The sequence below is a fragment of the Arthrobacter sp. zg-Y1110 genome, from assembly GCF_025244865.1.
GTDB lineage: Bacteria > Actinomycetota > Actinomycetes > Actinomycetales > Micrococcaceae > Arthrobacter_B.
The window spans coordinates 1,486,103-1,939,882 of sequence record NZ_CP104272.1 but is presented as its reverse complement, the minus strand read 5'-3'; the positions used below and the strand labels follow the sequence as shown (position 1 = coordinate 1,939,882).

The 453,780-nt window shown below is 66.4% G+C and carries 434 protein-coding genes, 9 tRNA genes and 2 riboswitches (1 of these 445 running past the window's edge); of the genes, 181 read left to right on the top strand and 262 right to left on the bottom strand.

The window, feature by feature from the left end:
- Positions 1-111: the 3' end of a DNA repair protein RecO gene (gene recO, locus N2K99_RS09015; RefSeq protein WP_227933554.1), read on the top strand. 639 nt of this gene lie to the left of the window's left edge; 111 of the gene's 750 nt are visible here — the last part of the coding sequence; its start codon lies off the left edge, out of view; its stop codon occupies positions 109-111.
- Between the two features lie 2 nt (positions 112-113).
- Complete coding sequence (locus N2K99_RS09010) at positions 114-932, top strand: isoprenyl transferase (protein ID WP_374200048.1); 819 nt, start codon at positions 114-116, stop codon at positions 930-932.
- Here the strand turns inward: N2K99_RS09010 and N2K99_RS09005 are convergent.
- Positions 916-1,914 (bottom strand): alpha/beta hydrolase, encoded by a 999-nt coding sequence (locus N2K99_RS09005; protein WP_227933553.1) that lies wholly within the window; start codon positions 1,912-1,914, stop codon positions 916-918. The two genes, N2K99_RS09010 and N2K99_RS09005, sit on opposite strands and share 17 nt — an antisense overlap.
- A 78-nt stretch (positions 1,915-1,992) precedes the next feature.
- Here N2K99_RS09005 and N2K99_RS09000 point away from each other — a divergent pair, with 78 nt between their 5' ends.
- Positions 1,993-3,063 (top strand): quinone-dependent dihydroorotate dehydrogenase, encoded by a 1,071-nt coding sequence (locus N2K99_RS09000; RefSeq protein WP_227921476.1) that lies wholly within the window; start codon positions 1,993-1,995, stop codon positions 3,061-3,063.
- Positions 3,064-3,127: 64 nt separating this feature from the next.
- On the opposite strand, the gene N2K99_RS08995 is transcribed toward N2K99_RS09000, so the two are convergent.
- Entirely contained in the window at positions 3,128-3,721 is a 594-nt protein-coding gene (locus N2K99_RS08995) for a DUF3043 domain-containing protein (protein ID WP_227921479.1), read from the bottom strand.
- A 38-nt stretch (positions 3,722-3,759) separates the two neighbouring features.
- On the opposite strand from N2K99_RS08995, the gene N2K99_RS08990 reads away from it, so the two are divergent.
- The 7 genes from N2K99_RS08990 to N2K99_RS08960 all read left to right on the top strand — a co-directional run bounded on the left by N2K99_RS08990 (position 3,760) and on the right by N2K99_RS08960 (position 10,518).
- On the top strand, positions 3,760-5,175 hold the full coding sequence (locus N2K99_RS08990) for a dipeptidase (RefSeq protein ID WP_227933552.1): 1,416 nt from the start codon (positions 3,760-3,762) through the stop codon (positions 5,173-5,175).
- A gap of 160 nt (positions 5,176-5,335) precedes the next feature.
- Entirely contained in the window at positions 5,336-5,716 is a 381-nt protein-coding gene (locus N2K99_RS08985; protein WP_227921490.1) for an iron-sulfur cluster assembly accessory protein, read from the top strand.
- A 182-nt stretch (positions 5,717-5,898) separates the two neighbouring features.
- Positions 5,899-6,756 (top strand): cytochrome c oxidase subunit II, encoded by an 858-nt coding sequence (gene coxB, locus N2K99_RS08980; RefSeq protein WP_227921493.1) that lies wholly within the window; start codon positions 5,899-5,901, stop codon positions 6,754-6,756.
- Between the two features lie 8 nt (positions 6,757-6,764).
- The gene (gene ctaD, locus N2K99_RS08975) at positions 6,765-8,489 is read left to right on the top strand and encodes a cytochrome c oxidase subunit I (protein ID WP_227921496.1); all 1,725 of its coding nucleotides are present in this window, start codon (positions 6,765-6,767) and stop codon (positions 8,487-8,489) included.
- Positions 8,489-8,890 (top strand): cytochrome c oxidase subunit 4, encoded by a 402-nt coding sequence (locus N2K99_RS08970; protein WP_227921498.1) that lies wholly within the window; start codon positions 8,489-8,491, stop codon positions 8,888-8,890. Before ctaD ends, N2K99_RS08970 begins: the two co-directional genes overlap by 1 nt.
- Before the next feature lie 211 nt (positions 8,891-9,101).
- Positions 9,102-9,899 carry a GntR family transcriptional regulator gene (locus N2K99_RS08965; RefSeq protein ID WP_374200047.1) on the top strand — a complete coding sequence of 266 codons (798 nt, stop codon included), beginning with the start codon at positions 9,102-9,104 and terminating at the stop codon, positions 9,897-9,899.
- A 61-nt stretch (positions 9,900-9,960) separates the two neighbouring features.
- Entirely contained in the window at positions 9,961-10,518 is a 558-nt protein-coding gene (locus N2K99_RS08960) for a hypothetical protein (RefSeq protein ID WP_227933551.1), read from the top strand.
- 102 nt (positions 10,519-10,620) lie between these two features.
- On the opposite strand, the gene N2K99_RS08955 is transcribed toward N2K99_RS08960, so the two are convergent.
- The 4 genes from N2K99_RS08955 to N2K99_RS08940 all read right to left on the bottom strand — a co-directional run bounded on the left by N2K99_RS08955 (position 10,621) and on the right by N2K99_RS08940 (position 14,946).
- The gene (locus N2K99_RS08955; RefSeq protein ID WP_227921502.1) at positions 10,621-12,306 is read right to left on the bottom strand and encodes a ubiquinol-cytochrome c reductase cytochrome b subunit; all 1,686 of its coding nucleotides are present in this window, start codon (positions 12,304-12,306) and stop codon (positions 10,621-10,623) included.
- Positions 12,307-12,308: 2 nt separating this feature from the next.
- Complete coding sequence (locus tag N2K99_RS08950) at positions 12,309-13,340, bottom strand: ubiquinol-cytochrome c reductase iron-sulfur subunit (protein ID WP_227921506.1); 1,032 nt, start codon at positions 13,338-13,340, stop codon at positions 12,309-12,311.
- A gap of 85 nt (positions 13,341-13,425) precedes the next feature.
- Positions 13,426-14,226, bottom strand: coding sequence for a c-type cytochrome (locus N2K99_RS08945; protein WP_227921507.1), 801 nt, complete (start codon positions 14,224-14,226; stop codon positions 13,426-13,428).
- A gap of 81 nt (positions 14,227-14,307) precedes the next feature.
- Positions 14,308-14,946: a heme-copper oxidase subunit III gene (locus N2K99_RS08940; RefSeq protein WP_227921508.1), complete on the bottom strand. Its 639-nt coding sequence runs from the start codon at positions 14,944-14,946 to the stop codon at positions 14,308-14,310.
- A gap of 160 nt (positions 14,947-15,106) precedes the next feature.
- Between N2K99_RS08940 and trpD the strand changes: the two genes are divergently transcribed.
- Positions 15,107-16,153 (top strand): anthranilate phosphoribosyltransferase, encoded by a 1,047-nt coding sequence (gene trpD / locus N2K99_RS08935; protein WP_227933550.1) that lies wholly within the window; start codon positions 15,107-15,109, stop codon positions 16,151-16,153.
- A 25-nt stretch (positions 16,154-16,178) separates the two neighbouring features.
- Here the strand turns inward: trpD and N2K99_RS08930 are convergent, their stop codons facing one another.
- From N2K99_RS08930 to N2K99_RS08910, 5 genes are read right to left on the bottom strand one after another with little or no spacing between them, the layout of a single operon-like run.
- Positions 16,179-16,460 carry an Lrp/AsnC family transcriptional regulator gene (locus N2K99_RS08930; RefSeq protein WP_227921514.1) on the bottom strand — a complete coding sequence of 94 codons (282 nt, stop codon included), beginning with the start codon at positions 16,458-16,460 and terminating at the stop codon, positions 16,179-16,181.
- A 45-nt stretch (positions 16,461-16,505) separates the two neighbouring features.
- Positions 16,506-16,910: a DUF3054 domain-containing protein gene (locus tag N2K99_RS08925; protein WP_227933549.1), complete on the bottom strand. Its 405-nt coding sequence runs from the start codon at positions 16,908-16,910 to the stop codon at positions 16,506-16,508.
- Complete coding sequence (locus tag N2K99_RS08920) at positions 16,907-17,512, bottom strand: TetR/AcrR family transcriptional regulator (RefSeq protein ID WP_227933548.1); 606 nt, start codon at positions 17,510-17,512, stop codon at positions 16,907-16,909. The genes N2K99_RS08925 and N2K99_RS08920 overlap by 4 nt, the downstream gene beginning before the upstream one ends.
- A gap of 25 nt (positions 17,513-17,537) precedes the next feature.
- Positions 17,538-18,239 (bottom strand): ABC transporter ATP-binding protein, encoded by a 702-nt coding sequence (locus tag N2K99_RS08915; RefSeq protein ID WP_227921528.1) that lies wholly within the window; start codon positions 18,237-18,239, stop codon positions 17,538-17,540.
- Positions 18,236-19,381 (bottom strand): ABC transporter permease, encoded by a 1,146-nt coding sequence (locus tag N2K99_RS08910; protein ID WP_227921530.1) that lies wholly within the window; start codon positions 19,379-19,381, stop codon positions 18,236-18,238. The genes N2K99_RS08915 and N2K99_RS08910 overlap by 4 nt, the downstream gene beginning before the upstream one ends.
- Positions 19,382-19,548: 167 nt before the next feature.
- Here N2K99_RS08910 and N2K99_RS08905 point away from each other — a divergent pair, with 167 nt between their 5' ends.
- Positions 19,549-20,643, top strand: a complete 1,095-nt coding sequence (locus N2K99_RS08905) for a YbhN family protein (RefSeq protein ID WP_227933547.1) — start codon at positions 19,549-19,551, stop codon at positions 20,641-20,643.
- Between the two features lie 6 nt (positions 20,644-20,649).
- Here N2K99_RS08905 and N2K99_RS08900 read toward each other — a convergent pair whose 3' ends face one another.
- From N2K99_RS08900 to N2K99_RS08880, 5 genes are all read right to left on the bottom strand, one after another.
- On the bottom strand, positions 20,650-21,435 hold the full coding sequence (locus N2K99_RS08900; protein WP_227921536.1) for an SDR family oxidoreductase: 786 nt from the start codon (positions 21,433-21,435) through the stop codon (positions 20,650-20,652).
- A gap of 37 nt (positions 21,436-21,472) precedes the next feature.
- On the bottom strand, positions 21,473-21,820 hold the full coding sequence (locus N2K99_RS08895; protein ID WP_227921538.1) for a UBP-type zinc finger domain-containing protein: 348 nt from the start codon (positions 21,818-21,820) through the stop codon (positions 21,473-21,475).
- 167 nt (positions 21,821-21,987) lie between these two features.
- Positions 21,988-23,619 carry a glycoside hydrolase family 13 protein gene (locus N2K99_RS08890; RefSeq protein WP_227933713.1) on the bottom strand — a complete coding sequence of 544 codons (1,632 nt, stop codon included), beginning with the start codon at positions 23,617-23,619 and terminating at the stop codon, positions 21,988-21,990.
- A 107-nt stretch (positions 23,620-23,726) separates the two neighbouring features.
- The gene (locus N2K99_RS08885) at positions 23,727-24,980 is read right to left on the bottom strand and encodes a DUF6596 domain-containing protein (protein WP_308036397.1); all 1,254 of its coding nucleotides are present in this window, start codon (positions 24,978-24,980) and stop codon (positions 23,727-23,729) included.
- Complete coding sequence (locus tag N2K99_RS08880; RefSeq protein WP_227921540.1) at positions 24,977-25,420, bottom strand: YciI family protein; 444 nt, start codon at positions 25,418-25,420, stop codon at positions 24,977-24,979. Before N2K99_RS08880 ends, N2K99_RS08885 begins: the two co-directional genes overlap by 4 nt.
- A gap of 277 nt (positions 25,421-25,697) precedes the next feature.
- Between N2K99_RS08880 and N2K99_RS08875 the strand changes: the two genes are divergently transcribed.
- The 5 genes from N2K99_RS08875 (at position 25,698) to N2K99_RS08855 (ending at position 30,518) form a co-directional block, all read left to right on the top strand.
- Complete coding sequence (locus tag N2K99_RS08875) at positions 25,698-27,512, top strand: SARP family transcriptional regulator (protein WP_227933546.1); 1,815 nt, start codon at positions 25,698-25,700, stop codon at positions 27,510-27,512.
- 62 nt (positions 27,513-27,574) lie between these two features.
- Positions 27,575-28,405 (top strand): class I SAM-dependent methyltransferase, encoded by an 831-nt coding sequence (locus N2K99_RS08870; RefSeq protein ID WP_227933545.1) that lies wholly within the window; start codon positions 27,575-27,577, stop codon positions 28,403-28,405.
- 1,113 nt (positions 28,406-29,518) lie between these two features.
- Entirely contained in the window at positions 29,519-29,821 is a 303-nt protein-coding gene (locus tag N2K99_RS08865; protein ID WP_227911407.1) for a DUF4193 domain-containing protein, read from the top strand.
- Positions 29,822-29,911: 90 nt separating this feature from the next.
- The gene (locus N2K99_RS08860) at positions 29,912-30,346 is read left to right on the top strand and encodes a cytidine deaminase (RefSeq protein WP_227921546.1); all 435 of its coding nucleotides are present in this window, start codon (positions 29,912-29,914) and stop codon (positions 30,344-30,346) included.
- Positions 30,347-30,353: 7 nt separating this feature from the next.
- Positions 30,354-30,518, top strand: a complete 165-nt coding sequence (locus N2K99_RS08855) for a hypothetical protein (RefSeq protein WP_227921548.1) — start codon at positions 30,354-30,356, stop codon at positions 30,516-30,518.
- On the opposite strand, the gene N2K99_RS08850 is transcribed toward N2K99_RS08855, so the two are convergent.
- Positions 30,491-31,051 (bottom strand): heme-binding protein, encoded by a 561-nt coding sequence (locus tag N2K99_RS08850; protein WP_227933544.1) that lies wholly within the window; start codon positions 31,049-31,051, stop codon positions 30,491-30,493. The genes N2K99_RS08855 and N2K99_RS08850 overlap by 28 nt on opposite strands.
- A gap of 65 nt (positions 31,052-31,116) precedes the next feature.
- Here N2K99_RS08850 and N2K99_RS08845 point away from each other — a divergent pair, with 65 nt between their 5' ends.
- A complete protein-coding gene (locus tag N2K99_RS08845) occupies positions 31,117-31,746 on the top strand; it encodes a peptide deformylase (protein ID WP_227921552.1) in 630 nt (209 codons plus the stop codon).
- A 12-nt stretch (positions 31,747-31,758) separates the two neighbouring features.
- Here N2K99_RS08845 and N2K99_RS08840 read toward each other — a convergent pair whose 3' ends face one another.
- On the bottom strand, positions 31,759-33,798 hold the full coding sequence (locus N2K99_RS08840; RefSeq protein WP_227933543.1) for a S9 family peptidase: 2,040 nt from the start codon (positions 33,796-33,798) through the stop codon (positions 31,759-31,761).
- A gap of 57 nt (positions 33,799-33,855) precedes the next feature.
- On the opposite strand from N2K99_RS08840, the gene N2K99_RS08835 reads away from it, so the two are divergent.
- From N2K99_RS08835 to N2K99_RS08820, 4 genes are all read left to right on the top strand, one after another.
- Complete coding sequence (locus N2K99_RS08835; RefSeq protein ID WP_227933542.1) at positions 33,856-34,692, top strand: putative RNA methyltransferase; 837 nt, start codon at positions 33,856-33,858, stop codon at positions 34,690-34,692.
- Between the two features lie 170 nt (positions 34,693-34,862).
- Positions 34,863-35,339, top strand: a complete 477-nt coding sequence (locus N2K99_RS08830) for an NfeD family protein (protein ID WP_227921558.1) — start codon at positions 34,863-34,865, stop codon at positions 35,337-35,339.
- Positions 35,340-35,443: 104 nt separating this feature from the next.
- Positions 35,444-36,409, top strand: a complete 966-nt coding sequence (locus tag N2K99_RS08825; protein ID WP_227921560.1) for an SPFH domain-containing protein — start codon at positions 35,444-35,446, stop codon at positions 36,407-36,409.
- A 244-nt stretch (positions 36,410-36,653) separates the two neighbouring features.
- Positions 36,654-37,001 (top strand): RNA polymerase-binding protein RbpA, encoded by a 348-nt coding sequence (locus tag N2K99_RS08820; protein WP_227921562.1) that lies wholly within the window; start codon positions 36,654-36,656, stop codon positions 36,999-37,001.
- 101 nt (positions 37,002-37,102) lie between these two features.
- On the opposite strand, the gene N2K99_RS08815 is transcribed toward N2K99_RS08820, so the two are convergent.
- The 18 genes from N2K99_RS08815 to N2K99_RS08730 form a co-directional block, all read right to left on the bottom strand.
- Positions 37,103-37,831 (bottom strand): polyprenol monophosphomannose synthase, encoded by a 729-nt coding sequence (locus tag N2K99_RS08815; protein WP_227921564.1) that lies wholly within the window; start codon positions 37,829-37,831, stop codon positions 37,103-37,105.
- Between the two features lie 495 nt (positions 37,832-38,326).
- Positions 38,327-39,973 (bottom strand): amidohydrolase, encoded by a 1,647-nt coding sequence (locus tag N2K99_RS08810; RefSeq protein ID WP_227933527.1) that lies wholly within the window; start codon positions 39,971-39,973, stop codon positions 38,327-38,329.
- Positions 39,974-40,016: 43 nt separating this feature from the next.
- Positions 40,017-42,866 carry an RNA helicase gene (locus N2K99_RS08805; RefSeq protein ID WP_227933526.1) on the bottom strand — a complete coding sequence of 950 codons (2,850 nt, stop codon included), beginning with the start codon at positions 42,864-42,866 and terminating at the stop codon, positions 40,017-40,019.
- Between the two features lie 69 nt (positions 42,867-42,935).
- The gene (gene tatC, locus N2K99_RS08800) at positions 42,936-43,763 is read right to left on the bottom strand and encodes a twin-arginine translocase subunit TatC (RefSeq protein WP_227921571.1); all 828 of its coding nucleotides are present in this window, start codon (positions 43,761-43,763) and stop codon (positions 42,936-42,938) included.
- 5 nt (positions 43,764-43,768) lie between these two features.
- Positions 43,769-44,077: a Sec-independent protein translocase subunit TatA gene (gene tatA, locus N2K99_RS08795; protein WP_227921573.1), complete on the bottom strand. Its 309-nt coding sequence runs from the start codon at positions 44,075-44,077 to the stop codon at positions 43,769-43,771.
- Positions 44,078-44,109: 32 nt separating this feature from the next.
- Positions 44,110-44,445 (bottom strand): hypothetical protein, encoded by a 336-nt coding sequence (locus N2K99_RS08790; protein WP_227921576.1) that lies wholly within the window; start codon positions 44,443-44,445, stop codon positions 44,110-44,112.
- 43 nt (positions 44,446-44,488) lie between these two features.
- A complete protein-coding gene (locus N2K99_RS08785; RefSeq protein ID WP_227933525.1) occupies positions 44,489-46,459 on the bottom strand; it encodes a YafY family protein in 1,971 nt (656 codons plus the stop codon).
- A gap of 96 nt (positions 46,460-46,555) precedes the next feature.
- Positions 46,556-46,951: an FKBP-type peptidyl-prolyl cis-trans isomerase gene (locus tag N2K99_RS08780; RefSeq protein ID WP_227921581.1), complete on the bottom strand. Its 396-nt coding sequence runs from the start codon at positions 46,949-46,951 to the stop codon at positions 46,556-46,558.
- Positions 46,952-46,987: 36 nt separating this feature from the next.
- Positions 46,988-47,941 (bottom strand): FKBP-type peptidyl-prolyl cis-trans isomerase, encoded by a 954-nt coding sequence (locus N2K99_RS08775; RefSeq protein WP_227933524.1) that lies wholly within the window; start codon positions 47,939-47,941, stop codon positions 46,988-46,990.
- A gap of 170 nt (positions 47,942-48,111) precedes the next feature.
- Entirely contained in the window at positions 48,112-49,473 is a 1,362-nt protein-coding gene (gene pafA, locus N2K99_RS08770; protein WP_227921585.1) for a Pup--protein ligase, read from the bottom strand.
- Complete coding sequence (gene prcA / locus N2K99_RS08765) at positions 49,473-50,213, bottom strand: proteasome subunit alpha (RefSeq protein WP_227921587.1); 741 nt, start codon at positions 50,211-50,213, stop codon at positions 49,473-49,475. Before prcA ends, pafA begins: the two co-directional genes overlap by 1 nt.
- Before the next feature lie 2 nt (positions 50,214-50,215).
- The gene (gene prcB, locus N2K99_RS08760) at positions 50,216-51,040 is read right to left on the bottom strand and encodes a proteasome subunit beta (protein ID WP_227921590.1); all 825 of its coding nucleotides are present in this window, start codon (positions 51,038-51,040) and stop codon (positions 50,216-50,218) included.
- A 3-nt stretch (positions 51,041-51,043) separates the two neighbouring features.
- The gene (locus N2K99_RS08755) at positions 51,044-51,244 is read right to left on the bottom strand and encodes a ubiquitin-like protein Pup (RefSeq protein WP_227921592.1); all 201 of its coding nucleotides are present in this window, start codon (positions 51,242-51,244) and stop codon (positions 51,044-51,046) included.
- Positions 51,245-51,284: 40 nt separating this feature from the next.
- A complete protein-coding gene (dop, locus tag N2K99_RS08750) occupies positions 51,285-52,880 on the bottom strand; it encodes a depupylase/deamidase Dop (protein WP_227922763.1) in 1,596 nt (531 codons plus the stop codon).
- A gap of 14 nt (positions 52,881-52,894) precedes the next feature.
- Positions 52,895-54,655, bottom strand: coding sequence for a proteasome ATPase (gene arc / locus N2K99_RS08745; protein WP_374200044.1), 1,761 nt, complete (start codon positions 54,653-54,655; stop codon positions 52,895-52,897).
- 102 nt (positions 54,656-54,757) lie between these two features.
- Positions 54,758-55,813, bottom strand: coding sequence for a tRNA (adenine-N1)-methyltransferase (locus tag N2K99_RS08740; RefSeq protein ID WP_227921594.1), 1,056 nt, complete (start codon positions 55,811-55,813; stop codon positions 54,758-54,760).
- Between the two features lie 72 nt (positions 55,814-55,885).
- Complete coding sequence (locus tag N2K99_RS08735) at positions 55,886-57,040, bottom strand: site-2 protease family protein (protein ID WP_227933523.1); 1,155 nt, start codon at positions 57,038-57,040, stop codon at positions 55,886-55,888.
- Entirely contained in the window at positions 57,037-57,765 is a 729-nt protein-coding gene (locus N2K99_RS08730) for an HAD family phosphatase (RefSeq protein ID WP_227933522.1), read from the bottom strand. Before N2K99_RS08730 ends, N2K99_RS08735 begins: the two co-directional genes overlap by 4 nt.
- Before the next feature lie 104 nt (positions 57,766-57,869).
- Here N2K99_RS08730 and N2K99_RS08725 point away from each other — a divergent pair, with 104 nt between their 5' ends.
- Positions 57,870-58,754: a PAC2 family protein gene (locus tag N2K99_RS08725; protein ID WP_227921601.1), complete on the top strand. Its 885-nt coding sequence runs from the start codon at positions 57,870-57,872 to the stop codon at positions 58,752-58,754.
- A 93-nt stretch (positions 58,755-58,847) separates the two neighbouring features.
- Here the strand turns inward: N2K99_RS08725 and mshC are convergent, their stop codons facing one another.
- The 3 genes from mshC to N2K99_RS08710 are packed head-to-tail and all read right to left on the bottom strand — an operon-like array spanning position 58,848 to position 61,342.
- Complete coding sequence (gene mshC, locus N2K99_RS08720; RefSeq protein ID WP_227921603.1) at positions 58,848-60,128, bottom strand: cysteine--1-D-myo-inosityl 2-amino-2-deoxy-alpha-D-glucopyranoside ligase; 1,281 nt, start codon at positions 60,126-60,128, stop codon at positions 58,848-58,850.
- Between the two features lie 22 nt (positions 60,129-60,150).
- Positions 60,151-60,975, bottom strand: coding sequence for an undecaprenyl-diphosphate phosphatase (locus N2K99_RS08715; RefSeq protein ID WP_227921605.1), 825 nt, complete (start codon positions 60,973-60,975; stop codon positions 60,151-60,153).
- Between the two features lie 52 nt (positions 60,976-61,027).
- A complete protein-coding gene (locus N2K99_RS08710) occupies positions 61,028-61,342 on the bottom strand; it encodes a hypothetical protein (RefSeq protein ID WP_227933521.1) in 315 nt (104 codons plus the stop codon).
- 41 nt (positions 61,343-61,383) lie between these two features.
- Between N2K99_RS08710 and N2K99_RS08705 the strand changes: the two genes are divergently transcribed.
- Positions 61,384-61,617, top strand: a complete 234-nt coding sequence (locus N2K99_RS08705; RefSeq protein WP_227921610.1) for a DUF5703 family protein — start codon at positions 61,384-61,386, stop codon at positions 61,615-61,617.
- A gap of 13 nt (positions 61,618-61,630) precedes the next feature.
- Here N2K99_RS08705 and N2K99_RS08700 read toward each other — a convergent pair whose 3' ends face one another.
- Both N2K99_RS08700 and N2K99_RS08695 read right to left on the bottom strand, forming a co-directional pair.
- Positions 61,631-62,782 (bottom strand): acyl-CoA dehydrogenase family protein, encoded by a 1,152-nt coding sequence (locus N2K99_RS08700; protein ID WP_227921612.1) that lies wholly within the window; start codon positions 62,780-62,782, stop codon positions 61,631-61,633.
- 30 nt (positions 62,783-62,812) lie between these two features.
- Positions 62,813-64,135: a M20/M25/M40 family metallo-hydrolase gene (locus N2K99_RS08695; RefSeq protein ID WP_227933520.1), complete on the bottom strand. Its 1,323-nt coding sequence runs from the start codon at positions 64,133-64,135 to the stop codon at positions 62,813-62,815.
- A 194-nt stretch (positions 64,136-64,329) separates the two neighbouring features.
- Between N2K99_RS08695 and N2K99_RS08690 the strand changes: the two genes are divergently transcribed.
- The 3 genes from N2K99_RS08690 to N2K99_RS08680 all read left to right on the top strand — a co-directional run bounded on the left by N2K99_RS08690 (position 64,330) and on the right by N2K99_RS08680 (position 66,464).
- Positions 64,330-64,412, top strand: a tRNA-Leu gene (locus N2K99_RS08690).
- Positions 64,413-64,586: 174 nt separating this feature from the next.
- A complete protein-coding gene (locus tag N2K99_RS08685) occupies positions 64,587-65,741 on the top strand; it encodes an AI-2E family transporter (RefSeq protein WP_227933519.1) in 1,155 nt (384 codons plus the stop codon).
- A 57-nt stretch (positions 65,742-65,798) separates the two neighbouring features.
- Positions 65,799-66,464, top strand: coding sequence for a GAP family protein (locus tag N2K99_RS08680; protein ID WP_227921619.1), 666 nt, complete (start codon positions 65,799-65,801; stop codon positions 66,462-66,464).
- A gap of 6 nt (positions 66,465-66,470) precedes the next feature.
- Here the strand turns inward: N2K99_RS08680 and N2K99_RS08675 are convergent, their stop codons facing one another.
- Positions 66,471-66,896 (bottom strand): hypothetical protein, encoded by a 426-nt coding sequence (locus tag N2K99_RS08675; RefSeq protein ID WP_227933518.1) that lies wholly within the window; start codon positions 66,894-66,896, stop codon positions 66,471-66,473.
- A gap of 143 nt (positions 66,897-67,039) precedes the next feature.
- Here N2K99_RS08675 and N2K99_RS08670 point away from each other — a divergent pair, with 143 nt between their 5' ends.
- From N2K99_RS08670 to N2K99_RS08660, 3 genes are all read left to right on the top strand, one after another.
- Positions 67,040-68,338, top strand: a complete 1,299-nt coding sequence (locus N2K99_RS08670; protein WP_227933517.1) for a hemolysin family protein — start codon at positions 67,040-67,042, stop codon at positions 68,336-68,338.
- An 88-nt stretch (positions 68,339-68,426) separates the two neighbouring features.
- Entirely contained in the window at positions 68,427-69,830 is a 1,404-nt protein-coding gene (locus tag N2K99_RS08665; protein WP_227921622.1) for an APC family permease, read from the top strand.
- Complete coding sequence (locus N2K99_RS08660) at positions 69,827-70,258, top strand: universal stress protein (protein WP_308036381.1); 432 nt, start codon at positions 69,827-69,829, stop codon at positions 70,256-70,258. The genes N2K99_RS08665 and N2K99_RS08660 overlap by 4 nt, the downstream gene beginning before the upstream one ends.
- Positions 70,259-70,265: 7 nt before the next feature.
- Here the strand turns inward: N2K99_RS08660 and N2K99_RS08655 are convergent, their stop codons facing one another.
- The 4 genes from N2K99_RS08655 to N2K99_RS08640 form a co-directional block, all read right to left on the bottom strand.
- Complete coding sequence (locus tag N2K99_RS08655; RefSeq protein ID WP_227933516.1) at positions 70,266-71,489, bottom strand: kynureninase; 1,224 nt, start codon at positions 71,487-71,489, stop codon at positions 70,266-70,268.
- Positions 71,490-71,573: 84 nt separating this feature from the next.
- Complete coding sequence (locus N2K99_RS08650) at positions 71,574-72,527, bottom strand: MaoC/PaaZ C-terminal domain-containing protein (protein ID WP_227933515.1); 954 nt, start codon at positions 72,525-72,527, stop codon at positions 71,574-71,576.
- Complete coding sequence (locus N2K99_RS08645; RefSeq protein WP_227933514.1) at positions 72,524-73,864, bottom strand: 3-oxoacyl-ACP reductase; 1,341 nt, start codon at positions 73,862-73,864, stop codon at positions 72,524-72,526. The genes N2K99_RS08650 and N2K99_RS08645 overlap by 4 nt, the downstream gene beginning before the upstream one ends.
- A 2-nt stretch (positions 73,865-73,866) precedes the next feature.
- Positions 73,867-75,204 (bottom strand): acetyl-CoA C-acetyltransferase, encoded by a 1,338-nt coding sequence (locus tag N2K99_RS08640; RefSeq protein ID WP_227933513.1) that lies wholly within the window; start codon positions 75,202-75,204, stop codon positions 73,867-73,869.
- An 80-nt stretch (positions 75,205-75,284) separates the two neighbouring features.
- Here N2K99_RS08640 and N2K99_RS08635 point away from each other — a divergent pair, with 80 nt between their 5' ends.
- On the top strand, positions 75,285-76,010 hold the full coding sequence (locus N2K99_RS08635) for a TetR/AcrR family transcriptional regulator (RefSeq protein WP_308036380.1): 726 nt from the start codon (positions 75,285-75,287) through the stop codon (positions 76,008-76,010).
- On the top strand, positions 76,007-78,109 hold the full coding sequence (locus N2K99_RS08630; protein WP_227921635.1) for an acyl-CoA dehydrogenase: 2,103 nt from the start codon (positions 76,007-76,009) through the stop codon (positions 78,107-78,109). Before N2K99_RS08635 ends, N2K99_RS08630 begins: the two co-directional genes overlap by 4 nt.
- Before the next feature lie 270 nt (positions 78,110-78,379).
- On the opposite strand, the gene glgA is transcribed toward N2K99_RS08630, so the two are convergent.
- Complete coding sequence (gene glgA, locus N2K99_RS08625; protein WP_227933512.1) at positions 78,380-79,576, bottom strand: glycogen synthase; 1,197 nt, start codon at positions 79,574-79,576, stop codon at positions 78,380-78,382.
- Between the two features lie 78 nt (positions 79,577-79,654).
- Between glgA and glgC the strand changes: the two genes are divergently transcribed.
- Positions 79,655-80,899, top strand: coding sequence for a glucose-1-phosphate adenylyltransferase (glgC, locus tag N2K99_RS08620; RefSeq protein WP_308036379.1), 1,245 nt, complete (start codon positions 79,655-79,657; stop codon positions 80,897-80,899).
- 148 nt (positions 80,900-81,047) lie between these two features.
- A complete protein-coding gene (locus N2K99_RS08615; RefSeq protein ID WP_227933511.1) occupies positions 81,048-82,484 on the top strand; it encodes an SDR family oxidoreductase in 1,437 nt (478 codons plus the stop codon).
- Here N2K99_RS08615 and N2K99_RS08610 read toward each other — a convergent pair.
- Positions 82,463-85,219 (bottom strand): cation-translocating P-type ATPase, encoded by a 2,757-nt coding sequence (locus N2K99_RS08610; protein WP_227933510.1) that lies wholly within the window; start codon positions 85,217-85,219, stop codon positions 82,463-82,465. The genes N2K99_RS08615 and N2K99_RS08610 overlap by 22 nt on opposite strands.
- A 190-nt stretch (positions 85,220-85,409) precedes the next feature.
- On the opposite strand from N2K99_RS08610, the gene N2K99_RS08605 reads away from it, so the two are divergent.
- The 3 genes from N2K99_RS08605 to pepN all read left to right on the top strand — a co-directional run bounded on the left by N2K99_RS08605 (position 85,410) and on the right by pepN (position 90,804).
- Positions 85,410-86,456 carry a YeiH family protein gene (locus N2K99_RS08605; protein ID WP_374200043.1) on the top strand — a complete coding sequence of 349 codons (1,047 nt, stop codon included), beginning with the start codon at positions 85,410-85,412 and terminating at the stop codon, positions 86,454-86,456.
- A gap of 138 nt (positions 86,457-86,594) precedes the next feature.
- Positions 86,595-88,190, top strand: a complete 1,596-nt coding sequence (locus N2K99_RS08600; protein WP_227933509.1) for a hypothetical protein — start codon at positions 86,595-86,597, stop codon at positions 88,188-88,190.
- Between the two features lie 4 nt (positions 88,191-88,194).
- On the top strand, positions 88,195-90,804 hold the full coding sequence (gene pepN / locus N2K99_RS08595) for an aminopeptidase N (protein ID WP_227933508.1): 2,610 nt from the start codon (positions 88,195-88,197) through the stop codon (positions 90,802-90,804).
- 37 nt (positions 90,805-90,841) lie between these two features.
- On the opposite strand, the gene N2K99_RS08590 is transcribed toward pepN, so the two are convergent.
- The 6 genes from N2K99_RS08590 to N2K99_RS08565 all read right to left on the bottom strand — a co-directional run bounded on the left by N2K99_RS08590 (position 90,842) and on the right by N2K99_RS08565 (position 95,472).
- Positions 90,842-91,180 (bottom strand): cupin domain-containing protein, encoded by a 339-nt coding sequence (locus N2K99_RS08590; protein ID WP_227921647.1) that lies wholly within the window; start codon positions 91,178-91,180, stop codon positions 90,842-90,844.
- A 61-nt stretch (positions 91,181-91,241) separates the two neighbouring features.
- Complete coding sequence (locus N2K99_RS08585) at positions 91,242-92,318, bottom strand: biotin/lipoate A/B protein ligase family protein (RefSeq protein ID WP_227933507.1); 1,077 nt, start codon at positions 92,316-92,318, stop codon at positions 91,242-91,244.
- 120 nt (positions 92,319-92,438) lie between these two features.
- Positions 92,439-92,696 (bottom strand): type B 50S ribosomal protein L31, encoded by a 258-nt coding sequence (locus N2K99_RS08580; RefSeq protein ID WP_146361982.1) that lies wholly within the window; start codon positions 92,694-92,696, stop codon positions 92,439-92,441.
- A gap of 131 nt (positions 92,697-92,827) precedes the next feature.
- Positions 92,828-93,814, bottom strand: a complete 987-nt coding sequence (locus N2K99_RS08575; RefSeq protein WP_227933506.1) for a hypothetical protein — start codon at positions 93,812-93,814, stop codon at positions 92,828-92,830.
- A gap of 52 nt (positions 93,815-93,866) precedes the next feature.
- Positions 93,867-94,670: an RNA methyltransferase gene (locus N2K99_RS08570; RefSeq protein ID WP_227921660.1), complete on the bottom strand. Its 804-nt coding sequence runs from the start codon at positions 94,668-94,670 to the stop codon at positions 93,867-93,869.
- 13 nt (positions 94,671-94,683) lie between these two features.
- Entirely contained in the window at positions 94,684-95,472 is a 789-nt protein-coding gene (locus N2K99_RS08565; protein ID WP_227933505.1) for an ABC transporter ATP-binding protein, read from the bottom strand.
- 127 nt (positions 95,473-95,599) lie between these two features.
- Between N2K99_RS08565 and serB the strand changes: the two genes are divergently transcribed.
- Positions 95,600-96,505, top strand: coding sequence for a phosphoserine phosphatase SerB (gene serB, locus N2K99_RS08560; RefSeq protein WP_227933504.1), 906 nt, complete (start codon positions 95,600-95,602; stop codon positions 96,503-96,505).
- Here serB and N2K99_RS08555 read toward each other — a convergent pair.
- Both N2K99_RS08555 and N2K99_RS08550 read right to left on the bottom strand, forming a co-directional pair.
- The gene (locus N2K99_RS08555; RefSeq protein ID WP_227921668.1) at positions 96,502-97,278 is read right to left on the bottom strand and encodes an SDR family oxidoreductase; all 777 of its coding nucleotides are present in this window, start codon (positions 97,276-97,278) and stop codon (positions 96,502-96,504) included. The two genes, serB and N2K99_RS08555, sit on opposite strands and share 4 nt — an antisense overlap.
- A 122-nt stretch (positions 97,279-97,400) precedes the next feature.
- A complete protein-coding gene (locus tag N2K99_RS08550) occupies positions 97,401-98,129 on the bottom strand; it encodes a beta-ketoacyl-ACP reductase (RefSeq protein ID WP_227921670.1) in 729 nt (242 codons plus the stop codon).
- Between the two features lie 127 nt (positions 98,130-98,256).
- Here N2K99_RS08550 and N2K99_RS08545 point away from each other — a divergent pair, with 127 nt between their 5' ends.
- From N2K99_RS08545 to N2K99_RS08535, 3 genes are read left to right on the top strand one after another with little or no spacing between them, the layout of a single operon-like run.
- Positions 98,257-98,652, top strand: a complete 396-nt coding sequence (locus N2K99_RS08545; RefSeq protein ID WP_227933503.1) for a DUF3099 domain-containing protein — start codon at positions 98,257-98,259, stop codon at positions 98,650-98,652.
- A 9-nt stretch (positions 98,653-98,661) separates the two neighbouring features.
- Positions 98,662-98,916, top strand: a complete 255-nt coding sequence (locus N2K99_RS08540; RefSeq protein ID WP_227921675.1) for a hypothetical protein — start codon at positions 98,662-98,664, stop codon at positions 98,914-98,916.
- Positions 98,917-99,792 carry an SURF1 family protein gene (locus tag N2K99_RS08535; protein WP_227933502.1) on the top strand — a complete coding sequence of 292 codons (876 nt, stop codon included), beginning with the start codon at positions 98,917-98,919 and terminating at the stop codon, positions 99,790-99,792.
- Between the two features lie 95 nt (positions 99,793-99,887).
- Here the strand turns inward: N2K99_RS08535 and N2K99_RS08530 are convergent, their stop codons facing one another.
- The gene (locus tag N2K99_RS08530; protein WP_227921679.1) at positions 99,888-101,486 is read right to left on the bottom strand and encodes an ABC-F family ATP-binding cassette domain-containing protein; all 1,599 of its coding nucleotides are present in this window, start codon (positions 101,484-101,486) and stop codon (positions 99,888-99,890) included.
- A gap of 254 nt (positions 101,487-101,740) precedes the next feature.
- On the opposite strand from N2K99_RS08530, the gene N2K99_RS08525 reads away from it, so the two are divergent.
- From N2K99_RS08525 to N2K99_RS08510, 4 genes are read left to right on the top strand one after another with little or no spacing between them, the layout of a single operon-like run.
- Positions 101,741-102,415, top strand: coding sequence for a biotin transporter BioY (locus N2K99_RS08525; RefSeq protein ID WP_227933501.1), 675 nt, complete (start codon positions 101,741-101,743; stop codon positions 102,413-102,415).
- On the top strand, positions 102,415-103,122 hold the full coding sequence (locus N2K99_RS08520; protein ID WP_227933500.1) for an energy-coupling factor ABC transporter ATP-binding protein: 708 nt from the start codon (positions 102,415-102,417) through the stop codon (positions 103,120-103,122). Before N2K99_RS08525 ends, N2K99_RS08520 begins: the two co-directional genes overlap by 1 nt.
- Positions 103,119-103,772 (top strand): energy-coupling factor transporter transmembrane protein EcfT, encoded by a 654-nt coding sequence (locus tag N2K99_RS08515; RefSeq protein ID WP_227921682.1) that lies wholly within the window; start codon positions 103,119-103,121, stop codon positions 103,770-103,772. The genes N2K99_RS08520 and N2K99_RS08515 overlap by 4 nt, the downstream gene beginning before the upstream one ends.
- A gap of 9 nt (positions 103,773-103,781) precedes the next feature.
- Positions 103,782-104,684 (top strand): neutral zinc metallopeptidase, encoded by a 903-nt coding sequence (locus N2K99_RS08510; RefSeq protein WP_227933499.1) that lies wholly within the window; start codon positions 103,782-103,784, stop codon positions 104,682-104,684.
- 71 nt (positions 104,685-104,755) lie between these two features.
- On the opposite strand, the gene N2K99_RS08505 is transcribed toward N2K99_RS08510, so the two are convergent.
- The 9 genes from N2K99_RS08505 to N2K99_RS08465 all read right to left on the bottom strand — a co-directional run bounded on the left by N2K99_RS08505 (position 104,756) and on the right by N2K99_RS08465 (position 112,935).
- On the bottom strand, positions 104,756-106,537 hold the full coding sequence (locus N2K99_RS08505; RefSeq protein WP_227933498.1) for an HNH endonuclease signature motif containing protein: 1,782 nt from the start codon (positions 106,535-106,537) through the stop codon (positions 104,756-104,758).
- A 206-nt stretch (positions 106,538-106,743) separates the two neighbouring features.
- Entirely contained in the window at positions 106,744-107,304 is a 561-nt protein-coding gene (locus N2K99_RS08500) for an RNA 2'-phosphotransferase (RefSeq protein ID WP_227921687.1), read from the bottom strand.
- 14 nt (positions 107,305-107,318) lie between these two features.
- A complete protein-coding gene (locus N2K99_RS08495) occupies positions 107,319-107,603 on the bottom strand; it encodes a hypothetical protein (protein WP_227933497.1) in 285 nt (94 codons plus the stop codon).
- Between the two features lie 52 nt (positions 107,604-107,655).
- On the bottom strand, positions 107,656-108,054 hold the full coding sequence (locus tag N2K99_RS08490; protein WP_227933496.1) for a nuclear transport factor 2 family protein: 399 nt from the start codon (positions 108,052-108,054) through the stop codon (positions 107,656-107,658).
- 91 nt (positions 108,055-108,145) lie between these two features.
- Complete coding sequence (locus N2K99_RS08485) at positions 108,146-108,475, bottom strand: metal-sulfur cluster assembly factor (protein ID WP_227921694.1); 330 nt, start codon at positions 108,473-108,475, stop codon at positions 108,146-108,148.
- A gap of 23 nt (positions 108,476-108,498) precedes the next feature.
- On the bottom strand, positions 108,499-109,269 hold the full coding sequence (sufC, locus tag N2K99_RS08480) for a Fe-S cluster assembly ATPase SufC (RefSeq protein ID WP_227921696.1): 771 nt from the start codon (positions 109,267-109,269) through the stop codon (positions 108,499-108,501).
- A 104-nt stretch (positions 109,270-109,373) separates the two neighbouring features.
- A complete protein-coding gene (sufD, locus tag N2K99_RS08475; protein WP_227921698.1) occupies positions 109,374-110,708 on the bottom strand; it encodes a Fe-S cluster assembly protein SufD in 1,335 nt (444 codons plus the stop codon).
- Entirely contained in the window at positions 110,708-112,183 is a 1,476-nt protein-coding gene (gene sufB, locus N2K99_RS08470) for a Fe-S cluster assembly protein SufB (protein WP_269436537.1), read from the bottom strand. The genes sufD and sufB overlap by 1 nt, the downstream gene beginning before the upstream one ends.
- Positions 112,183-112,935: a metalloregulator ArsR/SmtB family transcription factor gene (locus tag N2K99_RS08465; protein ID WP_227921701.1), complete on the bottom strand. Its 753-nt coding sequence runs from the start codon at positions 112,933-112,935 to the stop codon at positions 112,183-112,185. The genes sufB and N2K99_RS08465 overlap by 1 nt, the downstream gene beginning before the upstream one ends.
- Before the next feature lie 159 nt (positions 112,936-113,094).
- Between N2K99_RS08465 and N2K99_RS08460 the strand changes: the two genes are divergently transcribed.
- Genes N2K99_RS08460 through N2K99_RS08450 form a run of 3 tightly spaced genes read left to right on the top strand, consistent with a single transcriptional unit; the run spans position 113,095 to position 115,813 of the window.
- Positions 113,095-114,066: an ABC transporter ATP-binding protein gene (locus N2K99_RS08460; protein WP_374200042.1), complete on the top strand. Its 972-nt coding sequence runs from the start codon at positions 113,095-113,097 to the stop codon at positions 114,064-114,066.
- A complete protein-coding gene (locus tag N2K99_RS08455; protein WP_227933494.1) occupies positions 114,063-114,806 on the top strand; it encodes an ABC transporter permease in 744 nt (247 codons plus the stop codon). The genes N2K99_RS08460 and N2K99_RS08455 overlap by 4 nt, the downstream gene beginning before the upstream one ends.
- A 5-nt stretch (positions 114,807-114,811) precedes the next feature.
- Entirely contained in the window at positions 114,812-115,813 is a 1,002-nt protein-coding gene (locus N2K99_RS08450) for a heme A synthase (protein ID WP_227921707.1), read from the top strand.
- Between the two features lie 720 nt (positions 115,814-116,533).
- Here the strand turns inward: N2K99_RS08450 and N2K99_RS08445 are convergent.
- On the bottom strand, positions 116,534-117,430 hold the full coding sequence (locus N2K99_RS08445; RefSeq protein ID WP_231709393.1) for a heme o synthase: 897 nt from the start codon (positions 117,428-117,430) through the stop codon (positions 116,534-116,536).
- Between the two features lie 479 nt (positions 117,431-117,909).
- Between N2K99_RS08445 and tkt the strand changes: the two genes are divergently transcribed.
- From tkt to pgl, 6 genes are read left to right on the top strand one after another with little or no spacing between them, the layout of a single operon-like run.
- Positions 117,910-120,099, top strand: coding sequence for a transketolase (gene tkt / locus N2K99_RS08440; RefSeq protein ID WP_227921712.1), 2,190 nt, complete (start codon positions 117,910-117,912; stop codon positions 120,097-120,099).
- Positions 120,100-120,126: 27 nt separating this feature from the next.
- Positions 120,127-121,242: a transaldolase gene (gene tal, locus N2K99_RS08435; protein ID WP_227933493.1), complete on the top strand. Its 1,116-nt coding sequence runs from the start codon at positions 120,127-120,129 to the stop codon at positions 121,240-121,242.
- Positions 121,243-121,248: 6 nt separating this feature from the next.
- Positions 121,249-122,877, top strand: a complete 1,629-nt coding sequence (locus N2K99_RS08430) for a glucose-6-phosphate isomerase (protein WP_227933492.1) — start codon at positions 121,249-121,251, stop codon at positions 122,875-122,877.
- Between the two features lie 9 nt (positions 122,878-122,886).
- Entirely contained in the window at positions 122,887-124,422 is a 1,536-nt protein-coding gene (gene zwf, locus N2K99_RS08425; protein WP_227921715.1) for a glucose-6-phosphate dehydrogenase, read from the top strand.
- The gene (locus tag N2K99_RS08420; RefSeq protein WP_227921716.1) at positions 124,419-125,354 is read left to right on the top strand and encodes a glucose-6-phosphate dehydrogenase assembly protein OpcA; all 936 of its coding nucleotides are present in this window, start codon (positions 124,419-124,421) and stop codon (positions 125,352-125,354) included. The genes zwf and N2K99_RS08420 overlap by 4 nt, the downstream gene beginning before the upstream one ends.
- Positions 125,351-126,175, top strand: coding sequence for a 6-phosphogluconolactonase (gene pgl / locus N2K99_RS08415; RefSeq protein ID WP_227933491.1), 825 nt, complete (start codon positions 125,351-125,353; stop codon positions 126,173-126,175). Before N2K99_RS08420 ends, pgl begins: the two co-directional genes overlap by 4 nt.
- Positions 126,176-126,252: 77 nt before the next feature.
- Here the strand turns inward: pgl and secG are convergent, their stop codons facing one another.
- The 15 genes from secG to N2K99_RS08340 all read right to left on the bottom strand — a co-directional run bounded on the left by secG (position 126,253) and on the right by N2K99_RS08340 (position 144,614).
- Positions 126,253-126,504, bottom strand: a complete 252-nt coding sequence (gene secG / locus N2K99_RS08410; protein WP_227921719.1) for a preprotein translocase subunit SecG — start codon at positions 126,502-126,504, stop codon at positions 126,253-126,255.
- A gap of 61 nt (positions 126,505-126,565) precedes the next feature.
- Positions 126,566-127,381: a triose-phosphate isomerase gene (gene tpiA / locus N2K99_RS08405; RefSeq protein ID WP_227921721.1), complete on the bottom strand. Its 816-nt coding sequence runs from the start codon at positions 127,379-127,381 to the stop codon at positions 126,566-126,568.
- Positions 127,382-127,484: 103 nt separating this feature from the next.
- Positions 127,485-128,711 (bottom strand): phosphoglycerate kinase, encoded by a 1,227-nt coding sequence (locus tag N2K99_RS08400; RefSeq protein ID WP_227933490.1) that lies wholly within the window; start codon positions 128,709-128,711, stop codon positions 127,485-127,487.
- Positions 128,712-128,735: 24 nt separating this feature from the next.
- Positions 128,736-129,740, bottom strand: coding sequence for a type I glyceraldehyde-3-phosphate dehydrogenase (gap, locus tag N2K99_RS08395; RefSeq protein WP_227921725.1), 1,005 nt, complete (start codon positions 129,738-129,740; stop codon positions 128,736-128,738).
- Between the two features lie 239 nt (positions 129,741-129,979).
- Positions 129,980-130,606: a superoxide dismutase gene (locus N2K99_RS08390; RefSeq protein WP_227921726.1), complete on the bottom strand. Its 627-nt coding sequence runs from the start codon at positions 130,604-130,606 to the stop codon at positions 129,980-129,982.
- A 104-nt stretch (positions 130,607-130,710) separates the two neighbouring features.
- Positions 130,711-131,691: a DNA-binding protein WhiA gene (gene whiA / locus N2K99_RS08385; protein WP_227921727.1), complete on the bottom strand. Its 981-nt coding sequence runs from the start codon at positions 131,689-131,691 to the stop codon at positions 130,711-130,713.
- 10 nt (positions 131,692-131,701) lie between these two features.
- The gene (gene yvcK / locus N2K99_RS08380) at positions 131,702-132,721 is read right to left on the bottom strand and encodes a uridine diphosphate-N-acetylglucosamine-binding protein YvcK (RefSeq protein WP_227921729.1); all 1,020 of its coding nucleotides are present in this window, start codon (positions 132,719-132,721) and stop codon (positions 131,702-131,704) included.
- Positions 132,721-133,620 carry an RNase adapter RapZ gene (rapZ, locus tag N2K99_RS08375; RefSeq protein ID WP_227933489.1) on the bottom strand — a complete coding sequence of 300 codons (900 nt, stop codon included), beginning with the start codon at positions 133,618-133,620 and terminating at the stop codon, positions 132,721-132,723. The genes yvcK and rapZ overlap by 1 nt, the downstream gene beginning before the upstream one ends.
- A gap of 81 nt (positions 133,621-133,701) precedes the next feature.
- Positions 133,702-135,708, bottom strand: coding sequence for an excinuclease ABC subunit UvrC (gene uvrC / locus N2K99_RS08370; protein ID WP_227933488.1), 2,007 nt, complete (start codon positions 135,706-135,708; stop codon positions 133,702-133,704).
- A 116-nt stretch (positions 135,709-135,824) separates the two neighbouring features.
- Positions 135,825-136,493, bottom strand: a complete 669-nt coding sequence (locus tag N2K99_RS08365; RefSeq protein ID WP_227921743.1) for a 1-acyl-sn-glycerol-3-phosphate acyltransferase — start codon at positions 136,491-136,493, stop codon at positions 135,825-135,827.
- The gene (locus tag N2K99_RS08360; RefSeq protein WP_227933487.1) at positions 136,480-137,178 is read right to left on the bottom strand and encodes an HAD hydrolase-like protein; all 699 of its coding nucleotides are present in this window, start codon (positions 137,176-137,178) and stop codon (positions 136,480-136,482) included. The genes N2K99_RS08365 and N2K99_RS08360 overlap by 14 nt, the downstream gene beginning before the upstream one ends.
- A 150-nt stretch (positions 137,179-137,328) precedes the next feature.
- Complete coding sequence (gene uvrA, locus N2K99_RS08355) at positions 137,329-140,232, bottom strand: excinuclease ABC subunit UvrA (RefSeq protein WP_227933486.1); 2,904 nt, start codon at positions 140,230-140,232, stop codon at positions 137,329-137,331.
- 246 nt (positions 140,233-140,478) lie between these two features.
- Entirely contained in the window at positions 140,479-140,895 is a 417-nt protein-coding gene (locus N2K99_RS08350; protein ID WP_227933485.1) for a GntR family transcriptional regulator, read from the bottom strand.
- 9 nt (positions 140,896-140,904) lie between these two features.
- Positions 140,905-142,884, bottom strand: a complete 1,980-nt coding sequence (locus N2K99_RS08345) for an ABC transporter ATP-binding protein (RefSeq protein WP_227933484.1) — start codon at positions 142,882-142,884, stop codon at positions 140,905-140,907.
- On the bottom strand, positions 142,881-144,614 hold the full coding sequence (locus tag N2K99_RS08340; protein ID WP_227933483.1) for an ABC transporter ATP-binding protein: 1,734 nt from the start codon (positions 144,612-144,614) through the stop codon (positions 142,881-142,883). Before N2K99_RS08340 ends, N2K99_RS08345 begins: the two co-directional genes overlap by 4 nt.
- A gap of 94 nt (positions 144,615-144,708) precedes the next feature.
- On the opposite strand from N2K99_RS08340, the gene N2K99_RS08335 reads away from it, so the two are divergent.
- Positions 144,709-145,347, top strand: a complete 639-nt coding sequence (locus N2K99_RS08335) for an MBL fold metallo-hydrolase (RefSeq protein WP_227933482.1) — start codon at positions 144,709-144,711, stop codon at positions 145,345-145,347.
- A 21-nt stretch (positions 145,348-145,368) separates the two neighbouring features.
- Here the strand turns inward: N2K99_RS08335 and N2K99_RS08330 are convergent, their stop codons facing one another.
- Entirely contained in the window at positions 145,369-146,148 is a 780-nt protein-coding gene (locus N2K99_RS08330) for a trans-aconitate 2-methyltransferase (RefSeq protein ID WP_227921758.1), read from the bottom strand.
- A 69-nt stretch (positions 146,149-146,217) separates the two neighbouring features.
- On the opposite strand from N2K99_RS08330, the gene N2K99_RS08325 reads away from it, so the two are divergent.
- Genes N2K99_RS08325 through N2K99_RS08315 form a run of 3 tightly spaced genes read left to right on the top strand, consistent with a single transcriptional unit; the run spans position 146,218 to position 150,570 of the window.
- Positions 146,218-148,758: an RNA helicase gene (locus N2K99_RS08325; protein ID WP_227933537.1), complete on the top strand. Its 2,541-nt coding sequence runs from the start codon at positions 146,218-146,220 to the stop codon at positions 148,756-148,758.
- A 10-nt stretch (positions 148,759-148,768) separates the two neighbouring features.
- Entirely contained in the window at positions 148,769-149,257 is a 489-nt protein-coding gene (locus N2K99_RS08320) for a GNAT family N-acetyltransferase (RefSeq protein ID WP_227921759.1), read from the top strand.
- Between the two features lie 47 nt (positions 149,258-149,304).
- Positions 149,305-150,570: an alpha/beta fold hydrolase gene (locus N2K99_RS08315; RefSeq protein ID WP_227933536.1), complete on the top strand. Its 1,266-nt coding sequence runs from the start codon at positions 149,305-149,307 to the stop codon at positions 150,568-150,570.
- Positions 150,571-150,633: 63 nt separating this feature from the next.
- On the opposite strand, the gene N2K99_RS08310 is transcribed toward N2K99_RS08315, so the two are convergent.
- The 6 genes from N2K99_RS08310 to coaE all read right to left on the bottom strand — a co-directional run bounded on the left by N2K99_RS08310 (position 150,634) and on the right by coaE (position 156,113).
- Positions 150,634-150,813 (bottom strand): hypothetical protein, encoded by a 180-nt coding sequence (locus tag N2K99_RS08310; protein ID WP_227921760.1) that lies wholly within the window; start codon positions 150,811-150,813, stop codon positions 150,634-150,636.
- Positions 150,776-151,231 carry a hypothetical protein gene (locus N2K99_RS08305; RefSeq protein WP_227933481.1) on the bottom strand — a complete coding sequence of 152 codons (456 nt, stop codon included), beginning with the start codon at positions 151,229-151,231 and terminating at the stop codon, positions 150,776-150,778. Before N2K99_RS08305 ends, N2K99_RS08310 begins: the two co-directional genes overlap by 38 nt.
- 48 nt (positions 151,232-151,279) lie before the next feature.
- Positions 151,280-151,840: an NUDIX hydrolase gene (locus N2K99_RS08300; RefSeq protein WP_227933480.1), complete on the bottom strand. Its 561-nt coding sequence runs from the start codon at positions 151,838-151,840 to the stop codon at positions 151,280-151,282.
- A complete protein-coding gene (locus N2K99_RS08295; protein WP_227933479.1) occupies positions 151,840-153,180 on the bottom strand; it encodes a hypothetical protein in 1,341 nt (446 codons plus the stop codon). Before N2K99_RS08295 ends, N2K99_RS08300 begins: the two co-directional genes overlap by 1 nt.
- Before the next feature lie 176 nt (positions 153,181-153,356).
- Positions 153,357-155,435 (bottom strand): excinuclease ABC subunit UvrB, encoded by a 2,079-nt coding sequence (gene uvrB, locus N2K99_RS08290; protein WP_227921769.1) that lies wholly within the window; start codon positions 155,433-155,435, stop codon positions 153,357-153,359.
- 57 nt (positions 155,436-155,492) lie between these two features.
- Positions 155,493-156,113: a dephospho-CoA kinase gene (coaE, locus tag N2K99_RS08285; protein WP_227921771.1), complete on the bottom strand. Its 621-nt coding sequence runs from the start codon at positions 156,111-156,113 to the stop codon at positions 155,493-155,495.
- 51 nt (positions 156,114-156,164) lie between these two features.
- Here coaE and N2K99_RS08280 point away from each other — a divergent pair, with 51 nt between their 5' ends.
- From N2K99_RS08280 to N2K99_RS08250, 7 genes are all read left to right on the top strand, one after another.
- Entirely contained in the window at positions 156,165-156,842 is a 678-nt protein-coding gene (locus tag N2K99_RS08280) for a YigZ family protein (protein WP_227933478.1), read from the top strand.
- Positions 156,835-158,004, top strand: a complete 1,170-nt coding sequence (locus N2K99_RS08275; RefSeq protein ID WP_227933477.1) for a methyltransferase — start codon at positions 156,835-156,837, stop codon at positions 158,002-158,004. Before N2K99_RS08280 ends, N2K99_RS08275 begins: the two co-directional genes overlap by 8 nt.
- A 246-nt stretch (positions 158,005-158,250) precedes the next feature.
- Entirely contained in the window at positions 158,251-159,564 is a 1,314-nt protein-coding gene (locus N2K99_RS08270; RefSeq protein ID WP_227933476.1) for an ABC transporter substrate-binding protein, read from the top strand.
- Positions 159,565-159,620: 56 nt separating this feature from the next.
- Complete coding sequence (locus N2K99_RS08265) at positions 159,621-160,622, top strand: carbohydrate ABC transporter permease (RefSeq protein WP_227921781.1); 1,002 nt, start codon at positions 159,621-159,623, stop codon at positions 160,620-160,622.
- Complete coding sequence (locus tag N2K99_RS08260; protein WP_374200041.1) at positions 160,619-161,521, top strand: carbohydrate ABC transporter permease; 903 nt, start codon at positions 160,619-160,621, stop codon at positions 161,519-161,521. Before N2K99_RS08265 ends, N2K99_RS08260 begins: the two co-directional genes overlap by 4 nt.
- Positions 161,521-162,975 (top strand): GH1 family beta-glucosidase, encoded by a 1,455-nt coding sequence (locus N2K99_RS08255; RefSeq protein ID WP_227933475.1) that lies wholly within the window; start codon positions 161,521-161,523, stop codon positions 162,973-162,975. Before N2K99_RS08260 ends, N2K99_RS08255 begins: the two co-directional genes overlap by 1 nt.
- Positions 162,976-163,079: 104 nt before the next feature.
- The gene (locus N2K99_RS08250; RefSeq protein ID WP_231709403.1) at positions 163,080-164,054 is read left to right on the top strand and encodes a LacI family DNA-binding transcriptional regulator; all 975 of its coding nucleotides are present in this window, start codon (positions 163,080-163,082) and stop codon (positions 164,052-164,054) included.
- A 46-nt stretch (positions 164,055-164,100) separates the two neighbouring features.
- Here the strand turns inward: N2K99_RS08250 and ligA are convergent, their stop codons facing one another.
- From ligA to polA, 5 genes are all read right to left on the bottom strand, one after another.
- Positions 164,101-166,107, bottom strand: coding sequence for an NAD-dependent DNA ligase LigA (gene ligA / locus N2K99_RS08245; protein WP_227933474.1), 2,007 nt, complete (start codon positions 166,105-166,107; stop codon positions 164,101-164,103).
- On the bottom strand, positions 166,104-166,424 hold the full coding sequence (locus tag N2K99_RS08240) for a hypothetical protein (protein ID WP_227921790.1): 321 nt from the start codon (positions 166,422-166,424) through the stop codon (positions 166,104-166,106). The genes ligA and N2K99_RS08240 overlap by 4 nt, the downstream gene beginning before the upstream one ends.
- Before the next feature lie 329 nt (positions 166,425-166,753).
- Positions 166,754-168,226, bottom strand: coding sequence for a 30S ribosomal protein S1 (rpsA, locus tag N2K99_RS08235; protein ID WP_227921792.1), 1,473 nt, complete (start codon positions 168,224-168,226; stop codon positions 166,754-166,756).
- A gap of 277 nt (positions 168,227-168,503) precedes the next feature.
- Positions 168,504-169,835, bottom strand: a complete 1,332-nt coding sequence (locus tag N2K99_RS08230; RefSeq protein ID WP_227933473.1) for a GNAT family N-acetyltransferase — start codon at positions 169,833-169,835, stop codon at positions 168,504-168,506.
- Between the two features lie 28 nt (positions 169,836-169,863).
- The gene (polA, locus tag N2K99_RS08225; RefSeq protein ID WP_231711825.1) at positions 169,864-172,497 is read right to left on the bottom strand and encodes a DNA polymerase I; all 2,634 of its coding nucleotides are present in this window, start codon (positions 172,495-172,497) and stop codon (positions 169,864-169,866) included.
- A gap of 229 nt (positions 172,498-172,726) precedes the next feature.
- On the opposite strand from polA, the gene N2K99_RS08220 reads away from it, so the two are divergent.
- Complete coding sequence (locus N2K99_RS08220; protein ID WP_227921800.1) at positions 172,727-173,215, top strand: hotdog fold thioesterase; 489 nt, start codon at positions 172,727-172,729, stop codon at positions 173,213-173,215.
- On the opposite strand, the gene N2K99_RS08215 is transcribed toward N2K99_RS08220, so the two are convergent.
- Entirely contained in the window at positions 173,212-173,757 is a 546-nt protein-coding gene (locus N2K99_RS08215; RefSeq protein ID WP_227933471.1) for a dihydrofolate reductase family protein, read from the bottom strand. The genes N2K99_RS08220 and N2K99_RS08215 overlap by 4 nt on opposite strands.
- 129 nt (positions 173,758-173,886) lie before the next feature.
- On the opposite strand from N2K99_RS08215, the gene N2K99_RS08210 reads away from it, so the two are divergent.
- Positions 173,887-175,020: an alkene reductase gene (locus N2K99_RS08210; protein WP_374200039.1), complete on the top strand. Its 1,134-nt coding sequence runs from the start codon at positions 173,887-173,889 to the stop codon at positions 175,018-175,020.
- A gap of 64 nt (positions 175,021-175,084) precedes the next feature.
- Here N2K99_RS08210 and N2K99_RS08205 read toward each other — a convergent pair whose 3' ends face one another.
- From N2K99_RS08205 to N2K99_RS08190, 4 genes are all read right to left on the bottom strand, one after another.
- Entirely contained in the window at positions 175,085-175,327 is a 243-nt protein-coding gene (locus N2K99_RS08205; RefSeq protein ID WP_231709325.1) for a hypothetical protein, read from the bottom strand.
- Positions 175,324-176,592: an inorganic phosphate transporter gene (locus N2K99_RS08200; RefSeq protein WP_227921804.1), complete on the bottom strand. Its 1,269-nt coding sequence runs from the start codon at positions 176,590-176,592 to the stop codon at positions 175,324-175,326. The genes N2K99_RS08205 and N2K99_RS08200 overlap by 4 nt, the downstream gene beginning before the upstream one ends.
- A gap of 165 nt (positions 176,593-176,757) precedes the next feature.
- Positions 176,758-178,764, bottom strand: a complete 2,007-nt coding sequence (locus N2K99_RS08195; protein ID WP_227933470.1) for an MFS transporter — start codon at positions 178,762-178,764, stop codon at positions 176,758-176,760.
- A gap of 32 nt (positions 178,765-178,796) precedes the next feature.
- Positions 178,797-179,207 (bottom strand): Hsp20/alpha crystallin family protein, encoded by a 411-nt coding sequence (locus N2K99_RS08190; protein WP_227921809.1) that lies wholly within the window; start codon positions 179,205-179,207, stop codon positions 178,797-178,799.
- 312 nt (positions 179,208-179,519) lie between these two features.
- Here N2K99_RS08190 and N2K99_RS08185 point away from each other — a divergent pair, with 312 nt between their 5' ends.
- From N2K99_RS08185 to glsA, 3 genes are read left to right on the top strand one after another with little or no spacing between them, the layout of a single operon-like run.
- Positions 179,520-180,899 carry a glutamate decarboxylase gene (locus N2K99_RS08185; protein WP_227933469.1) on the top strand — a complete coding sequence of 460 codons (1,380 nt, stop codon included), beginning with the start codon at positions 179,520-179,522 and terminating at the stop codon, positions 180,897-180,899.
- Between the two features lie 17 nt (positions 180,900-180,916).
- Positions 180,917-182,545, top strand: a complete 1,629-nt coding sequence (gene gadC / locus N2K99_RS08180) for a putative glutamine/gamma-aminobutyrate antiporter GadC (RefSeq protein ID WP_227933468.1) — start codon at positions 180,917-180,919, stop codon at positions 182,543-182,545.
- The gene (gene glsA / locus N2K99_RS08175; protein WP_227921816.1) at positions 182,542-183,492 is read left to right on the top strand and encodes a glutaminase A; all 951 of its coding nucleotides are present in this window, start codon (positions 182,542-182,544) and stop codon (positions 183,490-183,492) included. The genes gadC and glsA overlap by 4 nt, the downstream gene beginning before the upstream one ends.
- On the opposite strand, the gene N2K99_RS08170 is transcribed toward glsA, so the two are convergent.
- Genes N2K99_RS08170 through N2K99_RS08160 form a run of 3 tightly spaced genes read right to left on the bottom strand, consistent with a single transcriptional unit; the run spans position 183,489 to position 187,017 of the window.
- Positions 183,489-184,244, bottom strand: a complete 756-nt coding sequence (locus tag N2K99_RS08170; protein WP_227933467.1) for an IclR family transcriptional regulator C-terminal domain-containing protein — start codon at positions 184,242-184,244, stop codon at positions 183,489-183,491. The genes glsA and N2K99_RS08170 overlap by 4 nt on opposite strands.
- Positions 184,245-186,125 carry a bifunctional sugar phosphate isomerase/epimerase/4-hydroxyphenylpyruvate dioxygenase family protein gene (locus N2K99_RS08165; RefSeq protein ID WP_227933466.1) on the bottom strand — a complete coding sequence of 627 codons (1,881 nt, stop codon included), beginning with the start codon at positions 186,123-186,125 and terminating at the stop codon, positions 184,245-184,247. It abuts the gene before it with no gap.
- Between the two features lie 19 nt (positions 186,126-186,144).
- Positions 186,145-187,017 carry a shikimate dehydrogenase gene (locus N2K99_RS08160; protein ID WP_227933465.1) on the bottom strand — a complete coding sequence of 291 codons (873 nt, stop codon included), beginning with the start codon at positions 187,015-187,017 and terminating at the stop codon, positions 186,145-186,147.
- A 250-nt stretch (positions 187,018-187,267) separates the two neighbouring features.
- On the opposite strand from N2K99_RS08160, the gene N2K99_RS08155 reads away from it, so the two are divergent.
- The gene (locus tag N2K99_RS08155) at positions 187,268-188,614 is read left to right on the top strand and encodes an MFS transporter (RefSeq protein ID WP_227921827.1); all 1,347 of its coding nucleotides are present in this window, start codon (positions 187,268-187,270) and stop codon (positions 188,612-188,614) included.
- 99 nt (positions 188,615-188,713) lie between these two features.
- On the opposite strand, the gene N2K99_RS08150 is transcribed toward N2K99_RS08155, so the two are convergent.
- A complete protein-coding gene (locus N2K99_RS08150; RefSeq protein ID WP_227921828.1) occupies positions 188,714-190,372 on the bottom strand; it encodes an AarF/ABC1/UbiB kinase family protein in 1,659 nt (552 codons plus the stop codon).
- Positions 190,373-190,529: 157 nt separating this feature from the next.
- Here N2K99_RS08150 and N2K99_RS08145 point away from each other — a divergent pair, with 157 nt between their 5' ends.
- Entirely contained in the window at positions 190,530-192,806 is a 2,277-nt protein-coding gene (locus N2K99_RS08145) for a glycoside hydrolase family 3 C-terminal domain-containing protein (RefSeq protein ID WP_227933464.1), read from the top strand.
- On the opposite strand, the gene N2K99_RS08140 is transcribed toward N2K99_RS08145, so the two are convergent.
- Positions 192,803-193,909 (bottom strand): glycosyltransferase family 1 protein, encoded by a 1,107-nt coding sequence (locus tag N2K99_RS08140; protein WP_227933463.1) that lies wholly within the window; start codon positions 193,907-193,909, stop codon positions 192,803-192,805. The two genes, N2K99_RS08145 and N2K99_RS08140, sit on opposite strands and share 4 nt — an antisense overlap.
- A gap of 89 nt (positions 193,910-193,998) precedes the next feature.
- On the opposite strand from N2K99_RS08140, the gene N2K99_RS08135 reads away from it, so the two are divergent.
- Complete coding sequence (locus tag N2K99_RS08135) at positions 193,999-194,904, top strand: glycosyltransferase family 2 protein (RefSeq protein ID WP_227933462.1); 906 nt, start codon at positions 193,999-194,001, stop codon at positions 194,902-194,904.
- Here the strand turns inward: N2K99_RS08135 and N2K99_RS08130 are convergent.
- The 8 genes from N2K99_RS08130 to N2K99_RS08095 form a co-directional block, all read right to left on the bottom strand.
- Entirely contained in the window at positions 194,888-195,991 is a 1,104-nt protein-coding gene (locus tag N2K99_RS08130) for a glycosyltransferase (RefSeq protein ID WP_227933461.1), read from the bottom strand. The two genes, N2K99_RS08135 and N2K99_RS08130, sit on opposite strands and share 17 nt — an antisense overlap.
- Positions 195,992-196,003: 12 nt before the next feature.
- Positions 196,004-197,152, bottom strand: a complete 1,149-nt coding sequence (locus N2K99_RS08125) for a glycosyltransferase (RefSeq protein ID WP_227933460.1) — start codon at positions 197,150-197,152, stop codon at positions 196,004-196,006.
- 83 nt (positions 197,153-197,235) lie between these two features.
- Complete coding sequence (locus N2K99_RS08120) at positions 197,236-197,685, bottom strand: acyl-CoA thioesterase (protein ID WP_227921835.1); 450 nt, start codon at positions 197,683-197,685, stop codon at positions 197,236-197,238.
- 120 nt (positions 197,686-197,805) lie between these two features.
- A complete protein-coding gene (locus N2K99_RS08115; protein ID WP_227933459.1) occupies positions 197,806-198,636 on the bottom strand; it encodes a hypothetical protein in 831 nt (276 codons plus the stop codon).
- A gap of 79 nt (positions 198,637-198,715) precedes the next feature.
- A complete protein-coding gene (locus tag N2K99_RS08110; protein ID WP_227933458.1) occupies positions 198,716-200,284 on the bottom strand; it encodes a DUF4389 domain-containing protein in 1,569 nt (522 codons plus the stop codon).
- 37 nt (positions 200,285-200,321) lie between these two features.
- A complete protein-coding gene (lpdA, locus tag N2K99_RS08105) occupies positions 200,322-201,722 on the bottom strand; it encodes a dihydrolipoyl dehydrogenase (RefSeq protein ID WP_227921839.1) in 1,401 nt (466 codons plus the stop codon).
- Positions 201,723-201,820: 98 nt separating this feature from the next.
- Positions 201,821-203,338 carry a carboxylesterase/lipase family protein gene (locus N2K99_RS08100; protein ID WP_227921841.1) on the bottom strand — a complete coding sequence of 506 codons (1,518 nt, stop codon included), beginning with the start codon at positions 203,336-203,338 and terminating at the stop codon, positions 201,821-201,823.
- Positions 203,339-204,017: 679 nt separating this feature from the next.
- Positions 204,018-205,655 carry an ABC-F family ATP-binding cassette domain-containing protein gene (locus tag N2K99_RS08095; RefSeq protein ID WP_227921844.1) on the bottom strand — a complete coding sequence of 546 codons (1,638 nt, stop codon included), beginning with the start codon at positions 205,653-205,655 and terminating at the stop codon, positions 204,018-204,020.
- Between the two features lie 86 nt (positions 205,656-205,741).
- On the opposite strand from N2K99_RS08095, the gene N2K99_RS08090 reads away from it, so the two are divergent.
- Entirely contained in the window at positions 205,742-206,635 is an 894-nt protein-coding gene (locus tag N2K99_RS08090; RefSeq protein WP_227921846.1) for an arginase family protein, read from the top strand.
- Between the two features lies 1 nt (position 206,636).
- Here the strand turns inward: N2K99_RS08090 and N2K99_RS08085 are convergent, their stop codons facing one another.
- On the bottom strand, positions 206,637-208,154 hold the full coding sequence (locus N2K99_RS08085) for a carboxylesterase/lipase family protein (RefSeq protein WP_227933457.1): 1,518 nt from the start codon (positions 208,152-208,154) through the stop codon (positions 206,637-206,639).
- Between the two features lie 185 nt (positions 208,155-208,339).
- Between N2K99_RS08085 and N2K99_RS08080 the strand changes: the two genes are divergently transcribed.
- Positions 208,340-208,993, top strand: coding sequence for an SDR family oxidoreductase (locus N2K99_RS08080; protein ID WP_227933456.1), 654 nt, complete (start codon positions 208,340-208,342; stop codon positions 208,991-208,993).
- 60 nt (positions 208,994-209,053) lie between these two features.
- Here N2K99_RS08080 and N2K99_RS08075 read toward each other — a convergent pair whose 3' ends face one another.
- Positions 209,054-209,866 carry a 1-acyl-sn-glycerol-3-phosphate acyltransferase gene (locus tag N2K99_RS08075; RefSeq protein ID WP_227933455.1) on the bottom strand — a complete coding sequence of 271 codons (813 nt, stop codon included), beginning with the start codon at positions 209,864-209,866 and terminating at the stop codon, positions 209,054-209,056.
- A gap of 166 nt (positions 209,867-210,032) precedes the next feature.
- On the opposite strand from N2K99_RS08075, the gene N2K99_RS08070 reads away from it, so the two are divergent.
- Positions 210,033-210,977, top strand: coding sequence for an alpha/beta fold hydrolase (locus tag N2K99_RS08070; protein ID WP_227933454.1), 945 nt, complete (start codon positions 210,033-210,035; stop codon positions 210,975-210,977).
- On the opposite strand, the gene N2K99_RS08065 is transcribed toward N2K99_RS08070, so the two are convergent.
- Positions 210,937-211,701: a glycosyltransferase family A protein gene (locus N2K99_RS08065; RefSeq protein WP_227933453.1), complete on the bottom strand. Its 765-nt coding sequence runs from the start codon at positions 211,699-211,701 to the stop codon at positions 210,937-210,939. The two genes, N2K99_RS08070 and N2K99_RS08065, sit on opposite strands and share 41 nt — an antisense overlap.
- Before the next feature lie 230 nt (positions 211,702-211,931).
- Here N2K99_RS08065 and N2K99_RS08060 point away from each other — a divergent pair, with 230 nt between their 5' ends.
- Positions 211,932-212,984 (top strand): YeeE/YedE family protein, encoded by a 1,053-nt coding sequence (locus N2K99_RS08060; protein ID WP_227933452.1) that lies wholly within the window; start codon positions 211,932-211,934, stop codon positions 212,982-212,984.
- A gap of 33 nt (positions 212,985-213,017) precedes the next feature.
- Positions 213,018-213,245 carry a sulfurtransferase TusA family protein gene (locus N2K99_RS08055; protein ID WP_227921859.1) on the top strand — a complete coding sequence of 76 codons (228 nt, stop codon included), beginning with the start codon at positions 213,018-213,020 and terminating at the stop codon, positions 213,243-213,245.
- Between the two features lie 51 nt (positions 213,246-213,296).
- Here N2K99_RS08055 and N2K99_RS08050 read toward each other — a convergent pair whose 3' ends face one another.
- Together N2K99_RS08050 and N2K99_RS08045 are read right to left on the bottom strand one after the other, a co-directional pair.
- Positions 213,297-213,938 (bottom strand): response regulator transcription factor, encoded by a 642-nt coding sequence (locus N2K99_RS08050; protein ID WP_231709327.1) that lies wholly within the window; start codon positions 213,936-213,938, stop codon positions 213,297-213,299.
- A complete protein-coding gene (locus N2K99_RS08045) occupies positions 213,935-215,278 on the bottom strand; it encodes a sensor histidine kinase (RefSeq protein ID WP_227933451.1) in 1,344 nt (447 codons plus the stop codon). Before N2K99_RS08045 ends, N2K99_RS08050 begins: the two co-directional genes overlap by 4 nt.
- A 176-nt stretch (positions 215,279-215,454) precedes the next feature.
- Between N2K99_RS08045 and N2K99_RS08040 the strand changes: the two genes are divergently transcribed.
- Together N2K99_RS08040 and N2K99_RS08035 are read left to right on the top strand one after the other, a co-directional pair.
- Positions 215,455-216,537: an ABC transporter permease gene (locus N2K99_RS08040; protein WP_227933450.1), complete on the top strand. Its 1,083-nt coding sequence runs from the start codon at positions 215,455-215,457 to the stop codon at positions 216,535-216,537.
- Positions 216,538-216,577: 40 nt separating this feature from the next.
- Entirely contained in the window at positions 216,578-217,318 is a 741-nt protein-coding gene (locus N2K99_RS08035; RefSeq protein WP_227921866.1) for an ABC transporter ATP-binding protein, read from the top strand.
- Here N2K99_RS08035 and ligD read toward each other — a convergent pair.
- Together ligD and N2K99_RS08025 are read right to left on the bottom strand one after the other, a co-directional pair.
- Positions 217,315-218,337 (bottom strand): non-homologous end-joining DNA ligase, encoded by a 1,023-nt coding sequence (gene ligD, locus N2K99_RS08030; protein WP_227933534.1) that lies wholly within the window; start codon positions 218,335-218,337, stop codon positions 217,315-217,317. The genes N2K99_RS08035 and ligD overlap by 4 nt on opposite strands.
- A 46-nt stretch (positions 218,338-218,383) precedes the next feature.
- Positions 218,384-219,565: an MFS transporter gene (locus N2K99_RS08025; protein ID WP_260554884.1), complete on the bottom strand. Its 1,182-nt coding sequence runs from the start codon at positions 219,563-219,565 to the stop codon at positions 218,384-218,386.
- Positions 219,566-220,118: 553 nt separating this feature from the next.
- A riboswitch (cyclic di-AMP (ydaO/yuaA leader) is annotated at positions 220,119-220,263 on the top strand.
- A gap of 3 nt (positions 220,264-220,266) precedes the next feature.
- Here N2K99_RS08025 and N2K99_RS08020 point away from each other — a divergent pair.
- Positions 220,267-221,136 carry a LysM peptidoglycan-binding domain-containing protein gene (locus tag N2K99_RS08020; RefSeq protein ID WP_227921876.1) on the top strand — a complete coding sequence of 290 codons (870 nt, stop codon included), beginning with the start codon at positions 220,267-220,269 and terminating at the stop codon, positions 221,134-221,136.
- 92 nt (positions 221,137-221,228) lie between these two features.
- Here the strand turns inward: N2K99_RS08020 and N2K99_RS08015 are convergent, their stop codons facing one another.
- The 7 genes from N2K99_RS08015 to N2K99_RS07985 are packed head-to-tail and all read right to left on the bottom strand — an operon-like array spanning position 221,229 to position 229,135.
- Positions 221,229-221,903, bottom strand: coding sequence for a response regulator (locus N2K99_RS08015; RefSeq protein WP_227933448.1), 675 nt, complete (start codon positions 221,901-221,903; stop codon positions 221,229-221,231).
- Complete coding sequence (locus tag N2K99_RS08010) at positions 221,900-224,434, bottom strand: ATP-binding protein (RefSeq protein WP_227921881.1); 2,535 nt, start codon at positions 224,432-224,434, stop codon at positions 221,900-221,902. Before N2K99_RS08010 ends, N2K99_RS08015 begins: the two co-directional genes overlap by 4 nt.
- 3 nt (positions 224,435-224,437) lie before the next feature.
- Complete coding sequence (gene kdpC, locus N2K99_RS08005) at positions 224,438-225,046, bottom strand: potassium-transporting ATPase subunit KdpC (RefSeq protein WP_227933447.1); 609 nt, start codon at positions 225,044-225,046, stop codon at positions 224,438-224,440.
- A gap of 54 nt (positions 225,047-225,100) precedes the next feature.
- On the bottom strand, positions 225,101-227,251 hold the full coding sequence (gene kdpB, locus N2K99_RS08000; protein ID WP_227933446.1) for a potassium-transporting ATPase subunit KdpB: 2,151 nt from the start codon (positions 227,249-227,251) through the stop codon (positions 225,101-225,103).
- 2 nt (positions 227,252-227,253) lie between these two features.
- Positions 227,254-228,915: a potassium-transporting ATPase subunit KdpA gene (gene kdpA, locus N2K99_RS07995; protein ID WP_227933444.1), complete on the bottom strand. Its 1,662-nt coding sequence runs from the start codon at positions 228,913-228,915 to the stop codon at positions 227,254-227,256.
- Complete coding sequence (locus tag N2K99_RS07990; RefSeq protein WP_227921892.1) at positions 228,915-229,004, bottom strand: potassium-transporting ATPase subunit F; 90 nt, start codon at positions 229,002-229,004, stop codon at positions 228,915-228,917. The genes kdpA and N2K99_RS07990 overlap by 1 nt, the downstream gene beginning before the upstream one ends.
- Complete coding sequence (locus tag N2K99_RS07985; RefSeq protein ID WP_257793655.1) at positions 229,001-229,135, bottom strand: hypothetical protein; 135 nt, start codon at positions 229,133-229,135, stop codon at positions 229,001-229,003. The genes N2K99_RS07990 and N2K99_RS07985 overlap by 4 nt, the downstream gene beginning before the upstream one ends.
- A 173-nt stretch (positions 229,136-229,308) precedes the next feature.
- Between N2K99_RS07985 and N2K99_RS07980 the strand changes: the two genes are divergently transcribed.
- On the top strand, positions 229,309-230,043 hold the full coding sequence (locus N2K99_RS07980) for a TetR/AcrR family transcriptional regulator (protein ID WP_227933443.1): 735 nt from the start codon (positions 229,309-229,311) through the stop codon (positions 230,041-230,043).
- Entirely contained in the window at positions 230,027-230,776 is a 750-nt protein-coding gene (locus N2K99_RS07975) for an SDR family NAD(P)-dependent oxidoreductase (protein ID WP_227921897.1), read from the top strand. Before N2K99_RS07980 ends, N2K99_RS07975 begins: the two co-directional genes overlap by 17 nt.
- Here the strand turns inward: N2K99_RS07975 and N2K99_RS07970 are convergent.
- From N2K99_RS07970 to N2K99_RS07955, 4 genes are all read right to left on the bottom strand, one after another.
- Positions 230,773-232,119, bottom strand: a complete 1,347-nt coding sequence (locus tag N2K99_RS07970) for an alpha-amylase family glycosyl hydrolase (RefSeq protein ID WP_227933442.1) — start codon at positions 232,117-232,119, stop codon at positions 230,773-230,775. The genes N2K99_RS07975 and N2K99_RS07970 overlap by 4 nt on opposite strands.
- Before the next feature lie 113 nt (positions 232,120-232,232).
- A complete protein-coding gene (locus N2K99_RS07965) occupies positions 232,233-234,284 on the bottom strand; it encodes a transglycosylase domain-containing protein (RefSeq protein WP_227921903.1) in 2,052 nt (683 codons plus the stop codon).
- Between the two features lie 350 nt (positions 234,285-234,634).
- Positions 234,635-236,272, bottom strand: coding sequence for a ribonuclease J (locus N2K99_RS07960; protein ID WP_227933533.1), 1,638 nt, complete (start codon positions 236,270-236,272; stop codon positions 234,635-234,637).
- 277 nt (positions 236,273-236,549) lie between these two features.
- Entirely contained in the window at positions 236,550-236,783 is a 234-nt protein-coding gene (locus tag N2K99_RS07955; protein ID WP_227921905.1) for a zinc-ribbon domain-containing protein, read from the bottom strand.
- Between the two features lie 76 nt (positions 236,784-236,859).
- On the opposite strand from N2K99_RS07955, the gene N2K99_RS07950 reads away from it, so the two are divergent.
- The 5 genes from N2K99_RS07950 to N2K99_RS07930 all read left to right on the top strand — a co-directional run bounded on the left by N2K99_RS07950 (position 236,860) and on the right by N2K99_RS07930 (position 242,868).
- Positions 236,860-237,144, top strand: coding sequence for a hypothetical protein (locus tag N2K99_RS07950; RefSeq protein WP_227933440.1), 285 nt, complete (start codon positions 236,860-236,862; stop codon positions 237,142-237,144).
- Positions 237,145-237,413: 269 nt separating this feature from the next.
- Complete coding sequence (locus N2K99_RS07945; RefSeq protein WP_227933439.1) at positions 237,414-239,003, top strand: HNH endonuclease signature motif containing protein; 1,590 nt, start codon at positions 237,414-237,416, stop codon at positions 239,001-239,003.
- Positions 239,004-239,106: 103 nt separating this feature from the next.
- Positions 239,107-239,727, top strand: a complete 621-nt coding sequence (locus tag N2K99_RS07940) for an L-threonylcarbamoyladenylate synthase (RefSeq protein WP_227921911.1) — start codon at positions 239,107-239,109, stop codon at positions 239,725-239,727.
- A gap of 112 nt (positions 239,728-239,839) precedes the next feature.
- Positions 239,840-242,158, top strand: coding sequence for an alkaline phosphatase (locus N2K99_RS07935; RefSeq protein ID WP_227933437.1), 2,319 nt, complete (start codon positions 239,840-239,842; stop codon positions 242,156-242,158).
- A 152-nt stretch (positions 242,159-242,310) separates the two neighbouring features.
- On the top strand, positions 242,311-242,868 hold the full coding sequence (locus tag N2K99_RS07930; RefSeq protein ID WP_227933436.1) for a hypothetical protein: 558 nt from the start codon (positions 242,311-242,313) through the stop codon (positions 242,866-242,868).
- Here N2K99_RS07930 and N2K99_RS07925 read toward each other — a convergent pair.
- From N2K99_RS07925 to N2K99_RS07905, 5 genes are all read right to left on the bottom strand, one after another.
- The gene (locus N2K99_RS07925; RefSeq protein WP_227933435.1) at positions 242,821-243,555 is read right to left on the bottom strand and encodes a YqjF family protein; all 735 of its coding nucleotides are present in this window, start codon (positions 243,553-243,555) and stop codon (positions 242,821-242,823) included. The genes N2K99_RS07930 and N2K99_RS07925 overlap by 48 nt on opposite strands.
- A gap of 48 nt (positions 243,556-243,603) precedes the next feature.
- A complete protein-coding gene (locus N2K99_RS07920) occupies positions 243,604-244,908 on the bottom strand; it encodes a sodium:proton antiporter (protein WP_227933434.1) in 1,305 nt (434 codons plus the stop codon).
- Between the two features lie 63 nt (positions 244,909-244,971).
- Entirely contained in the window at positions 244,972-246,561 is a 1,590-nt protein-coding gene (locus tag N2K99_RS07915; protein ID WP_227933432.1) for an ABC-F family ATP-binding cassette domain-containing protein, read from the bottom strand.
- 86 nt (positions 246,562-246,647) lie between these two features.
- On the bottom strand, positions 246,648-246,950 hold the full coding sequence (locus N2K99_RS07910; protein ID WP_227933431.1) for a hypothetical protein: 303 nt from the start codon (positions 246,948-246,950) through the stop codon (positions 246,648-246,650).
- 124 nt (positions 246,951-247,074) lie between these two features.
- Positions 247,075-247,527: a Fur family transcriptional regulator gene (locus N2K99_RS07905; protein ID WP_227921933.1), complete on the bottom strand. Its 453-nt coding sequence runs from the start codon at positions 247,525-247,527 to the stop codon at positions 247,075-247,077.
- A 160-nt stretch (positions 247,528-247,687) separates the two neighbouring features.
- Between N2K99_RS07905 and N2K99_RS07900 the strand changes: the two genes are divergently transcribed.
- From N2K99_RS07900 to N2K99_RS07885, 4 genes are all read left to right on the top strand, one after another.
- A complete protein-coding gene (locus N2K99_RS07900) occupies positions 247,688-248,290 on the top strand; it encodes a maleylpyruvate isomerase family mycothiol-dependent enzyme (protein WP_227921935.1) in 603 nt (200 codons plus the stop codon).
- Between the two features lie 47 nt (positions 248,291-248,337).
- Complete coding sequence (locus N2K99_RS07895; RefSeq protein ID WP_227921938.1) at positions 248,338-248,802, top strand: GatB/YqeY domain-containing protein; 465 nt, start codon at positions 248,338-248,340, stop codon at positions 248,800-248,802.
- Positions 248,803-248,868: 66 nt separating this feature from the next.
- A complete protein-coding gene (locus N2K99_RS07890) occupies positions 248,869-249,459 on the top strand; it encodes a TetR/AcrR family transcriptional regulator (RefSeq protein ID WP_227921941.1) in 591 nt (196 codons plus the stop codon).
- Between the two features lie 65 nt (positions 249,460-249,524).
- On the top strand, positions 249,525-250,346 hold the full coding sequence (locus tag N2K99_RS07885; RefSeq protein WP_227921943.1) for an SMP-30/gluconolactonase/LRE family protein: 822 nt from the start codon (positions 249,525-249,527) through the stop codon (positions 250,344-250,346).
- Positions 250,347-250,364: 18 nt separating this feature from the next.
- Here N2K99_RS07885 and N2K99_RS07880 read toward each other — a convergent pair whose 3' ends face one another.
- The 5 genes from N2K99_RS07880 to N2K99_RS07860 all read right to left on the bottom strand — a co-directional run bounded on the left by N2K99_RS07880 (position 250,365) and on the right by N2K99_RS07860 (position 256,646).
- Positions 250,365-251,594 (bottom strand): acyl-CoA dehydrogenase family protein, encoded by a 1,230-nt coding sequence (locus tag N2K99_RS07880; protein WP_227921947.1) that lies wholly within the window; start codon positions 251,592-251,594, stop codon positions 250,365-250,367.
- 64 nt (positions 251,595-251,658) lie between these two features.
- Positions 251,659-252,930, bottom strand: a complete 1,272-nt coding sequence (locus N2K99_RS07875; protein ID WP_227933430.1) for an ion channel protein — start codon at positions 252,928-252,930, stop codon at positions 251,659-251,661.
- 97 nt (positions 252,931-253,027) lie between these two features.
- Entirely contained in the window at positions 253,028-254,530 is a 1,503-nt protein-coding gene (locus tag N2K99_RS07870) for an MDR family MFS transporter (RefSeq protein ID WP_374200038.1), read from the bottom strand.
- Positions 254,531-254,727: 197 nt separating this feature from the next.
- Positions 254,728-255,054, bottom strand: a complete 327-nt coding sequence (locus N2K99_RS07865) for a hypothetical protein (RefSeq protein ID WP_227921958.1) — start codon at positions 255,052-255,054, stop codon at positions 254,728-254,730.
- An 11-nt stretch (positions 255,055-255,065) separates the two neighbouring features.
- Positions 255,066-256,646 carry a Na+/H+ antiporter gene (locus tag N2K99_RS07860; protein ID WP_227921961.1) on the bottom strand — a complete coding sequence of 527 codons (1,581 nt, stop codon included), beginning with the start codon at positions 256,644-256,646 and terminating at the stop codon, positions 255,066-255,068.
- Positions 256,647-257,021: 375 nt separating this feature from the next.
- On the opposite strand from N2K99_RS07860, the gene N2K99_RS07855 reads away from it, so the two are divergent.
- Positions 257,022-258,194, top strand: coding sequence for a type I phosphomannose isomerase catalytic subunit (locus N2K99_RS07855; RefSeq protein WP_227921964.1), 1,173 nt, complete (start codon positions 257,022-257,024; stop codon positions 258,192-258,194).
- Here N2K99_RS07855 and N2K99_RS07850 read toward each other — a convergent pair.
- On the bottom strand, positions 258,175-259,197 hold the full coding sequence (locus N2K99_RS07850; protein ID WP_227921966.1) for an FUSC family protein: 1,023 nt from the start codon (positions 259,195-259,197) through the stop codon (positions 258,175-258,177). The two genes, N2K99_RS07855 and N2K99_RS07850, sit on opposite strands and share 20 nt — an antisense overlap.
- A gap of 114 nt (positions 259,198-259,311) precedes the next feature.
- On the bottom strand, positions 259,312-261,945 hold the full coding sequence (gene hrpB / locus N2K99_RS07845; RefSeq protein WP_227933429.1) for an ATP-dependent helicase HrpB: 2,634 nt from the start codon (positions 261,943-261,945) through the stop codon (positions 259,312-259,314).
- Between the two features lie 87 nt (positions 261,946-262,032).
- On the opposite strand from hrpB, the gene N2K99_RS07840 reads away from it, so the two are divergent.
- Positions 262,033-262,524 (top strand): CarD family transcriptional regulator, encoded by a 492-nt coding sequence (locus tag N2K99_RS07840; protein ID WP_227921970.1) that lies wholly within the window; start codon positions 262,033-262,035, stop codon positions 262,522-262,524.
- Here the strand turns inward: N2K99_RS07840 and N2K99_RS07835 are convergent.
- Complete coding sequence (locus N2K99_RS07835) at positions 262,521-262,832, bottom strand: hypothetical protein (protein WP_227933428.1); 312 nt, start codon at positions 262,830-262,832, stop codon at positions 262,521-262,523. The two genes, N2K99_RS07840 and N2K99_RS07835, sit on opposite strands and share 4 nt — an antisense overlap.
- A 143-nt stretch (positions 262,833-262,975) precedes the next feature.
- A complete protein-coding gene (locus N2K99_RS07830) occupies positions 262,976-264,751 on the bottom strand; it encodes a glycerol-3-phosphate dehydrogenase/oxidase (RefSeq protein ID WP_374200046.1) in 1,776 nt (591 codons plus the stop codon).
- Between the two features lie 215 nt (positions 264,752-264,966).
- Here N2K99_RS07830 and N2K99_RS07825 point away from each other — a divergent pair, with 215 nt between their 5' ends.
- Positions 264,967-265,875: a sugar-binding transcriptional regulator gene (locus N2K99_RS07825; RefSeq protein WP_227922797.1), complete on the top strand. Its 909-nt coding sequence runs from the start codon at positions 264,967-264,969 to the stop codon at positions 265,873-265,875.
- 49 nt (positions 265,876-265,924) lie between these two features.
- Positions 265,925-266,467: a DUF4334 domain-containing protein gene (locus tag N2K99_RS07820; protein WP_227933426.1), complete on the top strand. Its 543-nt coding sequence runs from the start codon at positions 265,925-265,927 to the stop codon at positions 266,465-266,467.
- Between the two features lie 124 nt (positions 266,468-266,591).
- On the opposite strand, the gene N2K99_RS07815 is transcribed toward N2K99_RS07820, so the two are convergent.
- The 4 genes from N2K99_RS07815 to N2K99_RS07800 form a co-directional block, all read right to left on the bottom strand.
- Positions 266,592-266,981, bottom strand: a complete 390-nt coding sequence (locus tag N2K99_RS07815) for a hypothetical protein (protein WP_227933425.1) — start codon at positions 266,979-266,981, stop codon at positions 266,592-266,594.
- Between the two features lie 364 nt (positions 266,982-267,345).
- Positions 267,346-268,173: an SDR family NAD(P)-dependent oxidoreductase gene (locus N2K99_RS07810; protein WP_227933424.1), complete on the bottom strand. Its 828-nt coding sequence runs from the start codon at positions 268,171-268,173 to the stop codon at positions 267,346-267,348.
- A gap of 109 nt (positions 268,174-268,282) precedes the next feature.
- Positions 268,283-268,828 carry a hypothetical protein gene (locus tag N2K99_RS07805; protein WP_227921979.1) on the bottom strand — a complete coding sequence of 182 codons (546 nt, stop codon included), beginning with the start codon at positions 268,826-268,828 and terminating at the stop codon, positions 268,283-268,285.
- 39 nt (positions 268,829-268,867) lie between these two features.
- A complete protein-coding gene (locus tag N2K99_RS07800) occupies positions 268,868-269,278 on the bottom strand; it encodes a hypothetical protein (RefSeq protein ID WP_227933423.1) in 411 nt (136 codons plus the stop codon).
- Between the two features lie 152 nt (positions 269,279-269,430).
- Here N2K99_RS07800 and N2K99_RS07795 point away from each other — a divergent pair, with 152 nt between their 5' ends.
- Together N2K99_RS07795 and N2K99_RS07790 are read left to right on the top strand one after the other, a co-directional pair.
- The gene (locus tag N2K99_RS07795) at positions 269,431-270,609 is read left to right on the top strand and encodes a sensor histidine kinase (protein WP_227933422.1); all 1,179 of its coding nucleotides are present in this window, start codon (positions 269,431-269,433) and stop codon (positions 270,607-270,609) included.
- A complete protein-coding gene (locus N2K99_RS07790; protein WP_227921983.1) occupies positions 270,606-271,268 on the top strand; it encodes a response regulator transcription factor in 663 nt (220 codons plus the stop codon). The genes N2K99_RS07795 and N2K99_RS07790 overlap by 4 nt, the downstream gene beginning before the upstream one ends.
- Positions 271,269-271,289: 21 nt before the next feature.
- Here the strand turns inward: N2K99_RS07790 and sigJ are convergent, their stop codons facing one another.
- The 5 genes from sigJ to N2K99_RS07765 all read right to left on the bottom strand — a co-directional run bounded on the left by sigJ (position 271,290) and on the right by N2K99_RS07765 (position 274,992).
- On the bottom strand, positions 271,290-272,234 hold the full coding sequence (gene sigJ, locus N2K99_RS07785; RefSeq protein WP_227933421.1) for an RNA polymerase sigma factor SigJ: 945 nt from the start codon (positions 272,232-272,234) through the stop codon (positions 271,290-271,292).
- Positions 272,171-273,328 (bottom strand): NAD(P)/FAD-dependent oxidoreductase, encoded by a 1,158-nt coding sequence (locus N2K99_RS07780; RefSeq protein ID WP_227933420.1) that lies wholly within the window; start codon positions 273,326-273,328, stop codon positions 272,171-272,173. The genes sigJ and N2K99_RS07780 overlap by 64 nt, the downstream gene beginning before the upstream one ends.
- Positions 273,329-273,426: 98 nt before the next feature.
- A complete protein-coding gene (locus N2K99_RS07775; RefSeq protein ID WP_227921987.1) occupies positions 273,427-273,744 on the bottom strand; it encodes a transcriptional regulator in 318 nt (105 codons plus the stop codon).
- Complete coding sequence (locus N2K99_RS07770) at positions 273,737-274,207, bottom strand: hypothetical protein (RefSeq protein ID WP_227921988.1); 471 nt, start codon at positions 274,205-274,207, stop codon at positions 273,737-273,739. The genes N2K99_RS07775 and N2K99_RS07770 overlap by 8 nt, the downstream gene beginning before the upstream one ends.
- 50 nt (positions 274,208-274,257) lie before the next feature.
- Complete coding sequence (locus tag N2K99_RS07765; protein WP_227933419.1) at positions 274,258-274,992, bottom strand: D-alanyl-D-alanine carboxypeptidase family protein; 735 nt, start codon at positions 274,990-274,992, stop codon at positions 274,258-274,260.
- A gap of 235 nt (positions 274,993-275,227) precedes the next feature.
- Here N2K99_RS07765 and N2K99_RS07760 point away from each other — a divergent pair, with 235 nt between their 5' ends.
- On the top strand, positions 275,228-276,463 hold the full coding sequence (locus tag N2K99_RS07760) for an MFS transporter (protein ID WP_227933418.1): 1,236 nt from the start codon (positions 275,228-275,230) through the stop codon (positions 276,461-276,463).
- Positions 276,464-276,526: 63 nt separating this feature from the next.
- Here N2K99_RS07760 and N2K99_RS07755 read toward each other — a convergent pair whose 3' ends face one another.
- On the bottom strand, positions 276,527-278,680 hold the full coding sequence (locus N2K99_RS07755; protein ID WP_227933417.1) for an ABC transporter permease: 2,154 nt from the start codon (positions 278,678-278,680) through the stop codon (positions 276,527-276,529).
- 155 nt (positions 278,681-278,835) lie between these two features.
- Here N2K99_RS07755 and N2K99_RS07750 point away from each other — a divergent pair, with 155 nt between their 5' ends.
- On the top strand, positions 278,836-279,498 hold the full coding sequence (locus N2K99_RS07750) for a TetR/AcrR family transcriptional regulator (protein WP_227933416.1): 663 nt from the start codon (positions 278,836-278,838) through the stop codon (positions 279,496-279,498).
- Positions 279,499-279,515: 17 nt separating this feature from the next.
- Here the strand turns inward: N2K99_RS07750 and N2K99_RS07745 are convergent, their stop codons facing one another.
- From N2K99_RS07745 to N2K99_RS07735, 3 genes are all read right to left on the bottom strand, one after another.
- The gene (locus N2K99_RS07745; protein ID WP_227933415.1) at positions 279,516-280,490 is read right to left on the bottom strand and encodes an NAD(P)/FAD-dependent oxidoreductase; all 975 of its coding nucleotides are present in this window, start codon (positions 280,488-280,490) and stop codon (positions 279,516-279,518) included.
- A 24-nt stretch (positions 280,491-280,514) separates the two neighbouring features.
- Entirely contained in the window at positions 280,515-281,921 is a 1,407-nt protein-coding gene (locus N2K99_RS07740) for a YhgE/Pip domain-containing protein (RefSeq protein ID WP_227933414.1), read from the bottom strand.
- A gap of 101 nt (positions 281,922-282,022) precedes the next feature.
- Complete coding sequence (locus tag N2K99_RS07735) at positions 282,023-282,994, bottom strand: NAD(P)/FAD-dependent oxidoreductase (protein WP_227933413.1); 972 nt, start codon at positions 282,992-282,994, stop codon at positions 282,023-282,025.
- Positions 282,995-283,154: 160 nt separating this feature from the next.
- Here N2K99_RS07735 and N2K99_RS07730 point away from each other — a divergent pair, with 160 nt between their 5' ends.
- Both N2K99_RS07730 and N2K99_RS07725 read left to right on the top strand, forming a co-directional pair.
- A complete protein-coding gene (locus N2K99_RS07730) occupies positions 283,155-283,730 on the top strand; it encodes a helix-turn-helix domain-containing protein (RefSeq protein WP_227933412.1) in 576 nt (191 codons plus the stop codon).
- Between the two features lie 69 nt (positions 283,731-283,799).
- Positions 283,800-284,549 carry a MerR family transcriptional regulator gene (locus N2K99_RS07725; protein ID WP_227933411.1) on the top strand — a complete coding sequence of 250 codons (750 nt, stop codon included), beginning with the start codon at positions 283,800-283,802 and terminating at the stop codon, positions 284,547-284,549.
- 130 nt (positions 284,550-284,679) lie between these two features.
- Here N2K99_RS07725 and N2K99_RS07720 read toward each other — a convergent pair whose 3' ends face one another.
- From N2K99_RS07720 to N2K99_RS07695, 6 genes are read right to left on the bottom strand one after another with little or no spacing between them, the layout of a single operon-like run.
- Positions 284,680-285,141, bottom strand: coding sequence for an NUDIX domain-containing protein (locus N2K99_RS07720; RefSeq protein WP_227933410.1), 462 nt, complete (start codon positions 285,139-285,141; stop codon positions 284,680-284,682).
- Positions 285,098-285,622, bottom strand: a complete 525-nt coding sequence (locus tag N2K99_RS07715; RefSeq protein WP_227933409.1) for an NUDIX domain-containing protein — start codon at positions 285,620-285,622, stop codon at positions 285,098-285,100. Before N2K99_RS07715 ends, N2K99_RS07720 begins: the two co-directional genes overlap by 44 nt.
- 40 nt (positions 285,623-285,662) lie before the next feature.
- Positions 285,663-286,697, bottom strand: coding sequence for a Gfo/Idh/MocA family oxidoreductase (locus N2K99_RS07710; RefSeq protein WP_227933408.1), 1,035 nt, complete (start codon positions 286,695-286,697; stop codon positions 285,663-285,665).
- A 10-nt stretch (positions 286,698-286,707) separates the two neighbouring features.
- Entirely contained in the window at positions 286,708-287,604 is an 897-nt protein-coding gene (locus tag N2K99_RS07705; RefSeq protein WP_227933407.1) for an ATP-binding cassette domain-containing protein, read from the bottom strand.
- A 19-nt stretch (positions 287,605-287,623) separates the two neighbouring features.
- Positions 287,624-288,670: an ABC transporter permease gene (locus N2K99_RS07700; RefSeq protein WP_227933406.1), complete on the bottom strand. Its 1,047-nt coding sequence runs from the start codon at positions 288,668-288,670 to the stop codon at positions 287,624-287,626.
- A gap of 32 nt (positions 288,671-288,702) precedes the next feature.
- The gene (locus tag N2K99_RS07695) at positions 288,703-289,698 is read right to left on the bottom strand and encodes a substrate-binding domain-containing protein (RefSeq protein ID WP_227922017.1); all 996 of its coding nucleotides are present in this window, start codon (positions 289,696-289,698) and stop codon (positions 288,703-288,705) included.
- 297 nt (positions 289,699-289,995) lie between these two features.
- Here N2K99_RS07695 and N2K99_RS07690 point away from each other — a divergent pair, with 297 nt between their 5' ends.
- Both N2K99_RS07690 and iolB read left to right on the top strand, forming a co-directional pair.
- Positions 289,996-290,736 carry a GntR family transcriptional regulator gene (locus N2K99_RS07690; protein ID WP_227933405.1) on the top strand — a complete coding sequence of 247 codons (741 nt, stop codon included), beginning with the start codon at positions 289,996-289,998 and terminating at the stop codon, positions 290,734-290,736.
- Between the two features lie 48 nt (positions 290,737-290,784).
- A complete protein-coding gene (gene iolB / locus N2K99_RS07685) occupies positions 290,785-291,684 on the top strand; it encodes a 5-deoxy-glucuronate isomerase (protein ID WP_227933404.1) in 900 nt (299 codons plus the stop codon).
- Between the two features lie 44 nt (positions 291,685-291,728).
- Here iolB and N2K99_RS07680 read toward each other — a convergent pair whose 3' ends face one another.
- Genes N2K99_RS07680 through iolC form a run of 8 tightly spaced genes read right to left on the bottom strand, consistent with a single transcriptional unit; the run spans position 291,729 to position 301,501 of the window.
- On the bottom strand, positions 291,729-293,168 hold the full coding sequence (locus N2K99_RS07680; RefSeq protein WP_227933403.1) for a sugar porter family MFS transporter: 1,440 nt from the start codon (positions 293,166-293,168) through the stop codon (positions 291,729-291,731).
- Positions 293,169-293,193: 25 nt separating this feature from the next.
- Positions 293,194-294,066, bottom strand: a complete 873-nt coding sequence (locus N2K99_RS07675; RefSeq protein ID WP_227933402.1) for a sugar phosphate isomerase/epimerase — start codon at positions 294,064-294,066, stop codon at positions 293,194-293,196.
- Between the two features lie 45 nt (positions 294,067-294,111).
- Entirely contained in the window at positions 294,112-295,128 is a 1,017-nt protein-coding gene (locus N2K99_RS07670; protein ID WP_227933401.1) for a Gfo/Idh/MocA family protein, read from the bottom strand.
- A gap of 9 nt (positions 295,129-295,137) precedes the next feature.
- Positions 295,138-296,052, bottom strand: coding sequence for a sugar phosphate isomerase/epimerase (locus tag N2K99_RS07665; RefSeq protein ID WP_227933400.1), 915 nt, complete (start codon positions 296,050-296,052; stop codon positions 295,138-295,140).
- Positions 296,053-296,080: 28 nt separating this feature from the next.
- Positions 296,081-297,577: a CoA-acylating methylmalonate-semialdehyde dehydrogenase gene (locus N2K99_RS07660; protein ID WP_227933399.1), complete on the bottom strand. Its 1,497-nt coding sequence runs from the start codon at positions 297,575-297,577 to the stop codon at positions 296,081-296,083.
- Positions 297,578-297,618: 41 nt separating this feature from the next.
- On the bottom strand, positions 297,619-299,565 hold the full coding sequence (iolD, locus tag N2K99_RS07655) for a 3D-(3,5/4)-trihydroxycyclohexane-1,2-dione acylhydrolase (decyclizing) (protein ID WP_374200045.1): 1,947 nt from the start codon (positions 299,563-299,565) through the stop codon (positions 297,619-297,621).
- Positions 299,566-299,579: 14 nt separating this feature from the next.
- Positions 299,580-300,497 carry a deoxyribose-phosphate aldolase gene (locus tag N2K99_RS07650; RefSeq protein WP_227922034.1) on the bottom strand — a complete coding sequence of 306 codons (918 nt, stop codon included), beginning with the start codon at positions 300,495-300,497 and terminating at the stop codon, positions 299,580-299,582.
- Positions 300,494-301,501, bottom strand: a complete 1,008-nt coding sequence (iolC, locus tag N2K99_RS07645) for a 5-dehydro-2-deoxygluconokinase (protein ID WP_227933397.1) — start codon at positions 301,499-301,501, stop codon at positions 300,494-300,496. The genes N2K99_RS07650 and iolC overlap by 4 nt, the downstream gene beginning before the upstream one ends.
- Positions 301,502-301,802: 301 nt before the next feature.
- Here iolC and N2K99_RS07640 point away from each other — a divergent pair, with 301 nt between their 5' ends.
- Positions 301,803-302,741: a 5'-3' exonuclease gene (locus N2K99_RS07640; protein ID WP_227933396.1), complete on the top strand. Its 939-nt coding sequence runs from the start codon at positions 301,803-301,805 to the stop codon at positions 302,739-302,741.
- A gap of 63 nt (positions 302,742-302,804) precedes the next feature.
- On the opposite strand, the gene N2K99_RS07635 is transcribed toward N2K99_RS07640, so the two are convergent.
- Positions 302,805-302,889 (bottom strand) — tRNA-Leu (locus tag N2K99_RS07635).
- Positions 302,890-303,121: 232 nt separating this feature from the next.
- Here N2K99_RS07635 and N2K99_RS07630 point away from each other — a divergent pair.
- Positions 303,122-303,655, top strand: coding sequence for an ANTAR domain-containing response regulator (locus tag N2K99_RS07630; RefSeq protein ID WP_231709424.1), 534 nt, complete (start codon positions 303,122-303,124; stop codon positions 303,653-303,655).
- A 90-nt stretch (positions 303,656-303,745) separates the two neighbouring features.
- Here the strand turns inward: N2K99_RS07630 and pyk are convergent, their stop codons facing one another.
- From pyk to hisI, 16 genes are all read right to left on the bottom strand, one after another.
- A complete protein-coding gene (gene pyk, locus N2K99_RS07625) occupies positions 303,746-305,257 on the bottom strand; it encodes a pyruvate kinase (protein WP_227922045.1) in 1,512 nt (503 codons plus the stop codon).
- A gap of 221 nt (positions 305,258-305,478) precedes the next feature.
- Positions 305,479-306,243, bottom strand: coding sequence for an ABC transporter permease (locus tag N2K99_RS07620; RefSeq protein ID WP_227933395.1), 765 nt, complete (start codon positions 306,241-306,243; stop codon positions 305,479-305,481).
- Positions 306,240-307,067 carry an ABC transporter ATP-binding protein gene (locus N2K99_RS07615; RefSeq protein WP_227933394.1) on the bottom strand — a complete coding sequence of 276 codons (828 nt, stop codon included), beginning with the start codon at positions 307,065-307,067 and terminating at the stop codon, positions 306,240-306,242. The genes N2K99_RS07620 and N2K99_RS07615 overlap by 4 nt, the downstream gene beginning before the upstream one ends.
- A 23-nt stretch (positions 307,068-307,090) precedes the next feature.
- Entirely contained in the window at positions 307,091-307,453 is a 363-nt protein-coding gene (locus tag N2K99_RS07610; protein WP_227933393.1) for a DUF1048 domain-containing protein, read from the bottom strand.
- Positions 307,450-307,803 (bottom strand): PadR family transcriptional regulator, encoded by a 354-nt coding sequence (locus N2K99_RS07605; RefSeq protein WP_227922051.1) that lies wholly within the window; start codon positions 307,801-307,803, stop codon positions 307,450-307,452. The genes N2K99_RS07610 and N2K99_RS07605 overlap by 4 nt, the downstream gene beginning before the upstream one ends.
- 141 nt (positions 307,804-307,944) lie before the next feature.
- Positions 307,945-308,403 (bottom strand): hypothetical protein, encoded by a 459-nt coding sequence (locus N2K99_RS07600; protein ID WP_227933392.1) that lies wholly within the window; start codon positions 308,401-308,403, stop codon positions 307,945-307,947.
- 129 nt (positions 308,404-308,532) lie between these two features.
- Complete coding sequence (locus tag N2K99_RS07595; protein ID WP_227922055.1) at positions 308,533-309,990, bottom strand: glutamate synthase subunit beta; 1,458 nt, start codon at positions 309,988-309,990, stop codon at positions 308,533-308,535.
- Positions 309,983-314,572, bottom strand: a complete 4,590-nt coding sequence (gene gltB, locus N2K99_RS07590) for a glutamate synthase large subunit (RefSeq protein WP_227933391.1) — start codon at positions 314,570-314,572, stop codon at positions 309,983-309,985. Before gltB ends, N2K99_RS07595 begins: the two co-directional genes overlap by 8 nt.
- Before the next feature lie 261 nt (positions 314,573-314,833).
- Entirely contained in the window at positions 314,834-315,868 is a 1,035-nt protein-coding gene (lgt, locus tag N2K99_RS07585; protein ID WP_227922057.1) for a prolipoprotein diacylglyceryl transferase, read from the bottom strand.
- A complete protein-coding gene (gene trpA, locus N2K99_RS07580; RefSeq protein ID WP_227922798.1) occupies positions 315,865-316,659 on the bottom strand; it encodes a tryptophan synthase subunit alpha in 795 nt (264 codons plus the stop codon). The genes lgt and trpA overlap by 4 nt, the downstream gene beginning before the upstream one ends.
- Before the next feature lie 11 nt (positions 316,660-316,670).
- Positions 316,671-318,029 carry a tryptophan synthase subunit beta gene (trpB, locus tag N2K99_RS07575; protein WP_227933390.1) on the bottom strand — a complete coding sequence of 453 codons (1,359 nt, stop codon included), beginning with the start codon at positions 318,027-318,029 and terminating at the stop codon, positions 316,671-316,673.
- A 67-nt stretch (positions 318,030-318,096) separates the two neighbouring features.
- Positions 318,097-318,933, bottom strand: a complete 837-nt coding sequence (gene trpC / locus N2K99_RS07570; protein ID WP_227933389.1) for an indole-3-glycerol phosphate synthase TrpC — start codon at positions 318,931-318,933, stop codon at positions 318,097-318,099.
- Entirely contained in the window at positions 318,934-319,227 is a 294-nt protein-coding gene (locus tag N2K99_RS07565) for an HGxxPAAW family protein (RefSeq protein WP_227922063.1), read from the bottom strand. It lies immediately after the preceding gene.
- Positions 319,228-319,337: 110 nt separating this feature from the next.
- Complete coding sequence (locus N2K99_RS07560; RefSeq protein WP_227933388.1) at positions 319,338-319,997, bottom strand: Trp biosynthesis-associated membrane protein; 660 nt, start codon at positions 319,995-319,997, stop codon at positions 319,338-319,340.
- A complete protein-coding gene (locus N2K99_RS07555; RefSeq protein WP_227933387.1) occupies positions 319,994-321,580 on the bottom strand; it encodes an anthranilate synthase component I in 1,587 nt (528 codons plus the stop codon). Before N2K99_RS07555 ends, N2K99_RS07560 begins: the two co-directional genes overlap by 4 nt.
- Positions 321,581-321,623: 43 nt before the next feature.
- The gene (gene hisI / locus N2K99_RS07550; protein ID WP_227933386.1) at positions 321,624-322,010 is read right to left on the bottom strand and encodes a phosphoribosyl-AMP cyclohydrolase; all 387 of its coding nucleotides are present in this window, start codon (positions 322,008-322,010) and stop codon (positions 321,624-321,626) included.
- A gap of 100 nt (positions 322,011-322,110) precedes the next feature.
- On the opposite strand from hisI, the gene N2K99_RS07545 reads away from it, so the two are divergent.
- A complete protein-coding gene (locus N2K99_RS07545) occupies positions 322,111-322,755 on the top strand; it encodes a TIGR03085 family metal-binding protein (protein ID WP_227922799.1) in 645 nt (214 codons plus the stop codon).
- Between the two features lie 582 nt (positions 322,756-323,337).
- Positions 323,338-323,994: a dihydrofolate reductase family protein gene (locus N2K99_RS07540; RefSeq protein ID WP_227933385.1), complete on the top strand. Its 657-nt coding sequence runs from the start codon at positions 323,338-323,340 to the stop codon at positions 323,992-323,994.
- 100 nt (positions 323,995-324,094) lie between these two features.
- Here N2K99_RS07540 and N2K99_RS07535 read toward each other — a convergent pair whose 3' ends face one another.
- The 3 genes from N2K99_RS07535 to N2K99_RS07525 form a co-directional block, all read right to left on the bottom strand.
- Complete coding sequence (locus N2K99_RS07535; protein WP_227933384.1) at positions 324,095-325,114, bottom strand: DUF808 domain-containing protein; 1,020 nt, start codon at positions 325,112-325,114, stop codon at positions 324,095-324,097.
- Between the two features lie 245 nt (positions 325,115-325,359).
- The gene (locus N2K99_RS07530; RefSeq protein WP_227933383.1) at positions 325,360-326,400 is read right to left on the bottom strand and encodes an NAD(P)-dependent alcohol dehydrogenase; all 1,041 of its coding nucleotides are present in this window, start codon (positions 326,398-326,400) and stop codon (positions 325,360-325,362) included.
- A gap of 66 nt (positions 326,401-326,466) precedes the next feature.
- On the bottom strand, positions 326,467-327,678 hold the full coding sequence (locus N2K99_RS07525) for an MFS transporter (RefSeq protein ID WP_227933382.1): 1,212 nt from the start codon (positions 327,676-327,678) through the stop codon (positions 326,467-326,469).
- A gap of 131 nt (positions 327,679-327,809) precedes the next feature.
- Between N2K99_RS07525 and N2K99_RS07520 the strand changes: the two genes are divergently transcribed.
- A complete protein-coding gene (locus N2K99_RS07520; RefSeq protein ID WP_227933381.1) occupies positions 327,810-328,304 on the top strand; it encodes a hypothetical protein in 495 nt (164 codons plus the stop codon).
- Positions 328,305-328,337: 33 nt separating this feature from the next.
- On the opposite strand, the gene N2K99_RS07515 is transcribed toward N2K99_RS07520, so the two are convergent.
- The 9 genes from N2K99_RS07515 to N2K99_RS07475 all read right to left on the bottom strand — a co-directional run bounded on the left by N2K99_RS07515 (position 328,338) and on the right by N2K99_RS07475 (position 338,509).
- On the bottom strand, positions 328,338-328,823 hold the full coding sequence (locus N2K99_RS07515; protein ID WP_227933380.1) for an N-acetyltransferase: 486 nt from the start codon (positions 328,821-328,823) through the stop codon (positions 328,338-328,340).
- Between the two features lie 100 nt (positions 328,824-328,923).
- On the bottom strand, positions 328,924-329,694 hold the full coding sequence (gene hisF / locus N2K99_RS07510; RefSeq protein ID WP_227922083.1) for an imidazole glycerol phosphate synthase subunit HisF: 771 nt from the start codon (positions 329,692-329,694) through the stop codon (positions 328,924-328,926).
- A 17-nt stretch (positions 329,695-329,711) separates the two neighbouring features.
- Entirely contained in the window at positions 329,712-330,554 is an 843-nt protein-coding gene (gene hisG / locus N2K99_RS07505; RefSeq protein WP_227922084.1) for an ATP phosphoribosyltransferase, read from the bottom strand.
- An 85-nt stretch (positions 330,555-330,639) separates the two neighbouring features.
- Positions 330,640-330,903 carry a phosphoribosyl-ATP diphosphatase gene (locus tag N2K99_RS07500; RefSeq protein ID WP_227933379.1) on the bottom strand — a complete coding sequence of 88 codons (264 nt, stop codon included), beginning with the start codon at positions 330,901-330,903 and terminating at the stop codon, positions 330,640-330,642.
- Between the two features lie 82 nt (positions 330,904-330,985).
- On the bottom strand, positions 330,986-332,188 hold the full coding sequence (locus tag N2K99_RS07495) for an ROK family transcriptional regulator (RefSeq protein WP_227933378.1): 1,203 nt from the start codon (positions 332,186-332,188) through the stop codon (positions 330,986-330,988).
- A gap of 79 nt (positions 332,189-332,267) precedes the next feature.
- A complete protein-coding gene (locus tag N2K99_RS07490; RefSeq protein ID WP_227933377.1) occupies positions 332,268-335,300 on the bottom strand; it encodes a glycoside hydrolase family 38 C-terminal domain-containing protein in 3,033 nt (1,010 codons plus the stop codon).
- 49 nt (positions 335,301-335,349) lie between these two features.
- Entirely contained in the window at positions 335,350-336,192 is an 843-nt protein-coding gene (locus N2K99_RS07485; protein ID WP_227933376.1) for a carbohydrate ABC transporter permease, read from the bottom strand.
- On the bottom strand, positions 336,189-337,145 hold the full coding sequence (locus N2K99_RS07480) for a carbohydrate ABC transporter permease (RefSeq protein WP_227933375.1): 957 nt from the start codon (positions 337,143-337,145) through the stop codon (positions 336,189-336,191). The genes N2K99_RS07485 and N2K99_RS07480 overlap by 4 nt, the downstream gene beginning before the upstream one ends.
- Positions 337,142-338,509 (bottom strand): extracellular solute-binding protein, encoded by a 1,368-nt coding sequence (locus N2K99_RS07475; RefSeq protein WP_227922092.1) that lies wholly within the window; start codon positions 338,507-338,509, stop codon positions 337,142-337,144. Before N2K99_RS07475 ends, N2K99_RS07480 begins: the two co-directional genes overlap by 4 nt.
- Positions 338,510-338,709: 200 nt before the next feature.
- On the opposite strand from N2K99_RS07475, the gene N2K99_RS07470 reads away from it, so the two are divergent.
- Positions 338,710-339,504 (top strand): alpha/beta fold hydrolase, encoded by a 795-nt coding sequence (locus N2K99_RS07470; protein WP_227933374.1) that lies wholly within the window; start codon positions 338,710-338,712, stop codon positions 339,502-339,504.
- Positions 339,505-339,528: 24 nt separating this feature from the next.
- On the opposite strand, the gene N2K99_RS07465 is transcribed toward N2K99_RS07470, so the two are convergent.
- Entirely contained in the window at positions 339,529-340,071 is a 543-nt protein-coding gene (locus N2K99_RS07465; RefSeq protein ID WP_227933373.1) for a DUF2231 domain-containing protein, read from the bottom strand.
- Between the two features lie 184 nt (positions 340,072-340,255).
- On the opposite strand from N2K99_RS07465, the gene N2K99_RS07460 reads away from it, so the two are divergent.
- From N2K99_RS07460 to N2K99_RS07450, 3 genes are all read left to right on the top strand, one after another.
- On the top strand, positions 340,256-340,663 hold the full coding sequence (locus tag N2K99_RS07460; RefSeq protein WP_227933372.1) for a YciI family protein: 408 nt from the start codon (positions 340,256-340,258) through the stop codon (positions 340,661-340,663).
- A gap of 6 nt (positions 340,664-340,669) precedes the next feature.
- On the top strand, positions 340,670-341,824 hold the full coding sequence (locus N2K99_RS07455) for an RNA polymerase sigma factor (RefSeq protein ID WP_227933371.1): 1,155 nt from the start codon (positions 340,670-340,672) through the stop codon (positions 341,822-341,824).
- Between the two features lie 111 nt (positions 341,825-341,935).
- Positions 341,936-342,508, top strand: a complete 573-nt coding sequence (locus N2K99_RS07450; protein WP_227933370.1) for a hypothetical protein — start codon at positions 341,936-341,938, stop codon at positions 342,506-342,508.
- A 4-nt stretch (positions 342,509-342,512) separates the two neighbouring features.
- Here the strand turns inward: N2K99_RS07450 and N2K99_RS07445 are convergent, their stop codons facing one another.
- Complete coding sequence (locus N2K99_RS07445) at positions 342,513-343,514, bottom strand: Lrp/AsnC family transcriptional regulator (protein WP_227933369.1); 1,002 nt, start codon at positions 343,512-343,514, stop codon at positions 342,513-342,515.
- A gap of 111 nt (positions 343,515-343,625) precedes the next feature.
- Here N2K99_RS07445 and N2K99_RS07440 point away from each other — a divergent pair, with 111 nt between their 5' ends.
- Together N2K99_RS07440 and N2K99_RS07435 are read left to right on the top strand one after the other, a co-directional pair.
- Complete coding sequence (locus tag N2K99_RS07440) at positions 343,626-345,107, top strand: MFS transporter (protein WP_227933368.1); 1,482 nt, start codon at positions 343,626-343,628, stop codon at positions 345,105-345,107.
- Positions 345,104-346,291, top strand: a complete 1,188-nt coding sequence (locus N2K99_RS07435) for an amidohydrolase (RefSeq protein ID WP_227933367.1) — start codon at positions 345,104-345,106, stop codon at positions 346,289-346,291. The genes N2K99_RS07440 and N2K99_RS07435 overlap by 4 nt, the downstream gene beginning before the upstream one ends.
- Position 346,292: 1 nt before the next feature.
- Here N2K99_RS07435 and N2K99_RS07430 read toward each other — a convergent pair whose 3' ends face one another.
- The 3 genes from N2K99_RS07430 to N2K99_RS07420 form a co-directional block, all read right to left on the bottom strand.
- Entirely contained in the window at positions 346,293-346,799 is a 507-nt protein-coding gene (locus tag N2K99_RS07430; RefSeq protein ID WP_227933366.1) for a hypothetical protein, read from the bottom strand.
- A 101-nt stretch (positions 346,800-346,900) separates the two neighbouring features.
- A complete protein-coding gene (locus tag N2K99_RS07425; RefSeq protein WP_227933365.1) occupies positions 346,901-347,128 on the bottom strand; it encodes a helix-turn-helix transcriptional regulator in 228 nt (75 codons plus the stop codon).
- The gene (locus tag N2K99_RS07420) at positions 347,128-347,661 is read right to left on the bottom strand and encodes a hypothetical protein (protein WP_227922123.1); all 534 of its coding nucleotides are present in this window, start codon (positions 347,659-347,661) and stop codon (positions 347,128-347,130) included. The genes N2K99_RS07425 and N2K99_RS07420 overlap by 1 nt, the downstream gene beginning before the upstream one ends.
- Before the next feature lie 283 nt (positions 347,662-347,944).
- Here N2K99_RS07420 and N2K99_RS07415 point away from each other — a divergent pair, with 283 nt between their 5' ends.
- A complete protein-coding gene (locus N2K99_RS07415) occupies positions 347,945-348,250 on the top strand; it encodes a hypothetical protein (RefSeq protein ID WP_227922124.1) in 306 nt (101 codons plus the stop codon).
- 6 nt (positions 348,251-348,256) lie between these two features.
- Here the strand turns inward: N2K99_RS07415 and N2K99_RS07410 are convergent, their stop codons facing one another.
- The 6 genes from N2K99_RS07410 to N2K99_RS07385 form a co-directional block, all read right to left on the bottom strand.
- Complete coding sequence (locus tag N2K99_RS07410; RefSeq protein ID WP_227933364.1) at positions 348,257-348,763, bottom strand: LapA family protein; 507 nt, start codon at positions 348,761-348,763, stop codon at positions 348,257-348,259.
- Positions 348,764-349,000: 237 nt separating this feature from the next.
- Complete coding sequence (locus tag N2K99_RS07405) at positions 349,001-349,471, bottom strand: hypothetical protein (RefSeq protein ID WP_227933363.1); 471 nt, start codon at positions 349,469-349,471, stop codon at positions 349,001-349,003.
- A gap of 143 nt (positions 349,472-349,614) precedes the next feature.
- On the bottom strand, positions 349,615-349,920 hold the full coding sequence (locus N2K99_RS07400) for an EthD family reductase (protein WP_227933362.1): 306 nt from the start codon (positions 349,918-349,920) through the stop codon (positions 349,615-349,617).
- A gap of 59 nt (positions 349,921-349,979) precedes the next feature.
- Positions 349,980-351,419, bottom strand: a complete 1,440-nt coding sequence (locus N2K99_RS07395; protein WP_227933361.1) for an NAD(P)/FAD-dependent oxidoreductase — start codon at positions 351,417-351,419, stop codon at positions 349,980-349,982.
- Entirely contained in the window at positions 351,416-351,982 is a 567-nt protein-coding gene (locus N2K99_RS07390) for a hypothetical protein (protein ID WP_227933360.1), read from the bottom strand. The genes N2K99_RS07395 and N2K99_RS07390 overlap by 4 nt, the downstream gene beginning before the upstream one ends.
- A gap of 56 nt (positions 351,983-352,038) precedes the next feature.
- A complete protein-coding gene (locus N2K99_RS07385) occupies positions 352,039-352,806 on the bottom strand; it encodes an alpha/beta fold hydrolase (protein WP_227933359.1) in 768 nt (255 codons plus the stop codon).
- A gap of 143 nt (positions 352,807-352,949) precedes the next feature.
- Between N2K99_RS07385 and N2K99_RS07380 the strand changes: the two genes are divergently transcribed.
- The 3 genes from N2K99_RS07380 to N2K99_RS07370 all read left to right on the top strand — a co-directional run bounded on the left by N2K99_RS07380 (position 352,950) and on the right by N2K99_RS07370 (position 356,666).
- Positions 352,950-353,522, top strand: coding sequence for a TetR/AcrR family transcriptional regulator (locus tag N2K99_RS07380; protein WP_227933358.1), 573 nt, complete (start codon positions 352,950-352,952; stop codon positions 353,520-353,522).
- A gap of 132 nt (positions 353,523-353,654) precedes the next feature.
- Complete coding sequence (locus N2K99_RS07375) at positions 353,655-355,271, top strand: carboxylesterase/lipase family protein (RefSeq protein ID WP_227933357.1); 1,617 nt, start codon at positions 353,655-353,657, stop codon at positions 355,269-355,271.
- 9 nt (positions 355,272-355,280) lie between these two features.
- Entirely contained in the window at positions 355,281-356,666 is a 1,386-nt protein-coding gene (locus N2K99_RS07370; RefSeq protein ID WP_227933356.1) for an MFS transporter, read from the top strand.
- Between the two features lie 75 nt (positions 356,667-356,741).
- Here the strand turns inward: N2K99_RS07370 and N2K99_RS07365 are convergent, their stop codons facing one another.
- Entirely contained in the window at positions 356,742-358,331 is a 1,590-nt protein-coding gene (locus N2K99_RS07365; protein ID WP_227933355.1) for an ABC transporter permease, read from the bottom strand.
- The gene (locus N2K99_RS07360) at positions 358,328-359,239 is read right to left on the bottom strand and encodes an ABC transporter ATP-binding protein (protein WP_227933354.1); all 912 of its coding nucleotides are present in this window, start codon (positions 359,237-359,239) and stop codon (positions 358,328-358,330) included. The genes N2K99_RS07365 and N2K99_RS07360 overlap by 4 nt, the downstream gene beginning before the upstream one ends.
- 289 nt (positions 359,240-359,528) lie before the next feature.
- On the opposite strand from N2K99_RS07360, the gene N2K99_RS07355 reads away from it, so the two are divergent.
- Positions 359,529-360,296, top strand: coding sequence for an SDR family NAD(P)-dependent oxidoreductase (locus tag N2K99_RS07355; protein ID WP_227922138.1), 768 nt, complete (start codon positions 359,529-359,531; stop codon positions 360,294-360,296).
- 76 nt (positions 360,297-360,372) lie between these two features.
- Here the strand turns inward: N2K99_RS07355 and N2K99_RS07350 are convergent, their stop codons facing one another.
- A complete protein-coding gene (locus N2K99_RS07350) occupies positions 360,373-361,218 on the bottom strand; it encodes a class II glutamine amidotransferase (RefSeq protein ID WP_227922140.1) in 846 nt (281 codons plus the stop codon).
- Between the two features lie 504 nt (positions 361,219-361,722).
- On the opposite strand from N2K99_RS07350, the gene N2K99_RS07345 reads away from it, so the two are divergent.
- A complete protein-coding gene (locus N2K99_RS07345) occupies positions 361,723-362,262 on the top strand; it encodes a cupin domain-containing protein (RefSeq protein ID WP_227922143.1) in 540 nt (179 codons plus the stop codon).
- 146 nt (positions 362,263-362,408) lie between these two features.
- Here N2K99_RS07345 and N2K99_RS07340 read toward each other — a convergent pair whose 3' ends face one another.
- Positions 362,409-363,269 (bottom strand): alpha/beta fold hydrolase, encoded by an 861-nt coding sequence (locus tag N2K99_RS07340; RefSeq protein ID WP_227922145.1) that lies wholly within the window; start codon positions 363,267-363,269, stop codon positions 362,409-362,411.
- A gap of 111 nt (positions 363,270-363,380) precedes the next feature.
- Between N2K99_RS07340 and N2K99_RS07335 the strand changes: the two genes are divergently transcribed.
- The 3 genes from N2K99_RS07335 to N2K99_RS07325 all read left to right on the top strand — a co-directional run bounded on the left by N2K99_RS07335 (position 363,381) and on the right by N2K99_RS07325 (position 365,238).
- The gene (locus N2K99_RS07335; protein ID WP_227933353.1) at positions 363,381-363,956 is read left to right on the top strand and encodes a CGNR zinc finger domain-containing protein; all 576 of its coding nucleotides are present in this window, start codon (positions 363,381-363,383) and stop codon (positions 363,954-363,956) included.
- A 3-nt stretch (positions 363,957-363,959) separates the two neighbouring features.
- Positions 363,960-364,634 (top strand): hypothetical protein, encoded by a 675-nt coding sequence (locus N2K99_RS07330; protein WP_227922150.1) that lies wholly within the window; start codon positions 363,960-363,962, stop codon positions 364,632-364,634.
- Positions 364,635-364,710: 76 nt separating this feature from the next.
- On the top strand, positions 364,711-365,238 hold the full coding sequence (locus N2K99_RS07325; RefSeq protein ID WP_227933352.1) for a GNAT family N-acetyltransferase: 528 nt from the start codon (positions 364,711-364,713) through the stop codon (positions 365,236-365,238).
- Here N2K99_RS07325 and N2K99_RS07320 read toward each other — a convergent pair.
- Positions 365,222-365,932 (bottom strand): DUF1349 domain-containing protein, encoded by a 711-nt coding sequence (locus N2K99_RS07320; protein ID WP_227933351.1) that lies wholly within the window; start codon positions 365,930-365,932, stop codon positions 365,222-365,224. The two genes, N2K99_RS07325 and N2K99_RS07320, sit on opposite strands and share 17 nt — an antisense overlap.
- Positions 365,933-366,097: 165 nt before the next feature.
- Between N2K99_RS07320 and N2K99_RS07315 the strand changes: the two genes are divergently transcribed.
- The gene (locus N2K99_RS07315) at positions 366,098-366,451 is read left to right on the top strand and encodes a hypothetical protein (protein WP_227922156.1); all 354 of its coding nucleotides are present in this window, start codon (positions 366,098-366,100) and stop codon (positions 366,449-366,451) included.
- Position 366,452: 1 nt separating this feature from the next.
- Positions 366,453-366,653 carry a helix-turn-helix transcriptional regulator gene (locus tag N2K99_RS07310; protein WP_227922158.1) on the top strand — a complete coding sequence of 67 codons (201 nt, stop codon included), beginning with the start codon at positions 366,453-366,455 and terminating at the stop codon, positions 366,651-366,653.
- A gap of 38 nt (positions 366,654-366,691) precedes the next feature.
- On the opposite strand, the gene N2K99_RS07305 is transcribed toward N2K99_RS07310, so the two are convergent.
- The gene (locus N2K99_RS07305; protein ID WP_227922159.1) at positions 366,692-367,666 is read right to left on the bottom strand and encodes an alpha/beta fold hydrolase; all 975 of its coding nucleotides are present in this window, start codon (positions 367,664-367,666) and stop codon (positions 366,692-366,694) included.
- Between the two features lie 213 nt (positions 367,667-367,879).
- Positions 367,880-368,626 (bottom strand): SDR family NAD(P)-dependent oxidoreductase, encoded by a 747-nt coding sequence (locus tag N2K99_RS07300; protein WP_227922160.1) that lies wholly within the window; start codon positions 368,624-368,626, stop codon positions 367,880-367,882.
- Between the two features lie 84 nt (positions 368,627-368,710).
- Here N2K99_RS07300 and N2K99_RS07295 point away from each other — a divergent pair, with 84 nt between their 5' ends.
- Both N2K99_RS07295 and N2K99_RS07290 read left to right on the top strand, forming a co-directional pair.
- Positions 368,711-369,271, top strand: a complete 561-nt coding sequence (locus tag N2K99_RS07295; protein ID WP_227933350.1) for a TetR family transcriptional regulator — start codon at positions 368,711-368,713, stop codon at positions 369,269-369,271.
- A 72-nt stretch (positions 369,272-369,343) separates the two neighbouring features.
- Positions 369,344-370,000, top strand: a complete 657-nt coding sequence (locus tag N2K99_RS07290) for a GDSL-type esterase/lipase family protein (protein ID WP_227933349.1) — start codon at positions 369,344-369,346, stop codon at positions 369,998-370,000.
- On the opposite strand, the gene N2K99_RS07285 is transcribed toward N2K99_RS07290, so the two are convergent.
- From N2K99_RS07285 to arsB, 5 genes are read right to left on the bottom strand one after another with little or no spacing between them, the layout of a single operon-like run.
- Positions 369,969-370,292: a multidrug efflux SMR transporter gene (locus tag N2K99_RS07285; protein WP_227933348.1), complete on the bottom strand. Its 324-nt coding sequence runs from the start codon at positions 370,290-370,292 to the stop codon at positions 369,969-369,971. The genes N2K99_RS07290 and N2K99_RS07285 overlap by 32 nt on opposite strands.
- Positions 370,292-370,648: a multidrug efflux SMR transporter gene (locus N2K99_RS07280; RefSeq protein WP_227933347.1), complete on the bottom strand. Its 357-nt coding sequence runs from the start codon at positions 370,646-370,648 to the stop codon at positions 370,292-370,294. Before N2K99_RS07280 ends, N2K99_RS07285 begins: the two co-directional genes overlap by 1 nt.
- Positions 370,649-370,704: 56 nt before the next feature.
- Positions 370,705-372,210 carry an FAD-dependent oxidoreductase gene (locus tag N2K99_RS07275; protein ID WP_227933346.1) on the bottom strand — a complete coding sequence of 502 codons (1,506 nt, stop codon included), beginning with the start codon at positions 372,208-372,210 and terminating at the stop codon, positions 370,705-370,707.
- Between the two features lie 33 nt (positions 372,211-372,243).
- Entirely contained in the window at positions 372,244-372,660 is a 417-nt protein-coding gene (locus tag N2K99_RS07270; protein ID WP_227922172.1) for an arsenate reductase ArsC, read from the bottom strand.
- Positions 372,657-373,781, bottom strand: coding sequence for an ACR3 family arsenite efflux transporter (gene arsB / locus N2K99_RS07265; protein ID WP_227933345.1), 1,125 nt, complete (start codon positions 373,779-373,781; stop codon positions 372,657-372,659). Before arsB ends, N2K99_RS07270 begins: the two co-directional genes overlap by 4 nt.
- A 113-nt stretch (positions 373,782-373,894) precedes the next feature.
- Here arsB and N2K99_RS07260 point away from each other — a divergent pair, with 113 nt between their 5' ends.
- Entirely contained in the window at positions 373,895-374,245 is a 351-nt protein-coding gene (locus N2K99_RS07260) for a helix-turn-helix transcriptional regulator (RefSeq protein WP_227922176.1), read from the top strand.
- Complete coding sequence (locus tag N2K99_RS07255; protein ID WP_227933344.1) at positions 374,242-374,784, top strand: GNAT family N-acetyltransferase; 543 nt, start codon at positions 374,242-374,244, stop codon at positions 374,782-374,784. Before N2K99_RS07260 ends, N2K99_RS07255 begins: the two co-directional genes overlap by 4 nt.
- Before the next feature lie 64 nt (positions 374,785-374,848).
- On the opposite strand, the gene N2K99_RS07250 is transcribed toward N2K99_RS07255, so the two are convergent.
- Positions 374,849-376,102: an MFS transporter gene (locus N2K99_RS07250; protein WP_227933343.1), complete on the bottom strand. Its 1,254-nt coding sequence runs from the start codon at positions 376,100-376,102 to the stop codon at positions 374,849-374,851.
- Positions 376,103-376,202: 100 nt separating this feature from the next.
- Between N2K99_RS07250 and N2K99_RS07245 the strand changes: the two genes are divergently transcribed.
- Both N2K99_RS07245 and N2K99_RS07240 read left to right on the top strand, forming a co-directional pair.
- Positions 376,203-376,643 (top strand): hypothetical protein, encoded by a 441-nt coding sequence (locus N2K99_RS07245; RefSeq protein ID WP_227922190.1) that lies wholly within the window; start codon positions 376,203-376,205, stop codon positions 376,641-376,643.
- A gap of 2 nt (positions 376,644-376,645) precedes the next feature.
- Positions 376,646-377,020, top strand: a complete 375-nt coding sequence (locus N2K99_RS07240) for a PadR family transcriptional regulator (RefSeq protein ID WP_227933342.1) — start codon at positions 376,646-376,648, stop codon at positions 377,018-377,020.
- Here N2K99_RS07240 and N2K99_RS07235 read toward each other — a convergent pair.
- The 14 genes from N2K99_RS07235 to N2K99_RS07170 all read right to left on the bottom strand — a co-directional run bounded on the left by N2K99_RS07235 (position 377,017) and on the right by N2K99_RS07170 (position 388,036).
- Positions 377,017-378,102, bottom strand: a complete 1,086-nt coding sequence (locus N2K99_RS07235) for a DNA alkylation repair protein (RefSeq protein WP_227933341.1) — start codon at positions 378,100-378,102, stop codon at positions 377,017-377,019. The genes N2K99_RS07240 and N2K99_RS07235 overlap by 4 nt on opposite strands.
- Before the next feature lie 119 nt (positions 378,103-378,221).
- On the bottom strand, positions 378,222-378,635 hold the full coding sequence (locus tag N2K99_RS07230; RefSeq protein WP_227922197.1) for a DUF1801 domain-containing protein: 414 nt from the start codon (positions 378,633-378,635) through the stop codon (positions 378,222-378,224).
- Positions 378,636-378,662: 27 nt separating this feature from the next.
- Positions 378,663-379,145, bottom strand: coding sequence for a 6,7-dimethyl-8-ribityllumazine synthase (gene ribH / locus N2K99_RS07225; protein WP_227933340.1), 483 nt, complete (start codon positions 379,143-379,145; stop codon positions 378,663-378,665).
- Positions 379,146-379,172: 27 nt separating this feature from the next.
- Positions 379,173-379,832: a GTP cyclohydrolase II gene (gene ribA, locus N2K99_RS07220; RefSeq protein ID WP_227922202.1), complete on the bottom strand. Its 660-nt coding sequence runs from the start codon at positions 379,830-379,832 to the stop codon at positions 379,173-379,175.
- Positions 379,829-380,473 (bottom strand): 3,4-dihydroxy-2-butanone-4-phosphate synthase, encoded by a 645-nt coding sequence (gene ribB, locus N2K99_RS07215; RefSeq protein ID WP_227933339.1) that lies wholly within the window; start codon positions 380,471-380,473, stop codon positions 379,829-379,831. The genes ribA and ribB overlap by 4 nt, the downstream gene beginning before the upstream one ends.
- Positions 380,470-381,093: a riboflavin synthase gene (locus tag N2K99_RS07210; protein WP_227933338.1), complete on the bottom strand. Its 624-nt coding sequence runs from the start codon at positions 381,091-381,093 to the stop codon at positions 380,470-380,472. Before N2K99_RS07210 ends, ribB begins: the two co-directional genes overlap by 4 nt.
- Complete coding sequence (ribD, locus tag N2K99_RS07205; RefSeq protein ID WP_227933337.1) at positions 381,094-382,167, bottom strand: bifunctional diaminohydroxyphosphoribosylaminopyrimidine deaminase/5-amino-6-(5-phosphoribosylamino)uracil reductase RibD; 1,074 nt, start codon at positions 382,165-382,167, stop codon at positions 381,094-381,096.
- Positions 382,167-382,850: a nicotinamide riboside transporter PnuC gene (gene pnuC / locus N2K99_RS07200; RefSeq protein ID WP_227922216.1), complete on the bottom strand. Its 684-nt coding sequence runs from the start codon at positions 382,848-382,850 to the stop codon at positions 382,167-382,169. The genes ribD and pnuC overlap by 1 nt, the downstream gene beginning before the upstream one ends.
- Before the next feature lie 132 nt (positions 382,851-382,982).
- Positions 382,983-383,129: riboswitch (FMN riboswitch) on the bottom strand.
- 8 nt (positions 383,130-383,137) lie between these two features.
- Positions 383,138-383,806 (bottom strand): ribulose-phosphate 3-epimerase, encoded by a 669-nt coding sequence (gene rpe, locus N2K99_RS07195; RefSeq protein WP_227922218.1) that lies wholly within the window; start codon positions 383,804-383,806, stop codon positions 383,138-383,140.
- 10 nt (positions 383,807-383,816) lie between these two features.
- Positions 383,817-385,310: an RsmB/NOP family class I SAM-dependent RNA methyltransferase gene (locus tag N2K99_RS07190; RefSeq protein WP_227933336.1), complete on the bottom strand. Its 1,494-nt coding sequence runs from the start codon at positions 385,308-385,310 to the stop codon at positions 383,817-383,819.
- On the bottom strand, positions 385,307-386,248 hold the full coding sequence (gene fmt, locus N2K99_RS07185; RefSeq protein ID WP_227933335.1) for a methionyl-tRNA formyltransferase: 942 nt from the start codon (positions 386,246-386,248) through the stop codon (positions 385,307-385,309). The genes N2K99_RS07190 and fmt overlap by 4 nt, the downstream gene beginning before the upstream one ends.
- Entirely contained in the window at positions 386,249-386,845 is a 597-nt protein-coding gene (gene def / locus N2K99_RS07180; protein WP_227933334.1) for a peptide deformylase, read from the bottom strand.
- 74 nt (positions 386,846-386,919) lie between these two features.
- The gene (locus tag N2K99_RS07175) at positions 386,920-387,858 is read right to left on the bottom strand and encodes a PD-(D/E)XK nuclease family protein (RefSeq protein WP_227933333.1); all 939 of its coding nucleotides are present in this window, start codon (positions 387,856-387,858) and stop codon (positions 386,920-386,922) included.
- A 106-nt stretch (positions 387,859-387,964) separates the two neighbouring features.
- Positions 387,965-388,036, bottom strand: a tRNA-Val gene (locus N2K99_RS07170).
- 212 nt (positions 388,037-388,248) lie between these two features.
- Between N2K99_RS07170 and N2K99_RS07165 the strand changes: the two genes are divergently transcribed.
- The 8 genes from N2K99_RS07165 (at position 388,249) to N2K99_RS07130 (ending at position 390,541) form a co-directional block, all read left to right on the top strand.
- A tRNA-Gly gene (locus N2K99_RS07165) sits at positions 388,249-388,322 on the top strand.
- Positions 388,323-388,392: 70 nt separating this feature from the next.
- Positions 388,393-388,466 (top strand) — tRNA-Cys (locus N2K99_RS07160).
- A 28-nt stretch (positions 388,467-388,494) separates the two neighbouring features.
- Positions 388,495-388,566: transfer RNA gene (locus N2K99_RS07155), tRNA-Val, on the top strand.
- A 28-nt stretch (positions 388,567-388,594) separates the two neighbouring features.
- A tRNA-Gly gene (locus N2K99_RS07150) sits at positions 388,595-388,668 on the top strand.
- A 56-nt stretch (positions 388,669-388,724) separates the two neighbouring features.
- A tRNA-Val gene (locus tag N2K99_RS07145) sits at positions 388,725-388,796 on the top strand.
- Between the two features lie 25 nt (positions 388,797-388,821).
- Positions 388,822-388,895: transfer RNA gene (locus tag N2K99_RS07140), tRNA-Gly, on the top strand.
- Positions 388,896-389,127: 232 nt separating this feature from the next.
- Positions 389,128-389,412: a hypothetical protein gene (locus N2K99_RS07135; RefSeq protein ID WP_227933332.1), complete on the top strand. Its 285-nt coding sequence runs from the start codon at positions 389,128-389,130 to the stop codon at positions 389,410-389,412.
- Positions 389,413-389,563: 151 nt separating this feature from the next.
- Positions 389,564-390,541, top strand: coding sequence for a GNAT family N-acetyltransferase (locus N2K99_RS07130; protein WP_227933331.1), 978 nt, complete (start codon positions 389,564-389,566; stop codon positions 390,539-390,541).
- On the opposite strand, the gene N2K99_RS07125 is transcribed toward N2K99_RS07130, so the two are convergent.
- The 3 genes from N2K99_RS07125 to N2K99_RS07115 all read right to left on the bottom strand — a co-directional run bounded on the left by N2K99_RS07125 (position 390,531) and on the right by N2K99_RS07115 (position 392,833).
- Positions 390,531-391,028, bottom strand: a complete 498-nt coding sequence (locus N2K99_RS07125; protein ID WP_227933330.1) for an SRPBCC domain-containing protein — start codon at positions 391,026-391,028, stop codon at positions 390,531-390,533. The two genes, N2K99_RS07130 and N2K99_RS07125, sit on opposite strands and share 11 nt — an antisense overlap.
- Before the next feature lie 39 nt (positions 391,029-391,067).
- A complete protein-coding gene (locus N2K99_RS07120; RefSeq protein WP_227933329.1) occupies positions 391,068-391,514 on the bottom strand; it encodes a hypothetical protein in 447 nt (148 codons plus the stop codon).
- Positions 391,515-391,900: 386 nt separating this feature from the next.
- The gene (locus tag N2K99_RS07115) at positions 391,901-392,833 is read right to left on the bottom strand and encodes a CPBP family intramembrane metalloprotease (protein ID WP_227933328.1); all 933 of its coding nucleotides are present in this window, start codon (positions 392,831-392,833) and stop codon (positions 391,901-391,903) included.
- Between the two features lie 358 nt (positions 392,834-393,191).
- Between N2K99_RS07115 and N2K99_RS07110 the strand changes: the two genes are divergently transcribed.
- Together N2K99_RS07110 and N2K99_RS07105 are read left to right on the top strand one after the other, a co-directional pair.
- Positions 393,192-394,460, top strand: coding sequence for a ScyD/ScyE family protein (locus N2K99_RS07110; protein ID WP_227922242.1), 1,269 nt, complete (start codon positions 393,192-393,194; stop codon positions 394,458-394,460).
- Positions 394,461-394,566: 106 nt separating this feature from the next.
- Complete coding sequence (locus tag N2K99_RS07105) at positions 394,567-394,821, top strand: antitoxin (protein ID WP_227922244.1); 255 nt, start codon at positions 394,567-394,569, stop codon at positions 394,819-394,821.
- 78 nt (positions 394,822-394,899) lie between these two features.
- Here the strand turns inward: N2K99_RS07105 and zapE are convergent, their stop codons facing one another.
- Positions 394,900-395,937, bottom strand: a complete 1,038-nt coding sequence (zapE, locus tag N2K99_RS07100) for a cell division protein ZapE (RefSeq protein WP_227922246.1) — start codon at positions 395,935-395,937, stop codon at positions 394,900-394,902.
- A 154-nt stretch (positions 395,938-396,091) separates the two neighbouring features.
- On the opposite strand from zapE, the gene N2K99_RS07095 reads away from it, so the two are divergent.
- The gene (locus N2K99_RS07095; protein ID WP_227933327.1) at positions 396,092-396,538 is read left to right on the top strand and encodes a hypothetical protein; all 447 of its coding nucleotides are present in this window, start codon (positions 396,092-396,094) and stop codon (positions 396,536-396,538) included.
- A gap of 10 nt (positions 396,539-396,548) precedes the next feature.
- On the opposite strand, the gene N2K99_RS07090 is transcribed toward N2K99_RS07095, so the two are convergent.
- Positions 396,549-398,492 (bottom strand): HNH endonuclease signature motif containing protein, encoded by a 1,944-nt coding sequence (locus N2K99_RS07090; protein WP_227933326.1) that lies wholly within the window; start codon positions 398,490-398,492, stop codon positions 396,549-396,551.
- A 637-nt stretch (positions 398,493-399,129) separates the two neighbouring features.
- On the opposite strand from N2K99_RS07090, the gene N2K99_RS07085 reads away from it, so the two are divergent.
- From N2K99_RS07085 to ybaK, 3 genes are read left to right on the top strand one after another with little or no spacing between them, the layout of a single operon-like run.
- A complete protein-coding gene (locus N2K99_RS07085) occupies positions 399,130-400,029 on the top strand; it encodes a sulfurtransferase (protein ID WP_227922252.1) in 900 nt (299 codons plus the stop codon).
- 25 nt (positions 400,030-400,054) lie between these two features.
- Positions 400,055-400,525, top strand: coding sequence for a SufE family protein (locus N2K99_RS07080; protein ID WP_227922254.1), 471 nt, complete (start codon positions 400,055-400,057; stop codon positions 400,523-400,525).
- A gap of 51 nt (positions 400,526-400,576) precedes the next feature.
- A complete protein-coding gene (gene ybaK, locus N2K99_RS07075) occupies positions 400,577-401,086 on the top strand; it encodes a Cys-tRNA(Pro) deacylase (RefSeq protein ID WP_227933325.1) in 510 nt (169 codons plus the stop codon).
- Here ybaK and N2K99_RS07070 read toward each other — a convergent pair.
- Positions 401,083-401,826 (bottom strand): class I SAM-dependent methyltransferase, encoded by a 744-nt coding sequence (locus N2K99_RS07070; protein ID WP_227933324.1) that lies wholly within the window; start codon positions 401,824-401,826, stop codon positions 401,083-401,085. The two genes, ybaK and N2K99_RS07070, sit on opposite strands and share 4 nt — an antisense overlap.
- A gap of 265 nt (positions 401,827-402,091) precedes the next feature.
- Positions 402,092-403,354: an alpha/beta hydrolase gene (locus tag N2K99_RS07065; RefSeq protein ID WP_227922262.1), complete on the bottom strand. Its 1,263-nt coding sequence runs from the start codon at positions 403,352-403,354 to the stop codon at positions 402,092-402,094.
- A gap of 95 nt (positions 403,355-403,449) precedes the next feature.
- Between N2K99_RS07065 and N2K99_RS07060 the strand changes: the two genes are divergently transcribed.
- The 13 genes from N2K99_RS07060 (at position 403,450) to N2K99_RS07000 (ending at position 413,131) form a co-directional block, all read left to right on the top strand.
- On the top strand, positions 403,450-403,941 hold the full coding sequence (locus N2K99_RS07060; RefSeq protein WP_227922264.1) for a hypothetical protein: 492 nt from the start codon (positions 403,450-403,452) through the stop codon (positions 403,939-403,941).
- A gap of 14 nt (positions 403,942-403,955) precedes the next feature.
- Positions 403,956-404,393 (top strand): peptide-methionine (R)-S-oxide reductase MsrB, encoded by a 438-nt coding sequence (gene msrB, locus N2K99_RS07055; protein ID WP_227933323.1) that lies wholly within the window; start codon positions 403,956-403,958, stop codon positions 404,391-404,393.
- A gap of 6 nt (positions 404,394-404,399) precedes the next feature.
- Positions 404,400-404,948, top strand: coding sequence for a flavin reductase family protein (locus N2K99_RS07050; RefSeq protein WP_227933322.1), 549 nt, complete (start codon positions 404,400-404,402; stop codon positions 404,946-404,948).
- A 140-nt stretch (positions 404,949-405,088) separates the two neighbouring features.
- Positions 405,089-405,409 carry a hypothetical protein gene (locus tag N2K99_RS07045; RefSeq protein WP_227922271.1) on the top strand — a complete coding sequence of 107 codons (321 nt, stop codon included), beginning with the start codon at positions 405,089-405,091 and terminating at the stop codon, positions 405,407-405,409.
- Positions 405,410-405,453: 44 nt separating this feature from the next.
- Positions 405,454-405,897, top strand: a complete 444-nt coding sequence (locus tag N2K99_RS07040) for a hypothetical protein (RefSeq protein WP_227922273.1) — start codon at positions 405,454-405,456, stop codon at positions 405,895-405,897.
- Positions 405,897-406,850: a hypothetical protein gene (locus N2K99_RS07035; RefSeq protein ID WP_227933321.1), complete on the top strand. Its 954-nt coding sequence runs from the start codon at positions 405,897-405,899 to the stop codon at positions 406,848-406,850. Before N2K99_RS07040 ends, N2K99_RS07035 begins: the two co-directional genes overlap by 1 nt.
- A complete protein-coding gene (locus N2K99_RS07030; protein ID WP_227933320.1) occupies positions 406,837-408,135 on the top strand; it encodes a V-type ATPase 116kDa subunit family protein in 1,299 nt (432 codons plus the stop codon). The genes N2K99_RS07035 and N2K99_RS07030 overlap by 14 nt, the downstream gene beginning before the upstream one ends.
- Positions 408,132-408,587, top strand: a complete 456-nt coding sequence (locus tag N2K99_RS07025) for an ATP synthase subunit C (RefSeq protein WP_227933319.1) — start codon at positions 408,132-408,134, stop codon at positions 408,585-408,587. Before N2K99_RS07030 ends, N2K99_RS07025 begins: the two co-directional genes overlap by 4 nt.
- Before the next feature lie 26 nt (positions 408,588-408,613).
- Positions 408,614-408,817, top strand: coding sequence for a hypothetical protein (locus tag N2K99_RS07020; RefSeq protein ID WP_227933318.1), 204 nt, complete (start codon positions 408,614-408,616; stop codon positions 408,815-408,817).
- A complete protein-coding gene (locus N2K99_RS07015) occupies positions 408,814-409,341 on the top strand; it encodes a hypothetical protein (RefSeq protein ID WP_227933317.1) in 528 nt (175 codons plus the stop codon). The genes N2K99_RS07020 and N2K99_RS07015 overlap by 4 nt, the downstream gene beginning before the upstream one ends.
- Positions 409,338-411,122, top strand: a complete 1,785-nt coding sequence (locus N2K99_RS07010; protein WP_227933316.1) for a V-type ATP synthase subunit A — start codon at positions 409,338-409,340, stop codon at positions 411,120-411,122. The genes N2K99_RS07015 and N2K99_RS07010 overlap by 4 nt, the downstream gene beginning before the upstream one ends.
- Positions 411,115-412,518 (top strand): V-type ATP synthase subunit B, encoded by a 1,404-nt coding sequence (locus N2K99_RS07005; RefSeq protein ID WP_227922283.1) that lies wholly within the window; start codon positions 411,115-411,117, stop codon positions 412,516-412,518. Before N2K99_RS07010 ends, N2K99_RS07005 begins: the two co-directional genes overlap by 8 nt.
- 13 nt (positions 412,519-412,531) lie before the next feature.
- On the top strand, positions 412,532-413,131 hold the full coding sequence (locus tag N2K99_RS07000) for a V-type ATP synthase subunit D (RefSeq protein ID WP_227933315.1): 600 nt from the start codon (positions 412,532-412,534) through the stop codon (positions 413,129-413,131).
- Positions 413,132-413,161: 30 nt separating this feature from the next.
- On the opposite strand, the gene N2K99_RS06995 is transcribed toward N2K99_RS07000, so the two are convergent.
- A complete protein-coding gene (locus N2K99_RS06995) occupies positions 413,162-414,112 on the bottom strand; it encodes an aldo/keto reductase family oxidoreductase (RefSeq protein ID WP_227933314.1) in 951 nt (316 codons plus the stop codon).
- 141 nt (positions 414,113-414,253) lie between these two features.
- On the opposite strand from N2K99_RS06995, the gene N2K99_RS06990 reads away from it, so the two are divergent.
- Positions 414,254-414,685: a DUF2809 domain-containing protein gene (locus N2K99_RS06990; protein WP_227933313.1), complete on the top strand. Its 432-nt coding sequence runs from the start codon at positions 414,254-414,256 to the stop codon at positions 414,683-414,685.
- On the opposite strand, the gene N2K99_RS06985 is transcribed toward N2K99_RS06990, so the two are convergent.
- From N2K99_RS06985 to N2K99_RS06970, 4 genes are all read right to left on the bottom strand, one after another.
- Positions 414,675-415,343, bottom strand: a complete 669-nt coding sequence (locus N2K99_RS06985) for a cyclase family protein (RefSeq protein ID WP_227933312.1) — start codon at positions 415,341-415,343, stop codon at positions 414,675-414,677. The genes N2K99_RS06990 and N2K99_RS06985 overlap by 11 nt on opposite strands.
- A 3-nt stretch (positions 415,344-415,346) precedes the next feature.
- Complete coding sequence (locus N2K99_RS06980) at positions 415,347-416,756, bottom strand: cytosine permease (protein ID WP_227933311.1); 1,410 nt, start codon at positions 416,754-416,756, stop codon at positions 415,347-415,349.
- 10 nt (positions 416,757-416,766) lie between these two features.
- A complete protein-coding gene (locus tag N2K99_RS06975) occupies positions 416,767-417,258 on the bottom strand; it encodes a nuclear transport factor 2 family protein (protein ID WP_227933310.1) in 492 nt (163 codons plus the stop codon).
- A 189-nt stretch (positions 417,259-417,447) separates the two neighbouring features.
- Positions 417,448-418,614: an acetyl-CoA C-acetyltransferase gene (locus N2K99_RS06970; protein WP_227933531.1), complete on the bottom strand. Its 1,167-nt coding sequence runs from the start codon at positions 418,612-418,614 to the stop codon at positions 417,448-417,450.
- Positions 418,615-419,754: 1,140 nt separating this feature from the next.
- On the opposite strand from N2K99_RS06970, the gene N2K99_RS06965 reads away from it, so the two are divergent.
- From N2K99_RS06965 to N2K99_RS06925, 9 genes are all read left to right on the top strand, one after another.
- On the top strand, positions 419,755-420,381 hold the full coding sequence (locus tag N2K99_RS06965) for a helix-turn-helix domain-containing protein (RefSeq protein ID WP_227933309.1): 627 nt from the start codon (positions 419,755-419,757) through the stop codon (positions 420,379-420,381).
- The gene (locus N2K99_RS06960; protein ID WP_227933308.1) at positions 420,378-421,661 is read left to right on the top strand and encodes an MFS transporter; all 1,284 of its coding nucleotides are present in this window, start codon (positions 420,378-420,380) and stop codon (positions 421,659-421,661) included. The genes N2K99_RS06965 and N2K99_RS06960 overlap by 4 nt, the downstream gene beginning before the upstream one ends.
- A gap of 87 nt (positions 421,662-421,748) precedes the next feature.
- Positions 421,749-423,380: a peptide chain release factor 3 gene (locus tag N2K99_RS06955; protein ID WP_227933307.1), complete on the top strand. Its 1,632-nt coding sequence runs from the start codon at positions 421,749-421,751 to the stop codon at positions 423,378-423,380.
- A gap of 108 nt (positions 423,381-423,488) precedes the next feature.
- Positions 423,489-423,965 (top strand): hypothetical protein, encoded by a 477-nt coding sequence (locus N2K99_RS06950; RefSeq protein ID WP_227933306.1) that lies wholly within the window; start codon positions 423,489-423,491, stop codon positions 423,963-423,965.
- A gap of 128 nt (positions 423,966-424,093) precedes the next feature.
- Positions 424,094-425,503: a DUF6421 family protein gene (locus tag N2K99_RS06945; RefSeq protein WP_227933305.1), complete on the top strand. Its 1,410-nt coding sequence runs from the start codon at positions 424,094-424,096 to the stop codon at positions 425,501-425,503.
- Positions 425,500-426,264 carry an SDR family oxidoreductase gene (locus N2K99_RS06940; RefSeq protein ID WP_227933304.1) on the top strand — a complete coding sequence of 255 codons (765 nt, stop codon included), beginning with the start codon at positions 425,500-425,502 and terminating at the stop codon, positions 426,262-426,264. Before N2K99_RS06945 ends, N2K99_RS06940 begins: the two co-directional genes overlap by 4 nt.
- 35 nt (positions 426,265-426,299) lie before the next feature.
- Positions 426,300-427,382, top strand: a complete 1,083-nt coding sequence (locus N2K99_RS06935; protein WP_227933303.1) for a low specificity L-threonine aldolase — start codon at positions 426,300-426,302, stop codon at positions 427,380-427,382.
- Positions 427,383-427,505: 123 nt separating this feature from the next.
- Positions 427,506-428,129, top strand: coding sequence for a DUF3000 domain-containing protein (locus N2K99_RS06930; protein WP_227922807.1), 624 nt, complete (start codon positions 427,506-427,508; stop codon positions 428,127-428,129).
- 83 nt (positions 428,130-428,212) lie between these two features.
- Positions 428,213-429,535, top strand: coding sequence for an HRDC domain-containing protein (locus N2K99_RS06925; RefSeq protein ID WP_227933302.1), 1,323 nt, complete (start codon positions 428,213-428,215; stop codon positions 429,533-429,535).
- Positions 429,536-429,582: 47 nt separating this feature from the next.
- On the opposite strand, the gene N2K99_RS06920 is transcribed toward N2K99_RS06925, so the two are convergent.
- Together N2K99_RS06920 and N2K99_RS06915 are read right to left on the bottom strand one after the other, a co-directional pair.
- The gene (locus tag N2K99_RS06920) at positions 429,583-431,385 is read right to left on the bottom strand and encodes a hypothetical protein (RefSeq protein WP_227933301.1); all 1,803 of its coding nucleotides are present in this window, start codon (positions 431,383-431,385) and stop codon (positions 429,583-429,585) included.
- A 315-nt stretch (positions 431,386-431,700) separates the two neighbouring features.
- Entirely contained in the window at positions 431,701-432,183 is a 483-nt protein-coding gene (locus tag N2K99_RS06915; protein WP_227922353.1) for a GNAT family N-acetyltransferase, read from the bottom strand.
- A 64-nt stretch (positions 432,184-432,247) separates the two neighbouring features.
- On the opposite strand from N2K99_RS06915, the gene N2K99_RS06910 reads away from it, so the two are divergent.
- A complete protein-coding gene (locus N2K99_RS06910; RefSeq protein WP_227922356.1) occupies positions 432,248-432,691 on the top strand; it encodes an SRPBCC domain-containing protein in 444 nt (147 codons plus the stop codon).
- A gap of 39 nt (positions 432,692-432,730) precedes the next feature.
- A complete protein-coding gene (locus N2K99_RS06905) occupies positions 432,731-433,276 on the top strand; it encodes a GNAT family N-acetyltransferase (RefSeq protein WP_227933300.1) in 546 nt (181 codons plus the stop codon).
- Here the strand turns inward: N2K99_RS06905 and N2K99_RS06900 are convergent.
- Positions 433,273-433,773 (bottom strand): DinB family protein, encoded by a 501-nt coding sequence (locus N2K99_RS06900; RefSeq protein WP_227922363.1) that lies wholly within the window; start codon positions 433,771-433,773, stop codon positions 433,273-433,275. The genes N2K99_RS06905 and N2K99_RS06900 overlap by 4 nt on opposite strands.
- 119 nt (positions 433,774-433,892) lie before the next feature.
- On the opposite strand from N2K99_RS06900, the gene N2K99_RS06895 reads away from it, so the two are divergent.
- A complete protein-coding gene (locus N2K99_RS06895; RefSeq protein WP_227922365.1) occupies positions 433,893-434,135 on the top strand; it encodes a hypothetical protein in 243 nt (80 codons plus the stop codon).
- A 118-nt stretch (positions 434,136-434,253) separates the two neighbouring features.
- Here the strand turns inward: N2K99_RS06895 and N2K99_RS06890 are convergent, their stop codons facing one another.
- Entirely contained in the window at positions 434,254-434,523 is a 270-nt protein-coding gene (locus tag N2K99_RS06890; RefSeq protein WP_227922367.1) for a GlsB/YeaQ/YmgE family stress response membrane protein, read from the bottom strand.
- A 183-nt stretch (positions 434,524-434,706) separates the two neighbouring features.
- A complete protein-coding gene (locus N2K99_RS06885) occupies positions 434,707-436,428 on the bottom strand; it encodes a bifunctional UDP-sugar hydrolase/5'-nucleotidase (protein WP_227922369.1) in 1,722 nt (573 codons plus the stop codon).
- A 273-nt stretch (positions 436,429-436,701) separates the two neighbouring features.
- On the opposite strand from N2K99_RS06885, the gene N2K99_RS06880 reads away from it, so the two are divergent.
- Positions 436,702-438,522: an immune inhibitor A domain-containing protein gene (locus N2K99_RS06880; RefSeq protein WP_227922372.1), complete on the top strand. Its 1,821-nt coding sequence runs from the start codon at positions 436,702-436,704 to the stop codon at positions 438,520-438,522.
- A gap of 205 nt (positions 438,523-438,727) precedes the next feature.
- Here the strand turns inward: N2K99_RS06880 and N2K99_RS06875 are convergent, their stop codons facing one another.
- The 3 genes from N2K99_RS06875 to N2K99_RS06865 form a co-directional block, all read right to left on the bottom strand.
- Positions 438,728-439,249 (bottom strand): GNAT family N-acetyltransferase, encoded by a 522-nt coding sequence (locus N2K99_RS06875; protein ID WP_227933299.1) that lies wholly within the window; start codon positions 439,247-439,249, stop codon positions 438,728-438,730.
- 10 nt (positions 439,250-439,259) lie between these two features.
- On the bottom strand, positions 439,260-439,808 hold the full coding sequence (locus N2K99_RS06870) for a GNAT family N-acetyltransferase (RefSeq protein ID WP_227933298.1): 549 nt from the start codon (positions 439,806-439,808) through the stop codon (positions 439,260-439,262).
- Between the two features lie 79 nt (positions 439,809-439,887).
- A complete protein-coding gene (locus tag N2K99_RS06865; protein ID WP_227933297.1) occupies positions 439,888-440,796 on the bottom strand; it encodes an arginase family protein in 909 nt (302 codons plus the stop codon).
- A 110-nt stretch (positions 440,797-440,906) separates the two neighbouring features.
- Here N2K99_RS06865 and N2K99_RS06860 point away from each other — a divergent pair, with 110 nt between their 5' ends.
- Positions 440,907-441,362: a PGPGW domain-containing protein gene (locus tag N2K99_RS06860; RefSeq protein WP_227922381.1), complete on the top strand. Its 456-nt coding sequence runs from the start codon at positions 440,907-440,909 to the stop codon at positions 441,360-441,362.
- A 24-nt stretch (positions 441,363-441,386) separates the two neighbouring features.
- Here the strand turns inward: N2K99_RS06860 and N2K99_RS06855 are convergent, their stop codons facing one another.
- Positions 441,387-442,631 (bottom strand): MFS transporter, encoded by a 1,245-nt coding sequence (locus N2K99_RS06855; RefSeq protein ID WP_227933296.1) that lies wholly within the window; start codon positions 442,629-442,631, stop codon positions 441,387-441,389.
- A 102-nt stretch (positions 442,632-442,733) separates the two neighbouring features.
- On the opposite strand from N2K99_RS06855, the gene N2K99_RS06850 reads away from it, so the two are divergent.
- Complete coding sequence (locus N2K99_RS06850; RefSeq protein WP_227933295.1) at positions 442,734-443,129, top strand: ClpX C4-type zinc finger protein; 396 nt, start codon at positions 442,734-442,736, stop codon at positions 443,127-443,129.
- 1 nt (position 443,130) lies between these two features.
- Here the strand turns inward: N2K99_RS06850 and uvrA (N2K99_RS06845) are convergent, their stop codons facing one another.
- Both uvrA (N2K99_RS06845) and N2K99_RS06840 read right to left on the bottom strand, forming a co-directional pair.
- Positions 443,131-445,656 (bottom strand): excinuclease ABC subunit UvrA, encoded by a 2,526-nt coding sequence (gene uvrA, locus N2K99_RS06845; RefSeq protein WP_227933294.1) that lies wholly within the window; start codon positions 445,654-445,656, stop codon positions 443,131-443,133.
- Between the two features lie 87 nt (positions 445,657-445,743).
- The gene (locus N2K99_RS06840; protein ID WP_227922393.1) at positions 445,744-446,697 is read right to left on the bottom strand and encodes an alpha/beta hydrolase fold domain-containing protein; all 954 of its coding nucleotides are present in this window, start codon (positions 446,695-446,697) and stop codon (positions 445,744-445,746) included.
- 163 nt (positions 446,698-446,860) lie between these two features.
- Between N2K99_RS06840 and N2K99_RS06835 the strand changes: the two genes are divergently transcribed.
- From N2K99_RS06835 to N2K99_RS06810, 6 genes are all read left to right on the top strand, one after another.
- Positions 446,861-447,241, top strand: a complete 381-nt coding sequence (locus N2K99_RS06835; RefSeq protein WP_227922396.1) for a PLDc N-terminal domain-containing protein — start codon at positions 446,861-446,863, stop codon at positions 447,239-447,241.
- 25 nt (positions 447,242-447,266) lie between these two features.
- Positions 447,267-447,650 carry a phage holin family protein gene (locus tag N2K99_RS06830; RefSeq protein ID WP_227933293.1) on the top strand — a complete coding sequence of 128 codons (384 nt, stop codon included), beginning with the start codon at positions 447,267-447,269 and terminating at the stop codon, positions 447,648-447,650.
- A 232-nt stretch (positions 447,651-447,882) separates the two neighbouring features.
- Entirely contained in the window at positions 447,883-449,124 is a 1,242-nt protein-coding gene (locus N2K99_RS06825; RefSeq protein WP_227922401.1) for an acetyl-CoA C-acyltransferase, read from the top strand.
- Positions 449,124-451,253: a 3-hydroxyacyl-CoA dehydrogenase NAD-binding domain-containing protein gene (locus N2K99_RS06820; protein WP_227922403.1), complete on the top strand. Its 2,130-nt coding sequence runs from the start codon at positions 449,124-449,126 to the stop codon at positions 451,251-451,253. The genes N2K99_RS06825 and N2K99_RS06820 overlap by 1 nt, the downstream gene beginning before the upstream one ends.
- 469 nt (positions 451,254-451,722) lie before the next feature.
- Complete coding sequence (locus tag N2K99_RS06815) at positions 451,723-452,013, top strand: DUF4287 domain-containing protein (protein ID WP_227922405.1); 291 nt, start codon at positions 451,723-451,725, stop codon at positions 452,011-452,013.
- Between the two features lie 181 nt (positions 452,014-452,194).
- The gene (locus N2K99_RS06810; RefSeq protein WP_260554883.1) at positions 452,195-452,491 is read left to right on the top strand and encodes a hypothetical protein; all 297 of its coding nucleotides are present in this window, start codon (positions 452,195-452,197) and stop codon (positions 452,489-452,491) included.
- Positions 452,492-452,585: 94 nt separating this feature from the next.
- On the opposite strand, the gene N2K99_RS06805 is transcribed toward N2K99_RS06810, so the two are convergent.
- The gene (locus N2K99_RS06805) at positions 452,586-453,563 is read right to left on the bottom strand and encodes an aldo/keto reductase (protein WP_227922411.1); all 978 of its coding nucleotides are present in this window, start codon (positions 453,561-453,563) and stop codon (positions 452,586-452,588) included.
- Positions 453,564-453,780: the final 217 nt, after the last annotated feature.

The following is a 453,780-nucleotide window of genomic DNA, read 5'->3' as shown; positions in this document are numbered from 1 at the left end:
GACGCATCCGGCCCGCAGCCGCGCCACGAGTCCGCCGGCCTGGTGGCCGGATATCTTCAGTGGCACCTGGAACGGGTGCTGCGGTCCCTTCAACATGTGGAGCGTGTCTGACCTTGCGTTCAAAATCTTCCGCCGCCAAACCGGGACCCGCGAGCCGGCCTGCTCCGCACCCCTCCGGTGCGGTTCCGCCGCAGGTTCCGGCCGAACTGGTGCCCGCCCATGTGGCGATCGTGATGGACGGCAACGGCCGCTGGGCGAACCAGCGCGGCCTGCCCCGGACCGAGGGACACCGCGCCGGTGAGGCCGCGCTGCTGGACGTGATGGCCGGCGCCATCGAGATGGGCATCCGCCACGTTTCCGTGTACGCGTTCTCCACCGAGAACTGGAAGCGGTCCCCGGAGGAGGTCCGCTTCCTGATGGGCTTCAGCCGGGATGTGCTGCGCCGGCAGCGGGACCAGCTCAGCGAGTGGGGTGTGCGGATCCGCTGGTCGGGGCGCCGTCCGCGGCTGTGGCAAAGCGTGGTGCGGGAACTGGAGATTGCGGAAGAGGAAACCCGCAACAACACCGTGTGCACCTTGAACATGTGCGTGAACTACGGGGGCCGGGCCGAGATCGCCGACGCCGTCGCCGCCATTGCCGCCGACGTCCAGAAAGGCAAGCTGCGGCCGGGGTCCATTTCCGAGAAGACCATCCAGAAGTACCTGGACGAACCGGACCTGCCCGACGTCGACCTGTTCCTGCGCACCTCGGGGGAGCAGCGGTTCTCCAACTTCATGCTCTGGCAGTCCGCGTACGCCGAAATGGTCTTTATGGATACGCTCTGGCCGGACGTGGACCGGCGGACCCTCTGGGAAGCGGTGGAGATTTACGCCCGCCGGGACCGCAGGTACGGCGGTGCGGTCGACAAGGCCGGAGCTAGCGCGGGAGCATAAAGGCCCTGGACCACCGCTGGATTCCCTCGTAGACCCGGGTGCGGACGGGCAGCGCGGACAGCAGGGTGTCGTGCAGGGCGCCGTCGAACCGGTACACGGTGATCTCCGGGCCAAGCAGGACGCCGCGCTGAACCATCAGGAACACGTCCAGCACGCTGTCGGTACGCAGCATCAGCGGATTCCATGTGGGCGCGATGGTGGAGGCCGCGGAGGCCAGCAGCAGCACCGGCACCCGGATGTCCAGGCCCCGGGCAACCTGAGCGTGGCCCGCGAGCACAGCCCTGAGCCAGCCGGCGCGGACCGGGAAGCTGAACGGCGGCCGCCAGAGCGGATCCACGTCCCACTCTCCGTCCATTGCCGAACTGATGCTCCGGAAGTAGAAACCGAACTCCGGGATTTTCAGCCGGGTCCGGGGCCTGCGGCGGGCGAGCGGCTCCAGCAGGCCGTTGGTGGCGAAGCGCAGCATGGAACTGCCGCTGAGCTCCAGCCAGGGACTGTTCAGGATCAGTGCCTGCAGGCGCCCGGGGAATCGGTCCGCCCAGAGCGCGGCGACCAGCCCGCCGGTTGAGTGCGCCATCAGCGTGATGCGCATGCCGGCGCCGCAGCGGTCCTGGAGGTCCGCCTCCATTGCTTCGAGCGCCGCCTCGATATCGGCGTCGTACTCCGCCAGATCGCCTACATAGCCCTCCGACTGGCCCGGGCGCAGGCTCCTGCCGTACTTGCGCAGGTCAAGGGCATAGAAGGCCGCACCCTGTGCGGCCCAGAACCGCGCCAGATCCGCCTGGAAGAAATAATCACTCCATCCGTGCAGGTACAGGACGGCATCCACTTTGCCCCCGACCGGGACGGGCGGAACCGGCGGGCAGTGCGAGACCAGGGTGGCAACCACCGGGCCTTCGTCGTCTTCCCCCAGCTCGAGGGTCAGGCTGCGGAATCCGTCGCCGAGAACATCAGGTTTCCAGTCGGGGTGTTCACGGCGCATGCAACCGACATTAGCCGACCGGACGCCGGTTCGCCGTTGGGGTTTGGCACGCGGTGCCGGTTCTGGAATCTTTGAGGTATGCGCATCTATCCCACCTTCTTCCGGCTCGTTTTCTCCGGCATGGATCCCGAACTGGCCCACCGGATCGGTTTTGTCCTTATCCGCGCGGCCGCCCGCACCCCGGCCGGTCCGGTGCTCCGACGCCTGATGCGCCCTGCCCCGGTATTGCGGACCGAGGCACTGGGCCTGACCTTTCCCTCCCCGTTCGGCCTGGCTGCGGGATTCGACAAGGAAGGCTCGGGCATTGTTGCCCTCAGCAATCTGGGCTTCGGACACGTGGAGGTGGGTACCGTGACCGCTTCCGCCCAGCCGGGCAATCCGAAGCCGCGGCTGTTCCGCCTGGTCGAGGACCGGGCGGTGATCAACCGGATGGGATTCAACAACGACGGCGCCGCCGCCGTGGCGCCCCGCCTGGACAAAGCCCGGACGGCACTGGCAAAAGCCTTCGGGACGCCGCGCCCCGTCATCGGCGTCAATATCGGCAAGACCAAAACCGTCGAGCTCACGGACGCCGTTGAGGACTACCTCGCCAGTGCCCGGACCCTCGCCCCGCACGCGGACTACCTCGCCGTAAACGTCAGCTCACCCAACACGCCCGGGCTGCGGCTGCTGCAGGACATTTCCACGCTGCGCCCGCTGCTGGCCCAGGTGGGCAGCGCCGCAGACCAGGCCGCAGGACGGCACGTCCCGCTGCTGGTCAAGATCGCCCCGGACCTGAGCGACGCGGACATTGACGACGTCGCCGAGCTCGCCCTGGCCCTGAAGCTTGACGGCGTGATCGCCACTAACACCACGATCACCCGGGAAAACCTGGTGACGGACCCGGAGCGCGTCATTGCCTGCGGCGTCGGCGGGCTCAGCGGTGCACCGCTGAAGAAACGGTCCCTCGAGGTGCTGCGGCGGCTCCGCACCGCACTGGGGGAGGACGGCCCGGCCATCATTTCCGTCGGGGGAGTGGAAACGGCTGCCGATGTGCAGGAGCGCCTCGACGCCGGCGCTGTCCTGGTGCAGGGGTACACCGCGTTCCTGTACGAGGGTCCGTTCTGGGCGGCACGGATCAACCGGGGCCTGGCCCGGTCCCGCCGTTAAAGCAATGAAAGGGCCGCCCGCGGGCGCCCCTTTCATTTTCGTACGGAAGTTGTCCTGGAAAAACTCAGGAGGGGTACTGGCCGCGGCTGACCTGCGGCTTGGGCAGGCGGAAACGCCGCAGCTGCAGGGACCGGGAAACCCCGTACCAGACATCACCGGGGTTGGGCCCGCCGAACTTGGCCGTCAGGCGCTTCCGGATCTGCCGGCGCAGCATGAAGCTGTCCGCAATGACCAACAGGATGAGCACCCAGAACGCCGCCATCACAATGAGCTGGACATCGATGTTCTGGATGAAGCTGAACAGGACGAACACCAGCGCAGCGATCATGATGAATTCGCCGATGTTCCAGCGGGCATCAACAATGTCGCGGACAAACCGGCGGTTGGGGCCCTTGTCCCGAAGGGGAAGGTAACGCTCCTCGCCGGTGTCCAGCGCGCGGCGGGTCTTCAGCCGCTCCTCCCGGAGTGCCTCGCGGTTGGCAGCCTTGGCCGCCTTCCGGTCATCAGGCACCAGCGGCCGCCGGCGGGCGGCTACCTGGTCCTTTCGGCGGGGCGTCGGGGCACCCTTGCCCACCCGTACGTTGGCTGCCTGGTCAGCGGCAGCTGCCTGGTCCACAGTTTCCTGCGCGGTGGGCGCTTCTTTCTTTCGTCCGAACACATCCCAAGGATACCGTGAATGATTGTAGGGTTTTGGCTATGACTTCCAACCCCACTCCAGACGCAAATCCCTCATCCGCGGATGTCCACGAAGACGCCCTCCGTGCCAGCGTGGCCGCGGATTTCCCGCGGACCGTCGAGCAGCTCAAATCCCTGGTGAGCATCCCGGGCATCGCGTGGGACTCTTTTGATCCCGAGCACCTCAACCGCAGCGCCGCCGCCGTCGCCGAGCTGGTCCGCGAGGCCGGCATCGAAGACGTCCAGGTGCTGCGCGTGGACAACAACGGCACCCCCGGCGGCCCCGCCGTCGTCGCCCGCCGTCCCGCCCGGGCCGGCGCACCCACCGTCCTGCTGTACGCCCACCACGATGTCCAGCCGCCCGGGGACCCGGACCTCTGGGAGTCCGACCCCTTCACCGCCGAAGAGCGCAACGGACGGCTTTACGGCCGCGGCGCTGCGGATGACAAGGCCGGCATCATGGCCCATATCGGTGCGCTGCGTGCCTTGGAAGACGTCCTGGGGGAGGAGTCCGGCGTCGGCGTCACCCTGTTCATCGAAGGTGAGGAAGAAGCCGGATCCCCGACCTTCCGCACCTTCCTGGAGACCTACCAGGACCTGCTCCGCGCCGACGTCATTGTGGTAGCCGATTCGGGCAACTGGAAGGTAGGCGTACCGGCGCTCACCACGAGCCTGCGCGGGCTGGTGGACGGGACGGTCGAGGTCCAGGTGCTGGACCACGCCGTGCACTCCGGGATGTTCGGCGGTCCGGTACTGGACGCGCCCACCCTGCTGGCCCGGTTGATTGCGACCTTCCATGACGACGCCGGCGACGTCGCCATCGCCGGACTGGTGTCCGGCGACGACGCCGCAGTGGATTACCCCGAGGCGGACTTCCGTGCCGATTCGTCGCTGCTCGACGGCGTCCGGCTGGCCGGAACGGGCTCCATTGCGTCCCGGCTGTGGACCAAACCCGCCCTGTCGATCATCGGCATAGATGTGCCGACAGTGGCGATGTCCTCCAACACCATCCAGCCGAAGGCCCGCGCGAAGTTCAGCCTGCGCCTGGCCCCCGGGCAGAGCCCGGAGGAAGCCATGGCAGCCGTCGAGGCACACGTCCAGGCCCACGCTCCCTTCGGTGCCAAGGTCACCTTCACTCCGGGGGAGCAGGGCAATGCCTTCGCCACCGACACCAGCGCCAGCGCCGCACGCACCGCGCTGTGGGCCCTCGAACGGGCGTGGGGAGTGGAGCCGGTGGAATCGGGCATGGGCGGATCCATCCCGTTCATTTCGGACCTCGTGGAATTGTTCCCGGAGGCGCAGATCCTGATCACCGGCGTCGAAGATCCGGATTCACGCGCCCACAGCGCCAACGAATCACTGGACCTGGGCGACTTCCGGAACGCCATCCTGGCCGAAGCGCTGCTCCTTGCCCGCCTCGGGGCCGTTGCAGGCTAGGAAACAGGACCAAAGCAAGTGCCGGGCGGGAATTCCTTTCGGCCCGGCACTTGTTAGATCGTTGGGGGTCAGCAGACGTACCATTGAGACACTGGTCCGGCCCGCGGCAGGCGATTCAAGGTGTGCACGCGGAAAGACCAGCTGAGGAAAGAGAGAAACTATGAGCGTTTCCACCAGCGAAAACAAGACCGCCGCAGCAGAGGCCGAGCTGCCCGTACACGAAGTACTGCTGTCGGATGTAGCCGCACAGAAGGTCCGCAGCCTGCTGGAGCAGGAAGGCCGCACCGACCTCCGTCTCCGTGTGGCAGTCCAGCCCGGTGGCTGCTCGGGACTCATCTACCAGCTCTACTTCGACGAGCGTGTCCTCGACGGCGACGCCGTCCGTGACTTCGACGGCGTTGAGGTCATCGTGGACAAGATGAGCGTTCCCTACCTGTCCGGCGCATCGATCGACTTCGAGGACACCATTTCGAAGCAGGGGTTCACCATCGACAACCCCAATGCCGGCGGCTCATGCGCCTGTGGAGATTCCTTCCACTAGGAACCATGGCTGCGGCGGCCCGTAACAGGAGCATTAAACGCCCGGCGCGGCGGTGATCTGTCACTGGATCGCCGCGCGTACGGGTAAGCTCTACACGTAGTAGTAAAACTAATGTCCGTAACGGGGAACTTTTTTGTCTCCGTACGGACAGCACTTGCACGCAACAAGAGGAAGGGCCGTCTGTGAGTTCGCAGGACCGAACCAGCAGCCGACGCGCCAGGATCTTAAAGATCTCAGCCGTAACGTCGGCCGGCGCGTTGTTTTTATCGGGGTGTTCATCGGAGGCTCAAACGGGCTGGTTGCCGACGGACCGCGACACCACTAACCACACCGGCCGGATCATTGACCTTTGGGTCAACTCGTGGATCGCTGCCTTGGCTGTTGGTATCCTCACCTGGGCTTTGCTCCTGTGGTGCATGGTTGCCTACCGCCGTCGCAAGAACGAGACCGGGTACCCGCGCCAGCTCAGCTACAACCTGCCGCTGGAGATTTTCTACACGGCCGTGCCGCTGTTCATGGTTCTGGTGTTGTTCTACTTCACCAACCAGGACATCAAGGCGATCAATGCAACCAGCGATGACCCGGACCGGGTCATTATTGATGTGCGCGCCAAGCAGTGGTCCTGGGACTTCAACTATGTCAACGAAGACAAGTACTACCAGGGCGTTCAGGTCAACCTTGACGGCCAGGAAGTCGACCAGGATGAGTTCCCCACGTTGGTGCTCCCCGTCGACAAGACCATCGAGCTGCAGCTGAACACCCGCGACGTCCAGCACTCCTTCTGGGTGCCTGCGTTCCTGCAGAAGATGGACGTCTACCCCGGCCGCACCAACGTCATCACCCTCGAAACCGGTAAGACCGGCACCTTCGACGGTAAGTGCGCCGAGCTCTGCGGTGAGTACCACTCCGAAATGCTCTTCAACGTCGAGGTTGTCACCGAAGCCGAGTACGACGAGTACGTAGCCGGACTGCCCACCGGGCAGGTCGACGGGGACTACGACCGCCAGTACAACTCAGAATCTAGCGAAGTTAGGAAGTAGGTGACGTCATGACTACTCTCGAATACACTTCGGAAGATTCCGGCACCAGGGTTGCGCCTCGCGTAGTACCCGTCTCCAAGGGACGAATCGTTGTCAGCTGGATCACGTCCACTGACCACAAGACGATCGGGTACATGTACCTGATTTCCTCGTTTATCTTCTTCTGCCTCGCCGGCGTGATGGCACTGGTCATCCGCGCGGAGCTGTTTGAGCCCGGTATGCAGATCCTGCAGACCAAGGACCAGTACAACCAGCTGTTCACGATGCACGGCACCGTGATGCTCCTGATGTTCGCCACCCCGCTGTTCTCCGGTTTCGCGAATGTCATCATGCCCCTGCAGATCGGCGCACCGGATGTCGCCTTCCCGCGGCTGAACGCCCTGGCGTTCTGGTTCTTCCTCTTCGGCAGCACCATCGCCGTTGCCGGCTTCATTACGCCGCAGGGCGCTGCGTCCTTCGGCTGGTTCGCCTACACCCCGCTGTCCAGCACCACGTTCTCTCCGGGCGTGGGCGGAGACCTGTGGGTCTTCGGCCTGGCACTGTCGGGCTTCGGTACCATCCTCGGTGCCGTCAACTTCATCACCACCATCATCTGCATGCGTGCCCCGGGCATGACCATGTGGCGCATGCCGATCTTCACCTGGAACACGCTGGTCACGGCCATCCTGGTCCTGATGGCGTTCCCGCCCCTGGCGGCTGCACTGTTCGCCCTCGGCGCCGACCGGCGCTTCGGAGCGCACATCTTCGATCCGGAACGCGGCGGCGCCATCCTGTGGCAGCACCTGTTCTGGTTCTTCGGCCACCCCGAGGTCTACATCATCGCCCTGCCGTTCTTCGGCATCGTGTCCGAGATCTTCCCGGTCTTCAGCCGCAAGCCGATCTTCGGCTACAAGGGCCTGGTCTACGCAACCATCGCCATCGCCGCACTGTCGGTGACGGTCTGGGCGCACCACATGTACGTGACCGGTGCAGTCATGCTGCCGTTCTTCGCCTTCATGACGATGCTGATCGCGGTGCCTACGGGCGTGAAGTTCTTCAACTGGATCGGCACCATGTGGCGGGGGTCCATTACCTTTGAGACCCCCATGCTGTGGAGCATCGGCTTCCTCATTACGTTCCTCTTCGGTGGATTGACCGGCATCATCCTGTCCTCCCCGCCGCTGGACTTCCACGTCTCGGATACGTACTTCGTGGTTGCCCACTTCCACTACGTCATCTTCGGCACCGTGGTGTTTGCAATGTTCGCAGGCTTCTACTTCTGGTGGCCCAAGTGGACCGGCAAGATGCTCAACGAACGCCTGGGCAAGATCCACTTCTGGCTCCTGTTCATCGGCTTCCACGGCACCTTCCTCATCCAGCACTGGCTGGGTGTCCTGGGCATGCCGCGTCGCTACGCCGACTACCTGGTGGAAGACAACTTCACTGCGATGAACCAGTTCTCCACCATCGCCTCCTTCGTCCTGGGTGCCTCGATGATCCCGTTCTTCTGGAACGTGTACATCACCTGGCGCCACGGCAAGAAGGTTGAAGTGGATGACCCCTGGGGCTTCGGTGGCTCGCTCGAGTGGGCAACTTCCTGCCCGCCGCCGCGCCACAACTTCACCTCGCTGCCCCGGATCCGTTCGGAGCGTCCGGCGCTGGACCTGCACCACCCCGAACTGCAGCAGCACGTCACTGACGATTCCGCCGCTGCCAAGGTATTCGGCCCCGGCGACCGGAAGGAAAAAGTCTAATGAAGGTTGAGACTAAGCTCTTCGCTTACATGACGCCGTTCTTCATCGTCGTCGGTGTTGTCTACGGCTACATGGTCGATTGGATGGAGCCCGTCGGTTACCTGGCGCTCTTCCTCACCGGCGGCATGTCCGGCATGATCGCCTACTACATCGGCTTCACCGGTAAGCGCGTCGGCCCCCGGCCCGAGGACCGCCTGGATGCCGAGATCCACGAAGGATCCGGCGAACAGGGCTTCTTCAGCCCGTGGAGCTGGTGGCCGCTGCTGCTGGGTGCCTCTGCCGCTATCGGCTTCCTGGGCATGGCAGTCGGCTGGTGGATCCTTTACATCGGCGCCGGCCTGGCAGTCATCGCACTGGTTGGCTGGGTTTTCGAGTACAGCCGCGGAAACCACGCCCACTAGGGACTGCATAACAGCATAAAGAGGAAGGACCCGCAGGAGACTGCGGGTCCTTCCTTTTTGCCTTGGCCCGCCGCGGCAGGACAAGGAGCGCGGTAGGGGAGGGGTGGTGCGGGATGCCGGTATCCTTAGACGGCAGCAGTTTTTCCCAGCCGGAGGGGCGGAATAGAAAGATGCACGTTACGGATCCGTTCATTCGCTCGGAATACCGCGGGTGAGCAACCACCGCCTGCGCCTGATTACCGAGGGCATTGATCCCGGCACGGGCGTCGCCAAGCACGTGCAGCTCCAAGGCATCCTCCGCCGGTTCGTGGAAAGCCATGCCGGGGCAGGGGAGATCATCCCGTCGGAGCGCGAGCTCTCCGAGCACTTCTCCGTAGCCCGCATGACCATCCGCCAGGCCGTGGACGCCCTGGTGGCGGACGGCGTGCTGGAGCGCGTCGTCGGGCTCGGGACCTTCGTGGCACGGACGAAGATGGACCTGCAGGTTCAGCTGACCTCGTACTCCGAGGAAATGCACCGCCGCGGCATGGTCCCTGCCGCACACGTCCTGAGTTTCGAGCAGATCGGTGCCTCGCAGCTGGTAGCTCGTGAACTCCAGATTGAACCGGGCCAGCCGGTTATACGGTTCCGGCGGCAGCTGCTGGCGGACGGCGAACCGATGAGTGTGGATGAGAACTTTATCCCCGCACACTACGTCCCGGGCATTCTCGAGGAAGAGCCGCCGACGTCGCTCTACAACGTGCTGAGCGAACGGTACGGCCTGGTGATGGAGTGGGGCGAGGACACCATTGAGGCAACGGCTGCCTCGGCCTCCATCGCACGCCTGCTCAACGTTGAGCTGGGCGCACCGGTGCTGAAGATCCAGCGTCACGCCTACGTGTCACGGGCAATGGTCGACTACTCGGTGTCCTACTACCGGGCGGACCGCTACAAGCTCTGGGTGCCGCTGCAACGGCCCGGAGTACGCACCCCACGCTCTTACCACCCACGCCGGCGCCCGAACGCCTGAGCGCCACCCCAAGGGGCCGCAGCCCCCGTTCAGACCCCACAGCAGGAAGAGGAACACCACCATGGTCACCATTCGGATGTACAAGCGCGACGAGGCGGGGGTGCTCCACTTCCGTGAGGCCCTATATGACGAGGACGAGGGGCAGCTGATGCTTTCCTCCGGTCCCGTGGGCTACGAGGGCTCGGCCAAGGTCCAGGAGGTGGCACCGGAAGCCGCGGAGGGCCTTCTGCACGCCTTTGTCGTCACTTCGGAGGAAGAGGGGTACGCGGAGATAGATCCGGCAGACCAGCACTGGGTCATCGTCCAGTACGCGCTCAAGACCGCCGGCGGCACGGAGCGGGACCGCTACCTCGAGCACAAGGCCACCCAGGCCATTTCCTCGTACTTCCTGTGGCGGGGGCTGGGGGAGGTGGACCACACGGAGTTCGCACCGCGGAAGCTGAATATCTATTGCCTGGTCCCGGACGTGAACAAGGCAGTCGCAGGCCTGAAGGTAGTGCTCCGGGATCCGCTGCTCGACTTCACCAAGCTCACCATCGGATCGGCACCCGTGGCGGACCTGTCAGCCCTGAAGCAGCGGTACCCGCTTCCGGCCAGGCAACCCTTCACGCTGGCCTAACCGACTCAACCGGCTGACCGCCGGCGCATTGCCGATGGACAAACAAAAAAAGAGGGCCCGACCGGATGATCCGGTCGGGCCCTCTTCTGCACTGCCTTGCGGTTAGTGCTGTTCGATCGATGCCTGGTCGTCAGCCTTGGCTGCAACCTCGGACGGCGATTCGTGGTGATGCGCGTTCTCCAGTTCGGACGGCGTCACCGGAGCAACGCGGTCCTCGAAGAAGAAGCGGGACAGCTTGGCGCGTCGCTTCTCCTTCCGGGAGATCTTGCCGTTGGCGTCCGGCTGGGCCGGGAGTGCCTTGTAGGAGTCAAAGTCCACCAGGCGGTAGCGCTTGTACTCGTCCAGCGGCTCGTGCACCTCGATGTACTCACCGTGCGGGAGACGGACGATACGGCCGCTCTCAACACCGTGAAGGACAATCTCGCGGTCCTTGCGCTGCAGCGCCAGGGCGATGCGGCGGGCAATGATGAAGCCCAGGATCGGACCGACGAAGAACAGGACGCGGAGCCAGTACGTCACATCGTTCAGCGACACGTGGAAGTGCGTGGCGATGAGGTCGGAGCTGGCAGCAGCCCACATGACGCAGTAGAACGTGATGCCTGCAACGCCGACGGCGGTGCGGTACGGCGCGTTGCGCGGGCGGTCCAGCAGGTTGTGGACCCGCTTGTCCTTGGTCAGCCAGGCTTCGATCCACGGCCATGCGAAGAGCAGGGTGAAGACGAGGCCTGCCGGGCCCAGGGCCGGGAGCAGCACGTTCAGTGACAGGGTGTTATCGCCCCAAGGGAACGGGATGACCCATTCCAGCGGGAACGCGCCGAGGAAGCCGGGCATCAGGCGCAGGGCGCCGTCGACCCAACCGATGTACCAGTCGGGCTGGGTACCGGCGGACACGGGGGAGGGATCGTAGGGACCGTAGTTCCAGATCGGGTTGATGGTGAAGAAGCCCGCAATGATCGCAATCACGCCGAAGACGATGAAGAAGAAGCCGCCGGCCTTCGCTGCGTAGACCGGGCCGACCGGGTAGCCGACAACGTTGTTGTTGGTCCGGCCGGGGCCGCGGAACTGGGTGTGCTTGTGGATAACCACCATGAACAGGTGGATCGCAATCATCAGCAGGATCAGCGCCGGAACCAGGAGGATATGCAGCATGTAGAGACGGCCGATAATCGCGGTTCCGGGGAATTCACCTCCGAAGAGGAAGAAGCTGATGTAGGTGCCTACCACCGGGACCGACTTGATGACGCCGTCGATGATGCGCAGGCCGTTGCCGGAGAGCAGGTCATCGGGGAGGGAGTAGCCGGTGAAGCCCGCAGCCAGGGACAGGATCAGCAGGACGCCGCCCACCACCCAGTTGAGTTCGCGGGGCTTGCGGAAGGCGCCGGTGAAGAACACGCGGAGCATGTGCACCGAGACGGCTGCTACGAAGAGCAGGGCCGACCAGTGGTGTACCTGGCGCATGAAGAGGCCGCCGCGGACATCGAAGGAGATGTTCAGGGAGGACTCATAGGCCACGGACATTTCGACGCCGCGCAGCGGCACGTAGCTGCCTTCGTAATGCGTTTCCGCCATGGACGGATCGAAGAAGAACGTCAGGAACGTTCCGGTCAGCAGCAGGATGACGAAGCAGTACAGAGCAACTTCGCCGAACATGAACGACCAGTGGTCGGGGAAGACCTTGCGGCCCAGCCCCTTGACTATGCCGGAGCCGTTGACCCGGGAGTCAACGAAGTTGGTGACGCGTCCCAGACGGGTCTTGGCCTCGTAAGGGGTGGCAGAGGGAACACTCATGATCAGCCACGCTCCCAGTAGCTCGGTCCAACAGGTTCTTCGAAGTCGCGCTGGGCGACCAGGTAGCCTTCGCTGTCGACCTCGATCGGCAGCTGCGGCAGTGCGTGTCCGGCCGGTCCGAAGATGACTTTGCATTCCTGCGTGACATCGAAGGTCGACTGGTGGCACGGGCACAGCAGGTGGTGCGTCTGCTGCTCGTACAGGGCAACCGGGCATCCAACGTGCGTGCAGATCTTGGAGTAGGCGACAATGCCGTCCACTGCCCAGTCTTCGCGTCCGGGGGAGGGGTTCAGGTCCTCGGGGTTCAGGCGCATCAGCAGAACAACGGCCTTGGCCTTTTCCTCAAGCTTGTGCTCGGGGAGATCGTTCAGGCCGTCCGGGATGACGTGGAACGCCGAGCCCAGGGTGACATCCGAAGCCTTGATGGGGGTGCCGCTGGGGTCGCGCACCAGGCGGGTGCCCTCTTTCCACATGGTGTGGCGGAGGGTGTCGCCCGGAAGCGGGCCGAGGTCCCGGAAGACGGCGATGGCCGGCAGCGGTGCCAGGACCATGGCGCCGAGGAGCGTGTTGCGGATCAGGGGACGGCGCTTGATGCCCGTTTCCTCGATGATGTCCCCAACCATCTTCTCCGCGACCACGCGGTCCTCTTCAGGACGGATCTCGTGACGGTCTTCGGTGACCTCGTGGTCCGGCATAAGCGTCTTTGCCCAGTGGACAATACCGACGCCGATTCCGAGCATCGCGAACGCGGTGCCGAGTCCCAGGAGGATGTTCTGCAGCCGCAGTTCAGCGATGCTGGCATCATCCAGGTGGATGCTGAAGTACCCGATGAAAAATACGATGGTGCCGATGATCGACACGATGAACAGGCTCGCCACCTGCCGCTCTGCCCGCTTTTCGGCGCGGGGATTTGTGTCGGCTAGACGAGGGCGGTGTGGGGGAAGTCCCGGATTCTGGAACTTCTCCTCATCTCCCTGGCCAGCCGTAGCGACGGTGCCCGAGGTGTTCGGACTGCCGTGACTATGGTCGCCCATGATCCCCCTCATCCTTCTCTGAAAACTGCATTTATAGACCTATATGTAACTGTGATGTCACCCGTGGAGGTGAGCGCGGCTGTGGTTAGGAAGACCGGGAGGTCAACCAGATGGTGAAAGCGATGATGATTCCCAGACCGGCGGTCCAGATAAACAGACCCTCGGATACCGGACCGAGCGAGCCCAGCTGGGCCCCACCGGGGGAGCCGCTGGATTCGATGTCCTTGAGGAACGTGATGATGTCCTGCTTGTCCTCGGGCGTGATGTTGGTGTCGCTGAAGACGGGCATGTTCTGCGGGCCGGTGACCATGGCCTCGTAGATGTGCTTTTCGCTGACGCCGTCAAGGCTCGGAGCGAACTTGCCCCGGGTCAGTGCACCGCCGGCAGCTGCTGCGTTGTGGCACATGGCGCAGTTCACGCGGAACAGCTCACCGCCGTTGGCGGCTGCCTCTTCGTCGGTGGTGTCCGACTCAAGGTATTCCGAGTCCGGAACCGAAGGTCCGGCACCGAGGCTGGAAACGTAGGCAGCCAGGTCAGCGGTCTGGTCTTCGTCAAACTGGACCGGCTTCTCCTGGGCCTGCGGGCCCTGCATGGCCATCGGCATGCGGCCGGTGCCGACCTGGAAGTCGACCGATGCTGCGCCGACGCCTACCAGCGAAGGACCGTTTTCGGTGCCCGTGGCTTCAATGCCGTGGCACGTTGCACAGTTGGCGACGAAGAGCTTCTCGCCCTCGCTGACGTCTTCGGCAGTGTACGTGGTGGTAGCAGCCTGGGCCTGGTTGGCTCCGTTGGCTACGGCATAGAGACCACCCGTAACGAGGAGTCCCAGCAGCAGCAGCGCGACTGCTGCGAGGGGATGACGCCGCCTTTGCGATAGTGCCTTCACTTCGTAGTTCCTAACTTATGTGGTCTTTGGGAAACTTGTGCCACTTTGAAGTATTTCGTGGGGTGCGATCCTCAAGCAGTGTTACTTGAGGAAGTAAATGATGACGAACAGGGCAATCCAGACCACATCAACGAAGTGCCAGTAGTACGAGGTTACGATCGCCGAAGTTGCTTCGAAGTGTCCGAAGCGCTTGGCGGCGTAGGCACGGCCGATGATGAAGAGGAACGCGATCAGGCCGCCGGTCACGTGCAGGCCGTGGAAACCGGTGGTGAGGTAGAACGCGGAACCGTAAGAGTTCGACGAGAGGGAGACGCCTTCAGACACGAGCATGGCGTATTCGTAGGCCTGTACGGAGACGAAGATGGCTCCGAGTACGAAGGTCAGCAGGAACCACTCAGTCATGCCCCAACGGGAGAACTTCAGGAGCCCTCCGGTGCGGCGTGCCTGAAGTCGTTCTGCGGCGAAGACGCCGAACTGGCAGGTGAAGGAGCTGGAAACAAGGATCACCGTGTTCACGAAAGCGAACGGAACGTTCAGCTTCTCGGTCTCCATGGCCCACAGATCGCTCGAGACCGAGCGAAGGGTGAAATACATGGCGAAGAGAGCAGCAAAGAACATCAGTTCGCTGGAGAGCCACACCACGGTTCCTACGGAAACCATATTGGGGCGGTTCAGCGTGGGGTGAGCCGGGGTACTGGGGGCATGGGTCGCTGTTGTCACATAGACATTATGGCGGTAAAACTGCCCAGTTCTCCAACAGATCAGGGCCGACGGCGCGTCCAAAGTCGGCCGCGACGCCCCGGATCCCTGTATTGGCGCGGAAATAGGCCTCACAGAAAGAAATCAGCTTTTTCTACGAAACGTAGATAACCTAGGGTGTGTGACTACGATTCCGAGTTCCGGTGACACCTGGCCGAGCCTGATTAATGCCCTCATTGGAGGCGAAAACCTCTCCACCGAGCAGACCCGATGGGCGATGGCCACCATCATGGCCGGCAACGCCACGGACTCCCAGATTGCAGGGTTCCTGGTGGCGCTGCGGGCCAAGGGTGAAACCGTGGATGAGCTCACCGGGCTGGTCGAGGCCATGGTTGCCAGTGCCCGGCCGATCAACATCCCGGGGGAGACCCTCGACATCGTGGGCACCGGCGGGGACCGCCACAACACCGTCAACATTTCCTCCATGGCTGCCCTCGTGTGTGCCGGAGCGGGCGCGAAGGTGGTCAAGCACGGAAACCGTGCTGCGTCGTCGGCCTCCGGATCCGCGGACGTTATTGAAGCGTTGGGGGTCCGGCTGGATCTCTCCGTGGAGCGGGTGGCGCAGGCTGCTGTTGAAGCCGGCATTACGTTCTGCTTTGCCCAGGTCTTCCACCCGTCCATGCGCTTCGCCGCCGTACCGCGCCGCGAGATGGGGGTGGCCACGGCCTTCAACTTCATGGGGCCGCTGACGAATCCGTCCAACCCCAGCGCGTCGGCCATTGGTGTCGCAGACGCCCGGCTGGCACCGCTGATGGCCGGCGTGCTCGCCCGGCGCGGTGTGCGCGCCCTGGTGTTCCGCGGCGGCGACGGGCTGGACGAGATGACCACCACCGGTGTCTCTACCGTCTGGGAAGTCCGTAACGGTGCCGTAGAGGAGTCCGTAGTGGATCCCTTGGATCTCGGGATCAGCCGGGCCACGCTGGAGGATCTGCGGGGCGGTGACGCCGCCGTGAATGCGGCAGTGGTGCGAAGCGTGCTGGCGGGGGACAAGGGGCCGGTGCGGGACGCCGTCGTACTGAACGCGGCCGCGGCTCTGGTGGCCCTGGACAGCGAGGCGGACGGCCCGCTGATTGACCGGCTGTCCCGCGCCCTGGTCCGTGCCTGCGACTCGATCGACAGCGGTGCCGCGCAGGGGGCGCTGGACCGCTGGGTGGCCGTCACGCAGTAAGCGGGTCCGGCAGGGCGCTGGCTTGCTAGCTGTCGAAGCCCAGTGAGAACGCCGCGTCCAGGTCATGCTGCGAGTAGGCACGGAAGGCGATCTGCGTGGTGGTTCCGATCACGCCGTCGACCTTGGACAGGCGGTTGGCAATCGCATCGGCGAGGTCCTCGTGGCGCTGCACCCGTGCGATGGCAATCAGGTCGCATTCGCCGGTCACTGAGTAGACCTCGCTGATGCCGTCGATCTCGGAGATTTCCTCGGCGCATTCCGGGATCCTGGCTGAGTCGGTCTGGATGAGTACAAAAGCGGTGATCATGGAGGGCCTTCCCTGCGGGTGTATCGACTGATGCTTTCTTTGAGCCTAGTGGATGGAACGGTGCCGGCGGCGGGAAACCACTGTCCACGCCGCGCGCTGGCCGAGCAGGAACACCCCGAGCACGGCGAGGGTGACCACCTGGAAGCTGACGGCGGTGCCGCCGCCGGCCAGCGCACGGATACCCAGGCCGGCGGCTACGGTTCCGAGCCAGATGACGACGCCGTCGGGCCATAGCCGTGCCGGACGCCGCCAGGCGCGCATGGCCGTCCACGAGAGCAGGCAGGCCGCCAGGAACGGCAGTGCGGTGGTGAGGATGCCGAGTACGGCCAGGCCGTGTTCGTGGCTTTGCCGGCCGAGGGCGGCGAAAACGACGATGAGGACGAGGTCTGCGGCCAGGACCCAGGGCCAGGTCCGGACGGTCGGGGCAGGTCGGACGGTCGTGTCTGTCATGGGGTGCCCTCCCGGGCGGGGATAGTGCGGTTTTCGCGGACGTAGGGGCCGAGGAGTTCCCGGACGCGCTCCTCGACCGTCTCCGGCCCGGTGCCGGACTCCAGCAGCCTGGTGGACGAATGCACGATGGCGTTGATGAGCTCGGCCGTCACCGGGGGATCCGGAACCCCCATCGAGCTCAGCGTCTCCACCAGCGGAGTAAGCAGCTGGCGGTGCATCATGGCACTTTGGTTGTCCAGTTCCTCGCCCGGGGCGACGGCGGCCAGCGCGTTGCCGACCGCGTGCTCACCCTCCGCGACCAGGCGGATGTTCGTCAGCACGTAGGCCATGATGCGGTCCGCGGGTTCCGGCTCCGCATCCATGGCTTCCCGCACCCGGTGCGTCCAGCGAGGGAAAACGTCCAGCACCAGGGCATGGAGGAGATCCTGGCGGGACTTGTAATACTGGTAGGCGCTCGGACGGGCAAGGCCCGCCAGCGCGGCAACTTCGGCCATGCTGGGGGCCTCGCCGGTGCGGGCCAGGAGGGTACGTGCCGCGTCCAGCAGCGCCCGCTGCTGTGCCGCCCGGTGTTCGGCCACCGTGGGGGCAGTGATTCGGGGCACTTATGCCCTCCTGTTCGTGCTGTGGCTAGCTTGAGAGGCGTCCATCCACCATCTCGACGACGCGGTCGCAGTGGTGCAGGACGTCGTGATCGTGCGTCACCATAACTGTAGCAACGCCGCGCTCATGGGTTTCCCTGGCCAGCAGGGCAACCACGTCCTGGCTGCGGGCGCGGTCCAGTGCAGCGGTGGGCTCGTCCACGAGCAGCAGTGACGGCCGGTTCACGAGCGAACGCGCAATCCCGACCCGCTGGCGTTCACCACCGGACAGCTGGTCGGGCCGGCTCCGGGCCTTGTGGTCCATGCCCACTGCCGCCAGGAGCTCCAGCGGGTCGAGAGTGTCCCGGGTGCCGGCAAGCTTTTGCATCAGGCGCAGTTGTTCCGCCGAATTCAGCGCCGGAATCAGGTTTCCGGACTGGAACACGAAGCCGATCTCCTGCAGGCGGAACCGGGCCCGGGCCGCCTTGCCCAAGGTGGCCAGATCCACTCCGTTGACCCGGACGGTCCCGGAATCGGGGATGGTGAGGGCTCCGGCCACGGCCAGCAGGCTGGACTTTCCGGCGCCGGACGGGCCGACGACGGCGACCATCTCACCGGGCCGGACGGTCAGCGACACGTTAGCCAGGGCCTGCACCGTGCTGTCACCGTCGCCCAGGGCGAGGTTTGCGGAGTCGATCAACAGTCCGCCGGTACGCGTGCCGGGGGAACGTTCTTCAGTGGCGGTGCTCATCTCTGTCCTCCAAGGGCTGCAAGGGGATCTACGCGGGAAATCCGGACGATGGCCAGGGCAGCGCCCGCCAGGCCCAGGACGATCGTCAGCATCGTGGCCGTCAGGATGGGGGTGGCCTCAAGGGCGAACGGCATTGCCGTACCGCTCAGCCCGGCACCCATGGCGAGGCCGGCGAGAATGCCGACAACGGTGGAGGTCACCAGGATGATGGCTGCCTGGAGCAGTCCGTCACGCAGCAGGTATCCGGTGGAGGCGCCTACGGCGCGCAGCACCGCGAGCTCGTGCTTGCGCTGGATGGTCCAGACCGTGAAGAACGCGCCCACCACAAGGGCGCAGATGGCGTACAGGAAGATCTGGATCATTTCCAGGGTCATGGTTTCGGCGGAGTATCCGGGGGAGGCGTTGAAGGACTCCGCCAGGGTCGAGGTGACTGTTCCGGCGGCTTCGTCGCCGGCGGCGAAATCGAGGTCCGCGCCGTCGGCTGCCTTCAGGGCAACCGTGCTGGCGGTGTCGAAGTCAACGCCGGACACGGTGTCAGCGGTCGGCGCCCCGGGAGTACTCTGGCCGCTGGCCAGGTACTGCCAGGTGTCCAGCGGGAGGTAGCCCACGTTGACGTGACCGAAAGTCGCCTGCCCGTCGGTGTAGCCCACAACGGTCAGCTCGACGCCGATGCGCTCCAGGGTGACGACGTCACCGATGTGCAGGCCTTCTTCGGCTGCAGTGGCTGACACCACTATCTCGTTCGGGGCGGCAATGCTGCGTCCTTCGCCGACCTTCGGGGCCAGGAAGGAACCGGGCTCGATCCCGAACAGGGCCAGGTCAACCTGGGTGCCGGTGCCGGTGGTGCCGTTCATCATGGCGGTGCCCATCAGGGCGGCCTCTTCCACGCCGGGCTGCCCGGCCCAGACGGCGGCCTGGTGCTCGTCCACCACGCTGCGGGAAAAGGCGTTATCGGTCTTGGTGCCCTCGTTGAAGGCGAAGGCGGTGGCCGGCATGGCTTTCAGGCCGGACACGCCGTCGTTGACGAGTCCGGAGGACAAGCCTGATAGAAGGACCATAAGGACGGCGATGAGGGCGACGACGCCACCCATCAGTCCGAACCTGGCCCGGGCGAAACGCAACTCTCGAAGCGCTAGGAACATCGGAACCCCTTGGTGAATTGCTGGAACTGTTGCCAACACGATGTCGGTAACATACCAACATCATGTCAGAAAGGGCACGCCGAGGCGAAATGCGCGTGTTGCGCCTTGCCTGCCCGGACAAAGACCGGGGGCTGGCATGGATGCAGACTGTCTGCTGTGCTTGAACCATGCCTAGGCACTGCTTCTCGGCACGCGGTTCCCGGCATTCGTCCAGCCGCCGGCGGTATCTGCGCGCGATGGCGGTGGGCGTGGTGCTGGTGCTGGTCTTCGAATACGCGGTCCTGCCGCAGCTGGTCGGTATCGACAACGTCCTGCGGTCCTTGGCCGGATTGCCGCTGATAGTGCTGGTGGGTGCTTTGTGCCTGGAGGTCACCTCCTGGCTGAGCTACAGCGCCCTGACGCGGGTGGTACTACCCGGCTCCTCGCGGCCGTCCTATTTCACGCTGGTGCGGATCGACCTGTGTGACACCGCCATTAACCACGTGGTGCCGGGCGGGGGAACGACGTCGGCCGCTGCCCGGTTCCGGCTGCTCACCCTGTCCGGGACTCCGCCGCAGGATGCGCTCAGCGCGGCAACCATCCAGGTGCTGGGAGCGAACCTGGTTCTCGGTGCGCTGTTTGGTATCGGGTTGCTGTCCATGCTCGGGCAGGTGAACGTCAGCGGCTATTACGCGGCCGCCGGGTCCGTGGTGCTGGCACTGTTCGTGCTTGTCGTAGCTCTGCTCACCGTCCTGGACCGGCATCTCGCGGGAGCGGTGCGGGTGGTGCGGTCGGTGGCAGGAGCGGTTCCGCTGATGCATCCGGACAGTGCCGAAAAATTTGTCCGGACGGTGGCCGGCGAAACACAGATGTTCCGTGCACAGCCGCGCCGGCTTCTTGCCGGAGTGGCGCTTGCGGCGCTGCGCTGGCTTCTGGACGCAGCCTGCCTGTGGGTGCTGGTGGCCGCGTTTGGCCATGTGCTGGGGCCGGGGGAGCTGCTGGTCGCTTATTCCCTGGCCGGGCTGGTGTCGATGGTGCCGCTGACCCCCGGCGGGGTAGGGCTGGTGGAGGGGCTGCTGGTCCCCACTCTCACCGGATTCGGCGCACCGTCACACGTGGCGGTCCTGGGGGTCCTGTCCTGGCGGATCCTGCAGTTCTGGTTGCCGATCCCCGTAGGGGCGCTGGCCTATGTGTCAATGCGGCTGGGCGTGCTGCGCCGGGCGGGCCTCCGGCGCCGGGAGATAGTCCTCACCGGCGCCAACGGTTCCGCCGATGGGCGGTGAGGCAGGTTAGGACCAGATGTCGTCGCCGCGCAGCGTGGCGTCGGCGCCGCCGTCGGTGTAGATGGTCTGTCCCGTGGTGTGGGTGTTCTCTTCGGAAGTCAGCCAGATCAGGAGGCGGGCAATAACTTCCGGTTCCGAGTGGCCGTTCAGCGGCATGGGCACGTTGGCGTCCACCATGGCCCGGCCTTCAGGGGTGGACAGCAGGTCGCGCGTCATGGCGGAGAGCACGGTGCCCGGTGCAACCGCATTCAGCGGAATTCCGGCGCCGGCAAAGGCGGGGGTGATGCTCTCGCGGCGGACCCAGCGGCTCAGGGCCCGCTTGCTGGACGGGTAGTTCAGGTAGCCGGTCTGGGGGCCGTTGTCGGCAAGCGCCTGGCCGATCCGCAGGGCTTCCTCTTCGTTGCCGGCGAGCATGGCGTCGACAAGTTCGGGGGAGTTGGGCTGCAGGCTCGCCATGGAGCTGACGACGGCGGCGCGCGGGGCGCTGCTCTTGGCCAGGGTCGGGGCCAGTTCGGTCAGGAAATCCGTGACACCGAAGAAGTTCACGGCAACGGTGATGGGTGCCGGGGCGGAAATGCCGGCGCACGCGATGACCGCGTCGACGTTCCCGCCGGCAAGTTCCACGGCCTTCGCGACGGCGGCGGAGCGGCCCTCGGGCTTGCTCAGGTCAGCTTCGACGTCGGCGTTGCGCAGGTCGACGCCGATGACGGTGTTGCCGCGTTCCTTCAGGATGGCGGCGGTTGCTGCTCCGATGCCCGAGGCGGATCCGGTCACAATATAGGTTCTAGTCATGTTTACAGTGTAGACCTGTCAGCCTCGCCCCGGCATTTCAGTGCAGCAGCTCCTGCCAGCCCGGCGGCACCCGGCCGGCCGGTCCGGGAACAGACTGGCTGCTCGGATGGTGGGCCGGCGGGGCCAGCTCCGGTCCGGCGAAGACGGAGGACTCCGCATAGTTCCAGAACCAGTCCTCCCCGGGTTCGAAGCTGCGGATCACGGGATGCCCGGTCTGCTGTTCGTGAAGGGTGGCGTGCTGCCCGGGGGAGCTGTCGCAGCAGCCGATGTGCCCGCATTCGGCACACCGGCGCAGGTGGTACCACCACCCCTGCTGCTCGGCGCATTCCACGCAGCCCGGGCCGCTGGGCGGAACTGAAACGTTGATACCGGGGATCGGGTCCATGACGGACCTCCTTTTAGGTACGGGCGGATCATCAGTACCGGCCGGCATACGGGGATGCCGTCCCCACCACGGTAGCCACCCGGCCGTCCCCGTCAACAGGTGGCGGACGGAACAGGTCCCGGACGCAACAGGTGCCGGCGGAACAGGACCCGGGACCGGGGTCCGGGCTAGGCCAGCCAGACGGTGGTATCGGGCGGCAGCAGGCCGCCCTCGAGCGCCCCGCTGCTGAGCAGCACGGACCCCTCCGGCAGCTGGATGGCTTCGGCACCGAAGTTGGTGATGCTCTGCCAGCCGCCGGGCCGCCGGAAGTGCAGCACGGTGGCCGGACTGTCGAGCCAGTCGAGTTCCTCCGGACCCTGCTGCTTTCCGCGCAGTTCCAAGGCCCGGCGGTAGAAATTCAGGTTCGAGTCCCCGTCCTGCTCCTGGGCGGATACGGCAGCCCGCGCGAAGTCCCCGGGCTGGGGCAGATGGGCGGAGCCGGTGCCGAAGCCGAAGGACGGACCTTCCGCGGTCCAGGGCAGGGGCACCCGGCACCCGTCACGGCCCTTGTCCACACCCGCATTGCGGTGGAACGTGGGATCCTGCCGGTCCGCGTCCGGGATCTCCGCCACTTCGTGCAGGCCCAGTTCCTCCCCCTGGTACAGGTAGGCCGAGCCGGGCAGCGCGAGCATCAGCAGCGTGGCGGCCCGCGCCCGGCGCAGGCCCAGCTCACGGTCCAGCGCCGGCTCGGTGCCGCCCGAAAAGACCCACGCTTTTCCGTCCTGCCCTTTTTGGCTGCCCGCCGGAGCGGGCGGCAGGCCGTAACGCGTGGCGTGCCGGACGACGTCGTGGTTGGACAGCACCCAGGTGGAGGAGGCCCCGGTGGCGGCGGCCTGGCCCAGGTTGGCGGTGATGATCTCCCGGAACCTGGCGGCATCGAAGTCCGCCTGGAGCAGGTCGAAGTTGAACGCCTGGCCCAGGCCTTCGGGGTTGGCGTACCGCCCGCGGCGCGAGGCATGCACCCAGGCCTCGGCCACCGCCGTGCGCGGAGGATCGTACTCGTTGAACAGCTTCCGCCACTCGGCATAGATTTCGTGGACCTCGTCACGGTCCCAGAACGGGTGGCCGCCGTCGACGCCGTCACCTTCCGGCGTCAGCTCGGCGCTGGTTGCCAGGGGCTCAGTAAGGTCCTTGGCCAGTGCGTGGGCCACATCGATCCGGAAGCCGTCCACGCCGCGGTCGGCCCAGAAGCGCAGGGTGGTGAGGAACTCCGCGCGCACCTCGGGGTTCTCCCAGTTGAAATCGGGCTGTTCCGGGGCGAACAGGTGCAGGTACCACTGCCCGTCCGGCACCTGCTCCCAGGCGCTGCCGCCGAAGACGGACTGCCAGTCCGACGGCGGCAGGCTTCCGCCGGGTCCTGTTCCGTCCCGGAAGATGTACCGGTTGCGGGCGGGGGAGCCCTTGGGGGACGCCAGTGCTTCCCGGAACCAGGCGTGGCGGTTGGAGGAGTGGTTGGGGACGATGTCCACGATCAGTTTGATGCCGGCGGAGTGCAGGGCCGCAGCCAGGTCATCGAAGTCGTCCAGGCCGCCCAGGCGCGGATCGACGGCGCGGTAGTCGTCGACGTCGTACCCGCCGTCGGCGAGCGCCGAGGGGTAGAACGGGCTCAGCCAGACGGCGTCGACCCCCAGCTGCGCAAGGTACGGAACCTTGGCCGTGATGCCGGGCAGGTCACCGAGGCCGTCTGCGTTCGAGTCCGAGAAGCTGCGCGGATAGATCTGGTAGACGGCGGCCTGCCGCCACCAGTGCGGATCCTTCATCGGGTCGGCGTGGAATGGCTGCGCGGAAGCGGTCAAGGCGGTCCTTCGGGTATGCGGCGTATAAGCGTTCCCTGGACTCTACCAACGGGTGTGGCGCAGCTGACATCTCAGGGGGAGGCGGCCCGGCGTTCGAGCACCTCCCGTTCGCGGCGGTTCCGGGCCAGGGCTGCGGCAGCTGAAAACTCGGCCCGGGCCTCCTCCGTCCGGCCAAGCCTTGCCAGCAGCTCGGCCCGCACACTGGGTAACAGGTGGGATCCCTGCAGTGCACCTTCGGCCGCCAGGCGGTTCACGATGACCAGGGCGGCTTCCGGGCCGGTGGCCATGGACACTGCCACCGCCCGGTTCAGTTCAACCACCGGACCGGGGGCGAGCCGGCCCAGTGCTTCGTAGAGCAGCACGATGCGGGGCCAGTCCGTAAGCTCGGGCCGTGCGGCCGTGGCGTGACACTGCGCAATAGCGGCCTGCAGGGCATAACTCCCGCGTGCGCGGCCGAGCTCCTGTGACAACCCGTCGGCACGGGCAAGGCCTGCGATGCCGCGTTGGACCTGCGCCCGGTCCCAGCGGGTGCGGTCCTGGTCCGCCAGCAGGACGGGCGCACCGCCGGGACCGGTGCGGGCGGCGAAGCGGGAGGCGGAGAATTCCATCAGGGCCACCAGCGCGTGTGCCTCCGGTACCCGGGGGACCAGCCCGGCGAGGATCCTTCCGATCCGCAGCGCTTCGTTCGCCAGGTCCGGCCGGGTCCAGTTCTCGCCGCTGGTCGCCGCGTACCCTTCGGTGAACATCAGGTAGATGACATGCAGCACCCCGCGCAGCCGCGGGGTCCACTCATTGGGCTCCGGCGGTTCAAAGGGAACCCTCGCCGCCGCCAGGGTTTTCCGGGCCCGGACAATGCGCTGCTGCACGGTGGCGGTGGGGACCAGGAACAGCCGGGCAATTTCGTCGGTGCGCAGCGACCCCACGACCCGCAGAGTCAATGCAATCTGTGCCTCCGTGGAGAGCACCGGATGGCAGGCCGTGAACAGCAGCCGAAGCACATCGTCGGGCAGCGGGTCCCACTCCGGGGCTGCCTCGTCCTGCGCCCGGCGTGCCAGCATCTCGTAGCGGTCCTGGAGTTGCTCGGCCCGCCGCCACCTGTCGATGGCCCGGCGCTTGGCCACCGCGCTGATCCAGGCACCGGGGTTACGGGGAATGCCGGTTCCGCTCCATGAGACCAGGGCCTCGGCGACGGCGTCCTGCGCGGCGTCCTCGGCAAGGCCGACGTCGCCGGTGACCCGGGCCAGGGCGGCCACAATCCGGGCGCCTTCGATGCGCCACAGGGCATCGAGGCGTCCCCGGACTGCTGCCGCGGAATCCACGGCTATTTGTTCCCCGCGTTCAGGTTCTCCTCTTCCGAACGCCACAGTTCTTCCTTCCGGATGTACTCGTTGTCCGCAAAGTCGGCGAAATCGTTGGCTTCGTGCACGCGCCGGACCTCGAGTTTGGACCCGGGCCCAAGCGGTGCGCGGCTGGCCCACTCCGCGGCCTCCTCGCGGGAGCCCACCTGGACAATCCAGAACCCGTTGAACAGCTCGTGGGTTTCACCGTAGGGGCCGTCGGTGACCAGCGGCGGATCCTCGGAGAAATCCACCACCAACCCGCTGCCCTCCGAGACGTCTGCCAGGCCTTCGCCGCCGATCATCACTCCGGCATTGATCATCGACTCGTTGTACGCACCCATCTGGTTGATGATCTGCTCAAACGGGATGTCCTTGGATGCCTGCAGCGCCTCGTCCGTGGCCCGCATGATGAACATGTACTTCATGGCACTCTCCTTGCTGCTTGTTCCGTAGAAGGTGCTGATGCGCCTCCTACTATGACGTCGAACGGGCAGCGTGGATATCGACAGCGCAGAAGAATTTTCCTGGCGCAGAGCGGATCTATTGCGCGGGCTCCCAGTCCGTGCGGCACGCTAACCTCACCGGGGCCGGCACGCAACGGGCAGCGCCAGGCCCGTCGGTTCGTGCGGACGACGGCGTTGCCCGCAGCGTGGTTGCGTCCCGGCCTTTCGGCGTGCCGGGCCTGGTCCTACAGTGTGGTGCATGGCCGGGATTAAGGTGCGCCTCCTGGGGCCGCCGTCGATCGAGTGCCCAGCCGGTGACGGGAGGCAGCCCCGTGGCCGAAAGGGTTGGGGGCTGCTCACCTATCTGCTGCTGCACCGCATTCCCACACCGCGCGGCCAGCTGGCCGCGATGCTGTTCCCGGATGCCGGGGATCCGCTCGGGGCGCTGCGCTGGCACCTGTCGGACCTGCGCCGCGTGCTGGGCCCAGGGTCGGTGCTGCAGGGCGACCCGCTGATCCTGCGGCTGCCGCCGTCGTCGTCCTGCGACGCCGATACCGCCGTACCCTGGTCAGCGGACACCGCGTCCGCCGAACTGCTCGAACGGCTGGAGTTCGCTGACTGCCCCGGCTTCGATACCTGGCTAACCGTGGAACGCCACCGGCTGCGGCACTTCGTCGAAACAGCGGCCTACGAAAGGGGGTTGGCTGCCCTCGCCGACGGCGATACCGGGACTGCCGTGCAGTTCGCCGGGCAGGCCGTTCGCCTGGACCAGCTGAACGGTGACTTCCATGCGCTGCTTGTCCGCGCCCTCCTGGCCGGCGGGGACCGCAGCGGAGCCCGGGAGCAGGCCACCCGGTGCGCCCGCCTTTTTGCCGAACACCTTGGCCTGGGCATGCCCGCTGAAGTCCAGCAGGCACTGGCCGCCCCGGATGTCAGGATCACCGCTCTGCCAGCCACCGCCGTCGCGGTCAGGTCCTATCTGGAAGCGGCTGCGTCCTGCCTCGCCGCCGGTGCCGCCACACCCGCGTTGGCGCACCTGCGGGTGGCCGGCGGCCTGGCGGAACGGACCCGGAACCCCCAGCTGCAGGCCGAGGCACTCCTGGCCCTGGCCGGAGCCCTGATCCATGGCGCCGGCGGCCGCGGCGCCGAGGTCGCCGACCTGCTGCACCGCGTGGTGTCCCTCTCCGGGCCGGACGGCAGTCCTGCCGTGCAGGCTGCCGCGTACCGGGAACTGGGATTCCTCGCCGTACAGCGCGGCTTCCCGGCGAGCGGGCTGCGCTGGCTGGCCCGGGCGTTGGCGCTGGCGTCGGCAGCCGGACTGACGGACGAAACGGCCAGGGTACTGGGCGTCCGCGGAATGCTGGCCACCGATACCGCTGACTATCCCGCAGCCGCCGAAGCGCTGGCCGGATCGGCGGGTCTGAGCACCGCTGGCGGCAACCTCCGGCAGGAGGCGTTCGCCCGTGCCATGCTGGGCCGGCTATACCTGCTGACCGGCCAGCACCGCACCGCCGCTGAGCAACTCGACGCGTCCCTGATGCTCCTTGCAAGTGAGCACTGGGCGGCGTTCCGACCGCTGGTGGAGGCACTGAGAAGCGAGGCATATTTGTTTTCCGGCGATTCGTTGGAAGCGGCGGAGATGGCCGACCATGCGGTCGCGCTGGCCGAGGCGTTCGGGGACCGCTGTTATCTGGACTCGGCGTTCCAGGCCAAGGCCCGGGTCCTGCTGGCTGCCGGCGAACGGGCTGCTGCGGAAGAGTGGATCCGCCGCGGACTGCGCCCCGACCCCTGGTACCGCTGGTTCCGGGGACGGAACCTGGACTTCGCCTGCACGGTGTCGCTGCATTCGGATCCCCCGCTGGCACTCGTGTACGCACGGGAACTCACCGAGTTGTCCAGCCGCTACGGCCACGACGAGCTCACTGTCCGGGCCTACTCGTTCCGGGCGGCGCTGGGGGACTCGGCCGTGGAAACAGCTATTCCGCTGCTGGCCGCCCGGATCACCAATCCCCGGCTGCGGGCTGACCTGGCCGGCCTTGCACACGGCACCGCACACGCCGGGGTCGAACACTGACAGGGTCAGGCAGCACAAAGGGGCGGAATGCAAGCCCCCTCAAACGCAAGGACGTGAGGATCATGACGGACACACAAACCAGCCCCGACCGGGAACTGAAAGCGAGGCTCCGGGCGGTATGGGCGCTCGGGAACTATACGGCCGTGGCCACCGAAATCATTCCCGGCTTGGGCCCGGTGCTGGTGGAGGCCTGCGCTATTACGGACCGGGATGAGGTCCTGGACATCGCGGCGGGTACGGGCAACGCAGCAATTGTCGCTGCGGAGACCGGCGCCGACGTGACAGCCTCGGACCTGACACCGGAACTCCTCGAATCGGGCAAGCGGATAGCGCAGTCCCGGGGCGCGCACCTGAACTGGGTGGTGGCCGACGCCGAATCGCTTCCGTTCGCGGACGGCTCCTTCGACGCGGTGATGTCCTGCGTCGGAGTGATGTTCGCTCCGCACCACGGGCAGACGGCGTCTGAAATGGTGCGTGTGTGCCGGCCCGGCGGAAGGATCGGACTGATCAACTGGACCCCGGAAGGATTCATCGGGCGCATGTTCGCCACCATGAAGCCGTACGCGCCGCCTCCGCCTCCCGGAGCGCAGCCGCCGCCGTTGTGGGGAAACCCCGAGCATGTGGAGTCTCTCCTGGCCGGCAAGGTGCAGGATTTCACCGCCGAACGCCGGACCCTGCGTGTTGACCGGTTCGCGACCCCGGAGGACTTCCTGGGCTTCTTCAAAGCGAACTACGGTCCCACCATCGCCGTGTACAAATCGCTTGCGGACAGCCCGGAGCGCGCTGCTGCACTGGATGAGGCGCTGCTGGAGCTGGTGAGGGGGTTCAGCGCCGGCACCGGCAACACGGCCATGGACTGGGAGTACTTGCTGGTCACGGCGAAGCGCGCCTAGGGGAGTGGGCCTAGGGGAGTGGACACGGGAGCTGGCCCGGGAGCTGGCCTGGCCCGGCCCGGCAGTCCCGCCGGGCACAGCGTCCCACTCAGTGGGGCGCATGTGGCTGGAGGGTTCACATCTTTCCCATGCGTCACAGACCTCGGGATCCTGCGGGAATCAGCCGCACAAGTGGAACGGACCGGCGTCAGAGGAACGGGCCGGCGTCCGGTGTCCGTCCTGACCCTTCGCCTGACCCCGGACGGCCGTCCCGACCCGAAAAGCACGGCACCGGAGGGCATCCTGCCGACGGAACCTACGGCACAGGAGTCGTCGCCGCACGAAGCCTGCGTCCCGTGAACGCATCCAGAGCTTTCCGGGCGAGCGAGGTCCTCCGGACTGAGGGACCGGCCCCGGGGGATCCCCTTCTCAACGCTAGTTGACATAATGTAGATTATCGGCGTTATAAACGGGGTGCCGGAAGTGGCGTAAACCACAGATATTCCCCGATCGTCCATCCGGCCCCGATTGCCCGCTAATCCCCCGTTTTCGCTGCTTTTCGTAATCTTCAAGCGTCCGGGCTTTTCAGTGCTGGCTCCGCCCCGGATGCCGTCTGCAATGAAAGGCCGCCACGGCTGACGCCTCAAAAACGGCTGACCAGGTCCGACGCTTTCCGTCCCCTTGGAGCCCCATGCGCCGCTGCGTACTCAGTTGACATAACGTCCCCCGGGAACCCGGCTGGGTCATCTGCGCGGCTTTACATAACCGCCCGCCGGCTCCTGCCCTGCCCGGGAAACCGCCCGACCTGGTCGCGCGGATTTCAGCTGACGCCACCCTCGCAAGGCGTACCGTCGCGGGTTGACATAATGCCCGGGCTTGCTGCTCAGACGGGACTACGCGGCTTAACATAACCGGAGGCGTAACGCTGCCCTTCCCTGCTCTCCAGCGGGTCGTGGCCCGGGCAGCCGCGGGCATGAAAGCGGGAATACAAAGTTCCGACGGGACGTTGATCACTTTCCTGCCGTATTTTGTCATCCGTGGTCCGCCACGCCTGTACGGTTTGGTGCAGCGACTTTCGTTGCCCTATATGATCTACGCTTCACCCCCCCACAATCAGGAGATAAGCACAAGAAAATGGCTACCGATTACGATGCCCCGCGCGTCAAGGAAGAAGACCAGCACACAGACTCCCTCGAGGGTCTGAAAGCTCAGCAGCGTGGCGGAGCGATGACTGCAGTCATCGATGTCGAAGAGTCAGACGCCATTGACGGTTTTGACCTTCCGGGTGCGGATCTTTCCGGCGAGGAACTGCTCATCAAGGTGGTTCCCCCGCAGGCAGACGAGTTCACCTGCATGTCCTGCTTCCTCGTACGCCACCGTTCGCAGATTGCCCGCGAAAAAAACGGCGAGGCCTACTGCGTGGACTGCGAGGGCTAGTCACGCCCCGAGCCGCACAGCCGGGTTTCGCCAGACGGCGGGCCCGGCTGTTTGTCTTTAACGGCCGGACCCGCGCCGTAGACTCTGCGCATGCCTACTTCCCTTCCCCCGTCAGCCGTTCCGCTCACCCCGGCGGACCGGGAACTCGTGGACCTGGCCCGGTGCACCATTGACGCTGCCACCGACGCCGGCCCCGACGAAGACGGCATCCATACCATGGGCGCTGCGGTCCGCACGGCCGACGGCGGCATGCATGCGGGCGTGAACCTCTATCACTTCACGGGCGGTCCCTGCGCCGAACTTGTTGCCCTGGGTGCGGCACGGGCGGCCGGAGCGGCCGATCCCACCTGCATCGTCGCCGTCGGAAACCATGGCCGCGGCGTCCAAAGCCCATGCGGCCGGGACCGGCAGATCCTTGCCGACTACTACCCCGGGATCCGCGTGATCCTGCCGACGCCGGAGGGCCCGGTCAGCATTCCCGCGGAAGACCTGCTGCCCCTGGGATTCGTCCCGCCTGCGGCATAACTGCCCGATGCCTGCCTCTCCCCTGCTGCGTCCCTGGACGCACGCCGACGCTCCGTCCCTCCAGACGGCGTTCGCCGCCGAGCCTGCACTTGAGCACCAGTTCGGCTGCCGGCTCGACGACGTCGGACAGGCCGCCGGGTATCTTCAGTCCCCCGGACCCTCCACATCCTGAACCACTTCGTTGCGGCGCAGGAACCACGGCCGGAACGGCGGGTCGAACCGCGCGAACCGCGGACCGCCAAGGGGGGTGAACCCTTCGGCGGATATGGCAGCCAGGAGGTCTTGGAGATGGCTCTGGTAGTTGGCTTCGCTCCAGCGGCCGGAAAACGCCGCAGCAGCGGCCGTCTGGCCCGGCACCGAAACAATGCTGACGGCCGGGTCCTCGGGCACCGGGGCTGCGGCAGCGGTCAGCTCCGCGGGCAGGACGAAGGCCACGCAGAAGGCGCCCGGAATCGCGCTTGGTTCCAGGAGGACCGGAGCCGTCATCGCCAGGGCCTGTCCGTCGGTGCCGGAGGGAGGCTGTTCCGGCGGGGGCAGGAACGAGTTCCTCCCGCTGATGTACGCGTAGAGGTGCCGGAAGCCGGCATTGCCCGCCCCCTGGAAGCCTGCGTTCACGGTGACCTGTGCCACGATGTGCGCGGGGTAATGGCGCAATTCGAAACCCGGATACCGTCCCAGGACGTTGTACGGCTGCTGCTCGGTCATGGTGCCCACGACGTTACGCCGCCCCGGCTGCGCGAGAACACCGTAGCGGCTACTAGGATGAAGCGGTGCCCACAGATTCCACCGCCCTGCTGCGCGACTTGGTCCTGCCGATGCTAGAGCAGGAGCTCGTGCCGATAGTCCAACTGGGGCACCCCGCCCTCCGCCGTGAGGCGCTGCCCTTCGACGGCGAACTGGACGCCGCCGAACTGGACGCGCTCGTTGCGCTCATGCGCCGGGTCATGCACGCCGCCCCCGGCGTGGGGCTGGCTGCACCCCAGCTGGGTATTCCGCTGCAGATCGCGGTGCTGGAAGACACCTTCGACGCCGGTGCCGAGGCCTCCGCCCTCCGGGAGCGGGTTCCCCTGCCGTTCTTCACGATCATCAATCCCCGGTACGAAGCAGACGGTGACGAGACGGTCGAGTTCTTCGAGGGCTGCCTGTCCTTCGAGGGTTACCAAGGTGTGGTCCGCCGGCCGCGTTCCGTGGTGCTGGACTACACCGATCTGCAGTCCCGGCAGCGCATGGAGCGCTTCAGCGGCTGGCAGGCGCGGATAGTCCAGCATGAAACGGACCATCTCTTCGGAACCGTGTATGTGGACAGGATGCTTCCCCGATCCCTGTGCAGCAATGCCGAATACGCCCGCCGGTGGGCCTCGCCGGGGATCGGCGAGGCCCAGCGGATACTGGGTTTCTAGGTCCGGCGGGCTTTAGGCACGCGCAGGCTCCGGCGTGCGGGCCTGTTCCGGGGCCGGGTTCTGCGGCGTCGGCAGCCAGCGGGCCCACCAGGCGAGCAGGTGCTCGAAGCGCCGCCGCCGGTGCCACGGCGTGCCGCTGCGTGAGAGCTCGTGGTTTTCGCCCGGGAAGAGCAGCAGCTCCGTAGGCACCGACCGCAGCTTCAGGGCGGTGTAGTACCGCTGGGCCTGCTCCACCGGACAGCGCAGGTCCTCTTCGGAATGGATTACGAAGGTGGGGGTGCGGACGGAGTCCACGCACGCCATCGGGCTCTGCGCCTGCACGGCGGCCGGATCCGTGCCGGTGTAGCCGGCGCTGAAGAACCAGCCGATGTCCGCGGAGCCGACAAAGGACAGCGGATCGAGGAAGCCGCGTTCCACCACGGCGGCAGTGAACCGGTGGTCGTGTGCAATGGTCCACGCCGTGAGGTAGCCGCCGTAGGAGCCGCCCATGATGCCCAGCCGGTTTCCGTCCAGTTCCGGATGCGCGGCCAGCGCACCGTCCACGAACGCCAGCACATCGGCCAGGTCCAGGGTGCCCATGGCTTCCTTGATGCTTCGGCCGTGTGCCTGCCCGTAGCCGGCGGACCCCCGGGGGTTGCACATCAGCACCGCGTAACCGGCGTTGGTATAGACCTGTGTCTCGTCGAAATAGCCCCAGCCGTACTGGGCGAACGGCCCGCCGTGGATGTTCAGCAGCACCGGGTGCGGGCCGGGCCCCTCGGGCAGTGCCAGCCAGCCGTGCACGGGATAGCCGTCTCCGGAGGGGTGGGTTTCCTCCACCGGCAGCGCCACTGCGGTGTCCCGGCGCAGCGCGTCGGAGAAGTCCGTGATGGGGCGGAGCCGGCCGTCGTCGACGACGGCGAGGTCGCCGGCCGTCCGCGGGTCGGTGTAGCCGACCACCACTGTGCCGTCCGCGGACCCGGCAGTTTCCACGACCAGGTGCCCCGTCACCAGAACTTCCACGCGTCCGCGCGCATCCACGGCCAGGAGTTCGCCTGCCCCGCGGGACCGGCGAAAGACCAGCACCTCGGCGCCGAGGTGCGGCACCACGGTACCCTCTGCCAGATCAACGCTCTCCGGGTCCGTCAGTCGGCGCACTGCGGTCGGATCCGCTGCCGGGGCCGCATACAGTGCGGTGTTCCGGGCGACGAAATCGGTGCCGGTGACGGAAACCTCCTGGCCCAGATAGAACAGCCAGTGCCCGTTGGCGCTCTCCACCGGATCCGAAACCGTCAGCGGGTTGCCGGCGTCGTGGTTGGTAAGCCGGGTCAGGCCGGTGCCGTCGGGGTGGATGCTGAAGACATCGGACACCAGGGACGCATCCATATCCGGGGAGGACGTGAACAGGATCCTGCCGCCGTCCGCCGTGAACACCGGCTGCAGATGGTCCACTGCGTCGGAAGTCAGCTGCACGGCCTCGGGCAGGCCCTTTCCGGGCTCGCCGCCGTCCTTGGCCCGGCCCCGCGGTTCGACGTGCGGCTCGGCGTCGAGGTCCGGCAAGACCAAGTGGAAGATCTGCACGGGCTTGTCGCCGGTGTAGCCCACCCCGTTCATCCGGTATTTGAAGGTGGTGATGAGCCGGGGATCCTCAGCGGTGGAACCCACGCCGTCCGTGGTTCCGTACCGGCCTTCCTCCGGTACGCGGGCGGAAAACACCACGCTGCGTCCGTCCGGCGAGAAATTAAACCAGGACACGCCCAGCAATGCGTCAGTCAGCTGGACGGGCTCCCCGCTGCCGGCACCGAGGATGTACAGCTGAGCCGGCTCCCCCGGTGCCGCACGCAGGAAACCGAGGCTGGAACCATCGGGACTGTATTTCGGCGACGTGTCCCGGAAACCGCGGGTGAGCCGGCGCGGCCGGCCTCCCTGCGTCAAGGGAACCCGCCACAGCTGCCCGGTATAGGCATCGGCGGTGAAGTCCGGCCGGGTCACTGAGACCACGCAGTGCAGGGCATCGGGATGCACGGCCGGGGCGGACAGGGAATTCAGGAGAGGCAGGTCACATGGTTTCACGCTCCGAAGCCTAATGTCCTCAGCCGGCGGGGCCAACCGCCGCCTTAGGATGGACTCATGCCTTCCCTGCCGCTGCTGGTCTGTCCCGTCTGTGGCAGCAGCCTCGAACCCGATTCGGGCAACCGGTCCCTCAGCTGCGCTGCAGGTCATCGATATGATGCGGCCAAGCAGGGCTATTTCAATCTCCTCACAGGCGGCGGCACCAAGTTCCAGGCCGACACTGCCGCCATGGTGCAGGCCCGCACCGACTTTCTGGCGGCCGGGCACTACCAACCCATGGCGGCTGAGCTGGCACGCCTCGTATCGGCCGCAGCACCTCGCGCAGGAGCGGTCCTTGACGCCGGCGCCGGCACGGGCTACTACCTCGGCGAGGTGCTTCGGCCGCTGCCCGGGGCCGCCGCGGTGGCACTGGACATTTCCAAGTACGCGCTGCGCCGGGCAGCCCGCGCACTGCCGGGAACCTACGCACTGGTGTGGGACGTCTGGCGGCGGCTTCCGCTGCGGGATGCCTCCGTGGACGTGGTCCTGAACGTCTTCGCACCGAGGAACCCACCCGAATTCCGCCGTGTCCTGGCTCCCGGCGGCATCCTGGCAGTGGTGACTCCGAGGCCCGAGCATCTGCAGGAAATCCGGGCGGGGGCGGCGATGCTGGGTATCGCCGCCGAAAAGGAAGAACGGGTCAGCGCGTCCCTGTCGCCCGGTTTCTCTCCCCTGGACACCGCACAGTGCACGTACTCCATGCAGCTGGGCAAAGCGGACGTTCGAAACGTCGTGTTGATGGGCCCTTCCGCCCGGCACCTGGAACCGGCCGCCCTCGAGCAGACCCTGGCCGGCCTGCCCGATCCCGTCGAAGTGACTGCATCCTTCACCCTGCAGATCTTCCGCGCCGACTGAGCACGGACGCACAAAACGTTATCCTTCCGCCGCCCGTAGCCCTAGGTCTGGGGCACGGTCTCGGGCAGAATGTACTAAACGCCCGGTAACCGCCGCCGCGCGCGACCGTTGCCGCAGGCAGCGGGCCAAGCAGGATAAGCGGAACTGTCCGGAAGATAAGGGGAAAACGGATGCAGGAAGTCTTCGAATGGATGCTCAGCTACGGCTGGGCCCTCTGGTTGGTGCTTTTCCTTGGATTCGCCGCCGTCGAGGCCCTTACCCTTGACCTGTTCTTCGGCATGCTCGCCGTGGGCGCCCTGGCCGCTATGCTGGCCTCGTTCTTCGCCGCCCCGCTCTTCCTGCAGGTAGTGGTGTTCGCGGTGGTCTCCGTTCTTATGATCGGTGTAGTACGCCCGGTCGCCCTGAAGCACCTGCAGAAGGGCGACAAGGACCAGCTGTCCAACATTGACCGGATAATAGGCGCACCTGCGGTGACGCTGGAATCCGTAACGGGTTCCTCCGGAACGGTGAAGATCGGCGGAGACACGTGGACTGCCCGCAGCGTTGACGGATCCCCGCTGCCCGCGGGCGTCGAGGTCAGCGTCGCACGCATCGAGGGGGCCACCGCCCTGGTCCAGGCAACCGGAACGGGAACAACAGCGGCATAAACCCGGCGGCATGGCCGCCAAACCAAGTGCGGGAATTCCGGAAGGGATCCCGCTGAACCAATCCGCGGGATCCGGCCCGGCTCCCGCGGAACGCAAGGGGGAACATGAGTGGAACAGCAGTCCTAGTTATTCTCGCCGTCCTGGTGATCTTTGTACTGGTCATCCTGGTCAAGGCGGTCAAGATCGTCCCGCAGGCCCGGGCAGGCGTGGTGGAGCGGCTTGGCAAGTACCAGCGCACGTTGAATCCCGGCCTGACCATCCTGGTTCCTTTTGTGGACCGGATGCTGCCCCTGCTGGACCTGCGTGAACAGGTGGTGTCCTTCCCCCCGCAGCAGGTCATCACCGAGGACTCCCTCGTGGTATCCATCGATACCGTGGTCTATTTCCAGGTCACCGATGCCCGGGCAGCCACCTATGAGATCGCGAACTACATCCAGGCAGTGGAGCAGCTGACCACCACCACACTCCGCAACGTAGTCGGCGGGCTGAACCTGGAAGAGGCGCTGACCTCCCGTGACCAGATCAACGGCCAGCTGCGCGGCGTCCTGGATGACGCCACCGGCCGCTGGGGTATCCGGGTCTCCCGGGTGGAGCTCAAGGCCATTGAACCGCCCCTGTCGATCCAGGACTCCATGGAGAAGCAGATGCGGGCCGAGCGGGAACGGCGCGCAACCATCCTGACGGCCGAAGGCACCAAGCAGTCGCAGATCCTCACCGCCGAAGGCCGCCGGCAGGCCGCCATCCTCGCTGCCGAAGGTGACGCCAAGGCAGCGATCCTGCGGGCCGACGGCGAGGCCCAGGCCATCGCCAAGGTCTTCGATGCCATCCACAAGGGCAACCCGGACCAGAAGCTCCTGGCCTACCAGTACCTGCAGACCCTGCCGAAACTGGCCGAAGGCACGTCCAACAAGCTGTGGATCATTCCCAGCGAGCTCGGCGAAGCCCTCAAGGGTGTAGGCAGCGCACTGGGCGACTTTGTGCCGGACGCAGCCATGCACTCATCCAACGGGAGCACCCCGGCCCAGGCCACCGGTCCCGCAGCTGCATCCGGGCCTGCAGCCGGAGCCTAGCCCGTCCGCTCCCCCTGTTAGCCGATTCCCGTTCGGTGCCGGTATAATCGGTTGTTTGCCGGACAATAGCTGCGGCACCGAACGGGACCGCCGACGGGAACAGCTGCGGCGTCGTCGGCGTTGTATTGGCTGTGACGGCCAGCCTTAGGCACCCAGCCGGTCCGCCTCCGGGCGGCAGGCGGGTACGGCACCGGCATAACAAGGGATCCGCCAGCGGATCCAGCGGATTTAAGAGGGAGAAAAGATGAGCGATCGTAGCCTGCGGGGTATGCGCCTGGGCGCACAGAGCATGGAGACTGAATCCGGTGTGGAGCCGGCTCCCCGCCAGCGGGTGGAATACCGCTGTGAGGACGGCGAGCGTGTTTTCGTAACTTTCGCTGCCGAAGCGGACGTTCCTCCGGTCTGGATCTCCAAGACCGGCAAGGAAGCGCTTCTGGTGGACGGCGAGAAGCCTGACACCAGCAACGACAAGCCGGTGCGGACGCACTGGGACATGCTGCTGGAACGACGCAGCATCGAGGAACTTGAGACGATCCTCCAGGACCGCCTGACGATCCTGCGCGAACGCCGCGGAGAGCGCACCAGCGCCTAAATCCTTGCGGCGCCCTGTCCGGTGAACGGAGAAGGGCGCCTTAGAGACAAAAAAGCGGGGCGGCTGCCATCTGGCAGCCGCCCCGCTTTTTTCGTTTAAGCTCAGCCGCGTCCGGTGAGCTTCCGCCAGCGGGCGGTCAGACCCCAGCGGGTCACATTGGCCATTGCCTCAACGACAATGTTGCCGCTCATCTTGGAGTCGCCGAGTTCGCGCTCGACGAAGGTGATCGGCACCTCGGTGATCTTCAGGCCCAGGCGAGCCACGCGGAAGGTCATGTCCACCTGGAAGCCGTAGCCGACGGATTCGACGGCGCCCAGGTCCAGCTGCTCCAGGGTGCCGCGGCGGAAGGCACGGTAGCCGGCGGTGATGTCCCGGACAGGGATGCCCAACATGAACCGCGAGTAGGTGCTGCCGGCGCGGGAAAGCAGCTTTCGGTGGAACGGCCAGTTGACCACAGATCCTCCGGTGACCCAGCGGGAACCGATGACGAGGTCGGCACCCGCCTTGGAGGCTTCAAGCAGGCGGGGCAGCTCCTCCGGACGGTGCGAACCGTCGGCGTCCATTTCGACCAGGATGTCGTAGCCGCGTTCCAGGCCCCATCGGAAGCCGGCAATGTACGCAGCTCCGAGTCCTTCCTTGCCCTTGCGGTGCAGCACATGCACCTTCGGATCGTTGGCAGCGGCTTCGTCGGCGTAGCCGCCGGTGCCGTCCGGGCTGTTATCGTCCGCGATCAGTACATCCGAATCTGGAACTGCGTCCCGCAGCCGCTTCAGTGTGATGGGGAGCGACTCGATCTCGTTGTAAGTGGGGATGATAGTCAGGACACGCACTCAGTAAGCCTTTCAGCGGACGCACGCCGCGTTGTTCGCGGCAGGGACGGGGTTACTCCCCCGGCAGACTATCCAGTATATGGGAGTGTGCGGCCCCTCGGGTCAGCGCCTTGCGGCCCCCGACAGCGCAACCGGGCGGATCCAGCCGTCTTCGGGCCAGTTCCGGCTAACTGCCGGCCCTGTTTTCTACTGACGGTTGAATCCACCCGGTTGTGTGATGCTGGACCCGGTAACCGGCACCCGCGGAGCAGCTGCTCCGGTGCGCGTAGTACAGGCCATGGCAGTACGGGCCAGCCGAAGGCACCCGAAGCGCAGACCTGGAAAGAGTTCCAGAACAGCGCTCGGCATACCTCAAAAGGCCGGACCCGACTACGGTCCTCATAGCCTACGTGCTGGCTAGCCCCTGTCAATATGGCCCCTGACTAGGAGCTTTTCATGTCCATGCAGGTCAGACGCGGTGTGGAGGAGGCCGAAGCACGCAGGTAGTTTCGCTGTTCAGGCAAGATCCGGAGCGCGGTACAGCTCTTTGCCGTTGTGTACCGTCTGCAGGCAGCGCGGCTCGTCTCCGTTGTCCAGTGCGGGCAGCAGCGGCGTGCCGGCCCGCGGATCCGTGCTCCACGCGGATACGTTCGCATCCGGTGTCTGGACCATCAGTTCCTGCACTTCCCACAGCGCGAAGGACGCCGGTGCTCCGGCGGCCAGCTGGCCCCGCATGAAGTTGCTCTCCCCTGCCGCACGCCAGCCGGCACGGGTGTGACCGATAAACGCTGCCCGCGCCGAGACCCGCTCCTTGGGGTTGGAATGGGACACTGCGGCGCGCACACCGGACCAGGGGTCCAGCGGCAGGACGGGCGTGTCGGAGCCCAGGGCAACGGGCACACCGGCGGAGAGCAGCGAGGCCATCCGGTTCATGTTTTCCCGCCTGTCCCCGAGGCGCTGTTCGTATAGTCCGCCGGGATGGCCCCATGCAGCATCGAACCCGGGCTGCAGGCTGACAGTGACGCCAAAGCGCAGCAGTTCGGCAATGGCGGCGTCATCGGTCAGTTCCGCATGTTCCAGCCGGTGGTGGGCAGCCCGGACGGCGGCTTCCCCGACGGCCTCGGCAGCGAGGCGGAGCCCGGCCAGCGCCGTGTCCATCCCTGCGTCGCCAATGACGTGGAAGCCGCCCTGCAGTCCGGCCTTCGTCATGAGCTCCAAATGCCGCCCGGCCTGTTCCGGAGTCAGGTACATGGTGCCGCTGGTGCCGGGCCGGTCGGCGTACGGCTCGCGCAGTGCGGCCGTACGGGCACCGAAGGACCCGTCGATGTTCAGGTCGCCGGCGAGGCCCAGCAGCCGGCCCTCAAAGAAGTCCACCAGCCCGGCTACCTGAGCCTCGGTTTCCGCCAGCTGGCCCCAGTACGGGAGGATCTGCGGCAGCGCATCGTCGCTGAGGGGGCCGTCGAGGCCCAGCAACCGGCGCAGGTCCTCCGGCGGCGCAATGTGCGGTGCGGACATTTCTGCGACTGCCACTACCCCGCGGGAGGCCGCATGCTTCAGGGCAGCCAGCTGTAATACACCGCGCTGGTCCGGATCAGCGTCGCGCGCCACGGTGCGCGCGGCGTCGTGCGCGGCACGGACTACGAAGCCGTTGTCCCAGCCGTCGTACTCCTGCAGCCGAAGTTCGGCCGCCAGCGTGCCGGAGACGGCCGCACAGTGCACATCGGAGCGGGAGAGGTACACGGCGCGGTTGCCGGAGGCTGCGTCGAGTTCGGCCGCGGTGGGTGCGCGCCGTTCCGGCCAGCGCGACTCGTCCCAGTTGGACCCCAGGATCAGGCCAGTGGTCCCCGCCGCGTGCTCCCGGACCGTGTCCAGCAGATCGTCAAGGGAGGTGCAACCGCTCAGGTCCAGCGTCACCAGGGACATGCCCAGCTCGGTGGTGTGGACGTGGGAATCCACGAATCCGGGCGCCACCAGTGCGCCCTGCAGGTCCACCACGTCCATCTTGCTGTCCTGGATGGAGGTGGCGGCCTGTTCGGACCCCACCCAGGCGATGGTGTCGCCGTCGACCAGCATTGCGGTGGCAAAGGGATCGCCGGCGCTGTAGACCGAACCGTTGCGGTAGAGCGTCAGGGTGCGGGCGCTCGGGATGGGACTGCCGTTCAAGGACTCACCTGTTTTCTGTAGTGCGATGGAGGGTGGCGGCGGTTCAGTCGCCGACGTTGGAGTAGGCGACGACGCCGCGCCGCACCAGGGAAATGGCGTCCAGGAAGCGGCGGCGCATGCCGGCCGGCAGGTCCGGGACCTTGGCCAGCTGGTCCAGCAGGTCGATCACCTGCTTGGCCCACCGGACAAAGTCCCCCGCCGCCAGCTCCGTGCCGTTCAGGGCCACCTGGAGGTGCTTGCCCTTGACCCACTTGTACATGGGCCAGACCAGGCCCAGTTCCGGTTCGACGGTCTGCGGCAGCCGGGACGCCTCTTCGAGGTCCGTGAGCTCGGACCACTGGCGGATGACGACGTCCACCGCCGACTCCAGCGAAACACTCGGCATCTTCGGCCGCAGCCCGCGCTCTTCCCGCTTCGCCTGGTAGACCAGGGCAGAGGCCAGGCAGGCCAGCTCGGCGGCGTCGAGGTCAGTGAAGGCGCCCTGCTCCAGCGAGAGGGCCACGAGGAGGTCCTTTTCGCCGTAGATGCGCCGCAGTTTCTGTCCGGCCGGGGTCACGGCGTCGAGGCCGGACTCGTCCGGGGCAACGTAGCCGTACCGGGTAAGCACCTCGCAGACCCGGTCGAAGGTTTTGGCAATGGTGTTGGTGCGGCCCCGGATCTGTCCGACGAGGTTGTCGGTTTCCCGGCGCAGCTTCCACCAGCGCTCGGCCCAGCGGGCGTGGTCTTCACGTTCACTGCAGCCGTGGCAGGGATGCGCCCGCATTTTCCGGCGCAGCTCTGCGATTGCCTGCTCCTGCCGCTCCGTGCCCGCCGGGTGCATGGCGTTGGCGCGGGCCGACGCCGGCCGCGGCGGCCGATGGTCGTGCAGTGCGTTGCGCAGCGACGAGGACAGATCGCGCCGGTCCTTGGGTGAGCGGGCGTTGAAGGACTTGGGGATGCGGATGTGCGAGACCGGTTCAAGGACGTCATCGATGTCGGCAGCGCTGATACGCCGGATCTGCTTGTCTTCGGTCAGGATCGCCGGCCGCACCTCGCGGGCGGAGGCATCCACGTCCAGTACGACGGCGTGGCCGGAGTTCCGGCCTCCGGGAAGGAACACGATGTCCCCGGGGCGCAGGTTCTCCAGCGAGGCTGCGGCGGCACTCCGCCGATTCCGCGCCTTGGTTTTTGACGCGGTGTTTTCCAGGTCCGAGAGCTGCCGGCGCAGGGCAGCGTACTCGTTGAAGTCCCCCAGGTGGCAGGTCATCGCCTTTTCGTAGCCGGCGAGTGATTCTTCGCGCGAACGGACCTGCTTCGCCAGGCCCACCACGGACCGGTCCGCCTGGAACTGGGCGAAGGAGGACTCGAGGATCCCGCGCGCCCGTTCCCGCCCGAACTGCGCGATGAGGTTGATGCTCATGTTGTAGGTGGGCCGGAAACTGGAGTTCAGCGGGTACGTGCGCCGCGAGGCCAGGCCCGCCACGGCAGCGGGGTCGGTGCCCGGCTGCCACAGGACCACGGCGTGGCCCTCGACGTCGATCCCGCGGCGTCCTGCCCGGCCGGTCAGCTGGGTGTACTCGCCGGCGGTGATGTCCACGTGCGCTTCGCCGTTGAACTTGTCCAGTTTTTCCAGCACCACGGACCGTGCCGGCATGTTGATGCCCAGGGCCAGCGTTTCGGTGGCGAAAACCGCGCGGACCAGCCCGGCGGCGAACAGGCGTTCCACCACTTCCTTGAAGGTGGGCAGCATACCGGCGTGGTGGGCGGCGAAACCGCGCACCAGGCCCTCGCGCCACGTCCAGAACCCCAGCACCTCGAGGTCTTCTTCGGGGATGTCCTGGGTGGCTTCGTCCACCACCCGGGCAATCTCCCGGCGTTCGTCTTCGTCCGTCAGCCAAAGGCCCGACTCGACGCACTGGCGTACAGCGCCCTCGCAGCCGTTGCGGGAAAAGATGAAGGTGATGGCGGGCAGCAGGCCGTTGCGGTCCAGCTGGGCGATGACCTGCGGCCGCGATGCCCGCTGGATGCGTGTGATCGGCGGCCCGCCGTGGCCGCCGGGCCGCCCGCCGCGGGAGGAGTCACGGCGTCCGCCGCGGGAGGAACCGCGCGGACCGCCCCAGTGTCCCCGCTGGTTGACGCGGGACTCGGCCCGCGCCAGCTCCATCAGCTCGGGGTTGACCCGGTAGCGTTCCTTGGCGCCGGGCTGCTCATCGGCTGCCTCGTCGAAGGAAACATCGGATTCGAACAGGTCGAAGATGTCGCGGCCGACCATCACGTGCTGCCAGAGCGGAACCGGCCGGTGCTCCGAAACCACCACGTCGGTGTCGCCGCGGACGGTGTCCAGCCAGGCGCCGAATTCCTCGGCATTGGACACGGTGGCGCTGAGCGAAACCACCCGGACGTCGGAAGGCAGGTGGATGATGACCTCTTCCCAGACCGCCCCGCGGAACCGGTCCGCCAGGTAATGCACCTCGTCCATGACCACGTAGCCCAGGTCGATGAGGGTGTCCGAGTTGGAGTAGAGCATGTTCCGCAGCACTTCGGTGGTCATCACCACGACGTCGGCGTCCGGGTTGATGCTGGTGTCTCCCGTCAGCAGGCCCACCCGGTCACTGCCGTAAGCGGCGGCCAGCTCGCTGTATTTCTGGTTGCTCAGGGCCTTGATGGGGGTGGTGTAGAAGGCCTTCAGGCCGTTTTGCAGGGCCAGATAGACGGCGAACTCCCCCACCACGGTCTTGCCGGCCCCCGTGGGGGCTGCGACGAGGACGCCGCGGCCGGCTTCGAGGGACTGGCAGGCTTCCGACTGGAAAGCGTCCAGTTCGAAGCCCAGCGACTGCTCGAAGACCCCCAGCTGCGTCTTGGCATGTTCGGAACGTTGTTTTGCGGCAAGGTACCGCTCCGAAGGAGAAGTCATGAACCAAGCCTATGCGCTGCGCCCGCCGCGGAACGCCAATATCATCGGTGGGCGAACGCGTCCATGGCCTTACAGCTTGTCGATGGGGGTGGCCGTGTCGGCTTCGGCTTCCACTGCTGCTTCCCGCTCCGCCTGCTTCCGGACCCGGCGCCGGTCATTGAGCAGGCAGATGCCCACCGCCACGGCGAAAAGCAGCAGCAGCGGCGCGGCGAGGTAGAACATGCTCAGGGCGTCGGCGCCGGGAGCAGCCATGGCGGCAAAAAGGCAGATCAGGAAGACGGTGATCCGCCAGTATTTAATGATGGTCCGCCCGCTCAACAGGCCGGCCAGGTTCAGGCCCACCAGGAATACCGGAATCAGGAAGGCGATGCCGAAGGCCAGGAGCAACCGCAGCACGAAGGCCAGGTAGACCGAAGCCGTAATGACGTTGGACCCGCCCTCGGGCGTGAAATCGGTAAGCACCCGCACTGCCTGTGGCAGGATCAGCCACGCCAGGACAATACCGCCGATGAACAGCGGGACGGCGGCGGCCAGGAAGCCCAGGGCCGCGCGGCGTTCCTTGCGCTTGAGTCCGGGCGTGATGAACGCCCAGGCCTGATAGAGCCACACCGGGCTGGAGGCCACAAGTCCCACGAACACCGAGACCTGGACCATCTGGTCGAACGGAGTGGCGACGCCTTCGAAGTTGATGGTGGTGAATCGGCCGCCGCTGTTGCCTGCTTCCAGGAGCGGCCGGGTCAGCGCCTCAAAAACGGGCAGGTAGACGAAGAACCCGCCCACGGTGCCCAGCACCACGGCGATGGCCGACTTGAAGAGCCTGTTGCGGAATTCCCGCAGATGCTCCTTGAGGGCCATCCGCCCTTCGGGGTTGGATTTGCGCCCTTTGTTCAGCGCCACGGCTGCTAGCGGCTGGTTGGCGGGTTACCCGCAGAATCCGGGGACCCGCCCGGGGTTCCGGAGGGCGGAGTCTGTCCGGGGAAGAACGTTTGTTCGGACGCCTTCGGCTGCGGTGCGGGGTGCACTACCTTCCCCTCCACCGGATCGGTGGGCGCCGTGGTCGAAGGATTGTCGTCCTTCATCTGTCGGACTTCGGATTTGAAGATGCGAAGGGACTGCCCCAAGCTCCTTGCCAGCCCCGGAAGCTTCGGAGCGCCGAAGAGCAGAATGGCCAGTACAACAATGACGATGATTTGCCAGCCTTCAAGCCTCATGGCGGTGTCCTTTCGTTGGAGAATATTCTATGTCAGAGTTCCGGGAAATCCCGCCACGCGCGGGGCTGTCCCTTGGCGGTGCGCCGCTCGATGCGGCGCAGGCGCCGGGCCTCCCGGCGGGCCGCCTTGCCGGCGTCGTAGGCCTTCCGCGCTTCGCCCGGCTCCGTGAAGATGCCGGCAGGCTCTTCTTCGAGGACGGTGGACGGAACGGTATCCGGAGTGCGTAGGGACAGCTTCGCAGATGCGGCTTCGAATTCCCGGAGAATACCGAGGAACCTTTGGAAGAGCCGGTAGCCGATCAGGGCGTAGAAAGCCGCAGCGCCTGCCGCGAGGGCAAGCCAAATGAGTATCCAGGACCACCAAGGCATATCCCCAGCATAGTGGAGACTGCCCGCCCGGCCGGACCGGCGGCTACGCAGGCCGGTAGTTCGCGGCAGCCTCCTCCAGCCAGGCCAGGGTGGCGGAACGCAGTTCCTCCGGCGCCGCGACCGCGGCAGCTCCGCCCAACCGGGCAGTGAAAGCCGGAATCCAGGCGGTATCCGCCGTGCGCAGTTCCACCGCGGTTCGTCCGTCCGCCAGCGGCGCCTGCCGTTCGGCGTCGTAGGCCTCGGCCACCCAGAGGGCGGCGGGCTCCAGGACCAGCGTCACCCGGTGATCCAGGGGTCCCGGCGTGAACAGGCTGGCAGGGAATGCGGCCCCGGGCTCCGGGGCGTGGGTCAGGGCCGGGCCGGTGTCCCGCACGCCGTGGATCCGGTCCACCCGGAAATTCCGCGGCGCTTCCGCCCGGTGGCACCACGCTTCCAGGTACCAGGTGTTGTCCACGGAGAAGAGCCGCCTCGGGTCAACGGTGCGGAGAGTGACTTCGTCACGGCGCGGAACCAGATAGCGCAGTTCAAGCTGGCGCGTGCCGCTGATCGCCTGCTGGAGTTCGGCCAGTACGGTGCCGTCGGATTCGTCGTCCAGACGGGCCGCGACAGCGGTGCCGACGCCGCCGGCCTCCCCTGCCGCCTCGGTCAGCTTCTCCAGGGCGCTGGCAACCGCTGCGGAGGAACCGATGCCCGGCAGGGCCGACAGTGTGTCCAACCCCACGATCAGGGCCGCGGCTTCGTCCATGCCGAAACGCACCGGCTCGGAGAGGTTCTCGGCGTTCTCGATGTAGATCCGGTCGTCGTCGAAACTGACGTCCATCAGCCCGTTGGGGTAATGCCGCGGGCCGCTCACGAACAGCAGGTTCAGGTCCTTGCCCAGCTGTTCCTTGCTGACACCGAAGGCATCGGCGGTTTCGTTCATGTCCGCACCCTGGTTCGCCAGGACATAGGGCACCAGGTCCAGCAGGCGGGTGAGGTGGTCCTGCGCGCCCGACGCCGGACGGCGGGCCGGAGCGGCGGAGGCGGCCAGTTCGAATCCCGGCAGCGGCCGGCGCTGGGTTTCCAGGGCGCGGGCGAGGGCGGTACGGACGGCGTCGGCAAATTCGGCCGGTTCGACGGCGACGGCGGCCGCGCCGAGGGCGGCGGTGTCCGCGGCCAGCGCATCCAGATCGCGGACCCGCAGCTGGAGCCGGTCCCGGCCTGCGTTTCCGGGCTCGATGGATTCTGCCTGCAGCCGCAGGGCCGCCCCGGCGCCGGGATCGACTTCCACTGCTGCCGGCCGCGGCGCATAGACGTCGTCCAGGGAAGCGAGCGAGGCGTCGATGTCGAAGTCCGCGGGCACGGTGTAGGCGCCTGGCCGCAGCCGTACCGGCCCCTCCATGCGGGAAAGCCGGAAGATCCGTTCCGCGCCGCGGTCCAGGTCGTAGCCCACCAGGTACCAGTGGCCGAAGCGGCTGCCCATGCCCCAGGGCTGGACCTGCCGGACGGACTTCTCCGTGCTGCCGACCGGCCGGTAGCCGAAGGTTACCGGCATGCGGGTGGTGGCGGCACGCCAGATCTCGTCGAAATGCGCGTCATTGGTGCGGATGCTGGGCTGGAGGGGAATGGCCGCGGCGTCGTCGGGAAGCACTCCCCGGGCGTGGAGCTTGCGCAGGGCGCGGGCGGCGGCCGAGCCCAGCGATGCCTGGTCCCACATACGGGCGGCCAGGGTCAGGACGGCGGATTCCTCCGGCGTGAACCGGACACCGGGAAGCCGGTACGCGTCCTGCCGGATGCGGTAGCGCTGGGTGGTGTTGTCCTCGAACAGAGTCTCTTCGCTGTAGGACTCCACCGGGATGCCCTGTTCGCGCAGGAAGGCCTTGTCCCGGTCAAAGAGCTTTTCCCGGGCATCTGCCGTGGAGGCTTCTGAATACAGTTCAATCTCTTCGAACAACTCGTGCTTGGTGAAGCCCCTGCGCGTGGACAGCAGCGCAATGACCAGATTCAGCAGGCGTTCGGTTCTCTTGGCGGACACGGGAGCTAATCTACCTTCCTTCCGGGCCGGGACATGCGAAAGGGCGGAACCGCCGTCGCAGGTGACAGCGGTTCCGCCCTTGGCAGGAGGGACGGATCAGCGGACGCCGAGCAGGTCCACTACGAAGATCAGCGACTCGCCCGGAGCCACGGCGGATCCGGCGCCCCGGTCGCCGTAGGCCATCGAGGAAGGGATTTCGAGCCGGCGGCGGCCGCCGACCTTCATGCCCAGCAGGCCCTGGTCCCAGCCCTGGATAACCTGGCCTACGCCCACACGGAAGTCCAGGGGTGTGCCCCGGTTCCAGGACGCGTCGAACTCCTCGCCGGTGGAGAAGGCAACGCCCACGTAGTGGGTGGAAACCGTGTCTCCGGCCTTTACTTCCCGGCCGTCGCCGACCACGAGGTCCTCAATAATGAGATCCGTGGGGGCATCGTGGGCCGGGAAATCGATCTCCGGCTTCTGGCGGTCGTATTCACGCTTTCCGAATGACATTGGTGCTCCTTATGTCTGGTGGGTCAGGAGTTAAGGCTACTTGACTTCCTTGATGTCCACGACGAAGACCAGCGGTCCCGAGGGGCTGCTGCCGCCGGCGGGATCACCGTAGGCCAGTTCGGACGGCAGGACCAGCAGGACCTTGGAGCCGGCCTTCTGATCGGCCAGGCCGTAGGTCCAGCCCGGAATCACGTTCGCCAGGGGGAACTCGGCAGGTTCGCCGCGCTCGTAGCTGGAGTCGAACGGCTCGCCGTCCCGCAGGCTGACACCGAGGTAATCGGCTACCACGGTCCCGGTGGATTCGAGCACCGGACCGTCGCCTTCTTCCAGGACCTTTACCACCAGGCGCTCCGGTTCCTCGGCGCCTTCCGGGATGGTGATGGACGGGGTGCCGTCTTCGGCGAAGGAAACCTCGGGAAGCTTTCCTTCGGCTTCAAGGGCGCTAACGTCTTCGCCGCTCATCAGCAGGGTGCCGTCGCTGTTCCGGGCAGCAGCTTCGTCCGGGCTCAGCGTCGGGACCGTGTCCATTGCATCAGTGATGGTGAAGACGATGAAGTTCGGTTCGGTTCCGGCTTCTTCATTGGCCGGAATGTAATACGCGAAGTCGGAGCCCACGGGAGCGCCGAGCAGTGCGTCGTACATCTGCGAGTTGCCGGACTTCAGGCTCTCGTCCACGGCGATGCCTTCGGCGTTTTCGCCGCTGTAGGTCTCCTGGCCGACCGTGCCGTCTTCCGGGTTGACCATCGCGAGGCGGATCATGGCCGTCTGGCCTTCGGCTACTTCGTCGCCGTCGCCGTCGTTGATCCGGGCCAGGGTGGGCTCGTCGACGCTCAGCGGCTTATCGAAGTCGACGCTCGGGACGGAGGTTTCGTCGTCGCCCCGCTCGATCTTCACGGAGGACAACGGCCCGCTGCTCTTGGCTTCATCGCCGCCGGAGCAGGCAGTGAGGAACAGCAGGAAGGGCAGGAGGATTGCTAGTACTTTACGCACAGTACTTCTTTCAGTGGTGGACAGTGAGCAGGGCGGCCTTACCGTAGTTGCCGGTACGCCGGGCAGACAGACGCCGCGCGGCCGCAATACGCCCCAGACTAGCCGGTCCAGCTGGATGAAGCCTAGGTAAGGTGCGGAGGCGGTGCCTTACGGACGGTGGCGAAGAGCGGTCAGAGAGTGGAAAGCAGCGCCTCGACCCGTTCATCGACGGACGCGAAAGGGTCCTTGCACAGCACCGTCTGCTGGGCCCGGTCATTGAGCTTGAGGTGCACCCAGTCCACCGTGAAGTCGCGGTTGGCATTCTTGGCACGGCGGACGAAGTCGCCGCGCAGCTTGGCACGGGTGGTCTGCGGCGGCTGGTCCACGGCTTCCTTGATATCGCTGTCCTCCACCACGCGGGCCGTTTCGCCGCGGGACTGCAGCAGGTAGAACAATCCGCGGCGCCGCGATATGTCGTGATAGGTCAGGTCGACCTGGGCCAGGCGCGGGGAAGACATCTCGAGTCCGTGCCGCTCTGCCACCCGGTCCACCAGTTTTTTCTTGATGGCCCAGTCGATTTCCGTGTCGATCCCGGAGTGGTCGCCGGACTCGACGGCGTCCAGCGTGCGTGTCCACAGATCGATGATCCGTCCGACATGCCGGTTGTGCTCACCGTTGGCTGCGACGAAGTCCTGGACGCGCTGGAGGTAGATGCGCTGCAGGTCCAGCGGCGACATCGTGGAACCGTTGGCCAGTTTCAGCGGCTGACGGCCGGAGAGGTCATGCGACGTTTCCCGGATGCTGCGGATCGGGTTCTCCAGGCGCAGGTCCCGCATCAGTACGCCGGCCTCGATCATCCGCAGCATCAGGTCGACAGACCCGGCCTTGAGGAGCATGGTCGTCTCGGACATGTTCGAATCTCCGGCTATCACGTGCAGCCGGCGGTAGTGTTCGGCGTCGGCGTGCGGCTCATCCCGTGTGTTGATGATGGGCCGGGACCGGGTGGTCGCAGAGGAGACGCCTTCCCAGATGTGGTCTGCCCGCTGGGAAAATGCGAAGAGGGAACCGGACTGGGTCTTGAGCACCTTGCCGGCACCGACCAGCAGCTGGCGGGTGACCAGGAACGGAATGAGGACATCCGCCAGCCGGGAAAATTCGAGCCGGCGCGGAATGAGGTAGTTTTCGTGGCTGCCGTAGGAGTTGCCGGCGGAGTCGGTGTTGTTTTTGAAGAGGTAGACGCTGCCGTTGAAGCCTTCGGCTTTCAGCCGGTCCTCCGCCTCCTCCACCAGGTCTTCCAGGATCAGCTCGCCGGCACGGTCATGGGCCACCAGCTGCGCCAGGTCGTCGCACTCCGCGGTGGCGTACTCCGGGTGCGAGCCGACGTCGAGGTAGAGGCGTGAGCCGTTGGTCAGGAAAACATTTGATGAGCGGCCCCAGCTGACGACCTTGCGGAAGAGGTAGCGGGCCACTTCCTCCGGGGAAAGGGGACGCGAATCGGGGCCGGAATAGGCGATGCCGAATTCCGTTTCCACTCCATAGATCCTGCGGTCCATCAGTCTCCTTCCGCGCTGGACAACAGACGGTCCAGCTCAACGGTGTTTATCCTGCGGAACGCCCTGACGGTGCCGCGGGTGGAAAGCGGGTCCCGGTCCAGGACGGCGACCTCCAGCAGGCCGGCGCCCAGCGGTTCGGGTGCCTGCCCGTTGCCCGGACCATTGGCTGTGCGGGTGGCGGAAAGCGCCTGAACGGCCGTCCGGATGGCGGAGCCGAAATCCGCGTCCTGGTTCCATGACCGGCTGAGGGCTTCATTGACGATCTCGGCCTGTCCGCCCATCACCGTGTAATTGCTTTCATCCGCGATAGAGCCGTCGAAGTTCAGGCGGTACAGGCGGTCCGAATACGGATCCTCCCCTACCTCGGCGACGGCCAGCTCCACTTCGAACGGCTTTCCCTCAGTGGTGAAAACCGAGCCGAGGCTCTGCGCGTAGACACTGGCCAACCCGCGCGCGGAGACGTCGTCGCGGGAATAGGAGTAGCCGCGCACATCCGCGAACCGGATGCCCGCTTGGCGCAGGGACTCGAATTCGTTGTACTTGCCGACGGCGGCGAAGCCGATCCGGTCATAGATTTCGCTGAGCTTATGGAGGGACGGTGAAGGGTTCTCCGCCACCAGGGCAATACCTTCCCTGCAGGTCAGGACCACTACCGAGCGTCCCCGGGCAATGCCTTTCCGGGCGAAGTCCGCCCGGTCCTTCATCAGTTGTTCGGGCGAGACGTAGAACTGCTGGGTCACGGCTACGCCTCCAGTCCGGCAGCGGTGCGCCTTGCGATGAGTTCACGGGAGAGTTCCTGCAGTTCCCGTTCGGGGATCTCCCGGTTGCCGGCACTGTTGACGACGTAGACCACCGGCCACAGGCGCCGGACCATGTCCGGGCCGCCGGTGGCCGAATCGTCGTCGGCGGCGTCGTAGAGGGACTCCACGGCCACCCGGACCGCATCCTCCTCGTCGAGGTTCGGCTGCCAGAGTTTCTTCAGGGCGCCGCGTGCGAACACCGACCCGGAGCCGACGCTGTGGTGCTCGTATTCCTCGTACCGGCCGCCGGTGACGTCATAGGAAAAGAGCCGGCCGGTCCGCCGCTGGGTGTCGAACCCGGCAAAGAGCGGGACAACGGCCAGTCCCTGCAGCGCCAGCGGAAGGTTGGAGCGCACCATGGCCGCGAGCCGGTTGGACTTGCCGTCCAGGCTCATGGGTGTTCCCTCGATCTTCTCGTAGTGCTCCAGTTCCACCTGGAACAGCCGGATCATGTCCAGGGCGAGCCCTGCCGTACCGGCGATCCCCAGCACGGAGTAGGTGTCCGCCGGGAAGACTTTCTTGATGTGCCGGCTGGCGATCATGTTGCCCATCGTGGCCCGCCGGTCCCCTGCCATCAGGACTCCCCCTGCGTAGGTGAGGGAAACGATGGTGGTGGCCTGCGGGGCCAGCTCCCCCGCGGAACCGTGCGACGCCGGTCCCAGGGACCGGGAGGACGGCAGCAGCTCGGGGCGGTGGAGGGCAAGATGGTCGGTAAAGGAAGAGGACGGGGCTTGATGGATGGAGGCGGCGGGGTCCCGGGGGGCCATCCGCTACTGACCGCCCTTCTGGATGAAGCCGCGGACGAACTCTTCGGCGTTGCTCTCCAGCACGCCGTCGATCTCGTCCAGCAGGTCGTCCACGCCTTCAGTCTCGGTGGAAGCTTCCGCTTCGGCTGCGGGGGGCGGGACGGCCTCGGTCTCTTCTTCTTCGACGGGATGCGTTCCGGTGTTTTTGCGGTCCTGGGTTGCCATGATGCCTAGCCCTTTCTTGCCCGGGGGTTGAATCCTAGTCCTATGGTGCCACGGCGGCGTCGGAACCGGTCAGGAGTCTGGTGACAAAATCCTCCGCATCGGCTGATGCGTTGAAGAGTTCCTCGGTCAGGGCCCTGGTGCCGCGGAGCGGCTCGCGGGTGGGGATCCGCTGGAGCCGCCGGCGGGAGGGCAGTTCGAAGATGATCGAATCCCAGCTTGCTCCGATCACTTCCTTGGGGAACCGGGTGAGGCAGTTCCCGCGGAAGTAGGCACGGGTGTCGTCCGGCGGGGAGGTGACGGCACGGGCAATCTGCTCGTCGGTAAGCACCCGTTCCATCTGGCCCCGGGCCGCCAGTCGGTAATACAGCCCCTTCTCCGGGCGCATATCCGAGTACTGCAGATCCACCAGGTGCAGCCGGGCATCCGACCAGGCCAACCCGTCGCGCTCGCGGTAGGCCTGCAGCAGCTTCAGCTTCGCCACCCAGTCCACGGAAGCGGCTGCCTCCAGGGGGTCGCGCTTCAGGGTGCCGAGCAACGCGGACCAGCGGGCGAGTACGTCTTCAGTGTCTGCGTCCGTTCCGCCACCTGCGCGGGAGTGCGCCGCTGCTGCTTCGAAGTAGATTTCCTGCAGGTCCAGGCCGGTGACCATCCTGCCGTCCGCCAGTTCCACCAGCTGTTCCAGTGACGGGTCGTGGCTGATGGCCTGCAGTGCGCCCACCGGGTCCCGCAGCTCGACGGCGGGGGCACTGCCGGCTTCGATCATGGACAGGACAAGCGAGGTGGTGCCGATCTTCAGCAGGGCGGATACCTCGCTGAGGTTCGCGTCCCCGATGATGACGTGCAGGCGCCGGTACTTTTCCGCCACCGCGTGCGGCTCGTCCCGGGTATTGATGATCGGGCGGCGGATGGTGGTTTCCAGCCCCACTTCCGTTTCGAAGAAGTCCGCCCGCTGGCTCAGCTGGAATCCCTGGCGCTGGTTGTTGGTGCCGATGCCCACCCGGCCGGAACCGGCGATGACCTGGCGGGAAACGAAGAACGGCACCAGCCCGCTCACGAGGGCTCCGAAAGGAACGCTGCGGGGCACAAGGTAGTTTTCATGCGACCCGTAGGAGGCGCCCTTGTTGTCGGTGTTGTTCTTGTACAGGTTGACGGGTGCGAATCCCGGCATCCTGGCTATATGCCGCATGGCGGACAGCACCACGGCGTCCCCGGCCTTGTCCCACAGCACGGCGTCGCGGGGCCGGGTGACTTCGGGCGAGGAGTACTCCGGGTGGGCGTGGTCCACGTACAGCCGCGCCCCGTTGCCCAGGACCATGTTCATCAGCACCGGGTTGTCCTGCGTCTGTTCCCCGTAAAGGGCTGCGGGTCCGCCGCCCTCCATGGCGATCTGTTCGGCGTCCAGCACCGGCGGTTCGTCGGTGAGCTGGGTGGGATCCGCAGCGGCACGGGGCACTGCGAATCCACGCGCATCGTTCAGCGGCGCCTCGTCGGTGTAGTCCCAGCGGGTGCCCGACAGGTTGCCCGCCCCGGTCCGCAGCGTGGCCGCGTACGCGTTGACGATCTGGCTGGACAGGACGGTGGCATTGGCGGACGGCAGGGACGGTGCGAGCACGCCGTACTCGGTTTCCGTCCCCATGACACGGCGGACGGTCACAGATACTGTCCCGGGTTGGCCGCCGTTTCGATGGTCCGGCCCGGTTCCTGGCCGGCCTTGCCCTGGACGATGGTGCGGATGTAGGTGATCCGCTCGCCCTTCTTTCCCGAGATCCGTGCCCAGTCATCCGGATTGGTGGTGTTGGGCATGTCCTCATGCTCGCGGAATTCATCCACCACGGCCCGCATCAGGTGTTCGATGCGCAGGCCGCGCTGGTGCAGCTGCAGCAGGTCCTTGATGGCGTACTTCTTGGCCCGGTCCACCACGTTCTGGATGACGGCGCCGGAGTTGAAATCCTTGAAGTACAGCATCTCGGTGTCGCCGTTGGCGTAGGTGACCTCCAGGTATTCGTTGGCCTTGTCCTCGGCGTACATCTTCTCCACCGTGCGGCGGACCATGTCGTTGACCGTTTCCACCGGATCGTAACCGTGCTCGGCAAGGTCGTCGCGGTGCAGCGGCAGGTCCGGGGTCAGGTACTTCGCGAAGATCTCCGCTGCGCCTTCGGCATCGGGGCGCTGGATCTTGATCTTCACGTCCAGGCGGCCGGGACGCAGGATGGCCGGATCGATCATGTCCTCCCGGTTGGAGGCTCCGATCACAATCACGTTCTCCAGCTTCTCGACGCCGTCGATTTCGCTGAGCAGCTGCGGAACAATGGTGGTTTCGACGTCGGAGGACACCCCGGTGCCGCGGGTGCGGAACAGCGAATCCATTTCGTCGAAGAACACCACCACGGGGCTGCCGTCGGAGGCCTTCTCCCGGGCGCGGCCGAAGATCAGGCGGATGTGGCGCTCCGTCTCCCCCACGTACTTGTCCAGCAGCTCGGGTCCCTTGATGTTCAGGAAGTAGCTGCGGGCACCAAGCGTGCCGGTCTGCTCCATCACCCGTGCCGCGAGGGCGTGTGCCACGGCCTTGGCAATGAGCGTCTTGCCGCAGCCGGGAGGGCCGTAGAGCAGGATGCCCTTGGGCGGCTTCAATCCGTGTTCGCGGTAGAGGTCGGGATGCATGAACGGCAGTTCGACGGCGTCGCGGATCTGCTCGATCTGCGGGCCGAGGCCGCCGATGTCCGCGTAGGAGATGTCCGGAACCTCTTCGAGGACCAGGTTCTCCACTTCGCTGCGCGGGATCTTCTCCAGCGCGTAGCCGATGCGGGTGTCCACCGTCAGGGCATCCCCCACCCGGACCTTTTCCCGGCCCAGGGGCCCGTTGAGGCGCACCACGCGCTCGTCGTCGGCCCGCCCGATCACCAGCACCCGGTCCGGTTCCAGGAGCTCCTTCACCGTAAACAGTTCCCCCGCGCGTTCGAAGCCGAGGGCGGCAATCACGGTAAGGGATTCGTTCAACAGCACCTCCTGGCCCGGGACGATCTGTCCCAGGTCCAGGAGGGGCGAAACGGCAACCCGGAGTTTGCGGCCGGACTGGATGATGTCCAGGCTTTCCTGGACTGCCGCGATGGTCGTCACGCCGGGTTCGGCTTCGCGGCGCTGGTTCACGCCGATGACGGTGCCGAAGCTGAAGGGTGTTGCTCCCTCGTTTTCCAGGGCATCCTTCAACCGGATGATTTCGGCTTTCGCGGTCTCCAGCATCGCCACGAGCCGGGCGTTGTTGTGCGTAAGGGCAGCGAGCTGCCGGTCCAGATTCCGGAGTTTGTCCCGAAGGACATTCAGTTGGCGTGCTTCGGTGCCTGCTACAGCCGCTGCGGACACCGGGCGGGAGCCCCCGGTCGCGGGTCCGACGTTTTCGGGTTCAGCCATCATACCGACCGCCTTCACGTAGCTCTGGGTCTGTCCAATGACAGTAACCCAGCGCTGCGGAAGATACACGGGGTCCGGCGTCTTGTGTTTAGCCGGTTACCCCCGCTATGGAGTGTCGGTCTCCTGCTGGAATTTTTCGGCGTTTTCGAGGGCTCCGCGCTGCACGGTGGAACTGGCATCCTTGGCCGCACGGCGCAGCTTGTGTGCGGAGACTTCCCGTTCCCCCACGGCCGCGGGCGTCCAGGCGTTGAGGTCCTCTTCGCTGAAGTTTGTTTTCGAAGCGCGGCGCTTGGCCACGAGTCCGGTGGCACCCTCGGCGAGCCGGCGCGCGGTGAGCAGGAAGCCGGTGTGGGCCACCATTCGGTGGTCCGGGCGTACGGCCAGGCCCTCGAGATGCCAGCCGCGGACCATGGATTCCCAGCCATCCGGCTCGGTGAAGCGGCCGTCGGCCCGGATGGCTTCCGCGGTGCGGGAGAGCTGGGTGACGGTGGCCACGTAGGAGATCCACACGCCGCCCGGAGCGAGCACGGTGGCTACGGCGTCAGTGCATTCCCAGGGGGCGAGCATGTCCAGGACCACGCGGTCCACGCTGCCGGGCTCTTCGGTTTTCACGACTTCGTCCTGGAAATCCCCGAGGGTGATGTCCCAGGCCGGATGCGGTCCGCCGAAGAAGGTCTCCACGTTGCCGCGGGCGATCTGCGCGAATTCCTCGCGCCGTTCAAAGGAGTGCAGGGTGCCGTGGTCACCGACTGCACGCAGCAGCGAGATGCTCAGGGCGCCGGAGCCGACGCCGGCTTCCACGACGCGGGCGCCGGGGTAGATGTCCGCCATGGTGACAATCTGGGCCGCGTCCTTGGGATAGACGACGGCGGCACCGCGCGGCATGGACAGGACGAAGTCCGAGAGCAGCGGACGCAGGATCTGGTACTGGTGTCCGGCGGTGTTGGACACCACGGACCCTTCGGGCAGTCCGATGACGGAGTCGTGCTGCAGGTAGCCGCGGTGCGTGTGGAAGGCGCCGCCCTCGGTGAGGGTGATGGTGTTGCGGCGGCCCTTCTCATCGGTGAGCTGGACCCGTTCCCCGGGGCGGAGCGGTCCCCTGCGGATCTCGGCCCCGTGGGGTGCAGCAGTGGCGGCCTGCGCCTGGTTATCGGAGTTCATGGTATTCCTTTGGTTCTCTTGCTGGATTATGGGTGCCGGCGCGCGTGTGCCGGCAGGTAAAAGCTGGAGGTGTCAGCGCTGCGGGCGGGCGGCTTTCCCGGTGACGGCGGCGACGACGGCGGATTGGCGCAGCAGGCCGGTAACCGTTCCGTCCCGGTCAATGACCGCGTATTCGCTGCCCTGCAGTTTGGCCAGGTACTGGACGAGTTCCTGTCCGGCCGCGGCTTCGGGGACATAGGCGCCGGCAGCCAGCGGGCGGGCGACGGCGCTCACCGGCACCTGGGCGGCCTGCTCGTGGGGAACCGATGCGAGGGCGCCGCGGTCCACGACGGCTTCCGGCTGGCCGGTTGCGGCAGTGACCACCACGGCGGCGTCCGGATACTCGCGTGCCAGCCGGAGCGCCTCGCCGACGGTTGCCCGGCCGGGCAGGGACACCGCCGGTTCCATCAGGGCACCGGCACTGACCTGCGGCAGCCGCAGGCGCACCCGGGCGTTGGAGATGGCGGAGCCTGCGCCCATCCAGAGGAAGCCGCACAGCAGGGCGGCCAGCAGGACAAGGCTCAGGGAGGGCGTCTCTCCCCGGAGGTAGGGCGGAACGAAAACGGCAGCCAGGAGCAGGACGGAGATGATGCGTCCGGCCCAGCCGGCCGCGATGGTGCCGCGTTCCTGCGACCCGGTGATCTTCCAGACCGCGCTTTCCACAATGCGTCCGCCGTCCAGGGGCAGCCCGGGCAGGACGTTGAAAACGCCTATCAGCACATTGGCGGAGACAAAGATGAAGGTGACCAGCTCAGCCACGCTTCCTTCGGAAAGGAGCTGCAGGATCCCGAATCCGGCTGCCGCCAGCAGGAAATTGGCTGCCGGGCCGGCCAGGGCAACGAGCAGGGAGCGTCCCGGGGTGGAGCGCAGGTCCCCGAACTGGGTGTGCCCGCCCCACAGTGTGAGGACGATCTTGGAGGTAGGCCAGTGGTAGGCGCGGGCGGTCAAGGCGTGCGCTGCCTCGTGCGCCAGGATCGAGAGCAGCAGCAGGACCGCGTACCCCAGGGCCACGGCAAAGGCACCGGCGCCAAGGCCCGGGAAGGCGTCCCGCACCTGCGGCCCGAACACCGCCACGATGAACGCGGCGATGAGGAACCACGAATACGCCAGGGTCACCGGTACTCCGGCAATGCTGCCCAGCGGGATACCTTCCCGGCGTTCCGTTCCGGCGGGCCCGTTGCTGCTCACCTAGCGGTCTCCAGGACGAAACCGGGAAGCAGCTCGCGCAGCTGGTCTATTCCGCGGCCGGCCAGGGACTGCCATTCGTGCTCAAAGGCACCCGGCGGCAACGGAACGAAGTTCGGGACCGTCAGGGTCACCAGGCCGGCCGCCTGCGCCGAAGTTGCCCCGGGCAGGGAGTCCTCGACGGCGACCACGCCGGCCTTGGCCAGGCCCGGAACGGAGCCGGCGAGCGTGTCGAAGGCCAGCTGATACGGCTCGGGATCCGGTTTGCCGCGGCTGACCATGTCACCGGTCACCACGACGTCGAACGTCCCGGCGGGAAGCGCGCGGATGATTTCCCGGGCGAGCACCGGCTCTGACATGGTGACCAGGGCGCAGGGAACACCCGCTGCCCGCAGCTCGGCCAGCAGTTCTCGGGCGCCCGGGCGCCAGGGCACCTCGCGGCGGACCTGTGCCGCAACCTGTCCGATCAGCCGGTCGATGATTTCACGGTTTTCCAAGGGGACACCGGCTCGTTGCAGCATGCCGGCGCTCACCTCCAGGGCCTGGCCGACCATTGCCTCGGCCTGGGCGTCCGTCCAGTCGACGTTGAAATCCGAGGTCAGTTCCTTTTCGGCGGCGATCCAATACGGCTCGGTATCCACGAGGGTGCCGTCCATATCCCAGAAAACTGCCTGCAGTGCTGCGTCGGCGTGGCTGTGGGGGGAATCTTCTGCGGGAAGGAGGGGCATGCCCTAAGTCTACGGGGCGGCGGAAGCCGGTGTTTCTTTTGCTCTCCGCGAAGCGCCGTTGCCCGGTCCTGACATGCGGGGCGGACGGGGCATAGTGTGAAGTGGTGAGCAATACCGAAGGCTTTGAAGCCACAGGCCTCCAGGACTTTTTTGGCGACGGGACGTCCTCAGAACGCGTCACGGTGATGCTGGCCGCGTTCGAAGGTTGGAATGATGCAGGTGAAGCGGCCTCCGATGCCCTGAAATTCCTGAGCCGGCACTGGGACAGCGAAAAAATAGCGAGTATCGACGCGGACGAATACTACGACTTCCAGTTCACCAGACCGTCGCTGAAACGGACGGCGTCCGGCGGGCACCGGATCAAGTGGCCGACCACGAGAATCTCCCGTGCCGAAGTGCCGGACAGCAACCTGGACATCATCTTCGTCACCGGCGTCGAACCCTCCTACAAGTGGCGGGCCTACACCGCCGAGCTCATCGCCCTGGCCAAGGAACTGGACGTGGACTGCATTGTCCTGGCCGGTGCCCTGCTTGCCGACGTTCCGCATTCCCGTCCCATCCCGGTGAGCGCGTCCTGCGAGGAACCGGACCTGCAGGAAAGCCTGAGCCTGGAGCCTTCCTCCTACGAGGGGCCCATCGGCATTGTGGGCGTGGTGTCCGAAATGGCCGGCCTGGCGGACATTCCCTCCATCTCGCTCTGGGCGGCCGTACCGCACTATGTGGGGCAGGCACCGTCACCCAAGGCGCAGCTGGCGTTGCTCAACCGGATCGAGGAGCTGCTGCAGGCGCCCCTGGACACGCATCTGTTGACCGAAGAGGCCGAAGCCTGGGAACGCGGCGTGGACGAGCTCGCAACCGAGGACCCGGAGGTGGCGGCGTACGTCCGCCAGCTGGAAGAGGCCAAGGACACGGCCGATCTCCCCGAAGCCAGCGGCGAATCCATTGCCCGTGAATTCGAGCGGTACCTGAAGCGCCGACGTCGGGACTGAGCAGGGGAAGCTTCGGAACCGGACACGAAAACGCCGGCCGTACCCGATGGGTGCGGCCGGCGTTCCCGTGCCGGATGCGGTTCGGCGTTCCGCCTAGAGCTGGAGTCCGAGCAGGGCATTCAGTGAGGCGCAGACGAGTTCGGCGCCGGCCTGGCTTCCCGCCGATTCGCTGCGGACTGCTGCACCGGCCCAGGCATCGACGGCCTGCAATGCGGCCGGAGCATCCAGGTCATCAGCCAGCGCGCCGCGGATCTGGGCCAGGAGTGCGGCGGCGTCGTCGTCATTGGTGAACTGGAGGGCCTTCCGCCACGCCACCAGGCGTTCCTCGGCCCCGCGCAGCTGGTCGGAGGTCCAGAACCAATCCGTGCGGTAGTGGTGGGACAGCAGCACCAGGCGGATGGCCGACGGCTCCACTCCCTCGGCGCGCAGCCGGGAAACCAGGACCAGGTTGCCCAGGGACTTGCTCATTTTCTCGCCGTCCAGTCCCACCATGCCGGCATGGGCGTAGTGCGAGGCCAGAGGTGTGCCCTCGCAGGCAAAGGCGTGTCCGGCACTCATTTCGTGGTGCGGGAAGACCAGGTCCGAACCGCCGGCCTGCACCGTGAAAGGGCGGGGCAGGAAGCGCTGGGCGATGACGGAGCACTCAATGTGCCAGCCCGGACGTCCGGTGCCGAGCCGGCCGCCGTCCCAGGACGGTTCGCCGGTACGGGCCATGCGCCACAGCAGCGGGTCCAGGGCGTTCCGCTTGCCGGGACGCTCCGGGTCTCCCCCGCGCTCTGCGAAGACCGGGAGCATCTGTTCCCGGGTCAGGTGCGAAACCTGTCCCAGCCACCAGGCATCCGGATCATCTTCGGCCAGGCGGGAAGCGGCCTCGACGTCGAAATAGAGGTCGCCGTCGGGCTCTGCGCCGGTGCCAGCAACCCGGTAGGCCAGGCCGCGGTCCATCAGGTCCTCCACCACCGGCACGATCCACTCCACTGCCTCTACGGCACCGATGTAGTGGTCCGGGGCCAGGACGTTCAAGGCCTCCATGTCGTCACGGAAAAGCTGGGTCTGTTCCTGTGCGAGTTCCCGCCAGTCCGCACCGGTGGCGTTGGCGCGCTCGAGCAGCGGATCATCGACGTCGGTGACGTTCTGGACGTACCGGACGGTGTGCCCGGCGTCGCGCCACTGGCGGTTGAGCAGGTCGAACGCCACGTAGGTGGAGGCGTGGCCCATGTGCGTGGCGTCGTACGGAGTGATTCCGCAGACGTACATGCTCGCTTCGCCGCCGGGACGCACGGTCACCCGGGCCTGTGCGGCCGTGTCATAGAGCCGGACGTCGTCCGACTTTCCGGGCAGGGAGGGCAGGGAGGAAGATTTCCAGGCAATCACCCCTCCACTCTAACGGGCACGGCTAGGCGGTAAGGACGCCGAAGCCCAGCAGGAGGTAGATGCAGATGCCGAGGAGGATGCGGTACCAGACGAAGAGGCGGTAGCTGCGGGTGGAGACGTAACGCAGGAACCAGCCGATGATGATGAAGCCCACAACGAAGGCGACCACCGTAGCGGCGCCGGTCTGCAGGGCGGTGTAGGGCATGGGCTCGTCCAGCGACTTGACCAGCTGGAACAGCCCGCTGCCGAACACCGCGGGAATGGCCAGCAGGAAGGCATACCGGGCGGCCGCCTCTCGGGTGTAGCCCATGAGCAGGCCCGCGGTAATGGTGCCGCCTGACCGGGAAACGCCGGGAATCAGTGCCAGGGCCTGGGCAAAGCCGTACAGGATGCCGTGCCGATAGGTGAGCTGGTCCAGTTTGCGCTGCTGGCGGCCGACCGTGTCAGCCACCGCCAGGATGATGCCGAAGACAATCAGCATGGTGGCGACAATCCAGAGACTGCGGAAGGTGCTTTCGATCTGGTCCTGGAAGAGCAGGCCCAGGACCACGATGGGGATGGTGCCGATGATGATCAGCCAGCCCATGCGGGCATCCGGATCATTGCGCGGTACCCGGCCGAACAGGGAGCCGAACCAGGACTTGATGATCCGGACAATGTCCTTCCAGAAATACACCGCGACGGCGGTTTCCGTGCCGAGCTGGGTAATGGCGGTAAAGGCCGCTCCCGGGTCCTGGGCTCCGGGCAGCAACTCCCCCACGATGCGCAGGTGTGCGCTGGAGGAGATGGGGAGGAACTCTGTCAGGCCCTGGATCAGGCCAAGGAAGATCGCTTCAAACCAATTCACACCTAAGACTCTAATTGACTCCTGCGACGCAGCCGTTCACCCTGGGTGACCGCTACCGGTTGGCTGAGCGTCCCAGCGGGTTGCCGTTGCCCTGGTCTCCGGAGCCCGGATCCTCCAGGACTTCGTCCACCTCGTCCACCTCGTCGTAGTCGCCTTCGTCCTCATCGTCTTCGTAGATCTCCAGCGGTGTCACTTCGCCGTAGGCGTCGTAAAGCACTTCCTCATAGACTTCGAAGGCATCGGCAATGGCCAGGTACGCGCTTTCGACCATCGGATCCTTTTCACCGCGCCGTGCGGCCGCAGCCGCGAGGTGTTCCTCGAACGCAGTGACAAGGGACTGGAGCGCGACGCGCGGATCTATGCTCATGACCTAGACGTTATCGGTAAAGTAGGGAAAATTGGAGGGAAATGCGCGAACAAATTCTTGCACCTGATGTCTCCCGCCGGCGCGAAAATTCCCGGGACTACGAGTACCTAGTGGTGTCGGTGGACCCGAACGAATCGCTGCCCGACGCCAGGCGCCGCCTCGTCGAGCACGCAGAATACGGCAAGTGGGAACTGCACCGCAGCCGCATTTACAGCGGCGGCGGACGGCGGTTCTGGCTGCGCCGAAGAGTCCTCCGCGTCCAGCGGACCGCCTAGCCTCCGGCCTTCCTTACTCCACCGGACCCAGGACCGCGTTGGCCACGCTGCCGTGCACCGAATCCTCGCTTGAGGGGTGGAACATCCCGGCGAGGACGTCCCTGTAGAGCCGTTCCAGCTCGGAGCCCCGGAAATAGCTGCGCCCGCCCGCAACCCGGACCGCGGTCTCCACCACGCCGCGCGCCGTTTCGGTGGTCCGGTACTTCAAGCCGGAAAGCAGCGGGAACCAGTAGTCGCCGTGGTCGGTACCGTCCTCGAGATCCCGTGCCACAGCCCCGAGCTGCAGATGGACGCCGTCCATCCGGAGCGCGGCGTCGGCAATCTTCCAACGGGTAGCGGGGTCCGACGACGCCGGAGCGCCCTCGCGCCAGACACGGCCGGAGGCGGCCTCGACGGCCAACTCCACGGCGCGGTCCCCGATGCCCGTATAGACGGCGGACAGCAGGGTCTCGAACAAGGCGAAAATTCCGAAGACAAAGGCATCGCGGTGCGGCCCCACCGGCGTCGAGCGGACCATCCGTGCCGCCGGCACCACTGCGTTGTCCAGGCGGGTGGTGCAGGATTGGCTGGCCCGCATGCCCATGGTGTCCCAGTCATCCGCGATGGTGATGCCCCCGGTTCCGCGGTCGGCAAATCCGAAGACCAGCCGCGGCTCCTCCGGGTCCGACGAGTCCTTCCCGAAGATTCCCAGCCGGGTCCATGCCGGGGACAGGCTGGTGAAGATCTTGGTGCCGGTGAAGGCGTAGCCGCCGTCGCCCGTCGGACGGGCCGCGGTGTGCGAATCGAAGAGCACGGCGGGGTTCCCGGGCTCGGACACCCCGAAGGCAAACAGCTCGCCCGCCGCCGCCTCTCGAAGGACGAAGTCCAGCGAGTGGTCTCCCGCCAGCTTGAGCAGATGCGCGACGCCGCACCAGACCAGGTGCATGTTCACTGCCAGTGCCGTCGCCGGGGCGGCGGCTGCCAGGAGCCGCTGGCAGGAGACGACGTCGGGAATTCCCAATCCGGCCCCGCCCTCATCCTTGGAGGTGAACAGGGCGAGGTAGCCCGCGGCGCGCAGGTCTTCCAGGTCCTGGGTGAAGAAGCTGTTGGTTTCGTCATAGCCTGCGGCACGGGAGCGCAGGCGCTCCAGCAGTTCCGGGGTGAGGATATCGGCGGGGGCCGGCAAGGTGTTCTCCTTCGAAAGGCGGGGAAGGGATCAGTAATCGGTCAGCAGTCGGGACAGGACCCGGGTGCCGAACTTCAGGGAGTCCACCGGAACCCGTTCATCGACGCCGTGGAACATGCCGGTGAAGTCCAGGTCCTCAGGCAGGCGCAGCGGGGCGAAGCCGTACCCGGTGATGCCCAGCCGGCTGAGGGACTTGTTGTCCGTGCCGCCCGAAAGCGTGTAGGGCAGCACCGGAGCCCCCGGATCCTCTGCCTGCAGGGCGGAGATCATCGAGTCGACCAGGTTGCCCTTGAACGGCACTTCGAGGGACACGTCCTGGTGCTCGTAGCTGATGTCGATGCCTTCGCCGGCAAGTTCCCGGATAGTGGCCAGCACCTGTTCCTCCTGCCCGGGCAGGGTCCGGGCATCGATCAGGGCCTCGGCGGTGCCGGGGATGACGTTGTGTTTGTACCCGGCCTTCAACACGGTCGGGTTGGAGGTGTTCTGCAGGGTGGCGCCTACAAACCGGGCAACGGTGCCCAGTTCGGCGAGGATCCGGTCCGGGTTCTCCGGATCGAACTCGACGCCGGTGAGTTCGGTGACGCCGTCCAGGAAGGCACGGGTAGTGTCCGTCAGTTCGATGGGCCAGGGATGGCTGCCGATATTGGCGACGGCGCGGGCCAGCCGGGTGACCGCGTTGTCGGTGTTGATCTGGGAACCGTGCCCGGCACGGCCGTGGGCGACCAGCCGCAGCCAGGAGATGCCCTTTTCCGCTGTCTGCAGCAGATACGTCCGCTTCCCGCCGATGGTGGCCGAGAATCCGCCCACCTCGGAGATGGCCTCCGTGGCGCCGTCGAACAGTTCCGGGCGGTGTTCCACGGCCCAGCGTGCGCCGTAGTCGCCTCCGGCTTCTTCGTCGGCGAAGAACGCGAAGACAATGTCCCGCCGCGGACGTGTTCCGGTGCGGGCCATGGAACGCATCACGGACAGGATCATGGCATCCATGTCCTTCATGTCCACGGCCCCGCGGCCCCAGATCAGGCCGTCGCGTTCCTCGCCGCTGAACGGGTCCACGGTCCAGTCCTCTTTCTGCGCCGGAACCACGTCAAGGTGGCCGTGGACCACGAGGGCGGGCAGGGAGGAATCGGTGCCCTCCATCCGCGTGACCACGGAGGCGCGTCCGGGGGCAGACTCGAAGAGATCCGCGGACAACCCGGCTTCTTCGATCAGTCCGGCGGTGTACTCCGCGGCGGCACGCTCCCCCGGGCCGGAGTTGTCGCCGAAGTTGGAGGTGTCGAAACGGATGAGCTCCTGGCAGATCCGGGCCACCTCGTCTTCGGCGCGGGGCTGCTCGGCTCGGACGTCTGTAGGCATGGGGCTTCTCCTTCGATGAACTGTGCAGCCAGCTTAGCCAGAGCAACGGGAGGATGGGCCGTATTTCCGGGCAACGGAACGCCAACGGGCCCCCGGCTTGGGCCGATTCGTGGTTCACGCCTAAACCGTGTTAGAGTTTTTCCCGTTGCTTCCACAGCTTTTGAACAACTGAAGAGCCTGTGGAGATCACCCAAGCGCGGGTGGCGGAATGGCAGACGCGCTAGCTTGAGGTGCTAGTCCTCTAACGAGGGTGGGGGTTCAAGTCCCCCTCCGCGCACAGTGAAGTCCTCCTGGAATCTACGGATTCCGGGAGGACTTTTTTGTTTGTCCGGATCCCGCCGCCGAGTGTGACAATAACCACCTCTGTGCGGCGTGGCCGGAAAACCGCCGCGTCCCTTCTGGCCGGCCCTCAGCGCTGCCTAGACTGTGTCAAGGCAAAAGGAGGACCGCTATGTCAGCAGGCACAGCGGAAACCGGTCCGGCCGCTGCGGTTCCAGCTTTTCCACGCAGCGCCGTCATCCTGCTCACCCTGGCCGGGGCGGCGATTGCCGCTTTCGGCCTTGCCGCCGTCAGCGGGATTTTCACCCCCGCCTTTCTTGCCCTGGTGCTGACCCTCTGCGTACATCCGCTGCGGCAGTGGCTGCAGCGGCGCGGCATTCCCCGGGGCCTTGCCACCGGAAGCGCAATCGCTGCCGTTTTCGCCCTGCTGGCGGGTTTCGCCGCCGTCCTGGTAGCTGCACTGGCGCAGTTCTCCGCGCTGCTGCCCCAGTTCGCTCCGCAGATCGCCCAGGCCGGGGCCTCCATCTCCAGCCTGCTGACAGCGGCAGGATTCGGCGCGGAACAGGTGCAGGCCGTCGAGGACAGCTTCAACCCCGGCCGCCTGATCGGCTTCGTCAGCGGACTGCTGGGAAATGTTACGAACCTGGTCACCGCCCTGGTCATTATCCTGACCCTGCTGATCCTGATGGCCGTCGACGGATCCAGGACCCCGGCACTGCTGATCCATTTGAGGGCCCACCGGCCTGCACTGGTTTCAGCGCTGGAAGACTTCGCATCCGGTGTCCGCCGCTACATGGTCGCCACCACCGTCCTGGGGGTGGCCCAGGGGCTGTTCAACTGGCTGGTCCTCGTGATCCTCGATGTGCCGGGGGCGCTGCTTTGGGGCCTGCTCTCATTCATCTGCAGCTTCATTCCGAACGTCGGATACTTCATTGCCATCGTTCCGCCGCTGTTCTTCGGGTACCTCACCGGCGGCTGGCCGACCGTGGCCGTTGTGGTTATTGTCTTCGGCGGAATCAACGCCGTGGTCCAGTCAATCGTGCAGCCCAGGTACGTGGGCAACGCGGTGAACCTCAGCGAGACACTGACCTTCATCTCGGTCCTGTTCTGGGCCGTGGTCCTGGGCCCGGTCGGCGCCATCCTCGCAGTTCCCCTGACCCTGCTCACCCGGACCATTCTTTTGGACTCCGATCCGTCCCTCTCCTGGTGGCGGGCCGCCACCGGAGACCGGAAGGACCTGGATCCCCTCCTGGCGCAGGAAGACGCAGCAATCCGGGCGCGCCGTGGCGCGGGCCGTCCCCGCCGCGGTGATGCGCCTGCGGCGTGACGGGGTGCCTGCGCCGGCCGTTTGCACACCTGCACTTCCCGCCCGGGGCGGTGCTCCGTGCTGAGCATCGTCGCCAGCCTGGTGTCCTTTGCCCTTGCCGGGGCGCTGAGCTCGGTGCCGGTCAGCATCACGATCATGATTCTGCTCTCTCCCACGCCTCGGCGGGGTGCGCTGCCGTTCCTGTCCGGCAGCCTTGCCGGATCGATCGCAGTGGTCGGCTTGTCGGCGGCAGGCCTGCGTTTCCTGCCGGCACGGCCGACCCTGGACCAGGTGGCGTTTCCGGCGTTCCTCGGCATCCTGGCCGGCGCCGCACTGGTCATTTACGCGCTCTACCTGTTCCGGACAAAACCAAAGGTCCGCACCGGCAGGGTGGAGAAGCTCCGGACGAGGTTGGAGTCCGCACGGGTCTGGGAGTTCGCCGCCCTGGGTGCGGGCATGAACCTGCGGCCGAAGGCGGTACTGCTCGCGGTAAGCGCCGGAGCGCTGATCGGCGTGCGGAACCTGCCGCCCGTGGAAGCCACCGTACTGGTCCTGGCGTATGCCGTGGTGGCCCAGTCCGCCGTCGTCGTACCGATCACCACCTGGCTGCGCTCCCCTGACCGTTCCCGGACCCAGCTGGCGGCCCTGTCCGCCTGGCTGCAGCGCAAGGGCCGCAGCATTACCGCGGCGGCAGCACTGGCGATCGGGGTGTTCCTGGCCGGCTATAACCTCTTGCAGTTGTGAGCCGGACTAACGCGGAGGCGCAGGTGCCGGCCGGTGCTCATGGCCGTGCGCAACAAGCGCGTAGATGATCAAGACGTCAATGGAGATAACGATCAGGGACCACCAAGGCTGCACGGGCACCAGCAGCAGCTGCACGACGGCGCTGAGCACAGCCAGCACCACTCCGACAACCTGGGCCCATGTAGCGGAGGCGAACAGCCCGAAGGCGGTGGCAATCAGGAAAATGCCGAGGACCATGTTCCACCAGCCCCAGCCGGTGGTATCAAAGAGCAGCAGGTCGCCCTCCACCACCGCGTAGTAGGTGTTGGACCCGACCAGCGCGGCGAGGGCCACCACAACGCTGAAGATTCCGTTCACAAGCAGGATGACGCCGGCAAAACGGATCCAGTTGGTCCAGCCGGAGGTCGCTGCGGGGTGTGGGACAGTGCTCATGGTGCCGACCGCTTTCACTGGTACGCTCTGCGCCCGGCCTGGCGGCCGGCCGCAGCTGTGTCGGAACAGACTGTTACCGTCCCATTTTCTTCCCCCCGGCGGAGGGGGGTCAATGCGCCGCCGTGCACCGGTACCCTCTGGGTATGGACGGCGGCGTGGTTTTCAATCTCCTGCTCGTGGTTTTCTTCATCCTGCTGGGCGGGATCTTCGCCGGCACGGAGATGGCGCTGGTCTCGCTCCGCGAGAGCCAGATCAGCGGCATGGAGCGTAGCGGAAAGCAGGGCAGGCGCACCGCCCAACTGGCCCGCAACCCCAACCTCTTCCTGTCTGCCGTTCAGATCGGCGTGACCCTGACCGGCTTCTTTTCGGCCGCCTACGGTGCCTCGGCCCTGGCACCGGCGGCTGTTCCGCTGCTGCGGCAGTGGGGGCTGCCCGGGTCCGCGGCGGAGGCAACGGCGTTCATCCTGCTGACCCTCGTTGTGGCTTACCTGTCCCTGGTGTTCTCGGAACTGGTGCCCAAGCGGCTGGCCATGCAGAATGCCGTCCTCTACGCCCGGATCCTCTCCCCCGCACTGAACGTGTTTGCGGTACTGATGCGCCCCGCCATCCGGCTCCTGTCCTTCTCGACCGATTCCGTGGTGCGTTTGCTGGGCGGAAATCCAAATGTAAAGACCGTGCCGGTCAGCAGCCAGGAACTCTGGGACATGGTGGCGGCAAGCCCCATGCTGGCCGACGACAGCCGCCGGATCCTCTCTGACGTCTTCGGAGCACGCACCAGACTGGTGCAGGAGGTGATGCGTCCCCGGACCGAAGTGGTGTTCATCCGGGCGGACCTTCCGCTGGAAGAAGCCCGGCGCCGGGTACGGAACCTGCCCTATTCCCGGTACCCGGTAACCGGTGCATCGGTGGACGACGTCCTGGGCTTCATCCACGTCCGGGACCTGATGCCGGACCCGGACGTGGCCGGTCCGGATGAACGCACCGTAGCCGACATCCTGCGGCCCGTGCTGTTCCTGCCGGGGACTGCAGCAGTCCTGCCGTCCCTGGGCAGGATGCGCCGGGAGAACAGCCATATCGCGATAGTGGCGGATGAATACGGCGGCACTGACGGCATTGTCACGCTGGAAGACCTGGTGGAGGAACTGGTCGGTGAAATCTACGACGAGTACGACACGGGCCGGGACCCCGAGGACCGTTACCGCAGGGAAAAGGGACAGCTGGTGGTGGACGGTGCACTCATCCTGCAGGAGTTCGAACGGCTGACAGGTGTGGGCCTCCCCGAGGGCCAGTATGAAACGGTGGCCGGGTACATCCTGGAGCGGCTGGGCCGGATGGCCCGGCCCGGCGACACGGTGCAGGGTCCGGACTGCCGGCTCGAGGTACTCGGCGTGCGGGGACGGCGGATCGGTGCAGTCCGGGTAATTCCCGCGGCACCCGGGTAAACCGTCAGCGCAGCCCATTGCCTAAAGACGGCGGCACCGCGCAGAATACCGACCAACGCGGCATCCCTGAACGTCCGGAAGGACAGCCATGGCTGACATCAAGGCGGAAACCGTCCAGCCCGAGCTCAAGCGGGTCATGGGCACCAAGCTGTTGCTGCTCTTTATTGTCGGCGACATCCTGGGCACCGGCGTCTATGCCCTGACCGGACAGGTGGCCGGAGAGATCGGAGGCGCAGCCTGGGCGCCGATCCTGCTCGCCTTCGCGGTGGCGACGATTACTGCCTTGTCCTACCTGGAACTGGTGACGAAGTATCCGCAGGCCGCCGGTGCGGCCCTCTACACGCATAAGGCCTTCGGGGTGCATTTCCTGACCTTCCTCGTGACCTTCGGGGTGCTCTGCTCCGGGATTACTTCCGCGTCCACGGCGTCGAAATTCCTTGCCGAGAACTTCATAGTCGGATTTCAGCTCGAGTGGGGGCAGACCGGGGTCACGGCGGTCGCTGTCACCTTCATGCTGCTGCTGGCCGTGGTCAACCTGCGGGGTGCCGCAGAAAGCGTGAAGTTCAACATCGTCCTGACGGCCATTGAGCTGACCGGGCTCCTGATCGTGATCGCCATCGGGTTCTGGGCCATGAGCCAGGGCAACGCGGACTTCTCCCGGGTGGTCGTGTTTGAAACCGAAACCGGCAAGAGCGTGTTCCTGGCCCTTACCGGCGCCACCGCCCTGGCCTTCTTCTCCATGGTCGGTTTTGAAGACTCGGTGAACATGGCGGAAGAGACCCGCGACCCGTCCCGGATTTTCCCGAAGGTCATGCTGACCGGCTTGACCATCACGGTCTCCGTCTATCTCCTGGTGTCCATCGCAGCCGTGGCCGTGGTGCCGGTGGGCCAACTGTCCGAATCCGCCACCCCGCTGTTGGAAGTGGTGCGCGCCGGCGCCCCCAACCTCCCCGTGGACACCATCTATCCTTTCCTGTCCATCTTTGCCGTGGCCAATACCGCCCTGATCAACATGCTGATGGCCAGCCGCCTGCTCTACGGCATGGCAAAGCAGGACGTCCTGCCCCGCGCACTGTCCGCCGTCCTCCCCGGACGCCGCACTCCCTGGGCATCCATCGTCTTCACGACGGCCATCGCAGCGGGCCTGATCATCGTGGTCACCAACTTCATGGGCCGGGAAACTGTGACGGCGCTTGGCGGAACCACCGCGCTCCTCCTGCTGGCCGTCTTCACGGTGGTGAACATCGCGTGCATCGTCCTGCGCCGAACACCGGTGGACCGGCCGCACTTCCGCTCCCCCGGCATCATGCCCTTCATCGGTGCCGCAACCTGCGCCTTCCTGCTTGGTCCTTGGGCGCAGGACGCCATCGAGTACCGGATTGCCGGGTTGCTGCTGCTGCTCGGACTGGTGCTGTGGGTCCTCACCTGGATCTGGAACCGGGCGGTCAAGGCGCGTAAAACCCGTTTCAGCGACCCCACGCAGCTGAGTTGAGTGCCAGCGATGAAGCAGGCAGGAAGAAGGAAGCCATGAGCGTCGTCGTCGGATACGTCCCCACGCCGGAGGGGGAAACAGCGCTGCGAGCTGCGCTCCGCGCGGCCCGGGACCTGGCCACCGGACTCGTGGTGGTCAATGTGGAGAGCACGCGCAAGCCGCGGCAGGAACATACCCCGGACTATCTGCAGACGCTGACCGGCGTCCTGGAGGGCAGCGGGGTTTCCCACGTCCTGCTTCACCCTACGGGGGATTTTGATGCGTCCGAGGAAATCCTGAAGGCTGCCCAGGACCACGGTGCCCGCCTGGTGGTGCTGGGGATCCGGCACCGGACGCCGGTGGGCAAGCTTTTCCTGGGCAGCACTTCCCAGCGTGTGCTGCTGGAGGCTTCCTGCCCGGTTCTGGCGGTCAAAGCCGGCCAGGCGTGAGGCCTGGCTAGCCCTGGAGCTCGGCCAGCACCGCTTCGATTCCGGTGAAGGTCTCCACAAAGGACGTGGACAGGGGCGACAGGCCCAGCCGGATGCCGTCCGGATTGCGGTAGTCCGGAATGATCCCCTGCTCCCAGAGCGCGGCGGTCACCGCTTTGAACTTCGGATGGTCGACGGTGATGTGGCTGCCGCGGCGCTCCGGATCGCGCGGCGAGGCCAGCACGACGCCGCGCGGCGCCAGCAGCGCGTCCACAGCTGCGACGGCGTACTCGGTAAGCGCCTGCGACTTCGCGCGGACGGCGTCCATGCCGGCCTCCCGGATCAGGGCAATCATGTCCTGCATGGCGAGCATGCCCAGGATGGGAGGGGTGCCCGAGACCAGGCGGCGGATGCCCTCGGCCGGAACATAGCCCTGCGCCATGCCGAACGGGTCACTGGAACCCAGCCAGCCCTGGATGGGCTGGGAGAAGTCCGACTGGTGGCGGGCGGCCACGTAGGCCCAGGCCGGCGCGCCCGGCCCGCCGTTGAGGTACTTGTAGCTGCAGCCGACGGCGTAGTCCGCGCCCTCGGCATCCAGCTCGGCCGGTACGGCGCCCACCGAATGGCACAGGTCCCACAGGACCAGCCCGCCGGCGTCGTGCACAATCTGGTTGATTGCCGCTGAATCGGCAAGGTAGCCGGAGCGGTAGGCCACGTGGCTGAATACGGCCAGCGCCGTCTGCGGGCCGACGGCGTCCGCCACCGCTTCGGCGCTCACTCCGCCGGCGTAGTCGGCTGACACCCAGCGCAGGGTCAGCCCGCATTCGCGGGCCACGCCTTCCAGGACGTACCGGTCCGTCGGGAAATTGTCGGCATCGAGCAGGATCTCGGACCGGCCGGGGCGGGCGGCGACGGCGGCGCGGGCCAGTTTGTAGAGCAGCACAGTGGTGGAATCCGCCACGATGCACTGTCCGGGGGCGGCGCCGAGCGCCACCTCGCCGAGTGCGTCGCCGATCCGGCCGGGCAGCTCGAGCCACTGCTCGTCCCAGCCTCGGATCAGCCGTCCGCCCCACTGGCGGGAGATGAAGTCCTGCAGGTTTTCGGCGGTGGCGCGGAGCGGGCGGCCCAGCGAATTTCCGTCCAGATACGCCCGGACTCCCTCTGCCGGCAGGAACCGGTCCCGGTAGCCCGCGAGGGGGTCGGCGGCGTCGAGTTCCTTGGCGGCAACCAGCAGGCCGGCAGCATCAATCATGAGGGAACCTTAGCATCAGGGCGCATCGAAGCCCGTCCGCTGCCGGGCGTTGCCGGAGGCGGACGGGCTTTGACTGAGGTGTGCTCAGGCCCGGGTTGCGGCGCCAAATCCGTTGGAGCCCGCACCATCCGGATCCAGCGGAGCCACCGAACCGGTGAAGTGCCGGCGCTGCGAACGCGGATTCCAGCCCGTGAAGGTGGAACCGGCCCAACCCTCGGGCGTCTGGTCATCCGAGATGGCCACGGCCACGGTGGCCGGCAGGAACACCGGAGCCTCGAAGTCGATGCTCCACTGGAACGGGCCCTCGTGGGTCTGCACGGTATCCGCGACCACCCTGGAGGCCAGGTACATGCCGTGGGCCAGGGACTGCTTCATGCCCAGTGCCTTCGCCGACAGGCGGCTCAGGTGGATGGGGTTGAAGTCGCCGGAGACCCGGGCGTAGTTGCGTCCGGCGTCGGCGCCCAGGCGCCACAGCGCCGTCGGGAGCGGAGGAACGAATTCCGCGCGCACCGCAGACTTGTCCGGGCGGTCGAACTTCGGCAGGAAGACGCCCTTGGCCAGATAGGTGGACCGGCCCCGCCAAACGGTTTCCGGGCTGCCGCCGGCCTCGACAGAGACCTCCGCGACGAGTTCCACCTGGGTGCCGGCACGGTGCCCGGCGAGGTTCTCGGCCCAGGCCGTCACCGTCAGCGCTTCGCCGTAGTGGATCGGCCGCAGATGCTGCACCTCATTGCGCAGGTGCACCATGCCCAGCAGGGGCAGCGGGAAGTCCTCGCGCGCCATCAGGCTCATGGCCACCGGGAACGCGAAGGTGTGCACGTATCCGGTGGGCAGGTAGTCGCTGGCGCTGTGCTGGACCAGGCGTTGGAAATCGGTGAGCCGGGCCAGGTCCACGGACGCGCCGCGGACCACGTGCCGGTCCGCCGTCAGCGTCCCCGCGGCCTTCGACGGTGACAGGCGCGACTTCGCTGCGCTCCCCACCGCACCTGCGTAAAGCCGCCCGAGCGTGGGAATCTCGCTCAGCTGGGTGTCGGTCATGCGCCCACCATGTTCTGACCGCAGACCCGCACTACCTGGCCGTTGACGCCGGCCGCGGAGTCGGAGGCGAGGAAGGAAATGGTTTCGGCCACATCCACGGGCAGGCCGCCCTGCTGCAGGCTGGACAGCCGGCGGGCTACCTGCCGGGTAAGTGCTGGAATGGCAGCGGTCATGTCGGTTTCAATGAAGCCCGGCGCGACGGCGTTGATCGAGCCGCCGCGCGGTGCCAGCAGCGGTGCGGTGGCGCGGACCATGCCGATGACGCCGCCCTTGGAGGCTGCGTAGTTGGTCTGGCCGCGGTTGCCGGCAATGCCGCTGGTGGAGGCCAGCGAGACGATGCGGCCTTCCGGGCTGAAGCCGGCCGAGGCGAGGAAGGTTTCGTTCATCCGCAGCTGGGAGGCAATGTTGACGGCGATGACCGAGCCCCAGCGGGCTTCGTCCATGTTGGCCAGCAGCTTGTCGCGGGTGATACCGGCGTTGTGGATCACGATGTCCAGGTGCCCGTAGCGTTCGACGGCGTGGGTGAGGATGCGGTCTGCGGCGTCCTCGCGGGTGATATCGACCTGGAGCGCGGTACCGGAGATTTCGTTGGCCACCTTCGCCAGCTGCTCCCCTGCGGCCGGCACGTCCACCACGATCACGGATGCGCCGTCGCGGTGCAGCACGCGGGCGATGGCCGCACCGATGCCGCGTGCGGCACCGGTTACCACGGCGACCTTGCCGGCGAGAGGCGCGTTCCAGTCCGCCGGAAGTTCACCGGCGTCGGAACCGACGGTGATGAACTGGCCGCTGACGTAGGCGCTCTTGCCCGAGAGCAGGAACCGCAGTGCGGCTGCCACCGAGGGCGCGGTTGCCTGTACGCCGTTGGCCAGCACGATGCCGTTGGCCGTCGCACCGCCGCGCAGTTCGTGCGCAATGGAGCGCAGCGTGCCGTCGACACCCTGGCGGGCCGCTGCGGCTGCCGGGTCCTGGGCTTCCGCGGCGGGCCGGGAAACGGTGATGACCCGTCCGCCGGGAGCGAGGTCCCGCAGGGCTGCGCCGGCGGCCAGGGTAGGTTCGCCCAGGTCCGTCGGCGCCGCGGCGTCGTCGAGCACGATCAGGATGGCGCCGAGCTTTTCCTTGGGCGTGGCGTGCCGGCGGACGTCCTGGTCCCAGCCAAGGAGCAGCCGGGAGAGGTCATCGGCCGCAGCGCTCTTGCCGAGCACGAGGACCGGGCCCGGCACCAGGGGCTTGGCCGGGTCGAAACGCCGCAGGATGGCCGGCCGGGGCAGGCCGAGCTTCTTGGACAGTTCCTTAGTGAAACCGCTGTTGACGAGGTTCAGGTAAGTGTCGCTCATGGTCAGTGTGCCTCGAGGATCGCGACGAGGCCCTGGCCGCCGGCAGCGCAGATGGAGATCAGGCCGCGGCCCGAACCCTTTTCGTGCAGCATCTTGGCCAGCGAGGCGACAATGCGTCCGCCGGTGGCGGCGAACGGATGGCCGGCGGCCAGCGAGGAACCGTTGACGTTGAGCTTGCTGCGGTCAATGCTGCCCAGCGGGGCGTCCAGGCCCAGGCGGGTCCGGCAGAATTCCTCGTCCTCCCAGGCGGCCAGGGTGGAGAGGACGGTTCCGGCGAAGGCCTCGTGGATTTCGAAGAAATCGAAGTCATCGAAGGTCAGGTTGTGGCGGGCCAGCAGGCGGGGAACGGCGAAGGCCGGGGCCATCAGCAGCCCGTCCTTGCCGTGCACGAAGTCGACGGCGCCGGCTTCGGCGTCCACGATGTTCGCCAGCATCGGCAGGTCGTGTTCGCGGGCGTAGTCCTCGGAGCCCAGCAGCACCACCGAAGCGCCGTCGGTCAGCGGGGTGGAGTTGCCGGCGGTCATGGTGGCGTCATCGCCCAGGGACTTGCCGAAGGCGGGCTTGAGCTTGGCAAGCTTTTCCATGGTGGTGTCGGGACGCAGGTTGGCGTCCTTTGCCAGGCCGCGGTACGGGGTGACGAGGTCATCGAAGAAACCGCGGTCGTAGGCGGCGGCCATGTTGCGGTGGCTGTTGTAGGCCAGCTCGTCCTGGGCTTCGCGGGTGATCTTCCACTGGGCGGTGGTCAGGGCCTGGTGCTCGCCCATGGACAGTCCGGTGCGCGGTTCGCCCGTGGACGGGGCATTCGGGGACAGGTCCTTGGGTCGGATCTTGGCGACCGCAGCCAGCTTCTGCTTGGTGGTCCGGGCGCGGGAGAGGTCCAGCAGCGCACGGCGGAGGCCTTCGCTCACGGCGATGGGTGCGTCCGAGGCGGAGTCGACGCCGCCGGCAATGGCGGATTCAAGCTGTCCCAGCTTGATCTTGTTCGCCAGGCTGACCACCGTCTCAAGGCCCGTGGCACAGGCCTGCTGCACGTCATAGGCGGGGGTTTCCGGCGACAGTGCCGAGCCCAGGACCGCCTCGCGGGTCAGGTTGAAGTCGCGGGAGTGCTTGAGGACGGCTCCGCCGGCTACTTCGCCGATCCGCTCGCCCTGCAGGCCGAAACGCGCAATCAGCCCGTCGAGGGCCGCCGTGAGCATGTCCTGGTTGGAGCTGTAGGTGTACTTGCCGCCGGAGCGGGCGAAGGGAATGCGGTTTCCGCCGATCACAACCGCCTTGCGCACCGAAGACCCGGCGCCGTTGTTCGTGGGTGTAGCTCGTGCGGGTTCAGGCTGTGCAGCCATTCGTCGTTCTCCTTGGGAGTCCATGGGGGTTGGTGTGACGCCAGTTACTGTAACCCAGCGTACCTGATACGCTCAGTATCGTGAACAACGTACTGGAAGATCCTTCCGCGCCGTCCCCGGCCGCGGACGGCCGCGCCCTCCGCTGGGAAGCGCACCGGGCCGAGCGCCGTCGTACCCTCATCAAGACGGCACGCCGGGCCGTCCACACCCTGGGCTGCGCGGCGTCGATGGAAGAGATCGCAGCAGCTTCCGGAACATCGAAGTCCGTGTTCTACCGCTACTTCGGGGACAAGGCCGGACTGCAGAAGGCCATGGGCGAAATGGCGGTGGCCCGGATGCAGGAAAAGATCCTGGATGCAGGCCGTACCGCCCCGTCCGCCAGATCGGGCCTGCGTGCCATGGTCTCCGCTTACCTGCAGATGGCCGAAACCTCCCCCAACGTCTACCTGTTCGTGACCGGCCAGCTGGCCGACGGCGGACCGGGACAGACTGACAGCACCCTCTCCTCCTTCTTCGAAACCATCACCGCAATGATGGACTCGGCCATGCGCCACTACCTGGCAGGCCGGGAGGTTCCGCCCGAGGCCAGCGCTACCGCGCAGTACTGGCCCACGGCGGCACTCGGGATGATCCGGGCAGCCGGTGAGCGCTGGATTGCCGCTCCCCCCGGCCCCGGGAAGCCGACCGAAGAACAAATGACCGACCAGCTGACCGCCTGGCTCTTTGACGGCATCGGCTACGACCGGGGGCATCCGCTCCCGACCCCTCCAGCTACTCCCTCCACCCACGAGAAGGAAACGCAATGACGCAAACACTTTCCCCCACCGAACGGCAGCTCCCGGCCAGCGCCACGATCAGCGACAATGATGCCGCCGTCGTCGACGTCGAGTCGCTCGGCCGGGTCCTGCTCGGCAAATGGGCCGAGAAGCGGCTCGCGGCCCGCAAAATCGCCGGCATGGAAGCCATGCAGACGCCCGCGGGGCTGACGTACACCGAGCACCGTGAGCGGGTCATGGACCAGCTGAAGATCCTGGTGGAGAGCAAGTCCGTCCACGGCGCGTTCCCCAAGTACGTGGGCGGCGAAGACAGCCACGGCGCAAACGTCGCGGGCTTCACCGAACTCGTAGTGGCCGATCCGTCCCTGCAGATCAAGGCCGGCGTCCAGTGGGGTCTCTTCGGCTCCGCGGTGATGCACCTGGGCAACCGGGAGCACCACGAAAAGTGGCTGCCCGGCATCATGAGCCTGGAGACCCCCGGCTGCTTCGCGATGACGGAGACCGGCCACGGTTCCGACGTTGCCAGCATCGCCACCACCGCGGAGTATGACCCCGCATCCGAAGAATTCATCATCAACACCCCCTTCCGTGCCGCCTGGAAGGACTACATCGGCAACGGCGCCGTCAACGGCAAGGCCGCCGTCGTCTTCGCCCACCTCATCACCCAGGGTGTGGACCACGGAGTGCACGCGTTCTATGTGGAGCTTCGCGACGACAACGGGTTCCTGCCCGGCATCGGCGGTGAGGATGACGGCATCAAGGGCGGGCTGAACGGCATCGACAACGGCCGGCTGCACTTCTCCAACGTGCGCATCCCCCGGACCAACCTGCTCAACAAGTACGGCGACGTCGCCGCGGACGGCACCTACACGTCCGATATCGAGAGCCCCGGCCGCCGCTTCTTCACCATGATCGGCACCCTGGTGCAGGGCCGCGTTTCGCTCGACGGCGCAGCGGTCAACGCGAGCAAGCTGGCGCTGAAGACGGCCATCCAGTACGGCACCGAGCGCCGACAGTTCAACGGTGCTTCCGACATCAAGGAAGAGGTGCTAATGGACTACCAGCAGCACCAGCGCCGGCTGCTCCCCCTGCTGGCCACCACGTTCGCTGCCGCCTTCGCCCACGAGGAACTGCTGCATAAGTTCGACGACGTCTTCTCCGGTGCGCATGACACCGACGCAGACCGCCAGGACCTGGAAACCCTTGCCGCGGGCCTGAAGTCCCTGTCCACCTGGCACGCCCTGGACACACTGCAGGAATGCCGGGAAGCCACCGGCGGCGCCGGGTTCCTGGCCGAGAACCGGTTCACCGCCCTGCGCGCGGACCTGGATATCTATGCCACCTTCGAGGGTGACAACACGGTGCTGCTGCAGTTGGTTGCCAAGCGCCTGCTGGCTGATTACGCCAAGGAATTCGCCGGGGCGGACTTCGGCGTGCTTGCCCGCTACGTGGTGGGACAGGCCACGGACGTGACCCTGCACCGCACCGGCCTGCGCAGGATTGCCCAGTCCTTCCGTGACTCCGGCTCGGAGAAGAAATCCGCCATCGCCCTGCGCGATCCGCGCACCCAGCATGACCTGCTGGCGGACCGCGTGGGCACCATGGTGGCGGAAGTGGCCACTGCACTCAAGGAAGCCCGCGGGCTGCCGAAGGACAAGGGCGCGGCCGTGTTCAACGAGAACCAGCACGCCCTGATCGAAGCCGCGCGTGCCCACGCAGAACTGCTCCAGTGGGAGGCCTTCACCCGGGGGCTGGACCGGATCGAGGACGCCGGCACGCGGCAGGTCATGACGTGGGTCCGCGACCTGTTCGGGCTGTGCCTGATTGAAAAGAACGTGGGCTGGTACCTCATGAACGGGCGCCTGTCCGCACAGCGTGCCCGCACCCTGGGCCCGTACATCAACCGCCTGCTGGCCAAGATCCGTCCGCACGCCCTGGACCTGGTCGACTCGTTCGGCTACGGCCAGGAGCACCTGCGGGCCAAGATTGCCTCGGGCGCAGAGAAGGTCCGCCAGGACGAGGCGATGGAGTACCAGCGCCTGCTGCGTGCCAGCGGCGCCGCGCCGGTGGACGAAAAGGTCCTGATTGCCCGCCGGAAGGCCGAGCAGAAGAAGTCCGGCCGGAAGTAGGGGTCCCTCCGGGTCTCCCAGGTCTCTGAAAGCCGAACGGGCGCCGTCGCACGCACTGTGCGGTGGCGCCCTTTCTGCGTTCCGGCCGGGGCACGGGGTTGAGCGTCCGCACAGCGTCCCAGTAGGTGGGGCCTGTGTTGTCCGTCGGGGTCACAGCGTTCACAGGAGCACCAAACGGTGGGACCCTGTGCGGCGGAGGTTGCGCACCGGTACAGCCAAAAGGCGCCGACGCAGCTGCGACGGCGCCTTTCGGCGTTCGGATCCCCCGGCCTAGGCCAGGACGGAGCGGTACACCGCGAGGGTCTCCTCGGCGATGGATTCCCAGGAGAACCGCTCGGTGGCCCGGATCCGGCCTGCCTCGCCCATCCGCCGGGCCAGCTCCGGATCCGTCACCACTTCGGTCAGCGCAGCAGCGAAGTCCCGCACGAATTTCTCCGGGTCCAGCGGCGTGCCGGTCCCGTCGGTGACCTGCTCAATGGGCACCAGCAGCCCGGTGACGCCGGTATCGACGACTTCGGGGATACCTCCGGTGGCGCTGGCGACGACGGCGGTGCCGCAGGCCATTGCCTCGAGGTTCACGATGCCCAGCGGCTCGTAGACCGACGGGCAGGCGAACACGGTGGCGATGGAGAGGACCTTGATCAGCTCGGCGCGCGGCAGCATACGCTCAATCACCACGACGCCGGTGCGGGTGCGCCGCAGTTCCTCGATCAGCACGGCGGTTTCCGCAGCCAGTTCAGGCGTGTCAGCTGCGCCGAGGCACAGCACCAGCTGGACCTCCGGCGGCAGCAGTGCCGCAGCGCGCAGCAGGTAGGGCACACCCTTCTGGCGGGTGTTGCGGCCGACGAAGACCACGCTGGGACGGTCCGGATCAATGTCGAAGGCACGGACGCCGTCGGGGTCGATGTCCGGCTGCCACTGCTGCACATCGATGCCGTTGTGGACCACCCGAACCCGGCCCGGGTCCACGTCAGGGTAGCTGCGCAGGATGTCCTGGCGCATGCCCTCGGAGACGGCGATGATGGCGGCGGCTGCCTCGTAGGCGGTTTTCTCCACCCAGGAGGAGACGGCGTATCCCCCGCCGAGCTGCTCGGCCTTCCACGGACGCAGCGGCTCCAGGCTGTGGGCGCTGAGCACGTGCGGAACGCCGTGCAGCAGCGATCCCAGGTGGCCGGCCATATTGGCATACCAGGTATGTGAATGGACCAGGTCCGCGCCGGCCAGTCCGCCGAGGATTTCGAGGTCCGTCCCGAGGGTCTGCACGGCAGGATTCGCGGACTGGAGTTCCGCCGGCACTGCATAACTTTTTACTTTGGCTCCGTGGAAATCTTCGGGGCGCGGGGCACCGAAACAATGCACATGGAGATCTACTTCTCCGGCCAGGACCCGGCTGAGCTCGGCAACGTGAACGCCTGCTCCTCCGTAGATTTCCGGCGGGAATTCCTTCGACACAATATCTACTCGCACTAAACCAACGTAGTGCACCGGGCAACCAGTGATCTAGTCTGAAGTCAGTAGACTTATTTTCGGAAGAGGTTCAAGACAATGGCGCCTAAGAAGGTCCTGGCAGTAGTTCTCGCGGGCGGCGAGGGTAAACGGCTAATGCCGCTCACAGCAGATCGGGCTAAACCGGCGGTTCCCTTTGCCGGACGTTACCGCCTCATCGACTTCGCACTTTCAAACCTGGTGAACTCCGGCTACCTGCAGATCGTGGTCCTGACCCAGTACAAATCCCACAGCCTGGATCGGCATATTTCTGAAACCTGGCGGCTTTCCACCCAGCTGCAGAATTATGTAGCTTCCGTGCCCGCGCAGCAGCGAGTGGGCAAGAGCTGGTTCCTGGGCAGCGCGAACGCCATCTACCAGTCCATGAACCTGATTGAGGACGCCCAGCCGGACATCGTCGTCGTCATCGGCGCCGACCACGTGTACCGCATGGACTTCTCCCAGATGGTCGAGGCGCACATTGCCTCCGGCGCGTCGGTCAGCGTAGCCGCAGTGCGGCAGCCGCTGCACCTGGCGGACCAGTTCGGCGTGATCGAAACCGATTCCGAAAACCCGGAGCGCATCGCTGCGTTCGTGGAAAAGCCGGAGACCACCCCCGGGCTGCCCGATGATCCCGGCAGCTTCCTGGCCTCCATGGGCAACTACGTCTTCAACACCGACGCCCTGGTCTCGGCGCTGGAGTGGGACGAGGAACGCCTGGTCACCAAGCACGACATGGGCGGGGACATCATTCCCTACTTCGTCGAACGCGGCGACGCTGCCGTTTACGACTTCACCCGGAACATCATTCCCGGCGCCACCGGCAGCGACCACCAGTACTGGCGCGACGTCGGCACCCTGGATTCCTACTACGACGCCAACATGGACCTGATTTCGCCGCTGCCGGCGTTCAACCTGTACAACCTGAAGTGGCCCATCTACACGCGGCAGAGCATTTCCCCGCCCGCCAAGTTCGTCCGCAGCGCTTCCGACCAGGCCGGATCCGCCATCGACTCGATCGTGTCCGACGGCACCGTGATCTCCGGCGGCACAGTGACCGGTTCCGTGCTGGCGCAGGACGTCTACGTGGCCTCCAACGCCGAGGTGACCGACTCAGTGCTGATGGACAAGGTGCACGTGGGTGAGGGCGCGGTGGTCCGAAGGGCGATTATCGACAAGAACGTACGCATCCCCGCCGGCGCCACCGTGGGCGTGGACCGGGAACTGGACCTCAGCCGCGGGTTCACCGTGACCGAGTCCGGCCTCACCGTGCTCAGCAAGGGACAGCGCGTCCCGGAGAACTAACCGGTCAGGGGCGGGGCGCCGGGTGTGAGATATCCCGGTGCCCCCGCCCTCGATACGGGTGCCTGCTGTCTTGTCCGGTATCCTCGGAGGGCGCACATGGTGCGCCTGCACTGTGGATCCTCCGGTGCCGATGAGCGTAAAGGCCCCCATGAGCACCCCTGAACTAAGCCCGGAAGAAATCCAGACAGCCCTGAAGGTCCTGGCTTCCATCCATGTCCTGGATGAAGAAAACCCCGACTACGTCGCGGTCCGGCGGGCCACCGCCAAGATGTTCAAGTCCGTGAAGAAGCACCGGAAGAACGAAAAGCGCTCCGCCGTTGCAGAGGCGGACCGCGCCGTCGTCGCCCTCACGGCCACGGGCGCCGCTGACCGGATTGACGATGAGACCCGCGGGGCGCAGCTCACCACCGCGGCGCACGGACCGTCCGCCGGCACGCTGCTCAAGCCGCGCAACTGCTACATCTGCAAGCAGCCCTACACCGTGGTGGATGCGTTCTACCACCAGCTCTGCCCCGAATGCGCGGGCTTCAGCCACACCAAACGGGACGCCCGCACCGACCTGACCGGCAGGCGGGCACTGCTGACCGGCGGCCGCGCCAAGATCGGCATGTATATCGCCCTGCGGCTCCTGCGCGACGGTGCGCACACCACCATCACCACCCGCTTCCCGAAGGACGCTGCCCGCCGTTTCGCCGCGATGGAAGACTCGGCGGACTGGCTGCACCGGCTGCGCATCGTCGGCATCGACCTGCGCGACCCGGCCCAGGTCATCTCGCTTGCCGAGTCCGTGGCGGAGGCCGGTCCCCTGGACATCCTGATCAACAATGCCGCCCAGACCGTCCGGCGGTCCTCCAACGCCTACCGCCCGCTGACCGACGCCGAACTGGCGCCGTTGCCGGACGGCCCCATGCCCGAGCTGGTCACCTTCGGGCACACCTACGACGCGCATCCCACGGCGCTGGCCGGGTCAGTCGCCGCGCATCCGGTGCTGGCAGCAGACGCCGTCACTGCCCTGGCACTCACCGCCGGATCTTCGTCGCTGGCGCGGATGGAGGCCGGAACGGCGATCGACGCCGGCGGGCTGGTACCGGACACGGCGCCGATTAACAGCTGGACGCAGGTGGTGGACCAAGTGGACCCGCTGGAGATGCTCGAGGTGCAGCTGTGCAACGTCACGGCACCGTTCCTGCTCGTCAACCGGCTCCGCCCCGCGATGGCCGCGTCTTCGGCACGGCGGAAGTACATCGTGAACGTGTCAGCCATGGAAGGACAGTTCTCCCGCCGTTACAAGGGGCCCGGACATCCGCACACCAACATGGCCAAGGCATCGCTGAATATGCTCACGCGCACCAGCGCCGAGGAAATGCTGGAAACGGACGGGATCCTCATGACGGCCGTGGACACCGGCTGGATCACCGACGAGCGTCCCCACCCCACGAAGGTGCGGTTGGCTGAGGAAGGCTTCCACGCGCCGCTGGACCTGGTCGACGGCGCGGCCCGCGTCTACGACCCGATCGTGATGGGCGAAAACGGCGAAGACCAGTACGGCGTCTTCCTCAAGGACTACAAGCCCTCCCCCTGGTAGGACTTCGGCACAGCCGCAGGCCCCGGCCGACGACGGCGGGCGGACAGCCGCTGCACCGCCTTGCCGATCTCGGAGACCACCAGGACGGTCGCGCCGACGGCGAAGCAGAGGAACCACTGCGCTGAGGTCAGCGGCACCGTGTCGAAGATTCCCGCGAAGATGCTCAGCTGCACCACCAGGATCTGCAGCACCACCACTGCGACGAGGGAAACCCAGATGGCGCGGTTGGTGAAGGTCCGCAGCGTGAAGATGCTGCCGGTTTCCGAGCGGACGTTCAACAGGTTGAACACTTGGTAGAACACGAAGGTGGTAAAGGCCATGGTGGTGGCGAAGTTGGTACTGCCGGCGCTTTCGGGGAACCACCGCGGCGCATTGACCAGGACGGTACAGGTGCCCACCGCCATCACGATGCCGAGCATTGTCAGCACCGCGATCCGCCGGGCCGTAAGCAGGGGCTCGGTGGCCGGCCGGGGCGGCTTTTTCATCACGTCCGGATCGGTCCGGTCCACGCCGAGGGCCAAGGCGGGCGGACCGTCCATGATGATGTTCACCCACAGGATCTGCAGCGCGGTGAAGGGCGCCCCGCCGGCGAAGCCGAAGGTTGCGGCCGCGAGGAAGATCAGCACGAACCCCCAGGCGGTGGTCAGCTGGAACCGGACGAATTTCAGGATGTTGTCGTAGATGCCTCGGCCTTCTTCGACAGCCGCCACAATGGTGGCGAAGTTGTCATCGGTGAGGATCATCTTGGCCGCGCCCTTGGACACATCGGTGCCGGTGATGCCCATGGCAATCCCGATGTCGGCGCGTTTCAGCGCCGGAGCGTCATTCACGCCGTCGCCGGTCATGGCCACTATGTAGCCGTCCGCCTGAAGTGCCTCCACAATCCGGATCTTGTGTTCGGGGGAAACCCGGGCCAGCACCCCCAGCTGCGGAGCCTGCCTGCGCAGTTCAGCATCATCCATGGCATCGAGTGCCGTGCCGGCTGCGGCCCTGCCCTCGATCCCGAGGTCCCTGGCAATCGCCGAGGCCGTGATCAGATGGTCCCCGGTGATCATGTGCACGTCGATCCCGGCGGCCCGCGCGCGGGCAATGGCTTCGGCTGCCTCCTGCCGGGGCGGATCCAGGATTCCGACGACGGCGTACAGCACCAGGTTGGCAGCCTCGGCAAACAGCGCATCCGGGCTGGACGGCAGCGGTGCATCCAGTACCCGCCCGGCTACCGCCATGGTCCGCAGGCCGGCGTTGGCCAGGGACTCCACGTCGCGGGAGATGCGCGCCCGTTCCTCCGGGTCCAGCGGAACCAGGCCGTCCGGGGTCTGCAGGAACGCCGTCCGGTCCAGGACCACGCCGGGCGCCCCCTTGACGTTGCAGTGCACGGCGGCCCCGGCGTCGTCCGAGCGGTTGAACGTGGCCATGAACTTGTAGTCGGAGTCGAACGGCACCTCGGCGATGCGCCGGTGGGTGGCCCGGGCGCCGGCGACGTCGATCCCGCCCTTTTCCGCCAGGACCACGAGGGAGCCCTCGGTCGGGTCGCCGGTCAGCCTGCCGTCCTCGACAGAGGCGTCGTTGCACAGCGCCATGGCCATAAACGCCTCCGGTGGCAAGGGGGCGGACTGCCCGTCGGGGCTGAGGATCTTTCCATCCGTGGAATAGCCGTTCCCGGTCACCCGGAACCGGCGGCCCGCGGGCGAGTACAACCGCCGCACCGTCATTTCATTGAGGGTAAGCGTGCCGGTCTTGTCCGTGCAGATCTGCGAAGTGCTGCCGAGGGTCTCCACGGCTGCCAGCTGCTTGATGATCGCCCCGCGTGCGGCAAGCCGGGAGGCACCCATGGCGAGGGTGAAGGCCACAACGGCGGTCAGCCCCTCGGGAATGGTGGCCACGGCCAGTGAGACGGCGGTCAGGAACAGGTCTTCCCAGCTGTCCCCGCGCAGCAGCCCCAGTAAGAACACGAGGGTGACGACGGCGAAGGCGATGTAGGTCAGGACACGTGCCAGCTGGTCGATGCTGCGCTGCAGGGTGGTCTTTTCCTCCGCCGTACTGCCCAGCAAATGCGCGATGGTGCCGATCTGGGTTTCCATGCCGGTCCCCGTGACCAGCAGCACGCCGCGCCCACGGGTCACATCGGTGTCCATAAAAAGCAGGTTGGTGCGGTCCGCGACCGGCAGCTGCGGATCCGACAGCGGAGCGACAATCTTATTGGTGGGCTTGGACTCGCCGGTGAGCGCAGCCTCGGCCACCTGCAGGCGCACGGCTTCCAGCAGCCGTCCGTCCGCCGGCACACTGTCCCCCGCTTCAAGGAGCACAACGTCGCCGGGCACCAGCTCCGTGCGCTCCACTGTTGCCGCGTTCCCGGACCGCAGCACCCGGCAACTGTCCACCGACGCATTGCGCAGGGCTTCCAGGCTGTTCTCGGCCCGTTGCTCCTGCACGTAGTTCAGGGTGGTGTTGAGGATGATGACCAGCAGGATCACCACCGGGGTTTCCCACTCGCGCGAGACCACGGCACTGACAACCGCGGCGATGATCAGGACGATGGTCAACCGGTCCGAGAGCAGGGCCAGGATCTTCCGCCACACCGGTACCTTTTTGCCCTCGGCGAGCTGGTTCGGCCCGTAACGGTCCAGCCGGTCCCGGACTTCGCCGGCGTCTAGCCCGGCATCCGGGTCTGTGTTCAGCGCCGCTGCCACCTCTTCAGCGGGGAACAACCACGGGGACTGGATCTGATGCTGCATGGAAACGCCTGGGACGCTTCCACTGTTGCCTTGCGAACTCATGGGTGCTTCCCGGTTCCTTGAGGATGGTGCCCCAATGGTAGCAACGCAGGCCGTGGGAGCAGTATGCCAACCGCGGGCAGGCCTGGCTCGGGAAGGCCGAAAGCCTGAGCGCTTTGGATAACTGCCGTGACTGCGGCAGGGTGTAAACGTGCCAGATTCCCGCGCTGCCTCCTCCCCCGTGCCGTCCTCCCGGCCTGCCCGCCTGCAACGCACTGTCCCCGGGCTGCTGACCGCTGCGGCCGCCGTCGCCGCGTCCTTCCTGGTGCATCAGCTCCTGCCCGCGGTACCTGTCCTGACAGCCGCAGTTGTGCTGGGCCTGCTGGCGGCGAACCTACCCGGTACCGCGGCCCAAGCCGTCGGTTCCTGGAAACCCGGACTGGCCCTGGCCGCGCGGAAATTCCTCCGCCTCGGAATCGTGCTGCTGGGGCTGAAGGTCTCGCTGGTCGATATCGCCGGACTGGGCTGGACAGCACTGCTGCTGATCGTGGCGCTTGTGCTGGCGGCGTTCGCGGGGACGTACGTCATCTGCCGGTTGTTCCGCCTTCCGGGTGATGAACCGGTGCTCATCGCAGCCGGGTTCTCCATCTGCGGCGTTTCTGCCATCGGGGCAATGGCCGCAGTCCGCAGGACCCGCACCGAAGAAACGGTGGTACCGGTCGCGCTGGTCACCCTTTGCGGCACGCTCGCCATTGCGGCGCTGCCGTTGGCCGGCAGGGTGCTGGACCTGCCGGCGGAAGTTTTCGGCGCATGGGCCGGGGCGTCCGTGCACGACGTCGGACAGGTAGTCGCCACGGCGCAGACCGCAGGAACCGCGGCCCTGGCGGTGGCCGTCGTCGTGAAACTGGCGCGGGTAGTGCTGCTGGCACCGATGACCGCAGCCGCCGGACTGCTGGCCCGGCGTGCAGAGGCGCAGGTTCCGGTGCAGGGCAAGCGCCCTCCGCTGGTCCCCTTGTTTGTTCTCGGGTTCCTCGCGCTGATCCTGGTCCGCACCTGGGGAGTGCTGCCTGAGGCGGCGCTGGAAACCGCCGCCGTCCTGCAGGAACTGCTGTTTGCCGCGGCATTGTTTGCGCTGGGGGCCGGTGTCCGGGTGAGGACACTCTTCGCCTCCGGTTTCCGTGCGGCGGCAGCAGCGTTGACCTCGTGGGCCCTGATATCCGGGCTGGGCCTAGCCGCGGCGGTGCTGCTGGCCGGATAGTGGGACCGGGCCCAACTCCCCCGCCGACCCAACTAGGACCCGTGAGCCATGTCCGGAGAAGGCGTTGCACAACACACCGTCGACAGCGTCCAACGGCGTCATGCCGCGTCTTTGCGAACCCGCTCGCGGCTTGCGAACTTGCCGGCTGCCGCCGGCCTGGTTCTCTGTGCGTTGATCCTGTGGGCCCTGCTGACCAACGTGGTCGACCCGCATTACGGCATTTCGCGGTACCGCACCGGGTGGGCCCTTCTCGCCGCGGCGTCCGTGCCCGTGCTGATGGCCGGCCTGTATTGGCTGCTGAAGAAAGCGGCGCCGCTGGCTGTGCGGCACCGCGTCTGGGCGTACCTGACGTGGGCAGCGGTCTGGGCCCTGCTGCTGGCCCTGCAGATGCGGGTGGCCTACGCCGTCCGGCTTCCCCCGGACTGGGATGTGCATGCGATCGCCGATGCGGCCGCCGGACTGGCAGGCAAAACGGCTGACTCCGTAACTCCCTATTTCGAGACCAACCCGAACAACCTGCTTTTGGTGCTGCTGGTAGCGGCGTACTACGAGCTCGCGCTCTCGCTCGGCTATCAGGACCTGGGAATGATCACGGCGTTCCTCAACGGGTTGGTGCTCTTCGCCGGGACGGTGCTGACCTACTGCGCGGTACGCATGCTGGGCGGCCGGACGGCCGCCGCCGTTTCGCTGCTGCCGGCAACTGTCTTCCTGGTTCTCTCCCCGTGGGCGGGAGTGCTTTACTCGGACACCGCGGGCGTGCTGTTCACCGTCCTGATCCTCTGCCTGCTGCTTGCGTCCCGCCGTTGGGCCCGGCTTACCGTCCGCGTGCCGCTGTGGATCCTTGCGGGCGCGGTGGCCGCAGTGGGCTACGGAATCAAACCCACCGTGCTGATCTGCCTCGTGGCTGCCGGCGTCACGGCGGTATGCCTGCTCGCTTCCCGGAGGAACTCCGCAGTCCTGATTCTGGCAATTGTGGTTGTTGGCGGGAGCTTCTTCGCCGGCAACCGGCTGATTGCGGCGTTTGAACAACAGACCCCGGTCATTGCGTTCGATATCAAAGACAATCCCCACACGATGAACCCGGGGCATTTCCTGAAGGTCGGTGCAGGCACCACGCAGGGACCCCACGGTCCCTACTACGGCACATACAACGAGGGTGATTACCAGAGCACGGTTTCCATCACCGGCGAAAAGGAGAAATTCCGGCACGGCCTGCAGGCCTACCAGAACCGGGTGTCCGCCATGGGACCGGGCGGCTACGTGGTCTTCCTTCACCACAAGCTGGCGTGGATCACCGGTGACGGGTCCTTCTTCTCCTGGGGCGAAGGAGTGCTGACCGGGGAGGATTTCCTTTCGTCCCGCCCCGCAGACCAAAGCATCCAGGACCTGTTCGGCAATACCCGTCCGAACTTTCAATGGATGCTCTCCCTCTGGCAGGGAGCCTGGTTCGCGGTCCTTGCCCTCGTGGCCGTGCCGTTGTTCCTGCGGACGCCCCGCCTCCTGCGCCCGGAGCTTTCGGCAATGCGGATTGCACTGCTCGGATTGCTCCTGTTCCTTTTGCTCTTCGAGGCCCGTGCACGGTTCCTCTATCTCTACGCGCCGTATTTCATAGTGCTGGCCTCGTTGTCCTTCACGGCAGTGATGGAACGATTGCAGGCAGCAGCGGTTGGGAGCCGCCTGCGGAGCCGGCCACGTCATGCGGCAACGCCGGGGCCGGCAGAAGTGATTGAATGAACAGGTGCCTAACCAGAACCTGAGCCGTGACGAAGCCGCTCTGCGGTCCCGCCTGCTGTCCGTGACCTCCTACGACGTCCATCTGGACCTGGGCAATGCCCTGGACCAGGATGCCGCAGGATTCCGGTCGCGAAGCACCATAACCTTCGACTGTTCAGAGCCCGGTGCCGGGACGTTCCTGGACTTCATCCACGGCGGGGTGTCCTCGGTGGTCCTGAACGGCGTCGAGCTGGACCTCGCGGATGTTGTGGAGGATTCCCGGATCCACCTGCCCGGCCTGCAGGAGCAAAACACCGTCACCGTGGACGGCACGGCCCTCTACAGCCGCAGCGGCGAGGGCCTGCACCGCTTCCGCGACCCGGCGGACGGGCAGACCTACCTCTACACGCAGTACGAGCCCGCCGACGCGCGGCGCGTGTTTGCCGACTTTGAGCAGCCGGACCTGAAGGCATCCTTCAGTTTCACCGTAACGGCGCCGACCGGCTGGGAAGTGGCCTCCAACGGCGTCGAAACGCAGCGGACGCCGCTGGGTGACGGCAGCTTGAGCCGGTGGAAGTTCGCCCCCACCCAGCGCATCTCCACCTACATCACCACGGTCCTCGCCGGGCCGTACCACCGAGCCCAGGACGAGTGGTCCATCCGGCTCGACGACGGCACCGACCTGCACGTTCCGCTGGCTGCGTACTGCCGTTCCTCCCTGGCCGGGTATTTTGACGCGGAAAACATCTTCGCGGTCACGAAGCGGGGACTGGACTACTTCCACCACCTCTTTGCCTTCCCGTATCCCTTCGGGAAGTACGATTCGGCCTTCGTCCCCGAGTACAACCTCGGCGCCATGGAGAATCCCGGCCTGGTGACCTTCACGGAGGCATACGTGTTCCGGTCCCGGGCCACGGAGGCGCAGTACGAGGCACGGGCGAACACCATCCTGCACGAGATGGCGCATATGTGGTTCGGCGACCTGGTGACCATGAAATGGTGGGACGACCTGTGGCTCAAGGAGTCCTTCGCGGACTACATGGGCGCCCTGGCCGTGGACCGTGCCACCGATTTCACCAACTCGTGGGTCAGCTTCGCGAACCGGCGCAAGGCCTGGGCCTATGTCCAGGACCAGCTGCCCACCACGCACCCCATCGTGGCGGACATTCCCGACCTGGAGGCGGCGAAGCAGAACTTCGACGGCATCACGTATGCCAAGGGTGCCTCGGTGCTCAAGCAGCTGGTGGCCTACGTCGGGTTCGATACCTTTATCGAAGCCGCCCGGGGATACTTCCGGGCCCATGCCTTCGGCAACACCACGCTCGCGGATCTCCTCGGCGCACTGGAAGCTGCGTCCGGCAGGGACATGGCGCTGTGGTCCAGCCGGTGGCTCCAGACCGCTGGCGTTCCGGTCCTGGTTCCGGAGACCGAAACCGACGACGCCGGTGCCTACACTTCCGTGGTCATCCGGCAGAATGCTCCGGATCCGGTCAGCGGAGAACAGGTCCCCCGGCCGCACCGGCTCCGCGTCGGCCTGTACGATTTCGACGACGCCGGCGCCCTGGTCCGCATCGACAGCGTGGAACTGGACGTCGCCGGTGCACGGACGGAGGTACCTGAACTGCTCGGCAGGCAGCGTCCGGCCCTCCTGCTGCTCAACGACGAGGACCTTACCTACGCCAAGATCCGCTTTGACGACGCGTCGCTGGGCACCCTGCTGGAGTCCCTGCACCGGCTCAGCGATCCCCTGGCCCGGGCCATCACCCTGTCAGCTCTGTGGAACAGCGTCCGTGACGGTGTCCTCAGTGCCAAGGACTACGTCCGGCTGGTCCAGCGGGTGGCGCCGCAGGAAAGCGGTGCAGGCGTCCTGCAGGTACTGCTGGACAACGCCCTCAGCGCCATCGAGTACTACGCACCGACGTCGCGGCGGGACGGATTGCGCGAGGAGTTCTACGCGCATATTGCCGAGCAGTTGAAGACGGCCGCACCTGGCAGCGACCGGCAGATCATCTGGGCCCGGGCCGCCGCCGGTGCCGGGCGGCGCAGCAGCACCTACAACCAGCTGCTGCGCGGACTGCTGGACGGCAGCGCCGGCATCGAAGGCCTGGCAGTGGATTCCGATCTTCGCTGGCGCCTGTGGGTGGCCCTTGCGGCCACTGATTCCGCGACCCGCGCGGAACTGGACGCGGAACTGGAACGGGACACCACGGCGTCGGGCCGGGTGGGCCACACCACCGCTGCGGCTGCCTTCCCGGATCCGGAGGTAAAGGCAGCGGCATGGCAGGCAGCAGTGAAGTCCGACAGCCTCTCCAACGAACTGCTGTCCGCCACGATCACCGGGTTCGGCCTGGGCAGCCACGAGCTGCTGGACGGATACGTAGAGGACTATTTCGCCTCACTTACCGGGGTCTGGTCCGCGCGCAGCATCGAGCTGGCCTCACGCGTGGTCGGCGGGCTCTACCCGGGGCACCAGGACGCAGCAGCCGGCATAGCGCCGGCCGACCATCCGGTAGTGCAGAAATCGGTCGAATGGCTGGAGCTCCATCCCGACGCGCCGGGTGCGCTGCGGCGGATTATCATCGAGCAGCAGGACCAGCTGCTTCGGTCCCTGCGCGTCCAGGCGGCCGGACTGTAGGTCCGGGGAGGCAGGTGCCGCCGCAGCAGGCCTGGGATCAGGCCAGCTGCGGCTTGGCGACGGTGAGGAGGATGGCCGAGTCCTCCAGGGCCTCGACGGAGTGCCGTGCCTGCGGAACAATCAGCAGGTCTCCCGCGGAGCCGTCCCAGGTGTTTCCCTCCGAAGCCAGGGCAACCCGGCCCTTGAGGACATAGACCGTAGCCTCGCCCGGATTCTCATGCTCGTCCATAACAAACCCGGCCCGGAGGGCGATCACGGTTTGCCGCAGCACGTGCTCGTGCCCGCCGTAGACGGTGGAGGCGCTGCGTCCGCTGGCCGCCTGCCGTGAGGATTCCATGTGTTGGCGGGCGAGGGCGGTCAGCGACTTTTTCTCCATGTCCGCAGTCTAGGCCTACGGACCGCCGCCGGGGTAGTTCGACGGTCCGCAGGCCCGCGGGTTAGGGGACGCGGCTCAGCCACTCCGGGGTGTCGAACTTTTCGGCGACCTTCTGCTCCGCGAGGGCAAGCTCCTCGTCGGAGATCGACGCCTCCACGGCGCCGTAACGCGTGGCGAAGGTGTCCATCATGGTGTCAATGATGTCTTCACGGGAAAGCCCGGTCTGCCGCTTCAGCGGGTCCACCCGCTTCTTGGCGCTCGTGGTGCCCTTGTCGGAGAGCTTTTCCTTGCCGATGCGCAGCACCTCCACCATCTTGTCCGCGTCGATGTTGTAGGACATGGTGACGTGGTGCAGCATGCCGCCGCTGCTGAATCGCTTCTGCGCGGCACCGCCGATCTTGCCCTGGTCCGTGGCAATGTCGTTCAGCGGAACGTACCAGGCGGAGATTCCGAGCTTCTTCAGGGATTCCATCACCCAGCCGTCCAGGAAGGGGTAGGAATCCGCGAAGCTCAGTCCGTCCACCAAGGACTGGGGAACGTAGAGGGAGTAGGTGATGGCGTTGCCGTGCTCCATGAACATGGCACCGCCGCCGGTGATGCGCCGGACTACGGTGACGCCGTGCCGTTCCGCTCCCTCCGGATCCACCTCGTTCTTCAGGGACTGGAAGCTGCCGATCACCACTGAAGGCGACTCCCATTCCCAGAACCGGAGCGTGGGATTGCGCTTGCCGGCGCCCACTTCCTCCGCCAGGACCTCGTCCATGGCTACATGCATGTGTGTGGACAGCGGGGTGGGCGGGATGATCTCCCACTGGTGGTCGCCCCAGCCGGTGGCCTTGCCCAGGGCGCGGCGCACGGTGGTGGCCACGGCTTCGGGCGAGAAGCCGAAGAAAACCGCATCCGGGGACAAGCGGGAGCGGACGGCCGCGGCAATATCACCGAACGTCGTCTCGGCAGGCAGCCCCTCGAGGGCGGCATTGATATCCCCGAGTGCTTCATCAGGTTCCAGGAAGAAGTCGCCGCCAAGGGAGACGTCGGCCAGCCTGCCGTCACGGACTTCCAGGTCCACTACAACAAGTTTGCCGCCGGGAACTTTGTATTCCCCGTGCCGGCGTCCGTTGTTATCCGTGCTTGCCATCAAGACTCCTTAGCTCCGAACCGCTCTGCCGGGACCGCACGGCCCCCTGTTACAGGGAAAGGCCCGCCGGGCTGATGCCGGCGGACCTTTCTCTAAGTACTGCTGTATTTCCGTTACTGGCTACTTCTTCGCGCCGAAGCCCTTGAAGCGGGCGTTGAAGCGCTCCACGCGGCCGGCGGAGTCCATGATGCGCTGCTTGCCCGTGTAGAACGGGTGCGATGCAGAGGAGATTTCCACCTCGATGAGCGGGTAGGTGTTTCCGTCTTCCCACTCGATCGTCTTGGAGGAGGTGGCGGTGGAGGCCGTCAGGAAAGCGGTGTCGGACGCGAGGTCACGGAAGACAACCGGAGCATACTTGGGGTGGATATCAGACTTCACAGTTTTACCTTCTTTTGGTGCCTGGATTTTGCCAGGCACAGTGTGGTTGAAAGCTTTATCGGCCGTACATTCGGCCAGCAACCCATACTAGCGCATTTCGGGGACCGGCAGGAAACCCTTCGACCCTCGGTTCAGGAGAGCGGGCGGGTGCCCCACTGGGCGTTGACAGCGGTGATCTGCGAGGTGATGCCCTGGTTCAGGCCGGTGATTTCAATCTTTACGGGCCGGTAAAAATCATCAAGGCAGAGTGAAAAGGACCCGGCCGGAAGCACCGCGGATGAGCTGGCCGGAGGTCCGGTTTCGTTTCCTCGCTGCTGCGCATCCCCGGTGTCGAAATCCCCGGTGTCGGAATCCCCAGTGTCGAAGCTGCCGCTGATCTGTGTGCAGGGCTCCCCGTCGAGCACTACCCCGTACCGGACGGCGACCTCTTCCGCCGGTGCGAGCAGTGCGGCCACTTTCTCCGGCCGAACGGTCAACTCGGCGGCGTCGGCAAGGATCGCCGCAGAGGCCTCTTCAGCCGTGCCGTCCCGGTCCGCGGAGATGTCCTGGTTCTCCTTGTGCAGCACCCGCTGCCCCTCGCGGATGGTGATGGAGAGGTCCGCATCCGTGTCCTGCAGGGTCATGGCAAAGTCAGGCCCGGTGGCGAACCGGACGCTGTACGTGCCGGCCGGGAGCCAGCTGGTGTCCGTCCGAAGGGTCTGGACGCCGCCTCCGCCCGCGGCCATGGCGGCGGAGACGCAGGTCCCGGCTTCGGCGCCGGACGCCGGCTCCGGATCCCGGCGAAGGAGCCACTGGCAGGCATCCTGGACCGGCTGCGGCATGCCTGCCTGGCTGCCGGTGACACCCACCCGCGTCGGCGGAGCGGTGGTTGCCGGGACGGGTGCCGGCGGCCGGGCGGGATAGGCGGTGCGGGACGGCTCGGCAGCAACACGTCCGGTGCCCGACGGCGACGCCGAAGCCGAGGCGTCCCGTTCCTGCAGTTGCCCGGCTGTGGGGCCGCAGGCTGAAACGGTCAGCAGCAATCCAGCGCACAGCGCCAGGACCTTGCCTGGCCGGGTGCTTGCACGGGATTCCATGGCAGCTCCGCTGGTGTCCTCGAAGGGTGGGTGACTGCGCACAGTCTGGCACCTGAGGGGCTGCAGGGTAAGGGCAGCGGGCTGCCCGGCGGCCTTAGGGCCGGCACTCCCAGAATGCGACGGCGCTGGCGGCGGCCACATTCAACGAATCGACGCCCCCGCTCATCGGGATGCGCACGGCCAGGTCGACGCCGGCGAGGGTCGTCTCGGCCAGGCCGTCGCCTTCCGTGCCGAGGACCAGGGCCAGGCGCTCGTCGCGGCGGGCGCTCAGTTCATCCAAGGTCAGGGAATCCTCCCGCAGCGCCAGGGCGGCAGTCACAAAGCCGGCTTCGCGGAGCTGTCCGAGTTGGCCGGGCCAGTCCGTCAGCCGCACCCACGGAACCTGGAAGACGGCGCCCATGCTCACGCGGATGGCCCGGCGGTACAACGGATCGGCACAACGGGGAGTCACCAGCACGGCGTCCACCTGCAGGGCGGCAGCGGATCGGAAGATCGCGCCGATGTTGGTGTGGTCGACTATGTCCTCCAGCACCGCAATCCTGCGCGCCGTACCCAGCAGGCCGGGCAGGTCCAGGGGTGCCGGGCGTTCCATCGCTGCCAGGGCGCCGCGGTGCAGGTGGAACCCGGTGATCTGTTCCAGGACCTCGGGCGTACCTACGTAGGCAGGCACATCCGGGAACCGGGCCAGGATGTCCGCCAGGTCCGGAAGCCATTTCTCGGCCAGGAAGAAGGACCGCGGGCGGTGTCCGGCGTCGACCGCGCGGCGCAGGACCTTGGAGGATTCGGCAATGTACATGCCTTCCTCGGGTTCCCGCCGCTTGCGGAGGGAGGTGTCCGTGAGGGAGGTGTAGTCGTAGACGCGGGGATCGTCGGCAGACAACAAATACTGGAGGTTCACCCGGAAACTGCTCCTAGCCGCGCCGGGCAGTGGCCGAGTAGCGGCCGCCCTCGCGGCGCAGATCCAGCGGCAGGTCGAAGGCGGTGCTCAGGTGTTCTTCGGTGAACACTTCTTCGATGGGACCGGACGCCACCACGCCGCCTTCGCGGAGCAGCAGGGCGTGGGTGAAACCGGTCGGGACCTCTTCCAGATGATGGGTGACCAGCACCATGGCCGGTGCTTCCTCGTCCCGGGCCAGTTCTCCGAGCCGGAACAGCAGGTCCTCACGGCCGGCCAGGTCCAGGCCGGCGGCCGGCTCGTCCAGCAGCAGCAGTTCCGGATCCGTCATCAGGGCGCGGGCGATCTGAACGCGCTTGCGCTCCCCTTCGCTGAGGGAGGAGAAGCGGCGGTTCATGAAGGTGGACATGCCCCACTCGTGCAGGAGGCGGAAGGCGCGCCGTTCGTCGAGCTTTTCGTACTTTTCACGCCAGCGCCCGGTCATCCCGTAGGACGCCGTGAGCACCACGTTGAGGACTGTTTCATCTTCGGGGATCTGCCCGGCCAAGGCCGCGGAGGCCAGGCCGATGCGCGGGCGGAGTTCAAAGACGTCCACCGCGCCGAGGACTTCCTCGAGGATTCCCGCTACGCCGCGGGTGGGGTGCATCCGGCCGCTGGCAATCTGCAGCAGCGTGGTCTTTCCGGCACCGTTGGGGCCCATGATGACCCAACGCTCCCCCTCCTTGACCTGCCAGTTGACGCCGTCCAACAGGATTTTGCCGCCGCGGACAACGCTTACGCCGGCAAATTCAAGAACATCACTCATAGCACTAGACATTAGGCTAAAGAAAGGGGCATTGGCGAAACGATGCGCCCCGGCGGCCACGCAGACGCGGCCGGGGATCCCCGTAGCAAACACGTACCCACCCGTTGGACCGAGCAGAACGGAAACCATGCCGAACTCCCCCGAATACAGTGTCGTCAGCTACGGGCGGGACCTGTCCGACGCCTATCTGGGGGCGGTCCAGGCTGCCGTCTCCGGCTTGGGCGCGCGGATCCTGGAACTGGAGAACGCTGCGGGGAACGGTTTCACCGTGTCCAAGCTTTACGTTGGCTACGACGGCGGACTCCCCCGGCTGCGGCGCGCCGTCGAAGCAGCCGCGGCAGCGGTGCCGGCGAGGCCAGGCGGTGAGCACAGCGCCGTGGTGCCGCCGTCGCTCCTCGAGGATGCCCGGAAGCTGCTGGTGCTTGACGTGGACTCGACCCTGATCAAACAGGAAGTCATTGAACTGCTGGCGGCGCACGCAGGGCGGGAAGCGGAGGTGGCAGCGGTGACCGAGGCCGCCATGCGCGGGGAACTGGATTTTGCCGCTAGCCTGCACGCCCGGGTGAAAACGCTCGCCGGACTGCCGGCGTCCGTAATCGACGAAGTGGGTGCCCGGATTGAGCTTTCCGACGGCGCGGAACTGCTGGTGAAGGAGTTCCTTGCGGCCGGGCACGGGGTTGCCGTGGTGTCCGGCGGTTTCACCCAGGTGCTTGATCCGCTGGCCGACCGGCTGCGGCTCAGCTTCCGCAGGGCGAACCTGCTGGAAATCGAGGACGGGGTGCTGACCGGCGCTGTGTCGGGGGAAGTCGTGGACCGTGCGGTCAAGGCCCGTTCCCTGGCTGAGTGGGCTCGTGAGCTGGGTGTGGCACCCGGGCACACCATTGCGGTGGGCGACGGCGCCAATGACCTGGACATGCTCGCGGCGGCCGCACTGGGAGTGGCGTTTAACGCCAAACCGGCAGTGCAGGCCGCCGCGGATGCCGTGCTGAACCTGCCCCAACTGGACGTGGTTCAGCACTTCGTGAAGCTCTAGGCGGGATCGCCCGCCCGGTCGGCTGCCGCCCCTGCGGAAAGGTAATCCGCGCCGCCCACGTATTCGGTGTGTCCGGACGGAACATCGGCAGTGGCCATGCGGGCTACTTCGGCGCCGAACTCCTGCACGGAGTAAAGCCGACCGGCTTCCTCGCGGCGGGCTTCGATGGCGCCCGGGTTGGCCCGGTCCAGCAGGGTTGCCGTCACGGTGCCTTCGATCATGTCGCCGGAGACCACCACCAGGCTGATGCCCTTCTCGTCCAGCTGCGGCAGCATGGCCCGCAGCGCGTCCTCGCCGGCACGCTTGCTCAGGGCAACGGCCTCGTATTCCGGCATGGTCGGTACGGAGCGAATGAAATGCGCCTGGTGGCTGGTGACGAAGACCACCCGCGAACCTGCGGGCATCACTTCGAGTGCGGCCGTGAGCATGTTGACCTGCGCGTCGCGGTTCAGCTTCAGCGCGTAGTTCTCCTCCACGCCGGTTTCCATACCGCCGGAGGCATTAAGCACCAGGATGTCGAGGCCGCCGAAGCTTTCCTGCGCGGCCGCCACCAGCGCAGCTGTCCCCTCGGCTGCGGTGAGGTCTGCGCCAACGGCGACTGCGCGTCCGCCGGCTTCCTCAATGGCAGCGACCACCTTGTTGGCACGCGGTGCCTTTTGGCGGTAGTTGACGACGACGCCGGCACCCTCGGCTGCCAGGAACCGGGCCACTTCGGCTCCGATTCCGCGCGATGATCCGGTGACTATCGCGGCTTTGCCCTCCAGCAGACCCATGTGAACTCCTTTTTGTAGAAAGTATCTAAGCGTTCAGCTCTTTGAACCCATCCTGCCAGCCGGCGGGCCGGCTGGCAGTTGAGGAAACCTCCAACGATTCCGGAGCGCCGCGTTGGGCCGGGCTAGTGCCCCATGCCCAGGCCGCCGTCGACCGGGATGACTGCACCGGAAATGTAGCCTGCCTCGTCACCCGCAATCCAGCGCACTACGTTGGCAACTTCCTCCGGCTCGGCGAACCGGCCGGCGGGGATGGAGGACAGGTAGTTCTTCTGCGTGTCCTCGGGCAGGGCGCGGGTCATGTCGGTGTTGATGAAGCCCGGGGCCACGACGTTGGCCGTGATGTTGCGGGAACCCAGTTCGCGGGTGAGGGAACGGGCGATACCGATCAGCCCGGACTTGGAGGCGGCGTAGTTGATCTGCCCGGGTGAACCGTACAGCCCGACCACCGAGGAGATCAGCACTACCCGGCCCTTCTTCATCCGGAGCATGCCCTTGGAGGCGCGCTTGACCACCCGGAAGGCGCCGGTGAGGTTGGTGTCGATGACGTCGGCGAAATCGTCTTCACTCATCCGCAGCAGCAGCGTGTCCCGGGTAATCCCGGCATTGGCCACGAGGACTTCAACCGGTCCGTGCGCGGCCTCCACCTCGGTAAATGCGGCATCGACCGATGCCATATCCGTCACATCCGCCTTGACGCCCAGCATCCCGTCGGGGACCTCGCCGCTGCGGTACGTGATGGCCACGCGGTCACCTGCGGCCAGGAACGCCTTGGCAATAGCCAGCCCGATTCCGCGGTTTCCTCCGGTCACCAGGACGCTGCGGCCGGACTCGTTTTCTGTTGTGTTCTGCACGGATGTTCCTTCTTTCAGCCAGCGATTGGGGGTTGTCTCGATCCTACGTGCGCCGGATTCAACTTCTGCAACGCCGCTGCTAGTGAGAGAATGAACGGACCTGTTTGGAGGGCGAGGAAGACTACTGATGGCTAGGGACACAAACCGCGGGGAGAGCGTCCCCAGAATCACCGACGCGCCCAGCCCGCACACGGACGAAATGCGCGCCCGCATGATCAAGTACAGCGTGTCCATGGGCATCCGTGTGGTCTGCCTGTTCCTGATGTTCTTCGTGCACGGCTGGTTGCTGTGGGTGGTGATTGCCGGAGCGGTGGTGCTCCCCTACTTCGCGGTCATCATCGCCAACGGAGGCTCGGATACCCGGCTGATGACCGGCTCGGATGCGATGATAGAGCGTCCGCCGGCCACCGCGCTGGACGCTCCGCGGGTGGCCGAAGAACCCGGTGAAAGTCCCGAAACCACTGTGTTGTCGGGCGAAATCGTAGACAACGACGACATCAATGACAACGAAGACAAGGCCTGATCCCCCAGCATGAACCTCCTCGATTCCCTCTCCGGCAACCCGGACGCAGGCGCCGGCACCCCGGTGTGCTCCCGGAAGGCCTGCCGGCTCAACGCAAGCTGGCAGCTGCTGTGGAACAACCCCCGCATCCACACCCCGGAACGCCGCAAGACCTGGCTTGCCTGCGATGAGCACCGGGACTGGCTGGAGGATTACCTGCGCACCCGCGGACTCTGGAAGGAAACCCTCCCGCTGGACGGCAGCACTGAAGGCGGTACGGCGTAAATGTACCGTTTCCTCTTTTCGGCCCGCTGGCTGGGCTGGTTTGTCCTCGTCTGCATCCTTGCGGCCGCCTGTGTAGGGCTGGGCCAGTGGCAGATGGACCGCCGTGAAGCCTCCCTCGCTGACAGCGCCCGGATCGAATCCAACTACGACGCCGCGCCGGTCCCCTATGACGAGGCCAGGGATTACTTCGACACCTACGACGAAGCAGCCGAATGGCTGCCCGTGAAGCTTGAGGGAACGTACGACTCCTCCGAGCAGCGCATCATCCGCAACCGCCCGCTGAAGGGCCGGCCCGGCTACGAGGTCCTGGTGCCGCTGAAGCTTGATGACGGCACCAGCGTGGCGGTCAACCGCGGCTGGCTGCCGATCGGCGACGACGAGGCCGGCCGGCCGGACAGCATCCCTGCCGCCCCCGAGGGACGGGTGAGCGTGGTGGCCCGGATCAAGGCCGCCGAACCCACCCTGACCCGCAGCGCCCCTGAAGGCCAGCTCCCCTCCATCGACCTGGAGGCTTTCGCGGAGCAGCTGGACTACCCGCTGCACCAGGGCTCCTACGGACTCATGGCCAGCGAGGACCCGGGTGCCGCCGTCGCACCCGAAAGCGCACCGCGGCCGGAGGTGGACGAGGGCCTGCACCTTTCGTATGGACTGCAGTGGTACGGGTTCGCGCTGATGATGTTCATCGGGCTGGGATACGCCGCCCGCCAGGAAGCCCTCAACCGGTATTACGACGGCATCGACGATGACGAGGAGGACGACGATGAAATAATCGCCGCCCACCCGACTCCGTCCCGGCGTCGTCCGCCGCGCCGCAAAAAGCGCGGGCCCACCGGCGAAGAGGAAGAGGACGCGATCCTGGACGCCCAGGGGTTCTAACCCACCGCTTCCGCAGACACCTGCTCCCACTGACACAAAGGCGGCCCCGCTCCGATCGGAGCGGGGCCGCCTTTGTGTACGGGATGGGCCGGAGGTTAGGCCAGGGTCACCAGGTCGAGGTAGTTCTCGTTCCAGTGGTCCTCGTCGCCGTCCGGCAGGAGCACTACGCGTTCCGGGTTCAACGCCGCAACGGCGCCCTCATCGTGGCTGACCATCACCACGGCACCGGTGTAGTTGCTCAGGGCGCCCAGGATCTCGGCACGCGACGCGGGGTCCAGGTTGTTGGTGGGTTCGTCCAGCAGCAGGACATTGGCGGAGGAGGCCACGATGGTGGCCAGCGCCAGACGGGTTTTCTCGCCGCCGGAAAGGACTCCGGCCTTCTTCTCGACGTCGTCGCCGCTGAACATGAAGGAACCCAGCACGCTGCGGACCTCGGCGTCGTCCATATCGGGCGCGGAGGAACGCATGTTTTCCAGAACGGTCCGGTCTGTATCGAGGGTCTCGTGCTCCTGGGCGTAGTAGCCCACCTTCAGCCCGTGTCCGGCAATGACCTTGCCGGTGTCCGGCTTGTCGACGCCGGCCAGCATCCGCAGCAGGGTGGTCTTGCCGGCGCCGTTGAGGCCCAGGATGACTACCTTTGAACCGCGGTCAATGGCGAGGTCCACGTCGGTGAAGATTTCCAGGGACCCGTAGCTCTTGCTGAGGCCCTCAGCGGTCATGGGGGTCTTGCCGCAAGGGGCCGGATCCGGGAAGCGGAGGGCTGCCACGCGGTCATTGGCGCGGACGGCGTCCAGGCCGCCCATCAGGCGGTCCACGCGCTTGAGCATGCTCTGGGCCGCGGAGGCGCCGGACGCGCGGGCCTTCATCTTGTTGGCCTGGGCCAGCAGGATTCCGGCCTTCTTTTCGGTGTTGGCACGCTCGCGCTTGCGGGCGCGCTCATCGGTCTCGCGCTGGACCTTGTAGCGCTTCCAGTCCATGTTGTAGATGTCGATGGTGGCGCGGTTGGCGTCCAGGCTGAAGACCTTGTTGACGGTCGCTTCGAGCAGCTCGGTATCGTGGCTGATCACGATCAGGCCGCCGGTGTGGTTCTTCAGGAACTCCCGCAGCCAGGCGATGGAGTCGGCGTCGAGGTGGTTGGTGGGCTCATCGAGGAGCATCGTCTCGGCGTCGGAATACAGGATGCGCGCCAGTTCCACGCGGCGGCGCTGGCCGCCGGAGAGGGTCTTCAGGGGCTGGTTCAGCAACCGGTCCGGCAGGGCGAGGTTGGAGCAGATGGTGGCCGCTTCGGACTCCGCGGCGTACCCGCCGGCGGAGAGGAACTCGGACTCCAACCGGTCATAGCGGTTCATTGCCTTCTGCGAGATCTTCGGATCATCGCTGGCCATCTCGTCCTGGCACTTCTTCAGCTGCGCCGAAACCTTGTCCAGCCCGCGGGCGGAGAGGATCCGATCCCGTCCCAGCTGGTCCATGTCCGGGGTGCGCGGGTCCTGGGGCAGGTAGCCGATGTCGCCCACGCGCTTGACGTGGCCGGCTGCCGGGAGGGCTTCGCCGGCCAGGACCTTGGTCAGGGTGGTCTTGCCGGCGCCGTTGCGGCCAACCAGCCCGATTTTGTCTCCCTTGTCAACACGGAATGAAACCGCTTCCATGAGCAGCCGTGCGCCTGCACGCAGCTCGAGACCAGATACGGAAATCACTCAGTGGACCTTTCGAAGGTTTTTGGTATTGCAGATACGCTGCGCGGCGCGCGGGCCTTGAACGGTGGGATTCCACCGAGGCGGGAAGGGTCACAATGACCGGTCATGGGGGCCTGGTTGGCCGTAACAGCCTTTCCAGTCTAGCCGCCCTGGCCCATTTGTAGAAAACCTCCAATGGAATCCCGCTCCGGCGCAGCTAATGTTCGAAACGAAATCCGGACCGTTTTTCTTCCCCTACAAGGAAAAGTGCAGCGATGAACAACACATCGGCCAACGCGCCGCGCCCCCTCCCCGGCACCGGCACGCACGGCTCCCCCGGCTCTCCTGGCACTCACGGTTCCACCGGTACGAGGCGCTCCAGGTGGACCTCGGCGGACCTGTCCCTGATTGCCGTCTTCGCCGCCCTCACCGCCGTCTTCTCCATCCTTCCCGGCGTGCCGCTGGGAGCGGGCGTGCCGATCACCCTGCAGACCTTGGCGGTGATGCTTACCGGGATGCTCCTTGGCCCCGGGCGCGGGGCAGCGGCAGTGGGCCTCTTCCTGGTGGCTGGCCTGGCCGGCCTGCCGGTCTTCAGCGGTTTCCGCGGTGGCCTGGGTGTCCTGGCCGGGCCGTCGGCGGGGTACCTGCTGTCCTTCCCGGTGGCGGCCGCCGTCGTCGGCCTGCTTGCCGGCCTGGTGCTGCGCCGCGCCCGGAAGGGGCGGATGGTTCTCTTGTTCGCCGCGGGACTGGCCACGAGCTTCGCCGTGGTGCATCCGGCCGGCATCGCGGGACTTATGCTCAACGGGCATCTCTCGTTCCCCGCAGCGCTGGCAGCGGACATGGCGTTCTGGCCCGGTGACGTGGTGAAGAACCTGCTTGCCGCTGCGGTGGCCGTCAGTGTCTTCAAGGCCTTTCCACGAATGGCTGTTCGGGACCGCGGCGGCCGCTGATGTCCTGCATCCTGCTGCAGGACGTTTCCGTGATTCCTCCCGGGGTGCCAGGGGAATCCGCGGAACCGATCCTGCACCTGCTGTCGCTGACGCTGGACACTCCCCGCACCGCCGTCGTCGGCGCCAACGGTTCCGGGAAGTCCACGCTGCTGAAGCTGCTGAACGGGTTGGTGAGGCCGGATACCGGCACGGTCAGCGTGGACGGCCTGGACACTGCCCGGCACGGAGCGGACGTGCGGCGGCGGGTCGGGTTCGTTTTCACCGATCCCCTCTCGCAGCTCGTGATGCCCACGGGACGGGACGACGTCGAGCTGTCCCTGCGTGCCTCGATCCGGAACAGGTCCCAGCGGCGCGCAGCTGCCGAGGCCCGCCTGGCGGCCCTGGGGCTGCTGGAATTGGCGGACCGAAGCATCTACGACCTTTCCGGCGGCGAACGCCAGTTGATGGCCCTGGCATCGGTGCTGGCCGTTGAGCCTGCCGTGCTGGTGGCAGATGAGCCCAGCACGCTGCTGGACCTGAGGAACACCGCCCGGCTGCGGGAAGTCTTTGCCTCCCTTCCGCAGCAGGTCATCTACACCACCCATGATCTGGAGTTCGCCGCCGACGCGGATCGGGTGCTGGTGATGGATGCCGGCGCGGTGGTGTTCGACGGCGGCCCTCGCGAAGCTATTGCGGCGTACCGGGCGCTGGCGCTGGGGGTGGGATGAAGCGTTCTACTGGCTCCTACGATCTGCTGGGCGCCTACCGCCCCGGCGTTTCGCCCGTGCATGCGGCGCCGCTGGGCTTGAAGGCGGGCGCTCTGGTTGTGCTGTCCGTTGCTGTGTTGGCGCTGCGCTCCCCTGTGGTGCTGGTGGTTGCCGCAGTCCTGGTGCTGGCGGCCTATGCCGGCGCCCGGTTGTTGCGGGAGGCTTGGGTGCCGCTGAAGCTGATGTGGCCGGTCCTGGTGCTGCTGGGGGCTTTCCAGTGGTGGGCGTCCGGCGTGCTGGCAGCGGTCCTGGTGACCGGCAGTATTGCGGTCTGCGTAGTGGCGGCTCGGCTGCTGACGCTGACCACTGCACCGCAGGTGCTGCTGGACGGGCTCGTGTCGCTGGCCCGTCCGCTGGAACCGCTCGGTGCGGACCCGGAACGTTTCGGGCTGACCCTGGCGCTGATGCTGCGCAGCATTCCGTTCCTGCTCGGGTCCGCCCGGGATGTCCGGGAATCTGCCATGGCCCGTGGACTGGAGCGCAATCCCCGCGCGCTGACCGTCCCCGTGGTGATCCGTGCGGTTGCCTATGCCCGGCAGACCGGCGATGCCCTGGCTGCACGCGGTATCGGGGAAAGCTCCGACACGAAGGTTGACCAAGGCAACCGATAACCTGAGGGCATGAGTTTCAATAACAACGCGCGCCTGGATTCCTCGCGGGTCAGCGACCGGCGCGGCAAAGGCAAGGGCATTGCAGTCGGCGGTGGACTGGGCGGCGGGCTTCTGCTGATCCTGTCCCTGTTCTTCGGGTCGGACGTCATTGACGGCCTCGGCCTGAGCGACGGCTCCGGTGTAGCCGCCGGCCAGGCGCAGTCCGAGAGCATCGATACCTGCTTGAACGGCGAAGACGCCAACGAACGGCTGGACTGCCGCATTCTGGGCACCGCCGAAAGCCTGGACAGCTTCTGGGCACCGTATCTGGACGGTTACGGCCTGACCTACACGGAGCCCGGCGTGGTGCTCTTTACCGACCGGACCACCACCGGCTGCGGCACGGCGACCAGCGCTGTCGGTCCGTTCTACTGCCCGGCAGACGAGCAGACCTATTACGACACCGCGTTCTTCTCCGACCTCGTCACCAACTACGGTTCCTCCGGCGGTCCGCTGGCACAGGAATACGTGGTCGCGCATGAGTTCGGCCACCACATCCAGCAGATCACCGGCTCCAGTGCGGGCCGGAACGCCGATCCGCAGGGTGCGGACTCTGCCTCCGTACGCACCGAGCTGCAGGCCGACTGCTATGCCGGCCTGTGGGCACGGCATGCCGCAGACCAGCCGGCTCCGGGCTCGGACGTGCCTTTCCTGGCTCCGTTCACCGAAGCCGATATCAGTGACGCACTCTCTGCGGCGTCCGCCATCGGCGATGACCGGATCCAGGCTTCGGCCACCGGTCAGGTGAACCCGGAGAGCTGGACCCACGGGTCCAGTGCCCAGCGCCAGGCGTGGTTCCTGGCCGGCTACAACGACGGCGGCAGCCTGGAAAAGTGCGATACCTTCAGCGCTGCGGACCTGTCCCGCCCGTAGGGTCTGGCCGGATGGCTGTCTCGTCCCTGGGCCTGATCTCCGGTGGCGTTTAGCGGGCGAGGAAGGCGGCATCAGAATGGTGGCCCTTGTTCCGGCAGGGAGTCCTGCAGCACGTCGTCCTGCAGCACCGAGTCCTTCTGTGGCACTTGCTTGGAATCTGTACCCGGCGCCGGACCCGGACCCGGACTCGGACCCAGACTCGGACTAGCTTCCGGACGCGGACCCGGACTCGCTTCCGGCCCAGGACCCGGACTCGCTTCCGGCCCAGGACCCGCTTCCGGCCCAGGACCCGCTTCCGGTGGTCCGAGTTCCAGGAAGGGCTCGGTCCGGTAGATGCGTCCGGTCGGGGACGTCCATTCGATGACTCCCGGCGTAGGCTGGCAGGCCTTCCAGAAACCGAGGGTCTTGAACCGGTGGTGCCGGCGGCAAAGGTGTTCCAGGTTCCCGTGGTCTGTAGGGCCGCCCTGGGCCCAGTCGATGGTGTGGTCAACGTCCGAATTCGCCGTACTGACCCGGCAACCGGGGAATCTGCAGGTTCCGTCCCTTGCGCGGAGCCAGCGTCGGAGCCCGGCCGGGACCTTCCGCCGCCGTCCTACCCCGAGGATTTCTCCGGTCTGCGGATCCTGCGCCAGCCCGGTCCACCCGACGGCGTTACGGGCCAGCCTGCGTGCTGCTTCTGCGCTGATGGGCCCGTAACCGTGCAGTTCAGCGGGCTGGTCGTCGGCGCCGAAGAGGGTTTCAGCGTTGATCAGGACCATGATTTCGGTTCGTGGGACGATCCCCTCGTCCGGCCCGGTCTTTAAAACGGTGGTGCCTTCCGGGCAGACGATGCCTCCGTCACCCCGGGTGTCGCCTCCGGCGTCTCCGCCACCGGCGGAGCACCCGGAACCCTCGGCGTGCCCGGCCCCGCGTTGGGTTTCCGCCGCGGCGAAGAGTCCACGGCTGCCGCCCATCAGCAGCTGCGCCAGAATATCCGCACGCAGCTGATCCACAGTCCGGGAATCCCCCGCGGACTGCTCGCCCCGGGCAGCACTACTGAGTGCCGTGTAGATCTGCTGGGCTTCGGCCGCACGCAGGTGCGCGGAAAGGCAGGACATGCCGTCCTCTTCCCGGTCCAGAGTGACCTTGCGCTGTTCGAACGCGGTCAGGTGCCGCTTGCTGACGGTCTCCGGAAACTTCCTTTCCCGCAGACGCCGGGCCTTACAGGAGAACTGTGCCCGGGTTTGTCCGGACGCAGCCGCCAGCAGGTCCGCCTCGAACTCCGGGAGCTGATCCGGTGGAACGTTCAGGCACTGGTCCAGCACTACCTGCGCGTGCTGGTAACTAAGCTGTCCTTCTTCCAAGGCGGTCAGGGTGGCCGCATGGGTGCTGCACAGCCTGTCCGCTTCGAACATCATCCGCTGGGCGGTGACCTGCGGGACATTCAGGATCGCGGCGCATTCGGAAGACGCCAGGCTGAATGCCATCCCGGGCTCAAGCCGCCCCGAGGCCGCACGAAAGTCCTCCCGGAAAAGTTCCTCCATGCGGTTGACCAGGCGGGCCTCCAGTGCCTGCACCCAGGACATCAAATGTTCCATCCGGGACAGGGCTTCGCCGACCGTCTGCACGTCAAAGGCCTCAAGGTTCTGCAGCACCAGTGTCCCGGTAAAGCCGTCCGGATATTCGGCGTCGGGACTTCCGACCTGAGTAGTACCGTCAGCGGCCACGGAAGGCTCGGCGGCCAGTTCCGCCCGATAGACCGCCAGGGTACAGGCCGCACGGGGCGCCTCCGCCTTCCCGGCCTGCCCCTCGGGCTGCCGGTCTTCACTGCCTGGTACTTCGGTTGTCCGTTCGGTGTTTCCGAGCTGATCCATACCTCAGGATTTCATCCCGCACTGACATTCCAGGCCCGAAAACCGGCCCAAACCGGCCTGACCCGAAAACCGGAAATACCCGTCTTTCAAAAGCTACTACCTACCCCGGACACGCCAGTTCCGTTGGCCTGTTCACGGACCATCGACTCGGGCATCGGTCCGGCTAAACGCGGCAGCCCCCAGCCCCTCAGCGTCGTCCCCTACGCTCAGGCTCCCGGCACGGACACAGCGGAAGCCGGAACGGACTCAGCCAGCCAGACTCCTGAATCCGATCGGTAGAAACTAGTCCCCTGGGCCACGGCGACACCGGTATCCACAGTAAGGATCACGGGATCGGCGTCCTTGCGCTGTCCCACCTGACGCGCCTGCTCCACGGAGTCCGACAGATGGACGTACTGCCGCCGCATCGGAAGTATCCCGGCCGCGAGAATCTGCGGCACAGCAGCAGGCGCGGTGCCGTGGAAAAGCACCGGCGGGGGCGTACTGGGTGCCTGCGCAGGCTGTACCGGGACGGAATGGCCGTGCACGGCGCGTATCCGCCCGTCGCTCATCTGGTGCCGTTTCTTCTCCGCGGCTTCCAGCACTTCAACGAGCACCTGCTTGTCAACAGACTCCCACTCCGGGCCAAGTCGGTGCAGGGCGCTGAGTACCTCAGTAACCGGCGCCCAACCCTCCGCATCCAGCTCCAGCGCATACTCTTCCGGAGCATGACGCAGCGCATGGGACAACACCCGGCTGATCTCTGTCCGGCTCAGTGGCTTAGCCATCGATCCCACGTTCCTCAACTCCACTCGAACTCGACAAAATCCTGCACGGCCGCCACCAGCCACTCACCCATCGTGGCGTATTCATCCTGCACATGACGTATCGGCATCCCGTTTTTCCACGTCAAGTCCCAGTCATCGATCACGACAACGCCGCTGCCTGTCCAGCACGCAACGTCGTCGTTATCAGTCCTGCGGGCAAAGGGGACGATGGCCCAGCCGGGAAATACCTGTTCAATGTGCCGGGCGCGCCACACCTGATCCTCTCCCTGTAAGAGGTGCCACGGATCCAGATCGACCACGCCGCACTCGATCATATGGGCGTAAAGCGGCGGCAGGGACTGCCCCGGCATCCTAGGCAGCCGGCTGCCCGACGTTCACTTCGGTGAAATCGCGGCAAAGCTGCCACCGGCCGTCCTGGAGCCGCCAGGATTCCATCAGCAGGGCACGCCCGGTCACCTCGCCGCCCGAACGGTAGGTCATCTCGTAGAACACCACCGCCTCGTCCCGGCCGCGGGGCGTGACTGTCCGGAAGTCCGCATGCACGGTACTCCCCCGCAGGGCGGCCACGGTGCCGCCAAACCCTGCGCGTGCCGTCGCCGCGTCAAACGGCTCAGCGGCAGCTGCTTCCTGTCCCAGCCAGCCGTGGTAGTCCGGCGACAGGAAGGTTTCGATCGGAGCGCTGTCGCCCGTTGCCATGGCTTCGTTCCAGGCCGCCAGATATTGGTCATGAAAATGGATGCTGTTCCCCATGGCGGACACGCTAGCACGCAGACAGGGCCGCTTCCCCGCATTGGGGAAGCGGCCCTGCCTGTTGCCGGTTCGACTGCTAGCTGCCGAACCTCTAGATGTTGAAGCCGAGGGCCCGCATCTGGTCGCGGCCGTCGTCGGTGATCTTGTCAGGTCCCCACGGCGGCATCCATACCCAGTTCAGGCGCCACTCATCAACGACGCCGTCCAGGGCCTGGGCGGTCTGCTCTTCAAGCACATCGGTCAGCGGGCAGGCCGCCGTCGTCAGCGTCATGTCGATCAGCAGTGCGCCGTCCTCGGCGTACTTCAAGCCGTAGAGCAGGCCAAGGTCAACGACATTCACCCCGAGCTCGGGGTCAATGACGTCCTTGAGGGCCTCTTCGACGTCCTCAAGGGACGTGGAGGCCAGATCGGAGTCGCTCATATTTGCTCCTTCAGCTGTCTTTACTACGCGCCGGCTGCGGCGTTGGCGCCGGTGAAGCGGTCGTAGCCTTCTTCTTCGAGGCGGTCGGCAAGTTCGGGGCCGCCCTGCTCGGCGATGTGGCCGTCGACGAAGACGTGCACATAGTCGGGCTTGATGTAACGAAGGATACGCGTGTAGTGCGTGATGAGCAGCGTGCCCATGCCGCCCTTGGAGTGCTCGCGGTTAACGCCTTCGGAAACAATTTTCAGGGCGTCGACGTCGAGGCCGGAGTCGGTCTCGTCCAGGATGGCGATCTTGGGGTGGAAGAGTTCCATCTGGAGGATCTCGACGCGCTTCTTCTCGCCGCCGGAGAAGCCTTCGTTGACGTTGCGCTGGGCGAAGTCGGCATCGATGCGCAGGTCGGCCATGGCCGCCTTGACGTCCTTGGTCCAGTGGCGCAGGGAGGGGGCTTCGCCGTCGAGCGCGGTCTTGGCGGTGCGCAGGAAGTTGGTCATGGTGACGCCGGGAACCTCTACCGGGTACTGCATGGCCAGGAAGAGACCTGCGCGGGCACGCTCGTCCACGCTCATGGCCAGGACGTCTTCGCCGTCGAGCGTGATGGAGCCGCTGTCCACGCTGTAGCGCGGGTGACCGGCAATGGTGGAGGCCAGGGTGGACTTGCCGGAGCCGTTGGGGCCCATGATGGCGTGCGTCTCACCGGTTTTGATGGTCAGGCTGACACCCTTCAGGATCGGCTTGCGGCCCTGTTCGGTCTCAATGCTGACGTGAAGATCCTTGATCTCAAGAGTAGACATGCGAGTTGGCTTTCTCCTTTGCACCCGCGGGTGCGTTACTAAGCTTTGGGGATGGAAGGCGAGAGGGTCCGGGCACCGGGATTATCCGGCACCCGGACTTGGTCTCAGTAGGCTCCGGAGGCTTCGAGCTCGCGCTCGACGGCGTCGGTGAGACGCTCTTCCAGGGCAGGTACCTTGATCTGCTGGATGATCTCGGTGAGGAAGCCCCGGACCACCAGGCGGCGGGCGGTGTCCTCGGGGATACCGCGTGCCATCAGGTAGAACAGGTGCTCGTCGTCGAACCGGCCGGTGGCGCTGGCGTGGCCGGCACCCTCGATCAGTCCGGTTTCGATCTCCAGGTTCGGTACGGAGTCGGCGCGGCCGCCGTCGGTCAGCAGCAGGTTGCGGTTGACTTCGTACGTGTCGGTACCTTCTGCTTCCTTGCGGATCAGGACGTCGCCAACCCAGACGGTGTGCGCGTCGCGGCCCTGCAGGGCTCCCTTGTACATCACGCGGGACTTGCAGTTCGCCACTGCGTGGTCCACGAACAGGCGCTGCTCCAGGTGCTGGCCGGCGTCGGCGTAGTACAGGCCGAACATCTGCACGTCGCCGCCGGTGGCGGTGAACTTGGAGGACGGGGTGACGCGCACCAGGTCGCCGCCGAGGCTGACGACGACGTGCTTGAACTTCGCGTCGCGGCCGATCTTGGCGTACTGCGCGGAGGCGTGCACGGCGTCGTCGTCCCAGTCCTGAACGGACACGACGGTCAGTTCAGCACCGTCGCCGACGACGATTTCCACGTTCTGGGACAGCACAGCCGAACCCTTGTGGTCCAGGACCACAACGCCCTTGGAGAACTTCTCCGCGGTGATGACGATGTGCTGCGCGGCCGGATCCTTGCTGACACCGTTGATGGTCAGCGTGACGCTGCCGTCAACTACGGTCTCGGCGGGGATGGTTACGGCAGTGGCCTCGCGGAAGTCTTCCCACGCGGCGGCGGCAACCCGGTCTTCGGGGATGCCGGCGGAGCCGATGCGGGAGTCGGTGCGGGCAATGCTCTCGACCCGCACGCCGTCGGGGGCCACGACGGCCAGCTCGGGAGCTGTTCCATCGAGGTCCGCGGTGTGCAGTCCGCGCAGGCGCTTGAGCGGGGTGAACCGCCAGTCTTCTTCGCGGCCGGTCATTCTGCCGAAGTCAGCCCGGTGGAAGGAGGTGGTGCGGCCGGCGCGTGAGCTGTCCGGGATGCCCTCTCCGCCACCGTGGCTGTGGGACTTGCTGCTGTCGCCGCCCAGCGGTGAGGAGTCCTCGTTCAGCGGGGAGAGGTTTTCGCCCTCCTCGGTGAAGCCGTCAATGCGCACACGGTTGGTTTCCCGAGGGGAACCTACCTTCGCCTTGACCTCCTCCACTACATTGCTGACCTTTTCGGTCACGGTTTCGACGACGTCGTTAAGCTTCGACATTAACCGACGGCTCCTTCCATCTGGAGTTCGATGAGGCGGTTGAGTTCAAGGGCGTATTCCATGGGCAGTTCGCGCGCGATCGGCTCGATGAAGCCGCGCACGATCATTGCCATTGCCTCGTCCTCGGGAAGGCCGCGGGACATGAGGTAGAACAGCTGCTCCTCGCTGACGCGGGAGACAGTGGCTTCGTGGCCCATGGTGACGTCATCTTCGCGGATGTCCACGTACGGGTACGTGTCCGAGCGGGAGATGGTGTCCACCAGGAGGGCGTCGCAGCGCACGGTGTTGGCCGAGTGCGTGGCGCCTTCGCGGACCTGGACCAGGCCGCGGTAAGCGGCACGGCCGCCGCCGCGGGCCACGGACTTGGAAATGATGGAGCTCTTGGTGTTGGGCGCAATGTGGACCATCTTGGATCCGGTGTCCTGGTGCTGGCCCTCGCCGGCAAAGGCGATGGACAGGGTCTCACCCTTGGCGTGCTCGCCGACCAGGTAGACAGCCGGGTACTTCATGGTGACCTTGGAGCCGATGTTGCCGTCGATCCATTCCATGGTGGCGCCCTCGTGTGCAATGGCGCGCTTGGTCACCAGGTTGTACACGTTGTTGGACCAGTTCTGGATGGTCGTGTAGCGGACGCGGGCGCCCTTCTTCACGATGATTTCGACGACGGCGGAGTGCAGCGAATCCGACGTGTAGATCGGCGCGGTGCAGCCCTCGATGTAGTGGACGTAGGAATCCTCGTCCGCAATGATCAGGGTGCGCTCGAACTGGCCCATGTTCTCCGTGTTGATACGGAAGTAGGCCTGCAGCGGGATCTCTACGTGGACGCCCTTGGGGACGTACACGAAGGAACCGCCGGACCACACGGCAGTGTTCAGCGAGCCGAACTTGTTGTCACCGACAGGGATGACGGTGCCGAAGTACTCCTGGAACATTTCCGGGTGTTCCTTCAGCGCGGTGTCCGTGTCCAGGAAGATGACGCCCTGGCGTTCCAGGTCCTCGCGGAGCTGGTGGTAGACAACCTCGGACTCGTACTGCGCTGCGACGCCGGAAACCAGGCGGCCGCGCTCAGCTTCGGGGATACCGAGCTTCTCGTACGTGTTGCGGATGTCCTCGGGGAGGTCTTCCCAGGTGTTGGCCTGCTTCTCCGTGGAACGGACGAAGTACTTGATGTTGTCGAAGTCGATGCCGGAGAGGTCTGCACCCCAGGTCGGCATGGGCTTGCGCTCAAAGTACTTCAGGCCCTTCAGGCGAAGGTCCAGCATCCACTGCGGCTCGTTCTTCTTAGCCGAAATGTCGCGGACGACTTCTTCACTCAGGCCGCGGCGGGCCGTAGCACCGGCGACGTCCGAGTCTGCCCATCCGTACTCGTATGTACCGATGCCCTCGAGTTCAGGGTTCTTCTCCAGGATGTCTGAAATCACAGACTCCGGCACCATGGAAGGTGCCGTTGGCTTCTGGGTTACTTGATCCGTCATCACGGCCTTTCTTGCTGATGAATGGATGTGGACTGGTTGGTCTCGGCGTGCAGGGGAACCTGCGGCGCGGATCGGGTCCGACCCACGGGGATGTGGGTCGTACAAACATGGCCGCCGCGGGAGAGCGTGGACAGACGGCGGACGTCCACCTCCAGCAGGCGGGCAAAAACTTCGGTCTCCTTGTCACAGAAGACGGGGTAGGCCGTGGCGAGTCCCTGGATGGGGCAGTGCGCCTGGCACAGCTGGATACTCAGCAGCGTGCTCTTTTTCGCCGCGGCGCCGATCATGGTGGTCGACGCGACGAAACCGTCCTTCGTCAGTTCGGCAGCCAGCGCCTCGGCGCGGTCGGCGAGTTCGGGACCGGCGGCGTCGACGACGGGTCGGTAACGTTCCTCCATCCGGCCGAACCGTTCCGCGGCAAACGCCTCGATTGCCTGGGGTCCAAGGGCTGCACCGAGCTGGCGCAGCGCCTCAGTGGCGATGTCGAGGTAGTCGTTGCCGAGATGGGCCTGTCCCTGCGGGCTCAATACGTACCGCCGGGCCGGCCTTCCTGCACCGGAAGAGGAATTACGGACAAGCTTGACCTGGATCAGGCCCTTCCCCGAGAGGGCGTCAAGGTGGCGGCGCACGGCGGCGGGCGTGAAGCCCAACCGTTCCCCCAGCTCCGCGGCACTGACCGGGCCGTGCTCCAGAACCGCACCCAGCACCTTGTCCCGGGTACGCTCCTCCGCTTCGCGGGCAGCGCTCGGCACGGCCGCCGCCTTAGTCTCAGAGTTGCTCACAGAATACACAACACAAGCATGACCTAATCTGTTCCCCGATTCCACTAAGGCAAGGCTTCCCATCGCCATGGTCCATCGCGCGTGTCCGCCCGTGCCGGCGTCCTGTACTACCTAACGTAGAATATGCAGGTGCCTATCGATGAACCCTGCCTGACCATTAAAGGTCTGATCAAGGACTGCGGCCCGGTTGCTGGTCTCGACGGCAAAATGATCCGTGTGCTGGCCGGCGTCGACTTCACTGCCCGCCGCGGATCCGTCACTGCCCTCCTTGGTGCCAACGGAGCGGGAAAGACCACCACGCTTGAATGCGCCCAGGGACTGCAGTCCATTGACGGCGGGGAAATCCGCCTGCTCGGACAGGATCCTTACCGTGCAGACGCCCGCCTCCGCAGCCGCGTAGGCGTGATGCTCCAGGAAGGCGGACTACCGCCGTCGGCCCGTCCCGTGGCCCTGCTTGAGCATGTGGCCCGCATGTATGAGGCGCCCCGGCCGGTCGCCGAGCTGGTGGACCGCCTGGGCATCCGCAGCTTCGCCAACACCGGAATCCGGCGTCTCTCCGGCGGGCAGAAGCAGCGACTGGCCATGGCCGCGGCGCTGATCGGCCGCCCCGAGGTCCTTTTCCTGGACGAACCCAGCGCCGGACTGGATCCCCAGTCACGCCAGATCGTGTTTGACCTGATCACCGAGCTGCGGGACGAGGGGCTCGGCATCATCCTCACCACCCACCTGATGGACGACGCGCAGAAGCTGGCCGACTACGTCTACATCATCGACGCCGGCAAGACCGTCGCCTCGGGCACCGTAGCCGAGCTCACCTCCGCCACCGGCTCCCCCGGCTCACCCGCCGAGCAGCGGTTGCTGACGTTCGACGCCGAACCCGGGCTCGACGTCGTCGCCCTCTCCTCCGGGCGGCTGCAGCATCTGGAGGTGCAGGAGGCCGCACCCGGACACTACGCCGTCCGGGGGGCGCTGACTCCCCACGACCTGGCCGCACTGGCCTCGTGGTGGGCGGAACGGAACATCCTGCCTTCTTCAGTACATATGGCTTCGCGTACCCTCGAGGACGTTTTCCTCGACCTGTCCGGAAGGACCATCCGTTGAGTGCTCCCGCATCGCTGCCGGCGCGCATCCTGAACCAGGGCCGCTATGAGGCCCTGACGATGCTGCGCAACGGCGAACAGCTGATCCTCGCCGTGGTCCTGCCGCTGCTGGCCATGGTGGCCCTGGTGGTCACTCCCCTGCTGGACGGCTACGGACCCAGCCGGATCAACATGGCTGCCCCGGGCATCTTCGCGCTCTGCGCCATGTCCACCGCTTTTACCGGGCAGGGCATCGCCACCGGCTTTGACCGCCGGTACGGCGTGCTCCGCTACCTGTCCACCACCCCCCTGGGCCGCACCGGCCTGATTGCCGGGAAGGTCATTGCGGTCCTGGCCGTCCTGGTCATCCAGGTGGTTCTGGTCTCCGTAGCGGCGCTGCTGTTCGGCTGGCAGCCGGAGCTGAGCGGGTTGCTGCCGGCCGCCGTGCAGCTGGTGCTCGGCGCGGTGGCCTTCACGGCCCTCGGCCTCCTGGTCGCCGGGACCGTTCGGCCTGAGGCCACCTTGGCCATAACCAACCTCCTGTGGATCCTCCTGGCTGCCGCTGGCGGTATCATCATCCCCGTAGGCAACCTGCCCCAGGTACTGCAGCCGTTTATCGAGGTCCTCCCCTCCGCGGCCCTTGGCGACGCGCTGCGCTCGGCCCTGATCGATTCGCAGTTCAACATTTCCGCCACGCTGATCCTTCTGGCGTGGACAATACTGGGCGGCCTGGGTGCTGTCCGCTGGTTCAAATGGAGTTAGAAACCGTGTCATCAACCTCGGCCGGTGTCCCCTCCCGGCAATCGAACAGCCAGCTGCCGGTGGCCGGACGCCTTATCCGCAACCTTGCCGTGGCCTCGCTGGTGGCCAACATAGTTATCGTGGTGACCGGCGGTGCCGTGCGCCTGACAGCGTCCGGGCTGGGCTGTCCTGAATGGCCGCTGTGCACGGCCGATTCCCTCGTCACGACGCCCGAGATGGGGCTGCACGGCGTCATCGAGTTCGGCAACCGGCTGCTCACTTTCGTGCTTACGGCCATTGCCTTTGCGATGGTCTTCTCCGTGTGGCGCCTGCGGTCCGAACGCCGTGATCTCTGGTGGCTTTCCATTGCACTGCTGGCCGGAGTCCCGGCACAGGCCGTCATCGGCGGGATCACCGTCCTCACGGACCTCAACCCGTGGGTTGTGGGCCTGCACTTCCTTGCCTCCACCATCATGATCACCGTGGCCGTGGTCATGGTGAATCGCTCAAGGCTTTCCGCGATGGATCTCCAGGCGCGCCATGCTCCGCTGGCGGATAAAAGCCTCCGCCCCGTGCTGGGCGCCATCGGCGTCCTGTCCGCCCTGACCGTGGTGCTGGGTGTAGTAGTGACCGGTTCCGGCCCGCACGCCGGCGACCACGGAGCTGCGCGTAACGGCCTGAACCCGGACCTGATCACCCGCATCCACGTGGTTCCCGTCTACCTGCTGGTCTTTGCGCTGGCCGTGGCCCTTTACCTGGTGCTCCGCAGGGCGACCGATGCCCGGGTGCGCCGGGCCGTGATGGTGCTGGCCGTCGTCGTACTGGCTCAGGCCGCCATCGGCTACGTGCAGCACTTCCTGCACCTGCCTATTGCGTTGGTGGCCCTGCACATGTTCGGTGCATGCCTGCTGACGGCCGCAGCGGCCCAGGCCGTCTACATCGGCTTCAACAAGCAGGTTCCCGGCGGGGCCGCCATCGCGGTCCAGCAGGCCCGGCGGGCGCGCAAGACCCGGGCTGTTCGGAAGTAGCGGGCGCCTCTTGTAACGGGCGCATTTGCCGAAGAAAGGGCCGGACTCCTGACGGGGTCCGGCCCTTCTTCTTTTCCCCCGGGGCCTGTGTTCGGGAGGACTGCCTCCCGCACGGTGTCCCACGCCCTGGTGCTTCTGTTGCGGGTGTGACCCCGGCAGTAACAGGAGTCCCAAAGCCTGGGATGCTGTGCACGCAAGGACTGCCTCCCGCACGGTGTCCCACGCCCTGGTGCTTCTGTTGCGGGTGTGACCCCGGCAGCAACAGGAGTCCCAAAGCCTGGGATGCTGTGCACGCAAGGGCTGCCTCCCGCACGGTGTCCCACGCCCTGGTGCTCCTGTTGCGGGTGTGACCCCGGCAGCAACAGGAGTCCCAAAGCCTGGGATGCTGTGCACGGACGGATCCGGACCCGCCCGGCCGGGGGCTACTGCATTCAGAGTGCAGTAGATGCTGTCTGTCCGTTCCGTTACCGGCATTAACTGCACTATGAACAGCTGCGCGGGTGCAGCCGATGAGGCACACGGTGCTGTAACAGGCGCGGAGGACGTTCCGGGGTAGGCGGCTTTAATACTCCCGGCGAGCTCTGCGAGCCGGGAGTTTCGTAGCCGCCGTTCCGGAACGCCCGGAGCACAGAACACGGAGCACGGAGCACGGAACACGGAACCCCAGACACAACAATGGCCGGACCCCCGAAGGGATCCGGCCACAGTAAAGCGGAAAGGCTAGACCAGCGCGCCGCCCACGAACGGATCCACGGCCAAAGCCAGGAAGAGGATCGTGAGGTAGCTGATGGACAGGTGGAAGACCTTCATGGCGGACTTGTCATTGAGCTCTTCGCGCTGGGCCCGGGAATGCAGCTTGTGGGCCTCGGCCACGAACCAGCCGCCGGAGAGCAGGGCGGCGATGGTGTAGACCCAGCCGGCACCGCCAACGGGAACGAGCAGCAGCGAGCAGGCCACGGTGGCGTAGGCGTACAGGACCACCTGGACGGAGACGAGCTTGGCGCCGGCAACTGCGCCGAGCATCGGCACGCTGGCGTTGCGGTAGTCCTCGCCGTACTTCATGGACAGCGGCCAGTAGTGCGGCGGCGTCCACAGGAAGATGATCATGAACAGGATGATGGCCGGCCATTCCACCTTGTCGGTGACGGCGGCCCACGCGATGAGTACGGGCATGCAGCCCGCGGCGCCGCCCCAGACAATGTTCTGGGTGGTGCGGCGCTTGAGGATCAGCGTGTAGAAGACCACGTACAGGAGGATGGCTCCGAGGCCCAGCAGGCCGGTGAGCGGGTTGGCCCCGAACCAGAGCAGGGCAATGGCGATAACACCCAGCACCCACGCAAAGACCATGGCCTCCCGCGGGGACACCTCGCCGGTGACCAGCGGACGGTTCTTGGTCCGCTTCATCAGCTTGTCCATGTCGCGGTCGATATAGCAGTTGAAGGCACCGGCGCTTCCTGCTGCCAGTGCGCCGCCGATCATGGTGACCAGGATCAGGCCCAGGGACGGAAGTCCCTGTTCGGCGAAGATCATGGTGGGGAGCGTGGTCACGAGCAGGAGTTCGATGACGCGCGGTTTGGTGAGCGCCACGTATGCCCGGACCTTGCGGCCCGCCGTCATCTTCCCCGTGTGGACCGGAGACTCGGCATGCTGGGTAGTCACGAAGCGATCACTTTATCCAATCTGGAACGAAAAATCCGTCCTAATCATAACCTCTATCGGCTGTAGAAATCGAAGTATGGAATACGCATGCGCCCGCACACCTGCAGGAAACGGAACAGCCGCGGCCCGAAGGCCGGGATCATGCCGCGGGGGCGGGCAGGAAGCAGCCTTAGACGATAAGGTTGGAACGGACCTTTCCCGCGGCTAATTACGCTGCGGCACGGGAAAAGCAACAAACAGTATTAAGCAGTATCCGCGGCGTCGGCTGCGGAACGCGGAACAAGTTATGCCGTGAACGCGGTATCGATTTGCGTCTGCCGTTGGTTGTAGTGGTAAAGGAACCGGACGCACCCCGTTCACGGGGGGCTTCCGGGCATCTCCGGCGCTGTACGGCGCCGGTTGTCTGTAGAGAGAGGGGCCCGGTAAACGTGCCACATATGGAAGAGCAAGAACTGATCTGGACCGAGACAGACCGCAAGGCAGTGGACACCGTCCGCGTCCTGGCTGCCGACGCCGTGGAGAAGGTCGGCAACGGCCACCCCGGTACGGCCATGAGCCTGGCTCCGGCCGCCTACCTTCTGTTCCAGAAGGTCATGCGCCACGACCCGTCCGATCCGCAGTGGATTGGCCGCGACCGCTTCGTCCTCTCCCCCGGGCACACCTCCCTCACGCTCTACATCGAGCTCTTCCTTTCCGGCTACGGCCTGGAACTCGAGGACCTGCAGTCCCTGCGCACCTGGGGTTCCAAGACCCCCGGCCACCCCGAATACCGCCACACCGACGGCGTCGAAATCACCACCGGCCCGCTGGGCCAGGGCCTGGCGTCCTCGGTTGGCTTCGCGTTCGCCCAGCGCCGCCTGCGCGGCCTGCTCGACGCCGACGCTGCCGAAGGCACCAGCCCGTTCGACCACACGATCTGGGTCATTGCGTCCGACGGCGACCTGCAGGAAGGCGTTACGGCCGAGGCCTCCTCGCTGGCGGGGCACCAGGAACTGGGCAACCTCGTGGTCCTGTACGACGAGAACCACATCTCCATCGAAGATGACACCGACATTGCCTTCACCGAAGACGTGCTCAAGCGCTACGAAGCCTACGGCTGGCACACCCAGCGGGTGGACTGGACCAAGACGGGCGAATACGTCGAGGACGTTCACGAGCTCTACAACGCCCTGATGGCAGCCAAGGCCGAAACGAGCCGGCCGTCCATCATCTCCCTGCGTACCATCATCGGCTGGCCTGCACCGAACAAGCAGAACACCGGCAAGATCCACGGTTCCGCCCTGGGCACCGACGAAGTGGCCGCGCTGAAGGAAACCCTGGGCTTCGACCCGGCCAAGAACTTCGACGTCGACCCCGAGGTCCTCGAGCACGCCCGCCAGGCAGTAGCCCGCGGCGCCGAGGCACACGAGAAGTGGAACGAAGGTTTCAAGGCCTGGGAGGAAGCAAACGCCGAAGGCTCCGCACTGCTGGCCCGCCTGGAAAAGGGCGAGCTGCCGGAGGGCTGGGAGGCATCGCTGCCCGTCTTCGAAGCCGGCAAGGACATGTCCACCCGTGCGGCTTCGGGCAAGGTCCTCTCCGCCATCGGCCCGGCACTGCCGGAACTGTGGGGCGGCTCCGCCGACCTCGCCGAGTCCAACAACACGACCATTGAAGGCTCCCCCTCCTTCATCCCCGCGGGAAAGCAGACCAACGCCTGGTCCGGCAACCCGTACGGCCGGGTGCTGCACTTCGGCATCCGCGAGCACGCAGCGGCATCAATCGTCAACGGCATCACGATGCACAGCAACACGCGCGCCTTCTCCGGTACGTTCCTGATCTTCAGCGACTACCAGCGTCCGGCCATCCGCTTGGGCGCGCTGATGGGCGTGCCTGCCATCTACGTCTGGACCCACGACTCCATCGGCCTGGGCGAAGACGGTCCCACCCACCAGCCGGTGGAGCAGCTCGCTTCCCTGCGCGCGATCCCGGGGCTCGACGTCGTCCGCCCGGGCGACGCCAACGAGGTGGCCGTCGCTTGGCGGACCATCCTGGAGAACACCGAGAACCCGGCCGGCATCGTGCTGACGCGCCAGAACATCCCCACCTATGCCCGGGGCGCCGGCGCGGCCACCGCCACCGAGTTCGGCTCCGCCGAAGGTGCCGCCCGCGGCGGGTACGTGCTTGCCGAAGCCGTCCGCGACGGCAGCGTCGTGACGCCGGACGTCATCCTGGTCGGCACCGGTTCCGAGGTCCAGCTGGCTGTTGAAGCCCGCGAAGCACTCGCTGCCGAAGGCGTAGCCGCCCGCGTGGTCTCGATGCCGAGCATCGAGTGGTTCAACAAGCAGGACAAGGAATACCGCGAGTCGGTACTGCCCAAGGACATCCGTGCCCGGGTTTCCGTCGAGGCGGGAATTGCCCTCGGCTGGCGTGAAATCGTCGGCGACGCGGGCCGCAGCGTCTCCCTGGAGCACTTCGGTGCCTCCGCCGACTACAAGACGCTGTTCCGCGAATTCGGCATCACTGCCGACGCCGTGGCCCAGGCTGCCCGTGATTCCCTCGCCGCTGTCGGCGGCAACGGATCCGCTCCCGACGGCACAACCGGTGCCGCTTCCGGAGCACAGTCCACCGAGACCGGCGACCAGCAGTAATCCCCTTACTTAAAGGAGCATCAAACAATGACTTCCACTCCCACCGCCCGGCTTTCCGAAGCCGGAGTCTCCATCTGGCTCGACGATCTCTCCCGCGAACGGATTGTTTCCGGTTCCCTGAAGAAGCTCATCGATGAGCGCAACGTGGTCGGCGTGACCACGAACCCGAGCATCTTCGCAGCCGCACTGGCGAACGGCGAGTCCTACGCCGCCCAGGTGCAGCAGCTCTCGCGTTCGGGTGCCGACGTCGACAAGTCCGTCTTCGAAATCACCACCGACGACGTCATCCAGGCCTGCGACGTCTTTGCACCGGTCTACGAAGCAACCAACGGCGTCGACGGCCGCGTCTCCATCGAGGTGGATCCGCGCCTGTCGCGTGACACCCAGGGCACCATCAACGAGGCGAAGGAACTCTTCGACAAGGTTGGCCGAGCCAACGTCCTGATCAAGATTCCCGCCACCCAGGAAGGCCTGCCGGCCATCACCGCCACGCTGGCCGCGGGCATCAGCGTCAATGTGACCCTGATCTTCTCCCTCGAGCGCTACCGCGAGGTCATCAACGCGTACATGCTCGGCATTGAGCAGGCGAAGGAAAACGGACACGATCTCTCCACCATCCACTCGGTGGCGTCCTTCTTCGTCTCCCGCGTCGACGCTGAAATCGACAAGCGCCTGGACGGCATCGGCTCCGACGAGGCCAAGGGCTTGAAGGGCAAGGCCGGCCTGGCCAACGCCCGCCTGGCCTACCAGGTCTTCGAAGAGCAGTTCGCCAGCGAACGCTGGCAGGTGCTGGCCGCGGCCGGTGCCAACGCCCAGCGCCCGCTCTGGGCCTCCACCGGCGTGAAGGATCCGGCCCTGCCGGACACCCTGTACGTCACCGGCCTCGTGGCACCGAACTCGGTTAACACCATGCCGGAAAAGACGCTGGAAGCCACTGCGGACCACGGCGAAGTCACCGGTGACACCATCACCGGCACGTACGCGGAGTCCAATGCAGTCCTCGACCAGCTGGACGGCCTTGGCATCTCCTACAACGACGTTGTGGAGCAGCTGGAGACCGAAGGCCTGGATAAGTTCGTGGTCAGCTGGGGCGAACTCCTCCAGACCGTTCAGACCGCACTGGATACCGCGAAAGAGGCATAGGAAAAAATGACCACACTGTCCTTTGAAGCAGCCGGGGCGGCCAGCGTTGCCGTCGACGCCAAGGTGCCCGAACTCGTGGGGGATGAAGTCGCCTCCCGCCTCGTGGCCCAGGATCCCACCCTCTGGGGACCAGATGCCGAAGCCGAGGCGTCCATCCGCCTCGGCTGGCTCAACCCCGGGGAAAGCTCCCGGCCGCTCGTGGGACAGATCGCGGCGCTGAGGGAAGAGCTCGCCGCCGAGTCAGTGACCCGCGTGGTCCTGGCCGGCATGGGCGGCTCTTCCCTGGCGCCCGAGGTCATTACCCGCACTGCGGGCGTGGACCTGACAGTCCTGGATTCCACCGACCCGGACGTGGTTGCGGCCGCCCTCGGCGACCGGCTGTCCGAGACCGTCATTGTCGTGAGCTCGAAATCGGGTTCCACGGTGGAGACGGATTCGCAGCGCCGGGTGTTCGAACAGGCCTTCACCGACGCCGGTATCGACGCCAAGTCCCGCATCGTCGTCGTCACCGACCCGGGGTCGCCGCTGGACGCAGCGGCCCGCGAGGCCGGCTACCGCGCCGTGTTCAACGCCGACCCCAACGTCGGCGGGCGCTACTCCGCCCTTACGGCGTTTGGGCTGGTGCCTTCGGGCCTGGCCGGCGCGGACATTGAAACCCTGCTGGACGACGCCGAGATGACAGCCGAAATCCTCCGGGACGACGCGCCGGACAACATCGGCCTGGAACTTGGAGCGGCCCTCGGCGGAACCGGCCCGCTGCGCAACAAGATCGTGATTGTGGACGAAGGCTCCGGACTGGCAGGCTTCCCCGACTGGGCAGAGCAGCTGATCGCGGAATCCACCGGCAAGCTCGGCACGGGCCTGCTGCCCGTCGCCGTCGAACCCGGCGCCCCGGAGATGGTTTCCGGTGCCGGCGACGTACTCACCGTCCGGATTGTCCCCGTCGATTCCGACGTCCTCCCTGAAGGGGACCAGATAGTGGTTTCCGGCAGCCTGGGCAGTTCCATGATGCTCTGGGAATTCGCGACGGCGGTGGCCGGACGCCTGTTGAACATCAATCCGTTTGACCAGCCGGACGTCGAAGCTGCGAAGAAGGCGGCACGCGGACTGCTTGACGCTACCCCGGAGCCCACGGAACCGTCCTTCATTGACGGGTCCGTCGAGGTACGCGGGCCGGCTGATCTCCTTGGCACGGCGCACACCCTGAGGGGCGCGCTGGCGGCCCTGCTCCGGCACCTCGGCACGGACGGCTACCTCAGCGTCCAGGCCTACCTCGACCGTTTCCGGCAGGCAGACCTGGAGCAGATCCGTCCGGAGCTTGCTGCAGCCACCGGCCGTCCCGTGACCTTCGGCTGGGGTCCGCGCTTCCTGCACTCCACCGGCCAGTTCCACAAGGGCGGCCCGGCGCAGGGAGTCTACCTGCAGATCACAGGTAAGCCCGCACAGGACATCGGCATCCCGGACCGGCCCTTCTCCTTCGGCGAACTCATCAGCGCGCAGGCCGCCGGTGACGCGCAGGTCCTCGCGGACCAGGGCCGCCCCGTACTGCGGCTGCACCTGCTGAACCGCGACGAAGGGGTCCGCGAAATCGAAAACGTCGTGCGGGCCCTGGCCGCCGAAGCGAGCAGCAAGTAAATGCCCGCCGTGGGAAAGACCAGGAAGGGCAACCCGCTCCGGGATCCACGGGACCGCCGGCTGAGCCGGATCGCCGGTCCGTCCTCCCTGGTGATCTTTGGCGTGACGGGAGACCTGGCCCGGAAGAAGCTCATTCCGGCTGTCTATGACCTGGCCAACCGCGGCCTGCTTCCGCCCAGCTTCTCGCTGGTGGGCTTCGGCCGCCGGCCGTGGAGCCACGAGGAGTTCGCCGCCCAGGTGAAGGAATCGGTGCAGGCACATGCCCGGACCGATTTCGATGAGGGCGTGTGGAAGCAGCTGGCAGAGGGCATCCGGTTTGTCGAAGGCGGATTCGACAGCGACGAAGCCTTCGAGGACCTCAAGGCGACCCTCGAGGACCTGGACGAACGACGCGGAACCCGCGGCAACCACGCGTTCTACCTTTCAGTGCCGCCCAAGTCCTTTGAAGAGGTCTGCCAGCAGCTTTCCGGACACGGACTGGCCAAGACCTCCGAGGGCAAGTGGCGGCGGGTGGTCATCGAAAAGCCGTTCGGCCACGACCTCGCCTCTGCCCGGGAACTCAACAACGTGGTGGAATCGGTGTTCCCCGCCGATTCGGTGTTCCGCATCGACCACTACTTGGGCAAGGAGACGGTCCAGAACATCCTGGCGCTGCGTTTCGCGAACCAGCTGTTCGAACCGATCTGGAACGCCAACTACGTGGACCACGTGCAGATCACCATGGCCGAGGACATCGGCATCGGCGGCCGTGCGGGCTATTACGACGGCGTGGGCGCCGCCCGTGACGTGATCCAAAACCACCTGCTGCAGCTTTTGGCGCTGACCGCCATGGAGGAACCCATTTCCTTCAATGCGGAGCACCTCCGCGCGGAAAAGGAAAAGGTCCTGGCAGCCGTCCGGCTGCCGGAGGACCTCTCCCGCAGTTCCGCCCGCGGGCAGTACACAGGCGGCTGGCAGGGCGGTGAGAAGGTTACCGGTTTCCTGGAGGAAGAAGGCTTCAACCCGGATTCCAAGACCGAGACCTTCGCCGCGATCCGGCTCGATATCAATACCCGCCGATGGGCCGGAGCACCGTTCTACCTGCGGGCCGGCAAACGGCTGGGCCGGCGCGTCACCGAGATCGCCGTCGTCTTCAAGCGCTCCCCCAATCTGCTGTTCCGCGAACACAACGGTGACGACTTCGGCCAGAACGCCGTGGTCATCCGTGTCCAGCCGGACGAAGGTGCCACCATCCGCTTCGGCTCCAAGGTGCCGGGTACCCAGATGGAGGTCCGCGACGTTTCCATGGACTTCGGCTACGGGCATTCCTTCACCGAGTCCAGCCCCGAGGCCTATGAACGGTTGATCCTGGACGTGCTGTTGGGTGAGCCTCCGCTCTTCCCCCGGCACCAGGAAGTCGAGCTGTCCTGGAAGATCGTGGATCCCTTCGAAGAATACTGGGCGTCGCTCGACACCCAGCCCGAGCCTTACGCTCCCGGCAGCTGGGGGCCGGACTCCGCCAACGAGCTGCTCGCCCAAGACGGAAGGACCTGGAGAAGGCCGTGATAGTAGAACTGCCGGACACCACCACCTCCAAGGTGTCCAAGGAAATAGTCGCCATGCGTGAAAGGGGCGGCGTGGTCACCCTCGGCCGCGTGCTGACCCTGGTGGTGGATACCCAGCCGGACTTCGTCGAGGAGGCCATCGCCGCCGCCAACGAGGCCAGCAGGGAACACCCGTGCCGCATCATCGTGCTGGCCGAGGGCAGCCCGGACGAGAAGACCCGCCTTGACGCGCAGATCCGGGTGGGCGGCGACGCCGGTGCCTCGGAAGTGATTGTGCTGTCCGGGTACGGCGAACTTACGGGCGAAAGCGAATCCCTGGTGTCTTCCCTGCTGCTGCCGGACGCTCCCATAGTGGTCTGGTGGCCGCACGGAGTTCCCTCCGATCCGGCGCAGACACCGCTGGGCTGCATTGCCCACCGCCGGATTACCGATGCAGCAACCGAGGATGATCCGAAGAAGGCGCTGCTGGGCCTGGCGGACAGCTACGCTGCCGGGGATACCGACCTCAGCTGGACCCGGTTGACGAATTGGCGCGTCCAGCTGGCCGCCGTCCTGGACGGTGGCGGAGCGGCCCAGGTCCGGTCCGTCGTCGTCGAGGGCGCTTCAGACTCGGCCAGCACCTTCCTGCTGGCCGCCTGGTTGAAAAAGGCACTGAAAGTACCGCTGGAGATCATCGAAGGGGAAGCCGGAACCGGCATCCACAGGGTAGTGTTTAGCCGCGGCGACGGAGACGTGGAACTGGCCCGCCCGGACCAGGTCACCGCCCATCTGACCCAGCCGGGGCAGCCGGAGCAGCAGATTTCACTGCCGCGCCGCACCCTGCGGGACTGCCTGGCGGAGGAACTGCGCCGGCTGGATCCGGACGAGGTGTTCGGAGAAGTACTTACCGAGGGACTGGCCGCGTGCCTGTCCAAGGAAGGGGCGGACGCATGAAGCACTCCCCCAAAGGCGTCAGCATCCACCCGGATCCCCAGGCGCTCGTGTCCACAACGGCAGCGCGGCTGATCACCAAGCTCGTGGACGTCCAGAGCCGGCGCGGAGAGGCCACCGTGGTGCTCACGGGCGGAACCGTGGGCATCGCGACGCTGGAGGCCGTGACGGCCAATCCGGCACGGACAGCGGTGGACTGGACGAAGGTCAACTTCTGGTGGGGCGATGAACGGTTCCTCCCGGCCGGCGATCCGGAGCTGAACTCACTGCAGGCGCGGCAGGCGATGCTGGATCCGCTTGGCGTCCCGGCCGGCCGCATCCACGCGGTCGCTTCCGCCGATGAGGCGGAGACGGTGGAAGACGCCGCAGCCGACTATGCCCGGCAGCTGGCCGACGCCGCTGCCGCCGAGCACCTTGCAACCGGGTTCGAACCTGTCGACCCGCGGCTCCCCCGCTTTGACGTCCTGCTGCTCGGGGTAGGGCCGGACGCGCACATCGCGTCCCTCTTCCCCGAAACCCCGGGCGTTCGGACCGTCGGCGCCACCACGGTAGCCGTCCGTGATGCACCCAAGCCGCCGCCCGAGCGGATCTCGCTCACCCTGGAGAGCATCAACACGGCCTTCGAGGTCTGGCTGGGTGTCGCCGGCAATGACAAGGCCGGTGCCGTGGGCCTGGCCCTCGCCGGCGCGGGGGAAATCCAGGTCCCGGCGGCGGGTGCCCATGGCCGCACCAAGACCCGGTGGTTGATTGACCAGGCCGCGGCATCGCAGCTGTCCCAGCGGCTCTTCGATTCGGACGACCGCGACGCCGGCGACGAGGACTAGGCCCGACTCGCTTAAAAAGGAATGGCCCCCGGACACGTCCGGGGGCCATTCCTTTGGAGCTATTGCTGCGCTGCTGCCTACGCTTCGCCGGCGAAGCGCTGGATCAGCCCGAGTGCCACGATGACCACGCCCCAGGAGATCGCCAGCGCCACCGTAAAGCGGTTCAAGTTCTTTTCGGCAACACCGGAGGATCCGAGGCTGCTGGTCATGCCGCCGCCGAACATATCCGACATGCCGCCGCCGCGGCCCTTGTGGAGCAGGATGAGCAGCGTCAGCAGCAGGCTCGTGATCGCAAGGAGCACCAGCAGGACGATCTTCAGAATTTCCACTTACGGCCTTTCGGGTGACTCATGGATTGGAGACGCCGCTGCGGCGCCCTTCAGCTGCAGTTCAGTCAGTCACCAGATGTTGTTCGAACCTGACAATATTAGCAAATTCGCCTACATCCAAACTGGCACCGCCCACCAGCACGCCGTCCACGTCCCGCTCCCCCAGAATGCTTGCTGCATTAGCGGCCTTGACCGAGCCGCCGTAGAGCAGGCGGGTCTTGGCAGCAACGGAATCGTCATACAGATCGGCGATTTCGGCACGGATGGCGGCACACATTTCCTGGGCATCCTCGGGGCCGGCAACTTCACCGGTGCCGATGGCCCAGATGGGTTCGTAGGCAATGACGAGGCGGGACACCTGCTCGGCATCCAGTCCTGCCAGGTCCCTGCGGACCTGTTCGAGGGTGTGGATCACGTGATCCCCGGCCTGCCGTACTTCGAGCCCTTCGCCAACGCAGAGGATGGGCACGAGGTTGTGGCGGTAGGCGGCCTTGAGCTTTTCGTTCAGCAGCTCGTCGCTCTCGCCGTGGACGGACCGGCGTTCGCTGTGGCCTACGAGGACGTAGCTGCAGCCGAGCTTGGCGAGGAACTGGCCGGAGATGTCACCGGTGTATGCGCCGGAATCGTTGGGCGACAGGTCCTGCGCGCCGTATTCCACCTTCAGCTTGTCGCCCGCTACCAGGGTCTGTGTGCTGCGCAGGTCGGTGAACGGAGGGAACACCACAACTTCCACGCGGCCGTAGTCGTGCCGTGCGTCGCTCAGCGTCCACGCCAGCTTCTGCAAGAGGGTGATGCCCTGGACGTGGTCCATGTTCATCTTCCAGTTGCCGGCGATCAGGGGTGTGCGGTCGAACTTGCCGTTCGTGGAGGTAGTCATGGTTACTCCGGTTTCTTACTCGCGGTGCGCCGGCGCTAAGAGCCGGGCGGGATGGGACATGCGGGTGCGGGCCCGCTGGGACAGCGGACCCGCACCTTTGGCTTTACTTGTCGAGGACGGTAAGGCCCGGAAGGGCCTTGCCTTCGAGATACTCGAGGCTGGCGCCGCCGCCGGTGGAGATATGCCCGAAGTCGGCTTCCGAGAAGCCCAGCTTGCGGACGGCCGCTGCTGAATCGCCGCCGCCGACGACGCTGAAGCCGCTGGAGTCCTTCAAGGCCTGGGCCACGGCACGGGTGCCGTTGGCGAAGGCTTCGAACTCGAACACGCCCATCGGGCCGTTCCAGAAGATGGTCTTGCCGTGGCGGATCCGCTCGGCAAAGGCCGCAGCGGAATCGGGGCCGATATCCAGGCCGATGCCGGAAGCACCGAAGCGGCTGTCCTCCATGCCCTCGGCAGGAACGGTGTCGACGTCGGCGTCCGCAGCGAACTTATCCGCCACCACAATGTCGGTGGGCAGCACAAACTCGCAGCCGACCTCCTTGGCCCGGTTCAGGTAGCCCTTCACGTTTTCGATCTGGTCTGCCTCGAGCAGGGATGCGCCGACCTTGTGGCCCTGTGCGGCCAGGAAGGTAAAGACCATGCCGCCGCCCACCAGCAGGTAATCGGCCCGGTCCATCAGGTTTTCGATCACTGCCAGCTTGTCGGACACCTTGGAGCCGCCCAGAACCACCACGTAGGGCTTCTCCGGGTTCTCGGTGAGGCGCTTGAGGACCTCGACCTCGGTGTGCACCAACCCTCCTTCGTAGGCAGGCAGCGCCTCGGCAACGTCGTAAACGCTGGCGTGCTTGCGGTGCACGGCACCGAAAGCATCGTCCACATACGCGCCGTTGCCGCCGGTCAGGGCTGCCAGCTCCCCTGCCAGCGCCTGGCGTTCCGCGTCGTCCTTGGAGGTCTCGCGCGGATCGAAGCGGATGTTCTGCAGCACCAGGACAGAACCGGCGGCAAGCGAGGATGCCAGTTCGCGGGCGCTGTCGCCCACCACGTCGTCGGCGAACTCCACCGGGAACGGGGACAGTTCGGCGAGGCGGTCGACGGCGGGACGCAGCGAGTACTTCTCATCCGGCTTGCCCTTCGGGCGGCCGAGGTGGGCCATCACAATGACCTTGGCACCGTGCTCCACGAGGGTCTGCAGGGTGGGAATCGACGCCCGGATGCGTCCGTCGTCGGTAACCCGGCCGTCGTCGAGCGGGACGTTCAGGTCGGAGCGGACGAGGACGTACCTGCCGTCAACGCCTTCGCTGATCAGGTCGGGGAGAGTTTTGACAGTCATGTCTACCTTTGCGTACTTGGTTGATTAAAGCTTTGAGCCAACAAGCTTGGTGAGGTCCACGAGACGGCAGGAGTAGCCCCACTCGTTGTCGTACCAGCCCACGACCTTCACCTGGTTCCCCATAACGCGGGTCAGGCCGGAGTCGAAGATGCACGAGGCAGGATCGGTGACAATGTCGGAAGAGACAATCGGCTCGTCGGTGTAGCGCAGGATGCCTGCCAGCGGTCCGTTGCCCGCGGTCTTGTAGACATCGTTGATCTGTTCCACCGTGGCCTCCTTGGAAACTGTCACGGTGAGGTCGGTGACCGAACCGGTGGGTACCGGCACGCGCAGCGCGAAGCCGTCCAGTTTGCCGTCGAGGGCCGGCAGGACCAGGCCGATGGCCTTGGCGGCGCCCGTGGTGGTCGGCACGATGTTCAGGGCTGCGGCACGGGCGCGGCGGAGGTCGCGGTGCGGGCCGTCCTGCAGGTTCTGGTCGGCGGTGTAGGCGTGGACGGTGGTCATCAGGCCGCGTTCAATGCCGAACGCCTCATGCAGGACCATGGCCAGCGGGCCGAGGCAGTTGGTGGTGCAGGAGGCGTTGGAGATGATGTTGTGCGACGCCGGGTCGTAGTCGCCGTCGTTGACCCCCATCACAACCGTGAGGTCGGCGCCCTTGCCCGGCGCGGAGATCAGGACCTTCTTGGCGCCGGCGTCGATGTGCTTCCTGGCGTCCTCGGCCTTGGTGAAGAATCCGGTGGACTCAATGACGACATCCACGCCGAGATCGCGCCAGGGGAGGTTCGAGGGATCCCGCTCGGCCAGTACACGGATGGTCTTGCCCCCGACGACGATGTTGCCCTCGCTGACTTTGACGTCGGCGCCCAGGCGTCCGGTGACGGAATCGTACTTGAGGAGGTGGGCGAGGGTCTCGGGGCTGGTGAGGTCATTTACCGCGACGATGTCGAGGTCGGCGTTCTGCTCCAGGGCCGCCCGGAAGTAGTTGCGGCCGATACGCCCGAATCCGTTGATTCCAACACGAGTAGTCACTGTTCTGTCTCCTTGAGTAGGGGTTCAATCGAGAGCTGCGTGACCTCATGGTAAGAAGCCACCGGACTGACTGCGGCCTGACACTTCCGCTTGGGAAACCCTTCCGGCCGCGGCGCCGTGGCCCCGTCCCGCCGGTGCCCGAAAGCACCGGGCGGGACCGGACCTACGGATTTATCTTACGCGTCACAGTCTCCGTAGGGACCGGGGCACCCGCACAAATGTGCGGCAGGGGCTCAAGACTAAGCCGGGACGATCAGGCTCTTGGCGCCGGTGCGGGCGGCGTCGAAACGCGCGGCGACATCGGCCCAGTTCACGATGTTCCACCAGGCCTTGACGTAGTCGCCCTTAACGTTGGCGTAGTCCAGGTAGTAGGAGTGCTCCCACATGTCGAGCATCAGCAGCGGGATGGTGCCCACCGGGATGTTGCCCTGCTGGTCGTAGAGCTGCTCGATGACGAGGTTCTTGCCCAGCGGTTCGTAGGCCAGGATGGACCAGCCGGAGCCCTGGATGGAGTTCGCCACGGCAGTGAACTGGCCGCGGAAACCGTCGAAGGATCCGAAGAACTCATCGATGGCGGCTGCCAGTTCGCCCTCGGGCTTGTCGCCCCCGTCCGGAGACATGTTGTTCCAGAAGATGCTGTGGTTGGTGTGGCCGCCCAGGTGGAAGGCCAGATCCTTGGAGAGCTTGCCGATGGTGCCGAACTCGCCCTTTTCGCGTGCCTCTGCCATCTGGGCCAGGGCGGTGTTGGCGCCGGCCACGTAGGTGGCGTGGTGCTTGTCGTGGTGCAGCTCCATGATGCGTGCGGAAATATGCGGCTCAAGGGCCGCGTAATCGTACGGCAGTTCCGGCAGTGTGTATTCGTTCACGAAAAATCCTCCGTTGGTGTCGGATCAATGTTCCGGACGGAATTCCCGTCCGGAAACTCGTTGTGCCGCCGAAAGGCAGCAGGCTTCCATCCTATGCAATAACGCTATTCGTCCAACATTTCCGGAGTGACGCTCGACTCAGTACCCGGAATACCCAATTCCGCTGCCCGCTTGTCAGCCATGGCCAGCAGCCGCCGGATCCGCCCGGCAATGGCGTCCTTGGTCATGGGCGGGTCGGCCAGGTGGCCGAGCTCGTCCAGGCTGGCCTGCTTATGGGCCACGCGCAGTTCGCCGGCGTAGCGCAGGTGCTCCGGGACGTCCTCGCCGAGGATCTCCAGGGCGCGCTCCACCCGGGCACCGGCCGCGACGGCGGCCTGCGCGGAGCGGCGGAGGTTGGCGTCGTCGAAGTTGGCAAGCCGGTTCGCCGTGGCGCGTACTTCCTTGCGCATCCGGCGCTCTTCCCACACCATGAGCGCGTCATGCGCACCCATCCGGGTGAGCAGGGCGGCGATGGTGTCGCCGTCGCGGATCACCACGCGGTCCACGCCGCGCACCTCGCGTGCCTTGGCGGCGATGCCGATCCGGCGGGCGGATCCGACCAGGGCCAGGGCAGCTTCAGGTCCCGGGCAGGTGACTTCAAGCGAGGAGGACCGTCCGGGTTCGGTGAGGGAACCGTGGGCGAGGAAGGCTCCCCGCCAGACGGCCTCCGCATCGGCCGCGGAACCGTTCACCACGACGGAGGGCAGCCCGCGCACCGGACGCCCGCGGGCATCCAGGAGGCCGGTCTGCCGGGCGAGTGATTCGCCGTCCTTGACCACTCGAACCACGTATCGGTTGCCGCGGCGCAGTCCCCCGCCGGACACCACAATGATGTCGCTGGCGTGGCCGTAGACCTCGGCAATGGCTGCACGCAGCCGTCGGGCAGTCGACGCGAGGTCTACCTCGGCTTCGATGACTATCCGTCCGGAAATGATGTGCAGGCCGCCGGCAAAACGCAGCATTGCCGACACCTCGGCCTTGCGGACTGAGGATTTCTTCACGTCCAGACGCGACAGTTCCTCTTTTACAGCTGCGGTTAACGCCACAAATACACTCCTAATTCTCCCCAAAAATATCGTGGAAGGCGGTCGCGAGGCGGAGCGGATCATGGATCGGACGCCCCGACGCTGCCCCCACCTTACCGAAGACCGGACGGCCGCCCAGTTCTGCTACAGCATCCTCGAAGGCCGCTTTGTCCGCCACCACCGACGGATCCACCAGCACGGCATCCACCTTGAACTCCGGCGCGTAGCGGCGGATAACGGCCAAGTGGTCGACGGCGGTCATCCCGGATGTTTCGGTTGTTTCATTGCTGAGGTTCATGGTCAGGCAGCGTTTGGCGGATGTGGCGCACAACGCGTCCCTAAGCTGCGGCAGCATCAGGTGCGGCAGGACCGACGTGTACCAGGAGCCGGGCCCCAGGACCACCCAGTCAGCCAGATCGATTGCTTCCAGCGCGGCCGGGCAGGCCGGGGCGTCGACGGGCAGCAGCCGGACGTCGCTGACGTTGCTGCGGGAGCCGGCAGCGGCGAGGCTGGCCTGGCCGCTGATGGTCTCGAGCAGGTCTCCGTCGGCTGTGCGCCGAAGGACGTCACCTTCAATGGTCAGCGGCAGGGTGGACATCGGCAGCACCTGGCCGCGGGCACCCAACAGGGCGCCGGCCCACTGGAGTCCGGCGACGGGATCCCCCAGCAGCTCCCACAGCGTGACAATCAGCAGGTTGCCGAGGGCATGGTCATCCAGCGAGCCTTCGACACCGGGCTGGGACCGGAAGCGGTGCTGCATGACGTCACGCCAGGTGCGTCCCCAGTCAGTGTCGTCGCAGAGCGCCGCCAGGGCCATCCGCAGGTCCCCGGGCGGAAGGACGCCCAGTTCCCGGCGGAGGCGGCCGGAGGAGCCGCCGTCGTCCGCCACCGTAACGATGGCGGTGAGGTCGGTGGTGAGCAGGCGGAGGGCCGAGAGGGAGGCGGACAGCCCGTGGCCGCCGCCGAGCGCGACGATCGATCCGCTCCCGCTCCCGCTCTCACGTCCCTTCCCCTCCGGAATCAGGGGCAGGGGTCCGGTGAGGAAGGACATTACTCGCGCCCCAGATCCCGGTGGTGGGAGCTGACCGTCACGTGCGGAAGCTGGGCCAGGCGCTTGGCCAGTTCCTCCGTGACGGCAACGGAGCGGTGCTTGCCGCCGGTGCAGCCGACGGCGATCGTGGCGTAGTGCTTGTTTTCCCGGCGGTAGCCGTCAATGACGGGCTCCAGGGCGTCGACGTAACGGTCCAGGAACTCCGCGGTGCCCTTGGCCTGCAGGACGTAGTCGCGGACGTCTTCGTCCAGCCCGGTGTGCGGGCGCAGCTGCGGGACCCAGTGCGGGTTGGGGATGAAGCGGACGTCGGCAACGTAGTTCGCGTCCACCGGCAGTCCGTATTTGAAACCGAAGCTCATCACGTTCAGGCGCAGCACAATCGGGCCGGACTCCGTGAACAGCTCCGTGACGGCGGTGGCCAGAGCGTGGACATTCAGCTTGGACGTATCCAGGACGATGTCGGAGGACTCCCTCAGCTCCGTCAGGACCTCGCGTTCGGCGGCGATGCCGTCCAGGATGCTGCCGTCGGCCTGCAGCGGATGGGGGCGTCGTCCCTGTTCAAAGCGCCGGACCAGGGTGGAATCATCGGCGTCGAGGAACAGCAGGCGGTAGGTGACGCCGGCGGCACGCAGGTTGCGCAGGGCTTCGCGGATGTCCTGGAAGAGTTCCTTGCTGCGGACGTCGACCACCACGGCCAGCTTCGGAATGGACTGCGGCATCCGGGAGACCAGCTCGGTGAGGGTACCAAGCATCATCGGAGGCAGGTTCTCGACGACGTACCAGCCGTGGTCTTCCAACGCATTGGCGGCGGTACTGCGCCCGGCGCCGGACATGCCCGTAACTACGAGCAGCTCCGATTCCTCCGGTTTGACTACGGTCAAGCCGTCCTCTTGCGTCATTACTGTGATCCCATCCTGATTGTCCTGCTTTTCGAAGAACTCCGAACGGTTCGAAGCCGACACGCCGGTTCCCAAGCCTAACTAAGTTTCCAGGATTTCGCCGGTGGCCATATTGACCGCCGGAACTCCCGCCGTTTCCTTGTCCGCCAGGCGGCTGCGCAGGTTGGCGGCCATGGCCGGACCGATGCCCGGCACCTCCAGGAGTTCCTCCTCGGTCGCGGCACGCAGTTTCTTCACGGAGCCGAAGTGCTTAAGCAGTGCCTGCCGCTTCGACGGTCCCAGTCCGGGCACCTCATCGAGCAGTGACGCGGTCATGGACTTGCCCCGCTTCTGCCGGTGGAAGGTGATGGCGAAGCGGTGCGCCTCGTCCCGGACGCGCTGGAGCAGGAACAGTGCCTCGGAGGCGCGCGGGAGGATCACCGGGAAGTCGCTGTCCGGAACCCAGACCTCCTCGAGGCGCTTGGCCAGTCCGACCACCTGCACATCGGTGATGCCCAGATCCGCGAGGGCCTTCGACGCCGCCGCGACCTGGGGCTGGCCGCCGTCCACCACCACCAGGTTCGGCGGGTAGGCGAACTTTGCCTTGGGCGCAGGGGTGAGTGTGTCCGTCAACGGCTGGACGTCGCCGTCGCCGCCGCGCTCGTCCGGCAGGTCCACCGGGGCATCGGGATCGGCGGCGGGATCCGCGTTCTCCGCGAGGTAATTGCGGAAACGGCGGGAAATGACGTTGTACATGGAGGACGTGTCGTCCCGGGCGGCGTCGCCGGTGATCGAGAACTTGCGGTAGTCCGATTTCTTCGGCAGGCCGTCTTCGGCCACCACCATGGAGGCCACCACATTGGTGCCCTGCACATGGGAAATGTCGTAGCACTCGATACGCAGCGGCGGCGAGGGCAGGTCCAGGGCCTCCTGCAGTTCCTGCAGGGCGGCGGAGCGGGTGGTGATGTCCCCGGCCCGGCGGCTCTTGTGCAGCCGCAGGGCATCCGCGGCGTTGCGGGCAACGGTCTCCATGAGCGCCTTCTTGTCTCCGCGCATGGGCACCCGGATGTCCACCCGGGCGCCGCGCAGCCCGCCCAGCCATTCGGCCAGCTCCTCCGCGTTAGGCGGCAGCACCGGGACGAGGACCTGGCGCGGAATGCGGTCGGTCGAGTTCGCCTCGCCGTAGACCTGCTGGATCAGGTGCTCCACGAGGTCGGCGGTGTCGTTGTCCTCGACCTTTTCCACGACCCAGCCGCGCTGGCCGCGGATGCGTCCGCCGCGGACATGGAACACCTGGGCCGACGCCTCGAGTTCGTCTTCCTCCAGCGCGAAGATGTCGGCGTCGGTGTCTTCGCTTAGGACCACGTTGTTGCGTTCGAATACTTTCCGCAGGGCCGAGACGTCGTCGCGGAGCCGGGCGGCGGTTTCGTAGTCCAGTTCGGCGACGGCGGCCTGCATTTCCTTCTCGAGGCTGGAGATGAAGCGCTTGCCCTCGCCGGCCATGAAGTCGCAGAGTTCCGCGGCCAGTTCGCGGTGGTCCTCCGGGCTGATCCGTCCGACGCAGGGGGCGGAGCACTTGTCGATGTAGCCGAGCAGGCACGGTCTGCCCGTGCGCTCTGCGCGCTTGAAGACGCCGCTGCTGCAGGTACGGACGGGGAAGACCCGGAGCAGTGTGTCCAGGGTTTCGCGGATTGCCTTGGCCGGATAGAACGGGCCGAAGTAGCGGGTGTCCTTGCGCCGGTCCCCGCGCATGACCTGGGCGCGGGGGTACTTCTCCCCCATGGTCACTGCCAGGTAGGGGTAGGACTTGTCGTCCCGGAACATGATGTTGAACCGGGGATTGAATTCCTTGATCCAGGTGTATTCGAGCTGCAGCGCTTCGAGTTCGGTGCCGACCACCGTCCACTCGACGCCGGCCGCGGTATGCACCATGGCCCGGGTCTTGGGCATCAGCCCGCGCGGGTTCGCAAAATAGGAGTTCAGGCGGGAGCGGAGGTTCTTCGCCTTGCCCACATAGATGACCCGGCCGTGCTCGTCCCGGAAGCGGTATACGCCCGGTGCCGTGGGGATCTCCCCTGTTTTCGGCCGGTAGGTTGCTGGATCTGCCACGTCTCCATCCTACGTTCGCCTTTCGCCGGCCCCGGACGGCGGCATGGGGTTTCGCGCGGCGCTGAACAGTCCGGCACGCTCCGGGCGCCGGTGAGCGTCTTTACCGGGCCGTCTGGCTACCCCTCCGGCCGGTTCCGGTTGTAGCTGTCCGAGCGCTGCTGGCCGCTGAGCTCGGCGATGGCGTCCATGACCCGGTCGGTGGCCTGGCGGCGAGCCGGCAGCGCATGCTCCGGTCCGGTCTTCTGGAAGTACAGCGGCTGCCCCACCTTCAGGGTGAAGTGTCCGGGCTTGACCGTTTTCTTGCCGGCGGGCTGCAGCTTGTCGGTGTCGATGAGCCCCACGGGTACCACCGGAGCCCCGGAGGTCAGTGCCAGCCAGCCCACGCCGGTGCGGCCGCGGTAGAGCAGTCCGTCGCGTGAGCGGGTGCCTTCGGGGTAAATTCCGACGCCGCCGCCCTCCTCGAGGATGTCCAGCAGGGTCTTGAGCGCCGCAACGCTGGCGGCCTGCTGGTCGCGCTGCACCGGAATGGAACCCACGCCTTCGAAGAAGCTTTTCATCGCGAGCCCCTTGAGGCCGGTCCCGGTGAAGTATTCGGCCTTGGCGAAGAAACCCACGCGGCGCGGCAGCAGGGCCTGGACCAGGACGCTGTCCAGGAAGGACTGGTGGTTGCAGGCGACAATGAAAGGGCCGTGAGCCGGAACATGCTCGAGTCCGGTGATCGTGGGCCGGCACAGACCGGCGACAAGCCCGCGGGTGCTTGCCCGGGTCAGGTTATACAGAACCATTCAGTGCCGCTCCGTTCTGCGCATAGGCCAGCACAGCATCGGCCAGTTCTTCCGCGGTGTCAACGACGACGGCGGTCCCCGCCGCGTCGAGCTCGCCGGTGGCAGCGAAGCCCCAGGAGACGCCGATGCAGTCGATTCCGTTGGCAGCGGCTCCCTCGACGTCGTGCCTGCGGTCGCCGATCATCACGGCCCGGTCGAAGGAACCCGCGTGCCGCTCCAGGGCGGCACGGATAATGCCGGCTTTGCCGTTGAGTGCGGCGGCGGCCTGCTCGTCGGCGGGCGAGCCGTGAACGGAAGCAAAGAGGCTGTCCATGCCCTGCACCTCCAGGAGTTCCACCGCCAAGTGCCCGGGTTTCTGGGTGGCCACGGCTACGGTGTGCTCCGTGCGCAGATTCTCCACCAGGTCCCGGATGCCCGGGTAAGGCCGGCTCTGTGCCATGCCTGCCTGCCGGTAACCCTGCCGGTAGTGGCGGATCACCGCTTCCAGGCGGTCCTGGGGAACGCCGGCGATTTCACGCAGGGACGTCACCAGGGAGGGTCCGACCATCCGGAACAGGTCCGCCTCTGACGGCTGCGGCAGCCCGCAGGCCGTGAGGGCGGAACGGATGCCGCCCGTGATGGCACCGGCCGGATCAACCAGCGTTCCATCGAGATCGAACAGCACTAAAAGCCGGGGAGAAGTCACGGGCCTAAGTTTTGCATATCCGGGCGTCCCAAGGGAAAAAGGTATGCCCTGCGGTGCATATCTTTCGGGCGCGTATATTTCTCCGCGACCGGGCCGGACACGCCGAAGGCCGACGGCCGCCCGCTAGGGCAGCCACCGGCCTTCATTGAACTACTGGTTGAGGATCTCCGCCAGGAACGTCGCGGTGTGGCTGCCCTCCACCTTGGCAACCTTCTCCGGGGTGCCGGAGGCAACCACCTTGCCGCCGCCGGTACCGCCGTCGGGGCCGAGGTCGATGATCCAGTCGGCGCTCTTGATGACGTCCAGGTTGTGCTCGATGGTGATCACGGTGTTGCCCTTGTCCACCAGTCCCTGCAGCACCTCCAGCAGCTTGCGCACATCTTCGAAGTGCAGGCCCGTGGTGGGCTCGTCGAGGACGTAGATGCTGCGGCCGTTGGACCGCTTCTGCAGTTCGCTGGCGAGCTTCACGCGCTGCGCCTCACCGCCGGAGAGCGTGGTGGCGGGCTGGCCCAGCCGGACGTAGCCCAGGCCCACGTCCACCAGCGTGTTCAGGTGCCGGGAAATGGGACCGAAGGCGGCGAAGAACTCTGCTGCCTCTTCGATCGGCATGTCCAGCACCTCGGCGATGTTCTTGCCCTTGTAGTGCACCTCCATGGTTTCCCGGTTGAACCGGGCGCCGTGGCACACCTCGCAGGGAACATACACGTCGGGCAGGAAGTTCATTTCGATCTTCAGTGTGCCGTCGCCGTGGCAGGCTTCGCAGCGGCCGCCCTTGACGTTGAAGGAGAAGCGGCCCGGCAGGTAGCCGCGCACCTTCGCCTCGTTGGTCTCGGCGAACAGCTTGCGGATGTGGTCCCAGACGCCGGTGTAGGTGGCCGGGTTGGACCGCGGGGTCCGTCCGATCGGGCTCTGGTCCACGTGGATGACCTTGTCCAGCTGCTCCAGGCCCTCCACACGGGTGTGCCGCCCGGCCACGTGCTTCGCGCCGTTGAGCTTGTTCGCCATCGTCTTGTAGAGGATGTCGTTGATCAGCGTGGACTTGCCGGACCCGCTGACACCTGTCACGGCGGTGAAGACGCCCAGCGGAACATCCACGTTCAGGTTCTGCAGGTTGTTTTCCCGGGCACCTACGATCTTCAGCTGGCGGGACTTGTCCACCTTGCGCCGCTTCGCCGGGATTTCGATCTTCTTGCGCCCGGACAGGTAGGCGCCGGTGATGGAGCGCTCGTTGGTGAGCAGCTCGGCCAACGGGCCGGAGTGCACAACCTCGCCGCCGCGCTCTCCGGCGCCGGGGCCGACGTCGACAATCCAGTCCGCTTCCTGGATGGTGTCTTCGTCGTGTTCCACCACGATCAGGGTGTTGCCCAGGCTGCGCAGCCGGATCAGGGTATCGATCAGGCGCCGGTTGTCCTTCTGGTGCAGGCCGATGGACGGCTCGTCGAGGACGTACAGCACGCCGACGAGGCCGGAGCCGATCTGCGTGGCCAGGCGGATGCGCTGGGCCTCGCCGCCGGACAGCGTGGCCGCCGGGCGGTTCAGGCTCAGGTACTCCAGGCCGACGTCGAGCAGGAAGGTCAGGCGGGCCTGGATCTCCTTCAGCACCTGGTTGGCAATCTGCGCTTCACGTCCGGTCAGGACCAAGGTGTTCAGGAAGTCCGCGGCTTCGCGCAGCGGCAGGGCGCTGATCTCGGCGATGTTGCGGCCGTTGATCAGCACGGACAGGGACGCCGGGTTCAGCCGCGCTCCCCCGCACTCGGGGCAGGCGATTTCCCGCATGTACTCTTCGTACCGGTCACGGGCGTGGTCCGATTCGGTTTCCCCGTGCTTGCGGTGGATGTACTGGATCACGCCTTCAAAGCCGGTGCTGTACTTGCGTTCGCGGCCGAAGCGGTTCCGGTACTGGACCACCACCTTGTGGTCCTTGCCGTGGAGCACTGCCTCGCGCACCTTGGCCGGGAGCTTCTTCCAGGGGGTGTCCATCGAGAAGCCCATGTCCTTGGCCAGGCCGTCGAGCAGCCGGTTCCAGTACTCGGTGGTGGCGGTGCCCAGGGACCACGGGGCGATGGCGCCCTCGGCCAGGGACTTGGAGGGATCCGGAATGATCAGGTCCTCATCGACTTCCAGCCGGGAGCCGATGCCGGTGCAGACGGGGCAGGCCCCGAACGGGTTGTTGAAGGAGAAGGACCGCGGTTCGATTTCGTCGATGGCCAGCGGGTGCTCGTTCGGGCAGGCGAGGTTCTCGGAGAAGGTGCGGGTCCGTTCGCTGCTGTCCTCGGGGATGTCGACGAAGTCCACCACCACGCGGCCGTCGGCCAGGCCGAGTCCGGTTTCCACGGAGTCCGTGAGCCGCTGCCGGATGCCGTCCTTGGCCACCAGGCGGTCCACGACCACTTCGATGTTGTGCTTGTACTGCTTGCCAAGCTTCGGCGGATCGGACAGCTGGACCTGCTTGCCGTCCACCCGGGCACGCGAGTAGCCCTTGGCGGCGAGTTCCTTGAACAGGTCGACGAATTCGCCCTTCCGGCCGCGGACCACCGGGGCAAGGATCTGGAACCGGGTTCCCTCTTCGAGTTCGAGGAGCTGGTCCACGATCTGCTGCGGGGTCTGCCGGCTGACGGGCTCGCCGCAGACCGGGCAGAAGGGCCGCCCCACACGGGCCCAGAGCAGGCGCATGTAGTCGTGGATCTCGGTGATGGTTCCCACCGTGGACCGCGGGTTCTTGCTGGTGGACTTCTGATCGATCGAGACGGCGGGTGAAAGCCCCTCGATGAAGTCGACGTCGGGCTTGTCCACCTGGCCGAGGAACATGCGCGCATAGGCGGACAGGGACTCGACGTAACGCCGCTGCCCCTCCGCGAAGATGGTGTCGAACGCCAGGGAGGATTTGCCCGAGCCGGACAGGCCGGTGAACACGATCATGGCGTCCCGCGGCAGGTCCAGGTCAACGTTGCGGAGGTTGTGCTCGCGCGCACCTTTCACTACCAGGCGGGAAAGGTCATTGGCTTTATGCGGCACGAACGTGGTGTCAGCCGTCGGAAGAGTCGATTTAGGCACGTTTTCCACTGTAGTTCAAACGCCGATTCGAAAAAGTATTCGACCCCCCGGGTTTCGCCGCGGGCGAAGCGGAGCCGGTGCGGGGGTCCCTGGCTGCGGGCCTTTGGAGCTGCCGGGGCTGCATCGCACGCGTGCACGGGGTCCCACGGTTAGGGGCTGCTGGTAGTTCCTGAGGTCCCACCGGCACCAGCAGCACCACCGAGTGGGATGCTGTGCTGGGGCGCAGCCCGGAAGCTGAGTGACCGTTTAGCCCAGGGCCGCCCGCAGGAGGGACACGGCGTCGTCATCCGAGACGCCGTTGGCCCGCACCGCTGCGGCATACGCAGCGGCAGCTTCGGCCACCCGGCCGCGGCCGGTGTCGCCGCCCGCCGCGACAACAGTGCCGGCGCGGGACCGCGTGGTGACGACCTGCGCCTGCTCCAGCTCCCGGTAGGCCTTCGCCACCGTGTTCACGGCCAGTCCGAGGTGTCCGGCCAGTGCACGCACCGGTGGAAGCCGGGTCCCAATGGCGAGGCGCCCCTCGTTCACGGCGTCCAGGATCTGCAGGCGGAGCTGTTCGTAGGGCGGCACCGAGCTGGAAGCGTCAATCCGGACCCCTGCCAGCACACCGGCGTCGTTGCCGGCGGGGGTCGGTGCGGTTACGGGGGTTGTGTCAGGCGTCATGGTGCAATGCTAGTGCCCGGCCGGATCGGCAGGCGCCGGCACGTCGGCCACCGCCGCGCCACCCGCCGCGCCATCCTGTGCCGGTCCGGCGAACTGTGAACGGTAGAGCTCGGTGTAGAACCCCTCGGCCTCCAGCAGTGCATCATGGGTTCCCTGCTCCACGATCTGCCCGTCCCGCACCACCAGGATGATGTCCGCGTCCCGGATGGTGGACAGGCGGTGGGCAATCACGAAGCTGGTGCGGTCCTGCCGCAGGGCGTTCATCGCCAGCCGGATGGCGATTTCCGTGCGAGTGTCCACGGAACTGGTCGCTTCGTCCAGCACCAGGATGGACGGGTTCGAAAGCCAGGCCCGGGCGATCGTCAGCAGTTGCCGCTGGCCCTGGCTGAGCGCCCCGCCGTCGTACCCGAGCACGGTGTCGTAACCCTCCGGCAGGGACCGGACGAAGTGGTCCACGTGGGTGGCCTGCGCCGCCTCGACAATCTGCTCCTCGGTTGCGCCGGGTGCGCCGTAGGCCAGGTTCTCCCGCACCGTGCCCTCGAACAGCCAGGCGTCCTGGAGCACCATGCCGATGTGTCCGCGCAGGTCCTCGCGGCGGAGCCGGGCAATGTCGATGCCGTCAATGGTGATGCGGCCCGCGTCCACCTCGTAGAAACGCATCAGCAGGTTGACCAGCGTGGTCTTGCCGGCACCGGTGGGACCCACGATGGCCACGGTCTGCCCGGGCTCCGCGGTGAAGGACAGGTTCCGGATCAACGGCGCATCGGGGCTGTAGCTGAAGGAGACGTCTTCGAAGGCCACCCGCCCCCGCACCGCCTTCAGGTGGTCGGGCCGGGAAGGGTCCGGTTCTTGTTCCTTCGCGTCAAGGAGGGCGAACACCCGTTCGGCGGACGCGACGCCGGACTGGAGCATGTTGATCAGCCCGCCAAGCTGTCCCAGCGGCTGGCTGAACTGTCGGCTGTACTGCACGAAGGCCTGCACGCCGCCGATGGACAGCTGCCCGTTGGCGACCTGCAGGCCGCCGACAACCGCCACGGCCACGTAATTCAGGTTCGAGATGAACATCATGGCCGGCATGATGATGCCCGAAACGAACTGGGCGCGGAAGGCGGAGCGGTACAAACGGTTGTTGGCGGGGGCAAAGCCTTCGATGACCCGCTCCTGCTGGCCGAAGGCCTTCACCACGTCCTGGCCGGTGAACATTTCCTCGATATAGCCGTTTACCTCGCCGGTGGACTTCCACTGGGTCTTGAACTCTGCCTGCGAGCGCCGGGCAATGAGGACGGTGACCAGCGCCGAGACGGGCACGGTAATCACGGCGATCAGTGCCAGCAGCGGGGAGATGGAAACCATCATTGCGAGCACGCCCACGATGGTCAGGACCGAGGTGATGATCTGGGTCAGGCTCTGGGAGAGCGTCTGGGCCAGGTTGTCGATGTCGTTGGTGACCCGGCTGAGGACGTCTCCCCGCGATTGCTGCTGGAAGTGGGACATGGGCAGGCGGAACAGTTTGCCGTCGACGTCGCGGCGCAGCCGGTACATGGCGTTCTGCACAATGCGGGCGGTCACCCGTGCCTGGAACCAGCCGAACGCGAAGGCCGCCAGATAGATGCCCAGCACGCCGAGCAGGATCCCCGCCAGCCTGCCGAAGTCCAGTCCCTGCCCCGGGACCACATCCATCGCCGCGAGCATGTCCGCCAGTTCCCGCTCCCCCGAGTCCCGCAGCGCCTGGACCTGTGCCTCCTTGGACATCCCTGCGGGCAGGCCCTGACCGATGAAGCCGTCGAAGATGACGTTGGTGGCCTCCCCGAGGATCCGTGGCGCGCTGACGGCGAGCGCCACGGAGACGACGGCGGCAACCAGTACCGCCGCTACCCGTACCCGGTCCGGTGCCATCAGCGCCAGGATCCGACGGACACTGGCGGCGAAGTTCTCCGGCTTGACGGTTGCGGCAGCTCCCGGGCGTCCCCGTACCCCCGGTGTACTCATGCCACTTCCTCCGCGGTCAGCTGTGAAGCGACGATTTCCCGGTAGGTGTCCGAGGACCCCATCAGCTCCGCATGGGTTCCCTGACCCACGATCCGGCCCTCTTCCAGCACCAGGATCTTCGCGGCGTCGGTAATGGTGTTCACCCGCTGTGCCACGACAATTACCGTGGCATCCCGGGTCTGCGGCTTGAGCGCCGCCCGGAGCCGGGCATCCGTGGCGAAGTCGAGGGCGGAGAAGCTGTCGTCGAAGAGGTAGATGGACGGCCGGACCACCAGGGCCCGGGCAATCGCGAGGCGTTGCCGCTGTCCCCCGGAGAAGTTGGCTCCGCCCTGTTCCACCTGGTGGTCCAGTCCTCCCTCGGCAGTCCGGACGAAGTCCGCCGCCTGGGCGGTCTCCAAGGCTTCCCAGAGTTCGGCGTCGGTGGCGTCCGGCCGGCCGAAGCGCAGGTTCGAGGCGATGGTGCCGCTGAAGAGGTAGGCCCGCTGGGGCACCAGCCCGATACCGCGGCGCAGCGAGGAGAGGGTAACCCCGGCAATGTCCTGCCCGTCGACGGCGATGCTGCCGGACGTGGAGTCGAGCAGCCGCGGGACCAGGTTGAGCAGCGTGGTCTTCCCCGCCCCCGTGGAACCGATGATGGCCGTGGTCTCCCCGGGCAGGGCCTCGAAGCTGAGGTTGAACAGCACCGGATCCTCCGCGCCCGGGTAGCTGTACCCGACGTCGGTAAAGGTGAGCCGTCCGCCGTCGTACGCCAGCGTCCCCGCCCCGGGAGCATCCGCAACGCTGGTACGGGTATCCAGCACCTCGAAGATCCGTTCGGCGCAGACCGCTGCGCGGGGCAGCATCATGACCATGAACATGGACATCATCACCGCCATCAGGATCTGCATGATGTAGGCAATAAACGCCGTAAGTGCGCCGATCTGCATCTGCCCGGCGTCAATCCGGAAGGCACCGAACCAGATCACCGCGACCGTGGCGAGGTTGGCGACCAGCATGGCGGCGGGAAACAGCAGGGCCAGCAGCTGGCTCACCCGCAGCTGCGTGGAGGTGAGGTCCCTGTTCGCCCCGGCGAAGCGTTCCTGCTCGGAGTGCTCCCGGATGAACGCGCGGATGACGCTGATACCCATGATCTGTTCCCGCAGGACCGAGTTGACCCGGTCGATCTGCCGCTGGGCCCGGCGGAACAGGGGAATCAGGCGCTTCAGCACCAGCCCGATCACCAGGAACAGTGCAGGCAGGATCAACAGCAGGATGCCGGAGAGCGGTATGTCCTGGTTCAATGCCAGCAGTACCCCGCCCACTCCCATGATGGGAGCCGAAACCATCATGGTGAAGGTCATCAGCAGGGTCATCTGCACCTGCTGCACGTCATTGGTGGTCCGGGTGATCAGCGACGGCGGCCCGAACAGGCCGACTTCCCGGGAGGAAAAGGTCTCCACGTTGGTGAACAGCGCGGCCCGGATATTGCGGCCGGCGCTCATGGCCACCCGCGAAGCCAGATAGGTGGCCGAAACGGAACACAGGACCTGGCCCGCCGTGACGGCAAGCATCCAGCCGCCCACCTGCATGATGACGCCCGTATCCCCGGTGACCACGCCGCGGTCAATGATGTCCGCATTGAGGGTAGGGAGATACAGCGTGGCGACGGTCTGCAGCAGCTGCAGGAGAACGACGGCGGCCACCGCGCCTTTATAGGGGGCCAGGTTTTCCCGGACCAGCCTCAGAAGCATCCTTGCAACCTACGCCCGTCCGCGAGCGCAGACAATACCCGGGTAAGACTGGTGTCCCGGGGCGATGCCGGGGCCGGATCGCTACACTGGCGGCATGGAGGATCTGGAGAACATCACTATCCGCAGCGTGTCCGTCAGCGAAATGGACAACAACGTCTACCTGCTCACCGGGAAGGCGTCCGGTGCGCAGGTGCTTATCGACGCCGCCGCCGACTTCCCGGCCATCGAGCGGCTGCTGGCCGACGGGGCGCAGGACGCCGCGGTACCGGCGAAGCTGGAACTGGTCATCACCACGCACAGCCACTGGGACCACGTCCGGGCGCTCGCCGAAACGGTGGCGGCCACCGGTGCGAGGACCGCAGCCGGCACGGCGGACATCCCCGACATTGAGGTACCCACGACTGTTCCCCTGGACCACGGGGACACCGGCACGTTCCCCGACTTTGAGCTGGAGGCGATCTCGCTGCGCGGCCACACCCCGGGCTCCGTGGCCCTGCTCTACCGGGACCCGCACGGTCCCGCCCACCTGTTTACCGGGGATTCCCTCTTTCCCGGCGGGCTGGGCAACACGCAGAAGGACCCGGAACGTTTTGCACAGCTGTATCAGGACGTATTCGAACGTGTGTTCGATTATCTGCCGGATGACACCGTGGTGCACCCGGGACACGGGGCCGGCACCACGTTGGGCGCCGAGCGTCCGCACCTGCGGGAATGGAAGGAACGCGGCTGGTAGCTGCCGTGCTCTTCGGAGTTGCTAGGCCTTTTTCCGCCCCACCATAAACAGGCGCCGGAACGGGAAAACGGTTCCCCAGGCCTGCCGCGGATAGGCCTGGCGCAGCAGCGCCGCGTATTCGGTTTCGAAAGCGGCGAAGTCCTCGGCGGACAAGGCGTCGATGACCGGACGCAGGGCGGTGCCGCGTACCCATTCCAGCACCGGGTCCTCACCGGCCAGGACCTGGGCGTAGCTGGTCTCCCAGACATCCGCTTCGAATCCGGCCTCGGTGAAGAGGGCCAGGTAGTCCCCGGGCTCGTCCACGGCGTCGGCATGGCGCAGCACCCCCTCCAGCTTCGGGGCCCAGGCGGCGCTCGCCGCCAGTTCCCGCATCAGCACATGGGAAGGTGCAGTGAAGTTGCCGGGGACCTGCACCGCCAGCCAGGCGCCGTCGTCGAGCTGCTTGGCCCAGCGGCGCAGGAGCTCCTGGTGACCCGGCACCCACTGCAGTGCGGCGTTGGACACCACCACGTCCGTGCCGGGCTCCGGTTCCCAGTCCTCGATCCGGCCCTGTACGAAGTCCAGGTTCGACGGCGCGCCCTCCAATGCGCGGGCCGAGGCGATCATCTCCTCCGAGGAATCGACGCCGGTGACCTGCGCCTGCGGCCAGCGGGCAGCGAGTGCGGCGGTGAGGACGCCCGTGCCGCAGCCCAGGTCCACCACACGCGCGGGAGAAGAAGCAGCTACCCGGGCCGTGAGGTCGAAGAACGGGCGGTCGCGGTGCGAGGAGAACTGTGTGTACTTTTCGGGATCCCATTTCATGGCCCCGAGCCTAGCCGCCGCACCCCGCGGAAAACGGGAGCGGCACGGCCCCGTTAGTCTGGTATGGACATGAAACTTCTTGAGCAGCTTGCCTCCGGCCCGTCCAGCACCCGCACCATCGATCCCGACGAGACCTACACGTCCTTCCTGGAGTGGGTGGAGAGCCGGGGCATGTCGCTGTACCCGGCGCAGGACGAGGCAGTGATGGAGCTGGTGACGGGGAACAACGTCATCCTGGCCACCCCCACCGGTTCCGGCAAGTCCATGGTGGCGATTGCTGCGCATTTCCATGCCATGGCGCACGATGAGCGCAGTTACTACACCGCCCCCATCAAGGCCCTGGTCTCCGAGAAGTTCTTCGCACTGTGCGAGATTTTCGGCGCCGAGAACGTCGGCATGGTCACCGGTGACTCCTCCGTGAACAAGGACGCCCCGATCATCTGCTGCACCGCGGAGATCCTGGCCAACATTGCCCTGCGCGAAGGCCCCGACGCGGACCTGGGCACCGTGATCATGGATGAGTTCCATTTCTACTCGGACCCGCAGCGCGGCTGGGCCTGGCAGGTTCCGCTGCTGGAGCTGCCGCAGGCCCAGTTCCTGCTGATGTCCGCCACGCTGGGCGATATGACCCGGATCGCGAACGAGCTCAGCGAGCTCACCAACCGGGACACCGTCACGGTCTCCTCCGTGCAGCGGCCCATCCCCCTGCATTACTACTACGTGGAGACCCCGGTCCAGGAATCCCTGGAGGAGCTGCTGGCCACCAAGCAGGTGCCGGTCTACGTAGTGCACTTTTCCCAGATCGAAGCCATTGACCGGGCCCAGGCCCTGATGAGCATCAACGTCTGCACCCGCGAGGAAAAGGACAAGATCGGCGAGCTGATTGCCGGCTTCCGGTTCGCTCCCGGCTTCGGCAAGACCCTGAACCGGCTGGTCCGGCACGGCATCGGCGTGCACCACGCCGGCATGCTGCCCAAGTACCGCCGCCTGGTGGAGCAGTTGGCACAGGCCGGCCTGCTTAAGGTCATCTGCGGCACCGACACCCTGGGGGTCGGCATCAATGTGCCCATCCGCACCGTGCTGATCACCGCCCTGTCAAAGTACGACGGCACGCGCACCCGGCCCCTGAAGGTCCGGGAGTTCCACCAGATCGCCGGACGCGCCGGGCGGGCCGGCTATGACACGGCAGGCACCGTCGTCGTGCAGGCACCGGAACACGTGATCGAAAACGTCAAGGCCATGGCCAAGGCGCAGGCGAAGTTCGGTGATGACCAGAAGAAGCTGCGCCAGGTGGTGAAGAAAAAACCGCAGGCCGGCTTTGTGTCCTGGGGCAAGCCCACCTTCGAGAAGCTGGTGGACGGCACCCCGGAGCCGCTGACCTCAAGCTTCAACATCACCCACTCCATGCTGCTGAACCTGCTGGAGCGTCCGGGTGACCCGTTCACAGCGGCCAAGAAACTGCTCACGAACAACCACGAGACCCGGTCCTCCCAGCTGGCCCTGATGAAGAAGGCCCTAAGCATCTACCGGGAACTGAAGACCGCCGGCATTGTCGAAGTGCTGCCCGAGCCCGACGCCGACGGCCGCACCGTCCGCTTGAAGGTGCACCTGCAGCCGAACTTCGCCCTCAACCAGCCGTTGTCCCCGTTTGCCATGGCCTCCCTGGAGATCCTGGATCCGGACAGCCCGTCCTACGCACTGGACGTGGTCTCCGTGATCGAGGCGATCATGGAAAAGCCCCGACAGGTCCTCTCCGCCCAGGAGAAGAAGGCCCGCGGCGAAGCGATCGCCGCCATGAAGTCCCAGGGCATCGAGTACGACGAGCGGATGGCCCTGCTGGAGGAAGTCACCTATCCGCAGCCGCTGGCGGAACTGCTGGAGCAGTCCTTCGAGGTGTACCGCTCCGGTGCACCCTGGCTGGGCGAGTTCGAACTCAGCCCCAAGTCGATTGTCCGGGACATGTACGAGCGGGCCATGAGCTTCGGCGAGTACGTGCAGTTCTACTCGCTGGCGCGCTCGGAAGGCGTGCTGCTGCGCTACCTCTCGGACACCTACAAGGCACTCCTGCACACCGTGCCGCCGGAACGGCTCCGCGAAGATCTCGAAGACATCATCGAGTGGCTCGGCGAACTGGTCCGCCAGACCGATTCCTCGCTGCTGGACGAATGGGAAGAGCTGACCAACGGCATCAACCCCGACGCCTCGGATGAACCGGTGCTTCCGCCGGTTCCGGACCGGCTGACCGCCAACGTACGGGCCTTCCGGGTCATGGTGCGCAACGAGATGTTCTCCCGGGTGAAGCTTTTTGCGGACGAGGATGACCGCGCCCTTGGAGAGCTCGACGGCGACGCCGGCTGGGACGCCGACCGCTGGGCGGAGGTCCTGGACGCGTACTTCGAGGAACACGAGGACATCGACGACGGACCCGACGGCCGCGGCCCGAACCTGCTGATCATCAAGGAACTCCCCGGCAAATGGGAAGTCCGGCAGATCTTCAAGGACCCGGCCAACCACCTGGACTGGGGCATCACCGCGGAAGTGGACCTGGCCGCCTCGGATGAAGCCGGCAGCCCCGTCATCAAGGTGATCACCGCCGGACGCCTGGATTAGGCTGGGCAGCATGCAGATCCGTCCCGCGCGTCGAGAAGACGTTCCCGTCATCCTCGAGCTGATCCATGACCTGGCCGTCTACGAAAAAGAGCCGCACGCGGTAAAAAACACCGTGGAGGCCCTGGAAGCGAACCTCTTCGGAGAGCACCCGGCCATCTTCGCCCACGTGGCGGTGGAGCACGGAGCGATACAGGGCTTTGCCCTCTGGTTCCTGAACTACTCCACCTGGGAGGGTGTGCACGGCATCTACCTGGAGGACCTCTATGTCCGCCCCGAGGCCCGGGCCGGGGGCATCGGCAAGGCACTGCTGCGCACGCTGGCGGAAATCGCCGTCGAACGCGGCTACGCCCGTGTGGAGTGGTGCGTACTGAACTGGAACGAACCGTCCATCGCGTTCTACAAGTCCCTTGGTGCGCTCCCGCAGGATGAGTGGACCACGTTCCGGCTCACCGGGGACGCGCTGGCCTCCTTCGGTGCCTCCCCGGAGGAGGCGAAGTGACGGCGGCCGTTCCGCACACGGCCTCGCGCACCTACCCAGTCCGCGGCATGAACGTGACGGACCACTGGTTCACGGTGCCGCTGGACCACGCGGTTCCGGACGGTGAGACCATTACCGTCTTTGCCCGCGAATACGTCGACGCCGAACTGCCCGCGGCCGAAGCGCAGGAGTTGCCGTGGCTGCTGTACCTTCAGGGCGGCCCTGGCGGCAAGGGCAACCGGCTGCTGCAGTTCGGCGGCTGGACGAAGGCTGCGTCCAAGCACTTCCGGATCCTGATGCTGGACCAGCGCGGGACCGGGCTCTCCACTCCGGCGGACCGGCAGACCCTGCCGCGCCGCGGAGACGCCGCGGCGCAGGCGGAGTATCTCACCCATTTCCGGGCCGATTCGATTGTGGCCGATGCCGAGCTCATCCGGCAGGCCCTGGGCTCGGGTCCGTGGAGCACCTACGGGCAGAGCTACGGCGGCTTCTGCACCCTGACCTACCTCTCCTTCGCCCCCGAGGGACTGCGCGAATGCCTCGTTACCGGCGGACTGGCCCCCTTGACGGGGCCCGCGGACCGGGTCTACGAGGCAACCTTCCGGCGGGTGGCGGCACGCAACGCAGAGTACTTCGGGCGCTACCCGGAAGACCGGGAGACCACCACTCGGATTGCCCGGCACCTCGAGTCGGTCCCGGAGTTCCTGCCCTCCGGGGAGCGGCTGACCGTGCGTCGTTTCCAGATGGCCGGGTCTTATCTGGGCGGCAACACCCGGGTGGACGGGCTGCATTACCTGCTGCAGGAAGCCTTCGTTCCCACGCCGGACGGCGAACGCCTCTCCGATACCTTCCTGGAGGCCGTCCACGGGCTGGTCACCCGTGCCCCGAATCCGCTGTACGCGGTGATGCACGAGTCCATCTACGGCCAGGGCGAAGCCACCAACTGGGCCGCGGAGCGCGTCCTGAAGTCCTTCCCTGAGTTCGAACCCACGGCCCCGGAACCGCTCTTCACCGGTGAGATGGTCTACCCCTGGTACTTCGACGAGGATCCGGCGCTCCTCCCGCTTCGGGACACGGCAGAACTGCTGGCCCGGAAGCCGGACTGGGATCCCCTCTACGACACCGCTCAACTGGCGCGCAACGCCGTGCCCGTGGCCGCCGCCGTCTACACGGACGACATTTACGTGGACCGGGAGCTGTCCATGGAGACGGCAGGCGCCGTGAAGGGACTGCAGGTCTGGCAAACCGCCGATTTCCACCACGACGGAATTGCGGACGACGGCGAGGCTATCTTCAACCGCCTGCTGGGCATGGTCCGTGGCAAGGACGCGTAGGGTCCAAAGAGAAAGGCAGGTCACCGGCGTACCGGGGACCTGCCTTTGTTGTCTTGGTGGCCGCTACAGCGGACGGTCAGCGAGTTTCCGGACCCATTCCGGGGTGGGCTTGCCGAGCTTGCGGTCGGTGGTGAGGCGGAGCCGTGCGGCCCGGATCTGCACCCGTTCGCGGTCCCGATCGCGTTCGGCCTGATCGGCGGGGACCTTAGAACCGCGTGCCAGCGGCAGTGCTGCTGTTGTCATCGTCAGCCTCCTCCGTTCCGGGTGCGCTCGTGATGTTTTCATTCTGGCTCATATCGCCGGTCGAGTCCACTATCGCAGTCAGCGGGCGTGCCCACGCAATGCTGATGATGGCCGCTTCCTCGGTTCCGGCAAGGTCACTCTGGGCCAGCAGGTCCAGGACGCCCAGTCCTGTCTCCTGCCGGCGGGGATCATCCGACAGGGAGGCTTCGATGGCCCACTGGGCACGGGTCCACCATTCCGAGCGTTGATCCGCCTTCCGGCGCTGCTCCAGTGTCTTCCAACCCACGAAGAAGGTCAGGGCGCCGGCGAGCAGGACCGCCAGCGGGCCCAGGGCAGCGAGGATTTCCCACCAGGGTGCGCCGCCGGGAAGAACTGACGCAGCCGCCCCCGGCGGCGGGGTGGGTGGCGGAGAGAACATATCCACACCTTAGCCGCCGCCTGTGACACTCCCGGACACCAGGTGCTGCTACTGGCCGGTTGTCCGGTCGCCCGCCCAGAACGCGTAGGCGGACAACGTCAGGCCGTCGGCTATCTCTCCTGCCCCCATCAGGGCCGGGACGCTGTCCACCGGTACCCAGCGGAATTCATCTATTTCACCGTCGCGGGTGAGCGGCTCCGCGGACCGGTCCACGGTGGCCGCGACAACCACTGCATGGCCCTGCAAGAGAGAGCTGTCTGCCCACACGGACCCCAGTACCCGGAAGCGGGTACCCTGCAGTCCGGTTTCCTCTTCAAGCTCGCGCGCTGCGTCGTGGACGGCCCGGTCCGGTCCGGAGCCGGCGGGGCTTCCGAACCCCCTCGGAAACTCGAGGAAACTGCGCCCGGCTGCAGGCCGCCAGTGCTCCACCATGGCAAAGTGGCCGTCGGCCTCCGCGACGATGACCACGCCGGGGGTGCCGTGTTCCGCAACAAGCCGGTGCTGCAGCCAGGACCTTCCGTTGCGGGAGACATCTTCGGTCCACAATTCAAGGCTTGGCGGCCCGGACCAGGCATACACCAGGCGCTGGCCCGGGTGAGGCTCCGGCATCACCGCGGGACCGCCGGGAAGTGGATATGTGCTCTCATTTTCTTCTTTCGCGTTGCGTGCAGCTCGGTAAACTCCACCAGGGGGACACCCAGGACAACAGTCGCTATGGCTGAACCGACGCCGGCGAGCAGGTTGGAGAAAAAGCCCGCCGTCAAGGTGCCGACGACCGCCGGGAGGAGCGTCAGCGCAATCCTCGTCCACATGGCTTTCCGGTCCTCCCCCAGGCTGACCGCGGCATTCGATCTGGCGACGGCATAGGCAAGCGCGTCGGATGTTTTCTGGCTTGGCCGAGTCTGCCAATCGTGGATGGCTGACCGGGCCTGATGCCGCAGGACTGCGTAGACCTGCGGCGGCATATCGTGGAGGGTAGCCACCAGGCTCCCCTGGAACTGGATAGTCTCACCTCCGCTCAGGCCCCGTCCGCGGCGCTGTGCCTCCTGCATTACGGTGTCCTCGCGGAACCGGAGCCAGTTGGTCTCGTGCTGCTCAGCCATGGCGTCGAAATACGCGCCCATCCACCAGTCCTGCAGAAGCGTCGCGTTGCCGGCCAGTTGGGGCGCTTTTGCGTCAAGGTAGGACAGTGCGGCAGTCCGGATCACGGTTTCCGACAGGAACTGCACGGCGGCGTCGGCTTCCGGTTCCGAAGCGCGGAGTTCCCGTACGACGGCGGCCCGCCGGGACAATGCTCCCCTCAGGTCGAATGATTCCCGGGTCCTTTCACGGACACGTATCTGATCTGCGGCAGCTTCGGCAAACCATGCTTCCCAGGCCCGGGCGAGCCGGGCGAATTCTCCCGTGGGCGCCTGGACATGCTGGTCTGCATCCATGCCTTCCCAGGCAGCCTGCAGCTCGGCCGCCACCGTCCGGGCGACCTCGGACGCCGGGCAGCTGCGAAGCCTGGCACTGCTCCTGGCATGCAGCGCGGCCGCCAACGGGCGCGGCGCTTTCCAGAACATCGCCAACGAAGAAAACTCGAACTCCGCCAGGACCGGACTCAACGGGTTTGCGCCCAGCAGGAGGAAACGCAGGCTCTCTTCCAAGGACGGCTTCCGCGCCACGACCGAGAACGTCTGGTCGAAGGAACCGGTGCGCGCGAGGAGCGTCCGGACAGCGTCGGGGCCCCGATCCAGGAAGAAGGCGCCGTCGAGCAGCTGCACATCCAGCAGGAGAATCTCCCGGCTCAGCAGGTCGGCTGCGCGCAGCATGCCCGGGAAGGACACCCGGTTTTCCGGTGTGGGGGCCACATCCGGGTCGGCAAAGAGCGCCTCGTCGGAGACCAACGAACGAAAGGTGTTCTTTTGCTCCACAGTGTCGAAGTCGAAAACCAGGGTCCGCTTCATTTGGAGCGGTTGTGAGCCACCAGCGTCAACCACGGTGTTGCCCTGCTTCCGGTAGGTTCGTCCGGCGTGCGTTTCCTCCCGGCTCAGTCATCCTGCAACCATAAGCGCGGTCTGGGCGATGGCTGAAATCATTCGGCGACGATTTTATTGCTGCATCCCGGCAACCCGCATCCCGCCTAGGCGTGCCCGGCGGCCTGCATCTGCCGCAGTTCCTTCTTCAGGTCCCCCACCTCGTCGCGGAGCCGGGCGGCCAACTCGAACTGCAGCTCGGCGGCAGCGGCATGCATCTGCTCGGTCATGGACGCGATCAGGCTGGTGAGGTCCTCGGCGGGAGCCGCAGCCAGGCCGTCCTTCCGGACCCCCTTGCCCTTGCCCTTCGTCTTCTGCTTGGCCGCCTCTGCCAGGAGAGCCTTGGTGTCGGCATCCTCGCGGGCCAGCTGGTCGGTGATGTCCGCGATCTTCTTGCGCAGCGGCTGCGGGTCCACACCGTGCTTCTTGTTGTACGCAACCTGGATTTCGCGCCGGCGGTTGGTCTCATCGATGGCCTTGGCCATGGAATCGGTGATCCGGTCCGCATACATGTGCACCTCGCCCGAAACGTTACGGGCAGCACGGCCGATGGTCTGGATCAGCGAGGTGGAGGAGCGCAGGAAGCCCTCTTTGTCGGCGTCGAGGATGCTCACCAGCGACACCTCGGGAAGGTCGAGGCCCTCTCGAAGCAGGTTAATGCCGACCAGCACATCGAAGGTGCCCATCCGCAGTTCCCGAAGCAGCTCCACACGGCGCAGCGTGTCGACGTCGGAGTGAAGGTATTCCACCTTGACCCCGTGCTCCAGCAGATAGCCGGTCAGGTCCTCGGCCATCCGCTTGGTCAGCGTGGTCACCAGGACGCGTTCATCCCGTTCGGTCCGGGTGCGGATTTCACCCAGCAGGTCATCGATCTGGCCCTTGCTCGGCTTGACCACCACCTGCGGATCCACCAGGCCGGTGGGCCGGATGATCTGCTCCACGAAGCCGTCCGACTTGGACAGCTCGTACTTGCCCGGGGTGGCGGACATGTAGACGGTCTGGCCGATCCGTTCCAGGAACTCGTCCCATTTCAGCGGCCGGTTGTCCATTGCAGAGGGCAGCCGGAAGCCGTGGTCCACCAGGGTGCGCTTGCGGGACATGTCGCCCTCGTACATGGCACCGATCTGCGGAATGGTGACGTGGGATTCGTCCACCACCAGCAGGAAGTCGTCCGGGAAATAGTCCAGCAGGCAGTGCGGGGCAGTGCCCGGACCGCGGCCGTCGATATGCCTCGAGTAGTTCTCGATGCCGTTGCAGAAGCCCATCTGCTGCATCATTTCCAGGTCATAGGTGGTCCGCATCCGCAGCCGCTGGGCTTCCACCAGCTTGTTCTGCGATTCCAGTTCCTTCAGCCGCACCTGCAGCTCGTCCTCGATCTGGCGGATGGCCCGGTGCATCCGGTCCTCGCCGGCCACGTAGTGCGACGCCGGGAAGACGTACATCTCCGTCTCTTCGTGGATAACGTCCCCGGTCAGCGGATGCAGGGTGTAGATGTTCTCGATCTCGTCGCCGAAGAATTCAACGCGGATCGCGTTCTCTTCGTACATCGGAATAATTTCCACAGTGTCGCCGCGCACGCGGAAGGTGCCGCGGTGGAAGTCCATGTCATTGCGGACGTACTGCATCGCTACGAAGCGGCGCAGCAGGTCATCGCGGTTCATCTGCTGGCCCCGGCGCAGGGTCACCATTGCTTCGATGTACTCTTCCGGGGTGCCCAGGCCGTAAATGCAGGACACCGTCGCCACCACAATCACGTCACGCCGGGTCAGCAGGGCGTTGGTGGCCGAGTGGCGCAGGCGTTCGACTTCCTCATTGATCGAGGAGTCCTTCTCAATGAAGGTGTCCGTCTGCGGGACGTAGGCTTCCGGCTGGTAGTAGTCGTAGTAGGAAACGAAGTACTCCACCGCGTTGTTGGGCAGCAGCTCCCGGAACTCGTTCGCCAGCTGGGCAGCCAGCGTCTTGTTCTGGACCATCACCAGTGTGGGCCGCTGCACCTGCTCCACCAGCCAGGCCGCCGTCGCGCTCTTACCGGTACCTGTGGCGCCCAGGAGGACAACGTCCTTTTCGCCGGCTTTGATCCGCTCGGCGAGTTCCTTGATGGCGGTGGGCTGGTCACCGGCGGGCTTGTAGTCACTGATGACCTCAAACGGTGCCACGACTCTCTTGATGTCCTGCGCAAGACTCATGCCTATAAAACTACTCCGGTCCGCGGACAGCTGTGGTCCGCTTTGCTAGGGGCTGAACTACCGCCCGGCCCGGCTCCGCGCCTCGTTCAGCGGCACCAGCCGGGTCTCCCAGAGGTCGCGTACGGCAGTCACCAGTTCCTCGGGGGTGCCGGTGTTGTGCAGGACGACGTCGGCGGCCTCCGCCCGCTGTTCGGGAGTTGCCTGCGCGGTGATCCGGGCCCGCGCGGCCTCGGGATCCATCCCCCGGTCCTGCACCATGCGCTGCAGCCGCACGTCCTCGGGCGCCTCCACCACGACGACGAAGTCGAAGTTCCCGGCCTGGCCGGTTTCCACCAGCAGCGGGATGTCCTGGACCAGGATCCCGTCCGGCGGGGCCTCCGCCGCAAGCTGCGCGGCCCGCGCCCGGACCAGCGGATGGATGATGCCGTTCAGCACCGTACGGCGTTCCTCGTCGCCGAAGACCACTGCGGCCAGCGCCGGGCGGTCCAGCGAGCCGTCTGCGGCCAGGATCTGAGGGCCGAAGGCCTCGACGACGGCGGCCAGGCCTTCGGTGCCCGGCTCCACCACTTCACGGGCCAGGGCATCGGCGTCCACCAGCACGGCGCCGCACCGAACGAGGGTCCGGGCGACAAGGGATTTTCCGGCAGCGATCCCGCCGGTGAGTCCAACCTTGAGCATGCCCCCACCCTACCGCCGTCCCGGGCCGGAACCGCCTACTAGACTGGAAGAGTGAGCGATATCGACGCGGCGGCGGGGCGCTACACCACCATCGCCGGTGAACACCGCGCTGAACTTGAAATCCGACGCTCACGCTTCATTACCGTGCTGCGCCGCACCGAAACGGAGGAGCAGGCGCGGGCCCTGGTGGCGGACCTGCGCCGCGAGTTCCATGACGCCCGGCACCACTGCAGCGCCTTCGTGCTGGGTCCCGGTCGCGAAGTCCAACGCTCCAGCGACGACGGCGAACCCTCCGGCACCGCCGGCATTCCGATGCTGGAAGCGCTGACCAAGCGGGAGACCTTCAACGGAGCGACGGATCTCAGCGATATCACCGCCGTGACCGTCCGCTACTTCGGGGGGATCCTTCTCGGTGCGGGCGGGTTGGTGCGTGCCTACTCCGAGTCCGTCTCCTCGGCCCTCGACACCGCTCCCCTGCTGAGGCGACGGCGGATGCAGCTTTACGGCATTCCGGCCGGACACTCCGCGGCCGGACGGCTGGAAAACGACCTCCGCACCGCAGGCGTCAGCGTGCTGGGCACGGATTATTCGGCCGCCGGCGCCTCCATCAACGTCGCCCTGCCGGACATCCCCGACGCCCTGGATGCCTTCCATGCCAGGCTCGCTTCCCTGACCGCCGGAGCCTCCGAGCCGGTCCCCCTTGGAACAGAATGGATCGACCGTGACTGACCCCGCACCGGGCCGGACCGATTTCGACTTTTCCCGCCTGCGCCGCAGGCCGGACGTCGAAGCCCCCAACCTGCAGGCCTGGGACGCCGCCGACACCCTGCTGCTCGATACTGCCGCAGCAGATCTCTCCGCAGCAGCGGACCCGGACCAGCCCGGCGTCGTCGTCATCGGCGATTCCTACGGCGCGCTCACGCTGGGAGCTGCGGCCCGGCACGGGCTGCGCCGCCTCCGTGTGCACCAGGATCCGCTGAGCGGCGAACAGGCGCTGGATGCCAACGCCGCGGATCTGGGGCTGCCGGACGTTTTCAGCCACCATTCCCTCACGGCACCGCTTGTGAAGGACGCCCGCCTGGTGCTGCTGCGGCTCCCCCGCTCGCTGGCCGCGCTGGAAGAGATCGCTGCGCTGATCGCGGCCTCCGCCGCACCGGATGTCGCGGTCTACGCCGGCGGACGGGTCAAGCACATGACTCCGGCCATGAACGAGGTCCTCGCCCGCTACTTCGGCTCCGTCACCGCCGGGCTGGGCCGGCAGAAATCCCGGGTCCTGACGGCCCGCTCACCCCTTCCGCCAGAGCAGCTCCCGGAACCGTCCTTCCCGGTGTCGCAGCGGCACGACGTCGGCCTGGCGCAGCCGCTGGAACTCTGGGCCTACGGCGCGGCGTTCGGCGGTACCGCACTGGATCCCGGCACGCGGTTCCTGCTGCCGCACCTGGCCTCCGCCCGCGCTGCCCGACGCGCCGTGGACCTTGGCTGCGGGACCGGCACCATCGCCGCCTACCTTGCACTGACCCGACCGGACCTCACCGTGCTGGCCACGGACCAGTCAGCCGCTGCTGCGTCCTCCGCCGTGCGTACCCTGGCGGCCAACGGCGTGGCGGACCGCGCCGTCGTCACCCGGGCCGATGCGCTGGGCCCGCTGCCGGACAGCTCGGAAGAACTGGTGGTGCTGAACCCGCCGTTCCATATCGGCGCCGCGGTGCATGCCGGAATCGCACTCAAGCTTTTTGCCGATGCCGGACGTGTCCTGCAGCCGGGTGGCGAACTCTGGACGGTTTGGAACAGCCACCTGCTGTATCGGCCCGCCCTGACCAGGCTGGTGGGTCCCACCCGGGAAGTAGCCCGCAACCCCAAGTTCACGGTCACGGTCAGCACCCGGCGCTAACGCCGCACCCGCCGTACGGCCCCTCCAGGGCGCGGCTTTCGAACCGGAGAGAGCGCTCTCTTGACAGTGGCGCAGATCACTCCTAGCCTGTAACCGACGCGTAGAGAGCGCTCTCTCAGACTCCGCTCCCGCCGCAGGAACCGCTTTTCTTTCCTCCCGCTTTCGTCGGATCACGCCACCCAAGCACCAGGCACGGTCTACCACCCGGGATCATCAACTGCTTTACCCACACACAAAGGAGTGACCGTGAAGAATTTCCGACATCCCGCGGCGGCGATTGCAGGTGCTGCCGTAGTAGCCCTGCTGGCCGTAGGCTGCGGCGGCGGCGACAGCGAAGCTGCCAGTGAAGACAATCCCCTGAAGCTGACCGTCACCACCTTCGGAACCTTCGGCTACGACGATCTGTATGCCGAATACGAGGAAGCCAACCCCGGCATCGACATCCAGGCCAACAACATCGACCGCGGCGCCAATGCGCAGACGGACCTCTTCACCAAGCTCGCGGCCGGTTCCGGCGTCAGCGACGTGGTGGCCCTCGAAGAAGGCTGGCTCGGTGCGGTCATGGACGTCTCGGACCAGTTCGTGGACCTGAACGAGTACGGCGCGGAAGATATCAAGGACAACTGGGTGGACTGGAAGTACAAGCAGGGCACCGACGCCGACGGCCGGGTCATCGGCTACGGCACCGACATCGGACCGCAGGGCCTGTGCTACAACGGCAAGCTGTTCGAGGAAGCCGGCCTGCCGAGCGACCGCGAGGCCGTAGCGGAACTCTTCGGCGGCGACGACGCAACCTGGGACACCTACTTCGAACTCGGCAACCAGTACCACGAGAAGACCGGCAAGGCCTGGTACGACCAGTCCGGATTCGTCTGGAACTCCATGGTGAACCAGATGAAGGAGGGCTACTACACTGCCGACGGTGACTTGAACATCGAAGGCAATGACGCCATGAAGGAACAATTCATGCAGCTTGCTGCCGGAACCCAGGCAGGGCTCTCCGCCAACGAAACCAAGTGGGACTGGGGAACCGGCAAGGCGTTCACTGACGGTTCCTTCGCGACCTTCGTGTGCCCGGGCTGGATGCTGGGCACCATCCAGGAACAGCTCGAATCGGCCGGCGGCGGCGCGGACTCGGGCTGGGACTTCGCAGATGTCTTCCCCGGCGGGGCCTCGAACTGGGGCGGCGCGTTCCTGGCAGTCCCCGAAACCTCCGAGCACAAGGAGGAAGCCGCGAAACTCGCAGCCTGGCTCACCGCCCCCGAGCAGCAGGTGAAGCAGTCGGCGGCAGCCAACAACTTCCCCAGCACCATTGAGGCGCAGGAACAGCTGGCGAAGGACGCGACTCCCAATCCGATGTTCAACGACGCCCCCACCGGCGCGATCCTCGCTTCCCGGGCCGAAGGCGTAGTTGCCCAGTTCAAGGGCCCGGACGATTCAGTGATCCAGGAAAAGGTCTTCGGTGTGGCGCTGACCCAGCTTGATGCGGGCAAGGTCGACGGCGAAGAAGCCTGGAACGAAGCAGTTCAACTCCTGAACGAGCTGGTAGTCAAGGACTAGTACCCAGCGGGGCCTCCGGGGAACCGGAGGCCCCCTGATGGACTGTGAGAATCGATATGACCGTAACCATGAAGCCGCCCGCGCCCGCCGCGCCGCCGGAGAAAATCAAACCCACGTTTAGGCAGCGCCTGAACGTCTGGGACGTCAAAGCCTCTCCCTACCTGTACATTTCACCGTTCTTCGTGCTCTTCGCACTGGTGGGCCTGTTTCCGCTGGTCTACACGTTCTACGTTTCGCTGTACGACTGGCACCTCCTGAAGGGCCAGGGCGACTTTATCGGGCTGGGGAACTTCGCCGAGGTCCTCGCCGACCGGTTCTTCTGGAATTCGCTTTTCAACACGATGAGCATTTTCCTGCTCTCGGCGATTCCGCAGCTGGCGGGCGCCCTGCTGATAGCCGCAGTCCTGGACCAGAACATCCGGGGCAAGACGTTCTGGCGCATGAGCGTGCTCATCCCCTACGTGGTTACGCCGGTTGCCGTAGCCCTGATTTTCACCTATATGTTCAACGAGCAGCATGGCCTCATCAACAGCGTCCTGAGCAACTTCGGCATAGATCCGATCATGTGGCGGACCGAAACCTTTCCCAGCCACGTGGCGGTGGCATCCATGGTCAACTGGCGGTGGACCGGCTACAACGCGCTGATCCTCCTGGCCGCCATGCAGGCAGTGCCGCGCGATATTTACGAATCCGCCGCTATTGACGGAGCCGGTGCCGTCCGGCGTTTCTTCAGCATTACCCTGCCGAGCATCCGGCCCACCATGATCTTCGTGGTCATCACTTCCACAATCGGAGGACTGCAGATCTTCACCGAGCCGCGCCTCTTCGATCCCACGTATGCCGGCGGCCCGGAGCGCGAGTTCCAGACCACCGTTCTTTACCTGTGGGAGATGGCCTTCCAGCGGCAGGATTTCGGAGCTGCATCGGCCATTGCCTGGCTGCTGTTCCTCATCATCATTCTTTTCGGAGTCCTCAATCTGGCCTTGTCCAGGCGGATAGCGTCATCCGACGGCAAACGGCAGCGCCGCCGGCCCGCAGTGAAAGGGAAACAAAAGTGAGTATCGTCGAAAAGACCGCGCCGAGGACCCAACCGCGGGCCCCGCGCCGCCGCCCGGCGCTGCGGCACCGGATCCTGGGCAACGGCCTTCGCCCCGGCTATCTGACCTACGGCCTGCTGCTCGCTTTCTTCATCGGGTCCGCCTACCCGCTGTGGTGGTCCGCAGTGGTGGGCAGCCGGTCCAATGAAGCGCTGAGCCTTACCTGGCCTCCGTTGCTGCCGGGCGGGAATTTCTGGAAGAACGTTGCCGAGGTATTCGACACCATTCCGTTCTGGACGGCGTTGTGGAACAGCATCCTGATCTCGACCATCATCACTGTTTCCGTGGTGATGTTCTCCACCCTGGCGGGTTACGCCTTCGCGAAGCTGCGTTTCCGCGGGAACAACGGGCTCATGGTCGCAGTGGTGGCAACCATGGCCATTCCGACCCAGCTCGGAATCATTCCCCTGTTTATGGTGATGCGGCACTACGGCTGGACCGGTGATATCGGCGCCGTCATCATCCCGACGCTCGTGACGGCCTTCGGCGTGTTCTTTATGCGCCAGTACCTGGTGGACGTCATTCCGGACGAACTGATCGAATCCGCGCGGATGGACGGCGCCAACATGATCAAGACGTTCTGGCATGTGGCCCTGCCCGCGGCGAGGCCGGCAATGGCCATCCTCAGCCTGTTTACCTTTATGTCCGCGTGGACGGACTTCCTGTGGCCGATGCTTGTACTCGACGCCGGAAACCCCACCCTCCAGACCGCTCTAAGCCAGCTGCAGTCCAACCGGTATACCGACTACGCGGTGGTCCTTACCGGTGCCGTGCTGGCAACCATTCCCCTGCTCATCCTTTTCGCGGTGGCAGGAAAACAACTTATATCCGGAATCATGCAGGGAGCAGTGAAGGGTTAATGACGAACAACGCCACGGAGCGAAAGAATTTTCCAGCGGGCTTTATCTGGGGATCCGCCACAGCGGCGGCCCAGGTCGAAGGAGCCGCATGGGAGGACGGCAAGGAAGACTCCGTGTGGGACACGTTCGCCCGGACCCCCGGAAACGTGAAGAATCTCGACACTCCGGCAGTAGCAGTGGACCATTACCACCGCATGCCTGCCGACGTCGCCCTGATGAAGGACCTTGGACTGGACTCCTACCGCTTCTCCACCAGCTGGGCACGGGTGCGGCCGGGAGACCGCGGCACCAGCAGTGCGGGGCTGGACTTCTACTCCCGCCTGGTGGATGAACTCCTCGGCGCCGGGATCCTGCCCTGGCTCACCCTCTACCACTGGGATCTGCCGCAGGCCCTGGAAGAGAAGGGCGGCTGGGCCAACCGGGACACCGCGTACCGCTTTGTTGAGTACGCCAATGATGTCTACTCGGCCCTTGGGGACCGGGTGCAGCACTGGACCACCTTCAACGAACCGTTCTGCTCGTCCCTGCTGGGCTACGGATCCGGGGTACACGCTCCGGGCCGGCAGGAACCCCGCGCCGCCATCGCAGCGGTCCACCATCAGCATCTCGCCCACGGCCTGGCTGTCAACGAACTCCGTTCCCGCGGCGCCCAGCAGCTGGGTATCACGCTGAACCTCAGCAACTCCATCCCGCGGGATGCCTCCGATCCCGTGGACCTGGAAGCGGCACGGCTCTTTGACTCCCTGCAGAACCGCATCTTCCTCGACCCCATCCTTCGGGGCGCCTATCCGGAGGATTCGCTGAAGGACCTGGAGCCGTTTGGCTTGGCCGAGGCCATCCATCCGGGCGACCTGGAGATCATTGGGACCCCCATCGATTTCCTGGGAGTGAACCATTACCACGATGACCAGATCAGCGGGCACCCGGACACCAGCGGCGCCGACGGCCATTCCGGCGGCTCCGGGAGGCCCGTGGCCTCCCCATGGATCGGCGCCGAACACATCACGTTCCCGAGCCGTGGCCTGCCCCGTACCGCCATGGGCTGGGAGGTCAACCCCGACGGGCTCCGCCGGCTCCTGGTCCGCCTGGGCGAGGAGTACCCGGCTCTGCCGCCGCTGTACATCACCGAAAACGGGGCAGCCTACGACGACGTCGTGAGCGATGACGGCAGCGTGCCGGATGCCGAACGCACCGGCTTCATCATGGACCACATCGCCGCTGTCGGCCGTGCGATTGACGCGGGAGCAGACGTCCGCGGCTACTTCGTGTGGTCCTTGATGGACAACTTCGAGTGGTCCTGGGGCTACAGCAAGCGTTTCGGTATTGTCCGGGTGGATTACGACACCCAGGAACGCACGGTCAAGGACAGCGGCCTTGCCTACAGCCGGCTGATCGCGGCTAGCCGGGGCGAGGATTCCGGCACCCGTGGGACGGCGACCGCCTCGATGGTGTGACGTCCCGTAAACTGGGCACCGATCGGGCGTCTCGCCCCTCAGTCGCGTAGGAGAAAACAGTGAGTGCTGAATCCGGCCAGGCGCGCCCCGTGCCGACCCTGGAAATGGTGGCCGCCCTGGCCGGCGTTTCCAGGGCCACGGTGTCCCGGGTGGTCAACGGTTCCCCTTCCGTTGACCCGAGCATGGCCGACTCGGTGGAAAAGGCAGTCCGGGCGCTGAACTATGTACCCAACCGCGCCGCCCGGACCCTGGCCAGCCGGCGGACATATACGGTGACGCTGCTCGTTCCGGAGTCCACCTCCAAGGTCTTTGCGGATCCCTTCTTCGCCAGTGTGGTGGAAGGAATCGCCCGCTACCTGAACACCACCGAATACATGCTCAACATGGTGACCTCCTCGGAATCCAACCCGGAGAAAACCCGCCGTTACCTGCTGGGCGGCAACGTGGACGGCGTGCTCGTGGTTTCCCACCACACGGGCGACCATTCCTGGGAGCGGTTGAACGGTCAGCTGCCGGTGGTTTTCGCCGGGCGTCCGCTGGTGGATGCCGGTCAGAGCTACTTCGTGGAAGTGGACAATGAGGAAGGCGCTGCGGCTGCCACGGCCAGGCTCACCGGCGCCGGGCGGCGCAGCATTGCCACAATCGCCGGGCCGCAGGACATGCTTGCAGGTGTGGACCGGCTCGCCGGCTGGCGGGCTGAAGTCCGCCGTGCAGGCCTGGATGACGCCCTGGTGGAGACCGGGGACTTTACTGTAGCCTCCGGGGCGGCCGCGATGCGCCGCCTGCTGGACCGCGGCAGGGACATCGACGCGGTCTTTGCGGCAAACGACCAGATGGCGTCGGGTGCGTATTCGGTGCTGCAGGAACGGGGGCTGCGCATCCCGGAGGATATCGCCGTGGTGGGGTTCGACGACGACTACTACGCCACCAGCCTTAGTCCTGCCCTGACGACCATCCATCACCCGATCACCGCCCTGGGCGGAAAGATGGCGGAGGTGCTGGTGGACCTGATTGAAGGCCGGCCGACCGAACGGGTCAACCGCCTCCCGACATCGCTGGTGGTGCGGGACTCGGCCTAGGCAGAGCCCCGCATTTTCGACCGCTTCGCAACGCGGGGCTGCCGCTCTACCGGTCGTCCGCTCCGAGCATCTCGGCGAACTCGTCCGGCGTGACGATCCTGATGCCCAGCTCCTGCGCACGGACGAACTTGCTGCTTCCCGGCTCGGCACACACCAGGAGGGACGTGGTTTTCGAGACCGAACCGGCAGCGCGGCCTCCGTTCGCTTCGATCAGTTCCTGGGCACCCGCCCGGGTCAGGGAGCCCAGCGCGCTGCCCTTCAGGGAGCCGGTGATGACCACATTCATGGCCTCCCCCTCTGGGGTGACGAGCGTGGCTGCCTTGGCGGCCTTCACCGGCGCGGACACCGGGGTGCCCATATTCACCCCAGCCGCGGCCAGGCGGTCAATGACCGGCCCGTTGTCCTTCAGCGCTGCATGGATAACTTCAGCCTTCGCTTTGCCGATGCCTTCGACACCCGCGAGGTCGTCCACCGAGGCGCGCCGGAGGTTCTCCATCGTCCCGAAGCGCGCGGCCAGGCGGCGACCGAAGGTCCGTCCGGTGTAGCGCATGGCCAGGGCTGTGATGACCCGGTTCAGCGGCCGGGACTTGGCCTGCTCGATTTCGGCCATGATTTTTCTGGCCTTCTTGACCCCGAGGACCCGGTCCGCGCCCGACCCGGCCGTGCCCAGCTTCAAGTCGGCAAGCTGGTCTTCGGTCAGGTGAAAGATGTCCGAGACATCCCGGACCAGATCCGCTTCGATAAGGGCGTCCCCGGTGGAGCCGCCGACGCCGTCGATATCCAACCCGGCGTCGCGGGAGACTGCGTAGGAAATCCGCCCGGAAACAGAGCATTCGGGATTGATGCACCGCCACAACTCGGTGGACTTGTCGAATTCCCGGCCACATTTGGGACAGCCTGCCGGCGGTTCCCACGGCGTGGAAGAGGGGTCCCGCAGGTCGGCGCGCGGGAGGTGGACCTGCGGGATAACGTCATTGGCCTTGTACGCCATAACGGAGTCCCCGATGCGGATGTCCTTCTTCAACAGGTCCCGGACGTTGTGCAGGGAGGCATATTCGATCGTGGAACCGTCCACGTCCACGGGCGTGAACCGGGCACGGATGGATAGCCGCCCGGTCTTACCGATATCGAGTTCGATGTCTTCTATGACGGCAGGCACCTGAGCCGGCGGGTACTTGTAGGCCACCGCCCACTTCGGGGCATGCGGTCCCTCCCCCAGGGTTTTCCGCTCTGCGGCGGCGGGCACCTTCAGGACGGCACCGTCGATGGGGAAACCCAGGTCCGAACGCACCGCGCCCAGGGCAGCGACTGCTGCCATCGGGTCTTCCGCGGCCAGGACTACTCGCGGCAGCAGGGACCGCGCCGTCGTGAAGCCCAGGGCTGAAAGCTCTTCCATCGCGTCGTCTGCGTCCCGCGTGGCGGAGTATGCCGCGAAGGAGAACAGGCCGGCGTAGGTGGTGCCGTCCTTGTTCAGCATTCCGGCTACTCCGTTGCGGGCGTTCCTGAACGGCGCCTGGCCTGCCGCGGCGCGGATCGCGTTGGCCTGTCCCAGGTTCGCCTCGTTCAGGTACAGCTCGCCGCGGACTTCGAAGTCGCCCGCGCCGGCCAACGCGGGCAGCCCCTCGACGCCGCGGATCTTGGCGGTGACGTCTTCACCGGTGTAGCCGTCGCCCCGCGTGGCAGCAGAAACCAGGTGCCCGTCCGCATACCGGACAATAATCGCCATGCCGTCGATCTTCGGTTCAACCACTGCATCTGGGTGCGTGGCGGCGAACTCGATGACCTTCTCCTCGCCGGGCTTTTCCAAGGATCCGGCCGGCGAGGCATGCTCGACGTTCCCGCCTTCGGCACCCCCATGGCCGACAGCCCAGTGCAGCCCGTGGCGCGGGGAGATGCCGTTGGCCGTTTCGTAGGACAGGATCGCCGCCAGCAGACTGTCGAACCGGGCGTCCGGCATTTCCTCGATGTCGGTCTGCTCGTAGGACCTGGCGGCGGACAGGGCCTGCGCCACCAACTGGTCGTAATTGTCAGCGGTGATGTGGAAGTTCCTCATACCGATTCCGTCATGGGGAACGCCACTTCCGGACCCAGCCAGAACAGGAACACCATGAACCAGATGAGCAGTGCCGCACCGAACCACCACCGCGCCGCCGTCGGATGCTTCAACCGGCGGAGCACGGCATAGCCGCCCCAGGCAAGACCCAAGGCGACGAACGGTCCGGGGCACAGAAGCAGGGCCATAACCTCGTATTTCGCTCGTTCCCCGGACTCGTCGGAACCGCCCTGCGTCATGCCGAGATTGATAAAGACAACGAATGCGACGAGCGTGGCATAGGCGCCGACGACGGCGGTGAGCACTGAGGCGGTCATCAGGGCAGCGAACTCGGCACCGGACCTGGCCTTCGCCGGGCGGCCGTAAGGCGTTTGCGCAAAAACCTGTTGCGGGTAAGGCTGCTGCGGGTATGGGTATGACTGCTGCTGCGGCGGATACGCCCCTTGCTCCGGCCGGGCCCCTTGTTCCGCCATGCTCTCCCCCTGATCGACATCGAAAAACCGTTCTCCGGCCCTACCCTAGAGTTGCCGATCGCCGGCGGGCAGCCAGACACGCCCGGGCACGCAAAAGCGGGCCCCCACCGAAGTGGAGGCCCGCTTTAGGCAGTTACACGGTCCGGCTTACCGGACAGCGGAACCAGTGGGAATTAGTTTCCCGTGAGCTTCTCGCGCAGTGCAGCCAGGGCTTCGTCGGAAGCCAGCGTGCCGGCACCCGTCTCGGCAACGGCCGGCTCGGAGGAGTAGCTGGTGGTGCCGGAATCGGTGGATTCCGAAGCAGCAGCGATGTCCTCGGAGTTGTGCTGAGCAACCTGCTTCTTGTGGGCTTCCCAACGTGCCTGGGCGTCAGCGTACTGCTGCTCCCAAGCTGCGCGCTGGGTTTCGTAGCCTTCGAGCCATTCGTTGGACTCGGGGTCGAAGCCCTCCGGGTACTTGTAGTTGCCGGCTTCGTCGTACTCTGCGGCCATGCCGTACAGAGCCGGATCGAACTCGGTGCCCTCGGGATCGACACCCTCGTTGGCCTGCTTCAGGGACAGCGAGATGCGGCGACGCTCGAGATCGATGTCGATGACCTTGACGAACAGTTCGTCTCCAACGGAGACAACCTGCTCGGCGAGCTCCACGTGGCGGACAGCCAGTTCGGAGATGTGGACCAGGCCTTCGATGCCGTCTTCGACGCGGACGAACGCACCGAACGGAACGAGCTTGGTGACCTTACCCGGAACAACCTGGCCGAGGGCGTGGGTGCGGGCGAAGGTCTGCCACGGATCTTCCTGCGTAGCCTTCAGCGACAGGGAGACACGCTCGCGGTCAAGGTCAACTTCCAGAACCTCAACGGTGACTTCCTGGCCAACTTCGACAACCTCGGAGGGGTGGTCGATGTGCTTCCAGGACAGCTCGGAAACGTGGACGAGGCCGTCTACGCCGCCAAGGTCCACGAATGCACCGAAGTTGACGATGGAGGAAACAACGCCGGGACGAACCTGGCCCTTTTCCAGCTTGTTGAGGAACGTGGAACGAACCTCGGACTGGGTCTGCTCGAGCCAGGCACGGCGGGACAGAACAACGTTGTTGCGGTTCTTGTCCAGCTCGATGATCTTGGCTTCGATCTGCTGACCGATGTACGGAGCCAGGTCGCGGACGCGACGCATCTCCACGAGGGATGCAGGCAGGAAGCCGCGCAGCCCGATGTCGAGGATAAGACCACCCTTGACAACCTCGATGACGGTACCGGTAACGACGCCGTCTTCTTCCTTGACCTTCTCGATGTCGCCCCAGGCACGCTCGTACTGAGCACGCTTCTTGGAGAGGATCAGACGGCCTTCTTTGTCTTCCTTGGTGAGCACCAGGGCTTCGACCTGATCGCCGACGGAGACAACGTCTCCGGGATCAACGTCGTGCTTGATGGAAAGCTCGCGGGAAGGGATGACACCCTCGGTCTTGTAACCGATGTCGAGCAGGACCTCGTCGCGGTCAACCTTGACAACGGTACCTTCGACGAGATCGCCGTCGTTGAAGTACTTGATCGTTGCGTCAATCGCGGCGAGGAAGTCCTCGGCAGTACCGATGTCGTTGATGGCGACCTGCGGGGTACCGGACTTCTCGTTGGTGGTGATGGTCATGTAGTTGGGACTCCGATGTGGAAGTTGTTTTGTATTCCGGACTGGTTTCCACTAACCGGCGGTTGGGCCGGGTGGCCCCCGCAGGCAAGATACTTGCCCAAGTGAATGCCGAAGGCACGAAAGTGCCGAAGACGAACAGCTTGTTTGCCCGGAGATGGACAGGATTGGTTATAACTTGCGCTATTACGCGCCCGATCAGTCTAGCCGGACCCGCCAACGCAGGTCAAAGGGAACTGCCGGGCTGACGTCGAAAAATACCCGCCTGCCACTCAGGTGATTAGAAATGCGTGCTGCAGTAAGGCGCCGGTCCGGCCGAAAACAGCTCGTCCAGGACGCCCAGGGCCGCTTCCCCGGCCTGCACCGACCCGGCTGCCGCCAGCGTCCGCGCGCTCACGGCCCCCAGATACAGGGAACCGAGTGCCGCCGCAGTCAGCTGCACCCGCGGCGTGTCCGCGTCTTCTCCGACTCCGGCCGGTCGTGCGGTTCCGACGCCGCCGCGCACCTCGAGTAGGAAACTCCCCCCAGCCAGCGCCATTGGATCTTCGACGTCGAGCACTATCGTGCCGTCGCCGAAGTATCCGCGCGCCGTCAGGGCGGCCACCGGGTCCAGGATCCGCAGCCACAGGACATCCTCGACGTCCTTGACCTTGTACCGGCGCCGGTCGGCGAGCATCCACGGCAGCGGGTCCTCCACCGGGGCCTCGGAGAAGGTCAGCCGGTCCACCAGGTCGATGGATCCGAGGTAGCGCCAGAGTTCGCGGTAGGCCTCGTCGCTGGCCGCCACCAGATCGGTGATCTTCACCGTATGCGGCTCGTTCTGCCAGCCCAGCGACTTGTAGGCCGCATATCCGTCCGGGACGCCGTCAGAGTTGTATCGGAGGACACCCCGTATGGCCGTGTCCGGTTCAGTGTTTTCCCCGCTCCACTTCCCCGCAGCACGCATGGCGTACGCATGCTGCCGCCCCAGGGCGCCGAAGGTGCGTTCCAGATGGGCCCGGAAGATTTCCGGCACGAGCTCCCGGAGCTTGTCGGCGTCGGCAATCGCGATACTGCCGCGCGGCGGGGCAGCGAATTCGAGGCCGCCGCGGGTGTCCAGTTCGACGCCGGCGGTGGACGTGGCGGCCCCGAACCCGAAGCGCCCGTAAATGGTTGCTTCCGACGCGGTGAGGGCGGCCAGCGCCAGGCCGGAGTCTTTGGCCCGGGTGAGGTCCGCGGTAATCATCCGCCGCAGGATGCCCCGGCGCCGGTGCGTGGGCCGGACGGTGACCGCCGTGACCAGGTGCGTGGGCAGCAGTTCGCTTCCTCCGACGTTGAGGTCATTGACCATGGTGGCGTAGGTGGCCACGGGCACTGCCGGGTCCCAGGCATACTCCGGCAGGTTGTCGTCGTACACCGCGGTCAGGACACGGCCGTCCCGCAGGTAACCGTCCACCTGGGCGGGCAGCCGGTCCTCTTTGGTGCGGTCCTCGTGGAAGCCCAGGTTGACGGCGTCGACCCACCTGGCCGTCCGCTCGTCAGCCTTGCCCGGGTCCGCGGCGTCGTAGCCGGCGGGGAAGGAAGCGAACCGCAGCCCGTCCGCGGTGCTGTCCGTGCTGTGGTCCGTCTCCATGGTTCCCCCTGTGTTTAGGCGGCAGCGCCTAGTGCCCGGCCTCGTGCCAGCTGATGCCCTCGCCGACGGAGACATCCAGCGGAACGGACAGGTCCGCCGCGGAACCCATCTGCTCCCGCACCAGCTTCTCCACCGCGTCCCGCTCCCCGGCGGCGACTTCGAGGACCAGTTCATCATGGACCTGCAGCAGCATCCGGGATTTCAGCCCCTGCGCCTTCAGTTCACGGTCCACGCCGAGCATGGCCTTTTTGATGATGTCCGCCGCGGATCCCTGAATAGGTGCATTGAGCGCGGCCCGTTCGGCCATTTCGCGCAGCTGCCGGTTGTCGCTGGACAGGTCCGGCAGGTAGCGGCGGCGGCCCTCGATGGTGGAGGTGAAGCCGTCCTTGCGGGCCTGCTCGACGACGCCGCGCAGGTAGTCACGCACGGCACCGAACCGCTCGAAGTAGTCACGGATCAGGGTCCGGGCCTCGTCCACCGGGATGGCCAGCTGCTTGGACAGGCCGAAGGAGCTCAGGCCGTAGACCAGGCCGTAGGACATGGCCTTGACCTTGGAGCGCATGGCACTGGTGACCTCTTCGGGGGCCACGTTGAACACGTGCGACCCGACGAAGCGGTGCAGGTCCTCGCCCGCCTGGAAGGCGGAGATCAGCCCTTCGTCGCCGGAGAGGTGGGCCATGATCCGCATTTCGATCTGCGAGTAGTCCGCGGTGAGCAGCGAATCGTAGCCTTCGCCGACCACGAAGACCTCGCGGATGCGCCGGCCCTCTTCGGAGCGGATCGGGATGTTCTGCAGGTTCGGGTTCACCGAGGACAGCCGTCCGGTGGCGGCCACCGTCTGGGCGTAAGTGGTGTGGATGCGGCCGTCGTCGGCAACGGACTTCCGCAGGCCCTCGACGGTGGAGCGCAGCTTGGACGCGTCGCGGAAGGCGAGCAGCTGCTCCAGGAACGGGTGTCCGGTCTTCACGATCAGGTCCGTCAGCGCATCGGCGTCGGTGGAGTACCCGGTCTTGATCTTCTTGGTCTTCGGCAGGCCGAGTTCGTCGAAGAGGACGGCCTGCAGCTGCTTCGGGGACCCGAGGTTGATCTCCTTGCCGATGATCCGGAAGGCTTCCTCGCTCGCGCGGGTGATGGTGGCGCTGAAATCGTCCAGCAGCCGGTCCAGCTTCTCGGAGGACACCGCAATGCCGGCAAGCTCCATTTCCGCGAGGACCTCGGACAGCGGCAGTTCCAGTCCGCCGAGCAGCTGGTTGGCGCCGCGCTCCACAAGCTGGCCGGCAAAGTGCTCGCTCAGCCGCAGGGCGGCAAACGCCTTGGACACGGCCGGCGTTGCCGCGTCTTCGTCCCCGAGGGACAGTTCCAGCTGGTTGCTGGCAGCCGCCGCGGGAACGATGTTCATCTTCAGGTGGTACTGCGCCAGGTCCGCCAGTTCGTAGCTGCGGCGGTCCGGCTGGATCAGGTAGCCGGAGATGGCGGTGTCATCGACCTCGCCGGCCAGGTGCAGGCCGCGGGCAGCCAGTGCCTTGTAGGCTTCCTTGAAATCGTGGACCACCTTGGGTGCGTCCAGGTCCGCCAGCCAATCCGCCAGCACCTGCTCGGCGGCGCCGTCGAGCTCGGTGAGCGGCACGTAGGCGGCCGAGGCGTCCGTCACCAGGGCAATGCCGACGACGTCGCGCGCCCCGGCGGCACCCTCCGTCACCAACTGCACGGCAGTGCGTGCCTGGTTGGCGGCACGGAACCAGCTGTCCAGTTCCGCGGCATCGGTGATGATGCTGTGTTCAGGGGCGGCCACTTCGGCGTGCGCGGCGGCCTCGCCCTCGTCCTCCCCGTAGACGTCGAAGAGCCGCTTGCGCAGCGCGTTGAACTGCAGGGCGTCAAAGAGTTCCTCAATGGCCTCCCGGTCCGGCCGCTGGGCGGCCATGGCCTCGAGGTCCACCGGCAGGTCCAGGTCCCGCAGCAGCCGGTTCAGGCGCCGGTTCCGCTTGACGTCCTCGATGTTCTCGCGCAGGGAATCGCCCACCTTGCCCTTGATGGAGTCCAGGTTCTCGAGAATGCCTTCGAGCCCGCCGTAAAGCTTGATCCACTTGGCAGCGGTCTTGGGACCCACGCCCGGGACGCCGGGCAGGTTGTCCGCGCTCTCGCCCACCAGGGCAGCGAGGTCGGAGTACTTGTCCGGGGGAACCAGGTATTTGGCTTCCACGGCTGCGGCGTCCATGCGAGGCAGGTCGGAAACACCCTTCTTGGGGTAGAACACCGTGACGTGGTCATCCACCAGCTGGAAGGCATCCCGGTCCCCCGAGACGACCATGACGTCCCAGTTAAGGGCGGACGCCTTCTCGGCCAGCGTCGCAAGGATGTCATCCGCTTCGTAGCCGTCCATGGACAGCGTGGGAATGCGCATGGCTTCCATGACCTTGATGATCAGGTCAATCTGCCCGTGGAACTCCTCGGGCGTCTTGTTCCGTCCGCCCTTGTATTCGGTGTACTCCTCAGACCGGAAGGTAGGCGTGTCCAGGTCGAAGGCCACGGCCACGTGAGTGGGCTTCTCCTCCTTGATCAGGTTGATCAGCATGGAGGTGAAACCGTAGACGGCGTTGGTGTGCTGGCCGGTGTCGGTGGAGAAGTTCTCGGCCGGGAGCGCGTAGAAGGCCCGAAACGCCATGGAGTGTCCGTCAATCACCAGCAGCCGGTTGTGTCCCCCGGCGTTCACGGTTCCCAGCGAAGCGGCCGCTGCACCCGGGGTGCCCGCGCTTTCGACGGCGGTGCTGCCGTTATCGACGCTCGTTTTGCCGCCGTCTTCCGTGTTGCCGTTAATGTCGCCGTTAATGTTGCTGCTCAAGGGGGTCGTGGCCAGTTTGGTAGATTCACTCACAAATGCAAGCCTAGTTGCCATGAGCGAGATTTTCACGCCGGGCACTTCCGGCCGTCAGGCGGGCACCAACCCCCACAAGCAGGAACTTATCGACGCCGGTGTCCCGGAAGAGATGCACGACTGGCTGTCCGCGCACGGCGTGGGCCGGCTGGTGGCAAAGATGGGCATCCGTTTCCTCGAGATGTCGGCGGACCGGCTGGTGGCCACCATGCCGGTGGAGGGCAACGAACAGGTGGCAGGGATCCTTCACGGCGGGGCGCACCTGGTCCTCGCCGAGACCCTCGGCTCCTTCGGCGCCGGTATCCATGCCGGACCCGGGCGGCACGCCGTCGGGATAGAAATCGGTGCCACGCACCACCGGTCCGCGTCCTCCGGGCTGGTCACCGGCACGGCCACGGCCGTGCACCTGGGCAACACCCTCACCACGCACGAAGTGGTCATCACCGATGAGGAGGGCCGCAGGCTGTCCACGGCCCGCATCACGAATATGATCCGCGAGTCCCGCTAGGGCTCCTGCCCGGCCCGGATTCCGTAACACAGCCGTACGCTGCCGTCGGCGGACGGACGGGCGCTGAGCAGCACCGCAGGCCGTGCAGCCGCCAACGGCAGCGGCGGCCGGCCACTGCCGAGCAGGATCGGATGCACCACCAGGCGTAGTTCGTCCAGTAACCCGTGGTGCAGGTACTGGCCCGCCAAGTCCGCACCGCGCAGCCAGACGTCGCCGCCGTTGGCCGAGTCCGTGATGTCCGCCGCGAATTCCTCCACCGGACCGCGGACAAACATGATGTCCGCCCCGGCGACGGCGGGAAACTCGTGATGCGTGTAGACCCAGACAGGCCCGGGCGGGCAGTCCCACGCGCCGACGCCGCCCTCCCCTACCTGCCGCTGCAGCCGGCCGTAGGTTCCCGCCCCCATCACGACGGCGCCCGCGTTCGCCGGCGATTCGGCCACCCGGAACCGGCGGTTATCCGCCGGGCCGGCGGCGTCGTCGGCGTCGTCGGCGGTGAATCCGTCGAGGGATACCGAGGCGTAGTACACAGTCCGCACCATGCCGCCATGGTAGCCAGCCGGCGGCCGGACAGGTATGGGCTCCGCCACAGTCGGCGTCGCCCGCGGAATAGGTTCGCGGGGTACCGGGTTGCCGCCTACGGAACCATACTGCCGCTGTCAGCGCCGCCTATGCAGGCACAGGCAGCGGCAATCTATAGGAAGAGTTACTTAGTGAACCTGTTTTCCCCGATGACCGCCGGCAGCCTTGAACTGTCCAACCGCCTCGTGATGGGCCCGCTGACCCGCCAGCGAGCCGGACGCGACGGCATCCCGGGTCCGATGATGGTTGAGCACTACAGCCAGCGCGCCTCGCTGGGCCTGATCGTCAGCGAAGGAACGTATCCCAGCCGCGAAGGGCAGGGCTTCCCTGGCCAGCCCGGACTCGTGGATCCGGAACAGCTGGAGGGCTGGCGGAAGGTCACCGACGCCGTACATGCAGCCGGCGGCCGCATTGTTGCGCAGGTCATGCACGCGGGCCGGGTGACCCACCCGAACATCAACGGTGGAGTGGACCCCGTAGCCCCGAGCGCCATTGCCGTGGACGGCATGTCGCACACCTACGACGGCAAGCAGGCATACACGGTGCCCCGCGCGCTGGAGGCCGGGGAACTGGCGTCCGTGACCGCGGACTTCGTGCGCGGGTCCCGGGCAGCGGTGGACGCCGGGTTCGACGGCGTGGAGCTGCACGGAGCGAACGGCTACCTCCTGCATGAATTCCTTTCCCCGACGGCGAACCAGCGCACGGACAACTACGGCGGAACCCCCGAGAACCGCGCACGGTTCGTCATCGAAACGCTTGCTGCAGTCGCGGCCGAGATCGGCGCCGACCGGGTGGGCCTGCGTATTTCGCCCGAACACAATGTCCAGGGCTGCCTGGAGATGGACGCAGAGGATGTGCTTGCCACCTACGGCGTCCTGCTGGATGCCGTGGCTCCGCTCGGCCTTGCGTACCTGAGCATCCTGCACCGCGATCCCGCCGGTGATCTGGTGCAGGCCCTGCGCACCCGTTTCGGCGGCAAGGTACTGCTCAACACCGGTTTCGGCCCCCTCACCACCCGCGAGGAAGCCCTGGCCATGATGGACGACGGACTGGGTGACGCCGTCGTTGTCGGCCGTCCGGCCATCGCCAACCCCGACCTGGTGCGCCGCTGGCAGGAAGACCTGCCGCTGAACACCCCGGACGCAACGACGTTCTACTCCTTCGGACCCGAGGGCTACACGGATTACCCGTTCTACGCCCCGGACGCTGCGTCGCAGAACTAGGCTCCGCCAACGTAAAAGGCCCGCAGGATCTAATGATCCGGCGGGCCTTTTACGGTTCTGAAAGCTAGCCGTGCAGCGCCGGGACAATCAGGTAGATGCCGAACAGCACCGCTGCAGCGCTCAGGGCGAAGCAGGCGAAGGCACCGGCCTTCGCCAGGGCAACGCGGTTGCGCGGCGTGGAGCCGGTTTCCGCATCGAGCGAGACCGCGTACAGCCGGACCCCGAACGAATAGATGCAGACCACGGTCAGCGCGGCGAGGAGTGTGACTCCGAAGACCGTCAGGTAGTCCATCCAGTGGATGTTCATTTCGAACCTTCCTTGACCTTGGCAGCGGCGCGGCCGTTCCTGCCGGAGTTGCTGTTCTTACCGGAGTTGCCGTTCTTGCCCTTGCCGGTGTTCTTGCCGCGGCGCTTCTTGATGCGGACCACTTCGCCCGCGTTTTCAATGTCGCTGACCGCGTTGTCGTGGTTCACCGGGCTGCGGCGGGACCACAGGAAGATGCCCAGGACGGTGAGGGTTCCGAGGACGGTGATTGCGACTACGCCTGCAGTGCCGATGGACGCGATGAGCGCCGCGATGGCACCCATAGCGGCGGCGGCGGGAAGCGTAAGGAGCCAGCCGGCGCCGACCCTGCCGGCGGTGCCCCAGCGGACCTCGGCGCCCTTGCGGCCCAGGCCGGAACCGATCACGGAGCCGGACGCGACCTGTGTGGTGGACAGCGCGAATCCCAGATGGGACGACGCCAGGATGGCAGCGGCCGTACTGGTTTCGGCAGCAAAGCCCTGTGCCGGCTTGACCTCGGTCAAGCCGGTTCCCATTGTGCGGATGATGCGCCAGCCACCGGCGTAGGTTCCGGCGGCAATGGCAATGGCACAGGCTGCGACCACCCAGAACTCGGGGCCGGTCCCGGAGGTCTGCAGGCCGCCGGCAACCAGGACCAGGGTGATCACACCCATGGTCTTCTGGGCGTCGTTGGTGCCGTGAGCCAGGGCAACCAGGGAGGAGGAGAAGATCTGGGCGTAGCGGAAGCCGCCGCGCTTACGGGGCAGCTTGTTGCCCGAATCGGGATCATGCCGGCGGGTGATCCGGTATGCCAGCTTGGTGGCGAGGTATGCCACGAACAGGGCGATGCACGGAGCGATCAGCGCCGGCAGGACAACCTTGGACATCAGCACGGAGTAATCCACCGAACCGAATCCGGCGCCGACAATCGCGGCACCGATCAGCCCGCCGAACAGGGCGTGGGAGGAACTGCTCGGCAGTCCCCGCAGCCAGGTGATCAGGTTCCAGATGACGGCGCCCATCAGGCCGGCGAAGATCATGACGGGGGTTATCTGGATCCCGCCCTCACCTTCCTTGATGAGTCCGCCGGAGATGGTTTTGGCTACCTCCGTGGAGAGGAAGGCACCTACCAGGTTGAGCACGGCCGCCAGGGCGACGGCCGTTTTGGGCTTGATGGCACCGGTTGCGATGGGGGTAGCCATCGCATTGGCGGTGTCATGAAAGCCGTTGGTGAAGTCGAAGAATAGTGCTAGCGCGATCACCAGCGCGACCATGAGGGTGAGGTCCACCGCATACCCTAACTAAAGACGAGTGAAAGAATCCGCGCAGCGGGACATAGGTCGGCACGTGTTTGGCTGCCGACGCCCGCTTTACGCCAGATTGATCGTATGCGCTTGGACAGGTGCGTACCAAAGCGGCGGATGTGCCCTTGGTCTCGGTGAGGGGCGGCCCGGTCAGATCCTGAGGCCGGTGCGGGGCTCCCGCCCTCCGAGTTCCACGTCGATCACGGTGTCCGGCGCCGGCAGGACCACGGTCCGGGTGTGAGTGGTACGAGCGTCCGGTTCAATGACGCTGAGGACATACTCACCGGATCCGGGCAAAGGCAGCTCGTAGTTGCCTCTGCTGTCTGAACGGGCCGACGCGGATACCTCTCCGCCCGGCCGGACCAGGATCACGAGTGCATCAGCGACGGCGCGGCCGGCATGCCGGATCCGTCCGGTGAGGGCCAGCGCCCGGCGGAAATGGAGGTCGTGGTGTACCGTCGCACCGCGGATGGCAAGCACTTCCGAAACCGGCAGCCAGCTGGCCTGGCTCGCAACCAGGACGTACCGGCCCTCACCGGGAAGCAGGACGGCATAGCCGCCGTCGTGGTCCGCGCGGTCCCAGTCCACCGGCCGTCCGCCGCTGTCCAGCACAGTAACGGTCGCCTGGCCCACCGCCCTGCCGTCCGCAGCGGACAGCAGCCGGCCGCTGACCATGATCTCCCGCTTTTCCTCCGGTTCCGGCTGCCGCTGTCCGCCGTCGGCGTGCAGGTCCGGGTGCGTGGCCTCGTGCCGGCGGGACCGGGGAATCAGGCAGGCGACACCGGCGGCAGCCAGTGCGGCCAGGCCGGCCAACACGAAGATGGTCCGGAACGCGTCCAGTCCGGGGAATGTGCTGCCGCCGATGGTTATTGTCAGCGAGGCCAGGATAGTGGCCACTGTTGCGCTGCAGGTTGAGGTGCCTACGGACCGGAGCAGGGTGTTCAGGCCGTTGGCTGCTGCTGTGTCGGTGAGCGGGACGTTGCTCATGATGATGGTGGGCATGGCGGCCATGGAGATTGCCGTGCCGATCGACACAATCACGGCCCCGGTGATGATTTGAGGAACCGTGTGCACGAAGAGGATGCGTGCCAGATACCCCGCAGCCATAACGGTGCAGCCGATCACCAACGTGGCCTTGGCTCCGTAGGTATTGGTGATGCGCGCCGAGACCGGGGAAACCGCCACCATGGCCAGCCCTGACGGGATCATGGTGAGCCCGGCCGCGAGCACGCTCAGCCCGAAGCCGTAACCGGTTTCCTTTGAGAGCTGCAGCTGCTGCGTAGTGACCAGCATGTTCGCATACATGGAAAAGCCCACCAGGACGGCTCCGATGTTGGTGAGCAGGACCGGGCGGAGAGCGGACGTCCGCAGGTCCACCAGAGGCTGTCCGTTGCGCAGCTCCGCCGGAAACCACAGCGCGAAGCAGACGGCGGCGGCGGCAAAAAGGCCCAGGATCGGATAACTGGTCCAGCCCCAGACCCCGCCCTTGGTAATGGCCAGCAATACGGCGGTCATGGCGGCCGACAGCAGCACGGCCCCGACGTAGTCAAACGGTGCCGGGCTGCGGACCTTCGACTCCGGAACGAAAACGACGACGGCGGCAATCAGCAACGCGCCAATCACTCCCACCACCCAAAAGGTGCCCTGCCAGCCGAACCGTTCATAGACCAGCCCGGCAAGCGGCAGGCCCAGGGCGCTGCCGATGCCGAAGCTGGCACTCATCAGCGCAACGGCGCCGGCGATCTTCTTCTGCGGCAGGGCTTCCCGGAGGATGCTGATCCCCACCGGTATGACCGCACCGGCAAGACCCTGCAGTCCGCGGCCGACCAGGGCCCACGCGAAGGTCCCGCCGATGGAGGCCGTGAAGGCGCCGGCAACCATCAGGGCCATGGCCACCAGCAGCATCCGGCGTTTGCCGTACATGTCCGCGAGCCGGGAGACGATGGGGGTTGCCACCGCCGCGGAGAGCAGCGTTACGGTGACCAGCCAGGACACATCGTCGGAGGTGACCCCGAAGATCCGGGGGTATTCCGGCAGCAGCGGAACCACCGCGGTTTTTTCAAGCGAGACCACTATGCCGCCGCAGCCCAGCGTGGCAATGACCAGCCAGTCCGGGAACGTCCGCGCGCCCTTGCGTGCTGCTGGCCGTTCAGTCATGCGGCTCCTTCGGCTTCAGCTCGGCGGCCGCCCTAGCCCCGCGAGATGGGAACCTTGGTTGACGATGGTCCAACCTCGGGGACCGGCACACGCACCTCCAGCACGCCGTCGTTGTAGGTAGCCGTGACGTTGTCCTGGCTGGCTCCGGACGGCAGCGCTATTTCCCGGGTGAATGACCCGTAACGGAACTCGGAACGGTAGCCGTGCCGTCCCTTGTGCTCCGTTTTTTCCTTCCGTTCCCCCTTGATGTGCAGGACCCCGTCGCTCACCGTGACGTCCAGGTCCTGTTCCGGATTGATGTTGGGCAGTTCGGCCCGGATCACCATGGCCGAGCCGTCCTGGTATTCCTCGACGGGGAAGGCAGGGACCTCCCAGTCCCCCTCGAAGAACTTGCGGACCTGGTCCGGCAGTTCGAAACGTTCGCGGCGTGCAAGGGAAGCCATGGAAATCTCCTTCTCTGTTGCCCGGTACGGCGGCGTTGGAGCTAATTGGAGCTGCCGGGGCGCCGGGCGGAATGAACGGTCCGGCAAGGGTACGTCCGGCACGGGCCGGCCCTCAACGGAAAACCGGCAAATCCCGGCCCGGGGACAGGGTTTCCCGCCGTTTTGCCAGTAATCCCGGCGCCCGGCATCCGCACCCTAGCAATGGATTTTTGCCGCGCGTAGAGTTTTTTCTACGCGCAGCCCTGGGGGGACCCACCGCCGTTCACTACGGCCTGATGCCGGTTGTCATACTGTCGATGAGAGGCTTCCAAAATGGCGCAGCAAAATCCTGATTCGCTTTCCGTCAATCCGCTTTTTGCCCGGCCGGGCGAGGAGACTGCCGCTCCGAAATTCCGCCTGAATGATGGTGAAATGCTGCCGGAAACGGCATACCAGATTGTCCATGACGAAACCATGCTGGACGGCAACGCACGCCTGAACCTGGCGACGTTTGTCAGCACCTGGATGGACGACCACGCGAACCGGCTCTACAGCGAGACGTTCGACAAGAACATGATCGACAAGGACGAATACCCGCAGACTGCGCAGATTGAGCAGAACTGCTGGCGGATCCTCGCCGATCTGTGGCATTCCCCCTCCCCGGAGAACTCCATCGGCACCTCGACGGTCGGTTCCTCCGAAGCCTGCATGCTGGGCGGATTGGCATTCAAACGGCTTTGGCAGCATCGGCGCCGCAGCGAGGGAAAGCCTACTGATAAGCCGAACCTGGTGATGAGTTCCGCGGTCCAGGTGTGCTGGGAGAAGTTCTGCAACTACTTCGACGTCGAGCCGCGGCTGGTGCCCATCAGTGAAGAGCACAAATGCCTGGACGGCTTCGAGTTGGAGAACTACGTCGATGAAAACACCATCGGCGTCGTCGCCATCATGGGCGTGACCTACACCGGCATGTATGAGCCGGTAAAGCAGATCGCGGCCAAGCTGGACGAGATCCAGGCTTCCACCGGCCTCGACATCCCCATCCACGTGGACGGGGCGTCCGGCGCCATGATCGCGCCGTTCATCCAACAGGACCTGGAGTGGGACTTCCGGCTGGAGCGGGTCCACTCGATCAGCACTTCCGGCCATAAATACGGCCTGGTCTACCCGGGGCTCGGCTGGGTGGTCTGGCGGGAACGGCAGTGGCTTCCGGAGGACCTGATTTTCTACGTGAGCTACCTCGGCGGCGATATGCCGACCTTTGCCCTGAACTTCTCGCGCCCCGGTGCACAGGTGGTCCTGCAGTTTTACTTGTTCCTGCGCCTGGGCCGCGACGGCTATGCACGGATCCAGCAGGCCTCGCAGGACGTTGCGCTGCACCTGTCCGGCGCGATCGCTGAGCTGGGCCCCTTCGAACTGTGGAACGACGGCTCCGACATCCCAGTGTTCGCCTGGCGGCTGAAAGATGGATACACGGACAAGTGGAACCTGTACGACCTGGCCGAGCGGCTCCGCACCAGGGGGTGGCTCGTGCCCGCCTATCCCCTGCCGGACAACCTCTCGAACCTGACGGTGGAACGGATTGTGGTCCGCAACGGGCTGAGCATGGACCTGGCAGAGAAACTGCTGGCGGATATCCGACGGGAAACCACGTACCTGGATCAGCTGAGTGCCCCGATGCCTCGTGAGGCGGAGCATCCCGGATTCCATCACTAGTCGAGGAGGTGGCCTAAATGAGCGATTCGAAGGCAGCAAATTCCCCCGCAGCGGATCAGCAGCGGGCGAAATCGAAGCAGAGTGCCCAGATCACCATCGGCGCCCTGGCGGTGATGAACATTGTGGCCGTGGTCAGCCTCCGCGGGCTTCCGTCGGAGGCCGAGTACGGCCTGAGCTCGATTTTCTACTATGTCCTGGCCGCCGTCGTCTTCCTGATTCCGGTCTCCCTCGTGGCCGCGGAGCTGGCCACTGGATGGCCGGAGACGGGCGGCGTCTTCCGATGGGTCGGCGAGGCCTTCGGACCGCGGTGGGCCTTCCTGGCCATGTTCATGCTCTTCATCGAGGTGACCATCTGGTTCCCCACCGTGCTGACGTTCGGTGCTGTGTCACTGGCCTACACCGGGGACAACCAGAACCTTGACGCGCAACTCGCAGGAAACAAGCTCTTCGTCCTCGCAGTGGTCCTCGTGGTCTATTGGCTGGCCACGTTCATTGCCTTCCGCGGTGCAAAAGCCTTCTCCCGGGTGAGCCAGTGGGGCGGCATCATCGGAACCATCATTCCGGCGGCCATCTTGATCGTCCTTGGCTTCTCCTATTTCTTTGCCGGCAACACCCCGCAGATCCAGCTGGGCTGGGGCGAACTCATTCCCGACTTCGGCAACTTCTCCAACGTGGTGCTCGCGGCGTCGATTTTCCTTTTCTACGCCGGCATGGAAATGAACGCGATCCACGTCAAAGAGGTCAAGAACCCCACCCGCGACTACCCGATCGCCGTGCTGACCGCGGCGGCAGGGACCGTCATCATCTTCGTGCTGGGAACCCTGGCCATCGCGTTCGTGGTGCCCCAGGCCGATATCAACCTCACCCAGAGCCTGTTGACCTCCTACAACGACATGTTTGAATGGGCCGGCATTGGCTGGGCTGGACCCATAGTCGCGTTTATGCTGCTGATCGGCGTGCTCGCCGGCGTAGTGACCTGGGTGGCAGGTCCGTCAACGGGCATGCTTGCCGTGGCGAAGGCAGGCTACCTCCCCCGCTTCTGGCAGCACACCAACAAGAATGGAATGGGCACCCACATCCTGTTTTTCCAGGCCTTTATGGTCACCGGCCTGGGACTGACCTACGTAGTGCTGCCCTCGGTTCAGGCCGCCTACCAGATCCTGAGCCAGCTGACGGTGATCCTGTACCTCATCATGTACATGCTGATGTTCGCTGCCGCGATCTACCTGCGCTACAGCCAGCCGAACCGTCCGCGTCCCTACCGGGTGCCCGGAGGCGACGTCGGCATGTGGATTATCGGCGGCGTGGGTTTCCTCGGTTCACTGATGGCTTTCGCCTTCAGCTTCATCCCGCCGGACCAGATTTCCGTAGGATCCCCGGAAGTCTACGTGGGCATCCTCGTGGGCGGGGCTGTGGTGATGGTCATCCTGCCGTTCCTTATTTATGCCTTCCGCAAGCCGCACTGGCGGGACCGGACCAGCGAATTCGTTCCGTTCACGTGGCAGATTGAGCATTCCCATCCCGGGACGGTCTCGGAGTCCAGTGTTTCCACCCAACAGTTGACCAGGGAAGCGGAATCCTCCGGTTCGCCGGTGATGTTCTCGCACGACGACGGCAGCAGGCACGGCGGGAGCTCGGCGGTATGACACTCGATGACGCCGCAATTGAATCGGCGGTCCGGACGGCGTACGCAGACCACCGAAACGACTCCGGGGGCAGGAACGCCAGCTACATCCCGTACCTGGCGTCCGTGAACCCGGACCTCTTCGGGGTTTGCGTGATGACCGCGGACGGAGCGTTGTTCGAAGCCGGTGACACAGGCTTCGAATTCGCCCTGGAATCCATTTCCAAGGTGTTCTCCATGGCGTGGGCCATGGAGAAGGTGGGGCTGGAAACCTTCCAGGAAAAGGTCGGTGCGGATCCTACCGGGGAGCCGTTCAACTCGGTGATTTCCGTCGTCCTGCACGGTGACACACCGGTTTCGCCCTTGGTCAATGCCGGGGCCATGTCCACGGTTTCCCTGATTCCCGGCGACAACGCCGAGGATCGGTGGGAGGCGATCCTGCAGGTCCAGAGCGCATTTGCCGGCCGGAGAATCACGCTGAGTGACGAGGTGAATAACTCCGAGCAGTCCACCAACTTCCATAACCGGGCGATTGCCTGGCTGCTGTACTCGGGCGGCACCATGTATTCGGATCCGATGGAAGCGTGTGATGTGTATACCCGGCAGTGCTCCACCCTCGTCACCGCCCGTGACCTGGCGGCCATGGGAGCCACCATCGCCAACAAGGGAATCAACCCCTTGAGCGGGGACCGGGTGGTGCAGGCTGCCAACATCCCGGCCATGCTGGCCGAGATGACCATGGAAGGGATGTATACCGCCTCCGGTGACTGGGCCTACCGCGTGGGACTGCCGGGAAAGTCCGGCGTGGGCGGGGGCATCCTGGCCATCATGCCCGGCAAACTGGCGATTGCGGGGTTTGCGCCGCCGCTGGACGAGGTGGGCAACAGCGTCAAGGCACAGCGTGCGGTGGCCCAGGTTGCCGCGGCGCTGGGCCTGAGTATCTACAAGGCCACCGAGTACAGCGACTAGCCCAGGTCCCGGCCTATCCGGTCTGCGGCGGCGCGCAGTGGCGGAAGTACGGTCTCCTCCGCGCGTTCCCAACTGTGCAGGTGCAGCGACACGTTGGCGGCCGCGACCACTGTGCCGTCGCCGCTGCGGACCGGAACAGCCACGCCCCGCAGGCCGTCCTCCAACTCATCAGCCACCCGTGACCAGCCCCTCTCGCCGGTCTCCCGAACGGACGCCCTCAGCTCCTGGATGGTGCGGACGGTGCGCGCGGTGTAAGGCATCAGTTCCACGGTGCTGAAATAGGCTTCCTGCTCCGCCTCGGGCAGGGACGCCAGCAGCACCCTGCCCATCGAAGTGGCCCAGGCCGGGAACCGGGTCCCGACGTTGACGGCCACCCGCACCAGCCGGGGGGAAGTGATCCGCGAAACATAGACAACATCGGTCCCGTCCAGGATGCAGAGCGACGTAGTCTCGCCCAGGTCAACGGAGAGCTGCTTCAGGTGCGGCTCGGCGGCGTGCGGCAGGGAAAGATGGGCCAGAAACGAGGACCCGATGTCCAGGGTCTTCGGCGCCAGGCGGAAAGTGGTTCCGTCAAAGCCCAGGTAGCCGAGGTCCCGGAGGGTGAGGAGGAACCGGCGCGACGCAGCACGGCTGATGCCTGCTGCCGCGGCTGCGGAACTGCCCGTGTGTTCGGGCACGTTCAGCGTGAAGGCGCCCAGCACGGCGAAGGCCTTCTCCACCGATTTCACGTAATAGCCGTCTGTGCCCTCCACTTAACGCGCTTTCGGTTCCCCGCGGGAAGCCAGGTACTGGGCGGCCAGCCGAACGGGTGCATTGGGTGCACCGTAACCTTCGTACCCGCCCCGCCGCTCCACCACTTCGAAGAACACGTTGCCCACGGTGCCCGTATAGAAGTGCAGGAATTCGCCGTCGCCGTCGCGGTCGTAGAGCAGGTTCAGGTCCTGGAGTTCGGCGAGGAAACCCGGATCAAGCCGGAACCGGGCCGCCAGGTCCTCATAGTAATTGGCCGGCACGGGCAGGAACCGCAGTCCCCTTTCGGCGGCCTGACGGGCCGTGGCAACCAGATCGGTGGAAGTGAAGGCGACGTGCTGGGGATACTCTGCCCCGCCGGGCCCGGATTCCACGACCAACGGGGCAATGTTCAGCGCCAGCCGCACCCCGCCGTCGGCGCTGCGCATCACCTGGCTGCGGACCAGGCCCATGGGGCTGGGGACCTCCTGCGAGGCGATAGGGGTCAGGGAAAGCGTGGACTCGTAGAAGAGCACCGCTTCGTCGAAGTGCTGCCAGGGCTGGGACAGGTTGATGTGGTCAATGGCCGAAATCAGCGGCTGCGCCGGCTGCCCGGCGGTTTCCCGAGGGTCGGGGTTCCCCGCGGGTCCGAACTCGTCCGCCCACGCGGCAGTGCCGTCGGCGGTGGCTTCGCAGAGGAACACCTCCGTGGAATCCGGGGCAAACACGGCCTGGAGCACCTGCTCGTCCGCCTGGCTGCGCCGGCTCACCTGCCGGGCCCGCAGCTGCACGGCGCGGGAAGCTGCGGCCTGCGGGTCCTGCACGTCCAGCCCGAGTGCGGAAATGCCCGGTTCCATACCGCCGGCCTGCTGCCCGTTGATGATCACCCGCGCCGCGCCGGACGTCCACAGCTGCACGGGTTTGGTCCGGTGCCGCCCGGCGAAGGTAAAGCCCAGCTGGTGCAGCAGCGCGGAGACCGTGTCCGGGTTCCCGGCCTTGACCTCGGCGAAGTTGAATCCGGTGGGCTCGGCCACGCTCGGCAGGGTCGCAAGGGACATCGGATAGTGCGCGCCGCCGTCGTGCTGTGCGAGGTACGACGCCGTACGCTCCTCCAGCCAGATAAGGGACCGCATGGCGTCCACCGCCGTGCGGTCCTCGGCCGTCTGCCGGAAGACGTCGTTGAAGATCTCCAGGGAGACCGGCCCGTCATAGCCGCTGCGGACCAGATGGGCCATGAACCGCACCAGGTCGAACGCGCCCTCACCGGGGAAGACCCGGTAGTGCCGGCTCCAGGAGAGGACATCGAGGGAGAGTTCCGGCGCGTCCGCGAGCTGGACGAAGAAGATCTTCTCCGCAGGGATTTTCTCGATCGCGGCCGGGTCCCAGCCGCGGGAGAGGATGTGGAAGCTGTCCAGGCAGGTGCCGATCTGCGGGTGGTCGGCCAGGTCCACTATGCGCTGGGCATGCTCGAAATCATTTACGTAGCGCCCCCAGGCGAGTGCTTCGTAGGCGACCTTTACCCCGTAGCCGGCCGCCAGCTCACCTAGCCGGCGCAGCTGGTCCGCCGCCGCGGCGTCGTCGTCGATGGTCGCCGTGCCCACGTTGCTGCACAACAGCATGGTCCCGATCCCCAGACGGTTCATCAGTTCGAACTTTGCCCGGGCGCGGTCCAGGTTGGCTTCCAGCAGGGGTGCGTCGACGCCTTCAAAGTCGCGGAACGGCTGATACAGGTCCAGGGTCAGTCCCAGGGTGTCCGCCAGGGCACGGATCTGCTCCGGGCTGGCCGGCGACACCAATAGGTCCGGTTCGAAGATTTCGACGCCGTCGAAGCCTGCATCGGCGCAGGCGCGCATTTTCTCTTCGAGCGTCCCGCTCAGGCAGACGGTGGCAATTGACGTGCGCATGGTGCTCCGGTCCCGGCCCTCAGCGGCCCTGGCTAATCAGTTCGTGGAAGTGGGCGAGCATCCGTGCCGCATCGGGCCGGATGCCGGTAATCAGTTCAAAGGCATCCACGGCTTGGCCCACGGCCATCCGCCCGCCGTCCAGCACCCGGCAGCCCCGCGCCTGCGCGCCGAGGATCAGTTCCGTTTCCACCGGACGGTAGACAACGTCGGCCACCCACTGGGAGGAGTCGAGCAGGTCCAGGTCCACGGCGAGGCCTGGATGGGAATGCATCCCCACCGGAGTGGCATGGACCAGGCCGTCGGCTCCGGGCAGGACGGCCGGAAGGTCTGCGGGCGTGCCGGAGATGACCCGCTGGTCCGGGAAGAGCCCGGACAACGCTGCGGCGCGTTCCGCAGCGCGGAGGGGATCCAGGTCCAGCAGGGTCAGCTGGCCGGTGCCGGCCTTAAGCAGGGCATAGGCCACCGCCGCTCCGGCCCCGCCCACGCCCAGCTGGACCACCTTGGCCAGCGCGGCATCCGGAAGTCCGCCGGCCAGCGCCCCGCCGAAGCCGGAGAAATCAGTGTTGTGTCCGATGAACCGGCCGTCCCGGATCAGGACCGTGTTTACTGCGCCGAGCCGCTCGGCGTCGTCCGACACAACATCAAGTTCGGCGAGGACCAGCTGCTTGCAGGGATGCGTCACGTTGAACGCATTGAAGCCCAGGTCCCGACCGGCGCGAAGCAGCGCTCCAACGTCGGTGCCCGGGCGGCCCAGCTGCGTGAGGTCAATCGGCCGGTAAATGTACCGGAGCCCCTGATGATCGGCCTCCCTTTCATGCATGGGCGGGGTAAGCGAGGCGGTGATGCCTTCCCCGATCAACCCGACAACGAATGATTCCTCGGTGCCGCTCATGGCGCTGTTCCTTCCGGTGCCTACCTGCGGACGGCGGTGCCTTGCGAACACGCAGGACTTATATGCGTCACTGCTTGCCGGTCCCTTGACTGTGGGCTACATTACTTCAAGCGTACGGAGAATGCACACGTGTGCGCATCCCGCACACGTCCTGCACAAGTCACCGTAAGAGTCACCGTAAGAGTCACCGCATAACTACCCGCACACCTCATACCCCCCCCCAACCACAGCCCACGTCAGGAGAGATGCAATGGACGCATCCGCCCCCGCTGGACCAGCAACGGGCAAGACCCCGCGCAAGGCCGCCACTGCCAGCTTTATGGGCAGTGCCGTCGAGTACTACGACTTCTTTATCTTCGGTTCCGCTGCCGCGCTCATTTTCCCACGCGTATTCTTCCCGGACGCCGACACCCAGGCCAGCGTTATGTCGCTCGCCACCTTCGGCTTCGCCTATATTGCCCGTCCGGTCGGCGCCGTCATTCTCGGACATTTCGGTGACCGGGTGGGCCGCCAGAAGGTCCTGATGTTCACCCTCCTGCTGATGGGCGGATCCACCTTCCTGATCGGCTGCCTGCCGGACTTCAACACGATCGGCTGGTGGGCTCCGGTCCTGCTGGTCTTCTGCCGCCTGATGCAGGGACTTTCCGCCGCAGGCGAGCAGGCCGGCGCCAGTTCCATGACCCTGGAACACGCACCGGACAACCGCCGCTCGTTCTTCACGTCCTGGACACTGACAGGCACTCAGGGCGGGCAGATCCTTGCCGCACTGGTGTTCATTCCCGTGGTTGCCCTGCCGGACGAGATCAAATACGGCATCGGCTGGCGCATTCCGTTCTGGCTGAGCGCCGTGGTTGTCGTCGTCACCTACTTCATCCGCCGCTCGCTGCATGAAACCCCCACCTTCACGGAGGCCAAGGAACGCAACGAGATCGCGAAGCTGCCGGTGGGCGTCCTGCTGAAGGATCACTGGCGCGACGTGCTGCGGGTCATCTGCTGCGCCTTTATTGCAGCCGTTTCCACCGTCTACGGGACACTGGCCATCAAGTACGGCACCGAGGTGGGCAACGTGGACGCGGATATTACGCTCTGGCTCGTGGTGGCAGGCAACGTCTTCGCGCTGTTCACGCAGCCGTTGTTCGGCCGGCTGGCCGACCGGATCGGACGCCGTCCCGTCTTCATCTACGGAGCAGTATCCAGCGCGGTGATCATGCCGTTCTATCTGCTGTCCATGGAGTCCGGTAACACCCTGCTGCAGTTCGCCCTCTCCGTTGCCGTCTTCTCCTGCGGCTACGCGGCGGCCAACGCTGTCTGGCCGTCCTTCTACGGAGAGATGTTCAGCGCCAAGGTCCGCTTCTCGGGCCTCGCCATCGGCACGCAGCTCGGCTTCCTGATGGCCGGTTTTGCACCGTCCATCGTTGCTGCCATCGGCGGACTGGAACCCGGCGGATGGGTGGTGACCAGCATGTTCACCGGCGCCATCTGCGCCATCGCTGCGATTTCCGCCCTCACCGCCAAGGAGACCGCACACACCCCGACGGCGGAACTGGGCCTGAACCTGGCCAAGACCGCCGCACCGGTACGCCCGGCCACTGCATAGGGACGGCAGCACCAGCACAGCAATACCCGGCAGGGCCGGGGCGGGAGCTTTTCCCGCCCCGGCCCTGTGTCATCTGCCCCTGTGCCATCTACCGCGGTGTCACATGCCGCGCAGCCGCGCCCGGCGCGAGGTCCAGGCGATGTATCCGCCCAACGCCCCCGTAGACGCGAGCCCGGCACTCATCAGCGGTGCCTGCCACGATTTCCAGCGGGACGAATCACCCAGCGTCAGCTCCCCCACTCCCCGGATAAACGCCGACGCGAAGATTGCCGCCACCAGCCGGTTTCCCACGCGCTCCAGCCGCATCACCAGCGGCAGCAGTTCCTCGCCGCGGAGGTGGACCTCCACTCCCTCGATCTCCAGGGTGCTGAGCAGCCGGCGTGCCTGGTCCGGCAGTTCGGCTCCCAGCTCCAGGACCTCCGTTCCGGCACGGCCGAGCCTGCGGGCGTAGTTCACCGGGTTCAGCTGGTGCACCGCCATCCTGCGCGCATAGGGCCCCAGCGTGGGGCCGAGCCGGAACTGGGGATCCAACACCTCGCCCATTCCTTCGGTCATGATCAGCATCCTCAGCAGCAGCGCCATTTCCCGCGGCAACTGGATGTGGTGCGTGCGCAGGATGCCGAGCCCGGTGGTGATGATGGTTCCCACCGGTGCCGACGCCAGGTCCTTGCCCGAATACAGGCGGATCAGCGGACCGAGGTCCATCCTCAGCTTCACGCGGTTCACCCGCATTCCGGACGCGTTGATCCGGACCAGCGCATTGGTGATCCGCTCCGGATCCTTGCGCACAATGCCGATGAACAGGGCTGACAGCTGGCTGCGCAGCTTCTCGTCCACCTCGCCCACCATGCCGAAGTCGATCAGTCCCACCCGGCCGCCGGGCTCCACGAAGAGGTTTCCCGGGTGCGGGTCGGCATGGAAAAAACCGTCGTCGAAGACCATCTTCATTTCGACGCGTGCGGCGGCCACCGCCAGCGCCGGACGGTCGATGCCGGCGGCGTCGAGCGCGGCAACGTCCGTGACCTTCATTCCCCGGATCCGGTCCATGGTCAGGACACGGGAGGTGCTGTGGTCCCAATAGACGTAGGGAATGGTTATCGCAGCGTCGTCTTCGAAGTTGGCCCGGAACCGGTCCGCGTTGCGGCCTTCCTGGAGATAGTCCAGCTCTGAGCGGAGGGTGGAGGCGAACTCGTCCATCAGTCCGGTGAGGTCGTAATCGCGGGCGGCTTCCCAGCGCTTGCTGGCCGCGTTGGCCAGGTTCTGCAGGATTTCCAGGTCCTGCTCCACCTGGGCAGCGATGCCGGGCCGGCGTACCTTGACCACCACCTCGGTGCCGTCCTTCAGGACGGCGGCGTAAACCTGCCCGATCGAGGCGCTTGCCATGACCGTGGTGTCGAAGGACCGGAAGACCTCCAGCGGGTCTCCGCCCAGTTCCTGGCGCAGCTCCTCCGAGATCTGCGGCCACGGGACGGCTTCGGCGTCATCCTGCAGCTTCGCCAGTTCCCGCTGGTACTCCGGGGGCAGCAGGTCCGGACGGGTGGAGAGCAACTGGCCCATCTTCACATACGTGGGGCCCAGCTCCTCGAGGGCAGTACGCAGGTACTCCGGACGGGTGCGGGGTTTCCCTCCCGGCTCGGCCGCGTGCTGGCGGCGGAACGGCAGCCTGCCCTCCAGTCCAAGGGCGGACACCAGGAAGCCAAGGCCGTTGCGGGAGAGGATTTCGGCGATCTGCCGATAACGGTCCAGCTGGCTGATCATTGGTCTGCTCCGTCCGCGGGGCTCCGGTTCTCCGCTGCTGTTCGCTAACGAAACACTAGCGGCAGGGCAGGTTCCGCCGACAGGTCCTTCGCACCTGCACCGCTTCTGCCGCCCGGTGCTCTTCTCCCGGCTGCGGACGGCACCTAGACTCCGGCACATGCCGATGCCCTCACCTGACCAGCCGTCCGCTGCTTCGCTGCGGGAGCGGGTGTCTTCCCTCCCGCCGGATGAAAGACCCGTCCTGCTGTCCGGAGCCTCGTTCTGGACCACCGCTGCTGCCCCGGCGGCGGGGCTCCGGCCCCTGGTGCTCTCCGACGGGCCGCACGGCATCCGGCGTCCGCGCAGCGAGTCAGAGCCGGGAATCGGTGACGCGCTGCCTGCCACCTGCTTCCCGGCGGAATGCCTCACGGCGTGTTCCTGGGACCCGGACCTGCTGGCCCGGCTCGGCACGGCGACGGCGAAGGAAGCGGCAGCTGCGCATGTCGACGTCGTGCTGGGACCGGGGCTGAACATCAAACGCACTCCCCTGTGCGGACGCAACTTCGAGTACTTTTCCGAAGACCCGCTGCTCGCCGGTGCCCTGGGCGCTGCCTGGATCCGGGCCCTCCAATCCGAGGGGGTGGCTGCCTGCCCCAAGCATTTCGCAGCGAACAACCAGGAAGCGGACCGGATGCGCATCGACGCGTCGGTGGACGAACGTACCCTGTACGAGATTTACCTCCGGGCCTTCGAAACGGTGGTTCGGACCGCGCACCCGTGGACCCTGATGGCCGCCTACAACAAGGTCAACGGCATCCACGCCGCGGAGAATGCCTGGCTGCTGGAAACGGTCCTGCGCGGCGAGTGGGGATTCGACGGCCTGGTGATGTCCGACTGGGGGGCGGTTACCGACCGCGCGGCGGCACTCGACGCCGGACTGGACCTGGAGATGCCCGCCAGCGGCGGACTGGGGCTGTCGGAGCTGCAGGCGGGACTGGAAGCAGGCACTGTCAACCAGGAGATGGTGGATTCATCCGCGGCGAGGCTGTTGCAGCTGGCGGACCGCACTTCCTCGCCGGCGCACAGCAGTGCGGACCCTGACGAACACCACCGGCTGGCACGCGAGGCCGCTGCGGCATCCATGGTGCTGTTGAAGAACGAGGGCGGGATTCTCCCGCTCTCGCCCGGCCTGCGGCTGGCTGTGGTGGGCGAGCTGGCCCGCACCCCGCGGTATCAGGGCGCCGGCTCCTCGCAGGTGACCCCCACGCGGGTCAGCGTTCCGCTGGAGGTCCTGTCCGAGCGGACCGCTGCAGCCGTCTTTGCCGCCGGCTACCGGCTGGACGGAACGCCCGACCTGGAGCTGGTGGCTGAAGCGGAGGCCGCTGCCGCCGCTGCGGACGCAGTGCTGTTCTTCGTTGGGCTGCCCGAGGACAAGGAATCGGAGGGGTTCGACCGGCCGGACCTGGCTCTGCCGGAGAACCAGTTGGCGCTGCTGCGGGCGGTGACCTCCGCTAACCCCTGGACAGTGGTGGTCCTGTTCAACGGCGGCGCAGTGGAGACCGGGTGGGTGGAGCAGGTACCGGCCGTGCTGGAGGCGTGGCTGCCCGGCCAGGCCGGAGGCGAGGCGCTGGCGGATGTCCTGCTGGGAGATGTGAACCCGTCCGGAAAGCTGGCGGAAACCTTCCCCCGGCGGATCGAAGATACTCCGGCGTTCGGAAACTACCCCGGCGAGGCAGGCACGGTCCGCTACGGCGAAGGGGTGCTGGTGGGCTACCGCTGGTATGGCGCGCGGGGCATCGAACCGGCCTTCGCCTTCGGGCACGGACTGTCATACACCGCTTTCGACTACTCCGGCCTGGATCTCCGCCTCGCGGATACGGACACGGGGCCGGTCCTGGCAGTCGAGGCAACGCTCACGAATACCGGCAGCCGGGCCGGCGCCGAAGTCCTGCAGGTGTACTCCGGCGCTCCCGAAGGACCCGCGGTACGGCCGCCGCGCGAGCTCCGGGCCTTCCGGAAGGTCTTCCTCGAACCCGGAGCCTCGGCTCCTGTTGCGCTGACGGTACCGCTGCGGGAGCTGGCGCGGTACGACCCGGCGTCGCACCGTTGGATCACCGACGGCGGAACCTACCGCATCGACGTCGGGTCCTCCTCCCGGGACATCCGGCTCAGCGGAAGCATCCACCTGCCCGGCACCGACGGCGGCACGGCGGCACCGCTGACACTGGACTCGACCATTGCCGAGTGGCTGGCGCATCCGCTGGGTCGGACGCTGCTGGGCGGCGGGGACCCGGACAGCGCAGGCCCGGGCATGGCCGACGCGCTGGCACTCATGGGCAGTATGCCGCTGCGCCGGCTGGCCCGGTTCCCCGGCACCCCCCTTACTCCGGACCGGCTGGCCGGATTGGAACAGGCATTGCGCGGTGCCGGCCCGGCGGGAGGGGACTCCGGCTAGGCGCTGAGCAGGGACCGGTAGATTTCCTCGTGCGCTGCGGCCACCTGCCGGCGCTCTGCGGTCCGCTCCGCGCGGCTCATTCCCGGCCAGCCCCGGGCGGCATGCACCTGCTTGAGCGCGTTTGCCAGGGACTGGGCATCGAGGCCGTCCTCGTTATGCACGAATTCCGTGACGCCGGCGCGCTGCTGGGCGTAGAAGCCGCAGGACGGCGCCAGCACGGCCGTGCCCAGATCGGTGCACGCTTCGAGCCAGCCGGAATGGGTGCCGAACCGGTACGGCAGCACGGACACATCCAGGCTCGACAGGTAGTCCCAGAGCTGCGGTTCGTCGAAGTAGTCCCGGACCTGCAGCTCGAGCCGCCCGGCCGCGGCGGCCTCCGACAGCCAGCGGTGCAGTTCCGGCCGGTACTTGTCCCCTCCGGGAGTAAGGATGTCCGGATGCCCGTTCACCTGCAGCACGGCACCGGGCAGCTGTTCCACGGCGTCGAGCAGGTCCGGAAGAATGGCCCCCTCCATCATGTTCGGCCGCAGGCTCTTGAGGTGCACTCCGACGCGGAACTCCTCACGCGGACCGGCTGCCAGCCGCAGGGCCTGGCGCCGCTCAAGCTCCGCCAGATCCACCACGTGCGGATGCGGCAGCACCTGCGGGCGGCGGCCCCACCGGCGCTCGACGACGGCGGCGGCCCCGGGCGTCAGCGTGATCAGTTCGTCGGCTGCGGCAATCAGCACATCCAGCTGTGCGTCGTGCGCCTCCGGAGTGAGGTGGTGCGGGTTGCGCAGGTCGTGGACCGTGTAGACCAGCGGTTTCCCCGAGGCCTTCAGCTCGTGGGTGACCGCCTGCAGGTCCCGGGGCGAAATAGCGTCGAAGCCGAAGTGGATGTGCATCAGGTCGAAGCTGTCGGCGTTCTCCCGGATCCAGCCGGCATCCAGCATGACCGGCGGCCACCATGCCGCCTCCGTGGACTGGCCGGGGTTGCGGGGGTCCGGGTCCGGCAGGCGTACCACCGGGTTCCGCTCCCCCGGGACTGCGCCGGTATGCCGGATATAGACCTGGCTGTGCGGCACTGACGCCACCCTGATGTTCGATCCTTCCGGCCTGCCCACGCATCCTCTTTCGCCGCTGTAAAAAACCGTGTTCAGTATACTTAGTATTTTGCGGCATCCGCGGAGGGCGCCCCCGGCGGAAGGAAAGAATGCAGCCGCAGCAGACCGGCCCGGATCAGGCGTTTTCGGTGCTGATCATCAGCTCGGGACGGGATGCCCACCTGGCCAATGCCGTCCGAGGGATCAGCCGCTCCACCCGCCGGCCCGCAGAGATTGTGGTCTGCTACCTGAACCAGCCCGAGGCCGTTCCCCCGCCCAGTGACGTACCGCTGCGGGTGGTCCACGCGGCGTCGGGCCCCGGCGAACCGCTGCCCCTGGGGGCAGGCAGGAACGCCGCTGCTGCGGCGGCGCGGTCCGCAGTTCTGGTCTTCCTCGACGTGGACTGCATTCCCGCAACTGGCATGTTCGGGCACCTGCTGGCAGATCTGGACCGCACCGGCGGACTGGTGATGGCCGCACCCCGCTACCTCACGGCGGACGCGGACGTGCCGGCGTGGGTCTCCGACGGCGACGATCAGGTGCTGCACCGGGACTCCGTACCGCACCACGCACGTGCTGCCCTGGCACCGGCGCCGGGAGAACCGGCACGTGCCTCCCAGGAATACGCCCTGTTCTGGTCCCTGGGGTTTGCCGTGCACCGGGAGATCTTCGAACGGATCGGCGGCTTTGACGAGTCCTTTGCCGGGTACGGCGGCGAAGACACGGACTTCGCCTTCACAGCGCAGCGGAAGGCGGTCCCGCTGGCGTTCTCCGGCGCAACCATGTTCCACCAGCACCACGGCGTTCACCGGCCGCCGCTGCAGCACCTGGACTCCATTGTCATTAACGCCAAGGCGTTCCGGGCCAAATGGGGCAGCTGGCCGATGACCGGCTGGCTCGAAGCCTTCGCCCGGGAAGGCTACGTGTCCTGGGAGCGCGACGGCGGGGACCTGCGGCTGCTGCGCCGTCCGGGTCCCGACGAGCTCGCCGCGGCCCGCGTCAATGCGCCGTACTGACGTCCCGGCCGCCGGGAACGGGATCCCCCTCGCCACCGGAGACGGCCGACTCGACGGCGGCCAGGAACCGGTCCCGGTAGTGGGCGGGGGAAACCAGGAGGGTCCTGGCCAGCAGCTGCGGATCCGTTCCGCGCAGTTCTTCCAGCAGGCTCGGCCAGTCCGCCACTGAGGCGAAGCTTGCCGCGGCGGCTGCACCCGCTGCCGCGAGCGAAGAGGCGAAAACGGCCTGCTCCCGGAACGGCCGGGGTTCGGGAATCAGCAGCGCCGGACGGCGTGCGGCAGCTGCGGCGGCCACCGCATTGTGGCCGGCCGAGGTGACCACCACATCCGCGGCGGCCAGCCGGGGTCCCGGATCCGCGACCACGCCCAGCAGCGACACATTCGCGGGAACCTCGCCCGGGGTGCCGGCGGTATGTCCCATAACGTCCCACTGCCATCCCGGGGTCTGCCGGGCCGCGGCAAGCACGTCCTTGAGCGCTACGCCGCTGCCGCCCAGGGAGGTCTGCACCGCGACGGTCCGGGGCCGCACGGGGATGAGCCCGGCGGCGGGAGCGGTGTCCGGAGCCAGCATGCCCAGATAGGTGCTCTTGGAGCCGTACGCCTGCAGATGCGCCGGATCTTCGACGGCTTCCGGGAAGTAGGCGATGAGCCGGTGAACGGAGTCGTAGGCCAGCCGGTGTGCCGTGTCGGTCCGTTCCCCGTGCATCCGGCGGTGGATGACCGGATAACCCGCGAGCCGCGCAAAGGCGGCGACCTCCACGGACACATCCACGACCACCACGTCCGGGGCAAATCCTTCCCAGAGCCGGTGCAGCTGGCTGAAGCGGGACTGCAGCGCCGGACCTGCCGGCGCATAGTGCAGGAAGTCCCCCGGCCCGGGCTCGAAGGGGCCGTCAGGTCCGACGTCGGGCGGCAGCGGCGCGAACCGCGCTCCGCCGGGCAGGCGTGGAGGTCCCCCGGGCGGGGCGGTTCCGGTGACAAGCAGCTCCACGGCAGCCAGCCGGGCAATGTTGGCGGCGTGACGCAGGTGGCCGGTGCCGTGGTGGTGCGCGTAGTAGGCCACGCGGGGCATGCGGGAAGAAGGCAAGTGCTGCTCCTGTTACGGCACGAGGACGGCGTCGGGATGGCCGGAGTCGGGCTGTCCGTCCGGTTGGGGCAGGGAGTGCAGCTGGTCCTCGTAGGCATCCACCATGGCTGAGGCGCTGAAGCGGGCCGCGGATTTCCGTACCCGCTCACGGTCGAGGCCGCGGGCGTCCGTGACGGCCGCGGCCAGGGCATCGGCACCGAGGCCTTCGGCGAGCCGGCCGCCGTCGGCGTCGATGATCTCCGGCATGGCTCCCAGCGGCAGGGCCGCCACCGGCGTGCCGCAGGCCATCGCCTCCAGCGCGGTCAATCCGAAAGGCTCGGACCAGACAGGCGAGGCAATGAAGACTTCTCCGGACCCAAGGAAGGCGGCCAGTTCCCGGTGGTCGAGGTGGCCGACGTGCTGCACTCCGCGGCCCAGATGCGGGGCGACGGTGCGTTCGAAATACTTCGCGTCGCTGATCGGCCCGGCGAAGTGCAGTTCCATCCCTGCCATCCGGGCCGCAGCAATCGCTATGTGCAGGCCTTTTTCGGGTGTGACCCGTCCGGCCCAGACGACGGTTCCGGTACGGTGTCCGGTGCCCGCGGGCCAGTCCGCCAGCCGGATGCCGTTGTGGATGATGTGCAGGTCCGGCAGGTGCGGAGACCAGCCGGTGGCATTGCGGGCCGAAACACTGACGAAGCGGTGCAGCGGTGAGAGCGGGGCACGTCCATCCTCTACGGCGTCCACAATCCACGGCAACGGCGGGGTGTGGAGGATGGTCAGCATCGGCACATCCGCCAGCTCCAGGTACGGGAGCAGGCTCAGCGAGTTGTTCACGACGACGTCGAAACCGCCGGCCCGGACCGCGGCGACGGCCGAGCCCAGCGCGGCGTCGAGGGACTGCTGCTGCCGCTGCATTTGTGCGGGAGCCAGCCCGCGCCGGAATTCGAAGGTTTCCGGGAGGACCTCCACCACCCGGCCGCTGGACAGGGAGCCGGCCTTGGCGAAGAGCGTGACATCGTTGCCGCGGGACACGAGTTCTTCCGCCATCAGCGAGGTGTGCATTTCAAGTCCGCCCTGGAACGGGCTGGAGATCGGGTGGTGCAGGTGCGACAGGACGGCTATGCGCAATGGTTTCCCGCCTGCCGCGCGCCCCTGCGGCAGGGGGAAGTCAAGACTCATATTAGTAAGTATGCCTTGTATCCGCGTCCCGCACCTGAGCCAGCAGGCGGGTACTGACAGGCGGGTTCAGCCAGTCGGGGCCGCTAGGCGGAGAACGGTTCCGCCCCGAACGGCACCGGGGGGATGTGGTGGGAAGGCAGGCGGTCGCGGTCGTAACTGATGGTGGTGTAGCCGTGCGGGACGGGCTTGCCTTCTTCATTCAGGTTGACGAACACGATCTTGTCGATCGTCAGGATGCTGCGACGGGTAATCATGTTCCGCACTTCAGCCTGCATGGTCAGCGACGTACGGCCGAACTTGGTTGCCGTGAGCCCCATTTCAATCAAGTCGCCCTGAACCGCCGAACTGACGAAGTTGATCTCCGACATGAATTTGGTGACCACCCGGCCGTTGCCCATCTGCAGGATGGCATAGACGGTAGCTTCTTCGTCGATCCAGCGCAGCAGGCTGCCGCCGAACAGGGTGCCGTTGGCGTTCAGGTCCTCGGGGCGGACCCACTTGCGGGTGTGGAAATTTATGTTTTCAAGGGGCATATATTCAGCTTATCCACAGGACTGTTGCCGATCGGCCGGATCCGTGGATGCCTTGCTCACAGACCCCTGTTAGCTGTCTGACGCTGCTGTGACGGCGCTCCCGGGCCGGCTGCTGCCGCCTCAGTCCGGGGCCTCATTCAGCTGGTCGCCGAGGTGGGTCAGGTCACCGTCCGGCGGAACCTCCATGGCTTCGAGCGCCGCGGCCTGCTGCAGGTCCCGGATCAGTTCCGCCGACCCGCCCACGATCGTGGAGTCGAAGTCGATCTCGGAGGCCAGGAACCATGCGCCGTCGGCCGGCCAGAGCAGATTGGGGCTCTGGATCGGATCCCAGCCGTTGAGCTCCTGCCAGCCCGGTTCGGCAAAGACCGCCAGGCTGCCGGCAAACAACAGGTAGTCGCGCAGCGGCAGTTCGAGGCGGCGCACGGTCTGCAGGGCGTCGTAGCCCCGGAAGGGCTGCGGCTGCACCTCCGGGTCCCCGGCGCCCGGGCCGGACCGGGGAAGGGTCTCCCCGCTGCCGGCCACCCAGCCGTACCCGTCCCACAGCCCGGCGAAGCAACGGCCGGGGGTTTGTGAGTGTGCACCGAGAATGCGGCTGACCTCGGCCAGGGTGTCCGCCGGGAGCGCGCCGACCAACGGGTCTTCATAGTGCCACCCCGGTTCATTCGATACCGGATTGCGGTAGCCGGCCAGAATGGAGGACCACTGCATCATCGGGTGGGCCACCGTGCCGCGCACCCCCGCCAGCTCTTCCCAGCGCATGGGGCGGGACTCGGCACGTACCGGCCCGTCCTGCTGCCCGCCCAGCAGCTGCGCCCGGATCGGGTGGAAAACCCGCGCGTAGGCCTCGAACCCGCCGGGAACGGTGCCCGCAACTGTTCCGGGCTCAGCCAGCCGCTCCGCGATCCAAACTCCGGACTGCGGGTCGGAAAGCGGCCCTTCCAAGCTCGTCATGCGGCCCAGTATGCCCTACCGGACCCTGCAGCGGGTGCCGCTGCAGCAAGGGCTGCCTGGCCGTAGGCGGATCAGCCAGCTAGCCGGAACGTGCCGCACCCCCGGCAGCCGGCAGGTCCCGCGCGTCAACCGGCCCCTGGTCCAGCCGGAACGGCGGGTATTCGTCGCGCATCAGCGCCGTGTACGCCAGGACGCGGTAGGACCAGCGCTGCAGGCCCATAACGAAGTCGAACAGCGGACGCGGATAGCGTCCGGTGAACAACAGGGCCACTGCAGCAACCAGGACCAGCAGGGACAGCAGGGATATGCCCACTGTCCAAGCACCCGCCGACCGCAGCCCTTCGCCGGCCGGGTCCGTTGCCCAGTTCACCGCTGAGCCGCCGTCGCCGCCGCCCATGCTCCGGTCCCACCCGCCGAACGGGCCGTTTTGGCGCACAATGACATAGCCGGACCCGGTGAAGGCGCCCACGATCAGCGCCTGCGGGATAACCAGCAGCCACCACTTCACCAGCACCAGCCCCCGCGAAAGCCGTTCCGGGTAGGCGACGTCGAAGTCCGCCGGATAGTCGGTCCGCTCCAGGCTGAAGGGCGGATACCTGTCCGTGCCCAGCACTCCGGAGGCGTAGAACGCAACCCGCCAGCTCCAGCGGAGCACCCCCACATTGAAGTCGAAGAGCGCCCGCGGATAACGGGCAGTGAAGAGGATAGCGAAACCCGCAATGACGGTGGCTACCCAGAAGGCGATCCACAGGAAGGCCAGCAGGATGTAGTGCGGAATGGCCAGGAACCACTTCACCAGCCACAACCACCGGGACAGCCCGGGGTCCAGTTCCCCGTAGAGCCGGGCGGGATACGGTGCCCCGGCGCCTCCGGCGGTCAGCTGCGCTGCGCGGGCGCCGGACAACACCGGTGCCTCCGCGGTGCCCGGTGGTGGGCCTGCCGCTGTGTAGCCGTAGGGGCCGTGCCCGCCGTTGGGCCCGGGGTATCCGCCTCCATGCTTCCGGCCGGCCAGGATCGCAGCGAGGATCAGCGCCGCGCCGCCGAGTACCAGGACGACGGCTCCGATTAGCAGCCACCAGGCGAGCGGCCCCAGAACATCCGACCGGATTCCCGCCTGCAGGTCCGCCGTGACCCCGGGCGCGGCGTCGGCGTTCATCACGACGACGGTCCACTCGCCCTCCTGCAGCGGCCACTCAAGCTCCTGCGTGCCGGTTCCTGCGGAAGAGACGGACCAGAAGTCCTGCTCCCCCGGCGGGGCCGGTGCGGCGGTACCCGGGATCTCCTCGTACTCCGCGGAGAAGGGATCGAAGGTTACGTCTCCGAGTTCCGAATGGGCGACGCCGGCAAGGTACCGGTCGACGTCGGCCTCGGACGCAATCCCGATGAACAGCTCGCCGTCGGGGTCGGTTCCCCGGACCTGCACTGTCCCGATATTGTCCTCCGCCCGGATGCCCGGACTCACCTCGACATTCTCGCTGGTCAGGGCGTACGAGCCGACACTGTAGGTCTCTTCGGGAACGGATAAGTAGCCGTCGTCGCGCTGGGCGGCGGCCAGTATCCCCAAGCCGGCGGCACCTGCCCCCGCAGTCAGTCCGGCAAGGACGAGCAGGGAACCAATAACGATCAGAACGATTCTGCCTGCATTCATGGCGGTGCCCTTCGCTCGATGGAAAGCGGTACCCCGGCTAGAAGTTGATCATGTGGCCGGTCAGTCCGTGGAAGGCTTCCTGCAGCGCCTCACTGAGGGTCGGGTGGGTGTGCACGTTGCGGGCAAGTTCAGCCGCTGTCAGGTCCCACTTCTGTGCCAGGGTCAGTTCCGGCAGCAGTTCCGAGACGTCGGGGCCGATCAGGTGCCCGCCCAGCAGTTCCCCGTACTTGGCGTCGGCCACCAGTTTCACGAAGCCCACCGGTTCGCCCAGCCCGTGGGCCTTGCCGTTGGCGGAAAACGGGAAGGTGCTGACTATGACGTCGTGACCCTCGTCGCGGGCCTGCTGTTCGGTGAGCCCGAAGCTGGCTACCTGCGGCTGGCAGAAGGTGGCACGCGGCATCATGCGGTAGTCGCCCAGCGGCAGGGTTTCCGCCTTGCCGATGGTTTCTGCTGCCACCACACCCATGGCCTCCGCCACGTGGGCCAGCTGCAGCTTGGCGGTGATGTCACCGATCGCGTAGATGTGCGGGACGTTGGTGCGCATGTAGTCGTCAATGCCGATGGCACCGCGTTCCGTCAGCTCCACCCCGGTTTTCTCCAGCCCGAATCCCTCGGTGCGCGGGGCAAAGCCGATGGACATCATGACCCGGTCCGCTTCGATGCTGCCCTGCTGGCCGTTCTTGTCCGTATAGGTGACCGTGACGGACGAGCCGTTGTCCTTCACCGTTTCCACCTTGGTGGAGGTGAGGATGGGGATACCGAGCTTCTTGTACTGCTTGGTGATTTCCTTGGAAACGTCCGCATCCTCGTTGGGCAGGGCCCGGTCCAGGTACTCGATGATGGTCACGTCCACGCCGTAGCTGCGGTGTACGTAGCCGAACTCCATTCCGATGGCACCTGCACCCACAATCACGATCTTCTTCGGCAGGTCCCGGTCCATGATCTGGGCCTCATACGTCACCACGTTCTCGCTCAGTTCGACGCCGGGAAGCAGCCGCACATAGGTGCCGGTGGCGATGATCGCGTTATCGAAGGTGATCGTCTCGCTGCCGCCCTTGGACAGGTCCACCTCGACGGTGTGGTCGTCGGTGAAGACGCCGTGCCCGTCGTATTCGGTGATCTTGTTCTTCTTCATCAGGAAGTGGACACCCTTGACCCGGCCGTCAGCCACCTGGCGGCTGCGGTCAAAGGCCGCCCCGTAATCAAAGGTGACATCACCGGTCATGCCGAACGTCTTGGCCTGGTTGGTGAAAAGCTGCGCCAGTTCGGCATTGCGCAGCAGTGCCTTGGACGGAATACACCCGACATTGAGGCAGACGCCGCCCCAGTATTTCTCCTCCACTATTGCCGTCTTCAAGCCCAGTTGCGCGGCGCGGATGGCGGCCACATAGCCTCCCGGTCCGGCCCCGAGGACCACGACGTCGTAATGTTCGCTCATGGGAACCAACTCTCCTTGCGTGGGGGTGCGGGACAATTTCTCAGCCGGATTAAGGCTCTCACGCAGGTGCCGCCTAGGGCACGGGTGCCGGGGAACGTTCAGGTGTAGCCCCGGTAGCCGGACCAGGCCCGGCGCCGTTCCGGGAACGGATCCGATTCAATCCGGTCCAGCTTGTCGAACACGCGGGTCTGCCGGTGGACTTCGTCGTAGGCCGGCCAGTCACTGCCGGGGTGGGAATGCCGGGCCAGGCTCAGCAACGAACCCTGGAACCGTTTGGACAGGGCTTTCAGGTCTTCTGCTCCGCCCAGCAGGGTCAAGGCCTTGGCGGTTCCGATTCCGATATCCCCGAACATCACCGGCACATCGAAGGAATGGGTGGCGCCGAACCCCAGCAGGTTCATTGCCGGTGTCGCATAGTCATAGCGGTATGCCCAGGTGGGCGCCACGCGTGAGTGGCCCTCGGCAACCATTTGGCTGGGATACCAGAAAACCAGGTCGCCGCTGATATCCACTGAACGCTGGCGGGACGGGTATCCGGGATAGGCGGCAACCACCCGGTCCCGCGCCAGTGGATCGGTGCCCGCAAACATCTTCTCGATCCGTTCGGGCGTTGACGGCAGGATGTTGGAAACCTTCGCGAACAGCGCGCCCTCCCGGGCCATGGTGCCCAGCACCAGGGGAACCGGAGCGGACTCGCCCGCAAAGAAGGCGTCTATGGGATGCCTGGGCAGGAAATCCCCGTCAATGACCGGAGAGACGCTGAGTGAGCCGGGCTGCTTGACGGGACCGATCTTCGTTGTCAGTTTACGGGTGGCGTTGACCAGCTTCGCCGCCGGCAAGCGGGTCAGGGCTTCCGCGGCTGCGGAGGGTGACACTCCCAGAATCTCCAGCAGGTCGGCCGCCCAGGCCGCATGCAGCTCCGATGAATAGGCTGCGGACGGTGCCGGGCTCTGCGCGTAGGCCTGATGGAACAGGCCCCGGGCGGCGGGAATGCACATCAGGGTGGTGACGGCGAGCCCTCCCGCCGATTCCCCGAACAGGGTGACATTGTCCGGGTCGCCGCCGAAGGCTTCGATGTTCTGCTGGACCCATTTCAGGGCGGCGAGCTGGTCACGCAGGCCCATGTTGGCGTCGAACGGCCGTTCCGGCGTCGAGTACGCACGGAAGTCCATGAATCCCAGCGCACCGATGCGGTAATTGAGCGAGACATAGAGGACGCCGCCGTCCCGGACCAGCTTTGTTCCCCGGTACGTAGGCTCCGCGGAGGAGCCGGAGCTGAAGCCGCCGCCGTACAGGTAGACCAGGACCGGCAGCAGCCCGTCCGCGGGTTCCAGCGGTGCAGAGACATTCAGTGAGAGGCAGTCCTCGTCCATGGCCACCCGGCGCCGGGTTCCGGTGAGGCTGGGAGCTTTGGACTGGGGAGGAACCGGCCCAAAGCTGCCGGCGAAGCGGATACCGCTCCAGCTCTGCGGCGGCTGCGGTGCCCTGAGCCGGAAGCCACCGACGGGCGGAGCCGCGTAGGGGATGCCGCGCCAGGTGCGCACGCCTTCGTCGACTATGCCCTGAACCAGCCCGCTGCCGGTTTCAACCACCAGTGAAGCAACGTCAATAGCCACAATCGACTCTTTTCGCCCGGGATAACCGCTGCCTTGCGACTACCTACGATAGGCGTGCGTCGATTGGGCCACCAGATCACGACCCGTTGCCGGCCGTCCCGGCCCAACATCCCCGGCCCAACACCGCGGTCCCAACACCCCCGCGGTCCGACATCCGGGTCCGACATCCGGGCCGGTGCCTAGGCTTGCGCCTAGGCTGCGGTGGCGAGCTGCTGCCGTGAACCGGCGCTGCGCCGTCCATGGGCGGGCCTCGCCCCCAGGCGGCGGTGCAGGATGGCTTCCCGAAGGCAAAGCGCAGCAACTGCTGCAACGTTGAGGGCGATTTTCGTGCCGGTTGACCAATCGGTTCCGACGCACAAGATCCAGACGAGGATCAGGACGGGTACCTCCGCCGACCTTAACGCCTTCACAGGGCGTTTCCGGCGCGCGCAAATGGAGTGCGCGGATTCCCTGCGCACCTGTACCGAACCGTTATGCCGCTGCTCCCGCAGGCCGCTGAGGCAGCACTACGGTATTCCATCCTTGGAGCCATGAGGACACTTCTTCCGTGAAATCGTCCGAGACCTACGTTCCGCACCTCCCAAGGATGCGTCACAGCATACTTTGTATCACATCCGGCACCGTGCTGACGGGTCGAAGCCCGGTGCCGGATCCGCCGGGTGCCCGGCGGCCACCCGGGCTAGGCTGCGTTGACCTTCCCGTCCGCGACTTCCCAGCGGGTATCGAGGCGGACGTTCTCCAGCAGCCGCCTGTCGTGGGACACCAGCAGCAGGGCCCCCTCGTAGCTTTCCAGCGCCTCTTCGAGCTGCTCGATGGCGGGCAGGTCCAAATGGTTGGTGGGCTCGTCCAGGACCAGCAGGTTTACGCCCCGGGCCTGCAGGAGGGCCAGCGAAGCGCGGGTACGCTCGCCCGGGGACAACGCGTCGACCCGGCTCGCCACCTGATCCGCCTTGAGCCCGAATTTGGCCAGCAGGGTCCGTGCCTCCGCGGACGAGAGTTCCGGAACGGCCGCTTCAAAGGCTTCCCCCAGCGGCAGGTCGGGCGGGAGCTGGCCGCGGCCCTGATCGATTTCCCCCACCGCGACTGAGGCACCCAGGGAGGCCGTACCGGCGTCGGGCACCTCGCGTCCCAGCAGCAGCCGCAGCAGCGTGGATTTGCCGGCACCGTTGGGGCCGGTGATGCCGATCCGCTCCCCCGCATTCACCTGCACCGATACCGGACCGAGGGTGAATCCGCCGCGGGTGAGTGCGGCGTCGTTCAACGTGGACACCACCGAGCTGGAGCGGGGCGCCGAGCCGATGCGCAGCTGCAGCTGCCACTCCTTGCGTGGTTCCTCCACCTCGTCCAGGCGGGCGATACGTGACTCCATCTGGCGGACTTTCCGTGCCTGCTTTTCGGATGACTCGGTGCTGGCCTTGCGCCTGATCTTGTCATTGTCAGGGTTCTTTTTCATGGCGTTGCGCACGCCCTGCGAGCTCCATTCCCGGGTGGTCCGGGCGCGGGACACCAGATCCGCCTTCTTGTCAGCGAACTCGTCGTAGGCCTCGCGGGCATGCCGGCGGGCCACGGCGCGTTCCTCCAGGTACGCCTCGTAGCCGCCGTCGTAGACCGCCACGCTGTTCTGTGCCAGATCCAGCTCCACCACGGTGGTTACGCACCGGGCGAGGAACTCACGGTCATGGGACACCAGCACGACGCCGCCGCGGAGTCCGCGGACAAACTGTTCCAGACGTGCCAGGCCGTCCAGGTCAAGGTCATTGGTGGGTTCGTCGAGCAGGACGATGTCGAAGCGGCTCAGCAGCAGGGCGGCCAGCGCCACGCGTGCCGCCTGTCCGCCCGAAAGCCCGGCCATCCCGGTGTCCAGGCCGAGCTGCAGGCCCAGGTCCGCCAGTACGGCGGGTGCCCGGTCTTCGAGGTCGGCTGCACCGGACGCCAGCCACCGGTCCAGTGCAGCCGCATAGGCGTCATCCGCTCCGGGGAGTTCGGATCCCAGCGCTTCGGCTGCAGCCTCCATGGCAACAGTAGAAGCCGCCGCCCCGGTACGCCGGGCCAGATACGCGCCCACCGTTTCACCGGCGAGCCGTTCGTGTTCCTGCGGCAGCCAGCCGACAAAGGCATCGGCAGGGGATGTGCTGACCGTACCGGCCTGCGGTTCGGCCGCTCCGGCGAGCAACCGCAGCAGCGTCGATTTGCCGGCACCGTTGGCGCCCACCACGCCCACCACGTCTCCCGGCGCGACGGTGAGGGAAAGATGCTCGAAAAGGGTGCGGTGGGCGTGGCCGCCGGAAAGGTCCCGGGCGACGAGGGTTGCAGTCATGCCTCCATTCTATTTTGTGCACGCACCTGTTTCGGCTCAGGTCCGCGGCGGTAAGGTAAGCATCTGTTCCGCACTTAAGGACGATCATGACCTCCATGCATCCATCCGGTCCCGGGTCCCTTCGGCTGATCTTTCCGCAGTGGCAGGGTGCTGCCGGAGCAGGCGCTGTCGGTTCGCTGCCTGCGGGTCTGCCGCACCAGACCCAGCTTTCGTACCATCTCGGACCTTCCCTGCTCGAGTTGCTCTCCCCCGCCCATGAGGGTCCCACCGCTTTTGTGCCGGTCAGCACCGACACAACGGACGAGGCAGTGGAGACGGTGGACGGCATTTATGCCCGCGAAGCGGTCCTGCGCCAGCTCCGGGAAGGGCTCCGGCTGGTGTCGGAAGCCGATCCGGCGTCAGTGGTCACTTTCGGCGGGGAATGTTCGGTGAGCGTGGCCCCGTTCAGTTACCTGGCCGCCAGGTACGGGCCGGACCTGGCGGTGCTGTGGGTGGATGCGCACCCGGACACCGGGACCCCGGGCGACAGCTATACCGGGTTCCGTTCCATGTCCCTGTCGACGCTCGCCGGGGAGGGCGACGCCGAATTCCTGGCCGCGCTGCCGGCAGTGGTGGCGCCGTCGAACGTCCTCCACGTCGGCCTGCAGGACTGGCAGGATCCCGGCATGGCCAATAAGCGCCGGCTGGGGATCTCCAGCGTCGGGATCACGGACACTCCGGAGGACACCCGCCGGATCCTGGATTGGCTGGCGCTCACCGGAGCTACGAAGCTGGCCATCCATGTGGACCTGGATGTGCTGGACCGGCGGGATTTCACCGGAACCACAGGCAACGGCACCCGGGGCATGCGGGTGCCGGACCTGCTTCGGATTATCGACGCCCTGGGCGATGCCGGGGAGATAGTCGGTCTCTCGCTCGCCCAGCACGCGCCGCTGGAGCTCCTTCGCCTGGGCGGACTGCTGCGGGACCTGCCGGTCTAGGTCAGCGGTAGCCGCGGTACCCGTTCCACGCTTCCCGGCGGTCCCGGTGCGGATCATGGATAACGTTGTCGGTGCCGTCGAAGACTTTGGTGGCTCGCGTCTCGATGCTGTACGCCGGCCACAGGCCCGGACCTCCGGTGCGGGCGAAGCGCAGCAGCGCGCCGCGGAACCGGTTGCCAACGGAAACGGCAGTGCGCTTGCCGCCGAGCAGCGTCAGGAACCTGCCCAGTCCGCGGTCGTAGTTTCCAAACACCGCAGGGATGTCCATACCGTGGGTGGCACCCATTCCCAGCAGGTTCGCCATCCGCGGGGCATAGTCGAACCGGAAGGACCACGTGGGCGCGTACGCGCTGTGCCCTTCGGCCACTTGGATACTGGGCAGCCAGAAGACGACATCCCCGCCTACGTCCACGGCGGCGCGCTTGGACGGGTAGCCGGGGTAGGCGGCGAGGACCTGTTCCTTGAGCTCCGGTTCCGTGCGGGCAAACATCGTGTCGATCCGTTCCTCCGTGGTGGGGAGGATGTCCTGCACCCGGTCGAACAGCGCGCCTTCGCGGAACATATTGCCGATGACGAGCGGAATCCGGTGTGCCTTGCCCGTCCGGAAGGCATCGATGGGATGCAGGGGCAGGAACTCCCCGTCGACCACCGGTGCTACGGCCAGGGCACCAGGCTCGGACTCAGGCGTGACCTTGCTGGTGAGCTTGCCGACTGCCTTCACCAGGCGCTGGGCAGGCAACGTGGCCAGGGCATTCGACGCATCCTCTTCGGCGACCCCCAGCAGTTCGATCAGGCTGCCTGCCCACTTTTCCGGCAGGCCGGGGCCATAGGCAGTAGCCGGTGCCGAACTCTGCACGAAGGCCCGGTGGAAGAGCCCCTCGGCAGACGGAACGCACATCAGCGCAGTAATCGACACAGCCCCGGCAGACTCGCCGAAAACCGTCACGTTCCCGGGATCCCCTCCGAAGGCGGCAATGTTGCGCTGGACCCAGCGCAGGGCCGCGACCTGGTCCGCCAACCCGACGTTTACATCGAACGGCCGCTCCGGCGTCGAATACCGGCGGAAATCCATGAAGCCGAGTGCTCCCAGCCGATAATTCATGCAGACGTAGACCACATCCCCGCGTTCCACGAGATTCCGGCCGTCGTAGTCCGGCGCGGACGCGGCCCCGATGGTGAACGCGCCGCCGTAGAAATACACCAGGACAGGGCGCGGCGGTGCCTTGTCCAACGGTGCGGTGACGTTGATGGTGAGGCAGTCTTCGTCCATGGGAGTTTTCCGGCCGGCGCCCATGGACGGCAGTCCGCGTTCCTGGGGCGGTACGGGACCGTAACGGCCGGCGTCCAGCACGCCCTCCCACGGCTGCACCGGACGCGGCAGGCGCAGCCGGAGCCCGCCGATCGGCGGGGCCGCGTACGGTATTCCCCGCCACACCCGCACGCCGTTCACTATTGTTCCCCGCACCGTTCCGTCCGACGTCGAAACAGTGAGGTCCGGCTGAGCCGTAGTTGTTGCCACAGCGTTCCTTCCGCGGTTTTTCGAGCCCAGCGCGATCATAACCAAGCCCCGGAGGCCGCCGCTATCCCCGCCGATGCTATTCGCACGAACTGCTAAGCCCTTGGCGGACGGCAGGGCGCGGACCCTGCACGGGTTCGACAGCATGCTTATGGTGGATGGACCGTCACCAACCAAAGGAGTAACGCATGTCCCGCATCGCCATTATCGGAGGTCACGGAAAAGTCGCCCTGCACCTGGCCCGACGGCTGACCGACAAGGGCCACACCGTCACCTCCCTCTTCCGCAATCCGGACCACGCAGCGGATGTTGAACAGACCGGCGCGGAAGCCGTCGTCGCCGACGTGGAAAATCTCTCCACCGAACAGATCACCGAACTGCTTCGCGGGCAGGACGCCGTCGTCTGGAGCGCCGGTGCCGGGGGCGGTACCCCCGAACGCACTTTTGCCGTTGACCGGGACGCCGCGATCCGCTCCATGGACGCCGCAGAAGCAGCAGGCGCCGGCCGCTACGTGATGGTCTCCTACTTCGGTGCCGGCAAGGACCACGGCGTCCCCGAAGACGACGGGTTCTTTGCCTACGCCGAGGCCAAGGCCGACGCGGACGAGCACCTGCGGGCCGGCGGCCTGAACTGGACCATCCTTGGCCCCAGCGCGCTGACCATGGATCCCGGCACGGGCCGGATCGAAACGGGAGCTGGAGTCGAGGGCAAGTCCGTTTCGCGCGAAGACGTTGCCCATGTGGCCGCCGAAGTCCTCGAACGCCCCGAAACCGCCGGAAAGACCATCGAGTTCAACAACGGCTCGACGCCGGTTGCCGAGGCCCTGGATTCCCTCGCCTAACCGGTCCGCCAACTGACAACGGCAGCCGCACCTGCGGCTGCCGTTGTCAGTTCTTTGGTGTTAACCCGTGATTTTGTACTTCTCGCGGTCCGCGGCGTCGAGAACCTGCTGTTCCTCCACGGACATGGCGCTGCCGCCGCGGCTCCGCGGCATCCACCACGCGCCGGGTTCGGGCGTCACGGGGTAGGTATCGATGCAGTAATCGATTCCCTCCTGCAGTTCCTCCTGCAGCCGGCGGGTCTCTTCGACGACGTCGGCATCCGATTCGACGCGCATGATTTCACCCACGTGCACGCGCACCGGGGTTTTCCAGACGGCCTTGATGCTTAGGCCGTGCCCGCGGGTCAGCATGCGGTGGCCGCCCCAGACCGATACCGGAATGATCGGGACACCGGCCTCGGCGGCCATGCGCACGGCGCCGGTCTTCAGCTGCCGCACGGTGAAGCTGCGGCTGACGCCTGCCTCGGGCAGGACCGCAAGGTAATCACCGCCGCGCAGCTTTTCTACGGACTCCTTGTAGGCTGCTGCGCCGTCGGCACGGTCCACCACAATGTGCTCGCACCAGTCGCAGACAGCCTTGACGAACTTCTTTTTCGTGGCTTTCTTGGTGACGAGGAAGCGCATGTGGACCTTGAGCTTCCTCCACATCAGGAGCTCCGCGAACGCGAAGTCCAGGTAGCCGAAGTGCGTAATGGCCACCACTGCCCCCTTGCCGGGCACGACGGCGCGGTTCAGTCCGCGGATGTCCTCGTGGGAGGGAAGGTTCTCCAGGCCGGAGGGGATCACGGGAACCCTGAAGAGGCTGCGGGCAGTGAGGCCCGTAAATACGATGCCTCGATAGACGAACTTGTTGGGGTTACGCTTTGCGGGCAACGTCGGCTCCTGAGTCGGTGGAATTTCGGGGCAGGCAACGAAATTCTACCGCGGTGCCCGATGGCCGCTGACCTGCTTGTCCGCGCGGCGGGGAAATGGCTTGCCCCGTGCTCCCCAGGTCCGGAACCAGCAGACGGGGACCCGTTTGGCGGCTATCTTTTTAGCCATGGTGATACGCGGGAGGTTCGCCGGCCGGGGGCCGGGCGGAAAGCCGCGCACCGAACCGGCTGCCCCGGCCGATCCTGCTGCCGCCCGCGACGCGCAACTCGGCGACGTCGACTGGTCCGCGCTTCCCGCCGGCTGCCTCCGTTCCCGGTTTCCGGCACCCAGCGGGTCCCTCGCGGCCATCAGCATGGGAGACCCCGGCAGCCCGGCGGTGGTCCTGGTGCCCGGCGCCATGGGGTCGAAGGAGGACTTCTCACTGATGCTGCCGGAACTGGCGGCGGCGGGATACTTCGCCTTCAGCTTCGACCTTGCCGGCCAGTACGAGTCCGCCGACGCCGGCCCCGAGCACCTGCGGCCGCCGCAGCGCCGGTACGACTATGAGCTGTTTACGGGTGACCTGATAGCCGTGCTCTCCGCCTACGGCCCGGCCCACGTGGTCGGCTACTCATTCGCCGGCATCGTTGCCCAGCTGGCCCTGCAGCAGCGGCCGGACCTGTTCCGCAGTATCACCCTGCTCGGCTGCCCGCCGCGCGGCGGCCAGAGTTTCCGCGGCGTTAGCCGTATCGGCTGGGCCGCCCCCTTAGTCGGGGACCGGATCAGCGCGGACCTGATTGTCTGGGGCGTGCAGCGCAACTTCATCGGGGCGTCTCCGGGACGGATGGCGTTCGTGGCCCACCGGTTCACCCGCACCAGGAAAGACTCCATCCGGGACATGGTGGGGCTGATGAGGCACGCCCCGGGCCTGCGGGATACCCTCCGGGCAGCCACCCTCCCTAAGTTCGTGGCCGTCGGCGAGCATGATGTCTGGCCGCTGCAGCTGCACCGGGAGTTCGCCGCCGGCATCGGCGCATCTTTTGCGGCCTACGGCAGCGGACACAGCCCCAGCGAGGAATCGCCCTACCAGTTCACGCGGGACCTGCTGCACCTGTTCGATTCCGCCGGCTGACGCTGCGCGCCCGGTCCCGCCGGCGCCGGAACGGCGGTTCCTGCTCGAAGTCGAGCTTGAACGTGGTGTAAGCCATGGCCACCCGCCGCCCCAGCCCGCGCCACGTGTCAAAGGGCCGGGCGGATACACCCACGCGCAGATCCGGGTCCCAGCGGATCCACATCCCGGGACGGAGCTGATAACAGAGGTCCAGGTCGTCATGCACGCGGGGATCGCCCCGGTGCACCCGGTCCCTTAGCCGTATCCACATGCTCCGGTGCAAGCCGAAATTGGACCCGAAGAGCGGCGGGTGTCCGAGCAGCAGGTTCATCGACCAGCGGTAGCCGCCGATATAGAGGGTTTCCGCTATCCACCGGATGACCCGGCCGGAGCCGTAGAACTCCCCCGGCCCGGTGACAGCGGTGTCTTTCCCGGCCTCGAGGAGGTCGGCCTCCAGATGCTCCAGCCAGTGCGGCGGAGGCACCGAGTCTGCGTCCAAACGGGCCAGCCATTCACTGCTCGCCTCATCGAAGCCGCGGAAAGTAGCGGAGGCGACACCGACGTCGGGCTCGTAGATCCTGCGGCCACCCGCTGCCCGGCAGACGTCCGCCGTCGCATCGGTGCTGGCGTTGTCCACGACCAGGACCTCGTCCGGCTGCCGTGTCTGCCGGGCCACCGCGCGCAGGCACGCAGCGAGCATAACGGCGTCGTTATGGGAGGGGATCACCACTGTGATAGTCGACATCGCGTCCTGGCTGCCGGTTGTCCGTTGCCCTCCGATTCTGCCACCGCATGCGCTCCCCGGCCACGGACGGGAAGGCTCCGGTCCGGCCTTTGTCCACCTACGCCGTCATGCGGCTTAATCCGCGGACATGCTGGGCCATATTCCTTGGCGGCCGGAAAGGACCCGGACTAGCGTTGCTCAACTGCGGCACGTTGCCGCGGCATCTCCCCTTTTTCCTAGGAGCAGTTTCAATGCTTATTTCAGGCCTGCTGGTCGGGTTGGCGCTCGGATTCGTTATGCAGCGGGGCCGCTTCTGCGTCACCGGTGCCTTCCGCGATGTCTGGGTCACACGCAATACCCGCTGGCTCACCGCGTTCCTGGTGGTTGTGGCCGTGCAAAGCATCGGAGTATTCGCCTTGGACGCGGCGGGCGTCATCACCCTGCAGGCCGAGGCGTTCCCCTGGCTGGCAACCATCGTGGGCGGCTTCATCTTCGGCTTTGCCATTGTGCTGGCCGGCGGCTGCGCCACCGGAACCTACTACCGCGCCGGCGAGGGCCTGGTGGGCAGCTGGCTGGCGCTGATCTCCTACGCACTGTTCGCCGCGATCATGAAGACGGGCCCCATGGCCGGTTTCAACACCGCGATGCGCTCCGTGACCGTGGAGCAGAGCAATTTCTACTCGATCCTGGGCATCTCCCCGTGGCTGTTCGTGGCGGTGCTCGTGACCGCGGTGGCACTGGCGGTCCGGCACCACCTGGCCAAGCCGAAGTCCGCCATGGCCACCCTGCCGGCGTCGAAGACCGGGCTGGCGCACCTCTTGTTCGAAAAGCCGTGGAATGCCTTCGCTACGGCCGTCGTCATCGGGCTCATTGCCACGGCAGCCTGGCCGCTGAGCTGGGCCACCGGCCGGGAAGACGGCTTGGGCATCACCACCCCCTCCTCCAAGCTGGTCACCTACCTTGTCACCGGCGATGCCGAGCTCGTGGACTGGGGTGTGTACCTGGTCATCGGCATCCTGCTCGGCTCCTTCATCGCAGCCAAGGGCAGCGGCGAATTCCGGGTCCGGGTCCCCGACGCCGCCACCGCCGTGAAGAGCCTCGGCGGCGGTGCCCTGATGGGCATCGGCGCCGCCCTGGCCGGCGGCTGCACCATCGGCAACGCCATGGTGCAGACGGCCCAGTTCACCTTCCAGGGCTGGACCGCGCTGATCTTCATGATCCTCGGCACCGGCGTCGCTGCGAAGCTCACCATCATGAACCGCCGCCCGGCGCCGGCCTCCGCTCGCGTCCCCGTCGGCGTCTAATCCCCCACCAATAGCTCGAAAAGGATACACACCATGGCACAGGTCACCCTGGAAACCAACGGATCCGTCTGCCCCTTCCCCCTCGTGGAAGCCAAGCAGGCTATGACAACACTGAGCAGCGGCGATGAACTCGTCATCCACTTCGACTGCACCCAGGCCACGGACGCCATTCCGCGCTGGGCTGCCGAAAGCGGCTACCCCGTCACGGATTTCTCCAAGCGCGGCCCCGCGGAGTGGTCCATCACGGTGCAGAAGGCCTAGCACCGCGTAACCGCCGCACCGCTGAAGCCCGGCTTCGCCGTTCCGTGCCCGTTAAGAGCGCAGGATCCGCTGGCGCCGGGCTTCGGCGATGGCGGCGGTCCGGTTGTCCACACCGAGCTTTTCGTAGATGTGCACCAAGTGCGTTTTCACCGTCGCTTCGGAGATAAACAGCTTCCGGGCGATGGCCCGGTTCCCGAGGCCCGTTGCCAGCAGCTCAAGCAGTTCAAGTTCACGGCTGCTGAGGGCCGGAGCCGGACTCCGCAGATGTCCCATCAGCCGGGCCGCAACCAGCGGCGACAACGCCGTCCGCCCGTCCGCAGCAGCAGTGACCGCGGTGCGGATCTCCTCAGGATCCGCATCCTTGAGCATGTAACCGGCCGCCCCGGCTTCGATGGCCGCCAGGATATCGGCGTCAGTGTCATAGGTGGTCAGAATCAGCACCGGCGGGCCGTCGGCCGCCCGGATTCTCCGCGTGGCCTCCACCCCGTCCATGCCCGCCCCCATCTGCAGATCCATCAGTACAAGATCGACCGGGGTGCCCAGCACCTCCTGTTTACGGACTTCGGCCACCGCTGATTCGCCGTCCGCGGATTCGGCGGCAACCCGGATGCCTTCAAAGTCCTCCAGCATGGCGCGCAGACCTGCCCGGACCACCGGGTGATCGTCAACCAGCAGGATCCGCATCACTCTCATGCCCGTGTCTTCGCGGGAGCCGGTTGCTCCAGCTCCGGCCGGTCGGCAGCCGGCAGCGGAAGCCGTACCGCCACCACCGCGCCTTCGCCGGGCGCGGACTCGATGCTCAGCACCCCGCCCAGATCCGCTGCCCGCTCGCGCAGGGAGAGCAGCCCGAATCCGCTTCCGTCCCGGCGGGGGACGTCCGGGAGCGTTGCGGTGCTGAAGCCCGCACCGTCATCGAAGACATCCAGCGTCACTGCGTCGGGCGCAAAGCTGAGCGTCAGTACCGCGGTATGTGCACCGGAATGCGCCCGCACGTTGGCAAGGGAAGCCTGCGCCGCCCTCAGCAGGGTGGTTTCATACCGGGCATCGAGATCCACCGGCTCTCCGTCCACCCGGAGGCTGCACTCCAGCGGCTGACCGCCGGAGGCCGCCTGCCGGGAGCTATCGGCGCAGAGGCGCTCCAGCCCCGCGATGAGGGTCCCGCTGCCCGTTGCCGCTTCGGTCAGGCCGCGCACAAACTTCCTGGCCTCGGCCAGGTTTTCCGACGCAGTGGCCTGGACCGTGGCAATGCGCTCCCGGGCCAGATCCGCCTGTCCGCTTTCCAGTGCGGCGCCGGCCGCCCGCGACATCAGGACAATGCTGGAAAACCCCTGGGCCAGGGTGTCATGGATCTCGCGGGCCAGGCGTTCCCGTTCCGCCAGGACGCCCGCACGGTGCTGGGACGCTGCCAGCTGCCCGCGGGTGCGCCGAAGCTCGGCCAGCGCACGCCGCTGGTTCACGCTTTCTCCGTGCAGCGCCGCGTAGGCGAAGCCCATCACCACAGCAAAGAGGGCCCCCAGCACCGGGCCCAACAGGACTGCGAGAGTAAACCCTCCGGAGTGCACGCCCTGGGCGGCGACCACCGCAGCCGTCATCGCGGTTACTGCCGCCAAGGCGGGCACGGTCCGCAGCAGATGCAGGTCCAGGAAGAACAGGGGGAAGGCCAGCCAGGAAAAATCGGCGCTTATCAGCAGCAGAAGAAGCCATAGGAACGTTACGGCCGCCAGCCAATAGGGCCCGGCACGGCCGGGGTCCGGCCCGGCTCCGGTTGCTGCGTAGCGTTTCTCTGCCACGGTGCCGGCGAGATAAACGACGGCGAGCACACAGGCGCAGGCATACGCAGCCACGAGGCGGGGCGTTCCCGGCCCGTCCAGGGTCAGCTGGACCAAAGCCAGAACAAGCAGCCCGGCGAAGGCAACGTGCAGGGCTACCCGCAGCAGGCGGAGCACGGCGTCCCCCGCGACGGTCGCGGCAGCGGCAGACACGGTGCCGGCGCCGCCGTCGGGACCCCCACTGCTTTGATTCGGCGCACTCATGATTCCAGCCTAGGTCCGGCCGTCCGCAACGGCATCAACCAAACGGTTGAGCGCAGGACCAACCGGTTTCTCCGCCCGGATCATCCGTCCATGCGATGGTTTCGCCCCGGAACCGGCGGAGGGTTGAAAGGTACCCTCCACTGCCGCTGCGGCGGCCGATCCGAAAGGAAGCAAACGTGTATCTGGCACTCCGCGACATACGCTTCGCCAAGGGGCGGTTTGCCCTGATGGGCAGCGTCGTCGCCCTGATTACCCTCCTTCTGGTGTTGCTCTCCGGGCTTACCGCAGGCCTGGGCAACCAAAACACTGCGGCAATCAAGGACCTTGGCTCCGCCGGGGTGGACATCGTTGCCTTCGGTGCACCCGAGGGCGGTGAAGCCAAGGTCTCCTATACGGAATCAACCGTCACAGCTGAGCAGTTGGCTGAGTGGCGGAAGACTCCCGGCATCGAGACCGCTGAACCCGTAGGCATCACCCAGACGCGCATTACCGGCGGGGCCAGTGCAAACGTGGCTGTCTTCGGCGTCGAACCGGGCAGCAAGCTCGCGCCCCGCCAGATCGGCGACGGACAGATCCTCATTGGATCGGAAACAGCGGAGTCCCTGTCCCTGGATGCGGGGGACGAAGTGCGCCTGGGCGGCCGGGTCCTGACTGTTGAAGACATTGTCGACCAGTCCTACTACAGCCACACGCCGCTCGTCTGGACGTCGCTGGCTACATGGCAGGCTGCGGCCCATACCAACGATGAGGGCTCCGACGCGGCGCCGGTGGCCACCGTGATCGCTGCCTCGGGCTCCACCGCCGAGCAGGCAGACGACGCCGCAGGCACAGTCTCCACGGGTATCCGCGGCTCTTTCAACGGATTGGGCGCCTACACCTCGGAAAACGGTTCGCTGCTGATGATGCAGGCGTTCCTGTACGGCATCTCCGCACTGGTCATTGTGGCCTTCCTGGCGGTCTGGACCATCCAGCGCACCCGCGACATTGCCGTGCTGAAGGCCTTGGGCGGCAGCTCCGCATACCTGATGCGTGACGCGCTGGCCCAGGCCGGGGTCATCGTTGCCGCAGGTGCCGTCACCGGCGGGGTGCTCGCCGTACTGATCGGCTTGGCGGCCGCTGCGGTTGCTCCGTTCATCCTGACGGTTTCCACCGCACTGCTGCCAATCCTCGGCATCGTGGTGCTCGGGCTTGCCGGGGCGGCCGGTGCCGTACGCCGGGTTGCCAAGGTAGATCCGCTGACCGCTCTCGGCGGCAACTAGGTACCTACATCCTGTATTCCCAAGAAAGGACCACCACAACATGGCAGAAACCTCAGCTTCGGCACTTGTCCCACCGACCCTCGCGGCTGCCACCGCCGCACTGCACCTGCAGGACGTAACCCTCGAATACCCCGACGGCGTCAGCACGCTGAAGGCACTGGACCGGGTCAGCCTGACTGTTCCACGGGGAAAGATCCTCTCACTGGTGGGTCCGTCAGGGTCCGGCAAGTCCTCCCTGCTCGCCGTTGCCGCCACACTGATCCGACCGGCGTCGGGCACCGTGACGGTGGGCGGCCGGGATGTCGGCGAACTGGACGACGCCGGCCGGACTGCACTGCGGCGTACCGAACTTGGCATCGTCTTCCAGCAGGCGAACCTGCTTCCTTCCCTCACGGCCGTGGAGCAGCTCGTCATCACTGACCGGCTGCGCGGCAGGGCCGGGAAGGAATCCGAGTCCCGGGCACGGGAGCTCCTGGAACTCGTGGGGCTGTCCCAATCCGTCGCGGCCCGCCGTCCCCACCAGCTCTCCGGTGGACAGCGTCAGCGGGTCAACATTGCCCGTGCCCTCATGGGCAGTCCGTCGCTGCTGCTGGTGGACGAACCCACCGCCGCGCTGGACCACGACCGGTCCGAGGCGATTGTCCGCCTATTGGTTGCCGTGACACGCGAATTCGACCTGGGTACGGTGATGGTGACCCACGATACCGAGTTCGTACCCCTGACCGATGACGTGGCGGCCATGCGGGACGGCAGGCTCATTGAACACGACCCCGCAGCCTAGTCCTTTCGACGGGCGCGGCTGGGCTGGACCCGCGGCGGCTCCCCCGGCATCTTCGGATAGTCCGGCGGGAAGGGCAGTTCGCCCAGCCCGTTGGCCAGGTCCCGTTCCCACCAGCCCAGCAGGACATCGATGGACCCCGGCCGGGCGGACATCTCCGCCCAGGGATCCCCGACGGTGCGCAGCCGCTCCGGAACTGTCTGCATAGTGAAGTCCGCAGGATGCACCCGTTCCAGCTCGTCCCAGGTGATCGGGCAGGAGACGGGTGCGTTCGGGAGCGCCCGCGGGCTGTACGCGCCGGCCATGGTCCGGTCGCGGTTGGCCTGGTTGAAGTCCACGAACACCCGTGTGCCGCGTTCTTCCTTCCACCAGGCCGTGGTCACCTGGTCCGGCATCCGGCGCTCCACCTCCCGGGCTGCGGCAATCACGGCATGCCGGACGTCCAGGAATTCACGCTCCGGACGGATGGGCGCGAAGAGGTGGATGCCCCGGTTGCCCGAAGTCTTGATGTAGGCGTCCAACCCGGCCTCGGCAAGGATGGACCGCAGTTCCTGGGCCGGACGCACGGCGTCGTCGAAATCCGTGCCCGGCTGCGGATCCAGGTCAATGCGCAGCTGGTCCGGGTTGTCCGTGTTCTCCGCCCGCGACGGCCAGGGATGGAACACCACCGTGTTCATCTGCGCCGCCCACACCGCGGCGGCAGGCTCATCCAGCACCACCTGCGGGTGTGAACGGGCGCTCGGGTATTTCACGGTGACGGCACGCATCCAGTCCGGCATTCCGCGCGGCGGATTCTTGGAGAAGAACACCTCTCCGCCGATGCCCTCCGGGAAGCGCTCCAGCGAGACGGGCCGGCCGCCGTTGGCCCGGATGAACGCCTCACCCACCTCCGCGAAATAGCGGGCCAGATCCAGTTTCGTGATTCCGGGATCCGGCCAGATGACCCGCCCGGGACTGGAGATGCGGACCTGCCGCTCCCCCTCCGGACCGGGAACGGCCAAGGTGGTTTCCTCGCGTGCCATCGTTCTGCTTTCCCTCATTGGACAGTGTGGGAAAGAGGTTACCGTGTCAGGCGGCAGGCTTCCCCCGCACCGGTTCCACCGGTGCGCCGGGCCGGTAATTCTTTCGTCCATGGACAAAGCGGTAGAGCACCGTGGAGGCCAGCAGGACGGCGGCCAGCACCCAGTACATGCCGTGGAATCCCATCAGTGGCAGGAGCATGCCCAGAAGCAGCGGGCCAAGGCCCACACCGGCGTCCATCAGGATGAAGAACGTGGACGTCGCCAGGCCGATCCGGGCCGCCGGTGCCGTTGTCACGGCAATCGCCTGGGCACACGGCATCAGTGCACCGAAGCCGAAGCCCACAAACACGCCGGCCAGGGCCATCACCGTGTCATTTGGGGCGTAGGCCAGCAGCGCCAGGCCGACGGCGAAGGACACCAGGGTGGGGTACACCACGGCATTGTCACCGTGCCGGTCCTGGATGCGCCCCACAAACAACCGCGAAACCAGCACCACGCACGCATAGACCACAAAGAAGAGGCTGGCGCCGAGCACCAGGCCTTCCGTCTGGGCATAGGAGTTAAGGAAGGAGAGGATGCCGGCATATGCCGCGCCGGCAATGAACATCACCGATGCAATGGCCAGTGCCGACGGATCAATGATGTCCGTGAGGTGCATCCGCCACTTGTTCTCCTGTTCTTCGGCGGTCGGTGTGCGTTCCGGCAGGGACAGCACCAGGGACAACGCGAGTGCGACGGCGGCGCAGCCGGCAGCAAACAGGAACAGGGCGCGGTAACTGACGGACTCCGCCAGGAACACGGCCAGGAACGGGCCTACTGCCGTAGCCATCGTGGTGGAGATACCGAAGTAGCCGGTACCCTCGCCGCGCCGGTGGACCGGAATCAGTCCCATGACCGAGGCGGAAATACTCGTGCTGGCCGCTCCGAATGCCATGCCGTGCAGGATCCGGACGGTCAGGAGCAGTGCCAGGTTGGACGCGGGGATGTACAGCAGCGATGCGACCACGAACACCGCGAGGCTGGTCACCAGCAGCCGGCGCCGCCCCACGAAGTCCAGGAACTTCCCGGCGAAAACCCGTGCCGCCAACGCACCGAGGACGAAGGATCCGGAAGCAAATCCGGCGGTGCTGTCGGATGCGGAGAACTCCTGAACCGTGTAGAGCGCCATGGTGGTCATCAACAGATAAAACACCAGTGAGATAAAGAGATTCGTGATGATCGCCAGCACAAATCCCCTGGTCCATAATTTCGAACCGCTGCCAGCCACTGCATACTCCTGTTTGCTCGGAACAAGCGACCGATATTGGAAGGTCGCCTAACAACCTTACCCGCCGCCGTCGTCGGTCGGGAAGCAAATTTCAGTGATCCCGGCCACTTTTACCCCACACGGTGGTGCAGTCGTGACCGATGGGAAAACTTCAGCCACTCCCGTATCGGAGGGTGGAATTCTTCGAGCGCGGATCGGGTGGCCGGGACGCCGATTCCGAGGCAGTGGTACGGCTGTTACTGAAGGGATCACACCCGTAACACCTACCTCGACGCCTGGGGTTACCCCGCCACTCGGACGCGAGAAAAGCCCTGTTAAGATTGAGACTGAAGCTAGCCGGTGTGGCCGCAGAGGCAGATTTCGGGTAGCATATCGCGCCCCCGATCACACGCCTGAGAGAAGCAGATCACACAATGGTTATCCAACCGTAACTATCTTGTACGGTTATTCCCATGCCGCTTTCTGATGCGGCTCCCCCGGGCTTGTTACCTAGCTCTGCCGCTGGTCCCGGGGTCCACAGAACGCACAACCACGGCAGAGGCGGGGGAACCATTTATGGGTTCCTTGAATCCTTGGGGTTAAGTCTCCGGTTTCACCGGCGGCCGGGTGTCTCCCATCCGAATCCGACAGCTCACCTCGCAGGTATCGGGAGAGGTTATTACATGACTTTCAACAAGACTCGTGGACGCCACCGCGCCGAGACCATCGTCGTTGCCGGCCGTGGACGGACCATCGGCAGCGCCGCTGCCGTAGTCGTCGCAGGTTCCGGCCTGATGCTCAGCATGGCCGCACCGGCCTCCGCCGGAGTTGTCGCCAATGACAACTACACCCCGTCGCAGGCCGTTGCACCGGCCGCCCCGGTAGCAGCCGCCCCCGTTGCAGCCGCACCGGTAGCTGCCCCCGCAGCTGCTGCCACCACCCACACCGTTGTTTCCGGTGACACCCTGGGCCAGATCTCCGCCGCTTACGGCGTTGGCCTGGACTCCGTCCTGGCGCTGAACGGCCTGTCCCTGGCATCGATCATCTACCCCGGCGATGTCATCACCGTTGCCGGCGAAGCCGCTCCGGCCATTGCTGCCGAACCCGTTGCGTCCTACGCCGCTCCGGCTGCAGCACCGGCAGCAGCAGCACCGGTTGAGCCCGCCAATACCGGCGTGGTCACCACCCAGTCCACCAACATCACGCCGGCTGCAGCAACCCCCGCAGCCAGCGGCACCAACGCCATCATGCTGGCTTCGGCACAGTCGCAGCTGGGCGCAGCCCAGGACTGCACCGTCCTGGTTGAGGTTGCCCTGCGCGCCGCAGGCCACAGCGTGGGGGACCTTGCTCCCGCACAGCTGGCCGCCTACGGCACCCAGGTCTCCACCCCGGAGCCCGGTGACATGGTCTACTACGCCGACGGCGGCATGGGCCTGGCCCACATTGCCATCTACATCGGCAACGGCGAAGCCATCCACAGCGGCTGGAACGGCAACCAGACCGTAGTCCAGTCCGTCAACGTCGGCTCCGGCCCCGTGTTCTACCGCGCATAAGGCTTCCCAGCCACACCGCGCAAGATGAGCGTCCGTCCCGCAAGGGCCGGGCGCTCATTGCGTTAAGCGGTCAGGACCTGCCACCGGTTGCATCAGGGCACAAACCGGTAGCCCATGCCGTGTTCAGTGAGCAGGTGCTCCGGAGCCGCAGGGTCACGCTCCAGTTTCCGCCGCAGCTGTCCGATGTACAGCCGCAGGTAGCCCGAGTCCGTGGTGCCCGGGCCCCAGACGTTCGTGAGCAGGGCCTGTTGGGTGACCAGCATGCCCGGATGGGCAAGCAGTTCGGACAGGAACCGCCACTCGGTAGGCGTCAGGCGGATGTCCGAGCCGTCGTCGACCCGCGCGATGCGCCGCGCGGCCAGGTCCACCCGCACGGTCCCGAACGTGATCTCGCTGGGGCCCGCAGCCGCGGGCGACCGGCGGGAAAGCGCCCGGATCCGGGCCAGCAGTTCCTCGGTGGAAAAGGGCTTGGTGACGTAGTCATCCGCCCCCAGGTCCAGCGCCCGCACCTTGTCCGCCGGATCGATCCGGCCCGAGACCACCAGGATGGGCACGGCACTCCAGCCGCGGACGGCTTCAATGACTTCCATGCCGCTCACCCCCGGCATGCCCAGATCCAGCACCAGCAGGTCCGGATGGGTGTCCACCGCCTTCCGGATGGCGGCACTGCCGCTTTCCGCTGTCACTACCTCATATCCGTACGCGCTCAGCGTGATGCGCAGCGCGCGGAGGATCTGCACGTCGTCGTCGGCGACCAGGATCTTCATCCGGCCACCGCCGGAGTGGAGATCCCTGCCGCATGGGTACCGCGTTCAGCGGCAGGCAGCGAGAGGACCATGGTCAGACCGCCGCCGGGGGTGTCTTCGGTTTCCAGCGTTCCGCCCATTCCTTCAGTGAATCCCTTGGCCAAGGCCAGTCCCAGGCCCAGGCCGGTTGAGTTATCCGTGTCCCCCAGCCGCTGGAAGGGGACGAAGATTTCTCCCCGCCGCTGCTCCGGGACACCGGGTCCCGAGTCTATGACGCGGATTTCCACCCGGCCGGCAAACTCGCTGACGGACAGGACACATTTCGTTTCCGCCGGGCTGAAGCGCACCGCATTGGCCAGCAGGTTGACCAGCACACGCTGCAGGAGCACCGGATCGGCCAGGACCACGCGCGGCGCGGAGGGGATTTCCAGTTCCACGTCCGCCGGTCCCAATTCAAGTTCCTCGAGCGCCGGCAGCACCGCATCCGCGACATTCAGCGGCTCCAGGCTCACGCCGACGACGCCGGCCTGCAGCCTGCTCACATCCAGCAGGCTGGTGACGAGTCCGGAAAGGGAGGCCAGGGATTCCTCGGCGGTGGCGAGGAGTTCGCTGCGGTCCTGCTCGGACCAGGTGACGTCCGTTGCCCGCAGCCCGGTAACGGCGGCGGTCGCTGCGGTCAGCGGCCGCCGCAGGTCATGCCCGACGGCGGCCAGCAGCGCCGTGCGGACCTTGTCCGCCTCGGCCAGCGAGCCGAGTCCCCTGGCGGTTTCGGTCAGTTCGCGGTGTTCCAGTGCCGCCTCCAACTGGGCGGTGATGACCGCCAGCAGGCGCCGGTCCGACGCAGCCAGTTCGCGCCCCCATAGATCCAAGGAGCACCGCTCCCCCACCGGCAGGCGGGTGAACGCCGGATCTTCGGGTGAGGCGGAAGCCGGCCACTCGCCCTCGGAGTACAGGTCTTCATCCTCGCAACGCATCCGTGCGGCGCTCACGTTGAAGGCTTCACGGGTGCGGCTGACCAGTGCGGCAAGGGCATCTTCCCCGCGCAGCACGCTGCCGGCCACCGATGCGAGCAGCTCGGATTCCGACGCCGAACGCCGGGCGGTGCGCGCCCGCCGGGCGGCGGCATCCACCACATAACTGACGAGCAGCGCGTTCACTACGTAGAGCCCCAGTGCCAGCATGTGCGACGGCGTGGCCACGGTAACGGTGTACAGCGGTTGGATGAAGAAGAAGTCCAGGGTCAGGCCCGAGAGCAAGGCCGCGAACAGGGCCGGCCAGATGCCGCCGATCAGGGCCACGAGGATGACCAGCAGCTGGTAGCTCAGCACGTCGCCGGTGATGGTTTCGGCGCTCCGGAGCGAAACCAGGCCTGCCGTCAGCAGCGGACCGCCCACAATGGCGAAGGCGAAGCCCAGCAGGCGCCGACGCATCGAGAGGGCGCCCCCGAAGTGCGGCAGCACCAAGGTCCGGGCAGCCGCCGAGTGGGAGACCATATGCACGTCGATGTCCCCGGACTCCCGGATAACCGTGGCGCCGATGCCCTGTCCGGACAGCAGTGCTGCGATCCGGGGACGGCGGCTGACCCCCACCACCAGCTGCGTGGCGTTGACGCCCCGGGCAAAGTCAACCAGTGCCCGCGGAACATCGTTGCCCACCACCTGGTGGAACGTGCCGCCGAGCTTCTCCACCAGGAGCCGCTGCGCGGCCAGTTCTGCCGGTTCCGGCCCGCGCAGTCCGTCGGCCCCGGAAACGTGGACGGCCAGCAGCTTTCCCCCGGCGGACCGGGCTGCAATCCGTGCCCCGCGGCGCAGCAGGGTGCGCCCTTCGGCGCCGCCGGTGAGCGCCACCACCACCCGCTCCCGGGCCTCCCATTTGCGGCTGATGCCGTGCTCTTCACGGTAGCGGTTCAGAGCCGAATCCACCTCGTCCGCCAGCCACAGCAGGGCCAGTTCGCGCAGGGCCGTCAGGTTTCCGAGGCGGAAATAGTTGGACAGGGCTGCGTCCACCCGTTCTTCCGGATAAATGACGCCGTCGGCCAGGCGTCCGCGCAGCGACTGGGGAGTGAGGTCCACCAGTTCCACCTGTTCGGCTCCGCGCAGGACGGCGTCCGGTACGGTTTCGGCCTGCAGGGTGCCGGTGATCTGCTCGATCACATCGTTGAGGGAGTCGATGTGCTGGATGTTCACGGTGGACAGGACGTTGATCCCTGCGTCGAGCAGGGCCTGCACGTCCTGCCACCGCTTTTCGTTCTTCAGTCCGGGCACGTTGGTATGGGCCAGTTCATCCACCAGCGCGTATTCCGGCGCCCGCGCCAGGACGGCGTCCAGGTCCAGCTCCGTGAGTTCCAGCCCGCGGTGGCTGAGGGCGGCACGCGGGACCGTCTCCAGCCCCTCGGCCAGGGCAGCTGTCGCGGCGCGGCCGTGGGTTTCCACCAGCGCGACGACGACGTCGGATCCCTCATCCCGGAGGCGGCGCCCCTCTTCAAGCATGGCGTAGGTCTTGCCCACGCCGGGCGCCGCCCCCAGAAATACCCTCAGTTGTCCTCGCGTCATGGACTAAGTGTCCAGCTCCGCCAGCGAAATGTTCAAAAGCAACACGTTGACGGTACTGCTGCCCAGGACTCCGGCGAACGGGGCCTGCGTGGCGTCGTCCACCAGGGCAGAGACCTGCACCGGATCCAGGCCGCGTTCGGCCGCCACCCGGTCCACCTGCATCCGGGCGTACTCGGGGCTGATGTGCGGATCCAGCCCGGACCCCGATGCCGTGACCGCCTCGGCGGGAACATCCTCCGGCGCCACCGACTCCAGCTCCGCGACGGCTGCCCGCCGCTCGGCCACGGCAGCCGCGAGGTCCTCGTTCAGCGGACCGAGGTTGGAACCGCTGGAGGCACCGCCGTCGTACCCGTCCCCCGCGGCGGACGGCCGGGACTGGAACCATTCGGGCAGGGCAGCGCCGTCGGCGTCAGTGAACGACTGGCCGATCAGCTTCGAGCCCACCTCGTTGCCGCCGCTGCTGACCATCGAGCCGTTGGCCCGGCCGTGCAGCGCGGCCTGGCCGACACCCGTCACCACCAACGGGTACACAACGCCGAGGAAAAGCGTGAGCACCGCCAGGGCGCGGAGGGAGACGCCAAGCTGGCGCATGCTGCTGCGGACGGGGTTCATTTCCTGCTCCTAGTAAGGGGGATGCTGCGGATGGTGCGGATGAGGGGCGCCATGTCAGAAGCCCGGGATGAGGCTGATCAGCAGGTCAATGAGCTTGATGCCGATGAACGGCGCAATCACGCCGCCCACTCCGTAGATCAGCAGGTTGCGGCTGAGGATCGAGGAGGATCCGGCAGCCCGGTACTTCACCCCGCGCAGCGCCAGCGGAATCAGTGCCACGATGATCACCGCGTTGAAGATCACCGCGGAGAGGATGGCCGAGGCCGGAGAGTGGAGCTGCATCAGGTTCAGCGCGGCAAGGCCGGGGAAAATCCCCACGAACATCGCCGGGATGATGGCGAAGTACTTGGCAATGTCGTTGGCGATCGAGAAGGTGGTCAGGGCGCCGCGGGTAATAAGCAGCTGCTTGCCGATCCCGACAATGTCAATCAGTTTGGTGGGGTCCGAGTCCAGGTCCACCATGTTGCCGGCTTCCTTGGCCGCGGAAGTGCCCGTGTTCATGGCCACGCCGACGTCGGCCTGGGCCAGTGCCGGGGCGTCATTGGTACCGTCGCCCGTCATGGCCACCAGATGCCCGCCCGCCTGTTCGCGGCGGATCAGGGCCATCTTGTCCTCGGGGGTGGCTTCGGCCAGGAAGTCGTCCACGCCTGCCTCGGCGGCAATGGCCTTCGCGGTGTACGGATTGTCGCCGGTGATCATCACGGTGCGGATGCCCATGGCCCGCAGCTGGGTGAAGCGTTCCTTCAGGCCCTCCTTGACCACGTCCTTCAGGTGGATCACACCGAGCACCCGGGTGCCGCCGTCGGCGTCCCGAACCGCCACCAGCAGCGGAGTGCCGCCGCCGGTGGAGATCTTCTTCACCTGGTCCTCGACGGCAATCAGGACGTCGACGTCGATGCCGCCGGATTCCGCCGTCCAGTCCAGGATGGCGGAGGAAGCACCCTTGCGGATCTTCGCCCCGTCGGGGAAGTCCATGCCGCTCATCCGCGTCTGGGCAGTGAAGGGAACGCTGACGGAGCCGGCCGGCGGTTCCGGGCGGCAGCCCTTAGCGGCGGCCAGGTCCACGATGGACTTGCCCTCCGGGGTGGGATCACCGAAGGAGGACAACACGGCGGCGTCGATCAGGTCGGTGCTCTCGGTGCCGTTGATCGGGATGAAGCCGGCGGCCTGGCGGTTGCCGTACGTGATGGTGCCCGTCTTATCGAGCAGCAGCGTGGTGACGTCACCGGCAGCCTCCACCGCACGGCCGGACATGGCCAGGACGTTTCGCTGGACCAGGCGGTCCATGCCGGCAATGCCGATCGCGGACAGCAGTGCACCGATGGTGGTGGGGATCAGGCAGACCAGCAGCGCCACCAGGACGGGGATGCTGACCGTGGCGGATGAGTAGCTTGCCAGCGGGTTAAGCGTCAGCACCACCACGATGAAGATGAGCGACAGCGTGGCCAGGAGGATGTTCAGGGCAATCTCGTTGGGCGTCTTCTGCCGCGCGGCGCCTTCGACGAGCCGGATCATCCGGTCTACGAAGGTTTCCCCGGGTTTGCTGGTGATCCGGACGATAATCCGGTCGGACAGGACCCGGGTACCGCCGGTAACCGCCGAGCGGTCGCCGCCGGATTCGCGGACGACCGGGGCGGATTCGCCGGTGATTGCCGACTCGTCGACGGACGCGATGCCGTCGATGATGTCGCCGTCGCCGGGGATGATCTGCCCGGCCTCGACCACCACCACGTCGTCCAGCCCAAGATCGGCCGAGGGAACCTCCGAGATGGTTGCCCCGAGGGCGGCGGGATCGCGGCCGGAGTCGTAACCCTCCAGCCGGTAGGCGGTGGTGGTGGCCCGGCTGTTGCGCAGGCTGGCTGCCTGCGCCTTCCCGCGGCCCTCGGCCACGGCTTCAGCGAGGTTGGCAAAGATGACGGTGGCCCAGAGCCAGCCGGCAATCAGCCAGGAGAAAGCGCCGGGGACGGGGGTGCCGCCGGAGTCCTGCGGGCCGCCGAGGAAGGGCTCGGCAACGGCGATCGCGGTGATCAGTACGGCACCCACTTCGACGATAAACATCACCGGGGTGCGGACCATCAGCCGCGGGTCCAGTTTCCGGAAGGCTCCGGGCAGGGCGGCGGCCAGCGAGCCCGCAGAGATGCCGCGGCCGGCAGGAGCCGGTTCGGAGTCCGCAACGGATTCCAGGGGTTTGGTAAGTGTGGACATGGTTATTGCAGTCCTTCCGCCAGGGGACCCAGCGCGAGTACGGGAAAGAAGGTCAGGGCAGTCACGATCACGGTGACGCCGCACAGCAGCGTCACGGACTGCGGCCGGTGGGTGGGCAGGGTGCCGGCCGAGGCGGGGACCTTGCCCTGTTCGGCGAAGGCTCCGGCCAGGGCGACCACGAAGACCATCGGCAGGAAGCGGCCCACCAGCATGGCCACGCCGAGGGCTGTGTTCAGCCACGGGGTATTGGCCGTGAGTCCGGCGAATGCGGAGCCGTTGTTATTGGCTGCTGAAGTGAAGGCATACAGGACCTCGCTGAAGCCGTGGAGTCCGGTGTTCAGGATGGAGGTGCCCTCGATGTCGGCCCGGATGCCGGGAACCGCGAAGCTCAGCGCCGTCCCGACCAGGACCAGGGTGGGCATGGTGAGGATGTAGAGGCTGGCGAGCTTGATTTCCCTCGGGCCGATTTTCTTGCCGAGGTACTCGGGAGTGCGTCCCACCAGGAGCCCGGCCACAAAAGCGGTGATGATCGCCAGGATCAGCATGCCGTAGAGCCCGGAGCCGACGCCGCCCGGCGCCACTTCGCCGAGCATCATGTTCAGCATCGCCATCATGCCGCCCAGCGGACTGAAGCTGTCATGCATGGCGTTCACCGCACCGGTGGACGTCAGTGTGCTGGTCGAGCCAAAGAGGGTCGATGCGGCTATTCCGAACCGCTGTTCCTTTCCTTCCATGGAACCGGCTGCACCGTCCGCGGCACCGAATTCGAATGCGGTCATGGCCGCGAACGACACCGTGAAGATTGAGGCCATGGCTGCCAGGATCGCGTACCCCTGCCGGCGGTCCCCCACCATGGTGCCGAACGTTCGGGGCAGGCTGAACGGGATAACGAGCATCAGGAAGATTTCCACCAGGTTGGTCCACCCGCTGGGGTTTTCAAACGGGTGCGCGGAGTTGGCATTGAAGAAGCCGCCGCCGTTGGTGCCCAGGAGCTTAATGGCTTCCTGGGAGGCCACCGGTCCGCCGGGGACCGTGGAGGTTCCGCCGAGGAGGTTGGTGACGGAGGTGAAGCCGTTGAAGTTCTGGATCACGCCGCCGAGGATCAGCACGATGGCGGCCAGGAAAGCGACGGGCAGCAGCAACCGCAGGACGCTGCGGGTCAGGTCCACCCAGAAATTGCCGATGGTGGACGAGTTGCGGCCGGCCAGGCCGCGGATCAGTGCCACCGCCACGGCCAGACCCACAGCTGCGGACAGGAAGTTCTGCACCGCCAGGCCCGCCATCTGCACCGCGTAACCCATGGTGACTTCGGGCGAGTAGGACTGCCAGTTGGTGTTGGCCACGAAGGAGGCTGCCGTGTTGAAGGACAGGGCTTCGGGCACCGCCGGAAGGCCGAGCGAGCCCGGCAGCAGGTGCTGGAGTCGCTGCAGCAGGTAAAGCAGGAGCATGCTGGCCCCGGAGAAAACCAGGACTGAGCGCAGGTAGCTCTGCCAGGCCTGGCCGGAGGAACCGTCCACTCCGACCAGGCGGTAGAAGCCGCGCTCCGCACGGAGGTGTTTTTCGGAGGAGTACAGCCGGGCCATGTAGTCACCGAGCGGCCGGTGGACCGCCGCGAGCAGGACCACCAGGCTGAGGACCTGTGCGGCCGTTACCCAGCCGCCCATCAGAACCGCTCCGGTCGAACAAGTGCCACCAGGAGATAGCCGACGGCGGCCACCCCGAGGCAGAGTGCAAGGACGTTGAAAACGATCACAGCTTTTCCACCGCCCCGGCCATCAGGACAAACGCAGCGAAAAGCCCTACGAAGCCCACCACAAATAAAACATCAAGCACGGGAATTGCCCCCAGCCGTTCGGCGCGCTGCCGCTTTGGCAGCGCGGGCACACCTTGTGCCGCATCCGATTACATGCCCTCGCCGGCGCTCAAAGAGCCATCCTCACGCTTTCCTCACGCCGGGACCCCAAACCCTTACGGAATGCCCATGTAAACGGGTGATTGCGACGCCGGGCTGCCGGTGTGCGGCAGGGCCGGGCACGTGCGGTATACACTGTAAACTGATGCCCACCGAAGGAAACGCCGTGTCCCGCACCCTGCCCCTCAGCCCCGCCGCGATCGCTGCGGCCGCAGTCCGGATCGCTGACGCGGACGGCCTGGATGCCGTCTCCATGCGCAGGGTGGCGGCGGAGTTCGGGGTTTCGGCGATGGCGCTCTACCGCCATGTGGCGGACCGCAGCGCCCTGCTGCTCCTGATGGCCGATGCCGCCACCAGGGACTACGCACTCCTGCCCGCCCGGAAGCTGTCCTGGCAGGAAACCCTGGCACACCTGGCCGATGCCCAATGGCGGGCCTTCTCGGCGCACCCCTGGCTGCTGCGCATTGTCCTGACGCCGCGCCGGCTCGTGAACATGGCCACCCCCGACGAGGTGGAACTGGTGCTCTCCCGGCTGGGCTCAGCCGGCCTGAGCGAGGACGAGGGCTTTGACTGCCTGCTGGGCATTTCGGCCGCCGTCATCGGCACGGCGTCCATCACGGCCGCAGCCCATTTCGGCCCCCCGGAACAGGCGGACGGCCCCGGGCCGGGCGGGCACCTCCGCTGGACACCGGAGGCCGTGGCGCAGCACCCGCAGGCGGCCCGGTTCCAGGCCCAGGGCATCAGCTATCCGGCCTCACGCCGGTCACTGGACTTCTTCGTCGGAAGCTTCATTGCCGGCGTCGAACAGAACCTCAACAAAGCTCCGGGCGGCCGCATCCGTCCGGTTTTACGGAAGGAAGAAAATGAAACTCAGCAATAAGACCGCCATCATCACCGGCGGGGCCGGCGGCATCGGCCAGGGCATTGTCCGGCGGTTCCTCGCCGAAGGCGCCAAGGTGGCAGTGGTGGACATCGACCAGGCCCAGGGCGACAAGCTGCTGGCCGCTCTTGAGGGCAAGGGCGAGGTCATTTTCATCGCCAAGGACATTGCCAAGGCCGAGAACGCCGCGGCCATCGTGGCAGAAACCGTGGAGCGCTTCGGCGGCCTGGACATCCTGGTCAACAACGCCCACGCGTCCAAGCAGGCACCGATCATGGAAACCACGCCCGAGATCTGGGACCTGTCCTTCAACACGGGCACCATGGCAACCTTCCACCTGATGCGCGCCGCGTACCCGGAGCTGAAAAAGACCCGAGGCAGCATCATCAACTTCGGCTCCGGTGCGGGTATCAAGGGCCTGCCGAACCAGGTGGCCTACGCCGCGGCAAAGGAAGCCATCCGCGCCATTTCCCGCACGGCCGCCAATGAATGGGCCGTGGACGGCATCCGCGTCAACGTGGTTTCCCCGGTGGCCCTCACCCCCGGCATCGTCCAGTGGAGCCAGGCCTTCCCGGAGGCCTACCAGGAAGTCGTCGACGGCGTCCCCCTGGGCCGGCTCGGCGACCCCGAAACGGACATTGCCCCCATCGTGGTGTTCCTCGCCAGCGAGGATTCCCAGTACCTGACCGGCCAGACCCTCATGGCCGACGGCGGCACCATCAAGCTCTACTAGCCGGCTGCCGGGGCTGGGCCGAGGATGGCCCAGCCCTTCGCCGGCAGCGCCAGCCGCCTGCCCGGAACGTCCAGCCCGCCCGCGCCGGCCAGGACGTCCCGGGCAGCTTCGGGCACCTGCACGGTGACCGGCGTGTCCTCGAGGTTCATGGCAACGAACAGCGAGTGGCCGGCGTCGAACACCTCGTAGACCAGCTGTTCGTTGGCCAGCGAATGTACCCGCGTGCGCGCGCCATGCACCCAGTGGTGCCGGCGGCGCAGCCCGATCAGTTCCTGGTGCAGGTGGTACAGCGGCTGCCCCACGGCCGAAAGCTCCTCAGGGGACGCCGGGAAGGACGGACGGATGTCGTCGTCCCCTCCGGCACGGTCCTCCTTGTCGCCCCGGTAGCCCTGCTCGTCGCCGTAGTACACCGTCGGGGTGCCCGGGAGGGTGAACAGCAGCACCAGTGCGTGCGCGAGCCGGCCCGACGGCGCCAGCCGGCTGGCGATGCGGGTGACGTCATGGTTGCCGACGAAGGTCAACGGCACAAAGGTGTCCAGGAAGGTGTTGTGCCGCTCCAGCGCGGCGGACAGCTCGTAGAAGTTCGCTTCGGCCAGCGAGCTCCAGATGGCTTTCCACAGTTCGTACTGGGTCACCGAATCCAGGTGTCCGGCGCGCACATCCGCCGGGTAGTCCCCGTGGATGTACTCCCCCACAAAATACGCGTCGGGGAACTCCGTGCGGACCTCGTCCAGGACCTTCGCCCAGAACGGTGACGGCACCGCGTAGGCGGCGTCCAGCCGCCAGCCGTCCGCGCCGCGGCGCAGCCAGTGCTTCATCACGTCGGCCACGAAATCCGCCACGGCCGGTTCGGCATGGTTCAGGGCCACCAGGTGGTGATGGCCCTCGAAGTCTTTGTAGTCCGGTTCGGTTCCCGGCGTCCAGCCGTCCGGCCAGGTAAAACCGAACCAGTCCGCCGTCGTCGCCCCCGGGCCCTGCTCGAGTGCCTGGCGGAAGGGGGCGAAGGAGCGGCCGGTGTGGTTGAAGACGCCGTCGAGGAGCACCCTGATCCCGCGCGCGTGCGCCTGGGCCACCAATTCGTCGAAGTCGGCATCGTCGCCCAGCCGGGAATCTATCCGGTAATAGTCGGTGGTGTCATACCCGTGGGTTTCGGAGGCGAACACCGGTCCGAGCGCGAGGCCGGAGGCGCCCATCTCCACGAGGTAATCGAGCCACGGAACCAGCTTCGCCAGCCCGTGCCGCGCCGAGGCCTGCTCCGGGAGCGCAGCCTTTTCCGCTCCGGCAAAGCCCAGCGGATAGACCTGCCACCACACCACATGCTCCACCCAGTCCGGCGTCGTCATAAGTTTCCCGTTCCCTTCGCGCTGCGGAGTTATGCCTCCCCCAGTCTGCCATCAGCACGCTTACCTTCGGGAATTCCCTTCGCCGGCACCTGCACCGGCGCCAGCGTCCAGGCCTAGAGCATGCTGTCCGGGACGGAGGGGAAGTCCTTCGCTTCGTAGAGCTTGGCGACGGCCTTCATGTAGTCGGTCCACTGGGCACCGGCGATGGCGGAGCCGTCCACGTAAGAGCGGGTGACGCCGTTAATGGACTGGTTGTTCAGCGAGGAGTAGGAGTTCCAGTTCCCCACCCAGGACGCCGTCGCGATGCCGGTGGTGTAGCCGACGGTCCAGGTCTGCTCGGACATGTCGGTGGTGCCGGTTTTGGCCGCGGCGGGGACGCCGATGGGCCGGATGCTGCCCGGTGAGCCCTCAACCAGTTTCTCCAGCGGCTGCGTCACGGCAGCTGCCACATCCTCGCTGATGGCGCGGGTGCATTCTCCTCCGGCGACGTCGTACGCGTTGCCCTGGCCGTCGGTGACTTCGGTCAGCGCGGTGGGTGTGCAGTATTCGCCGCCGCTGGCGAAGGTGGCGTAGGCCGAAGCTATGGTCAGCGGGGAGACTTCCTGTCCGCCGAGGACAAAGGAGGGACTGGTGACTTCCAGGGGTTCCCCGTCCACTGCGCGGTGGACACCCATGCTGGTGGCGGTATCCCGGATGTCGCACAGGTCCAGCTGGGCTGCCTGCGCCACGGTGGCGGTGTTGACGGACTGCCGCAGGCCCTCCGCAACGGTCATCTTCTTCTCAAAGCCCTCGGAGGCGTTCTTGAATTTCCATTCGTCGAACTCCGCATTCGGGCCGAGGCAGCTGGCCTTCCAGTCGAAGCCTGCCGGGTAGGACGTACGCGTGGCGTCGATGGTGTCGTTGAGCCCGTGCCCGGCCGCCAGCCAGGCGGCGGTGGTGAACGGCTTCATGGTGGAGCCGGGCTGGAACCCGTAGGGCGTGCCGCCCATGTCCGCGTCCACATTGAAGTTGAGCTGGGTTTTGCCCTTGCCCAGCTCCGGGGTGTACTCGGTGTTCTGGGCCATGGCAAGGATCTTGCCCGTGCCCGGTTCCACGGACACTATTGCCGAGCCGGCCCCGGAGGGATCCCCTACCGGAACCTGGGCTTCGATCTGCTTCTGTGCCTGCGACTGCAGCCGCGAGTCCAGGGTGGTCCTGATGGTCAACCCGCCGCGTGCCAGGAGCTTGGCGCGCTCTTCGACATCGGCGCCGAAGGCCTCCGACTGCAGGATGGTCTGTTCCACATAGCTGCAGAAGTACTGGGCGGTTTCGGCGCCAGTGCATCCCGAGGTCACGGTCTGCGGGTTCAGGTCCAGTCCGCTCGCCACCGCTTCGTCATACTCGGCCTGGCTGATCTTGTCGTTCTTCAGCATGGCCGCCAGCACGGTGTCCCGGCGGGCCTGCGTTCCTTCGGGGTTGGTGAACGGGTTGTAGTGGCTGGGCGACTGCACCATGCCGGCCAGCATGGCCGACTGTGCCGGATTGAGCTCCGAGGCGGAGATGCCGAAGTAGCTCTGGGCCGCAGCCTCCACGCCGTAGGTCTGTCCGCCGAAGAGCACGATGTTGAGGTAACCCTCCAGGATCTCCTCCTTGGAGTACTGCTTTTCAACGGCGACAGCGAGCTTGGCTTCGCGCAGCTTGTCCCCGAGGTCCTTGGTGCCGCTGATCGTGAGGTCGCTGCCGCCCTTGCCCGCAGCGATGTCCCGGCTGATAAGCACGTTGTTTACGTACTGCATGGTCAGGGTAGAGGCGCCCTGCGTATCCGAACCGGCCACATTGGAGGCAACGGCACGGGCAACGCCCTTGAAGTCAATGCCGTTGTGCTCGAAGAAGCGTGCGTCCTCAATGGAGACGATGGCGTCCTGCATGCTCTGCGACATCTCGTCCAGCTCCACCGGAACCCGGTTCTGGGCATAGAAGGTGGCCAGCAGCACGCCGTCGGCGCTGTAGATCTTTGATCCCTCATCCAGGGGTCCGGTTTCCAGCTCGTCGGGCAGCTGGTCCAGCACTCCGACGGCCATGTCCGTGCCCGTGGCTGCTACTGCCGCCATGGGGATCAGGGTGCTGGCGGCCAACACGCCGGCCAGCAGGCTTACGAGGAGGAACGCGACTAACCGTCCGGGCACGGAAAGTCTCTCGAGGAATGAGGATTTGGGGGGACGCATCCCTACAAGTTATCGACTTTGCCTGTGAAGGGTCTTGACCGAATGGGTCACATCGGGTAAGGGACGGGTGGAACCGGCGTCCGGAAGCAGGCCGGAATCCCGCTCCAGCACTGGGATCGGGCCGCTGCCGGTCCGCGCTGAGGGCACCCGCCAGCGGGGCCGGCCCGGAAACCCCGCGAGAACAAGATCACAGCAAACCAGCACTTCCGGCAGTGCAAAAGGAGGGGCCGCAGGTCGCTGGTGCGACTTGCGGCCCCTCCTCCTGTGTGTTGACTAAAGCCTGTTGGCTAAAGCCTCACGGCGACGGCGCTTTAGGCGTCGACGACAATCGCGGTGATTGCCGGTGTGCGGTTGTAGAAGCGGCGCATCCAGTTGGCGACGGCGCGCTCGATGACGTCTTCGAGGTCCTCGCTCTTCGGTCCGCGGCGGCTGCCCGCGGCGGCGTTGGCCAGGGCCTTCTCCACGGCTTCCTCTGCCTTCTTCAGGTCCTCGGACTTCACGGTGAAGCCCTTGGTGAAGAATTCGGCAGGCTCGGCGATGGTGCCGGTATCGGCGTCGACCAGGGCCAGCACCGTCACGGCGCCCTCCTCGGCCAGCTGCATGCGCTCCTTCAGGGTTTCCTCGGTGGTGTGGCCGACGCTGTCGCCGTCCACGAAGACCAGGTCCACCTGATGCTTCCCGGAGATCGTGGCCCGGCCGCGGCGCAGGTCAACGGTCATGCCGTTTTCGGCGATGACGATGTCTCGGGGATCCATACCGGTCGCCTCTGCGATGGCTCCGTTGGCCTTGAGGTGGCGCCACTCGCCGTGCACCGGCATTACGTTGCGCGGCTTGACAATGTTGTAGCAGTAGGCGAGTTCGCCGGCGCTGGCGTGGCCGGAGACGTGCACCTTGGCATTGCCCTTGTGCACCACGTTGGCGCCGATCTTAGTCAGGTTGTTGATGATGCCGTAAATGGCGTTCTCGTTGCCCGGGATCAGCGAGCTGGCCATCAGCACGGTGTCGCCCTCGTGGATGCGGATTTGGTGGTCCTTGTTGGCCATCCGGGATAGCGCTGCCATCGGCTCGCCCTGCGACCCGGTGCAGATCAGCACCACCTTGTGGTCATCGGTGCGCTGCAGCGACTTGAAGTCCACCAGGATGCCCTTGGGGATGTTCAGGTAGCCCAGTTCCTCGGCGATGGTCATGTTGCGGATCATCGAGCGGCCCACGAAGGAGACCTTGCGGTTGTAGCGCGATGCCGCGTCGATGACCTGCTGGATGCGGTGGATGTGGCTGGCGAAGCTGGAGACGATGATGCGGCGCGGCGCGGTGCGGAAGACCGTGTCGATGGCCGGGGCCAGTTCCTTTTCCGAGGCCATGAAGCCGGGAACCTCGGCGTTGGTGGAGTCGGTGAGGAACAGGTCCACGCCTTCCACGCCGAGCCGGGCGAAGCCGGTGAGGTCGGTGATGCGGCGGTCCAGCGGGAACTGGTCCATCTTGAAGTCACCGGTGTGCAGTGCCATGCCGGCGGCGGTGCGGATGGCGATGGCCAGACCGTCCGGGATGGAGTGGTTCACGGCCAGGAACTCGAGGTCGAAGCCGCCGATGGTGCGGCGGTCGCCTTCCTTGACCTGGATCAGCTTGGGCTTAATCCGGTGTTCCTTCAGCTTGGCCTCGATGAACGCCAGGGTCAGCTTGGAGCCAACGATGGGAATGTCCGAACGCTCGCGAAGCAGGTACGGCACACCGCCGATGTGGTCTTCGTGGCCGTGGGTCAGGACAATGGCAACAACGTCCTGCAGGCGGTCGCGGATGGCGGTGAAGTCGGGCAGGATGAGGTTGACGCCGGGGTGTTCCTCTTCGGGGAAGAGGACGCCGCAGTCAACGATCAGCAGTTTGCCGTCGAATTCGAAAACGGTCATGTTCCTGCCGATTTCGCCAAGGCCGCCGAGGTTCATGACACGCATGGTTCCCTTGGCGAGTTCCCGGGGGGCTTTCAGGACGGCAGGTGTTCTATTCACGGATGAGGGTTCTTTCGTTGGGGATCGGATTGCAGGTTGGAACGGCAGCCGTACGGCGGCATTCCGGAAGTCTGTGGTGCGGCCAGAACAGGGCCGGCAGCTGTTGTGCTTCTTTCATTCTATTGACTTTTCCGGCGCGCCGGGGACACCGGGCCCTCACGGAGAGTCTCGGAAGGGTTCGATAGGCGTCCTGCGGTGGTTTTCTTCCCGTGCCGACAGCGGTTCAGCCGCGCTGGAGGGCGTTCTTCTGCGACTTGTTAATACCCGTACTGCGGCCGCAGTTGGAGCAGGTAAAGGCGTAGCGGCGGCTGGTGGTGAAGACGGGGATGAAAAAGAGCGTCAGCCGGTTAGCGCGCTCTTCCACATACTGCTCTCCGTAGACGCCGCAGTACTGGCAGGTGGCCGGCCGCGAAAAGAGTGAGGAGAGCACGGTCTTGAATCCAATGAGCACGAACATCCGACCACTCTACGTCGCGCCGGCAGGCCGGGACGTGCGGACACGCGGGTTTTACTAAGCTTGCTTATCAAGAGGGATGCTGCATGCCTTTGGGGCGTGCAACACCGCCGCCTCGCGACGTCGTGACGGCAAAGTCGACGTCATACTCACCGGCGTCGTCCTGGGCGAGGCGCGGCAGCTGGACCGGATCTGCGCACTGCCGGAGGAGACCGGCGTCGTCCGTCCACAGAACTACTTTTGCTCGCCCTCTCCCCTGCTTTGGCACGCCTGCCGGGATACCGGCCGCACCCTCGTGAACCCTGCGCTCGGTGCCGGGGCCTGGAAACGCTCGCAGTGCGGACCGCAATCCTTCTGCACCTAATGCCACAGGTTCCCGCCTGCGAGCGCAGACCTGCTTCGCCAGGACAAATCTGCGAGCGCCGAAGCCCAGCGTGAACGGCAGGGTCCCGCAGGAAGCCCGGACCCGGCATGGCATCCACGCGCGGAACTCGCCTCAAGCAGGGCGACAAACGCTCCTGGCACCAGCAACCAGCCGGACTTTTGAGTCTGCTTCACGGACCGCAAAGACAGGTAGTAGGTCAGGTATTTCCCTCCTTCCCCCTACGATTTACCGCCGATAGACTCGAACACATGTTCGAATATCGTCCGCACGGACACCACTTGTCTGCTGACCCTTCCCGTGTCAGCAGCGCGTCAGTGAACGAATGGGCAGGCGTATTGAGTGAGGACGCCGACGCAGAGCATGCCCCGCCGCCGGACACAGAGCTCATCGACCGGATTCGAGCCCTTGAAGAGCTGAAGGCTGCAGCATCGGCAGCGCAGGCCCGGGCGGCCGCGGCGTTTGACGCCTCGCAGCGTCGGAAGCAGGCGGTGGAGGGAGTATCCCGGGACAAGCAGGGTTGGGGCGTGGCCTCGCAGATAGCTTTGGCCCGGAGGGAATCGGCCAACCGCGGCGGGCGCCTGCTGGGGTTCGCCAAGGCCCTCACTCAGGACATGCCCTGCACCCTCCACGCCCTGAGCCACGGAAAGATCAACGAATGGCGGGCGACACTGCTGGTGCGTGAAACCGCTTGCCTGAGCAGAGAAGATCGGCAGCGGGTAGATGCGGAAGTGGCCGGAGACCCGGGGCTGCTGGAAACCCTGGGAGATCGGCAGCTCACTTCCCGCGCCAGGGCTGCTGCTTACCGGCTGGATCCACAGGCTGCCGTGAACCGGGCCGCCAAGGCTGCATCCGAACGTTTCGTTTCCTGCCGTCCCGCGCCGGACACCATGACGTACCTGACGGGGCTTCTGCCCGTCGCCCAAGGGGTAGGCGTATACGCGGCCCTAGCCCGGGAGGCAGACCGGCTGACAGCAGCCGGGGACCGGCGTACCCGTGGCCAGATCATGGCGGACACGCTTGTAGGCCGAATCACCGGTCAGGCACAGGCGGACCCCATGAAAGTGGAGGTCCAGCTGGTGATGACGGATCGGACACTGCTTGCCGGAGAATCAGAGCCGGCATTCGTCCCCGGCTACGGCCCCGTTCCGGCCCAGTGGGCCAGGGATCTGGTCCGCAACCGGGGTGGGGCTATGGAGAACTCGGGTCGCGTTGCCGATGGCACGTGCGGCACCGGTGGCGCAGAAGGCCACGGTGACGCCGGTGGCGCAGAAGGCCACGGTGACGCCGAGGGCAGCGCCCGGACCGGCGGCCCGAACAGTGGCCGACGCCAGGATCGGAGCGACAGACCCGCCAGGGATGTCCAGACCTTCATCCGCAGGCTGTACACGGCTCCGGAAACCGGTGAGCTGGTCGCTATGGATTCTCGGGCACGTTTGTTCCCGACATCCTTGGCCCGGTTCATCGCCGCACGGGACGCTACCTGCCGGATGCCGTGGTGCGGTGCCCCAATCCGGGAGTTCGACCATGTCCGGCGGCACAGCGCCAGAGGTCCCACCAGCGTCGGGAACGGACAGGGACTCTGCGAAGCGTGCAACCACGCCAAGGAAGCGCCGGGCTGGTCCGCAAAGGTAATCAAACCTCCCGGCTCAGCGGCCGCAACAGGTGCGGCGGGCGGAGGGATGGAAGGCTCACCCGCAATACTCGGCCATACCGTGGAGACCTCCACCCCCACCGGACACACATACCGCTCCACAGCGCCACCGTTGCCAGGTGCTCCTATTGAGGACGGCCTCTCTACGGTCGAGAAGATAGTGGTGGACCTGATTCGGGCGGCATAGCCGGGGTGCATAGCCGGCCGGCGCTCGCGGAAGATCCCCGGCGCTCGCCGGTGCCCGGACCCGGCCAGTCCCCGTCAGCGACGGCCACCGGTAGGCTGTGGGGATGGCCAGATACTTTGACGTACACCCGGAAAACCCGCAGCCCAGGGCCATCGGCCAGATTGTGAACCTGCTCGAATCCGGCGGGTTGATCGCCTACCCCACCGACTCCTGCTATGCACTGGGAGTGCAGCTGGGCAACCGGGAGGGACTGGAACGCATCCGCCAGATCCGCCAGCTGGACGATAAGCACCACTTCACCCTGGTCTGCCGTAACTTCGCGCAGCTGGGCCAGTTCGTGCAGCTGGACAACTCGGTGTTCCGCAGCATCAAAGCCGCCACCCCCGGAAGCTATACCTTCATCCTGCCGGCGGTGAAAGAAGTGCCCAAGTGGCTGCTCCAGCCCAAGAAGCGGACCGTCGGCGTGCGCATCCCGGACAATACGGTGGTGCAGTCGATTCTGGAAGGCCTCGGCGAACCGCTGCTCTCCAGCACACTGCTGCTGCCCGGCGATGAGGATCCCATGACCCAGGGCTGGGAAATCAAGGAGCGCCTGGACCACCAGGTGGACGCCGTCATCGATTCCGGGTTCTGCGGCCCGGAGCCCACAACAGTCATCGATTTCTCCGGTGACTCGCCCGAAATCGTACGGCGCGGAACCGGAGACCCGACACCCTTCGAGTAACCCCGGCGGCCCGGAACCTTTATTGGTTCCTGCGGTTGACTCTCCCCTCGCGCGCACGAAGTCTGGCACGCGTCAGGGGGAACCATCGCTAGGCACTCGCAGGGGAAACCACATGAAGAAGACGGCTAAGACACTATCGACGGCGATATTGGGTATCTGCGTCCTGGCGGGATGCGGCGTAGGTACCGGACTTCCGGGCGTAGGCGGCGGGAACGGCCATCCCACCGGCTCCCCCGGACCCACGAAGACTTCCACACCCACACCCACTCCCACCTCCACCCCGTCGCCCACCGGAACACCATCACCGACCCATACGGGAGCACCATCACCGACCCCGACGCCGACAGACGGCGGCGGACACGGTAACGACGACGCCGTCAACGTAATCCTGATGGTCGGCGACGGGATGGGAACGGCGCAACGCGACGCCATCCGGCTGGCCTCGGTTGGCCTGACCGGGGAACTGGCCATGGATTCACTGCCCGAGGTGGGCCGGGTCCACACCAACTCCGCGGATCCCGGCACCTTCATCACCGACTCGGCCGCCGCTGCCACGTCCATGGCCACCGGGGTGAAAACCTACAACGGCGCCATCGGTGTGGACCTGGAACAGCAGCCCGTGACCTCGGCACTGGAAATCGCCGAGCGGCTCGGAAAGTCCTCCGGGCTGGTCACCACCGCCCAGGTGACGGATGCAACTCCGGCCGCTTTCGGCTCGCACGTATTGGACCGGGATGAGCAGAGCGCCATCGCAGCCCAATACCTGCGCAGTTCCCACCCGGAGGTGATCCTGGGCGGCGGCGAGGATTACTGGTACCCGGCGGGCACCCCGGGCAGGTACCCCGACAATCCTGCAGAGGACGAATCCGAGGAAAGTGCCGGTACCGAGGGCAACCTGGTGGAAGAGGCCCAGGACCTGGGCTACGAGTACGTCTGGGACCTGCCCGGCCTGCAGGCAGCAGAGGGTGACATGCTCCTCGGGCTCTTCGCCAACGAGGAAATGTTCCAATACGGAGACGACGTTGAAGACTCTTACGAGCCCACGGTTCCGCTGACCGAAATGACCCGGAAAGCCATTGACGTCCTGAACAACAACCAGGATGACAACGGCTTCTTCCTCATGGTGGAGGAAGAGGGCATCGACGCCATGAGCCATGTCAATAACGGGGCGCTGACCATCGAGTCCGGCATTCAGTTCGACAACTCCGTCGCCCTGGCCAAGGAGTTCGCCGAGCAGGATGGGAACACCCTGCTGATCACGGTGGGCGACCACCAGACCGGCGGTATGGCCATCGAACCGCTGGGTGATGATTCCAACCCGGAGAGCCCGGTGCAGGAAGGACCATTCGACGTCGCCAACTCCGACCAGCAGTACCAGATCGATTGGACCACCGGCGGCCATACGGGCGACGACGTTCCCCTGACTGCCATGGGACCCGGCGCCGAGATGCTGACGGGCGTTTATGAGAACACCCGGATCTTCGAGGTCATGGTTTCGGTGATGCGTTCCGGCACGGAACGGGACTTTAACCTCCAGGCGCACCGCGGCGGACGCGGCGAAGTAACCGAAGAATCCCTGGCGGCCTTCGCACACGCATTGGAACTGGGCGTCACCACACTGGAACTGGACACGCACCTGACCGAGGACGGCCGGGTGATTGTCTGGCATGACGACATCATCCTGACCACGAAGTGCGCCGATACGGCTCCTGCCACTTCCGGGGATCCGGAATTCCCCTACGTGGGCGACCGCGTAGCGGAATTGAGCCTCTTGCAGCTCCAGACCCTGAACTGCGGCTACCAGCAGTTGCCGGGGTACCCGGAGCAGGATGTCGCGGAGGGCAACCGGATTGCGGAGCTGAGCGATGTCTATCGCCTCGCCCGGGAGTACGGTGCCCGCAAAATCCAGTTCAATGTCGAAACCAAGGTCGAGGAGGGCCAGGCCGGCGGGCCGCGCAGTGTCGCCCTGACCGAGGCGGTGGTGGACGTGGTCCGCGATGCGAACCGCGAGCGCCGCACCACCATCCAGTCCTTTGACTGGTCCACCCTGAACCTGCTCGAGCGGATCGCCCCGGAACTGACGCGGGTGGCTTTGGCCAGCACGCCGGAGGACCTCGGCGTAGGCCAGCCGGGCGCAGCCCCGCAGCTGGGCGGAATCGATATTGATGACTTCGGCGGGTCCGTTGTCCGCGCCGCCCATGCCCAGGGCTACGACGTGCTCTCCCCCATCTTCACCACGGTCACGGCCGAAATGATTGCCGACGCACACGCCCTCGGCATGCCGGTCATTCCCTGGACCGTCAATGAGGTGGCAGACATGCACCGGCTCATTGACCTGGGCGTGGACGGAATCATCACCGACTACCCCACCCGGCTGCGCGCAGTAATGGAGGAGCGGGGCTTCGACCTGCCCCGGGCCTACACCCGCTAGGTTCCGCAAGGACTGGGTCAGCAAAGGATCGATAACACCGGACACCGTGCCGGGACCGAAGCATCGGTCCCGGCACGAGCCTGCCCGGCACGAGTCGGTTTCGCCACGGCACCGGTTTCAGCCCGCCGGATCCCGGATGGCATGCTGAAGTTATGCCCGGTCTCTACATCCTCCCTTCCAGCTGGCTGCTCGACGCGACCCCCGAGGCGGTGTGGGAGACCGTGGCCAGCCCGGACATGAGCTGGCCGCGCTGGTGGCCCGGCTGCACGCTCCAGGACCTCGCCACCGATCCGGACGCCGCTTCAGACCCGACGTCGGAACTGCTGGCCACTACCGTCCGACTGCGCTTCCGTGCAGCCCTGGGCTACCACCTGTCCATCACCATCCACCCGACCACCGCAGTCCAGCCACGGATCATAGAGTTCGACGCCGGCGGAGACCTGGCGGGCACCGGCCGGATCCGCCTGTTCCCCGTGCCGGCGGACACCCCCGGGATCGCCCCCGGTGACGCGGCGCAGACCCGGATGGACATCGACTGGCAGGTCCGCCCCACCCGGCGCTGGATGCGCCTGCTCACGCCCGTGGCGCGGCCGGTCTTCACCGCAGCCCACTCGCTGCTGATGCGGCAGGGCGAACGCGGCCTGCGCAGGGAACTGGCCGGCTCAGGCAATCCGTCGCGGACGGCCGAACAAGGTGCGCACACCGGGTGAGTAATGCACCGTGTCCGGCGGCCCTTCGACGGGAAGCCCGGCCGCAGACACCAGTTCATCGTGGAAGTGCGTCAGCCGGGCCGGATACAACGGCCAGGGCCGGTGGGAGTTGGGAATGAACACCGTCCTGCCGGCGAAGACCGCATGTAGGCCGAACCGCGCAGTGAGCAGCAAGGACAAGTCATCGTCCGCCTGCCGGGCATAGTCCGGAACCACGGCGAAGGACGAGCGGGGCTGTTTCCCGAACCGCTCGACGTCGTACCCCGGCTCCCGGCCGGAACGCGCGGGCCGGCAGCCGGACCAGACATACGGGATGTGCAGGGCGCGGGCAACGAGGACCGGAACCAGCCGTGAGGCGTCCAGGGTCAGGAAGAGCACCCCGCGGCTGCCGTCCGGGCCGCGTGAATACAGGCGCACGTTGATTTCGGTGAAGGACCCGAAGTACGGAACGGGAACCCGCCCGAACAAGCGGGTTTCCCGCGCCAGGAACCCCACCAGCCCCACCCAGGTGGAACCGTGGAAGACATCAGGTTCGACGCCGGGCGGCATGTACGGTGCGGCAGCAGACGCGGGAATGCGCCAGTGGAGGAAAACGGTGCCGGCCCAGGTCTGGGCCATCAGTATCGGCGGCGTCACCCTGAGTCCCGCGGGCCAGGGATCCTCCGTGCCGAGGACGGGGGTACCCATGGCGCCAAGCTAACAGCGCCCCGGCCGGGCGGAAAGAGCAGGTGCGGGTCAGACCGCCGTATCCGGCCGTTCCTCGCCGAAGCGTTCCATGGCCGTCTTCCGGCGGATCCGGTCCAGCCGGTTGATCACCGGTGCCGCCGTGATCCCGTGCAGCACGACGGAGGAGGCCACCACCAGGCCGAGCAGCCCCCACAGCTGCTCCGCGCCGTCGAAGTTCCCCTTGCCCAGTGCGTAACCGAGGTAATACAGGGAGCCGATCCCGCGGACGCCGAAGAAGGCGATGGCCATCCGCTCGCGGGGGCCGGGCCGGCCGCCCAGCAGACCCAGCCAGCCGGCGAGGGGCCGGACGACGAGGAGGAACGCGGCGGCCACTGCCACCTCGCGCCAGCCGATGTCCGAGAGCAGTCCGCGGGCAATGGCGCCGCCGAGGAGCAGCAGCAGGACTACGGTCAGCAGCCGCTCCAGCTGCTCCACGTAGCTGTGCAGCACCCGGTGGTAGCCGTGGGTACGTTCAGCGGCCCGGATGGTGACTGCACAGACGAAGACGGCAACGAAACCGTAGCCGTCGAGCATTTCGGTGATTCCGTAGGCCAGGAAGGTGGCCGCCAGGGCCACGAAGCCTTCAGAGTGGTTGGAGAGGCGGATGCTTTCCAACCGTGCGGAGAAGAAGAGCCGGCTCAGGAGCTTGCCAACGAAGAAGCCAAGGAGGACGCCCATACCTATCCGCCAGCAGACGTCCACGGCGATCCAGTGCGGGAACCAGTCGGACGGCGCCGTCCCCACCAGGCTCATGCCGATGGCGAGGTAGACAAACGGGAACGCCAGGCCGTCGTTCAGCCCGGCTTCGGACGTCAGTCCGAAGCGGACCTCGTCCTCGGCTTCGCCTTCCGAGTCCTCTTCCTCGTCGTCGGCGGGTTCGCCCACCTGGACCTCGGAGGCCAGCACCGGATCGGTCGGGGCCAGCGCTGCGGCCAACAGGATGGCAGCTGCCAGGCCGACTCCGAGGACCCAAAGGTTTAGCAGGGTCAGGCCCAGCAGGCTCAGCGGCATGGCAATGCCCAGCATCCGCCAGGTGGTGGACCACCGCCGCCAGCCGACCGGGCGGTCCAGTGCCAGTCCTGCGCCCATCAGGGAAATGATCACGCACACCTCGGTCAGGTGCGTGGTGAATTCTCCATAGCGCAGCGGATCCGGGTCCGGCAGGTCCTTCAGGAGGCTGAACGCCAGGATTCCCGCACCAAGGAACACCATGGGCATGGAAACCGGAACATTGCGCAGCGCCTTGGGCAGCACGGCTGCAAGGAAGACTGCTAGGCCGGCTGCGAAGAAGACAAGGCTGGGTCCGTCAAACACCCCCCGACATTAGCGGCGCATCGGGCACCCCGACAGACGCCGCGCCGAATTCGTGTCGGCTCCCTAGGCTTCGCGGATGGTGACCTGCCCCGGCTTCGCTCCGTCGGCACCGAAGACGAGCCAGCGGGTAGCGATTTTTTCGGTGAAGAACCGGTCATGGCTGACCACTATGACGGCGCCCGGGAAATGCAGCAGGGCGCGCTCCATGACCTGTGTGCTGGACATGTCCAGGTGGTTGGTGGGTTCGTCCAGCAGCAGGACGGGAGCGCCCGACAGCAGGCACTGGGCCATGGCGACGCGGGCGCGCTGCCCGCCGGAAAGGTTCCCGATCTTCTGCACCAGGTCCGCTTCGGAGAACTGGAACATGGTCAGGAACCGGTTGACGGACTTTTTCGTGGCGCTGAAGGCGAGGGATCCCGGCAGCGAGTTGACGGCGTGGGTGACGGTGTCGGCGTCGTCGAGTTCCGCCAGCATCTGGTTGTAGGAAACCATGGCCGGGCCCTTCGGCCAGGTGACATCGCCGGCGTCGGGCTGTTCTTCGCCCGTGAGCACGCGCAGCAGTGTGGTCTTGCCGCTGCCGTTGGTTCCGGTGACCGCGATGCGGTCCCCCTTGTTCACTTCGAAGCTCAGGTCCTCGAAGAGCACCTTTTCCCCGTACGACTTGGACACGCCGCGGACGCGGCCGAGCACGTCCTTTACGTGCAGGCCGTCGTAGATGCCGGTAATGATTTCGTCCACGGGCCGGGGCGCACGGGATTTCTTGATGCGGGCCAGCTGGGTGCTGAGCCGCCCGCCGGCTTTGGCCGCCTCGCGGCGGTCCGCAATGCCTTCGGCTTCAAAGGCCAGCAGTTCGGCCTCGTGGACGAACTGGGCCTGGAGGTTCTTCAACCGGAACTGCTTCTGCACCACGTACTCCGCGAAGTTTCCCGGGTATTCGTGCAGGTGGAAGTTCTCCACCTCCACGATGCGGGTCACGACGGCGTCGAGGAACTTCCGGTCGTGCGAGACGATGATGGCCGCTCCCCGGAAGTCGCGGAACCAGCCCTCGAGCCATTCGACGCCGGCCACATCCAGGTAGTTGGTGGGTTCGTCGAGCAGGAGCACATCGGGCTGCTCCAGCAGGATCTTGGCCAGTGCCGCACGGTTCCGCCAGCCGCCGGAGAGGGCGTCGATCGGGCAGACACGGTGTGCGGCGGTGAAGCCGAGGGTGGTGAGCACGCTGTCGATGCGGCGCGGGTAGTCCCAGCCGTCGAGCCGGTCCATGGTTTCGAACAGTTCCGACTGGCGGCGGATGAGCCGATCCATTTCCTTGCCCGCGGGATCGGCTGCAATGGCTTCATCGATTCCCGCCAGCTCAGCCTCGACGTCCTTGATTTCCGTGAAGACGGAATCCAGGACCTCGGCAATGCTGGCCTGCCCGTCCAGTTCGGAGAACTGGGAGAAGTAGCCGATCTTCACGCCCGGTTCCACGGTTACGGTGCCGGAGTCCGGCTGCACCTGGTCCAGGACCAGTTTCAGGATGGTGGATTTGCCGGAGCCGTTCCGGCCGATCAGGCCGATCCGGTCCTTGGGATCGAGCCGCAGGAACGCTTCACGCAGCACCTGCTTGTTCTCGAAGGAAGTATTGACGTCCTGCAGCCGGATCAGGCTCATGGTGTCCTCTCAAAGGGGTTGGTTTCCTCGCCCCGCGGGACAACGACCATTCATCCTATCGGCTGCTGCCGCACGCGGCGGCGAGACTAGCCGCGCAGGGTGTAGCTGCCCTGGGGGCGGCGGTTGAGGTGCGCGGCGGTGTCCACGTAGCTGCCGAGGTTGCGGGGGCGGGTGAGCGCCCGGCGGCCGGTAGACACGTAGGTTCCCTCGGCACGCGGGGTTCCCAGCGGGCGTCCGTAGCAGGTGGTATAGGTGCCCAGGCGACGGGGCTGGGTTGCCGGAGCGGGCTGCGAGGCCGCGGGGGCAACGGTGCTGCCGGTGGCGGCTGGGCGGGGTGCGGCGTTTTCGGTGGTGGCCGGCGCTGTGTTTCGATTGATCAAAGTGGTCATGGTGTCTCCTCAGTTGACGCTTGGGGTGAGACTCGGGCCGTGGCGGCAGGTTTTTGGGCAGCGTTCAGCCCGGGATGTGTCGCCGTTGATTGGTGCCCGCCGTTTATATGGGCGGTGGTGCGCCTTAGCGGGCGGAGGAATCCGCCTGCTTGGCGCAGGTGCTGCAGATGCCGCTGAAGGTTACTTCGGCAGCCAGTACGGTAAAGCCGGAATCGTCCGACGGGGTCAGGCAGGGTGCCTGGCCGATCACGCAGTCGACGTCCCTGATGGCTCCGCAGCGGATGCAGACCAGGTGGTGGTGGTTATCCCCCACCCGCGACTCGTAGAGTGCCGGCGAACCGGCGGGCTCCACCCGCCGGGCCAGTCCGGCCTCGGTAAAGGCGGACAGGATGCCGTACACGGCCTGCGCCGAAATACCCGGCAGTTCCGATCGAACGGAAGCCAGGACCTTGTCGGCGCTGGAGTGCGGTTCCCGCTGCAGCGCTCCCAGCACTGCAACGCGCTGTGACGTGGCTTTCAGCCCCGCTGACCGGATGTTTCCGGCCTGGGCTTCTGCTGTTTCCGCCGCGTTCTGCATATCTAAAACCCTAACAGTTGTTTTGATTGCCTCAAGACAACTATCGCCCTTTTGCGCTGTGATTCCGGACGCTGTGACCGCCGCCGCAGGCGGGCATTGACGCGGGCTGAACCCTTTAGTTTCCTTAGGGACCACGTGCCAATCAACCAAAGGAGCCGGTTTGCGGAAGTCCACGGCAGCAGTTTGGGAAACCGTCCACGCTGAGCGGCAGCGCCTCGCGGCGGACCTCTCCCCGCTGCAGTCCGAACAGTGGGAGGTGCCCTCGCTCTGTCCCGGGTGGAGCGTCCACGATGTCCTGGCCCACCTTGTGGACACGGCACTCACCGGCAGGATCGGCTTCGTCCGGGGCATGCTCGGCGCACGCCTGGATTTCGACCGCGTGAACCAGCGCGGCGTCCTGCGCCAAAAGCGGCAGGACCCGCAGGATACCGTCCGCGCGCTGCGGGACGTGGCGGAATTGACCCGGACGCCCCCGGTGAACCCGGCAACCCGCCTCGTTGAAGCGATCGTGCACGGCGAGGACATCCGCCGACCCCTCGGCCTCGTCGGGAGCTATCCGGAACCCGCGGTTATCCAGGCCCTGGCCTATCAGGTCCGCACCCCGGTTGCGTTCGGCGGAGGGCGTGAGCGGGCCGCCGGCCTGCTGCTGGTCGACCGGCGCACCGGGACGGCCTGGGGCGCCGGCACCAGGATCGAAGCCGATGCCCTGGACCTGCTGCTCACCGTGTCCGGGCGCCCCGTGGAGCTCGACCCGCCCGCATAGGGGACGATGGGAAAGGAAAGCACTACACCACCGTAAGGACGAGGACCATGGGCACTTTGAAAGAACAGCTGCAGGCCGATATGAAGATGCACATGAAATCGGGCAACCGCGTTGCCCTGACCACCGTGCGCAACGTACTGGGTGAAATCACCACCCGGGAGAAGTCCGGGAAGACGCCGGTTGAGCTCGACGACGTGCAGATCGTGTCCCTGCTGCAGAAGGAAGCCGCAAAGCGCCGCGATACGGCCGGGATCTACACGGAGGCCGGCGAGACCGGGCGTGCTGCCTCCGAGACGGCCGAGGCAGAAATCATCGAAGCCTACCTGCCCGCTCCCCTGACCCGTGCCGACGTGGAAGCCATTGTGGATGAGGCAATCGCCGATCTGCGCGCCGGCGGAGAAGAGCCCACGATGCGGCAGATGGGACAGGTCATGAAGCCCGTGACCGCCAAGGTGGCAGGACGGTTCGACGGTAAGACGGTGAGCGAAATCGTCCGTTCGCGTCTCGCCTAGCGGCAGCCGGTCCCACTGCTACTCTGGTTGCTGAACGCTCATTCCGCTCATCTTCCGGAGGTACAGGTGCCCGCAACAGGTACGGGCCAGCGCCTGCTGGATTCCGCTACGGAGGCCTTCGCGGCGAAGGGCTTCCACGGCACCACCACCCGCGACATCGCTACGGCGGCCGGGGTCACTCCCGGCGCCGTCTATGTCCACCACCGTTCCAAGGAAGAGCTGCTGTACAGCATTTCCCGCCTCGGGCACGAACGGACGCTGGAACTGGTCCGCTCCGGCGCCGCCTCAAGCAGCGATCCGGTGCAGCAGATCTCGACCATGGTGCGTGACTTCGTCCAGTGGCAGGCAGCCAACCGCACCAAGTCCAGCGTGGTGAACTTCGAGCTGGCTGCCCTCACGGAGGACCACCGGGCCGAGGTGCTGAAGATCCGCCGCTCCGTGGACGCGGAGTTCCGGACCGTCGTCGACCGCGGACGGCAGGAAGGCGTGTTCGACGTCGAGGACACCGGCCTTGCCGTCCTGGCCCTGCTCTCCCTTTGCGTGGACGTGGCCCGCTGGTACCGCAACGACGGACGGCAGACCGCAGCCGGCATCGGAGAACACCACAGCCGTTTGGCGCTGCGGATGCTGGGCGCCGCAGGACCGTCGAAGCCCTAGGCCTGTTGTCCGCTTCGGGGTGCCCGGCATACTGGAAGCCCGAACCTCAACAAGCGAGGTGCAGCATGGCTGAACCGACAACGCTGGTCTCCGGGATCGGCATGGGCGAATCCGCCCGCTGGCACGCCGACGAACTTTGGTTCGCGGACTGGACGGCGGGGACCATCTCCGCGCTGAACCCGGACGGGGACGTGCGGCGGGTGGCGGCGGTGCCGTCCTTTCCGATCAGCTTCGACTGGCTGCCGGACGGGCGGATGGCCGTAGTCTCCGGGACGGACCGCACCGTCTTCCTGGAAATTCCCAATGCAGGGCTGGTCCCGCACGCGGATCTGAGCGGCCTGTCGGACCACCCCTGGAACGAGATTGCCGTGCACCCCTCCGGCAACATTTACGTCAACGGCATTGGTTACGACTATTCGGCCGACCCGCAGAGCAGCGGGATCATCGCGCTCATCCGCCCGGACGGCTCAGTGGCGCAGGTGGCAGACGGCCTGGCATTCCCCAACGGCATGGTGGTTTCCGACGACGGCGCCACCCTAGTGGTCGCTGAATCCAACGCAGGCCGTCTGGCGTCCTTCGCCATTGCCGACGACGGCGCCCTCACGCCTGCCGGGGACTGGGCAGCGGTCTCGGGCAGCGCCCCTGACGGTATCTGCTGGGACGGTACCGGGGGCATCTGGTTCGCCGAAGTGCCCGGCGAACGCTGCGTCCGCGTCCGGGAGGGCGGGACCGTGGTGGAAACGGTGCAGCTGGACCAGGGCTGTTTCTCCTGCGCCGTCGGCGGCGGCGACGGCGGCCTGCTGTTTATGCTGACCGCCCGGTGGCCGGAGGCGATGGATCCGGCCACCCCCGGCACCGGGCAGGTCCTGGGCCTGCGGGTACGCTGATCCGCCGGCCCGGAACGCCTAGGCGAACGCGGACAGTCCGGTGATGTGGCGGCCCAGGATCAGCGACTGCATGGAATCGGTGCCCTCATAGGTGAACACCACCTCCATGTCGGTCAGGTGCCGGGCCACGTGGTTCTCCAAAAGCAGGCCGTTGCCGCCCATGATGTCGCGTGCCTCCGAGCAGACCCAGCGGCCCTGCCGGGCGGCGAACATCTTGGCCATGGAGGCCATGGGGCTGGTCATCTTCCCCTGGTCGCCGAGCTCGTTGAGGCGGAAACACGTCAGCTTGATCGCGGTGACCTGGGCGAGCATGTTCGCGAGCTTGTTCTGCACCAGCTGGAACCCGGCAATGGGCTGACCGAACTGCACCCGGTCCTTGGCATAGGCCACGGCAATCTCGTACGCGGCGACGGCGTGCCCCAGTGCTTCCCATGCGACTCCCCCGCGGGTGGCGGCCAGCACCTTGTTGACGTCCTTGAACGAGTTGCAGTTCTCCAGTCGGTTCTCCGCGGGGATGCGGAGGTCCTCGATGACGATGTCCGGCTGCAGCACGGCACGTTTGCCGATCTTGCCGGTGATCACGGTCGCCTGGTACCCGGCGGGGTGGTTGCCGTCGGCATCCTTTTCCATAACGAACGCCTTGACTTTACCGTCGGCTTCGTCGCGGGCGTAGATGATCACGATGTCGGCAAAGCTGGCGTTGCCGATCCACCGCTTGTTGCCGTTCAGGACGTAGGAATCGCCCTCGCGGCGGGCGGTGGTTTCCAGCGACACGGAATCGGACCCGTGGGTGGGTTCGGTCAGGGCAAATGCACCGATCTTCTCGAACCTGGCCATTGGGGGCAGCCAGCGCTGCTTCTGCTCCTCGCTGCCGAGCATGTCGATGCTGCCCATGGCCAGGCCGGAGTGCACACCGAAGAACGTGTTGATGGAGCCGTCGCCCCGGGCGAGCTCAGCCGCGGCGGTGGAGGCGGCCATCCGGCTCATGCCCGGGCAGCCGTAGCCCTTGATGGTGCCGCCGGCGATGTTCAGCGCGGCCAGCTTGGGCACCAGCTCATACGGGACCTCCGCCCGCTCCCAATAGTCGTTGATGACGGGCAGCAGATCGTTGTCCACGAACGCCCGGACCCGGTCCCGCACGTCGCGGGCCTCGTCGTCCAGCAGCTCATCGAGAAGGTAGAGGTCGGCGTCGACGTCGCCCACTGCGGTGGGGTCGAAGGCTGGGCGCGCAGTCTGTGTGACGGTCATTGGGGCTCCTGACGGAAGGTACTAACTAATCGTTCATTTAGTATGAGCCGCGTCACAGCAGTGGTCAAGCGTGTGCATCATCGGCCGCGAGCATGTGCGGGGCGTTGGTGACCACCAACCACGCGGGCAGCAGGGCCAGGCACAGGACAGCGGTCACGGTCACGTCACCGGTGATGACCACGGCGATGAAGAGCGCCATCCAGCCGTCCCGGGCAACGGCAAGCACCAGCCCGAGCACTGCCGCGGACACCGCCAGGCTCACCGGCACGGCCGGAACGAGGGCCGAAACCGCCAGGCCCGCGGCCACCCCGATGAACACCGCCGGGAAGATGCGGCCGCCGCGGAAGCCCGCAGCTGCGGAAATCACCAGGGCGGCGAGTTTGATCACTGCGAGGTAAACCAGGGCCCAGGCCGGTTCGTCGCCCCGGTGCTGCAGCAGTTCCGCCGATTCCTCGGCGCCCTTGAACAACGTGACCGTCCCGCCGGCCACACCCAGCAGACCCAGCAGCGCGCCGCCGAGGGTGGTGAAGAGGACGGGATTGCCGAGTCGGTGGAACCACCGGTGCACCTGCGCGAAGACGGCAACGCCGAGCAGTCCGAAGGCCGCGGCCAGCGGCGCGACGACGAACCCGGCCAGCACGTCCCAGCCGTCGGGAGTGCCCATGGGCGGTAGTTCGATCCGCAGCAGCGTGCCGCCAAGCAGGGTCATGGTCACCGCCCCGGCCCCGGCGGAGACGAGCGGAAGGAAGAGCCGGTCGAAGAGTGCGCCCCCGATCTTGAGGGTCCCGGCCACACCGGTGAAGAGCAGCGCCGCGGCCACCGGCGTGCCGAACAGTGCACCCACGGTTCCCGCCAGCGTCAGTCCGACGATGAGCTGGGCCGGAACACGGGCAAACAACCGGCCGATCAGCACCGTCAACAGGGCGGTGTTGATGGCGATGATCGGATTCTCGGGGCCCAGGCTGACGCCGCCGGCCAGTCCGAGAACAGCGACGGCGGCCAGGGAAGGCACCACCCCGACCGGCAGGGCGGAGCCGGCGAGCTCCGCCGCCGCCGAATCCGGCCCGGCGTGGCCCGGCGCGTAGCGGACGATGAGCCCGACGGCGAGCCCGGTGAGCGTCAGGGTGCCGAAAATCCACCAGCCGCCGTCGGAGTCGGCCCCGACGGCGGCCGGCAGGTTGTCCCAGATGAGGTGCTGCAGGAGCCGGCTGAGCTCGTCGAGGGCGAACAGGACCAGCGCCGAAACCACGCCGATGATAACCGCAGGAACCGCCAGTGCCAGCAGCGTCCGGACCCGGTTGTGCCCGAGGAGTCCCTCATTCGCAGGTTCGGACATGGCGCCACTTCCCTGGGTGCAGCCCCCGGCGGATCACGCGTGCCTAACCAAGGCTAGTAGCCCGGAGCGGCCGCTCCTAGGGCAACCGGACCGGCGGCTAGTGGACGGCCACGCCTTCAGGCAGCTCGTTGGTGGGCCGGCGGACCAGGAACGACGCCGCGACAGCCACGAGTGAGACAACCGCACCCCAGAAGAAGGCAGTGTGCACGCCCGAGGCGGCAGCGGAGACCGCTGACGCGCCGTCGGCCAGGGCCGCCGTCGTACCGGTGGTCATCAGGGTGATGAAGACGGCCGTGCCGGCCGCACCGGCAAGCTGCTGCAGCGTGTTGATGATGGCACTGCCGTGGGAGTACAGCGACTTGTCCAGCGAACCCAGCGCCGAGGTGAACAGCGGAGTGAAGATGAAGCCCAGCCCGGCGTTCAGCAGGCAGTGCAGCAGGATCACGAGGCCCACGGGCGTTTCTTCGGTCAGCAAGGTCATCCCCCACAGGGCACCGCTGAGCACCAGGGCGCCCGGAACCACCAGCGGGCGGGGACCGAAACGGTCAAACAGGTTGCCGACAATCGGCGAGAGGATGGCCATCACGGCACCGCCGGGGAGCAGCAGCAGTCCGGTGGAAAGCGTGTCCAGGCCCAGCACGTTCTGCAGGTACAGGGGCAACACAATCAGGCAGCCGAACAGCGCCATCATGGACACCAGGACCATGACGATCGCCACCACGAAGGGCTTGCTGGCGAAGGTGCGCAGATCCATCAGGGCGCGGTCGGTGCGCTGGAGCACCAGCTGCCGCAGCACAAAACCGGCCATGGCCAGGACGCCGACGGCCAGCGGGATCCACAACGGCATCAGCTCCTTGCCCTGTGCGGCCTCGCCGATGCTGCTCAGGCCGAAGATGAGGCCGCCGAAGGCGAAGGTGGACAACACGATCGAGAGCACATCGAACGGCACGCGCTTGGTTTCCGTGAGGTTCTCGATCTTCATCGCACCCAGGCCCAGCGACAACAGGGCGATGGGCAGGACCAGCCAGAACATCCAGCGCCAGTCCAGCGCGTTGAGGATGATGCCGGAGACCGTCGGGCCGATGGCCGGTGCAACTGCGATGACGATGGAAATGGTGCCCATCATCTGGCCGCGCCTATGTGCCGGAACAGCATTCAGGACGGTGGTCATCAGCAGCGGGAGCATGATGGCGGTGCCGCTCGCCTGGATGATCCGGCCGCCCAGCAGGGTGCCGAACCCCGGTGCCAGGGCTGCCAGCAGCGTCCCGGCGCTGAACAGGGACATGGCGGTCAGGAACAGTCCGCGCATGGAAAAGCGCTGCAGCAGGAAGCCGGTGGCCGGGATGACCACGGCCATGGTCAGCATAAAGCCGGTGGTCAGCCACTGGGCGGTTCCCGCAGTGATGTCCAGGTCAGCCATGAGCCGCGGCAGGGCCACGCTCATGATGGTTTCGTTCAGGATGACCACGAACGAGGAAACCAGCAGCAGGCCGATCACGGTCTTGGTGCGCGGATCCAGCGTGGACGGAGCCGTCGTCGTTGTGGCGTGCCGGGAGGTTCCGGCAGCGGGCACGGGTTTTGCGGAGGGATCGATACTCAAAGAGGGAAGGTCCTATTCATGATGCGGGTGCGCCGCAGGCGTTGGGCGCGGACACGGACGGCACTTCAGCGGGCCCGGCCTGCAATCCTATGCGGCTGCAGCTGCCTGCCCGGACTACCGTGCCCGTCCGCCCGGCGTGTTCCGCCGGATATTCGCCCAGCGCTGAACCGGGCACCCGGGCCGGAGACTGGAACCGGCTAGAACCCGGTGACCAGCAATCCGAATCCGAGCACAAACAGCACCACCATCCAGCACCCGCCCGCTATCGCCGCCGCTGCCGTGAGAACCAGCACCATCCAGGGACGCTGGAACCGGTTGCGGATCCACTCGAAGACCAGCGGGGCGGACACCAGCAGCATTACCGCCGAGGCCAGGATCAGGCCCAGCAGTATCACCGCCTGAACGGTTTCGGGAAAGACCCAGAGCTGCAGCACAACGACGGCGACGGCCAGTGTCGCAGCCGCGGCCGACTGCACCAGCCATGCGACGCCGAGATGCGGCCAGGATTCCACGTTCTTGCTCATGTTCGGGAAGTCTAGTGGCGTTCCGGGTGGTCCATGGTGACGGTGCGCAGATCCAGGCGGCGCAGGACACGGTCCACGGCCTCCGGATCCATGCCGGCCTGCCGGCGGGCCTCGAGTACTTCCCGGCGTGCGGCGTCCATGGCTTCGCGCTGGACCACGTCCATGATTTCCAGGGTCGCCTTCCGGTCCAGCATCTTCTGCGAATCATCCTCCTCGTCGCTCTCCAGCATGGCGTGCAGCGAGGACATCCGCTTGGCCAGTGCGGCCCGGCGGTCCGGCGGCAGCTGCTGGATGGCTGTCGAACGCTTCATCGTCTCGATTGCGACCCGTTCGGCCCGGAGCGCGAGTTCGCGTTCCATCCGGTCCGCCTCTTTATGGTCGTTAGGCAGCTTCAGGGCGCGCATCAGCCACGGCAGTGTCAATCCCGGTATCACCAGCGTCACCACCAGGACCGCGCACGCGCAGGCTACGACGAAGTTGCGGCCGGGCAGTGCGTCACCGGCGAGCGTGGTGCCCGGCAGGGCGAGGGCAAGCGCAAGGGTCGCCAGACCGCGCATACCGCACCAGGACAGTACAAGGACCTCTTTCAGCGATCCCGGCACATGGTTCTTTTCGGTCCCGCCCATCCGGTAGATCGCCATCATCCACAGGAACCGGACCAGCAGCACGGCCGCGCACACGGCCAGGATGCCCGGAATGAAACTCAGCAGCTGGGAGCCCTCGTCCTCGATGATGTACCGCATCTCGATACCCACCAGGCCGAACGCGGCGCCGGTGGTCAGCAGCTCCACCACATCCCAGAAAGCGGTGCGGGTCAGGCGCTCCTCCGAGTCCTGGGGGCGGGCCCGCCGCCCCAGTTCCAACGCGGTGACGACGACGGCAACCACTCCCGAGAAGTGCACCTCTTCGGCGAGCAGGTAGACGGCGAAGGGTGCAACGAGGGTGGACGCCGAACGCGCCACCAGATTCGGCACGAACCGGTTCAGGCTGCCGACGACCCAGGCCATCGCCAGGCCCAGCACCACGGCGCCGGCTGCGGCAATGAGGAAGTCCGGCACCACGTCCCAGCCCACGTGCCCGCCGCTGGTGCTCGCTGCGACGGCGGCCTGGAAGATGACAATGGCGATGGCGTCGTTGAAGAGGCCCTCAGTCTGCAGCACCGTGATGAGCCGCCGCGGCATCCGGACCTTCCGCGCGACCGCTTCCACGGCGACCGGATCGGGCGGAGCGACAATGGCCCCCAAGGCAATCGCGGCCGGCAGTCCGAGCGCCGGCACCATGGCCCAGGACACACCGGCCACCACAGCCACTGTGACTGCCACCAACGCCACCGCCAGCAGCACCAGGGAGCGCCAGCGCAGCCGGAAAACGGACCAGGAACTGCGCTGGGCGGCAGCGAAGAGCAGGGGCGGAAGGAACAGCGGAAGGATGAGATCCGGGTTGATGTGCACTTCGGGAATGATCGGCAGGAACGCGATCAGGGCCGAGGAAATCAGCATCAGTACGGGGTAGGGCAGCCGGATGCGTTCGCCGATCCCCGCGGCCAGCACGGTTCCGAACAGCAGCCCGACCAGGAGTATCAGGAAATCCACCGGCTCAGCCGTCCGCTCGGAGCTTGCTTCGGACCGACCGCGCCGCGTGTTCCATGTCCGCACCTGCTTCTTTCGGATGTGTAAGTATTTCGTTAATTATTGCATTGAGTGCATCCACCGGCACGGATATCTTCGCAGCGGGCGCGGCACGCCGCAGACCCCGCGCGGGAGAGGGAGGCCACGCGGACGGGTAAACGAGATCACGGAAACCGGGAGCCCCGGGAGCCTCCCCGCAGCACTCGAAACCCGGTAAAATTGAACGGAAATCTTTCGTGTCTCCAAGGAAGCCGCTCTGGTGTGCATCAGCGACGTAGGGCAAGGTCCCGGTGAATTGAGATTGACCCCTCCTGCCATCGGTAAGGAGGCGCTGCACCCGTGACTGCCGTCTACGGCGTGGTAAGGGAAACCCGCAACCCCGCAACTGCGATGAAGGCACTAACGGACAACGGTGCCGCACATCGCCGCGGGCAGCAGGGCCAGGAAAGCCCGCCGGCTTCCCCTTCCGCAACAGGCGCCGTCATTACCTGGGATCCCGACGACCTGCCCGGTGCCCTCCATCGGCTGCTTACCTCCCATCCCCGCCATTTCTCCGACCCGGAGGCGGTGGCGGCGCGCCCGGTCCCCTTCCGGATGCATGTCATGGACGCGGATGTGCCCAAGTCGATCCAGCTGCACCCCCGGCCGGACCAGGCTTTGGCCGGTTATGTGCGGGAACAGACCCGAGGGGTCCCGTTGAACGCGGGAAACCGGAACTATAAAGACAGGCACGCCAAGTTTGAAGTAGCGGTATCCCTCACTCCCCTTCGCGTCCTGTCAGGACAGCGCAGCAGGGAAGAACTGCGTACCATTGCCGATGAAGTGGACCTTCCATGGCTTGATGCCTTATTGACGTTCCGGCATGAGCTGCCGGTCCACGCACTCCTCCGCATGCAGTCTTCCGAGACTGCCCGTGCACTGCGGGAGACCGAGGCTGCCATGGCCAGGTTGACGGAAACCGACGGTCCTGCGGCAGACGCTGCGGCCGTCTTCCGCCGGCTGGCGCCGCTTTTTCCAGGCGACCGCGGGATTCTGATAGCCATCTGCATGAACCTCATAAAGCTGGACCCCGGGCAGGCAATGGTCACCCCCGCCGGCTGCCTCCACTCCTACCTCTCCGGCCAGGCCATGGTGGTTATGGGCCTGTCGGACAATGCGCTGAAGGCCGGGTTGACCACGGACTACGTGGACGTTGCCGAACTGCAGCAGGTCCTGGGCAACGGCCAGCCCGGCCCCGCATTTCTGGAGGTGGAGCGTATTGATGAGCGCCAGGAACGTATTCCGCTCTGGAGTCAGGACCTGGACCTGCGGCGGACCGTGATCGACGGCGGGACCGCATCCATTCCACTGGAACGCTTCACCGTTGTGCTCTCTGCACTGGGGGAAGCGAGGGTTAGGGTGGGCGACGTGAGCACGTATTTGGAGCAGGGTGCCAGCATGCTCTATTTGGGTGACCCGACGACGGCCGACGTCGAGGGCTCGGCACAGCTCTTCAGCGCGTCGAGAATCTAGCAGCCGTCGAGGCCCTGCGGGTGGTGGCGGCAATGACCGCCACGGCCACCAGCGCCCCGATGGTCGTTTGCACGGCCCGGTCCAGGGTCACCGCCAGCACCGGCTGGCTAGCGACAAACCCCGTCATCAGCAGGGCCACGGGCGTCAGGAACACCATGGCCAGGCCGTAGTGCCGCACCACGTAGATTTCCCCGCATAACTGCAGCATGGCCAACAGGACCGCCAGCTGGACCGGCGACCACTGAACCTGGAGCAGCACCGCAGAGACCAGCACGCCGGCGTAGGTGCCCAGGATGAAGTGCAAGGCGCGGAGCGTTCCCCCGGCTGCATCCACTGCTGCGATCGGAGCACAGGCGGCGAGCATCGCCCAGTATCCGTGCCCCAGTCCAAGCCCCGCCGAGACCGATCCGGCGGCGGCGACGGCGACGGCGTAGCGACCCGAGTGCCGCAGGATCCGCCCCCACGACGGCGGCCGGTACGGCGGCAGCGGGCGGGGAGTATGCCGGCGCGCGTGCAACCGGCCGGCAAAACCCAGCACTACGGCGAGCAGTACGCTGCCCGCCACGGTCAGCGCAGCTTCCTCCAACCGGCCCGAGAACGGTGCCGCGGACGTGGCGGTAAACGCGAAGATGTAGGTGAACGGACCTGCGGGCCGGACCCTCAGATAACTGGCAGCCACCGCAATAAGGCCGGCGATTAGGGTTCCCGCGCCCACAACAGTCCAGGAATCCGCTTCGGAAAGGGACAGGAACACACCGGCCACCACGGTCAGGACCATTAGCAGGCCCGACAGGGACTGGTGCTGCAGGCGCCGCCAGTGCAGTTCCGCACGGCCGAAAATACCGGTCAGCGAACCGAAGATGGCGCACATCGTCAGGTCGGTCCGCCCCAGCAGGATCAGGACCAGCAGCGGCAGGAACACCCCGAGCGCCACGCGGACGGCAGGCACCCGGTGCCCGCGTCCCGGAGGCACGGTGAGGAAGCTGCTGAGATGCTGCTGCACGGAGACCAAGGAACCTTTCGCTGCGGCCGGAGGCACATGAGCCGCAGTTCAAGCCTAGAACCCACGGACGACGGCGCCCGGCAGCTTCCCGTGTGACGGTCCTCGCATCCGCTGTTACATCCGGGCCTTTGTCCTTGCCGTGGCCTTGGCAGACCAGGGGTCCTCAGGCCACGGGTGCCTTGGATACCGACCGCGCATCTCGGACCGGACCTGGGCATAGGGTCCGGACCAGAAGGATGCCAGGTCGTCGGTGACAGCCAGCGGCCTGCCCGCCGGTGACAGCAGATGGAAAAGCACCGGAACGCGTCCTTCCACGAGCCGCGGGGTTTCGGCCCAGCCGAAGCACTCCTGGAGCTTGACCGCTACCACCGGCCGGCCGCCGTCGTCGTGCCCCGGATCCGGGTAGTCGATCCGGACGCGTGAACCGCTGGGCACCTCGAGCCGTTCCGGGACGAGGTCACCCAGCCGGGATGCCTCCGGCCAGGGCAGCAGCCGCCGCAGCGCATCGGTGAGGTCGATGCTGTTGGCGGATGCCCCGCGGGCCAGTGCGTCCAGTTCGGGGCCGAGCCAGTCCTGGAGCCGGGCCAGCAGGGCCGGCTCGCTGACGTCCGGCCATGGCTCCCCCAGTTCCCGGTGCAGCAGGGCCAGGCGCCGGCGGAGCGCGTCGGCGGCCGTGGAGAAACCGATCAGTTCCAGCCCCTTTACCGTCAGGGCGCGGGCGACGGCGGCCCGTCCCTCCTCGGCGGACGGGCGTACCGGGGTGGAGCCAAGCAGGATTGCGCCGAGCCGGTGTTCCCGGCGCGCGGTGACCCGGCCACCGGCGAACTCCGCCTCCACAGTGTCCGTGACCAGGTGTTCGGCGGCGGCTTCCGCGGTGTCCAGGGTCAGCGGCGCGGCGGAGCGGATCACGGCACCGGTGCCGGCGGCGTCGCGTCCCTCGGCGCGGGCGACATCGGCGACGGCCAGCCAGCCCTGTCCCGTGAGGGAACTGCCGGCGGGCAGTCCGGCACGGGTTCCGGAGGCGAGCAGGTAACGCTCCGGTCCCGCGCCGGGAACGCGCCGCGCAATCCGGTCCGGGAAGGCCAGGGCAATCACGTACCCCGGCGCCTCCCCGCCCGGAACTCCCCGTTCTGAAGCCGCCTTCTCCCGGCGGGCCAGCTGCTCCAGCCGCCTTACATCTTCGGACCACCGGCGTTCACCGGGCTCGCGTCCGGTCCGCAGTCCGGCCAGCAAGCGGGTGAGGTCCGCTCCGGGTGCACGGTTGTCCCCCGAGAGCAGGGCCACAACCTCGGCCGCGGTCCGGGCACCCACCGCACCGGCGCCGTCGAGCAGTGCCCGTGCGAGCCGGGGATCGGCGGGCACGCGCGCCAGTGTTTTGCCCCGGGCCGTTGCCAGCCCCTCGGCGTCCACGGCACCGATCCCGCGCAGCACCTGGACGGCGTCGCGCATGGCAGCCGGCGGCGGTGCGTCGGGAAGGGACAGGCCCTCGCCTCCGGGGGCACCCCAGCATGCCAGCACCAGGGCTGCGGCAGTGAGGTCCGCGACGGCGATTTCCGGGGTCTGGTGGGCTGGCGCGGCTCCGTAGGCCCTGTCGTCATAGCAGCGCACCACCGTACCCGGCCCCAGCCGGGCGGCGCGCCCGGCCCGCTGCTCGGCGGAGGCACGGGAACAGGAGACGGTGACGAGGCCGGACATCCCGCGCATCGCATCCCGGCGCGGTTCGCGGGCAAGCCCCGAGTCGACCACCAGCCGGACGCCGGGAACGGTCAGCGAGGATTCGGCCAGCGAGGTGGACACAATGATCCGGGCAGGCTCGCCAGGACCGCGGCCGGAAACGGCCCGGTCCTGCTCCCCCGGACCGATCTGCCCATGCAGTTCCAATACCTCCGTTCCCGCCGGAATACGCGAACGCAGCCGGCCCGCCACGGTGGACACCTCGCGTGCGCCGGGCACAAACACCAAGGCATCGATACCCGGATCCCGGGACAGCGCGCGGGAATGCGCCCGAAGCGCAGTATCCGCCACATGGTCCAGGAACCCGCGGGTCACGCCGCGTTCATCGAAGCGGGGAACCGGAGCAGGGGCCCAGACCGTCTCGAGCGGGTGCAGCGCAGAAGGGCAGCCGACCACGGGAGCCGGGCCGGCGCCGTCGGGCGAACCGATCAGCGCGGCGAACCGCGGTGCGTCCAGGGTTGCGGACATGGCCACCAAGGTCAGGTCCTCGCGCAGCTGGCGGACCTCGGTGAGCATTCCGATCAGCAGGTCCGTTTCCAGCCCCCGTTCGTGGACCTCGTCCAGGATGACCGCGGCCGTTCCTTCCAGGCCCGGGTCGGCCAGCAGGCGACGCAGCAGGATGCCCGGCGTGACGAATTCCACGAGTGTGGAAGGTCCGGTGCGGCTCTCGCCCCGGACCGTGTAGCCGATCCGCCCGCCGAGGGCAGTGCCGTCAAGCCCGGCCAGCCGGCGGGCCGCCGAACGGACCGCAACGCGCCGCGGCTGGGTGACCACCACCCGCGGCCGGGTCCCGCCGCGGGCGAGGACGTTCGCGACGAGCGGCGGCACCAGGGTTGTCTTTCCGGTGCCGGGAGGTGCCTGGACGACGGCGGTGCCCGCTCCGTGCATTTCGCCGGCACCCCCGCCGAGCACCCCGGCGAGCTTCGGGACCGACTCGGCAAAGACCAATCCGTTGCCGATGCCCGCAAGGTCGAAGGGCGGGTTGGTTGGGTGCGGGGAGGCCGGAGAAGTCACTCTTCCATTCTGCCTCCTGCGGGAAGCGGTAAAATGTTAAGAGTCTCGTCACTCGCCCCTGCCCTTCCTCTTCCTTGGAGGTAGCAGTTGCCATTTTCCGAAGGCCAGATCCTGGTCCACCCCCATCACGGCCCCGCCGTTGTCAGCTCCTTCCAAACGCATCCGCGCATGCAGAAGAACTGTATTGTCCTGGAGGTCCAGTCCTCCCACCTCATGGTCTGGGTGCCCGTTGACCAAGTGGACCACGTCGGCCTCCGTCCGGTCCTGGACCGGGCGGGACTCGACACACTGTTTGGCGTCCTCCGCGCTCCGGCGGATAAAGAAGATCCCCAATGGTCGCGCCGGTACAAGGACAACGCGGAGAAGCTTGCCACCGGTGATCCGATGGTGATTGCGGCCGTGGTCCGCAACCTGATGCTGCGCGAAGCGGACCGCGGACTCTCGCAGGCCGAACGGGAAATGCTCCGGCATGCCCGGCGGCCGCTGCTGACGGAGATTTCCCTATCGCTCGGACTCTCTGAAGTAGAGGCCGGCGCCAAGCTGGACGCCGTCTGGGCTCCGTCCACCGCCGTGGCCTAGTCACAAAGCAGGTGGTGCCAGCTGTCGGCAAGCACCTCCAGGTCGTGCTCGCGGTTCGGTTCGAACTTCCGGCGTGTCCAGAGCGTAGCCACGTAGTCCAGCTGGGTGAAGGCAAGGGTTCCGCGGATGTGGCGGGTCTCTTCGGTGTAGTGTCCGGCCAGCTGCAGCCCGGTGACAATGTCCGTAATGACTTCCTCGTGCCACGCCTCCATGATTTTCCGGATTTCCGGATCCGAGGCTGCCGCTTCATCAAGCACATCGAGGTAGGGCCGGAATACCGCCTGCGGGTCGGCCGGCCGGTCACCCACAAGATCTACCGCGGCGCCCCGCACCCGTCGCGGCTGGTGCTGCCGTTCACCCGGCGGTCCGCAGGGTAAGCAGATATAAAAAACAGCAGAGGGCGGACACCGATACGGTGTCCGCCCTCTGCTGTTGTTGTCTTACTCCGGTGCTAGGAAGCCAGCGCCGGGATCTTCATGCCGTGCATGGTGACCAGCAGGTCGCGGGCGAACTCAGCCTGACGGCGCGTTTCGGCCTCGTCCCAGCCCAGCTGCGGGGCCAGCAGGTCCGCCAGCTCGGTCAGCATGTCCTCGGACACCAGGCCGCGGAAGGCCAGCGAGGTGCGGCGGATCAGGATGTCGGCGAGCTGCGTGATCTGCTCGTTTTCCACCATGTAGGTCAGCTCGCGGGTGCTGAGCTCGTTGGTGGAGGCCAGCAGCTGGTCCCCGCCCTGGGACAGGAACTCCAGGACGTCGACGGCGCGGGTGCCGTAGCGGGTCAGTAGGACGCGGACGCGGTCCCGGTCGGCCACGTCAGAGGCCATGCGGTTGACCCACAGACGCTCTTCAGCCTCGGTGCGCGGGAAGTCCTTGCCGCCGCCGATCTGCAGTTCCGCCGTCGTCGTCTTCCGCGGCATGCCGAGGGCGGTCATCGCCTCGGTGGCCAGGGTCTCGGACAGGGCGCGGAAGGTGGTCCACTTGCCGCCGACCAGCGACAGGCTCGTGACGTTCTTGCCGGCGCGGTTGTCCGTACGCTTTTCCACGCGGTAGTCGCGGGACACGAAGCCGGGCTGCGTGTCGTCGTGCTTCGGCAGCGGGCGGACACCCGAGAAGGTGTAGACAATGTGGTCGCGGCGTACGTCGACGGTCGGGAAGACGTGCGCGATCAGTTCGAAGAAGTACTCGATTTCCTCGTCCGTGCAGACCGATGCTTCGTTGATGTCGGCGTCGATGTCCGTGGTGCCCACCAGGACGCGGTCACCCATCGGGTAGATCAGGACGATGCGGCCGTCGGTGTGCTCGAAGAACATTTCACGGCCGGCGCAGGCTTCCAGCAGTTCCGGGTGGTCCAGGACGATGTGCGAGCCCTTGGTGCCGCCCATGAAGCTGGTGCGCTTGCCGAAGGAATCGTTGGTCTCGTCCACCCAGGCGCCGGTGGCGTTGATGACGACGTCGGCGTCGAAAACGAATTCTTCGCCGGTGATCTCATCGCGCAGCACGGTGCCGGCGTCGGTGGTGCCGACGGCGCTGACGTAGTTGCTGGCCCGGGACTGCGGGTTGGCCTCGAGGCCGTCGCGCAGCACGTCGAGGGTGAGGCGCTCGGGGTTGTGCACCGAGGCGTCAAAGTACGTGGCGGTGTACTTTACGTCCGGGCGCAGCTTCGGCAGTTCCTGCAGGGACTTCTTCTTGCCGACGAAGTTGTGCTTGGGGGCCACGCGGCCGCCGCGGGAGAAGAAGTCATACATCAGCAGGCCGGCCTTGATCAGCACGGCGCCGCGCTCGGTGTGCTTGCCCTGCTTGTGCGTCAGGAAACGCAGCGGGGCAGCAGTGATGCCCGAGAAGGTGGTGGTGATGGGGATGGTGGTCTGCAGCGGCTTGACGTAGTGCGGGGCCAGGCGGAGCAGGGCGTTGCGCTCGACGACGGACTCGTGCACGAGGCGGAACTCACCGTTCTCCAGGTAGCGGATGCCGCCATGGATCATGTGCGAAGACGCACCCGACGCGCCCTGGCAGTAATCACCGCGCTCTACGAGAGCTACGTCCACGCCCTGCAGCGACAGGTCACGGAAGGTGCCGACGCCGTTGATGCCGCCGCCGATGATCAGCACCGAGGCCTTGGGCCGGTCCTTCAGCTGCTGTACCACCGGACGGGTCCGGGCGGCGGTCTTTGCCTTGCTGGGGTTCACCGAATTGTCCACGTATATCTCCAAACGCTTCTGTGGCTGCATTGCCATATCTACTCAATGGTCGAAGCCTGCGGCTCCCGGGGCCAACCAATGCACATACGTGCACCCTGCGATAATGGATTCATGGAGTACACAACCGTGTCGATGGACAGCAAATGAACATTGGTGTCAGTGGCCGGTTCCCGGATGCCCCCGGTACCGGACCTGCGGCGAATGAGAAGGAAAGCCGCGACCGGGATGCCCTCCGGGCCGCGCAGATGTATTACCTGCAGAGCCTGACCATGGAGGCGATCGCCCGGGAACTTCGGATTTCCCGTTCCACCGTTTCCCGGCTGCTCTCATACGCGCGCAGCACCGGGCTGGTCCGGATCGAGATCCGCAACCCGTCGGACCGGGCCCCGGCGCTGGAACAGGAGATTGCCTCCCGCTTCCGCATCCAGGCCCACGTGGTTCCGGTGGCCGAAACCGTCTCCCCCGCCCAGGCCCTGCAGCGGGTCGCCGTGCAGGCGGCGCACCTGATCGGTCCGCTCATCGATTCGGATGCGATCATCGGCGTCGCGTGGGGCTCGACCCTGACGGCAGTGAGCCAGCACCTGCCGATCAAGAACACCCATGACAGCACGATCGTGCAGATGAACGGGGCCGGGAATTTCCGCACATCGGGCATCACCTACGCCAGTGAAATCCTGCAGCGCTTCGGCCACGCCTACGGCGCGCGGGTGGTCCAGTTCCCCGTTCCGGCGTTCTTCGACCACGCCGAAACCAAGGAAGCGATGTGGCGGGAACGTCCGGTCCGCCGGGTGCTGGATCTGCAGGCCCGCATGAACACGGCGATCTTCGGCGTGGGTTCCATGGAGGCGGGCGTGACAAGCCACGTCTACAACGGCGCCTACCTTGACGAGGAAGACCTGAACGAGCTCATGTCCGAAGGGGTAGTGGGCGACGTCGCCACCATGTTCTACCGGGCGGACGGTACCTGGGACGGGATCAAGCTCAACCACCGCAGCACCGGCCCTGACCTGTCTACGCTGCGGCAGGTCCCGCGCCGGATCTGTGTGGTGGCCGGGGAAACCAAGACCACCAGCCTGCTTGGCGCGCTGCGTGCCGGCCTGGTCACGGACCTGATTCTGGACGAAAACTCCGCCCGGCGGTTGGCCTTCTCCTAACCCTTGTATCCTGCAGGAGCCTTGTACAGCCCGATCAGGAGGCATCCGCATGGACAACGAACCCGCCCGACGGCTCCAGGAACTGCAGGCCGGGACCGACGCCGGGACCGCGCTGGAGTACTTTGATTCCCTGCCGCCGGTGCAGGTGCCTGAGCTGTTCGGCTCCTGGCACGGAACGGAGGTACCAACCGGTCACCGGCTCGACGGCCTGCTGGAACCGCTGGGCTGGCATGGGAAACGGTTCGACGGCGACGAGGAGGTCTTCCCGCTGGTCTTCGCCGGAGCCGGCGGTGGCGTGTTCAACGTGAATCCGGCGTTGGTTCCGCTTTCGGCTGTGCTGCGTTTCGGCCCTTTGCTGCGGAAGCCCGAGCTGCTGGCGCAGGTCCGTCCGGCTCTGCGTCTGGCGCGGACGCGGCGGCCGGGCGCGCGGCTCCGGATGACCGAGTACCGGGGCGTGTCCAGCGCGACCATGATCTATGACGCCCTCCCGGTCCTGGATGTGTTCCGCCGGGTCGATGCCGGAACGGTGCTGGGTGCGATGGACCTGCGTGGTCCCGGGGCTCCGTTCTTTTTCGTGCTGCGCAGGGGCTAGGTGGCTGCCGGCCGGTTTCCATGCCGCAGGGCGTCCCAGACTTTGGGACGGAAGTAACCTCAGGTGATCCCACCAGTAACACCGGCACCACCGGGTGGGATGCTGTGCTGTGCTGGCAGAGCACCTATTGGCAGAGCTGCGTGCCCGGATCGACTGGGATGGCTTCAATAACCTTGCCGGTGGAGGTGTCGATCACTACGGCTGAATCTTTGGGCCAGGTTTCGTCGGGGACGGGCTGGTAGCTGACATCGGACACGGCGGTGGGCTTGCCGGCGTCGTTCCGGCTGCGGTTGAAGGCGTCGACGGTCTTGCCCGTGTTGGTGTCAACGGTGACCGTTTCCTCCGGCAGGCCGGTCGAATCACCGGACACCGGCGTGGAATTCCACCAACCGTCGAAGCCGCCCACGCATGCGGGTTCTTCGTTTGCGTCGCGCGCGCTAGTGGGGCCGCTGCTGCCGCAGCCGGATAGCACGGCGCCCAGTACCAGCAGGCCCGCAATCGCCGTCTTCTTCATGTTTGAGCCTCCCCCAGATGATCCGGGGGAAGCCTAGCAGGCAGCGTCGGCTGTCAGGCTTATCCGGGCATGCTCCGTACCGGATGAGCCGCATCACCCGTCATCTGCTCACTAGATGCCGCTCCGGACATTCACAGTGCAGTAAATGCTGCCTGCCGACTGGCCAGGGGACATCTACTGCACTATCAATCAGGCTGAGCCCCTCACTGACAGCAGAGCGTCCCACCAAATTGTGCCGCTGTTGCTGCTGGGACAACAGAGGCCATGCCTGTCACACCGAGTGGGAAACCGTGCTGTGCCGGGCCGGGCCCGCCTGGACGTCGGCACTGATAGGCCGCCGTACCGGATGAGCAGATTACCCCGGTCACTTCGCGAGCATCGCCACCGAGCGGTTCCAGAGACCCAAAGCCAGCGCGGCATCCCCGGCCTGCTTGTTGGGCTTGGCCACCTTGCTCCGGACAAAGTACTTGCCGGTCGGATAATCCGTTCCCGGGGTTCCCTCCGCCAGGAACACCAGTGTCCGGGCACCCTTTTCCGGCGTCGGAAGGAGCCTGCGCAGCAGCGGCGACTGGTAGACCGCACGCATTGCCGAGCCCTCGGCGCTGGAAAAGCTCGACCCGATCACACCCGGGTGGAAGGCAGTGGAAGTTGCCCCGTGCGAACGGTACCGGCGGTCAAACTCCTCCGCGAACAGGATCTGTTCCAGTTTGGCGTTCCCGTAGGCCTTGCTGGGGTTGTACCCGTTTTCGTTCTCCAGATCGTCCAGGTCCACGTCGCCAAACAACCGGTTGGCCATGCTGGAAGTGTTGATCACCGTGCCGCCGGATTCAATGAGCCGGTCCGTCAGCAGCTGGGTGAGCAGGAACGGCGCCAGGTAGTTCACCTGGAAGGTCATCTCGTGTCCGTCCTCGGTGACCTGGCGGACATTGCCGAAAACCGCTCCGGCGTTGTTGGCCAGGACGTCGATATGCGGATAACGCTGCAGCAGTTCCGAAGCCAGGGTACGCACGCTGCCCAGGTCCGCGAAGTCGGCCAGGAAATACTCGCCGCCCGTGTCCTTGGCGACAGCGGCGGTCTTCTCCGGCGACCGTCCCACAACCACTACGTGATGCCCGTTCTTGGTGAGCTGTCTGGCAGCGGCCGCACCGATTCCGTCACTGGCACCGGTGATCACGATGGTTTTGGGCGACACGAAAGCCTGCTTTCCTCAGAGGTGCGGCTGCCGGCGGCAACAACAGCTCCCACCTTAGCCGCGCGTGCCGCGGACACGGTAGGCGTGCCCGCGGCGCCGCATTTCCAAGTCACAGTTCCTGCCGTGCCCGGGCCAGTCCGGCTGCCGGTGACCCGCCAAACCGCTGCCGGCAGGCGGCCAGGAAAGCGGTAAACACGGCAACTGCGGACACCGTGTTAAAGCCCATCCGGGAGCGCCAGTGCCAGGTCTGAAACTCCTTGGCGACCTGCTGTAGGTATTGGACGGAATGTACTGCCGGACCTTCAACGAACATGATGTCGTTGCGGGGCCAGAAGTACAGCACCGAGACCGCGCCCTCAGCCGCAGTCATTGCGAGTCCGAGCAGCACTAGCCACCGGACGCGAGGCCAGTGCCAGCAGAGCACCAAAGCTGCTACCCCAAGGATCAACGAAGCCATCCCGAGCGGCGGGAAGAAGTCGGACGGACCGCTCACGGCAAGGAAATCCATCGTTGTGTCCAGGGATGCAGGCGGATCATGGAAAACATTCGGATAGACCATAAGCGTCTCCAAGACAATGGCACCAAACAGTGTCATCACCACCCACAGATAGGCAATCAGGACTGGAAACGCCAGCCGGCTACGTAGGGTGTTCATGGGGTACTCCTTGGATCAGTGACAGGTAATACCGGGCAGTCAGCGGCCCGCAGGCCGGAGGTACTGCACGGCCAGGGCGAGCAGGCCAGCGCCTGCACCCCAGATCGTGTTGATCACCAAAATCGGGATGATGGCAATCGGCAGGGCCACAGGACCCTGCAGGGATCCGGTCAGCAGGATGGAAACGACCGCACTGATCGGAATGATGTAAAGCCCGTAGGTGAGACCGGCCAGCAGCAGGGTCAGTACCGGCCGCCGGACCCGGCCGAGGCCAACTATGCCCACCCAGACCAGGGTGACCAGTCCGGTCAGCACCCACTGTCCGCCGGGTAGGTCGAACCCGGAGATCCGCATCAAGGGTCGGATCAGCCCAATGGCAGCAAGTCCCAGGACCAGTTTCACGCTGAGTCCCGGACGCACCGGCGGGGACGTTCGCATTGGAGATGTCATGGCACCGACGCTACGGACAGCGCCCCGCCGGCCGCATCGGCCCCAAAGCGTGAGTTGGGCCGCTCCGTACCGAGCTTCCGATCGCTCCCAGGCGACTCCGTTGTCGCCTGCATGCGGATCCCGTCTGGGCTGGTTCTGCCTACCATGGAGCCATGCCTGCAACAGTGGCAGCCCGGCCTTCGTTCCCTGATGCCAGCGTCGATCCACGACTGGTCGACGCCGTCCTTGCCGCCGCGATGGGCGCGGTGGTTGCCCTGGCTGTCGCGGCGGATCTTGAGGGTACCGGCCGCGCCGGCCCCGCCACCTACCTCTTTGCCGCCGGGCTGGGTGCTCTGCTGCTCCTTCGGCGGCGCCTGCCGCGGGTGGTGCTGGTGCTCACCGTCTTCGGGATTTTCTCCTATTACATCTTTGATCTGCCGCCTATCGGCCTCGCGTTACCAGCGGTTGCAGCCCTCTTTTCGGCCGCTGAACGCGCGCATACCCGCGCAGCCGTTGCCGCCGCGGCGGCGCTGGTGGTGGTCGCCGCCTACTTCCGGGTGGAGGAGGGACTGCCGGGCAGTTACTTGTTCAGCTATGACCTGCTGACCGACGTAGCCCTGGCGGCAGCGGCCATCGCACTGGGAGTCAGCGTCCGGGCCCGGGGAGAAACCCGCAGGCACCAGGAGCGGCTCCGTTCGCTGGCGGCGGCCGAGGAGCGGAACGAAGCACGCCGGCGGCTGGAGTCTGAGCGCGTGGGCATCGCCCGCGACCTGCACGACACGGTGGGCCACGCGCTGTCCGTCATCGCAGTGCACAGCAATGTGGCTGCCGAAGCCCTGGGCCGGGACAACGACGCCGCCGCACAGGCACTCGGGCAGATCCAGGCCGCTTCCTCGGCCACCCTGCGCGAACTGCGCAATACCGTGAAGATACTGCGCTCCCCTGCCTCCGGACCGGCCGAACGGGACGGGTTGGGACTGTCGGGACTTCCGCAGCTGGTGGCCCGCGCACGGGAGGTGGGCCTCGACGTGTCCGCCGACGTGGACGTCGCCGCCGGAGCACTGGACGCCGGGGTCGACGCCGCCGCGTACCGCATCGTCCAGGAGTCGCTGACGAACGTCCTGCGGCACGCCGGCGCCCGGCATGCGTGGGTATCGGCCCGTTTGCGGGACGGCATGCTGGAGCTGTCGATTACCGACGACGGCGTGCGGCAGGGCGGTGCCGGCCCCGGCCGCGGCCTGCAGGGCATGGCCGAACGCGCGGGGCTGCTCGGCGGCCGGTTTTCTGCCGGCGCCCGGTCCGGCGGCGGTTTCGAAGTCCGTGCCACCCTGCCCGGAGCACTGTCGCCGTGATCCGGGTTGTAGTGGTCGATGACCAGGAGCTGGTGCGCACCGGCCTCCGGGCACTGGCGGAGCGGGAAACGGACATCGCCGTCGTCGCCGAAGCAGCGAACGGCCGCACGGGCGTGGAGCGGGTACGGGAACAGCTCCCGGACGTGGTGCTGATGGATATCCGGATGCCGGAGATGGACGGACTGGAAGCAACCCGGATCATTGTGGCGGATCCTGCCCTCCGTGAGGTGCGGGTCCTCGTGCTGACGACCTTCGGCGAAGATGAGCACGTGTTCGATGCCATCCGATCGGGCGCTGCCGGTTACCTGCTCAAGGATGTCTCCCCGTCGGAGCTGCGCCGTGCCATCCGCGTGGTGGCCGACGGGGAGGCGCTGCTGTCCCCGGTGGTGACCCGTACGGTGCTCAGCAGCATCGCGGCCTCTCTCCCGCCGGCCTCACTCGATGCCTCCCGTCTGGCCGGTCTGAGTGAACGCGAGCAGGAAGTCCTGGGCCAGGTGGGCCGCGGACTGTCGAACGCGGAAATCGGTGCCGCCCTATTCCTGTCGCCGGCCACCGCCCGAACCTATGTGTCCCGGCTGCTTGCGAAGCTGGGCGCCCGGGACCGGGCCCAGCTGGTGGTGATTGCGTACGAAACCGGGCTGGTGGTTCCGGGCGGCTGACCACCTTCGCGGACCCGACCCCTAACCCTGCAGCCGCACCAGCTTGTCCGGGTTGCGCACCGCGTACACCGCCTGCACCTGGCCATCCACGAGTTCCAGTTGGAAGACGGTAGTCACCGCCCCCTCTTCACGGAACGCGACCGCCGGCAGGCCGTTCAGCTCAATGAACTCGGGGACGGCCCCCGCACCGTACTTGTCCGCCAGCCCGATCATCAACCGTGCCACCTTCTCCGGGCCGTAAACCGGCCGAAGCGCGGCACTGACCTTACCGCCGCCGTCGGATACCAGGACCACGTCCGGAGCCAGCACGTCCAGCAGGGACTGAATCTGCCCGGTCAGGGTGGCGGCCAGGAAACGTTCGACGGCGGCGCGGTGCTCGCCCGAGTCGGGCACCGTCCGGGGTGTGCCGGACCGCAGCCGGGTACGTGCCCGGTGAACCGTCTGCCGCACGGCGGGCTCGCCGATGTCCAGGGTCGCCGCAATTTCGGGATAACCGAAGCCGAAGACCTCGTGCAGGATGAACGCGGCCCGCTCCGGACCGCTGAGGGTCTGCAGCAGTACCAGCATGGCCGTTGAAACCTCGCTGGCTGTCAGGGCCGCCGCCTCCGGATCCGCCGGCAGCCGTGCCGGGCCGGTAGGCAGCGGTTCGGGCAGCCATTCACCCGGATAGTCCTCCCTCCGCCGGGACGCTGTGCGGAGGGAATTCAGCGCCTGGCGTGAGGCGATCCGCGCCAGGTACGCCCGCGGGTTTTCCACCTGCTCCGCTACCGCCCGCCACCGCAGATAGGTCTCCTGCACAACGTCCTCGGCGTCGGTTACGGTGCCGAGGACGTTGTAGGCAATGGTGAAGACCATCCCTCGGTGCTTCAGGAACTGGGAGTCACGGCTCAACCGGACCCCGCTCAGCTCCGTGCCACCGGCGCCGTCGCCGTCGTCGCCTTGCCCGCCTGCGGACCTGTTGGCCATGTGTACGCTCCGCTTCGTTTCGCTTCGCCGCGGATCCACCGCAGTGTCATCCGGCAGATGATTTCCTTCTGGACGGCCGCCGTCCTGCCGTGCAGGTGGAAGCGGGTGGCAGAATCGTCGGCAGACAGGAATTGAACCGCTCCGTCACTGCGGCCCAGACTAATGCACAGACCGCGGAATCCGCTGTCGTGCCGAAGTTCCGCCTCACCGTCCATGGCGCAGAGGATGTTTCCTGCCGCGTCGGCTCCCATCGGCAGAGCCGCCGCGCAGCACATCCGCAGGTAGTCGTAGAACGGGTCGTCAATCACGGCCGCGTCGCCGGCGCCATAGATACGGTCCTGGCCGCGTACCCGCAGGGTCGGATCCAGGCTCAGCCGGCCGACGTTGTTCACCGGAAGTCCGCTTGCCGCAGCCAGGCCCGGCACGCCGAAGCCGGCGCACCAGAGCACGACGTCGGCGCCCAGGCCGGTGCGGACGTCACCGTCGGCAGGCACCGGCGTCCCGCTGTGCAGTTTTACTCCTGCCCGGCGCAGGCTTTTCTCCACGGACCGGCGGGTCTGCGTGCCCAGCCGTGGCACCACTGGACCGGCGCTGTGCAGGCTCACCTGTAGGTGTTCGAAGTTCCTGGCGGTCTCCGCGGCTGTCTCGACGGCGGTCAGCCCGCCGCCCACCACGGCCACGCGGGCCCCGGCGGGCAGGGCAGCCAACTCGCTGCGTGCCGCCGCGGCTCCTTCCAGCTGTTCGATCCGGAGAGCGCCGTCCGGTGCCGTTCCCGCGGCCGAGCCCACGGCGTAGACCAGATAGTCGTAGCCCGCTTCTGCTCCCCCGGCCAGTTGAACCGTCCGCCGGTCCGGCCGGATCTCCACTGCTGAATCGGAGATCCGCCGCACGCCCTGATGCAGGATCGAAGCGAAATCGACGGTGGCGTCGGCACGGGTTCCGGCAGTGTATTCATGCAACCGGATCCGCTCCACGAACCGGAGCTCCGGCGTGACCAGGACGACGTCGAGCCCCGGCCGGCCGTTGGCCGCCAACCGGTTCGCCGCCATTACCCCTGCGTATCCCCCGCCCAGAATGACTGCTGTGGTGCCCATGAGTGCACTCCCTGCTTAACGCGTCTCATCATCCGGCTTCCGCGCCGGCTGAACATGGGACACCGCCCGGGGAGGGTTTGTGACCGGTTGCGGAGAAATCAGTCGGGCCGGACGTGTGCCGCGCCCGCAATCTCCTGCAGCGCCAGCACATGCGAGTCAAAGCTCTTCCTGCCGGCGGGCGTGAGTGCCACCCAGGTGATCCGGCGGGCGTCCCGACGCGCCGGTGACGTCGTCTTGGCCAGGCGCACATAGCCGGCCTCCGTGAGGATTTTCAGTTGCTTCGAAAGCGTGGCATCGGAAACCCCCAGGGTGTCCCGGAGGACGGCGAAGTCCATCTCCTCCAGCGGGCGCAGCAGCCCGCAGATCCGCAGCCGCGTCGGCGGGTGCACAACCTCGTCAAACCGGGGCTCAGGCATGCGGAACCGCGCGGAGCTGGTCAACAGCGGCCCGGAACGCGACTCCGGCGAGCCCGTAAACCGCCGCGAACGCCGCAAGGCTGGTGATCATCACCGCCCAGTCGAGTCCCAGCGACACCAGGCCCAGACTCACGGAAAAAAGAAACAGGCAGACCAGCGCAGCCAGGGCGATTGCTCCGTTCGCCCGCGCACCCAGCCTGCGGAACTTCAACCCGGTGTCACGGCGGATCAAGTGCAGGATGACGAACAGCAGTCCCACGAGCAGCCACGGCCAGGACGGCGATTGATAGTCGGCTCCGGGCCGGGCGTCCAGTGCCGCCGCCACCCAGCAGGCAGCCAGTGCACCGATGGCTGCCACCAGTGCACGGGGAGGAGTGACGCCTGCTGCCAAGGTGTCGCGGTCGGCGGTCAGGTTCCGGAGATTTTCAGCAGCCTCGTTCGGATCGCGCAAGTTACTTTCCATGCTGGAAAGAGTATTGCCCGGCAACTCCGGCGTCAACGTTGAGGACGAGATTAGGGCAAGGGTTCGTGTGCAGGCTTCGAAGGCGGGGCCGGCGGCTTCGGCGGGGCCGGCGGGTGGTACAGCCCGGCGTACTCCTCCAGCGTGATGCCGGCGTCGTGGATCTTCCCGGCCGCGTCAGGGCCCAGATAACGCAGGTGCCACGGCTCGTAGGCGTAGCCGGTAATGGTCTCGGCACCTGCGGGATAGCGGATGATGAAGCCGTACAGGTGGGCATTCGCAGCGGCCCATGCGCCTGCGCCGGTCCCCTCGAAGCAGGCCTGCAGCGAGCACGCGCCGTCGGCAGCACCGATATCCACGGCCAGTCCGGTCTGGTGTTCGCTGTGGCCGGGCCGTGCCGAAATCGATTCCGCCAGCGCGGAGCCGTAGCGTCCGGTGTAGGCATCGTGCAGCCGGGACTGGGCTTCTGCGGTCCGGAAACCGCTCACCGCGTCAATCACGACGCCCGCGGCCGCGGCGTCGTTCTTCAGCTGGACGAACGCGTCCGCTGCTTCCCGGCGCAGCGGAACACCGCCGGCGTCAACCACGTCCTGCGGCAGATAGCCGGGGTCACCGAGGGGGCGCTCCTTGTTCACAACCACTGAGACGCTGCCGGGAGAATCGAAATCCTGTCCGGGCGGTGCCGTGAAGGCGGACACCGGCTGGTCCACGGAAAAGAGGTAGGCCAGCAGTCCGAGGCACACGCAACCGAGGATAGCGATGTGCGTGGTGATGTGCTGGCGCGGCATTGTCTTTCCCTCCCCTTCCACTTTCCCATAGCGGCGGCCGGTCCGGGAGGATCGACGCGTACGTTCGACTCTTCGCCTCCGGTCACGCGCAGTCGGCGGAAAATGCCCAAAAATGCTGCATCGATAAACCTTGTTTCCCCTAAAACCTAACGGTAAATTTAGGCGGCCGCTTCCATTTTCGTACCGCAGCGCCGAAGGGACCATCATCAGCGACGCCCAGAGAAACAGCTCCACATTGACCGTCCTTTGGACAATCCAAGCTCTTCTCGCAATAGTCGGTTCCGCGTCCTCGCTGGCCGTTTCCCTGGTCCTCTTTGAAGACACCGCCAGTGCCGCGGTGCTGGCCGTTTCCACGTTCCTGGGATCGGCAGCCGCCATCTATCTGGCCCCGTTGATCGGCGGGCTGACCGACCTCCTTTCCCGCCGTACAGCCATCTGCGCGGTCAACATCACCAATGCCGGCGCCATGGCGGCCATGGCCTGGGCAACCATCATCCACAGCACGGCGCTGATGCTCGTTTTCGTCTTTGCCACAGCCATCTGTTCCACCGCCCTGGCCCTGACACTGCAGGCCTCTGTGCGGGTGCTGCGTACGGAGAAGGACCTCACCAAGGTCAACGGAATGCTCGGACTCATCGATTCGGCACCGGTGCTGCTCGGGCCGGTGCTGGGGGCTGTCCTGTATTCGCTCGGGATGCCCGTCGCGGTCTTTCTGGCCGACGCGGTATTGAGCGTTGCGGGGGCGGCGCTCGTACTGCTGCTCGCCTGGCCGGCAAAGGAAACCCGGGCACGGAATGTGCAGTATTTCGGCGGCAATGTGAAGGCCCGTTTCCGGTTCATCAATGAGCGCCGTGATTTACTGCGCCTACAACTCGCCTTTGCGGTCTACAACTTTGCGGGCGGCCTCTGTGTACCGGTGGTAATTGTTTTTATCCTCTCCTTCCCGGGCACCGGGACCCCGGAATGGAATCTTTCGGCAAGCAATATCGCCAGTGCACTGGGGCTGATGGCCGGCGCTGCCCTGGTGGCGCGGTTCGGCACCTCGGTCTCCCGGGCCAACCTCGTGTGCGGCTCAACGTTCCTGGGGTCACTGTTCGGCCGCGCGCTGGTGGTGGTGGCTCCCACGCTCTGGCTGGTCGTCCCGGGAATGTTTCTCCGGAATGCGATGGTGCAGGTGACCAATGCCCCGCTGTCGGCACTGTGGCAGGAACGGACCCCGGTTCAGATCCAGGGCATCGTCTTCGGCTGCCGGCGGCTGCTCGGCCAGGGCCTCTTCCCGGTGGCAGTCCTGCTGGGCGGCGTGCTGGTGGATGTGCTGGCGACGGTGGATGGCATGAACCAGCTAAGTGCCGCCAAGGCGGTGCTCATCATTGGCGGAGCACTCGAAATCGGCTGCATTGCGTACATTCGCTTTTCCCGGACAAGCAGGGTCTTCGAACCGGTAAAGGCCGAGCAGCCGGCGTCGGCGTGAGGTTCGCTTAAACAGCCAGGGGCCGCTGCAGCGCAGCGGCCCCTGGCGTACTTTCGACGTGGGTCAGACGTTTGCGGGAACCCGTTCCGGCTCAGCCGGGGCATCGGCGTCGACCGGGTGCCCCTCGGTGCGCGGCGGCTTGAAGTGGTCGATGACGGCCACTACGGCCAGCGAGGCCGCGCCCCAGATGCCGAGGGTCAGCAGGTGGGACCAGACGGTATCCGAGCCGAAGTACAGGATCGAGCGGATTGACTCGACGGCGGCCGGCATCGGCAGCACCTCGTGGAGGAAACGGAAGATTTCCGGTTCCATGTAGATGGACATCGCCGCTCCGGAGGCAGGTACGCCGAGGAACATCAGGATGCCGATCGTCGGGAGGATCGCCAGCATCCCCATGAACCGTTCGAAGACCGTGGTGAACATGGCGACGCAGAAGATGGCCACGGCGCCGGCACCCCAGAGCGGCAGGAAGTGCCCGTCAATCGCGCCGACGAAGACGTCGGCAATGACCCAGAGGAAGGCCGACATGCCGACGGCCCAGGCCGCAACGATGGGGAGCAGCATGCGCAGCGGACGGCTGGCCGGAGCCGCCGTCGAGCCGACCACGATGATCATGAACCCGGCCATGATCCAGCCCATGGCCAGGTACATGGTGGCCATGCCCATGGAGTCCGAATCCTTCAGCGGGGCAACATTGTCATGTGCCATTTCCATTTGCTGTCCCGCGGAGACCTGCCCGAACACCGAGGTGAGCACCTGCTGCTGGCTCATACCGCCGGCCTCGTTGGTGATCAGCGTAGCGGTGGGGGTTTCGGCCGAAGGCAGGATGTAGGCGCCGACAACCGTACGGTCCCGGACCTGGTCGCGGGCGTCGTCGGCGTTATCCATCGGACGCAGGTCAAAGAGCCCGGACATGTTTTCGTCGAGTCCGGATACTGCCTGCTCCGCCTGTTCCGCGGTGGAGCCGACGACGGCGACGGGCATGTCCCGCGGCGTCGGCTCGTACATTGCGCCCAGCATGAACGAGAGCATCATCGTGACCATCGCCAGCGGGAAGAAGGCCAAGGTGCCGTAGCGCCAGCGGCGGGTCTTCGGGCGCGGCCCGCCGTGCAGCGAGGCGACGTTGATTGCCGGCGGAGCCGCGTTCGGCTTGCGGCGGCGCTTGACTGCATCGAGGACGAGGGTGAGCAGCAGGGCCGCCACCGCCCCGATCACGAGCACCAGCAGGTGGGGCCCGGCGCCGTTGCCGTCGAAGTACAGGAACGAACGCAGCGATTCACCGGTGGCGGCCGCGGGCAGGAAGCTGTGGAGGTACGGGTAGAGACCCGGCATGGTGTGGACGGACATGCTCATGTTGGAGGCGGGAACGCCCAGCACCATCAGGAACAGCATGCCGGCAAGGACGGCCATCGGGCCGAGGATCCGGGTGAGGAACAACTGGACGCTGCCGACGGCGAAGACCGTCAGCCAGGAGATCCCCAGCACGGCGACGGAGTGTCCCTCGACGACGCCGAGCATCGGACCCGTCACGGCCCAGACGAGTCCGGCAATCAGTGCGGCCCAGCCGGCAAGCAGGGGAACGAAGCGGCGGAAGCGAAGCAACTCGGGTGAGTTGGAAAGGACCAGGCTCAATGGCATGTAACCGGCCAGCATCAGGGCCGTGGTCAGGAACATTGCACCCAGCCCGGCCATGTCATGGTCCGGCAGCGGGGCGAGGTCCTCGGCCTGCAGGGCCAGTCCCTGTCCGAGGACCTGCGGGGCCAGCAGTGCCGTGACGGTGCTGGACTGCGAGGCGCCGGCAGCACTTGCGGTATAGACCGAGGCGGTGCCCTCATTCAGCGACACTGCGCCCGAGACTTCACGGTCCAGGACCAGCTGGCGCGCTTCGGCGTCGGATCCCACCACTCGGACGTCGACGGCGTCGGGATCAGCGGCTTCCAGCGCGTCTGCGAAGCGGTCCGCCTGCGGGCCGGAACCCGTGACCACAATCGGCATGTCGTTCGGCGTAGGCGCGTGCATGGCGGCGAGGTAGCCGCCCACCAGCATGGAAACCATCAGCAGAGGCATCAGGAACATGGCGACATAACGGCCGATCTTCTCGGCCTTTGCCCGCTTGGCCGCGGCAAGGGCCTCGGCGTCCGACGACGGCGCCGGGGTTTCTCCTGCTGGATCCGTATCCGGCGGAGAACCTGGGGATGTCGGGGAAATACTGGTCAAGGACGTGCTCCTGTAGCTGAATTCAAGGGTGATGGTGCGAAGTGCGCGTCGACGCGATAGTCGAAGCGGGGTCTGTGGGACCGACTCGTCAAAATTACGCCATGTGGCGTAAATTGGGTAATTGAAGCAGCAGCAACGCCAGGACGAGGACATATATGGGACAGCACGGCGACAAGGCACGCGGAACCCTGCTCGATGCTGCCGAGGAGCTTTTTGCCCGGCACGGCATCGATGCCGTGTCCAACCGGCGGATCGCAGAGCACGCGGGAACCGCAAACCACTCCGCCGTCGCCTACCACTTCGGGGGGCGCGATGAACTGCTCGAGGCGTTGATCACCCGCCATCTCGAAGACACCTACCGCCGGCGTGCGCTGCTCCTGGAACAACTGGACGACGGCGCGGGTCTCCACGATTTGCTGGCCTGCCTGATCCTGCCGTGGGTGGACCATTTGGCGTCACTGCCCGTGCCGAGCTGGCGGGCGCGTTTCCTGCACCAGATGCGTGCGGTGCCCTCCATGGAGTCCGTGCTTCAGCGGTCGGCCGTGGCCAGCCCTGTCACCGAGGACTTGATCCGCCGGACCCAGGCCGCCGTCGGGGACCTCGCTCCCACTGTCCTGCACGGCCGTTCGTGGATCCTGGGCAACATGACCATCGGGGTCTGCGCGGAGTACGAGGCGCGCATCGAGGACGGAGCCGAGACACCGAACTGGACCGGGGTGGGCTACTTCCTGATCGATTCCTGCGCCGGGATGCTGTCCGCCCCGGTGACGCACCCCGGCGACTTCCTTCCGCAGCCCTCCCCGGTCTACCTGCTCTAGGTCTACCTGCTCTAGGTCTACCCGCCGGACCGGCCGACCCTGGCAGCCGCGACGGCACGTTCCGTTTCTTCAGCAATCAGGTCCGCGTTGACGGCTGCCCCCGCCGCCAGACCTGCCGCTGCCGCTCCGGTCACCTGCATCGACGGGACCACGATATTTCCGGCTGCATAAACCCCGGGAACGGTTGTGGCTCCGGTGGGTTCTGCCGCCGGCACCGCTGTTCCGGCGAGCCGCTCCCCCACGAACTGTTCCACCGGTTCGATGCCCAGATCCGCCAGATAGCCGGCACGGGCGTGCACCGGGGCAACGATCACCACTGCCTGCCGCTGCACCACTTCGCCCGAGGCCAGGCGTAGTCCGGTGAGCCGGGAGTCTCCCTCCACTGCGGTGACTTTGCCGGCAACCACCCGGATGCCGCGGGCGGCCAGCTCTTCGGCCTGCGCGCTGTCCGGCTCTCCCGCTGTGTGCAGAAACAGCCCAATGTCCTTGCTCCACTGCCGCCACATCAGCGCCTGATGCACAGCAGTCTCAAGGTCTCCGGCAAGAATCCCGATCTGCCGGTCCCGGACTTCCCATCCATGGCAGTACGGACAGTGCAGCACATCCTTCCCCCAGTACTGCGCCAGTCCCGGAATGTCCGGCAGGATGTCCCGTGCTCCGGAAGCGGCCAGCACCCGCCGGGCCAGCAAGGATTCCCCGTCGGCCAAGGAGACGAGGAACCGGCCGCCGTCGCCGCGGGTAACCGTGGAGACCGATCCGTCCAGCACAACGGCTCCGTAGCCGGCGATCTCGGCGCGGCCGGCGGCAGTGAATTCCGACGGCGGCGCACCCTCTAGACCCAGGTGGTTGTGCACGTGGGCGGCCGGGGAATTGCGGGGATCTGCTGCGTCAACCACCGCAACGGACCGGCGGGCACGCGCCAGGATCAACGCTCCGCTCAGGCCTGCCGCTGCGCCGCCGACCACCACGACGTCGTACTCGCCCGTTGCCATGCCCGCTCCTCGGAGAGTAGGAAATCAAGCCTTGGCCGGCCCCGGGACAAGCTCCGCCCGGCGTCGGCCGAACATGCGGTCATAAAGGACCGAGAAGACCATGGCCAGCACAACTGCTATGAGAATGAGAATGAGCATGCCGATGATCCCGCTCTGCAGGCCCGCGTCACCTTCGGCATCGAAATACAGCACCGCCCGGTTGGCCATGGTCATCTGGTAGAGCGGCTCGCCTCGGGCGATGAAAGCAAAGAACCCCGGCAGGGCCTCCAGCGGCACCACTCCGGTCGCGGCAGGCAGGCCCATAAACACCACGTAGATCAGTGAGAGCACCATGCCGATGCTGCCGAACAGAGTGATCAGCGCCGTGGTGACCGCCGACACCGTGACGATGGACAGCCAGGTCGTGAGGAAGAACCAGCCGCCGTGCGGAATCGGCATCCCGACGGCGGACGCCACCCACATCATCAGCCCAGCCGTCGGCAGCGCACCCAGGACGACGATGCCCCACTTGATCAGGTAGGTTTTCCACCGGGCAGGCTGCACCCTCGGCCCCAGGGCAAACCGCGGCCCCATTTCGACCGGCGCCACCCCCAGCCGCGAATCGACCAGGAAGTGGATGGCCACGGAACCACTGACGCCCACCACCATCAGCAGCACGGAGTAGAAAAACGCACCCATGCCAAGGGCGGAACCTTCCGGCGGGGTTTCATAAGCGGTGGTGGTGACAGAAATCGGAGCCCGGAGCAGGTCCGTCGAGGTGCCGTCCACGGTTGGTGCCACCTGCTCCTGCACCTGTGCCGGCAGGCCCAGCTCCCCGAGCTCGCGCTGTTGCTCGGCCCGGGCCTCGGTCTGGGCTTCCTCCGCGGCGGAGGTCAGCTGCTCCCCCAGGGCGGTGTTGGCCTGCTCGAGCGCCGGGTCGACGGCGGAGGTCGCCAGGCTGCTCGCCAGTGGCCCGGCCAACGGGTTCGAGTAGACGGTGATGGACGGCCGCGTAACGTCCGCGTCGCTCAGTGCACCGCTCACCAGTCCCAGGGCGTCGGCCGAAAAGGACTCCGGGATGACGACGGCGCCGTGGATCTGCCCCTTGCGCAGCTGGTCCTGGGCGTCGTCCCAGGACAGGACACGCAGATCGATTTCGTCGTTTCGCGCGAAGCCCTGCTGCATCTGGTCGGTGATGTTCTGCCCGAGGTTCTCGCGGCTGCCGCCGTCGGGCGGCGTCGCGCCCCTGTCCTGGTTCACCACGGCCAGCGGAAAGTGCTTGAGGTGGTCCCCCGGACTGCCGAGACCGCCGATGTACAGGGCGGTGCCGGCACCGCCCAGCAGCAGAAGCACCAGCAGAGGCAGGAGCCAGAACCGGGGGGACCAATACGAGTGCCTGCCGTGTCCGCGCCCCTGGGGCCGGGAATCGGATTCCATCGCATGTGCCGACATGGACACACCTCCCAGCTGAGCCTGAGTCGGGATTCGTCCTACCGTTTGAGGGTAGCCGCCGAGCAGGGCTGCGGATATAGCAGTGCGTCCTTCTTCCTCCTCTAGGGCTGCCGTACAGCCCTGCGGGACAGGGAATCCGCCACGGCGCGTTCCGTTTCCTCGGCAATCAGGTCCGCGTTGATCGCAGCTCCCGCTCCCAGGCCCGCAGCTGCCGCTCCGATGACCTGCATCATGGGAACCACTACGTTGCCGGCGGCATATACGCCCGGGACACTCGTGGCCCCGGTTGCGTCGACCGGCACTGCCGTTCCGACGGAAAGGTTCCCCATCACCTGCTCCACCGGTTCGATTCCGAGGTCCGCCAGGTAACCGGCCCGTGCCTGGAGCGGGGCAAAGACAACAACGGCTTGCCGCTGCACCACTTCGCCCGTCACCAGGCGCACTCCGGTGAGCCGGGGCTCTCCCTCCACTCCGGTCACTTCACCCGGCACCGTCCGGATACCGCGGGCGGCCAGTTGTTCGGCCTGTCCGCTGTCCGGCTCTCCCGCTGTGTGCAGGAACAACACAACGTCCTCACTCCACTGCCGCCACATCAGCGCCTGATGAACCGCACCTTCAAGGTTCTGCGCGATGATCCCGATCTGCTGGTCCTGGACCTCCCAGCCGTGGCAGTACGGGCAATGCAGCACGTCTTTTCCCCAGTGCGCCGCCAGCCCCGGAATCTCAGGCAGGACATCACGTGCTCCGGAGGCCGCCAGCACCCGGCGCGCTACGAGTGATCCCCCGTCTGCCAGGCTCACCCGGAAGCGGCCGTCATCGCCTCGGGTCACCGTACTCACGGATCCGTTCAGCACCACGCCCCCGTAGCCGGTGACCTCGTCCCGGCCAACGGCGTACAGCTCCGCCGGCGAGGCACCTTCCCTGCCCAGGTAATTGTGCACGTGGGCCGCCGGGGCGTTGCGCGGATCTCCGTCGTCCACCACGGCCACGGTCCGGCGGGCACGCGCCAATGCCAGGGCTCCGCTCAAACCGGCGGCCGAACCGCCCACCACCACTACGTCATAGATTGCCATGCCTGCTCCTTCTATTCAGCCGGGCACATCGTCCGGTGCTGTTCAGCCAGTCTGCGGCGGTTGCTCAACGCGAGCAATTATTCTTGCCGGTCTGGCAAATCCTGGGCCTACCGGATCCCGATATACAAGGCAGCCGGCGCCATGGCGTAGGTTTGCTTGCGTGACCGAAGAATCCCTGTCCGGCGTCGGAGACCGCCTGCGTTCCCTCCGGACGCAACGCCGCACCACGCTCGCCAGCCTGTCCGAGACCACCGGCATATCGGTGAGCACGTTGTCGCGCCTGGAGTCCGGCCAACGGCGGCCTACGCTGGAGCTGCTGATGCCCCTGGCCCGCGTCTACGGGGTCACCCTCGATGAACTCGTCGCCGCTCCCCCCATGGGAGATCCCCGCGTGCATATGCGTCCCATCCGGCGGCACGGGGCGCTCATCATTCCCCTCACCCAAAAGGCCACCGGCATAGGTGCCTACAAGTACATCCTCCCGGCGACCGACCACCCCGCAGTTCCGGATCCGCGAACCCACGAGGGATACGAGTGGATCTACATCCTCAGCGGACAGCTGCGGCTCGTGCTCGGTGACGAGGAATTGATCCTGCATCCCGGTGAAGCCGCTGAGTTCAGTACCCGGCTGCCGCATTGGATGGCCAGCGCCACGGCAGACGCGGTGGAGTTCATAGCCCTTTTCGGACCCCAGGGTGAGCGGGCCCATCTGCGCGCGCGCCCGTCGCCTGCCTAACCACCAGCCCCTTGACCTTGCCGCAGCGTCAACTTCTAGGGTTGGTGGTGGTGTCGAGAAGGAGCACACGTGGACTGGTCCATTGCGGACGTGGCGAAACTGGCCGGAACAACCTCCCGGACCCTGCGCCATTACGACAGCATCGGCCTGCTGGCCCCCTCACGGGTCGGCGCCAACGGCTACCGGTATTACGACCGGGCAGCCCTGGTCCGGCTGCAGCGGATACTGCTGCTGCGCCAGCTCGGAATGGGCCTGCCGCAGATCGGGCAGGTATTGGAAGGCCAGCGGGATGATGCCGCTGCCTTGGCCGAGCATCTGGTGTATCTCCAGGATGAGCAGGCCCGGCTGCAGACACAGATACGTGCAGTGCGCTCGACGCTGGAGGCACTGAAAGGAGATGAGGAAATCATGGCAGAGAAAATGTTTGAAGGCTTTGACCACACCACATACCGCGAGGAGGTGGAAGAACGCTGGGGCACGGAGGCCTACGCCGAATCCGACCGCTGGTGGCGTTCCCTGGACGACGCCGGCAAGCGCGGCTTCTCCGCTGAACATTCAGCACTGCAGGACGCCTGGGACGAGGTTCAGCGCCGGGGGTCGGCGCCTGCGAGCGCCGAAGCGCAGGAACTCGCGCGGAGGCATGCGGAATGGATCGCTGCCGGTACCCGGAAGGAGCCCGATCCGCAGATGCTGATCGGCATCGCTGAAATGTATGTGGCCGATGACCGCTTCGGAGCCAACTACACCCGTGAGTTCAACTCGGGTGCGCAGTATGTCCGCGACGCGCTGGTCGCCTACGCCCGGGGCCTGCCGGGGTAGTCCTTCCGCGCACGGCGTCCCACCGTTTGGTGCTGCTGTGCCTGATGGGGTCACACACGGCTCATCAGTCACGGATCGTGGGACGCTGTGTGCTTCTCTACACCGGCCATCCCCTCCGCCCCGTCCCGGCCTACTCCCCCAGCATCCGTACCAGTGCGTCCAGCACCTGGACCTGCCCCTTGACCAGCTTGGTACGCGCAACGGACACCGGAAACCAGCCGGCCCGGTCGATCTCCGGGTACTCGCGGACGGTGCCCGATCCCCGCGGCCATTCCAGTTCGAATGTGTTGCTCTCGATCCGTTCCGGAGCAAAGTCCGCCTCCGCGGCGAAGACCGTCACGGTCTTTTGTGCCGACTGCCGGAAAGTGCCCAGCAGCAGATACTCGGCCGCCGGCGCCTGAGTTCCCATCTCCTCGGCGAACTCCCGCAGTGCTGCGGCCCGCGGTTCCTCCTCGGGCTGGTACTCCCCCTTGGGAAGAGACCAGGCATGCTCGTCCTTCCGCGCCCAGAACGGACCGCCCATATGGCCTATCCATACCTCCAGGCCTTCAGCCCCGCGCCGGTACAGCAGGATCCCTGCACTGGTAATCATGTACGTCTCCCCTCGGAGGCTCAGGCGTTCCAAACCCGAACGTGACAATGGGCGGCAGGCCGCTGCGCAAACGTTCGAAGACAAACCTCTCATGCGGGACGACGTCGGCGGGCAGGTCATCCAGGGAAAACCACTCCAGCCGGGCCGCCTTGCCGGGCTCCATGATGCGCGGCTCCCCCGACCAGGCGGCGCAGCGGAAGAAGAAGTCCACCCGCTCGTCCACGGCTGTCCCGGTGTCCTCCTGCGTGCGGTGCATGGACGTCAGCGGCACGACGTCGTCGGGCGCCACCGCTATGCCGAGTTCCTCCCGCGCCTCCCGCACGGCGGCCTGCACGGCTGACTCCCCCGCCTCCACATGTCCGGCTGCGGCCGTGGCCCAGTAGCCGTCCATGTACCCGGTGCCCTGCCGGAGCTGCAGCAGCACCCGGTCCCGGCGCTGGAAGATGAGATAGCTGGCCGGCACAACCTGGAATCGGTTCAACAACGCGGGGTCCCCTCGGTCGGAAAGCTGGTGCCCCAGCCTAGCCGAGGTTCACCGGCAGGCCGGTCAGCAGCGACTCCTGCGCGGCATCGGCCACCCGGGAGGCCGCCACGGACTCAACAGGCGTGCAGGGGTTGTCCCGGCGGCCGAGGACCAGTTCCACGAAAGCGGCCATCTCCGCCCGGTAGGCCGCTTCGAAACGCTCGGCGAAGGAATGCGGCGGCCTGCCGGAGGGGAAATCGACGCCCGGTTCCGCGGAGCGGACCGCCATCGTGTCGTCCAGGCCCACCAGCAGCGTGGAGCGGGAGCCGGCAATCTCCAGCCGCACGTCATGCCCCGCCCCGTTGTAGCGCGCAGCGGACACGGTCCCTACCGTCCCGTCGTCGAGCGTGACGAGGGCCAGCCCGGTGTCAATGTCACCCACGCGGCCGATCTCCGGATCCCCCTTGTTGGACCCCACGGCATACACCCGGACAATCTCGCGGCCCGTCAGCCAGCGGAGGATGTCGAAATCATGCACGGAACAGTCACGGAACAAGCCGCCGGAGGACGCCAGGAACCCGACGGGCGGCGGCTCCATGTCCGAGGTCACGGCCCGGAAGGACTGGACCCAGCCGAGCGCGCCGTCCTGCAGCAGCCGTTTCGCCGCCAGGTAGCCGGCATCGAAGCGCCGCTGATGGCCCATCTGGACGACGCCGCCGCGGGCCTGGACATACTCCAGCACCGGCAGGGACGCCGCGGTGTCCCCGGCAAGGGGCTTTTCGCAGAAGACCGGCACCCCTGCGTCCACCCCCATGCGCACGAGGTCCGGATGGGCGAGCGTGCCTGCGGCTATCACCAGCCCGTCAATCCCTTCATCAAGAAGTGCTTCCGCCGAGGGAACGGATGCGGCACCGAGGCGCTGCGCCACGGTATGCGCCCGCTCCGCGGCGGCGTCGGCGATGACCAGCTGCACCGGCGGAAGGGTTCCCTCCCCCGTGCCCAGCTCGGCGAGGTTCCGCGCATGCAGGGTCCCGATCCGTCCGACGCCGGCCAGCCCCAGGCGGATCGTGTCGGGTTCCTGCCGGGTCTTCACTGCCGTGCCGCTAGCCCCGGCCCGGTTCCGTGCCGCCGACTTCGGCCTCCACCTCGGCGACGATGTCGCCGTGGCCGCCAAGTGCCTCCAGCTCCTGGGCCAGTTCCACCAGTTCCTCGCCGCCGGCCATCTGGGTGGTCAGCTGGTCGAGGGTGATGTCCTGCTTGTTGTAGTAGCCGGTGGACCGGCCCCGCTTGAGGAGCAGGAACCGGTCTCCCACGGGATACGCATGGTGCGGATTGTGGGTAATGAAGATGACCCCCAGTCCGCGGTCCCGTGCCTGCAGGATGTACCGCAGCACCACCCCGGACTGCTTCACCCCGAGTGCCGCCGTCGGCTCGTCGAGGATCAGCACCTTGGCACCGAAGTACACCGCCCGGGCAATGGCCACGCATTGCCGTTCGCCGCCGGACAACTGTCCGATGGGCTGCTCCACGTCGCGGAGGTCAATGCCCATCTCCGAAAGTTCCTGCTTGGTGATCTTTTTCATCCGCGCAACGTCGAGCCGGCGGAACGGTCCGGCGCCGGTGGTGAGCTCCGAGCCCAGGAAGAAGTTCCGCCAGATCGGCATCAGGGACACGACTGCCAGGTCCTGGTAGACGGCGGCGATGCCGGCGTCCAGGGCCTCCCGCGGGGAGGAGAGCCGCCGTTCCTCCCCGGAGATGGTCAGGGTGCCTTCATCGTGCTGGTGGAGTCCGGCCACGATTTTGATCAGGGTGGACTTGCCGGCGCCGTTGTCGCCCAGCACGCAGGTGACGCGTCCGGCGTCGACCGCCATGGTGACATCGCGAAGGGCAATGATGTTCCCGTAGTGCTTGCCCACGTGCTCCAAGGAGAGCAGGTGTGCCGGTGCGGTGGTCCCGGCGCTGCTCGCGGGGGCCTCGTGTTCAACTCCGGTGCTGTCCATGGTTCTCTCCGTCTTCTCGCTACTGCTGTTCTGCCCGGCGTTTGACCATCAGGTTCACTACCGTTGCCAGCAGGAGCATCAGGCCCAGGAAGAACTTGAACCAGTCGGGGTTCCACTCGGCGTAGACAATGCCCTTGTTGGCCATGCCGAAGATGAACGCACCGATGGCCCCGCCGACCGCGGAACCGTACCCGCCCGTCAGCAGGCAGCCGCCGATCACTGCGGCAATGATGTAGAGGAATTCGTTGCCGATGCCTTCACCGGACTGGACCGTGGAAAAGGCGAAGAGGTTGTGCATGCCCAGCACCCAGGCACAGAATCCCACGCCCATAAACAGGCCGATCTTGGTTTTCACCACCGGCACCCCCACGGCCCGGGCAGCGTACGCGTCACCGCCGGAGGCGAAGATCCAGTTGCCGATCCGGGTCCGCAGCAGGATCCAGGAGGCCAGTGCCACCAGTGCAATCCAGATGAAGACGGTCACCCGGACTTCCACGTCGCCGATGGTCAGCGAGGAGGCAAAGACCGCCCGCCCGGATTCGAAGCCGTCCATCGTGGAGATGGACGGTGTTGATACGCTGCCGCCGATGGCGCGGGTGAGTCCGAGGTTCAGCCCGGTGAGCATCAGGAAGGTGGCGAGGGTGACGATGAAGGACGGCAGCCGGGTCTTCACCAGGATCCAGCCGTTGACGAAACCCACACCCAGGGACAACAGCAGTGCCAGTCCCACGCCCACCCAGACGTTGGTGGCGAAATACCAGCTGAAGAGCGAGGCCATCAGCGCCGAGCTGATCACGGCCACGCCCGCCGAAAGGTCAAACTCCCCGCCGATCATGAGCAGGGAAACACCCACGGCCATAATCCCGATGGTGGAGGCCCCGTACAGGACGGTGGCGATGGATCCCGGCTGCAGGAACACCGGTGCCACCAGGGAGAAGAACACGAAGAGCGCCACTGCCCCCACCAGTGCGCCGATCTCCGGCCGGCCCAGCAGTCTGGCCAGCGGGCCTTTGCCGGCGATCCGTTCATCCGCCGCCGGAGCCGTCACGGTAGCTGTAGTTGCCATCTCGGCCTTCCTTTTCCGTTCCGCCGGCTCCGCTAGCGGATGCCGTCTTCGGCGAAGGCCAGCACCTCTGAGGCGTTGGTGGAGTCAATGATGGTGGGGCCGGTGAGGACCGGCTGCCCGCCGCCGAGCTGGAACCCGCCGCGGTGGTACTGCCACAGGGCGTCCACGGCGCCGTAGCCCTGCATCCATGGCTGCTGGTCAACGGTAAAGATCACCTCTCCGTCCGCAATCTTCTGTGCCATCTCGGCGTTCAGGTCGAAGGACGCAACCTTGGCGTCGCTGCCGGAACCGGCCACCGACTTCAGGATGGTCAGGGTGTAGGGCGCGCCCAAACCGACAATGACGTCGACGTCGTCGGTGGCCTGCAGCTTCGCCGTGACGGTGGACTCCACCTGCGTCATGTCGGTGCCCTGCACGTAGAGGACCTCGGTGCCGGGGACCACGGCCTTGACACCGGCGCACCGGTTCTCCAGGCCAACGTGCCCCTGCTCCTGGATGACGCAGACGGGATGGGTGTAGCCGTCCGAGGCGAGCCGTTCCCCTACCGCCTGGCCGGCTAGCTGCTCATTGGAACCGAAATGGGTGAAGGCGCCGAGCTCCGCGGAGCGGTCCTCGCCGGCGTTGAGGGTCACCACCGGAATGCCCGCCGCGCGGGCGTCCTCCAGCGCACCTGCCAGGGCGTCCGGTTTGGCCAGGGTGACGGCTATTCCGTCCACGCCCTGCTCCACGGCCTGCTCCACCAGCTGCGCCTGGCGGCCGCCCTCGGGGTCCGAAAGGTACTGAAGCTCCACGTTGTCCTTCCCCGCGGCTTCCTCCGCACCCTTGCGGACAATGTCCCAGAAGGTGTCGCCGGGAGCGGCGTGGGTAATCAGGGCAACCTTGATCTGTTCTGTGTCCGCGACGGCTCCGCCGTCCTGGCTCTCGGGTTCGGGCGTCCGCCCTCCCTCGCTCGAACACGCGGCCACCGTCAACGCGGATGCCAGTGCCGCCGCCGCGGCGAAGCGCCGCCAGGAACGTTTTTCTGACACGACAGTCTCCTTTGTCTTCGTGGTCCGTTCCTCCCCGATAACCCGCGCCTGCACCCATGGTGCACCCGCTCGGTTCGGTACTAGGAGCCCCAGAATAGTCCGCAGGGTTCCGGAGTCAATAGATTGTCAGGACATATTGTTGGCCCCTTCGCGGATTACGGAGCAGTGCGTACGGAGCGCTTCGGAACCTCTGCTGCCGGACACCGGGTTCCTGCTATGCTCGCAGTCAACTTTGTCCTGTCATCGCATCAAAGAGTCACCCGTGGATCCGGCACCCGACGGATTAAGGAGCGGCCCGTGGGAACGGAACTGAACATCCCGATTGACCGGTCCTCGCCGGTTCCCCTCTACCATCAGGTGGTCCAGGGAATCGAGGCGGCCATCCACAGCGGAGAACTGGAGTTCGGCTCCCGGCTGGACAACGAGATTGAACTCGCCGGCCGGCTGAAGCTCTCCCGCCCCACAATGCGCAAGGCCATGGACGAACTGGTCCGCAACGGCCTGCTGGTCCGCAAGCGCGGCGTCGGCACCCAGGTTGTGTCCAGCCAGGTGCGGCGGCCGCTGGAACTGTCCAGCCTCTTTGATGATCTGGAGCGTACCGGTCAAAAACCGGCCACGAAGGTGCTCGACTTCCGGCACGGCCCGGCGGACGCCGCCGTCGCCAAGGCGCTGGACCTGCCCGACGGGGTGAACACCTACCACTTCACCCGGCTGCGCAGCGTGGACGGCAAGCCCCTGGCCGTGATGGAAAACTGGGTGCGGGATGACATCGCGGAGATCACCGAAGAGGGGCTGCGCAGCCGCGGCCTGTACCAGATCCTCCGGGACGCCGGCGTGAACTTCCGGCTGGCCACCCAGCGCATCGGTGCCACCGTCGCGAGCGGCCGGCAGTCGGAGCTGTTGGAGACCCGGCCGGGTGCCGCGCTCGTGACCATGGAGCGCACCGCCGTCGACGACGCCGGGCGCAGCGTCGAAACCGGCCACCACGTGTACCGGGCCGACTCTTACACGTTCGAAATGACGCTGGTGCAGCGCTAGCATCGGCACACCAAGGCAGGGTATTCCCTTCTCCGACAGGGGCTCGACATGCAGGAACCGCAGCAGTGGGTGTATCCGTCCGGTTCTGCCGCACGGGAACCCTGGCAGGTCTCCCTCGGCGCATCGGACAGTCTCCCTGTCACCGGCTGGGCGCACACCGGACTCAAGGTAGCCGAGCTCGGACCGGATTCGGCGGTGTCCCTTCCCGCCGAATCCGAGGAGCGGCTGGTCATTCCCCTGTCCGGGTCCTTCACCGTGACCGCCGACGGCACGGACTACGCACTGCGGGGGCGGACCTCGGTCTTCGACGGTCCCGCAGACGTCCTGTACTCCGGCACGGATACGGCACTGACCGTTTGGTCGCGGGACGGCGGCCGGGTGGCCGTGGCCCTGGCACCGGCGTCCACCTCCTACCCGCCGCGGGTCGTGAAGAGCGAGGAAACCCCGGTGGAACTGCGCGGAGCCGGGAACTGCTCGCGGCAGGTCCACAACTTCGGCACCCCGGCCGCCCTGGAAGCGGACCGCTTCATTGTCTGCGAGGTGCTGACCCCGGCCGGCAACTGGTCCTCCTATCCGCCGCATAAGCATGACGAGGAAAAGGACGGCGAAACACAGCTGGAGGAGATCTACTACTTCGAAACCCGGATCTCGCCGCAGGCACCGGCGGGCCAGGCGGCAGACCCCGTGGGATACGCCCGCGTCTACGCCTCGGATGACCGGCCCATCGACGTTACGACCGAGGTGCGGACCGGCGACGTCGTCCTGGTTCCCTATGGCTGGCACGGCCCGGCCATGGCAGCACCCGGCTATGACCTGTACTACCTCAACGTCATGGCCGGTCCGGGACCGGTGCGCAGCTGGCTGATCAGCGACGACCCGCAGCACGGCTGGATCCGCGGCAGCTGGGAAGGGCAGGCGGTGGATCCCCGCCTGCCCTTCGGCTCCTGAGGCGCTGCGCCGCCTGGGACGCTGCGACCCGACCGCCGGTCCGCCTAAACCGCGGGCGCCGAGAGTGCCGGGCCGGGAAGCCGCAGGGCGGCTGCGTCACGGGTGTGGAACTGCCGTTCGAGTTCCTCCAGGCTCTTGCCGCGGGTTTCGGGCAGGTAGGCCCGAACGAACAGGACCGCGAAGACGCCGAGGCCGGCAAAGAGGAAGAACGTGTTGGAGATGCCGATGCCGGCGGTCAGCACGGGGAAGCTGAAGCCCACCGCAAAGTTCACCATCCAGAGAATGAACGCGGTGCTGCCCATGCCCAGTCCGCGGATCTTCAGCGGGAAGATTTCGGAGAGCATCAGCCAGGTCACCGGGGAAATGGCCCCCTGCTGGAACGCGAGGAAGGAGACCGTCAGCGCCAGGATCACGAACCCGCGGCCGGTCCCCTCCGGGAGCACCAGGGAGAAGAGACCGATCAGGGTCAGCGCCGCAATGGTGCCCATCTGTCCGATCATCAGCATAGGCCGACGGCCCACCCGGCCCAGCAGCCAGATCCCCACGAAGGTGGCGAGCACGGAAATCACGCCGTTGGCGATGTTCGCGGTCAGGGCGGCCTGGGTGCCGAAGCCGGACTCCTTCAGGATCTCGGTGCCGTAGTACATGATCGAGTTCACGCCGGTGATCTGCTGGCAGATGGCCACCCCCACCCCGATCAGGAAGATCCGCCGCATCCAGGGGACGCGCAGGTCGCTGAAGGATCCCTTCTTGGCCTCGTAGTCCTCCCGGGCCAGTGCCCGGACGTCGTCGATTTCCTGACGCGCGACGGCGGCGGTCCGGATTTTCTTGAGCACTTCGAAGGCTTCGGCGTAGCTGCCGCTGGCGGCCAGCCACCGCGGGCTTTCCGGAACCCGGAGCATCCCCAGCCAGAGGCCGATGGCCGGCAGCGTTGCGACCACCAGCATCCACCGCCAGATGCTGACCTGGTCCGCCCACACGTTGCCCAGCACGGCGTTGGTCACGAAGGCGAGCAGCTGCCCGGAGACGATCATCAGCTCGTTGCGGGTCACCATCTGGCCGCGCAGGTGGGCCGGTGACATTTCGGCCAGGAACACGGGCACCATGGCAGACGCGCCGCCTACGGCTAGGCCCAGGACAAAGCGGAACCCGACGGTGACCACAACGTTCGGCGCCAGGGAGACACCGATGGTGCCCAGGAGGAACACGGCGGCAAGTCCCATGATCAGGCGCCGCCGGCCGTAGCGGTCCGCGAGCCGTCCACCGGCCAGGGCACCGAAGGCGGCGCCGATGAGCAGGGAGCTGGTCACCAGTCCGGTGGTCAGCGGAGTCAGGCCGAGGTCTTCCTCCATAAAGGGCAGGGCGCCGTTGATGACACCCGTGTCGTAGCCGAAGAGCAGCCCGCCGAGAGTGCTCACGGCTGCAATGCGCTTCAGCGCCTTGTTGGGTTGGAGTTCCTTACCGGGATTGATGGTCGAGCTCATGATGCCTCCGTCGGTCCGTTAGGTTTTACCGGATTCCGTTGACCAGGTCCGTCATGGTTGCGAGTTGGTAGCGGGCTACCTCGGCAGCGTTCTCGTTCTCGGCGAAAACGCTGGAGACCATGACCGTTTCGGTCCGGTCCAGGAAGCCGTTTTGTGCCAGCGCCTCGAAGAGCTGCTGCCAGTCGACGTCGCCGTCGCCGATCTTCAGGTGCTGGTGGACGCGCACCGGATTTCCGGGCGGGTTGGTGATGTAACGCAGCCCGTTGGAGGCACGGTGGTCCATGGTGTCCGCCACGTGCACCACCTGCAGCCGCTCCCCTACTTCCTGCAGGATCCGGTCCGGGCTGTCCGCCAGATGGAAGGCATGCGCGGCCACGTAAACAAAGCCGAGGTTCGGTGAGTTCGCCCCGCGGATGACCCGCCACGCGGCAAGGCCTTCCTCCACAAAGTCATCCGGGTGTGGATCAATCGCCACCTGGATGCCCTCGCGTTCAAAGAGCGGCACCAGTTCCTCCATGGACCGGTAAAAGGCCGCTTCGGATTCCTCCGGGTGTTCCGGCCGGCCGCCGAACTCCGTGTTCATTTGGCTGACCCCCAGGTCCACGGCCAGCTGCACGGCCCGCCGCCAGTAACGGACGGCGGCCTGCCGGAGATTCTCATCCGGGGAGGACCAGCGGAGCACCGGCAGGATTGACGCGATGCCGACCTCCGCCTCGCCGCAGGCCTTCTTCAGCGCTGCGGTGAGGGCGTCATCCGCCTTGGGATGGGTGAAGAAGGGCAGGAAGTCCGGGTGCGGGGTCAGCTGCAGGTACGGGTAACCCAGTTCGGCCGCCAGCTGCGGGAACTGCAGCAGGGAATGGGTGCGGTGGAACGGGGTGGGATCCAGTGCCATCTTCATGGGGTGTCTCTCCTTCCGGGGATGCTGGCGGTTCAAGACAAATGTTCAGGACAAATACAGGGCGGGTTTCCCGTTCAAGGCCACGGGCACCCGTTGCCCGGTCCGCTGCGCCTCGACGCCGGCGGCGCAGCAGGCGGCGGTCGCGTAGCCGTCCCAGGCGCTGGGCCCTTCGGCGGTACCTGCCAGCGACGCGTCCACCCATGCCTGCACCTCGGCATCGTAGGCGGCGCTGAAGCGCTGCTCGAAGCCCGGGGCCACCCGTCCGCCCCACCTGCCGTCCGTCCGTACCAGCGGTCCGGTGTCCGCGCCGATGCTCACGATGCCGTCTTCGAAGGCCGCCTGGGCGGAAACCTGGTAACCGAACCGAGCGTTGACGTAGATTTCGACGTCGGCCAGCACCCCGGATTCGGTTTCCATCAGTACCTGCTGCGGATCGCGCTGCCCCACCGGCGAGTTGCCGGTCGATTTGCCGATCCGGACCTGGACGGCGGTGATCTCTTCGCCGGTGAAGAAACGCACCGCGTCGAACTCGTGCACCACTGAATCGTTGATCAGCATTTCGTTGGTGAATCCGGCAGGGGTGGCGGCATTGCGGTGCTGGTGGTGGAGCATCAGCAGGTCGCCCAGCTCCCTGCTGCGGACCATCCCGGCCAAGGCTGCGTATTCGGCGTCGTACCGCCGCATAAAGCCCACCTGGATCCGGCGCCGGCCAAGCTTCTCCTCGGCCTGGACCACCTTCCAGGCGGACGCCGGGTCCGGAGTCAACGGTTTCTCGCACAGGATCGGGATGTCCCGGGCCAGTGCCTGGTGCAGGATGTCCTCGTGCAGGAAACCGGGCGTGGCAATCAGCACGGCATCGACGTCGGCGCTGCCCAAGGCTTCGCCGGCATCGGTGACGGCGGAGGCACCGGGGATGCCGGCGACGGCCGCCCGGGCGCGGGTCGGGTCAATGTCGACGACGGCAGCTACCTCGGCCCGGGCCGTCCGGTGGTGCAGCCGCAGGATGTGGTCCATCCCCATGCGCCCGGCGCCGATGACGGCAACGCGGAGATTCTCGCTCATGATTTCTCCTCACTGAATCCGCGTGGCGGAGCCGCACGAGAGCAGGTAGCTGCGGGTGCGCCGGGCCACGGGCATCGGTACGTTCAAATCGGCGACGGGGTACATGTCCTGTTCGACAATTCCGAACAACGGCTTCTCCAGTGCTTCGGCGGCCCGGATCACCGCGGACAGGTCCGGGAGTCCGTGCGGGGGTTCGGTCATCACCCCGGCCAGGTTCGCCGCCGCCCAGGTAAGGTCCTGCTGCCGCACCGTTTCCAGGACGGCCGGATCGATCTGTTTCAGATGCAGGTAGCCGATGCGCTCGGGGTAGGCGGCGATCAGTTCCACGCTGTCCGCTCCCCCGTACTGCGCGTGCCCGGTGTCCAGGCACAGGCTCACCAGCGCGGGGTCGGTGCCCTGGAGGAAACGTTCAATGTCCGGCTGGGCACAGACATGGGAATCGGCGTGCGGATGGAACTGCTGCTGCAGGCCGAATTCCTCGGCCAGTTCCCTGCCCAGCCGGTTGTGCCCCTCCAGCAGGTCGTTCCACTGGCTCGCCGATAGCTCCGCCGCTTCGAGGGGTGCACCCGTGACGTCGTCGCGCCACATGGCCGGGATGACCACCAGGTGGCCGCCGCCCATGGACGCGGTGAGTTCGGCGACCTTCCGTGCCGGTTCCCAGGCGGCTTCCCACTGGTCGGACCCCCGGTGGAAGGCGGTAAAAACCGTTCCGGCGGACACGTTCAGCCCCCGCTGACCCAGTTCATCGGCAAGTTTGAGCGGATCGGTGGGCAGGTAGCCGTACGGTCCAAGCTCAATCCACGTGTAACCGGCTTCCGCCACCTCGTCGAGGAAGCGCTGCCAGGGGGTCTGCTTCGGATCGTCGGCGAACCAGACGCCCCAGGAATCCGGGGCCGTGCCTATGGTCAGGGGGTTGGAGGCCATGCCTGATTCCTTTCAACGGGGTTCCGCGTTAGTTGGAGGGGAAGGCAAACGAGGCACCGGACAACTCGGCCGGTTCGGGCCAGCGCTGGGTGACCACCTTGCCGCGGGTGTAGAAGTGCACGCCGTCGGGACCGTAGATGTGGTGGTCGCCGAAAAGTGAATCGTTCCAGCCGCCGAAGGAATGCCAGGCCACCGGCACCGGCAGCGGAACGTTGATGCCCACCATGCCCACCTTCACGCCCCGGGTGAACGCGCGGGCATAGGCACCGGAGGCAGTGAAGATGGCGGTGCCGTTGCCGTACGGGTTGGAATTGATGACCTCCAGCGCCTCCGAGATGTTCTCGACCCGCACCACGGCCAGGACCGGGCCGAAGATTTCCTCCCGGTAGGCAGTCATTTCCCGGCGGACATGGTCGAGGACCGTGGGGCCGACAAAGAACCCGTCCTCATGGCCCGGCACCACCAGCTCGCGGCCGTCCACAATCAGGGCGGCGCCGTCCTCCTGCGCTTCGCCCACGATTTTCTGCAGCCGCGACTTGGCGTGCGGCGTGATCACGGGGCCCATATCGGCGTCGGGTTCCATGCCGTTGGCTACTTTGACCGCCTCGGCGCGTTCCTTCAGCCGGGCCACGAGATTCTCCGCGGCGCTGCCTACGGCCACGGCCACCGAGATGGCCATGCAGCGCTGTCCGGCGGAACCGAAAGCGGCGGCGGTTAGGTGCTCGGCGGCGAGGTCCAGGTCCGCATCCGGCATCACCACCGCGTGGTTCTTGGCGCCGCCCAGGGCCTGCACCCGCTTGCCGTGCCGGGTGGCCGTCTCATGCACGTGGCGTGCGATCGGCGTCGACCCGACAAAGGACACGCCGTCGACGTCGGGATGGGTGAGCAGCCCGTCCACCGCTTCCTTGTCCCCCTGCAGCACGTTGAAGACGCCGTCGGGCAGCCCCGCGTCCTTCCAGAGGCGGGCCAGGAACAGGCTGGCGGAGGGATCACGTTCGGAGGGTTTGAGGATGAACGCGTTCCCGGTGACGATCGCCACCGGCGCCATCCACAACGGCACCATCACCGGGAAGTTGAACGGCGTGATGCCGGCAACCACTCCCAGCGGCTGGCGGAACGAAAACACGTCGATGCCGGTGGAGACCGCGTCCGAGTAGTCGCCCTTGAGCGACTGCGGGGCGCCGCAGGCATACTCGACCACTTCCAGCCCGCGGCCGATTTCGCCGGCGGCATCAGAAACCACTTTGCCGTGCTCTCGGGTCACCACCCGGGCAAGTTCCTGCTCGTTGGCGGCGAGCAGCTCGCGGAAGCGGAACAGTACGGCAGTACGTTTGGTCAGGGAGGTCTCGGCCCAGCCGGCGGAGGCGGCCTTCGCGGCGGCGACGACGGCGTCAATGTCCGTCCGGTCTGCCAGCCGCAGCTCACCGGTGACCTCGCCGGTGGCCGGGTTGTAGACCGGCTGGTGCCGGTCCCCGTGCCCGGCGGTTTCGGTGCCGTTGATGAAGTGCGTGATGGTGGTGCTCATGGAAATCTCCGTTTCTGGGGTGCAGCCCGGGCAGGAGCCCGCTAACCGATCAGCGGCTTCTGCCGTGCCTTGGAGGAGCTGTAGGTGCCGTAGGCCTGCTGTGTGGAGTCCAGCTCGGAGGTACCGGACACCGGTACGTCCCACCAGGATTCGGAATCGGGTGCGTCGATGAGCGGGTCGGATTCGATATGGATCAGGACCGGTCCGCTGCCCTCCGGTTCGGCCTTCGCCTTGGCCACTGCAGCTTCCAGATCCGCGACGGCGTTCGGACCCGGCTCTATTCGCAGCACGCGCACGCCCAGGGACTCGGCGTTTAGGGCCAGGTCCACGGGCAGCTTCGCGCCGTCGTCGAACGTGTGGTGCTTGCGGTCCAGGATCCGGTACCGCGTGCCGAACCGCTGCGAGCCCAGGCTTTCCGAAAGCGCCCCGATGGAGGCAAAGCCGTGGTTCTGGATCAGCACGGTGATGAGCTTGATTCCCTCCGCAACGGCCGTCACCAATTCGGTGTGCATCATCAGATAGGAGCCGTCGCCGACCATCACGACGACGTCGCGGGGCTGCGCCTCGGCCGTGCCTTCCGGGGCGCGGGCCGCCTCGTCGACGGCCGCCCGCTTCACGCCCAGTCCGCCGGGGATTTCGTAGCCCATGGTGGAGTACGCGTACTCCACGTGGTATCCGAAGGGGTCCCGGACCCGCCACATCTTGTGCAGGTCCCCGGGCAGCGAACCCGCAGCGCAGACGACGACGTCGCGCGGCGCCATGGCGCGGTTCACGGCGCCGATGATTTCGTTCTGGCTTGGCAGCGGAACGGAACGGGTGTCGAAGGCCAGGTCCACGGTCCGGTTCCAGCGGTCCTTTTCCGCCGCAACCAGCGCAGGCATGCCGTCCGGGACGCGGTAGCCCTCCAGCGCGCTGGCCAGCCGGAGCAGTGCCTTGCGGGCATCGGCGACGAGCGGCAGGCTCGTGCCGAGCTTGTACGCGTCAATGGGTGCCACGTTGATATTGATGAACTGCACGCCGGGGTGTTGGAAAGCCGTATGCGAGGCCGTGGTGAAATCCTCGTACCGGGTACCGATCCCGATCACCAGGTCCGCTTCCCGGGCGAGGACGTTGGCCGCCGTCGTACCCGTGGATCCAACGGCGCCCACGCAGTACGGGGCGTCCCACGGTACCGTCCCGACCCCGGCCTGGGTGTAGCTGACCGGGATGCCGGTGGTTTCGGCCAGCCGGGCCAGCGCATCGGCTGCGAAGGCATAGAGGACACCGCCGCCGGCCACAATCAGCGGACGCCGGGACGCGTGGATCAGTTCCGCGGCACGGCGGATGTCCGTATCCTCGGGTTCGGGCCGGCGGATCCGCCACTCCCGGTCGGCCAGGAATTCCTCCGGCACCTGGAGCACTTCGGCCTGGACGTCCTGCGGCAGGGAAATGGTGACGGCTCCGGTTTCGGCCGGGTCGGTGAGGACCCGCAGCCCGGAGAGGAAAGCGGAGTACAGCTGCTCGGGCCGGCTGATCCGGTCGAAGTACCGGGACAGGGGCCGGAAGGCATCGTTGACGGTGATGTCGTAGGCCTCGGGGCGTTCCAGCTGCTGCAGCACGGGATCGGGTGCGCGGGTGGCGAACGTGTCCGAGGGCAGCAGCAGGACGGGCAGCCGGTTGGTGGTGGCCAGCGCGGCTCCGGTCAGCATGTTGGTGGCGCCGGGGCCGATGGAACTGGTGACCGCGTACGTGGCCCGCCGGCGGGTGTGCCGGGCATACCCCACCGCCTGATGCACCATCGCCTGCTCGTTGCGCCCCTGGTAGTAGGGCATGGCGCCCGGGTTCCGGGCAGAGGACTGCTTCAGGGCCTGGCCGACGCCGGCCACGTTGCCGTGGCCGAAGATGCCGAACATACCCGGGAACATCCGTTCGCGGTAGTCCTCTCCCCCGATGCTGTCCACCGTGTACTGCCTGCCCAGGAACTCCACGACTGCCTGGGCGACTGTCATTGTGCGCGTTGCCATCAGCCCGTGGCCTCCTGACGGGTAGGTGTCTTCAGCAGCGACGCCGCGGTGGCCACCGCTTCCTCCACGCTGCCCTCCTTGGGGTAAAGCAGCGTACGCCCCACCGTCAACCCCTGGACACCCGGGAGGTCCAGTGCGGCCTCCCACGCAGCGTAGGTGTCCTCGGAGGAACCGGACGGGTCGCCGCCCAGCAGGACGGCGGGCATGGTGGTGGCGGCCAGGACGCGTTCCATGTCCGGGACCACCGGCAGCTTCATCCAGGTATAGGCACTGGTGGCGCCCAGCCCGGAGGCGATGGCCACCGAGGCAACCACCGCGTCGGTACTGAGATCGTTGCGGATCCGCCCGTTCTCCCAGACGGAGATAAACGGCTCCACCATGGCCACCAGGCCGCGGGCCGCCAGGCTGTTGATCGCCTGTGCCGTGGCTTCCAGCAGGTTGGCGGTGGCCGGGTCCGTCAGGCAGATCCGGGTAAGCATCTTGCCGCCGGTGGCCCGCAGGGCCAGCAGGGCCTCGGCGGTGTGGCCGGTGAAGCGGTCATCTATCTCGTTGACGTAGCCGGCCAGCCCGCCCCGGTTCATGGACCCGAACAGCAGCTTCCCGTCCAGCGCGCCGAGCAGCAGCAGATCGTCCAGGATGTCGGGGCTGGCCAGCACGCCGTCGACGGCGGGATTCGCCAGGGCGGTCCGCAGCCGGTCCAGCAGGTCGCGGCGGTCCGCCATGGCCATGGGATCGCCGCCGACGGAGAGCGCGCCGCGCGCGGGATGGTCTGCGGCCACAATGAAGTTCTGCTCGCCCTGCTTCGGCCCCGGGTGCGGCGGCCGGTTCCCCGCGGCGCGGAGGACGGCTTCCGGATCCTCGAGGCGGATGCGGGAAAGATGCTCGTAGCGCCGCGGATCGTCGTCGAATTCGCTCATGGGGCGCTCTCGCTCTCCAGCGGTTCCAGCGGTTCCGGCGCGGTCCGGTCCTGCCCCGCCAGCAGCGCGTACACCTCGGTTGGGGTGGGCATTGCGTCGGCACAGGACAGCCGTGAAGCGACGATGGCGCCGGCCGCGTTCGCATAGTCGAGCACGGCAGCCAGCGGCCAGCCGGACAGCAGCCCGTGGCAGAACGCCCCGCCGAACGCGTCTCCGGCGCCCAGTCCGTTCACGGTCTCCACCCGGAACGGTGCCGAGACAACGCGTTCGGTGCCGGTCCTGGCCAGTACCCCCTCCGCCCCGAGCTTGACGACGGCGATGCTCACCCCGGCTGCGAGCAGCCGGTCCGCCTGTTCATCCGGGGTTCCTGCCCCCACTGCCACGGCGCATTCCGCCTCGTTGCCGATGGCGACATTCACGTAGGGCAGGATGCGGGCCACCTGTTCCGCGGCTTCCGCTTCGCTGTCCCAGAACATCGGCCGGTAGTCCAGGTCCAGCACCGTATACCGGCCGGGCGGAAGCTCCTCCCGCGGCCGGGCCCGGTGCGCCGCCAGATGGGCGGACCGGCTCGGTTCCTGGCACAGACCGGTCACGGTGGACCAGAAAATCCCGGCGTCCCGGATAGCGTCGAGGTCGAGGCTCTCTGCCTCTATCTGCAGGTCTGGAGCAGTGGGAAAGCGGCCGTAGAAGTACAGCGGGAAGGAGTCTGGCGGCATGATGGCGCAGAACGTCGCCGGCGTCTGCAGCCCGGGTACTCCGGTGACGAAGCCGTCATCCACTCCGAACTTCCGCAGCTCCCGGTGAAGGTATTCGCCGAACGGGTCCTCTCCGGTGCGGGTGATCATGCCGCTGCGCCGGCCGTGCCGGGCGGCGGCAACCGCAACGTTGGACGGCGAGCCGCCCAGGTACTTGCCGAAGCTGGTCACGTCCTCCAGCGGCACGCCGATGTTATCGGGATAGATGTCAACGCTGATGCGTCCCATTGCCAACACTTCGTGAGCCACGCGTGGATCACCGGCCTTCCTGTTCCCGAGGCGGGCCCTGCAGCCGCCTCGGAGTGATCAGAACCACAGGCACCACTGTGCGCCCGAAAGTTTGTCCTGTCAAAGGTTTGTGCTGACAAACTTAAGAGGCCTGCCAAATCCACACAGAAGCCGGAATACGGTTGCGCAGACAGCAGGCCGCTCCTCGATAGGCGCAGATTGTCCTGTCATACGTGATGGAGCCCCTGCACCGAAGGCCGGGAATTCCTGCGGGTGCGCTGGGCGCTGCCCCTCGCAGCATGATCCGTGCGAGGATCGGCCTATGACCCAGCGCCTGATGCTCCTCGACACCGCGTCACTGTACTTCCGTGCCTTCTACGGCGTCCCCGACAGCATCCGCCGGTCCGACGGTACGCCGGTGAACGCCGTGCGCGGACTGCTGGACATGATCGCGAGGCTCACCACCGACTACGAGGCCACGCACCTGATCGCCTGCTGGGATGACGACTGGCGGCCGCAGTGGCGGGTGGACCTGCTGCCCACGTACAAGGCGCACCGGGTGGCCGAGGAAGTCAGCGGGAACCCCGACGTCGAAACGGTCCCGGATCCCCTCGAGGCCCAGATCCCGATGATCCGCCGGACGCTGGAGCTGGCGGGCATCGCCGTCGTCGGGGCTGCGGAACACGAGGCCGACGACGTGATCGGCACTTACGCATCCACGGCGTCCATGCCGGTGGACGTGGTGACCGGGGATCGTGACCTGTTCCAGGTGATCGACGACCGCAGGGACGTCCGCGTGATCTACACTGCCCGCGGCATGAAGAACCTGGACGTGATGACCGATGCGTCAATGGTGGCGAAGTACCAGGTGCTGCCCGAGCAGTACGCGGACTATGCGACCCTGCGCGGCGACGCATCCGACGGGCTGCCCGGCGTCTCCGGGATCGGCGAGAAAACCGCCGCGTCGCTGCTGGCCGAGTTCGGCACCCTGGATTCCCTGCTGGCCGCCGCACAGGACCCGGACAGCGGCCTCTCATCGCCGGTGCGGTCCAAGCTCGCCAAGGCGGCGGACTATCTGGCGGTCGCACCGAAGGTGGTGAAGGTGGTGCGGGACCTGGATCTACCCACACCCAAGAAGGCGGGGGCCGAGCTGCACGCCATCACCGGCGGGGAACGCGCCGAACTGGAGCGCCTGGCCCAGGACTGGAACCTGGGCGGGTCCGTGAAGCGGCTGCTGGACGCTTTCGACCGCTACGCGTAGGCGGCCCGGACAAAACAGAAACACCCCCGGTCCGAAGACCGGGGGTGTTTCACTGCAACTACATGGTGCCCGAAGTGGGACTCGAACCCACACACCTCTCGATACTGCATTTTGAGTGCAGCGCGTCTGCCAATTCCGCCATTCGGGCGTGCCCTGCGTCACGAAGCACTAGTACTTACCGTGTTGAGCGCAAAACTACTCTACATGCGGATACGCTGATTGTGTGAACCGCCGGTCTGCCGGCGGGAGAGACCGTATCTGAGGAGCCATCTGTGTCTGAGTCCACCGAGTCCGCGCCCGCCGCGTCGACCCACGCTGCGTCTGCCAACACGCCGTCCAACACCCCGGCCCGCCGTGTACTCGTCGCCGAAGACGAGACCCTGATCCGCCTGGACATTGTCGAAATCCTCACCGGTGAGGGTTACGACGTCGTCGGCGAGGCGGACAACGGTGAGAAGGCCGTCCAGCTGGCCAACGAGCTGAAGCCGGACCTGGTGCTGATGGACGTCAAGATGCCGCTGATGGACGGCATTACCGCTGCCGAGCAGATCGTCAAGGCACGCATTGCCCCGGTGGTGCTGCTGACCGCGTTCAGCCAGAAGGAACTGGTCGAGCGTGCACGCGAGGCCGGCGCCATGGCCTATGTGGTCAAGCCCTTCACTCCCGCGGACCTGATTCCCGCCATCGAGATTGCCCTCTCCCGCCATGAGGAGATCAAAGCCCTCGAAGCCGAGGTCTCCGACCTGAAGGAACAGTTCGCCACCCGCAAGCTGGTGGAGCGCGCCAAGTCGCTGCTGACCACCAAGATGGGCCTCACCGAGCCCGAGGCCTTCCGCTGGATCCAGAAGACCTCAATGGACCGCCGCCTGAGCATGCGCGAGGTTGCCGAGACCATCATCAACCAGGTGAACTAGCACCTCCTCCCCGCAGGAACAAAGAAACAACAGGAAAGGTCCCGTCCAATCGGACGGGACCTTTCCTGTTAGTGCAGGTAAGCGGGAAACCTAGATGGCCTTGGCCTGGCCCTTCTTGCTTTCCTTGATCGGCCACGGGCCGACCTTCTCCTTGACCCGCTCCTGGCCGTCAGCACGCTGGCCTGCATCGGCAATGTCGCCGACGCGGTGCACCTTGATGCTGTTGGTCGAGCCTGCCTGTCCGGGAGGCGAACCCGCAGCGATAACCACCAGGTCGTCGTCTTCCACCAGGCCCTCTTCGAGCAGGGTGCGGTCCACCTGTGCGGTCATCTGGTCGGTGTGCTCGGCGAACTCGACGAGCATGGGTGCCACGCCCCAGAACAGGGTCATGTAGCGGTAGGTCTCCTCCACGGGGGTGAAGGCGAACACCGGCTTGGACGGGCGCAGGCGGGACAGGCGGCGGGCGGAGTCGCCGGACTGGGTGAAGGTACAGATGTACTTCGCATCCAGCTGCTCGGAGATCTCCACCGCGGCGCGGGTGATGGCGCCGCCGCGGGTCCGCGGCTTGGAGCCCAGCGGGGGGACACGGTTCAGGCCGTGCTTTTCGGTGGACTCGATGATGCGGGCCATGGTTTCGACGGTTTCGATGGCGTACGTGCCCACCGAGGTTTCGCCGGAGAGCATCACTGCATCCGCGCCGTCGAGCACTGCATTGGCGCAGTCGGAGGCCTCGGCGCGGGTCGGGCGGGGGTTGTCGATCATGGACTCGAGCACCTGGGTGGCCACGATCACGGGCTTGGCCCAGCGGCGTGCCAGCTCAATGGCGTTCTTCTGCACGATCGGAACCTCTTCGAGCGGCAGTTCGACGCCGAGGTCACCGCGGGCAACCATGATGGAGTCGAACGCGTCGATGATCTCTTCGAGGTTCTCCACGGCCTGCGGCTTCTCGATCTTGGCGATGACCGGCACGCGGCGGCCTTCCTCGTCCATGATCTCGTGCACGCGGGAAATGTCGCCGGCGTTGCGGACGAAGGAAAGGGCAACCATGTCGACGCCGCGGCGCATGGCCCAGCGGAGGTCGTCCTCGTCCTTTTCGCTCAGTGCCGGAACGTTGACGGCGACGCCGGGGAGGTTGATGCCCTTGTTGTTCGACACCTTGCCCGGCACTACTACCTCGGTGACAACGGTGTTGGCCGTTACCTCTACGGCACGCAGCTTGACCTTGCCGTCGTCGATCAGCAGGAAGTCGCCCGCCTTAACGTCGCCGGGCAGGCCCTTGTACGTGGTGGAGCAGATTTCCTTGGTGCCGGGAATGTCATCGGTGGTGATGGTGAAGGTATCGCCCACGTTCAGGAAGTGTGGTTCCTCGGTGAACCGGCCGAGCCGGATCTTGGGGCCCTGGAGGTCGGCGAAGATGCCTACGGGCATCCCCAGCTCGGCGGAGGCCTTGCGCACGTTTTCATACGTGGCGTTGTGTACGGAGTGGTCGCCGTGGCTCATATTCATACGGGCGACGTTCACGCCCGCGCGAAGAACCGCTACGGTATTTTCATAGCTGGCGATCGCTGGTCCAAATGTGGCAACAATCTTTGCGCGTCTCATACTTCTAGCCTAGTCTCCCTTGCCAGTTTGCGCATGGGAACGGTCCACGGGGCCTGTCGGATCCCCCACGTCCGCAGCCGTGGTAGGCGACTGTTTGCCCCACCGCCAGAGGCAGCGCCTGCACAGATTCCCATAAAGCGGGACGAACCAGCGGATCCGACGGGGCGTCAGCTGGAAAACGTTTCCGCCGAATGGGAATGTGTGCAGGCATCCTGCGCCGTTCAGCCCACCCGTCGCCGGTAGACGGCCGTGGCGACGGCGTAGCCTCCACCCAGGATGCCGGCCAGCCAGAGAAGCGCGACCCAGAAATCGCTGCCGACGGGCTCCTGGGCAAGCAATGATCGGAGTGTGTCCACAATGGAAGTCACGGGCTGGTTCTCGGCAAACCACGCCACCGGCCCGGGCATGGTGCTGGTGGGCACAAACGCCGAGCTGATGAACGGCAGGAAAATCAGCGGGTAACTGAACGCACTCGCACCCTCCACTGTCTTCGCCCCAAGCCCGGCAATCACGGCCAGCCACGTCAGGGCAAGGGTGAACAGGATCAGGATGCCGACGACGGCGAACCATGCAGCCGGCGACGCACCGGTGCGGAAGCCAGCGATCAGGGCCACGCCGATAACGAGAGCGAGTGAGGCCAGGTTGGCGGTCACGGAGGTGAGGACGTGTGCCCAGAGCACACCGGAGCGGGCTATGGGCATTGTTTGGAAGCGTTCGAAGATCCCTCCCTGCCGGTCGAGGAACAACCGGTAGGCGGTGTAGGCCACGCCGGAGGCAACCGTGATCAGCAGGATGCCCGGCAGTGTGTAGTTGATGTACGACTCCCCAGATCCGGTGCTGATTGCGCCGCCGAAAACGTACACAAACATCAGCATCAGTGCGACCGGCGTAACCGCCGTCGTGATGATCGTGTCCGGACTGCGGAGGACGTGGCGCAGGGAGCGGCCCGTGAGGGCGGCAGTGTCCTGAAACGTCTGGGTAGTCATCGGTTTCCCTCTTTCTGCTGCGCCGGGGGAAGTCCGTCCGGCTGCGCGGTGCCGTCACCGGTATCGCCGGTGAGGGCGAGGAAGACGTCCTCGAGGGACGGCTGTTTTGTGACGTATTCGGCCTTTGCCGGCGGCAGGAGCTGCTGCAGTTCAACCAGGGTTCCGTTTTGGATGATGACGCCCCGGTGCAGGATCCCGATCCGGTCCGCAAGCTGCTCCGCCTCGTCGAGGTACTGCGTGGTGAGCAGCACCGTCGTGCCGCCGTCGGCAAGCTCCCGGATGGTCTGCCACACCTCGTTGCGTGCCTGCGGATCCAGGCCGGCAGTCGGCTCGTCGAGGAAGATGATTTTCGGATCCCCGACCAGGCTCATGGCAATATCGAGCCGGCGGCGCATGCCGCCGGAGTACGCCCCTGCCTTTCGGCTCCCCGAGTCGGTGAGCGCAAAACGGGCCAGCATGTCGTCCGCTACCACGCCCGGATTCTTCCGGTGGCGGAGCTTCGCGATGAGGACCAGGTTCTCCCGGCCTGTCAGCACTTCGTCGATTGCGGCGAATTGACCGGTCAGGCTGATCGACCGGCGCACATCGCCCGGGCGGGCGGCGACGTCGAACCCGTCCACTGCGGCCGTACCGTCGTCGGCCTTCAACAGCGTTGACAGGATCCGCACCAGTGTTGTCTTGCCCGCTCCGTTGGAGCCCAGCAGGGCGAAGATGCTGCCGGCAGTCACGTCAAAGTCGACGCCGCGCAGCACCTGCAGATCCCGAAAGGACTTCTTGATGCCCTGTACCCGGATGGCGGGGTCGAGGGTCTGGTTGGTATGCATCTCCGGTCTCCAATCCGGTGTTTTTATACCTCTTCAGCGGACCGGTCGATGGTCTCGACAAGGCGCCTGCGCTCCTTGTCGATCCACTGGCCGTCCGCGTAATTCGCAATGAAGGCCTCCGCGAACTCCACAGGATCCTCACCGACAATGCTGCGGACCGGGGTGCCGTCAACAGCGGCACGCTCCACCAGATCAACAAGGTCTTCGAGCATCTGGACGTAGACATCACCCTTCGCAATCGGCGCCGCATACATGAAGTAGCGTTCGAGGCCGTCCATGGCCCTTCGGTATCCGGCGGGCAGCTGTTCCTTGCGCTGCTTGAACCTGCGCCAGCGCCTTTTTTCCTCCAACGGTCCCGTGACCAGTTCTATCCATTTGGCGGTCATGATGGGTCTCCTTCATGCGGGTGCGAGGCGTGCTGTTGGAGTTGTTCGATCCGGGAAGCCAGGAAGCTCCACGTTCCCCAGAACTCATCGAGGTATTCGGCGCCCTGGGTGTTCAAGGTATAGACCTTCCGCGGCGGCCCCTTTTCCGAGGGAACCTTCTCGACGTCGACGAGCCCGCGTTTCTCGATCCGGACCAAAAGCGCATACACGGTCCCCTCGGCAATCTCGGTGAAGCCCTGCTCGCGCAGCCGAGCCGTGATGTCGTAGCCGTAGGCCGGCGAAACGGCGAGGATCCCCAGGATGATGCCTTCGAGGGTCCCCTTGAGCATCTCCGTCATCTGCTTGCCCATGGGTGTTGCGCCTATCTACCTAGTGTTGCTATCTACCAGTACACAGTAACACTAAGTACTGGTGGGGCAAGGGGTTTCGGCAAAGAAAAAACCCGGAGATCACCTAAGTGATCTCCGGGCTTTGAGTCAGACGGCGCTTACCTACTGCTTGTGCGGGGCCGGGGGCGGCGGAGGGGTGTAACCGGCCGGGGCGTTGGCGAATCCCGGGTACCGGGGCGGCGCCGCCACTCCCCCGTAAACCGGAGTGGGAACCGGCTTGGGGTTCAACTCTGCACCAATCCCGACGACAACGAAGGGCAATCCTGCCTTGGAAAGGTAGAAGGGACGTGCCGTGCCGGCCAGCAATATGAGCGAGAACGTCACTGCGAAGATGGGCAGGTCCCGATAGACCACCAGGAACAGACCCAAGCAGACTGCCAGCAGCATCGCTCCAACGAGCAGCGCCAATCCGCCGAGGCCTTTGGGGCTGAACCGGACCTCCATCCGGGGGCGGGCCGGGTGCCGTTTCAGTTGGCCGAGCTTCATCAGGTAGATCACGAGCACGGCGATCCCGAAGGCGACCACCGCCCCGATCACCAGCATCGCAAGAGCAATCCCCATTTTCCTGTCCCCCAACATAAGTGTGCTTGTGTACGTGCACCGACACACTATCCGATGTCGCGGCAGGCACAGCGCAACAACAGCAGGCGCCGGAAGAATCTCCAACGCCTGCCGTTATTCGTAGGGTTCCTACAACACGGCGATAGCCCGGTCCGTCGGTGCCACGGGTGCGGGCAGCCGGGTGGAGCCCATCAGCCACTGGTCGACGGCGGCCGCGGCGGCCCGTCCCTCCGCGATGGCCCAGACAATCAGGGACTGCCCGCGCCCCGCGTCACCGGCGGCGAAGACCCCCGGGGTTCCGGTCATGTAGTAGCCGTCGCGGGCCACGTTGCCGCGGTCGTCGAACTCCGCGTTGACCTGTTCCGCCAGCCCGGCCGGTTCCGGCCCGGTGAAGCCCAGGGACAGGAAAACCTGGTCCGCCGGAATAATCCGCTCGGTACCGGCCCGCGGCAGCCGCCGGCCGTCCACGAATTCCGTCTCGGCCACCTTCACCCCGGTGAGCTTCCCGTCCTCCCCCACGAACTCCACGGTGGATGCCAGGAACGTGCGTTCCCCGCCTTCCTCGTGGGCGCTGGCCATCTCGAACAGCGTGGGGTACATCGGCCACGGCTGGTGCGCGGCCCGCTCGGCGGGCGGCTGCTGGCCGATCGCCAGCGTGGTCACCGACGCGGCCTGCTGGCGGTGCGCAGTGCCCAGGCAGTCCGCGCCGGTGTCTCCGCCGCCGAGGATCACCACGTGCTTGCCCTCGGCGCTGATCTGGTTCTTCACGTTGTCCCCGGCCACGGCACGGTTGGACTGCACCAGGTAGTCCATGGCGAAATGCACGCCGGACAGTTCCCGGCCCGGGATGGGCAGGTCCCGGGGCACGGTGGCGCCGGTGGCAATCACCACGGCATCGTAGCGGCGGCGCAGCTGCTCCCAGCTGATGTCCTTGCCCACTTCGACGCCGGTGCGGAAGCGGGTGCCTTCGGCGCGCATCTGCTCCAGCCGGCGGTCCACCTGGATTTTTTCCATCTTGAAATCCGGGATGCCGTAGCGCAGCAGCCCGCCGATCCGGTCATCCCGCTCATACACGGCCACGGTGTGGCCGGCACGGGTGAGCTGCTGCGCAGCGGCCAGCCCGGCGGGGCCGGAGCCGACGACGGCGATGGTGCGGTCGGTCAGCCGCTCCGGCGGATGAGGGGTTACCCATCCCTCACCCCAGGCTTCGTCGATGATGGAGACCTCCACCTGCTTGATGGTGACCGGCGGCTGGTTGATGCCCAGCACGCAGGACGCCTCGCAGGGGGCCGGGCAGAGCCGGCCGGTGAACTCCGGGAAGTTGTTCGTGGCGTGCAGCCGTTCAATGGCCTCCGCGCCCTTGTCCCGCCACGTCAGGTCATTCCACTCCGGAATGAGGTTGCCCAGCGGGCAGCCCTGGTGGCAGAACGGGATGCCGCAGTCCATGCAGCGTCCGGCCTGGGCCTGCAGCACGCCCTTTTCCTGGGCTTCGTAGACTTCCTTGTAGTCCATGATGCGCACCGGCACCGGACGCCGCGGCTGCGTTTCCCGCTCGCGTACCTTCAAGAATCCGCGTGGATCAGCCACCGGTAACCTCCAAAATCTTGTTCCAGGCCTCGGCGCCGTCGGGATCCAGTCCCGCTTCGGCGGCGGAGGCGCGGGCGCCGAGCACTGCCGCGTAGTCCCGCGGAAGCACCTTGGTAATACGGGAAACCGTGTCCTCGAAGCTCTCCAGCATCTTCTGGGCCAGGTCGGAGCCGGTCTCCTCCAGATGCCGGACCAGCAGCCCGCGGATGATGTCGACGTCCTCGGCGTCCGGGGCATCGAGCAGCAGCTCGCCGCGCTCCAGGGACTCCTTGTTGACGCGGGCGGGTTCCAGGTCCACCACAAACGCGGTGCCGCCGGACATCCCCGCGCCGAAGTTCCGGCCCGTGGGCCCCAGGATCAGGGCCTGCCCGCCGGTCATGTACTCACAGCCGTGGTCGCCGATGCCTTCGACGACGGCGGTGGCCCCGGAGTTGCGCACCAGGAAGCGTTCGCCCACCTGGCCGCTGAGGAACATTTCGCCGCTGGTGGCCCCGTAGCCGATCACGTTCCCGGCAATGACGTTGCGTTCGGCTGCGAAGACGTTCCCGCGGTCCGGGCGGACGATGATCCGGCCGCCGGACAGGCCCTTGCCCACGTAGTCGTTCGAGTCGCCGAACAGCCGCAGCGTGATACCGGCGGGCAGGAACGCGCCGAGCGACTGCCCGGCCTGGCCGGTAAGGGTGATGTCGATGGTGTCGGGAGCCAGGGTGTCCACGCCGAAGGTCTTCGTGACCGTGTGCCCGAGCATGGTGCCCACGGACCGGTCGGTGTTGACTACGTCCAGCGCAATCCGCACCGGCGCCCGGTTCTGCAGCGCGTCGGCGCTCATCTCGATGAGCTTATTGTCGAAGTGCAGATCGAGTTCGTGGTTCTGCTGCACCATGTTCCGCAGCGGCGCACCGGGATCCACCTCGGGTCCTCGAAGGATCGGTTCCAGGTCCAGGCCGTCGGCCTTCCAGTGGTCGACCGCGGCCTGGGTGTCCAGGAGCTCGGTGCGGCCGATGGCCTCCTCGAGGGTCCGGAACCCGAGTTCGGCAAGGATTTCGCGGATCTCCTCGGCAATGAACTCGAAGAAGTTCACCACGAACTCCGGTTTGCCGCTGAACCGGGCCCGCAGTTCCGGGTTCTGCGTGGCCACTCCCACCGGGCAGGTGTCGAGATGGCAGACGCGCATCATCACGCAGCCGGAGACCACCAGCGGCGCGGTGGCGAAGCCGAATTCCTCGCCGCCCAGCAGCGCCGCCATCACAACGTCGCGGCCGGTCTTGAGCTGGCCGTCCACCTGGACCACCACCCGGTCCCGCAGGCCGTTGAGCATCAGGGTCTGCTGCGTCTCGGCCAGCCCGAGTTCCCAGGGAGCTCCGGCGTGCTTGAGCGAGTTCAGCGGCGAGGCGCCCGTGCCGCCGTCGTGCCCGGAGATCAGCACGACGTCGGCCTTCGCCTTGGTCACGCCGGCCGCCACGGTGCCGATCCCGGCTTCGGATACCAGCTTCACGTGCACCCGGGCGCTGGGGTTGGAGCGCTTCAGGTCATAGATCAGCTGCGCGAGGTCCTCGATGGAGTAGATGTCGTGGTGCGGCGGCGGGGAGATCAGCCCGACGCCGGGCGTCGAATGGCGGGTGCGGGCCACCCACGGGTAGACCTTCTGGGCCATCAGCTGGCCGCCCTCGCCGGGCTTGGCGCCCTGGGCCATCTTGATCTGGATGTCCTGCGCGTTGGTCAGGTACAGGCTGGTGACGCCGAACCGGCCGGAGGCCACCTGCTTGATGGCCGAGCGGCGCTCGGGATCCAGCAGCCGCTCCGGGTCTTCGCCGCCCTCGCCGGTGTTGGACTTGGCGCCCAGCCGGTTCATCGCAATGGCCAGCGTCTCGTGCGCTTCCTGGGAGATGGAGCCGTAGCTCATGGCGCCGGTGGAGAAGCGCTTCACGATGCTGGAGACGGGCTCCACCTCGTCCAGCGGCACGGGTGTGCGGTCACCGGTACGGAAATCCAGCAGCCCGCGCAGCGTCATCAGGTTCCTGGACTGGTCGTTCACGCCGTTGGTGTAGGCCTTGAACACGTCATACCGGCGTTCGCGGGTGGCGTGCTGCAGCCGGAAGACCGTCTCGGGGTTGAAGAGGTGCGGCGGTCCTTCGCGGCGCCACTGGTATTCGCCGCCGTTGTCCAGGGCGCGGTGCGGTTCCTCCACGCCGTCGCTCGGGTACGCCTCGGCGTGCCGGGCAGCGGCTTCGGCGGCGATCACGTCCAGGCCGACGCCGCCGAGCTGGGTCTGGGTGCCGTGGAAGAACTCGTCCACCAGTTCCTGGCCCAGGCCGAGCGCCTCGAAGGTCTGCGCGCCGCAGTAGGACGCGACGGTGGAAATGCCCATCTTGGACATGATCTTCAGGACGCCCTTGCCCAGGCCCTTGATCAGGTTGGCCACGGCCTCTTCGCCGGTGACACCGGTGATGTCGCCGTTGCGGACCAGTTCCTCGCAGCTTTCCATGGCCAGGTACGGGTTCACGGCGGAGGCGCCGTAGCCGATCAGCAGGGCCACGTGGTGGACCTCGCGGACGTCGCCGGCCTCCACCAGCAGGGAGATCTTGGTGCGGTTGGCGCTCTTGAGCAGGTGGTTATGGACCGCGGAGAGCAGCAGCAGGGAGGGGATGGGTGCCCACTGGGCATTGGAATCCCGGTCCGAGAGCACGATGTACTGCACCCCGCGGTTCACTGCACCGGAAACCTTTTCGCAGATCTCGCTGATCCTTGCCCGGAGTTCGGCTTCGCCGCCTTCGGGACGGTAGAGGCCGCGGACCTTCAGCGCTATCCGGTCGCCGTCGTCGTCGGTGAGGTTGGCGATCTTGGCGAGCTCGTCGTTGTTGATTACCGGGAACTTCAGCGCAACCTGGCTGGTTTTCACCTGCTTCAGGGACAGCAGGTTCCCGTTGGGGCCAATCGAGGCCTGCAGGGAGGTGACCAGTTCCTCGCGGATGGAATCCAGCGGCGGGTTGGTGACCTGGGCAAAGGACTGCACAAAGTAGTCGAAGAGCAGCCGCGGCCGCTTGGAGAGCACGGCGATGGGGGTGTCGGAGCCCATGGCGCCGAGCGGTTCGGCGGCGGTGCGGGCCATGGGACCCAGCAGGATCCGCAGTTCCTCCACGGTGTAGCCGAAGGTCCGCTGCCGGCGGTTGATGGAGGCCTTGGTGTGCAGCACGTGCTCGCGTTCGGGCAGTTCCTCCAGGCGGACCTGGTTTTCCTTCACCCATTCCGCCCACGGGTTGGCCGCGGCAACCTCGGCCTTGATCTCTTCGTCTTCGATCAGCCGGCCCTCGGCGGTGTCCACCAGGAACATCTTGCCCGGCGAGACGCGGCCCTTGCGGACCACCTTGGCGGGGTCAATGTCCACCACGCCCACCTCGGACGCCAGGACCACCAGGCCGTCGTCGGTCACCCAGTAGCGGGCGGGACGCAGACCGTTGCGGTCCAGCACCGCACCCACCTGCACGCCGTCGGTGAAGGCCACGGCGGCGGGACCGTCCCACGGTTCCATCAGCATGGAGTGGTACTGGTAGAACGCCCGGCGGGCCGGGTCCATGGTTGCGTGGTTTTCCCAGGCCTCCGGGATCATCATCATGATCGCGTGGGTGATGGGCCGGCCGGAGAGCATCAGCAGTTCGGCCACCTCGTCGAAGGACGCGGAGTCCGAAGCGCCGGGGGTGCAGATGGGGAAGAGCTCTTCCGGGGTCTGTCCCAGCAGCGGGTTCTTCATCTGCGACTGCCGGGCGCGCATCCAGTTCCGGTTGCCCTTGACCGTGTTGATCTCGCCGTTGTGCGCGATGGCGCGGAACGGCTGGGCCAGGGGCCAGGACGGGAAGGTGTTGGTGGAGAAGCGGGAGTGGACAATGCCCAGCCGGGTCTTGAACCGCGGGTCGGACAGGTCCGGGAAGAACGGTTCCAGCTGCGCGGTGGTCACCATGCCCTTGTAGACCATGGTCCGAGAGGACAGCGAGGGGAAATACACGCCGAACTTGTTCTGCGAACGCTTCCGGACGCGGAAGGCCCGGGCGTCCAGGTCCGCGGTTCCGGTCCCCTCTTCCGGGGCCAGGAACACCTGGACAAAGTACGGCATGCAGGCCCGGGACATGGCTCCCACGAGTTCGGCCACAATGGGCACCTCGCGCCAGCCCAGCACCCGCAGGCCCTCGCTGGCTGCAATGAGCTCGACGCCGGCGCGTGCGGTGTGCTGCTCACGGTCCTCGGTGGGCAGGAAGGCGGTGCCGACGGCGTAGCCTCCGGCCGCGGGAAGTTCAAAGTCCACTACTGCGCGGAAGAATTCGTCCGGGACCTGGGTCAGGAGGCCGGCGCCGTCGCCGGTACCTTCATCGGCGCCCACGGCACCGCGGTGCTCGAGGTTGCGCAGGGCGGCCAGGGCGGCGTCGACAATTCCGTGGGTGGGCTCGCCCTGCAGGGTGGCTATGACGGCCAGGCCGCAGGCGTCCTTTTCGTTCTCGGCACGGTACAGGCCGGAATCCTCCGGGAGCGCGGCGAAGCGGGTGAACGGTGACACCACCGTGGTCGGAAAAGCAGACAGGGAATCAGTCATAAGAGTGAGTCCTTCCCCCTAGTAGAGCGTTGGGAGGGGACAGCGCTGGCCCCTGCGGAATCCACGAGGGGATGCTCCGCGGCGTTGATTGATTTTACGGCTCACTTCGCCCCGGTAAACCCGGAAACTGATCCGGTTTTTACTGGGAATCCCTGGTGCCGTTAACCGCCGCTTTTCCGGAGGGGTGTCCCGGTGCTGCAGCCGCCTGGCGCCACGTCAATGTGGCTCCGCCTGCAGCGCCTTCGAGGGTAACCCGAAGGGTCAGGCAGAAGGTCCGTTGTCCTTGGACCGGTGAGGAAGGGACTCCTCGGTTTTTGTCTCTGCGAGATTAGCACGCACGGGGCGTTCGGTTGATGCCGATTCCGCATTCCCGGCTTCTGTTTCGTTCTTGTTATCTGCGGCGGTAATACCGCCCTGAGGTGCGGGTTCGTGGCCCGGCAGGTAAAGCGAGCCCTCCCCGCCCTTGCGGGCCTTGAAAGTCAGGTAAATGAACATTGCGATGGAGGCAATCAGGATCAGCAGGCTGGTCCACACATTGAGGCGTTGTGTGACGCCGAGCAGCGTAATCATTTCGGCATCGTCAATGCGCAGGAGCTCGATCCAGAGCCGTCCGGCGGTGTAGAAGGCGGCGTAGATCCAGAACAGGCGGCCGCCGCGGAGCCGGAAGCGGCGGTCAAGCAGCAGGAGCAGGGCGACGCCGGCCAGGTTCCAGAGGGACTCGTAGAGGAACGTGGGGTGGAACGTGGTGCCGGGTGCGGCGCCGTCGGGGAAGTTGGCGTTGTCGGCGTCGATCTCGAGGCCCCAGGGCGCGTCCGTTTCGGAGCCGAAGAGTTCCTGGTTGAACCAGTTGCCCCAGCGGCCCACGGCCTGGGCCAGCAGCAGGCCGGGGGCGCCGACGTCGGCGAACGTGGAGAGCTTGATGCCCGCACGGCGGCAGCCGATCCAGGCGCCGACGGCGCCGAGGGCCACCGCACCCCAGATGCCCAGTCCGCCCAGCCAGATCTGCGGAATGAGGGACAGGTCGCCGTCCGGACCGAAGTACGCGTCCGGTGAGGAGAACACGTGGTACAGCCGTCCGCCGATGATGCCGAACGGGATGGCCCAGATGGAGATGTCCCAGACGGCGTCTTCCGGCAGTCCGCGCCGTTTCCAGCGCACGGACGTCATCCACAGGGCCAGGATGATGCCGGCCAGGATGCACAGCGCGTACGCGTGGATGGTCAGCGGTCCCAGCGAGAAGCTGCTGAAATCGGCAGGCGGGCTGGGGATGCTGGCGTACACGGACATCGGGTTCATTTGCTGGCCTTCGGGGCTCCGGTGCTGAGGTCACGGGTAAGGGTGGCGACGGCGTCGGTGCCGCCGTCGCGCAGGGCGGCCACCAGGGCCGTGCCTACGATGACGCCGTCGGCGTAGGCGCCGATTTCGCGCACGTGTTCGGCGCGGGAGACCCCCAGGCCCACGCAGACGCGCTGGGCGCCGGCGGCGCGGGCGGCGCTGACCACGCTCTGGGCGGCGTCGCTGACGCTGTCCCGGGCACCGGTGACGCCCATGATCGAGACGGCGTAGACGAAGCCGCGGCTGGCGGCCACGGTGCTCTTCATCCGGGCTTCCGTGGAGGACGGGGCAACCAGGAACACCCGGTCGAGGCCGTACTTGTCGGAGGCTTCGAGCCATTCGGAGGCTTCATCCGGGACGAGGTCCGGGGTGATCAGCCCTGCTCCCCCGGCTTCGGCCAGGCGGCGGGAGAACTCATCCACGCCCATCCGGACGACCGGGTTCCAATAGGTCATCACCAGGACGGCGGCGTCGGTGGCTGCGGTGATGCCGGCAACGACGTCGAACACCTGCGCCACGCGGAAGCCGTCCGCCAGCGCCTGGGTGGTTGCGGCCTGGATGACGTGGCCGTCCATCACCGGGTCGGAATACGGGATGCCGATTTCGATCAGGTCCGCACCGTTTTCCGCCAGGGCGATGCCTGCGGCGATGGTGGCTTCCACGGTGGGGAAGCCGGCGGGCAGGTAGCCGATCAGCGCGGCACGCCCCTCGGCGGCGGCCCGGTCAATCGCGGCCGCGGACTTGCTCTGCATTACCTCGGTGCTCAAAGCTGTTCCCCTTCTTTGCCGATTTCGGCTTCGGCTGAGCGCTCGTCCAGCAGGTTGAACCATTCGGCGGCGGTGGCCACGTCCTTGTCCCCGCGCCCGGAAAGGTTTACCAGGACAATCTTCCCGGAAACATTTCCGTCGGAGCCGGCCTCCTCAGCGAGCCGCCGGCCCACCTTGATGGCGCCGGCCAGGGCGTGCGCGGACTCGATGGCGGGGATGATGCCCTCGGTGCGGCAGAGCAGCTGGAAGGCGTCCATGGCTTCGGCATCGGTGATCGGCTCGTAGCTGACCCGCCCGATGTCGGCCAGGTGGGCGTGTTCGGGTCCGACGCCCGGGTAGTCCAGGCCGGCGGAGATGGAGTGCGATTCGACGGTCTGGCCGTCGTCGTCCTGCATGAGGTAGGAGCGGGCGCCGTGCAGCACGCCGGGCCGGCCCAGGGTGATGGTGGCGGCGTGTCGGCCGGTTTCGACGCCGTCGCCGCCGGCCTCGAAGCCGTAGATCTTCACCTCGGGATCGTCCAGGAAGCCGTGGAAGATGCCGATGGCGTTGGAACCGCCGCCGATGCAGGCACACACCGCGTCCGGCAGCCGGCCGGCCTGCTCCAGCATCTGGGCGCGGGCCTCTTCGCCGATGACTTCGTGGAAGTAGCGGACCATGGCCGGGAAGGGGTGCGCCCCCGCCGCGGTGCCCAGCAGGTAATGGGTGCTGTCAACGTTGGCGACCCAGTCCCGCAGTGCCTCGTTGATGGCGTCCTTGAGGGTCTGGGAGCCGTTGGTCACCGGGATGACCTTCGCACCGAGCAGCTCCATCCGGGCCACGTTCAGTGCCTGGCGGCGGCAGTCCTCGGCGCCCATGTAGACCACGCACTCCAGTCCGAGCAGTGCTGCTGCGGTGGCGCTGGCCACGCCGTGCTGGCCGGCGCCGGTTTCGGCAATGACGCGGGTCTTGCCCATCCGCTTGGCGAGCAGGGCCTGGCCCAGGACGTTGTTGATCTTGTGGGATCCGGTGTGGTTGAGGTCTTCGCGCTTGAGGAAGATCCGCACTCCGCCGGCGTGCTCCGAGAAGCGTTTGGCCTCGGTGAGCAGCGACGGGCGGCCGGAGTAATTCTTATTCAGGTCAGCCACCTGGGCGGTGAACTCGGGATCGGCCTTGGCCTTCTCGAAGGTGTCTTCCAGCTCATCCAGGGCAGCGATCAGGGACTCGGGCATCCAACGGCCGCCGTACTCGCCGAAGTACGGACCGGGCGCGTGCCGCAGGGACGAGACTCCCCCGTTCAGGAAGGCCTCCGTAACGCTTCCGGTTCCGGTTTCTGCGGCAGCTCCGGCTGCCTGTGCCTGTTCCGACTTCCCGATCATGAGCTTTGTGTCCTGTCCTGCTTGAGCCCGGGCCGTTCCTGCCCGGACAAGGAGTTGGTGCTATGGGTCAGCTTTCACCGTGGTGCCGGGCGCGGGCGGCAATCGCCTTGGCGCCGACGGCGGTGAACTCGCCGATGGTTTCGGCCGGGGATGCGTGCTTCACGAGGGCCTCGCCCACCAGCACGGCGTTGGCTCCGTTGGACGCGTAGTGCTCGACGTCGGCAGCGTCACGGACGCCGGATTCGGCAATCACCACGGGACCGGCGGGAATGCCGCCGGCCAGGGAGGCGAACACCGAACGGTCTACGTCGAGGGTTTTCAGGTTGCGCACATTGATGCCGATGATCCGTGCACCCAGGGCCAGGGCCCGGTCCACTTCTTCGGCGGTGTGGGTCTCGACGAGGGCATTCATGCCCAGCTCGTGCGTGAGGTCCAGGAAGCGGCGCAGCTGCTCGTCCTCCAGCGCCGCGACGATGAGCAGGATCAGGTCCGCACCGTGGGCACGGGCTTCCCAGATCTGGTACTCGTCGACGGTGAAGTCCTTGCGCAGCACGGGGATGCCGACGGCGGCGCGCACCGCATCCAGGTCCGCCAGGGATCCGCGGAACCGGCGCTGTTCGGTGAGGACGCTGATGACGGCCGCTCCGCCGCGCTCATAGGCTGCGGCGAGGGAAGCGGGGTCGGCGATGTCGGCGAGCTCGCCCTTGGAGGGGCTGCTGCGCTTGACCTCGGCGATGACCCGCAGTTCGGTCCGCGGCTGAGCGTTGCCGCCCAGTGCTGCGTAGGCGTCCAGCGGTGCCGTTGCCTGCAGCGCCTGCGCGCGGACCTGTTCAAACGAGACACTTTGCCGGCGTTCGGAAAGGTCTTCCCGAACGCCGGCAATGATGTCATCGAGAACGCTCACTCAGTGGCTGCTGTTCTTCAGCTTCGATCCGTTGACGCCGTAGCCTGCCTTGCGCATGATGAAGCCGACCAGCAGGCCGATCAGCATCACGGCGATGCCGGCGAAGAAGCCGACGAAGCTGGCCATGATGTAGGCAACGGAGGACACAGCGGCGCCGATGATCATAATCAGCACGCAGGTCCAGGCTGCGGGGGTGTTGCCGTGCCCGATGGTTTCATCGTGGATGCTGGCGTGGCTTTCGCCCTCGTTTTCCTGGCCGGCTCCCAGGTGCTGTTCGGTGCTGCTTGTGCTCATGATGAATCTCCTCGTTAACGAATCTGGTTTCCATTCTGCCATTACTGGGAGGAAACCCTTTCACATATTGCGCCGGTGTTCGGCGCAATCTGGTGGCTGTGGGGGGAAACCTACTTGGGGTCGGTCGGGTCCTCGCCCCGCGTGAGCCGGTCCCAGCTGTCGATTTCATCGACGGGCGGGCCTGCCCCGGCGTCCTTTTGGTTGCGTACATCCGGGCTGGTGCCGGTGCCGGCTGCATCGGCATCGGTGGCCGCGCCGTCCGGCTCCGCCGTGGGGGCGTAACGGCGCGACGTCGTCCAGTGCCGGCCCGCGAGGGCGAGCCAGATACCCGCGAGGGCAATGAGGATGCCGATGACCAGTGCGGCGTAGGGCATGGGTGTCAGTTCCACCTGCGTGCCCTCGGCGGAGCTGACGCCGATGGCCTTGCCGATGGCTCCGGCCGCCCCCTGCAGGGGGTCGGCGATGATCCGGGAGCTCGCTGCGGCCACTCCCACGCCGGAAACCACGATGATGACGCCGATGATCCAGCGGGCAATCCGCCCGGCGATTCCTGCGGCCAGGGCGGCGGCCACTCCCACCACGGCAAACGCGGTGACGGCGGTGGCGGCATCGCTGCCCGAGACGGCGACGTCGGGCGTGACGACGTTCGCGGCGGGCAGGGTGACGTTCAGCCAGGTGCGGGTGGTTGTGCCGAAGGCCAGTGCCGCCAGCAGGACGGTCGCCATGATGACGATGCCCTTGCGCTGCCAGCGGGGGGTGGTGGTGCTCACTTGTCTGCTTCCTGTGCGATGGTGCCGGCGTCGGTTTCGGCGGGAGGTGCCGGGACGGTCTCCAGCGATCCGGCGAGGAGGGCGGCCCGCAGTGGCGCGGCCGCCTTGTTGACGGTTTCCAGCGCTTCGGCTTCGAGGTCCGAGTCGTTGACGATGCCGCCGCCGGCCTGGACGTATGCCTTGCCGTCGCGCAGCAATGCGGAGCGGATGGCGATGGCCATGTCCATATCTCCGGCGAAGTCGAGGTAGCCCACGACGCCGCCGTATATGCCGCGGCGGTGCGGTTCCACTTCGTCCAGCAGGCGGAGGGCGCGGGGTTTGGGCGCGCCGGACAGCGTTCCGGCCGGGAACGTCGCGGCGAGCACGTCATAGGCGGTGGACGTGTCTGCGAGCCGGCCGACGACGGTGGAGACCAGGTGCATGATGTGGCTGAACCGCTCCACCTCCATGAACTGGGTGACGTCGATGCTGCCGGGGCGGCAGACCTTGGACAGGTCGTTCCGGGCCAGGTCCACCAGCATCAGGTGTTCGGCCCGTTCCTTCTCGTCTTCCAGCAGTTCCTCGGCCAGCGCCCGGTCCAGTTCGGAGGTCTTGCCGCGGGGCCGGGAGCCGGCAATCGGGTGCGTGATGACATCCCGGCCGGTCACGGTGACGAGCGCTTCCGGGGAGGAGCCCACCACGTTGAACGGGTTGCCGTGCGCGTCCTCGAAATTGAACAGGTACATATACGGGCTGGGGTTGGTGGTGCGCAGCACCCGGTAGACGTCCAGCGCCTCGGCCCGGCATTCGGCCTCGAAGCGGCGTGAGATGACCACCTGGAAGACCTCGCCGTCCACGATGGCCTGCTTGCCGCGCTCCACCGCCCGGGTGTATTCGGGCTTGGGCCAGCTTTCCTTCACGTTGGCGGCGACGTCGACGGCGGTTCCCGGCGCCAGCACGGACACGGCCTGCGGGGTGGGTGCGGCGAGCCGGCCGAGCATCGTGCGGACGCGGGCCACGGCGTCGTGCCATGCTTCGTCCACGCGTTCGTCGGAGCCGTCGAAGTTGATGGCGTTGGCCACCAGCGTGACGGTGCCGTCGCTGTTGTCGTGGATGGCCATGTCCGAGACCAGGTTCATCGCGATCTCGGGCAGGTCCAGGTCATCGGCCGGCGGGTTGGGCAGTTTCTCCCAGTGCCGGACGGTTTCCCAGCCGACAAAGCCGACCATGCCGGAGGTGAACGGAGGCAGCTCGTCGAAACGGTCGGTGGCCAGCAGCTCCACGGTGCGGGCCAGGGCCTCGACCGGGCTGCCGTCCACGGGGACGCCGGCGGGCGGTTCGCCGAGCCAGTGCGCCTTGCCGTCCAGCGTGGTCAGGGTGGCGCGGGACCGGGCGCCAATGAAGGAGTACCGGGACCAGACGCCGCCGGACGCGGCCGATTCCATCAGGAAGGTGCCGGCCTCGCCGTTGGTGAGCTTGCGGTAGATGCCGATGGGGGTGTGTGCGTCCGCCAGGACCGTCAGGCGCACGGGAATTACCCGGCGGTCGGCGGCCAGGGCCCGGAATTCCTCCAGGGTGGGGCGGATGGCTCCTAGATCCTGCATGGTGGTGTTCCTACTTCTTCCCTAAGAGATGGGTGGAGCGGGTCTATGCGGCGCCGACGACGGCGGGCAGCTCACGGCCGTCGAAGCAGGTGCGGGTGCCGGTGTGGCAGGCCGCCCCCACCTGGTCCACGCGGACCAGCAGGGCGTCGCCGTCGCAGTCAACGGCTACGGACTTCACCCACTGCACGTGTCCGGAGGTGTCCCCCTTGCGCCAGTATTCCTGCCGGGAGCGGGACCAGAACGTCACCCGGCCCGTGGTGAGGGTGCGGTGCAGGGCCTCGTCATCCATCCAGCCGAGCATCAGGACCTGGTTCGTGTCGTACTGCTGGATGACGGCGGCCACCAGCCCGGCGTCGTCGCGCTTCAATGACGCGCTGAGCTCGGGATCGAGGGAAGCCGGCGGATTCTGGGGGGAAGGTGTGGGAAGCATCGCTACCGATTCTACTGCCCGGCGGAAAAACGCCGCCAACACGTTCTTTTGGGGCTGCAGCCCCGGCGAAAGACCGGGTTCCATGCTAGTTTCAGCAGTGATGCATTTTGTTGATCCGTCCCGTGAAGTCCTGGCCGAGACGCTGCTTGCAGCCGGGCCCAATGCACCCACGCTTTGCGAGGGGTGGCAGACCAAGGAGCTCGCAGCTCACCTCTATCTGCGCGAGCACCGGATGAGTGCTGCCCTGGGCACGTTCATCAAGCCCCTTGCCGCGCGCGCGGACAAGGCGCTGGAGGAAACCGCGCAGAAGGCGTCCACCACTGAGAGTTACGCCAAACTGGTCCGTGCCTTTCGTGCCGGCCCGCCCCGCCTCTCCCCCATGCACCTGAAATCCGTGGACAACAGCGCCAACCTCAGCGAGTACTTTGTGCACACCGAGGACATTCGGCGTGCCTCCGACCGCTGGGCGCCGCGTGCCCTGGACTCGGACTATTCGGACGCCCTCTGGGCCGAACTGATCAAGCGCGCGGCCATCCTGTACCGCGGCGTGGACCTGGGCATTGTGCTGGTCCGTCCGGACGGCCCCCGGCATGTGGCCAAGCGCGCTCCGGTTTCGGTGGCGATTGTCGGCGAACCCTGCGAGCTGCTGCTGCACGCCCACGGCCGCACCGGGCATGCCCTGGTGATGTACGAGGGCCAGCCCGACGCCGTCGCGCTGCTGGAGAGCGCGGAAATCGGGCTTTAGGTTTTAGTTGTTGGAAGGGCGTTCCGCGTTTGCGGTGCGCCCTTCCTGCTTTCCGGCGCTGGTTGCTTTCCAGTTATCCCGTTCGCGGCGCTCTCCGCGGGATTTCTGCCGGTTCATAGTGCAGTAGGTGCTGCCCGCCAGCCGGCCAAGCAGCATCTACTGCACTATCAACGTCGAACGAGCCTGTACACCCGGTGGGTGCCCGAATCCGCTGGCGGCAGGTCCAGCGCCTGTGGTTAAGAGTTCGTTGTACAGATAAGGGGCCCATTCCGCGCCGATAAGCCCGTCATCTGTACAACCAACGGCGAAGACACCCGGATCAGCCCGTTATCTGTACAACCAACGGTGAAGACGCACCGGGGAAGGGCATCGCTGCCTAGCGGCTTGTCACGGAGAACCTCCGGCCGGGGCCATGATATTTGGGGCACCTGTATTGACAGTCGGCCTGCCCTCTCTGGATCTTGGGCGTGTGTCCATGCCAAACTTCAGCGCCGAACGGTGCTGCGCCTGCGCCGTGAGACGCCGCGCATTCTCTGGCCCAGACACGCTGGTTCTCTCGCCGACCACCACTAGGAGATACGCATGAGCCGTGTACGCGTTGACCTGAATATCTCGCTCGACGGTTTCGCCACAACAACGGACCAGACTCCGGAGAACCCGTTCGGCGACGACTGGGGGCGCCTCACCGCCGCGTACGCCGCCACCCGCACCTTCCGTCAGCGGGTGCTGCACGACGAAAGCGGCGAGGGAACCACCGGCGTCGACGACCGCTATGCCGAGCGCTACTTCGAGGACATCGGTGCGGAGATCATGGGCGCAGGCATGTTCGGGCTGCATGCGAACCCTGATGACCCGGACTGGCGCGGGTGGTGGGGCGAGGACCCGCCCTTCCATGTGCCCGTCTATGTGCTGACGCATGAGCCGCGGCAGCCGCTCGAGATGGCGGGAGGCACCACTTTCCAGTTCCTCACGGCAACACCCGAGGAGGCGCTGGATACTGCCGCCGCGGCCGCCGGCGGCGGAGATGTACGGGTCGGCGGGGGCGCGTCGACCTTGCGCGATTTCCTTCGGGCAGGCCTCGTCGATGACCTCCACGTCGGCATTGCGCCGATCATCCTGGGACGCGGCGTGCGGCTCTGGGATGACCTGCGCGGCCTGGAGGCGGACTGCCAGGTCATCTCGGAGTCAGCACCGAGCGGCACCACGCATGTCACGTTCCGGCGTGGAGAGCGGTCCTGACGCCGCCTGGTCTGCAACTGGATTGTAGAGAACCCGCACGCACGCAAAAAGGGGCGGCCCCCTTAGCAAAAGGAGGCCGCCCCTGAGACAGGAGTCCAGGTTAGCCGGCGGGGTCGACGTCGGGTTTCCCCGAACTGTGCCCGGCTGCTGCCGCCCTGGCCTCACCGTCCTCATGTCCGTCCTTCTTGCCGAAGGGCAGGACCTTTTTCAGCGGGTGCAGAATCGCCATGACAACCAGGCCCCAGGCCAGTCCGACGATGGCCGAACAGAGCGTGTTCACGAGCCAGCCCAGGATGCCGCCCACAACCGCAAGGCCGGCCACCGGATGTTCAAGGGCGTGGACCAGGTCGTACGGTGCGTGCCAGCCGAGGTCGGAGGCACCGACGAGCATAATGTGCCCGCCTACCCACAGCATGGCGACGGTTCCGACCAAGGTGATGACTGCCAGCACGGCGGGCATGCCCTTCACCAGGAGTCCGCCGAGGCGCTGAGAGCCTGCCGATTCCTTCTTGGCGAGATGCAGGCCGATGTCGTCCATTTTGACGATCAGCCCCACGGCCCCGTACACGAGGATGGTGATCGCAATGGCCACAACCACGAGGATGGCAGCGCGGGCCCAGATGGACGCATCGCCCACCTCGTTCATGGAGATGACCATGATCTCGCAGGACAGGATGAAGTCGGTGGTAATGGCTCCCTTGACCACCTTGGACTCGGCGCCGGGCCCCCGCTCTACCGCCGGCGCCTCCTTGTCCTCGTGGTGGCCGAAGAACTTGTGCCAGACCTTCTCTGCACCCTCGTAGCAGAGGTACGTGCCGCCCAGCATGAGAATGAACGGGATCACTCCCGGAATGAAGGCGCTGATCAGCAGCAGTGCCGGCAGGATGATCAGCAGCTTGTTCCGGAGCGACCCCCAGAAGATCTTCTTGATCATCGGGAGTTCACGGGACGGGTCGGCACCGGATACGTACTGGGGGGTCACGGCGGCATCGTCAATGACGACGCCGGCAGCCTTGGCTCCCGCCTTCGCGGCTCCGGCAGCAATGTCATCCACGGAAGCCGCGGCTATGCGTGCAAGCGCGGCAACGTCATCCAGCAGGGCAACGAGTCCCCCGCTCACAGTCCGGCTCCATGATGCGGGACGGGCAGGTGTTCGTAGATGGCGCCCTCGAGACGCAGAATTGGCATGTGCCCAATTATAGGCGGGCAGTGACTACGGCGGTTGACGCCGGCTTTACACGGATGGTGTTTCCTCCGGTACCCACCTTGCCCTTACATCCCCCGTTGCCCGCACCAAACCTGGCTACACCTTAACGCAGAAACGCCCCGCCAAACGGAGGGGCGCCTCTGCTGTCAACTAACGGATTAGATAGTCGCCGCGTCAATGACGAACCGGTAGCGGACGTCGGACTTCAGCACACGCTCGTAGGCGGTGTTGATGTCCTCGGCCTTGATCAGCTCGATCTCGGGGGCAATGTTGTGCTCGGCGCAGAAGTCCAGCATTTCCTGGGTTTCGCTGATGCCGCCGATGTTCGAGGCGGCGTAGGAGCGCCGCTTGCTCATCAGGGTGAAGACAGAGATGGGCAGTGCCTCGGGCGGAGCACCCACGCTGACCATGGTGCCGTCCAGGCGCAGCAGCGACAAGTACTGCTGCAGATCGATCGGCGCGCTGACCGTGTTGATGATCAGGTCAAACGTGTTCGCGAGCTTCTCGAACGTGCTCTCATCGCTGGTGGCGTAGTAGTGCTCGGCACCGAAACGAAGGCCGTCTTCCTGCTTGCTCAGCGTCTGGGACAGCACGGTGACCTCGGCACCCATGGCGACGGCGATCTTGACGGCCATGTGGCCGAGTCCGCCCATGCCGACGACGGCGACCCGCTTGCCCGGCCCGGCGTTCCAGTGTGCGAGGGGTGAGTAGGTGGTGATGCCTGCGCAGAGCAGCGGAGCGGCTGCTTCGTACGGGATGCTTTCCGGAACGCGGAGCACGAAGCCGTCATTCACGACGATGGAGGTGGAGTAGCCGCCCTGGGTGATGGTGCCGTCGCGGTCCTTGCTGGCGTACGTACCGACATTGCCGTTCAGGCAGTAGTTCTCCATGCCGGCCTGGCAGTTTTCACATTCACCGCAGGAGTTGACCATGCAGCCCACACCTACGCGGTCGCCGACCTTGTGGGCGGTGACGTCGGTGCCGACCTCGGCCACGGTGCCTACGATTTCGTGCCCGACGACCTGCGGGTACGCGATGGGTCCCCATTCGCCGCGGACGGTGTGGATGTCCGAGTGGCAGACACCGGCATAGGCGATGTCGATGAGGACGTCATGCGGGCCGACCTCGCGGCGTTCGATCGTGGTGGGGACCAGCGGATCGGTGGCGGAGGTGGCTGCGTAGGCGCGTGCGGTTGTCATATTTCTCCAAGCTGTGGGGGAACAGTGCCATAGGGCACTTAAAGCACAAGTCCGATCCGGCGTCGTTTATTTCCGCGGGGTGCCGACGACGGCGGATCCGGCTCGCTTTGAGCCCAGCCGCCGGTATGCCAGACCGATGCCGCCGCAGACCAGGTAAGCCGCGCCAATGGACAGCCATCCGGCGAGGAAGCCGCCGGAGTATTGAAGCAGCAGGCCCATGGCCAGCGGGCCCAGCGCGAAACCGGAGTACATGCCCAGCGAGACGGCCCCGGACGCCGCGCCCACCCGCTCCCGGGGAACCTCGCGCAGGACGCCCGCCATCACCACCACGTTCACGCCGAGCACGGAAGCGCCGTGGAAGACGACGCCGGACCACAGCAGCGCGGGCGCTCCGGTCTGTCCGGCAGCGAGGAGCAGGGCTGCACCGCAGACCGCACCGGCAGCCAGGATCAGCAGCAGGGTGGAGGCGCGGACGCCGTCGGCCATCCGCCGCCCCCAGAGCACCCGGGAGGTCACGCCGACGACGCCGGCCACCGCCGCCGTGACACCGCCCATCAGCAGCGAAAAGCCGATCTCCCGCTGGGCGAACAGGGGCAGGTAGACATTGGTGGCCTGCATGCCGGCGCCGGAAAACAGTGCGAACGCGGCCAGCAGCCAGACCGCGGCGGGGAATTTCCGGTCCGCGGGCTGCCCGGGGGCGCGCGGTGCAGGGAGCCGTGGTTCGGGCGGCAACCGGTACCACGCGTACGCGAGCAGCAGGAGCAGGACTACGACGGCGCCGACGGCGGCCCCGCGCCATCCGGCGATCAGGGCGGCGGCCGGGAAGAAGAGACTGGAGAACAGCTGGCTGGCCTGCACGCCGGACTGCTTGATCCCCATCCAGCCGGGCCGTTTACCTGGTTCGACCGCGTGGATGATGATCCGGTTCGTAGTGGGGTTGGAGATGGCCTGCGCGGGGCCGGAAAGCAGCACGGCGGCCAGCAGCCAGAAATAGTTACCGGACAAGGCGGCGAAGCCCAGGGCGAAGGCGGTGCCGCCGAACATGATCAGCAGCTGGGAGCGGGCGCTGATCCGGTCGCTCAGCCGGCCCAGCCACATGGAGGACACCGCTGCCCCGGCGAAACAGGTGGCGGCCAGAAGTCCGAACTGTGCATCGCTGATCCGCAGGTCCGCCATGATCAGAGTGCTAGTGGCGGAGAGTCCGTAGTTCATCATCGGGCCGGCGCCCATGGCGCAGACCAGCACAAAAAGCAGGCCGGGTCCGGCGGTGGAGCGCACGCTTATCCCTTCGTGGAGTAACAGGACCCATTGTGGCCCGTGAACACGAAGGTTACCGAGTGCGACAGCCGGGGCGTCCGGATATCATTGATGGGCACCCGCCCCACTTCACTGCTAGGAACCCGAACCCGTTGAACAAGAAATCACTCAAGGATGACGGCTTCACCGGTTTCCGGCCCATCGACGGTCTGGACATCAACCGGATCCCGCAACGTCAGGGCATTTTCGCCGTGCTGCGGCCCGAGGGGTTCGAACCGCGGTTCCGCAAGGAAAGCACGGCCGGGGTGTTCAAAAAGAAGAAGCCAACCCTGTCCCGGGATGAGCTCGCCGCCGAGTGGGTGGCGGATGCCGACGTGCTGTTTCTCGGCAAGGCCAGCGCCGGCAGCCAGGGCAACCGCGGTCTGCGTCGGCAGATCTCCGAATTCGTGGACTTCGGCAGGGGAAAGCCGCCGGGGCACTGGGACGGTCGGCTGATCTGGCAGCTGCTCGATGCAGAGGATCTTCTGGTGGCGTGGAAGGAACTGCCGCCCGACGCACTCAACCCGGCCCTCGCAAAGTACCAGGCGGAGTTTGTCCGGTCCTACGGTCGGCTGCCCTTCGCCAACCTCGTCCAGGCCCGCGATTAACTCCTGCTCGAGCTGCTTGCGGTCCCTACGCGCTCATCCCAGCAATACCCGGTTATCCTCGTCGGCCGGGCTGAGCTTCTTGGTGAACAGCACATATTCGCCGTCCTGGCCCGTGGCCTCAAAGCCCGCGGCCTGGTAGAGCAGGTGAGCCTGGTTGGTTCGGTAAACACCGAGTTCCACAACGCGGGCTCCGCCTGAGCTGGCCTTCTGCTCGAACGCATCCAGAAGGAGCCGCCCGAGACCTTGGCGACGACGGCCGTCGAGGACACTGATCGAGACCAGGGTCGCGGTGTCACCGTCGAGGCTCCACATCACATACCCGAGCGGGTGTCTGTCTTCATCAACGCAGAAGAGCGTGTTGGGAAGGCAATCGATCCAGAGTTCGAGGTTCTGGTCGAGAACTGTCAGCCACCCCAGGAGTGCGTCAGGTTCGATGGTCTCCATGTACTCGCGCTCCTGGCGGAGGATGAATGGCAGGTCGCTTACTTCGGCGGGTCGCAGGCGTGTAGGCATAGTCATGGACGTGAGCATGCCACATTCATCCGCTCTCACAGCAGAAGAGAAGCAGCCCCGCGCGCCCTCACGGCCGGGGCCGACCGTGAGGGGTTTCCGGCAGCTGCTAGCGGACGTCGAACCCGGCGTCGCGGATGGCCTGCTTGACCTGGTGGATCGCATCGTCCGGGCCGAAGTGGAACACCGAGGCGGCCAGGACGGCGTCGGCCCCGGCAATCACGGCGGCCGGGAAGTGCTCGGGCTTGCCGGCGCCGCCGGAGGCGATGAGCGGCACGTCGACTGCGGCGCGGACGGCCCGAATCATCTCGATGTCGAAGCCCTCGCGGGTGCCGTCGGCGTCGATGGAGTTCAGCAGGATCTCCCCCACGCCCCGGTCGGCCGCCTCCTTCGCCCAGGCGACGGCGTCGATCCCGGTCCCGGTGCGCCCGCCGTGGGTGGTGACTTCGAAGCCCGACGGCGTGGCGCCGTCGTGCGTGCGCCGGGCGTCCACGGAGAGCGTCAGCACCTGCGAGCCGAAGTGCCGGGTGATTTCGTCAATCACGTCGGGACGGGCGACGGCGGCGGTGTTGATGGAGGCCTTGTCCGCGCCGTAGCGCAGCAGCCGGTCCACGTCCGCGATGGTGCGCACGCCCCCGCCGACGGTCAGCGGAATGAAGACCTCCTCGGCGGTCCGGGCGACGACGTCGAACGTGGTGTCGCGGTTGCCGGAGGAGGCGGTGACGTCGAGGAAGGTCAGTTCGTCGGCGCCGGCACGGTCATACCGGTGCGCGAGCTCCACCGGGTCGCCGGCGTCGCGCAGGCCTTCGAAGTTGATCCCCTTGACCACCCGTCCGGCGTCGACGTCCAGGCAGGGGATAACGCGGATGGCAACACTCATGGCGTGTGTCCCCTTCCCTAGATCCGGCAGGCGTGGATGCTGCTGACCAGGATGGCGCGGGCGCCGATGTCGTAGAGCTCGTCCATGATCCGGTTGGTGTCGGATTTCTTGATCATGGAGCGCACGGCCACCCAGTCGCTGTTCTGCAGCGGGGAGACGGTGGGTGATTCCAGGCCCGGGGTCAGGGCGGCGGCCTCGTCCACGAGGTCCTTGCGGACGTCGTAGTCCATCATCACGTACTGGCGTGCCACCAGGACGCCGCGGAGGCGGCGGATCAGCACGTCGACGCCGGCGGGGCTGGCACCCTTGCGGCCGATCAGCACGGCCTCTGACTTCAGGATCGGTTCGCCGAAGATTTCCATGCCGGCGGCGCGGAGGGTGGTGCCGGTTTCGACGACGTCGGCAATCGCGTCGGCGACGCCGAGGCGCACGGAGGATTCCACGGCGCCGTCGAGCCGGACCACGGAGGCGTTGATGCCGCGTTCGGACAGGTAGGAGCGCAGCAGGCCGTCGTAGCTGGTGGCCAGGCGCTTGCCTTCGAGCTGGTCAATGGAGGAGAAGTCCCCCACCGGGCCGGCGAAGCGGAAGGTGGAGGCGCCGAAGCCGAGGTTCATCAGTTCTTCGGCGTCCACCTGCGCGTCCAGGAACAGGTCGCGGCCGGTGATGCCGACGTCGAGCGTTCCGGCTCCGACGTAGACGGCAATGTCGCGGGGGCGGAGGAAGAAGAATTCGACGTCGTTATCGGGGTCCACCATGACCAGTTCGCGGGTGTCGCGGCGCTGGCGGTAGCCCGCCTCGTTGAGCATGGCGGAGGCGGATTCGGACAGGGCACCCTTGTTGGGTACGGCTACACGGAGCATGGGAGCATCTTTCGCTGGAAGTTTTTTCGCTGAATTAGGGAGTAGTTCAACCGGCGGGCCACACACTGACAAGGTCAGCGCGCGGCTAGAGATGCTTGTAAACGTCCTGCAGGGTCAGGCCTTTGGCCAGCATCAGGATCTGGAGGTGGTAGAGCAGCTGGGAGATTTCTTCGGCGCATTCGGCATCGGATTCGTATTCGGCGGCCATCCACACTTCGGCGGCCTCCTCAACAACCTTCTTACCGATGCCGTGCACGCCCGACTCGAATTCGGCCACGGTGCGTGACCCGGCGGGGCGGTCCTGAACTTTCTGGCTCAGCTCGGCAAAGAGGTCTTCGAAGGTTTTCACAGTGACAAGGGTACGCTGTGGCGCCGGGCGGGGCGGAATCGTGGGGCGTGGTGGGTCGTCATGTTGCATCTGGCATCCCCGCTCAGTGCTGCAGCAGCAGACTCCGGGTGTCCGGTGAAAAAGCATTATCAAAGACCGCGCAGGCAGCACCGATGGCTCCCACGTCCGTACCGAACGCCGTCCCCTCTACCCGGATGTCCGAGGCGTGCGGGGCTACGGTCAGTTTCCGCAGGGCAGCCGGCACCAAGGCAAGATACGTCTCGGAGAGCATCGGCCAGTACGGACCGCCGAAGACCACGCGGTCGAAATCCAGGGCATTGGTCAACACCGAGACGGCCTTGGCCACGCGCGTCGCTGAACGGTCGATGATCGCGCCGGCACCGGAATCGCCCCGGCGCGCTTTCGCACAGAGCTCCAGGAAAGCCTCCTCGACGGCGGAAGGGTCCGTTTTGTCGACCGGCCCCCGATGGACGCCGGCCCGGACGGCTTCCTCAACCAGGTTCTGCGGCATGCACGTCACGGCCACACAGCCCCGCAGACCGCAGAAGCACACCGGCCCGTCCGGGTCGACGACGATGTGCCCCACCTCCCCCGCGTTCTGGCTCGTCCCCCTCAGCACCGCACCGCCGGAGACAAGCCCCATGCCGATGCCGGTGCCCAGGTACACGAAGATGAAGTTTTCCGGCGACTCGCTGTGACTGCCCCAGATTTCTGCAATCGCCGTAGCGGCTACGTCCTTTTCGAGGACGACAGGGAAGCCCGTGGCCGTGCTGAGCGCTTTCCGCAGCGGAACCCGTTCCCATCCGAGCAGGTGCGGCGGATCGACCACAATACCGTGGTCGGAATCTATTGGCCCGGGCGAGGCGACGCCGACGCCCAGCACGCGCCGTGCGTCCACTTCGGTTTCCGTGAGCAGGTCCGACACCGCCTCCACCATCACGCTGATCACGGCATTGGCATCCATCGGCTGCGGCGTCCGCCGCGTCGAATGGGAAACCACCCGCCCGCTCAGGTCGAGGATCACGGTGGTGATGACAGCCGGGTCAAGGTGCACACCGATAGCGAAGCGTGCCGAGGGATTGAGTGTGAGGAGTGTCCTCGGCTTGCCGGGACCCAGCTGGATCTTTCCCGACTCGAGAATGAGCCCCTCATCCAGCAGACGGCGCGCAATATTGGACAGTGTCTGTGCGGAGAGCCCTGAAATATTCGCCAGCTCCACCCGGCTGAGCCCATTGGGAGAGCGCCGGATCGCGTCGAGGACCACTGTTTGGTTGAACCCGCCCATCCGCGGAAGGTTCGTGCCCCGGCGGGTCGCGGCTCGCTGTGTAGCGCTCAGGGCACAACCTCCGTTGGACGTGTCGACCTCACCGGCCGGGGACACCAAATCTTAGCGTGACTAGCTCAAACGGCCGGAGCACAAGCTCGGTGTTGTTCGCGTCGCTTTTCCGCAGCGCGGAACTTTCCCGGGGGCGCTCCAGCAGATCGGTTTCCGTAACGCCGTTATGGCTGAAATCGGTCGTCAGGGTCCCCCGCGCCCTCGTCCCGTGGGCCTCGTAAACGCGCACAATAACGTCGCCGGAACCATCCTCGGCCAGCTTGACCGCTTCCACCACCAGGGCCGGGTTGTCCAACCGCACGAGGGGGTCCACCGTGGTGCGTTCCACCCCGCCGATGGTGCGCAGGGGAAGATTCAGCCGGTACCCCTCAGCAACGGCCTCAGGGATGCCTGCGCCCAGAACCACTGAGGTCGCCATCCGGTGGCTGCCCTGGTCCGCCGCCGGGTCAGGGAACACCGGTGCCCGCAGGAGTGACTGCCGCACTGTTGTGGTGGTGGCCCGGCCGGAGTGTGCAGAGCGGGTGATGTCGTGCCCGTAGGTGGAATCGTTGGCTACCGCCACCCCGTAGTCGGGCTCCCCGACGTGGACCCAGCGGTGGGCAACTGTCTCAAAACGGGCCGCATCCCAGGAGGTATTCGCGTGCGTCGGCCGATGGATATGCCCGAACTGGATTTCCGACGTCGCGCGTTCGGCATGGATATCCAGTGGAAAGGCGAGTTTGAGGAGTTTTTTCTGTTCATGCCAGTCCACCTCGGTGCTGATCTCCAGCCGCGGCGCCCGGCTGTCGAGGGAAAGGTACTGGACCACCTGCGAGGAATTGAACGTGCGCTCGATCCGCAGCGCCGTCCCCGCGGGACCGTCCACGATCTCCAGGGCGGATACGTCCACCAGATCGACGGTGTTCCGGCGGTAGTGCTCATCGATGTCCCACGCATCCCACTGCGTCGGGGTGTCGCGGTGCAGCTGCAGCAAGTTGGCGGCGGAACCGGACGGAACGACTTCCCGGTCGGCAATCTTGTCGTACATCGAGCGGATGAGCCCGGCTTGGTCAACGAAGATCCGGACGGCATCGTTTTCAAGGACGAACCCGTCCCCGGCCCGGGACACGTTCCGCTTTTCCGGAGCGGGCTCGGGCCCGGCACCGAAAGCAGCTATTCCCGCTACTGGATAAGGGGACGCGTTGAGTACGGCGGCGACCGGACCGCGGCCCAGGAGTTCATGCGCCGCCGCCTCGATGATCGTTCCCAACGTGGCTGCCACCTCGGCGTAGTTACGCTCGGCCTCCTGGTATACCCAGGCGATGGACGTCCCCGGCAGAATGTCGTGGAACTGCTGCAGAAGCACGGTCTCCCAGGCCTTCCTTAACTCCTCCGCCGGGTAGGGCGCCCCCGCCCGGACAGCAGCGGTTGCCGCCCACAGTTCCGCCTCGCGCAGCAGGTGCTCGGAGCGCCGGTTGCCGCGCTTGGTCCTGGCCTGGGAGGTGTAGGTGCCGCGGTGGAATTCCAAATACAGCTCACCGGACCAGACCGGCGGCTCGGCATACTCCGCCTCGGCGGCCTCGAAGAAGGTGCGCGGGCTGGACAGCTCAACGGTGGGAGACCCTTCGAGGGACCGGGTGCGGCGCGCAGCGGCGATCATTTCCCGGGTGGGGCCGCCGCCGCCGTCGCCGTGGCCGAAGGGAACCATCGACGTCGTACCGTTGCCCTTTTCCGCGTATTGCCGCTCGGCCCGCGCGAGTTCCGCGCCGCCCAGGTCCGAGTTGTAGGTATCGACCGGCGGGAAGTGGGTGAATATCCGGGACCCGTCGATTCCCTCCCACCGGAAGGTGTGGTGCGGCATCCTGTTGGTTTCGTTCCAGGAAATTTTCTGGGTGAGGAACCAGCGTGCGCCGGCTGCAGCCATGATCTGCGGCAGCGCAGCGGAGTAGCCGAAGGAGTCCGGCAGCCAGACCTCCTCGCAGTCAATCCCGAACTCCCGCAGGAAAAACCCCTTGCCTGCCACGAACTGCCGCACCAGCGCCTCCCCGCCCGGAAGGTTGGTGTCAGATTCGACCCACATACCGCCCACTGGAACGAAGTTGCCGGCGGCGACCTTTTCCTTCACACGCGCGAAAAGCTCCGGATAGGACTGCTTAAGCCAGGCGTATTGCTGCGCCGACGACGCGGCGAAAACGAAATCCGGGTTCTCATCAATAAGGTCGCAGACGTTGGAGAAGGTGCGCGCCACCTTGCGGACCGTCTCCCGCGTCGGCCAGAGCCAGGCCGAATCGATGTGCGCGTGCCCGACGGCGTGCAGATGATGCGCGCTTGCCGCGGCGGGTTGGGCGAGCACCGGCTGGAGGATGCGCCGGCCGACGGCGGCGGTCCCGGACACGTCATCCGGGTCCATGGCGTCCACCATGCGGTCCAGGGCACGGAGGATTTCTGCGCGCCGCTGCGAAGACTCGGGCAGCTCCCCCATGAGTCCCATCAATGCCTCTACGTCCTGCTGGAGTTCCCATACCGGCAGGTCGAGGAGCCCCGCCTCGATCTGCGCCAACCGGTACAGCCGGGCATCCCCGGCGGTCGCCTTGTCCCCATAGGGTGTCGGGATGAAGAGGAAATCCTGGGCAACATTCGGATTGGCAGCTGCTTCAATATAGAGGTCGATTTCGCCGCCCGCGCCGACGTCGAGCCGGACCGCGCGGTTGAGCGGTTCCACCCCCTTGATGATGGTCCCCGAGGAAGAATAGACGGTCCCCTCAGCCTGGAACCCGGGCTGCTGGGCGGTGAATCCCAGATCGACAACGAGCTCGGCGCGGGTGTCCTTTTCCTCCGCCCAGGCTGCGGGCACCTTACCTTCCGCGTGGAACCACACCGTGCCCCAGGGCTTCCCCCAAACCATGCCGTGCCGGGCCGGCAGGAACTGCTGCCCGACGGCGGTGGCGAACGGTACGGGCTCATCGGGAACCTCCCAGAAGGCCAGATCGAGCGGCTCGGTGCGGCGGTAAAGGGCCGGCACAAGCCGTTCGCCGCGGAACCGCCGGACGCGGGCTTCAACAAGGGTGGCGTCATAGTGCATGGGGTGCTGCCTTTCGAGGCTGGTAAGGAGGGAGGCCGGCGCGCGGGGGTCAGCCCTTGAGCGCTCCGGCGGTGGCGAAGGACCCGCCGATGCCCTTGGTGACGATGACGTAAAGAACGATCACGGGCAGGGAATACAACAGTGAAAAGGCAGCCAGCTCACCGTAGGCAACGCTCCCGTACTGCCCGAAAAAGTTGAAGACGGTGACGGCCGCAGGCTGCTTGTGGCTCGACAGCAGCAGGATGAACGGGATGAAGAAGTTTCCCCATGCCTGGATGAACACGAAGATGAACACCACCGCCAGACCCGGCCGCATCAGGGGTACGACGACGGTGCGGAGCGCCTTCATGGAGCTGGCCCCGTCAATCCACGCCGCTTCCTCCAGGCTCACGGGCACCGAATCCATGAAGTTCTTGGTCATCCAGATGGCCATCGGAAGGGACGTTGCAGCCATGAAGAGCGCAACGGCGGGCACACTGTCGAGCTGCCCCAGCCGGACGAACATGCTGTACACCGGGACCATCATGGCCGTGATGGGCAGCCCCGTGCCGAACAGCACCCCGTACAGGAACGGCTTGTTGTAGCGGGCCTGGTAGCGGGACAGCGGATACGCGGCGAGGACGGCCGCAAGGACGGTGATCACAGCGCATCCGGCCGAGAGCAGGAAGCTGTTCCACAGCGGCCACAGGGTTTGTCCCGGCGTCAGCACCGCGGAGAAATTCGCCAGCGAAAACCGCTCGGGCATCGCCAGCGACGCACTCGCCCCGGGATCGAGGGAGGCAAGAACCAGCCAGGCCAGCGGCAGCAGGAAGCAGGCCGCAATAGCGAGCAGCACACCGGAGGCTGCGGCCTTCGACGCACGGCGTTGTGTGGTGGCGGTCCCGGCGCTCATGCGTTCCCTCCCGGCTTGAGGATACGGATATAGAGGAAGGAAAAAACCGCCCCCAGGAGCAGCATCACCGTCGCTATGGCGGTGCCGTAACCGATCTTCCCCAGGCCAAACGCTTCAGCGTAGGCGAACAGTGGGAGCGTGGTGCTGCGCTGATTCGGGCCGCCGCTGGTCATCACGAAAATCAAGGTGAACACGGACAGCGTCTGCAGGGTGATCAGCATGAGGTTCGTCGAGATGCTGTTGCGGATCATCGGGATGGTCACAAAGGCCAGACGTTTCCAGCCGCCGGCACCATCAATGACGGCTGCCTCGGTGATTTCAGGGGCAACGTCATTCAGGGCGGCCTCGTAGATCATCATCGAGAACGCCGTCCCGCGCCAGATGTTCGCGAGCACCACGGCGGCCAGTGGATAGGCAAAAAGCCATTCAACCGGTTCGAGCCCGGCCAGGCCCGTGAGCGCGTTCAGTGTCCCGTCACTGCTGAAAAATGCATAGCAGGCAAAGGCAGCAACGATTTCCGGCAGCACCCAGGCTGTGACCACCGTCGTCGCAACGATCGAGCGGACCATTTTCGGTGCGTTGGCAGTCATTAATGCCAACGCCAGGCCGAGGAAGTTCTGGCCAATGACCGCCGAGACCAGCAGGAAAACAACGGTCAGCCAGAGCGCGTTCGGGAAGTCCGGGTCCGTCAGCAGCGCCACGTAGTTGTCGATGCCGATGAAACGGGGTTCGGAAGCCGCTCTGCCCGAAAGCGCCGCATTGGTGAATGAACCCCAGATGGACCACAGGACCGGACCGAGCATAAACAACAGGAGCAGGACGACGGCCGGCGCCAAGGGGACGGCGCGCCGGATCGAGCGTCCCCTGGAGTGACGCCGCCCGGCAGGAACGGTGGACCGCACCGGATGGCGCGGCCCCCGCTCCTGCACCGGCTGGGTGGGAGTGGTTGTCATCCCCGGCTGACATTCTCTTCGCCTACGAGGGAAGTGACGGCTTCGTCATATGCCGCCGCAGCCTCGTCCACCGATTGTTCGCCGGTCATGACCGCTTCCATGGCCTGCTGGATGTTCCCGGAGATCTCTGCGTAGTCGGAGGTGGTGGGGCGGTAGTGCGTCACTTCCACCAAGTCGCTGAAGAATCCGCTGACCGGACTGGATTCGGTGAAGGCCGGATCTTCCGCGACATCGCTGCGCACCGGAACCTGGGACGCGTTTACGTTGTAGGACAGGCTGTTGTCCTTGTTTAACGCGGTGCTGATGAAGTCGAAGGCCAGGTCCGGATCCTGGGTCCCGGCGCCGACCGCGAGGGTCCAGCCGCCGGACATGCTGGTGGCGCCCGGCTCACCGCCGTCCTGGGTGGGCATCGGTGTCACCCCCATCACCTCGGACCATTCGGGCCAGGGGGTCGGACCGTCCTCGAGCCAGTTCCCGGCAATCCATGAACCGTCGATCGAGGCGCCCACTTTGTTTTCCGGGTACCACTCGCCGTTGAGTTGCTGGTAATAGGTGGAATCAAGGGCTGTCGCGACGTCGGGTCCCAGCCCACCGGTGTAAACGTCGGAGATGAACTGCAGGGAGTCCTTGAAGCCCTGCGAACCGACAATCCACTTGCCTTCGTCAGTGTCGTAAAGGGTGTCGTCCGTGCCATAGAGAAGCATCTCGAAGCCCTGCATCGACGCTGCTTCACCCATGCCGGTGCCGGAATAGATATTGAAAGGCACGGCGTCGGGATCTGCTGCTTTTACCGCTTCTGCCGCGGCCAGAATGTCTTCCCAGGTCTGGGGCTCCCAGGGTACGGGCAGGCCGGCCTGTTCAAAGACGACTTTGTTGTACCAAAGCGCGCGGGTGTCAGTCCCCATCGGTACTGCATAGGTCTTGCCGTCGGATCCGAGTCCGGCCTGTTTTGCGCTTTCGATGAAGCCGGTGTCCCAGTCTTCCCACTCGGCAAGATAGTCATCCAGCGCCAGCAGATAGCCCGCTTCCGCGTCCGGCCGGACCCTGAAGCTGTCTTCATAGAAGACGTCCGGTGCGGTGTCCGGGGACCGCTGCATCAGGGACAACTTGGTGGCGTAGTCGTTTTCCTCTGCTTCGATCGGCTCCAAGTTGACTGTGACGTCCGGGTTAGCCGCTTCGAAGTCTTCCTTGGCTTGCTGCATCAGTGCGTCAACCTGCGTATACGCACTGGTTTTCTGGTATGCGACGGTGATCGATCCCCCGTCTGCGTTTTCTCCTCCCCCGCTTCCCTCCGGCGCGCAGCCACTGGCTCCGAGGACCAGAAGGACGGTGGTGGGCAATGCCCAGGACATGGACCTTCGCATGGTGCTCCTTTGCTCCATTCGCGACCCACGCTGTCTGAGCAACCGTCCGCTGTGACAGGAACCCAAAATGTGTGGGAGGCGGCCCGGGTACATATCAGCCGCCGTGCGGATAAGTAAAGCGACTGGACTAATTGCTGTCAACGGTTGTTGGGAACCAAGATCCCATCGAATTCGCCGCCCTGCGCGGCGTACCCTGAGCTATGGAATCCGAAGTCCGGAATCTTCCGCTTCACACCGGCATCACGGTGCCCTGTCTGGTCCAGGGCGACGCCGATGCACCACCGGTATTGCTGTTGCATGCCTGGGCTGAATCCCGCCGGAGCTTTGACCGCCTATTGCCTGGTTTGGCGGGCTTCCGGATTTACGCTCCGGACCTCCGTGGCCAGGGCGATGCCGACAAACCGCAGGACGGATACTCGCTGGCGGAGCAAGCCGAGGACGCCGCCGCGGTTCTGGATGCGCTGGAGGTGCCGACGGCGTCGGTCCTTGGCTCCTCGAGCGGCGGCTATGTGGCCCAGCAGTTGGCCGTGGATCACCCCGACCGGGTGGCGGCGCTTGTGCTGGTGGGCGCCCCTTTGACTCTGAAGGGCCGGCCCGGGTTCGCCGACGACGTCGACGGCCTGACTGATCCCGTCGCCGAGGACTGGGTGCGCGGTTTCCTCGCCTGGTTTCCCCTCATCCAAGAGGTTCCCCCCTGGTTCATCGAGGACCGGGTGCGTGACGGCGTCAAGATGCCCGCCCACGCGTGGCAGCTCAGCCTGCGTGGCTTGTACACGGCCGTGCCGCCGACCGAAACGGGAGCCATCGAGGTTCCCACGCTGATCCTGTGGGGCGGGCAGGACAGCCTGCTCCCCCGCGCGGACCAGGACACCCTGGCCGCCAAAATTGACGGCGCAGAACTGAAGATCTATCCCGATGCCGCCCACTTGGTCTTGTGGGAATGCCCGGAACAGGTGGCAGCGGATGCGGCGGCGTTCCTGGCTTCCCTCGCTTGAGGCCCGGTCCCGCCCGCAAACCCGTCAGGCGGCGGCAGGTACCCGACGCGCCGTGCCGCGGTTGAGCGCCAGATGCCCGCCCAGGAACCCGGAACCCGCCAGAACCGCATTGCCCGCAAGGGCCAAGGCCACGCCCAGCCCGTGCCGGCCGCGGGTCCGGGCGATCAGTGATCCGAGGTTGGCAAACACAGCCACATCGGTCCCCAGAGCATGAACGGCGCCGATTCGACGCGCGTCGCCGGTCATTCCCGCCCAGTCGCTGGCGCCGGCGATAGCGGTGGGCACCGCCGCGGCCAGCCCCGCGCCCACCAGGACGGTGGCACCGTGCCGTGACTGGGGTCCGCCCGCCACATCGAGGATGGACGCGCTGCCCCAGCAGCCAAGCGTCAGATCGGTGAGCGGCGGATGGATCGAGTGGCCCAGGACGCCGGTATGGAACGGGCTTTTCCGCGCCCACTCGAGAACCGGCTTATAGAGGAACTCCTGCGCGGCGGCAACGCGTTCCGAGACCGGGCTGGTGCCCACGGCCCGGGCCAGACGCAACGGCAGCGAAACTTCTTCACTCACGCTTATTGACGCTACGCCCGCCGGGCACAGCTGCAAAGGCTCCGCCAAAACCCGCGGAGTCGGCCGCGGAACCTGCCCCGCGCCGTCATGTCGAAATCCCCTCCCCCGTTCCGTCCCCGGTACGAACACAGCCACAATGGCTGTGTCGTGGGGGAACAGTTGCAGTTGAACAAGGGAGACCGTCATGGCCAAGTACCTGTTGCTCAAGCACTACCGCGGCGCACCGGAAGCGCTCAACAACGTACCGATGGACCAGTGGACACCTGACGAAGTCGCGGCACACATGCAGTTCATGGCGGACTATGCCGAACGGCTGCAGGCCAACGGCGAATACGTGGAGGGCCAGGCCCTCTCCCCCGAAGGAACCTTCGTACGGTACGACGGCGAGGGCCGGCCTCCGGTGACTGACGGACCCTTCGCGGAAACCAAGGACCTGATCGCCGGCTGGTTCGCAATCGACGTGGACGGCTATGACCGCGCGCTCGAACTGGCCGGAGAGCTGTCCGCAGCACCGGCCGCCGGCGGCAAACCGCTCCACGAGTGGATCGAGGTCCGTCCGTTCCTGGCCGCCCCCGTCACGATCACGGAATAACCGCTCGTGGAGGAAAGCCGGCTGCGGGTTCTCACCCCGCAGGTCATCGCCGTCCTCGTCCGCCGCGGAGCCGACTTCGCGGCGGCCGAGGACGCGGTGCAGGACGCCCTGCTCGAAGCCCTGCGCACGTGGCCGGAGAATCCGCCCCGGGATCCCAAGGGCTGGCTGGTCACCGCCGCGTGGCGGAAGTTCCTTGATGCCACGCGTGCGGAGTCGTCCCGCCGCCGTCGTGAACTAAAGGTCGACGGCGAACCCGCGCCCGGCGTCGTCGCTTCCACTGACGACACGCTGCAGCTGTATTTCCTCTGCGCCCACCCGTCGCTGTCCCCGTCCTCGGCGGTGGCGTTGACACTGCGTGCCGTGGGCGGGCTGACCACCCGGCAGATCGCCGCCGCGTATCTGGTGGGCGAGGCGACCATGGCGCAGCGGATCAGCCGGGCCAAACGGACCGTGGCACGCGTCCGCTTCGATACGCCCGGCGACGTCGCCACCGTGTTGCGGGTGCTGTACCTGGTCTTCAACGAGGGCTACTCGGGCGACGTCGACCTGGCCGCCGAATCCATCCGCCTCACGCGCCAGCTGGCCGCCGCCGTCGACCATCCGGAGGTGCGGGGACTGCTGGCGCTTATGCTGCTGCACCACGCCCGCCGGGCTGCACGGACCGACGACGGCGGACGGCTTGTTCCGCTGGCCCAGCAGGACCGCAGCCGCTGGGATACCCGGGGAATCATTGAGGGCGTGGCCATCCTGCAGCGGGCCCTGGCCCGTGACCGGCTGGGCGAGTACCAGGCCCAGGCTGCCATTGCGGCCCTGCACGCGGACGCCCAGAAGGCGGAGGACACCGATTGGCCGCAGATTGTCCAGTGGTACGACGAACTGGTCCGGCTCACGGGCAGCCCGGTCGCCCTGATGAACCGGGCCGTCGCCGTCGGGGAGGCGGACGGGCCGCGTTCCGGCCTGGCCGCGCTGGCGGAACTGGATCCGTTGCTCCCCCGGCACACCGCGGCTCTGGCGTACCTGCATGAGAAGGGCGGCGACGTCGAACAGGCCGCGCGGCTATACGCGGAGGCGGCGCTGCTGGCGCCGAACCTGGCCGAGCGCGACCACCTGACCCTGCAGGCGGCGCGGCTGAATGCTGCTGACCGGAACAGGCCCGGGTGAGTCGGGCTGCTCGTCGGCGACGCCCGTTCCCCGCCTTTCCGCGGCCACCCGGGAGTTCGATAGAATTGACGGCTCCCCCACCAACACCAAAGCACCGAGAGTAAACCCCACATGAGCAAGCATGCAGCAACCCCCGAACGTCCAGAACCGATGCCGATCCCGAACCCCGAGCGCACCCTCACCGTGTGGGAGGACGGGGTGCAGCTGGACTTCACCTTCGCCGACTGCATGAAGTACCACGGGCCCGGCTTCCCAGGCGGCGTCGCGCACGCCTTCGCAGCACTCGGCCGGGCATTGCCGGAACTGGCAGCCCGCACCCCCGGCGGCCGCGTCGAGCGCCGCGAGATCCGGATCCGCACCCCCTTCGGCGGTCCCGGCGCCCGGGACGCCTTCGAACTCGTGACCCGCGCGGTCACCGGCGACCGCTACGCCGTACTGCCGGAACTGGCCCGTCCCGAGCGCGGCAACACCCTGGCCCGCTATGTCTTCGAGCTGACCGCCGGGGATGCAACCGTCACCTGCGTGATCCGGAATGCGGGCATCGTCGCGGACGAGTTCATCGAGCTCACCGCGAAGCCGGAGAAAACCCCAGCCGAGCTGGCCCACTTGGAGGTCCTCAAGCGCGAAATGCGGGACCGTATCCTCGAGCGCGACCCGGCTCAGGTTTACGATCTGGAGGGCTGAGGCCCTACACCGCGTGCAGGTTGCTCCGCCCGGTGGCCCGCCCGCGGTGGTCCAGGATCTGCCCGAGCTGCTTGACGCTGCGCAGGACCACTGACCGGTCCGCCGTCGAGACCCCGGAGAGCTTCACCTCCAGATGCTGCTCCAGCCGCTGCACCTCGGCCAGGCTCTTGAGCCACACGCCCATAATCAGGTCATACGGTCCCACCGTGTGCGAGACGATCCGCAGTTCGTCCAGATGCGGCAGCCGGGTGGCCACGACGTCGAGTTTGGAGGCCGGCACACGAAGGAAATACCAGGCGCTCACCGGCCAGCCCGAGGCGCCGCGGACCAGGTCGGTGCGCTGGTGCAGCCGCCCGGACGCGGACATCTGCGCCAGGGTTTCGCGGATGTGCCGAGCGCTTTCACCCAGCGCGCTGCCGATCGCCGTCGCGGTGGCCCGCCCGTCCTGGTTCAGGACGGCGATGATCTCCCGCTCCAGCTCCGCGTTGCGCCCGCCCCCACGCCCGCCGGCAGCAGGGTGCAGGGCCTGCACCCGGGATGCTTCCACGGCGTCCAGGGCCCGCACCCGCCAGGCGCTGCCGTCGAACACGTTCCGGGCTATCGGATGGCTCCGGACCGATTCAATGCCGTCGACCAGCGGCAGCTCGTCCAGCAGATACGCCCACAGCGCCGCTTCGCTGGAGGCCGCAATGGTGGCCACGATGTCGCGCCCGCCGGCGGTGAGGTCGACGCCGATCGCCTCCGGGGTCTCGGCCAGCGCCGCAGCCACACGCAGGTTGGCACCGGAATGGCAGCTGATCTCGACCAGCGCCCCCGCCTCCCAGCTGCCCGTGTCAAAGGTGCTGATCCACGCCGTGCCGGACGCGTGCAGGTCCCGCCAGCGGCGGTTCAGGGTAGCGGCGTCCGCGCCGAGGATCGGCGCCAGCTGGGTCCAGGGCGCGCGGGGATAGACCTGGAGCGCGTTGATAATCCGCAGATCTAGCGGATTCAGGGAACTTTCCGGCATGCCACCCTCATTTTGGCGAAACAATCGGCATTTTCTTCGGGCCCGGCGGGCACCGTCGGTACTTTGGCAGGACGATACCATCGCGCGTCACTACTTCCGGAACGGATGAGCATGAAGTCCTCCCCCAGCACCAGTACCAAGGCGGCCGGCGGCGCCGTCGGCTTCCTGATTGTTATGGAGTTCGGCTCCGGGCTGCTGCAGGGCTGGTTTCCGCCCCTGCTGGCCCGCATCGGCGAGGACTTCTCGGTGGACGACGCCGCCCTGAACTGGGTCAGCGTGGTCTATCTGCTGATGACCGTCGCGTTTGTGCCGGTCCTCGGCAAGCTCGGCGACCTCTACGGGCACAAGCGGATGCTGCTGGTCACGGTCTGCCTGGTGGCGGTCGGGTCGGTGATCGTGGCGTTTGCCCCCAGCTTCGGAGTGCTGCTGCTCGGCCGGGCACTGCAGGCACCGCTCGCGGCCTTCCTGCCGCTGGAATTCGCCATCGTCCGCAGCCGCAGCGAGGACACCGCCGGCCGCAGTATCGCCAAACTGGTCGGTGCCCTGACCGTGGGCGGCGCCATCGGCGCCATGGTTTCGGGCATCCTGCTCTCCGTGGTGGACAACCTGACCATCGTCCTGCTGGTCCCGGCGGTGTTTATGTTCCTCTGCATCCCGGTCGTGGCCTGGCTGGTTCCGGAGACTACCACCCGCAGCGCGGGCACCGTGGACTGGGCCGGCGCTGCCCTGCTCACCACCGGCCTGCTCTCCACCCTGCTGGGCATCGCCAACGCCAGCAGCTGGGGGTGGACCTCGGGCCTGACGCTCGGCTCGATCGCCTTCGGGCTGGCGGTCCTGGTGCTCTGGGTGATGGTCGAGCGCAAAGTCCGCTACCCGCTCGTGGACCTGCACGTCCTCACGACGTCGGGGATCGGCCTGCCTATCCTGGGCGCGTCCCTGTTCGGTGCGCAGATGTTCGGTTCCCAGACCGCCGGCTCGTTGTTCATCCTCAACGATCCCGATACGCACGGCTTCGGCCTGGGCCTCTCCGAAGCCACCGTCGGCGTCCTCTTCCTGGTTCTGGCGCTGGCCAGCTTCGCCGGCGCCACCCTCGGCGACCGAATCGCGGCGCGGATCACCGCCAAATCCACAGTGGTCCTCGGGGCGCTGCTGGGTGTGGCCTCCTACGTGGCCATGATCGGCTTCTCCACCAGCACGGTGCCCTTCCTGGCCGCGATGCTGCTCGGCGCTTTCGGCAACGGTCTGATACTCGGCGTCCTGCCTGCCATCGTGGTGAAGAAGGCGCCGGCAGACTCCGTCGCCGTCGCCTCGGCCCTCTACAACACCTCCCGCACCGCTGCCGGGTCGGTGGGCGGAGCCGTGTTCGCGCTGGTGATGTCCGCGTTCCTGGTCACCCTGCAGATCGACGGCGAAACCACCGTCGCCTCTGCCAACGCGTCCTACCTGTCCGTCTGGGGGATCTGCGCGGCTCTGGCCCTGGCTCTGGCCCTGGTGGCCCTGCGCTTCCGCGGCAACGACGGAGCTGCCCCGGATACGGTCCCGGCCGCCGACACCGCCCCGCCCGCTTCCGCCCAGGGGGAACGCACCGCATGAGCACCACGACGACGCCGCTCACCGTTGCCATCTCCGAACGCTTAGAGCGACACCGGCAGGCACTCCTGGCCCTGTCCGCCGACCTGCACGCCGACCCGGAGGTGGCGTTCGCCGAGCACCGGTCTGCGGCGCGGGTGGCCGACCTGCTTCGTGAGGAGGGTTTTTCGACGACTGTGGGCTGTTACGGGCTGCCGACCGCGATCGAGGCGGTGTATGGCACCGGATCCTTCCGGGTGGTGATCTGCGCCGAATACGATGCGCTGCCGGAAATCGGTCACGCCTGCGGGCACAACATCATTGCCGCCTCGGCGGTGGGTGCCGCCCTTTCGCTCGCTGCGGTGGCCGCGGACTTGGATCTGACCGTGGTCCTGCTCGGCACCCCAGCAGAAGAAGAGGGCGGCGGGAAGGTCCTGATGCTCGAAGCCGGCGCCTTCGCTGCCGCCGACATCGCCCTGATGGCCCACCCGACGCCGGGCGTGGATCTGGACTGCAGCGGCACGTCCTCGCAGGGCTGCGACCGGTTCCGGGTGAAGTTCCGGGGCAAGGCCTCGCACGCGGCTGCGGCGCCGGCTGACGGCGTCAATGCACTCAATGCGGCGACCGTGGCGCAGGTCGCCATCGGCCTGCTGCGCCAGCAGCTGCCCGACGGCGTGCGGATCAACGCGCTGGTGCCGGCGGGCGGATCGGCCATCAACGTCATCCCCGACTATGCGGAGTTGCTACTCGAAGTCCGCGCCCTTGATGCAGATGTGCAGCACGACACCAAGACACGGGTCCTGCTCGCCTGTGAAGGCTCTGCGCTGGCTACCGGGTGCAGCTGGTCCTGGGACCAGGATTCCCCCGCCTATCTGCCGGTGCGCCAGCACAAGGAACTGCTCGGTCTCTGGAACCGGAACCTGGCTGCGACCGGCCGCACGCTGGTGCGGCCGCCCGGAGGCGGAGGCGGCTCCACGGACATGGGCAACGTCTCGCACGCACTGCCCGCGATTCACCCGGTGATCGCCGTCCTGGGGGCCACGGCCGCGCCGCATACCGCGGGCTTTGCCGCGGAAACACAGGGGCCGGCGGCCGATGCTGCCGTGCTGGATGCCGCCCTGGCTCTGGCCTGGACCGCTGCAGACGCGGCGTCCGATCCCGCGCTGCGGGCATCCCTGCAGGAAGCGAGAAAGGCGCCGCAGGCTTAGTTCAGTGCCTACGGTATCGATGATTTGCCGCGGGAGTGGGATGTTCTTCGCAGATGGAGGCGACAACTTTGGTGCCCGTTTCATCCGGGCGAATCCGAATATTGACCGGCCGCCCGTACTGGTCGGTTGCCGGTATGTCGTAGCGATTCAGGCCGACCGTGGCCTTATCGGTCTGAATCAGGGTTTTCGGGCGGTGCACGGTGAAGCCGTATTCCCAGCGCAGCGATTCCGCGATATTGCGGTTGGCGGTGGATATTGCCTTCCGAAGTTTCACGCCAAGCGGGATCGCGACAATTAAACCCACAACCGCAGCAAGCAGAGAAATAAGGATTACGACGAACCAGAAGTCTTCCCATTGCCCACCGGCGGCATTTTCCATGGCGATGCTTGCGGCAATGAGAACTCCGAGCGGTCCCAGCAGCAGACCGATCAGCACCCCGGAGTTGGTCATCTTCGGAACAACGCTCTCGCTTGGCTGTACGCCGGGGAGTTCTTTCGCTTTTGACACTTTGAGACCTAACGGTAAAAGGCGCACGGAACTATAACTTCAGCAGTCGCACTGTAACGGTACGGCGGATTCGCACGGATCAAAGATTAAACCGAACATGTTCAAGCGGGACGGGGAATCACCAAAAGATCCCCGACCTCGCAGTCCAGCGCATTGCAGATCGCGGTCAACGTGGAGAACCTGATGGCTTTGGCCCGGTCGTTCTTGAGGACCGACAGATTCACGAGGCTGACACCGACCTGCCGGCTCAGTTCCGTCAGCGTCATGCCGCGGGCTTCCAGGAGTTCGTCAAGACGGCAGTGGATGTTCGAGGAATCATCCGCCGGCATCAGACCAGGCCATCCGTATCCTGCTGAATCCGGCGTCCGTATTGGAAGACTCCCGCAACCAGTATCAGGACGAGGCTAAGCACCAGCGGCCAGGGGCTCAGCGTGCCTTCAAAGAGGACCAGTTCGTCGCCCGTCTGGCGCTCCATAACAACCAGGTCCGCCACGCGGGGCACCGCGATGCCGTAGAGGCCCTGGCTAAACGTCCCTACCAGCAGCAGGACGATACCGCAGGCACCGATGATCCTCACGGACACCGCGGTGAACAGGACCGCACTGCGGAGCCGGTAGGCCAGCAGGAATACCAGCGCCAGGACGGCGAGCACACCTGCTTGGTGCAGCGCTGAAGAGCATGCGAGGAGCATTGCGGGACCGGAGGGAAGAGCGGGAACCGTAGCTGTCAGTGTTGTGTAGTGTGCGCTCACTCCGGCCGTCAGCCCGTCCACGCTCTGGTCCTGTGCGTTGACCGGGAGCTCCAGCGTCACCGGGCCGGTGAAGTACCCGACGATTTCGGAGATTGAAAAGACAGTACTCACGACCGCGGCCAATGCCGCCACAAGCATGAATACGGTCGCGTCCGTTCGCGAAACGATTCTCTTTTGGCCTGCCGGCGCGCCGGTGTTTTTCGTCAGCTTCATGGTTCCCCCATATCGACTTTCGTTAATAACGATTGTCGATAACTTACGCCGTTGCTGTACGGGCGTCAATGGCACCCCCTCCGACAACCGTCTCACTCTGGCGGCCCAGCCCGGCCGGCGCTAGGCTCCTGCACCCGGGGCCGGGCGGATCCGGAAACGTACCCTAATCGGAAGGACCGGAATGCGCGTTGTTCGGACGTGGCGCGGTGTTGTCCGCAGCGAAGACCTTGAGGCATACGTCGAATACGTTCGGGTGACCGGGATCGACGAGTACCGCGCCACGGCCGGCAACCTCGGTGCCTGGATCCTCACCCGCAGCTTGGAAGAGGGACGCAGCGAGATTGTCACGGTTTCGCTGTGGGTTTCCCTCGAGGCTATTCGCGCTTTCGCGGGCGACGACGTCGGCCGGGCCGTCTTCTATCCCGAGGACGATCGGTACCTACTGGAGCGTGACCGCACGGTGTCACACTACGACCTCGCCGGTTAACCCTGCCTAGTGCCGTTCGTAGGGATGGTTTGCCGCTGGAGTGGGATGTTCCTCGCAGATGGTGGCGACCACTTTGGTACCCGTTTCATCCGGGCTGATCCGGATATTGACCGGGCGCCCGTATGTGTCGGTCGCCGGTATGTCGAAGGGATTCAGCCGGACGGGGGCCTTGTCCGTCAGGATCAGAGTTTTCGGGCGGTCAACGGTGAACCCGTATTGCCAGCGCAGGGATTCGGCAATGTTCCGGTTGGCTGCTGATATTGCCTTCCTAAGTTTCACGATAAGCGGGATCGACACAACAAGACCCACAAACGCAGCGAGAAGAAAAACCAGGACCAATACGAACCAAAACTCTTCTGCCGGACCGCCCTCAGTCTCGTCCATAGCCACACCTGCGAGGACAAGACCAATGCCCGGGCCACCCAGCATGCCCATCAGCACCCATGAACTGGTCACCTTCGGAACGAGGCTCTCGCTCGGCTGCACACCGGGGACTTCTTTCGCTTTTGACACTTTGAGACCTATCGATAACGGGCGGACCTACCGGAGGATCAGCAGTAGCAGTCTAACTATTCCGGACCGGGCGGATTCACTCCGTTATGGGAAAGGCCTGCCGGTTTGGGAAATCCCTGCCGCTGCGCAGCGGAGGTTTTTTCCAAACCGGCAGCAGAATCGGTGCAGCCCGCCGCGGGGGGCAGGAACTGGCGAATCAGTTACCTCCTGATCCCCGGCTAGGAGACGGGCGCCTATTTAGCCCCGGCGTTCGCGGCGGTAGCCGGAAGCCTGAAGCATCAGCAGGGCAAGGGCGCCTGCCAGGCCGAAGGGCAGCAGATACACACCCATCATCTGGAAGTTCATCATCGCAACGTCCTGGGCACTCGTGACTGCACTGCCGCCGCTGTAAATGGCCGACGTGATTTGGAGGTTGCCGGAGAGCCAGATCAGTCCAAGGACAAGCATCATCGCCACAACCGCCCACGCGGCACAGAGATAGGGGTTGAACCGGCTCCTGGGGGCAGTAACCACGTGGAGAGGCCCTTGAGCAGCGGCGCCGTCAACGCCCGCATCGCTGAATTCCGCTTCGGTATGGGTGGTACGACTGGACGCCTGTGGAGGTTCACCGCCGTCGGACACCACTTCCACCCAGTCCCCGCTTTCCCCGGGCACCGGCCGCGCGTAAAGCCGGTAATCCGATTTGCTGATGCTTCGCCGAGTTCCCATGGCCCGAAGCCTACTACGGGGCAGCTCCGGCCCTGTGGAGCGGATGCGCGGAACGGTTAAAAGCCGATGCCCGTGTTCCGGTGATGGAACACGGGCATCGACACCAGGCGAATAGGGATCAAGGCGGGCAAACCGTGCCCCGCCTAGCTCTCTTCCACCTCCGAGAACAGGGCCATGAAGGTGGTCCTGGTGGCCTTCAGCTGACCGAAGAGGTCAGCGGCCGCAGGTGTTGTCACGGCAGCCGACGCGTCCTCGTAGCTGTCGAAGTACAGGTCAAGCGTCCGGTGGGCAGGGGTGGGTGAGCCGTTTTCCTTCGGCCAGACCTTGCCTGCCTCGTAACGACGCAGCTTCGGGAGCTGCTTGGCGCTGTCCGCGATGCCTTTGTAGGCGGTCTCAAACGCGTCGGGGTCCGCGGGGTTGTCGATGACGAACGTGATCTTGGTGGGCATAGGGTTCTTCCTTTCGGGGGTCAGGGTGGTTGAAGTTTCCGGGCACGTGGGACGGTTGTCTACCGTGCCGCGGTCTCCAGGAGCCGGAGCCAGATTTCACTGATCGTGGGATAGGCGGGAACCGCATGCCAGAGCCGGTCGATCGGCACTTCCCCCGCGATCGCGATGGTTGCGGCGTGCACCAGCTCGGTCACGTCAGGTCCGACGGCAGTGAACCCGACAATCGTGTTGGTGTCCTCATTGATGACCATGCTCGCGCGGCCGGTATAGCCGTCGGCATGCAGGGAAGCACCGGCAACCGATCCAAGGTCGTATTCCACGGAACGGACCCGGAGCCCGGCGTCGACGGCGCCGGCCAGCGTGAGGCCGGCGGAGGCAATCTCGGGGTCGGTGAAGATGACCTGCGGAACTGCCCGTACGTCGGCGGTCGCCGCATGACGCCCCCACGGGAAGTCCTCCACCGGAGCGCCGGTTGCCCGTGCCACGATCGCGTCCCCCGCAGCCCGGGCCTGGTATTTGCCTTGGTGGGTGAGCAGCGCCCGTCCGTTGACGTCGCCCGCGGCGTAAAGCCAGCCGCCGTCGGGCACGGTGCCGTCGGGGCCGACCACCCGGAGCGTCTCGTCCACGCTTAGCCAGCCGGAGGCCGCGAGCCCGAGGTGTTCGAGCCCGAGGTCGCCGGTGTTGGGCCGGCGTCCCGTGGCAACCAGGACCTCGTCGGCGTCGATACTCCCGCCACCGGCCAGGGTTATGTGCACGGTGCCGCGCGCGTCGCGGGTAACGTCGCTCGGGCTTGCGCCGATCAGCACCCGCGCTCCAGCGCTTTCCAGGGACGCGACGACATGCTCGGCAGCGTACGGCTCGACCCTCGGCAGGACGCCGTCGCGCGCAATGAGCGTCACCGCGGCGCCCAGTGCGCTGAAGGCGGTCGCCATTTCCGTGCCGACGACGCCGCCGCCGATGATCGCGAGCCGCTCCGGGATTTTCTTCACGGACACCGCTTCACGGCTGGTCCAGGGGGCGGCGTCCGCCAGTCCCGGGATCGGCGGCAGCGCCGCGCTGGTGCCGGTGGCGACGACGACGGCGTGCCGTGCCGTGATCGTGCTGACCGTGCCGTCCCGGCCGGTGACTTCCACGGTCCGCGGGGCACTGATCCGCCCGCGCCCGCGGACCAGGGTGATGCCGGCCTGTTGGAGCCACGCCACCTGACCCTCGTCATTCCAGTTCGAGGCGAACCGGTCCCGGCGCGCCAGCACCGCGTCGACGTCGAGTCCGCCGGTTACCGCCGCGGCGGCCCCGGGCAACTGCCGGACGGCGCGGAGTGCGGCGGCGTCCCGCAGCAGTGCTTTGGTCGGCATGCACGCCCAGTAGGAGCACTCGCCGCCCACCAGCTCGGATTCGACAATCACCGCGCTGAGTCCGCCGGCAACTATCCGGTCCGCAACGTTCTCGCCCACCGGACCGGCGCCGACAACAATAACGTCCGTAACGGTCCCGGTCATCGTGTTGTGCCGGCCTTCGCAAGACGCTGCAGCCGGATCGCGGAGAGGAGGAAGAATATTCCGCCGAGGGTGGCGTATCCCGCGACGCCGGTGAGGGCCGCCGCGGAGGTGTCGGACATCAGAATGAATCCGGTGCCGGCGAGGGTGGAGATGCCGCCGCTGAGAATCATCGGCCACTGCCCACCCAGCCGCAGGCGGGAAATGGCAACGGCGAGCTGGACGGCGCCCGCGGTAATAGCCCAGACACCCCAGACAACCAGCACGGCGGGCACTCCCGAGGTGACGGCCACGCCGAGCGCGACGGCGGTCAGCAGGCTGAGCGCCATATTCACCAGGAGCAGCGGGCCGGGACGGGTAGCGCGGGAGGCGCGGTGGTCGACGACGGCGGCCGCCACGTCGAACAGCGGGTAGAGGATGAGCAGGGCGATGCTGAAGGTTCCGAGGGTGGAAGCGGTCAGGGCAATGAGGACTGCCCAGACAATGGCGAATCCGAAGCGGACGAAGTACAGCTTCCGAAGGACCGGCGAGATCGCCGGTGGGGTCTGGATGGTTGATGCAGTCATGACGTTCCGTTCTGTTTGAAGTGTTTGAAAGCGGGAAGGGGGTGTCTGGTGAGGGGTCATCGGACGGTTACCGCCGACGTCGCCGCCTGGAGAATGAGACCCGCGACGGTCGAGGGACGACTGACCATGACGGCGTGGGAGGCCTCGACCTCGACGACGGCCGCGCCGGTACGATGGGCCATCATCCGCTGCACGTCCGGGTCGATAGCCCGGTCTGCTGTGGTGACGAGTACATAGGCGGGCACGGTGCGGAATGCCTCCCGGCTGATCGGTTCCGCGACCGCCCGGACGTTGGCAGGACGCTGGACGATGCCGAGGACACCTGCCCTGCGTTGGTCGACGTCGGCGGCAAAGGCTGCGCGGAACCCCTCCGGGCTGATGTGCACCTCAGGCCCGCTTGGTGTTTCGACCGTCACCAAGGGCAGCGGGGTCGAAGACTGGGCTGCCAGCTGGCCGACCGTCTCCCCTGCAATCGGAATAAATGCCGCGACGTAGACGAGGGCTCGCACGTCAAAGGCACTCGTATCGATGTTCGTGATGATTGCACCGCCGTACGAATGGCCCACAAGCACCACGGGACCCTCGATCGCCGCAAGGTAGCTGGCCAGGTAGGCCGTGTCATGTTCCACGCCCCGCAGCGGGTTCGCAATTGCCTGGACCGGGAATCCTGCATGCAGGAGTTCGTCGATCACCTGCTCCCAACTGGAGGAATCGGCCCACGCACCGTGCACAAGCACGATGGTCGGCAATCCCTGGTTTGCGGCCTGGTTATCGGCGGCGTCGGAATCGGTAGTGGTCCCCAGTCGGGATGAATTGTTGAACATCTGGGTTGTCCTTTCATCGGAGTTGAAGCCGCCCGGCGGCCATACGGAAGGCCGTTCACGGCTGGTAGAATGACTAGTCACTCTACTTAGAAGGAGCGTAATGTGGATCACGGGGACACGCAAGGGCAACGGGAAGGAAAACCATGGCGGAGGCTGTGAAGGTATCGATGAGGGAACGACTCGTCGAAGCCGCGACTGAGCTGTTCTATGCCGAGGGGCTGCGGGCGGTCAGCGTTGACAAGGTGATCGACCGTGCCGGCACGACGAAAGTGACCTTCTACCGGCATTTCAAAAGCAAGGATGACCTGGTGGTGGCCCATCTGGAACGCCGGGCAAAGATTGAGCGCGAGGGAATCGGCGCTGCGATGGAACACGCAGGCGGAGATGCCGATAAGACGTTCCAACTCATTGCGGAACATTTAGGCACAATGTCGTGCGAGCCCGGATTCCGCGGGTGCCCCTTCATCAACGCCGCGGCCGAGTATCCGGATCCCGCCAGTGCGGTCCGTAAAACCATCAAGGACCACCGCGAATGGTGCAAGGCTGCGTACACGGAAATTGTCCGCCCGCTGGCTCCCGCCGACCCGGACGCTACGGCCCAGGATCTGATGCTTCTACACGGCGGCGCGATGATTGCCGGCTACCTTGACGCCGACGGCGATGACCTCGCTTCTTCTTTCCTGCGCAGCTGCCGTGCGGTCGTCAAGGCTGGCTGACTGCTGCCCATTCCACAACAGGTAAAGGCCCTTATCCCGGAAGTACATATGTAACTAGATGAAACGCTTGATCCGCGCACTTCAACACTCAATACTCGGCCGGACATTCGCCGATGAGTGAGGTACCCAATGATGATTACCAAAAGAGTGCGCGCATGGTCAGCCGCGGGAATAGCGGTTGGCCTGACCGTGACCGGCGCGGCATTTGCCAGCTCCCCCGCCGTGCACGATCCCAGCGAAGGCTACCGGGACCACTACCCCGTCGTCTCGACGGACAAGGGCGACGTGCAGGGGGAAGCGACGTCGATGGTCACTTCCTTCAAAGGCATCCCCTATGCTGCTCCCCCGGTCGGTGACCTGCGCTGGAAGGCCCCAGCGGCGGCCGAGCCATGGGAAGGAGTGCTGGACGCCACGCAATTCGGGGGCTCCTGCACCCAGGGCACCGGATGGGACCCGGGCTATGATCAGCCCACGTTGAACGAGGACTGCCTGTACCTCAACGTGTATCGGCCGAGTGAGCCGTCGTCGAAAAAGCTGCCCGTGTTCGTGTGGAACCACGGTGGAGGCAACGTCGCCGGCGCCGGCCGTGACACCGACCCGAACAAGTTCATCACCAAGAGCGAGGCGGTGTTCGTCACCATCAACTACCGCGTGGGTGCGATGGGCTGGCTCGATACCACCGGGCTGGAAGCGGATAACCCGGACGGGGCGGCAGGCAACTTCGGCCTGCTCGACCAGCAGGCCGCTCTCACCTGGATCCAGGAGAACATTGGAAGGTTCGGCGGTGACGCACGGAACGTCACCCTCGCCGGCCAGTCAGCCGGAGCCTCGAATACCTGCGCACAGCTCGCCTCCCCCGGAGCCGACGGCTTGTTTGACCAGGCGATCCTGCAAAGCGGCGGGTGCTCGGCCCGCACACCACAGGCGGCGCGTGCGTCCGGCGCACAGTTCGCGGCGGAGATCGGCTGCGCTGATCCGGCAACCGAGCTCGCCTGCCTCCGGGCGAAGTCTCCGGCCGAGGTGCTTGCCGCCCAGACGGTGGTGCGGCAGAGCGGCGCGGTTCACGGCAACGCCGTCCTCCCGTCCGACCCGCTCGAGCTGTTGAAGGCCGGCAGGCTCACGAGGCTTCCGGTGATTGTGGGCGGGACGGCGGATGAGTCGCAGCAGAGCGTCTTCGGTGCATACGACTACGTTGGCAACCCGATCACCGAGGAGATGCTCGCCGATCTGATCGCCACCACGTATCCGAACGATGCGGCGCAGGTGGCCGCGGCCTACCCTGCCACCAACTATCCCTCCCCAACAGTGGCGTGGGGAGATGTGCAGAGCGATCAGCGTGCCTGCCGCGACCAGACTCTGCGGGACAGGATGGCAGCGGACACCAGGACGTACGCCTACGAGTTCGCGGAAAAGGACGGACCGGCGTTCACCTCCATCTGGCGGCTCGGCACCGATTACCCGTTCGGCGCCACGCACGTCAATGACCTTGGCTACCTGTGGGACTATCTGGGCACCGCGCTGCCGTTCAGCACCGAACAGGTACAGCTCTCGGACCAGATGATCAGCTACTGGTCCAGCTTCGCCGGCGAAGGACGGCCGGACGCGGACTACGCGCCGGAGTGGCCGCGCTACCGCCCGCAGGGAGAGATGCTGCAATTCGTTGCCCCGAGCGCCCAAGTGGTCAGCCACGCAACGGTCGATGCCGAGCACGGGTGTGAACTGTGGGACCGGGTGAGCCCGGCACCTTAGTATTCGTCCATGACCAGCGCGGCCAGCAGCCCCTCCGGTACCACCCGGCTGCTGGCCGTCGCCGTTCTCGCCACCTTCGTGGCGTTCCTCGACGGGTCCATCGTCACCGTGGCGTTGCCGGCCATCAGCGGAGAACTCGGCGGCGGCCTGCCCACCCAGCAGTGGACCGTGAACGCCTATCTGCTCACCCTGGGCGCGTTCATCCTGCTGGCCGGCTCGCTCTCGGACTCCTTCGGCCGGCTGCGTATCCTGCGGATCGGCATCCTGGGCTTCGGGTTCTCCTCCCTTGCCTGCGCGCTGGCGTGGGCACCCGGCGTCCTGATTCTGGCCCGAGGAATCCAGGGCATCACCGCCGCCCTGCTGGTGCCCGGCTCGCTGGCGCTCATTACGACTTCGTACCACGACGCCGCGCGGGCCGCCGCGATCGGCAGGTGGACGGCATGGACCGGCACGGCCGCGATCATCGGCCCGCTGCTGGGCGGGGTGCTGGTGGACTGGGGAAGCTGGCGGCTGATCTTCGCCGTGAACGTCCTGCCGGTGGCCGCCTGCCTGCTGCTGATGACCGGTCTGCAGGAGAGCAGCGGACCGAGGCGGGCCGCGTTCGACCTGCCCGGCGTCGTTCTGGCGGTCGCCGGACTTGCCGGTCCCGTCTATGCATTGATCGAGCAGGAACGGCTCGGCTGGGGGCATCCCGCCGTCGTTGTTCCCCTGGCCGCAGGGCTGCTGGCCCTGGTGCTGTTCGTGCTGCGCGAGGCGCGGGCGCCGGCTCCGATGATGCCGCTGTCTCTCTTCCGGGCGCGGAACTTCCGCTACGGCAACGTCGTCACCGCGGGCGCCTACGCCGGGCTCTCGCTGGGGACCTTCGCCGTGACCGTTTTCGTCCAGGAAGCCGCAGGGTTTTCCGCCACGGCCGCCGGCTTCACTGCCTTACCGCTGCCGGTGGCGATGCTGCTGCTGTCGGCCCGCGTCGGCAGGCTGGCCGGAATTTACGGGCCGCGCCTGTTTATGACCGCCGGGCCGGTGATCTGCGGGACCGGGTTCCTGCTGATGCTCGCGGTCCAGCCGCCGCTGGATTTCCTTACCCATCTGCTGCCCGGGCTGCTGCTGTGCGGGCTGGGCCTCGCCCTGATGGTGGCGCCGCTGACCTCCGCGGTGCTTGGCGCGCTGAACGAGGACGACGCCGGCATCGGCTCCGCGGTCAACAATGCCGTCTCGCGGGTGGCCGGGCTGATTGCGATCGCGCTGGCCGGCACCGTGTCCGGCGGCGCCCTGGACTTTCCGGGCTTCCGGCAGACGGTACTGGTCACCGCGTGCCTCTTCCTGGCGGCCGGGGCAGTCGCGTTCCTGGGGATCCGGAATCCGACGACGGCGGCCCCGCCCTCCCCTGGCGGGTGACACGCAGCGGCCGCGCCGTCGTCGTTCCCGGGCAAAGAGAACCAGAATCGAGAAGGGCAGCAGCCTGCAGCGCGGCTACCCATCGAGGTCCCGGCGGCGAAAACCAGTGAAGCCGATCAGCAGGAACACAGCGGTGACGGCGGAGATTCCCGCCAACCCGGCCCACCCGGCGTCGTCGACGGAAACGTTGGGAACGTGCCAGAACGGACTGATCGCCAGGACCCAGTCCCAGAGCCTGAACGTCGGACCCAGCAACGTGAGTACGAAGGAAATAAACACACCAGCCCAGGACGCGATCAGCACCTGCGGCCGCGCACCGACAACCGCCACCGAAACGGCGGTGGCCGTCCAGACGGCCGGAACCGTCACCACGGCCTGCAGCAGAACCTTGCCGGCGTCGATGCCCAGGTCCCCAGAGGCCAGCGCCGTGATGATGGCTCCAGCGAGAAGCAAGTAGATGGTTGGTGCGGCCAATGCGAGCATGACGTTTGCCGTGAAGTAACGGGAGCGCGGAACAGCGGCGGCCAGAACGGGTTCCAGCCGGCCCTCCAGTTCCTCGATCCGCACCTTCTGCAGGATCTGCACGCCGGGGATGGCGGCGAGAATACCGACCAGGCTCAGGATCGTCACCAGGAAGGCCGGCGCGAGGCCATCCGGTGTGGCCGCACCGGATGCGAGAACCGAGGCGGCTGCACTGTCACCGCTCAGGATGTCCTTAAAGGAACGGGCAAAAAACCCGAAGACCACCCCGATAATCAGGAAGGCAACGGTCCACGTCAGCAGCGGGCCGCGGTTCACCCGGACCGCCAGGCTCCACGGAGTTCCAACCCTGCCCCGGGCGGGGCCTGGTCCGGGGGCGATTGCCCCCTGCCCGAAGTCGCGCCGCGACTGCAGCAGGAACGCTATACCGAGCAGGACCAGGGTGAGGGCCATTGCAGGGAGCAGCGGCCACCAGTGGCTCCCGCTGGCCGGCCGGGTTTCCGTCATCCAACTCAATGGATTTATCCAGGACGTCCAGTCCGGTGCATCCACCGAATACAGGAAGCCCCGCAGCAGGAACAGCGCGCCGAAGGTACCCACGGCCAGCGAGTTGGCCGTCCGCGCATCGGATCCTAGCTGCGCGGTCACAGCGGCGACCGCAGCGAACATCCAACCGGTGGCAGTGAACGTTGCTCCCAGCAGCAGGGAGGCATTCCAGCCGCCGCCGCACCAGGAAGTGACGACTCCGGCGACGCCTCCCAGAGCAACCGAGCCGATCAGTGCCAGGCTCACTCCAGCCAGCAGGCGGCTGCTCCGGCCCAGTACACCGGATGCCAGAAGCTCGGCCTGTCCGGAGTCCTCCTGGCCCCGGCTGGACCGGGTGACGGTGAAAATCGATCCAAGTGCGGCGAGGAACCCGCCCAGGGCGAGGCTGCGCCAGGCGTTGAAACCGTCGTCGGTGCTCAGATCGTAGGCCGGTCCGAAGATCAGGCCCAGTGCCGGGTTGGAGCCGATGGCAAGGGCTAGTCCGAGGCGGTCCTGCTGGGTGGGGAAAACCCATGGGTAGACAAGCACGGAGGACGCAGAGAGCGCCGTCGCGATCAGGATCCACGGTACAAAGCTACGTCCGTCGAAGCGGACAGTAGCACGCAGCAGGGGCCCGGTACCCGTCAGGGCGTTGCTCATGGGCGTGCCCGTGTGGAGGGGGTGTCGTCGTCGTACAGCCGCAGGAAGAGGCTCTCCAGCGAGGGCGGTTCAACGGTCAGCGATGTGATGCCGAACGGGGTGAGTGCTGCCATTGCCTCACCCACCCGTGCGGACTCCACCACAGCCGTGAGTTTGCCGCCGTCCAGGTGTACGTCTTCGAATGCGGCCAGCTGGCCGGGCTGTGGGTTCCGTTCCAGAGTGGCGTGGACGGCGGTGGTGGTATGCCCGCGAAGCCGGGCCAGTGTGCCTTCCTCCACGATCCGTCCGTCCCGGATGATGCTCACCCGGTCTGCGAGGGTTTCGACTTCGGCGAGGATATGGCTGCTGAGCAGCACCGTGGTGCCGCGTTGCTTCGCCTCACCGATGACTTCCTGGAAGACGTTCTCCATCAGCGGGTCCAGACCGCTGGTTGGCTCGTCCAGGATGAGGAGTTCGACGTCGGAGGCCAGGGCGGCGACGATGGCTACCTTTTGCCGGTTACCTTTGGAGTACTGGCGGCCCCGTTTCGCGGGATCCAGCTCAAACCGCTGAATCAGTTCCGCCCGCCGCCGCTCGTCCAGCCCGCCGCGGAGCGATCCCAGCAGGTCGATGGCCTCGCCGCCGGTCATGCCCGGCCATAACGCGACATCGCCGGGCACATAGGCAAGCCGCCGATGCAGGGGCACGGCCTCCCGCCACGGATCCTTTCCCAGGACCTGCAGGTCGCCGGCGTCGGCCTTCAACAGCCCCAAGAGCACGCGGATAGTTGTTGACTTCCCTGAACCGTTTGGCCCCAGAAAACCGTGTACCTGCCCACGCTGAACCTGTAGGTCCAGCCCGTTCAGGGCCTGGAATTTCCCGAAAGACTTCTCCAGTCCCTGAACACTGATGACCAACTCCGCGCTCATAGCCTCCCCGTCCTCTAGCTGTCCCTACAGCTAGTGTGCTGGCAAATCCACCGTGGTGGGGATAGCAGCAAGTAGTTCCCAGAGGACCATTGCCCGGACCCGGCAAGTCTCTGAGCCGCAAGGCAGCCGACCGATAGAAGTCGGAGGAAGCAAAACCTTTGATCGGCGCGGCGGTTGTCATCCGCGCACTGGCTCAGCCGCTTGAGCATTCGTCGGGACCACGATCCCAGCGGCATGGTTCTGATCAGCAAAAGGTTATGGGCACGGTGCCCGGCGTTACGCTCATGCGATGGACTCAGCAGCGTATCTTCGCGATCTCTTCGGCCTGCATGGGCGCGTGGCACTCGTGACGGGAGGCAGTTCAGGCATTGGCAAAGCGATCGCACTCGCGCTCAGCGCAGCCGGCGCACACGTCCTCATCGCGGCCAGGACCGCGGCGGCGATCGACGCGACGGTAGAGGAAATACGCGAGGCGGGAGGGTCCGCCGACAGCGTCGTCGTGGACCTCTCAACCCGCCAGGGAGCACATGCTCTCGCCGATGCTGCCGGCGACGTCGACATCCTGGTCAACTCAGCCGGTATCAATCTTCGCCCGCTGATGCCCGAGCTCGACGAGGTCACCTGGGATAAGACCATGCGAGTCAACCTCGAGGCGCCATTCATCCTCGGTCAGCGCTTTGCGCCCGGAATGGCCGAACGCGGTTTCGGCCGGATCATTCACATCAGCTCTCAGCAGGCACATCGGGCGTTCGCGTCAAGTGGTGCCTACGGAGTATCGAAAGCAGCCATCGAGGCTCTGGCCCGGTCCCAATCCGAGGCCTGGGCACCATACGGTGTCACCGCAAACGTATTGGTGCCGGGCTTCGTGGAAACCCCCTTGAACAAGCGGCTCAGCGCGGACCCAGCTACCGTCCAAGCACTGGCCAGGCGCACACTCGCCGGGCGAAACGGCATGCCCGAGGACTTCGCAGGCGCAGCTGTGTTCCTGGCCAGCGCTGCGTCGACGTACGTCGTCGGGCAGTTGATCACCGTTGATGGAGGTTTTTCGGTCCACTAATTCCTGGTTATGGCGAGGACTCCTTCGTGGAGCGGACGTGCGTCCGCCGCGCTCATCTCGACGCCGCACCGCCGGCTCAGACTGCTGCGGCGATCGGAGCCGACGGCGCAAACGGGTACAGCTCCACCTCGCCTCCGTGTACGACGGCGCACGTGGCGTCCGGTACTTCCTGCCACGCTCCGTGGAGATCCCCCAGCGGTTCGGAGACCACCAACCGAGTGTCGTCCGAGAGTCCATGGAGCATCGCATGGTCCGGGTACTGGGCCTGGAGGGTCGCGATGTCATTACTGTGGAAGAGCGATCGCGAGTTACCTTCGCTGGAGTAGCGGAAGGCCCAGGTCGAGTCACCGTCGGTGGTTGCGACCGTCATCTGAATGGGGTGCTCGACGCCGTGGCGCCGTCCGGCATCCTCGATGAAACCCACTGCCTCGGCGACCGCCGCGCGGGGGTCCCGCTCCAACCCGAAGGTCAACGCGAGGTAGAAGAACAACTCGGAGTCTGTTGACCCTTCGATCTCGGGATAGAGGCTGGGCTCGACCGCCATGGCCAGATCACGCTTCACTTTCGGGAAGTCCGCGAGCACCCCGTTGTGCATCCAGAGCCACTGGCCGTGGCGGAACGGGTGGCAGTTCGTTTGTTGGACCGCCGTGCCGGTCGTGGCGCGGATATGCGCAAAGACGTGGCCTGCGGAGGCTTGCCCTGCGAGCTCGCGCAGGTTGCGGTCGTGCCAGGCAGGCTCCGTGCTGCGGAAGATCCCGGGAATCGGTTCGGTGCCGTACCAGCCGACACCGAACCCGTCCCCGTTGGTGGTCTCGGCTCCCATACGCGCGTGTTTGCTCTGCATGACGAGGGAGTTGGCCGGTTTGTAGAGAAGGTCATCCAATCGGACGCGGGAACCTGAATACGCTAGCCAACGGCACATGTCGTCTCCTTCGGATCGGGCCGGATTTCCAAACCGTGACGGAGCCAGTGTCGACCAAAGGTGGCGTAGGACGGGATGGGCTGTGACGATCGTCGCAACGCTAGTCGACCACAGAACGAGGGGAAGTTCGACTAGCACCAGTAACCTTTTTTCGTAGCCGTTCCTGACGCAGGTGGTGCTGTGAAGGATCGCCTATCGTGTGCCTCGTCTTGGAATCTCTGCCGCGGTTAGGCTGTGGCTATGACTGCATGGAGCCGCTACCCGTTCGGGGTCTCGATCGTTTTCGCGGTGGGCACGATGATGCTGTCGAGCAGCTGCCGGAATGGTGGAGCCCAGCGTCGATCCTCGTCATGGTCTTGGCAGCTTCTGCGCTCCTAATCTGCTCCGTGCTGGAGTACCGACGCGCCCCGTCCGGAAAACGCCGTCCCAAATCCCCCTAGTTTGCCGACTACCGGAATTCCGGCCCTTCTTCCGTACTGTCATAAATGGAAGGAACATGGTCCCATGAGCACCAGTTACTACGGACCTGTCGGTGAGGACGAGGGACTCCTGATTCGCTTCAATGACGCGATGACGGCACGGACGGTTCTCGGGCCGCAATCAACGGCGGACTCCTTCTCGGTTGTCGAACACTTGATCGCGCCGAGAGAACTTGCAGCGCCCTTTCACATGCACAGCCGCGAGGATGAGTTCACCGTAGTCACGAAGGGAAGAATTGGCTTCCTCCTAGGAGATGAGGTCTTTTACGCCGGCCCCGGCGAACTTGTTAGGAAACCCAGGAACCAGTGGCATACCTTTTGGAACGCCGACGACGAACCGGCGCGCGTTCTGGAAATCATCTCGCCTGCGGGTTTCGCCGGGTATTTCCAGGAGATCAGCGCGTGTTTCCCTGAGGACGCCCCTCCGGATCTCGACACGCTAGCAGCAGCGAATGCAAAATACGGGCTGCAAATGGACTTCGACTCACTTCCACTTCTGGTGGAGCGATTCAACCTCGCCAGGCCGGCGGAAATGGAAGGGACGCCCGGAACTGCTGAGGGCTGATTACGCCGGGGCTCTCAGAAGAAGTCGCAACCGCAATCTTGTGGCGCATACCCAGTGATGAGATGCAGGGCTGAACGGCTGATGAGCACCAGTCCGGTGACCCTGGCTAAGAACGGCCCGGATCTGTCCCCCGCCCAAGCCCTCCGTCAGAACCGGGAACGCCAGTCGAGGATGATGTCCGCAACCTCGTCGAGGTGTGACTCCAGGAGGAAGTGGCCGCCGTCGAGCAGTTCCACGCGGGCCTTGGGGACATCGCGCAGGAACGCTTCGGCTCCGGCGGGACCGAAGATTTCGTCATTCCGCCCCCACACGGCAAGCACCGGAACCTGGCTGGAACGCAGCCATTCGTGGAGCGCCGGATACAGCGCCCGGTTGGTGTGGTAATCGCCGAAGAGCGCCAGTTGGGCCTCGTCGATGCCGGAGCGGGCCAGGAGCGCCAGATCGTGCTCCCAGGCGTCCGGGTCCACGGTGGTGGGATCCGGAACGCCGTGCTTGTACTGCCACTCGACTGCCTCCCGGCCCAGGGCCGGACGCAGGGCCGCCTTGTTTTCCGGCGAAGGGTCCGCACCGTAGGCCCAGATGGGAGCCCAGAAGTCGGGCACAAAACCCTCTTCGTAGGCGTTGCCGTTCTGCGAAATCACCCCTTCCACCGCTGCCGGGTTGGTCAGCGCCAGCCGCCAGGCGATGGGGGCGCCGTAGTCCTGGGTGTAGACCGTGTAGGCGTCCACGCCGAGTTCCGCCAGGAAAGCACGCGTCACGTCGGCCAGGACGTCGAATGTGTACGTAAACTCCTCAACTGACGGCGCCGACGACCGGCCGAAGCCGATATGGTCCGGGGCGATCACCCGGTATTGTTCGGCGAGCCTGGGGATGAGGTGGCGGAACATGTGCGAGCTTGTGGGATATCCGTGCAGGAGCAACAGCACCGGGGCATCCACGGGCCCGGCTTCGCGGTAGAAGACGTCTAGGCCGTTGACGGAAACGGTGTGGTGATGGACGGCAACCATGGACTAACCCCTATCAATCGTTTTAGTGGTTATCGGCACGCTACCATGGAACGAGTGCCGTGCACCCGCGTGAACCTGGAAAGCGTGCCGTGCTCCCGAGAAAGGAACCCGATGCTCGAGGATGAAGACCTGCTGCTGGCGTTGCTGAACAGCACACCCGTTGTCTCAGGCCGTTCCACGGACGAACTGGCAGGCGCCTCCGGCAAGGGATTCGTTGCACGCTACGGTGGCACGGGTTCCCCAGCCGAGCTTGAACATCTTCGCCGGATGCGGGAGTGCCTGCAGGACGCCGTCCGGGGGTCCGGGGATGCACTGTCCCGCCTTTCGACAGCGCTGGGCGACGGGGTCCTGGTCCCCCGGGTCACTCCGGAGGGACTCCGCTGGGAAGTGCGTGCGCCGGAGGACGAGCGGCTAGCCTTCCGTGCTGCCCTTGCCTGGTCGCGGGTGCTCAAGGAGCTCCCCGGCCGTCTTCGTCCCTGCGCCAACAACGAGTGCAACCTCTTCCTCATCGACAGGAGCAGGCCGGGCACCGCCAAGTGGTGTTCCATGGCCGTCTGCGGCAACCGGATGAAGGCCCGCACGCATGCCGGCCGCCAGCGGGCGGCTGCGGAGCAGCAGCTGGTGGACAGCATCCCGGACTCGCAAGCGGTCGCCCGGACAAACGCCTGGCTCCGGGAAAGCTTGTAACCGGTGGACTCCAACGAACCTCGCTACCGGACAGTTGCGTTGCGCGTTGTTGTGCCCGGCGCCTGCCTGCTGCTTGGGCTCGCGTTTGTCCTGTCATCTCCCACCGGGTGGATCCTCGTCATCGGCTCCCACGTCGTCAGCCCCTGGCTGGCGGCCGCCGCGCTGCTGCTGGCCTCCGTGGCGATTCGGTGGCTAGGTTCTCGGAACCGGACCGGCGACCGCAAGAATCCCCGGTTGCACTCCCCCGTTCTGGCACTGCTGGCGGCCGCCGTCGTGGGGGTCGGAATTGCCGTCGGATCTCTGCTCGACGCAGGGACCGAGAGCTTCATTCTGGATCCCCAGGGCCCGGAGGGCTGCCGCGCCGCAGTGCGGGAGTCCGCTTTCCTCATGTCAGGAGGCGGCAAGGTTTACGCGGTAGGCAGCCACGGAATCGGCAGGCTGGCCGGTGAGTGGAACACCGACGACGGCTACCGGCCGATCGAAGCGGGCAACTACACCCTGGAGTGGAGCGCCACCGGCGGAGAGCTCACCGTCGACGGCGCTTCCACCGTCAACGGATACCGGCTGGTTGAAGCCAGCGAATACACCGTGCAGCTCGACGCCGACGGCAGCGAGCTCAGCGGTTACGTGGCGGTGGGACCGACAGAGTTTGAGCAGCAGCCGGTCGCCTGCCGATAAAGCCCGTTTTGTCCGGGCTGGTTAACCCATAAGAATCTCCTAGCGCAAATAGCCTTCTCATTGTTGACTAATGCTTATGCCAGCCGTTGAAATCCGCCGAGCCACCGAAAATGACGCCCACGACCTCGCGCAGGTCCATGTCCAAGCATGGCAATGGGCCTACCGCGGATTGATGCCCGATTCCCTCCTCGATGGACTGGACCTTGAGCGGAGGGCTGCGGGCTGGAAGCGGATGATCCACGAAGGGCTGGTGCCGCAACCGCATCTGGCCCTGATCGGCTCGAACGTCGTGGGATTCGCCCATGCGGACACCAGCGGCGACGACGACGCCGATCCGCAGGTCGGAGAGGTCACCGCCCTCTACCTCCTGGAGGAATTTGTCGGTACGGGAGTCGGGCGCCGCTTGTGGGAGGCAGCGCTGAACCAGTTACGCGAAAGCGGACACACCGCTTTGTCACTGTGGGTGCTGGATTCAAACCAGCGCGGAAGGAATTTCTACGAACGAATGGGAATGGCCCCGGACGGAACAACTAAGCAAGAGCTGATTGGGGACTCAACACTGACGGAAGTCCGCTACTGCTCTTCGTTCAGGGATGCAGATTGATCCCGTCTGAGGGCGCAATGCTGAAGTCCGTGAAACGGACGTTTAAGCCGCCGCGTTCCGGAGAGCAGGCCATCAGCCCTACCTTGCAACGGCTCTCCAGGGGAAGGTAGCCCAGCCGCAGACTGCTCCACTGCTGCCCGTCCGTGCCGCCGCGTTCCAGGTACTGCACATGGACCGCGGTGGCCTGCCGGGTCAGCCGCAGGGTTATCTCGTCCCGGCCTGTGCCGAGAGGACGCAGAGACCAGTCGGAAGTGCCGTCGGTAATCACCGTACTGAGCTGAAGCGCGCCGTCGCTGTACTCGACTCCCGTCTTCAGCCAGGTCCGCTCGTCGGTCCGGAGCATCAGTCCCGCCTGATCATAGAGCGTGGTGAAATCGCCGGAAAATGTCGCGGTAGCCATGAAGTCGCCGGTCACTTCAGTCGAGAAGAAATGTCCGGTGTCGCGGATGAATCCGTAGTGGGTTTCGCGCCAGAAATCCGTGGAGCCAGCAGTTTCCAGGGCCAACGAATCCCTGCCGACTTTCCAGCTCGCGGGCTCGTTCAGCCATGACATGTTCTCGAACATTTTCATCCGTTTCTTGGTGCAGGGATGGAAAGGATACGACGAAGCATAATCGGCGCAAGGAAGATGAGGACGACGCCGGTCCTGCCGGGCGACCGGGGCCCCCACAGCACTCTTGACAGCGGCAAACATGTAAAGGAAACTAGACATGTAAAGCAAGCTGTACATCCGAGGAGGCCGGCAATGTCTGTTGAGCAAACCCGCACAAATTGGGGATATGCCAAGTTCGGAACCGGCCGGATACCGGCCGCGGCCATCGCTGTTCCCTGTGGGTTAGCTCTGGGAGCAGCAGGAGGTTTGCTGTCTGTCTTGCTCGGCATCACCGATCCGAATCCTGCCCTCGGCTTTTGGCTCTTTTTTGCCTGCATCGCCATGCCCGCTGCGGCCTTGATTTATGTCCTGGTCGTGGATCGAAACACTTTGATAGGTGCAACCGAACGGCCTGACGACTCCGTCGAATCCGGGTGGTTCGATAAGGCGGCTTCGGGGTCATTCACGGATTTGATCCTGGTGCTTGGGGTCGCGGCTACCGTTCTGGCCTTCATCCCCAGGGACATTTCCGTCGACCTGAAGCTCGTCCTTCCGGCCGTGATCGCTCTGGGCTTCGCCTCCTTCGGCATCCGGTACCTGGTGCTGCGGTGGAAAGGCTGACGTGAAGAACCTGGTACATGAGTCACGTCAGCGCCTGGCCTGGTCCCAACAGCGGCTCGCTGACGAGTTGGGCGTATCCCGCCAGACCGTCATCTCCATCGAACGCGGACGTTTTGACCCTTCGTTGCCGCTGGCCTTTCGGATCGCCGCCGTCTTCAACTGCACAATCGAGGACCTTTTCTTTCCCGACGAGCAGCAATGAGATCCGCGGGCACCAGCAGCATTCCGGCAGCGGAGAACTCACTTCATTTTAATGACTCCCCCGCTGACGAGCTGCGCGTTGGCTTGGTCCCAGTGCTTCACGATGCTCCCGCCGCCGTGGCCGTCCCCCTCGTCGATAATGAGCTTTGATCCCGGCCACTGTTGGTGGAGCTCCCAGGCTGTGAGCGCTGGGCCGGAGATGTCGCGGCGCCCGTGGATGAGTATCCCCGGAATGCCGTGCAGGCGGTCCATGGCGGCCAGGATCGGCGGGTCGCTGATGCCGGCAGCAGTCCAGTAATGCGCCGTGAGTCGGGCGAAGGCGGTCCGGTAGCCGTCGTCGTTCCATCGGGAATCGCGGCGGAAGCCGCCTGTGCCGATGGAGATATGGGTGTCCTCCCACCAAGCCCACTCGCGGGAGGCGGCGTCGCGGATGGAAGGATCCTGTGAGTTCAGGAGACGCAGGTAAGCCTCGACCAGCCGTCCGTGTCCGCGCTCATACCCAATCCCGCTTCGCTCGGCGTGCACGGCGAACCGATCCCAGGCTTCCGGGAAGATCGCACCGACGCCTTCGGTGATCCAGTCCACTTCCCGCCGGCTCGTCGTCGTGACCGCCACCAGCACCATACCCAGGACACGTTCGGGGTGCGCCTGCGCATAGGCGAGGGCAAGGGTCGATCCCCAGGACACTCCGTTGACGATCCACTTCTCGACGCCGCGGGCTTCGCGCAGGGTTTCGATGTCGTGAATCAGGTGGGCAACTGTGTGAGTCTCCAGGGGTGTGGAAAGATCCGACGCATGCGGGCGGGAACGTCCGCAGCCGCGTTGATCCAGACCGAGCAGTCGGGTGCGCGTGAGGTCGAAACGGTGCCGGTACCCGCTTGTTCCCAGCGTGCCACCGGGGCCGCCGTGCAGATAGAGCGCGGGCACGCCGTCGGGCTGCCCCCACTCTTCCCAGTAAATGCTCTGACCGTTTCCAACATTGAGCATTCCCTGCTCCCGCGGCGTCTCACTCATCAACTCCCCCTTTTCAGTCTTCCCAGCGCCGAGTTCACCGCTGAGGTCCCGGATCAAGCTCCAGGACGCAATGGCTGAGACGGAAGCCCCGGGGCAATCCTCCACCGTGAGCCGGCAATTCCGAAACGCAGGCAGGCCGGTACCCGGCGGTGCCCACACGGGTCCGCTACGGACGGGAGTTCAGTGACCCCCGAGATCCGGGTCCAGGCTTGGTCACAGCAGCACACCGCCGGACACCTCGATGCGCTCCCCGGTGGTCCAGCGGAACTCGTGGGACACCAGGGCAGAGATCGCGTCGGCGATTTCCTCCGGCTCACCCACTCGCCCGAGAGCGGTTTGCCCGGCCAGTGCCGCACGCATGTCTTCGCTATCGCGCATGGCTCCGCCGTTGAAGTCGGTCGCGGTCGGCCCGGGTGCGATCGAGTTGATCCGAATGCCCCTCGGGCCCAGCTCGACGGCGAGACTCCGGGTAAGTGCTTCGAGTGCCTTCTTCGATGCCGCATAGACGGAGGTCGCCGGACTGACGTGCCGGCTGAGCGAACTCGACACGTTCACGATGCTTGCTCCCTCAGACAGGTGGGGCAGGAAGGCCTGCGTGACGAAAAGAGGACCACGGACGTTGACGGCGAAGGTGGCGTCGAAGTCTTCTGCCGTGATCGCGCCGAGCGGCGCGAACAGTCCCACCCCCGCATTGTTGACCAGGACATCGATAGTGCTGGCGTTCCATTCCTGCTCAATGCCAGCAAGCACCGCGACGCGGGCCGCCTCGATGGAGGGCAGGTCTGCGACATCCAACCGGACCGCAATGGCTTCGCCGCCCAATTCGACGATTTCGTCCACGACGTCACCCGCTCCACCCCGCGAGGCAGCGACGACGTTGATCTTGTTCCGGGCCAAAGCAAGCGCTGTGGCTCGTCCCAGTCCGCGGTTGGCTCCGGTCACGAGGGCAATGCGGGTCATGGCGTCTCCTATAAGTAAATGGATACTTACTTGTAAGCTAGTGTTCGAACACTGACCCGTCAATACCTACCCGAGGGGAAATGCATGGCACGTGACGCTGAAGCCACGAGGGAGCGGATACTCGCCGCGGCGACCGTGGAGTTTGCGGCCCACGGTTTCGCCGGCGGGCGCGTGGAGCGGATAGCCTCCCAGGCGCAGAGCAACGTTCGGATGATCTACGCGTACTACGGCAGCAAGAGCGGCTTGTTCGATGCAACGGTTGCTGACGCGCTGCGTCGCATGGCCGAGAACGTCCCGCCGCGCCCCGACGACCTCGCAGGCTGGGCCGGGGACGTGTTCGACCATCATCAGCGCTTCCCCGAGGTCCTCCGCCTGAGCATGTGGGCTCAGCTCGAGCGGCCGGAGGCCACCGCCGAGCCGAGCGATATCTATCGGAACAAAACGCTCGCCGTCGCGACGGCTGCCGCACACCCGCTGTCCGCCGTCGACGTCCTAGTCTTCATCTACGCCATCGCGCAGGCTTGGCAGCTCTCTCCGGAAGGGCTCACCGGCCTCGCGGAAAACCCGGCCAGAGGTGAGGAAATTTCCGCTCGCCGGCAAGCCGTCGTCACCGCCGTCGAGCGAATGCTGCAAGCTCAAACCTGAGTCCAGTCACAGAGGAGTCCTAATGTTGCCGCCACAGAATACAGTTACGGCCGATGCGTTCGAGGCCCGCCCGTGATTACAGCTGAAGGCAAGCAGGTTGAGCGCATTGTCGTGGCCGGGGACAGCATCGCCTACGGCCGCGGAGACGGCTGCGGAACCGGATGGGCCGGAATGCTGCAGAAAGCCCACCTGGTGCGAAACCCGGAGCAGCACCGTTATTTCAACCTCTCCATACCCGGGATCGGTACGGCTGAAATCTCCCGGATTGTCCGGACCGAAATTCCGTTCCGCACGCCGGATCTGGTCATCCTGGCTTACGGAATCAATGATTCCCGGCGAATTGGTACACCGGACGGTCCTCGCCCCGCGACGCCGGAACAGGTTGCGGACGGCTTCGCCGCCAATGTGGAGCACCTGAGAACTATGGGAGCGGCCGTATGCGCTGTCGGTCTAATTCCTCCGGACACGTCCCGCACCACGCCGATCTTCGGAGATTATTTCGACGCTGAACCGGCACGGGAAGTGGAAATGCATCTCGCCAAAACCTGTGGTGTTCTAGGGGTCCCCCGGGTACTGCTCTGGGATCTGTTCATCGGTGCCCCGGAACGGCTAACCGACGGACTCCACCCCGACACCGAAGGGCATGCTGCCATCTTTCGTAGGCTTCAGGAGACGCTCACCCGCAAACCGGGAGACGTCACGTGCCGTTCACGGCGCCCAGCTCGATGAGCAGGACGCCGCCGGCAATAAGGACTATTCCCACGCCCATCAGCCAGGTGAAGGGCTCCTTGAATAAGACCCTGCCGATGACCGCAGTCAGGGCGACGCCCGCTGCAGCCCAGATCCCGTAGGCGACACCCAACGGCAGGCCGTTGGCGAGGGTGAGAGTGAGCATGCCGAACGCCACCACGTAGCCGACGGCGACTCCGGCGTACCAGCGCTTGTCGTCGACGGCGAGGCGGAGGCAGACGGTGCCCGCCACCTCGAAGAGGATCGCGCCGATCAGGAACAGGTAGGCCATTACGCCGTTTCGGCTTTCTCATGTGCCGCTTGGGACCCGAGTTCAACGCAGAGCACCCCGGCGATGACAACGGCAATACCAATGCCCATCAGCAGGGTGAGCGGTTCTCCGAAGAAGACCAGGGAGCCGATAGCGGTCAGGGCGACACCGCTTGCACCCCAGACGCCGTAAGCCACACCCAAGGCCATGCCGGCGCGCAGCACGCCGGCGAGCAGGATGAAGGAGCCAAGATAGCCGGCCGCAACCACGGCATAGAGACCGGCATGCTCCAGCGCACCCTTGAGCGAGAGCGACGCAGTCACTTCGGCCAGGATGGCGGCAACCAGGAGCAGCCACCCTTTTGCGGTGTTGTTCATCGGCCGGTTCCTTCCGGGACGTAGTAGCGGGCGGACTGCCGCATCGTATCCCGGAACTAGTTCCCCTGTTCCCCGGAGCGGCCGTGTTCCAGACCGGTAGGAATACCCAGGAACGCCGGTTCCGGCGCCGAGCAGCAGGACTCAGCGGCAGGCGCCGCAGCAGCCGGCTCCGGTGTCCCGCAGCAAGACTCAGCGGCAGGCGCCGCAGCAGCCGGCTCCGGTGTCCCGCAGCAAGACTCAGCGGCAGGCGCAGCAGCGGCATCCGTATCGCAGCCGGCCACCGTATCGCAGCTGCCGCCCAGGTCCGTGGAGCAGACCCCGGTTTCTGGCAGGACGAGTTCGACGTCGTCGGCGGCCTTCTGGTCCCCCGCAAGGGCCGCGGCAATGGAACGGACCTGCTCATACCCGGTGGCCATCAGGAACGTCGGGGCCCGGCCGTAGGACTTCATTCCGGTGATGTAGAAGTCCTTCTCGGGGTGGGACAGCAGCCGGGCGCCGTGCGGCGTCACGGTGCCGCAGCTGTGGAATTCCGGGTCAATGAGCGGCCCGAGCGCCCGCGGTGCTTCCACGGCGGGATCGAGATCCAGCCGGATTTCGCGCAGCATCTCCAGGTTCGGCCGGAAGCCGGTGGCCGGAACCAGCAGGTCGACGTCCAACTGCGATTCCCCGCACGGCGTGCTCCCGACGACGGTCAAGGTGTCGGCGCTCTTGAAGCCGGTGATGGTGAACGAGGTGTGCAGTTCGATGCGGCCTTCCTCGACCAGGGTCCGCAGGCGGCTGCCCAGCGCGCCGCGGGCCGGCAGTCCGTCCAGATCGCCGCCGCCGTACACGCTTGCCGCCGAAGACCGGCGGATGGCCCAGCTGATCCGGGTTTCCGGTTCCTGCTCGGCCAGCTCCCCCAGTGCCAGCAGCGTGTTGGCCGCCGAATGGCCTGCGCCGACCACCAGGATGTGCTTGCCGGCGAACCGGTCGCGGGCCCGGCCGGTGACATCCGGCAGCGGAGCGGTGATGAAGCCCTCTGCATAGGCGGCGGACTCCCCCGGTGCTGCAAGTCCGGCCGAGCCCAGCGGGTTCGGGGAGTTCGAGGTGCCGGACGCGTCGATGACGGCGCGGACCCGGTGATCGGCGGTTGTGCCGTCGGCGGTCCGGACGCGGACCAGGAACGGAGTGGTATCCCGTCCGCCGGTGCGGGTCTTGTCTAGGCCTTCCCGGCTGACGGCAACAACCTCGCTGTTCGTGTGCAGGGCGTTCCGGATGGCGGGGACGGCAACCAGCGGCTGCAGGTACTGCTCGAGAAGTTCCGCACCGGTCGGCAGGGTTTCGGCGTCCGGTTCCTGCCAGCCGGTGTCGGCGAGCAGGCGGCGCGCGGCGGCGTCGACGTCGTACTGCCACGGCGAGAACAGCCGGATGTGTCCCCAGGCGCGGACGGCCGCGGCAGGCGCGTCGCCGGATTCGAAGATGACCGGCGTCAGTCCGCGTTCGAGCAGGTGCGCGGCGGCAGCCAGGCCCACGGGACCGGAGCCGATGACGGCGACGGGAAGCTGGGACAGATCAGTGTTCATTGGTGCTTTTCCTCAGGGAGTACGAAGGTTTTGCTATGCCGGCAGGAGGTCGGCGATGAGTGCGGTGATCCGGGTCTTGATGTCGTCGCGGATGGGGCGGACGGCGTCGACGCCTTGGCCTGCGGGGTCGTCGAGTTTCCAGTCCTCGTAGCGCTTGCCGGGGAAGATCGGGCAGGCGTCGCCGCAGCCCATGGTGATTACGACGTCGGACTCCTTCACGGCCTCGGTGGTCAGCACCTTCGGCAGCTCGGCGGACATGTCGATGCCCTCTTCGGCCATGGCTTCAACGGCGGCGGGATTGACCGAGTCGGCGGGCGCGGATCCGGCGGAGCGGACTTCGATCCGTCCCTCGCCGAGGTGTCGCAGGTACGCGGCGGCCATCTGCGACCGTCCGGCGTTGTGCACGCAGACGAACAGGACGGAGGGCTTGGCGGCGGTTTCGGTGCTCATCGGTTCGTCTTTTCTGTGGAAGCGTTTGGAGAGGGAGCAAGGGCAGTGGTGGCGGCGGGCCAGTATTTCTTCTGCGTCCAAAGGGCCACGTAGACCAGGGCGACCAGAACGGGCACTTCGATCAGGGGGCCGACGACGCCGGCCAGCGCCTGTCCGGAGGTCACGCCGTAGGTGCCGATCGCCACGGCGATGGCGAGTTCGAAGTTGTTCCCGGCGGCGGTGAAGGCCAGCGTGGTGGTGCGGGCGTAACCCAGGTCCAGCAGTTTGCCCAGCAGCATGCCGGCGCCGAACACCACGAGGAAGTAGACCAGCAGTGGCAGGGCGATGCGGGCGACGTCGAGCGGGTTCGAGGTGATTTCATCCCCCTGCAGGGCGAACAGCAGCACGATGGTGAACAGCAGGCCGTAGAGCGCCCAAGGGCCAAGCTTCGGCAGGAACGTGGCCTCGTACCAGTCACGGCCCTTCGCCTTTTCGCCAAGGGTGCGGGTGAGGAAGCCGGCCAGCAACGGGATGCCCAGGAAAACCAGCACGCTTACCGTGATGGCCCAGAAGGAGAACCCGGCGCTGGTGGTTTCCAGGCCGAGCCAGCCGGGCAGGACCTGCAGGTAGAACCAGCCCAGCGCGCCGAAGGCCAAAACCTGGAAGACGGAGTTGATGGCGACCAGCACGGCGGCGGCTTCGCGGTCACCGCAGGCCAGGTCGTTCCAGATCATCACCATGGCGATGCAGCGGGCCAGCCCCACGATGATCAGCCCGGTGCGGTATTCGGGCAGATCGGGCAGGAAGATCCAGGCCAGGGCGAACATAAATGCCGGAGCGGCGACCCAGTTGAGCACCAGTGAGGTGACCATCAGTTTCCGGTCGGCAATCACCCGCGAGGTTTCGTCGTACCGGACCTTGGCCAGCACCGGATACATCATCACCAGCAGTCCGACGGCGATGGGCAGCGACACATTCGACACCTTCACCGAGTCCAGTGCGGGACCAATGCCCGGAACCAGCCGGCCCAGCAGCAGCCCGGCAGCCATCGCGGCGAGGATCCAGAGCGGCAGGAAGCGGTCCAGGGTGGAGAGCCGGGCAGTGACCTGGCCGGCCTGGGGTGGTGCGGTGGACGTGCTCACAAAGCTCCTCGGCGGGACATCGACAGGCGAACTATATTGAAGAATATCGATATCCTTCGATGTCGAGTATTCCGGGATATATCGATACCTGTCAATCTGTGCATAATGGGCAGGTGACCTCTGCACTGACAGTTCCCGCTCCCGCCGTCGAGGCCTGCTGCACCCCGCTGACCTCCGAAGCGCTGAGCATCGAAGACGCCCAGCGGTTCGCCCAGCTGCTCAAGGCCGTGGCCGAGCCGACCCGCCTGCGCCTGGTCTCACTGATCGCTGCCCAGGAGAACAAAGAAGCGTGCGTGTGCGACCTCACCGAACCGATCGGCCTCGGGCAGCCGACGGTGTCCCACCACCTGAAGATCCTGGTCGACGCCGGCATCCTGCACCGCGAGAAGCGCGGCGTCTGGGCCTACTACTCCATCGTGCCGGGTGCGCTGGAGCGGGCGGCCGCGGTCCTCTCTCCCCGGTGAGCAGCACACCTGCCGCTGTGCCGGAAGGCGCGGTACTCGTCCGGCCCCTGCTGGCTTCGGACTGGCCCGCGGTGCGCAGCATCTACGCGGCGGGGATTGCCACCGGGCAGGCCACCTTCGAGAGCGCGGTACCCGAATGGGAAGCCTTTGATTCCGCCCATCTGGCCGGACTCCGGCTTGTCGCCGACACAGGAAGCGGCATCCTGGGATGGGCAGCGGCCTCACCCGTTTCCACCCGGGATGCCTATCGCGGCGTCGTCGAACATTCTGTTTACATCGCCCCCGCCGCCCGAGGACGCGGCATCGGAAGGCTTCTGCTGCGTGCCTTGGTGGCGTCCGCGGAGACCTCGGGAATCTGGACGCTTCAGTGCAGTATCTTTCCGGAGAACATGGCCAGCCTCGCCCTGCACCAGGCAGCGGGCTTCCGCGTGGTTGGCAGGCGCCAGCGCGTGGCGAAAATGGGCCACGGACCGCACGCCGGTGAATGGCGGGACACCCTGTTCCTGGAACGGCGCAGCGGTTCCGCCGGAACCGACTAAGTCGGCCCCTCAACCACGGGAGCGGGACCGGCCCGGAGATCAAAGCGGTAGCCGCCGTCCGCGACTAGTACCTTTCCACTGCCTTGCTGCGCCGGGCCCAAAACAGCACCGGGATCAGCAGCAAGGCCAGGATGCCGCCCGAGAGGGCAAGTACGGCGTAGCTGGTGCCGGCCATAACCACACCGGACAGGGTTCCCCCACCGGCCCCGGCCAAGGCAACCAGCACGTCGATCTTGCCTTGGACGCGGGGACGGATCTCCGGCGACGTGTTATCGACTACCAGTGCCGTGCCGGCAATCAGGCCGAAGTTCCAGCCCATGCCGAGCAGTGCCAGGGCGAGGAGCAGCAGGCCCAGGGATCCACCCGGCGCGAGGGCCGCAGTGACTCCGGCCAAGAGCAGGGTGACCCCGGAGGCGATAGCCATTGGAGTACGTCCGAGTTTGTCCACCAAGACACCCGTGACAAGCGACGGCAGATACATCGCGCCGATGTGCACCCCGATGACCATCCCGACCGCGGCAAGGTCATGGTGATGGGCCCGCATATGCACCGGCGTCATGGTCATGATCGCCACCATCGCGATCTGGGTCAGCACCATCACGGCGGCACCCACGTAGACTCCGACCCCCGGCCGGGCTGCCGGCGCACCGACGTCGCCCGGCACGGTGTCCGCCGTCCGGTCCTCCAACCGGCGTGCCAGGAAAAACGGATCCGGGCGCAAAAGTACCAGCAGGACGACGCCGGCGGCCAGGAACGCTGCTCCGGCAAGGAGGAAGGGGCCGGCCAGGGCAGGGATACCGAGGTCCTCGGCGAAGCGGCCCATGGGCGTCACCAAATTGGGTCCGGCAACCGCCCCGAACGTCGTCGAGACCATCGCAATGCTGATGGCCTGTCCCCTGCGGTCCGGCAGCGCCAGGTCCGTTCCGGCATATCTGGCCTGCAAATTGGTGGCCGTTCCCGCCCCATAAAGGAACAGGGCCGCAAACAGCAGAAGGGGGTTGTCCACCACGGCAGCCAGGACCACGCCCAGGGCACCGAGGCCGCCGGTCAGGAAACCGGCTCCGAGTCCAATGCGCCGTCCGGCCCGCTGGGTAACCCTTCCTACGAGGTAGGCAGCCAGTGCGGAGCCCAGTGTGATCAGCCCCGCCGGCAGACCGGCCAACCCCTCCGATCCAAGCATGTCCTGAGCCAGAAGTGCCCCCACCGTGACACCTGCGGCCAGTCCCGCCCCGCCGAGAATCTGGCTGAGGACAACCACGGCGAGGGTACGCCGCTGAACTGAGACGCGGCGCGCCTCGTCCAGCACGTTGGTCTTCATCCCCCGAGAATAGCTTGTATCAACGCGGGCATCCCAGCACTTAAAGCGCCGCGGCAATTACCCCTACCGCCGGTACTGTTCCACTGGTACAGTCCCCGGCATGGACACAAACACCCTGCCTCAGGCAACCGTCAATGCCCGCTCGATTCTGCTGCCGTACACACTCGCCCTGGTTGCGGCCATGCTGCTCGTCCAGGCGGTGATCTCCCTGACCGGGGGCGATGTCGACCTCCTCGCAGGGGGCCTTACCGCCGTCGTCGCCGTGGGGATTGCCCTTTGGATGTGGCGAAACGCCCGGAAGGTCACCCGGATCCGCTTCGGTTTCGCCGTCGCGCATGCGATCGCCTTCGTCACCGTGACAACCTCGTTCAATGTGCACGCCGTGCTGCGGGCGTTCACCGCCGGGGGCGACGGAGCTGCTGCCGCCGAACTTCTGGCAACCCCCTGGTTCGGCGCGACCCTGGTGATGAGCGCGGCATGGGGGCTCGGCCTGCTGATCCACCTCACCGGCGCGGTCCTGGGCCGCGGCTGGGAGGACTGAGCATGGCCCGCCCCACGGAGAACGAGGAATGGGTGGAAGCCCGGATCGAGTCCTGGGTGGAGACGTATAAGAAATCGATGCTGACGCCGGTGATCCTGCGGGTCGTTGAAGCTGCGCAGCCGGTGACGGTCGCCCGGATTGCAGCCGGCGTCGCGTCGGCCACCGGATGGACGATCACCGAACGGAGCATGTACCGGAGCCTGAAGCGGCTTCAGGATTCCGGCTTCCTACAGAGCGCGGAGGTTGCCGCACCCCGGACCGGAGCCAAGCGCAAGGAGATTTCGCTGACCGCGGTGGGCGCACGGTTCCTGGCCGGCATCAACGACAGCCTCGTCGGTTTCTCCCCGCCGCGCAGCGGGGAGGGCGCCGGAAACTAGAGCACCAGATCAAACTCCAGCCGCCCGTGCCGGACGCCGTTGACCTGCACCTCCAGGGCATGCGCTCCGGCATAATGCCGCCGGGTGGTCATCTGCCGGAAGCCGTGCCGGCCCCGCAGCGGCCGGGACTCCCCCGGTTCCAGGGACACGGTGGTCAGCTTGAAGACCTTCTCTGCCGTGGACCCGTTCGCCTTGACGTAATGCACGGCGTAATCAACCGACAGTCGGGCCGGAGCGTCGCCGGTATTGGTCAGGACAAAGTCGAAAGCGAGCACACCGGGCAACTGCAGGGCAGCTGTTTCAGCCCGCAGTTCGGTGATGCCCACCTCCGCCGGTGTGAAACCCATCAGCTCAAGTGCGACGGGATGGCCCTTTTTAACCAGGGTGCGCAGGCTGCGCCGGACCACCCAGGCGGCGCCGGGCGTGCCGGTCTGCTGCCAGCGTGCGGCAGCCGTCAGCACCAGCTCGGGCGCGTGCCGCGCGAGATCGTTGGCGTGGTTGGCGACGGACCGGCGCACGTATTCGGACTCGTCGTTGTGCAGCGCATCCAGGATCGGCAGCGTGGCCCCGGATGTAGCGAGCAGCAACGGTACCCGGACGGCCCAGGGCAGGTAGGGCCGGGTTCCCTCGCTGGCCAGCCGGCGCACATGCTCGTTGGGGTGGGCGGTCCAGGTCCGGATGATGTCCAGCGCCCTTTCGTGGTCGGCCTGCAGCAGCCGCCGGATGGCGAACTCGCTGGTGAGCCGCGGGGTCAGTTCCGCGAGCAGGGCCAGGGCATCGTCGAAGGCCGGGGTGCCGCCGTCGGCCAGTGCCAACGTGACTGCTGCCTCGGTGACCGGCCACAGCGCCCAGCCGGTGAAGGTCGGATCCTCCAGTGCGGAACGGAACGCCGTGGCAGCTGCCGGATAGGTGCCCAGGGCGTCAACGAGGACGGACGCGACGGCGTCGGTCCGGCCGCGCAGCGACAACGGTTCCAGCCGGGCCCGGGTGGCCAGCACACCGCCCCAGTTCACGCCCGGAGCGGCAGAGGCCAGCGCATCATGCAGCACTTTCACCTCGTTCGGCCCCAGCAAATCATCCATCGCGCCCATGGTGCTCCCCCGTTTTCCATTGCCTCTGATATCCGGCGGGCAGCTAACTGGATCCGATTGCCCTTTGCTCGAGCCGGGTAGGCCTATCCCTAATCTACTGGTTACCGGATTCAGCCGCCGCTGCCGAAATCATCTGCACTGACGCGACGGTAGGACTCGGCGATAATGTCCTCCAGCACGGACATGTCCACGTTGCCGAGATCCGTAAGGTAGAGGCACCCCGCACCCGTCTTGTGGTCGCCGAGCCGGGACAGTTGCTCCGTGTACGCGTCCAGGCCGTCAGGAAGGTAAACCGTGGTGGCGCCCTTGCGCGGCGAGAATGCCGCCGCGCCGGCGTCCCCCTCCCGGCCGCTGGCGTATTTGTAGTGGTAGCTGCCGAAGCCGACAATCGACGGCCCCCACATGGCGGGCGCCTCGCCGGTGATCCGCGTCATCAGCTGGACCAGCGTTTGGGCGTCGCGCCGGCGTACGGGCGATGCCACACCGTCGATGAAGCTGCTGACGCTGGTGCTTGTTGGTTCCATGATGTGCCTCCTTGTTGCCGTGCCGGTTTAGACCCCCGCCCCGCGCAGCGCAGCCACGGTGGTCACCGCAGCTGCAACCGCCTCGTAGCCCTTGTCCTCGGATGAACCGGGCAGGCCGGCGCGGTCCAGGCCCTGCTGCTCGGTGTCGCAGGTCAGCACGCCGAAACCGATCGGGGTGCCGGTGCGGACGCTGACCTCGGTCAGGCCGGTGGTGGCCGCCGAGCAGACGTAGTCGAAGTGCGGCGTGCCGCCGCGGATCACGACGCCGAGTGCCACCACGGCGTCGTAGTGCGGGGCCAGCCGGGCGGCGGCGACGGGCAGTTCGAAGCTGCCCGGGACCCGGATCAGTTTCGGCCGCAGGCCGGCATCTTCCACTGCACGCAGCGCCCCGCCGATGAGGCCGTCCATGATTTGAGTGTGCCAACTGGCGGCCACGATCGCCACCCGAATCTCCAGGCCCTGCGCCTTGATGCTGCTGACGTCGTTTTCCGGTGCGCCGTGTCCGCTCATGATGTATTGCTCCTTGCTCGAAGTCGGTTAACTCTGCTGCACGGGTTTGGTGCGCAGCAGGGTGAGGTGGTGGTCCATCCGGTCCCGCTTGGTCTGCAGGTACCGCTCGTTTTCGGCCCGGATGGGCACCTCGGAGGGCACCATGGCTTCCACCTCGATGCCGAAGCGGCGCATCCAGTCCCGTTTGGCGGGGTTATTGGTCAGCAGCCGGATCCGGTGCAGGTCCAGCTGGTGCAGGATGTCCGCGGCGGCCTGGTAGTCACGGGCGTCCACGGGCAGTCCGAGCTGTTCATTGGCTTCCACCGTGTCCGCCCCGGCTTCCTGCAGGGCGTAGGCCCGCAGCTTGTTGGCCAGCCCGATCCCCCGGCCTTCCTGGCCGCGCAGGTACACGATGGTGCCGCCGTGCAATGCCACCAGTTCCATCGCCTGCTCCAGCTGTTCCCCGCAGTCGCAGCGGAAAGACCCGAAGACATCCCCGGTCAGGCATTCCGAGTGCAGCCGCACCAGCGGGGCGCCTTCGCCGAGGCCGCCGGCCAGCTCAGTCTCGGTGCCGGGCGCGGAGAGAGTCAGGTGTTCGACGCCGGTGCGCGTGTCCGTCCACGCGGTGGCAGTGAAGTCGCCGAAGGCGGTGGGCAGCTGCACCGGCGGTCCGGGCAGGACAGGCGCGGAAGCTGCTGCTTCGCTCATTCGCCGCTTCCTTTCCGCAGGTGCAGGTGCAGGTGCTGGGCCAGGTCCTCGATGGAGATCAGCGGAAGGGCGTACGCGTCTGCGAACTTCCGCAGGGCCGGCAGCCGCATCATCTCGCCGTCGTCGTGGACCAGTTCGGCGATCACACCCACCGGGGTGCAGCCGGCCAGCTGCGCGAGGTCGACCGCGGCCTCCGTGTGCCCGCGGCGGACCAGGACCCCGCCGTCGGCGGCGCGCAGCGGAAAGACGTGGCCCGGGCGGTGCAGGGATCCCGGATCTGCGGCCGGGTCGGACAGGACGCGGGCGGTGAGCGAGCGGTCCGAGGCGCTGATCCCGGTGCTGGTGCCCGCGGCGGCATCGCAGGAGACCGTGTAGGCGGTGCCCTTGGCGTCCTGGTTCACGGCCGTCATGGGCGGCAGCTCCAGCCGGTCCGCGTAGCTGCCGGGCAGCGGAACGCAGACGACGCCGGAGCTGTGGCGGATGGTCCAGCCCATCAGTTCGGGGGTGGCGTGCTGGGCGGCGAAGACAATGTCGCCCTCGTTTTCGCGGTCGGCGTCGTCCACGACTACGACGGCGCGGCCGGCAGCGATGGCCTCGACGGCCTCGGACACGGAGTTCAGCACGATGGCCTGCGCGCTCACTGCGGGCTCCGCGTAAATGCCAGCAGACGTTCGGCGTATTTCGCCAGCACGTCCACCTCCAGGTTCACCCGTCCGCCGGGTTCCAGCGCGCCGAGTCCGGTTTCGGCCAGCGTGGTGGGAATCAGGCCGACCTCGAACCAGTGTTCCCCTGCGTCGGCCGGACTGACCGCCGTAACGGTGAGGGAAACGCCGTCGACGGCGATCGATCCCTTCTCCGCGATGTACCGAGCCAGCCGGGCAGGCACGGCGAAGCGCAGCCGGTCCCAGCTGCCTAGGGATTCGCGCTCAAGCAGCGTCACCACGCCGTCCACGTGTCCCTGCACCACGTGCCCGTCCAGCCGTCCGGCGGCGGGCACGCAGCGTTCCAGGTTTACGTTCTGGCCGGCCTGCAGGTCTCCGGTGGTGGTGCGGGCGAGGGTTTCACCCATCACATCCATGCTGATGGTCCCGTCCTCGATCCGGGTGGCGGTCAGGCACACGCCGTTGACGGCAATGGATCCGCCGGGCTCCAGGGCCGCGCCGGCGGCGGGTGCCGTGACGACCAGGACCGCGCCGTCGCCGTCGGTATTCGGGGACAGGGAGACCACGCTGCCCTGTTCAGCAACTATGCCGGTGAACATCTATGAGTCCTTTGTGTGGGGGTTGTTGAATGAGTCGGGCTCCGGTTCCAGCCGCAGGCGCAGGTCCCGGCCCAGCTGCACGACGGCGCCGCCGGCCGCGGTGTCCCACCGCCAGCGCGGGGCATGGCCGAGGGTCTGCACGCCTAGGCCGGCGACCGAGGCAGTCCCCGCGCCAAGCAGCAGCGGAGCGGTGTAAACCACGAGTTCATCCACCAGTCCGGCCCGCAGGAAGGCGCTGGTCAGGGTGGCTCCGCCCTCAATGAGCACGTGGCGGACCCCGCGGGTGTACAGGCCGGCGGCCACGACGGCCGGATTGTGTTCCTGCAGCTGCAGGAACCTGCCGTCGGAACCGCGGACGGCGGCGTCCGCCGAAACCGGGCGCCGGCCGACGACGACGCGCAGCGGCTGCCGTGTGTCCTCCGCGCCGTCGGGGGTCCGGGCGGTCAGCAGGGGATCATCTGCCAGCACGGTGCCGGTGCCGGCCAGGATGGCGTCCACCCGGGAGCGGATCGATTGGCCGTCCTGCCGCGCTTCGGGCCCGGTGATCCACTGGCTGGTGCCGTCTGCGGCGGCGATCCGGCCGTCCAGGCTCTGGGCGATCTTCGCTGTCACAAACGGGCGATGCTCGGCAGCGGCGCGGAACCAGCGGGCGTTGAGCTGTTCGGCGGGTCCGGCCAGCAGCCCGGAAGCCACCTCCACGCCGGCGGACCGAAGCGCGGCTGCTCCCCCGGCGCCGGCCTGCGTGGGATCCGCGGCAGCGAAGACCACCCGGGCCAGGCCTGCGGCAAGGATCGCCTGCGTACAGGGTCCTGTGCGTCCGGTGTGGTTGCAGGGTTCCAGGGTGACCATCATCGTGGCTCCCCGAACCTCCACTCCCGATGCTGCAGCGCGGGCCAGCGCGTCGGCCTCGGCATGCGCCGTGCCCGCGCCGCGGTGGTAACCGGTGGCGAGGATGCCGCCGTCGGCGTCGAGGATCACCGCGCCCACCAGTGGATTGGCGCCGCGCACCCCCTGGGCCGCGAGGCCCAGGGCGGTTTCCATGGCCGCTGCTTCGGCCGCGCCGAATCCGGGCATTACCGGGTCCGCGGGTCCGGCATCAGGACCTCCACCTGCGGCTTCTCGTTCCGCTTGGCTTTCCACCAGACGAAGAACCCGGCAAGGGTGAAGCAGCCGTAGAAGAGGTACATAAAGGCAGTGGCGTAGTAGCCGGTGCTGAAGAGCAGGGGCACACCCACTATGTCCACGGCCACCCAGATCAACCAGAACTCAACCCAGCCTTTGGCCATACCGTAGGTGGCCAGCAGCGACCCGACAAAGGTCCAGGCATCCGCCCACACCGGTTCGTAGGAACCCAGCCGGGCGAAAACGGGGGTCAGGGCGACGGTGCCCAGCAGCATGATGGTGACCAGCCCGATCCGCTGACGGCCGGTGGCCCACTGCGGGGTGACGGCGGCCTCGCCCTTGGTTTTGCTCTGCTGCCAGCGCCGCCAGCCGTAGATCGATACTGCGATGAACATGATCTGCCGGCCGGCCTGGCCCAGCAGTGTGGCGGTATCGGCGCCGCCGAAGACGGAGCCGAGGAAGACGGTCAGCAGGAGCAGGTTACCCAGGATGCCGACGGGCCAGGCCCAGACTTTCCGGCGCATACCGCCGAAGGCGCTGAGCAGCCCGAAGATGTTGCCCACAAGTTCGCGCACCAGCAGTGAGCTTGAGCCCACCGGAAGCTGTGCCTCGAAGAGCCACCGTAGAAAATCCATGTCGTCCTATCCCTGAGCGGGTGCTCCGGGGGTACGACAGTACGATGCGTCGCCGGGGTGCGACCGGTTCGAGGGGTCACCCCTGCAAAAGGGGACCTCGAAGGGTCGGCAAAGCCGGCGGAACAACAAACTGCACGTGCTTCTCCCATCCAGACTTTAACTGTCGGTATCGGAGTTTCACCGATTCAACCGAACCGCTGCCCCGATTTCTCGGATCAGCAGTGCGGGTCGCGGACTATAACCGCCGGTTCGGAATTACACCGACCCCGGAGCACGTTTGTTGCTAACTATTCTTGCACAGCCGCTTCGGCAGATGCGCGCAGTTTGCGGATAGCGTCATTGGGATCACCTGTCCCGTAAACGGCCGAGCCGGCCACGAACACGTTCGCTCCGGCCTCCGCAGCCCGTTCGATGGTCTCCGCGGAGATTCCGCCGTCCACCTGGATGGCCAGCGGCAACCCGGAGCCGCGGACGGCCTCGGCGGCCCGGCGGATCTTGGGCAGCGTCACGTCCAGGAACTTCTGTCCGCCGAAGCCCGGCTCCACGGTCATGATCAGCAGCATGTCCAGCTCGGACAGCATGTCCAGGTACGGCTCCACCGGGGTGGCCGGACGCAGGGCCATGCCGGCCTTGGCGCCGCGCTCCCGCAGGTCGCGGGCGAGCTTGATCGGGGCCGTCGATGCTTCTACGTGGAACGTGACCGAGGCGAGTCCGGCCTCGGCATACAGCGGCGCCCAGCGGTCGACGTCGGCGATCATCAGGTGCGCGTCCAGCGGCAGCTTGGACACCTGCTGGATCCGTTCCACCACGGGCAGGCCGATGGTCAGGTTCGGCACGAAGTGGTTGTCCATAACATCCACGTGCACGGCGTCCGCGGCACTGATCCGCTGCAGCTCGGCTTCGAGGTTCACGAAGTCGGCCGAGAGGATGCTCGGGTTGATGCAGCACTTGCTCACGAAGGGTCTCCTAGATTTTGCGGCGGATCAGCGCCAGGAACATGGCGTCGGTGGCGTGGATGTGCGGCCACAGCTGGGCGGTGGATTCGTGGCCGGCCTCCAGCGCGCCGGGCAGGCTGACGGCGTCCAGTGCGGCGCCGGCGTCGAGCAGTTCCAGATCGTTGCGCTTGCGCATCACGTCGGCGACGACGGCGGTGGTTTCCGCAGGGTGCGGGGAGCACGTTACATAGGCCACCACTCCCCCGGGCTTAACCGCGTCCACGGCGGTGGTGAGCAGCTCGCGCTGCAGGATGCCGAGTTCGCCGACGTCGGTGGGCTTGCGGCGCCAGCGGGACTCCGGACGGCGGCGCAGGGCGCCCAGACCGGTGCAGGGTGCGTCGACGAGGATCCGGTCGAAGGTTTCCGGGTAGTCCTCGGCGATGGTGCGGCCGTCTCCGGTACGTACGTTCCAGGTTTCCCCGGGCACGGCGTCCAGGGCCTGGCGGACCAGCTGCGCGCGGTGCGGGGCGGGCTCGTTGGCCAGCAGCACGGCGCCGGATTCGTGGGCGAGGGCAGCGAGCAGTGCTGCCTTGCCGCCGGGGCCGGCACACATGTCCAGCCACTTTTCCACGCCGTCCTCATCGACGGACGCGCCGCCGAGGTCCAGTTCGGCCAGGGCGCGGGCGACCAGCTGGGAGCCGGCGTCCTGCACGCGGGTGGTGCCGGCGCGGACCGAGTCCAGCCGGCCGACGTCGCCGGCGGAGAACAGGGCGGAATCCTTCACGAGCTCGCCGTCCGTCGCTCCGGCGGCACGGGCTTCATCGAGGTCGCCGAGGCCGGGCAGGGCGACCAGGTTAACCACGGGAGCGTCGTTGTCCGCACGCAGCAGGTCGGTGATCTCATCGACGCTGCGACCGTGGGCCACGAGTGACTGGCGCAGTGCCCGGACGATCCATTCCGGGTGGGAGTGTTCAATGGCGGAGCGTTTAACCGCGTCGGTTTCGCCTTCGGTGAGCAGTTCCACCCACTCGTCCAGGCTGCGGGCGGCGACCTTGCGAAGCACCGCGTTGATCAGTGCCGACGGTCCGGCGCCGATGACGGCACGGGCCAGGCCGACGGTCTGGTCGAGGGCGGCGTGCGCAGGGACGCGCATGGCCAGCAGCTGATGGGTGCCGATGCGCAGGGCGTCCAGGACAGCGGGGTCCAGGCGTTCCAGCGGGCGGTCCACGCACTTGGCGAGGATGGCGTCATAGGTGCCCTGGCCGCGCAGGGCGCCGTAGGCCAGCTCGGTGGCAAAGCCGGCGTCGCGCTTGTCCAGGCGGTGCTTGCGGATGCTTTTCGGCAGCACGAGGTTGGCGTAAGCGTCCTCGCCGGAAACGGCGCGGAGCACTTCAAAGGCAACCAGCCGGGCCGGATCGGCGGCGCGGGTGCGCTGGCCGGGGGCGGCGGCGGTGCGAGTCTTCACTGCGGCGCGGCGGCGTTCGTGGCCCTTGTCGTTGCGGTGTTTTTCAGGTTGGGGGGTCATTCGAAGACCACGTCCTCACGGTTGGCGAGGCCGCGGGCCCAGTCGGCCCCCGGCATCATTTTCTTGCCTGCGGGCTGGACACGCAGCAGTTCGAGTCCGTGTGAGCCGGTGCCCACGACGGCGGCGGCGTCCCCGCCGCCGGTGAAGCGGACCTGGCCGGGGCGCAGGTCGGTGACGTCGGAGCGCAGCGTGGCCGCGCCGATCTTGAACCGGGCGCCGTCCCAGGTGGTCCACGCGCCGGGTTCGGGGGTGACACCGTTGATGCGGCGGCGGATAGCCAGGGCGGGCTGCTGCCAGTCCACGCGGGCATCGTCGATGCTGAGCTTGGGTGCCAGGGTGATGTCCCCCTGCTGGGGCACCGGCACGGCTGCGCCGGCGTCGACTGCGCTGAGCGTTTGGGCCAGCAGCACCGCACCGGAATGCGAGAGGCGTTCGAGCAGGTCACCGCTGGTGTCCTCGGGCCGCACCGTTTCGGTGAGCGTGCCGTAGACCGGGCCGGTGTCCAGGCCTGTTTCGAGCAGGAATGTGGAGGCACCGGTGATGTCGTCACCGGCAATGACGGCGTGCTGCACGGGGGCGGCGCCGCGCCAGGCCGGCAGCAGTGAGAAGTGCAGGTTGATCCAGCCGTGCTTCGGCACGGTGAGGGCACGCGCCGGAACGAGGGCACCGTAGGCAACGATGGCTGCGACGTCGGGCGCCAGGGCGGCGATGGCCGCGATGGCTTCGTCGTCCACCTTTGCAGCGCGGATCACGGGCAGACCCAGTTCCTCGGCGCGGGCGGCCACCGGCGATGGTGTCAGGACCTTCTTGCGGCCCAGCGGAGCGTCGGGGCGGGTGAGGACGCCGACGACGTCGAACCCGGCGTCAATCAGCGCGTCGAGGGACGGTACGGCGACCGCGGGGGTGCCGGCAAACAGGACGCGAAGTGCCGCGGCCACCTAGGCTCCGGCCTGGGTGCCGAACGTACCCTTGGCCGCCTGGCCGAAGGTACCGAAGCTGGAGCCCACGCTCTGGGCACGCTGCGCTGCGGTACGGTCCGCGATCGCGTCGTACTCGCGCTGCCGGATGGCCCGGAGTGCTTCCTTGCGGTGCTCGCCTTCGAGTCGGTCGATATAGAGGGCGCCGTTCAGGTGGTCCGTTTCGTGCTGGAAGCACCGGGCCAGCATGCCCTCCCCTTCGATGCTGATGGGGTTTCCATGCAGGTCCTGGCCGGAGACGCGGGCCCAGCGGAAGCGCGGCGTCTGGTAGCCAAGCCCGGGAATGGACAGACAACCCTCCAGATGGTCCGGCTGGAGGTCGTCGCTCAGTTCAAGGACGGGATTGACCACATGCCCGGCCTGGCCCTCCACGCGGTAGGTGAATACGCGCAGGCTGACGCCGACCTGGGGTGCTGCCAGCCCGGCACCTTCGACGTCCTCCATGGTTTCCTCCATGTCCGCTACCAGCTTCGCCAGTTCGGGGCCGAAGTCGGTCACGTCTTCGGCGCGGGTCCGCAGGACCGGGTCGCCGAGCGTGCGGATAGTCAGGATGGCCATCGGGGGTTTGTTCCTTACTCTTGCTGCAGGGGATCGGAATCCAGTCTAGTTGGCTCCGCCGCCCGCCGGGACGCTCAGGCCTGAGGAGCGCCCGCTGCCACCGAAGTCTGCGGATCTGCCGTCGGTGCAGCCTGCAGGGTTGAAGTCTGTGAAGCGGGGGCTTCGTGCGCTCCGACCGGGGGCGGCGGCACGGGCAGCAGGGCACGGCCTGCGGCAACGGCGTCGATGTTGGTCTGCCAGACCCGGCGCAGTGCGCAGAACTTGAACCAGTGTTGGGGCAGCACGTCCGGGTTTGCGCGCATGGGACGCACCTCGGTCTGGCCCACGGCGACGCCAAGCAGCAGCGGATCCTGTCCGTAGGCCCACGGCTCCCAGGTGCCGGCACCGGCGTCGACGAGCGATTCCTGTGCCTTCATCCCAGCGACGAGCTGCATCACGACCTTGTCGTCCAACTGCTTCACCTGTCCGTCGCGGTCGGTGTTCTTGGTCTTGTAATCGATCAGGCACAGCCGGCCACCGATCCGAGCCACCAGGTCCAGGGTGCCGGCGTAGCCAAGCTCGGCGTTCCACACGGTGATTTCCGGGGCGATGGGCTGGACGTCGTAAAGCTTCCACCATTCGTCGAACCGGTCCGCGAACTGGTGCTCCCCGCGGGCGGCAAGCTCCTCGCGGGCACGCTCGAGTTCATGCGGGCGGTCCAGGGCGCGGAGCGCCACCTGCTCACAGTAGTAATGGACGCGTGTGCCCCGCTGCGCGGCGGCGTCGCGGTAGCGTTCGGAGGCCGAGGAGGCCTCCTTGACCACGGAGCGCAGCTGCGACGGACTCCCGAGGGCGGCGGTGAGTTTGGGATCCTTGACGACGGCGGAGGCTGCCATATAGCTGTGCCAGCCGTCCAGGGACGTTGAGCCCTGGGAAATGACCGTGGTGATGGACGGGACCGTGGGCGGCTCGGAAAGGGACCGCGAATACATGCGTCCGTATTCGGTTGCGTGTCCCAGTGCTGGTTCAGTCATGTCTCCAGTCTGCCACCCGGCGGTGACAGTCTGCTTTCGGCCGTCCGCCGGACAGACGCAAAAAGACCGCCACCTCCCCGGAGGAAAGTGACGGTCTTTTGAAGGGTGGGCGATACTGGGTTCGAACCAGTGACCTCTTCGGTGTGAACGAAGCGCGCTACCACTGCGCCAATCGCCCTTCTTTTGCTAAATCACGTTGATGCGCCCGGAAGCACTCCAACGTCTAAAGATGCTAGCCCAGATCCCGCCCCAGTCCAAACCTGGGCCGAACCCGGGACCGATTGGACGAACCCGCAAACGTCCTATAGAGTTTTTCTTCGTTGGAAAGCGGGGGTTCGCCGCGGAAAGCGCAAGCAATCCGGGGCAATAGCTCCCTCACCTGATCAACATGCGGACGTAGCTCAGCTGGCTAGAGCACCACCTTGCCAAGGTGGATGTCGCGGGTTCGAATCCCGTCGTCCGCTCGCAAGTCACTGTACAAGCCGCTCCCGGTTTCGCCGGGTTCGGTTCTCCAAAGCTTTATGCGGCGGTTACGGTGGGGTGGCCGAGAGGCGAGGCAGCGGCCTGCAAAGCCGTATACGCGGGTTCGAATCCCGTCCCCACCTCCACAGTGGATTGCAAGAAACCCATTTATGGGCGCGATTGGCGCAGCGGTAGCGCGCTTCCCTGACACGGAAGAGGTCACTGGTTCGATCCCAGTATCGCGCACGAACAGTACTGTTTCAGTGCTTTTCTTGCGGACGTAGCTCAGCTGGCTAGAGCACCACCTTGCCAAGGTGGATGTCGCGGGTTCGAATCCCGTCGTCCGCTCTCCCTTCTGCTTATGGTTTTCCAGGAGTAATCCTGAACGGGCCGAGCAGTTTAGGGCGCGATTGGCGCAGCGGTAGCGCGCTTCCCTGACACGGAAGAGGTCACTGGTTCGATCCCAGTATCGCGCACGGACAGTTTCGACTGTTTGCATTTGCGGACGTAGCTCAGCTGGCTAGAGCACCACCTTGCCAAGGTGGATGTCGCGGGTTCGAATCCCGTCGTCCGCTCTCCCCCGGCCTTGATTGCCGGCTTAGAAGGAACAGGTTTTTGCCTGTTCCTTCTTTTGTTTAAGCCGCAGGTCATCCCGGCCTGGTCTGCTCGGCGATAAAACTAAGTTTGCTTATTAGCCGGCCTATCGATAAAGTCTTTCCAGTAGAGAAAATGCCGACATGGTTTCAGTAGCGGGATCAAAGTTGCATGGCCACCAGGCCGCTCACACCACTACTTGAGGAGAACCACATGGCTAATACACAGACTCACAACGATCACACGAACACCACCGTTCGCAACGCCAACGACATCAAGGTGTCCACGCGGACCCTCGAATTCGCCGTTTACGTCCTGGCCGTTATCGCCACGATCATCACGGCAGCTGTCGTTGGCGACAACGCCAGCGAAAATGGCCTTGACGCATTCAACGCCGCACAGGCAATGCAGTACATCACCTTCCTCACGGTCGGCCTGATGGTTGCCCGCGGCCTGGCCAAGTCCGGCCACCGCGGTAACAACAACCACAACGCGTAACACGCGTTTCCGGCCTTGAGCCGGACGCCTATTCCGGCGTGGAGCTCTTTGAGCTTCACGCCGGTTTTGTTTTAAGCTGGCCTTTCGCCCTAGGCAACTTTCCCGCGGTTCGGCGCCGATAAACATCCCTGAAGACCTTAGAGTGTGGCCTATGGAAATCCGCCCGCTGGACCTCGATAATGACAGCGCCATGGCCGAGGCCTACCGCATTGAATGCGCGGCAAACCAAAGCGTAAGGCCCGGTTGGATTTCCCCCAGCAAGGAAGCCCGGATTCTTGGCTGGCGCACACCTAACGGATGGCAGAACCATTTGCTTGGCGCATGGAACGGCACCACATTGATTGGTTTCGCGGCCGGCATGCATTCACCCGACACTCCGGACACCACATGGATATTCGTTTGGGTCGACCCCGTTTACCAAAACGCAGGAGTTGGTTCTGCATTGGCACGTGCCGCCGAAGACGCCAGTCCTGCGTCCACGGTCAGGTTCGTGGCAAGCGCCATCCGGGCGACCTCGGCCGAAATGGGCGCTCTTATGCAGAATTTTGCTTCCCCTCTTGGCTATTCCCCGGCAACCACCGAAACCGTCGTCGAACTGGATCTCCGTGACACACAGCTTGCCGGCCCGACGACGGCGCCCGGCTACGAAATCTCAACGCACGTCAACGGCGTCCCTGAGCGGTTCCGGGAACAGGTAGGGCAGATCAAGGGCCTCGTGGATGCCGAGGCGCCCAACGGCGAGCTCGCCTGGGGCGAGACACCCGTATCCCCCGGTGAGTATGCCGCCGAGATGGACCTCTGGGTTGCCCAGGGATCCACGGTATTCGAGTCGATCGCCGTGGACGCAGCCGGAAACGTTGCCGCCTGGACCTGCCTGGTCGCTGATGCCGATACCGAACGGCCGGCGCACATCGAAGGGACCCTCGTGGTCTCCGGCCACCGCGGCCACGGCCTCGGAGCGGCCGTGAAGCTGGCTTCCCTGCACCGCGCCGTCGAACTGGGAAACGTCCGCAAAGTCAGGACCAGCAGCGATGACCGGAATGTATGGATGCGTTCCATCAACACCCGCCTCGGGTTCACGCCCGTGGAGACCGAGCTCATCCTGCAGAAGGAAACCGTCAGCCCTTGATCGCGTCCGCTGCCACGCGTGCGGCATACAACGTCTCGAAAGTGGCATGCAACGGCCAGAACCGGGACGCAGGAATGGTGGCCCCGGCAACGGCGCCCTCCAGGTATGTCAGGTGGGTAATCCAGCCGGGCCCGTAGGAATCGACGAGGGCCCCCAGATCATGGTGCCTGAAGTCCAGTCCGGTCCCCTCCTCCGCGTCACGCAGCCGGATCTGGATCCGCGATTCGGGTTCCTCGGGAAACTCCCAGCTCATCGCCAAGCGGCGCGGCTCGTCCATGTCAGTAATGACGCTACGGGACAAGTAGCCTCCGCTATGGTCGACGACGATTGTTCCGCCCGTTCGCACGTCGCATTCCACAGGAAGGCCCAGCCACTGGGACAAAAGGGCGGCGTCAGTGAACCCCGCCCAGACGGCCTGCGCGGGGGCGGGAAACGTCCAGGAAATCCGAAGAGTACCGTCGGCGGTCGAAACAGAAGTGAGCGGCATGGCCACGATTGTGGCACACCGGCGTGTTCGCAGCACCGATCAGTTTCCGATGGCCAGTGCCATCTGTTCGGCGGACGGGAGATCAGCCAGCACCACCTGGTAGCGGTGGCCGGCGGCGTCGGAGAACGTGACGGCACCGGTGCCGCCCATGTTCAGTCTCGTCAGGGAGCCGCGTGCGTGCCGCGTCACCGGCCAGTTCACGAGCCCGGAGTTCAGCCCGTTGTCTTTGGCCACCGTGATGTCCTGGACGTTTCGGCGCTGAATGGAGCGCTTCCACAGCGGTCCCCTCAGGGTGACGTACTGCTGGTCCACTGCGACCGTAATCCGCGCAAGGAAACACCACCAGCCGGCAGCGAGCAGGAGCGCCGCAGCAGCTAAATACAGCGGCCAGACCGACTCGGCGGCTGCCCCAACGGCCAGCGCGGAACCCACTGCCGCCAGCAACGCGCCGCCTCCCCACCTAAGCCAACCGGGCGAACGTTCCACGAACCTGACACTGCTTGCCGGTGCCTGCGGCGCCATGGCCTTCCCCCTCATCGTTTGCGCGGGCGGTCCTGATTAGGGAACGCTACCTCATTCCCCTGCCGCCCTGGAGGCGGCCGCCTACCGCATCCGCTCTTCCGGTTCAGCCAGGAACTCTCAGGCAGCCGGCCAGAAAGCGACAGGTCCAGGGTGGCGCCATGGAGGAGATCGAATCGTACTGGCTGCCGCGGCCGCCGACGGTGGGTGGTTCCTGCCGCCGAAGGGACTGCCTATCTGGGCCTTCCTGGACCTGCTCGTCCATTCCTCCGGGTACCTGCTTCATGGGTCACCGGACCCGGGCATTGAAGTGTTTGAACCGCGGACGCCCATTGACTACTCCCCCGATGGCTTCAGTAAACAGAACGCCGTTTTATGCGGCGTACGGCTATGAAGACCACGCCGGCAAGAACGATATGCACCAAGACCAGGGCAATCGCATCCGGCTCCACCCAGGTGATGGTCCATCCCGAGTCAAGCCATCCCGTTCCGCCGAGCATCGTGCGGGTGACGGTCAGTTGCGTCCAGTGGAAGGCGACCGCCACCAGCAACGCCCCGGGCACCGGGATACGCCGGGCCGCCACGAGCGCCAGCCCGAACAGAACCAGCTGCACGATGTAGATGATGGGGTCATTGCCTGCGGGAAACACTTCGATTCCCCCTCCGTCGCCGCCAAGCACCGTGGTGATAGCCCACCGCACCGGCCCGACCACCAGTCCAATGAACGGGAACAGTGCCGTCGTCACCAGCGTCGCAACAGCCAGGCCCCAGCCGTCCCGCAGGTTCGTCCAGACGTACCCGCGCAAGGCAAGTTCCTCCGGAAGCGCCTCATAGAGGGCCAGCACCACGCCGTTCAGGAGCAGGAAGCCCAGGAAGGCGGCCACGTTCAGCTCTTCCACCCGTATCCATCCGACCAGGCCGGCGGGTAGCCAGACGATGAGGCCGGTGAGTGCGCCGACGGCCACGCCCATGGCCAGCGGCCGGGCGACTGAGCGGCTGAGACCGAGCCCTTCCAAGCGGCGGTGGTCCAGCCGGCGACGCAGCAGCACGATACCCGGCACCACGACGGCGGACATCAGGACCGCCTGCAACAGGACTTCATCCAGCCGTCCCCAGCCAAAAGCCAGGCCCAGGGCTTCGGCAATCCCTATGGCGGCTCCAAGGGCGACGCCGAGGAACACCCATCCAAGGAGCGCAGCCCGAAGTGCGCGTCCCCGCTCGATCGGCTGGCGTGCCTGTTCCGAAAGCGGAGACGGCGTCGCGGATGGCAGCATTCGTGCAGGCATCGAGGGTCCTCATTTATCGCGTCGGGGCGGTAGTGCAGGATCGACGCCAGTCCACCACGAAGACCCGGGCAGTCTACGCAGCCACGCCCGCTGGGGTGATTGCCGCGGCGACCGCAACGGTGGCAGTTCGAATCAGTTCAGTGACGGTGGGGCGGGACCGTAAAAATTACTCGCATAGGCACCCCGTCGACTACTTGGTTTTTCTGACCGCCTCGGCGTCGCATGTGCCAAAACTACGTGTTCGGCATAGTCGGCCGCCCCTAGGCTTTGAATGCCTTGGCCGGGGGCGTGGCCGGGAACCACGGGAGGCCAAGAGGCGAGTCTCGCATTGCACCGCACCAATGCTGAGGAGATCACCGTGAAGAAATCATCACCTACCCTCGCTGTCCTTGCCGCAACCGCAGCTCTGGGGCTGGCAGCCTCACCTGCGGCCGCCGGCGGACGGCACCACCCACCATCACCATCACCCGTACCTGTTGCCGGGGAGGTGACCACCGTTGCCGAGGGGCTGCTCGGTCCCTTGAGTTTCGCCGTCGGCCGTGGCGGCACCCTCGACGTAGCCCAATCATTCACTACGCTCCTGACCCGCATCACTGACGGCGGAGAACCCGAGGTCCTGGCAACGGCACCCGACGGTTATTCCCCCGGTTCCGTTTCCCGCGACCGCGGAGCTACCTATTACACGGTTGCTACCGGCGCCGGAAGCAACGACCCGGTAGCCAACGTCACCTTGCTGCAGTCCATTGACCGGGACGGCAACATCGAGACCGTCGCGGACATTTCCGCCTACGAATTCGCCGAGAATCCGGACAGCATCAACACTTACGGCTTCGAGGAGGCGCTTCCCGCCGAATGCGCGGCACAACTGCCGCCCGGTGTTGCCCCTGCTCCGTACACCGGCCTGCCGGACTCCAACCCGGTAGCCTCCCTTCCCGGCCGGTACGGCGGAACCATCGTGGCCGACGCGGGAATGAACGCCCTCATCCAGGTAGGCGACGACGGCGAAATCGTGACGATCGCGGTGCTGCCTCCTGTGCCATTCACGATTACCGCCGAAACGGCCGCAGGGTTCGGGCTGCCGGCCTGCACGGTGGGACTCAACTACAACCTGGAACCGGTGCCGACCGACGTCGAACGCGGACCCGACGGCGCCCTTTACGTGACCTCGCTGCCGGGCGGGCCGGAGGGAGGATCTCCGGGATCCGTGTTCCGTGTAGAAGGATCCACCGGTGCTACGGAACTCGTCGCCACCGGCTTTGCCGGAGCCACCGGACTCGCCGTCAACGACAATGGAGACATCTTCGTGGCGGAACTGTTCGGCAACCGGATTTCGGTAGTGCCGGCCGGATCAGGGACCCCCGAGCTGTTTCTGGAGGCCAATCAACCGGCCGCCCTGGAACTGCGGGGGGATGCCCTGTACGCGTCAGTGGATGCTCTCGCCGGATTCCCGGCCGGACCAGGCCCCGAGGCCCCGCCGGTTGCGGAGCCTCCGGCAGAACCGGCTCCGACGTCTGCCAGCATCATCCGGATCGAACTCGACGACAACTGCCGCGGCTACCATCACCACCATGGCGGTTCGGATCGGCATTCGGGTGACGGCGTCCGGGAGGACGGGTCCGGGGAATAGCGAAGGATATGCCCGCAGAGGAAAGTCCTTTCCTCCAACCCCTGCGGGACCTAACATGGAGGCGAACGGGAAACGAGCGGGTTTCCCCTGTGAAAGGAGGTGATCCGTGTCTGTATTTGACGAGCTCAAAGGCAGGGCCGGTGAGCTGAAGGAAAAGGCCACCGGATATGTCGGACAGAATGCCGACAAGATCAAGGGCGGCATCGATCAGGCAGGGAACTTCGTCGACCAGAAGACCGGCGGCAAGTACTCCAGCAAGATCGATGGTTTCCAGAACAAGGCCTCGGAAGCAGTTGATAAGACCAACCGCAACCGCGAGCCGGGAACCGGCAACGGTCCCGGGCAGACGCCTCCGGCCTAACAACCCGAGAGCACGACAAAGAAGCGCCGGTCCCGCCGAGAGGCGGCACCGGCGCTTCCGCCGTTTAAGCGGGTCCTGCTACGACGCTTCGCCCGTCTGGCCCTCGCGGGCCAGTGCGGTCAGGCGCGAGACGGCGCGGAAGTACTTCTTCATGTACCCGCCGGCCATCATTTCCTTGGTGAACAGCTGATCAAACGGCACCCCGCTGGCCAGGATCGGCACGTCCTTGTCGTACAGCCGGTCGGCAAGGACCACAAAGCGCAGCGCCACGGACTGCTCGGTGATGGTCTGGACGTTGTGCCAGGCAACAGCTTCCACCCCGTCGAGCAGCTGCCGGTACCGGCTCGGGTGGACCTGGGAAAGGTGGTTGATGAGTTCGGAGAAGTCATCAACAGCGACGGTCCGGCCGGAGAATTCGGTTTCCATCCGCGCTTCCAGCTCCCCGTCCTGCAGCGGCTGAGGCGACTCAGGCAGACCGCGGTGGCGGTAGTCCTCACCGTCAATGCGGACGACGTCGAACTGGTCCGCCAGGACCTGGATCTCGCGCTGGAAGTCGACGGCGGCAAAACGGCCCTCACCCAAGGAACCCGGCAGGGTGTTGGACGTAGCCGCAAGCTTCACGCCGGCGTCGGCCAGTTCACGCATCAGGCGGGACATCAGCACCGTGTCGCCCGGATCGTCGAGTTCGAATTCGTCAATGCAGACCAGCTTGTAGGCGCTCAGCGCCTCCACGGTCTTGCGGAAGGTGAGCGCACCCACGAGGTTGGTGTACTCCACGAACGTGCCGAAGGCCTTGGGCCCTTCCACGGCATGCCAGAGCGAGGCCAGCAGGTGGGTCTTGCCGACGCCGAATCCGCCGTCCAGGTAGAACCCGGCTTTGCTCTCGGGTTTCTTGCCGCCGAAGAACTTCCGCAGGCCGCTTGGCTCGGGGGTGTCGACGTCGGCCGCGAAGGAACGCATCGCGCCCACGGCTTTGGCCTGCGAGGGCTGTTCCGGATCGGGACGGTAGGAATCAAAGGACACGCTGCCGAACCGGGGCGATGGGAAGAATCCCTGCAGCAGTTCATCCACCGATACCTGGGGAGTCCGTTCTGTCAGGTGCTCGAGTTGTGCCACTGCGCGCTTTTCCGTCCGTTTGATGCCTGCTTCCGGCACGAAACGTGCCGGTTCTGCGGCGTTCTGCCGCCATCGCTACGATACGCCAACGCGTTCGGGAATTTGGAACTGCGGCCGGTGGACCGCGACTGTGTCTGCAGTCCATAGTCGGAGCATGATGCGGCATCAGGACGCGGTGGGCGCTCCAAGGTATTCCCGCGAAGAGCGGTCACTGATGGGATTGGAGTTCGGCACAGCTGGAGCAGCGCTCGGTGGCGGCATCCTCCTGGCCCTGCAGCCTGACGGCGCCTTCCTGCACGCTGATCCGTCCGTACTGCGACGGACCCCGTTTCGGGACTGGCGGCTTCCGGGCCTCCTCCTTGCCGTGGGTTGCGGCGGCGGTTACCTCACCGCCGGCATGCTGCACCTTCGGTGCCACCGGGCTGCACGGCCGCTTTCCATCGCCGCCGGGCTCGCCCTGATAGGTCTCGAGGCTTGGGAAATAGCGGTCATTGAGTTCCAGCCGCTGGAAGCGGTGTTCGTGGGAATCGGTGCTGCCGTCGTCGTGCTGGCGCTGCGCCTGCCCCGGGAGGGCGCGCCCTGCAGGCGCACCCAACCCTGACGCGAACTGGTCAGAACGGCGGCACTTCTTCCAGCACTGAATAATTCCGCGCTGGATCATTCGGCGCTGATTCTGCCTGTCTCGGATCCTCCCGCTTTGAATCCGGGCTCCGCCCCGGTGCCGGGGCCTGCGATGGATCCAGTTCCAGGAACGGTTCGGTCCGATAGATCCGGCCGGTAGGCGAAGTCCACTCGATCACCCCGGGGGTGGGCTGGAAGGCCTTCCAGAAACCCAGCGTCTTGAACCGGTGGTGCCGACGGCACAGGTGCTCCAGATTTCCATGGTCCGTGGGTCCGCCCCGCGCCCAGTCGACGGTGTGGTCGATATCCGCATTTGCGGTGCTGACCCTGCAGCCGGGGAACCTACACGTCCCGTCGCGGGCGCGGAGCCAACGTTTCAGCCCGGCAGGTACTTTCCGCCGCCGACCGACGCCCAGGATTTCACCTGTCTGCGGGTCCTGGGCAAGCCCGGTCCAGCCCGCCGCGTTCCTAGCCAGCCTGCGGGCTTCCTCGGCGCTGATGGGTCCGTAACCGTGCAGCTCTGCCGGCTGGTCGTCGGCTCCGAAGAGGGTTTCGGCGCTGATCAGGACCATGATCTCCGCCCTCGGGACAATCCCTTCGTCCGGTCCGGGTTGGCGATCGGGGGCTCTTTCTGAGCCGCCCCCGAAACCGGTGTCTTCCTCGCCCTGGCTGGCTGCGCCAGTGTCGTCGCCGGTGCGCCCGGAACCGCGGTAGTCTCGAGGCCCGCCGGTGGACCCGCCAGGATACCCGGACCCGCCAGTTTCACCGGGATCGCCGCTCCCACGTCCGGTTCCGGTCCTGCCGTCGGTTCCGGCCTCGTCCGGGGTTCCGGGCGTCGTAAAAAGTCCCCGGCTGCCGCCCATGAGCAGCTGCGCCAGAATATCCGCACGCAGCTGATCCGTGGTCCGGGAATCCCCTCCCGCCTGCTCACCCCGCGCCGCAGCGCTTAGCGCCGTATAGATCTGCTGCGCTTCCGCTGCACGCAGATAGGCCGACAGGCAGGACATGCCGTCCTCTTCCCGGTCCAGGGTGACCTTGCGCTGCTCGAACGCGGTCAGGTGCCGTGTGCTGACGGTCTCCGGATAGCATTTCTCCCGCAGCCGGCGGGCCTTGCAGGAGAACTGGGACCGGGTCTGGCCCTCCGCAGCCTTCAGCAGGTCCGCTTCGAACCCGGGGAGGTTCTCCGCAGGAACGTTCTGGCACTGATCCAGCACCACTTGGGCATGCTGGTAGGAAAGGCGCCCCTCTTCCAGCCCGGCCAGGGTTGCCGTATGGGAAGTGCAGAGGCTTATCGCTTCGCTGAGGAGGCGCTGTCCGGTGACCTGCGGGACATTCAGGATGGCCGCGCATTCGGAAGCTGCGAGGTTGAAGGCCAGCCCCGGGTCGATCCATTTGGAAGCGGCATACATGTCGTCGCGGAAGAGCTCCCCCATCCGGTTGACCAGGCGGGCTTCCTGCGCCTGCATCCAGGACATCAAATGCGCCATCCGGGACAGGGCCTCGGCGACCGTTTGCGCATCAAAGGCTTCAACGTTCTTCAGGGCCAGCGTTCCGGTGAAACCGTCTGGGAAATCGGAGGCAGAACTATCGGCTCCGGAACTGTCGGCAGGGCCGGCGTCAGAATCGGGGGCGGCGGAAGCTTCGGGATCGGCGGGGCCGGCGTCAGAATCGGGGGCGGCGGCAGGAGCTCCGGGATGGTCGGCCTTGGCGTGCTCGGCAGGGCCGGGACCTTCGGCAGGGGCGGGATGGTCAGCTGGCTCGGTGCCGGGGACGGCTTCAGCGGCCACGGAAGGCTCGGCTTCCAGTTCCGCCCGGTAAACCGACAGAGTGCAACTTGTGCGGGGCGCATCCGCTTTCCCAACATTGCCTTCCCGCTGGGGGTCTTCACTGTCTGGTTCTTCGGTTGTCCATTCGGTGTTCCCGAGCTTATCCATGCCTTTAGGATTTCACCCGGCACTGACATTTCCAGGCTGAAAACAGGCCCAAACGAGCCCTTACGGAAACCTAAAATACGCGTCTTTTTGAGACGGCTACGTGCTGCGAAAACCGGGCATTTTGACCTGGCAGCGCGCCCACACCGGCCCCAACCGAATAGGACCTCAGGCCTTCCGCCTCGGGTCTCCGGTGCGGCCGGGAAGCTGGCCTACCGAGAGCCTTTGGCGCCCGCCCAAGACTGGCAGCACAGCATCCCACTGGGTGGTGCTCCTGGTGCCAGTGGGACCTCAACAGACACCAGCGACCCCAAACCGTGGGACAGCGTGCCGGATGGGTTCACCCAGGCCAGCACAGCATCCCACTGGGTGGTGATCCTGGCGCCAGTGGGACCTCAACAGACACCAGCAACCCCAAACCGTGGGACACCTGTGCCGGACGGGTTCACCCAGGCCAGCACAGCATCCCACCGGGTGGTGCTCCTGGTGCCAGTGGGACCTCAACAGACACCAGCAACCCCAAACCGTGGGACAGCGTGCCGACCAGGAATCCCGCCAAGGTTCGGCGCATGGAAGTTTTCGACCCCCGTCATCGTTAGGCTAGGAAGAAGCCCAATTGCCGAGGAAAGAAGTTCCGCGTATGTCGATCGCAGCTGACAGCAGCCCCAAGTTCTCCGCCTATGCCCATCCGGAACGCCTGGTCTCCACACAGTGGCTGGCGGACAACCTGGACGCTGAGAACCTGGTGGTCCTTGAATCCAACGAGGACATCCTGCTGTACGAAACGGGACACATCCCCGGTGCCCGGAAGATCGACTGGCACACCGACCTCAACGATGCCGATACGCGGGACTTCGTAGACGGTAAGGCCTTCGCCCAGTTGATGGCCCGCAAGGGCATCACCCGGGACTCCACCGTGGTGATCTACGGCGACAAGAGCAACTGGTGGGCGGCCTACGCCCTGTGGGTCTTCACCCTCTTCGGCCACGAGGATGTCCGGCTGCTGGACGGCGGCCGCGACAAGTGGATTGCCGAAGGCCGTCCGGTCACCACCGACAAGGTCTCCGTGGAACCGGCCGAATACCCCGTGGTGGAGCGTGACGACGAGAAGATCCGCGCGTTCCTGCCCGACGTCGTCGGACACCTGGGCAAGGGACCGCTGATCGATGTCCGCTCCCCCGCCGAATACACGGGCGAACGCACCCACATGCCCGACTACATGGACGAGGGCGCCATGAAGGGCGGGCACATCCCCACCGCGAAGTCCGTCCCGTGGAGCAAGGCCGCCGCCGAAGACGGAACCTTCCGCACACGCGAGGAACTCGAAGCGCTCTACAAGGACGACGCCGGGCTGAAGGAAGGCGACGACGTCGTGGCCTACTGCCGCATCGGCGAACGTTCCAGCCATACGTGGTTTGTGCTCAAGCACCTGCTCGGCTTCGAGTCCGTACGCAACTATGACGGATCCTGGACCGAATGGGGCAACGCCGTACGCGTCCCGATTGCCCGCGGTGAAGAACCCGGCAACGCCCCCAGCTGAAGCACCAAGTAAGAGAGATTTACCCATGACTGCCACACCCGAAAACGCTGTCCCGGATTCCCTGGCCGAGATCATCGACGACTTCCAGGCCATGGAGGAATCCGACCGCCTGGAACTGCTGCTTGAATTCTCCCGCAGCCTGCCCGACCTGCCGGCTGAAATCGCCGACCGGCCCGAGCTCCTCGAACAGGTGGTGGAATGCCAGTCGCCGGTGTTCCTCAGCCTGGACGTGGACGACTCCCCCGAGCACCTGGTCTCGCTGTTCTTCAAGGCACCGCCGGAGGCTCCCACCACCCGAGGGTTCGCCAGCGTGCTTTACGAAGGCCTGAACGGGCTTCCGGCCGCTGCCATCCTGGCGGTTCCGGCCGATGTTCCTGACCGTCTGGGCCTCACCCGGGCCATCACCCCGCTGCGCATGCGGGGAATGTCCGCCATGCTGGGACGCATCAAGCGTCGGCTCGCCCAGCACGAAAAACTGGCACAGCAGCCGGCGTAGCCCGTAACCGGCCGGGTGTGCGGCGGCCGCAGGAGCACAGGAGGCGCAGCCATGGCAGGAAACCGCGACAAGCATCCGGGTAAGGGCGCGACGCCGGCCACCAAGGTACTGGACGACGCCGGGGTCAAGTACACAGTGCACCACTACGAGCACGACGCCGGCGCGCCGTCGTACGGGCTGGAAGCCGCCGAAAAGCTCGGGTTGCCGCCCGAAGCCGTCTACAAAACGCTGATGGTGGATCTGGGCGGACATCTGGCGGTAGCCATGGTGCCGGTAGCCCTGAACCTGGACCTGAAGAAGTTCGCGGCCCTGATGGGAGCACGCAAGGCCGTGATGGCCGACCGACGGGACGCGGAGCGGCGCACCGGCTACGTGGTGGGCGGCATTTCACCGCTGGGGCAGAAACACTCCTCCCCTGCCGGAATCGAATCCCGGGTGGAACTGCTGGACACAGTGTATGTCTCCGGAGGCCGGCGGGGGCTGCAGATCGGGCTCTCGCCCTTTGACCTGCTCCGCCTCACGCACGCCGTCACGGCCCCCATCGCCGCCGCGCCTGCCTAGCGGCGGTTCCGCTCTCCTTTGCAGAGGTGGTGCAGGGCGTAACCGTAGCTCAGCCGGACCCGCTGCGGGTCCTCGTTTAGCCATGCATCTGCGGTTCCGTTGGGGAATTCCATGCTGATCACGTCTACCAGGTCCTGCGGCTTGTCAAAGGTCCAGGTGCTCATGACCAGGGACGTGGAGGCACCCTGCTGCGCCCACCAGTCGTTGATGTATTTGCCCTCACCCTGATACGCCGATGCGTTGGCCGCCTCCAGCAGGGCCGCAAAGTCACCGTCGTACTGGTCATTGTCGATGACGACCAGCGATCCGCCCGGACGCAGGACCCGCAGGACTTCCGCCAGCCCCGCGGAGCAGTCGTTCTGGGGCGAGGGAAAGAAATAGGCGAACCGGGCATGGACAACATCCACCGAGGCATCCGGGAGCGGGATGTGTTCGGCCGAGCCGTGCAGGACCTCTGCTCCACCCGGCCTGGACCGGGCGGCCGTCAGGAGGCGCGGATCGGGTTCGACGCCGATGACGGACTTTGCGAGTTCGGCATAGCGCGGCAGCCAGAAACCGGTGCCGCAGCCGAGATCGAGGAGAGTCCGCCCGGCCCAGGGCGCCAGGCTGGCAAGTGCGTCCCAGACCGTCCCTTCGCGGTCAAAGGCCCGGTTCTCCAGCTCATACAGATCGGGATGTGCACCCTGGTTCCAGGCCGGGAAAAAGTCGTCCAGTGGAGCGGTCCCCTGTTGGTCGTACATTATTGGTCCCCCGTCAATGTGTCAGTGCGCCTTTAACCTACTCTGTGCGCTGACACTGTCCCGGGTCCGGTCCGACGCCCGGCCTGCATTTCCCTGCGGTTTGGGCATTTCCCTGCGGTTTGTGCATTTTCCTGCGCCGCGCCGCGCAGGGATCGTCACAAACCGGAGGGTTTTCCCCAAAGCGCAGGAAAACTACCGGTAGTACATGGCAGGAGAGCGCTCGTGCACTCGGCGCGGCCGTAATCCGCACCGCTGAAGTAACCCGCTACTCAGCGTCGAGACGGTGCTCCGAGGGATGCCGGGTGCGGCCAAGGGCGTCATTGAGCCAGCCCAGGACCACACGCTCCCACCGCTCGGGATCCACGTTGTATTCCTTGGTATGCCGTGCCCTGGTGAACGCCTCGAACGTGATGACCTCCGGGTTCTTCTCCGCCAGTTCCGCAGATGGCCCGTACGGCACAAAATCGTCGTCCTTGCTGTGCAGGATGAGGGTGGGGATCCGGATTTCCTCCGCACGGGTCACCCAGTCCATGCTCTTGAGGTCCAGCGGAGCAGCCAGCCCGGTGAGCGCCCGTCCGGCGGCGTTGGAAATCAGCCACTGTCCCAGCCTGCCGGCCTGCGCCGGAATCCGGTTCACCCGGGCATGGTGGGCCAGCACGTCCACCCAGTTGATCACCGGCCCGTCCAGCACCATGGCACGGATGTACCGGCGCAGCGGCGAGCGGTCCGCAGCCTGCAGGCTGATCGCCCCGCCCATGGACCAGCCGAACAGGACCACATCCTGGGCCCCGTGGTCCAGGGCGTAGCGGATGGCCGCCTCCACGTCCTGCCACTCGGTCAGGCCCAGCCCGTACCGGCCGTCGGAGGCGTAGGGGGCCTCGCCGTCGTTCCGGTAGGAGATCACCAGGCTGGTGAGCCCGGCTTCCCGGGCGGTACGCAGCGCCCGCAGGCATTCGGTCCGCCGGGCGCCTCGGCCGTGGACCATGATCGCCCACGTGTCGGCACCGGGAGTACGCACCAGCCAGGCCGGTGCCGTTCCGTTTTCGACCGGGATGTCGACTTCCTCCTCGGGAAGCCCGACGGCGGCCGGCGAGGGATAGATGGAACCGCTCCACCAGCCGCGGCGCGCCTTGCTCAGGTCGCCGCTGTACACCTCTTCCACATCCCGCTGCACCGTGCCCTCACGGGGCACATAGGAACGGATGGCTCCGATCCGGGCATGCCCGTTGCCGTTGTCGAAGTACAGGCTGTACGTGCCTTCGACCGTGGTGTCCAGGTTTGCCGGCAGGATGACCTGCCGGCCGTGCTCGCTGTCCATGACGGCCAGGATCTCCAGGTTCGCGTCCCGCGTGCGGGCCGGGGTGACCACCTGGCGCGCGAAGTAGATGCCGAGTCCGGAGGCGGCCGCTACGACGGCGGTGGAAGCCGCAGCACCGACGCCGGCGCCGAACGCCGTCCAACGGACCCACGGAACCGAGAGAACCGGGGTGGTGCCGGAGGATGCATCGGAAGGAACGGAGATAGCCATAGAACATTTTTACCGGATGGGTGCCGGGTCCGTGTAACGGCAGGCCGGTGCGGCCTTGGGCGGCCTGCCGGGACAGGCGTACTAGGCTGGTGCGCATGACTTCGACAATTGTGGTGCTGACGGAAGAATCGCTGGGTAGCCGCGACATAGAGAACCTGCGTGCCGTTGCAGGAGAGAACCCCGTCCGCTTTGAGGTTCTGGTGCCCGCTGATCCGGGCCGGAACCTGCTGGTGGACGTGCTGGACAACCTCAGCCTGCTGGATTTTGCAGAAGCCTTCCGGAACCTGACCGGCGGCCGGCCGTCCAAGGCCGACGAGGTGAAAGAAGCGGTCACCTCGCTCGCCGACTCCCTGGAACAGCTGCAGGCAGCCGGCCTCGAGGCCACCGGCACGGTCACCGGCGAAGACCCGGTTGCCGCCGTCGTCGAAACCGCCAAGCGCACGCACGCGGACCAGGTTGTAGTGGTCACCACGCCGCACGCCGTCGAAGACACCTTCCGTACGGACTGGGCCAATGAGGCGCAGGACCGGCTCGGCGTTCCCGTGCTGCACCTGTACAGCGGCTCGGGATTTATTGGCGACTCTTAAGCGTTGACGCTGACATGACTACCGAAGAGAACACCGGAACCGTCCCGGTCCAGAAAACCGACGAGCAGTGGCGCGAGGAACTCACTGAGCAGGAGTACGCCGTGCTGCGCAAGGCCGGCACCGAACGGCCATACACCGGCGAGTACTGGGACACCAAGACCGCCGGCGTTTACCAGTGCCGTGCCTGCGGCAGCGATCTGTTCACCAGCAGCGAGAAGTTCGATTCGCACTGCGGCTGGCCGTCCTTCTTCGCCCCGCTGGCCGAGGGCAAGGTCCGTTACCTGCATGACCGCAGCATGGGCATGGACCGGATTGAAGTCCGCTGCGCCAACTGCGATTCGCACATGGGACACCTGTTCGAAGGCGAAGGTTTCGACACGCCCACCGACCAGCGGTTCTGCATCAACTCCATCTCCGTGAAGCTGGTTCCCGCCGCCGATACCGCGGAATAGGGAGTCATGGAGCACGGAGTCTTTCCCGGGGAACCGGTTGCCGGGCCCGACGTCCCGGACGAGGTGATCGACCGGTACCGGGAGCTGAGCGCGGACATCGCGTCCGGCGTCGGCGTGGTGTCCACCCGCCTTCGCGGGCGCGATTACGCGGCGACCGTCAGCGGGTTCCTCTCCGTCTCCTACGATCCACCCACCCTCCTGGTGAGCCTGTACGCCGAGGCACGCATTGCCGAGGCGGTGATCGACGCCGGCAGCTGGGCCCTGAGCCTGCTGCCGGCGCGGCTGCGGGGCACTGCCAACTGGCTGGCCAGTCCCGGTTCGCCCCTGGAAGGCCTGCTGAACCAGGTTAATTACGGCCGGGCGCCGGAAACCGGTGCCGCCGTCATCGAGGATTCCATCGCCTGGTTCGAGGTCCGCACCACGCAGGTGACGACGGCGGCCACCCACCAGCTGATCGTGGGCGAGGTGGTGTCCATGGGCCGCCGAGCCGGGGCCGACGACGAGGCCGACCCGCTGCTGCACTTCGCCTCCGCCTACGCCCGGCTGGCCCGCTGAGCTTTTGATCCGTCCGGCGCGGCCGCCTGACCCGGCCTAAACCATTGTTTCCCCACCGTGCCCCCCGTAACGTCGATCAACGGGGGAACGTTTCGCAGCCGGCTGGACGCTGCGGAGCCACCGGTCCTCAGGAGAGACAAATGGGCACAGACCAGTACCATGAGCCGCCTTCCGAACTTCCCGCCGAGACGCGGACCTTTGCGCGCATGTGCGCCAGCCTGGCGGAGGAAGCCGAAGCCATCGGCTGGTATGTCCAGCGGATGGCCGTGGAGCCTGACGCCGAGTCGCGGGCCATCATGCTTGATTCGCTCGGTGAGGAGTTCAAGCACTTCAGCATGGAGCTTGAATTCCTGCTTCGCCGGACTCCCCTCTGGCGGGAAATCGCCCACGGCATCCTCTTCACAGAGGGCGACATAGTCCGGCACGGCGAGGCTTCGGAGGCCGAAGCCACCGGAGACTAGCTTGCAGCAACCCGCAACTATCCCTCCGCTCAGGGAGGTGCCGCATGGCACGCAACAGCCTGCTGGACCGTTTCCGACCCGTCGGCGCGCCAGGACCGGCCGGTCCTGCCGGCGTCCCGGCTACTGACGACGAAGGCACAGCCGCGGAGCTCATCCCCGTCTTCGAAGCACTTGAACCAACGATCGCCGAGGGCAGCGAACAGACCCGAACCGCCGGAGCCCAGGCACAGCAGACCGTCGCCGCTGCCCGTCGCCAGGCCGCTGCCCTGGTGGAACAGGCCCGGATGAACAGTGGTGCCGTGCGTGCCGAAGCCGCAGCGCGGGTTTCCGCCGAAGCCGCAAGCGAAAATGAACACCTGCTTAGCGAAGCCCGGGAAGAGGCACAGAGACTCCGCAGCCACGGCGAATCACGGGTGCCGGAACTCGCTTCCGCCATTGTGGCGGACCTGGTACAGGACCTGCTGGGCCGCGGAACGGACACCGGCTGATGAGAGCAGACTGGGTGGCGGCCACCGTGAGGGCACGGTCCATGGCGCAGCGGAGGGTAGGCGCCGGCACCTGCCGGGAACTCTCCGCGCTGCCGGACCTGCCGGCCGCCGTAGAGGCCTTGGAAGGATCGGTGTACGCCGATCAGTTGGCCGGCACCCGCACACTTGGAGCTGCGCAGCAGGCCACCCGGCGTACCGTGCTCTGGCAGCTGCGTGTCCTGGCGGGCTGGCTGCCGGCCGGCCAGGACACACAGCTGGTCCGGGCCGCCGCCGCACGGTACGAGGCGGACAACATCGTTGCCCTGGCCGCCGCACTGCGGCGGAACACCGGCACCGGGGCCGGGTTGGAGCCGGGCGCCGATTCGGCCCCCGTGTTCGACCTGGGCGGGCTGGCCACGGCCTGGCCTCGGCTGCAGACCGCCGATTCCCCCGAGACGCTGCAGGCGATGCTGGCCGCGTCGCCCTGGGGTGACCCCGGCCCCGCCGTGTCCCTGCCGGATATGCTCACGGCCGTCTGGCTGCGCCGGCTGGCCTCGGCCGCCCCTGCAACACGCCCGTGGGCTGTTGCCGGTGCCGTGCTGCTGGCCGCCCGCCTGCTGCTGGTGACCGGAACCGGCACCACGGACCGGCTGGTATCCCTGCTCCGTCCGCTGATCGGCACCCGATGGACCGAAGCTGCGTCGCTGCCGGAGCTGACCGCGGCATTGAGCCCGGCTGCCGGACAGGTCCTGGGCGAGGTGCAGGAACCGCAGGAGCTGTGGCGGGCGGAGGCCCGTCTCGCCGCGCAGGTGGAAACGGACGGTTTCGGACTGCTGCGGGCCGGCCTGCCCGGCCCGGACGTCATTGTCGGGGCCATGGCGGTCCTGGCCGCGGATGCCTGGCGGGTCCGGGCCGCCCTGGCCGCCGCAGCGGCCGGCACCGGGAGAAGCGAGGTGCTCGATGCCGTGGCGTGAAACCCTCAGCCCGGTCCGGATGGAACGCATTGCCCTGGTCTGGCCCCTGGACGCCGGCCGTCCCGTGCTGACCGAGGTGGCGGGCAGCGCCGCCGTCGAACTGGATCTTCCCTACGACCCCGGCGACGGACCCGACGAGCTGGACCGCGCCGCGGACGCCGCCGTCGTGCACGGTCCCGTGGCCGCACTGGTTGGCTGGTCCCCCACCCGGCAGCTGCCGGAACTCCGGAAGGCCCTGGAACCGCACGGCGCCTCGGCGGTTCCGCTGCGCCGGCCGCACGGCGTGCAGCCACCCACCCAGCTCACCGGCGAGGAACGACGCAGGCCCCGGCTCTCACGGCTGCTGGTGGACACTTACACCACCGTCCCCTATGCGGACCTGGACCCTGCGCGGATAGCCGCCGTGGCGTACGTGGTGATGTTCGGGATGATGTTCGGCGACGCCGGGCAGGGGGCGCTGCTGGTCATTGCCGGGCTGCTGGTCCGGTTCCTACGCGTGCCGTGGCTGGACCGCTACCGCCGCACCTGGCTGTTCATTACCGGCGCGGGTGCCGCTGCGGTGTTTTTCGGGTTCCTGTACGGTGAGTTCTTCGGTCCCACCCATGTGCTGCCGGTGCTGTGGCTGGAACCGCTCGAAGAACCCATCCCGCTGATCGTCGCCGCCCTGGTGCTGGGCGCCGTCCTGCTGGCCGGGTCCTACGCGCTGGGGACCATCAACCGGGTCCGCGAGGGCGGCTGGGCGTACGCCCTCTACGCCCGCTCGGGGCTGGCCGGCGCGTTGCTGTTCGCGGCGATCGGGCTGGTGGCCTGGGGTCTGCTGGCCGGCAGCGCAGTGATCCTGGTGGCCGCCGGAACCGCGGCACTGATCGCACTGGTGTTCATCTTCATCGGCCTGTTCGTGGAATCCGGCGGCGGGCCCACCGGCGGGCTGCAGGCCACCGTGGAACTGGTGGACACAGTGGTTCAGCTCGCTTCCAACCTGGTGTCCTTTACCCGGCTGGCCGCATTCGGCCTCACCCACGCTGCCCTGATGATGGTGGTCTGGCAGGCAACCACGGCCATCTGGGAACCGGGCTGGCGGATCATTCCCGCCATCCTGATGTTCGTGCTGGGCAACGTGCTCACCTTCGCCTTGGAAGGCCTCGTTGCCGGAATCCAGGCCCTGCGGCTGGAGTACTACGAGCTTTTCTCCCGCGTCTTCACCGAGGAGGGACGCCGGTTCCGTCCCTGGGCCCCCGAGCTTGGCCCCGCGTCCCCCGCCCCTGCTGAAAGGCCTCTGCCGTGAATCCCTGGTTTGCCGTCCTTCCACTGGCCCTGTTCCTTACCGTCCTGCTGGCCGGGGGCGCCCTGGCCCTGATGCGCCGCCGCCGCCGGGCGGGGGTCCGCGCGCTGCTCGGGTTAAACGGCGTCCTGATGGCCGGAGCACTGGCCCTGCTGGTCTCCGCCCTGAATGCGGCCCCGGCCACGGCAGGCGACGGCGGAGCTGCCGCCACCGCGGTCGCTGCAGCGACCGATGGCAGCGACAGCAGCGGTGCGGCCCTGATCGGCGCCGCCATCGCCGTCGCCGGGTCCTCCATCGGCGCGGCCATCGCCGTGGCCTACACCGGTTCGGCTGCCCTGGCGGCGATGAGCGAGCGGCCGGAAATCTTCGGCCGCGCCATGGTGGTGGTTGGGCTGGCGGAAGGCATCGCGATTTACGGGCTGATCATTTCCATCATCCTCATTGGCCAGGCATGACCCGCCGGGAAGGAAGTGTCGCTGCGGTGGGCAACCCTGCCCTGCTGGAGGGATACCGGCTGGCAGGAGCGGTGCTCTACCCGGCCGCGGGAGCAGCGGACGTCCGGGCGGTCTGGGCCAACCTGCCCGACTCGGTGTGCGTTGTCCTGCTGACGCCCGACGCCGCCGCGGAGCTGGGCATCGAACTGACGGATCCGGCGTCGCCCCTCACTGCGGTGCTGCCTTCATGACCCGGCTGCCGCAGGGCGCCGAGACAGCCCTGGACCCGGTGCGCCAGGCACTGCGCCGAAACGCCGGGACGGAAGCCGCCCGGCTGGATTCCGAGGCCAGGCAGCAGGCGGCGGATCTGCTCGGCCGGGCCCAGGCGGAGGCGGACGCGATCCGCCGAACTGCGCAGCGCGAGGGGGCCGAGGCGGCCAGGGCCGACGCCGCTGCGTCCTCCGCCCGCGCCCGCCGGCAGGCACGCCGGACGGTGCTGGCCGAACAGGAACGCCTGCGGTCGCTGCTGGCCGAGCAGGTGCAGGAACAGGTGCATGAAGTCCGTAGGGACCCGCGCTACCCGCAGATCCTGCGGCGGCTGACCGCGCAGGCGGGCCGCGTCCTCGGCCCCATGGCATCCGTGACCGAAAGCTACAAGGGCGGCGTCATCGGAACAGCCGGCTCGCGGCGGCTGGACCTGTCGCTGCCCACCCTGGCAGACCAGGCACTGGAGGACCACGCCGGGGAGGTGCGGCGGTTATGGGACGACGCGTGAGGACTCCGGGCCCGGCTGAATCAGCAGGCGACGGCCGGATCACCCGGGTGAGCGGACCGCTCGTGGAAGTCAGCGGACTGCCGGGGTTGTCCATGCTTGAGGTGGTCAACATCGGTCCGGACGGCATTGCCGCGCAGGCGATCGCCATCAACGGCGACGAAGCCACCCTTCAGGCGTATGAATACACCGGCGGGTTGAAGGCCGGCGACCGTGCCGAGCGGACCGGCCATCAGCTGGCCGGGCTGCTGGGGCCGGGACTGCTGGGCACGGTCTTCGACGGGCTGCTGCGCCCCCTGTCCTCGGCTCCGCTGTGGCTCACGCAGGAGCGGCAGAGCTCGGCCGAAGACCCGGCAGTGCTGGAAACCCGGTGGGAGTTCGCGCCGTCGGTAGCCGTCGGCGACATGGTGCGGGCCGGCCAGGTCCTGGGCACCGTGCCCGGCGTGGGAACGATCGAATTCCGCGTGCTGGCACCGCCGTCGGTCTCCGGGGAACTGACCTGGCTGGCCGAGGGCAAGGTCCGGCCGTTGGATCCCGTGGCCAGGATCGGCGGCGTGGAGGTGCCGCTGGCGCAGCGCTGGCCGGTACACAGCCCCCGGCCTTTCGGCGAGCGCATCACCGATGTGGTTCCGCTGCAGACCGGGCAGCGGGTGCTGGACCTGCTCTTCCCGGTTCCCCGCGGCGCGGCAGCCGCGGTACCCGGCGGCTTCGGCACCGGGAAGACCCTCACCCTGCAGCAGATCGCCAAGTGGTCCGATGCGGATGTGATTGTCTATGTGGGCTGCGGCGAGCGCGGCAACGAGATGGCCGACGTCCTGGAAGGGCTCTCCGGGCTGGACGATCCCCGTACCGGCGGGAAGCTGATTGACCGGACCGTCATCATCGCCAATACCTCCAACATGCCCATGATGGCCCGGGAAGCGTCCATCGCCACCGGAGTCACCGTGGCCGAGTTCTTCCGGGACATGGGTTACGACGCCGTCGTGATTGCCGACTCCACCTCCCGCTGGGCCGAGGCGCTGCGCGAGTTCGCCAACCGCAACGGCGACCTCCCCGCCGAGGAAGGGTATCCGGCTTCCCTGGCCAGCGAACTCGCGGCGTTCTACGAACGTGCCGCCCGGGTACGCACGTTGGGCGGGGCGACGGCGTCGGTCACCGTGATCGGAGCGGTCTCCCCTCCGGGCGGGGACATGAGCGAACCGGTGACCACCGGCACCCAGCGCTTTGTCCGCACGCTGTGGCTGCTGGACCGGGACCTCGCCTACTCCCGGCACTACCCAGCCGTCAGCTGGCGCGGCTCCTTCTCCCGGGATGCCGAGTCGCTGGGCCGCTGGTACTCCGCCCACGGGGATCCGCAGTGGGCGCAGCGCCGTGCGCAGGCCTCCCTGCTCCTCTCGGAAGCTGACCGGCTGACTGCCCTGGCGGAAATCATCGGTGCCTCCTCCCTCCCCGGACATGAACAGATGGTCCTCCTGGGCGGGCGGCTGATCCGTGACGGGGTGCTGCTGCAGAACGCGCTCAGCCCCAATGACGGTTACAGCTCCGAGGAAAAGGGCGCCGCCCTGCTGCAGGCGGTGCTGGACGTGGTGGAGACCTGCCAGACCCTGGTGGCCCGCGGGGTGCCGCCGGCCGACGTCGACCGCTATGACTTCTCCCCCATCCTGCGCCTGCGCGAGGATACCGGGCCCACGGATGCCGCCGGCGTGCAGGAGCGCGGCCGGGCCTTCGTGCGGCAGCTTACCGAAACACTGGATCAGCCATCGACGGGAGATGCCCATGGCTAGCGGCAACCGGGCACGGGTGGGCCACAGCGATGTGCGTGAACTGCGCGGACCCCTGCTGGTTCTTGGCGACACGGAGGGCGTGGGCTGGGACGAGTTCGCTACCGTCGACGTCGACGGCGGTCCCCAGCGGCACGGACTGGTGCTGGAGATTGACGGCGACGAGACCACCCTGCAGGTCCTCGAAGGCACCGAGGGCATGGCACTGGGCGGAGTGGAGGTCCGGTTCCAGGGCCGGCCGCTGGCGGTCCCGGTGGGCACCGGCTGGCTCGGCCGGGTATGCAACGGGCGGGGAGAGCCGCTCGACGGCGGCCCGCCGGTCACCGCGGAGCACACTTCCCCGGTGGGCGGCTGGCCGCTGAACCCCGTCTTCCGTGAACCGCCGCAGGACCCGGTAATCACCGGCATCTCCGTGGTGGATGCCCTCACCACCCTGGTCCGCGGCCAAAAGCTGCCGATCTTCTCCATCCCCGGGCTGCCGCACCTCACCCTGGCCACGCAGATCGCTGCCCAGGCGACCGCATCCTCCGGGCGGGCCTTCCGGGTGGTGTTCGCGGCCATGGGCATGACGCATGCCGATATCGCCTATATCCGCGACCGGCTGGAGGAACGTTCCGCCGCCGGTGAGCTGGTGCTGCTGCTGAACGCCGCGGACGATCCGGTAATTGAACGGATCCTGACCCCGCGCATCGCCCTGACCATCGCGGAGTCCCTGGCCTATGACGACGGTTCCGACGTGCTGGTGGTGATGTCGGATATGACCAGCTACGCCGAGGCGGTGCGCGAAGTGTCCGCTGCGCGCCGGGAAATCCCGGCCCGGCGCGGCTACCCGGGCTATCTCTACAGCGACCTGGCAACCCTGTACGAACGCTGCGGACGCGTCCGGGGCCGGGAGGGATCGGTGACCATTGTGCCGGTGCTGACCATGCCCGCCGGGGACATCACCCACCCGGTGCCGGATCTGACCGGTTACATTACCGAGGGGCAGGTGGTGCTCGACGGCGATATCGACGCGCGCGGCATCTATCCCCCGGTGGATGTGCTGTCCTCCCTGTCACGACTGATGCGCAGCGGTGCCGGGCGGGGACGCACCCGAGAGGACCACCTCGACGTCGCCGCGCAGATCCTGTCCGCCATGGCCCGCGCCCGGTCCGCAGCGGAACTGGCCGAACTGGTGGGAGCCGCCGCGCTGAGCGAGACCGACAAGGCCTACATCGAGTTCCGCACCGTGGTGGAGAAGGAACTGCTCAACCAGGGCCGGGACGAGCTGCGCACCCTGGAGCAGACGCTGGACCTTGCCTGGCAGGCGCTGTCGCTGCTGCCGCGGCGGGAACTGACCATGCTGTCCGCCGAATTCCTGGACCGGTACCTGCCCGGGACGGGCGCGACGGTGCCATGAGCGGAGTCCAGCTGTGAGCGGGTTCCGGTCCGGCGGCAGCCGCGCCGAGCGGTCCGAGGTGCAGCGGCGGCTCGCCACGGCCCGGCGCGGGGCCGAGCTGCTGGACCGGAAGCAGCGCATCCTGCAGGCAGCCATCGACGGGCTGCAGGAACGCGCTGATGCGGGTATCCGTACCTGGGAAACCAGCGCCCGGACGGCTGCGGTGTGGCTGCAGCGCAGTACCGGGCTGGACGGTGCGGACCGGCTGCTGGAGGCGGCCCCACCGGACCCGGCGGTCGCCGTGGTGCAGTGGGGCGGGGCGATGGGCATCTCGTATCCCGAATCTGCGTCCTGCACGGTGCCGACGTCTCCGCCGGCCGGCGGCAGCTCCGCCCTGGCGTTTGCGGCGTCGGCGCACCGGGAAGCCTTGGAAGCGGCCGTGGCCGCGGCGGCCGGGCAACGGGCGTTGCTGCTCGTGTCGGAGGAACTCGCGGCCACCCGAACGCGGCAGCGGGCTGTAGAGAATAGGTGGATCCCCCGACTGGAGGAACAGTTGACTGCTATCGAACGCCGGATCGCCGAGCAGGAGCTGGAGGAGAGCCTGCGCCTGCGCTGGGCCGCCGGGCTGATGTGAGGGCATACCTTCAGCGGGACAAGGACCCGCTCAGGGCACGTTGTGGCCGGCCGCCTGAAGGAGTCCGTACCACTCGCCCCTGGTCAGCGGAATGTCCGATCCCTGTGCGGCATCGGTGACGCGCTGCGGCGTCGTGGTCCCGAGGACCACCTGCATCCCGGCCGGATGCCGGGTGATCCAGGCGACCGCGATCGCGGTAGGGGTCACCCCGTACTTCACCGCGAGCCTGTCGAGTTCGACGTTCAACTCCGGGTAGTCGGGCGAGCCGAAGAAGACGCCGCCCTGGAAGCCTCTCTGGAACGGCGACCAGGCCTGCAGGGTGATCTTGTTGATCCGGGCATAGTCGACCAGGCCGCCGCCGTCGCGGGTGATCGAGTCGTTATGGCTGGCCATGTTCGATGACAGGCCCTGGGCGATGATTGTGGAGTGCGTAATGGAGAGCTGCACCTGGTTGGCCACGATCGGTTGCCGCACCGCGGTCTTCAGCAGGTCGATCTGGCGCGGGGTGTGGTTGGAGACGCCGAAGGAGCGAACCTTGCCGCTGGACTCGAGATGGTCGAAGGCACGGGCGACTTCCTCGGGTTCGACCAAGGCGTCAGGCCGGTGCAGCAGCAGCACATCGAGGTAGTCGGTGCGCAGCGCCTTCAGTGATTCCTCTGCCGAGGAGACGATGTGTTCGTACGATTGGTCATAGCCCCACGGATCGTCGACGATGCCCGTCTTGGTCTGCAGGTTGATCTGTCCGCGCTCCGAGGAGGTCAGCTGCAGCGCCTCGGCGAAACGGCGTTCGCACAGGTGGTAGCCACCGCTTGGGTGGTTGAACCCGTACAGGTCGGCGTGGTCGAAGAAGTCGATTCCCGCCTCGCGGGACGCCGTGTACAGGGCACGAATCTGCTCATCGGTGTCATCGGCGATGCGCATCATTCCCGCAACGACGTTGGGCACCAAAAGATCGGTACTGCCGAAGGGCACAGTCTTCATTGATTCCTCCAGGTGTAATTCGACTCTTGGCCGGGGAGGCGTGTCCCGGGGCCTCAGCCTATCGGGTAGGTGCCGAACAAGGCGCTTACCCGGCCTTTGCCAGTCCTCCTGCTCCGCAGACCCGTCCGGCGCAGGCAGCGCATGGCATACAGTGGCGGCATCGAAACTTCACGCCTGCGCCGCCGCGCTGCCCTTGCCTGCGCCGCCGTCGCGGTCCTGGTGCTGGGCTTGGTCGCCCGCACCGGGCTGCCGGGGATACTGGGCGACGCGTCCGGCGGGATCCTGTATGCCGCGCTTCTGTACCTGCTGCTGGCCTTCGTTCTCCCGGGGGCACGGCTGTGGCGGGTAGCAGGTGCCGCCGTCGTGTTCTGCGTCCTGGTCGAGCTGTTCCAGCTCACCGGCTATCCGACGACGTGGGGAACCGCGTGGCCGCCGCTGCGGCTGGTGTTTGGCACTACCTTCAACCCCTGGGACCTTCCCGCGTATCTGGTGGGTGCCGCGGGAGCCTGTCTGGGTGACCGGCTGCTCGGCCGCGTGCAGGACCGCCGGAACCGGGATCGGGTCAGGGCTTAAGCGCCACGGCACGCACGGGCGAACCGTCCAGTCCCTCCAGCCGCAGGGGCAGCGCCGAGAACCACGGTTCCGGCCACGGCACCGCGTCCAGGTTCGTCAGGTTCTCGACGATCCCGCCTCCTGAACCCAGGAACACATCGTGGAACGGCAGGAACGTCCCACCCTGGGCCTGCCCGGATTCGGCCGGTCCCGGCGTGGGGTCCGGGTTGAGGGTATCCACTCCGACCAGCCGCACCCCCGCCGTTACGAGCCGTTCGGCGATTTCGGCGTCGAAGGCCGGGTGCTGCAGGTAGGTACCGGTGTTGAAGTACCGGGACCAGCCCGTGGAGAACAGCACGATGGTTCCGGGCAGCAGGCCCGCCAGTTGCCCGCTCACGTCCTTCCACCGGAGGACGGTGTTGGCGGCGGGCTCGGGCAGGGAGACTATCCGTGCGGGACCCATGAGGGCCTCCAACGGCATCGCGTCCACGGCAGTACCGTCCTGCACCGTATGCAGCGGCGCGTCCAGGTGCGTTCCGGTATGGCTGCCCAAGTGCAGCTGCGCCACGGCGAAGCCGTCCGCAGCTACTGTGGCCGCACTGTTTAGCTCCACGGACGGGTCGCCGGGGAAAACCTGCATTCCGGTGCGGATCGGATGGCTGAGGTCGACAACCTGCATCGGCTACACCGTTCCGTCCGCAACCGGGGCGGGCTCGCTCAGGTGGAGGGACTGCGGTCGGCCTGCAACCACGCGGCCGGTCACCGCGCACCAGCCGAGGTAGAGGACAAAGGTGAGCGCAAAGGTGGGAATGGTGGCCCCGAGCGGACTGGGCAGCACATAGGTCAGGAGCACGGAGGCACCCGCGCCCGCCAGCCAGGCCACCAGTGCCGCGGCGTTGATGCCGCGCCGGAACCAGTAGCGCCCGCCGTCGCCAAGCAGGATGTCCGCGCTGTACGAACGTTTCTGCACTACGTAATAGTCCGCGATCATCACCGCGAACACCGGAATGAACAGGGCGCCGATGACGGTCAGGAAGGACGTGAAGCTGTCCAGCAGGCCCAGCCAGGTGGAACCGAGGACGGACACGGCACCCAGCACCACGGCCGTGGGAAGGAAGCGGATCCGCCGGGACGGCACCATGTTCACCACGGAGGAGACCATGCCGTACACCACCATGGTGTTCGTAGCCATCACGGACAGGAAAATCACCACGGCCAGCGGCGCGCCGAAGATCGCCACGATCAGGGCCGGATCAAAGCCCACCGCCTCGCCGCCGTCGAGCACAACGTAGCCAATCGCGGTGGCGCCCAGCGCCATGGCCAGAACTGTCGAGACCACGTAACCGACGGCGGAGCCGGCCACGCCGGCGGTCTGGGACTTCGCCAGCCGGTTGAACTCGGCGGAAAGGACCGTCCAGGAGATGGCTGTGGCAATGACGACGTCGAGCACGGAGATCGCTGACATCCCGGCGTCGGCGTCCCGGGGAATGGCAGCGAAGTCGGCCACCGGGAATTCCCGGAACGCGACGGCGAAGACGTAGGCCATGATGGCCAGGATCACCAGGGCCAGCCACGGCTCCACCCGGGCGATGCCCTTATGGCCGAAGATGGCCAGGGCCACCACCAGCAGCTGGCAGAGCACGGAGAAGAGGACGGGACTGGAGAAACCGGTGGCGCGTTCCACCAGGAAGTTCACCGTGACTCCGGCAAGCATGGCCTGGACCCAGCTCCAGCCCATCAGGATGACCACGTTTGCGGCCACGGGCAGGAACGAGCCACGCAGTCCGAAAGACCCCTTGGTCAGGGACATGGTGGGCAGCCCGGTGCGGGTGCCCATGTTGCCCACCAGCACCAGCACTGTGCCACCGATCAGGGTGCCCAGGACGATCATGCCCAGTGCCATGGGCCAGCTGACGCCGGGAACGAAGAGGGTACCGGTGAGCAGAGTGGTGACCACCAGGTTCGCGGCCAGCCAGATCATGCCGATGCGTCCGACGCCGAGGGTGCCGCGGAGCGGACCGTAGCCCTCGGCGTCCTTGTCGAGGCGGCGGGAAAGACGGGCCCAGGCGGACGGCTGCGCGGTTGCTGACATCGGATTCCCCTTAGGCAACAACGACGACGGGCGTGACGGCGGCGTCGGCGCCTTCTGCGGCACCCGCATCCGCCGGCTCAAGGCTGAAGCCGGGGTCCGGCACCGGCGAAAGATGCTCGTGGACAGCCAGGATCCGGTCACCGGACCGGACGAAGACAATCGTTTCCCGTTCCCTGGTCGTCGCCGTTGCCCCCGGCGTACCCGCCGTTGTCAGCACCGTGTGGCTGAATACGGCGCTGGCACCGTACACCTGCACATGTGCATCGGTGCTCTGGCACGCCGAGACGGACCAGCCTTCAGTGAGCCAGAACGCCCAGAGCGCCTCGTATTCGGCGCGGCTTTCCAGCCTGGCCGGCTCCGTGTGGAAGACAAAGGTTGCGTCCGGAGCGAACGCCGCGAAGTACTCCTCGGTGCCCGTGCGGGAGAACGCGCCGACCAGGCGTGCCGCGGCTTCGAGGACATCGTTTTCGGACAGGGACCGGGCCGGAGTGGGGGTATCCATGGCCAGCCTTTCGGAACGGGCTGCGCACAGCGTGAGCGGATGGAGTGTTTCTTCGAAACGCACACCTTGGAAACAAGTGGTGCGTATTAGAAAACTTGCTCCAGTCTGATGTGAGCGCTGTCACGTGTCAAACGGGGCGGGCCGGCCCAGTGGTAGCCGACCCGCGCGTGCCGCCCCGTCCCGCACCGCCTACAGCCGGAAGCCCTCGTCCAGCCGCTCGATGATGGTGACGTTCGCCTGGCCGCCGCCCTCGCACATGGTCTGCAGTCCGTAGCGGCCGCCCGTGCGTTCGAGTTCATGCAGCAGGGTGGTCATGATCCGCGCACCGGTGGCGCCGATCGGGTGGCCCAGGGCGATGCCGCCGCCGTTGACGTTGACCTTGTCCATATCCACGCCGAGCTCACGCTGCCAGGCCAGCACCACGGAGGCGAAGGCCTCGTTGATTTCCAGCAGGTCCATGTCCTCGATGCTCATCCCCGTGCGCTTCAATGCATGGCGGGTTGCTTCGATGGGGGCGCTGAGCATCATGACCGGGTCATCCCCGCGGGCGGAGATGGAGTGGATGCGGGCCCGCGGTTTCAGGCCGTAACGGCGCACGGCATCCTCGGAGGCAAGCAGCAGGACGGCGGCGGCGTCGGAAATCTGCGATGAGGTGGCTGCAGTGAGGTGCCCGCCCTCGGCCAGCGGAGCCAGGGTGGCGATCTTCGCGCGGTCGGGATCGCGGGGACCCTCGTCTGCGGTGACCCCGTTCATGGCGAGGATTTCCCGGTCAAAGCGTCCCTCGGCCTGCGCGGCGATGGCGCGGATGTGGGATTCGACGGCGAAGTCCTCCATCTCCTCACGGCTCAGCCCCCACTGCTTCACCATCATTTCCGCACCGATGAACTGTGAGATCTGCTGGTTCCCGTAGCGCTTTTCCCATCCCACGGAACCGGCGAACGGATTCGGGAAGCCCAGCTCCTTGGCCGCTGAGTTGGCGAAGGACAACGGGACGGAGGACATGCTCTGCACGCCGCCGGCGATCACCAGATCGCTGGTGCCGCTCATGACGGCCTGCGCCGCATAGGACACGGCCTGCTGGCCTGAGCCGCACTGGCGCTCCACGGTGGTGCCGGGGACACGTTCGGACAGGCCCGCCGCGAGCCAGGAGGTGCGGGCAATATCCATGGCCTGCGGTCCCACCTGGTCGATGGCGCCGAGGATGACCTCGTCATACTCTTCGGAGTCGATCCCCGTGCGCCGAACCGTTTCGGCAATCACGTGCGCGGCGAGGTCGGCAGGGTGGATTTTACTCAACCCCCCGTTGCGCTTGCCGACGGGAGTGCGGACGGCGTCAATAATGAACGCTTCAGCCATGGTCGAGGGCCTTTCGTCGTTGTAAGGCAGGTTGGTCGCCAAGTCTTCGGGACCCGGGGCGGCACGCGATGCGCAAGGCATGTGCCGTGCACCACAATAAGCGATTCCGGCGCGCCGGTAACCAGACCGGCGGTATGTGTCCGGCCGTGCCGTCGTGCCGGTCCGTGCGTGTCGCTCCGCCCTCCGGATCCCTTCGGCTTGTCCACTCCGAATCCCTGACTTCGTCCGGATCCCTTCGGTTTGTCCCACTCCGAATCCCTGACTTCGTCCGGATCCCTTCGGTTAGTCCACGTCCCCCACTCCGAATCCCTGACTTCGTCCGGATCCCTTCGGTTAGTCCACGTCCCCACTCCGAATCCCTGGCTTTGTCCGGATCCCTTCGGTTAGTCCGGATTCCCGGCCCGAGTCCCTCCGGTTTGTCCGGATTCCTGCGGCTTGTCCACGTCCCCCACTCCGAATCCCTGCGCTTTGTCCATGTCCCTGCGCTTTGTCCAGATTCCCGGCCCGAGTCCCTCCGGTTTGTCCAGATCCCTTCACTTTGTGACAATCCCTGCGCCGCGCGGCGTAGGGATCGCGACAAACCGTAGGGATCGCGACAAACCGCAGGGATTGCGACATAACGCAGGGATTCAGCACCGGCCCCGCACCATCCACGCCATCCCCGCACACCAGCACCAGCACCCACCCTGGCCCCGCGGCCCGAGTCCCTCCGGTTTGTCCAGACCCCTTCACTTTGTGACAATCCCTGCGCCGCGCGGCGTAGGGATCGCGACAAACCGCAGGGATTGCGACATATCGCAGGGATTCAGCACCAGCCCCGCACCATCCACGCCACCCACCCCCGCCCCGCAACCCCGGCCCCGCGACCCCAGCCCCAGCACCGGGTCCACGCCATCCCCGCACACCAGCACCAGCACCCTCCCCACCCCGCCCCGCAACCCCGGCCCCGCGACCCCAGCCCCAGCACCGGTCCACTCCATCCCCGCACACCAGCACCAGCACCCTCCCCACCCCGCCCCGCAACCCCAGCCCGACCCCCGCGACCCCAGCACCATCCACGCCATCCCCGCACACCAGCAACCCCACACCCCAACCTAAAGAACCCTTGCTAAAGACTCCTTTAGCACCTAGCCTCAACCCATGACCCAGACCCCGGACCCGGCCGAACCCGGCCCTCGACAGCACGCGGCAACCCCCGGAGCGCCCGGCGAGCAAGTGTTCGCCGATCCGGTGCAGATCCGGGCCCTGGCGCATCCGGTCCGACTGGAACTGCTCGGCCACTTGGACGACGCCGGGACGGCCACGGCAACTCAGTGCGCCGCAGCCATCGGCGAATCCGTAGCCAGCTGCTCCTACCACCTGCGCATCCTGGCCAGGCACGGCTTCATCGAACAGGTCCAGCAGGCAGGGCGGGAAAAGCCGTGGAAGACGGTTGCACTCCACCGCTCGCACGTCATCGATCCGGAGGCGCCCGGCTCCGTGCACGCGGTTTCCGCCGTGGCCGCCATAGAGGTGGACCGCCAGCTGGCACGCATCCAGTCCTGGCTCCGCCGCTCCCCCGCACTTCCCCCGGAGGACCTCGAGGTGTCCACGGTGCACGAGGCCCGCACCTACGCCACCCACGAAGAAATCCTGCAGCTGCGCGAAGACCTGTGGCAGCTGGCCCGACGCTTCGAAGGCCGCTGGGAGAACCCGGTCCAACGCCCCGAAGGAGCGGTCCCGGTCCGCCTGTTCTCCGTCCTCAATGTTGATCCGGGGCCGGAATGACAACGACGCCGCCGGCAGTGGGAACCAACCGCGACGTCCTGCGCGTTCCCGGCTTCCGAAGACTGGCGTTCGCCTGGGTGTTCTCCAACTTCGGCGACTCGGTGCTGTTCCTGACCGCCGCCATCTGGGTGAAGCAGCTCACCGGCAGCGACGCCGCCGCAGGCCTCGTCTTCGCGGCCCTCGGCCTCCCGGCCCTGCTGGCACCCTTCACCGGCCGGCTGGCAGACCGCTACCGGCGTCGACCGCTGCTCATCATCAACAACCTGGGCGCCGGCGTCGTCGTCCTGGCCCTCCTGGCTGTCCGCGGCGTCGACACCGTGTGGCTGGTCTATGCCGTCATCTTCGTTTACGCCATTTCCTCCTACATCACTGCAGCCGCCCAATCCGGACTGCTCCGCGACCTGCTGGACACCCGCCTCCTCGCCCCGGCAAACGGCATCCTGAGCAGCATTGACCAGGGCCTGCGCATCGTCTCGCCGCTGGCAGGAGCCGGAATGCTCGCCCTCTGGGGAATGCACACCGTTGTACTGCTCGCCAGCGCCTGCTTCCTTGTGGCCGCGCTGATCCTGGCCACCTTGAAACTGGCCGAAACGGTCACCGTCCGGGATGCCGGTGAGACGTTCTGGCAGAGCACGACGGCGGGGGTCCGTTCCATGGCACGGCACCGCCTGCTCGGCCGCGCCCTGCTGACCCTGGGCATCGCCATGGGAGCCACCGGAATCCTCAACGTGACGGTCTTCGCGACGGTGGAGCAGGGCCTGGGGAAGCCGCCGGAGTTCCTCAGCGTGCTGTTGGGCGCGCAGGGAGTCATGGCGGTTCTGGGCGGGCTCACGGCAAGCCTGGTGATCCGGCGTTTCGGGATCCGTCGCTGCATGGTCTTCGGCGTCGCCCTGCTTGCCGGCGGCGTACTGACCACCGCGCTTGCCTTCCTGCCCCTGGTGATGGCCGGCGTCGCGGCGGTGGGCACGGGCGCTTCCTGGATGATCATCGCCTTTGTCACGCTGCGGCAGGAAGAAACACCGCCGGGCATGCAGGGCCGGACCGCGGCCGTAACGCAGGTAATGACCAACCTTCCCCAGGTGGGGGCCTCGATGCTTGCGGCGGTACTCATCGGGATCCTGCCCTACCAGGTGCTGGTGACGGCCATGGCCGCCGTGTGCCTGCTTGCGGGAGTGCCCCTGCTCTCCCGGCACGCACACCCGGCCGGCAACGCGGGTGACGGCGACGACGGCGGCACCGACACACCCGTCCGGGTGCCCGACACAGGGCGGGTAGAATGAAAAAGCTGTGTTCTGAGCAGCCGACTGCCCGGCAGTAAGCAGTTCCCCCGCCGGCAGTCCCACCCACCAGAGTCTGAAAGCAGCGGAGTGTCCCAACAGGTTTCCACCCCCGTCAGCGCCACCGCCACCAAAGAGATCGTCAAGGAGTCCGCCCGCCGGCGTACCTTTGCCGTGATCTCGCACCCCGACGCCGGTAAGTCCACGCTTACCGAAGCGCTGGCCCTGCACGCCCGGGTGATCGGCACGGCCGGTGCCACCAACGGCAAGGAAAACCGCCGCGAAACGGTCTCCGACTGGATGCAGATGGAAAAGGACCGCGGCATCTCCATCAGCTCCACGGCCCTGCAGTTCGCCTACCGCGACACCGTGATCAACCTGCTGGACACGCCCGGCCACGCCGACTTCTCCGAGGACACCTACCGCGTCCTCGCCGCGGTGGACTGCGCCGTGATGCTGGTGGACGCCGCCAAGGGCCTGGAAACCCAGACCATGAAGCTCTTCGAGGTCTGCCGTGCCCGGAACCTGCCCATCATCACCGTGATCAACAAGTGGGACCGGCCCGGCCTGGATCCGCTGGCCCTGATGGACGAGATCACCGAACGCACCGGCCTCGAGCCGATGCCGCTGACCTGGGCCGTGGGCATCGCCGGCGATTTCCGCGGCGTCTGGGACCTGCAGAAGGACGAATACGTCCACTTCGAACGGCAGAACTCCGGCGCCTCGCTGGCGAAGGAAGAACACTTCAGCCCCGAAGACGCCCTGGCCCGCGAAGGCGACGCCTGGACCGATTCGCTGGACGAAGCCGAGCTGGTCATCGACGGCCGCGAGTTCGACCGCAACAAGTTCCTGGACGCCAAGGCCACCCCCATCCTCTTCTCCTCGGCAGCCCTGAACTTCGGCGTCAAGCAGATCCTGGACGCCCTGGTGGATCTCGCGCCGTCGGCCTCCGCCCGCGAGGACAAGGACGGCGGGCTCCGCCCCGTCGAGGCGCCGTTCTCCGGCTTCGTGTTCAAGGTGCAGGCCGGCATGAACAAGGCCCACCGCGACCACGTGGCATTCATCCGTGTCTGCTCCGGCATCTTCGAACGCGGCATGGTGGTCACACACTCCAACACCGGCAAAACCTTCGCCACCAAGTACGCCCAGCACCTGTTCGGCCGCGAACGCGAAGTGATTGACCAGGCCTACCCGGGCGACGTCGTCGGGCTGGTCAACGCTTCCGCCCTGCGGGTGGGCGACAGCCTCTACGTCGAGGAACCGGTGGAATACCCGCCCATTCCGTTCTTCTCCCCCGAACACTTCCGCGTGGCCCGGTCCCAGGACCCCAGCCGGTACAAGCAGTTCCGGCGCGGCATCGACCAGCTCGAGCACGAGGGCATCATCCAGGTGCTGCGCTCGGACCGGCGCGGCGATCAGGCACCTGTCCTGGCAGCAGTCGGCCCGATGCAGTTCGAAGTGGTCGAGGACCGCATGACGCAGGACTTCAATGCGCCCATGCGCTACGAGCAGCTCTCCTACTCGCTGGCCCGGCTGACCACCGTGGACGCCGTGGAAATCCTGTCCAACGTGCATGGGGCCGAGGTCCTGGTACGCACCGACGGCGCCTACGTGGCCGTTTTCAACGATGTCTGGGCGCTGCGCCGGGTGGAAAAGAACCACCCGGAGGTGTCCCTGACGGTCATCGGAACCGAATCGCCCAACAGCAGCCGCGGCTACTAGGCATCAGTCACCTGTACAGCAGGTGAAGGACAGGCCGCGTCCACAAAAGAAACCGAACTGATTCCGCATTCCGCACCGTTGGCTGCCCAACTGCGCTAGCCTGCCCGAATGATGCGTAAAGGGATAGCGGCATGCTGGGTACTCCTGGCTGCCGCACTGCTAACCACTGGATGCGGGGGCGGCGCGGGCTCGGCGCCGGCTGAGCAGACCCGGAGCATCGAACCCGCACCGGCGGTCCTCCCTGGCCCGCAGATCGAGTGCCCGAGCGGCGCGGACGCAGCGCCGGCTGGACCGGTGGACGCCATAGATCCCGTGCCTGCGGGCCAGTCTGTCCCGGAACAGCCGACCCCGCCGGACAAGGCTGCCCCCGAGGCAACGCCGACTGACCCCGACCCCTGCGCGCTGTCTGTCTCCCGGACCGCCGAACCCGGCGAGGCTGCCGAGGCGCTGGAGTACTGGACACCCGAGCGCATGGACAGCGCCATCCCCGAGATGCCCATCGAGAACGAACCCCGGCGAGAAGGCGGCCATTCGCCGTCGGACCCAAGCGAGACCATCGGAGTGACCCCCGCCACATCTCGTTGAGCATAAGGATTGCTAATTTATCCGGTGCTTTCAGGTAAGCGTTAGGAATTTGTGAGTATGCTGGCCGCAACTACTCCACCTGCCGCCCCCGGTCTCACGGGAAGGCCCTTCCCGGAAGGCACTGCACCATGTCCTCCCCAGTTTTCCCCTCACTCTCCCGCCCGGTTTTCGCCGCCGTTACCTCCGACGTCCGGCCCGAGGAATCCGAAGCCTGGAAGGCGCTGAAGGCGGCGGCCACGGCCCTGCAGCCCCTGCAGAACAAGAACGGTTCCGTGGATCCGGAACACCACGGACAGGCAGTCGAACTGATCGGAACCATTGCCGCTGCCGTCACGGCCCTGGCGCCGGCCTTCCCGCACGACGCCGGGTACCTGCGCCTGGTGGTGGAAGACTTTGAGCGCTGGGTGGACGGCGGACTGGACAAGGAACCGGATTTCCTGGATTCACTGATGGCCTTCGCCCCGCAGCGGGACCGCGTGAACGGACTGTCCCATCTGGTGGTCTTCCCCATGTACACCCAGAACGGCAGCACCAACCGCCTCGTGGAAGCCGTGCTGATCGAGGTCATCTGGCCTGAGTTTGTCGCCGAGCTCGAGGCCGGCGAGTACTCGAACGGGCTCTTCGTCCCCATCCGCTTCCTGGACTTCACCCCGGGCTACGACACCAACTCCGCCGTGCTCTTCCCGGAAACCGTGGCCGTGCGCGAAACCCCCGCCTTCACCTGGGGCGCCATCTTCGCCGACCGCGAGGCCGCCCGCTTCCGCAAGGTCCTGGCCGCCGCCGCGGACATCACCTCCCTGCAGCTGCCGGCCGAGGCCGCCGAACTGTTGAACAACCAGCAGCTCACCGAGGAAACCTTCATCACGTGGGACCTCATCCACGACCGCACGCACATGCGCGGGGACCTGCCGTTCGATCCGTTCATGATCAAGCAGCGCATGCCCTACTTCCTCTACTCCCTGGAGGAACTGCGCTGCGACCTCACCGCGTTCCGCGAAGCCGTGAAGATCCAGCGCAACGAGGACGCCCCCGAGGAAACCCGCCGGCACGCCCGGCTGGTGCAGTACGCAGTGATCTTCGACCGCATCTTCCGCTTCGCGATCACCGGCAGCCGGGTGCGCAACTACGACGGCCTCGGCGGCCAGCTGCTCTTCGCCTGGATGCACCAGAACCACGTACTCCACTGGACCGACGGAAAGCTCAGCATCGACTGGGAGGAAGCGGCCGACGTCGTCGTCCGGCTCGGTGCCGAAATCGAGGAACTCTACTGGCGTTCCATCGACCGGCCCAAGACGGCGCACTGGCTGGCGGCGTACGATCTGGTGGCAGGAACACTGACGCCGAACCCGGCCTCGGTCTGGGCCCGCGGCCCGCAGGCCCTGCCGCTGGACGGACCGCCGCGCGGCCTTACCGACCAGGTGCTCGACGACGAATTCCCGCTCTCCATGTTCTACGAAGCCCTGTCCAAGAAGATGGCCCCGGTGATCGAATCCACGGCCGGGATCACCGGCTACAGCACGGGAGGCACCCCCGAATGAGCACTGAACCCGGCACGGCAGCCGCGGCCCCGCTGAAGGGCCGGACCGTCTTGGTGGCCGGCGCCGGGAGCCCCTCGGGCACCGCCGTCTGCGAAGCCCTGGAGGCGGGGGGTGCCAAGGTGGTTGCGGTTGGCCGCGATGCTGCACGGCTCGAGAACACGCTGTTCCACCTGTACGACGCCGACCTGCGCACCTGCGACCTCAGCGACGCCGGCGAAGTGGCGGCCCTGGCGGCCGACATGCAGGATATCTACGGCGGGATCGACGGCCTGATCCACCTCGTGGGCGGCTGGCGGGCCGGCACCGGCATCGGCTCCCAGAGCGAGCAGGACTGGGACTTCCTGGAAACGAACATCCTGCGCACCCTGCGAAATGTCAGCCGCAGCTTCTACGACCAGCTCGAGGCCTCCCCGGGCGGACGGCTGGCGATCGTCTCCTCCACGGCGGTGGAGTCCCCCACGGCCGCCGGCGCGGGATACGCGGCTGCCAAAGCCGCGGCCGAAGCCTGGGTCCGGGCCATCGCTGCAGGGTTCCGCGGCGCCCAGTCCGGACGGAAGGATAACCCGGAACCCCAGCGCGCCGCCGCCGTCGTCTTCGTGGTCAAGGCTCTGGTGGACTCCGCTGAGCGCGCCGCAGCCCCGGACCGCAGGTTCCCCGGCTACACCGACGTCGCGGACCTGGCGGCCGCCGTCGTCCGGCTCTTCCAGCAGGATGCCGCAGAGGTCAACGGGCAGCGGATTCGCCTCGTACCGTCGACGTGACCTGAACTACATCAACGTAAGAGATACTAGGAACCGTGACTGACATACTCCCCCTGCACGACACCGCAATTAAGGCTTTTGCTTCCGACAACTACTCCGGTGTCCATCCGGAAATCCTCGCCGCACTGACCGCCGCGAACCAGGGCCACCAGGTGGCCTACGGCGAAGATGTGTACACCGCGAAGCTGCGAGAGGTCCTGACCGACCAGTTCGGCAACCACATCCGCGCGTTCCCGGTCTTCAACGGCACCGGCGCGAACGTCACCGCCCTGCAGTCCCTGCTGCCCCGCTGGGGTGCGGTCATCTGCCCGACGACGGCGCACATCAACGTGGACGAGAACGGCGCACCGGAGCGGATCGGCGGCATGAAGCTGCTGGGCATCCCGACCGACGACGGCAAGCTCACGCCCGAGCTGATCGACCGTGAGGCGTGGGGCTGGGGCGACGAGCACCGCGCGCAGCCGCTGGCCGTTTCCATCACCCAGTCCACCGAGCTCGGCACGCTGTACACAGTGGAGGAGATCGCCGCGATAGCGGACCACATCCACGCACGCGGAATGAAGCTGCACATGGACGGCGCCCGGCTGGGCAACGCGGCCGCAGCGCTGGGCGTGTCCTTCAAGGAAATGACCGCCGACGCCGGCGTGGACATCCTCTCCCTGGGCGGCACCAAGAACGGGATGATGTACGGCGAATGCATCATCACCTTCGACCCGGAAGCCTCCCCCGGACTGGACTACCTGCGCAAGATGAACATGCAGCTGGCCTCCAAGATGCGGTTCATCTCCGCCCAGTTCGTCACCCTGTACGGTACGGACCTGTGGCACCGCTCGGCCTCGCACGCAAATGCCATGGCGAGTCGTCTGCGAGCCGCCGTCGAGCAGATCGACGGGGTGGAAATCACCCAGCCCAGCCAGGTCAACGCTGTCTTCGCCAAGCTGCCTGCCGGTGTCGCCGACCGGCTGCGCGGCGACTTCCGGTTCTACGACTGGGACCAGTCCACCGGTGAGGTGCGCTGGATGTGCACCTTCGATACCTCCGAGGATGATGTTGATGCCTTCGCTGCGGCCATCGCCCGCGAAGTCGCTGCGGATCCGGCACCGCTGGCCGCACGCTGAGCCTTCCGTTGCCTGCTGTCCGGCCGCTTGCGCGGCATGGACGGCAGGTAACGAAACGGCCACAGCGGCGAGCCTGCCCCGCCCCCGGCGCTGCACAGCCCGTAGTCTGCGGAGGTGAGTGCAATAGGTGACCTGTCCCAGGTGCCCCCGGATTTCCTGACCGCGCTCGGTGCCCTGCGCCGGGCGGCCTGCCGGGCGGAGCTGAAGCTGGAAGAAATTCCGGCACCCACGCGGCTGGCCCCGTATGCCGTCTCCCTCGGCGCCGAGGTTCTGGCTCCCGGCCCCGTCGGTCCGGGCAGCCTGCACGGACCCGCCGCACCGCCGGTCCCCGACCAGCTGGAGCTGGCCACCGGACGCTTCATCCTGCTCCACGATCCCGCCGGCTCCCCCGTCTGGAACGGCACCTTCCGCATCGTCACCTATATCCGCGCCGAACTGGAACCGGACATGGGCAATGACCAACTGCTCGGCTCCGTCGCCTGGACCTGGCTGGTGGAAGCGCTGGAGCAGCACAACGCCCGATACTCCATGGCCGGCGGAACGGCCACCCGGGTGCTGTCGGAGAGTTACGGCACCCTCGAGCGCCGGGATGATTCGATCGACATTGAACTCCGCGCCTCCTGGACTCCGGCCGACGCCGACGTGCAGTCCCATCTGGAAGCCTGGTCGGACATGGTCTGCACCTTCGCCGGCCTGCCCCCGCTGCCCGACGGCGTCACCCCCCTTCCCGGCCGACGCCGGAGCTGAGCGCCGCACCTGCCGCAGGCGCGGACCCGTGGGCTGTCCCCGCTGTCCGCAGCCGCTGGCTTCCTCGGTAGAATGGAATCCTTATGACCGCGCACATACCCGGCACGACCGAAAACCAGTCCAGCACCACACCCGCTTCAGCCGGGGAACAGCCGGAGCCACAGCCGATTCCGGTGCTGGAAATGCCGCGGGACGGCGTGCCGCTGGTCATTGATTCCCAGCGCGGCCTCGAACGGGCCGCCGCCGCCCTGGCCGCGGGCACCGGCCCGGCCGGTGTCGATGCCGAACGCGCTTCCGGATTCCGCTACGGCCAGCGCGCGTTCCTGGTCCAGATCCGCCGCGAAGGTGCCGGTACCTGGCTGATCGATCCGGAAGCCTTCAACGACCTGCGCATCATCAACGAGGCCCTGAGCGGCGTCGAGTGGATCCTGCATGCCGCAACCCAGGACCTGCCCTGCCTTTCGGCCCTGGGCATGTGGCCCGATAAGCTTTTCGACACCGAACTGGCGGCCCGCCTCGCCGGACTGCCCCGCGTGGGCCTGGCCGCCGTCATCGAAACCCTGCTCGGCTTCTCGCTGGCCAAGGAACATTCGGCTGCGGACTGGTCCACCCGCCCGCTGCCCGAACCGTGGCTGCGCTACGCCGCGCTCGACGTCGAGGTCCTCGCCGAGCTGCGCCTGGAACTGATCCGCGTTTTGGAGGAAGCCGGCAAGCTGGAACTGGCCGAGGAGGAATTCGAAGCCATCCGTACCGCTCCGCCGGCGCCCCCGCGGGTGGATCCCTGGCGCCGCACCTCCGGCATGCACCAGCTCCGGGACCGCCGCCAGCTGGCCGCCGTCCGCGAACTCTGGACCGAACGCGAGCACCTGGCCGAACTGCGGGACACCGCCCCCGGCCGGCTCATTCCGGATTCCGCTATTGTCGCCGCCGCCCGGGCCATGCCGACGACGGTGCCGCAGCTGCTCAAGACCCCCGGCTTCCACGGCCGTGCCGCGCAGAAGGAGGCACCGCGCTGGCTCCGCTGCATCTCCGCGGCGCGCTCTACTGCGGACCTGCCCCCGCTGCATATCCCGACCCATGCCCCGCCGCCTCCCCGCGTCTGGGCCAAGAATGATCCGGCTGCCGCTGCCCGCCTGCAGACCGCCAAACCGCGGCTCACCGCGCTGGCCGAGAAGCTGAACCTGCCGCTGGAGAACCTGCTCACGCCGGACCATCTGCGGCGTCTGGCCTGGCGGCCGCCTGCCGAGATCAACCTGGAGACCGTGGGCGCCGCGCTGCGCGAACTCGGTGCCCGGGAGTGGCAGATCGAGCAGACCGCCGCTGTCCTCACCGTGGCCTTCCTCGATCCGGACCCGCTGGAGGAAAAGCCGGCTGAGGACAAATCCGCCGGCCACCGCGGCCGCTAGCGGGTACTGCCCCGGGCAGGCTTCCCTACTGCTTCCCTACTGCTTCCCTACTGCTTCCAGGTGGTAATCCGGTGGGCATGCTCCGGCAGCCACTCCTGAAGGGGAGCCACCAGTTCCGGGTCCACAACGACGTCAAGGTCCATGGAGGACTCCAGGATCGGCTCGACGGCGTTGGGTACCTGGTTCGGGCCCTTGTACAACGGCTTCAGCATGGGAATTGCCGGCTGGACGCCTTCTGACCAGATACCCTGCAGCGTCAGGGACCACTGGGCCATCAGCAGCGGATCAGTGCCGACATCGTGCCCGACATAGATAAACGGCTGCCTGCCTGGAACGGCCATGGCCTCAAGCTTCTCGATTGGCTTAGGGAGCGGCCCGGACAGTGACTTGTCCTGGTTGACAGCAACCTCCGAGCCAAATGCCGAGGCCTTCAGTCCCTTTTCGTCCAGGCCCGTGTACGGGGCACCAAAGAAATGGGTGGCACAGAGCGTTGCAAGGACGGATGCCGCGGTAACCGTACGCCGATCCGCCATTGCGCGGATCCGCGGGAGTAGAAGTTCACCGGCGCCAATGACTGCGCAGACCACCGCAACCAGTTCCACTGCCAGCATCGACTTGTGGAAGTAATACGTGATCTCGTCAGCGCTTGTCAGCTGGAACACCGCCAAGGCGATGAGCAGCACGGCCGCGTAAAGCGGTGTGGCCAGAAGCCAGGCAGAATGCCTCTGCATGGTGCGGGATCGGGTCCCGCGTGACGCTGCCAGCGCCCAGACCACCGCGGCAGTCGCGAAAACGAAAATGAGGGTCAGGCCGGGATCCGTTTCATGCATCCCGCCATCAGTGTTCAGCACTTCCCCGGCGGACATTTTCCGAAGCTGCCAGGCCGCCGCCAGTACGCCTGCAAGGCCGATGCCGATAATCAATACCTGGCCCGTGAGTTCCGGCCAGCGCCAGTCGCGGCGGTGCGACAGCAGATACGCGGCATAGACGATAACCGCCGGGAGGCAAAGGACGAGCAGCAGGATCCAGCCGTGTGCCACTCCTACGACGGCAAGCACCAAAGCCGCTGACGAGACAAGGGGATGCAGGAGTGTCCGCAGGTGTACCAGCGCTATGGCAGCAATGGAGAGGGCCACGGCGAGTCCAAAATTGGGGAACGCGTTGAACACCGGGATGCCTCCCGGGCCCACGACCCAGGCGGCGCACGCCAACGCCGTCAACGGTGCCGTCACTGCCAGACGGCGCCGGAATACCGGCAGGGCAGTCAGCGCCGAAACCACCAGAACGGTCCCGAGGATGGAACTGACCCCTACAAGCTTGAGGAACAGGGTAGCTTCACCGGCAACGTCCATGGCTTCATTGCCCATGGAAATCTCCGCGAGGGACGCCAGCAGGGCGTGATACCCCTGCGGATAGGCTGAGGCGGTCCACGCGCTGCCGTCGAATGCCGGCGGAAGCACCGCGATCACTGAGCCGTGGTTCCGGATCATGTTGAACATGTTGAAGTGCGGGGCAAAATCCCACGACCGCGTCAGGAGGAACAGGGTGGAGTCGAGGCTTCTGGACAAGAGGTAATTATGGACAACCCAGGTAGACGCAGCGCCGGCAAGGATCGGGAGGGCGTCCATGGAACGGAACTCCGGCAGCAGCCTCCGCAGGGACAAGCCCCTGACAGCCCCGGCGCCGGCTGAACCGCACAGGGCCCCCGCTGCCAGCGCCAGAAGGATAGTGCCCCGGTCCGTAAACAGCACGTCGGCTTTGATCCACCACAGAAACGGGGAGATACCGGCCAATCCGATGATGCCGAGCAGGATCCGAAGCGAAAAAGACCTGGCTACGGGAGTAAGCATGATCATCCCGGCCAACAGAACCAAGCTGCCCCATCCGACGAGGCCTCCGGCTCCCCGGACTGCCACGACTGTCCCAAACCCGGCAGCGGAGCAAACCAGGGCGACCAACACCCACGTGAATGTGGCACGGTTGGTGCGGCGCGGAGCCCGATGCGAGGACGACAAATGACGTGGGAGCGCGGTGCTCTGTTCGTCGGTGGCTGTTGTTCTGATCTCGTCCCCCATTACCTAACCCGAAAAATCCCGGCGTCTTACAGTACCAGCAGTGTGGCATCGGCCTGCCCGCACCGCCATGCACGGGACGGCGCCCGTTGCCTAACCGTTGGCTGCCGGCTCCCCCAGATCCAGTTCAAGCACCCAGGCCTCCGCGGTTTCCCCGCGTGGATCGATCACGAAACCCAGCTGTTGGTAGGCCCGCAGGGCGACGGTGTTCCCCTTGATGACCCTCAACCCCGCGCTCCGGGCGCCCTGGGCGCGGGCTCGTCCCACGACCATCCGCATCAACCGTTTCGAAAGCCCCTGCCCCCGAAATAACGGGTTTACGATGACCCGAGCAATATGCGCGTGCCCGTTCCGTACGGTCAGCTCGGCATGCCCAAGCGGCGGTGTCCGCCCGGCACACATTACCCAAGAGGTGAGTCCCGGCACGGCAGCCGGTTCCGCGAACTGTGCACCGGTTGGCGGCCACGACAGCCGGGGGCCGGCAAACATCAAAAGCGCGGCGTCGTCGGGAATCCAACTGATGATGGTGTCCAGGTCCTGGGCGGTACGTGGGCGGAGGGATAGCGGTTCGGGCATGTATGGATTATCGTCACCCGCGACGGCACCCGGTAGTGCCACCCCACAGGAAAGCGGATCCACTATGGACGAGACAGCTTCGACGATCTACCGCACGCACATCGCAGCACCTCCCGGCCGGATCTGGGCAGAGTTGACTGCCGCCGACACCCCGAAGGCCTGGATGTGGGACTCGGTCCTGACCGGATCGTTGGCGGAGGGCAGCTCCTATGCCTTCCGCTACGACGGCGAGGACCTGATCACCGGAACGGTCCTGGCAGTGGAGGCCCCCGTACGCCTGGCCCTGACCTTTAACCCGGAATGGGATGGAACGGTGGCCGGCGAATCTCCCGGTGTCCTCGAATACACCCTGGAACAAGCCGGAGACGGGTGTGATCTGACCGTCCGCATCACCGGGCTGCACGGAGCCTCTGCCGTTTCCGTGGACCACGACACACCGGGCATCTACGCGGGGCTGAAGACCCTGTTGGAAGCAGTTCCCGTGGCCGGACACGCGGAACCTGCCTGAGGGGTTGGGTAGCCCTGACTGAGGGCGCAATAATGGCGGATGCCACTTCTCGCGCAGACCCCGGACACAATCCAGGTGGGGAGGTTCACCCTCCACATCCTGACGGCGGCGGACTGGCGCCTTGAGCAGGCCCTGTCCAGGGACGGCGACGTCATCCGCTGGACCCTTTTCCCGCCGGACCTCAGCGAGGATCGGGCCCGTTACCGTATGAGCCGGGCAGCGGAAGCCCGCGGCGAGAGCCTCCTGGCCCGGTACTCGCTGCGGGAGGGCAATGAGGTGCTGGGCACAGCGGGAATCTCATCCACGGTGGACGGCACGCCGGAGCTTATGTATGCACTGTTGCCCTCCGGCCGCGGCCGAGGCGCCGCCACTGCCGCCACGCGTGGACTCAGCGACTGGGCACTGGCCAGCGGCATTCCCCAGGTCGCCCTGCGCACCATTTACGGAAACAGCCTAAGTGAGGCGGTTGCGCGCAGGGCCGGATTCCATCCGGTGCGGACCGAGCAGCAGCGCCAGCGCGGTGCACTCGTCAAGATGTACTACTGGACCAGATCCGGTTCGGACGGTGCTCGCCTGACGGACTAGTCGCCGGTGGAGCCGTCCAGCAGCTCGCGCAGAATGTCCAGGTGTCCACAGTGCCGGCCGGTTTCCTCAATCATGTGCACCAGCACCCAGCGCACGCTCTGTCCCCCGTTGCCGCCCCGGCAGCGGTCCTCCAGGTCGTACCGCGCCAACACTTCCCGCGACCGGCTGCAGGCAGCGCCATAGTCGGCGAGCAGCCCGGCCAGGCTGTCTGACTCGGAGACGCGGAACTCGCCGTCCGGGTCCTCTTCGGACCACCGTGTCGGCACCCCCTGCTGTCCGTCTATCCGGTCCAGGAACCAGAACTGCTCGACGTCGGTCAAGTGCTGAACGAGTCCGGAGACCGTTGTGAGGGACGGCAGTAGCTGCTTGGCGCCGTCGGCGTCGCTGAGTCCTGCCGCCTTCAGGTGCACTGTGGCCCGGAAGTAGTCCAGGAAACCGATCAGGGTCTCACGTTCGCCTGCTGTCTCGGGCGGTTCCACTCGGGTGTCATTTTCCATGGCCCCAATCTAAGTGAACCTTCCCCCTATCGGCCGTATTTACATAGGGTGCCGAACAGGTTAGGGTGGTAATCCCTTGGTTTAGACGCGGGCCCGGGTTCCTCTGTTTAGGATGCTCAATGACCCAACGTCCCATTGTTTCCATTGACCTGTTTGCGGACTTTTCCGCAATGACGGACAGCACGCTTGAATCCCTGTGCGATCAGGCGTTTATCCAACTTGAAGACGGCCCCCTCGTTGAAGGGCTTCTGGCGTTCTACCTCTCCCTTCAAGCGGAGATTCAAGATCGTGAGGCCCAGGCCGCACCGAGGTCGGAACTCCCGGCGCAACGGCAGAGCAGCCGGCAGCCCGTATCGGCCTAGACCGGGCCCGAACCCTGAGCATTGTTTCCGGCTGAAAAAGCAGCCTTAAACCAAGCCGTCCCGGCACTCAACGCGTTGTACGCGTCGAGTGCCGGGACGGCTTGGTTAATGGTGCGGTCTAGCGGCGGACCTGGTTGCCCTTGCCGCGCCCGGCAACGCCCTCGGCGACGCCGATCAGCAGGATGGCGGCGACAACGGCGACGATGAAGCCAAGGATGTTGAGCTCCCAGATGTCGCCGGTGCCCAGCAGGCTCGCGATGACTCCGCCGATGACGGAGCCGACAAGGCCCAGAAGGAGAGTCGCAACGATTCCCAGGTTCTGCCGGCCCGGCTTGATCAGCCGCGCGAGGGCTCCGATGACAAGCCCTGCAATGATGAATCCGATCATGGTTCTGGTCCCTTCGTAGCGGTGCATGCAACGGGAGCACGAGGCGCCCGCGCGTTCTGCAGTTAAGCTTAGACAAAACCCGCTGGATTTCCTAAGCGTGCTGTCTAATTCGGCTTGGGCACGCCCGGATAACCGGACGATTGGGTCCGGCCATCCCGGCCCTGTCAGCTGCCCGGCGCCCGGCTATTCGAAGACAGGCACCCCGTTGCGTACCAGTCGCCAGTTGTTCTCGGCAAAATCAGCCGGATCCACGGTCCCCTGGGCCACCACATAGTCGATGAGCAGCTGCCGGATTTCCGTCTGCTGGTTCACCAGCACCGGAGCCGTGGAAATGTGCGGGAAGTTCCCGCCGCCGGACTGCCGGTAGTTGTTGGTTGCCACGGCAAACCGCTGGGCCGGATCCACCGGAGCCCCGTTGAAGCTCAGGTTGACGATGCGCTCCCCCACCGGGCGGCTGATGTCGATGTCGTAGTCGACGCCGGACATCATGTCGTAGTTGTAGTCGGGGGTGCCGCCCGCATTGGTCAGCGTGGCGGGATCCACCGGTGCGCCGGGGGCGGTCTGGGTGAAGTACTTCGCCGAGTACTCCAGGTACTCCTTGACCTGTGCACCGGTCATTTCGACGCCGAACAGGGTGTTCGGGAAGACGTACAAACCGGCAAGGTCCCGGATGGTGACCGGACCGGCGGGAATTTCCGCGGTGCGGCTGAAGGGTGCCACCAGGGAGAGCACCGGCAGGTCGGCGTTGGGGCCGCCGTCGAGCGCCCGGTCCATCGCCTGGGCCTGGACGGAATTCACGAAGTCCATCACGGCGGTGTCGCGGTACCGGGACTCCTCCGCGGGCATCGACTCGGTGGCATTGCCGACGGGCGTGTTGACGTAGTCGATCACGCGCTGGTGCTGTTCGGCTACCAGCTTGGAGACCACGGGGTCCGCCTCGACGGTGTTGGCGTTCAACAGGGACGCCGACGCCGAGGTCACGTCCCACTGCCCGCGCACCTTGGTCAGTTCGAAGTCCATTACGGACAGCCGCATGCCCCAGTTCAGCGGCTCGGTCAGCAGGACCTTCTCGCCAGTGGTCTTGTTGGCCACGAAGCGTTCCGGGATTTCCTGATGGGCATGGCCCACCAGGATGGCGTCGATGCCGGGCACGGTTTCAGCCAGCTGGGTGGAGGCGTTTTCCAGCGGCAGGTCGTCACCGTAGGAGGAGGTGCCGGAGGTTCCCGAGTGGGCGCTCACCACCACCACGTCGGCGCCGCGGGCCTTCATTTCCGGAACGTATTTCTGTGCCTGCTCCACGATGCCGGGAAATTCGAGCTTCCCGTCAACGTTGTTCTTGTCCCAAATGGCCACCCCGGGATTGGTGAGTCCCAGAACCCCGACCTTCACGGGTTTGTTGCCCTTGGTCTTGACCGTCTTGATGATGTACGGGGTGAAGGCAGGTTTGTCCGTTGCGGCGTCTACGGCGTTGGCTCCGAGCAGCGGGAAGTCCAACTGGCCTTCAAACTCGCGCAGCAATTCGAGGCCGTAGTTGAATTCATGATTACCCAGCGCCGCGGCGTCGTAGTCCATGGAATTCATTGCCGCAGCCATGGGATGGATTTCCCCGGTCTCGGTGATCGGCTCCGTGTTGGCGAAATAGTCGGTCAGGGAGGTGCCTTGGATGGTGTCACCGGCATCTATCAGCATGGTGGATTCCACGCCGCGGTCAGCACGGACAGAGTCCACCAGAGTGGAGACCTTTGCCAATCCGACGTCGTTGTGTGCGGCGTCGTCGTATTCGCCGTCCTTGAAATAATCCCAGTTCTCGACATAGCCATGCATGTCGGAGGTCCCCATAACCGTGACACTGGTTTTCTGGTCCTTGCCGGCATGCTCAGGCGGCGCGGCTGCTGCGGGTGTCATCGACACGAGTGTAACTGCCACGGCCGCGGTGACTGCGGTGGCAGCACCCCGGCGACGGACGGATGAATGCATCAAACTAAACAACTCCTCATAGTGCGTGTAAATGTCCCCTTAGGCACCCTTACAGGTAAAAGTCCCATTCCGGAAGACCTCGGTGTTCTTTTGCTTCCACTTTTTCCCAAATAAAAAAACACCGGCCCTTCTCGCCCGAAAGGCGACATCCAAAACGTAACGTAATCCCACCTCACTCACACGCTGCACTAAGGGGAAGCCTTGAAAAACGAAAACAGGCACCGGAGTTTCCGGTGCGCATTGGTGTTGGCCATCGGCAGTGCCGTTGTCCTCTCCCCGGTGGCGGCCGTAGCCGCCCCGGCCAAACCGGCGCCGGCTCCCAGCGGGTTCTCCGCCGCACCGGGGCCGGACGGGAACGCCGCCAAAGCAGACGACCGTTCCGATCCCGCGGCCGACGAACGCCGTCAACTGAACCAGCAGGCTATTGAAAAGGTCCTCCGCTCAGAAGCGCCCGTGCAGACACGCGGCGGTTCGAAGGCCGTGCAGGTGGCGCCCGGGCAGTGGGCGGAGTACGGGTTGGAGGACAGCGACCAGATCCTGTCCTTCCTCATCGATTTCGGCAACCAGGTGGATCCGCGCTTCCCTACTGCGCCCGCCGGGCCGCAGCACAACCAGATTCCGGAACCGAACCGCGCGGTGGACAACTCGACGTACTGGGAGCCGGACTTCGACAGGCAGCACTATCTCGATATGTTCTTCGATCCGCAGGAAGAATCATTGAAAACCCTCTATGAGGAGATGTCCAGCGGCCGCTACACGGTCGACGGCGATGTCAGCGACTGGGTTACGGTCCCCTACAACTCCGCCAGCTACGGCGAGACCGAAAGCCAGCAGGACATGACCCGCTTCGTGCAGGACGCCGCCGATGCCTGGTACGAAGCGCAGATTGCTGCCGGCAAGAGCGCCGCTGACATTGACGCCTACCTGGCCGGGTTCGACCAGTGGGACCGCTACGACTACAACAACAACGGCAACTTCGATGAGCCCGACGGCTACATCGACCACTTCCAGGCAATTCACGCAGGCGAGGGCGAAGAGGCCGGCGCTCCGACGTCGACCATCTGGTCACACCGCTGGTCAGTGGGCCAGGCCGGCGCCGGCACGCAGGGACCCGCGACCAACCCGTTCGGAGGTATCCGGATCGGCGATTCCAAGGTCTGGATCCGCGACTACACCACGGAACCGGAAAACGGCGGCCTCGGCGTGTTTGCACACGAGTACGCCCATGACCTCGGCCTTCCGGATCTCTACGACACCAGCGGCGGCGAAAACAGCACCGGATTCTGGACGCTCATGAGCTCCGGTTCCTGGCTGGGCCACGGCGACGGAACCATCGGCACCACGCCGAACCACATGGGGGCCTGGGAAAAGCTGCAGCTCGGCTGGCTGGACTACGACACCGCGGCCGCCGGCACAAAGTCCACCCACAAACTCGGCCCGGCCTTCCACGCAACCAAGAAACAGCAGGCCCTGGTGGTTACGCTGCCCCGGGATGCCGCCGGAAACGGCCGTTACTACATTGCCGAAAACCGGCAGTACATGGGTTATGACGACACACTGCGGACCGGACCGTACAACTTCGGCTGGGCCGTCAGCGCCCCGGACCGGGTGGAGCACTACCCTTACCAGGACGGCCTGCTGGTCACCTACTGGAACGCCGGACAGCGGAACAACAACACCCGCCAGCACCCGGGTGCGGGTCTGATCCTTCCGGTTGATGCGCATCCGCAGACCCTGCGGTGGTCCGACGGCACCATCGCCCGCAACCGCATCCAGAGCTTCGATGCCACCTTCGGCAAGGAAGCCACCGACCCGATCCTCCTGCACCGGGAAACCGCCACCGTGATGACCACTCTGCAGGCACCGTCCCGTCCCGGCGTTCCGGTATTCGATGACACCAATCCGAACGCCTACTACGATCCGGCGAACCCGCAGGCAAGCGTGGTGGTGGCCGGAACGGGCACGAAGATCACCGTCGTGAACAGTAATCCGAAAGGCATGATGACGGTGCGGGTGAACTAGTTCACCCCTGGCTGGTTCCAGCGGCTTGGCCCGCCTACGGGCCTGACTCCGGCGGCAACGAAATTCCAAAGCTCGCAGAGCTCGCTTGGAATATTAAAGCCGCCTCCGCCAGACCCTACGGCTAACCCGGCAGCGTCACCGCACGATCGAAAAGGCAGGGCCTCGATACGCTTCGAGGCCCTGCCGTTTCGTTGGTGCTACGTCCTTAAGCCGTTAGGAGGGAGTCATCCCATTGTTCTTCGCCGTCCTCATCGAAATGGCCGGTCGGGGTGAGGCCCAGGTGGCGGGCGACAGAGGCTGAGGCAGTGTTTTCCGGATGGATGGAAGCCGTGATCCGGACCGATGGCTGGTGGTGCCGGAGCCAGGCGGCCATGGCTCGGGCGGCCTCGGTGGCAGCACCCCGGCCCTGGAACGCCTCACCCACCACCCACGCAACGTCCGACGTCGGCCCGTCCGCTTCCACCGTGGCCTGGACAAATCCGATGCTTCTGCCCTGTTCACGGATAATCCAGTTGAGCCAGGTCTGACGGCCGTCCGGCGAGGATCCCACCGATTGGGCGGCATACCGCTTCTCCAGCTCCTCAGCTGTCGGTGCCTGACCGCCGATGTACTTGTAGATGGCTGTGCCGGCTAACGCCTTCGCCATTTCCGCCGCGTGGTGCACACCCAAAGGCTCCAGCGTGAAGCGCTCCGTGATGATCAGGGCGGCCCGCAGGTTACCTCGCATCGCTCCCCCCTTAAAGGATCCGCTGGAAGAGCAGATGGTCCTGCCACTCTCCGGCAATTCGCAGGTAGTCCGGTGCCATGCCGATCCGCTCAAACCCGGAGCGGTCCAGGACTCTCTGCGACGCAGCGTTCTCCAGCAGGGTTGCCGCCTGGATCCGGTGCAGCCCGAGCTGGCTTCGACCCAATTCGACGACTGCCGCCACCGCTGCTGTGCCGATCCCCCGTCCGGCGTAGTCGCCGTCAACCCAGTAGCCGAGGTTGGCCGACTGGAAGGGACCGCCGACGATCCCGGTGAGGGTGATGGTCCCGATGATCCGCTCCTGATGAACCAGGACCCAGGGAACCTCCGTTCCCGCGGCATGCTGGACCAGCTTTGACCGGATGACCGAGCGTTGGCCTGCAGGAGTGAAGAACGTATCCTCCCGGAGCGGTTCCCAGGGCGCCAAGTAGGCCCGGTTCCGGTCGTAGGCGGCGGCGAGCGCATCGGCGTCGGACAAGTCCGCGACCCGAAGCCGAACACCGTGCAGCAGCTGTGTGGCGGGAAAAGGTTCGCTAAGCACACTTCAGGGTAGCCGCCATGTTCCCGGTCACTGCGTTAAGCGCATACCCCCCGCGCGTCGCCTCTGGAGCGTCAGCCGGCTAATCCCCGGAGGCAGCGCCCAGGTCCCGGAGTCCTGCGGCAAGGACTTCGGCCAGCAGGCGGGCGTAGGCACCGTCCGGATCCAGGTCCGGATCGAAGATGGTTACTTCTGCGCCCACGGCCCCGGGGGCCAATGCCTGCAGCAGCTCGGTCAGCTCCTCCGGGGTGAGGCCGCCGGGATCGGGACTGTCGACTGCCGGCAGGTAGGCCGGGTCCAGGACGTCCACGTCGATGTGCAGCCAGTATCCGTTGCTGCCGCGGCCGGCAACAGCTACGGCCCGGTCCGCTGCCGCCGCCGGACCAGCGCTGCGGACGTGGCTTGTCGGCATGGTGGCTCCCAGCAGGGCAGTTGCCTCGTGGAGTTCCTCATCGTTGTCCCGGCAGCCGATGTGCACTGTGTCGGAAGGGGCGAAGTAGGGTCCATAGCCGTCGAGGTCCGCGAGCCGGGGCCAGTGCAGGCCGACGGCGGCGGCCAGATCTTCGCCGCCCACGCTCGCGCAGACGCTGCTGTTGCCCGGATGCCGAAAATCGGTGTGGCCGTCAACATGGACCAGGCCGAAGCGGCCGCGGCGGGCAAGGGCGAGGCCGGCGCCCAAAAGGATGCTGCAGTCCCCGCCCAGGACCAGCGGTGAGCCGCCGTCGTCGAGCAGCGCTCCCAGCCGGTCCGCTAAGCGCCTTGCATGATCAACCAGCGCTTCCTGGTTCCGCACCCGGCCCTCTCCCGGCACCCAGTCGGCGGCGTACCGGCCGCTGAGCACCACGCCGGCGTCGATGCTGCCGGCGTCCAGGAAGCTGCGGAACAACCCTGCCTCGCGCAATGCCTCCGGAGCCTTGGCACAGCCGGGTACGCTGCCCGTCTGCGGCGGGCGGAGGCCAAGGTTCGAGGGTGCCGAAAGGAGGGCGATCACCGGCCCAGTCTGCCACCCACGGCGCCTGCCGCCCATACCCGGTTCCCTCCTGTGGGTCGTTGCGGGCGGCAGCGCGGCCAACTCGCAGGTTGGTGTGGAAAGCTGGCCCCATGAATAGGACGGAACGGATTCCAGCGTGGCTGCGCCGCACCGGCATTGAGGTGGCCGGATGGTCCCTGGTGATCCTGGGCCTGGCCGCCCTGGTGCTCCCCGGCCCGGGCCTGCTCATGGTGGTGGCCGGGCTGGCCGTCCTGTCCCTGCGCTATGCGTGGGCCCACCGCTGGCTGCATCCGGTGAAAGCACGCGCTTTCCGTGCGGCCGCACAGGGGGTGCAGACCACGCCGCGGATTGTCGCGACTGTCAGCGGCGGCCTGGCAGTCATGGCCGCCGGCGTGATCTGGGGGCTTTGGCGGCAGGTGCCGCATTGGTGGCCGCTGCAGGATTCCTGGTGGCTGCCCGGCGGGTGGGTCACCGGTGGAACTCTCATTGCGTCGGGTGTCATCGGCCTGGCCCTGATTGTTTACAGCTATGTGCGTTTCCGCCGTCCGGGGTCATCCCGTCATTAGGTCCTCGACGCCGGGTTGGCCCTTCTAGCGGAACCCGGCCAGCGACTTGGTGAAGGCGACCGGCAGCGCGGCCAGTCCGGCCAGCGCTGCCCACAGCCAGAGCACTGGCAGGGTGCCCGCTGCCGCTGCCGCCAGCCCGGCCAGCAGCGCTGCCACGGGCATCACGCCGAGGGTCAGCGTCCGTTGCGCAGCACCCACCGTGGCCAGTTCATTCCGCGGTACCGTCCGCGGCAGCACTTCCGCACCGGCCACGCCGGACAGAGCCACCAGGAAGCCCCAGGCCAGGGTGGAGCCCGCTAGCCACACCAGCGCCGGACCGGGGAGAACGGAACAGAACACCGCCAGCAGGACGGCGGGCACCGACAGCAGGGCGGCACCGCTCCTGACCGCTTTCAGCCCCAGCCAGCCGCTGAGGTACGGTGCGGCCGCAGCACCGGAAACGGCTCCGAGAGCGGACAGCACGCCCAGTGCAGCAAAGGCCGACGCCGGGACAGCCAGGTCTCGCAGCACGTAGACCGGCAGGACGGTGTTGCCCACCATGGCGCCGGCATTCGTCAGGCAGGCGGACAGAGACAACGCCCGCAGCGCCGGGGTGCGCCGCAGCGCGGCGAAACCCCGGCGTGCCCGCCCTCGTGCGGGCCGCCCGGAAACAGGCGCAGCCGCAGGCAGCCGGATTCCGTGTTGAAGCAGCCAGGACGAGGCATAGGCCGCAGCACCGGCCAGGAGCAGCACCGGCATCCCCGCCAGGCCCAGGACAGCGCCGGCCGTCGCAGCGCCGCCGGCCGTCGTCGCCTGGTTGATCATGGCCAGCCGGGAGTAGGCCCGCTTCATTCCCTCCGGTCCGGACACCACCGGGACAACGGTGGAATGGGCGGTGGTGAAAAGGAGGTCCGCGATGCCGATCAGCACGGCCGCAGCGAACAGCCCGGGTCCGGAGAGCCACCCCTGCCAGACGCCGGCTGCGAGGAACAGCAGGACTCCGCATCGCAGCAGGGAAGCTGAACCCATCGCAAGCAGCGGTTTGCCGATGCGGTCCACGGCCACTCCGGCGCTCATGCCCAGCAGCAGGAAGGCTGCAATTCCGGTGGCGTTGAGAATACCCACAAATACCGGTCCCAGACCCAGCACCGCAACCGCAAGGATGGGCAGGACCGTACGGGTCAGGGCGTCGCCGAACCCCTCCGCCGCGGCGGTGGAGGCGAGGAACCGGAAAGGGCGTCCGCTCTGGGACCGGGCCGTCGCCGGCTCCGGAAGTTGTTCAGTTGCCACGCGGCTCCCCCTCATCGGTGTCAGGTAATGCCTGACATACTGTCAGGGCTTACCTGACAGCGCAAGGGGTAGGTTCGATGGACCGCTGGCTAGACTGGGGCCATGCCTTCTGAACTGAGCGGCGCGGACCGTGATCACCGGGAAAACGAGCCCTTCATGTGTTCGTTCTGCCTGCGGCCGCGGCAGGAAACCGGAGTATTGGCGGCGGCCCCCACGGCAGCCATCTGCCGGGACTGCGCGGAAGGGGCCCTCAAACTGTTGGAAACCCCTCGCCCGGCGGATCCCGATCCGCTGCCGGCCACGCCGTGGGAGGCGTTGAGCAATGACGAGTTGCTGGAACGGCTCCCCCGGGTGGCGGAAGCACGGGACCAAGTGGAGGAGCATCTTCGGCGCTGGGTGTCAGTGGCCCGGGACAGGAACATCAGCTGGGCCGTCATCGGCGCGTCGCTGGGGATGTCCCGCCAATCCGCATGGGAACGTTTCCGCACCGCGCCCTAGGTTACGGGAGCAGCTTGAGCGCCGCCGATAGGTAGGGTGCCGTCCGGCTGGCATCGCACGCGGCGACGTCGTCGGCGGTGCCGGCGCAGATGATCCGGCCGCCTTCCTCGCCGCCGGAGGGGCCCATGTCGATGACCCAGTCCGCGGAGGCGACCACGTTCATGGAGTGCTCCACCACCACCACGGTGTTGCCGTTGTCCACCAGCCGGTTCAGCTGCCGCAGCAGCAGCTGCACGTCCTGCGGGTGCAGACCGGTGGTCGGCTCGTCGAGCAGGAACAGCGTATGGCCGCGGCGGGCGCGCTGCAGTTCGGTGGCTAGCTTGATCCGCTGCGCTTCACCGCCGGAGAGTTCGGTGGCGGGCTGGCCCAGACGCAGGTAGCCCAGTCCGACGTCGAGCAGCGTCCGCAGGCTCCGGGCTGCCGCCGGAACGTCAGCCAGGAACTCGGCGGCGGTTTCCACCCGCATCGCCAGGACGTCGGCAATGCTCTTGCCGCGGTAGGTGACCTGCAGGGTTTCCTCGTTGTAGCGGGCGCCGTGGCAGACCGGGCAGGGGCCGTAGGTGCCGGGCAGGAACAACAGTTCGACGGCGAGGAAGCCTTCACCCTGGCAGGTTTCGCAGCGTCCGCCGGCCACATTGAAGGAGAAGCGTCCGGCGTTGTAGCCGCGGGCGCGGGCTTCGTCGGTGCCGGCGTAAAGCTTCCGCACCGCATCGAAGAGTCCGGTGTAGGTAGCCAGGTTGGAGCGCGGGGTGCGGCCGATGGGCCGCTGGTCCACCCGTACCAGCCGATCCAGGTGCTCCAGTCCGGCGATGCTGCGCACGTGGGCCCCGGGATCATGTTCTTCGGGAGCCTCCGGGTCCTCGGGCTCGGTCGGCACGCCGTTCACCTGCCGGCCCACCGTTTCAGCCAGGACCTGGCTGACCAGGGTGGATTTACCGGAGCCGGAGACGCCGGTCACCGCGGTGAACACGCCGAGCGGAATCTCGGCGTCCAGTCCGCGCAGGTTATGCCGGGTGATTCCCTTCAGGCTCAGCCACTGGTCGGGCGTACGGCGGGCCGGCTTTGCTGTTTCGGCTTCCCCGAACAGGAACGGACGGGTGGCGCTCTCCTCAACCTCGGCCAAGCCCTCGACCGGTCCGCTGTAGAGCACGGTTCCGCCGCCGTCGCCGGCCTGGGGACCTACGTCCACAATCCATTCGGCGCTGCGCACCACGTCCATGTTGTGCTCGACCACGAACACGGAGTTGCCGGCGTCCTTGAGTTCCTGCAGCACGGTCAGCAGCGGCTCGGCGTCGGCCGGATGCAGCCCGGCAGAGGGCTCGTCCAGGACATAGATAACCCCGAAGAGGCCCGAGCGCAGCTGGGTGGCGATCCGGAGACGCTGCATTTCACCGGGTGAAAGGGTGGGGGTGGCGCGGGAGAGGCTGAGATAGCCGAGGCCCAGGCCGATCAGCACCTCCAGCCGGCCCAGCAGGTCCCGTGTAATGGTTACCGCAACTTCAGTGTCTTCATTGGAGGCCGCCGCACGGGAGGCGGTGCCCGCAGACTTCAGTTCCGCCGTCGGCCGGATGATTTCGGCCAGCTCCGCCAGGGTGGCGCCGTTCAACTCGGCAATGTTCCGGCCGGCGAACGTGACGGCGAGAGCCTCGGGACGCAGGCCCGCTCCGCCGCAGACCGGGCAGGGACCGGACACCATGTAGGCCAGGACCCGTTCGCGCATCTGGGCGCTGCCGGAATCCGCGAGGGTGTGCATCACGTAGCTCTTGGCGCTCCAGAACCGCCCCTTGTACGGTTTGGCTACGCGGTCGCGCTGCGGGGTGATCATGACTACCGGCTGTTCTTCAGTGAACAGGATCCAGTCACGGTCCTTCTTCGGCAGCTTCTTCCAGGGCACGTCGACGTCGTAGCCGAGCTGGATGAGGATGTCACGCAGGTTCTTGCCCTGCCAGGCACCCGGCCAGGCGGCAATCGCGCCGTCCCGGATGCTGAGGCTGGGATCCGGTACCAGGGACTCCTCGGTGACGGTATGCGCAATGCCCAGTCCGGAGCACTCCCGGCAGGCACCGGCGGCGGTGTTGGGCGAGAAGGCATCAGAGTCGAGGCTGCCTGGTTCGGCGTTTGCCGGATAGGTGCCGCCGCGGGAGTAGAGCATACGCATCGAGTTGGAGAGCGTGGTGAGGGTGCCGACGGTGGAGCGCGAACTGGGGGCTCCGCGGCGCTGCTGCAGGGCGACGGCGGGCGGCAGCCCGGCAATTTCCTCCACCTTGGGGTTGTGCCCCTGCGAGAGCAGGCGGCGCGCGTAGGGGGCCACCGACTCGAAGTAGCGCCGCTGAGCCTCGGCGTAGATGGTGCCGAAGGCCAGGGAAGATTTACCCGAACCCGAAACCCCGGTGAAGGCGACAATCGCGTCGCGCGGGATGTCGACGTCGACGTTGCGCAGGTTGTTCTCCTGCGCTCCGCGCACGCGCACCATGCCGCTGGCATGCAGATTAGGGGCAGATTCCGGGGAAGTTTTCGCGCTACTCATCATCAACAGGTTACCGATCCCCTGCCCCCGGGACTAAATGATCAGCATGCTTTCCGCCTAGAGCGTGAGCTCCGGATCGGAACGTTCTTACCCCTTGGCGTCACTGACGCGCCGCAGCGCCGTCCCGTAACGCCGCAGCAGGGCATCACCCGCCTGCCGGGCGGCCGGCGACACGGTGTCCAGGGTCAGGAAGCCGTGCACCAAACCGGGGTGGGCCACATAGTCCACGTCGGTTCCACCGCGCACCAGGGTTTCAGCCAGCAGTTGCCCCTCATCCCGCAGCGGATCGTGCTCTGCAGTAGCCAGCAGAGTCCGCACGGACGTCGACCGCCGTCCACTGGCAACGGCGACAGCGGCGACAGCCAACGGACTGTACTCGGCAAACATCTCCGGGGACGCCGCCGGCACCCACTGAGAAATGAAAAACGTCAGATCCCGCACCGACAGACCCCATCCCTCAGCCTTTTCGCGGGCACTGGGCAGGCCCAGGGCCAGGTCGGCGTTGGGATAGGCCAGCAGGAGCAACTGAGGCTGCAACGCGTTACCGGCCAGCCTGTCTGCGGCCAGGAAAGCAATCAGGCCGCCGGCGCTGTCACCGGCCAGCCCGACGCCGGGACGGACGGGCCCCAGTTCCCCCGGACCGTCCGCAACCCACGCCAGGGCACGCACTACGTCATCCACCGCCGCCGGCGCGGCATGCTCGGGGGCGAGCCGGTAGTCCACCGCCAGTACCGCAGTGTTGGCCAACAGTGCGAGGCGGCGGCAGAGCCTGTCGTGTGACTCGAGCCCGCCGAACACGAACCCGCCGCCGTGCACAAACACCGTCAGTGGCTGGATTCCGGCAGAAGAGCGGTACAGCCGGGCCCGAAGCGCGAGCCTTCCGGGGATGGTGACGTCGGTGACGCGGGCAAGTTCCGGGCCGGGCGGCCGGGCACGGTCCTTCCGCAGCAAACGGATGGTTTCGAGTGACGGCTGCACGCTTTCGCCGGTACGTATCCCATCCAACCAGGCAGCCAAGGCTGGATCAGCTATGGACTCCATGCGCACAACCTACCAGCGCCGTTAGCGGGACACCTTCCAACCGGCGTCCGCCGGGAGGAAAATGAGGACACCAGCGGGCTCCCCGGCTGCACTTCGACATATACATGGCCACGTACGGCGGGCAGGCCACGCACCCCCGGGGGAATTATCAAAGGAGATTGACATGAGCTTCTGGGAATCCATATGGAGCATCGTTGTGGCGTTCTTTTTCGTGGCCTATCTAATCCTGCTGTTCCAGATCCTGGCGGACCTTTTCCGGGACCGGGAACTTGGCGGTTTCGCCAAGGCGGCCTGGATTTTCTTTCTGTTCGTCGCCCCCTTTGTTACGGCGCTGGTGTACATCATCGCCCGGGGCGGAGGTATGGCTGAGCGGAGTGAGACCCGGGCCCGGGAGGAGGCGGAGGCAACCGACAGCTATGTACGGCGGGTCGCCGGAACAGCTTCCCCCGCCCAGCAGATTGAGTCCGCGCGCAGCCTCCTTGCCGACGGGAGCATCACCGAGTCCGAGTTTGACCGGCTGAAGTCCATGGCGCTTTCCGCCTGACCCCGGCCTCGTGAAAAATCTGCTGATGACCTGCCTGCTGCAGATACTTGCGGCAAGCGCAGCCCTTCTGCTGAGTATGTGGTGGGTGCCCGGGTTCCGCGTCCAGTGGGCCGGATTCGTCACGACGGTACTGGTGGTGGTGCTCGCCCAGGCCGTTATGACACCGCTGACCAACTGGGCGGCAAAGCGCTACGCGCCTGCTTTCCTCGGCGGGACGGGGCTCGTTGCTGCCCTGTTGGCATTGGTTATAGCCGGTGCTATCCCGGCGGGAGTCAGCAACACCGGGATTGGCAACTGGATCCTTTCGGCTCTCATCCTCTGGGTCGCATCAGCGGCCGGATCAGCGGTTGCCCAGGTTTTGGCCTCACGTCGCGGGGGCTCCCCGGGCCAGGCGGCCGGACGCGCATAGCCCTGCTCCCCCGTGTCACCTGTTCCGTTACTGCCCGGTGCGCCGGAATCCCGGCCGGACCACGGGTTTGTCGAACGCCGGTATGTGGGTAGGGTCGATTCGGAACCGGCGTGATCCACGCCATAGCGGATCAGTCCACGGCTGTCCGTCGATGTCCTTGCGGCCTATGTTACTCACGAGTAACATCGACTCGGACGTTGTTCCGTTTCATATCTCAAAGAGGAGTAAGTACGTGAGCCCACAAAGCCGATCACGGCAGATCAGGGACGTAGTTTTCGTTGACGGAGTGCGGACCCCGTTCGGCAAAGCAGGCGAAAAAGGCATCTACGCCGGCATGCGGGCTGACGACCTGGTGGTCAAGTGCATCCGCGAACTGATGCGCCGCAATCCCTCCCTTCCTCCGGAACGCATTGACGAGGTTGCCATTGCAGCCACCACCCAGTCCGGCGATCAGGGCATGACCATCGGGCGCACCGCCGCGCTGCTGGCCGGCCTGCCGCGCACTGTCCCGGGCTTCGCCATTGACCGCATGTGCGCCGGCGCCATGACGGCCGTGACCACCACCGCGTCCGGCATCGGCTTCGGCGCCTACGACGTCGTCATCGCCGGCGGCGTGGAGCACATGGGCAACCACCCGATGGGCAAGGACGCTGATCCGAACCCCCGCTTCATGACCGAGCGGCTGGTGGACCCGGCCGCCCTGAACATGGGCAACACCGCGGAAAACCTGCATGACCGCTTCCCCCACATCACCAAGGACCGCACCGACGCGTACGCCGCCGCCAGCCAGGAGAAGCTGGCCAAGGCCTACGCCGATAACGCCATTCAGCCGGACCTGGTCCCCGTCGCCACGAAGAAGCCCGGCTCCGGCTGGACGCTGAACACCGTGGACGAACCGCCGCGGCCGGGCACCACCGTTGAAGACCTCGCCCAGCTGCGGACCCCCTTCCGCGCCCACGGCCGGGTCACCGCCGGCAACGCCGCCGGCCTGAACGACGGCGCCACCACCGCCCTGCTGGCCTCCGCCGAAGCGGCCGAGGAACTTGGGTTGGGCGTCAAAATGCGCCTGGTCGGCTACGCCTTCGCCGGCGTCGAGCCCGAGGTCATGGGCTACGGCCCGGTCCCCGCCACCGAAAAGGTGCTGGAGCAGACCGGCCTGTCCATCGAGGACATCGGCCTGTTTGAGATCAACGAGGCCTTCGCCATCCAGGTCCTGGCCTTCCTGGACCACTTCGGCATCGCCGACGACGATCCCCGCGTGAACCGCTACGGCGGCGCCATCGCCGTCGGCCACCCGCTGGCCTCCTCTGGCGTCCGTCTGATGAACCAGCTGGCCCGCCAGTTCGAGGAAGACCCGAGCGTGCGTTACGGCATGACGACCATGTGCATCGGCCTGGGCATGGGCGCCACCGTGATCTGGGAAAACCCGAACCACCCCGACTACAACACCGATTCCACGGAGGCCACGAAGTAATGTCTGCTCCTGACTACCAGCGCCTCGCGGGACTCTTCCCCACCGAGGTCATCACCCACTCGTACGTCTCCGACATCCAGCTGCCGGGCAACCAGGGCACCTTCGCCCTGATCACCCTGGACAACGACGTCGACCACTCACGTCCCACCACGCTCGGCCCGAACACGCTCCTGGAGCTGGGCGAAAAGCTCGACGAGCTCAAGGCCCGTGCGGACAAGGGCGAGATTGTCGGCGTCGGCGTCACCGGCAAGCCGTTCTACCTCGTCGCCGGCGCCGACCTTTCCGCCGTGAAGTCCATCTCCGAATACGAAGACGGCGCCGCGATGGCCCACCTGGGCCACGATGTCTACGCCAAGCTCGGCAACCTGGGCGTGCCCAGCTTCGCCTTCATCAACGGCGTTGCCCTCGGCGGCGGCCTGGAGATCGCCCTGCAGTCGGATTACCGCACGGTCTCCACCGGTGCCGGCGCACTGTCGCTGCCGGAGGCCTTCATCGGCCTGGTTCCGGGCTGGGGCGGCGTGTACCTGCTGCCGCGCCTGATCGGACCCGAGAACGCCGTGAAGGTGATGATCGAGAACCCGCTCAGCAACAACCGCACCCTCTCCGGGGCTGCCGCTTACAAGCTGGGCATCGCCGATGCCCTGTTCGAGCCGGCGGACTTCCTGGAGCAGTCCCTGGCCTGGGCCTCCCGCGTGATCAGCGGCGAAGAGCAGGTTTCCCGGCCCAACGCCGTCGAACCCGCCGACGCCGGCGAAGCCTGGGACGCCGCCGTCGCCAAGGGACGTGCGTTTGTGGAGGCCAAGACCTCCAACGCGGCCCCCGCCCCGGCCCTGGTCCTGGACCTGCTTGAAGCCGGCAAGACCTGGACCCGCGAGGAATCCCGGGAGGCCGAGTGCAATGCCTTGGCCGAGCTCATGCAGACCCCGCAGTTCCGCTCCACGGTCTACGCCTTCCTGGACCTGGTCCAGAAGCGCGGCAAGCGCCCCGCCGGCGCGCCGGACAAGAAGCTGGCCCGCCCGGTCACCAAGGTGGGCGTGGTCGGCGCCGGCCTGATGGCCAGCCAGCTCGCCCTGCTCTTCGCCCGGCAGCTCAAGGTGCCCGTGGTGATGACGGACATCGACCAGGCGCGCGTGGACAAGGGCGTGGGCTACGTGCACGCCGAGGTGGACAAGCTCCTGGCCAAGAAGCGCATCTCCCCCGACGCCGCCAACCGCACCAAGGGCCTGGTCACCGGTTCGGTCTCGAAGGAGGCGTTCTCGGACGCCGACTTCGTCATCGAGGCCGTCTTCGAGGAACTCTCCGTGAAGAAGCAGGTGTTCGCCGAGGTGGAGGCCGTGGTCTCCCCCGAATGCATCCTGGCTACCAACACCTCCTCGCTCTCCGTGACGGAAATGGCCGCGGACCTGCAGCACCCGGAGCGGGTAGTGGGCTTCCACTTCTTCAACCCGGTCGCCGTTATGCCGCTGCTGGAAATCGTGCGCGCTCCCAAGACCGACGACGCCGTGCTGGCCACCGCCTTTGTCCTCGCCAAGCAGTTGAAGAAGACCGCCGTGCTGGTCAAGGATGCCGCCGCCTTCGTGGTGAACCGCATCCTGGGCCGCATGTTCGGCGAGATCACCATGGTCTTTGACGAGGGAACCGACGCCGCCACCGCAGACAATGCGCTGCGTCCGATGGGCCTGCCGATGTCTCCGTTCACCCTGCTCGCCCTCGTGGGCCTGCCGGTGGGACAGCATGTGCAGGAATCACTGCACTCGGCCTTCGGTGAGCGCTTCTGGCTCTCGAAGAACTCGCAGAAGCTCATCGACGCCGGCATCAAGTCCCTGTGGCAGAAGGACGAGGACGGCAAGGCCTACATCCCCGAGGAAACCCTGGCGATGCTGGACTTCGGCACCACGCCTTCCACCTCCGAGGAAGTCCTGCGCCGCACGCAGGATGCCCTGGCCGAGGAAATCGGGCTCATGCTCGAAGAGGGCGTTGTGGCAGCTCCGGAAGACATCGACCTGTGCATGATCCTCGGTGCCGGCTGGCCAATGCACCTGGGCGGCATCACGCCGTACCTGGACCGCGTCGGGGCTTCCGAGCGCGTGAACGGCAAGAAGTTCCATGGGGCGGCTGTGGCTGCTTAGTCTGTAGCCCAAGGTATCGCCCGCGCCGGGCGGACCGGAACGGCGGCAACGAAAATCCCTGCTCGCAGAGCTCGCAAGGATTATTAAAGCCGCCTAACCCGGTCCGTCCGGCGCTTTTGCGTTCCTGTCCCGGTACATTTCATTCGGGTCTGGTCAGCGGGCAGCTGCCGCGCTAGCCTCCCTGCATGAGTCAGGGCCCAGCATGGCCGCAGACGCGTACAAAGCGAATGGTCGTGTTCATGCTCAGTGCTTGCGTCTCGTTGTGGCTGGTTCTTCTCCTACCGTTCGACGAGCCGTGGAATTGGCTATTGATAGGTCTTTTCCTGGTACTGGGCGCTGCTTTCATCAGGCTGCTGGCAAGCTTCGTCCTACATCAGCGTGAGGGTTACCGGCAGGAACGCCGGGAAGAGACCGGCGGCTAGCGATCCCGCGAATCCGCAAAGTCAGCTCAGGATTTAGGAGAACAACCATGTCTTTCCAGGCCTACCTCGACGCCGTTGAAGAAAAAACAGGATTAACGCCCCGCCAGTTTATGGATATCGCCGCAACGAAAGGGTTCAGCGGCGGGAAGGTCAAGGCCGGGGAGATCCTCGAATGGCTCAAGACCGACTATGGAATCGGACGCGGACACGGGATGGCACTCGTCCACGTCATTAAGAACGGCGCCTCCATAGATCAGAAACATGTCGGCACCACGGGAACGCACCGGGACAACTCCGACACCCTCTGGCTCGACGGCAAAGCAACCAAGCCGGAATGAACCCATCACCCCACCGGCCCACTCAGGATTGCGTCCCAACAGAGCGGCAAATCTTCGCTCGTATGTTTGACTATTGCGCGTGAGCACACGCATGAACGCCGGGACGTTACTGACGGTCGGTGTTATCTGCCTGATGCTGACGGGTTTTTCTACAGTCGCGGCGTTCGGTTATGAATTCGAAATGGATCCCGATCACAGCGCCTGCTTCTACCGCCACCAGGTGCCGAGGCGCCAATGGGTATTGGCAGTTTCTCTGGTACCCCCGGCTACCGCGGCCACAGCAGCCGTGCTCGCCCTGGTCCTCCGCCCCTGGCAACAGGAACGGCTCGCCCCGTCCCTGGTACTCCTTGCGGCAGCAGCGCTGGCCCTCTGGATTACCTGGTCCATCGGCATAGACGCCATCGAACAGTCCCAGCGGCTTTCGGGTACCTCCCCTGCGCCTCGGTTTTGCCCGGAGGAGCTGGTGGGTCCGGGTTAGGCGGCTTTAATAATCCCGGCGAGCTGAAGCGAGCAAGGGATTTTCGTTGCCGCCGTTCCGGACCCACCGGACCCTCCAAGGTGACGAGCGGAACCTAGAACAAAGCAACCTTCGGCGTCCGCGGGAAGATCCGGTCCAGCTCTTCCAGGTCCTTCTCGGACGGGACCCAGGAAACGGCGTCGGCATTCTGCTGCACCTGCTCCACCTTGGTGGCACCGGCAATCACTGAGGCCACGGACGGCTGTGCGGCAAGCCAGGAGAAGGCCACCTGGACCTCGGTAAGGCCGCGCTCGGCCGCGAACCGGCCAAACTCGCCAAGCTGCTCGAAGTCCGCGTTCTCGAGGAGGTTGGTCCGGGAGTGCGTCAGCCGGCTGCCTTCGGGAGCCTTGCCGCTGCTGTACTTGCCCGTGAGGAGGCCGTTGGCCAGCGGGAAGTAGGGCAGCACGCCCAGTCCGTAGGCTTCGGCGGCCGGAGTGACCTCCAGCTCGGCCCGGCGGTCCAGCAGGTTGTAATGGTTCTGCGAGGAAATGAACGGCGTGAAGCCGCCCATCCGGGCCACAAACTCCGCTTCGGCAATCTGCCAGCCCGCTCGGTTGGAGTGTCCGATGTACCGGACCTTGCCGCTGGTCACCAGATCATCCAGGGCCGCGAGGGTCTCCTCGATGGGAGTCAGCGGGTCCGGCGTGTGGAACTGGTAGAGGTCAATCCAGTCCGTGTTCAGGCGGCGCAGGGAAGCCTCCGCAGCCTTGACGATGTAGCGGCGGGATCCCCGGGCACCGAAGTCTGCGCCGTTGACGCCCTTCATATCCATGCCGAATTTGGTGGCTACCACCACGTCGTCGCGGCGGTTGCCCAGCGCCTTGCCCAGCATTTCCTCGCTGAGCCCCGGGGTACGCCCGTAGGCATCCGCAACGTCGAACAGGGTGATGCCGGCGTCGACGGCGGCGTTGACGACGGCGTCGGTGCCCTCCTGCGATTCGGTGGGCGTCCCCGGACGGCCCAGGTTGTTGCAGCCCAGTCCGACCGTGGAGACGGTCAGGCCGGAATTTCCGAGTCTGTTGTAAGAAGTCATGGAAGCTACGCTACCCCCGTGAACCGCTCTCCTTGTGCGGACCCTTGAATCGCTGCGGTTTGGGGGAAACCCTGCGGTTTGTCCGGATCCCTGCTCCGCGCGGCGCGGGAACCCCGGACAAACCGTAGGGAAACGGACAGAATGCAGGGATTCGGGCTCCAGCCGGAATTCACGGCAACCGAATCGCTGCGGTTTGGGAAAAACCCTACGGTTTGGG

Bases quoted from the DNA above. Each gene is read 5' to 3' on its own strand.
- N2K99_RS09005 (WP_227933553.1), bottom strand. From the start codon at position 1,914: ATGCGCCGTGAACACCCCGACTGGAAACCTGATGTTCTCGGCGACGGA.
- N2K99_RS09000 (WP_227921476.1), top strand. From the start codon at position 1,993: ATGCGCATCTATCCCACCTTCTTCCGGCTCGTTTTCTCCGGCATGGAT.
- N2K99_RS08990 (WP_227933552.1), top strand. From the start codon at position 3,760: ATGACTTCCAACCCCACTCCAGACGCAAATCCCTCATCCGCGGATGTC.
- N2K99_RS08985 (WP_227921490.1), top strand. From the start codon at position 5,336: ATGAGCGTTTCCACCAGCGAAAACAAGACCGCCGCAGCAGAGGCCGAG.
- ctaD (WP_227921496.1), top strand. From the start codon at position 6,765: ATGACTACTCTCGAATACACTTCGGAAGATTCCGGCACCAGGGTTGCG.
- N2K99_RS08970 (WP_227921498.1), top strand. From the start codon at position 8,489: ATGAAGGTTGAGACTAAGCTCTTCGCTTACATGACGCCGTTCTTCATC.
- N2K99_RS08960 (WP_227933551.1), top strand. From the start codon at position 9,961: ATGGTCACCATTCGGATGTACAAGCGCGACGAGGCGGGGGTGCTCCAC.
- N2K99_RS08955 (WP_227921502.1), bottom strand. From the start codon at position 12,306: ATGAGTGTTCCCTCTGCCACCCCTTACGAGGCCAAGACCCGTCTGGGA.
- N2K99_RS08950 (WP_227921506.1), bottom strand. From the start codon at position 13,340: ATGGGCGACCATAGTCACGGCAGTCCGAACACCTCGGGCACCGTCGCT.
- N2K99_RS08930 (WP_227921514.1), bottom strand. From the start codon at position 16,460: ATGATCACCGCTTTTGTACTCATCCAGACCGACTCAGCCAGGATCCCG.
- N2K99_RS08925 (WP_227933549.1), bottom strand. From the start codon at position 16,910: ATGACAGACACGACCGTCCGACCTGCCCCGACCGTCCGGACCTGGCCC.
- N2K99_RS08915 (WP_227921528.1), bottom strand. From the start codon at position 18,239: ATGAGCACCGCCACTGAAGAACGTTCCCCCGGCACGCGTACCGGCGGA.
- N2K99_RS08910 (WP_227921530.1), bottom strand. From the start codon at position 19,381: ATGTTCCTAGCGCTTCGAGAGTTGCGTTTCGCCCGGGCCAGGTTCGGA.
- N2K99_RS08905 (WP_227933547.1), top strand. From the start codon at position 19,549: ATGCCTAGGCACTGCTTCTCGGCACGCGGTTCCCGGCATTCGTCCAGC.
- N2K99_RS08900 (WP_227921536.1), bottom strand. From the start codon at position 21,435: ATGACTAGAACCTATATTGTGACCGGATCCGCCTCGGGCATCGGAGCA.
- N2K99_RS08895 (WP_227921538.1), bottom strand. From the start codon at position 21,820: ATGGACCCGATCCCCGGTATCAACGTTTCAGTTCCGCCCAGCGGCCCG.
- N2K99_RS08890 (WP_227933713.1), bottom strand. From the start codon at position 23,619: ATGAAGGATCCGCACTGGTGGCGGCAGGCCGCCGTCTACCAGATCTAT.
- N2K99_RS08880 (WP_227921540.1), bottom strand. From the start codon at position 25,420: ATGAAGTACATGTTCATCATGCGGGCCACGGACGAGGCGCTGCAGGCA.
- N2K99_RS08875 (WP_227933546.1), top strand. From the start codon at position 25,698: ATGGCCGGGATTAAGGTGCGCCTCCTGGGGCCGCCGTCGATCGAGTGC.
- N2K99_RS08870 (WP_227933545.1), top strand. From the start codon at position 27,575: ATGACGGACACACAAACCAGCCCCGACCGGGAACTGAAAGCGAGGCTC.
- N2K99_RS08865 (WP_227911407.1), top strand. From the start codon at position 29,519: ATGGCTACCGATTACGATGCCCCGCGCGTCAAGGAAGAAGACCAGCAC.
- N2K99_RS08860 (WP_227921546.1), top strand. From the start codon at position 29,912: ATGCCTACTTCCCTTCCCCCGTCAGCCGTTCCGCTCACCCCGGCGGAC.
- N2K99_RS08855 (WP_227921548.1), top strand. From the start codon at position 30,354: ATGCCTGCCTCTCCCCTGCTGCGTCCCTGGACGCACGCCGACGCTCCG.
- N2K99_RS08850 (WP_227933544.1), bottom strand. From the start codon at position 31,051: ATGACCGAGCAGCAGCCGTACAACGTCCTGGGACGGTATCCGGGTTTC.
- N2K99_RS08835 (WP_227933542.1), top strand. From the start codon at position 33,856: ATGCCTTCCCTGCCGCTGCTGGTCTGTCCCGTCTGTGGCAGCAGCCTC.
- N2K99_RS08830 (WP_227921558.1), top strand. From the start codon at position 34,863: ATGCAGGAAGTCTTCGAATGGATGCTCAGCTACGGCTGGGCCCTCTGG.
- N2K99_RS08825 (WP_227921560.1), top strand. From the start codon at position 35,444: ATGAGTGGAACAGCAGTCCTAGTTATTCTCGCCGTCCTGGTGATCTTT.
- N2K99_RS08820 (WP_227921562.1), top strand. From the start codon at position 36,654: ATGAGCGATCGTAGCCTGCGGGGTATGCGCCTGGGCGCACAGAGCATG.
- N2K99_RS08805 (WP_227933526.1), bottom strand. From the start codon at position 42,866: ATGACTTCTCCTTCGGAGCGGTACCTTGCCGCAAAACAACGTTCCGAA.
- tatA (WP_227921573.1), bottom strand. From the start codon at position 44,077: ATGAGGCTTGAAGGCTGGCAAATCATCGTCATTGTTGTACTGGCCATT.
- N2K99_RS08790 (WP_227921576.1), bottom strand. From the start codon at position 44,445: ATGCCTTGGTGGTCCTGGATACTCATTTGGCTTGCCCTCGCGGCAGGC.
- N2K99_RS08780 (WP_227921581.1), bottom strand. From the start codon at position 46,951: ATGTCATTCGGAAAGCGTGAATACGACCGCCAGAAGCCGGAGATCGAT.
- pafA (WP_227921585.1), bottom strand. From the start codon at position 49,473: ATGGACCGCAGGATCTATGGAGTGGAAACGGAATTCGGCATCGCCTAT.
- prcB (WP_227921590.1), bottom strand. From the start codon at position 51,040: ATGGCCCCCCGGGACCCCGCCGCCTCCATCCATCAAGCCCCGTCCTCT.
- N2K99_RS08755 (WP_227921592.1), bottom strand. From the start codon at position 51,244: ATGGCAACCCAGGACCGCAAAAACACCGGAACGCATCCCGTCGAAGAA.
- dop (WP_227922763.1), bottom strand. From the start codon at position 52,880: ATGGGGACGGAAACCGAGTACGGCGTGCTCGCACCGTCCCTGCCGTCC.
- arc (WP_374200044.1), bottom strand. From the start codon at position 54,655: ATGATGGCTGAACCCGAAAACGTCGGACCCGCGACCGGGGGCTCCCGC.
- N2K99_RS08740 (WP_227921594.1), bottom strand. From the start codon at position 55,813: ATGAACTCCGATAACCAGGCGCAGGCCGCCACTGCTGCACCCCACGGG.
- N2K99_RS08730 (WP_227933522.1), bottom strand. From the start codon at position 57,765: ATGCCCCTCCTTCCCGCAGAAGATTCCCCCCACAGCCACGCCGACGCA.
- N2K99_RS08710 (WP_227933521.1), bottom strand. From the start codon at position 61,342: ATGAGCATAGATCCGCGCGTCGCGCTCCAGTCCCTTGTCACTGCGTTC.
- N2K99_RS08705 (WP_227921610.1), top strand. From the start codon at position 61,384: ATGCGCGAACAAATTCTTGCACCTGATGTCTCCCGCCGGCGCGAAAAT.
- N2K99_RS08695 (WP_227933520.1), bottom strand. From the start codon at position 64,135: ATGCCTACAGACGTCCGAGCCGAGCAGCCCCGCGCCGAAGACGAGGTG.
- N2K99_RS08685 (WP_227933519.1), top strand. From the start codon at position 64,587: ATGTCAGCAGGCACAGCGGAAACCGGTCCGGCCGCTGCGGTTCCAGCT.
- N2K99_RS08675 (WP_227933518.1), bottom strand. From the start codon at position 66,896: ATGAGCACTGTCCCACACCCCGCAGCGACCTCCGGCTGGACCAACTGG.
- N2K99_RS08670 (WP_227933517.1), top strand. From the start codon at position 67,040: ATGGACGGCGGCGTGGTTTTCAATCTCCTGCTCGTGGTTTTCTTCATC.
- N2K99_RS08665 (WP_227921622.1), top strand. From the start codon at position 68,427: ATGGCTGACATCAAGGCGGAAACCGTCCAGCCCGAGCTCAAGCGGGTC.
- N2K99_RS08655 (WP_227933516.1), bottom strand. From the start codon at position 71,489: ATGATTGATGCTGCCGGCCTGCTGGTTGCCGCCAAGGAACTCGACGCC.
- N2K99_RS08650 (WP_227933515.1), bottom strand. From the start codon at position 72,527: ATGACCGACACCCAGCTGAGCGAGATTCCCACGCTCGGGCGGCTTTAC.
- N2K99_RS08645 (WP_227933514.1), bottom strand. From the start codon at position 73,864: ATGAGCGACACTTACCTGAACCTCGTCAACAGCGGTTTCACTAAGGAA.
- N2K99_RS08640 (WP_227933513.1), bottom strand. From the start codon at position 75,204: ATGGCTGCACAGCCTGAACCCGCACGAGCTACACCCACGAACAACGGC.
- N2K99_RS08630 (WP_227921635.1), top strand. From the start codon at position 76,007: ATGACGCAAACACTTTCCCCCACCGAACGGCAGCTCCCGGCCAGCGCC.
- glgC (WP_308036379.1), top strand. From the start codon at position 79,655: ATGGCGCCTAAGAAGGTCCTGGCAGTAGTTCTCGCGGGCGGCGAGGGT.
- N2K99_RS08615 (WP_227933511.1), top strand. From the start codon at position 81,048: ATGAGCACCCCTGAACTAAGCCCGGAAGAAATCCAGACAGCCCTGAAG.
- N2K99_RS08610 (WP_227933510.1), bottom strand. From the start codon at position 85,219: ATGCAGCATCAGATCCAGTCCCCGTGGTTGTTCCCCGCTGAAGAGGTG.
- N2K99_RS08590 (WP_227921647.1), bottom strand. From the start codon at position 91,180: ATGGAGAAAAAGTCGCTGACCGCCCTCGCCCGCCAACACATGGAATCC.
- N2K99_RS08585 (WP_227933507.1), bottom strand. From the start codon at position 92,318: ATGGCAAGCACGGATAACAACGGACGCCGGCACGGGGAATACAAAGTT.
- N2K99_RS08565 (WP_227933505.1), bottom strand. From the start codon at position 95,472: ATGAGTGATGTTCTTGAATTTGCCGGCGTAAGCGTTGTCCGCGGCGGC.
- serB (WP_227933504.1), top strand. From the start codon at position 95,600: ATGCCGAACTCCCCCGAATACAGTGTCGTCAGCTACGGGCGGGACCTG.
- N2K99_RS08555 (WP_227921668.1), bottom strand. From the start codon at position 97,278: ATGGGTCTGCTGGAGGGCAAAGCCGCGATAGTCACCGGATCATCGCGC.
- N2K99_RS08545 (WP_227933503.1), top strand. From the start codon at position 98,257: ATGGCTAGGGACACAAACCGCGGGGAGAGCGTCCCCAGAATCACCGAC.
- N2K99_RS08540 (WP_227921675.1), top strand. From the start codon at position 98,662: ATGAACCTCCTCGATTCCCTCTCCGGCAACCCGGACGCAGGCGCCGGC.
- N2K99_RS08535 (WP_227933502.1), top strand. From the start codon at position 98,917: ATGTACCGTTTCCTCTTTTCGGCCCGCTGGCTGGGCTGGTTTGTCCTC.
- N2K99_RS08525 (WP_227933501.1), top strand. From the start codon at position 101,741: ATGAACAACACATCGGCCAACGCGCCGCGCCCCCTCCCCGGCACCGGC.
- N2K99_RS08520 (WP_227933500.1), top strand. From the start codon at position 102,415: ATGTCCTGCATCCTGCTGCAGGACGTTTCCGTGATTCCTCCCGGGGTG.
- N2K99_RS08515 (WP_227921682.1), top strand. From the start codon at position 103,119: ATGAAGCGTTCTACTGGCTCCTACGATCTGCTGGGCGCCTACCGCCCC.
- N2K99_RS08510 (WP_227933499.1), top strand. From the start codon at position 103,782: ATGAGTTTCAATAACAACGCGCGCCTGGATTCCTCGCGGGTCAGCGAC.
- N2K99_RS08505 (WP_227933498.1), bottom strand. From the start codon at position 106,537: ATGGATCAGCTCGGAAACACCGAACGGACAACCGAAGTACCAGGCAGT.
- N2K99_RS08500 (WP_227921687.1), bottom strand. From the start codon at position 107,304: ATGGCTAAGCCACTGAGCCGGACAGAGATCAGCCGGGTGTTGTCCCAT.
- N2K99_RS08490 (WP_227933496.1), bottom strand. From the start codon at position 108,054: ATGGGGAACAGCATCCATTTTCATGACCAATATCTGGCGGCCTGGAAC.
- N2K99_RS08485 (WP_227921694.1), bottom strand. From the start codon at position 108,475: ATGAGCGACTCCGATCTGGCCTCCACGTCCCTTGAGGACGTCGAAGAG.
- sufC (WP_227921696.1), bottom strand. From the start codon at position 109,269: ATGTCTACTCTTGAGATCAAGGATCTTCACGTCAGCATTGAGACCGAA.
- sufD (WP_227921698.1), bottom strand. From the start codon at position 110,708: ATGTCGAAGCTTAACGACGTCGTCGAAACCGTGACCGAAAAGGTCAGC.
- sufB (WP_269436537.1), bottom strand. From the start codon at position 112,183: ATGACGGATCAAGTAACCCAGAAGCCAACGGCACCTTCCATGGTGCCG.
- N2K99_RS08445 (WP_231709393.1), bottom strand. From the start codon at position 117,430: ATGACGGCGGGCCGCAAGGTCCGGGCATACGTGGCGCTCACCAAACCG.
- tkt (WP_227921712.1), top strand. From the start codon at position 117,910: ATGGAAGAGCAAGAACTGATCTGGACCGAGACAGACCGCAAGGCAGTG.
- tal (WP_227933493.1), top strand. From the start codon at position 120,127: ATGACTTCCACTCCCACCGCCCGGCTTTCCGAAGCCGGAGTCTCCATC.
- N2K99_RS08430 (WP_227933492.1), top strand. From the start codon at position 121,249: ATGACCACACTGTCCTTTGAAGCAGCCGGGGCGGCCAGCGTTGCCGTC.
- pgl (WP_227933491.1), top strand. From the start codon at position 125,351: ATGAAGCACTCCCCCAAAGGCGTCAGCATCCACCCGGATCCCCAGGCG.
- tpiA (WP_227921721.1), bottom strand. From the start codon at position 127,381: ATGACTACCTCCACGAACGGCAAGTTCGACCGCACACCCCTGATCGCC.
- N2K99_RS08400 (WP_227933490.1), bottom strand. From the start codon at position 128,711: ATGACTGTCAAAACTCTCCCCGACCTGATCAGCGAAGGCGTTGACGGC.
- yvcK (WP_227921729.1), bottom strand. From the start codon at position 132,721: ATGTCCTTCCTCACCGGACCCCTGCCCCTGATTCCGGAGGGGAAGGGA.
- rapZ (WP_227933489.1), bottom strand. From the start codon at position 133,620: ATGACGCAAGAGGACGGCTTGACCGTAGTCAAACCGGAGGAATCGGAG.
- N2K99_RS08365 (WP_227921743.1), bottom strand. From the start codon at position 136,493: ATGGTTCTGTATAACCTGACCCGGGCAAGCACCCGCGGGCTTGTCGCC.
- N2K99_RS08350 (WP_227933485.1), bottom strand. From the start codon at position 140,895: ATGACGCCTGACACAACCCCCGTAACCGCACCGACCCCCGCCGGCAAC.
- N2K99_RS08345 (WP_227933484.1), bottom strand. From the start codon at position 142,884: ATGAGTACACCGGGGGTACGGGGACGCCCGGGAGCTGCCGCAACCGTC.
- N2K99_RS08340 (WP_227933483.1), bottom strand. From the start codon at position 144,614: ATGCTTCTGAGGCTGGTCCGGGAAAACCTGGCCCCCTATAAAGGCGCG.
- N2K99_RS08335 (WP_227933482.1), top strand. From the start codon at position 144,709: ATGGAGGATCTGGAGAACATCACTATCCGCAGCGTGTCCGTCAGCGAA.
- N2K99_RS08330 (WP_227921758.1), bottom strand. From the start codon at position 146,148: ATGAAATGGGATCCCGAAAAGTACACACAGTTCTCCTCGCACCGCGAC.
- N2K99_RS08325 (WP_227933537.1), top strand. From the start codon at position 146,218: ATGAAACTTCTTGAGCAGCTTGCCTCCGGCCCGTCCAGCACCCGCACC.
- N2K99_RS08320 (WP_227921759.1), top strand. From the start codon at position 148,769: ATGCAGATCCGTCCCGCGCGTCGAGAAGACGTTCCCGTCATCCTCGAG.
- N2K99_RS08315 (WP_227933536.1), top strand. From the start codon at position 149,305: ATGAACGTGACGGACCACTGGTTCACGGTGCCGCTGGACCACGCGGTT.
- N2K99_RS08310 (WP_227921760.1), bottom strand. From the start codon at position 150,813: ATGACAACAGCAGCACTGCCGCTGGCACGCGGTTCTAAGGTCCCCGCC.
- N2K99_RS08305 (WP_227933481.1), bottom strand. From the start codon at position 151,231: ATGTTCTCTCCGCCACCCACCCCGCCGCCGGGGGCGGCTGCGTCAGTT.
- N2K99_RS08300 (WP_227933480.1), bottom strand. From the start codon at position 151,840: ATGCCGGAGCCTCACCCGGGCCAGCGCCTGGTGTATGCCTGGTCCGGG.
- N2K99_RS08295 (WP_227933479.1), bottom strand. From the start codon at position 153,180: ATGAAGCGGACCCTGGTTTTCGACTTCGACACTGTGGAGCAAAAGAAC.
- uvrB (WP_227921769.1), bottom strand. From the start codon at position 155,435: ATGAGTCTTGCGCAGGACATCAAGAGAGTCGTGGCACCGTTTGAGGTC.
- coaE (WP_227921771.1), bottom strand. From the start codon at position 156,113: ATGCTCAAGGTTGGACTCACCGGCGGGATCGCTGCCGGAAAATCCCTT.
- N2K99_RS08265 (WP_227921781.1), top strand. From the start codon at position 159,621: ATGACCGTAACCATGAAGCCGCCCGCGCCCGCCGCGCCGCCGGAGAAA.
- N2K99_RS08255 (WP_227933475.1), top strand. From the start codon at position 161,521: ATGACGAACAACGCCACGGAGCGAAAGAATTTTCCAGCGGGCTTTATC.
- N2K99_RS08250 (WP_231709403.1), top strand. From the start codon at position 163,080: ATGGTGGCCGCCCTGGCCGGCGTTTCCAGGGCCACGGTGTCCCGGGTG.
- ligA (WP_227933474.1), bottom strand. From the start codon at position 166,107: ATGAGGAACTTCCACATCACCGCTGACAATTACGACCAGTTGGTGGCG.
- N2K99_RS08240 (WP_227921790.1), bottom strand. From the start codon at position 166,424: ATGACCGCCTCAGTGCTCACCGCCGTCGTCGGCGCCTATGCCACGCTC.
- rpsA (WP_227921792.1), bottom strand. From the start codon at position 168,226: ATGACCATCACCACCAACGAGAAGTCCGGTACCCCGCAGGTCGCCATC.
- N2K99_RS08230 (WP_227933473.1), bottom strand. From the start codon at position 169,835: ATGGAGACGGACCACAGCACGGACAGCACCGCGGACGGGCTGCGGTTC.
- polA (WP_231711825.1), bottom strand. From the start codon at position 172,497: ATGGCGTTTCGGGCCTTCTACGCGCTCCCGGCCGAGAACTTCTCCACC.
- N2K99_RS08220 (WP_227921800.1), top strand. From the start codon at position 172,727: ATGAGCGAGATTTTCACGCCGGGCACTTCCGGCCGTCAGGCGGGCACC.
- N2K99_RS08215 (WP_227933471.1), bottom strand. From the start codon at position 173,757: ATGGTGCGGACTGTGTACTACGCCTCGGTATCCCTCGACGGATTCACC.
- N2K99_RS08210 (WP_374200039.1), top strand. From the start codon at position 173,887: ATGCAGGCACAGGCAGCGGCAATCTATAGGAAGAGTTACTTAGTGAAC.
- N2K99_RS08205 (WP_231709325.1), bottom strand. From the start codon at position 175,327: ATGAACATCCACTGGATGGACTACCTGACGGTCTTCGGAGTCACACTC.
- N2K99_RS08195 (WP_227933470.1), bottom strand. From the start codon at position 178,764: ATGACTGAACGGCCAGCAGCACGCAAGGGCGCGCGGACGTTCCCGGAC.
- N2K99_RS08190 (WP_227921809.1), bottom strand. From the start codon at position 179,207: ATGGCTTCCCTTGCACGCCGCGAACGTTTCGAACTGCCGGACCAGGTC.
- N2K99_RS08185 (WP_227933469.1), top strand. From the start codon at position 179,520: ATGGCGCAGCAAAATCCTGATTCGCTTTCCGTCAATCCGCTTTTTGCC.
- gadC (WP_227933468.1), top strand. From the start codon at position 180,917: ATGAGCGATTCGAAGGCAGCAAATTCCCCCGCAGCGGATCAGCAGCGG.
- glsA (WP_227921816.1), top strand. From the start codon at position 182,542: ATGACACTCGATGACGCCGCAATTGAATCGGCGGTCCGGACGGCGTAC.
- N2K99_RS08165 (WP_227933466.1), bottom strand. From the start codon at position 186,125: ATGCGCACGTCAATTGCCACCGTCTGCCTGAGCGGGACGCTCGAAGAG.
- N2K99_RS08160 (WP_227933465.1), bottom strand. From the start codon at position 187,017: ATGAGCGGCACCGAGGAATCATTCGTTGTCGGGTTGATCGGGGAAGGC.
- N2K99_RS08155 (WP_227921827.1), top strand. From the start codon at position 187,268: ATGGACGCATCCGCCCCCGCTGGACCAGCAACGGGCAAGACCCCGCGC.
- N2K99_RS08150 (WP_227921828.1), bottom strand. From the start codon at position 190,372: ATGATCAGCCAGCTGGACCGTTATCGGCAGATCGCCGAAATCCTCTCC.
- N2K99_RS08145 (WP_227933464.1), top strand. From the start codon at position 190,530: ATGCCGATGCCCTCACCTGACCAGCCGTCCGCTGCTTCGCTGCGGGAG.
- N2K99_RS08135 (WP_227933462.1), top strand. From the start codon at position 193,999: ATGCAGCCGCAGCAGACCGGCCCGGATCAGGCGTTTTCGGTGCTGATC.
- N2K99_RS08125 (WP_227933460.1), bottom strand. From the start codon at position 197,152: ATGAGTCTTGACTTCCCCCTGCCGCAGGGGCGCGCGGCAGGCGGGAAA.
- N2K99_RS08120 (WP_227921835.1), bottom strand. From the start codon at position 197,685: ATGCCCCTTGAAAACATAAATTTCCACACCCGCAAGTGGGTCCGCCCC.
- N2K99_RS08115 (WP_227933459.1), bottom strand. From the start codon at position 198,636: ATGACGAGCTTGGAAGGGCCGCTTTCCGACCCGCAGTCCGGAGTTTGG.
- N2K99_RS08110 (WP_227933458.1), bottom strand. From the start codon at position 200,284: ATGAATGCAGGCAGAATCGTTCTGATCGTTATTGGTTCCCTGCTCGTC.
- lpdA (WP_227921839.1), bottom strand. From the start codon at position 201,722: ATGAGCGAACATTACGACGTCGTGGTCCTCGGGGCCGGACCGGGAGGC.
- N2K99_RS08095 (WP_227921844.1), bottom strand. From the start codon at position 205,655: ATGACTGCAACCCTCGTCGCCCGGGACCTTTCCGGCGGCCACGCCCAC.
- N2K99_RS08090 (WP_227921846.1), top strand. From the start codon at position 205,742: ATGACCTCCATGCATCCATCCGGTCCCGGGTCCCTTCGGCTGATCTTT.
- N2K99_RS08080 (WP_227933456.1), top strand. From the start codon at position 208,340: ATGTCCCGCATCGCCATTATCGGAGGTCACGGAAAAGTCGCCCTGCAC.
- N2K99_RS08070 (WP_227933454.1), top strand. From the start codon at position 210,033: ATGGTGATACGCGGGAGGTTCGCCGGCCGGGGGCCGGGCGGAAAGCCG.
- N2K99_RS08065 (WP_227933453.1), bottom strand. From the start codon at position 211,701: ATGTCGACTATCACAGTGGTGATCCCCTCCCATAACGACGCCGTTATG.
- N2K99_RS08060 (WP_227933452.1), top strand. From the start codon at position 211,932: ATGCTTATTTCAGGCCTGCTGGTCGGGTTGGCGCTCGGATTCGTTATG.
- N2K99_RS08055 (WP_227921859.1), top strand. From the start codon at position 213,018: ATGGCACAGGTCACCCTGGAAACCAACGGATCCGTCTGCCCCTTCCCC.
- N2K99_RS08050 (WP_231709327.1), bottom strand. From the start codon at position 213,938: ATGAGAGTGATGCGGATCCTGCTGGTTGACGATCACCCGGTGGTCCGG.
- N2K99_RS08045 (WP_227933451.1), bottom strand. From the start codon at position 215,278: ATGAGTGCGCCGAATCAAAGCAGTGGGGGTCCCGACGGCGGCGCCGGC.
- N2K99_RS08035 (WP_227921866.1), top strand. From the start codon at position 216,578: ATGGCAGAAACCTCAGCTTCGGCACTTGTCCCACCGACCCTCGCGGCT.
- ligD (WP_227933534.1), bottom strand. From the start codon at position 218,337: ATGGCACGCGAGGAAACCACCTTGGCCGTTCCCGGTCCGGAGGGGGAG.
- N2K99_RS08020 (WP_227921876.1), top strand. From the start codon at position 220,267: ATGACTTTCAACAAGACTCGTGGACGCCACCGCGCCGAGACCATCGTC.
- N2K99_RS08015 (WP_227933448.1), bottom strand. From the start codon at position 221,903: ATGAAGATCCTGGTCGCCGACGACGACGTGCAGATCCTCCGCGCGCTG.
- N2K99_RS08010 (WP_227921881.1), bottom strand. From the start codon at position 224,434: ATGACGCGAGGACAACTGAGGGTATTTCTGGGGGCGGCGCCCGGCGTG.
- kdpC (WP_227933447.1), bottom strand. From the start codon at position 225,046: ATGAACCCCGTCCGCAGCAGCATGCGCCAGCTTGGCGTCTCCCTCCGC.
- kdpB (WP_227933446.1), bottom strand. From the start codon at position 227,251: ATGTCCACACTTACCAAACCCCTGGAATCCGTTGCGGACTCCGAACCG.
- kdpA (WP_227933444.1), bottom strand. From the start codon at position 228,915: ATGGGCGGCTGGGTAACGGCCGCACAGGTCCTCAGCCTGGTGGTCCTG.
- N2K99_RS07980 (WP_227933443.1), top strand. From the start codon at position 229,309: ATGCCCACCGAAGGAAACGCCGTGTCCCGCACCCTGCCCCTCAGCCCC.
- N2K99_RS07975 (WP_227921897.1), top strand. From the start codon at position 230,027: ATGAAACTCAGCAATAAGACCGCCATCATCACCGGCGGGGCCGGCGGC.
- N2K99_RS07970 (WP_227933442.1), bottom strand. From the start codon at position 232,119: ATGACGACGCCGGACTGGGTGGAGCATGTGGTGTGGTGGCAGGTCTAT.
- N2K99_RS07960 (WP_227933533.1), bottom strand. From the start codon at position 236,272: ATGCGTGTCATGAACCTCGGCGGCCTTGGCGAAATCGGCAGGAACATG.
- N2K99_RS07955 (WP_227921905.1), bottom strand. From the start codon at position 236,783: ATGTTCGTGCTCATTGGATTCAAGACCGTGCTCTCCTCACTCTTTTCG.
- N2K99_RS07950 (WP_227933440.1), top strand. From the start codon at position 236,860: ATGCTGCATGCCTTTGGGGCGTGCAACACCGCCGCCTCGCGACGTCGT.
- N2K99_RS07945 (WP_227933439.1), top strand. From the start codon at position 237,414: ATGTTCGAATATCGTCCGCACGGACACCACTTGTCTGCTGACCCTTCC.
- N2K99_RS07940 (WP_227921911.1), top strand. From the start codon at position 239,107: ATGGCCAGATACTTTGACGTACACCCGGAAAACCCGCAGCCCAGGGCC.
- N2K99_RS07935 (WP_227933437.1), top strand. From the start codon at position 239,840: ATGAAGAAGACGGCTAAGACACTATCGACGGCGATATTGGGTATCTGC.
- N2K99_RS07930 (WP_227933436.1), top strand. From the start codon at position 242,311: ATGCCCGGTCTCTACATCCTCCCTTCCAGCTGGCTGCTCGACGCGACC.
- N2K99_RS07925 (WP_227933435.1), bottom strand. From the start codon at position 243,555: ATGGGTACCCCCGTCCTCGGCACGGAGGATCCCTGGCCCGCGGGACTC.
- N2K99_RS07915 (WP_227933432.1), bottom strand. From the start codon at position 246,561: ATGAGCCTGATCCGGCTGCAGGACGTCAATACTTCCTTCGAGAACAAG.
- N2K99_RS07910 (WP_227933431.1), bottom strand. From the start codon at position 246,950: ATGACCACTTTGATCAATCGAAACACAGCGCCGGCCACCACCGAAAAC.
- N2K99_RS07905 (WP_227921933.1), bottom strand. From the start codon at position 247,527: ATGCAGAACGCGGCGGAAACAGCAGAAGCCCAGGCCGGAAACATCCGG.
- N2K99_RS07895 (WP_227921938.1), top strand. From the start codon at position 248,338: ATGGGCACTTTGAAAGAACAGCTGCAGGCCGATATGAAGATGCACATG.
- N2K99_RS07885 (WP_227921943.1), top strand. From the start codon at position 249,525: ATGGCTGAACCGACAACGCTGGTCTCCGGGATCGGCATGGGCGAATCC.
- N2K99_RS07880 (WP_227921947.1), bottom strand. From the start codon at position 251,594: ATGACCGTCACACAGACTGCGCGCCCAGCCTTCGACCCCACCGCAGTG.
- N2K99_RS07875 (WP_227933430.1), bottom strand. From the start codon at position 252,930: ATGTCCGAACCTGCGAATGAGGGACTCCTCGGGCACAACCGGGTCCGG.
- N2K99_RS07865 (WP_227921958.1), bottom strand. From the start codon at position 255,054: ATGAGCAAGAACGTGGAATCCTGGCCGCATCTCGGCGTCGCATGGCTG.
- N2K99_RS07830 (WP_374200046.1), bottom strand. From the start codon at position 264,751: ATGCAGCCACAGAAGCGTTTGGAGATATACGTGGACAATTCGGTGAAC.
- N2K99_RS07825 (WP_227922797.1), top strand. From the start codon at position 264,967: ATGTATTACCTGCAGAGCCTGACCATGGAGGCGATCGCCCGGGAACTT.
- N2K99_RS07820 (WP_227933426.1), top strand. From the start codon at position 265,925: ATGGACAACGAACCCGCCCGACGGCTCCAGGAACTGCAGGCCGGGACC.
- N2K99_RS07815 (WP_227933425.1), bottom strand. From the start codon at position 266,981: ATGAAGAAGACGGCGATTGCGGGCCTGCTGGTACTGGGCGCCGTGCTA.
- N2K99_RS07805 (WP_227921979.1), bottom strand. From the start codon at position 268,828: ATGAACACCCTACGTAGCCGGCTGGCGTTTCCAGTCCTGATTGCCTAT.
- N2K99_RS07800 (WP_227933423.1), bottom strand. From the start codon at position 269,278: ATGACATCTCCAATGCGAACGTCCCCGCCGGTGCGTCCGGGACTCAGC.
- N2K99_RS07795 (WP_227933422.1), top strand. From the start codon at position 269,431: ATGCCTGCAACAGTGGCAGCCCGGCCTTCGTTCCCTGATGCCAGCGTC.
- sigJ (WP_227933421.1), bottom strand. From the start codon at position 272,234: ATGGCCAACAGGTCCGCAGGCGGGCAAGGCGACGACGGCGACGGCGCC.
- N2K99_RS07780 (WP_227933420.1), bottom strand. From the start codon at position 273,328: ATGGGCACCACAGCAGTCATTCTGGGCGGGGGATACGCAGGGGTAATG.
- N2K99_RS07775 (WP_227921987.1), bottom strand. From the start codon at position 273,744: ATGCCTGAGCCCCGGTTTGACGAGGTTGTGCACCCGCCGACGCGGCTG.
- N2K99_RS07770 (WP_227921988.1), bottom strand. From the start codon at position 274,207: ATGGAAAGTAACTTGCGCGATCCGAACGAGGCTGCTGAAAATCTCCGG.
- N2K99_RS07765 (WP_227933419.1), bottom strand. From the start codon at position 274,992: ATGCCGCGCCAGCACATCACCACGCACATCGCTATCCTCGGTTGCGTG.
- N2K99_RS07750 (WP_227933416.1), top strand. From the start codon at position 278,836: ATGGGACAGCACGGCGACAAGGCACGCGGAACCCTGCTCGATGCTGCC.
- N2K99_RS07745 (WP_227933415.1), bottom strand. From the start codon at position 280,490: ATGGCAACGGGCGAGTACGACGTCGTGGTGGTCGGCGGCGCAGCGGCA.
- N2K99_RS07740 (WP_227933414.1), bottom strand. From the start codon at position 281,921: ATGTCGGCACATGCGATGGAATCCGATTCCCGGCCCCAGGGGCGCGGA.
- N2K99_RS07735 (WP_227933413.1), bottom strand. From the start codon at position 282,994: ATGGCAATCTATGACGTAGTGGTGGTGGGCGGTTCGGCCGCCGGTTTG.
- N2K99_RS07720 (WP_227933410.1), bottom strand. From the start codon at position 285,141: ATGATTACCAGTGCAGGGATCCTGCTGTACCGGCGCGGGGCTGAAGGC.
- N2K99_RS07705 (WP_227933407.1), bottom strand. From the start codon at position 287,604: ATGGACAGCACCGGAGTTGAACACGAGGCCCCCGCGAGCAGCGCCGGG.
- N2K99_RS07700 (WP_227933406.1), bottom strand. From the start codon at position 288,670: ATGGCAACTACAGCTACCGTGACGGCTCCGGCGGCGGATGAACGGATC.
- iolB (WP_227933404.1), top strand. From the start codon at position 290,785: ATGCAGGAACCGCAGCAGTGGGTGTATCCGTCCGGTTCTGCCGCACGG.
- N2K99_RS07680 (WP_227933403.1), bottom strand. From the start codon at position 293,168: ATGAGCTCGACCATCAATCCCGGTAAGGAACTCCAACCCAACAAGGCG.
- N2K99_RS07675 (WP_227933402.1), bottom strand. From the start codon at position 294,066: ATGAAGATGGCACTGGATCCCACCCCGTTCCACCGCACCCATTCCCTG.
- N2K99_RS07670 (WP_227933401.1), bottom strand. From the start codon at position 295,128: ATGAGCGAGAATCTCCGCGTTGCCGTCATCGGCGCCGGGCGCATGGGG.
- N2K99_RS07665 (WP_227933400.1), bottom strand. From the start codon at position 296,052: ATGGCCTCCAACCCCCTGACCATAGGCACGGCCCCGGATTCCTGGGGC.
- N2K99_RS07660 (WP_227933399.1), bottom strand. From the start codon at position 297,577: ATGAGCACCACCATCACGCACTTCATCAACGGCACCGAAACCGCCGGG.
- iolD (WP_374200045.1), bottom strand. From the start codon at position 299,565: ATGACAGTCGCCCAGGCAGTCGTGGAGTTCCTGGGCAGGCAGTACACG.
- N2K99_RS07650 (WP_227922034.1), bottom strand. From the start codon at position 300,497: ATGAGCGAATTCGACGACGATCCGCGGCGCTACGAGCATCTTTCCCGC.
- N2K99_RS07640 (WP_227933396.1), top strand. From the start codon at position 301,803: ATGACCCAGCGCCTGATGCTCCTCGACACCGCGTCACTGTACTTCCGT.
- pyk (WP_227922045.1), bottom strand. From the start codon at position 305,257: ATGAGACGCGCAAAGATTGTTGCCACATTTGGACCAGCGATCGCCAGC.
- N2K99_RS07620 (WP_227933395.1), bottom strand. From the start codon at position 306,243: ATGACTACCCAGACGTTTCAGGACACTGCCGCCCTCACGGGCCGCTCC.
- N2K99_RS07615 (WP_227933394.1), bottom strand. From the start codon at position 307,067: ATGCATACCAACCAGACCCTCGACCCCGCCATCCGGGTACAGGGCATC.
- N2K99_RS07610 (WP_227933393.1), bottom strand. From the start codon at position 307,453: ATGACCGCCAAATGGATAGAACTGGTCACGGGACCGTTGGAGGAAAAA.
- N2K99_RS07605 (WP_227922051.1), bottom strand. From the start codon at position 307,803: ATGGGCAAGCAGATGACGGAGATGCTCAAGGGGACCCTCGAAGGCATC.
- N2K99_RS07600 (WP_227933392.1), bottom strand. From the start codon at position 308,403: ATGGGGATTGCTCTTGCGATGCTGGTGATCGGGGCGGTGGTCGCCTTC.
- gltB (WP_227933391.1), bottom strand. From the start codon at position 314,572: ATGACTGATTCCCTGTCTGCTTTTCCGACCACGGTGGTGTCACCGTTC.
- lgt (WP_227922057.1), bottom strand. From the start codon at position 315,868: ATGAACCCGATGTCCGTGTACGCCAGCATCCCCAGCCCGCCTGCCGAT.
- trpA (WP_227922798.1), bottom strand. From the start codon at position 316,659: ATGCAGAGCAAGTCCGCGGCCGCGATTGACCGGGCCGCCGCCGAGGGG.
- trpB (WP_227933390.1), bottom strand. From the start codon at position 318,029: ATGATCGGGAAGTCGGAACAGGCACAGGCAGCCGGAGCTGCCGCAGAA.
- N2K99_RS07565 (WP_227922063.1), bottom strand. From the start codon at position 319,227: ATGAGCACAAGCAGCACCGAACAGCACCTGGGAGCCGGCCAGGAAAAC.
- N2K99_RS07555 (WP_227933387.1), bottom strand. From the start codon at position 321,580: ATGCAGGATCTAGGAGCCATCCGCCCCACCCTGGAGGAATTCCGGGCC.
- hisI (WP_227933386.1), bottom strand. From the start codon at position 322,010: ATGCTTCCCACACCTTCCCCCCAGAATCCGCCGGCTTCCCTCGATCCC.
- N2K99_RS07545 (WP_227922799.1), top strand. From the start codon at position 322,111: ATGCATTTTGTTGATCCGTCCCGTGAAGTCCTGGCCGAGACGCTGCTT.
- N2K99_RS07540 (WP_227933385.1), top strand. From the start codon at position 323,338: ATGAGCCGTGTACGCGTTGACCTGAATATCTCGCTCGACGGTTTCGCC.
- N2K99_RS07530 (WP_227933383.1), bottom strand. From the start codon at position 326,400: ATGACAACCGCACGCGCCTACGCAGCCACCTCCGCCACCGATCCGCTG.
- N2K99_RS07515 (WP_227933380.1), bottom strand. From the start codon at position 328,823: ATGACTATGCCTACACGCCTGCGACCCGCCGAAGTAAGCGACCTGCCA.
- hisF (WP_227922083.1), bottom strand. From the start codon at position 329,694: ATGAGTGTTGCCATCCGCGTTATCCCCTGCCTGGACGTCGACGCCGGA.
- hisG (WP_227922084.1), bottom strand. From the start codon at position 330,554: ATGCTCCGTGTAGCCGTACCCAACAAGGGTGCCCTGTCCGAATCCGCC.
- N2K99_RS07495 (WP_227933378.1), bottom strand. From the start codon at position 332,188: ATGGGCGGGTTCAACCAAACAGTGGTCCTCGACGCGATCCGGCGCTCT.
- N2K99_RS07490 (WP_227933377.1), bottom strand. From the start codon at position 335,300: ATGCACTATGACGCCACCCTTGTTGAAGCCCGCGTCCGGCGGTTCCGC.
- N2K99_RS07485 (WP_227933376.1), bottom strand. From the start codon at position 336,192: ATGAGCGCCGGGACCGCCACCACACAACGCCGTGCGTCGAAGGCCGCA.
- N2K99_RS07480 (WP_227933375.1), bottom strand. From the start codon at position 337,145: ATGACAACCACTCCCACCCAGCCGGTGCAGGAGCGGGGGCCGCGCCAT.
- N2K99_RS07475 (WP_227922092.1), bottom strand. From the start codon at position 338,509: ATGCGAAGGTCCATGTCCTGGGCATTGCCCACCACCGTCCTTCTGGTC.
- N2K99_RS07470 (WP_227933374.1), top strand. From the start codon at position 338,710: ATGGAATCCGAAGTCCGGAATCTTCCGCTTCACACCGGCATCACGGTG.
- N2K99_RS07460 (WP_227933372.1), top strand. From the start codon at position 340,256: ATGGCCAAGTACCTGTTGCTCAAGCACTACCGCGGCGCACCGGAAGCG.
- N2K99_RS07450 (WP_227933370.1), top strand. From the start codon at position 341,936: ATGAGCAAGCATGCAGCAACCCCCGAACGTCCAGAACCGATGCCGATC.
- N2K99_RS07445 (WP_227933369.1), bottom strand. From the start codon at position 343,514: ATGCCGGAAAGTTCCCTGAATCCGCTAGATCTGCGGATTATCAACGCG.
- N2K99_RS07440 (WP_227933368.1), top strand. From the start codon at position 343,626: ATGAAGTCCTCCCCCAGCACCAGTACCAAGGCGGCCGGCGGCGCCGTC.
- N2K99_RS07435 (WP_227933367.1), top strand. From the start codon at position 345,104: ATGAGCACCACGACGACGCCGCTCACCGTTGCCATCTCCGAACGCTTA.
- N2K99_RS07425 (WP_227933365.1), bottom strand. From the start codon at position 347,128: ATGCCGGCGGATGATTCCTCGAACATCCACTGCCGTCTTGACGAACTC.
- N2K99_RS07415 (WP_227922124.1), top strand. From the start codon at position 347,945: ATGCGCGTTGTTCGGACGTGGCGCGGTGTTGTCCGCAGCGAAGACCTT.
- N2K99_RS07405 (WP_227933363.1), bottom strand. From the start codon at position 349,471: ATGGGAACTCGGCGAAGCATCAGCAAATCGGATTACCGGCTTTACGCG.
- N2K99_RS07400 (WP_227933362.1), bottom strand. From the start codon at position 349,920: ATGCCCACCAAGATCACGTTCGTCATCGACAACCCCGCGGACCCCGAC.
- N2K99_RS07395 (WP_227933361.1), bottom strand. From the start codon at position 351,419: ATGACCGGGACCGTTACGGACGTTATTGTTGTCGGCGCCGGTCCGGTG.
- N2K99_RS07390 (WP_227933360.1), bottom strand. From the start codon at position 351,982: ATGACTGCATCAACCATCCAGACCCCACCGGCGATCTCGCCGGTCCTT.
- N2K99_RS07385 (WP_227933359.1), bottom strand. From the start codon at position 352,806: ATGTTCAACAATTCATCCCGACTGGGGACCACTACCGATTCCGACGCC.
- N2K99_RS07380 (WP_227933358.1), top strand. From the start codon at position 352,950: ATGGCGGAGGCTGTGAAGGTATCGATGAGGGAACGACTCGTCGAAGCC.
- N2K99_RS07375 (WP_227933357.1), top strand. From the start codon at position 353,655: ATGATTACCAAAAGAGTGCGCGCATGGTCAGCCGCGGGAATAGCGGTT.
- N2K99_RS07370 (WP_227933356.1), top strand. From the start codon at position 355,281: ATGACCAGCGCGGCCAGCAGCCCCTCCGGTACCACCCGGCTGCTGGCC.
- N2K99_RS07365 (WP_227933355.1), bottom strand. From the start codon at position 358,331: ATGAGCAACGCCCTGACGGGTACCGGGCCCCTGCTGCGTGCTACTGTC.
- N2K99_RS07360 (WP_227933354.1), bottom strand. From the start codon at position 359,239: ATGAGCGCGGAGTTGGTCATCAGTGTTCAGGGACTGGAGAAGTCTTTC.
- N2K99_RS07355 (WP_227922138.1), top strand. From the start codon at position 359,529: ATGGACTCAGCAGCGTATCTTCGCGATCTCTTCGGCCTGCATGGGCGC.
- N2K99_RS07350 (WP_227922140.1), bottom strand. From the start codon at position 361,218: ATGTGCCGTTGGCTAGCGTATTCAGGTTCCCGCGTCCGATTGGATGAC.
- N2K99_RS07345 (WP_227922143.1), top strand. From the start codon at position 361,723: ATGAGCACCAGTTACTACGGACCTGTCGGTGAGGACGAGGGACTCCTG.
- N2K99_RS07340 (WP_227922145.1), bottom strand. From the start codon at position 363,269: ATGGTTGCCGTCCATCACCACACCGTTTCCGTCAACGGCCTAGACGTC.
- N2K99_RS07335 (WP_227933353.1), top strand. From the start codon at position 363,381: ATGCTCGAGGATGAAGACCTGCTGCTGGCGTTGCTGAACAGCACACCC.
- N2K99_RS07325 (WP_227933352.1), top strand. From the start codon at position 364,711: ATGCCAGCCGTTGAAATCCGCCGAGCCACCGAAAATGACGCCCACGAC.
- N2K99_RS07320 (WP_227933351.1), bottom strand. From the start codon at position 365,932: ATGTTTGCCGCTGTCAAGAGTGCTGTGGGGGCCCCGGTCGCCCGGCAG.
- N2K99_RS07305 (WP_227922159.1), bottom strand. From the start codon at position 367,666: ATGAGTGAGACGCCGCGGGAGCAGGGAATGCTCAATGTTGGAAACGGT.
- N2K99_RS07300 (WP_227922160.1), bottom strand. From the start codon at position 368,626: ATGACCCGCATTGCCCTCGTGACCGGAGCCAACCGCGGACTGGGACGA.
- N2K99_RS07295 (WP_227933350.1), top strand. From the start codon at position 368,711: ATGGCACGTGACGCTGAAGCCACGAGGGAGCGGATACTCGCCGCGGCG.
- N2K99_RS07285 (WP_227933348.1), bottom strand. From the start codon at position 370,292: ATGGCCTACCTGTTCCTGATCGGCGCGATCCTCTTCGAGGTGGCGGGC.
- N2K99_RS07280 (WP_227933347.1), bottom strand. From the start codon at position 370,648: ATGAACAACACCGCAAAAGGGTGGCTGCTCCTGGTTGCCGCCATCCTG.
- N2K99_RS07275 (WP_227933346.1), bottom strand. From the start codon at position 372,210: ATGAACACTGATCTGTCCCAGCTTCCCGTCGCCGTCATCGGCTCCGGT.
- N2K99_RS07270 (WP_227922172.1), bottom strand. From the start codon at position 372,660: ATGAGCACCGAAACCGCCGCCAAGCCCTCCGTCCTGTTCGTCTGCGTG.
- N2K99_RS07250 (WP_227933343.1), bottom strand. From the start codon at position 376,102: ATGAAGACCAACGTGCTGGACGAGGCGCGCCGCGTCTCAGTTCAGCGG.
- N2K99_RS07245 (WP_227922190.1), top strand. From the start codon at position 376,203: ATGGACACAAACACCCTGCCTCAGGCAACCGTCAATGCCCGCTCGATT.
- N2K99_RS07240 (WP_227933342.1), top strand. From the start codon at position 376,646: ATGGCCCGCCCCACGGAGAACGAGGAATGGGTGGAAGCCCGGATCGAG.
- N2K99_RS07235 (WP_227933341.1), bottom strand. From the start codon at position 378,102: ATGGATGATTTGCTGGGGCCGAACGAGGTGAAAGTGCTGCATGATGCG.
- N2K99_RS07230 (WP_227922197.1), bottom strand. From the start codon at position 378,635: ATGGAACCAACAAGCACCAGCGTCAGCAGCTTCATCGACGGTGTGGCA.
- ribH (WP_227933340.1), bottom strand. From the start codon at position 379,145: ATGAGCGGACACGGCGCACCGGAAAACGACGTCAGCAGCATCAAGGCG.
- ribA (WP_227922202.1), bottom strand. From the start codon at position 379,832: ATGAGCGAAGCAGCAGCTTCCGCGCCTGTCCTGCCCGGACCGCCGGTG.
- N2K99_RS07210 (WP_227933338.1), bottom strand. From the start codon at position 381,093: ATGTTCACCGGCATAGTTGCTGAACAGGGCAGCGTGGTCTCCCTGTCC.
- ribD (WP_227933337.1), bottom strand. From the start codon at position 382,167: ATGCCCGGATTCGGCGCGGCCGAAGCAGCGGCCATGGAAACCGCCCTG.
- pnuC (WP_227922216.1), bottom strand. From the start codon at position 382,850: ATGGATTTTCTACGGTGGCTCTTCGAGGCACAGCTTCCGGTGGGCTCA.
- N2K99_RS07190 (WP_227933336.1), bottom strand. From the start codon at position 385,310: ATGACCCCCCAACCTGAAAAACACCGCAACGACAAGGGCCACGAACGC.
- def (WP_227933334.1), bottom strand. From the start codon at position 386,845: ATGGCCATCCTGACTATCCGCACGCTCGGCGACCCGGTCCTGCGGACC.
- N2K99_RS07175 (WP_227933333.1), bottom strand. From the start codon at position 387,858: ATGACTGAACCAGCACTGGGACACGCAACCGAATACGGACGCATGTAT.
- N2K99_RS07135 (WP_227933332.1), top strand. From the start codon at position 389,128: ATGGCTAATACACAGACTCACAACGATCACACGAACACCACCGTTCGC.
- N2K99_RS07130 (WP_227933331.1), top strand. From the start codon at position 389,564: ATGGAAATCCGCCCGCTGGACCTCGATAATGACAGCGCCATGGCCGAG.
- N2K99_RS07125 (WP_227933330.1), bottom strand. From the start codon at position 391,028: ATGCCGCTCACTTCTGTTTCGACCGCCGACGGTACTCTTCGGATTTCC.
- N2K99_RS07115 (WP_227933328.1), bottom strand. From the start codon at position 392,833: ATGCCTGCACGAATGCTGCCATCCGCGACGCCGTCTCCGCTTTCGGAA.
- N2K99_RS07095 (WP_227933327.1), top strand. From the start codon at position 396,092: ATGATGCGGCATCAGGACGCGGTGGGCGCTCCAAGGTATTCCCGCGAA.
- N2K99_RS07090 (WP_227933326.1), bottom strand. From the start codon at position 398,492: ATGGATAAGCTCGGGAACACCGAATGGACAACCGAAGAACCAGACAGT.
- N2K99_RS07085 (WP_227922252.1), top strand. From the start codon at position 399,130: ATGTCGATCGCAGCTGACAGCAGCCCCAAGTTCTCCGCCTATGCCCAT.
- N2K99_RS07080 (WP_227922254.1), top strand. From the start codon at position 400,055: ATGACTGCCACACCCGAAAACGCTGTCCCGGATTCCCTGGCCGAGATC.
- ybaK (WP_227933325.1), top strand. From the start codon at position 400,577: ATGGCAGGAAACCGCGACAAGCATCCGGGTAAGGGCGCGACGCCGGCC.
- N2K99_RS07070 (WP_227933324.1), bottom strand. From the start codon at position 401,826: ATGTACGACCAACAGGGGACCGCTCCACTGGACGACTTTTTCCCGGCC.
- N2K99_RS07065 (WP_227922262.1), bottom strand. From the start codon at position 403,354: ATGGCTATCTCCGTTCCTTCCGATGCATCCTCCGGCACCACCCCGGTT.
- N2K99_RS07060 (WP_227922264.1), top strand. From the start codon at position 403,450: ATGACTTCGACAATTGTGGTGCTGACGGAAGAATCGCTGGGTAGCCGC.
- msrB (WP_227933323.1), top strand. From the start codon at position 403,956: ATGACTACCGAAGAGAACACCGGAACCGTCCCGGTCCAGAAAACCGAC.
- N2K99_RS07050 (WP_227933322.1), top strand. From the start codon at position 404,400: ATGGAGCACGGAGTCTTTCCCGGGGAACCGGTTGCCGGGCCCGACGTC.
- N2K99_RS07045 (WP_227922271.1), top strand. From the start codon at position 405,089: ATGGGCACAGACCAGTACCATGAGCCGCCTTCCGAACTTCCCGCCGAG.
- N2K99_RS07040 (WP_227922273.1), top strand. From the start codon at position 405,454: ATGGCACGCAACAGCCTGCTGGACCGTTTCCGACCCGTCGGCGCGCCA.
- N2K99_RS07035 (WP_227933321.1), top strand. From the start codon at position 405,897: ATGAGAGCAGACTGGGTGGCGGCCACCGTGAGGGCACGGTCCATGGCG.
- N2K99_RS07030 (WP_227933320.1), top strand. From the start codon at position 406,837: ATGCCGTGGCGTGAAACCCTCAGCCCGGTCCGGATGGAACGCATTGCC.
- N2K99_RS07015 (WP_227933317.1), top strand. From the start codon at position 408,814: ATGACCCGGCTGCCGCAGGGCGCCGAGACAGCCCTGGACCCGGTGCGC.
- N2K99_RS07005 (WP_227922283.1), top strand. From the start codon at position 411,115: ATGGCTAGCGGCAACCGGGCACGGGTGGGCCACAGCGATGTGCGTGAA.
- N2K99_RS06995 (WP_227933314.1), bottom strand. From the start codon at position 414,112: ATGAAGACTGTGCCCTTCGGCAGTACCGATCTTTTGGTGCCCAACGTC.
- N2K99_RS06990 (WP_227933313.1), top strand. From the start codon at position 414,254: ATGGCATACAGTGGCGGCATCGAAACTTCACGCCTGCGCCGCCGCGCT.
- N2K99_RS06985 (WP_227933312.1), bottom strand. From the start codon at position 415,343: ATGCAGGTTGTCGACCTCAGCCATCCGATCCGCACCGGAATGCAGGTT.
- N2K99_RS06980 (WP_227933311.1), bottom strand. From the start codon at position 416,756: ATGTCAGCAACCGCGCAGCCGTCCGCCTGGGCCCGTCTTTCCCGCCGC.
- N2K99_RS06975 (WP_227933310.1), bottom strand. From the start codon at position 417,258: ATGGATACCCCCACTCCGGCCCGGTCCCTGTCCGAAAACGATGTCCTC.
- N2K99_RS06970 (WP_227933531.1), bottom strand. From the start codon at position 418,614: ATGGCTGAAGCGTTCATTATTGACGCCGTCCGCACTCCCGTCGGCAAG.
- N2K99_RS06965 (WP_227933309.1), top strand. From the start codon at position 419,755: ATGACCCAGACCCCGGACCCGGCCGAACCCGGCCCTCGACAGCACGCG.
- N2K99_RS06960 (WP_227933308.1), top strand. From the start codon at position 420,378: ATGACAACGACGCCGCCGGCAGTGGGAACCAACCGCGACGTCCTGCGC.
- N2K99_RS06950 (WP_227933306.1), top strand. From the start codon at position 423,489: ATGATGCGTAAAGGGATAGCGGCATGCTGGGTACTCCTGGCTGCCGCA.
- N2K99_RS06945 (WP_227933305.1), top strand. From the start codon at position 424,094: ATGTCCTCCCCAGTTTTCCCCTCACTCTCCCGCCCGGTTTTCGCCGCC.
- N2K99_RS06940 (WP_227933304.1), top strand. From the start codon at position 425,500: ATGAGCACTGAACCCGGCACGGCAGCCGCGGCCCCGCTGAAGGGCCGG.
- N2K99_RS06925 (WP_227933302.1), top strand. From the start codon at position 428,213: ATGACCGCGCACATACCCGGCACGACCGAAAACCAGTCCAGCACCACA.
- N2K99_RS06920 (WP_227933301.1), bottom strand. From the start codon at position 431,385: ATGCTTACTCCCGTAGCCAGGTCTTTTTCGCTTCGGATCCTGCTCGGC.
- N2K99_RS06915 (WP_227922353.1), bottom strand. From the start codon at position 432,183: ATGCCCGAACCGCTATCCCTCCGCCCACGTACCGCCCAGGACCTGGAC.
- N2K99_RS06910 (WP_227922356.1), top strand. From the start codon at position 432,248: ATGGACGAGACAGCTTCGACGATCTACCGCACGCACATCGCAGCACCT.
- N2K99_RS06905 (WP_227933300.1), top strand. From the start codon at position 432,731: ATGCCACTTCTCGCGCAGACCCCGGACACAATCCAGGTGGGGAGGTTC.
- N2K99_RS06900 (WP_227922363.1), bottom strand. From the start codon at position 433,773: ATGGAAAATGACACCCGAGTGGAACCGCCCGAGACAGCAGGCGAACGT.
- N2K99_RS06895 (WP_227922365.1), top strand. From the start codon at position 433,893: ATGACCCAACGTCCCATTGTTTCCATTGACCTGTTTGCGGACTTTTCC.
- N2K99_RS06890 (WP_227922367.1), bottom strand. From the start codon at position 434,523: ATGATCGGATTCATCATTGCAGGGCTTGTCATCGGAGCCCTCGCGCGG.
- N2K99_RS06885 (WP_227922369.1), bottom strand. From the start codon at position 436,428: ATGACACCCGCAGCAGCCGCGCCGCCTGAGCATGCCGGCAAGGACCAG.
- N2K99_RS06875 (WP_227933299.1), bottom strand. From the start codon at position 439,249: ATGCGAGGTAACCTGCGGGCCGCCCTGATCATCACGGAGCGCTTCACG.
- N2K99_RS06860 (WP_227922381.1), top strand. From the start codon at position 440,907: ATGAATAGGACGGAACGGATTCCAGCGTGGCTGCGCCGCACCGGCATT.
- N2K99_RS06850 (WP_227933295.1), top strand. From the start codon at position 442,734: ATGCCTTCTGAACTGAGCGGCGCGGACCGTGATCACCGGGAAAACGAG.
- uvrA (WP_227933294.1), bottom strand. From the start codon at position 445,656: ATGAGTAGCGCGAAAACTTCCCCGGAATCTGCCCCTAATCTGCATGCC.
- N2K99_RS06840 (WP_227922393.1), bottom strand. From the start codon at position 446,697: ATGGAGTCCATAGCTGATCCAGCCTTGGCTGCCTGGTTGGATGGGATA.
- N2K99_RS06835 (WP_227922396.1), top strand. From the start codon at position 446,861: ATGAGCTTCTGGGAATCCATATGGAGCATCGTTGTGGCGTTCTTTTTC.
- N2K99_RS06830 (WP_227933293.1), top strand. From the start codon at position 447,267: ATGACCTGCCTGCTGCAGATACTTGCGGCAAGCGCAGCCCTTCTGCTG.
- N2K99_RS06820 (WP_227922403.1), top strand. From the start codon at position 449,124: ATGTCTGCTCCTGACTACCAGCGCCTCGCGGGACTCTTCCCCACCGAG.
- N2K99_RS06815 (WP_227922405.1), top strand. From the start codon at position 451,723: ATGTCTTTCCAGGCCTACCTCGACGCCGTTGAAGAAAAAACAGGATTA.
- N2K99_RS06810 (WP_260554883.1), top strand. From the start codon at position 452,195: ATGGATCCCGATCACAGCGCCTGCTTCTACCGCCACCAGGTGCCGAGG.
- N2K99_RS06805 (WP_227922411.1), bottom strand. From the start codon at position 453,563: ATGACTTCTTACAACAGACTCGGAAATTCCGGCCTGACCGTCTCCACG.